This window comes from Pseudomonas sp. MYb118 (genome assembly GCF_040947875.1).
Taxonomy (GTDB): domain Bacteria; phylum Pseudomonadota; class Gammaproteobacteria; order Pseudomonadales; family Pseudomonadaceae; genus Aquipseudomonas.
This window is the reverse complement of sequence record NZ_JBFRXN010000001.1, coordinates 566,996-1,026,244: the sequence shown is the minus strand read 5'-3', so window position 1 is coordinate 1,026,244 and position 459,249 is coordinate 566,996. Positions and strand designations below refer to the sequence as shown.

The 459,249-nt window shown below is 62.7% G+C and carries 418 protein-coding genes, 3 pseudogenes and 1 riboswitch (2 of these 422 only partly in view); of the genes and pseudogenes, 204 read left to right on the top strand and 217 right to left on the bottom strand.

Features of this window, described 5'->3' with window-relative positions:
- Positions 1–3,066: the 5' portion of an efflux RND transporter permease subunit gene (locus ABVN20_RS04815; protein WP_368554349.1), read on the bottom strand. Its footprint begins 135 nt before the window's first position; 3,066 of the gene's 3,201 nt are visible here — the first part of the coding sequence; its start codon is at positions 3,064–3,066; the stop codon falls past the left edge of the window.
- Positions 3,063–4,238, bottom strand: a complete 1,176-nt coding sequence (locus tag ABVN20_RS04810; protein WP_368554348.1) for an efflux RND transporter periplasmic adaptor subunit — start codon at positions 4,236–4,238, stop codon at positions 3,063–3,065. Before ABVN20_RS04810 ends, ABVN20_RS04815 begins: the two co-directional genes overlap by 4 nt.
- 209 nt (positions 4,239–4,447) lie before the next feature.
- On the opposite strand from ABVN20_RS04810, the gene ABVN20_RS04805 reads away from it, so the two are divergent.
- The 4 genes from ABVN20_RS04805 (at position 4,448) to ABVN20_RS04790 (ending at position 7,939) form a co-directional block, all read left to right on the top strand.
- A complete protein-coding gene (locus ABVN20_RS04805; protein WP_368554347.1) occupies positions 4,448–5,380 on the top strand; it encodes a LysR family transcriptional regulator in 933 nt (310 codons plus the stop codon).
- A gap of 126 nt (positions 5,381–5,506) precedes the next feature.
- Positions 5,507–6,130: a DJ-1/PfpI family protein gene (locus ABVN20_RS04800; RefSeq protein ID WP_368554346.1), complete on the top strand. Its 624-nt coding sequence runs from the start codon at positions 5,507–5,509 to the stop codon at positions 6,128–6,130.
- 144 nt (positions 6,131–6,274) lie between these two features.
- Positions 6,275–6,838, top strand: coding sequence for an OsmC family protein (locus ABVN20_RS04795; protein ID WP_368554345.1), 564 nt, complete (start codon positions 6,275–6,277; stop codon positions 6,836–6,838).
- A 21-nt stretch (positions 6,839–6,859) separates the two neighbouring features.
- Positions 6,860–7,939: an alkene reductase gene (locus ABVN20_RS04790; RefSeq protein WP_368554344.1), complete on the top strand. Its 1,080-nt coding sequence runs from the start codon at positions 6,860–6,862 to the stop codon at positions 7,937–7,939.
- A 65-nt stretch (positions 7,940–8,004) separates the two neighbouring features.
- Here the strand turns inward: ABVN20_RS04790 and ABVN20_RS04785 are convergent, their stop codons facing one another.
- From ABVN20_RS04785 to ABVN20_RS04765, 5 genes are read right to left on the bottom strand one after another with little or no spacing between them, the layout of a single operon-like run.
- Positions 8,005–8,928 (bottom strand): amino acid ABC transporter permease, encoded by a 924-nt coding sequence (locus ABVN20_RS04785; protein ID WP_368554343.1) that lies wholly within the window; start codon positions 8,926–8,928, stop codon positions 8,005–8,007.
- Positions 8,925–9,557, bottom strand: a complete 633-nt coding sequence (locus ABVN20_RS04780) for an amino acid ABC transporter permease (protein WP_368554342.1) — start codon at positions 9,555–9,557, stop codon at positions 8,925–8,927. Before ABVN20_RS04780 ends, ABVN20_RS04785 begins: the two co-directional genes overlap by 4 nt.
- Positions 9,558–9,578: 21 nt before the next feature.
- Positions 9,579–10,421, bottom strand: a complete 843-nt coding sequence (locus ABVN20_RS04775) for a glutamate ABC transporter substrate-binding protein (RefSeq protein ID WP_368554341.1) — start codon at positions 10,419–10,421, stop codon at positions 9,579–9,581.
- Positions 10,422–10,460: 39 nt separating this feature from the next.
- Positions 10,461–11,225 (bottom strand): amino acid ABC transporter ATP-binding protein, encoded by a 765-nt coding sequence (locus ABVN20_RS04770; RefSeq protein ID WP_368554340.1) that lies wholly within the window; start codon positions 11,223–11,225, stop codon positions 10,461–10,463.
- 45 nt (positions 11,226–11,270) lie between these two features.
- Positions 11,271–12,290, bottom strand: coding sequence for an asparaginase (locus tag ABVN20_RS04765; protein WP_368554339.1), 1,020 nt, complete (start codon positions 12,288–12,290; stop codon positions 11,271–11,273).
- Between the two features lie 171 nt (positions 12,291–12,461).
- Between ABVN20_RS04765 and ABVN20_RS04760 the strand changes: the two genes are divergently transcribed.
- From ABVN20_RS04760 to ABVN20_RS04745, 4 genes are all read left to right on the top strand, one after another.
- Positions 12,462–13,418 carry a LysR family transcriptional regulator gene (locus ABVN20_RS04760; protein ID WP_368554338.1) on the top strand — a complete coding sequence of 319 codons (957 nt, stop codon included), beginning with the start codon at positions 12,462–12,464 and terminating at the stop codon, positions 13,416–13,418.
- Between the two features lie 137 nt (positions 13,419–13,555).
- Positions 13,556–14,977, top strand: coding sequence for a 3-isopropylmalate dehydratase large subunit (leuC, locus tag ABVN20_RS04755; RefSeq protein WP_368554337.1), 1,422 nt, complete (start codon positions 13,556–13,558; stop codon positions 14,975–14,977).
- Positions 14,974–15,588 carry a 3-isopropylmalate dehydratase small subunit gene (leuD, locus tag ABVN20_RS04750; RefSeq protein WP_368554567.1) on the top strand — a complete coding sequence of 205 codons (615 nt, stop codon included), beginning with the start codon at positions 14,974–14,976 and terminating at the stop codon, positions 15,586–15,588. The genes leuC and leuD overlap by 4 nt, the downstream gene beginning before the upstream one ends.
- A 72-nt stretch (positions 15,589–15,660) precedes the next feature.
- Positions 15,661–17,004, top strand: a complete 1,344-nt coding sequence (locus tag ABVN20_RS04745) for a 2-hydroxycarboxylate transporter family protein (RefSeq protein ID WP_368554336.1) — start codon at positions 15,661–15,663, stop codon at positions 17,002–17,004.
- A gap of 34 nt (positions 17,005–17,038) precedes the next feature.
- Here the strand turns inward: ABVN20_RS04745 and ABVN20_RS04740 are convergent, their stop codons facing one another.
- Positions 17,039–17,953: a LysR substrate-binding domain-containing protein gene (locus tag ABVN20_RS04740; RefSeq protein WP_368554335.1), complete on the bottom strand. Its 915-nt coding sequence runs from the start codon at positions 17,951–17,953 to the stop codon at positions 17,039–17,041.
- A gap of 249 nt (positions 17,954–18,202) precedes the next feature.
- On the opposite strand from ABVN20_RS04740, the gene ABVN20_RS04735 reads away from it, so the two are divergent.
- The 6 genes from ABVN20_RS04735 to ABVN20_RS04710 all read left to right on the top strand — a co-directional run bounded on the left by ABVN20_RS04735 (position 18,203) and on the right by ABVN20_RS04710 (position 24,565).
- Positions 18,203–19,192, top strand: a complete 990-nt coding sequence (locus ABVN20_RS04735; RefSeq protein WP_368554334.1) for an aldo/keto reductase — start codon at positions 18,203–18,205, stop codon at positions 19,190–19,192.
- A gap of 10 nt (positions 19,193–19,202) precedes the next feature.
- Entirely contained in the window at positions 19,203–19,796 is a 594-nt protein-coding gene (locus ABVN20_RS04730) for a flavodoxin (protein ID WP_368554333.1), read from the top strand.
- Positions 19,797–19,912: 116 nt separating this feature from the next.
- The gene (locus tag ABVN20_RS04725) at positions 19,913–20,995 is read left to right on the top strand and encodes an alpha/beta fold hydrolase (RefSeq protein ID WP_368554332.1); all 1,083 of its coding nucleotides are present in this window, start codon (positions 19,913–19,915) and stop codon (positions 20,993–20,995) included.
- A 32-nt stretch (positions 20,996–21,027) separates the two neighbouring features.
- Positions 21,028–22,080 (top strand): alpha/beta hydrolase, encoded by a 1,053-nt coding sequence (locus ABVN20_RS04720; protein WP_368554331.1) that lies wholly within the window; start codon positions 21,028–21,030, stop codon positions 22,078–22,080.
- Positions 22,081–22,180: 100 nt separating this feature from the next.
- Entirely contained in the window at positions 22,181–23,068 is an 888-nt protein-coding gene (locus ABVN20_RS04715) for a LysR family transcriptional regulator (RefSeq protein WP_368554330.1), read from the top strand.
- A 174-nt stretch (positions 23,069–23,242) separates the two neighbouring features.
- Positions 23,243–24,565 (top strand): DUF1329 domain-containing protein, encoded by a 1,323-nt coding sequence (locus ABVN20_RS04710; protein WP_368554329.1) that lies wholly within the window; start codon positions 23,243–23,245, stop codon positions 24,563–24,565.
- Here the strand turns inward: ABVN20_RS04710 and ABVN20_RS04705 are convergent.
- The 3 genes from ABVN20_RS04705 to ABVN20_RS04695 form a co-directional block, all read right to left on the bottom strand.
- Complete coding sequence (locus ABVN20_RS04705) at positions 24,562–24,756, bottom strand: DUF1289 domain-containing protein (protein WP_368554328.1); 195 nt, start codon at positions 24,754–24,756, stop codon at positions 24,562–24,564. The two genes, ABVN20_RS04710 and ABVN20_RS04705, sit on opposite strands and share 4 nt — an antisense overlap.
- On the bottom strand, positions 24,740–25,129 hold the full coding sequence (locus ABVN20_RS04700; protein WP_368554327.1) for a hypothetical protein: 390 nt from the start codon (positions 25,127–25,129) through the stop codon (positions 24,740–24,742). Before ABVN20_RS04700 ends, ABVN20_RS04705 begins: the two co-directional genes overlap by 17 nt.
- Positions 25,130–25,272: 143 nt before the next feature.
- A complete protein-coding gene (locus ABVN20_RS04695) occupies positions 25,273–26,046 on the bottom strand; it encodes a ParA family protein (protein WP_368554326.1) in 774 nt (257 codons plus the stop codon).
- A 508-nt stretch (positions 26,047–26,554) separates the two neighbouring features.
- Here ABVN20_RS04695 and ABVN20_RS04690 point away from each other — a divergent pair.
- Positions 26,555–27,448, top strand: a complete 894-nt coding sequence (locus tag ABVN20_RS04690) for a LysR family transcriptional regulator (protein WP_368554325.1) — start codon at positions 26,555–26,557, stop codon at positions 27,446–27,448.
- Here ABVN20_RS04690 and ABVN20_RS04685 read toward each other — a convergent pair.
- On the bottom strand, positions 27,436–28,605 hold the full coding sequence (locus ABVN20_RS04685; RefSeq protein WP_368554324.1) for a carboxymuconolactone decarboxylase family protein: 1,170 nt from the start codon (positions 28,603–28,605) through the stop codon (positions 27,436–27,438). The two genes, ABVN20_RS04690 and ABVN20_RS04685, sit on opposite strands and share 13 nt — an antisense overlap.
- 606 nt (positions 28,606–29,211) lie before the next feature.
- Here ABVN20_RS04685 and gabP point away from each other — a divergent pair.
- Both gabP and ABVN20_RS04675 read left to right on the top strand, forming a co-directional pair.
- Entirely contained in the window at positions 29,212–30,603 is a 1,392-nt protein-coding gene (gabP, locus tag ABVN20_RS04680; RefSeq protein ID WP_368554323.1) for a GABA permease, read from the top strand.
- Positions 30,600–31,691, top strand: a complete 1,092-nt coding sequence (locus ABVN20_RS04675; RefSeq protein ID WP_368554322.1) for a GlxA family transcriptional regulator — start codon at positions 30,600–30,602, stop codon at positions 31,689–31,691. The genes gabP and ABVN20_RS04675 overlap by 4 nt, the downstream gene beginning before the upstream one ends.
- Before the next feature lie 10 nt (positions 31,692–31,701).
- Here ABVN20_RS04675 and ABVN20_RS04670 read toward each other — a convergent pair whose 3' ends face one another.
- The 6 genes from ABVN20_RS04670 to ABVN20_RS04645 form a co-directional block, all read right to left on the bottom strand.
- Positions 31,702–32,718 (bottom strand): FecCD family ABC transporter permease, encoded by a 1,017-nt coding sequence (locus ABVN20_RS04670; protein WP_368554566.1) that lies wholly within the window; start codon positions 32,716–32,718, stop codon positions 31,702–31,704.
- Positions 32,718–33,701, bottom strand: a complete 984-nt coding sequence (locus ABVN20_RS04665) for an ABC transporter substrate-binding protein (RefSeq protein WP_368554565.1) — start codon at positions 33,699–33,701, stop codon at positions 32,718–32,720. The genes ABVN20_RS04670 and ABVN20_RS04665 overlap by 1 nt, the downstream gene beginning before the upstream one ends.
- On the bottom strand, positions 33,686–34,453 hold the full coding sequence (locus ABVN20_RS04660) for an ABC transporter ATP-binding protein (protein WP_368554321.1): 768 nt from the start codon (positions 34,451–34,453) through the stop codon (positions 33,686–33,688). Before ABVN20_RS04660 ends, ABVN20_RS04665 begins: the two co-directional genes overlap by 16 nt.
- Before the next feature lie 45 nt (positions 34,454–34,498).
- On the bottom strand, positions 34,499–36,637 hold the full coding sequence (locus tag ABVN20_RS04655; RefSeq protein WP_368554320.1) for a TonB-dependent receptor: 2,139 nt from the start codon (positions 36,635–36,637) through the stop codon (positions 34,499–34,501).
- Between the two features lie 106 nt (positions 36,638–36,743).
- Positions 36,744–36,952: riboswitch (cobalamin riboswitch) on the bottom strand.
- Positions 36,953–37,326: 374 nt separating this feature from the next.
- Positions 37,327–47,838, bottom strand: a complete 10,512-nt coding sequence (locus tag ABVN20_RS04650) for an autotransporter-associated beta strand repeat-containing protein (RefSeq protein WP_368554319.1) — start codon at positions 47,836–47,838, stop codon at positions 37,327–37,329.
- A gap of 487 nt (positions 47,839–48,325) precedes the next feature.
- Positions 48,326–48,988 carry a hypothetical protein gene (locus ABVN20_RS04645; RefSeq protein ID WP_368554318.1) on the bottom strand — a complete coding sequence of 221 codons (663 nt, stop codon included), beginning with the start codon at positions 48,986–48,988 and terminating at the stop codon, positions 48,326–48,328.
- Positions 48,989–49,329: 341 nt separating this feature from the next.
- Between ABVN20_RS04645 and ABVN20_RS04640 the strand changes: the two genes are divergently transcribed.
- Together ABVN20_RS04640 and ABVN20_RS04635 are read left to right on the top strand one after the other, a co-directional pair.
- Positions 49,330–49,461 carry a hypothetical protein gene (locus ABVN20_RS04640; RefSeq protein ID WP_368554317.1) on the top strand — a complete coding sequence of 44 codons (132 nt, stop codon included), beginning with the start codon at positions 49,330–49,332 and terminating at the stop codon, positions 49,459–49,461.
- Between the two features lie 167 nt (positions 49,462–49,628).
- The gene (locus ABVN20_RS04635; protein ID WP_368554316.1) at positions 49,629–50,195 is read left to right on the top strand and encodes a hypothetical protein; all 567 of its coding nucleotides are present in this window, start codon (positions 49,629–49,631) and stop codon (positions 50,193–50,195) included.
- A 276-nt stretch (positions 50,196–50,471) separates the two neighbouring features.
- Here ABVN20_RS04635 and ABVN20_RS04630 read toward each other — a convergent pair whose 3' ends face one another.
- Together ABVN20_RS04630 and ABVN20_RS04625 are read right to left on the bottom strand one after the other, a co-directional pair.
- Entirely contained in the window at positions 50,472–50,714 is a 243-nt protein-coding gene (locus tag ABVN20_RS04630; protein ID WP_224533167.1) for a hypothetical protein, read from the bottom strand.
- Positions 50,715–51,310: 596 nt separating this feature from the next.
- On the bottom strand, positions 51,311–51,628 hold the full coding sequence (locus ABVN20_RS04625; protein WP_368554315.1) for a hypothetical protein: 318 nt from the start codon (positions 51,626–51,628) through the stop codon (positions 51,311–51,313).
- Between the two features lie 204 nt (positions 51,629–51,832).
- Here ABVN20_RS04625 and ABVN20_RS04620 point away from each other — a divergent pair, with 204 nt between their 5' ends.
- From ABVN20_RS04620 to ABVN20_RS04605, 4 genes are all read left to right on the top strand, one after another.
- Complete coding sequence (locus ABVN20_RS04620; protein WP_368554564.1) at positions 51,833–52,288, top strand: GNAT family N-acetyltransferase; 456 nt, start codon at positions 51,833–51,835, stop codon at positions 52,286–52,288.
- 292 nt (positions 52,289–52,580) lie between these two features.
- On the top strand, positions 52,581–53,087 hold the full coding sequence (locus ABVN20_RS04615; protein ID WP_368554314.1) for a sigma-70 family RNA polymerase sigma factor: 507 nt from the start codon (positions 52,581–52,583) through the stop codon (positions 53,085–53,087).
- On the top strand, positions 53,084–54,082 hold the full coding sequence (locus ABVN20_RS04610; RefSeq protein ID WP_368554313.1) for a FecR domain-containing protein: 999 nt from the start codon (positions 53,084–53,086) through the stop codon (positions 54,080–54,082). Before ABVN20_RS04615 ends, ABVN20_RS04610 begins: the two co-directional genes overlap by 4 nt.
- 81 nt (positions 54,083–54,163) lie before the next feature.
- Positions 54,164–56,572 (top strand): TonB-dependent siderophore receptor, encoded by a 2,409-nt coding sequence (locus ABVN20_RS04605; protein WP_368554312.1) that lies wholly within the window; start codon positions 54,164–54,166, stop codon positions 56,570–56,572.
- 273 nt (positions 56,573–56,845) lie between these two features.
- On the opposite strand, the gene ABVN20_RS04600 is transcribed toward ABVN20_RS04605, so the two are convergent.
- Both ABVN20_RS04600 and ABVN20_RS04595 read right to left on the bottom strand, forming a co-directional pair.
- Entirely contained in the window at positions 56,846–57,283 is a 438-nt protein-coding gene (locus tag ABVN20_RS04600) for a hypothetical protein (protein ID WP_368554311.1), read from the bottom strand.
- Between the two features lie 94 nt (positions 57,284–57,377).
- A complete protein-coding gene (locus ABVN20_RS04595; RefSeq protein WP_368554310.1) occupies positions 57,378–58,001 on the bottom strand; it encodes a TetR/AcrR family transcriptional regulator in 624 nt (207 codons plus the stop codon).
- Positions 58,002–58,141: 140 nt separating this feature from the next.
- Between ABVN20_RS04595 and ABVN20_RS04590 the strand changes: the two genes are divergently transcribed.
- Both ABVN20_RS04590 and ABVN20_RS04585 read left to right on the top strand, forming a co-directional pair.
- Positions 58,142–58,540, top strand: coding sequence for a DoxX family protein (locus ABVN20_RS04590; protein WP_368554309.1), 399 nt, complete (start codon positions 58,142–58,144; stop codon positions 58,538–58,540).
- Between the two features lie 39 nt (positions 58,541–58,579).
- Positions 58,580–59,119 (top strand): annotated as a pseudogene (locus ABVN20_RS04585) (LysR family transcriptional regulator); the annotation flags it as partial.
- An 81-nt stretch (positions 59,120–59,200) separates the two neighbouring features.
- On the opposite strand, the gene ABVN20_RS04580 reads toward ABVN20_RS04585, so the two are convergent.
- On the bottom strand, positions 59,201–59,989 hold the full coding sequence (locus tag ABVN20_RS04580) for a cysteine hydrolase (protein WP_368554308.1): 789 nt from the start codon (positions 59,987–59,989) through the stop codon (positions 59,201–59,203).
- 72 nt (positions 59,990–60,061) lie between these two features.
- On the opposite strand from ABVN20_RS04580, the gene ABVN20_RS04575 reads away from it, so the two are divergent.
- Positions 60,062–61,150 (top strand): GlxA family transcriptional regulator, encoded by a 1,089-nt coding sequence (locus ABVN20_RS04575; RefSeq protein WP_368554307.1) that lies wholly within the window; start codon positions 60,062–60,064, stop codon positions 61,148–61,150.
- 25 nt (positions 61,151–61,175) lie between these two features.
- On the opposite strand, the gene ABVN20_RS04570 is transcribed toward ABVN20_RS04575, so the two are convergent.
- From ABVN20_RS04570 to ABVN20_RS04550, 5 genes are all read right to left on the bottom strand, one after another.
- Positions 61,176–62,219, bottom strand: a complete 1,044-nt coding sequence (locus ABVN20_RS04570; RefSeq protein WP_368554306.1) for a GlxA family transcriptional regulator — start codon at positions 62,217–62,219, stop codon at positions 61,176–61,178.
- Entirely contained in the window at positions 62,216–62,803 is a 588-nt protein-coding gene (locus ABVN20_RS04565; RefSeq protein ID WP_368554305.1) for an isochorismatase family protein, read from the bottom strand. The genes ABVN20_RS04570 and ABVN20_RS04565 overlap by 4 nt, the downstream gene beginning before the upstream one ends.
- 158 nt (positions 62,804–62,961) lie before the next feature.
- The gene (locus ABVN20_RS04560; protein WP_368554304.1) at positions 62,962–63,312 is read right to left on the bottom strand and encodes a hypothetical protein; all 351 of its coding nucleotides are present in this window, start codon (positions 63,310–63,312) and stop codon (positions 62,962–62,964) included.
- 37 nt (positions 63,313–63,349) lie between these two features.
- On the bottom strand, positions 63,350–63,643 hold the full coding sequence (locus ABVN20_RS04555) for a DUF1330 domain-containing protein (RefSeq protein ID WP_368554303.1): 294 nt from the start codon (positions 63,641–63,643) through the stop codon (positions 63,350–63,352).
- Between the two features lie 298 nt (positions 63,644–63,941).
- Positions 63,942–64,223 (bottom strand): hypothetical protein, encoded by a 282-nt coding sequence (locus tag ABVN20_RS04550; RefSeq protein WP_368554302.1) that lies wholly within the window; start codon positions 64,221–64,223, stop codon positions 63,942–63,944.
- 209 nt (positions 64,224–64,432) lie between these two features.
- Here ABVN20_RS04550 and msrA point away from each other — a divergent pair, with 209 nt between their 5' ends.
- From msrA to ABVN20_RS04520, 6 genes are all read left to right on the top strand, one after another.
- A complete protein-coding gene (gene msrA / locus ABVN20_RS04545) occupies positions 64,433–64,942 on the top strand; it encodes a peptide-methionine (S)-S-oxide reductase MsrA (RefSeq protein ID WP_368554301.1) in 510 nt (169 codons plus the stop codon).
- A 71-nt stretch (positions 64,943–65,013) separates the two neighbouring features.
- On the top strand, positions 65,014–65,529 hold the full coding sequence (locus tag ABVN20_RS04540; protein ID WP_368554300.1) for a sigma-70 family RNA polymerase sigma factor: 516 nt from the start codon (positions 65,014–65,016) through the stop codon (positions 65,527–65,529).
- On the top strand, positions 65,516–66,487 hold the full coding sequence (locus tag ABVN20_RS04535) for a FecR domain-containing protein (protein ID WP_368554299.1): 972 nt from the start codon (positions 65,516–65,518) through the stop codon (positions 66,485–66,487). The genes ABVN20_RS04540 and ABVN20_RS04535 overlap by 14 nt, the downstream gene beginning before the upstream one ends.
- Positions 66,488–66,599: 112 nt before the next feature.
- A complete protein-coding gene (locus ABVN20_RS04530) occupies positions 66,600–68,981 on the top strand; it encodes a TonB-dependent siderophore receptor (protein WP_368554298.1) in 2,382 nt (793 codons plus the stop codon).
- A gap of 253 nt (positions 68,982–69,234) precedes the next feature.
- Complete coding sequence (locus ABVN20_RS04525; RefSeq protein WP_368554297.1) at positions 69,235–69,966, top strand: hypothetical protein; 732 nt, start codon at positions 69,235–69,237, stop codon at positions 69,964–69,966.
- 13 nt (positions 69,967–69,979) lie between these two features.
- Complete coding sequence (locus tag ABVN20_RS04520) at positions 69,980–70,573, top strand: hypothetical protein (protein ID WP_368554296.1); 594 nt, start codon at positions 69,980–69,982, stop codon at positions 70,571–70,573.
- Positions 70,574–70,667: 94 nt separating this feature from the next.
- Here the strand turns inward: ABVN20_RS04520 and ABVN20_RS04515 are convergent, their stop codons facing one another.
- Positions 70,668–71,204: an AAA family ATPase gene (locus ABVN20_RS04515; protein WP_368554563.1), complete on the bottom strand. Its 537-nt coding sequence runs from the start codon at positions 71,202–71,204 to the stop codon at positions 70,668–70,670.
- 144 nt (positions 71,205–71,348) lie between these two features.
- Here ABVN20_RS04515 and ABVN20_RS04510 point away from each other — a divergent pair, with 144 nt between their 5' ends.
- Complete coding sequence (locus ABVN20_RS04510; protein WP_368554295.1) at positions 71,349–71,684, top strand: hypothetical protein; 336 nt, start codon at positions 71,349–71,351, stop codon at positions 71,682–71,684.
- A gap of 50 nt (positions 71,685–71,734) precedes the next feature.
- On the opposite strand, the gene ABVN20_RS04505 is transcribed toward ABVN20_RS04510, so the two are convergent.
- Positions 71,735–72,901 (bottom strand): MFS transporter, encoded by a 1,167-nt coding sequence (locus tag ABVN20_RS04505; RefSeq protein WP_368554294.1) that lies wholly within the window; start codon positions 72,899–72,901, stop codon positions 71,735–71,737.
- A 94-nt stretch (positions 72,902–72,995) separates the two neighbouring features.
- Between ABVN20_RS04505 and ABVN20_RS04500 the strand changes: the two genes are divergently transcribed.
- From ABVN20_RS04500 to ABVN20_RS04485, 4 genes and pseudogenes are all read left to right on the top strand, one after another.
- A complete protein-coding gene (locus tag ABVN20_RS04500; protein WP_368554293.1) occupies positions 72,996–73,904 on the top strand; it encodes a LysR family transcriptional regulator in 909 nt (302 codons plus the stop codon).
- 81 nt (positions 73,905–73,985) lie between these two features.
- The gene (locus ABVN20_RS04495; RefSeq protein ID WP_368554292.1) at positions 73,986–74,483 is read left to right on the top strand and encodes an HIT family protein; all 498 of its coding nucleotides are present in this window, start codon (positions 73,986–73,988) and stop codon (positions 74,481–74,483) included.
- Positions 74,484–74,568: 85 nt separating this feature from the next.
- Positions 74,569–76,425 carry an ABC transporter ATP-binding protein gene (locus ABVN20_RS04490; protein WP_368554291.1) on the top strand — a complete coding sequence of 619 codons (1,857 nt, stop codon included), beginning with the start codon at positions 74,569–74,571 and terminating at the stop codon, positions 76,423–76,425.
- Between the two features lie 191 nt (positions 76,426–76,616).
- Positions 76,617–76,727 (top strand): annotated as a pseudogene (locus ABVN20_RS04485) (outer membrane lipoprotein carrier protein LolA); the annotation flags it as partial.
- Positions 76,728–76,730: 3 nt separating this feature from the next.
- On the opposite strand, the gene ABVN20_RS04480 reads toward ABVN20_RS04485, so the two are convergent.
- On the bottom strand, positions 76,731–77,189 hold the full coding sequence (locus tag ABVN20_RS04480) for a metallophosphoesterase family protein (protein WP_368554290.1): 459 nt from the start codon (positions 77,187–77,189) through the stop codon (positions 76,731–76,733).
- Positions 77,190–77,212: 23 nt separating this feature from the next.
- A complete protein-coding gene (locus tag ABVN20_RS04475; protein WP_368554289.1) occupies positions 77,213–78,451 on the bottom strand; it encodes an MFS transporter in 1,239 nt (412 codons plus the stop codon).
- A gap of 62 nt (positions 78,452–78,513) precedes the next feature.
- Between ABVN20_RS04475 and ABVN20_RS04470 the strand changes: the two genes are divergently transcribed.
- On the top strand, positions 78,514–79,140 hold the full coding sequence (locus ABVN20_RS04470; protein ID WP_368554288.1) for a histidine phosphatase family protein: 627 nt from the start codon (positions 78,514–78,516) through the stop codon (positions 79,138–79,140).
- Between the two features lie 389 nt (positions 79,141–79,529).
- Here the strand turns inward: ABVN20_RS04470 and ABVN20_RS04465 are convergent, their stop codons facing one another.
- Positions 79,530–80,171 (bottom strand): aldolase, encoded by a 642-nt coding sequence (locus ABVN20_RS04465; RefSeq protein ID WP_368554287.1) that lies wholly within the window; start codon positions 80,169–80,171, stop codon positions 79,530–79,532.
- Positions 80,168–81,457, bottom strand: coding sequence for a 3-oxo-tetronate kinase (gene otnK / locus ABVN20_RS04460; protein WP_368554286.1), 1,290 nt, complete (start codon positions 81,455–81,457; stop codon positions 80,168–80,170). Before otnK ends, ABVN20_RS04465 begins: the two co-directional genes overlap by 4 nt.
- A gap of 279 nt (positions 81,458–81,736) precedes the next feature.
- Here otnK and ABVN20_RS04455 point away from each other — a divergent pair, with 279 nt between their 5' ends.
- The 3 genes from ABVN20_RS04455 to ABVN20_RS04445 all read left to right on the top strand — a co-directional run bounded on the left by ABVN20_RS04455 (position 81,737) and on the right by ABVN20_RS04445 (position 85,391).
- Complete coding sequence (locus tag ABVN20_RS04455) at positions 81,737–83,107, top strand: hypothetical protein (RefSeq protein WP_368554285.1); 1,371 nt, start codon at positions 81,737–81,739, stop codon at positions 83,105–83,107.
- Between the two features lie 80 nt (positions 83,108–83,187).
- Positions 83,188–84,537 (top strand): gluconate:H+ symporter, encoded by a 1,350-nt coding sequence (locus ABVN20_RS04450; RefSeq protein ID WP_368554284.1) that lies wholly within the window; start codon positions 83,188–83,190, stop codon positions 84,535–84,537.
- 50 nt (positions 84,538–84,587) lie between these two features.
- A complete protein-coding gene (locus ABVN20_RS04445; RefSeq protein ID WP_368554283.1) occupies positions 84,588–85,391 on the top strand; it encodes a DeoR/GlpR family DNA-binding transcription regulator in 804 nt (267 codons plus the stop codon).
- 315 nt (positions 85,392–85,706) lie between these two features.
- Here ABVN20_RS04445 and ABVN20_RS04440 read toward each other — a convergent pair whose 3' ends face one another.
- From ABVN20_RS04440 to pstS, 6 genes are all read right to left on the bottom strand, one after another.
- On the bottom strand, positions 85,707–86,258 hold the full coding sequence (locus tag ABVN20_RS04440; protein WP_368554562.1) for a hypothetical protein: 552 nt from the start codon (positions 86,256–86,258) through the stop codon (positions 85,707–85,709).
- Positions 86,259–86,335: 77 nt separating this feature from the next.
- On the bottom strand, positions 86,336–87,034 hold the full coding sequence (locus ABVN20_RS04435; protein ID WP_368554282.1) for a hypothetical protein: 699 nt from the start codon (positions 87,032–87,034) through the stop codon (positions 86,336–86,338).
- Positions 87,034–87,795 carry a phosphate ABC transporter ATP-binding protein PstB gene (gene pstB / locus ABVN20_RS04430; protein ID WP_368554561.1) on the bottom strand — a complete coding sequence of 254 codons (762 nt, stop codon included), beginning with the start codon at positions 87,793–87,795 and terminating at the stop codon, positions 87,034–87,036. The genes ABVN20_RS04435 and pstB overlap by 1 nt, the downstream gene beginning before the upstream one ends.
- A gap of 76 nt (positions 87,796–87,871) precedes the next feature.
- Complete coding sequence (pstA, locus tag ABVN20_RS04425; RefSeq protein ID WP_368554281.1) at positions 87,872–88,765, bottom strand: phosphate ABC transporter permease PstA; 894 nt, start codon at positions 88,763–88,765, stop codon at positions 87,872–87,874.
- The gene (gene pstC, locus ABVN20_RS04420) at positions 88,765–89,730 is read right to left on the bottom strand and encodes a phosphate ABC transporter permease subunit PstC (protein WP_368554280.1); all 966 of its coding nucleotides are present in this window, start codon (positions 89,728–89,730) and stop codon (positions 88,765–88,767) included. Before pstC ends, pstA begins: the two co-directional genes overlap by 1 nt.
- Positions 89,731–89,805: 75 nt before the next feature.
- Positions 89,806–90,837, bottom strand: a complete 1,032-nt coding sequence (gene pstS / locus ABVN20_RS04415) for a phosphate ABC transporter substrate-binding protein PstS (RefSeq protein WP_368554279.1) — start codon at positions 90,835–90,837, stop codon at positions 89,806–89,808.
- Positions 90,838–91,077: 240 nt separating this feature from the next.
- On the opposite strand from pstS, the gene ABVN20_RS04410 reads away from it, so the two are divergent.
- Positions 91,078–91,467, top strand: coding sequence for an NUDIX domain-containing protein (locus ABVN20_RS04410; protein WP_368554278.1), 390 nt, complete (start codon positions 91,078–91,080; stop codon positions 91,465–91,467).
- 668 nt (positions 91,468–92,135) lie between these two features.
- Here the strand turns inward: ABVN20_RS04410 and ABVN20_RS04405 are convergent.
- Complete coding sequence (locus ABVN20_RS04405) at positions 92,136–94,331, bottom strand: OsmC domain/YcaO domain-containing protein (RefSeq protein WP_368554277.1); 2,196 nt, start codon at positions 94,329–94,331, stop codon at positions 92,136–92,138.
- A 259-nt stretch (positions 94,332–94,590) separates the two neighbouring features.
- Between ABVN20_RS04405 and ABVN20_RS04400 the strand changes: the two genes are divergently transcribed.
- Positions 94,591–95,649, top strand: coding sequence for an alpha/beta fold hydrolase (locus tag ABVN20_RS04400; RefSeq protein WP_368554276.1), 1,059 nt, complete (start codon positions 94,591–94,593; stop codon positions 95,647–95,649).
- 284 nt (positions 95,650–95,933) lie between these two features.
- On the opposite strand, the gene ABVN20_RS04395 is transcribed toward ABVN20_RS04400, so the two are convergent.
- Genes ABVN20_RS04395 through ABVN20_RS04380 form a run of 4 tightly spaced genes read right to left on the bottom strand, consistent with a single transcriptional unit; the run spans position 95,934 to position 100,149 of the window.
- A complete protein-coding gene (locus ABVN20_RS04395; RefSeq protein ID WP_368554560.1) occupies positions 95,934–97,079 on the bottom strand; it encodes an agmatine/peptidylarginine deiminase in 1,146 nt (381 codons plus the stop codon).
- The gene (locus ABVN20_RS04390) at positions 97,076–98,182 is read right to left on the bottom strand and encodes an extracellular solute-binding protein (protein WP_368554275.1); all 1,107 of its coding nucleotides are present in this window, start codon (positions 98,180–98,182) and stop codon (positions 97,076–97,078) included. Before ABVN20_RS04390 ends, ABVN20_RS04395 begins: the two co-directional genes overlap by 4 nt.
- A 1-nt stretch (position 98,183) precedes the next feature.
- Positions 98,184–99,092 carry an N-carbamoylputrescine amidase gene (gene aguB / locus ABVN20_RS04385; RefSeq protein WP_368554274.1) on the bottom strand — a complete coding sequence of 303 codons (909 nt, stop codon included), beginning with the start codon at positions 99,090–99,092 and terminating at the stop codon, positions 98,184–98,186.
- A gap of 4 nt (positions 99,093–99,096) precedes the next feature.
- Positions 99,097–100,149: an agmatine/peptidylarginine deiminase gene (locus ABVN20_RS04380; protein ID WP_368554273.1), complete on the bottom strand. Its 1,053-nt coding sequence runs from the start codon at positions 100,147–100,149 to the stop codon at positions 99,097–99,099.
- A gap of 135 nt (positions 100,150–100,284) precedes the next feature.
- Here ABVN20_RS04380 and ABVN20_RS04375 point away from each other — a divergent pair, with 135 nt between their 5' ends.
- Entirely contained in the window at positions 100,285–101,145 is an 861-nt protein-coding gene (locus ABVN20_RS04375) for a LysR substrate-binding domain-containing protein (RefSeq protein WP_368554272.1), read from the top strand.
- Between the two features lies 1 nt (position 101,146).
- Here ABVN20_RS04375 and ABVN20_RS04370 read toward each other — a convergent pair whose 3' ends face one another.
- Positions 101,147–101,527 carry a RidA family protein gene (locus ABVN20_RS04370; protein WP_368554271.1) on the bottom strand — a complete coding sequence of 127 codons (381 nt, stop codon included), beginning with the start codon at positions 101,525–101,527 and terminating at the stop codon, positions 101,147–101,149.
- A gap of 38 nt (positions 101,528–101,565) precedes the next feature.
- On the bottom strand, positions 101,566–102,522 hold the full coding sequence (locus ABVN20_RS04365; RefSeq protein WP_368554270.1) for a GNAT family N-acetyltransferase: 957 nt from the start codon (positions 102,520–102,522) through the stop codon (positions 101,566–101,568).
- 163 nt (positions 102,523–102,685) lie between these two features.
- Here ABVN20_RS04365 and ABVN20_RS04360 point away from each other — a divergent pair, with 163 nt between their 5' ends.
- From ABVN20_RS04360 to ABVN20_RS04325, 8 genes are all read left to right on the top strand, one after another.
- Positions 102,686–104,041, top strand: a complete 1,356-nt coding sequence (locus ABVN20_RS04360) for a flavin-containing monooxygenase (RefSeq protein WP_368554269.1) — start codon at positions 102,686–102,688, stop codon at positions 104,039–104,041.
- Positions 104,042–104,058: 17 nt separating this feature from the next.
- Positions 104,059–104,475 (top strand): RidA family protein, encoded by a 417-nt coding sequence (locus ABVN20_RS04355; protein ID WP_368554268.1) that lies wholly within the window; start codon positions 104,059–104,061, stop codon positions 104,473–104,475.
- A gap of 158 nt (positions 104,476–104,633) precedes the next feature.
- A complete protein-coding gene (locus ABVN20_RS04350; protein ID WP_368554267.1) occupies positions 104,634–105,311 on the top strand; it encodes a DUF1028 domain-containing protein in 678 nt (225 codons plus the stop codon).
- The gene (gene argE / locus ABVN20_RS04345; protein WP_368554266.1) at positions 105,308–106,459 is read left to right on the top strand and encodes an acetylornithine deacetylase; all 1,152 of its coding nucleotides are present in this window, start codon (positions 105,308–105,310) and stop codon (positions 106,457–106,459) included. The genes ABVN20_RS04350 and argE overlap by 4 nt, the downstream gene beginning before the upstream one ends.
- Before the next feature lie 298 nt (positions 106,460–106,757).
- Positions 106,758–108,170 carry a cytosine permease gene (locus ABVN20_RS04340; RefSeq protein ID WP_368554265.1) on the top strand — a complete coding sequence of 471 codons (1,413 nt, stop codon included), beginning with the start codon at positions 106,758–106,760 and terminating at the stop codon, positions 108,168–108,170.
- A gap of 210 nt (positions 108,171–108,380) precedes the next feature.
- Positions 108,381–108,599: a PLD nuclease N-terminal domain-containing protein gene (locus ABVN20_RS04335; protein WP_368554264.1), complete on the top strand. Its 219-nt coding sequence runs from the start codon at positions 108,381–108,383 to the stop codon at positions 108,597–108,599.
- Positions 108,600–109,014: 415 nt separating this feature from the next.
- Entirely contained in the window at positions 109,015–109,335 is a 321-nt protein-coding gene (locus ABVN20_RS04330; protein WP_368554263.1) for a type II toxin-antitoxin system RelE/ParE family toxin, read from the top strand.
- Positions 109,332–109,820 carry an addiction module antidote protein gene (locus ABVN20_RS04325; RefSeq protein WP_368554262.1) on the top strand — a complete coding sequence of 163 codons (489 nt, stop codon included), beginning with the start codon at positions 109,332–109,334 and terminating at the stop codon, positions 109,818–109,820. The genes ABVN20_RS04330 and ABVN20_RS04325 overlap by 4 nt, the downstream gene beginning before the upstream one ends.
- 114 nt (positions 109,821–109,934) lie before the next feature.
- On the opposite strand, the gene ABVN20_RS04320 is transcribed toward ABVN20_RS04325, so the two are convergent.
- The 6 genes from ABVN20_RS04320 to ABVN20_RS04295 all read right to left on the bottom strand — a co-directional run bounded on the left by ABVN20_RS04320 (position 109,935) and on the right by ABVN20_RS04295 (position 116,195).
- On the bottom strand, positions 109,935–110,375 hold the full coding sequence (locus ABVN20_RS04320) for an NUDIX hydrolase (protein ID WP_368554261.1): 441 nt from the start codon (positions 110,373–110,375) through the stop codon (positions 109,935–109,937).
- A gap of 100 nt (positions 110,376–110,475) precedes the next feature.
- Positions 110,476–110,907 (bottom strand): hypothetical protein, encoded by a 432-nt coding sequence (locus tag ABVN20_RS04315; protein WP_368554260.1) that lies wholly within the window; start codon positions 110,905–110,907, stop codon positions 110,476–110,478.
- A 33-nt stretch (positions 110,908–110,940) separates the two neighbouring features.
- The gene (locus ABVN20_RS04310; protein WP_368554259.1) at positions 110,941–111,489 is read right to left on the bottom strand and encodes a cupin domain-containing protein; all 549 of its coding nucleotides are present in this window, start codon (positions 111,487–111,489) and stop codon (positions 110,941–110,943) included.
- A gap of 350 nt (positions 111,490–111,839) precedes the next feature.
- Positions 111,840–113,123, bottom strand: a complete 1,284-nt coding sequence (locus ABVN20_RS04305) for an NAD(P)/FAD-dependent oxidoreductase (protein ID WP_368554258.1) — start codon at positions 113,121–113,123, stop codon at positions 111,840–111,842.
- Positions 113,124–113,178: 55 nt separating this feature from the next.
- Complete coding sequence (locus ABVN20_RS04300) at positions 113,179–114,669, bottom strand: aldehyde dehydrogenase (protein ID WP_368554257.1); 1,491 nt, start codon at positions 114,667–114,669, stop codon at positions 113,179–113,181.
- Positions 114,670–114,818: 149 nt separating this feature from the next.
- On the bottom strand, positions 114,819–116,195 hold the full coding sequence (locus ABVN20_RS04295; protein ID WP_368554256.1) for a glutamine synthetase family protein: 1,377 nt from the start codon (positions 116,193–116,195) through the stop codon (positions 114,819–114,821).
- A 280-nt stretch (positions 116,196–116,475) separates the two neighbouring features.
- On the opposite strand from ABVN20_RS04295, the gene ABVN20_RS04290 reads away from it, so the two are divergent.
- The 5 genes from ABVN20_RS04290 to ABVN20_RS04270 all read left to right on the top strand — a co-directional run bounded on the left by ABVN20_RS04290 (position 116,476) and on the right by ABVN20_RS04270 (position 121,647).
- Positions 116,476–117,237, top strand: coding sequence for a gamma-glutamyl-gamma-aminobutyrate hydrolase family protein (locus ABVN20_RS04290; protein ID WP_368554255.1), 762 nt, complete (start codon positions 116,476–116,478; stop codon positions 117,235–117,237).
- Positions 117,238–117,560: 323 nt separating this feature from the next.
- Entirely contained in the window at positions 117,561–118,703 is a 1,143-nt protein-coding gene (gene potA, locus ABVN20_RS04285) for a polyamine ABC transporter ATP-binding protein (RefSeq protein WP_368554254.1), read from the top strand.
- A gap of 29 nt (positions 118,704–118,732) precedes the next feature.
- Positions 118,733–119,614, top strand: coding sequence for an ABC transporter permease subunit (locus ABVN20_RS04280; RefSeq protein WP_368554559.1), 882 nt, complete (start codon positions 118,733–118,735; stop codon positions 119,612–119,614).
- The gene (locus ABVN20_RS04275; RefSeq protein ID WP_368554253.1) at positions 119,611–120,495 is read left to right on the top strand and encodes an ABC transporter permease subunit; all 885 of its coding nucleotides are present in this window, start codon (positions 119,611–119,613) and stop codon (positions 120,493–120,495) included. The genes ABVN20_RS04280 and ABVN20_RS04275 overlap by 4 nt, the downstream gene beginning before the upstream one ends.
- 54 nt (positions 120,496–120,549) lie before the next feature.
- On the top strand, positions 120,550–121,647 hold the full coding sequence (locus tag ABVN20_RS04270; protein ID WP_368554252.1) for a polyamine ABC transporter substrate-binding protein: 1,098 nt from the start codon (positions 120,550–120,552) through the stop codon (positions 121,645–121,647).
- 211 nt (positions 121,648–121,858) lie between these two features.
- Here the strand turns inward: ABVN20_RS04270 and thpR are convergent, their stop codons facing one another.
- Positions 121,859–122,386 (bottom strand): RNA 2',3'-cyclic phosphodiesterase, encoded by a 528-nt coding sequence (gene thpR / locus ABVN20_RS04265; protein ID WP_368554251.1) that lies wholly within the window; start codon positions 122,384–122,386, stop codon positions 121,859–121,861.
- A 60-nt stretch (positions 122,387–122,446) separates the two neighbouring features.
- Here thpR and ABVN20_RS04260 point away from each other — a divergent pair, with 60 nt between their 5' ends.
- Positions 122,447–122,641 carry a hypothetical protein gene (locus ABVN20_RS04260; protein ID WP_368554250.1) on the top strand — a complete coding sequence of 65 codons (195 nt, stop codon included), beginning with the start codon at positions 122,447–122,449 and terminating at the stop codon, positions 122,639–122,641.
- Positions 122,642–122,653: 12 nt separating this feature from the next.
- Here the strand turns inward: ABVN20_RS04260 and ABVN20_RS04255 are convergent, their stop codons facing one another.
- The gene (locus ABVN20_RS04255; protein ID WP_368554249.1) at positions 122,654–123,007 is read right to left on the bottom strand and encodes a DUF1428 domain-containing protein; all 354 of its coding nucleotides are present in this window, start codon (positions 123,005–123,007) and stop codon (positions 122,654–122,656) included.
- Positions 123,008–123,009: 2 nt separating this feature from the next.
- Positions 123,010–124,095 carry a hypothetical protein gene (locus tag ABVN20_RS04250; RefSeq protein WP_368554248.1) on the bottom strand — a complete coding sequence of 362 codons (1,086 nt, stop codon included), beginning with the start codon at positions 124,093–124,095 and terminating at the stop codon, positions 123,010–123,012.
- 375 nt (positions 124,096–124,470) lie between these two features.
- Between ABVN20_RS04250 and ABVN20_RS04245 the strand changes: the two genes are divergently transcribed.
- Positions 124,471–124,731 (top strand): hypothetical protein, encoded by a 261-nt coding sequence (locus ABVN20_RS04245; RefSeq protein ID WP_368554247.1) that lies wholly within the window; start codon positions 124,471–124,473, stop codon positions 124,729–124,731.
- Positions 124,732–124,750: 19 nt separating this feature from the next.
- On the opposite strand, the gene ABVN20_RS04240 is transcribed toward ABVN20_RS04245, so the two are convergent.
- Complete coding sequence (locus ABVN20_RS04240) at positions 124,751–125,641, bottom strand: LysR family transcriptional regulator (RefSeq protein ID WP_368554246.1); 891 nt, start codon at positions 125,639–125,641, stop codon at positions 124,751–124,753.
- Between the two features lie 123 nt (positions 125,642–125,764).
- Here ABVN20_RS04240 and ABVN20_RS04235 point away from each other — a divergent pair, with 123 nt between their 5' ends.
- From ABVN20_RS04235 to ABVN20_RS04225, 3 genes are all read left to right on the top strand, one after another.
- A complete protein-coding gene (locus ABVN20_RS04235; protein ID WP_368554245.1) occupies positions 125,765–127,192 on the top strand; it encodes an MFS transporter in 1,428 nt (475 codons plus the stop codon).
- Positions 127,193–127,456: 264 nt separating this feature from the next.
- Positions 127,457–128,833: a pyridoxal-phosphate dependent enzyme gene (locus ABVN20_RS04230; RefSeq protein WP_368554244.1), complete on the top strand. Its 1,377-nt coding sequence runs from the start codon at positions 127,457–127,459 to the stop codon at positions 128,831–128,833.
- Positions 128,830–130,008 carry a cystathionine gamma-synthase gene (locus ABVN20_RS04225; RefSeq protein WP_368554243.1) on the top strand — a complete coding sequence of 393 codons (1,179 nt, stop codon included), beginning with the start codon at positions 128,830–128,832 and terminating at the stop codon, positions 130,006–130,008. The genes ABVN20_RS04230 and ABVN20_RS04225 overlap by 4 nt, the downstream gene beginning before the upstream one ends.
- 118 nt (positions 130,009–130,126) lie before the next feature.
- Here ABVN20_RS04225 and ABVN20_RS04220 read toward each other — a convergent pair whose 3' ends face one another.
- Positions 130,127–131,227: a polyamine ABC transporter substrate-binding protein gene (locus tag ABVN20_RS04220; protein WP_368554242.1), complete on the bottom strand. Its 1,101-nt coding sequence runs from the start codon at positions 131,225–131,227 to the stop codon at positions 130,127–130,129.
- A 780-nt stretch (positions 131,228–132,007) separates the two neighbouring features.
- Here ABVN20_RS04220 and ABVN20_RS04215 point away from each other — a divergent pair.
- Positions 132,008–132,436: a nuclear transport factor 2 family protein gene (locus ABVN20_RS04215; protein ID WP_368554241.1), complete on the top strand. Its 429-nt coding sequence runs from the start codon at positions 132,008–132,010 to the stop codon at positions 132,434–132,436.
- 118 nt (positions 132,437–132,554) lie between these two features.
- Here ABVN20_RS04215 and ABVN20_RS04210 read toward each other — a convergent pair whose 3' ends face one another.
- The gene (locus ABVN20_RS04210) at positions 132,555–132,791 is read right to left on the bottom strand and encodes a hypothetical protein (protein WP_368554240.1); all 237 of its coding nucleotides are present in this window, start codon (positions 132,789–132,791) and stop codon (positions 132,555–132,557) included.
- 157 nt (positions 132,792–132,948) lie between these two features.
- Between ABVN20_RS04210 and ABVN20_RS04205 the strand changes: the two genes are divergently transcribed.
- The 6 genes from ABVN20_RS04205 (at position 132,949) to yghX (ending at position 139,984) form a co-directional block, all read left to right on the top strand.
- The gene (locus tag ABVN20_RS04205) at positions 132,949–134,712 is read left to right on the top strand and encodes an L-lactate permease (protein ID WP_368554239.1); all 1,764 of its coding nucleotides are present in this window, start codon (positions 132,949–132,951) and stop codon (positions 134,710–134,712) included.
- Between the two features lie 169 nt (positions 134,713–134,881).
- On the top strand, positions 134,882–136,381 hold the full coding sequence (glcD, locus tag ABVN20_RS04200; protein ID WP_368554238.1) for a glycolate oxidase subunit GlcD: 1,500 nt from the start codon (positions 134,882–134,884) through the stop codon (positions 136,379–136,381).
- Entirely contained in the window at positions 136,381–137,445 is a 1,065-nt protein-coding gene (glcE, locus tag ABVN20_RS04195) for a glycolate oxidase subunit GlcE (protein WP_368554237.1), read from the top strand. The genes glcD and glcE overlap by 1 nt, the downstream gene beginning before the upstream one ends.
- A 3-nt stretch (positions 137,446–137,448) precedes the next feature.
- Positions 137,449–138,690, top strand: coding sequence for a glycolate oxidase subunit GlcF (glcF, locus tag ABVN20_RS04190; RefSeq protein ID WP_368554236.1), 1,242 nt, complete (start codon positions 137,449–137,451; stop codon positions 138,688–138,690).
- Positions 138,687–139,100, top strand: a complete 414-nt coding sequence (locus ABVN20_RS04185; protein WP_368554235.1) for a heme-binding protein — start codon at positions 138,687–138,689, stop codon at positions 139,098–139,100. Before glcF ends, ABVN20_RS04185 begins: the two co-directional genes overlap by 4 nt.
- Entirely contained in the window at positions 139,097–139,984 is an 888-nt protein-coding gene (gene yghX / locus ABVN20_RS04180) for a YghX family hydrolase (protein WP_368554234.1), read from the top strand. The genes ABVN20_RS04185 and yghX overlap by 4 nt, the downstream gene beginning before the upstream one ends.
- Before the next feature lie 503 nt (positions 139,985–140,487).
- Here yghX and ABVN20_RS04175 read toward each other — a convergent pair.
- On the bottom strand, positions 140,488–141,432 hold the full coding sequence (locus ABVN20_RS04175) for an aldo/keto reductase (RefSeq protein WP_368554233.1): 945 nt from the start codon (positions 141,430–141,432) through the stop codon (positions 140,488–140,490).
- A 170-nt stretch (positions 141,433–141,602) separates the two neighbouring features.
- Between ABVN20_RS04175 and ABVN20_RS04170 the strand changes: the two genes are divergently transcribed.
- The gene (locus tag ABVN20_RS04170) at positions 141,603–142,385 is read left to right on the top strand and encodes an alpha/beta hydrolase (protein WP_368554232.1); all 783 of its coding nucleotides are present in this window, start codon (positions 141,603–141,605) and stop codon (positions 142,383–142,385) included.
- Position 142,386: 1 nt separating this feature from the next.
- On the opposite strand, the gene ABVN20_RS04165 is transcribed toward ABVN20_RS04170, so the two are convergent.
- The 3 genes from ABVN20_RS04165 to ABVN20_RS04155 all read right to left on the bottom strand — a co-directional run bounded on the left by ABVN20_RS04165 (position 142,387) and on the right by ABVN20_RS04155 (position 143,637).
- Positions 142,387–142,716, bottom strand: a complete 330-nt coding sequence (locus tag ABVN20_RS04165; RefSeq protein ID WP_368554231.1) for a hypothetical protein — start codon at positions 142,714–142,716, stop codon at positions 142,387–142,389.
- Between the two features lie 86 nt (positions 142,717–142,802).
- Positions 142,803–143,123 carry a multidrug efflux SMR transporter gene (locus tag ABVN20_RS04160; RefSeq protein ID WP_368554230.1) on the bottom strand — a complete coding sequence of 107 codons (321 nt, stop codon included), beginning with the start codon at positions 143,121–143,123 and terminating at the stop codon, positions 142,803–142,805.
- 64 nt (positions 143,124–143,187) lie between these two features.
- Positions 143,188–143,637, bottom strand: coding sequence for a carboxymuconolactone decarboxylase family protein (locus ABVN20_RS04155; RefSeq protein WP_368554229.1), 450 nt, complete (start codon positions 143,635–143,637; stop codon positions 143,188–143,190).
- A 199-nt stretch (positions 143,638–143,836) separates the two neighbouring features.
- Between ABVN20_RS04155 and ABVN20_RS04150 the strand changes: the two genes are divergently transcribed.
- From ABVN20_RS04150 to ABVN20_RS04140, 3 genes are all read left to right on the top strand, one after another.
- Positions 143,837–144,487 (top strand): FMN-dependent NADH-azoreductase, encoded by a 651-nt coding sequence (locus ABVN20_RS04150; protein WP_368554228.1) that lies wholly within the window; start codon positions 143,837–143,839, stop codon positions 144,485–144,487.
- Positions 144,456–145,865, top strand: coding sequence for a PLP-dependent aminotransferase family protein (locus ABVN20_RS04145; RefSeq protein ID WP_368554227.1), 1,410 nt, complete (start codon positions 144,456–144,458; stop codon positions 145,863–145,865). Before ABVN20_RS04150 ends, ABVN20_RS04145 begins: the two co-directional genes overlap by 32 nt.
- Positions 145,866–145,962: 97 nt before the next feature.
- Positions 145,963–146,556, top strand: coding sequence for a TIGR00730 family Rossman fold protein (locus ABVN20_RS04140; protein ID WP_368554226.1), 594 nt, complete (start codon positions 145,963–145,965; stop codon positions 146,554–146,556).
- Positions 146,557–146,608: 52 nt separating this feature from the next.
- Here the strand turns inward: ABVN20_RS04140 and metE are convergent, their stop codons facing one another.
- From metE to ABVN20_RS04125, 3 genes are all read right to left on the bottom strand, one after another.
- The gene (metE, locus tag ABVN20_RS04135) at positions 146,609–148,897 is read right to left on the bottom strand and encodes a 5-methyltetrahydropteroyltriglutamate--homocysteine S-methyltransferase (protein ID WP_368554225.1); all 2,289 of its coding nucleotides are present in this window, start codon (positions 148,895–148,897) and stop codon (positions 146,609–146,611) included.
- A 216-nt stretch (positions 148,898–149,113) separates the two neighbouring features.
- Positions 149,114–150,154, bottom strand: a complete 1,041-nt coding sequence (locus ABVN20_RS04130) for a GGDEF domain-containing protein (RefSeq protein ID WP_368554224.1) — start codon at positions 150,152–150,154, stop codon at positions 149,114–149,116.
- Between the two features lie 107 nt (positions 150,155–150,261).
- Complete coding sequence (locus tag ABVN20_RS04125; RefSeq protein ID WP_368554223.1) at positions 150,262–151,281, bottom strand: ABC transporter substrate-binding protein; 1,020 nt, start codon at positions 151,279–151,281, stop codon at positions 150,262–150,264.
- Between the two features lie 258 nt (positions 151,282–151,539).
- Between ABVN20_RS04125 and ABVN20_RS04120 the strand changes: the two genes are divergently transcribed.
- Positions 151,540–151,845, top strand: coding sequence for a hypothetical protein (locus ABVN20_RS04120; RefSeq protein ID WP_368554222.1), 306 nt, complete (start codon positions 151,540–151,542; stop codon positions 151,843–151,845).
- Here the strand turns inward: ABVN20_RS04120 and ABVN20_RS04115 are convergent.
- Both ABVN20_RS04115 and ABVN20_RS04110 read right to left on the bottom strand, forming a co-directional pair.
- Positions 151,829–153,103, bottom strand: coding sequence for a glucarate dehydratase family protein (locus ABVN20_RS04115; protein WP_368554221.1), 1,275 nt, complete (start codon positions 153,101–153,103; stop codon positions 151,829–151,831). The genes ABVN20_RS04120 and ABVN20_RS04115 overlap by 17 nt on opposite strands.
- The gene (locus ABVN20_RS04110) at positions 153,100–154,437 is read right to left on the bottom strand and encodes an MFS transporter (RefSeq protein WP_368554220.1); all 1,338 of its coding nucleotides are present in this window, start codon (positions 154,435–154,437) and stop codon (positions 153,100–153,102) included. Before ABVN20_RS04110 ends, ABVN20_RS04115 begins: the two co-directional genes overlap by 4 nt.
- 106 nt (positions 154,438–154,543) lie before the next feature.
- Here ABVN20_RS04110 and ABVN20_RS04105 point away from each other — a divergent pair, with 106 nt between their 5' ends.
- Positions 154,544–155,446 carry a LysR substrate-binding domain-containing protein gene (locus ABVN20_RS04105; RefSeq protein WP_368554219.1) on the top strand — a complete coding sequence of 301 codons (903 nt, stop codon included), beginning with the start codon at positions 154,544–154,546 and terminating at the stop codon, positions 155,444–155,446.
- A gap of 131 nt (positions 155,447–155,577) precedes the next feature.
- On the opposite strand, the gene ABVN20_RS04100 is transcribed toward ABVN20_RS04105, so the two are convergent.
- Positions 155,578–156,138, bottom strand: a complete 561-nt coding sequence (locus ABVN20_RS04100; RefSeq protein WP_368554218.1) for a MarR family winged helix-turn-helix transcriptional regulator — start codon at positions 156,136–156,138, stop codon at positions 155,578–155,580.
- Between the two features lie 127 nt (positions 156,139–156,265).
- On the opposite strand from ABVN20_RS04100, the gene ABVN20_RS04095 reads away from it, so the two are divergent.
- The 3 genes from ABVN20_RS04095 to ABVN20_RS04085 are packed head-to-tail and all read left to right on the top strand — an operon-like array spanning position 156,266 to position 157,549.
- Positions 156,266–157,006: a hypothetical protein gene (locus tag ABVN20_RS04095; RefSeq protein ID WP_368554217.1), complete on the top strand. Its 741-nt coding sequence runs from the start codon at positions 156,266–156,268 to the stop codon at positions 157,004–157,006.
- A complete protein-coding gene (locus ABVN20_RS04090; protein ID WP_368554216.1) occupies positions 157,006–157,266 on the top strand; it encodes a DUF2024 family protein in 261 nt (86 codons plus the stop codon). The genes ABVN20_RS04095 and ABVN20_RS04090 overlap by 1 nt, the downstream gene beginning before the upstream one ends.
- A 4-nt stretch (positions 157,267–157,270) precedes the next feature.
- Complete coding sequence (locus ABVN20_RS04085) at positions 157,271–157,549, top strand: Rho-binding antiterminator (protein ID WP_368554215.1); 279 nt, start codon at positions 157,271–157,273, stop codon at positions 157,547–157,549.
- Between the two features lie 17 nt (positions 157,550–157,566).
- Here ABVN20_RS04085 and ABVN20_RS04080 read toward each other — a convergent pair whose 3' ends face one another.
- Positions 157,567–158,583 (bottom strand): succinylglutamate desuccinylase/aspartoacylase family protein, encoded by a 1,017-nt coding sequence (locus ABVN20_RS04080; RefSeq protein WP_368554214.1) that lies wholly within the window; start codon positions 158,581–158,583, stop codon positions 157,567–157,569.
- Here ABVN20_RS04080 and ABVN20_RS04075 point away from each other — a divergent pair.
- Positions 158,565–159,227, top strand: a pseudogene (locus tag ABVN20_RS04075) (TetR/AcrR family transcriptional regulator); the annotation flags it as partial. The gene ABVN20_RS04080 and the pseudogene ABVN20_RS04075 overlap by 19 nt on opposite strands.
- Here ABVN20_RS04075 and ABVN20_RS04070 read toward each other — a convergent pair.
- The 13 genes from ABVN20_RS04070 to ABVN20_RS04010 form a co-directional block, all read right to left on the bottom strand.
- Positions 159,183–160,190, bottom strand: coding sequence for a DMT family transporter (locus ABVN20_RS04070; RefSeq protein ID WP_368554213.1), 1,008 nt, complete (start codon positions 160,188–160,190; stop codon positions 159,183–159,185). The pseudogene ABVN20_RS04075 and the gene ABVN20_RS04070 sit on opposite strands and share 45 nt — an antisense overlap.
- Positions 160,190–160,888 carry an ABC transporter permease gene (locus ABVN20_RS04065; protein WP_368554212.1) on the bottom strand — a complete coding sequence of 233 codons (699 nt, stop codon included), beginning with the start codon at positions 160,886–160,888 and terminating at the stop codon, positions 160,190–160,192. The genes ABVN20_RS04070 and ABVN20_RS04065 overlap by 1 nt, the downstream gene beginning before the upstream one ends.
- A gap of 5 nt (positions 160,889–160,893) precedes the next feature.
- Positions 160,894–161,598 carry an ABC transporter permease gene (locus ABVN20_RS04060; RefSeq protein ID WP_368554211.1) on the bottom strand — a complete coding sequence of 235 codons (705 nt, stop codon included), beginning with the start codon at positions 161,596–161,598 and terminating at the stop codon, positions 160,894–160,896.
- A 141-nt stretch (positions 161,599–161,739) separates the two neighbouring features.
- Positions 161,740–162,522 (bottom strand): transporter substrate-binding domain-containing protein, encoded by a 783-nt coding sequence (locus tag ABVN20_RS04055; RefSeq protein WP_368554210.1) that lies wholly within the window; start codon positions 162,520–162,522, stop codon positions 161,740–161,742.
- Between the two features lie 27 nt (positions 162,523–162,549).
- Complete coding sequence (locus tag ABVN20_RS04050; protein ID WP_368554209.1) at positions 162,550–164,556, bottom strand: aminotransferase class I/II-fold pyridoxal phosphate-dependent enzyme; 2,007 nt, start codon at positions 164,554–164,556, stop codon at positions 162,550–162,552.
- Between the two features lie 278 nt (positions 164,557–164,834).
- Positions 164,835–166,469 (bottom strand): 5-guanidino-2-oxopentanoate decarboxylase, encoded by a 1,635-nt coding sequence (locus tag ABVN20_RS04045; protein ID WP_368554208.1) that lies wholly within the window; start codon positions 166,467–166,469, stop codon positions 164,835–164,837.
- Between the two features lie 187 nt (positions 166,470–166,656).
- On the bottom strand, positions 166,657–167,346 hold the full coding sequence (locus tag ABVN20_RS04040; protein ID WP_368554207.1) for a winged helix-turn-helix domain-containing protein: 690 nt from the start codon (positions 167,344–167,346) through the stop codon (positions 166,657–166,659).
- 84 nt (positions 167,347–167,430) lie between these two features.
- Positions 167,431–168,066, bottom strand: coding sequence for a TetR family transcriptional regulator C-terminal domain-containing protein (locus tag ABVN20_RS04035; RefSeq protein WP_368554206.1), 636 nt, complete (start codon positions 168,064–168,066; stop codon positions 167,431–167,433).
- A gap of 48 nt (positions 168,067–168,114) precedes the next feature.
- Positions 168,115–168,816, bottom strand: coding sequence for an NAD(P)H-dependent oxidoreductase (locus ABVN20_RS04030; RefSeq protein ID WP_368554205.1), 702 nt, complete (start codon positions 168,814–168,816; stop codon positions 168,115–168,117).
- A 31-nt stretch (positions 168,817–168,847) separates the two neighbouring features.
- Positions 168,848–170,935: an acetate--CoA ligase family protein gene (locus tag ABVN20_RS04025; RefSeq protein ID WP_368554204.1), complete on the bottom strand. Its 2,088-nt coding sequence runs from the start codon at positions 170,933–170,935 to the stop codon at positions 168,848–168,850.
- 17 nt (positions 170,936–170,952) lie between these two features.
- Positions 170,953–172,113, bottom strand: a complete 1,161-nt coding sequence (locus ABVN20_RS04020) for an acyl-CoA dehydrogenase family protein (protein WP_368554203.1) — start codon at positions 172,111–172,113, stop codon at positions 170,953–170,955.
- 18 nt (positions 172,114–172,131) lie between these two features.
- Entirely contained in the window at positions 172,132–172,923 is a 792-nt protein-coding gene (locus ABVN20_RS04015) for an enoyl-CoA hydratase/isomerase family protein (RefSeq protein WP_368554202.1), read from the bottom strand.
- Between the two features lie 296 nt (positions 172,924–173,219).
- Positions 173,220–173,420 carry a YbdD/YjiX family protein gene (locus ABVN20_RS04010; RefSeq protein ID WP_368554201.1) on the bottom strand — a complete coding sequence of 67 codons (201 nt, stop codon included), beginning with the start codon at positions 173,418–173,420 and terminating at the stop codon, positions 173,220–173,222.
- Positions 173,421–173,624: 204 nt separating this feature from the next.
- On the opposite strand from ABVN20_RS04010, the gene ABVN20_RS04005 reads away from it, so the two are divergent.
- The gene (locus ABVN20_RS04005) at positions 173,625–174,611 is read left to right on the top strand and encodes a DMT family transporter (protein ID WP_368554200.1); all 987 of its coding nucleotides are present in this window, start codon (positions 173,625–173,627) and stop codon (positions 174,609–174,611) included.
- On the opposite strand, the gene ABVN20_RS04000 is transcribed toward ABVN20_RS04005, so the two are convergent.
- The 5 genes from ABVN20_RS04000 to ABVN20_RS03980 form a co-directional block, all read right to left on the bottom strand.
- Positions 174,559–175,812: a dihydrolipoyllysine-residue acetyltransferase gene (locus tag ABVN20_RS04000; protein WP_368554199.1), complete on the bottom strand. Its 1,254-nt coding sequence runs from the start codon at positions 175,810–175,812 to the stop codon at positions 174,559–174,561. The two genes, ABVN20_RS04005 and ABVN20_RS04000, sit on opposite strands and share 53 nt — an antisense overlap.
- 34 nt (positions 175,813–175,846) lie before the next feature.
- Entirely contained in the window at positions 175,847–178,546 is a 2,700-nt protein-coding gene (mdeB, locus tag ABVN20_RS03995; protein ID WP_368554198.1) for an alpha-ketoglutarate dehydrogenase, read from the bottom strand.
- Entirely contained in the window at positions 178,543–178,962 is a 420-nt protein-coding gene (locus tag ABVN20_RS03990; RefSeq protein ID WP_368554197.1) for a hypothetical protein, read from the bottom strand. Before ABVN20_RS03990 ends, mdeB begins: the two co-directional genes overlap by 4 nt.
- 45 nt (positions 178,963–179,007) lie before the next feature.
- Positions 179,008–179,472: a transketolase gene (locus ABVN20_RS03985; RefSeq protein WP_368554196.1), complete on the bottom strand. Its 465-nt coding sequence runs from the start codon at positions 179,470–179,472 to the stop codon at positions 179,008–179,010.
- Positions 179,473–179,660: 188 nt separating this feature from the next.
- Positions 179,661–180,677, bottom strand: coding sequence for a 1-aminocyclopropane-1-carboxylate deaminase (locus ABVN20_RS03980; protein WP_368554195.1), 1,017 nt, complete (start codon positions 180,675–180,677; stop codon positions 179,661–179,663).
- A gap of 197 nt (positions 180,678–180,874) precedes the next feature.
- On the opposite strand from ABVN20_RS03980, the gene ABVN20_RS03975 reads away from it, so the two are divergent.
- A complete protein-coding gene (locus tag ABVN20_RS03975) occupies positions 180,875–181,384 on the top strand; it encodes an Lrp/AsnC family transcriptional regulator (RefSeq protein WP_368554194.1) in 510 nt (169 codons plus the stop codon).
- A gap of 12 nt (positions 181,385–181,396) precedes the next feature.
- Here the strand turns inward: ABVN20_RS03975 and ABVN20_RS03970 are convergent, their stop codons facing one another.
- Positions 181,397–182,740 carry a PQQ-dependent sugar dehydrogenase gene (locus ABVN20_RS03970; RefSeq protein WP_368554193.1) on the bottom strand — a complete coding sequence of 448 codons (1,344 nt, stop codon included), beginning with the start codon at positions 182,738–182,740 and terminating at the stop codon, positions 181,397–181,399.
- Positions 182,741–182,907: 167 nt separating this feature from the next.
- Positions 182,908–183,831, bottom strand: a complete 924-nt coding sequence (locus ABVN20_RS03965) for a LysR family transcriptional regulator (protein ID WP_368554192.1) — start codon at positions 183,829–183,831, stop codon at positions 182,908–182,910.
- A 175-nt stretch (positions 183,832–184,006) separates the two neighbouring features.
- On the opposite strand from ABVN20_RS03965, the gene ABVN20_RS03960 reads away from it, so the two are divergent.
- From ABVN20_RS03960 to ABVN20_RS03910, 11 genes are all read left to right on the top strand, one after another.
- Positions 184,007–185,146 (top strand): iron-containing alcohol dehydrogenase, encoded by a 1,140-nt coding sequence (locus tag ABVN20_RS03960; RefSeq protein ID WP_368554191.1) that lies wholly within the window; start codon positions 184,007–184,009, stop codon positions 185,144–185,146.
- 73 nt (positions 185,147–185,219) lie between these two features.
- Complete coding sequence (locus ABVN20_RS03955; protein ID WP_368554190.1) at positions 185,220–185,999, top strand: enoyl-CoA hydratase-related protein; 780 nt, start codon at positions 185,220–185,222, stop codon at positions 185,997–185,999.
- A 1-nt stretch (position 186,000) separates the two neighbouring features.
- Positions 186,001–187,209: a CaiB/BaiF CoA transferase family protein gene (locus ABVN20_RS03950; RefSeq protein WP_368554189.1), complete on the top strand. Its 1,209-nt coding sequence runs from the start codon at positions 186,001–186,003 to the stop codon at positions 187,207–187,209.
- Between the two features lie 131 nt (positions 187,210–187,340).
- Positions 187,341–188,384, top strand: a complete 1,044-nt coding sequence (locus ABVN20_RS03945; RefSeq protein ID WP_368554188.1) for a TRAP transporter substrate-binding protein — start codon at positions 187,341–187,343, stop codon at positions 188,382–188,384.
- Between the two features lie 33 nt (positions 188,385–188,417).
- Positions 188,418–190,298, top strand: a complete 1,881-nt coding sequence (locus tag ABVN20_RS03940) for a TRAP transporter large permease subunit (RefSeq protein WP_368554187.1) — start codon at positions 188,418–188,420, stop codon at positions 190,296–190,298.
- A 28-nt stretch (positions 190,299–190,326) separates the two neighbouring features.
- Positions 190,327–190,785 carry a thioesterase family protein gene (locus tag ABVN20_RS03935; protein ID WP_368554186.1) on the top strand — a complete coding sequence of 153 codons (459 nt, stop codon included), beginning with the start codon at positions 190,327–190,329 and terminating at the stop codon, positions 190,783–190,785.
- A 14-nt stretch (positions 190,786–190,799) separates the two neighbouring features.
- The gene (locus ABVN20_RS03930; protein WP_368554185.1) at positions 190,800–191,759 is read left to right on the top strand and encodes an amidohydrolase; all 960 of its coding nucleotides are present in this window, start codon (positions 190,800–190,802) and stop codon (positions 191,757–191,759) included.
- The gene (locus ABVN20_RS03925) at positions 191,752–192,711 is read left to right on the top strand and encodes an amidohydrolase (RefSeq protein WP_368554184.1); all 960 of its coding nucleotides are present in this window, start codon (positions 191,752–191,754) and stop codon (positions 192,709–192,711) included. Before ABVN20_RS03930 ends, ABVN20_RS03925 begins: the two co-directional genes overlap by 8 nt.
- Before the next feature lie 31 nt (positions 192,712–192,742).
- The gene (locus tag ABVN20_RS03920) at positions 192,743–194,320 is read left to right on the top strand and encodes an aldehyde dehydrogenase (NADP(+)) (protein ID WP_368554183.1); all 1,578 of its coding nucleotides are present in this window, start codon (positions 192,743–192,745) and stop codon (positions 194,318–194,320) included.
- Between the two features lie 128 nt (positions 194,321–194,448).
- Positions 194,449–195,021, top strand: coding sequence for a PPC domain-containing DNA-binding protein (locus ABVN20_RS03915; protein ID WP_368554182.1), 573 nt, complete (start codon positions 194,449–194,451; stop codon positions 195,019–195,021).
- Positions 195,022–195,107: 86 nt separating this feature from the next.
- Complete coding sequence (locus ABVN20_RS03910; RefSeq protein WP_368554181.1) at positions 195,108–196,415, top strand: OprD family porin; 1,308 nt, start codon at positions 195,108–195,110, stop codon at positions 196,413–196,415.
- Between the two features lie 45 nt (positions 196,416–196,460).
- Here the strand turns inward: ABVN20_RS03910 and ABVN20_RS03905 are convergent, their stop codons facing one another.
- On the bottom strand, positions 196,461–198,443 hold the full coding sequence (locus ABVN20_RS03905) for a methyl-accepting chemotaxis protein (RefSeq protein ID WP_368554180.1): 1,983 nt from the start codon (positions 198,441–198,443) through the stop codon (positions 196,461–196,463).
- Between the two features lie 423 nt (positions 198,444–198,866).
- On the opposite strand from ABVN20_RS03905, the gene katG reads away from it, so the two are divergent.
- Positions 198,867–201,128: a catalase/peroxidase HPI gene (gene katG / locus ABVN20_RS03900; RefSeq protein WP_368554179.1), complete on the top strand. Its 2,262-nt coding sequence runs from the start codon at positions 198,867–198,869 to the stop codon at positions 201,126–201,128.
- A gap of 350 nt (positions 201,129–201,478) precedes the next feature.
- Here the strand turns inward: katG and treS are convergent, their stop codons facing one another.
- Together treS and ABVN20_RS03890 are read right to left on the bottom strand one after the other, a co-directional pair.
- Positions 201,479–203,530 (bottom strand): maltose alpha-D-glucosyltransferase, encoded by a 2,052-nt coding sequence (treS, locus tag ABVN20_RS03895; protein WP_368554178.1) that lies wholly within the window; start codon positions 203,528–203,530, stop codon positions 201,479–201,481.
- A 99-nt stretch (positions 203,531–203,629) separates the two neighbouring features.
- On the bottom strand, positions 203,630–204,379 hold the full coding sequence (locus tag ABVN20_RS03890) for an EAL domain-containing protein (protein ID WP_368554177.1): 750 nt from the start codon (positions 204,377–204,379) through the stop codon (positions 203,630–203,632).
- Positions 204,380–204,602: 223 nt separating this feature from the next.
- On the opposite strand from ABVN20_RS03890, the gene ABVN20_RS03885 reads away from it, so the two are divergent.
- Positions 204,603–205,607 carry an AraC family transcriptional regulator ligand-binding domain-containing protein gene (locus ABVN20_RS03885; protein ID WP_368554176.1) on the top strand — a complete coding sequence of 335 codons (1,005 nt, stop codon included), beginning with the start codon at positions 204,603–204,605 and terminating at the stop codon, positions 205,605–205,607.
- A 6-nt stretch (positions 205,608–205,613) separates the two neighbouring features.
- Here ABVN20_RS03885 and ABVN20_RS03880 read toward each other — a convergent pair whose 3' ends face one another.
- On the bottom strand, positions 205,614–206,741 hold the full coding sequence (locus ABVN20_RS03880) for a GGDEF domain-containing protein (RefSeq protein ID WP_368554175.1): 1,128 nt from the start codon (positions 206,739–206,741) through the stop codon (positions 205,614–205,616).
- 322 nt (positions 206,742–207,063) lie between these two features.
- Here ABVN20_RS03880 and ABVN20_RS03875 point away from each other — a divergent pair, with 322 nt between their 5' ends.
- From ABVN20_RS03875 to ABVN20_RS03840, 8 genes are all read left to right on the top strand, one after another.
- Complete coding sequence (locus ABVN20_RS03875) at positions 207,064–207,654, top strand: amino acid synthesis family protein (protein WP_368554174.1); 591 nt, start codon at positions 207,064–207,066, stop codon at positions 207,652–207,654.
- Positions 207,655–207,696: 42 nt separating this feature from the next.
- A complete protein-coding gene (locus tag ABVN20_RS03870; protein ID WP_368554173.1) occupies positions 207,697–208,530 on the top strand; it encodes an alpha/beta fold hydrolase in 834 nt (277 codons plus the stop codon).
- Positions 208,527–210,008, top strand: a complete 1,482-nt coding sequence (locus ABVN20_RS03865; RefSeq protein ID WP_368554172.1) for an aldehyde dehydrogenase — start codon at positions 208,527–208,529, stop codon at positions 210,006–210,008. Before ABVN20_RS03870 ends, ABVN20_RS03865 begins: the two co-directional genes overlap by 4 nt.
- A 12-nt stretch (positions 210,009–210,020) precedes the next feature.
- Positions 210,021–210,506 (top strand): flavin reductase family protein, encoded by a 486-nt coding sequence (locus ABVN20_RS03860; protein ID WP_368554171.1) that lies wholly within the window; start codon positions 210,021–210,023, stop codon positions 210,504–210,506.
- A gap of 140 nt (positions 210,507–210,646) precedes the next feature.
- Complete coding sequence (locus tag ABVN20_RS03855) at positions 210,647–212,122, top strand: NAD-dependent succinate-semialdehyde dehydrogenase (RefSeq protein WP_368554170.1); 1,476 nt, start codon at positions 210,647–210,649, stop codon at positions 212,120–212,122.
- Positions 212,119–212,508, top strand: a complete 390-nt coding sequence (locus ABVN20_RS03850; RefSeq protein WP_368554169.1) for a carboxymuconolactone decarboxylase family protein — start codon at positions 212,119–212,121, stop codon at positions 212,506–212,508. The genes ABVN20_RS03855 and ABVN20_RS03850 overlap by 4 nt, the downstream gene beginning before the upstream one ends.
- 87 nt (positions 212,509–212,595) lie before the next feature.
- Entirely contained in the window at positions 212,596–213,348 is a 753-nt protein-coding gene (locus tag ABVN20_RS03845) for a GntR family transcriptional regulator (protein WP_368554168.1), read from the top strand.
- A 2-nt stretch (positions 213,349–213,350) separates the two neighbouring features.
- Complete coding sequence (locus tag ABVN20_RS03840; protein ID WP_368554167.1) at positions 213,351–213,914, top strand: NUDIX hydrolase; 564 nt, start codon at positions 213,351–213,353, stop codon at positions 213,912–213,914.
- Positions 213,915–214,114: 200 nt separating this feature from the next.
- Here ABVN20_RS03840 and ABVN20_RS03835 read toward each other — a convergent pair whose 3' ends face one another.
- Positions 214,115–214,411, bottom strand: coding sequence for a DUF1330 domain-containing protein (locus ABVN20_RS03835; protein ID WP_368554166.1), 297 nt, complete (start codon positions 214,409–214,411; stop codon positions 214,115–214,117).
- Positions 214,412–214,481: 70 nt separating this feature from the next.
- On the opposite strand from ABVN20_RS03835, the gene ribBA reads away from it, so the two are divergent.
- The 6 genes from ribBA (at position 214,482) to ABVN20_RS03805 (ending at position 221,129) form a co-directional block, all read left to right on the top strand.
- A complete protein-coding gene (ribBA, locus tag ABVN20_RS03830; RefSeq protein WP_368554165.1) occupies positions 214,482–215,591 on the top strand; it encodes a bifunctional 3,4-dihydroxy-2-butanone-4-phosphate synthase/GTP cyclohydrolase II in 1,110 nt (369 codons plus the stop codon).
- A gap of 315 nt (positions 215,592–215,906) precedes the next feature.
- Positions 215,907–216,932 carry an ABC transporter substrate-binding protein gene (locus tag ABVN20_RS03825; protein ID WP_368554164.1) on the top strand — a complete coding sequence of 342 codons (1,026 nt, stop codon included), beginning with the start codon at positions 215,907–215,909 and terminating at the stop codon, positions 216,930–216,932.
- Positions 216,929–217,858, top strand: a complete 930-nt coding sequence (locus tag ABVN20_RS03820) for an ABC transporter permease (RefSeq protein ID WP_368554163.1) — start codon at positions 216,929–216,931, stop codon at positions 217,856–217,858. The genes ABVN20_RS03825 and ABVN20_RS03820 overlap by 4 nt, the downstream gene beginning before the upstream one ends.
- Positions 217,859–217,864: 6 nt before the next feature.
- A complete protein-coding gene (locus ABVN20_RS03815; RefSeq protein ID WP_368554162.1) occupies positions 217,865–218,674 on the top strand; it encodes an ABC transporter permease in 810 nt (269 codons plus the stop codon).
- 16 nt (positions 218,675–218,690) lie between these two features.
- Positions 218,691–219,845 (top strand): ABC transporter ATP-binding protein, encoded by a 1,155-nt coding sequence (locus ABVN20_RS03810; RefSeq protein ID WP_368554161.1) that lies wholly within the window; start codon positions 218,691–218,693, stop codon positions 219,843–219,845.
- 306 nt (positions 219,846–220,151) lie between these two features.
- On the top strand, positions 220,152–221,129 hold the full coding sequence (locus tag ABVN20_RS03805) for a TerC family protein (RefSeq protein ID WP_368554160.1): 978 nt from the start codon (positions 220,152–220,154) through the stop codon (positions 221,127–221,129).
- A gap of 39 nt (positions 221,130–221,168) precedes the next feature.
- Here the strand turns inward: ABVN20_RS03805 and ABVN20_RS03800 are convergent, their stop codons facing one another.
- Entirely contained in the window at positions 221,169–222,578 is a 1,410-nt protein-coding gene (locus ABVN20_RS03800; protein WP_368554159.1) for a cytosine permease, read from the bottom strand.
- A 323-nt stretch (positions 222,579–222,901) separates the two neighbouring features.
- Between ABVN20_RS03800 and ABVN20_RS03795 the strand changes: the two genes are divergently transcribed.
- Positions 222,902–223,387 (top strand): flavin reductase family protein, encoded by a 486-nt coding sequence (locus ABVN20_RS03795; RefSeq protein WP_368554158.1) that lies wholly within the window; start codon positions 222,902–222,904, stop codon positions 223,385–223,387.
- A gap of 255 nt (positions 223,388–223,642) precedes the next feature.
- The gene (locus tag ABVN20_RS03790; protein WP_368554157.1) at positions 223,643–224,686 is read left to right on the top strand and encodes an LLM class flavin-dependent oxidoreductase; all 1,044 of its coding nucleotides are present in this window, start codon (positions 223,643–223,645) and stop codon (positions 224,684–224,686) included.
- A 53-nt stretch (positions 224,687–224,739) separates the two neighbouring features.
- On the opposite strand, the gene ABVN20_RS03785 is transcribed toward ABVN20_RS03790, so the two are convergent.
- The 3 genes from ABVN20_RS03785 to mqo form a co-directional block, all read right to left on the bottom strand.
- A complete protein-coding gene (locus ABVN20_RS03785) occupies positions 224,740–225,858 on the bottom strand; it encodes a glycosyltransferase 61 family protein (protein WP_368554156.1) in 1,119 nt (372 codons plus the stop codon).
- A gap of 55 nt (positions 225,859–225,913) precedes the next feature.
- The gene (locus ABVN20_RS03780) at positions 225,914–227,068 is read right to left on the bottom strand and encodes a hypothetical protein (RefSeq protein ID WP_368554155.1); all 1,155 of its coding nucleotides are present in this window, start codon (positions 227,066–227,068) and stop codon (positions 225,914–225,916) included.
- A 614-nt stretch (positions 227,069–227,682) separates the two neighbouring features.
- Positions 227,683–229,326, bottom strand: a complete 1,644-nt coding sequence (gene mqo, locus ABVN20_RS03775) for a malate dehydrogenase (quinone) (RefSeq protein WP_368554154.1) — start codon at positions 229,324–229,326, stop codon at positions 227,683–227,685.
- 378 nt (positions 229,327–229,704) lie between these two features.
- Between mqo and ilvD the strand changes: the two genes are divergently transcribed.
- Together ilvD and ABVN20_RS03765 are read left to right on the top strand one after the other, a co-directional pair.
- Positions 229,705–231,387 carry a dihydroxy-acid dehydratase gene (gene ilvD, locus ABVN20_RS03770; RefSeq protein WP_368554153.1) on the top strand — a complete coding sequence of 561 codons (1,683 nt, stop codon included), beginning with the start codon at positions 229,705–229,707 and terminating at the stop codon, positions 231,385–231,387.
- Between the two features lie 254 nt (positions 231,388–231,641).
- A complete protein-coding gene (locus tag ABVN20_RS03765) occupies positions 231,642–232,073 on the top strand; it encodes a nuclear transport factor 2 family protein (protein WP_368554152.1) in 432 nt (143 codons plus the stop codon).
- A gap of 37 nt (positions 232,074–232,110) precedes the next feature.
- On the opposite strand, the gene ABVN20_RS03760 is transcribed toward ABVN20_RS03765, so the two are convergent.
- Both ABVN20_RS03760 and ABVN20_RS03755 read right to left on the bottom strand, forming a co-directional pair.
- On the bottom strand, positions 232,111–232,668 hold the full coding sequence (locus ABVN20_RS03760; protein WP_368554151.1) for a nucleotidyltransferase family protein: 558 nt from the start codon (positions 232,666–232,668) through the stop codon (positions 232,111–232,113).
- Positions 232,669–232,702: 34 nt separating this feature from the next.
- Positions 232,703–233,212 (bottom strand): winged helix-turn-helix transcriptional regulator, encoded by a 510-nt coding sequence (locus ABVN20_RS03755; RefSeq protein ID WP_368554150.1) that lies wholly within the window; start codon positions 233,210–233,212, stop codon positions 232,703–232,705.
- A 99-nt stretch (positions 233,213–233,311) separates the two neighbouring features.
- Between ABVN20_RS03755 and ABVN20_RS03750 the strand changes: the two genes are divergently transcribed.
- Together ABVN20_RS03750 and ABVN20_RS03745 are read left to right on the top strand one after the other, a co-directional pair.
- Complete coding sequence (locus tag ABVN20_RS03750) at positions 233,312–233,941, top strand: isochorismatase family cysteine hydrolase (protein ID WP_368554149.1); 630 nt, start codon at positions 233,312–233,314, stop codon at positions 233,939–233,941.
- A 6-nt stretch (positions 233,942–233,947) separates the two neighbouring features.
- Positions 233,948–235,513 carry an aldehyde dehydrogenase (NADP(+)) gene (locus ABVN20_RS03745; protein WP_368554148.1) on the top strand — a complete coding sequence of 522 codons (1,566 nt, stop codon included), beginning with the start codon at positions 233,948–233,950 and terminating at the stop codon, positions 235,511–235,513.
- Here ABVN20_RS03745 and ABVN20_RS03740 read toward each other — a convergent pair whose 3' ends face one another.
- The gene (locus tag ABVN20_RS03740) at positions 235,514–236,512 is read right to left on the bottom strand and encodes a bile acid:sodium symporter family protein (protein ID WP_368554147.1); all 999 of its coding nucleotides are present in this window, start codon (positions 236,510–236,512) and stop codon (positions 235,514–235,516) included.
- Between the two features lie 422 nt (positions 236,513–236,934).
- Between ABVN20_RS03740 and chrA the strand changes: the two genes are divergently transcribed.
- Positions 236,935–238,128 carry a chromate efflux transporter gene (gene chrA, locus ABVN20_RS03735; RefSeq protein WP_368554146.1) on the top strand — a complete coding sequence of 398 codons (1,194 nt, stop codon included), beginning with the start codon at positions 236,935–236,937 and terminating at the stop codon, positions 238,126–238,128.
- Positions 238,129–238,150: 22 nt separating this feature from the next.
- On the opposite strand, the gene ABVN20_RS03730 is transcribed toward chrA, so the two are convergent.
- Entirely contained in the window at positions 238,151–238,372 is a 222-nt protein-coding gene (locus tag ABVN20_RS03730; protein ID WP_368554145.1) for a hypothetical protein, read from the bottom strand.
- Between the two features lie 197 nt (positions 238,373–238,569).
- Between ABVN20_RS03730 and ABVN20_RS03725 the strand changes: the two genes are divergently transcribed.
- From ABVN20_RS03725 to ABVN20_RS03700, 6 genes are all read left to right on the top strand, one after another.
- Positions 238,570–239,340 (top strand): alpha/beta hydrolase, encoded by a 771-nt coding sequence (locus ABVN20_RS03725; RefSeq protein ID WP_368554144.1) that lies wholly within the window; start codon positions 238,570–238,572, stop codon positions 239,338–239,340.
- Between the two features lie 122 nt (positions 239,341–239,462).
- The gene (locus tag ABVN20_RS03720; RefSeq protein WP_368554143.1) at positions 239,463–239,720 is read left to right on the top strand and encodes a DUF2790 domain-containing protein; all 258 of its coding nucleotides are present in this window, start codon (positions 239,463–239,465) and stop codon (positions 239,718–239,720) included.
- A 39-nt stretch (positions 239,721–239,759) separates the two neighbouring features.
- Positions 239,760–240,431 (top strand): heavy metal response regulator transcription factor, encoded by a 672-nt coding sequence (locus ABVN20_RS03715; RefSeq protein WP_368554142.1) that lies wholly within the window; start codon positions 239,760–239,762, stop codon positions 240,429–240,431.
- Positions 240,428–241,831, top strand: a complete 1,404-nt coding sequence (locus ABVN20_RS03710) for a heavy metal sensor histidine kinase (protein WP_368554141.1) — start codon at positions 240,428–240,430, stop codon at positions 241,829–241,831. The genes ABVN20_RS03715 and ABVN20_RS03710 overlap by 4 nt, the downstream gene beginning before the upstream one ends.
- Positions 241,832–242,210: 379 nt before the next feature.
- Complete coding sequence (locus tag ABVN20_RS03705) at positions 242,211–243,395, top strand: acetyl-CoA C-acyltransferase family protein (RefSeq protein ID WP_368554140.1); 1,185 nt, start codon at positions 242,211–242,213, stop codon at positions 243,393–243,395.
- Positions 243,396–243,506: 111 nt separating this feature from the next.
- Positions 243,507–245,894, top strand: a complete 2,388-nt coding sequence (locus tag ABVN20_RS03700) for a DUF3772 domain-containing protein (RefSeq protein ID WP_368554139.1) — start codon at positions 243,507–243,509, stop codon at positions 245,892–245,894.
- A 1-nt stretch (position 245,895) separates the two neighbouring features.
- Here ABVN20_RS03700 and ABVN20_RS03695 read toward each other — a convergent pair whose 3' ends face one another.
- Both ABVN20_RS03695 and ABVN20_RS03690 read right to left on the bottom strand, forming a co-directional pair.
- Entirely contained in the window at positions 245,896–247,386 is a 1,491-nt protein-coding gene (locus tag ABVN20_RS03695) for an aldehyde dehydrogenase family protein (protein ID WP_368554138.1), read from the bottom strand.
- 40 nt (positions 247,387–247,426) lie between these two features.
- Positions 247,427–247,816: a cytochrome c family protein gene (locus ABVN20_RS03690; RefSeq protein ID WP_368554137.1), complete on the bottom strand. Its 390-nt coding sequence runs from the start codon at positions 247,814–247,816 to the stop codon at positions 247,427–247,429.
- 276 nt (positions 247,817–248,092) lie between these two features.
- On the opposite strand from ABVN20_RS03690, the gene ABVN20_RS03685 reads away from it, so the two are divergent.
- The 5 genes from ABVN20_RS03685 to ABVN20_RS03665 all read left to right on the top strand — a co-directional run bounded on the left by ABVN20_RS03685 (position 248,093) and on the right by ABVN20_RS03665 (position 255,596).
- Positions 248,093–249,415: a hypothetical protein gene (locus tag ABVN20_RS03685; RefSeq protein ID WP_368554136.1), complete on the top strand. Its 1,323-nt coding sequence runs from the start codon at positions 248,093–248,095 to the stop codon at positions 249,413–249,415.
- 173 nt (positions 249,416–249,588) lie between these two features.
- Positions 249,589–251,715 carry a methyl-accepting chemotaxis protein gene (locus ABVN20_RS03680; protein WP_368554135.1) on the top strand — a complete coding sequence of 709 codons (2,127 nt, stop codon included), beginning with the start codon at positions 249,589–249,591 and terminating at the stop codon, positions 251,713–251,715.
- A gap of 253 nt (positions 251,716–251,968) precedes the next feature.
- The gene (locus ABVN20_RS03675) at positions 251,969–253,291 is read left to right on the top strand and encodes an amino acid permease (RefSeq protein ID WP_368554134.1); all 1,323 of its coding nucleotides are present in this window, start codon (positions 251,969–251,971) and stop codon (positions 253,289–253,291) included.
- Positions 253,284–254,564: an aspartate aminotransferase family protein gene (locus ABVN20_RS03670; protein WP_368554133.1), complete on the top strand. Its 1,281-nt coding sequence runs from the start codon at positions 253,284–253,286 to the stop codon at positions 254,562–254,564. The genes ABVN20_RS03675 and ABVN20_RS03670 overlap by 8 nt, the downstream gene beginning before the upstream one ends.
- A 9-nt stretch (positions 254,565–254,573) precedes the next feature.
- Entirely contained in the window at positions 254,574–255,596 is a 1,023-nt protein-coding gene (locus ABVN20_RS03665) for a phosphotransferase enzyme family protein (protein WP_368554132.1), read from the top strand.
- 180 nt (positions 255,597–255,776) lie between these two features.
- On the opposite strand, the gene hpaC is transcribed toward ABVN20_RS03665, so the two are convergent.
- A complete protein-coding gene (hpaC, locus tag ABVN20_RS03660) occupies positions 255,777–256,289 on the bottom strand; it encodes a 4-hydroxyphenylacetate 3-monooxygenase, reductase component (protein WP_368554558.1) in 513 nt (170 codons plus the stop codon).
- 254 nt (positions 256,290–256,543) lie between these two features.
- Between hpaC and ABVN20_RS03655 the strand changes: the two genes are divergently transcribed.
- Positions 256,544–257,173, top strand: a complete 630-nt coding sequence (locus ABVN20_RS03655) for a response regulator transcription factor (RefSeq protein ID WP_368554131.1) — start codon at positions 256,544–256,546, stop codon at positions 257,171–257,173.
- A gap of 170 nt (positions 257,174–257,343) precedes the next feature.
- Here the strand turns inward: ABVN20_RS03655 and feaR are convergent, their stop codons facing one another.
- The 9 genes from feaR to ABVN20_RS03610 form a co-directional block, all read right to left on the bottom strand.
- Entirely contained in the window at positions 257,344–258,264 is a 921-nt protein-coding gene (gene feaR / locus ABVN20_RS03650) for a transcriptional regulator FeaR (protein ID WP_368554130.1), read from the bottom strand.
- 149 nt (positions 258,265–258,413) lie between these two features.
- Positions 258,414–259,361 carry a 2Fe-2S iron-sulfur cluster-binding protein gene (locus ABVN20_RS03645; protein ID WP_368554129.1) on the bottom strand — a complete coding sequence of 316 codons (948 nt, stop codon included), beginning with the start codon at positions 259,359–259,361 and terminating at the stop codon, positions 258,414–258,416.
- A 174-nt stretch (positions 259,362–259,535) separates the two neighbouring features.
- A complete protein-coding gene (locus tag ABVN20_RS03640; RefSeq protein WP_368554128.1) occupies positions 259,536–260,276 on the bottom strand; it encodes an SDR family NAD(P)-dependent oxidoreductase in 741 nt (246 codons plus the stop codon).
- 10 nt (positions 260,277–260,286) lie between these two features.
- Entirely contained in the window at positions 260,287–260,781 is a 495-nt protein-coding gene (locus ABVN20_RS03635) for an aromatic-ring-hydroxylating dioxygenase subunit beta (protein WP_368554127.1), read from the bottom strand.
- Positions 260,778–262,061, bottom strand: a complete 1,284-nt coding sequence (locus ABVN20_RS03630) for a Rieske 2Fe-2S domain-containing protein (RefSeq protein ID WP_368554126.1) — start codon at positions 262,059–262,061, stop codon at positions 260,778–260,780. Before ABVN20_RS03630 ends, ABVN20_RS03635 begins: the two co-directional genes overlap by 4 nt.
- A gap of 44 nt (positions 262,062–262,105) precedes the next feature.
- Complete coding sequence (locus tag ABVN20_RS03625; protein WP_368554125.1) at positions 262,106–263,227, bottom strand: amidase; 1,122 nt, start codon at positions 263,225–263,227, stop codon at positions 262,106–262,108.
- Entirely contained in the window at positions 263,224–263,694 is a 471-nt protein-coding gene (locus ABVN20_RS03620; protein ID WP_368554124.1) for a nuclear transport factor 2 family protein, read from the bottom strand. Before ABVN20_RS03620 ends, ABVN20_RS03625 begins: the two co-directional genes overlap by 4 nt.
- Positions 263,695–263,697: 3 nt before the next feature.
- The gene (locus ABVN20_RS03615; RefSeq protein ID WP_368554123.1) at positions 263,698–264,069 is read right to left on the bottom strand and encodes a hypothetical protein; all 372 of its coding nucleotides are present in this window, start codon (positions 264,067–264,069) and stop codon (positions 263,698–263,700) included.
- Between the two features lie 23 nt (positions 264,070–264,092).
- Positions 264,093–265,244, bottom strand: coding sequence for an acyl-CoA dehydrogenase family protein (locus ABVN20_RS03610; protein WP_368554122.1), 1,152 nt, complete (start codon positions 265,242–265,244; stop codon positions 264,093–264,095).
- A gap of 332 nt (positions 265,245–265,576) precedes the next feature.
- On the opposite strand from ABVN20_RS03610, the gene ABVN20_RS03605 reads away from it, so the two are divergent.
- From ABVN20_RS03605 to ABVN20_RS03580, 6 genes are all read left to right on the top strand, one after another.
- Positions 265,577–267,058: a PAS domain S-box protein gene (locus ABVN20_RS03605; protein WP_368554121.1), complete on the top strand. Its 1,482-nt coding sequence runs from the start codon at positions 265,577–265,579 to the stop codon at positions 267,056–267,058.
- A gap of 1,313 nt (positions 267,059–268,371) precedes the next feature.
- Positions 268,372–269,523 (top strand): amine dehydrogenase large subunit, encoded by a 1,152-nt coding sequence (locus ABVN20_RS03600; protein ID WP_368554120.1) that lies wholly within the window; start codon positions 268,372–268,374, stop codon positions 269,521–269,523.
- Positions 269,524–269,536: 13 nt separating this feature from the next.
- Positions 269,537–270,076, top strand: coding sequence for a MauE/DoxX family redox-associated membrane protein (locus ABVN20_RS03595; protein ID WP_368554119.1), 540 nt, complete (start codon positions 269,537–269,539; stop codon positions 270,074–270,076).
- Between the two features lie 5 nt (positions 270,077–270,081).
- Complete coding sequence (gene mauD, locus ABVN20_RS03590) at positions 270,082–270,708, top strand: methylamine dehydrogenase accessory protein MauD (RefSeq protein ID WP_368554118.1); 627 nt, start codon at positions 270,082–270,084, stop codon at positions 270,706–270,708.
- Between the two features lie 18 nt (positions 270,709–270,726).
- The gene (locus ABVN20_RS03585; protein ID WP_027620621.1) at positions 270,727–271,248 is read left to right on the top strand and encodes a methylamine dehydrogenase light chain; all 522 of its coding nucleotides are present in this window, start codon (positions 270,727–270,729) and stop codon (positions 271,246–271,248) included.
- Between the two features lie 167 nt (positions 271,249–271,415).
- Positions 271,416–271,937: a cytochrome C gene (locus tag ABVN20_RS03580; protein ID WP_368554117.1), complete on the top strand. Its 522-nt coding sequence runs from the start codon at positions 271,416–271,418 to the stop codon at positions 271,935–271,937.
- A gap of 10 nt (positions 271,938–271,947) precedes the next feature.
- Here ABVN20_RS03580 and ABVN20_RS03575 read toward each other — a convergent pair whose 3' ends face one another.
- The gene (locus tag ABVN20_RS03575) at positions 271,948–272,775 is read right to left on the bottom strand and encodes a cupin domain-containing protein (RefSeq protein ID WP_368554116.1); all 828 of its coding nucleotides are present in this window, start codon (positions 272,773–272,775) and stop codon (positions 271,948–271,950) included.
- A 131-nt stretch (positions 272,776–272,906) separates the two neighbouring features.
- Between ABVN20_RS03575 and ABVN20_RS03570 the strand changes: the two genes are divergently transcribed.
- The 3 genes from ABVN20_RS03570 (at position 272,907) to ABVN20_RS03560 (ending at position 275,381) form a co-directional block, all read left to right on the top strand.
- A complete protein-coding gene (locus tag ABVN20_RS03570; RefSeq protein ID WP_368554115.1) occupies positions 272,907–273,425 on the top strand; it encodes a carboxymuconolactone decarboxylase family protein in 519 nt (172 codons plus the stop codon).
- A 28-nt stretch (positions 273,426–273,453) separates the two neighbouring features.
- A complete protein-coding gene (gene grxC / locus ABVN20_RS03565) occupies positions 273,454–273,708 on the top strand; it encodes a glutaredoxin 3 (protein ID WP_368554114.1) in 255 nt (84 codons plus the stop codon).
- A 248-nt stretch (positions 273,709–273,956) separates the two neighbouring features.
- Entirely contained in the window at positions 273,957–275,381 is a 1,425-nt protein-coding gene (locus ABVN20_RS03560; RefSeq protein ID WP_368554113.1) for an undecaprenyl-phosphate glucose phosphotransferase, read from the top strand.
- Between the two features lie 244 nt (positions 275,382–275,625).
- Here the strand turns inward: ABVN20_RS03560 and ABVN20_RS03555 are convergent, their stop codons facing one another.
- The 14 genes from ABVN20_RS03555 to ABVN20_RS03490 all read right to left on the bottom strand — a co-directional run bounded on the left by ABVN20_RS03555 (position 275,626) and on the right by ABVN20_RS03490 (position 291,415).
- Entirely contained in the window at positions 275,626–276,783 is a 1,158-nt protein-coding gene (locus ABVN20_RS03555; RefSeq protein ID WP_368554112.1) for a glycosyltransferase 61 family protein, read from the bottom strand.
- Between the two features lie 12 nt (positions 276,784–276,795).
- The gene (locus tag ABVN20_RS03550) at positions 276,796–277,980 is read right to left on the bottom strand and encodes a hypothetical protein (protein ID WP_368554111.1); all 1,185 of its coding nucleotides are present in this window, start codon (positions 277,978–277,980) and stop codon (positions 276,796–276,798) included.
- A 326-nt stretch (positions 277,981–278,306) separates the two neighbouring features.
- Positions 278,307–279,041, bottom strand: coding sequence for a WecB/TagA/CpsF family glycosyltransferase (locus tag ABVN20_RS03545; protein ID WP_368554110.1), 735 nt, complete (start codon positions 279,039–279,041; stop codon positions 278,307–278,309).
- A complete protein-coding gene (locus ABVN20_RS03540; RefSeq protein ID WP_368554109.1) occupies positions 279,041–280,228 on the bottom strand; it encodes a glycosyltransferase family 2 protein in 1,188 nt (395 codons plus the stop codon). Before ABVN20_RS03540 ends, ABVN20_RS03545 begins: the two co-directional genes overlap by 1 nt.
- A complete protein-coding gene (locus ABVN20_RS03535; RefSeq protein WP_368554108.1) occupies positions 280,225–281,421 on the bottom strand; it encodes a glycosyltransferase in 1,197 nt (398 codons plus the stop codon). The genes ABVN20_RS03540 and ABVN20_RS03535 overlap by 4 nt, the downstream gene beginning before the upstream one ends.
- Before the next feature lie 11 nt (positions 281,422–281,432).
- Positions 281,433–282,428, bottom strand: coding sequence for a VirK/YbjX family protein (locus ABVN20_RS03530; RefSeq protein ID WP_368554107.1), 996 nt, complete (start codon positions 282,426–282,428; stop codon positions 281,433–281,435).
- A 7-nt stretch (positions 282,429–282,435) separates the two neighbouring features.
- On the bottom strand, positions 282,436–283,413 hold the full coding sequence (locus ABVN20_RS03525) for a glycosyltransferase (RefSeq protein WP_368554106.1): 978 nt from the start codon (positions 283,411–283,413) through the stop codon (positions 282,436–282,438).
- A gap of 31 nt (positions 283,414–283,444) precedes the next feature.
- Positions 283,445–283,969 carry a serine O-acetyltransferase gene (locus ABVN20_RS03520; protein WP_368554105.1) on the bottom strand — a complete coding sequence of 175 codons (525 nt, stop codon included), beginning with the start codon at positions 283,967–283,969 and terminating at the stop codon, positions 283,445–283,447.
- Positions 283,970–283,977: 8 nt separating this feature from the next.
- Entirely contained in the window at positions 283,978–284,934 is a 957-nt protein-coding gene (locus tag ABVN20_RS03515) for a glycosyltransferase family 2 protein (RefSeq protein WP_368554104.1), read from the bottom strand.
- Positions 284,927–285,544 carry an acyltransferase gene (locus ABVN20_RS03510; RefSeq protein ID WP_368554103.1) on the bottom strand — a complete coding sequence of 206 codons (618 nt, stop codon included), beginning with the start codon at positions 285,542–285,544 and terminating at the stop codon, positions 284,927–284,929. Before ABVN20_RS03510 ends, ABVN20_RS03515 begins: the two co-directional genes overlap by 8 nt.
- Positions 285,545–285,656: 112 nt before the next feature.
- Complete coding sequence (locus tag ABVN20_RS03505) at positions 285,657–287,042, bottom strand: oligosaccharide flippase family protein (protein ID WP_368554102.1); 1,386 nt, start codon at positions 287,040–287,042, stop codon at positions 285,657–285,659.
- 84 nt (positions 287,043–287,126) lie between these two features.
- A complete protein-coding gene (locus tag ABVN20_RS03500; RefSeq protein ID WP_368554557.1) occupies positions 287,127–288,248 on the bottom strand; it encodes a glycosyltransferase family 4 protein in 1,122 nt (373 codons plus the stop codon).
- Between the two features lie 131 nt (positions 288,249–288,379).
- Entirely contained in the window at positions 288,380–289,822 is a 1,443-nt protein-coding gene (locus tag ABVN20_RS03495) for an FAD-dependent oxidoreductase (protein ID WP_368554101.1), read from the bottom strand.
- A gap of 216 nt (positions 289,823–290,038) precedes the next feature.
- Entirely contained in the window at positions 290,039–291,415 is a 1,377-nt protein-coding gene (locus tag ABVN20_RS03490; RefSeq protein ID WP_368554100.1) for an oligosaccharide flippase family protein, read from the bottom strand.
- A gap of 99 nt (positions 291,416–291,514) precedes the next feature.
- Here ABVN20_RS03490 and ABVN20_RS03485 point away from each other — a divergent pair, with 99 nt between their 5' ends.
- Genes ABVN20_RS03485 through galE form a run of 3 tightly spaced genes read left to right on the top strand, consistent with a single transcriptional unit; the run spans position 291,515 to position 296,682 of the window.
- Positions 291,515–293,041, top strand: a complete 1,527-nt coding sequence (locus tag ABVN20_RS03485; protein WP_368554099.1) for an O-antigen ligase family protein — start codon at positions 291,515–291,517, stop codon at positions 293,039–293,041.
- Between the two features lie 4 nt (positions 293,042–293,045).
- Positions 293,046–295,658 carry a glycosyl hydrolase family 5 gene (locus ABVN20_RS03480; protein WP_368554098.1) on the top strand — a complete coding sequence of 871 codons (2,613 nt, stop codon included), beginning with the start codon at positions 293,046–293,048 and terminating at the stop codon, positions 295,656–295,658.
- 46 nt (positions 295,659–295,704) lie between these two features.
- A complete protein-coding gene (gene galE / locus ABVN20_RS03475; RefSeq protein WP_368554097.1) occupies positions 295,705–296,682 on the top strand; it encodes a UDP-glucose 4-epimerase GalE in 978 nt (325 codons plus the stop codon).
- Positions 296,683–296,728: 46 nt separating this feature from the next.
- On the opposite strand, the gene ABVN20_RS03470 is transcribed toward galE, so the two are convergent.
- The 5 genes from ABVN20_RS03470 to ABVN20_RS03450 all read right to left on the bottom strand — a co-directional run bounded on the left by ABVN20_RS03470 (position 296,729) and on the right by ABVN20_RS03450 (position 301,689).
- On the bottom strand, positions 296,729–297,511 hold the full coding sequence (locus ABVN20_RS03470) for a CpsD/CapB family tyrosine-protein kinase (RefSeq protein WP_368554096.1): 783 nt from the start codon (positions 297,509–297,511) through the stop codon (positions 296,729–296,731).
- Between the two features lie 12 nt (positions 297,512–297,523).
- Positions 297,524–299,083 (bottom strand): GumC family protein, encoded by a 1,560-nt coding sequence (locus tag ABVN20_RS03465; protein WP_368554095.1) that lies wholly within the window; start codon positions 299,081–299,083, stop codon positions 297,524–297,526.
- A gap of 20 nt (positions 299,084–299,103) precedes the next feature.
- Complete coding sequence (locus ABVN20_RS03460; RefSeq protein WP_368554556.1) at positions 299,104–300,222, bottom strand: hypothetical protein; 1,119 nt, start codon at positions 300,220–300,222, stop codon at positions 299,104–299,106.
- Between the two features lie 26 nt (positions 300,223–300,248).
- Positions 300,249–300,803, bottom strand: a complete 555-nt coding sequence (locus ABVN20_RS03455) for a polysaccharide biosynthesis/export family protein (RefSeq protein WP_368554094.1) — start codon at positions 300,801–300,803, stop codon at positions 300,249–300,251.
- Between the two features lie 388 nt (positions 300,804–301,191).
- Positions 301,192–301,689 (bottom strand): hypothetical protein, encoded by a 498-nt coding sequence (locus ABVN20_RS03450; protein WP_368554093.1) that lies wholly within the window; start codon positions 301,687–301,689, stop codon positions 301,192–301,194.
- A gap of 307 nt (positions 301,690–301,996) precedes the next feature.
- Between ABVN20_RS03450 and ABVN20_RS03445 the strand changes: the two genes are divergently transcribed.
- Positions 301,997–302,398 (top strand): hypothetical protein, encoded by a 402-nt coding sequence (locus tag ABVN20_RS03445; protein WP_368554092.1) that lies wholly within the window; start codon positions 301,997–301,999, stop codon positions 302,396–302,398.
- Between the two features lie 156 nt (positions 302,399–302,554).
- On the opposite strand, the gene ligD is transcribed toward ABVN20_RS03445, so the two are convergent.
- The 4 genes from ligD to ABVN20_RS03425 form a co-directional block, all read right to left on the bottom strand.
- The gene (gene ligD / locus ABVN20_RS03440) at positions 302,555–305,155 is read right to left on the bottom strand and encodes a DNA ligase D (protein WP_368554091.1); all 2,601 of its coding nucleotides are present in this window, start codon (positions 305,153–305,155) and stop codon (positions 302,555–302,557) included.
- Positions 305,156–305,158: 3 nt separating this feature from the next.
- Positions 305,159–306,151 carry a methyltransferase gene (locus ABVN20_RS03435; RefSeq protein WP_368554090.1) on the bottom strand — a complete coding sequence of 331 codons (993 nt, stop codon included), beginning with the start codon at positions 306,149–306,151 and terminating at the stop codon, positions 305,159–305,161.
- 10 nt (positions 306,152–306,161) lie between these two features.
- Positions 306,162–307,532, bottom strand: a complete 1,371-nt coding sequence (locus tag ABVN20_RS03430) for an iron-containing redox enzyme family protein (RefSeq protein ID WP_368554089.1) — start codon at positions 307,530–307,532, stop codon at positions 306,162–306,164.
- A 264-nt stretch (positions 307,533–307,796) separates the two neighbouring features.
- Positions 307,797–308,522 carry a tellurite resistance TerB family protein gene (locus ABVN20_RS03425; protein ID WP_368554088.1) on the bottom strand — a complete coding sequence of 242 codons (726 nt, stop codon included), beginning with the start codon at positions 308,520–308,522 and terminating at the stop codon, positions 307,797–307,799.
- Between the two features lie 277 nt (positions 308,523–308,799).
- On the opposite strand from ABVN20_RS03425, the gene pcsA reads away from it, so the two are divergent.
- A complete protein-coding gene (gene pcsA / locus ABVN20_RS03420) occupies positions 308,800–309,522 on the top strand; it encodes a phosphatidylcholine synthase (protein ID WP_368554087.1) in 723 nt (240 codons plus the stop codon).
- A 1-nt stretch (position 309,523) separates the two neighbouring features.
- Complete coding sequence (locus tag ABVN20_RS03415; RefSeq protein WP_368554086.1) at positions 309,524–309,910, top strand: DUF488 domain-containing protein; 387 nt, start codon at positions 309,524–309,526, stop codon at positions 309,908–309,910.
- Positions 309,911–310,048: 138 nt separating this feature from the next.
- Here ABVN20_RS03415 and ABVN20_RS03410 read toward each other — a convergent pair whose 3' ends face one another.
- Positions 310,049–310,864, bottom strand: coding sequence for a class I SAM-dependent methyltransferase (locus ABVN20_RS03410; RefSeq protein ID WP_368554085.1), 816 nt, complete (start codon positions 310,862–310,864; stop codon positions 310,049–310,051).
- A gap of 40 nt (positions 310,865–310,904) precedes the next feature.
- A complete protein-coding gene (locus ABVN20_RS03405; protein ID WP_368554084.1) occupies positions 310,905–311,174 on the bottom strand; it encodes a DUF4242 domain-containing protein in 270 nt (89 codons plus the stop codon).
- A gap of 184 nt (positions 311,175–311,358) precedes the next feature.
- Between ABVN20_RS03405 and ABVN20_RS03400 the strand changes: the two genes are divergently transcribed.
- Both ABVN20_RS03400 and ABVN20_RS03395 read left to right on the top strand, forming a co-directional pair.
- Positions 311,359–312,348, top strand: coding sequence for an AraC family transcriptional regulator (locus ABVN20_RS03400; RefSeq protein WP_368554083.1), 990 nt, complete (start codon positions 311,359–311,361; stop codon positions 312,346–312,348).
- Positions 312,349–312,391: 43 nt separating this feature from the next.
- Positions 312,392–312,853, top strand: a complete 462-nt coding sequence (locus ABVN20_RS03395) for a GNAT family N-acetyltransferase (protein WP_368554082.1) — start codon at positions 312,392–312,394, stop codon at positions 312,851–312,853.
- A gap of 18 nt (positions 312,854–312,871) precedes the next feature.
- Here ABVN20_RS03395 and ABVN20_RS03390 read toward each other — a convergent pair whose 3' ends face one another.
- The 3 genes from ABVN20_RS03390 to ABVN20_RS03380 form a co-directional block, all read right to left on the bottom strand.
- The gene (locus tag ABVN20_RS03390; RefSeq protein ID WP_368554081.1) at positions 312,872–314,101 is read right to left on the bottom strand and encodes a cytochrome c biogenesis protein DipZ; all 1,230 of its coding nucleotides are present in this window, start codon (positions 314,099–314,101) and stop codon (positions 312,872–312,874) included.
- Between the two features lie 155 nt (positions 314,102–314,256).
- The gene (locus tag ABVN20_RS03385; RefSeq protein ID WP_368554080.1) at positions 314,257–314,469 is read right to left on the bottom strand and encodes a hypothetical protein; all 213 of its coding nucleotides are present in this window, start codon (positions 314,467–314,469) and stop codon (positions 314,257–314,259) included.
- A 40-nt stretch (positions 314,470–314,509) separates the two neighbouring features.
- The gene (locus ABVN20_RS03380; protein ID WP_368554079.1) at positions 314,510–314,770 is read right to left on the bottom strand and encodes a DUF2790 domain-containing protein; all 261 of its coding nucleotides are present in this window, start codon (positions 314,768–314,770) and stop codon (positions 314,510–314,512) included.
- Positions 314,771–315,068: 298 nt separating this feature from the next.
- Here ABVN20_RS03380 and ABVN20_RS03375 point away from each other — a divergent pair, with 298 nt between their 5' ends.
- The 5 genes from ABVN20_RS03375 to ABVN20_RS03355 all read left to right on the top strand — a co-directional run bounded on the left by ABVN20_RS03375 (position 315,069) and on the right by ABVN20_RS03355 (position 319,475).
- On the top strand, positions 315,069–315,806 hold the full coding sequence (locus tag ABVN20_RS03375; protein WP_368554078.1) for a response regulator: 738 nt from the start codon (positions 315,069–315,071) through the stop codon (positions 315,804–315,806).
- The gene (locus ABVN20_RS03370) at positions 315,806–317,119 is read left to right on the top strand and encodes an ATP-binding protein (protein WP_368554077.1); all 1,314 of its coding nucleotides are present in this window, start codon (positions 315,806–315,808) and stop codon (positions 317,117–317,119) included. The genes ABVN20_RS03375 and ABVN20_RS03370 overlap by 1 nt, the downstream gene beginning before the upstream one ends.
- A 193-nt stretch (positions 317,120–317,312) precedes the next feature.
- The gene (locus tag ABVN20_RS03365; RefSeq protein WP_368554076.1) at positions 317,313–317,945 is read left to right on the top strand and encodes a CDP-alcohol phosphatidyltransferase family protein; all 633 of its coding nucleotides are present in this window, start codon (positions 317,313–317,315) and stop codon (positions 317,943–317,945) included.
- Complete coding sequence (locus ABVN20_RS03360) at positions 317,932–318,531, top strand: lysophospholipid acyltransferase family protein (protein ID WP_368554075.1); 600 nt, start codon at positions 317,932–317,934, stop codon at positions 318,529–318,531. Before ABVN20_RS03365 ends, ABVN20_RS03360 begins: the two co-directional genes overlap by 14 nt.
- Positions 318,528–319,475, top strand: a complete 948-nt coding sequence (locus ABVN20_RS03355; RefSeq protein WP_368554074.1) for a phosphatidate cytidylyltransferase — start codon at positions 318,528–318,530, stop codon at positions 319,473–319,475. The genes ABVN20_RS03360 and ABVN20_RS03355 overlap by 4 nt, the downstream gene beginning before the upstream one ends.
- A 109-nt stretch (positions 319,476–319,584) precedes the next feature.
- Here the strand turns inward: ABVN20_RS03355 and ABVN20_RS03350 are convergent, their stop codons facing one another.
- The 3 genes from ABVN20_RS03350 to ABVN20_RS03340 form a co-directional block, all read right to left on the bottom strand.
- A complete protein-coding gene (locus ABVN20_RS03350) occupies positions 319,585–320,340 on the bottom strand; it encodes a DUF2063 domain-containing protein (protein ID WP_368554073.1) in 756 nt (251 codons plus the stop codon).
- Positions 320,333–321,172 (bottom strand): DUF692 domain-containing protein, encoded by an 840-nt coding sequence (locus tag ABVN20_RS03345; protein ID WP_368554072.1) that lies wholly within the window; start codon positions 321,170–321,172, stop codon positions 320,333–320,335. The genes ABVN20_RS03350 and ABVN20_RS03345 overlap by 8 nt, the downstream gene beginning before the upstream one ends.
- Before the next feature lie 142 nt (positions 321,173–321,314).
- On the bottom strand, positions 321,315–322,649 hold the full coding sequence (locus ABVN20_RS03340) for an acetamidase/formamidase family protein (protein WP_368554071.1): 1,335 nt from the start codon (positions 322,647–322,649) through the stop codon (positions 321,315–321,317).
- 385 nt (positions 322,650–323,034) lie between these two features.
- Between ABVN20_RS03340 and ABVN20_RS03335 the strand changes: the two genes are divergently transcribed.
- Entirely contained in the window at positions 323,035–324,081 is a 1,047-nt protein-coding gene (locus ABVN20_RS03335) for a class I SAM-dependent methyltransferase (RefSeq protein ID WP_368554070.1), read from the top strand.
- A 166-nt stretch (positions 324,082–324,247) separates the two neighbouring features.
- Complete coding sequence (locus ABVN20_RS03330) at positions 324,248–325,090, top strand: NAD-dependent protein deacetylase (RefSeq protein WP_368554069.1); 843 nt, start codon at positions 324,248–324,250, stop codon at positions 325,088–325,090.
- Positions 325,091–325,205: 115 nt separating this feature from the next.
- Here ABVN20_RS03330 and ABVN20_RS03325 read toward each other — a convergent pair whose 3' ends face one another.
- A complete protein-coding gene (locus ABVN20_RS03325; protein ID WP_368554068.1) occupies positions 325,206–326,090 on the bottom strand; it encodes a LysR substrate-binding domain-containing protein in 885 nt (294 codons plus the stop codon).
- A gap of 150 nt (positions 326,091–326,240) precedes the next feature.
- Between ABVN20_RS03325 and ABVN20_RS03320 the strand changes: the two genes are divergently transcribed.
- The 3 genes from ABVN20_RS03320 to ABVN20_RS03310 are packed head-to-tail and all read left to right on the top strand — an operon-like array spanning position 326,241 to position 328,834.
- Positions 326,241–326,939: a CoA transferase subunit A gene (locus ABVN20_RS03320; protein ID WP_368554067.1), complete on the top strand. Its 699-nt coding sequence runs from the start codon at positions 326,241–326,243 to the stop codon at positions 326,937–326,939.
- A gap of 36 nt (positions 326,940–326,975) precedes the next feature.
- Positions 326,976–327,641, top strand: coding sequence for a CoA transferase subunit B (locus ABVN20_RS03315; protein ID WP_368554066.1), 666 nt, complete (start codon positions 326,976–326,978; stop codon positions 327,639–327,641).
- An 11-nt stretch (positions 327,642–327,652) separates the two neighbouring features.
- On the top strand, positions 327,653–328,834 hold the full coding sequence (locus ABVN20_RS03310) for an acetyl-CoA C-acetyltransferase (protein WP_368554065.1): 1,182 nt from the start codon (positions 327,653–327,655) through the stop codon (positions 328,832–328,834).
- Positions 328,835–329,151: 317 nt separating this feature from the next.
- On the opposite strand, the gene ABVN20_RS03305 is transcribed toward ABVN20_RS03310, so the two are convergent.
- Positions 329,152–330,471: an Nramp family divalent metal transporter gene (locus tag ABVN20_RS03305; protein WP_368554064.1), complete on the bottom strand. Its 1,320-nt coding sequence runs from the start codon at positions 330,469–330,471 to the stop codon at positions 329,152–329,154.
- Positions 330,472–330,970: 499 nt separating this feature from the next.
- On the opposite strand from ABVN20_RS03305, the gene ABVN20_RS03300 reads away from it, so the two are divergent.
- The 4 genes from ABVN20_RS03300 (at position 330,971) to ABVN20_RS03285 (ending at position 333,274) form a co-directional block, all read left to right on the top strand.
- Entirely contained in the window at positions 330,971–331,738 is a 768-nt protein-coding gene (locus ABVN20_RS03300; protein WP_368554555.1) for a hypothetical protein, read from the top strand.
- A gap of 135 nt (positions 331,739–331,873) precedes the next feature.
- Positions 331,874–332,116 carry an antitoxin Xre/MbcA/ParS toxin-binding domain-containing protein gene (locus tag ABVN20_RS03295; RefSeq protein WP_368554063.1) on the top strand — a complete coding sequence of 81 codons (243 nt, stop codon included), beginning with the start codon at positions 331,874–331,876 and terminating at the stop codon, positions 332,114–332,116.
- Positions 332,113–332,607: an RES family NAD+ phosphorylase gene (locus tag ABVN20_RS03290; protein ID WP_368554062.1), complete on the top strand. Its 495-nt coding sequence runs from the start codon at positions 332,113–332,115 to the stop codon at positions 332,605–332,607. Before ABVN20_RS03295 ends, ABVN20_RS03290 begins: the two co-directional genes overlap by 4 nt.
- A 100-nt stretch (positions 332,608–332,707) precedes the next feature.
- Positions 332,708–333,274, top strand: a complete 567-nt coding sequence (locus ABVN20_RS03285; protein ID WP_368554061.1) for a hypothetical protein — start codon at positions 332,708–332,710, stop codon at positions 333,272–333,274.
- A 2-nt stretch (positions 333,275–333,276) separates the two neighbouring features.
- Here ABVN20_RS03285 and ABVN20_RS03280 read toward each other — a convergent pair whose 3' ends face one another.
- The 4 genes from ABVN20_RS03280 to ABVN20_RS03265 all read right to left on the bottom strand — a co-directional run bounded on the left by ABVN20_RS03280 (position 333,277) and on the right by ABVN20_RS03265 (position 336,846).
- Positions 333,277–333,993, bottom strand: a complete 717-nt coding sequence (locus ABVN20_RS03280) for an alpha/beta hydrolase (protein WP_368554060.1) — start codon at positions 333,991–333,993, stop codon at positions 333,277–333,279.
- 106 nt (positions 333,994–334,099) lie between these two features.
- A complete protein-coding gene (locus ABVN20_RS03275) occupies positions 334,100–335,212 on the bottom strand; it encodes a succinylglutamate desuccinylase/aspartoacylase family protein (protein ID WP_368554059.1) in 1,113 nt (370 codons plus the stop codon).
- 214 nt (positions 335,213–335,426) lie between these two features.
- On the bottom strand, positions 335,427–336,206 hold the full coding sequence (locus ABVN20_RS03270) for an ABC transporter substrate-binding protein (RefSeq protein WP_368554058.1): 780 nt from the start codon (positions 336,204–336,206) through the stop codon (positions 335,427–335,429).
- Positions 336,207–336,411: 205 nt separating this feature from the next.
- Positions 336,412–336,846 carry a rhodanese-like domain-containing protein gene (locus ABVN20_RS03265; protein ID WP_368554057.1) on the bottom strand — a complete coding sequence of 145 codons (435 nt, stop codon included), beginning with the start codon at positions 336,844–336,846 and terminating at the stop codon, positions 336,412–336,414.
- Positions 336,847–336,947: 101 nt separating this feature from the next.
- Between ABVN20_RS03265 and ftrA the strand changes: the two genes are divergently transcribed.
- Positions 336,948–337,913: a transcriptional regulator FtrA gene (gene ftrA, locus ABVN20_RS03260; RefSeq protein WP_368554056.1), complete on the top strand. Its 966-nt coding sequence runs from the start codon at positions 336,948–336,950 to the stop codon at positions 337,911–337,913.
- Positions 337,914–338,013: 100 nt separating this feature from the next.
- On the opposite strand, the gene cobF is transcribed toward ftrA, so the two are convergent.
- On the bottom strand, positions 338,014–338,769 hold the full coding sequence (gene cobF / locus ABVN20_RS03255) for a precorrin-6A synthase (deacetylating) (RefSeq protein ID WP_368554055.1): 756 nt from the start codon (positions 338,767–338,769) through the stop codon (positions 338,014–338,016).
- Positions 338,769–339,341 (bottom strand): histidine phosphatase family protein, encoded by a 573-nt coding sequence (locus ABVN20_RS03250; RefSeq protein ID WP_368554054.1) that lies wholly within the window; start codon positions 339,339–339,341, stop codon positions 338,769–338,771. The genes cobF and ABVN20_RS03250 overlap by 1 nt, the downstream gene beginning before the upstream one ends.
- A gap of 538 nt (positions 339,342–339,879) precedes the next feature.
- Here ABVN20_RS03250 and ABVN20_RS03245 point away from each other — a divergent pair.
- From ABVN20_RS03245 to ABVN20_RS03220, 6 genes are all read left to right on the top strand, one after another.
- Positions 339,880–340,896, top strand: a complete 1,017-nt coding sequence (locus ABVN20_RS03245) for an arginine N-succinyltransferase (RefSeq protein WP_368554053.1) — start codon at positions 339,880–339,882, stop codon at positions 340,894–340,896.
- 61 nt (positions 340,897–340,957) lie between these two features.
- Complete coding sequence (gene astA, locus ABVN20_RS03240) at positions 340,958–341,992, top strand: arginine N-succinyltransferase (protein ID WP_368554052.1); 1,035 nt, start codon at positions 340,958–340,960, stop codon at positions 341,990–341,992.
- 151 nt (positions 341,993–342,143) lie between these two features.
- Complete coding sequence (locus tag ABVN20_RS03235; RefSeq protein WP_368554051.1) at positions 342,144–343,013, top strand: oxaloacetate decarboxylase; 870 nt, start codon at positions 342,144–342,146, stop codon at positions 343,011–343,013.
- A gap of 255 nt (positions 343,014–343,268) precedes the next feature.
- Positions 343,269–344,720 (top strand): flavin-containing monooxygenase, encoded by a 1,452-nt coding sequence (locus tag ABVN20_RS03230; RefSeq protein WP_368554050.1) that lies wholly within the window; start codon positions 343,269–343,271, stop codon positions 344,718–344,720.
- A gap of 22 nt (positions 344,721–344,742) precedes the next feature.
- Complete coding sequence (locus ABVN20_RS03225; RefSeq protein WP_368554049.1) at positions 344,743–345,699, top strand: alpha/beta fold hydrolase; 957 nt, start codon at positions 344,743–344,745, stop codon at positions 345,697–345,699.
- A gap of 110 nt (positions 345,700–345,809) precedes the next feature.
- On the top strand, positions 345,810–347,195 hold the full coding sequence (locus ABVN20_RS03220) for a VOC family protein (RefSeq protein ID WP_368554048.1): 1,386 nt from the start codon (positions 345,810–345,812) through the stop codon (positions 347,193–347,195).
- Positions 347,196–347,574: 379 nt separating this feature from the next.
- Here the strand turns inward: ABVN20_RS03220 and ABVN20_RS03215 are convergent, their stop codons facing one another.
- On the bottom strand, positions 347,575–348,252 hold the full coding sequence (locus ABVN20_RS03215) for a type 1 glutamine amidotransferase domain-containing protein (protein WP_368554047.1): 678 nt from the start codon (positions 348,250–348,252) through the stop codon (positions 347,575–347,577).
- 391 nt (positions 348,253–348,643) lie between these two features.
- Here ABVN20_RS03215 and ABVN20_RS03210 point away from each other — a divergent pair, with 391 nt between their 5' ends.
- Positions 348,644–349,159: an Hcp family type VI secretion system effector gene (locus ABVN20_RS03210; protein ID WP_368554046.1), complete on the top strand. Its 516-nt coding sequence runs from the start codon at positions 348,644–348,646 to the stop codon at positions 349,157–349,159.
- A 483-nt stretch (positions 349,160–349,642) separates the two neighbouring features.
- On the opposite strand, the gene ABVN20_RS03205 is transcribed toward ABVN20_RS03210, so the two are convergent.
- The 4 genes from ABVN20_RS03205 to ABVN20_RS03190 form a co-directional block, all read right to left on the bottom strand.
- The gene (locus tag ABVN20_RS03205; RefSeq protein WP_368554045.1) at positions 349,643–349,816 is read right to left on the bottom strand and encodes a hypothetical protein; all 174 of its coding nucleotides are present in this window, start codon (positions 349,814–349,816) and stop codon (positions 349,643–349,645) included.
- Between the two features lie 63 nt (positions 349,817–349,879).
- On the bottom strand, positions 349,880–350,947 hold the full coding sequence (locus tag ABVN20_RS03200) for a lipocalin-like domain-containing protein (RefSeq protein ID WP_368554044.1): 1,068 nt from the start codon (positions 350,945–350,947) through the stop codon (positions 349,880–349,882).
- On the bottom strand, positions 350,937–353,408 hold the full coding sequence (locus ABVN20_RS03195; protein WP_368554554.1) for an FtsX-like permease family protein: 2,472 nt from the start codon (positions 353,406–353,408) through the stop codon (positions 350,937–350,939). Before ABVN20_RS03195 ends, ABVN20_RS03200 begins: the two co-directional genes overlap by 11 nt.
- A 1-nt stretch (position 353,409) precedes the next feature.
- Complete coding sequence (locus tag ABVN20_RS03190) at positions 353,410–354,078, bottom strand: ABC transporter ATP-binding protein (RefSeq protein WP_368554042.1); 669 nt, start codon at positions 354,076–354,078, stop codon at positions 353,410–353,412.
- Positions 354,079–354,118: 40 nt separating this feature from the next.
- Between ABVN20_RS03190 and ABVN20_RS03185 the strand changes: the two genes are divergently transcribed.
- From ABVN20_RS03185 to ABVN20_RS03175, 3 genes are all read left to right on the top strand, one after another.
- Positions 354,119–354,289 (top strand): hypothetical protein, encoded by a 171-nt coding sequence (locus ABVN20_RS03185; protein ID WP_368554040.1) that lies wholly within the window; start codon positions 354,119–354,121, stop codon positions 354,287–354,289.
- A gap of 171 nt (positions 354,290–354,460) precedes the next feature.
- Positions 354,461–354,754 (top strand): type II toxin-antitoxin system RelE/ParE family toxin, encoded by a 294-nt coding sequence (locus ABVN20_RS03180; protein ID WP_368554038.1) that lies wholly within the window; start codon positions 354,461–354,463, stop codon positions 354,752–354,754.
- A gap of 2 nt (positions 354,755–354,756) precedes the next feature.
- Entirely contained in the window at positions 354,757–355,095 is a 339-nt protein-coding gene (locus ABVN20_RS03175) for an addiction module antidote protein (RefSeq protein WP_368554036.1), read from the top strand.
- 137 nt (positions 355,096–355,232) lie between these two features.
- Here the strand turns inward: ABVN20_RS03175 and ABVN20_RS03170 are convergent, their stop codons facing one another.
- A complete protein-coding gene (locus ABVN20_RS03170) occupies positions 355,233–356,042 on the bottom strand; it encodes a class I SAM-dependent methyltransferase (protein ID WP_368554034.1) in 810 nt (269 codons plus the stop codon).
- Positions 356,043–356,211: 169 nt separating this feature from the next.
- Here ABVN20_RS03170 and ABVN20_RS03165 point away from each other — a divergent pair, with 169 nt between their 5' ends.
- Positions 356,212–356,601, top strand: a complete 390-nt coding sequence (locus tag ABVN20_RS03165) for a hypothetical protein (RefSeq protein ID WP_368554032.1) — start codon at positions 356,212–356,214, stop codon at positions 356,599–356,601.
- Here the strand turns inward: ABVN20_RS03165 and ABVN20_RS03160 are convergent.
- The 5 genes from ABVN20_RS03160 to ABVN20_RS03140 all read right to left on the bottom strand — a co-directional run bounded on the left by ABVN20_RS03160 (position 356,592) and on the right by ABVN20_RS03140 (position 365,054).
- Positions 356,592–358,022, bottom strand: a complete 1,431-nt coding sequence (locus ABVN20_RS03160) for a sigma-54-dependent transcriptional regulator (RefSeq protein ID WP_368554030.1) — start codon at positions 358,020–358,022, stop codon at positions 356,592–356,594. The genes ABVN20_RS03165 and ABVN20_RS03160 overlap by 10 nt on opposite strands.
- Positions 357,991–359,487 (bottom strand): sensor histidine kinase, encoded by a 1,497-nt coding sequence (locus ABVN20_RS03155; protein ID WP_368554028.1) that lies wholly within the window; start codon positions 359,485–359,487, stop codon positions 357,991–357,993. The genes ABVN20_RS03160 and ABVN20_RS03155 overlap by 32 nt, the downstream gene beginning before the upstream one ends.
- Positions 359,488–359,589: 102 nt before the next feature.
- On the bottom strand, positions 359,590–360,621 hold the full coding sequence (locus ABVN20_RS03150; protein ID WP_368554026.1) for an SCO family protein: 1,032 nt from the start codon (positions 360,619–360,621) through the stop codon (positions 359,590–359,592).
- Positions 360,618–363,419 carry a multicopper oxidase domain-containing protein gene (locus ABVN20_RS03145; protein ID WP_368554024.1) on the bottom strand — a complete coding sequence of 934 codons (2,802 nt, stop codon included), beginning with the start codon at positions 363,417–363,419 and terminating at the stop codon, positions 360,618–360,620. The genes ABVN20_RS03150 and ABVN20_RS03145 overlap by 4 nt, the downstream gene beginning before the upstream one ends.
- Positions 363,420–363,605: 186 nt before the next feature.
- Positions 363,606–365,054 carry a sensor histidine kinase gene (locus ABVN20_RS03140; protein ID WP_368554022.1) on the bottom strand — a complete coding sequence of 483 codons (1,449 nt, stop codon included), beginning with the start codon at positions 365,052–365,054 and terminating at the stop codon, positions 363,606–363,608.
- A 405-nt stretch (positions 365,055–365,459) separates the two neighbouring features.
- Here ABVN20_RS03140 and ABVN20_RS03135 point away from each other — a divergent pair, with 405 nt between their 5' ends.
- The 6 genes from ABVN20_RS03135 to ABVN20_RS03110 all read left to right on the top strand — a co-directional run bounded on the left by ABVN20_RS03135 (position 365,460) and on the right by ABVN20_RS03110 (position 372,659).
- Positions 365,460–366,806: a hypothetical protein gene (locus ABVN20_RS03135; protein WP_368554020.1), complete on the top strand. Its 1,347-nt coding sequence runs from the start codon at positions 365,460–365,462 to the stop codon at positions 366,804–366,806.
- A 35-nt stretch (positions 366,807–366,841) separates the two neighbouring features.
- Positions 366,842–369,091: an Ig-like domain-containing protein gene (locus ABVN20_RS03130; RefSeq protein ID WP_368554019.1), complete on the top strand. Its 2,250-nt coding sequence runs from the start codon at positions 366,842–366,844 to the stop codon at positions 369,089–369,091.
- Positions 369,092–369,161: 70 nt separating this feature from the next.
- Positions 369,162–369,626: a curlin gene (locus ABVN20_RS03125; RefSeq protein WP_368554017.1), complete on the top strand. Its 465-nt coding sequence runs from the start codon at positions 369,162–369,164 to the stop codon at positions 369,624–369,626.
- A gap of 27 nt (positions 369,627–369,653) precedes the next feature.
- On the top strand, positions 369,654–371,099 hold the full coding sequence (locus tag ABVN20_RS03120) for a curlin (protein ID WP_368554015.1): 1,446 nt from the start codon (positions 369,654–369,656) through the stop codon (positions 371,097–371,099).
- A gap of 341 nt (positions 371,100–371,440) precedes the next feature.
- Positions 371,441–371,920, top strand: a complete 480-nt coding sequence (locus ABVN20_RS03115) for a phage infection protein (protein WP_368554013.1) — start codon at positions 371,441–371,443, stop codon at positions 371,918–371,920.
- 298 nt (positions 371,921–372,218) lie between these two features.
- Entirely contained in the window at positions 372,219–372,659 is a 441-nt protein-coding gene (locus ABVN20_RS03110; protein ID WP_368554011.1) for a phage infection protein, read from the top strand.
- Between the two features lie 185 nt (positions 372,660–372,844).
- On the opposite strand, the gene ABVN20_RS03105 is transcribed toward ABVN20_RS03110, so the two are convergent.
- Complete coding sequence (locus ABVN20_RS03105; RefSeq protein ID WP_368554010.1) at positions 372,845–373,162, bottom strand: DUF6124 family protein; 318 nt, start codon at positions 373,160–373,162, stop codon at positions 372,845–372,847.
- Positions 373,163–373,699: 537 nt separating this feature from the next.
- Between ABVN20_RS03105 and ABVN20_RS03100 the strand changes: the two genes are divergently transcribed.
- Positions 373,700–374,023: a hypothetical protein gene (locus tag ABVN20_RS03100; RefSeq protein WP_368554008.1), complete on the top strand. Its 324-nt coding sequence runs from the start codon at positions 373,700–373,702 to the stop codon at positions 374,021–374,023.
- A gap of 405 nt (positions 374,024–374,428) precedes the next feature.
- Here the strand turns inward: ABVN20_RS03100 and ABVN20_RS03095 are convergent, their stop codons facing one another.
- The 20 genes from ABVN20_RS03095 to ABVN20_RS03000 form a co-directional block, all read right to left on the bottom strand.
- Positions 374,429–375,292: a CsgG/HfaB family protein gene (locus ABVN20_RS03095; RefSeq protein WP_368554006.1), complete on the bottom strand. Its 864-nt coding sequence runs from the start codon at positions 375,290–375,292 to the stop codon at positions 374,429–374,431.
- A 31-nt stretch (positions 375,293–375,323) separates the two neighbouring features.
- Positions 375,324–375,758 (bottom strand): curli assembly protein CsgF, encoded by a 435-nt coding sequence (locus tag ABVN20_RS03090; protein ID WP_368554005.1) that lies wholly within the window; start codon positions 375,756–375,758, stop codon positions 375,324–375,326.
- On the bottom strand, positions 375,755–376,144 hold the full coding sequence (csgE, locus tag ABVN20_RS03085; RefSeq protein WP_368554003.1) for a curli production assembly/transport protein CsgE: 390 nt from the start codon (positions 376,142–376,144) through the stop codon (positions 375,755–375,757). Before csgE ends, ABVN20_RS03090 begins: the two co-directional genes overlap by 4 nt.
- Positions 376,141–376,680: a type II secretion system protein gene (locus ABVN20_RS03080; protein ID WP_368554001.1), complete on the bottom strand. Its 540-nt coding sequence runs from the start codon at positions 376,678–376,680 to the stop codon at positions 376,141–376,143. The genes csgE and ABVN20_RS03080 overlap by 4 nt, the downstream gene beginning before the upstream one ends.
- On the bottom strand, positions 376,655–377,029 hold the full coding sequence (locus ABVN20_RS03075) for a type II secretion system protein (RefSeq protein WP_368553999.1): 375 nt from the start codon (positions 377,027–377,029) through the stop codon (positions 376,655–376,657). The genes ABVN20_RS03080 and ABVN20_RS03075 overlap by 26 nt, the downstream gene beginning before the upstream one ends.
- Before the next feature lie 3 nt (positions 377,030–377,032).
- On the bottom strand, positions 377,033–377,506 hold the full coding sequence (locus tag ABVN20_RS03070; RefSeq protein ID WP_368553997.1) for a type II secretion system protein: 474 nt from the start codon (positions 377,504–377,506) through the stop codon (positions 377,033–377,035).
- Between the two features lie 2 nt (positions 377,507–377,508).
- Positions 377,509–379,353 carry a secretin N-terminal domain-containing protein gene (locus tag ABVN20_RS03065; protein WP_368553995.1) on the bottom strand — a complete coding sequence of 615 codons (1,845 nt, stop codon included), beginning with the start codon at positions 379,351–379,353 and terminating at the stop codon, positions 377,509–377,511.
- Positions 379,350–379,865 (bottom strand): hypothetical protein, encoded by a 516-nt coding sequence (locus ABVN20_RS03060; RefSeq protein ID WP_368553993.1) that lies wholly within the window; start codon positions 379,863–379,865, stop codon positions 379,350–379,352. Before ABVN20_RS03060 ends, ABVN20_RS03065 begins: the two co-directional genes overlap by 4 nt.
- Complete coding sequence (locus tag ABVN20_RS03055; RefSeq protein WP_368553991.1) at positions 379,865–380,413, bottom strand: GspMb/PilO family protein; 549 nt, start codon at positions 380,411–380,413, stop codon at positions 379,865–379,867. Before ABVN20_RS03055 ends, ABVN20_RS03060 begins: the two co-directional genes overlap by 1 nt.
- The gene (locus ABVN20_RS03050; protein WP_368553990.1) at positions 380,400–380,945 is read right to left on the bottom strand and encodes a PilN domain-containing protein; all 546 of its coding nucleotides are present in this window, start codon (positions 380,943–380,945) and stop codon (positions 380,400–380,402) included. Before ABVN20_RS03050 ends, ABVN20_RS03055 begins: the two co-directional genes overlap by 14 nt.
- Before the next feature lies 1 nt (position 380,946).
- Positions 380,947–381,750 (bottom strand): hypothetical protein, encoded by an 804-nt coding sequence (locus ABVN20_RS03045; protein WP_368553988.1) that lies wholly within the window; start codon positions 381,748–381,750, stop codon positions 380,947–380,949.
- A complete protein-coding gene (locus ABVN20_RS03040; RefSeq protein ID WP_368553986.1) occupies positions 381,731–383,437 on the bottom strand; it encodes a GspE/PulE family protein in 1,707 nt (568 codons plus the stop codon). The genes ABVN20_RS03045 and ABVN20_RS03040 overlap by 20 nt, the downstream gene beginning before the upstream one ends.
- An 84-nt stretch (positions 383,438–383,521) precedes the next feature.
- A complete protein-coding gene (locus ABVN20_RS03035; protein ID WP_368553984.1) occupies positions 383,522–384,052 on the bottom strand; it encodes a response regulator in 531 nt (176 codons plus the stop codon).
- Positions 384,053–384,276: 224 nt separating this feature from the next.
- On the bottom strand, positions 384,277–385,230 hold the full coding sequence (locus ABVN20_RS03030; RefSeq protein WP_368553982.1) for a peptidylprolyl isomerase: 954 nt from the start codon (positions 385,228–385,230) through the stop codon (positions 384,277–384,279).
- 15 nt (positions 385,231–385,245) lie between these two features.
- Positions 385,246–386,796, bottom strand: a complete 1,551-nt coding sequence (locus ABVN20_RS03025) for an ABC transporter substrate-binding protein (protein ID WP_368553981.1) — start codon at positions 386,794–386,796, stop codon at positions 385,246–385,248.
- 9 nt (positions 386,797–386,805) lie between these two features.
- Entirely contained in the window at positions 386,806–387,426 is a 621-nt protein-coding gene (locus ABVN20_RS03020; protein WP_368553979.1) for an SCO family protein, read from the bottom strand.
- Complete coding sequence (locus ABVN20_RS03015; RefSeq protein WP_368553978.1) at positions 387,423–388,082, bottom strand: SCO family protein; 660 nt, start codon at positions 388,080–388,082, stop codon at positions 387,423–387,425. Before ABVN20_RS03015 ends, ABVN20_RS03020 begins: the two co-directional genes overlap by 4 nt.
- Positions 388,083–388,095: 13 nt before the next feature.
- The gene (locus ABVN20_RS03010; RefSeq protein ID WP_368553976.1) at positions 388,096–390,039 is read right to left on the bottom strand and encodes a YncE family protein; all 1,944 of its coding nucleotides are present in this window, start codon (positions 390,037–390,039) and stop codon (positions 388,096–388,098) included.
- 237 nt (positions 390,040–390,276) lie between these two features.
- A complete protein-coding gene (mnxG, locus tag ABVN20_RS03005) occupies positions 390,277–396,111 on the bottom strand; it encodes a manganese-oxidizing multicopper oxidase MnxG (RefSeq protein ID WP_368553974.1) in 5,835 nt (1,944 codons plus the stop codon).
- Positions 396,112–396,451: 340 nt separating this feature from the next.
- Complete coding sequence (locus ABVN20_RS03000) at positions 396,452–397,060, bottom strand: lytic transglycosylase domain-containing protein (RefSeq protein WP_368553973.1); 609 nt, start codon at positions 397,058–397,060, stop codon at positions 396,452–396,454.
- A gap of 194 nt (positions 397,061–397,254) precedes the next feature.
- On the opposite strand from ABVN20_RS03000, the gene gspG reads away from it, so the two are divergent.
- The 3 genes from gspG to ABVN20_RS02985 all read left to right on the top strand — a co-directional run bounded on the left by gspG (position 397,255) and on the right by ABVN20_RS02985 (position 399,608).
- Positions 397,255–397,704, top strand: coding sequence for a type II secretion system major pseudopilin GspG (gene gspG / locus ABVN20_RS02995; RefSeq protein ID WP_368553971.1), 450 nt, complete (start codon positions 397,255–397,257; stop codon positions 397,702–397,704).
- Positions 397,705–397,716: 12 nt separating this feature from the next.
- Positions 397,717–398,904, top strand: a complete 1,188-nt coding sequence (locus tag ABVN20_RS02990; protein WP_368553969.1) for a type II secretion system F family protein — start codon at positions 397,717–397,719, stop codon at positions 398,902–398,904.
- 101 nt (positions 398,905–399,005) lie between these two features.
- Positions 399,006–399,608, top strand: a complete 603-nt coding sequence (locus ABVN20_RS02985) for a hypothetical protein (RefSeq protein WP_368553967.1) — start codon at positions 399,006–399,008, stop codon at positions 399,606–399,608.
- Positions 399,609–399,761: 153 nt separating this feature from the next.
- Here the strand turns inward: ABVN20_RS02985 and ABVN20_RS02980 are convergent, their stop codons facing one another.
- The gene (locus ABVN20_RS02980; protein WP_368553965.1) at positions 399,762–400,658 is read right to left on the bottom strand and encodes a LysR family transcriptional regulator; all 897 of its coding nucleotides are present in this window, start codon (positions 400,656–400,658) and stop codon (positions 399,762–399,764) included.
- 160 nt (positions 400,659–400,818) lie between these two features.
- Between ABVN20_RS02980 and ABVN20_RS02975 the strand changes: the two genes are divergently transcribed.
- Positions 400,819–401,838, top strand: coding sequence for an alpha/beta hydrolase (locus ABVN20_RS02975; RefSeq protein WP_368553963.1), 1,020 nt, complete (start codon positions 400,819–400,821; stop codon positions 401,836–401,838).
- 145 nt (positions 401,839–401,983) lie between these two features.
- Positions 401,984–403,411: a mechanosensitive ion channel domain-containing protein gene (locus ABVN20_RS02970; RefSeq protein ID WP_368553961.1), complete on the top strand. Its 1,428-nt coding sequence runs from the start codon at positions 401,984–401,986 to the stop codon at positions 403,409–403,411.
- 136 nt (positions 403,412–403,547) lie between these two features.
- Here the strand turns inward: ABVN20_RS02970 and ycaC are convergent, their stop codons facing one another.
- The 5 genes from ycaC to ABVN20_RS02945 all read right to left on the bottom strand — a co-directional run bounded on the left by ycaC (position 403,548) and on the right by ABVN20_RS02945 (position 408,232).
- Positions 403,548–404,174, bottom strand: coding sequence for an isochorismate family cysteine hydrolase YcaC (gene ycaC / locus ABVN20_RS02965; protein ID WP_368553959.1), 627 nt, complete (start codon positions 404,172–404,174; stop codon positions 403,548–403,550).
- Positions 404,175–404,238: 64 nt separating this feature from the next.
- Positions 404,239–406,077 carry an amidohydrolase gene (locus ABVN20_RS02960; protein ID WP_368553958.1) on the bottom strand — a complete coding sequence of 613 codons (1,839 nt, stop codon included), beginning with the start codon at positions 406,075–406,077 and terminating at the stop codon, positions 404,239–404,241.
- The gene (locus ABVN20_RS02955; RefSeq protein ID WP_368553956.1) at positions 406,074–406,667 is read right to left on the bottom strand and encodes an antibiotic biosynthesis monooxygenase; all 594 of its coding nucleotides are present in this window, start codon (positions 406,665–406,667) and stop codon (positions 406,074–406,076) included. Before ABVN20_RS02955 ends, ABVN20_RS02960 begins: the two co-directional genes overlap by 4 nt.
- Positions 406,660–407,076, bottom strand: coding sequence for a DoxX family protein (locus tag ABVN20_RS02950; protein WP_368553954.1), 417 nt, complete (start codon positions 407,074–407,076; stop codon positions 406,660–406,662). The genes ABVN20_RS02955 and ABVN20_RS02950 overlap by 8 nt, the downstream gene beginning before the upstream one ends.
- Before the next feature lie 238 nt (positions 407,077–407,314).
- A complete protein-coding gene (locus ABVN20_RS02945) occupies positions 407,315–408,232 on the bottom strand; it encodes a LysR substrate-binding domain-containing protein (protein ID WP_368553952.1) in 918 nt (305 codons plus the stop codon).
- Between the two features lie 135 nt (positions 408,233–408,367).
- On the opposite strand from ABVN20_RS02945, the gene ABVN20_RS02940 reads away from it, so the two are divergent.
- The gene (locus tag ABVN20_RS02940; RefSeq protein WP_368553951.1) at positions 408,368–408,799 is read left to right on the top strand and encodes a helix-turn-helix domain-containing protein; all 432 of its coding nucleotides are present in this window, start codon (positions 408,368–408,370) and stop codon (positions 408,797–408,799) included.
- A 50-nt stretch (positions 408,800–408,849) separates the two neighbouring features.
- On the opposite strand, the gene ABVN20_RS02935 is transcribed toward ABVN20_RS02940, so the two are convergent.
- Positions 408,850–409,425, bottom strand: a complete 576-nt coding sequence (locus ABVN20_RS02935; RefSeq protein WP_368553949.1) for a flavodoxin family protein — start codon at positions 409,423–409,425, stop codon at positions 408,850–408,852.
- A gap of 325 nt (positions 409,426–409,750) precedes the next feature.
- On the opposite strand from ABVN20_RS02935, the gene ABVN20_RS02930 reads away from it, so the two are divergent.
- The gene (locus ABVN20_RS02930) at positions 409,751–412,555 is read left to right on the top strand and encodes a winged helix-turn-helix domain-containing protein (RefSeq protein ID WP_368553947.1); all 2,805 of its coding nucleotides are present in this window, start codon (positions 409,751–409,753) and stop codon (positions 412,553–412,555) included.
- Here ABVN20_RS02930 and ABVN20_RS02925 read toward each other — a convergent pair.
- Positions 412,520–414,004 (bottom strand): winged helix-turn-helix domain-containing protein, encoded by a 1,485-nt coding sequence (locus ABVN20_RS02925; protein ID WP_368553945.1) that lies wholly within the window; start codon positions 414,002–414,004, stop codon positions 412,520–412,522. The genes ABVN20_RS02930 and ABVN20_RS02925 overlap by 36 nt on opposite strands.
- 160 nt (positions 414,005–414,164) lie before the next feature.
- Positions 414,165–415,115 (bottom strand): GlxA family transcriptional regulator, encoded by a 951-nt coding sequence (locus ABVN20_RS02920; protein WP_368553943.1) that lies wholly within the window; start codon positions 415,113–415,115, stop codon positions 414,165–414,167.
- Between the two features lie 334 nt (positions 415,116–415,449).
- Here ABVN20_RS02920 and ABVN20_RS02915 point away from each other — a divergent pair, with 334 nt between their 5' ends.
- Positions 415,450–416,172, top strand: a complete 723-nt coding sequence (locus ABVN20_RS02915; protein WP_368553941.1) for a pirin family protein — start codon at positions 415,450–415,452, stop codon at positions 416,170–416,172.
- A gap of 111 nt (positions 416,173–416,283) precedes the next feature.
- On the opposite strand, the gene ABVN20_RS02910 is transcribed toward ABVN20_RS02915, so the two are convergent.
- Positions 416,284–417,147, bottom strand: a complete 864-nt coding sequence (locus ABVN20_RS02910) for a LysR family transcriptional regulator (protein ID WP_368553939.1) — start codon at positions 417,145–417,147, stop codon at positions 416,284–416,286.
- Positions 417,148–417,258: 111 nt separating this feature from the next.
- Between ABVN20_RS02910 and ABVN20_RS02905 the strand changes: the two genes are divergently transcribed.
- From ABVN20_RS02905 to ABVN20_RS02895, 3 genes are all read left to right on the top strand, one after another.
- Positions 417,259–418,464 carry a YbfB/YjiJ family MFS transporter gene (locus ABVN20_RS02905; protein WP_368553938.1) on the top strand — a complete coding sequence of 402 codons (1,206 nt, stop codon included), beginning with the start codon at positions 417,259–417,261 and terminating at the stop codon, positions 418,462–418,464.
- Between the two features lie 58 nt (positions 418,465–418,522).
- Positions 418,523–419,521: an NAD(P)H-quinone oxidoreductase gene (locus ABVN20_RS02900; RefSeq protein WP_368553936.1), complete on the top strand. Its 999-nt coding sequence runs from the start codon at positions 418,523–418,525 to the stop codon at positions 419,519–419,521.
- A 227-nt stretch (positions 419,522–419,748) separates the two neighbouring features.
- Positions 419,749–420,705, top strand: a complete 957-nt coding sequence (locus tag ABVN20_RS02895) for an alpha/beta hydrolase (RefSeq protein ID WP_368553934.1) — start codon at positions 419,749–419,751, stop codon at positions 420,703–420,705.
- 335 nt (positions 420,706–421,040) lie between these two features.
- Here ABVN20_RS02895 and ABVN20_RS02890 read toward each other — a convergent pair whose 3' ends face one another.
- Positions 421,041–422,048, bottom strand: coding sequence for an AraC family transcriptional regulator (locus tag ABVN20_RS02890; RefSeq protein ID WP_368553932.1), 1,008 nt, complete (start codon positions 422,046–422,048; stop codon positions 421,041–421,043).
- A 163-nt stretch (positions 422,049–422,211) separates the two neighbouring features.
- On the opposite strand from ABVN20_RS02890, the gene ABVN20_RS02885 reads away from it, so the two are divergent.
- From ABVN20_RS02885 to ABVN20_RS02870, 4 genes are all read left to right on the top strand, one after another.
- Complete coding sequence (locus ABVN20_RS02885; RefSeq protein ID WP_368553931.1) at positions 422,212–423,063, top strand: 3-hydroxybutyryl-CoA dehydrogenase; 852 nt, start codon at positions 422,212–422,214, stop codon at positions 423,061–423,063.
- Positions 423,050–423,652, top strand: coding sequence for a TetR/AcrR family transcriptional regulator (locus tag ABVN20_RS02880; protein ID WP_368553929.1), 603 nt, complete (start codon positions 423,050–423,052; stop codon positions 423,650–423,652). Before ABVN20_RS02885 ends, ABVN20_RS02880 begins: the two co-directional genes overlap by 14 nt.
- A 111-nt stretch (positions 423,653–423,763) precedes the next feature.
- Positions 423,764–424,177 (top strand): VOC family protein, encoded by a 414-nt coding sequence (locus tag ABVN20_RS02875; protein ID WP_368553927.1) that lies wholly within the window; start codon positions 423,764–423,766, stop codon positions 424,175–424,177.
- A 250-nt stretch (positions 424,178–424,427) separates the two neighbouring features.
- Positions 424,428–424,844, top strand: coding sequence for a hypothetical protein (locus tag ABVN20_RS02870; RefSeq protein WP_368553925.1), 417 nt, complete (start codon positions 424,428–424,430; stop codon positions 424,842–424,844).
- A 132-nt stretch (positions 424,845–424,976) separates the two neighbouring features.
- On the opposite strand, the gene ABVN20_RS02865 is transcribed toward ABVN20_RS02870, so the two are convergent.
- Positions 424,977–425,864, bottom strand: a complete 888-nt coding sequence (locus ABVN20_RS02865; RefSeq protein WP_368553923.1) for a hypothetical protein — start codon at positions 425,862–425,864, stop codon at positions 424,977–424,979.
- 300 nt (positions 425,865–426,164) lie between these two features.
- Here ABVN20_RS02865 and ABVN20_RS02860 point away from each other — a divergent pair, with 300 nt between their 5' ends.
- The 7 genes from ABVN20_RS02860 (at position 426,165) to ABVN20_RS02830 (ending at position 432,981) form a co-directional block, all read left to right on the top strand.
- Entirely contained in the window at positions 426,165–426,371 is a 207-nt protein-coding gene (locus ABVN20_RS02860) for a hypothetical protein (protein ID WP_368553921.1), read from the top strand.
- 178 nt (positions 426,372–426,549) lie between these two features.
- A complete protein-coding gene (locus ABVN20_RS02855) occupies positions 426,550–427,359 on the top strand; it encodes a response regulator transcription factor (protein WP_368553919.1) in 810 nt (269 codons plus the stop codon).
- A gap of 98 nt (positions 427,360–427,457) precedes the next feature.
- Complete coding sequence (locus ABVN20_RS02850) at positions 427,458–428,567, top strand: ABC transporter ATP-binding protein (protein WP_368553917.1); 1,110 nt, start codon at positions 427,458–427,460, stop codon at positions 428,565–428,567.
- 34 nt (positions 428,568–428,601) lie between these two features.
- A complete protein-coding gene (locus ABVN20_RS02845; protein ID WP_368553915.1) occupies positions 428,602–429,744 on the top strand; it encodes a PotD/PotF family extracellular solute-binding protein in 1,143 nt (380 codons plus the stop codon).
- A 31-nt stretch (positions 429,745–429,775) separates the two neighbouring features.
- Positions 429,776–430,687, top strand: a complete 912-nt coding sequence (locus ABVN20_RS02840) for an ABC transporter permease (protein WP_368553914.1) — start codon at positions 429,776–429,778, stop codon at positions 430,685–430,687.
- Position 430,688: 1 nt separating this feature from the next.
- Positions 430,689–431,516 (top strand): ABC transporter permease, encoded by an 828-nt coding sequence (locus ABVN20_RS02835; RefSeq protein WP_368553912.1) that lies wholly within the window; start codon positions 430,689–430,691, stop codon positions 431,514–431,516.
- Positions 431,509–432,981: an aldehyde dehydrogenase family protein gene (locus tag ABVN20_RS02830; protein WP_368553910.1), complete on the top strand. Its 1,473-nt coding sequence runs from the start codon at positions 431,509–431,511 to the stop codon at positions 432,979–432,981. The genes ABVN20_RS02835 and ABVN20_RS02830 overlap by 8 nt, the downstream gene beginning before the upstream one ends.
- Before the next feature lie 236 nt (positions 432,982–433,217).
- Here the strand turns inward: ABVN20_RS02830 and ABVN20_RS02825 are convergent, their stop codons facing one another.
- The 9 genes from ABVN20_RS02825 to ABVN20_RS02785 all read right to left on the bottom strand — a co-directional run bounded on the left by ABVN20_RS02825 (position 433,218) and on the right by ABVN20_RS02785 (position 441,842).
- Positions 433,218–434,732: an aldehyde dehydrogenase gene (locus ABVN20_RS02825; protein ID WP_368553908.1), complete on the bottom strand. Its 1,515-nt coding sequence runs from the start codon at positions 434,730–434,732 to the stop codon at positions 433,218–433,220.
- Positions 434,719–435,786 (bottom strand): aminoglycoside phosphotransferase family protein, encoded by a 1,068-nt coding sequence (locus ABVN20_RS02820; RefSeq protein WP_368553906.1) that lies wholly within the window; start codon positions 435,784–435,786, stop codon positions 434,719–434,721. Before ABVN20_RS02820 ends, ABVN20_RS02825 begins: the two co-directional genes overlap by 14 nt.
- A 5-nt stretch (positions 435,787–435,791) precedes the next feature.
- Complete coding sequence (locus tag ABVN20_RS02815) at positions 435,792–436,136, bottom strand: cupin domain-containing protein (protein ID WP_368553905.1); 345 nt, start codon at positions 436,134–436,136, stop codon at positions 435,792–435,794.
- A gap of 158 nt (positions 436,137–436,294) precedes the next feature.
- On the bottom strand, positions 436,295–436,663 hold the full coding sequence (locus ABVN20_RS02810; protein WP_368553903.1) for a cupin domain-containing protein: 369 nt from the start codon (positions 436,661–436,663) through the stop codon (positions 436,295–436,297).
- Positions 436,656–437,939, bottom strand: a complete 1,284-nt coding sequence (locus ABVN20_RS02805; RefSeq protein WP_368553901.1) for a nucleotide disphospho-sugar-binding domain-containing protein — start codon at positions 437,937–437,939, stop codon at positions 436,656–436,658. Before ABVN20_RS02805 ends, ABVN20_RS02810 begins: the two co-directional genes overlap by 8 nt.
- A gap of 33 nt (positions 437,940–437,972) precedes the next feature.
- Positions 437,973–439,049 (bottom strand): ABC transporter ATP-binding protein, encoded by a 1,077-nt coding sequence (locus tag ABVN20_RS02800; RefSeq protein ID WP_368553900.1) that lies wholly within the window; start codon positions 439,047–439,049, stop codon positions 437,973–437,975.
- Positions 439,042–439,848 carry an ABC transporter permease gene (locus tag ABVN20_RS02795; RefSeq protein WP_368553898.1) on the bottom strand — a complete coding sequence of 269 codons (807 nt, stop codon included), beginning with the start codon at positions 439,846–439,848 and terminating at the stop codon, positions 439,042–439,044. Before ABVN20_RS02795 ends, ABVN20_RS02800 begins: the two co-directional genes overlap by 8 nt.
- Positions 439,845–440,705 (bottom strand): ABC transporter permease, encoded by an 861-nt coding sequence (locus ABVN20_RS02790; protein ID WP_368553896.1) that lies wholly within the window; start codon positions 440,703–440,705, stop codon positions 439,845–439,847. The genes ABVN20_RS02795 and ABVN20_RS02790 overlap by 4 nt, the downstream gene beginning before the upstream one ends.
- A gap of 81 nt (positions 440,706–440,786) precedes the next feature.
- The gene (locus ABVN20_RS02785) at positions 440,787–441,842 is read right to left on the bottom strand and encodes a spermidine/putrescine ABC transporter substrate-binding protein (RefSeq protein WP_368553894.1); all 1,056 of its coding nucleotides are present in this window, start codon (positions 441,840–441,842) and stop codon (positions 440,787–440,789) included.
- A 198-nt stretch (positions 441,843–442,040) separates the two neighbouring features.
- On the opposite strand from ABVN20_RS02785, the gene ABVN20_RS02780 reads away from it, so the two are divergent.
- Together ABVN20_RS02780 and ABVN20_RS02775 are read left to right on the top strand one after the other, a co-directional pair.
- Entirely contained in the window at positions 442,041–442,973 is a 933-nt protein-coding gene (locus tag ABVN20_RS02780) for a GntR family transcriptional regulator (protein ID WP_368553892.1), read from the top strand.
- A gap of 95 nt (positions 442,974–443,068) precedes the next feature.
- Positions 443,069–444,343 carry a nucleotide disphospho-sugar-binding domain-containing protein gene (locus tag ABVN20_RS02775; protein WP_368553890.1) on the top strand — a complete coding sequence of 425 codons (1,275 nt, stop codon included), beginning with the start codon at positions 443,069–443,071 and terminating at the stop codon, positions 444,341–444,343.
- Positions 444,344–444,748: 405 nt separating this feature from the next.
- On the opposite strand, the gene ABVN20_RS02770 is transcribed toward ABVN20_RS02775, so the two are convergent.
- The 6 genes from ABVN20_RS02770 to ABVN20_RS02745 all read right to left on the bottom strand — a co-directional run bounded on the left by ABVN20_RS02770 (position 444,749) and on the right by ABVN20_RS02745 (position 451,073).
- Positions 444,749–445,852 carry a hypothetical protein gene (locus tag ABVN20_RS02770; protein WP_368553889.1) on the bottom strand — a complete coding sequence of 368 codons (1,104 nt, stop codon included), beginning with the start codon at positions 445,850–445,852 and terminating at the stop codon, positions 444,749–444,751.
- A 10-nt stretch (positions 445,853–445,862) separates the two neighbouring features.
- A complete protein-coding gene (locus tag ABVN20_RS02765; protein ID WP_368553887.1) occupies positions 445,863–447,014 on the bottom strand; it encodes a M24 family metallopeptidase in 1,152 nt (383 codons plus the stop codon).
- Positions 447,015–447,080: 66 nt separating this feature from the next.
- On the bottom strand, positions 447,081–447,935 hold the full coding sequence (locus tag ABVN20_RS02760) for an ABC transporter permease (protein WP_368553885.1): 855 nt from the start codon (positions 447,933–447,935) through the stop codon (positions 447,081–447,083).
- A complete protein-coding gene (locus ABVN20_RS02755) occupies positions 447,932–448,780 on the bottom strand; it encodes an ABC transporter permease (RefSeq protein WP_368553883.1) in 849 nt (282 codons plus the stop codon). Before ABVN20_RS02755 ends, ABVN20_RS02760 begins: the two co-directional genes overlap by 4 nt.
- Position 448,781: 1 nt before the next feature.
- Positions 448,782–449,897, bottom strand: coding sequence for an ABC transporter substrate-binding protein (locus ABVN20_RS02750; RefSeq protein ID WP_368553881.1), 1,116 nt, complete (start codon positions 449,895–449,897; stop codon positions 448,782–448,784).
- 75 nt (positions 449,898–449,972) lie between these two features.
- Positions 449,973–451,073: an ABC transporter ATP-binding protein gene (locus ABVN20_RS02745; protein WP_368553879.1), complete on the bottom strand. Its 1,101-nt coding sequence runs from the start codon at positions 451,071–451,073 to the stop codon at positions 449,973–449,975.
- Positions 451,074–451,203: 130 nt separating this feature from the next.
- Here ABVN20_RS02745 and ABVN20_RS02740 point away from each other — a divergent pair, with 130 nt between their 5' ends.
- Positions 451,204–452,097: a LysR family transcriptional regulator gene (locus ABVN20_RS02740; protein ID WP_368553877.1), complete on the top strand. Its 894-nt coding sequence runs from the start codon at positions 451,204–451,206 to the stop codon at positions 452,095–452,097.
- A gap of 573 nt (positions 452,098–452,670) precedes the next feature.
- Here ABVN20_RS02740 and ABVN20_RS02735 read toward each other — a convergent pair.
- Both ABVN20_RS02735 and ABVN20_RS02730 read right to left on the bottom strand, forming a co-directional pair.
- Positions 452,671–453,030 (bottom strand): cupin domain-containing protein, encoded by a 360-nt coding sequence (locus tag ABVN20_RS02735; RefSeq protein WP_368553875.1) that lies wholly within the window; start codon positions 453,028–453,030, stop codon positions 452,671–452,673.
- 17 nt (positions 453,031–453,047) lie between these two features.
- Positions 453,048–454,445: an NAD(P)/FAD-dependent oxidoreductase gene (locus tag ABVN20_RS02730; protein WP_368553873.1), complete on the bottom strand. Its 1,398-nt coding sequence runs from the start codon at positions 454,443–454,445 to the stop codon at positions 453,048–453,050.
- A 192-nt stretch (positions 454,446–454,637) separates the two neighbouring features.
- Here ABVN20_RS02730 and ABVN20_RS02725 point away from each other — a divergent pair, with 192 nt between their 5' ends.
- Entirely contained in the window at positions 454,638–455,417 is a 780-nt protein-coding gene (locus tag ABVN20_RS02725; protein ID WP_368554553.1) for a helix-turn-helix domain-containing protein, read from the top strand.
- 90 nt (positions 455,418–455,507) lie between these two features.
- On the opposite strand, the gene ABVN20_RS02720 is transcribed toward ABVN20_RS02725, so the two are convergent.
- Positions 455,508–456,539 (bottom strand): UV damage endonuclease UvsE, encoded by a 1,032-nt coding sequence (locus tag ABVN20_RS02720; protein ID WP_368553871.1) that lies wholly within the window; start codon positions 456,537–456,539, stop codon positions 455,508–455,510.
- A gap of 143 nt (positions 456,540–456,682) precedes the next feature.
- On the opposite strand from ABVN20_RS02720, the gene ABVN20_RS02715 reads away from it, so the two are divergent.
- Positions 456,683–459,249, top strand: the 5' portion of a protein-coding gene (locus ABVN20_RS02715) for an EAL domain-containing protein (RefSeq protein WP_368553869.1). The gene runs 202 nt beyond the window's last position; only the first 2,567 of its 2,769 coding nucleotides appear in the window; it begins with the start codon at positions 456,683–456,685; its stop codon lies off the right edge, out of view.

The window sequence follows — 459,249 nt, the reverse complement described above, 5'->3', positions numbered from 1 at the left end:
GAACAGCGTCACGCCGATCATGCCGAAGAACACCGAGATGCCCATGGCCTGGCGCATTTCCGCCCCGGCACCGGTGGAGGCCACCAGCGGAATCACGCCCATGATGAAGGCCATCGAAGTCATCAGGATCGGCCGCAGGCGCAGGCGACAGGCCTCGATCACCGCTGCCACCGTGGACTTGCCCGCCATCTCCAGTTCCCGGGCGAACTCGACGATCAGGATGGCGTTTTTCGACGCCAGGCCGACGAGCACGATGAGGCCGATCTGGGTGAAGATGTTGTTGTCGCCCTGGGTCAGCCAGACCCCGAGCAGCGCGGAAAAGATGCTCATCGGAATGATCAGAATGATCGCCAGTGGCAGCGTCAGGCTCTCGTACTGGGCCGCCAGCACGAAGAACACCAGCAGCACGCACAGCGGCAGGATCCACACGGCCGTATTGCCGGCGATGATTTGCTGGTAGGTCAGGTCCGTCCACTCGTAGCTCATGCCGGCAGGCAGGGTTTGTGCGGCGATGCGCTGGATCGTCGCCATCGCCTGGTCCGACGAGTAGCCGGGCGCCGGGCTGCCGCTGACATCCGCTGCGGTGAAACCGTTGTAACGCACCACCTGGTCCGGGCCGTAGGTCTGGCTGATCGTCGCCACAGAGGCGATCGGCACCATCTGCCCCGACTCGCTGCGCACGTGCAGTTGGCCGATGTCGTCCGGCTTGGAGCGGAACTCACTGTCGGCCTGCATGCGCACCTGATACACGCGACCAAGGAAGTTGAAGTCGTTGACGTAGTAAGAGCCCAGGAACGCTTGCAGGGTGTTGAGGACCGCCGGCGTGTCCACGCCCAGTTGCTGCGCCCTGGCCCGGTCGATGTCGACTTTCAGTTGCGGCACGTTGACCGTGTAAGTGGAGAACAGCGGTCCGAGTTCCGGTGCCTCGGACGCCTTCTTGATGAACGCCTGGGTCGCGCGGTACAGCTCTTCGTATCCGGCGTCCGCGCGATCTTCGATCTGCAGCTTGAAGCCGCCCAGGGTGCCCAGGCCATACACCGGTGGCGGCGGGAAAATACCGGTGAAGGCATGACCGATGCTGGCAAACTCACGGGCCAGGTCGGCCGCCACCTGGTTGGCACTGATGCCCTTGCGTTCGTTGAACGGCTTGAGCAGGACAAAACTCAGCGCCGTGCTCGAACTCTTGGTCACGGCGTTGATCGACAGGCCGCTGTAGCTCGAAGTGCCCATCACGGCCGGATGCCTGAGGGCGATCTCGTTCATCCGGTTCATGGTCGCTTCGGTGCGATCCAGGGTCGAACCCTCGGGCAACTGCGCCAGGCTGACCAGGTATTCTTTGTCCTGGGCCGGCACGAAACCGCCCGGCACATGCCCGGTGAGCCACCAGGTCGCCGCCAGCAATCCTGCGTACACCACCAGCATGCCGCCTTTGTGCCTGATGAGTTTGCCGATACCCGAACCGTACCCTTCGGAGGCACGCCCGAACGCGCGATTGAAGCGCTCGAAGAATCCTCCGAACAACTTTTGCGTCACTCGGGTCACCGCGTCGGGTGCATCGCCATGGCCCTTGAGCAGCAAGGCCGAGAGCGCTGGCGAGAGTGTCAGCGAGTTGACTGCCGAGATCAGCGTGGAGATGGCGATCGTCACCGCGAACTGCTTGTAGAACTCCCCGGTCAAGCCGCTGAGAAACGCCAGCGGCAGGAACACGGCGGACAGTGTCAGGGCGATGGCGATGATCGGGCCGCTGACTTCGCGCATGGCCTGGTAGGTCGCCTCACGCGGGTTCAGGCCTCGGGCGATGTTGCGCTCGACGTTCTCGACGACCACGATGGCATCGTCGACCACGATACCGATGGCCACCACCAGGCCGAACAACGACAGGGTGTTGATCGAGTAGCCCGCCAGCAGCAGGAAGGTGAACGTACCGATGATCGAAATCGGCACCGCCAGCAGTGGAATGATCGACGCGCGCCAGGTCTGCAGGAACAGGAACACCACCAGCACCACCAGCGCCACGGACTCCAGCAAGGTTTCGATGACCGCATCAATGCCGTTCTGCACCGCACGGCTGGGCTCGTAGACCACGCGATAAACCAGATCTTCGGGGAAGTCCTGCTCCAGTTCCTGCATGGCGCGATGCACCTCGCGTGAGATCTCCAGCGAGTTGGCGCCCGGCGCCTCCTGCACGGTGACCGCCACGGCGGGTGCGTTATCCAGGGTGGCGCGGATGCCATAGTCTTCGGCGCCCAGCTCCACGCGGGCCACGTCACCCAGGCGCGTGATCGCGCCACGGGCGTCGGACTTGATGACGATGCCCTTGAACTCTTCCGGCGTCTTGAGGCGGCCATCGGCGTTGATGTTGAGCTGGAAGGCGGTATCTGCCGGCGTCGGCGCACTGCCGATGGTCCCCACCGCGGCCTGGATGTTCTGGCGACGGATCGCGCTGGCCACATCACTGGCGCTCAGCCCGCGCTCGGCCAGGGCGGCCGGGTCCAGCCAGACGCGCATGGCGTAACCGCCCGGCCCCCAGATCGACACCTCCCCGACCCCGGAAATCCGCGCGAGGCGATCCTTCACATGCAGGATCGCGTAGTTGCTGACGTAGTTGTTGTCATAGGTGCCCTTGGGCGAAACCATGTGCACGGCGATGGTAATGATCGGCGAGTTCTTGATGGCCGTGACGCCCAGGCGCTGCACGTCTTCCGGCAGGCGCGCCTGGGCCTGCGAGACGCGGGTCTGCACGAATTGCTGCGCGCGGTCCGGGTCGGTGCCGAGCTTGAAGGTCACCGTCAGGTAGAGGTGGCCATCGCCGCTGGCCTTGGAGTCCATGTAGAGCATGTCTTGCACGCCGTTGATCGACTGCTCCAGCGGCGCTGCAACGGTCTCGGCGATGGTCTTGGCGTTGGCGCCGGGGTACTGCGCATGCACCACCACCGACGGTGGAATGACCTGCGGGTATTCCGAAACCGGCATGTTGAACGCCGAGACGATCCCCGCAAGCAGGATCAGCGCGGAAATCACACAGGCGAAGATCGGCCGGTCGATGAAAAACTTCGAGATGTTCACGAGCGACCTCCCGGTACCGCACTGGCCTGGGTCTGGGCAGCATCGACGGCGACCGCCTCGACGGCGGCGCCGGGGGCCGCGCGGAACGCGCCGTCGACGATGACCCTGGCGCCCGGTTCGATACCGCTGCGCACCACCCGCTGCTGACCCTGCAGCGTGCCGAGTTCGACGAAACGTCGCTCGACCTTGTTCTCGGCGTTGACCACCAGCACGTACTTGCGGTCCTGATCGGTGCCGATCACGGTTTCCTCGACCGTCACCGCCTCATAGGGCACGCCGCCTTGCAGACGAATGCGCGCCTGCAGGCCCGGGAGCATTTCCGGGCGAACCTGATCAATCCGGGCGCGCACGCGCACCGTTCCCGAACGGGTGTCCATCTGGTTGTCGAGCGCTTCGAGGGTGGCCTTGTAAGGAAAGGCGTTGTCATTGGCCAGGCCGACATTGATCAGCGGTTGCGCCCCGGCGCGCAGGGCTGGCGCGATGATCCGCAGGTAACTTTGTTCGTCGAGGTTGAAGGAGGCATAGAGCTTGTCGTCGGAAACGATCCGGCTCAAGGCAGCGGCATCCCCACCGGCACCCACGACGTTGCCGGCGGTGATTTCCGCGCGGGAGATGCGCCCGGCAATCGGTGCACGCACCTGGGTATAACCGAGCTGCAATTGCGCGTGCGCCAGCGCGGCCTGCGCGCCCGTCACCGCGGCACCTGCTTCGCGGGCGGCATTGTCCAGCGCATCGAACTCGCGACGTGAAATGGCATTGGCGTCGAGCAAGCGCCGCGCGCGTGCCTGCTCGACGCCGGCCAGGCGCTTCTGCTCTTCGATCACCGTCAGGTTGGCCTGTGCCTGGCGCACCTGGGTCTCGTAGGTCGCCGGGTCGATGGTGAACAGCAACTCGCCCTGGCGCACATGCTGGCCGGCCTTGAAGTGCACCGTCAGCAGCGTTCCCGCAACCCTGGGCCGAACGTCGACAACCTCGACGGCTTCCAGGCGCCCGGTGTAGTCCTGTGTATCGGCGACCGAACGCTTCAATGCCGGTTGGTATTTGACGACAGGTAACGGGGCTGTGGCTTCGGCGTGTACGGACGAGCCACTGCTCAAAAACACGCTGCCTGCGCCGAGCGCCGTGATCGCTGTCGCAAGGATCGCTATGTGTGGTTTCTTCAAGGGTTTCATGGAGGTGTGCTTGGCGAAGTGGATTTGCTTTCAGTCTGAGCACGCCGCACAGGGACATCTAGGTCGAAACCTGGGTAACTTTATTGCCTGATTTGGAATTATCGGTTGATTACATCCAGCGGTTAACTTGGGTGTAGAGTGTCCAACACGTAAGGCAGGCGCAAACTTATTGCTGCCGATGCAATAAATTACTGGCAAGGAGGTAGGCAGTGGATCGTCTTCAGTCGATGCAGATCTTTTCCCGCGTTGTCGAAATGCACAGCTTCAGTCGGGCCGCGGAAAGCCTGTCCCTGCCACCGTCGCGGGTCACCCGCGCGGTCAAGGAGCTGGAAGCGTTCCTCGGGGTGTGTCTGCTGCGGCGCACCACGCGGCACATCAGCCTGACGCCCGACGGCACGCTGTACTACGACCATTGCCGACGGCTGCTGGCGGACATCGAAGCCGTCGAGTCCGGCTTCCCGGGCTCCGCCGGACAACCCCGCGGGCGCCTGCGGGTCGACATGACGCTGTCACTCGCGCGCCTGGTGGTGTTGCCTTCGATCAAGGATTTCCAGGCGCGTTTTCCCGATGTCGAACTGACCTTGACCATGGCCGACCGCACGGTCGAGCTGATCCAGGAAGGCATCGACTGCGTGATCCGCACCGGCATCCCCGAAGATTCGCCGACACTGGTCGCCAAGCGTGTCGGTGCCTTTGACTGGGTCACCTGCGCCTCCCCCGAATACCTGGCCGAGCATGGCACGCCGCAAACCCTGGAAGACCTGGCGGACCATCACGCAGTGGGTTACCTGTCCAGCCGCACCGCCCGCTCGCTGGAGTGGCATTACGTGGTCGACGGCGAAGACCGCTGCGTGCGCATGCGCGAACGCCTGATCGTCAACGACACCGATGCGTACGTCGCCTGTGCCCTCGAAGGCCTGGGCCTGATCCGCGCAGGCAGCTACATGGTGCGCCGTCACCTGCTCAGCGGCCGGCTCAAGCCGGTGCTCACCGACTACTGCTCGCCGGCCGTTCCGCTGTCGGTCCTGTACCCGAAAAACCGCCACCTTTCACCCACCGTGCGGGCGTTCGTCGATTGGGTGGGCGACGTCATACGCACCGCGGAACCGAGCTGGCGCCTGGACGCGCACGCGTTGCCTTGAGCGCTCACACGGCGGTTGTTTCACTCGCTGGAATTGTTAATTGCCGATTCAGCGGATTGTCTCCCACAGCCAAAACATCAACCATCACCCTCATTGCCAGCGATGGACGACAGCGGAGAAATGAAGGTGAAGAAGGTACTGATGCTACTCGCCAATGGCGTTGAACCCATGGAGATGGCGGCGTTTACCGATGTTCTGGGTTGGGCGGACCTGCTGGGCGATGAAAAGGTCGAACTGGTCATGGCCGCACTGCGACCGGAAATCACCTCGACCTTCGGCCTGGTCATTCGCCCCAACCGACTGCTCGCTCACCTGGACCTCGATGAGTTCGATGCACTGGCGTTGCCCGGCGGCTTCGAACCCAGCGGCTTTTACGAAGAAGCCTTGAGCGAGCCCTTCCTGGCCACCATCCGCCATTTCGTCGATGCCGACAAAATCATCGCCAGTGTCTGCGTGTCCTCGTTGTGCCTGGGCCGCGCCGGGGTATTGCTGAACCGCAACGCCACGATCTATCACCAGATTGGCGGGCGCAGGAAGCAACAACTGATCGAGACCGGGGCGCGCTTCATTGATCAGCCACTGGTACTCGATGGAAAAATCATTACCTCCAGCGGCCCGGGCACCGCGTCGGAAGTGGCCTTTTTGCTGGTGGAACTGCTGACCAGCCAAAACAATGCGCAGAACATTCGCACCATCATGCGCTTCCCTACCCCTGATGCGCAGTGGTACGCCACGCCCCAGGTGAGCTAGCCCAACCGGTTTACCCACCTCACGAACGCCCAGCGTCGTGAGGTGCTTCACGCCCGCCTCCAATCCAACACGACTGGCACGCCATCGACTGCGCGGCATTCGGATGCGCGGCTTTTCCGTTCCCCCCACACCAGAGGATTTGCAATGGACACCCTGCTCAACGGTATCGACGTCGCAGCGCTCAAAGGTTTCGCCCAGGACCTGTCGCAGGACAACTCGAAACGGTTCGCCCGCTTCAACGTGAAAACCAGATGGGAACATCAAACCCGCAGTGTCGCCACCGTCAGCCGCTATCACTTGAGCGGCACCGATCACCCTCGTCATTTTGAAATCGCGGCCGACGAACCCTTCGAACTGCTGGGGCAGAACACTGCGCCCAACCCTCAGGAGTTGCTGATGGCCGCACTGAACGCGTGCCTCTCGGTGGGCTATGCGGTGAACGCCGCGGCCATGGGTATCAAGCTGCTCAGCCTCGAGATCGAGACCGATGGCGAGTTGAACCTGCTGGGCTTTCTGGGCCTGGACGACAAGGTCAACCCAGGTTACGACGAGGTCAGCTACGTAGTGCGCATCGACACCGACGCAACGCCTGAGCGCGTGCAGGAATTGCACCGCGTGGTGACCAAAACCTCTGTGAATTACGCCAACTTCTCCAAACCCATTCGCATGTTGCCCACGCTGGAAATCATCAATCGCCCCGGCGTTTGACACGGATCTGAAGGAGGTTTTATGCCCACGTTATTCGACCCCATCACGCTCGGTGCGCTGCACGCCGCCAATCGCACGATCATGGCGCCGCTGACCCGCGCCCGTGCCACCCGCAACCATGTACCCACCGCGATCATGGCCGACTACTACGCGCAACGCGCCTCGGCCGGCCTGATCATCAGCGAGGCTACCGGCATTTCCCGCCAGGGGGTTGGCTGGCCCTATGCGCCGGGGATCTGGTCCGAAGAGCAGGTGCAGGCATGGAAACCGGTCACGCAGGCGGTACACGCTCAGGGCGGTGTGATCGTCGCGCAACTGTGGCACATGGGCCGTATGGCACACTCGGCGGTCACCGGCATTGAGCCGGTGTCGTCCAGCGCCACCACCATGCCGGGTGAAGCGCACACCTACGACGGCAAGCAACCTTTCGAGGTGGCCAGGCCGTTGGCGGCCGATGAGTTTCCCGGCCTGATCGCCGATTATGTGCAGGCCGCCAGAAACGCCATGGCCGCCGGATTCGATGGCGTGCAGATCCATGCCGCCAATGGTCAATTGATCGACCAGTTCCTGCGCGACCAAAGCAACCGGCGCACCGATGACTACGGTGGCAGCATCGACAACCGCCTGCGCCTGTTGCAACAGATCACGCAGGCCGTGGCCGCCGCCATCGGCGCCGACCGAACCGCCGTGCGCCTGTCGCCCAATGGCGAGAGTTATGGCGTGGACGACAGCAACCCGGCCCCGCTGTTCGCCCAGGCGGCGGACATGCTCGACGCCATTGGCATTGCCTTCCTGGAACTGCGCGAGCCCGGCCCGAACGGCACCTTCGGCGCGTCCGACGTACCCCGCCTGTCACCGCTGATCCGCCAGCACTTCAAGGGCCCATTGGTGCTCAACAGCGACTACGACCTGGTCCGCGCCAAAGCCGACCTCGACAGCGGGCTGGCCGACGCGATCAGCTTCGGCCGCCCTTTCCTGGCCAACCCCGACCTGGTCAAACGCTTCAGGACCGGCGCGACGCTGAACCAGGACCAAATGGAGACCTACTACAGCCAGGAAGCCGTGGGTTATACCGATTATCCGGTGTTGACGGAGGGTTGAGACAGCGCGTCGGTGCAGATCAACGCGCTGCACCGACGCGCTCTCAGGGGGGTGGTATTCAGAGCCTACGTCTGATCCCGCCCCCGCTGCGACCCGTTACGCAACACCGACTGCATCCCCGGTGTCACCTCCACCGCACCACCAAAGTTCGCCTCATTCACCTCGGCCTTCTTGCGCGAACGGCGCGAATCATAGGCCTGGCGCCGTTCCACCCAGCGCCGCAGCGCCAGCAGCAAGGCACTGACGAAACCGTACATCACCGTGACGATAAACGCCGATTGCAACAGCGACTGCGGGGCGAAGCTGGAGATCTGCTGGGAGCGACGCAGCAATTCTTCGTAGGGGATGATGTAGCCCAGCGAGGTGTCCTGGACGATCGCCAGCACCGCACTGACCAGTGCCGGCAGCATCAGCTTCAATGCCTGTGGTAACACCACCCACACCATCGCCTGGTGATCGCGCATGCCGATGGACAGCGCCGCCTCTTTCTGGCCGCGGCCCAGCGAGAGAATGCCGGCCCGCACGATTTCTGCCGTCATCGCACTGTGGTGCAGCACCATGCCGAAGATCAGGTAGCCCAGGGCCGACCAGTGCAGGCCAATCGACGGCAACAGGATCACCGTGAACAGGATCAGCAACAGCAGCGGCACCGCGCGGAAACAGCCGATGTAGCTGGCGGCCAACGTGCGTAACCAAACCCGTTCCGACAACCGCGCCAGCGCCAAGGGCACCGCCAGGCTGAAGGCCAACACCGTGCTGATCACCGCCGCCAGCAAGGTCGCCATCAGGCCGTCGAAGAGGAACTTCAAGGTGCCCGGGTGCAGGAAGATTTTCCAGCGATGGGCATCGAACTGCCCGCTGGCGTCCAGGCGGTGCCCTACCGCATAGGCCAGGCACAGCAGCAGGAGCACGCCAATCACCGAAATGATCCGGTTGCGCCGCCGGGCGATCGGGCCCGGTGGTTCGTACAGCAGATTGTCCGGGCTCATCGCAGCACCGCCATTTTTTGCTCGAGAAAGCGGAAGAACAGGCCCGCAGGAAGGGTCAGCAGGAAGTACGCGACCATGGCACCGAGGAACGTCGGCACCGCCAGTGCCGTGTCGAAGTTGATCTTCTGCGCCGTGTAGGTGATGTCCGCCACGCCGATCGCCGCGCCGATGGCCGACGCCTTGATCTGGATGATGAACAAGTTGCCCAGCGGCGCGATCACCGACTGCACCGCCTGCGGCAGCACCACTTCAGCGAGGATCTGGTCGAAGCGCATGCCGATGCTGCGCGCCGCTTCGATCTGCCCGAGGGGCACGGTGTTGATACCGGCCCGCACCACTTCGCAGATCCACGCGGCGCTGTACAAGCCCAGCACCAGCACCGTGGAGGTGAACAGCGAGTACATGAAACCGAGCTTGGGCAGGCCGAAGGTGAACAGCAGCAACAGCGCCAGCAACGGCATCATGCGCATCAGTTCGACGTAGCTGCTGGCAAACCAGCGAAAGGGTGCCCAGGGGCTCACCCGCATGATCGCCAGCAGCAGCCCGAGCACGATCGCAATGGCGAAGGACAGCAGGGTCAGCTGGATGCTGACACCGATGCCCCCCAGGAAGCGTTCGATATAAGACATCAGGTTCGCCTCGGCCGCGCGTTACTGTTCGATCACCGGCACCTGCGGTGCGCCGAGCCCGTCTTGCAGATCCTTGCCGTACATTTCCTTCCACTGGCCATTCTCGATGGACGCGCTCAGCTGGCTGTTGAGCCAGTCACGCCACACCGTGTCTTCCTTGATGACCGCAATGCCGTAGGGCTCTTCGGTGAACGGCGCGCCAACCACGCGCAATTGTCCCGGCTGGCGCATCGACTCGCCGACCAGCGTCGCGCCGTCGTCGACATAGGCGTCGAAGCGCTTGTCGATCAACCCTTCGACACAGGCCGACGCATCGCTGAAGGTGACGATCTTGGCGGTTGGCGCCAGTGGCTTGAGGTTGCGCTCCACGGTGGTACCGCTGAGCACGCACACCGTCTTGCCATCGAGGTCGGCGGTCTTGTTGATCGACTTGTCGTCGGCGCGCACCAGCGAATCCTGGCCGGCGAGGTAATACGGGCCGGCAAAACCGATGACCTTCTTGCGCTCGTCGGTGACGGTCATGGTGGCGATGACCATGTCCACGCGCTTGTTCTCCACCAGCGGAATGCGGTTTTCCGGGGTGGTGCTGACCCACTCGATATTGTCTTCGGAGCCGGTGAGTTTTTTCGCCAGCATGCGCGCCAGGTCGGCCTCGAAGCCTTCGACTTCACCGGTCATGGGGTTGCGCGAAGAAAACATCAGGGTGTTGAGCGAGCTGCCCACCACCAGCTTGCCGCGCTTCTGGATCTTGGCCATGGTCGAGTCGGCCGGAAACTGCTCAGTGGTAGAGGCCGAAGCGAACGAGGCGAAAAGGCAGGAAGCCAGCAGGGAGATACCGAAGGAAGCGATTCGTGGTGAGCGCATGATTGTGATCTCTTGTTATTGTGTTTTCAGTTGAGTGGATCAGTGTGCAAGGACCTTTGACAGAAACTCGCGGGCACGCTCCGAACGCGGCGCGCTGAAGAAGGTTTCCGGCGGCGCACTTTCGACGATCCGCCCGGCATCCATGAAAATGATGCGGTCGGCGGCAGACCGCGCAAACCCCATCTCGTGGGTGACCACGACCATGGTCATGCCGCTGCGGGCCAGGTCGACCATGACCTTGAGCACCTCGTTGACCATTTCCGGGTCCAGCGCCGAGGTCGGCTCGTCGAACAACATCACACTGGGTTTCATCGCCAGGGAGCGGGCCAACGCCACCCGTTGCTGCTGGCCGCCCGACAGCTCGACCGGATAGGACTTGCCCTTGTGCCCCAGGCCCACCTGTTCGAGCAGCTTCTGCGCCCAGGCATCGGCCTCGGCGCCACGCATGCCGAGCACCTTGCGCGGCCCCATCGCGACGTTCTGCAACGCGGTGCGATGGGAGAACAGGTTGAAACTCTGAAACACCATGCCGACTTTCGCGCGCATCTTCGCCAGCGCCCCGCCCTCTTCCGGCAGGCGTTCGCCGTGCAGGAAGATGTCGCCATCGGTGATGGTTTCCAGGCGGTTGATGCAGCGGCACAGGGTCGACTTGCCCGAACCGGACGGGCCGATGATCACCACCACCTCCCCCGGCTGAACCTCCAGATCTACATCGAACAGCACCTGCTGACTGCCGAAGTACTTGTTGACGGCACGCAGTGAAATGGCCGGCGTTTGTGGTTGTTGTGCTTGAGCCGTTTGCATGGTTGTGGTCTGCCTTATGGATCTTGTAGGTGGCGGCGCCCCGGACTAGACGAACTTCAATTGCACCGTGGCCTGCAACTGGCCGGCGCGCGAACCGTTATAACTCTTGATCACCGGATCGGCCCAGGGCGTCAGCAACGCATTGTCGCCGCCTTCCAGCACGCCCAATTGCTTGAGCACGGCGATGGTCACGGCGAACACACTGGGGAAATCACCGTCGCTGACCTTGACTGCCACGCCCAGGCCACGGCTGCGGATGCCGACCGTCTGCACGCCATCGGCGCCGGTCTTCGCCACCCAGTCGCCATTCGACGCCAGGGTGATACCGAGGTCTGCACGGCCAGTGCCCGAGACCATTTCCGGGTGGCTGCGCATGGCCTCGAACAGGCGCGTGAGGATCGGGTCGAGGCTGGCATCGCCACCGCCTTCACCGCTGGCCAGGCGCGCCCACAACAGGGCCAGACGCGACAACGGCATGCCCAGGTTCGGCGCGTTGCAGCCGTCGATGCCGGCCCACATCTGATCCGCCGCCACGCCGGACAGCTTCGCCACCGTGCGCTGGACGTCTTGTTGCAAGGCGTGCTCGGGGGACAGGTAACTTTCGCTGGGCAAGCCGTGCAGGCGGCAGTAGGCGAGAAAGCCGCTGTGCTTGCCGGAACAGTTATGGTGGCGCTGGTCGTAGTGAAAACCCTGGGGTGGCAGGTTGTCGGCGCTGTAGAAATCCGGCAGGTGGCAACCACAGCCGAGGTCGGTGCAGCCCCGCTGGATTTTCGCCAGCATGCCGCTCACGGCTTCCACGTGCCGGGCTTCACCCGAGTGGCTGGCGCACATCACCGCCACCTGTTCGTCAGAGAAGCCGAAGTGCTCGACCCCGCCGTCGCGCACGAACGGGATGGCCTGGAACGGCTTCAAGGTCGAGCGGGAAAACATCATCGAGCCGGGGTCGCCGGCATAGGCCAGCAGGACGCCGTCATTGTCGACGACCGCCACCGAGCCCCAGTGGATACGCTCCACATGATCGTTTCGGGTGGCAATGGCCAAGGGAACGTGTGCGGGAAAATCCATGGTGTTCTCGATGCTCCAAAGATTGCCTCGCAGGTCACGCCGGCGAGGCGAATACGTGTCGGTTGGATGAACGACGTGCGCACTTCGATCGAAAATGAGTCTATATTCTGGCAAATAACGATGGAACATCGCCAAACAGAATTCGGTTTTGCACCCAGCGCAAAGGCACACATGACATCCGAAACCGCACGTATCGACCATCTCGGGGTGATGAGAGCACTGGTCAAAGTGGTCGAACTGGGCACCTTTTCCGCCGCGGCGCGGGAGATGCACGTTTCCCCGTCCACCCTGACCCGCATGATCAGCACCCTGGAAAAGTCCTTGGGCACCACCCTTCTGCACCGCACCACGCACATCGTCGCCCTCACCGAAGCCGGGCAGATCTACCATGCACGGGCGCAGTCGATGATCGCCGACCTGGACGACACCCTGCGCGTGGTGAGCGATCTCAACCAGGCCCCCAGCGGCCCGCTGAAACTGGTGTCGCCGGTGGCCTTCGGCCGGCGCTTCCTGGCTCCGCTGATCGCGCCCTTTTTGCAGATGTACCCGGGCATCCAGATGGATCTGCGCCTGACCGACAACCACAACGACATGATCGTCGGCGGCTTCGACCTCGATATCCATGAAGGCGAGAATCACCTGGAAAACCTGATCGCCTACCCGATCTGCCGCAACGACTCGTTGCTCTGCGCCAGCCCTGCTTATCTGGCCCGCCACGGCCATCCCGCCAGCCCCACGGAACTCAGCGCGCACAACTGCCTGATCTACCTGCACCCCGACGCCGACCCCCATTGGTATTTCACCAAAGACGAGGTCAAGCATTCGATTTTCCCCAAGGGCAACCTGCAATCGGACAACTCCGAGCTGTTGCTGGAGGCTGCTTGTGGCGGCCTGGGCATCGCCGAATTCGAGATCTGGCTGGTGCGCGACCTGCTGCTCAGCGGGCAATTGCAGATCGTGTTGCCGGAGTATCGCTTCGTCAATTCGCTGACCGGCCAGCAGATCTACATGGCCTACCTGCCCAATCGACGGTACTCGACCAAGGTGCGGGTATTGCGCGATTTTCTCGAGGAATGCTTGCAGGGCATCGGCGATTTGCCCGAAGAGTTGTTCAGGCGCCAGCCGTAGATTCGCCCCTACTGTTCACGATTCGTGAACCAACACTGCACAGATGCGCAATTGCTCTACACCACAGCAAGAATAAGCTGGACCTGCACGCCGAACCCGGCGCCACGCTTATAAAAATTGCACGTGAGTGATTGCCCATGAGTCGCCCCCGGACCCTCTACGAAAAACACATCGACTCCCACACCGTCTGCACGCTGGACGATCAGGGTCATGTCCTGTTGTACATCGACCGCCAGGTCGCCAACGAGTACACCAGCCCCCAGGCTTTCAGTGGCCTGCGCGAAGCCAATCGCCAGGTCTGGCGCCCTTCCAGCACCCTGGCCGTGGTCGACCACGTCAACCCCACGGCGCCCGAGCGCATCGCGGCCATGCCGGATGCCGGCGGCACCTTGCAGGTCAATTATTTCCAGGAAAACTGCCGTGACTTCGGCATCGAACTGTTCGATGTGCTCGACAAGCGCCAGGGTATCGAACACGTCGTGGCCCCCGAGCAAGGCTTCATCCTGCCGGGCATGGTGATCGCCGCCGGCGACAGCCACACCACCACCTACGGTGCACTGGGCGCGTTCGGTTTCGGCATCGGCACCTCCGAGATCGAACACCTGCTGGCGACCCAGACGCTGGTGTACAAGCGCCTGAAAAGCATGCGGGTCACCGTGCGCGGCGAGCTCGGGCCCGGGCTGGTGTCCAAGGACATCATCATGGCGCTGATCCGCCGCATTGGTGCTTCCGGCGCCACGGGCTACGCCATCGAATTCGCCGGGCCGACCATCGCGACGCTGAGCGTCGAAGCCCGCATGACCATCTGCAACATGGCCGTCGAGGCCGGCGCCCGGGGTGCGTTCATGGCGCCCGACGACAAGGTCTACGCCTACCTCGCCGACAAGCCGCGTGCCCCGCAGGGCGCGCTGTGGCAGCAGGCCGTGGCGCAGTGGCGCGAACTGTTCAGCGATCCCGGCGCCAGCTTCGACCAGGACATCGAACTGGACATCGGCGACTTGCAACCCATGGTCACCTGGGGCACCAGCCCCGACCAGGCCGTCGCCATCGGCGAGCGAGTGCCAGACCCCATGCAGGAACCCGACCTGATCCGTCGTCACGATCTGCAACGCGCCTTGCGCTACATGGGCCTGGAGGCCGGCCGCCCGGTCGCCGACATCCGCATCAGCCATGCCTTCATCGGTTCGTGCACCAATGCCCGCATCGAAGACCTGCGCGACGCCGCCCGCATCGTGCAGGGCCGCAAGGTCGCCAACGGCGTGCGCGCGATGATCGTGCCGGGCTCCACACAGGTGCGCGAACAAGCGCAGGCCGAGGGCCTGGCCCAGCTGTTCATCGACGCCGGCTTCGAATGGCGCCAGTCCGGCTGTTCGATGTGCCTGGCCATGAACGACGACGTGCTCGCCCCCGGCGACCGCTGTGCGTCGAGCACCAACCGCAACTTCGAAGGCCGCCAGGGCGCCGGTGCGCGCACCCACCTGATGAGCCCCGCCATGGTCGCCGCCGCCGCACTGGCCGGCCATCTGGTGGATGTCCGTACCCTGGGCGAGGAGGCCTGAGCATGCAACCGTTCATTCGCGAAAGCGGCATTGGCGCCCCCCTGCTGGCCGCCAACATCGACACCGATGTGATCATGCCCAAGCAGTTCCTCAAGGGCATCGACCGCAGCGGCCTGGACCGCGGGGCGTTTTTCGACCTGCGCTTCCTGGCCGATGGCAGCCCCAACCCGGACTTCGTGCTTAACCAAACGCCCTGGAACCAGACCCGCTTCCTGGTCACCGGGCCGAACTTCGGTTGCGGTTCCAGTCGCGAGCACGCGGTCTGGGGCCTGAAGCAACTGGGCATCCGCGCCCTGATCGGCACCAGCTTCGCCGGCATCTTCTTCGACAACTGCCAGCGCAACGGCGTGCTGCTGATCCAGCTGGACGAGGCCGACCATCAGGAAATCGCCACCCTGGTCACCCAGGCTGAACGGGCCCACCTGACCATCGACCTGCAGCAGCGCCAGATCCAGCTGGACGACCAGCGCAGCATCGCCTTCAGCATCGACGACTTGCGCCGCCAGGCCCTGCTGCAAGGCCTCGACGCCATCGGCAGCACCTTGCTGCGCACCGAACAGATCCGCGCCTTCGAACAACGTCACCTGCAAGCGAACCCCTGGCTGGCCTGAGCCGGGCTGAACGACCGGGCCACGAGCAGGCCCGGTGCATCCTCCTACAACAATAATTCCAGGAGTCACACCATGAACAACTCCATTGAGCAAACGGCCGCTTGCGACGCGGCCCCGACGTCTGGCGCAAGGCGCCTGCTGCGGTCGTTCGCGACCTACGAAATCGGCGTCATCCCCCTGCCCTATTTCATCGCCATCGCCGTCATCGTGTTCTGTTCGGCGCATTTCGGTTACCTGCCCAAGACCATGATCGGCGGCCTGGCCGTGATCATGACCATGGGCGTGTTCTTCGGCCAACTGGGGCAGCGCCTGCCGCTGTTCCGCGACATCGGCGGCGGTGCCATCCTGTGCCTCCTGCTGCCTTCGGTACTGGTGTTCCACGGTTTCTTCGGCAGCACCACGCTCGATGCCACGCGCATGCTGATGAAGGACGCGAACTTTTTGTACTTCGTCATCGCCAGCCTGGTGGTGGGCAGCATCCTGGGCATGAACCGCTTCATCCTGGTCCAGGGCATGATCCGCATGTTCGTGCCGCTGGTGCTCGGCACCCTGGCCGCCGTGGTCGCCGGGTTGCTGGTGGGCCTGCTGTTCGGCTACTCGGTGTACCACACGTTCTTCTTCATCATCGTGCCGATCATTGGCGGCGGCATCGGCGAAGGCATCCTGCCGTTGTCGCTGGCCTACGCGCACATCCTCGGCGGCAGCCCCGAGCAGTACGTCGCGCAACTGGTGCCGGCGGCCGTGGTGGGCAACATCGTCGCGATCATCTGCGCCGGCGCCCTGGCGCGCCTGGCCGTGAAGAAGCCTAAGCTTAACGGCGACGGCATGCTGATCCGCGCCCGTGAGGAGAACGACAAGTTCAAGGAGAGCGAGGACCACGGCGCCATCGACTTCCGCTACATGGGCGCCGGCGTCCTGCTGATCTGCAGCTTCTTCATCCTCGGCGGACTGCTGGAAAAGCTGGTGCACATTCCGGGGCCGGTGATGATGATCGTGGTGGCCGTGCTGTTCAAATACCTGCGCGTGCTGCCGGACCGCCTGGAAAAGGGCAGCAAGCAGTTCTACAAGTTGATTTCCACCGCCTTCATCTGGCCGGTGATGATCGGCCTGGGCATGCTCTATGTGCCGCTGGACAGCGTGATGAGCGTGTTCTCGCTCGGCTACGTTCTGGTGTGCACCACGGTGGTGGTCGCCATGACCCTGGCGGGCTTCCTGATTGGCAATCTGCTGAAGATGTACCCCATCGAATCGGCCATCGTCACCTGCTGCCACAGCGGCCTGGGCGGCACCGGTGACGTGGCGATCCTCTCCGCCGCCAATCGCATGGGGCTGATGCCATTCGCGCAGATCTCCACGCGCCTGGGCGGCGCCGCTACGGTGATCGCAGCCAGCGTGCTGCTTGGCATTTTCGCCTGAGCCATTGCAACCGTTCAGGGCCCTGGACGGTTGCTCACTCGGCCAATGCCTGGAAGTGATCCTGCAAAAATTCGACGCACACCCGCAGCTTGGCCGAATCGGCCAGGCGTGTCGGGTACACGGCCCAGATGTTGGCGCTCTGGGTGTAGTCGTGCAGCACCCGCACCAGCTTGCCGGCATTGAGCAACGGCTTCACGTCCCAGTACGAACGCAGCAGGATGCCGCGACCGCTCAATGCCCACTGCAACACAATCTCGCCATTGTTCGACGACAACGGGCCGTTGACCCGCACGCTTTCATCACGCCCATCGCGCTGCAAATGCCAGACGCCGAACGGGTTATTGCGCTCCTTGATCACCAGGCAGTCGTGCGTGCTCAGGTCCTTGAGGCTCTGCGGCGTGCCACGGCTGGCCAGGTACTCGGGCGTCGCACACAACACTCGGTGGTTGTCGGTCAGCTTGCGGGCCCGGTGCTGCGCCGGCAGGTCATCGCCGATGCGAATCTCCAGGTCGAAACCCTCGGCCACGATGTCTACCACGCGATCAAACACATCCAGGCGCACCTCGAGCCCGGAAAACCGCGACGACAGCAACGCCACGGCGGGTGCCACATGGTTGCGGCCAAAACCGAAGCTGCTGCAAATGTGCAGCAGGCCGCTGGGCTCCTGGCGCACGTCGGTCAGTTCACCGACAAAGTTGTCCAGGTCATCGAGAATGCGCACGGCCCAGCGATGCGCGCGCTCGCCGGCATCGGTCAGCGCGATGTTGCGCGTGGTGCGGTGCATCAGCCGTGCGCCCAGCACCTCCTCCAGCACACGAATGCGCTTGCTGACATAGGCCGGCGACAGGCCAAGCTCCTCGGAAGCCGCGACGAAGCTGCTTTTGCGGATGACGGTGAGAAACACCCGCAGGTCTTCGGGCAACGGTGATTCTTTACGAGGCGTGTTCATAGTCAAGGCTCAGCGCTTGGATGTTTCACAATTTGAAGATGATCCCGGCCCGAATGCAACCCGGCACCGGCCATTTTCGCAACGCGTAGCGGGCGAATTGATGAGTGGTTTTCATAAGCCCTTGCCGATTACCCCTCTGTTTCGAACCGCCGCATTGGCTTAATTTTTCCTCACCTGTTTTGCAGCGGCCACACAGGCCCCGGCTGCAACCACCCTGGCGACTGGTTCGCTCTCCCGAAGGAACATGCCATGCAAAAGCGCACACTTGGAAACAGTTCACTTGAAGTCTCCGCCCTGGGCCTTGGCTGCATGGGACTCAGCCACGGTTATGGCCCGGCCACCGACACCCAACAGTCGGTGTCACTGATTCGCCATGCCTTCGACCTGGGTGTCACCTTCTTCGACACCGCCGAGGTCTACGGCCCCTACCTCAACGAAGAGGTGGTCGGCCAGGCGCTGGCGCCGGTGCGCGATCAGGTGGTGATCGCCACCAAGTTCGGTTTTACCTTCGGTGCCGACAACAAGCAGCAGATTCTCAACAGCCGTCCCGAGCACATTCGTGTTGCCGTCGAAGGCTCACTGCGCCGATTGAAAACCGACTACATCGACCTGCTCTATCAACACCGCGTCGATCCCAACGTCCCGATTGAAGACGTGGCGGGCGCGGTCAAGGCGCTCATCGACGAGGGCAAGGTCAAGCACTTCGGTCTCTCCGAGGCCGGCGCGCAGACCATCCGCCGCGCGCACGCGGTTCAACCGGTCACCGCGCTGCAAAGCGAATACTCGTTGTGGTGGCGAGAGCCCGAGCTGGAGATTTTCCCGACGCTCCGGGAGCTGGGCATCGGCTTCGTGCCGTTCAGCCCGCTGGGCAAAGGTTTTCTCACGGGCGCCATCGCCGCCGACGCCGCGTTTGGCAGCGATGACTTTCGCAGCATCGTCCCGCGCTTCAGCCCCGAGGCGCTGCAAGCCAACCAGGACCTGATCAGCCGGCTGCGCGAAATCGCCGCGCAAAAGGCCGTCACCCCCGCGCAGATCGCCCTGGCCTGGCTGCTCGCGCAAGCGCCCTGCATCGTGCCTATTCCGGGCACGACCAAGCTCGATCGCCTCAAGGAAAACATCGGCAGCACCGAGGTGACCCTGAGCAGCGCCGACTTGCAGTCCATCGCCACCGCCCTGGCGCAGATCACGGTGCACGGCGACCGCTACCCCGAGTCCCTCAAGGCCCGTGTCGGGCGCTAGGAGATCGGTGATGAGCCAGGATCACGATCCGTTGCGACGCACCGTCGTTGCCGCTCTGGCAAGCGCCCCGCTGCTGGCCCTCGCCGGCACGGACAGCCGCGACGTCGAAGCGCCTCGCAGCGGTTCGCGCACGCTGGTGGCGTACTTCTCTCGCTCGGGTAATACCCGAGTGATCGCCGGCCTGATCCAGCGTGGCCTGGGGGCAGACCTGTTCGAAATACGTCCGGCTACGCCTTATCCCGAGGACTACCTGCAAACCGTCGAACAAGCCCGCAACGAGCGCGACAGCGGTTTCGAGCCGGCGCTGGAAAGCGACGTACGCGATCTGTCCGACTACGACACCGTGTTTCTCGGCTTCCCCATCTGGGGCGAAACCATGCCCCCGGTCGTGCGCACGTTTCTTTCAACACACGACCTGAGCGGCAAGACCATCATCCCGTTCAACACCCATGGGGGTTACGGCCTGGGAAACAGCCGCGCGGTGCTCAACCGTCATGCACCCGCAGCGAAAGTGCAAGAAGGCCTGGTCATGCAAGGCGAGCAGGAGCGCAAAACCATGGAGTACGTGAATGAATGGCTGAGCGAGGGTCACTTCGCAAGCTGACCGCGTGACGCCTCGCTGTTCATCGGGAAGTACCGGATACCCACGACACAAGCTCGTCAGGCGAAGTACCCGCCCATCGACAAAACCAGGAATCAAATCGCAGGGAGACCCCAGGCATGACGATCACCCAACCCTTACTGATCCTCGCCACGATCAGCACGCTGGCCGCCTGCGCTGCTCACTCCACAGACGCGGGTGATACAGTCGCGCCCTTGCAGATCCAGGCGCAAGGCAGCTTCGCCGCCGGCGGGACAATGACCACTGCGCCGGGCCAATTCGACCCGCGTCAACCCATGGTCCCGGCCGGTCAGACCTACCATGGCGATCACGCCTACGCGTTCTACCAGGTGCCTGTCGGTGCGCGCAGATTGCCCATTGTCATGTGGCACGGCGCGGGCCAGTTTTCCAAGACCTGGGAGACCACCGCCGATGGCCGCGAAGGCTTCCAGAACATCTTCCTGCGACGCCACTACGGCGTTTACCTGATCGACCAGCCACGACGGGGCGACGCGGGTCGCAGCATGGTCGAGGCCACCGTCAAACCCACACCGGACGAACAACTGTGGTTCAACCAGTTCCGGATCGGCTTGTGGCCCCACTACTTCGACAACGCGCAAGTGGCTCGGGATGCGCAAACCCGCGAGCAGTTCTTTCGCGCCATGACGCCCAACACCGGCCCGTTCGACATGGGTGTGGTGTCCGATGGCGTATCCGCGGTGTTCAACCGAATCGGCCCCGGCATCCTGTTCACCCACTCACAAGGCGGCGGGCCCGGTTGGCTCACCGCCATCAAGAACGACAAGGTCAAGGCGATCGTCGCGTTCGAGCCCGGCAGCAGCTTCGTGTTTCCGGCAGGGGAAGTGCCCGCGCCCATTCCCAGCGCATTCGACACGGTGCAGGGAACATCGGTGCCGATGGAGCAGTTCAAGGCACTGACCCGCATCCCCATCCTGGTGCTCTATGGCGACAACATTCCCGAGCAGGCCACCGACCTCCCCGCCCAGGACAGCTGGCGCGCCCGCCTGGCGATGGCGAGGTTGTGGCGCGACACCGTGAACAGACATGGCGGTGACGTGCGGCTCATTCATTTGCCGGAAATAGGCATCAAGGGCAATACGCACTTCCCCATGTCTGATCTGAACAACGTCCAGATCGCCGATCTGGTGTCCGGATTTCTCACCGAGAAACATCTGGACTGACGCAATCACACCTGAACCCAGTGGAAATTCCCATGAGAAAGACAGTACTCAAAGCCACCTTGATGGCGGCCATGGTGGGCGGCTCGGCAGAGAGCGGCGCCGCGGACTACAAAAAGAATCCGTTCACGCTGGTGTACGACGGGGCCATCACCCGCAACGACGCCGGCAAGGTGAACATTCATCCGGTCAGCTATCAATTGAACGGCCTGAAAATCGCCGCCAACGTGTACACCCCGGCAGGCTACGACGGGACAAAGGTCTACCCGACCATCGTCGTCGCCCACCCGAACGGCGGCGTCAAAGAACAGGTTGCCGGCCTCTACGCACAACGCCTGGCCGAAGAAGGCTACATCACCATCACCGCCGACGCGGCCTACCAGGGCGCGAGCGAAGGACAACCGCGCAGCGTCGACAAACCGGCCAACCGCATCGAGGATATCCACGGCATGGCGGATTTCATCACGCAATACAGCGGGGTGGATAGGTCACGCCTGGGCTTGCTCGGTATCTGTGGCGGCGGTGGTTACTCGCTGGCCGCCGCTGAAACCGACAAGCGCTTCAAGACCGTGGCAACCATCAGTATGTTCAACTCCGGGCGGGTTCGCCGCAATGGCTACGCCGACTCGCAACTGGACACCGTCCAGGACCGGCTCAAGCAAGCCGCCGAGGCGCGTGCCGAGGAAGCCGCCGGTGGTGAAGTTCGCTACTCCGGGGACGCCAACCTGAGCGATGAGCAGATCGCCAAGCTGCCGTTCGCCCTCTATCGCCAGGGCTACGAGTACTACTGGAAAACCCACGCACACCCCAACTCGACCTTCAAGTACACCACCAGCAGCCTGCTCGACCTGATGCGGTTCGACGCCACGAACCAGATCGAACTGATCCAGCAGCCCCTGCTGATGATCGCCGGCACCCAGGCCGACAGCCTGTACATGACCGAGGACGCCTTCGCCAAGGCCACCGGCACCCAGGACAAGGAGCTGTTCCGGATCGAAGGCGCCACCCATATCGAAACCTACTGGGTGCCCAAGTACGTCGACGCCGCGATGGGCAAGCTCAAGACGTTCTACCAAAGAACGCTGTGAGGCCCGCGGATACGCCAGCAGCGGCATTCAACCACCCCAATCGCTACGGGACATGATTAGATGGGCCAATAGCTCAAGCCTTCATGAGAGGATCTCATCAATGTCCCGTGCCAATCTCAACGACCTGCAAGCCTTCGTGGTCATCGCCCGCGAAGGCAGCTTCACCCGCGCGGCGGCTCAGCTTGGCGTTTCGCAATCGGCCCTGAGCCACACCATGCGCAGCCTGGAAACGCGCCTGGGTGTGCGCTTGCTCACGCGCACCACGCGCAGCGTGTCCCCCACCGAGGCCGGCCAACGCCTGTATCAATCCATGGCGCCACGCTTCGACGAGATCGACCAGGAACTGGCCGCGGTCACCGAGTTTCGCGACACACCCGCCGGCAACATCAGGATTTCCGCGTCGGAGCATGCGGCCAACAACATCCTCTGGCCCAAGCTGCTGAAAGTGCTGCCCGACTACCCGGACATCAAGGTTGAGATCACCGTCGACTACGCCCTCTCGGACATCGTCGCGCAACGTTATGACGCCGGGGTGCGCCTGGGCGACCAGGTGGCCAAGGACATGATCGCGGTGCCTATCGGGCCACGCTTGCAGATGGCCGTCGTGGCATCGCCCGAGTACTTTCGCAAAAAACCTCACCCGATGACGCCAAGCGACCTGTCGGCGCATAACTGCATCAACCTGCGCTTGCCGACCCACGGTAGCCTGCTGCAATGGGATTTCGAAAAGGGCGGCCACGAACTCAAGGCCCGCGTCGAGGGCCAATGGACCTTCAACAGCAGCGTGCCGATCCTGCGTGCCGCCGTGGCCGGTTGCGGCCTGGCGTTCCTGCCGGAAGACATGGTGGCTGGCGATCTGGCTGCGGGCCGCCTTATTCGTGTGCTGGAAGACTGGTGCCAACCCTTTGCTGGCTACCACCTGTACTACCCCAATCGGCGTGAGCAGTCGTCGGCGCTGGGCGTGGTCATTGATGCGTTGCGCTATTGAAGCTTGCCTCTATGCAGCAACAGGCATTCGGACACCCGGCCCCCGGCGTGTCATGAATAGCCAAACGCCTGTCGTCAAATGAAAAGCCCCCGCAGTCCGGGGGCTTTTTAATGTCACGACTGAAAAACCTCCGGCGCCCACTCTTGCGTGGAAGCCGGACAGGAGAATAACAATATGAAACCCGTGAACAGCCTGCTCGCCGCCCTGCCGTTGCTGGCATTGGGCTTCAATGCCCATACCGCCGTCTCCAGCCAGGAAGCGGCCCGACTGGGCACCAGCCTGACCTGGGTCGGCGCGGAAAAGGCCGGCAATGCCGACGGCTCCATCCCGCCCTACAACGGTGGGCTGACCACGGCCCCGGCCGGTTTCAAGGCGGACGACGGCATGCGCCCCGACCCCTTTGCCCATGAACTACCGGTGCTGGTGATCAACGGCAGGAACGTCGACGCCTACAAGGACCTGCTGACCGCCACCACCGTGGAGTTGGCCCGACGCTATCCGGGGTTTCGCCTGGATGTCTACCCGACGCACCGCACGGCGTCGCTGCCCCAGGCGATCCTCGACAACAGTCGCCGCAACGCCACCGCCGCCCGCTCCCTGGACAACGGCACCGCCATCGACAACGTGCTGCCCGGCGTGCCCTTCCCCATCCCACAATCCGGCGCCGAGGCGATGTGGAATTTCCTGTTGCGCTACCAGGGCGTCAACATTCATTCGCGCTACGACTCCTGGAACGTCGACGCCGCGGGTGTGGCGAGCCTGGCGGTCAGCGGCGAGGCGTTCGTGTCGTTTCCGATCTACGAGAACCTGTCCAAGCCGTTCAACAACTCGGACATCTACCACCAGTTGAAGCTGTCCTACACTGGCCCCGCACGCCGGGCCGGCGAGTCGATCATGCTCAAGAACGCCAGCAACCCGGTGCAATACCCCGGCCGCGCCTGGCAGTACCTGCCTGGCCAGCGGCGGGTCAAGCAGATCTCGATCCTCGCCTACGACACGCCGAACCCCGGCACCGCCCGGGCGCTGGAACTGTACGACTGGACCCTGGTGGGCAAGCAGGAAATGATCGTGCCCTACAACACCTACAAGCTGACCTACGCGCGCAACGCCAAGTCGCTGACGACGCCGAACTTCATTTCGCCGGACTTCGTACGCTGGGAAAAACACCGGGTGTACGTGGTCGAAGGCAAGCTCAAGGCCGGTGCCCGGCACATCTACCAGAAACGCCGCTTCTACCTGGACGAGGACACCTGGGCCGCCCTCGCCTCCGACCAGTACGACGCCGACGGCCAGCTCTATCGCGGCTCCTTCGCATTCTTCAGCCAGAGCTACGACCGCCAGGTGCCGGACGCCACACCGTTCATGACCTATGACCTGACGCGCCGCACCTACAACATCAACGGCGTGGTAGGTCCCCATGGCGGCATCCGCTACATCGAACCGCTGTCGACGGCGCAATGGGTGCCGGAAGCCATGGCCGGCACGGGCATTCGCTAGGCCTGGGCCTTGCTCTTCTTTTTGTTGATGGCCTTCAGGCGCGCCGTGGCCTTCTGCACGGCCGCCATTTTTTCCGGGCGCTTCATGCCGCGCCATTTGCGGATCTCTTCGCGGGTGCGCCCGCAGCTCACGCACAGTTCGCTGTTCAACTGGCACAGCGAGACGCAGGGGTTTTCAATGTCCTTGGCCACGGCGCCCCTCCTTGCGCAGGCGTGAGTCGATGCGCGCCGCCCAGTCGCCACCGTGCTGGGTATCGCAACGCTGCTGCGAGTCGACTTCGACATGGCGGGCGATGTCTTTCACGCTGATGCCGATCTCATCGAAGGCTGCCAGGGTGAGTGCGTGCATGTGCGCCTTGGCCTGCCCGGCGACGGCCTGGTCCAGGTGGCTGTCGCGGTCGAACACCCAGGTGACAATCAGGCTTTCCGGGAAGCGCGCGTAATCGACCCGGTGGGTCAGCCACTCGAACCCGACCATCTCGCTTTTTGCCGCCTCGCAGGCAGTGGTCAGCGCACGCGCCAGTTCGCGCTCGATGGTGGAGTGTTTTCGCTTTGGTGTAGCCATGACAGAGGTGTTCGCCAAGTAAAAGACATGAGCCACAGCATACCTCGAGCAGACACGCTCAGGCAGGTTCGCCCCCGGGTCTGCATTTGGGGTGGTGATTGATGCGTTTGCAACATTGATCCATCGCCGTTGGATGGACGACCTTAGCTCGCCCGTTCCAGCGCCGAAAACAGGCTGACGAATTCCCGCGACAGCTTGTGCCGTGGCGCCAGGTGGATCATTGGCACCGAGGCTTCATGGGACTCGCGCATCTTCACCGTGCTGCTCAGGTAATCCGGCAACACCGGCAAGCCTTCGGCCACCAGCTCGTTGATCAGCGTGCGGTGCAGGCTGGCGCGCGGCTCGAACTGGTTGACCACCACCCCTTCCACGATCAGCTCTTCATTGTGATCGGCGCGCAGCTCGGCCACCTGGGCGATGACGCTGTACAGCGCCTGGCGGGAAAACTTGTCGCAATCGAACGGGATCAGCACGCGGTTGGCGGCGATCAAGGCGCTGTAGGTGTAGAAGTTCAGCGACGGCGGCGTGTCGATGTAGATGCGCTCGTAATCCTCGGACAACGCCACCAGCAAGCGGCGCAGTTTGTTGATCTTGAACTTGGACTCGAGCTTGGATTGCAGGTCGGCCAGTTCGCGGCTGGCGGTGACCAGGTGCAGGTTGTCGTAGCGGGTGTCGGTGATCGCCACGTGATTTTTCTTGCTCGCGGGGCCGCTGGACAGGGTCTGCTTGAAGAAGTCGGCAATGCCCATCGGGATGTCGTCGCCGGTCAAGCCGGTGAGGTAATGGGTGGAATTGGCCTGCGGATCGAGGTCCACCAGCAGCGTCCTGTAACCCTCGGCCGCACTGACTGCCGCCAGATTGCAGGCAATACTCGACTTGCCCACCCCACCCTTTTGATTGAACACCACACGACGCATGAGATTACTTCCCTGAAAGAAAACTCCTACGATCATAGGAATGAAACATTTCAGTAATATTTCTACGCGACATTTTTATTGCATTTTTAAGACAGATATTCATTCCCCCCCTGTAGGAGCGAGCTTGCTCGCGATGGTCGTCAACGATGACGCGGGATGCCTGAATGCCCGCGGTGCCTGCGCCTATCGCGAGCAAGCTCGCTCCTACAAGGGATCGCGTATCGCCTTTGATCTCGACCTTCTGTGGGAGCGAGCCTGCTCGCGATGGTCGTTAACGATGACGCAGACTGCCTGACACACAGCGGTGCCTGGGCCACCATCGCGAGCAGGCTCGCTCCCACAAGGACACCACTAAACCTGTAGGAGCGAGCATGCTCGCGATGGTCGTTAACGATGACGTGGGATGCCTGATACACAGCGGTGCCTGAGCCACCATCGCGAGCAAGCTCGCTCCTACAGGGATCGGTAGCTGGCATAATCACGCTTGGTTCATAACGGGTGCGCATGAATGACCAGCGAAAGCTACGACCAACTGGCGATCTTCTCGGCCGTGGCCCAGGAGCGCAGCTTCACTCGCGCCGCTGCCCGGCTGGGCATGTCGCAACCGGCGTTGAGCCGGGCCATGCGCCAACTGGAAGATCGGCTGGGCGTGCGCCTGCTCGCGCGCACCACCCGCAGCGTGTCGCCCACCGAAGCCGGCGAGCATCTGCTCAAAGTGATCGCCCCGCGCTTTGAAGAGATCGACACCGAACTGGCCCTGCTCAGCGAGTTCCGCGACAGACCGGCCGGCAAGTTGCGCATCACCGCAGGCGAGCATTCGGCAATCAAAGTGTTGCACCCCGTGCTCGCGAAACTGCTGCCCGAGCATCCCGACCTGAACATCGAAATCATCGTCGACTACGGCTTCACCGATATCGTCGCCCAGGGCTTCGACGCCGGCGTACGCCTGGGTCCGCAGGTGGCCAAGGACATGATTGCCATGCGCATCGGCCCCGACATGCGCATGGCGGTGGTCGGTTCACCCGACTATTTCTCCCGCTATCCGCAGCCCGTCATCCCCAACGACCTGACGGCCCACAACTGCATCACCCTGCGCATGCCGACCCACGGCGGGCTCTACGTCTGGGAGTTCGAGAAAAACGGGCAAGAGTTGAATGTGCGGGTCGAAGGCCAACTGGTGTTCAACAACATCGCCATGCGCCTGGAAGCAGCGCTGCAGGGCCTGGGCCTGGCCTACATGCCCGAGGACCTGGTGCAGGAACACGTGGCACAGGGCCGGTTGATCCGCGTGCTCGAGGACTGGTGCGAACCGTTCTCTGGCTACCACCTCTATTATCCGAGCCGGCGCCAGAGTTCTCCGGCCTTCAACCTGTTGCGCGAAACCCTGCGTTATGACGGTTGATTGGCCTGCACCGTGTCCAGCGCCTCACCCGCGCGTTTGGCAGCAGCCTCATCGCCCTGCCCGGCCAGCAACTGGATCAACTGGCGCAACTGCGCAGGGGTCAAGCCGACCCGCAGGCTGGCGGCCATGTGCGAACGCAGTTGTGATTCCACGCCAGGGGTGACCGCGAGTGCGGCGACGGTCGCCAGCTCGCGGCTCTGCCAGTCCAGGTTGTCGCGCTCGAAAATGTCGCCGAACAGGTGCGTCTGCAGGTACTGGTTGATCACCGGGACGAAATCGAACAGCGGCCCCTGCACCGGTGCGCCAGCGATACGCGTCTGATTGGCCTTGCCCGCCGCCAGCAGTTCGTTGCCGGTGGGAATGACACGACTCGGCTCACGGCCCGGCTCGTCCTGGACACCGTTCTGCTTGCGGGCCTCGACCACTTTCATCAATTCGCCAAGGGCATTGAGGCTGCGCGGGAAACCGCTGTAGGCGTAGAGCTGCACCAGGATTTCCTTGGCTTCGCTGACGCTCAGGCCGGCATCCAGGCCTTTGTTCAACGCCGTGTTCAAGGCCGGCATGTTGCTGGTGGCCATCGCGGCGGCGATCAGCGGGATGCTTTGCTGTTTGGCCGACAGGGTTTGCGAAACCGCTGGTGGTGCGGCAACAGGCGCTTGCGTACCGCGCGCGTTGTATTGCTCATCACTGACTTTCTCCAGCCACTCGGCGTTCTTGCCGTCCACCGTGCCGGTGATTGCCAGATGGGTCATGCCGCTTGACGGTGCTGCACCGTGCCAGTGTTTGACGCCGGGTGGGCAGACGATCACGTCACCGGGGTGGATTTCCTGCACCGGTTTGCCCCATTCCTGGATCAACCCTACGCCGGATGTCACCACCAGGCGTTGCCCCGCTGGGTGGGTATGCCAGGCCGAACGCGCACCCGGTTCGAAATTGACGTAGGCACCGGAGGCATTGATTGCATCACTGGTGGGGAACAATGGCTCGACCCGGACCCGCCCGGTGAACCATTGCTCAGGCCCGGCTACCGATGCCTGGGAGCCCGCGCGGGAGATCTGCTGTTCGGGGCGGCGTGGGTCGTTGGCGTTGTCTGAGCCGGCAGCGTCGGCAAAAGGGGCTGCGGCGCACACCGCGAGACCGATCAGGGTGTTTTTCATGAAGGGTGTCCTTTCGATTCGGATGATCTGAGGGAAAACTACCCTTCGCGGATTGATAGATAAACAGTGCCAATCGTATAGCACTGATACCACCGACGCATAAATACCCCATCTGCCTGACACAAAGCGATGCCCTCCAACAGGGGGAATGCGGGCATCTGTGGGAGCGAGCCTGCTCGCGATGGTCGTCAACGATGACGCCGGTTGCCTGACACCCCGCGGTGCTTGGGCCTCCATCGCGAGCAGGCTCGCTCCCACAAGGACACCACCAAACCTGTAGGAGCGAGCTTGCTCGCGATGGGTCGTTAACGATGACGTGGGAAGCCTGACACACCGCGGTGCCTGGGCCTTCATCGCGAGCAAGCTCGCTCCTACAGGGGACGGTGGGGCCGGTGCCGGTGTCGATATCAGGCACCGGGGTGCCGCGCTCAGGCCACTGGATTGTCGGACAATCCGCGTAAGGTGGCGCTGTTTTGCACCGAACACCACACCGCGATGATGGGTTTGTCAGTAACCACCGCGTCTGGAGAGCGCCGTTTCGCCCAGGGCAGCCGCCTGCCCCCCGTCAGCCCGCTTAAACGTCGTTCACCAGAGAAGAAAAATAAAATGATTAGCCCGAACTCGAGTGGCCAATTGGCGCAGGGCTTCAAGCCTCGTCACGTCACCATGTTGTCTATCGCCGGGATCATCGGCGCCGGTTTATTCGTAGGCTCGGGACATGCCATTGCGGCAGCGGGCCCGGCGGTGTTGCTGGCCTATCTGTTCTCGGGCCTGTTGGTCGTGCTGGTGATGCGCATGCTCGGCGAGATGGCCGTGGCCAACCCCGACACCGGTTCGTTCTCCACCTACGCCGACCAGGCCATCGGCCGCTGGGCCGGCTTCACCATCGGCTGGCTCTACTGGTGGTTCTGGGTGCTGGTCATCCCCATCGAAGCCCTCGCCGCCGGGCATGTGTTGAACCAGTGGTTTCCCCAGGTCGACGCCTGGTTGTTCGCCCTGGGCTCGATCATTGCGCTGGTGATCACCAACCTCTTCAGCGTCTCCAAATACGGTGAATTCGAATTCTGGTTCGCCATGGCCAAGGTCGTGGCGATCATCGGTTTCATCGGTGTCGGTTTTGCCGTGTTGATGGGCTGGGTGCCCGATCGCGAAGTCAGTGGCCTGAGCGGCCTGATGGCGGCACACGGCGGTTTTGCTCCCAACGGCTTGTCAGCAGTGGTGGGCGCCTTCATCACCATCATGTTCAGTTTCATCGGCACGGAAGCGGTGACCATCGCCGCCGCCGAATCCAGTGATCCGGCACGCAACATCGCCAAGGCCACCCGTTCGGTGATGTGGCGCATCGGCGTGTTCTACCTGCTGTCGATCTTCGTGGTCATCTCCGTGGTACCGTGGAACGACCCGCTGCTGGCCTCCGTGGGTTCCTACCAGCGCGCCCTGGAAATCATGAACATCCCCCACGCCAAGTTCATGGTTGACGTGGTGGTGCTGATCGCCGTAGCCAGTTGCATGAACTCCTCGATCTACATCGCCTCGCGCATGCTTTATTCGCTGGGTCGGCGCGGCGATGCGCCGGCGGTGCTGAAGGCCACTTCCAGCGAAGGCGTACCGCGCGCCGCCGTCATCGCCAGCACCGTGCTAGGTGCGGCGATCACCGTGTGGAGTTACTTCATGCCCGCCGGCCTGTTCGAATTCCTGCTGGCCAGTTCCGGCGCGATTGCCTTGCTGGTGTACCTGGCCATCGCCGTTTCGCAGTTGCGCATGCGACGGATGCTGCGCCGGCAGAACGTCGAGCTGACCTTTCGCATGTGGCTGTTCCCCTGGCTGACCTGGCTGGTGATCCTGTTCATCTGCACGGCGCTGGCGGTGATGATGGTTTCCCCGCAACACCGCACCGAAGTAACCACCACCATTGGCCTGGCGCTGGCGATCTCGTTCATCGGCCTGATCACCTCGCGGCAATCGGCGCAGCCTGCCCGGGCGACGTCTGCAGGATGACGCCCATGTCCTCACTCGACGGCAAACCGACCCAGTCGGTCGGTTTCCTGCTGCTGGATCGGTTCACCCTGATTTCCCTGTCCTGCGCCATCGAACCCCTGCGCATGGCCAATCAGCTGACTGGAAAACAACTCTACCGCTGGCACACCTTCAGCCCCGGCGGCAAACAGGTGTGGGCCAGCGACGGCGTGCCGATCACCCCCGATGCCTCGTGGGACGAAGCGTGCCGCAGCGATTCAGGGCTGGCCGACACCCTCATCGTCTGCGGCGGTGTGGGTATCCAGGGCGCGATCACCCGCGAGCACACCACCTGGCTCAAGACCCTGGCCCGTCAGTCGCGCAGGCTGGGGGGCATTTGCACCGGCAGTTGGGCGCTGGCCCAGGCCGGCCTGCTCGATGGCTACGAATGCAGCGTGCACTGGGAATGCCTGGCGGCCATGCAGGAAGCCTTCCCCCGCGTCGGCGTGAGCGCCAGGCTGTTCACCCTCGACCGCAACCGCTTCACCAGCTCCGGCGGCACCGCGCCCATGGACATGATGCTGCACCTGATCGGTCGCGATCATGGCCGTGAGTTGTCGGCGGCCATCTCGGAGATGTTCGTCTACGAGCGCATCCGCAACGAACAGGACCACCAGCGCGTACCGCTCAAGCACGTACTGGGCACCCATCAGCCCAAGTTGCAGGAAATCGTCGCGCTGATGGAGGCCAACCTCGAAGAACCCATCGACCTCGACCACCTCGCCGAATACGTCGACCTGTCACGCCGGCAACTGGAGCGTCTGTTCCAGAAATACCTGCAATGCACACCGTCTCGTTACTACCTGCGCTTGCGCCTGATTCGGGCACGGCAACTGCTCAAGCAGACGTCGATGCCGATGATCGAACTGGCGACGGTCTGCGGTTTTGTCTCCACGCCGCACTTTTCCAAATGCTACCGCGAGCACTTCGGCGTGCCGCCCAGCGACGAGCGTGCGGGCTCACCGATGGGGCGCAAACGGGTGACCACCCTGCCGGCGCCCACCCCGGTGACCGCGCTCGACCATGCGCGCAATGAGTCGACGTTTGCCAGTGTGCGGATGGGCCGCTGATCGCGCGCCCTCACCGCCTCAACAACAGGATGAAGAACACCCCGCCAAGCGCCGCCGTGGCAATGCCAATGGGCAAATCCTCGGGGGCGATCAGCGTGCGCGCCGCGACGTCAACCCACACCAGGAATATCGCGCCGAGCAACGCGCTCACCGGGATCAACCGACCGTTCTCTGCACCGACCAACGCCCGTGCCATGTGCGGCACCATCAGGCCGACAAAGCCGATGGCACCCGACAGCGACACCAGCACGCCGGTCAGCAATGACGTGCAGATGAACACCTGCACCCTCAGGCGCCGTCCACTGAAGCCGAGGCTGACAGCGGTCTGTTCGCCACTCATCAGCGCATTCAGCCCGCGCGCCATCACGCGCAAGGCGACCAGCCCCAGCAGCACACAGATCGCTGGCACCCAGATGACGTTCCAACGCGCAGAGCCCAGGCCGCCGAGCATCCAGAACACCACCGAAGCTGCCGCGTGCTGATCGCCGGTGTACAGCAGCAGGTTGACCATCGCCATCAGCACGAATGACACCGCCACCCCGGCCAGCAGCAACCGGTCGCTGTCCAGGCGTCCACCGCGGCGAGCCACGGTGATCACCAGCAGCATGCTGCCCGCCGCACCGAGAAACGCCGCCAGCGGCAGACTGAACACGCCAAGAAACTCGCCCAGATAAAGGATCACCAGCACGGCCCCGAGCGCCGCACCGGAGCTGATGCCCAGCAGATGCGGATCGGCCAGGGGATTTCGGGTGACCGCTTGCAACGCCGTGCCCACCAGCGCCAGGCCGGCGCCGACCAAGGCGCCCAACAGCACCCGTGGCGCGCGAATCAGCCAGACGATGTGCGCCTGGTTCTGCGTCCATGACACCGGCACCTCCAGGCCCAGACGCTCAGCGACGATACCCGCCACCTTGCCCAACGGCACCCCTGCCGGCCCGAACGCCAGGGCCATGACGCACGACAACAGCAGAGCTGCGCTCAAGCCCACGATCAGCCAGCGGTAGCCGCCTGGGCCACGCACCCTGATCACGGCGCACGCCGCTCGAACAATTCGGGGTACAGGCCCGCCGCGATCTTCTCGATGGCCAGGGCGTTTTCAACCGCGGGCGTGACTTCCAGATAAGTCAGCACGATGAAGCGCTGCTCGCGAATGGCGCGCACATCCTTCAGCGCCGGCTGGTTGAGCAGGAAATCACGTTTCTGCTGCCAGCTACGCGGACCGTAATCGACAATGACGATGACCTCGGGGTCACGCTCGACCACACTTTCCCAGTTCACTTGCGTCCAGCTGGCGGACACATCGTCCATCACGTTGCGGCCACCGGCGCTTTCGATCAGCGCCTGGGGCATGCCCAGGCGTCCGGAAGTGGTCGGGCGATCTTCGCCGCTGTCGTACAAAAACACTGTTGGCGTGTGCTGCGCTTGCGCCACGGTCTGGCGTACCGAGTCGATGCGGCTGCGCATCTGTTCGACCTGCTTTTGCGCGGAGGCTTCGACCGAGAAAATCCGCCCCAGATTGCTCAGGTCGCGAAACAGGTCGTCGAGGCTGGCGCGCTTCTGCTGCATGATCCAGGAACAGGATTCGCTCAGCTCGTACACCGCAATGCCGAACGGCGCGAGGGTACTCGGCGTCACCGGGCCGCCCACGTGCATGCCGTAATTCCAGCCGGCGAAGAATAGTTCGGTGTCGGCGCTCAGCAGGGTTTCGATGGACGGGTAACGATTGGCCAGTTGCGGCACACCTTGCAGCGCCGTATCGACCCACGGATCGCGGTGTTTGCTTTTAGTGAAACCTGTGTAGCCGACAATCCGCTCACGCAGGCCAAGGTGCAGGAGCATCGCACTCATGTTGACGTCGTGCACCACCACCCGCTGCGGCGCCTTGGCGAAGGTGACGTCGCGATCACAACTGCGGATCGTCAAAGGGTATTCACTGGCCAGGCCAGGCAGCGCGAACGCCACCAGCAGCAGGCCGATCAGGTAACGGACATTCATCATCGGGTGATCCAGGTAATACGTGGATAAGGGTGCAACGGATGCCGGTCGACCAGCGCCTGGACGCCAAACACCTGCTCCAGGACAGCGCTCGTCAGCACTTGATCCGGCGTGCCGCTGGCAACGATCCGGCCGCCATCGACGACATACAGCCGGTCGCAGAAGGCGGCGGCCAGGTTGAGGTCATGGAAGCTGGCGAGAATGCTCAGGCCCAGGCCGCGCAAGTGCTGCAACAACTCCAGTTGATAACGTGGGTCGAGGTGGTTGGTTGGCTCGTCGAGGATCAGCAGTTGCGGCTCTTGAACCAGGGCACGGGCCAGCAGCACACGCTGCTTCTCGCCGCCGGACAGTGTCGCGAAGGCATGCTCGGCGCAGCTTGCCAGGCCGACTTGATCCAGCGCCCGGGCGATCAGTCGGGCATCGTGCGGCGTGTCGCCGTCGAACAGGCCCTTGTGTGGCGTGCGTCCCATGCTCACCACATCGCGTACGCTCAAGCCGAACTCCTGGGGAAACTCCTGCAACACCACGGCGATGCGTTGCGCGCACCAGCGTGCCGGGCGTTGCCAGACATCGTCGCCGTCCAGGCGCACCTGCCCTTCATCCGGCTCGGTCGAGCGATAGGCGCAGCGCAGCAGGCTGGTCTTGCCGCTACCATTGGGCCCGATCAGGCCGACGAACTCACCCTGCCCCACGTGCAGGCCCACCTCGCGCAGCAACCAGCGCGAGTCGATACGCCAGGCCAGGCCTTCGATGTCGAGCTTCGTCATGGGCGTGCCTCCAGAGTGCACCGGCCCAGGGCCGGTGCAATCGCATCAGAAGTTGTAGTCAGCCGTGACGAAGAACGAGCGCGGCTCGCCCAGGTACCACTGCCGTCCGTTGTTGCCGCTGGTGGTGGCGTACTGGCGATCGAACAGGTTGTTCAGTTGCACGCCCAGGGTCAGGTCCTTCTGCACATGCCAGTCGAAGTTGGCATCGACCACCGTGTAGCTCGGCACCTCGATCGTGTTGGCGTTGTCGCCATAACGGCTGTCGACATAACGCGCCCCGGCGCCGGCACTGAACAGATCACCGAAGTCCTTGCTCAGCCACAGGTTGGCGGAACGGCGCGGCACGTTGACCGGCTGGTTGCCCTTGAAATCGCTGCTGCCACTGACAAAGTCGTCGTACTCGGCGCGCACCCAGGCGGCGTTGGCGGACAGTTGCACGTCGTAGGGCAGGCGCAGTTCGAGCGTCGCCTCGATGCCGTCCGACGACTGCTGGCCCACCTGTTGTTGCACGGTCGGGTTGAGAGGATCGGTGCTCAGCAGCTTCTTCTTGACGATGTGATAGGCGGCCAACGTCCATTCGCCACGGCCTTCCGGCAGCAATTGCTTGATGCCGACTTCGGTCTGCTTGGCCGTGCTCAGGTCCCACTGTTGCTGCGCCGCGCTGAGAGTCAGCAGGTTGCTCACGCCTTCGGTACTGGTGGCGTACTGGCCGTACACCGACAGGTCTTCGGTCAGGGCGAACACCAGGCCCGCACGCCAGTTGTCGCCGGACAGGCTGCGATCACTGCGGGTACCGGCCAGCAGGTCGTCGCGGTCGAGGTGCACCTGATCGCGGCGCGCACCGGTAATCAACGACAGTTGCTCGGTCAACTGCGTGCGGTTCTCGGCGAACAGCGAGAACTGCTTGGCCTGGTTGGCTTCGCGGGAGCGGTAAGGATCGGTGCTGACGTACTCGCCACCGCCCGAGCCGGACAGCGGCACGGTATCGGTGTAGACGTTGCCGAAATCGTGTTTGCGCACGAAGCGGATCGAATTGTAATCGGCGCCGACCACGGTCTGGCTGTCCAGGCCGAACAGCGAATGCTTGAGGGTGAACGACTGACGATCGCCGATCTGTTCCTGGGTCTGCTTGATGCTGATGAAGCTGCTGCGCCGCACCTGATCACCTGGCAGCCAGGTGTAGGTTTCGGCATTGCGCCAGCGCCTTTGCGTCTTGAGGAAATACAGCTGGTTGCTGGCGCTCAGGTTGTCGCTGATCACCCAGTCGGTCACCAGGCGCGTGGACTGGTCGTTGTAATGCACCGTGGCGTTATCGACGTTGTAGTTGTGATCGCGCAGGTGCTCGCTGAAGTGGCCATTGACCAGTGGCGTACCGAAATACTGCTGCGGGTCCTGGTCGCCGTAGTCGTGGCTGAAGGTGAAGCTCAGGTCATCGCTGGCCTGCCAGCGCAGCGAACCACTGATGGCGATGCTTTCGGAGTCGCCGCGATCGACCCAGCCATTGCTGGCCAGTTGATTGAGGTTCAGGCGATAACTCAGGGTGTCGGTCAGCGAGCCGCCGCTGTCCAGCGCGGCTTGACGGCGGTCATCGGAACCGTAGCCCAGGCGCACATGATTACGCACTTCGCCCTCGAACGGTTTCTTCGGCACCACGTTCACCACGGCGCCGGTCGCGCCCTCGCCGTACAGCACCGAAGCCGGGCCGCGCAGGATGTCGATGCGCTCGACCGACCAGGTGTCCACCGGGAACGTCACGGTGCCGGCACCGACGTACAGGCGTGTGCCGTCATAGAGTTGCATGGTCGAACTGTGCCCGGTGAAACCCCGCGCCGACAACGCCGTGCCGCCGTTGCCAGGGGTGCCGATGTTGGTGATGCCCGGGGAGCGGGTGACCGCATCCTGCACGGTCGCGTTGTTGCGCTTGAGGATCTGCTCGGAGCTGATGCTGGTCACGCTGGCCGGGGTTTCCAGCGGCGTCAGGTTGAGGCGCGAGCCACTGGTACTCGGCGTCAACAGGTCCGGTGGGGGTGTTTGCTCGGCGGTACCGGTAATCGCGGTAGCGGGCAGCGCCAGGGATTTGTCTTCGTCCGCCGCCAGGGTTGGAGCAGAGAGAAACACGCACGGGACAAGGCTTGCACGCAGCCAGGTGCCTTGCAGGGAATGGATCAGGGAATTACGGGACATGTCGTTCCACTTGAAGCAGGAATGAATGAATCCCGGAGGGAATAACGCATAGGGAATCGCAGGCGAGCGCGCCCACGGAACCGGCCTGCGCCCGCCCACCGCGGGTTTGCCAAACGATGCTTCAGGCCGGTCTCCGGGCTCGCGAGGGTCATGAACCATTCACCTTCCCATGCCGAGGCACAGTGGTCTGTCGAATGCTTCGCTCGCATACCGTTGCGGGGGCAGCGCCGGACTGATCATCGAAAAAATGACGAACCGGCTTCCCGTTTCACCCCATGCACGGCGGCATGGGACACCTGAAACAGGCGCGCAGGGGACCATTAAAATGACATCAGGTCAAGGAATCGACCGGGATTTTCTGGCGGTTCTTGATTTCAGACATGGCGCATGAGCACGCGGCCTGTATTGCCAGTTACCTGGTGTGGCGGCATACCGGGATTTATCACGCTCAACGGGTGAGCGTTTTCCGAGGATGTTCGGCTTTCGGAGGTGAAGAAACTTCGGGGGCGGGAGTGATCGTTGAGCTCTGCCGGTGGAGCGCTTTTTTGTGCTGTGCTTCAGGGCCTCATCGCGAGCAGGCTCGCTCCCACAATGGTTTGTGTTGATTCAAAGATATCAATCACACAACAAATCCACTGTGGGAGCGAGCCTGCTCGCGATGGGGCCCGCAAGAACAACTCACCCCTCAATCAGAACCCCATACTGAAACTCACCGTCATCGCATGGTCCTTGCTCTCGCTCGACAACTGCCCCGAATAACCAATCCCCAACTTCCCGCTTTCGCTGATCCGGAAATCCACCCCCGCTTCAACCACCGCGGCATCCTTGGCAATCGGTACCCCCTGGGTGCTGAACGAGGCGCCGCCGTCAATGAAGGTCAGGTCGGCATCAGGTTTGGTGTCGCCGAAGGCATGGCGCCAGCCTATCGAAGCACGCGGCGTGAACTCGCCGCCGCTGTCGAGCTTGATCACCTTGCCCGCACGCAGGCCCACGGTGGAGAACGTGATGTCCTGGTCGGCATCGGCCTTCAGTCGCCCTACCCCGCCTTTTTCCTTGGCGGTGTCGCTGTCGTAGTTGACATAGGAGAGACCGGCGAACGGTTCCAGGGCGATACCACCGGCTTCGATGGCATAACCGACTTCACCGAAGACCTGAGCGCTGCGGGCATCGTAGTGGGCTTTCAGGCGGTCGTTATAGGCGCCGACGCTGACGTCGCGCTTGCTCTCGATGTCATGCCAGCTATAGGCCGCACCGAGGCGCACGGCCAGGGCGTCGAACTGTGAGCTGAGATACGCGGCCAGGTGGTAGCTCTCCACCGTGGCATCGGAGCGGCGGTCGCTGGCGTCGATGTCGCTACGGGTGTAACCGGCGGCCATGCCGACGCGCCATTGATCATCGAGCTGCTTGTCGGTGCCGAGCATGAAACCGCTGAGGTTGCGGTCCAGGCTGGCGCTGTTGCTGTCGCCGTCGGACTCGCCCCAGGCTCCAAGTGCACGGGCCCAGCCGACCATCTCGCCGTGACAACCGCTGCTGCTCAGCTGGTTGTCACTGGGTGCCAGCGCGCGGCGCGGGTCGTCTGCGCGAGAGCACGACGGCTGGCGCATACGGTCGTTGACCGCGTCGCGAATGTAGCGCGAGTCCTCGAGGATCGTGCTCGCGGTACTGGCGTGGATTTCCCCGGACAGACTGTCGTAGGCCGCGCGGGCACTGGCGGTGTCGAGGTTGAGGATTTCATTGCGCAGGGTGTCCCCGGCGGGACCATTGCGCAACAGGGCCGAGGCCACGCGGCGCTGGTTGCCGGTGACGGCGACATCCTCGAAGGTGTTGTCGTTACGGCTGACGGCCAGGGTCACCTGATTGGCGTCGTACAGCAAGGACGCGTCGTAGAACGCGTAATCCGGCAGATCGGTGGTGGCAAAGGTGCCGTTGATACCGCCGCCCGCCGTGATCAGCGAGTACACGGCATTGTCGGTGAACGGCGCCAGGCTGTTGACTTGCAGGCCGCCGCCGAGCGTGGCACTGCCGCCAATCACCAACGGCGTGGCGCCGGGCGAGCTGACCGTCAGTGCCAGCACACCATCGCTGGCGTTGGTCAGATTGCCGGTTACGCCAAGGTTTCCGGCCTGGGCGCCGGACGCGACCACACCGTGGTTGACCACCGAGCCGACACTGCCGTTACCGCTGAGACCCGCGCCATTGGCCACGGTCACAGGCGCCGCCAGCGTCGCCGAAGCGTCAGGACTGCCGACCTGCAACACGCCCTGCTCCACCGCCACCGTGCCGCCGAACGGCTGGTTACCGGTCAACAACAGGGTGCCGTTGCCGCGCTTGGCCAGGGTGCCGGCGCCGCTGAGCAGGCCATTGAACTGACCGTCGATATTCTGCTGGAACACCAGCAGCGCATTGTCGAGGATGTTGCCTTGCAGGCTGCTGCTGTTACCGATCAGCGTACCGCCACTGACCGTGGTACCACCGCTGTAGGTGTTAGCGCCGCTCAAGACCAGCGTACCGCTGTCGAGTTTTTCGATACCGCCGCTGCCCACCAGCGGGGCGGCGATTTCCGTACTCACATCGGCGTTGACCCGCACCGCCGCCAGGCTGCCATCCGCAGCGTTGACCGGGGTCAGGCTACCGCCAGCACCTGGCACCAGGCTGTAGCCACTGTCGAGAAATTGCAGGCCGGTGAAGTTCTGGTTGCCCACCACCGTGACCGTGCCGCCGCCCAATCCGCCAAAGATCGCGAACCGGCCGCTGGAGCCCTGGGCCACGGTACCGGTTGGGTCGGTCCAGTTGGTGTCGGGTCCCCATTCGCCGCTGCCGCCCTCGATGGTGCCGTCCGGATTGGTCTTGCCGCCGTTCCAGAACTGCACCTCGCCCGGTGCGCTTTGCACCAACAGGTTGACCTGATTGGCCAGCGCCGTTTGCAGGGTCAGGTTACCGATGGGCACGGGCAGGCTGCCGTAGGCCAGGCCATTGTCGGTGAGCGTGCCGCCGTAGCGGAACAGTTGATAGACCCCGGTGCCGAAACCACCGGCATCGCTGACGTTCAGCGTACCGTCCAGGGTCAGGTCACCCGCGACATCGACCACAGTGGTGGAACTGGCCGCCGAGCCGAGGCTGAAGTCCAGGTCGGTGCCCGCGGCCAACGCCAGCGAACCGACCGACAACGGCGTCGCGCCACCGCCGCCGAGCAGCGTCGAGCCATTGGCCATTTGCACCGCCCCACCCACCTGGCCGCTGCCACCCAGGCTCGCGCCACTGGCCACCGTTACGTTGGCACTGTTCAGGCTGCCATCGACCCGCAGCACGCCAGCCTGCACATCGGTGTTGCCGGTCAGGCCGTTGGCCCCGGTCAGCAGCAGTTCGCCCGTACCGGTCTTGCTCAAGCTGCCGGCACCAGTCAGGTTGCCGCTGTAGGTGCCGTCGCTGTTCTGCTCGAAGACCAGCGCCGCGTTGTTGACGATGGCCCCTTGCAGGCTGCTGGTATCGCCACGGGTGACACCACCGTTGAGTGTGGTGCCGCCGCTGTAGGTGTTGGCACCGCTGAGCAGCAGCTCACCGTTGCCGTCTTTCACCAGGCTGCCGCTGCCGGTGATTGCGCCGAGCAGCGTGGTGTCCTGAGTGCCGGCCAGGGTCAGTTGCGCATCCAGGCCGATGGCATTGGCCAGTTGCAGGGTGGTGCTGCTGTCGAGGGTCGCATCGCCCAGCACACTCAGGGCGCTGCTATTGAGCGCGCTGTTGTTGCCCAGGATCAGCGTGCCGTCGTAGAGCTGGGTACCGCCGCTGTACGTATTGTTGCCATTCAGGGTCAGGCTGGAAGCGCCGCTCTTGATCAGGCTACCCGCTCCGCTGACCACGCCGTTCAGGGTCATGTCGCTGGAGCCGGCGACGGTGAGCCCGCCGTTGAGGACCACGTCATTGGCCAGGCTGACACTGGTGTTGCTGTCCAGCGCGGTGCCGTCGGCGGCAGTCAGCACGCCGGTGCCCAGCGCGGCATTGTTGCCCACCACCAGGGTGCCACCGTTGAGCGCCGTGCCGCCGGTGTAGCCATTGGCGGCGTTGAGCACCAGGGTGCCGGTGTCGTATTTGCCCAGGGTGCCAACGCCGTTGAGCGCCACATCAATGGTCGCGGTGACGTTCGGATCGACCCGCACGGAGGCGTTGCCCAAGGCACCATCGACCAGGTTGAGAGAACCGGCGTTGCCGTTCTGCAGGCTGTAGCCATCGGTGACGAATTGCAGGCCGGTGATGTTTTGCGCGCCATCGACCGTCACGGTTCCCGCCGTGCCCTGGAACACCGCGAAGTTGTTGACCCACCCCTGATTGAGCGTGCCATCGACGTTGGTCCAGTTGCTGTTGCCAGCGCCCCAGGTGCCGCTGCCGCCCGCGATCGAGCCATCGCCGATCTGTTGCGCACCGTCCCAGAACTGCACGGTGACCCCCGGTGCGGTGACCAGCAGGTTGATCTGGTTGCCGATGTTGGTTTGCAGTTGCAGGTCGCCCGGGGTCACGCTGCCCGGCACAGCGCCGATCAGCAGGCCGTTGTCGGTCAGGCCACCGCTGTAGTCGATGATCCGGTAGACGCCGGTGCCAAAGCCGCCGAGGTCGCTGACGTTGAGGGTGCCGTCAAGGGTCAGGTTGCCGTCGACGTTCACCAGCGCAGCGCCACCGCCCAGCACCGGTGCACCGAGGCCGACGTCCAGGTTCGAGCCACTGTCGAGCACCAGCGAACCGACTGACAACGCATTGCCGGTGGCCAGCGCCAGATGCCCGCCATCGGCCACGGTGACCGCGCCGCCCAGCGTGCCATTGCCGCCCAGGGTGCCGCCGTTGTTGACCGAGACATTGGCGCTGTCCAGCGAACCGTTGACCAGCAGCGAACCGGCGTTGACGTTGGTGTCGCCGTTCAAGGTATTGAGACCGGTCAGGGTCAGCGTCCCGCTACCGAGTTTGGTCAGGCCGCCGCTGCCACTGAGGCTGCCGTCGAACGTGCTGCTCAGGTTGGTGCCCCCCAGGCTCAACGTGCTGCCAGCACCGACATTGGCGTTGCCGCTGCCGGTCAGGCTGGCGAGGCTGCCCGAGGCGCCGAGATTGAGCGCCGTGCCACTGCCCAGATTGACGCTGGCGCCGTTGCCCAGTGCCGCGTTGCTGGTGGTGGTCAGGCTGCCGCCCTGCACATCGAAGGTGCCGCTGAAGCTGTTGTTGCCGGCCAGCGTCAGGTCGGCCAGGCCATTCTTGGTCAGCGTACCCGCCCCGTCGATCACGCCGTCCAGGGTCAGGTTGCTGTTACCGGCCACGTTCAGGTTGGCGTTGACGTTGACGTCGTTGGCCAGCACCAGCGGTGCGTTGTTATCGAGGGTCGCGGCACCGGCCACGGTCAATGCGCCGGTGCCCAGCGCGGCGGCCGAACCGAGGGTCAGGGTGCCGGCATTCAGGGTCGTTCCGCCCTGATAGCTGTTGGCGCCGTTGAGGGTCAGGTTGGATGCGCCGTTTTTCACCAGCGCTCCGCTGCCGCTGACCACACCGCCGAGGGTCAGGTCGCTGCTGCCGACCTGGGTCAGGTTGGCATTGAGCAACACGTTGTTGGCCAGGGTTTGCCCGCCCGTGCTGTCCAGGGCCGAGGCGCCGGCGACAGTGAGGTCGCCCAGACCCAGGGCGGTATTGCTGGCAACGGTCAGGGTGCCGGCGTTCAAGGTGGTACCGCCCAGGTAATTGTTATTGCCGCCCAGGGTCAGGTTGGCCGCGCCGTTCTTGCTCAGGCTGCCGACGCCGCTGAGGGTACCGGCGAGCGCCAGGTCGTTGCTGCCGAGGATGCCGAGGTTGCCCGCCAGGTTGATGCCGTTGGCGACTGTCAGCGCCGTGCTGGCATCCAGCGTGGTGCCATTGGCCGCATTCAACGTGGCCGAGCCCAATGCTGCATTCGAGGCCAGGATCAACCCGCCGGCATTGAGTGCCACCGGACCGAGGAAGGTATTGTTGCCGCCCAGAGTCAGGTTGGCCGTGCCGTTCTTGATCAGCCCGCCGGTGCCGCCGATCACGCCACCCAGGGTCAGCGCGTTGCTGCCGACCACGGTCAGATTGCCGTTAAGGGTCACGTCATTGGCCAGGGTCACCGCCGTGTTGCTGTCCAGTTGCGTGCCGACGCTGGTGGTCAGCCGGCCCGAGCCCAGCGCGCTGTCGTTGCCCACCACCAGCTTGCCGCCTTCGAGTTGCGTGCCACCGGTGTAGGTATTGGCACCATTGAGCACCAGGGTGCCGCTGTCGAGTTTGTTCAGGGTGCCCGCGCCATCAATGTTGACACCGATCGTCGCGGTCACGCCGGGATCGACCCGCACGGCGGTGGTGCCGCCGCTGCCGTTGACCGCCGTCAATTGTCCCGCCGTGCCGCCTGCCAGGTTGTAGCCGTCGGTCATGAACTGCAGGCCGGTGAACAGTTGCGTACCGTCCACCGTCACCGTGCCCGCCGTGCCCTGGAACACCGCGAAGTCGCCGGCCCAGGCGCGGTTGATCGCGCCGTTGGCATCGGTCCAGTTACTGCTCGCCGAGGTCCAGGTGCCGCTGCCGCCATCCACCGAGCCATTCGGGATGGTCTGGCTGCCATCCCAGTAGCGGATGTTGGAGTCGGCCCCCGAGACTTCGAGGTTGATCTGATTGGCGATGCCGGTCTGTACCACCAGATCGCCGAGGGCAAAGCCGGCCGGCGCGCTAGCGACATCCAGCCCCAGATTGGTCAGGGTGCCGGTGTAGTTGAACAGGCGATAAACCCCGACGCCAAAACCGCCGGCATCGGTGACGTTGAGATTGCCGTCGAGGGTCAGGTTGCCGCCGACGTTCATCAGCGACGTGGCCGACGGCGTACCGAGACGCACATCGACATTGCTGCCCGCTCCCAGCACCAGCGACCCGGCGGACAAGGTATTGCCGGACGCCAGCGCCAGATGCCCGCCGTTGTTGACGTTCAACGCCCCTGCCAGCGCACCGGCCCCGGTGAGGGTCCCGCCGCTGTTGACGTTGACCTGGTTGCTGCCCAGGGAACCGGCGAGATTGAGAGTGCCGCCGTTGACCGTGGTGTTGCCGGTGATGCTGTTGGTTTCGGTAAGGTACAGGGTGCCGGTGCCGACCTTGACCAGGTTGCCGTCACCACTGACATTGCCGTCGAAGGTGCTGTCGCTGTCGACCCCGCCGATGGTCAACGTGGTACCGAGGCCTGTCTGCACGCTACCGCCGCCGCGCAGGGCGTCGAGGCTGGCATCGCTGCCGAGATTGAGCCCGGCACCGGCGGCGATGTTGACCCCGGAGGTGTTGCCCAATGCATTGCTGTTGCCAGTGGTGACGGTGCCGCCGACGATGTTCAGCGCGCCGGTGAAGGTGTTGCTGCCGGCCAGGGTCAGGTCCGCAAGGCCGCTTTTGGTCAGGCCGCCAGCGCCGCCGATCACCCCGCCGAGGGTCAGGTCGTTGCTACCGGCCACGGTCAGCCCGCTGTTGAGGGTGATGTCGTTGCCGACCGTCAGCGCTGCATTGTTGTCCAGGGTCGCCGCGCCCTCGACGGCCAGCGCACCGCTGCCCAACGCACCGCCGTTGCCGAGGGTCAGGGTGCCGGCGTTGAGCGTGGTGCCGCCCTGATAGGTGTTGGCGCCATTGAGGGTCAGGTTGGCCGCGCCATTCTTGATCAACGAACCGCTGCCGCTGACCACGCCGCCCAGGCCCAGGTCTTGGGTGCCGCCAACGGTCAGCACGGCGTTGAGGCCGACGTTGTTGTTCAGGTTGACCAGCGGCGAGTTGCTGTCCAGCGTCGCTGCGCCCGCCACGGCCAGGGCGCCCGACCCCAGTGCCTGGCTGCTGCCGACGGTCAACGTACCGGCGTTCAACGTGGTGCCACCCAGGTAGCCGTTGGTGCCATTGAGGATCAGGTTGGCCGCGCCGTTCTTCACCAGGCTGCCGGCGCCGTTGACCGGCCCGGTCAGGGTCAGGTCATTGCTGCCACCGACGTTCAGTGCCCCGGCCAGGTTCAGTGCGTTACCCAGGCTGATCGCCGAACTGGTATCCAGCGAAGTATTGGCGGCGGCGTTGAGCGCACCACTGCCCAGCGCCGAATTGCTGCCGACGATCAGCTTGCCGGCGTTCAAGGCGGTATTGCCCGTGTAGGTATTCAAGCCATTGAGGATCAGGTCGGCCGCGCCGTTTTTGCTCAGGCCGCCACTGCCGGCCACTACGCCGTCGAGGGTCAGCGCGTTGCTGCCGCCCAGCGTGAGGTTACCGGCCAAATTGAGATTATTGGCCAGGGCCACGGCGGCACTGGCGTCGAGGGTGGTGCCGGCGGCCGCATTCAAGGCGCCAGTCCCCAGAGCGGTGTTGGAGCCGACGATCAGCGACCCCGCGTTGAGCGCGGTGTTGCCGCTGTAGCTGTTGTTGCCGGTGAGGGTCAGGCTCGACGCGCCGGTCTTGATCAGTCCGCCGCTGCCGGCGATCACGCCATTGAGGGCCAGTGGGTTGGCACCGCCGACGGTGAGCAGCGCGTTGAGGTTGATCGCATTGCCCAGCGCCAGGTTGGCGCTGTTGGCCAGGGTACCCGCCCCCGCCACGGTCAAGGCACCGGTGCCCAGCGCTGCGTTGTTGCCCAGGGTCAGGGTGCCGGCATTCAGGGTGGTCCCGCCCTGATAGCTGTTGGCGCCGTTGAGGGTCAGGTTGCTGGCGCCGTTCTTGATCAACTGGCCGATGCCGCTGACCACGCCGCCCAGGGTCAGGTCATTGCTGGCACCGACGCTCAGGGCGTTGTTGAGGATCACGTTGTTGGTCAACGCCAGGGCGCTGCTGGTGTCGAGGGTCGCGGCGCCACCGACGGTCAGGTTGCCCGTGCCCAAAGCGGCGGCGTTGCCCAAGGTCAGGGTGCCGGCGTTGAGGGTGGTGCCGGCCAGGTAAGTATTGGCGCCATTGAGGACCAGGTTGGCAGCGCCGTTCTTGGTCAAGCCGCCCGCACCGCTGACCACATTGCCCAGGGTAAGGTTGGCCGAGCCGCCGATGTTCAGGTTGCCGCCCAGGGTCACGGCGTTGCCCAGGGTCACCGCCGTGCTGGCGTCCAGCGTGGTCCCGGCGGCGGCATTCAAGGTGCCCGTGCTCAAGGCGTTGTTGGCTGCGACGATCAGTGTGCCGGCATTGAGCGCGGTGTTGCCGCTGTAGCTGTTGTTGCCGCCCAGGGTCAGGGCCGCAGTGCCGTTCTTGATCAGGTCGCCGGTGCCACTGATCAGGCCATTGAGCGCCAGGGCCTGGGTGCCACCGAGGGTCAGGTTGCCGGCAATATTAATGGCGTTGGCCAGCGACACCCCGGCAATGGAATCCAGCGTGGTGCCGGCGGCGGTGTTCAAGGCACCGCTGCCCAGCGCCGTGTTGCTGCCGACGAACAGCGTGCCGGCGTTGAGCGCGGTGGCGCCGCTGTGGCTGTTGTTGCCGCTGAGGGTCAGGCTGGCATTGCCGGTCTTGGTGATGCCGCCCGCACCGGACAACGCGCCACCCAGGGTCAGGGCGTTGCTGCCGAGCACGTTGAGGTTACCGGTCAGCGCAATGTTGTTGGCCAGACTGACGTTGGCCGTGCTGTCCAGGCTGGTGCCACTGGCGGTGTTCAGCACCCCGCTGCCCAGTGCCGTGTTGCTGCCGACGCGCAAGGTGCCGGCGCTCAAGGTGGTGGGGCCGCTGTAGCCGCTGTTGGCACCGCTGAGCGTCAGGCTGCCGCTGCCGGTCTTGGTCAGGCCGCCGGCACCGCTGATTGCCCCGGCCAGGGTCAACGCACCTGCGCTATTGGTGATCAGGGTGTTGTTGAGGGTCAGGGCGTTATTCAGTGCGAGGGTGCCGGGCGCGAGCAAGGTGGTCGCACCGCCCACCGTGATGCCTCCCGTGCCGAAGGCCTGATTGTTGCCCGCCTGCACATTGCCGCCGTTGAGGATAGTCCCGCCGCTGTAGGTGTTGGCGCCTGTGAGGTTCAACTGGCCGCTATTGGATTTGATCAACCCGCCACTGCCCGAAATCACGCCGGTCAGGCTCAGATCATTGGACCCCGTCAGCGTCAGGCCACCGCTGCCCAGGCTGATCAGATTGGCCAGACTCAACCCTGGGAGGGTCGGCTGAATCGTCCCGCCGTTCGCGGTCAGCACGCCGCTGCCGAACGTGGCATTGCTGCCGAACTGCGCCAGCCCGCCGTTGAGCGTGGTGCTGCCACTGACCAGAGGCCCCTGCAAGGTCCAGGTGCCGCTGTTGAGAATCAGGTTATTGAAATTGATATAGCTGGCGCTCGAAGCGATGCCGGTCCCGGATGTACCGCCGCCGACGCCCAGGCTGTTTTGCAATACCAGCGAGTTATTGCCGCCCGCGCCACCGTCGATCTTCCCGGTCGGCGCGAAGGTCAGGTTGACGTTGAGCAGCCCGCCCAGCCCCACGTCGACCTGCAGGCCATCACCCACGCCGACGCTGGAGCCGGTGACGGCGGTGAAGGTGTTCGTGCTGTTGACCCCCATCGACACGCCACCGAGGATCGTCCCGCTGTTGAAGAACGTATTACCGGCATTGGAACGCTCGAACGCCACCCGGCCCTGGATGGTGCCGGTGTTGACCATGTTCACCTGCGAGCCGCCCCACACCGCCACCACTGGCGTATCCGACAGCGGCACCAGCGCAAGCGACAAGCCGCTGGAACTGATGACACCGTTGTTGGTGATGTTGGTGACCCCGGTCGCGCCATTGTTGATCCCCAGCGCCGCGCCACCGACGCTGGTCAGGTTCAGCCCCAACAGCGCACCGGTGCCGCGCATGATGCCACTGGCGTTATTGACCACATTCACCACACTCGGCGCACCAGTACCGATGAACGCGCCGCCACTGAGCACCGACAGCAGGCCGAGAATCGCCGGGTCGAGGGTCCCCGAGTTGTTCAGCGTGATATTCACCCCGGACAGCGCCAGCACCTTGCCGCCGAGGGAAGCATTCATCTGCGTGCCAGGCTCGACGTTGACCGTGAGATTGTTGGCCGGACTGGCAAATTCATTGGTGAACAACCCGGGGTTGCCGGTGCAGGTGACCGTCGAACCCACCGTGGCGCACGCGGCCATCACCTCAGGGCTTGCAGCCCCCAACCAGAGCCCGACGCTCAGGCACATCGAAAGGGAAAGTGGGGACAGACGCGAGACGAATGCACTACCGAACGTTGCCTCCACGAGACACTCCTTGTGTGGCAGAACCACTGCAAAGGGCGCGCAGCAATATCGGTGATGTTGAAGCTGGATAAGAAACTGCTACGACCCGAAAACCGTTTCTTGTGGACCCACCGTAAAGGAGGGTGGCTGATGGGGCACGCGTTAAATAGCGCTAATACTTTCGTGAGAAAGTGCTCTAGGCTGAGCATTTTCGGGGGGCAGACGGGGGAAAGTGCGTTTAAAAAAGAGGTTTGATCACCGGTTGCTTTTGGGTGAAAACCGCTATTTGTGGAAGGCAGCGTTTGGACCATTCTGGCGGCGAACACCTGCTTGAATGCTTCGGGCTACCCTACCCTTCGTTTGCCGGGCGCCATCCAGATTCCGGGATATTGCATGAAAACTGTCGACGCAAACCGCTTGAAGATCTGGCAGGCATTTTCAGAGTTTTTTCTCGCCTGATACCAAAAGCCCCGCTGTCGCGGGGCTCAACACAAATGAAAGCACGAGGTCAGAACAACTCGACTGGCTTCTTGGCTTGCTGAACAAGCTTGTTTTCGTCCAGTTTCGGGAAAGAAAACTTGATGATGATGCTGGACTCGTCACCCTCACCAGAGACGATCAAATCGGCACCCCTGGTGTTGGCAGGCGCTGAACTCATCAGACTATGGACGTTGGTGGCCCCCTTGGCCGGGGTGAGCCCTTCAACGAAGGAATAGGTCAAATCGTTGGAGGCCAACGCAACATTCTCATAGTTCGTGAGTTTGGCTGTGTATTCATCCTTGTTTTTTACTTTACCCGCCAACTCAATGAGATCCAGCATGGATTTCCCGTCAGCGAGCGACACCAGAGTAAATGTCTTTGCAAGAGCGCCAACAGCGCGACCGAACAGGTCACGGTCATAGGGTGCAAACAGCGAAACCAACATCAGTTTTTCACCACTGAACACCAGGGCTGCTGTGAACTTCTGATCCAGAAAATCCACATCGTCCAGGCAGCGTGCAGTAGCCCCTATGTCAGCTGAACAGTCGTAGTAGCCTGCTGCCTCGGTGTACTTGGCAATCGGCGTGTCGTACGCATATTTTTTGAACAGATTGTCTTCAGCCACCGCATTCTGCATACCGGTCAACATCCCCATGGCGGCCAGCGCTACAGCAAGAACTTTCTTTGACATGGATTCCCTTCCTGAAATGAGCATTGAGATTGATAGCTAGATGCTATCAGTCAAGATATGCACCGCTCAATCCCGGCATGTCATTTGCTATTGGACGGAGGGAGGCAGAGCCGGCAATACATTCGGAAACGTCGCAGGCAATCGCTCATGCTCGCGAGGGGCGAATCGCGCAATCTCAAGGCTTGCGCATTCAAGATCGAGAGCCGGCGTTCGCGACTTGTGGCTCTCGGCCAGAAGCGGACATCGTCTAATGGAAGCCTTCGGACTAAAAGAAAGGACTTTGTCTTAAAAAGTCGATAGGCTCATGTACTTGTTATCAGTAAAAATCCAGGCGAAGGGACATGGCACTGTCTAAAGGCGATCTCATAAAACTAATCAGCGCTGACCAAGCAAAAATAGTTTTAACTGATTGGATTAACTCTCGAGAGGCAGCGCCAGGAGATATCGCTTTGGTGGAAGAAATCTATATCTGAGAGGATGGGCAGATCGTTCGTCTTCGGTGCGAATACCGTCCGGGTTTTCTAGAGTGGGGAACGGTGTTTTATGAGGCAGGGTTGACTTATGAGTTTCTTCCTCCCCCGTTGACGTCACCACTTAAATTTTTGCCTCCGACAATTACTGCTTCCCCCAAGAGCTGCTTATGGAACCTAGTTCACCCGAAAGCAAATCAAAACGAATAGTTCTAACAGTGGTAGTATTTTTGCTTTTTGGCGCATGGCTTTATTATGTAGGCTGGGCTTCTAAAATTTCAGCAAGAACAATTTTGATGCCTGAGATCCCCGAATGGAGTACATACCTGTTGATCAGCTCCATTACTGGGCTTACCGCTGCAATTCGAACACTCTACAAGCGGCCTGGGCGCAAGACAGCAATACAGGCTCTAAACTCTTTTGCTGGATGGTTCTGCTTAGGGTTTATTCTATCTCTAAATGGTTATGCCACCGCGGCCTATCTTTTACCTGGCGAGATTGTTAGTTATAAATCTTCATATGAGCTGAGATACCCCGGACCTTCCAGGGGGAAATTTGGTCGTTGCGAGGCAGGTCTATGGATCGAAGATAAAAGTACAAACCGCTGGATTGAGCTTTGCACGAACAAAATGGATTTGGAAAAAAATATGCAACAGGGAATGCAGCTCGTATGGGTGAGTGCCCGCACGAATAAAATAGGTAGCTACATTATGAACTATACTTTTATCTATAATTAAACCCACCAGAACAAAATCTTACTTTCGTGAGCAATAAATTTAGCGGAAGTTATTATTTGACACCAAGAACAGCAAGAGCTTGATACTCGATGGCGTACTCTGGGCACTCTGCTCGGGTGCTGCGCGGCGAGATATGCCGGAACGTTTCGGCCGACTCGTGGCCGATTGCTGCCCGTCACGAAGGGCAGGAACCGGCCAGAAGCTGCCTCTCATTTCGCTAGAAATGAGCAGGAGAAGATCGCATTTATGACTGAGGAATAGTGCAGGTCAGGAGGATCATTTCTTCATTGTGAGCCGTAGTCGCTGCCATTCATTCCAGCAATCCTCAGCAACCAAGTCCCGGAAACCACGATCCTTCTCCATACCTAGGGCGACGTCGAATGGAACTGCAACGCATGTCGCTTGATCACGGATTTTGAGCGCCTCAGACTCTGTAAGTGGAGAGCCTTTGTTCGTTTCGGCGTTTTGCAACGCTACCGAAAGAGCCGGAATGAACACCACGCAAAGCTGTTCCGTCATCTGTTGCTAGCCTCAATTGTGCGGGAAGGCCGAAAGATTACTCCGGTTGCTTAATTATAGCTATTGGCCACGAGCATCCATTGCCTGACGTCAGCTATGGGTCGAAAACGGACCGGACGCGATGTCCGCTCATGGCCAGAAGCGGCCGTTCAAAAGAGGCAGCAATCAACCTTTTCAGTCATTCCCCAACACCGAGGTACATTTTCAGCCAACTGAGCGAATGATTGGAATCGCCGGTCAGGCTTGGATCTGGTGGAACAATTTTTCCAGAAAAACATCGCCTGCCGCTGTGTCTGAGAGCAAGTAATACCCGCCCCAAATGTCCCAGCCAGCTGCGAGGTTGAACTCAGCACAGTGGTAACTTTGATGTATTTGTTCACTCAGGCCTATTACTGGTGATCCCACCCGCTGGAACCCGTGGAGCGTGGTCAAGTCGTCAGATAGTGAAAGCCAACTAGAGTCTGACGACTCGCTGAAGTTGATTGTCAGATGCCCATTAGCTGCTGTATTGAGAGTGGGGTTCATCTACTGCCATCTAAGGTTTGGAGTGAAGGGGCGCATAAACGGGGCTGCGGGTGCGTTGTTTAGGTGCCTCATCATGCTTGAGAGCGTTTTATTTCATACGCTAGCTGCCAGGCTTTGCTGCTCAATTCCATGAATTTTTCGTTCAGTTCAACATGACCCGGCTTCCAAGTAAAAACGCCATTATTATGGCTTTGACCAAGAACTAGATCATTTAGTGAGCCCATTCCGCCATAAGCTGACAATAGGTATTCAATCCCTGAAAAATCACTGCCTACCAATCGTGCTCTCGCTCGTCGCATCCAATTGCTCCAGTGAGTATTTCCATCGCTTTCAAGCATAGCTGCTAGCTGATCGAGGATGAAAATCAGCTCTTCAGTTTTTGGTCCCATTAATCAAAATTACCCAAAATGAAGCGTGGCATAAAAAGGATGTTCAGTTGGGACGTATCTGTTGCCCACGGCCACATAAGCTACTGCTTCCCCGCTCGGGTTTCCACCGGCTGCTTCTGGCCGATAGCCGCCCTGGCGAGCCAACAGCCCGCGCATCAAGATGTCCTGGCAGCTCAGAACCGTGCCGACTTCAATCAGGGAAAATTGCCCCCAATGGACATTCAACAAGTCACGCACCTCCCGCCACAAATTTCTACCCTTGAGAAAGAGGCTGTCGCAGAAGGTTTCAAGTTTCTCACCCGACTGACTTCGGAATGGCATTCAGGCAGCAATCGCTTCGATGCACCAGGCGAATGTCTGATATCTGCGTACCAGGACCAGCACCTAGTGGGTATCGGAGGTCTGTCTGTCGATCCCTTCACGCATGTTCGTACGGGAAGGCTGAGACGGGTTTATGTCTCACCTGCTTCGCGGGGACAACAGGTTGGCAGGAGACTCGTTAGCGCCTTGCTTGCCCACGCCGCCTTGCACTTTGAAAGTGTGCGTCTTTACACCGACACCGCTGAAGGGAGCACTTTTTACCTGCGCTGCGGCTTCACCTTGACTGAAGACGCTCATGCGACGCACATCGCGCAGCTCAAAAACCTCCAGCTCTGTTAACTATCGGCCTATTCATGGCGTTCGCGAATGACAGCTATTGGCCTGCAGCAGGTTTGCCTTTGCCTCAATTTGAGAGGACAGCGCCCGCATCTCGAACAAGCTGACGCCATTCCGGCCCGCTAATCAGTCCCTCTCTTTGTATCACCGCAGCCCTCCTCAGCAATTCGTGATATTGATCCTCCAACCATCATCCATCAGGCCAGCCATGCAGTGCGCCCTTCTGCGTTCTTGTCGGTACTCGGCCAATCACATATGATATTAAGTCTCATTTGCGAAATCTTTGTGGCAGCTCATGGCATCCGTCGATACCGCTCAGCTCACTGCTCTTTATGAACAGCAACACCGCTGGTTACGTAGCTGGCTGTATCGGCAATTGAGCTGCTCACACCGCGCTGCTGATTTGATGCAGGACACCTTCATGCGCTTGCTGGTCAGTAACGAGGCGATTGAAGTCCGCCAGCCTCGGCCTTTTCTGGCCAAGGTGGCGCGCAGCGTCCTGTCCAACCACTATCGCCGCGCACGCCTGGAAAAAGCCTATCTGGATGCACTCCAGACGGAAGACCAAAGCGTGCTGCCGGATCTGGCCACTCAGCTGATTATTTTCGAGACGCTGGTTCGGCTCGACGAAGCGCTATGCGAGCTGGATGTCGCCGTCAAAAAGGCATTCCTGTGGTCGCAACTGGATGGGCTCAGCCATGGCGACATTGCCGAGCGGCTGGGTATTTCAATCGCTACCGTCAAACGCCATATCATCAAGGCGGGTGCGCGATGCATGTTGGTGACGGAATCGCTGCAATGACGATCAGCGCAAGCGCCTTTCCCCGCGAATCATCGCTGTCGCCGAAAATGTGCGAGGAGGCGATGGAGTGGTGGCTCGAGATGCAGGAGGCCAATTTCGATTCGCCGGCGCAGGCCGCCTTTATGGCATGGCGCAGTGAACACCCTCTGCATGAGCTGGCCTGGGAAAAAGCCTTGGCCCTGGGCGAGCAGCTCGATTCATTGCGCACCCGAGGTGATCCGAACCTCGCCCGCCGGGCCCTGTTGCTCCCTTCCGATGAAGGGCTGAGCAGGCGTCGAGCAATCAAGGGCCTGGCCTTGCTGCTGGTGGCAGGCACCGGCGCCTGGGTGGGGCGAGACAGCGAAATGGTGTCGCGGATCACGGCCGACTACACCACGGGTGTGGGCGAGCAGAAACGCGTTGCGCTGGCCTCGGGCCTGTCGCTCGAACTCAATACCCGCAGTGCGATAAAGGCTCGTATGGCGGACCAGCGCTGGCACCTGCGATTACTCAGCGGCGAGGTCTTGATCGACACGGCCTTGAACCCGGCTCCATTGATCAATACCGCGCAGGTTCGGGTGCAGGCGTCTTCGGCGCGTTTCACGATGCGGCAGTTTGACAATGGCTCAACCCAGTTGGCGGTCTATCGTGGCTCGCTTGAAGTCATCCCGACTCAAGCCAGTAACCGGACCGCCCTGCAAGCCGGACAACTGGCTCGTTTCGGACCGCTGGGGATGCTCGATCAGCGTGCGGTGCAAGCCTCCGCGCCGGCCTGGACCGAAGGCATGATCGTCGCCAACGGCCAACCGCTGCAGGCTTTCCTCGATGAACTTGGCCGCTATCGTCACGGACATCTTGGCTGCGATGCGGCATTGGCCAACCTGCAAGTGTGGGGCACTTACCCGCTGGCAGACAGTGATCGAATCATCAATGCCGTCGCCCAGACACTGAACCTGGATGTCCAGCGTTTCACTCGCCTGTGGGTCAACTTGCGCCCCGCGTCAGCCAACGTTTGAAGTTTTTTCGTTCTCGATGAGCCGTTTTGGTTTTTGGCGAGACTCATAGGCCATACATCAAAAATCATCGGGAAACTTCACATGCATCACCGCAGTGTTTCGTCGTACTCCGCCACCTCGCTCGTCACCACCCTGGGGTGCGCCGCAGCGGTTGTGATCGCCACTTCATCGCCCGTGTGGGCCGCCGCCGACAGCCGCGTGCAACACTTTGAAATTGCCCCGGCGCCACTGGGCACTGCGCTCAATCAACTGGGCCAGCAGGCCCATTTGCTGTTGTCGTTTCCCAATGACTTGATTGCCGGCCAGAACAGCCCCGGCTTGAGTGGCGACTACACGGTCGACGCTGCTTTACAGGCGCTGCTTGAGGGCAGCCAGCTCATCGCGGTTCGCCAGCCGGATGGGCGTTACACCCTGCAGCCAGCGCCGGCCTCCACGGATCTGGAGCTTCAGGCCATTTCCATTTCCGGCAAAGCGCCCGGGTCGACGACAGAGGGCACCGGGCTCTACACCACCTATTCATCCAGCAGCTCGACCCGCCTGAACCTGACACCCCAGCAAACCCCGCAATCGCTGACGGTCATGACCCGCCAGCGCCTGGATGACCAGCGCCTGACCAACCTCAGCGACACCCTCGATGCGACACCGGGCATCATCGTATTGCGCGACGGGCTGGGTGCCGAATCCGACGGTTACTTCTCGCGCGGCTTCGAGATTCAGAACTTTGAAATCAATGGTGTGCCCACCGTCAAGCGCATGGACAATTACACCCAGAGCATGGCCATGTATGACCGTGTGGAGGTGGTGCGCGGTGCGACCGGCCTGATCAGCGGCCTGGGCAGTCCTTCAGCGACGATCAACCTGATCCGCAAGCGTCCGACCGCCGAAGCTCAGGCCAGCGTCTGGGCCGAAGCCGGTAATTGGGACCGCTACGGGACCGGCTTTGATGTCTCCGGCCCGCTGACCGAAACCGGCAACGTACGCGGTCGCCTGGTCGCCGACTTCAAGACCGAGCAGTCCTGGGTCGACCGTTACAAGCAGGACTCGCAACTGATCTACGGCATTACCGAGTTTGACCTGACTGAAGACACCCTGCTGACCATGGGCTTCAGTTATCAACGTACGGACGTTGATTCGCCCATGCGCTCCGGCCTGCCGACCCGCTTCACCGACGGCTCTCGCACCAACCTCAAACGCTCGCTCAATTCGGCTCAGACCTGGTCATACAACGACCATGAACAAACCAGCTTTTTCACCTCGATCGAACAGCAGTTCGCCAATGGCTGGAGCGGGAAGATCGAACTGAGCCACTCCGAAAACAAGTTCGACGAGGTCTTCAACTACGTCAACGGCAGCCTCAACCCTGATGGTAGCGGCACCACTCAGTTGCCTGTGCGCTTCTCCGGTATCCCGCGCCAGAACAACATCGACGCCTACCTGACCGGCCCGTTCGGCCTGTTGGGGCGTGAGCACGAGCTGATCGCCGGTGTGACCCTGTCCAACTACTACGAGAACGTTCCAGCCTACGGCGGCTGGAAATATGACTATTCCGGCTCTCCGGCCGGCGCGATCGACAACCTGTTGAACTGGAACGGCGACTCCGCGAAACCGGAATTCAACGTCACAGGCAAATCCACCACCGACGAAACCCAATATTCCGCCTATCTTGCTACGCGCCTGCATGCCACGGACAATCTGAGTATCTTGTTGGGTAGCCGCCTGGTTGACTGGCATCGCGACATCGAAGATAAGCCGTATGGCGCAGCGCAAACCAAGACCAAGGAATCGGAAACCGGCGTCTACATTCCTTATGCCGGCGTGGTCTACGACGTCAACGACACCTGGTCGCTGTATGCCAGCTATACGAAAATCTTCAACCCGCAGTCGTCCTGGGTTCGCGACATCAACAACAAACCCCTGGACCCCATGGAAGGCACCGGCTACGAAGTCGGCATCAAGGGGAGCCACTTCGACGGCAAGCTGAACTCCAGCGTTGCACTGTTCAAGATCGAGCAAGACAACCTGGCGATCTGGATCGATACCCCAGGTGGCAACACCTATAAGTCCGAACAAGGCACCACCACCAAAGGTGCTGAGTTCACGCTGGATGGCGAACTGGCCGAAGGCTGGCAGGCCTCCGCCGGCTATGCCTACGCGGTCAGCACCGACGCTGACGACCAACGTATCGTTACTACCCTGCCCCGCCACAGTCTCAAGACCTTCACCAGTTATCGCCTGCCGGGGGTCCTGGATAAGGTCACCATTGGCGGCGGTGTGAACTGGCAGAGTAAAACCGGTGCCGACCTGCACACCTTCACTCAGGGCAGCTACGCCGTCACAAACCTCTTGGCTCGCTACGACTTCAACCAACATCTGAGTGCGTCGGTCAATTTGAACAACGTGTTTGACCGCGATTACCTCAGCTATGCGGGCGACCACGGAATGTACGGTGCTCCAAGAAACATTATGACGGGTATCAAGTACAACTTCTGACGTTCGCACGCTCCGTGGTGAACCAGGGCCATCGGTTTCAATCCAGTATTTACGACCGCAAAAGCAAGGGTAATTTACACTGCGAGAGATCGATGGCCAGGGAGAATGCGCCTCCAGGAGCGACGCTTGGTTTCGCTTTTTTTTGAGGCAGACAAGGATCGAAATCTGCCGCTACTGAGCGGCAGCTTTGGGTCGAAAGCTGCCTTCTGTGAGCGACTGCTCATGGCCGATTTCTGCCTTTCCCTACCGCCTGAAATCAACCCAGAGAACACGTCAGTCGTTGGGAAAGCCGTTTGTAACTCGTGAGCGTTGAAATGTGAGCAAGGCCTCAAGTGGCGATGCGAAAGCTAATCCCGAAGCCATGACCTCACCAGTTCGCGCAATCACATCAAGAGTCTCGTCTTTAAACGTAATGACCCAATGTCTAGCATTTGAATAGGGGCGGCTGACGGTTTCTTCTGAGCCAATAAGTTCGTTGAACGAGTAAGGCTGAAGGCCGGCAAGCACATAGGGGTGGCGTCCTAACCCCTCGTCCCCTATAGGCATGAGACGATGATCAATGAGCCCGGAAAATCGCACAATCGCAAGGCTTTCGTTTAAAGCCTGGAAGTAAGCGAGCCAAAGGTTGCCCGACTCAACCAGAAGAGCGGGTGATTCAGGGATGCCTAACTCGGGAGCAACGGCCCAGATTGAGGACTTGGCTCTATTCATGACTTCTCAAAAGCCTTGGAAAAGAAGTGGACGATACCATTGCGGCGCAATGACCGCTTCTGACTGTTAGCTACCGATCGACACGATCCAACGTCTACTCTCGCGACATTCCTTCAATGCTGCGCGACGCGCTGCGCCGCTGACGATGGAGATAACCGAGAACGCTGTCCACGGCCTCCTCCTCCGCGATATCCAGGTAATGCGAAGGCTCGCGTATCCAGCTCTCCATGATCCCGCGCACCATGGCCGGGATCGTTTTTGCAGCTCTCTGCACGTCGATCCCTTTTACCGCATGCCCCCAATGATCAAGGCCACGGCTGAACAACTGGATGCCCTCCTCCAGGTATTCAGCCTTGACCTCTGGTATAGGCAAAAGCAGTTCCTGTTGACCGAGTATCCAGGCGACGTGCTGGTTGTCGCGCAAGTGCTTGAGCCTGCCGCGAATCAAAAGGCGCACGGCCCCCTCGAGTGAACATCCGGACGCATCGCGCATCGCGTTGCCAATGTTGGTAAACATTTCAGCCTTCTGTTCACGTATGAGCGTGAGTAACACGGCCTCCTTGTTCGGGAAGTACTGATAAAACGTGCCGATACTCGTACCGGCGCGTTCTGCGATCGCATTGGTGTTGAAATCGTCCAGTTCAGATGCCGAGAGAAGCTGAGTAGCGCTCTGCAAAATCGCGACATGGGTTGCCCGCGCTCGGGCTTGCTGCGGCATTTTGCGGGGCTCGAGAGAGGTCGTGGGCATCGAAGGGACGGCTCCTTGGAATGCGAGTAAACAGGGGGTATTCGATAAAATAAGCTTATCAGGTCGCGGCCCAACCCGTGCGCCGCCCATGCTGATGGACCTGATCTGCCATGCCGACACTTATTCACGAACTGCTACTGAGCCCCGCATTCGAGCTGATGGCTCGCATCATCCTGACGTCGTTCTTTTGGGTGGCGGGAGTGTTCGGCATCGTCAAGTTCAACCTGATGGTGCAGACCATCAAAGGCTATGGGCTTCCAGCACCAAAGTTGATCGTGATGCTGATGGTGACGACAGAGCTGGCAGGCTCAGCCCTCCTGATCACCAATGCTGCCGATCTGGGATGGTTAGGCGCCGGCGCCCTGGGTGTTTTCACGCTGTTATCCATTCCGCTCGGGCATGCGTTCTGGAAGCTTGAGCCGCCGAAGAAAATGGAGGAGTTTCAGATTGCCCTCGAACACGTAGGCATCATTGGCGGGCTGATGTGCGCTGCCGCGCTAACCGTTTGACTGAGTGTGTATTCCCAGGAGTTGCGGGAGACCACATAAATGACAACCTTGGACGTCGAGGTGTTCGCGACGATTGCTGAAAGCGGCAGCCTCTCGGGGGCTGCTCGACGACCAGGGCTGTCCCCCATGACCGTTTCACGGCGGCTGGCCTCCCTTGAGAATGAGCTGCAAGTTCGATTGGTGCACCGCACCACGCGCTCGATTTCGCTCACGCCTGAAGGGGACGTTTTCCTACCAGTTGCCAAGACGCTGATTGGCGCGAGCGAGGCGGCGAAAGTCACTTTGAAGGCGAACACAGGAACGGCCAGCGGTGTACTGAAAGTGACGGCTCTGACGGTGTTCGGCCAGGCCGTCATCATGCCGCTCATCCCACAAATACTGGCCGAACATCCTGCTCTGCAAGTAGATCTTCACCTCTCCGACAGCATCGTAGACATCGTCAGCCTGGGCATCGACGTAGCAATCCGCATCGCGAGCCTGCGCGATTCCGCTTTAGTGGCTCGTTCGCTGACGCCCAATCCCCGCGTTCTGTGCGCAAGCCCCGCTTACCTGGTGCGGCATGGCGTGCCGACCTTCATTCTCTGTTAGCCAACCAACACGGGAGCTGCTAGAGCTCCCGTATATGGATGTGAACGTGGGTGTGAACATTCTTTATCAGGATTACCGCCCTTCGAGTTTTTTCACCACTTCGTCGGTAGTCATCACACCGTTGGCGATATAGCGAAAGTTGACCAACGCGCTACCGTATCCGTCGCCGTCAGGCAGCTTCGGTCCGGCCACCGCGTCACGCACGACGATGACTTCAAAGCCCCGTTCGAGGAACTCGCGAAGGTGCGACTCAACACACAGGTTGGAGGCCATGCCGGCCAGGACGATTTTGTCGATGCGCTGTTTGCGCAATTGCAGCATCAGGTCGTTGCTTTGCGGTCCGTACAACTTGTGTGGTGAGGCGATGATGGTCTTGCCGTCTTCGATGAAGGGCTTGAACTCCTGCATGAAATCGGCCCCCGAGTTACGGAACCCATCGAGCGTCAAGGCACCTTTGCGATCGAACAGCCCGAGCTTGTGCTGGACGGACTCTGCTGGCGCCTCAAACTCCCATTTGTGATCGTGGGGATAGTAGTAGTGGGGTGAGATGGCTACGGTTGCTCCGGCCTGCTTGAACGCTTTGAACAGTTGGCTCAGGTGCGGCACCAGTTTTTGCTCGGTGACACTCTGACCGAAGACCGCCCAGCCGGCACCGTCTTTACTCATGAAGTCGATCTGCGGGTCGATCACCACCAAAGCGGTGCGACTGGAATCCCACTCGAAAGTGGAGGCCGGGAGCGCCGGCTTGACCGGGTCAGCGTACGGGTCTTCGACGGCGTGGCCCATGCCGGGGGCCATCAGTAATGCGGCCAGCAACGGGGCGCAGGCGAAAAATTTACCGGGACGAATGTTGAAGGTCATTTGCAAGTCCTCATGCATGTTTGGGTGCATTCAAGGTACGTCGCGAGGTCCCGGCGCAATGGACATTTTTCCTTGGCTTTCGGACAAGAAGCGCGGCACCTGGCGTGTGCCAGCGGCATGACAACTGTGATGACCTTAGAGGTGGCAACCGCGTACCATGACGCCATCACTCGGACTTCGGGCGTTTCGTTCATGCAGCGTCATATCTGTTTTCTGGTTTACTCAGGCTTTGTCCTGCTTGATCTGAGCGGCCCGCTCGAAGCCTTCAGTAACGCCAATCTTGGACGCCCCTCCAGCTATCGATTCACCATTGCCTCACTGGAGGGAGGATTGATCGATGCGTCGAGTGGGCTGCAAATTGCAACTGAAGCGATACAGGCTGTCGAGCGCTTCGATACGCTCATCATCGTCGGCGCGCCAACCGCGCCGATCGATGACAGGATGCCCTCATTGGCCGCGATCATACGGCAGATATCCGCGAACTCACGTCGCACGGCGAGTGTGTGTACGGGCGCCTTTTTGCTTGCCGAGAGCGGTCTGCTCGATGGCCGCGTGGCCACCACCCACTGGAACTATGCGCCGCAGTTGCAAGCGCGATACCCGTTGCTGCAGGTCAATGGCGACAGAATCTGGACCGAAGACGGCAATGTCTGGACGTCCGCGGGCATGTCGGCGGGTATCGATATGACCCTGGCCATGATTGAGCAAGACCTGGGCAAGGAAGTGTCGCGGTCCGTCGCGCGCATGCTGGTGGTTTATTATCAGCGGCCAGGGGGGCAGTACCAGTTTTCTTCGTTGCTGGACTTTGACCCGGGCTCGGACCGAATCCGTGCGGTGCTCACGTATGCGCGCGATCACCTGCATGAAGATTTGCCCGTTGAACGTCTGGCCGACGTTGCCAATATGAGCGTGCGCCAGTTTAGCCGCGTATTTGCTGCGGCTATTGGAGTGACGCCCTCCAAAGCGGTCGAACGTCTACGTATTGAATCGGCACGGCCGTTGGTTGAGGACAGCAACCAGCCGTTCGAGGGGATAGCCAGGCGCTGCGGATTCGGCGATGCCGATCACATGCTTCGCAGTTTCATGCGTGTGGTCGGACGCACGCCACAAGAGCTGCGGCGCAGTAGCCGGCAGGCAAAACTCGATGGTTCCAGGGTATGAGTCAGGCGCAATGCCCGGGCACCGATTAATGCGTGAAAGCTCCAACATCGCGCATCTGACTAGGCGGCACCTTATAAAAACGCGCCCATACCCGACGCAATTGACGCGCCGAACCAAAACCGGCGCGCTCGGCCACAGTCTCAATATCAAGCTGCGAGCCGCTTATCAACTCTCGGGCCAATGCCACGCGCATGCGATTGATGTATTCCGAGACGCTCATACCGGTATGAGCGTTGAACAGCCTGGAAAGATTGCGTGAACTCGCTCCTATGACATGCGCCAGTATCTCGACCGACCATTCTCGCGTTGGCTCAGCAACAATGGCATCTTGTGCGCGATGTACAGTGGGATGGATATGACTACGGCCTTCGAGCCAAGGTGAAAGCTGCGGATCGGCACCGGCACGGCGCAGATAGACAACGAGGTATCGAGCAACCGCAAGCGCAACGCAATGGCCGGTATGCTGAGTCACGATATGCAGCATCAAATCAATGCCTGCCGTGATACCAGCGCTGGTGAGCCGCTCGCCATCCTCCACGTAGAGCCGATTTTCCTTCACCTGAGCCAAGGGAGCAGCGCTGGAGAGTTCGGCGACGCACAAATGATGCGTCGTGCAGTCGTGCCCGTCCAGGAGGCCGGCCCGTGCGGCTACAAGAGCCCCAGAACAAATTGATACCAAGCGAATGCCCGGTTTGATGATCCTTCTGAGCCAATCGGTAATTGCGGCTTCGTGGGTGGCGGAATCTGCCTCTTCCCCAGGCCCATCGCATGTGTTGTCAAGAAGATAGGAGGTGCTGTCCAGTATTTGCTCAGATGTCCCGGGCAGTACCACCAGGGCGCCGCTGGGCAAGTGATCGGGCAGCGGTTCGATGCCATCTATACCCAACCCGATCGAACTCTTGACCGAAGGTCGCGCCCCAACGTAGCGCACCCGGTAGTGCACGGCATCCTGCTCGAGATTAGCCTTTCGAAGCACCTCGATAGGCCCTGCTATATCAAGCAGCAGGACACTCGGTGGTACAACGACGATGACCTCGATCAAAACCGGATGCCGCGCACCGTTACTCATGCGACTGCTGTGCCTCCTGGGCTCGGCAATGCCTCTGCCGCCCCCGCCAGTGCCTCCTTGACGGTGGCAACTCTTACGAAGCGACCACTCAGCACCAGTTTGGTACGGGCATGCAGTTCGTCAGCGCTCCATTCACGACCGGCCTCGTCGGTCATTGGGAAAGTCAATGTCGCCTCGCTGACGAAATCGACGTTGTAGCCCAAGTCGTAAGCGTGTCGCGCGGTGGTTTCACAGCACTGTTCTGTGCGGATACCCGAGATGATGACCCGGCGAATGCCGTGAGTATTCAGCCACACGTCGAGTCCCGAACCCACCAGTGCACTGTGACGGGGCTTCTTGAAGATTGCGTCGGGCGCAATGTTGAGCGGCTCCATGGTTTTGACGAGGCCGGATGCCTCGGAGAACGGTCCTGTGCCCTCCGCATGGAAGACCTGAAGTACAGGAATGCCTGCGGCTTTCGCGCCGTCTATCAACGGTTGCAGGTGAGAGAGGAAGGTCGGCAAGCTATCTTCGTTCCAGTATGGAGCAGCGCGAAACGACTCTTGTACGTCGATGACAATGAGTGCAGTTTTCTGGGCGGACATTATGGCATTCCTCAGCGGTTTAGGAGGTTACGAGGTTAGCCATGCTGCACAGTGCCAGAAATGCCTGAGGCAGACGAAATCAGGACATTTCACGCCAATCAATAGTAGGCGAAATCAACGATACGGTCAGGCCAGCCGATGGGTACCTTCCGCAAAAGTCAGCAATCTTCAGCCCGAAGAGGATGTTGAAGCTCGTCATCGTGAATCGGTTTAACGGGCAACAGTTCATAGGTCAAATCTGCCTCATGAAATATGGCGCCCCATACGTGAAAGCCTGGGCGAGACTCGCATTCCAAACGGACGATGAGCCCGGACTCGCTACTGAAGGTTTCCTTGACGACTGCGATATCCCCTGGCGCCGCATCACGAGAGTTTATCCAGTCAACATACGATGCCTTCGCAATATCGACGTGGATCAGTTTTATGAAGTCGCCTATGGAGAGCGTCATAGCTGTTTTTAATACCTCATACCGGTCAGGTAAAAACCTCGTTCGCGTGACGGTTTCCATTCGATAACCGCCAACTAACACCCACCATTAACACACCTCAATCCCCCAAGTCCCCCTCGATCACGATCATTTCCCGCCGCGCGGCCCTTAACGCAAAAGCCTTCGCCTCCACGTAAGCCGGGTCGTCATAACAGGCTTTCGCCAAGGCATAGCTGGGAAACTCAACAGCAACCACACGACTGCTGGTATGCGACTCCAGCAACGCCGCCGGGTCCAGGGCTTTCAGTTTCGCGCCGTATTGCTCGGCGATCGGCCCCCACAAGCGCCCATATTCCTGCTGGGCGGCCGCGTCGGTGACGGTCGATCCGAAAATGATCCAGTAACCTTTCATGGTGGTTTCCTTTTTTGTTATTCGAGAAGGTGCGCGCCAGGATCGGTCGCCAGGCGTGGCAACACTGTATACCCGGTGTTTTCAAGGATTCCATCAAGGATCGGCCAAAGAATGTGATTCCTGGCGAGGTACGGCGCACGTGGTGTCGATTCGAATTGCCAGGCGCCAGTGCTCGAAGCCCACCAAACCCAGTGGTTGGGTGCCATGCCGGGTGATCATCACCACAGCATCGGCCGTTCATGGCGGCGGGCTTCGTGCGTTTCAAAGCGGTGATCCCTCTAATGCAAGGCGCAGGGGATCATTCTTCTGCCGTTTGCCGTAACACCCCTCCTTCATCGTCAGCCAGTTGCTCGGCAGGCACTGGCGCGTTGGGATGCATCGAATGTGAAGCACTTCTTCCCACTGCCTGGATGTATCCGGAATCGCCTTCCTCGACATCGGCTACTGGAGCCGAGACGGTCAGGGCCTGGGCGGCAGAAGGTTCGCTCACGTTGGGCTGTTTTGCTGCGTCAGCGAGCGCCGTCATGCAGGCTACAGCCAGTAGCGCTGCGGTCATGGCGCTTATCAGGTTGGTGCTCATTGTCGTACGCCTCCGTGCAGAGTCGCACGTGACAGTTTGAACCTCGAAGCGCAAACGGGAGGTTCAGGCGACCGGCGGAGCGATTCCACCGATCAGCGGGCGCTGAAGGCCGTTCTGGCTATCCGGTTCTGTCATCCGCCCCTTGGAATCGGCCAGGCCGCCCTCATAACAAGGGCCATACCCACCGCTCCCGAGAGGAACGACAGATCATGACCAGCCAAACACAAACCGCCATCCTTGCCGGCGGCTGCTTCTGGGGCATGCAGGACCTGCTGCGCCGCTACCCTGGCGTGCTGAACACACGCGTCGGCTACAGCGGCGGCGATGTGCCCAACGCCACTTACCGCAACCACGGCACCCACGCCGAAGCCATCGAGATCGTCTTCGACCCGGCGGTGATCAGCTATCGGCAGATTCTCGAGTTCTTCTTCCAGATCCACGACCCGAGCACCCCCAACCGTCAGGGCAACGACCTGGGCCCCAGCTATCGCTCGGCGATCTACTACTTGAATGAGGAGCAGCGCGACATCGCCGAAGACACCGCCGCCGACGTCGATGCCTCGAAGTTGTGGCCAGGTCGGGTGGTGACTGAAATCGAACCGGCGGGGCCATTCTGGGAAGCGGAGCCTGAACATCAGGATTATCTGGAGCGCATTCCCAATGGCTACACCTGCCATTTCATCCGGCCGAACTGGAAGTTGCCCAAGCGCGACCGATAGTCCCATTTACCTGACCCCCATCCCGTGAGTAGAATGAGAGTAATTATCAATCATGTACTTTCGGGATGGCGATGCGCAGCGACGATTCACTGGCTACTGCCGATCTGGGGCTGCTCTATCGCACCCACCACTCGTGGTTACACGGTTGGCTCAGCCGCCGCATTGGCTGTCGCGAAAACGCCGCCGACCTGGCGCAAGACACCTTCGTGCGCGTGCTCAAATCCCGTCAATCAAGCCCCCTGCGTGAACCCCGCGCTTATCTGAGCAGCATCGCCCGCGGGCTGATGATCGACCAGTATCGTCGCCGCGAACTCGAACGCGCCTATCTGGAGAGCATCGCGCTGCTGCCGGAGCAGGAGGTGCCCTCGGCAGAAAGCCGGCTGATGATTCTTGATGCGCTCGAGCGCATCGACCGCATGCTCGACCAGCTCAAACCGAGGGTTCGCCAGGCATTTCTGTTTGCCCAGCTCGACGGTTTGACCTGCGCCAAAATCGCCGAGAACCTCGGTGTTTCCCGCGCCACCGTGGAGCGCGACCTGGCCCAGGCCCTGCAACACTGCTATCGCTTGCGTTATGTCGAGGCCTGAGTCGCAAGCGCTGGACCCGGCCGTGGTCGACCAGGCGATCCAGTGGCTGGTGCGTCTGCGCTTCAATCAGGCCGATGAGCAGGCCCGGCGCGCATTCGAGCACTGGCTGCAACAACGCCCGGAACATGGCTTGGCGTGGCAACGGGTGGCCACGCTGGGGGATGATTTCGCCGGTATTCCCGCGCAATTGGCCAGGCAAACCCTCAACGGTACCCAGCGCGGCCTGCGTCGCCGCGAAAGCCTCAAACTGTTGGGCGTGCTGGCCACGGTGGGCGCTGCAGCCTGGCTCGGTCGGGATTACACACCGCTGCCGGCCCTGATGGCACAGCAGCACAGTGACACCGGCGAACGACGCCGCTTCGAGCTCGACGACGGCAGCCTGGTCCAGCTCAACAGCGACAGTGCCGTCGACAGCGATTTCGACGCCCGGCGGCGCCTGATCATTCTGCGCCGCGGGGAAATCATCGTGAATGTCGGCGCCGATCAGCGCCCCTTCTGGGTGCAGACACGCAACGGCATGATCCGCGCCCAGAGCACCCGTCTGCTGGCGCACGAGCGTGACGACGGCACCCTGCTGGCGGTTCAGGGTGGCGCGGCCACGGTCTTCCCCGGAGACAGGCAACCCCCTGACAGCGCCAGCCTCGGTGTCCAGGCCACGAAGCCGCTGCTGTTCACCTCAAGCGGCCCCCGTAAGTTAACGGATAACGGCCTGGACGTCTGGAGCTGGGGTGACGGGGTGATCAGCGCGCGCAACATGCGCCTCGGTGATTTTATCGCCGAGTTGTCACGCTATCGCCCCGGCGTATTGCGCTGCGCCGACGAGGTGGCAGACCTTCGGGTTTCCGGTACCTATCAGCTCGCCGACAACGATCAGGTGCTGGCCCTGGTCGCGCAATCCCTGCGCCTGCGCATTGATTACCGGACCCGTTACTGGGTGACGTTGAGCGCCCACGGCTGAGTTCGTTCGCTTGTCTGCAAAAAATAATGAGGTGATTTCTCATTCTCGTTCGACCTGTAAGGAAGGCCGCAAAACAGGCCAGTCAGCCAATAACCTTCCACGGAGCGAGAAAATGAGTTTGTCCCCGGTTTCACAGCGCCATCCATTAAATCGTGCCTTACAGGTCGCGATGCTGGGCCTGATCGTCAGCAGCTATACACTGCCCTCGCAGGCCGCTTCTTCGAGCGCTGCTCCGAGCAATCAGCTCCAGCAATGGAACATCGCGGCCGGTCCGCTGGCACCGGCGCTCGACCGCTTTGCGCGTGAGGCCGGCATCAGCCTTTCCTTCGATGCGGCAAGCGTGGCGAACCGCACCACTCAAGGGGTGAACGGCGCGCTCGACACCCAGACTGCGCTGTCGTCTTTGTTGCAGGGCAGCGAATTGCAGGCCGAGCAACAAGGCCCGAATGCCTACCTGCTGGTGCCAGCCCCTGCCCCGCTCGACCTCGGCGCAGGTGACAGCGAGAACTACCGCCTCGCGCCGCTGATCATCAACGCCAAGGTCAAGGTCAGTGCCGACGACGACGTCAACTCGGTGGTCGCCAAGGAACTCTGGGTCGGCGGCAAGGTGGCAACCAGCATTCTCAACACCCCCGCCTCCGTGTCGGTGGTGACCCGCAAGGAAATGGAACAACGCAGCGTCAGCACCACCGAAGAGGCGTTGCAATACACGCCGGGCGTGATCAGCGATTTTTATGGCACGGACGACCGCAACGACTACTTCCAGATCCGCGGCTTCCAGGCCACCACCTACCGTGACGGCCTGACCCTGAGTTCGATGCGCGGCGTGCGTGAAGATCCGTTCACCTATGAGCGCATCGAAATTCTGCGTGGCGCCAACTCCACCCTATTTGGCCCGGCCGACCCAGGTGGCTCGGTGAACTTCGTGACCAAACAGCCGCGTTTCGAGAAATTCGGTCAGGGCTATGTGACCTACGGTTCCTTCAACCATGTCGAGACGGGCATCGACGTGGGCGACGCGCTCAACGACGAAAAAACCCTGGCCGGCCGCTTTACCGCCAAAGGGCAGAACAGCGATCGCGAGTACGATCACTCCCAGGACGATAACCAGTTGTTCATGGGTGGCCTGACCTGGGCGCCCACGGACTTCACCTCGGCCACCGTGGTGCTGGATTACCTGAAAACCGAAAGTTCGCCCAACAGCGGTGGTTATCCGCTGGACAAGGAATACGACCGCAGCAAGTTTTATGGCGAGCCCAGCTATAACTTCCACGATGTCGAACGCACCAGCCTCAGCGGCAACGTCACCCATGACTTCGACAACGGTTTCGTGCTGCGCAGCAACATGCGTTACAGCACGCTGACCGATGACTTTGGCTACGTGTACCTCAGCGACAGTGCATCGCGTGTCGGCACCACGCTTGACCGCTATCAGTTCGGCACGGACACCGAAGCCGACCAGTTCAACGGCAACCTGATGCTGCAATACGATGCCCGCTTCGAGAACATCGACAGCAGCAGCCTGGTGGGCGTGGAGTATCTCGATTCGACGACCAAGCAAAGCTCGATCTACAGCCCAACGACCTCGATTGACCTCGCCAACCCGGTATTCACTGGCGTTTCACGCTCCATCGCACCGTATGCTGTCGACAAGCGAGACGCGAAAACCAAGGCGGTATTCCTTCAGCAGAACCTGTCGTTCTACGAGCGCTTCATCCTCACCGGCGGCGTGCGCAACGACTCCATGGACCTGACCAGCAAAGGCTTGCAAACCAACGAAAAGGACAACTTCTCGGAAACCTCTTACCGCGGCGCGCTGACCTACATCGTCAACGATGAGGTGTCCACCTACGTGAGCATGGTGGAATCGGTGTCGCCGCCCCAGGTTGGCGTAACACCGCAGACCGGCAAGCAATACGAAATCGGCGTGAAGTACTCGCCCATGAGCATGGACGCGCTGTTCTCGGCAGCCGTGTATGACCTGACCCAGGAAAACGTCACCATCGCCGTGGTACTGCCGAGCGGCATCATCGAGCAGCAGACCGTGGGCGAGTCGCGGGTGCGCGGCCTGGACCTCGAGGCCAAGGCGCAGGTCACGCAGAACCTCAGCCTGATTGGCGGCTACTCCTACATGGAGTCCGACGTTTTACGCGGTTCATTGCGCAACGGCAGCTCCCTCAAGGGCAACGAGTTCGCCACGGCACCCAAGCACTCCGCCTCGCTGTGGAGCTACTACGATGTGCCTGGCACCGACGTGAGCGTCGGCCTGGGCGCGCGTTACGTCGGCGCTTACTACTTCGATGCTGCCAACACCGACAAGAGCGATGGCACCACGCTGTTCGACGCCGCCTTCAACTACAAGATCGCCAAGGGCACCGACCTGGCTGTGAACGTCAGCAACCTGCTCGACGAGCAACACGTGGTCGGCTCCGGTACGGCGAACTTCTACAACCCGGGTCGCGAGATTACTGCCAAGTTGAGTTACAACTGGTAAGCCGACGTGTAAGCCTTTCCCCTGTGAGTAGTGCCCATACGACGGGCACTACTACCCTTTCGCCTCCTCCAGCGGCCTTTTCAAGCTCCCACCTCGCACGATGACTTAATACTGGCAACGTGCCACAATTACCCTCTGCCTGGCATCCCAGGGATATTTTTTGCAACGGCCTGCCACTTTTCAGGACCGCTGATCTGGCTTAAAAAACAGGGAGTTGGCAACGTTGATGCCTCAGCAGGATGTACTCGCACCCATGACTCGGACCCACAAAATCACATCGCTGATCACCCGCGGCATGGCCGGACTCGGCGTTGTACTCAGTGGGTTATGGGCATTGATCACCTACGCCGTACCCGACCCAAGCGCATTCGGTTTCACCTTCATCAGCTGGAAAAGTGTGGTGTTGGTAGTCGGTACCTTTTTATTTTTGAGCTCCGTTTCCATCGGCTGGCAAATCCGTAACCTCACGCCAATCCTCAGAGGAACGCTTCAGTTCTTCATGCTGATCATTCTTTCACTCGGCTTCTTTATCCTGGGCACCGAATACGCCAAGCCTTCTTTCGAATTCGCCAAGCTGCAATCAAAAGTCGTCGAAAACGAAGGCACCAACCTGCTCGGCAAACGGTTAGAAGTATTGGATAACGTGCGCATCGAATTGCTCGATTGCGAAAACATAGGTCGCTTGCCGACCTGCACTTTCGAGTTGACCAACCTGAATATTGATCGAGGTTTTCGGTTTAACGATGGCACCTTCCTGTTCGACGAGACGGGCGGCCCACTCAAACTCGAGTCGGTACGCGTCGGTCAGGTGGATGACGCTTATTACAGGGCGTTCCAATTGGTCAGGAACGTGCCGACACGGGTGACACTGAAATTTCAACAAAGCAGCAGCAAGCTGAACAAGGCCCCAGCTATCAAGCTCAGTTTCCGGGATAACAACGATGAGTCACTGATGCTGAAATTCAGCGATGTGACGTTGAATTAAACAAGGAACAACGATGCTTCGTCACATCTTCATCGCAGCTGTCGCCGTGTTCATCACCGCCTGCGCCAGCATTGAGCATAAGACGCCAGAGGCGAGGCAAAAGATCAAACACGATCTGAAATTGGAAGAGGTCGTCGATACATCGACTATGAGTTTCAGTTGGCACAGGATCCCTGGGCGTTCTGCTGCGCTGAAGTACACCCCTGGCATAGGCATCCTCACTCAAAAGAGCTTGTTGCTGGTGGATTATGAAAATGGCAAATATGTGCAAAAAGGCATGCTTACCACTCAAGATGTGAGCTGCATCAGCGATGGTAATGGGCAAACCTTCACGGTATTTACAAAGCAACTTGCCATATCGCTGATCCCTTACCTGGAAGGCCCCGCGAACAACCCGTCGTTCCGAACCAAAGTGATCAAGCTGCTGACGGACAACGGTCAACCCTTCCTGCAGGGCGAATCAGCGGCATTCATTCGTAAAACCGGAGGTCAGGAGTACACGGTCAGTAGTCTCCAAGTAGGCGCAAACACATTGCCAATCGCAGTGGGAAGTGACGCATACGAGACCTACATTCCTTGTCCGAGTTCTGAACACGCGGCTCAGTGACGGCTATTCCATTCCCCTCATCGTAGCACCCGCTCTATAGCGGGCACCGCCAACCTCGACATCAATACTCAAGCTGCTCGGTACCGTCGAAAATCTACTCAAGGCAAGTTTCCGGTGTCGCGGGCAAACTGCCTAAAAATGCGTCGATCTGTCGACGTCCTCGCAAGTGCATCGTCGGCACCTGTGGGCCAATGGCTTGCCGCACCCTGTCAATACCGGGGCGGTAGTCACGGTCAAAATTCCAGACGAATTTCAGGAAGGTCAGGAACGCTCGATCGAGCTTTTCCGTGCAACCTGCTGCAAGATCGGAACGCGGACGGTTCATGACACTGCGGATGATCACTCGGGTGAAACAGGTCAGCCGCGGCGTATCGAGCCAAATGATCAGGTCGGCCCGTGGCAGGCGCAGATCGAAAGTGCGCCTTGCATAGTTGCCTTCGCAAACCCAGGTATTCGCCGCAACCGCTTCGCTGACGCGCGCGCGAAACTGCTCGGCGTCCGGCTCGACCCAGCCTGGCTCCCAAAAAAGCCTGTCCAGATGCACCACGGGTAGCCCGAGGCGTTTGCCCAGGGCGCGGGCGAGCGTGGATTTTCCACTACCGGCATTGCCCAAAATTACAATCCGTTGCATGACCGTCCAGTCCCGAGAAAAGCCGGCCATTGTGCGGTTTTTTGATCGCCAGTCAAAGACTGATGGGAGCAGCCCCAGGCAAATGAATGTATTGTGCCGTGGCGTGATCAGCACAATTGACCTCTATCAACCTTCCGGCCTGACATGAAACTCACTGTCGCATCCAGCCTGATAACCCACTCCCAAGGAAGCATCGCCGCGGCTTATCCGGTTCTTGAGGCTCACGAAATCTCGGGCATCGTCGTGGTGATCTACGACTACATGGTGTTCCCAAAGGATGCTCCGGCGAGAAACCTGTTTGGTTACTCGGTCACCACAGGGGAGCAGCTCTGGCGTGTCGCAGATGTTGCCCTTGGCGGCACTGGCGCCTATACGCAGCTCATCAGCGAGGAGCCGCTGGTGGTGGGCAATTTTTCGGGGTTTGATTGTCGAGTGGATGTCCGCACCGGCAGTGTCATCAGCAAAATCTTTCGCAAGTGACGCAATTCCAGCCAGCGACCTGTGGTCGTTGGCTGGAACGATTGGCGTTCTTACGCCGTCGCCACCTTGACCGCTCTGGACCGGCTGGCAAACACCAGCACCATCAGCAGCCCCAGCGCCGCCATCGCGGCGCCCGCCAGGGAGATCGCCGGGTAACCCAGGCCTGCGTTGATCACTGCACCGCCCAGCGCCGCACCAATCGCATTGCCGAAGTTGAACGCGCCGATGTTCACCGCCGAGGCCAGGTTAGGCGCGTCCTTGGCGGCTTCCATCACGCGCATTTGCAGCGGCGGCACCAAGGCGAAGCTGGCGATGCCCCAGACCAGGATGCTCACGGCGGCAGCCAGTGGCCAACGCATCAGGACGGTGAAGGCCAGCAGCACTGCGATCAGCACGCTCAGCGAGACGATCAGGGTGCGGTCGATCGAGCGGTCTGCCGCCTTGCCACCCCACATGTTGCCCAAGGTCAGCCCCACGCCGAACAGCACCAGCATGGCAGTGATGAAGGTCGTGGACGCGTGGGTTTCACTGCTGAGAATCGGCGCAATGTAGGTGAAGACGGTGAACATCGCACCCGAACCGACGACGGTCAACGCCAGCGCCGCCAGTACCGGGCCGCGGCCCAACACACGAATCTCGGCGAGCACCCCGCCGCTTTTCGGCAGAGGCAGGTTGGGCAAGGCGAACCACAACGCGACCATGGTGATCACGCCCAATCCGGCGATGCCCCAGAACGCGGTGCGCCAGCCGAGCATTTCCCCCATCCAGGCGGCCAGCGGCACACCGCCAATGGTTGCCAGGGTCAGGCCCATGAACATCGCGGCCACCGCTCCGGCGCGTTTGTCCGGCGCGACCACGCTGGCGGCGACGATGGAGCCGACGCCAAAGAACGCGCCGTGGTTGAGCGAGGTGACGACGCGGGCGATCAGCAGGCTGTAGTAATCGGTGGCCATGGCGGACATCAGGTTACCCAGGGTGAAGATCGCCATCAGCCCGATCAGCAGCTGGCGCCGGGGAATCTTGCCGGTGGTCAGGGTCATCAGGGGCGCGCCGAGCAGCACCCCCAGGGCATAGGCGCTGACCAGAAGGCCGGCGGCAGGAATGGAAACGCCCAGATCGGCAGCGATGCCGGGCAACATGCCCATCGGGGCGAATTCAGTGACACCGATGCCGAAGGCGCCGGTGGCGAGTGCTACAAGGGGTGGATTTATACGCATGGCAAGGTCCTCATTTATGCGGCAAAGGTTACAATGTGTTTCCCAAGGCCAGAAGACGGCCTTTTCGGCAAACACCTTTGCGCAAGAGGCACAAATGGACTTCAACGGCAGATCCGGTGAAATGACCGTGTACGTCACAGTGGCCGAGCAAGGCAGCCTGTCAGCGGCAGCCCGTGTGCTGGGGCTGACCCCCTCGGCCGTCAGCCGGGTCATCACGCGCACCGAACAGCGCCTCGGCACCCGCCTGCTGCTGCGCACGACCCGGGCGCTGACCTTCACCGCCGAGGGCGAGGCGTACTTGCGCGGCGCCCGGCGCATCCTCGCAGACATGGCGGAAGTCGAGGAAGCCATCGCCGACCAGGGCGTGCCCCAGGGCCGCTTGCGCGTGAGCGCCGCCCTCGGCCACGGGCGCATGGCCGTCGTGCCGCTGGTGACGGCGTTCACTGCCCGCTACCCGAACATCGTGGTCGACCTCACCCTCGGCGACGAAGTGGTCGACATCCTCGCCGGCCAGGCCGACGTGGCGGTGCGCTTCGGTCACCTGCCCGACAGCCCGCTGACGGCGCGGCGGATCGGCGAAACCGGCCAGGTGGTGGTGGCCTCCCCGGCCTATCTGCAACGTCACGGCACCCCGCAGGAACCGCAAGACCTGCTGCACCACAACTGCCTGCGCTTCAACTTCCGCCGCGCCCAGCCCGACTGGCCCTTCGCTCGCAACGGCGAGGCGTTGTCCCTGAAGATCAACGGCAGCATCGCCTGCAGCAGCGGCGAAGCGCTGGCGCAGATGGCCTGCCTGGGCGCCGGCATTGCGCGCATCGGCCGGTTCACGGTGGAGGAAGAACTGCAACGCGGCGAGCTGGTGGCCTTGCTCGAAGACTGGAACCCCGGCGACCGCGAACCGATTCACGTGGTGTTCGTCGGCGGCGCCGCCATACCGGCGCGGGTGCGGGTGTTCGTCGATTTCCTGGTGGAGCACCACCGGATGCACACGACTCAGGCTTGATCTTTGCCGCAGGGGTGGCCAGGTGCGGACATTACCCCGTCAACTTGCTACCCTGCGCCGAGGTTCTTTCAAGGCAGATATATGGACATCCCGCCTCGCTTCATCATTCATCAGACGCGTCACTGGATCATCAACCACCGCATGGACAGCGCCCTGCCCGGCTACCTGATGCTCAGTGCCCGGCAGATGACCAACAACCTGGCGCAACTGCCGCCGGAGGCACTCGCCGAACTGGGTGTACTGCAGGCACAGATCCAGGCGGTCCTCGAAGATCATTTGCAGCCCAAACGACTGTACATCGGCCGTTTCGGGCATGACGCCGGTCACTCCACCCACTTTCATTTCGTCCCCATCCATCAATGGGTGGAAACGCTGTTCTGGAGTGACGAGCGGTACAGGCTGCTGCAAACCTTCGGCTCGACCCACAGTCCACAGCCCGCGACCGATGGTGCCGAACTGCTGCTGTATGTGTGGCGAGAGTTCTGTGAGCGACCTGACCCGCCGCAGGTGACGGGCGTATCGGTGGACGAGGTGATCCCTGCGCTGCGCGAACGATGGGACGCTCGTGTTTGCCGGTGAACGACGCCACCCATTCACGTTTCAAAACCGCAAAGCCTTCGATAAATGGCAGAATTCCCTCACTTGACCCTTCAGGAGGCCCCTAATGCTTCGTGTGTTTGAACGAAGACTCGACCCTTTTCCACCCGATGAACTGCCACCGCCCCCGGTCGGGCTGGCGCGGTTTCTGTGGGCCTGCACCCGCGGCGCTCGCGGTTATATCCTGGCGTTCGCCCTGCTCAGTGCCAGTGTGTCGATCTATGAGGCCTGGTTGTTTGCCTTCCTCGGGCAAGTCGTCGACCTGCTGGCCACCTGGAAAACCGGCGGCGAAGTGAGCGGCGAGGAAACCCGCGTGCTGTGGGGTATCGGCATCGTCCTGATCACCAGCATCGGGCTGGTGGCACTGCGCACCATGGTTCAGCACCAGATCCTGGCGATCAACCTGCCACTGCGGCTGCGCTGGGATTTCCACCGGTTGATGCTGCGCCAGAGCCTGTCGTTCTTCTCCGATGAGTTCTCCGGCCGGGTCACCACCAAGGTGATGCAGACGGCGCTGGCGGTCCGCGAGGTGCTGTTCACCCTTATCGAAATCCTACCCGGCATTGGCGTTTACTTCATCGCGATCATCGCCCTGGCCGGCGGCTTCGCTCTGAAGCTGATGCTGCCGTTCGTGATCTGGGTCGCGATGTTCGGGCTGGCGATGCTGTATTTCGTGCCGCGCCTGGGCAAGGTCGGCCAGGAACAGGCCCATGCGCGGTCGTCCATGACCGGGCGCGTTTCGGACGCCTACACCAACATCACCACGGTGAAACTGTTCTCGCACTCCAAGCGTGAGGCGCATTTCGCCCGCGCGGCCATGGAAGATTTCAAGCAGACCGGTTTTCGCCAGATGCGCCTGGTCAGCCAGTTCGAGATCGTCAACCAGGCGCTGGTGGTCGGGTTGATCATGGGCGCCGGCGGTTATGCCTTGTGGCTCTGGCACCTGGGCGAAGTCGGCGCCGGTGCCGTGGCGGCGATTACCGCCATGGCCTTGCGCATCAACGGCATGTCGCACTGGATCATGTGGCAGATGACCTCGCTGTTCGAAAGCATCGGCACCGTGCAGGATGGCATGGCCACCCTGACCCAGGGCCCCAAGGTGCAGGATGCGCCGGACGCCGGAGTGCTGGTGCCGTCAGGCGGCGCCGTGAGCTTCGACAACGTGCGTTTCAACTACAACGGCGAACGCCAGGTGCTCGATGGCCTGAGCCTGCACATCCGCCCGGGCGAGAAAATCGGCCTGGTGGGCCGTTCCGGTGCCGGCAAATCCACGCTGATCAACCTGCTGCTGCGCTTCTACGATGTGGACAGCGGCGAGATTCGCATCGACGGGCAGAACATTGCCAAGGTCACCCAGGACAGCCTGCGCAGCACCATCGGCATGGTCACCCAGGACACGTCGCTGCTGCACCGCTCCATTCGCGACAACATCGCCTACGGTCGCCCGGACGCCACCGACGAACAGATCCGCCGGGCTGCCTTCAACGCCCAGGCCGACGGTTTCATCAACCAACTGACCGACCCGCAAGGCCACAGCGGTTACGACACCCTGGTGGGTGAACGCGGAATCAAGCTGTCCGGCGGCCAGCGCCAACGGATCGCCATCGCCCGGGTGATGCTCAAGAATGCGCCGATCCTGCTGCTGGACGAAGCCACCAGCGCCCTCGACTCGGAAGTCGAAGTGGCCATCCAGGAAAGCCTCGACGAAATGATGCAAGGCAAGACCGTGATCGCCATCGCCCACCGCCTGTCGACCATCGCGGCGATGGATCGCCTGATCGTCATGGACGAAGGCCGCATCATCGAACAAGGCACCCACGCCGAACTGCTGGCGAAAAACGGCGGCACCTATGCACGGTTGTGGCAACACCAGAGTGGCGGGTTCCTGGGTGAGGATCAGGGGGTGGTTGAGGCGGTGGAGTGAGGCACTAACGCGGCCCCCTGATGTCCTGCGGTGTTTTCGAACCCATCGCGAGCAGGCTCGCTCCCACAGGTAAACACCAATCCCCTGTAGGAGCGAGCTTGCTCGCGATGGTCGTTAACGATGACGCGGGAAGCCTGATACATCGCGGGGTACTTGAATGCATCGCGAGCAAGCTCGCTCCTACAGGGGGAATGCGATCTTCTGTGGGAGCGAGCCTGCTCGCGATGGTCGCCAACGATGACGCGGGAGGCCTGACACCCCGCGGTGTTCTCGGGCCCATCGCGAGCAAGCTCGCTCCTACAGGTTCAGGTGAGTAGATGGATCAACCGAGGTTCGATCTCCGTCGCATCGACTTCCAGCAGCGCCAACGTCACCGGCAACTTGAACCGCCGCCGCCCTGCACTGCCGGGGTTGATAAACAACCGCTCGCCTCGCCATTCAATCAGCGGCTTGTGGGAATGCCCGGTGATCACCAGCCTCACCTCCTCCTCAAGCGCCACCGGCACATCGGCAATGTCGTGCACCAGCAGCGCCTGCCAGCCATCCAGCTCGAAACGCAAAAGATCCGGCAGCCCCACCGCCCAGGCCGCCTCCAGGTCATTGTTCCCGCGCACGACGGTCAACGGCGCAATGGCCTGCAGTTGATCGAGAATCTCCCGGCTCCCGATATCCCCCGCATGGACGATCCGCTCACACCCCTGCAAAGCCGCAGCGGCTTCGGGCCGCAACAATCCATGGGTATCGGAAATCACACCAACCTTCATCTTCCCCTCCTGTAGGAGCGAATTCATTCGCGATGGTCGTCAACGATAACACTGGAAACCAGACCCTGCGCCGTATCCCGCTCACCGCCAGCCCTCGTCGCCCAAACCAGCACGAGTATCCCCAACACCACCGCCAGCAGCGCCAGAAACAACACCACCCCCTGCACCCCCAACTTTGTCGCCAACAGTGCCACCGACAACCCGGCCAACGGCTGCGACAGGTTGTTGAGCAAGGTCATCACCCCGACTGTCTTGCCGAAATCCTGCTTGGGAATCACCTGCTGGCGAATCGTGCGCATGTACACGTTGAACATCTTGTCGAAGCCAACGATCAGCAGAAACCCCAGCACATACACCCCCAGGTTCGGGCTCAGCGCACATATCAGGCCACCCGCGGCGATCATCGAATACCCGACGCCACCCATCACCCGCAGGGGCAGCACCACCCGCGCGAGGAAGAACAGGATCACGATGGTCACTCCTGCCCCGGCCGCCTGCAACACCGCGTAATCGTCCTTGCCGGCACTGAATTGGCCGATCACCATGGCCGCCGAGGTGGCCAGGGCTCCCCCGACGATCAGGTTGACGCCAACAGCCAGAGTGATGATCCTTTGCAACGCCCGATGCTGGCGGATATGTCCGAAGGCGATCCGCAGCGGCTGCAGCCAGATGTCCTGATGCTGATCGAACACCTCCAGGGTGATGCCGCTGTAACGTTGCCACACCCGCATGCCCAGATCGGCCAGCAGGAACAACCCGGCGACCCACGCCACCACCCAGTGCCAGGCCCACAGCTCCAGCAACAGCGCCGCCAGCAGCGGCCCGAGCACCAGCCCGGTCTGGTCGGCGATCTGTGAGTAGGACAAGGTTCGGGTGTAGCTGTACTGCTGGAAGATATGCGGCATCAACACTTCACGGGCCATGATGCCCTGGGTGGTCAACACCCCGCACAGCGCCGACAGCACCACCAGCCAGGCGATACCGCCGAATATCAGGTACAAAACCACCGCCACGCCACACAGCAGGGCCCGATAGACCTGGCTGATGTGTAGAATCCGCGTGGGCGAAAACTTGTCACACAACGCCCCGCAGAGCGGAAACGCAAGAAAGCGCGGCAGCGATTCGACGAAAAACGCCAGCCCTGCCCAGGACGCGCTTTCCGTGGTCTGGAACACCACCAATGGCACGATGAACAGCAGGATCTGGTCCGCCAGCCTCGACAGGAACAGCGAAGCGAAAAATGCCAGGTAATCCTTGCGCATGGTGACGTCCTGTCGGCGGTGATTCAGTGGGGTATCAATCAAAGGATGAAAACGAGCGACCGATGAAGCGATTTTATGTTGTTACACATGGACAGGCACAACATCACCTGGATCACGTCGTGGGTGGCTGGTTCGATTCCAGGCTGACCGCCAAGGGCATTGAACAGGCCCGTCATCTGGCGAGGTTTTTTCCCACCCTGCAGTTGCCCGAACGCACTGCAATCTACTCCTCTGATCTGCTGCGGTGTAGAGAGACGGCAGAAATAGTGGCTGATGCCCTGGGAATCGAGACGGTCTTCGACGAACAACTGCGCGAGATGTCGTTCGGCAGCCATGAGGGGATGGACCAGGCGCGGCACAACGGGATCATGACCCCAGCCGCCGAAAGCCCTGACGGTCGAATGGATCATGCCATCTGCGAAGGCGCTGAAACCCGCCGGCAGTTCGCCACTCGCCTGGCCGACTTCGTCCAGGGCCTGGATTCCGAGCTTGAATGCGCCGTGATCGTTACCCACGGGTTTGCCGCGAGCTTCCTGATCAGTGCGCTACAGCGAGTGCCGGTCGAGAGCATGGGGTTTGTCTCGTTCAAGATGTCGCCGGGCGGCGTGTCCGAACTGGTCGAGGATGACCTGTTCAAGAATGTCACCCTGACCAGGTTGAATATCGCTGTGCCTGTAATGGGTGCCTAAGATGATGCGGGAAGCCATCGCGAGCAGGCTCGCTCCCACACGGACAACACTGTACCTGTAGGAGCGAGCTTGCTCGCGATGGACGTCAACGATAACGCGGGAAGCCTGATGCCCCGCGGTGGCCGAGAGACCATCGCGAGCATGCTCGCTCCTACAGGTACGGCGCCGTACCTGTAGGAGCGAATTCATTCGCGATGGACGTCAACGATGACGCGGAAAGCCTGATGCCCCGCGGCGGCCGAGAGACCATCGCGAGCAAGCTCGCTCCTACAGGGGAATTCGGGCATCTGTGGGAGCGAGCCTGCTCGCGATGGAGGTCAACGATGACGTGGGAGGTCTGGTGCCCCGCGGTGGCCGGGAGACCATCGCGGGCAAGCCCGCTCCTACAGTCAGTAGGTCACGCCAAACACGGCCTTCAATTCCTCGACGGCCGCGTCGCTCAGCGGTGCCGGGCGGGGTTGGGTCATGAGCCACAGGCGTGCGGTTTCTTCCAGCTCTTCCAGGACATGGCTGGCTTTGGAAATCGAACTTTCCCATACCACCGGGCCCAGGCGTTCGAGCATCACCGCCCGCACCTGATCGGCCAGCAGCGCGACTTGATCGGCGACGCCCTGCGCCCCCGGTCGATCGTAGCCGATGAGGGGCACGCGCCCCACCTTCATGACCTGATAGGGCGTGATCGGCGGCAGAATGTTATCCGCACTCCAGACACCCGCCAGGGTCAGTGCCACCAGATGCGTCGAATGCGTGTGCACGACGCCTTTGGCGCTGGGGTTGCGGTCGTAGATCTTGCGATGCAAGGCCAGGGTTTTCGACGGTTTATCCCCGCTGCTCCACGATCCGTCCGCCAGGACCTTGGCGATGCGTGCCGGATCCAGATGCCCCAACGAAGCATCGGTCGGCGTGATCAACCAACCGTCCTCCAGCCTGGCGCTGATGTTCCCCGCAGTGCCCACCGTGTAACCACGCTCATACAGGCTGCGCCCCACCGTGCAGATTTCTTCACGCAGTGCGTTCTCAATGCTGCTCATGCGGTTGCCCCTTGCATGAAGCGCAGGGCTTTGCTGAAAAAGTCCTGGGCGCCGAAGTTTCCTGATTTCAATGTCAACAATAACGGCGCTTCACCGCCCAACGACAACGTCAGCGGCACGCCGGGATCGATCATTCGTCCGATACGCAACGCCTTGACATCGAGCGCCTTGACCACCGCCCCCGAGGTCTCGCCACCGGCAATGACGAAATGCCGAAAGCCCTTGTCGAACAGGCGGCGAGCGATGTTGCCAAGCGCCTCCTCGACCAGCGCACCGGCACGCTCCACGCCCAGTTCGGCCTGGGCTTGGCGTACGGCATCCGGGTTGCCAGTGGAGTAGATCAGCGCCGGCTCATGTTGCTCGGCAAAGGCGACGGCGTCACCGACCACATCACGGCCTTCGGCAATGGCCAGCGGATCGATGTGAAAGGCGGCGTTCCCGGCGTGCATCCACTCGGCAACCTGGGCGTTGGTGGCCCTGGAGGCACTGCCCGCGAGCACCACAGCCCGGCCCTCGACGCTGTCCATGTGCGCGGCATCGACTTGCCGCAAGGTGCCCAGGCGCTTGAAGTTGGCCGGCAACCCTTGTGCGACACCGGAACCGCCGGTCACCAATGTCAGGGAGGCGCAAGCCTCACCCAAGGTCAGCAGGTCGGCATCAGACAGTGCATCGGCAATCGCGATGCGCACACCCTCGCCGCGCAATTCATCAAAGCGCGAGCCTACCGCCGCAGCCCCCTGGGCGACAGCGTCGTAGCGCACCAGCCCCACCGGCGACGGCGTCTGCTGGCTCAGTACACGAACGAGGTTGGCATCTTTCATTGGGGTCAGTGGGTGATGCTCCATGCCCGATTCGCTGAGCAACCCGTCCTGCACGAACAAATGGCCGCGGTACAAGGTACGCCCGTTCTCGGGAAACGCCGGGCAGGCGATGGTGAAATCACTGCCCAGGGCCTGCAGCAACGCATCGGTCACCGGGCCGATGTTGCCGGCGGGCGTGGAGTCGAAGGTCGAGCAATATTTGAAGAAAAACTGGCTGCAGCCCCGTTGGCGCAGCCACTCCAATGCTTCAAGCGACTCACGCACCGCTTCAGCCGCCGGGCTGGTGCGGGACTTCAACGCGATGACCACCGCGTCGGCGTCCAGCGTGTCGGCCAGCGCGGCGTCAGGAATGCCAATGGTCTGCACGGTGCGCATGCCGCCCCGCACGAGAATGCTGGCGAGGTCAGTTGCACCGGTGAAATCGTCGGCGATGCAGCCGAGCAAAGGTGGTTTTACAGCACTCATACAGTTATCTCCGTCGGCGTCAGCCCGGCTGACCGCCCGCCTGTTGCCCTGCCGGCCGTTAACACCCGCAGTGTTAGAAAATGATAAAACCACACGCAAGCATGGTCGAACTGTCGCTGATATTAGGGCAAAAAGTCGATCTAGTGTTAATCCACGTTAAATAAATTGACCTGAATGTTAATTTGCAACTATTGTCGGCTCATTCGGTAGCTGCGTATCCATAACAATATTGTTCATCCGGTGGTCGCTGCCGACTCTACCTTTCACCGAGGACGAACCATGAATTTCGAATTACTGTTCGCAGACCAAGCACAACCCGTTCGCTACGCGTTGACCGGCGCCAAGGGCGGATTTTCCCGTACGTTGCTCGCCCAGACGCTGAAAATGCCGCGACTGCAAGCCGCCGCCCTGTGCGACCTGGACATTGCCGGCCTGCGCGCGCTGTGCCTGGAACTGGGCTTCGCCGCCGAGCGCCTGGTCGAATGCGCCGATGCACAAGCCGTTGCCGCGGCCCCGGCTGACGCCATTGTGCTGGTCGCGGACGTTGAACTGCTGGCCGCGGCGACCTACGACATTCTCGTCGAAGCCACCGGCAACCCGGCCATCGGCTATCGCACCGCCCGTCGCGACATCGAGGCCGGCCGCCATGTGGCCATGGTCAGTAAGGAAGTCGACGCAGTGTCCGGCATCACCCTGTCTCGCCTGGCCGCCAAGCACGGTGTGGTCTACACCACGGCGGACGGTGACCAGCCGGCCAACCTGATCGGCTGGGTCAGTTGGGCCCGTGTCCTGGGCCTGGAAATCGTTGCCGCCGGTAAATCCAGCGAATACGACCTGGTGTTCGACCCGCAGGCAGGCACCATCCAGCAGCTTGACCAGGTCATCGCCGCTCCGGACATGGCCGACCTGCTGACACTGGGCAACGACATTCCCGCTACCCTCGCCGCCCGCCGCGCCGCACTTAATGGCTTGAAAACCTCCGCCACCGCTGACTACTGCGAAATGTCCGTGGTCGCCACCAACATCGGTTTCGTTCCCGACGTCGAGTTGCTGCACTACCCCATCGCCCGCACCAGTGAGCTGGCCGACATCTACGCCCTGCGCGAAGACGGCGGCATCCTGGGGCGCGAGGGCGTGATCGAGGTGTTCAACGTCCTGCGCCTGCCGGACGAAGCCAGTTTTGCCGGCGGCGTCTTTGTCATCGTCCGCACCCACGACCAGCCGACGTGGGCATTGCTGGCCCAGAAAGGTCATATCGTCAGTCGTAACGCTCGCTACGCCTGCCTGTACCTGCCTTATCACTTCATGGGTGTCGAAACGCCGATCACCCTGCTCAATGCGGTGTTGCACAAGCGCGCTTCGGGTACCGACAAGCCAAGCCAGTGCACCGTCCTGGGCGGTCGCGCGACCGTCGATATCGCGGCCGGCACCGTGCTGAAAATGGGGGGTCACCATCACGACGTGACCGGCGTGCAAGCCGTTCTCCTGGCCGCATCCGAGGCCGACGACGATGTTGCGCCGTTGTACCAGGCCGCGCACGCCACCGCCAAGCGGGACATCAAGGCCGGGGCGCTGCTGCGCATCAGCGATCTTGAGGGGTACGACGAGGACCTGCATCGCGCCTGGTGCGACGGCCGCCGGCCCGCCTGAAGCCGGGCGCCCACGCGGTGGGCGCCCCTTGCCTGGGCAGCACATCACTCTTTTCGCACGCAAACAGGTTCAACAAAAACATGAATAGCGAACTGTTTATTTTTTCGATGGCCGCAGGTGCCATCGTCGTCCTGATCGTCTTGATCACCCGCCTCAAGCTCAATCCGTTCCTGGCGCTGACACTGACTGCCATTGGCCTGGGCCTGCTCAGCGGTGTCAGCTCCGCAGAAACCATCGACAGTTTTGCCAAAGGCTTCGGTTCGGCGCTGGCCAAAACCGGCCCGGTGATCGGACTGGGCACCCTGCTCGGCGGCATCTTACTGGGTTCGGGGGGTGCCGACCGGATCGCCAATGCGTTCATTGGCAAACGTCCGGTGCAATACGCGCCCTGGGCGATCTGCGCCGCCGCGTTGCTGATCGGCATGCCCCACCTGTTCGATGTCAGTTTCATCATGCTCGCGCCGCTGGTCTACACCGTGGCAAAACGCACCAACAGCCATCTGCTGTATATCGGCTTGCCCTTGGCGGCCGGACTGTACGTGTCACACGGTTTGCTGCCACCGCATCCGGCCCCCACGCTTGCGGTCGCGGCGTTCCATGCCAACACCGGCCTGACGATTTTCTACGGGCTGCTGATTGCCATTCCGGTGGCGGTGATTTGCGGCCCGGTGTTCACCAAATTGATCAGCCCGTGGTTCGGCCCGGCCCCGGACTTGAGCGCAGGCCCCGTGGGCGCCCGTGAAGTGGTACAGGGGCAACCACAGGCCTCGTTGGTCGCCTCGATCATCAGCGTTCTCCTGCCTCCCGGCCTGATGCTCATCGGTACGCTGGGTCTGGCTTTCAGTGACAAGGGCAGCGCGCTGCACGGTTTCTTCAACGCGCTGAACAACCCGATCCTGTCGTTGCTGGCAGCGGTCATCTTTGCCTTTTTCGCCCTGGGCCTGCGTTCCGGCTTCAACCTTGGCCAGGTGCAGAAAATGGCGGGCCAGGGCCTCGCACCGCTGGGCGCCATCGTGATGATCCTGGGGGCCGGCGGCGGTTTCAAGGAAATGCTCACCACCATTCACCTGGACGTGCTGATTACCCATCATGCCTCCGGTTGGGAGATCAACCCGCTGATTCTCAGCTGGGGCATCGCCGCCCTGCTGCGCATTTGCCTGGGTTCGGCCACGGTCGCCACGGTGGCGGCCACCGGTATCGTCGCGCCGTTGGCACTGGCCCACCCCGGACTCTCGCCAGAGTTGCTGGTGCTGGCCACGGCATCGGGGGCGGTCATGCTCTCGCACGTCAACGATTCCGGCTTCTGGCTGTTCAAGGAATACTTCCAGCTGACCGTGGCCCAGACCTTCCGCACCTGGACGCTGATGCTCTGCCTGCAATCGCTGCTCGGCCTGATCGGGGTTCTATTGATCGAAGCGGTAATACGCTAAATTACCTGGCCAATCCGTGACGGATTGGCCTTGCCCCTCCAGGAGTTCAGATGCAGGACGAAGAAAACGGCACCGTGGGTGGTGGCGCCCCGATCATCCCCGAACAGCGTCGGGACCTGATCCTGCGCCAGTTGCGCAAGCATCAGGTGCTGAGCGTTCATCAGTTGATGGAGATGTTCGACTGCTCGCACATGACCGTGCGCCGAGACATCGCCGTGCTGGAGCAGGAAGGCAAGGCCTATTCGGTGACCGGTGGCGTGCGGATCGCAAGCCAGGTGCATCATGAGCTGAGCCATCAGCTCAAGGCCGTGAAGGAACTGCCCGAGAAGGAAAACATGGCGCGGCATGCCGCCGGATTGTTGCGCGACAACATGACCGTGTACCTCGACGCCGGCACCACGCTGCTGTCACTCATCCCCTACATCATCGAGCTGTCGGGCATGAGCGTGGTCACCAATGACTTCGGCATCGTCCAGGCCCTGGCCGACGCCCAGCACGTGGACGTCATCCATACCGGCGGCCTGCTCGACCATCCTAACCGTTCCAGCGTGGGCGGCCTGGCGGCAGCAACTCTGCGTCAGATCGTCACCGATATCGCCTTCATTTCCACCAGTTCATGGGACCTGCAACGCGGCGTGACCACCCCTTCGGCCTTGAAAGTCGAGGTCAAGCAGGCCGCCATGCAGTCAGCCACCCAGACCGTATTGATCGCCACCAGCTCGAAGTACGCCACCTTCGGCATGTACAAGATTGCGGGGCTACATCAGTTCGATACGATCATCAGTGACATCAACCTGACAGAAGCGGCGGCCGATGGCATTCGCAAGTTAGGGGTGGAATTGATCCTGGCGTAGGGAACAACATCTCCGACGACGCGGGAAGCCTGATGTCCCGCGGTGGCCGGGAGATCATCGCGAGCAGGCTCGCTCCCACAGGGGGAATGCGGACATCTGTAGGAGCGAGCTTGCTCGCGATGGAGGTCAACGATGACGCGGGAGGCCTGATGCCCCGCGGCGCCTGGGAGACCATCGCGGGCAAGTCCGCTCCTACAGGGGAATGCGGGCATCTGTGGGAGCGAGCCTGCTCGCGATGGGGGTCAACGATGACGCGGGAGGCCTGACATCCCGCGGTGGCCGGGAGAACATCGCGAGCAAGCTCGCTCCTACAGGTCAGGAGGAGTAGACGCCAGCGCCCGTCGATATTGGCGCCTTGAAGCGGTGCGGTTGCTGCCAGGCCAGTTGCGCCTGGACGTCCGCCACGGCGTCCAGCACGCGTTGTGCCCAGCGCTGGTCATCGGGTTGCACGACGACTACGCGAAAGCCATGCGCCTGGCCTTCGTCCTTCACGCCTTCGGAGTCATCGACGTGCAGGTCGATGTCGAACAAACGCGGCAACTTGGACGGGGTGATCGACAGCCCGTGTTCCTTCAGCGCTTCTTCGTGACGCACGCTGTTGACCACGCCATCGACATGAATGCCGTAGAGCATCAGCCAGCGGCGGATGTAGCTCGGCGTGCGCCCGGACGAGGTGTAGACCCAGACGCTGCAATCCTGGCGGCGCAGTTCGCGGATCAGTTCGCGGGTGCCCTGGCGCAGCGGTTCGCCCAGCCAGCGGTGAATGGATTCGGGCAGCAGGTTCGGCTCGGCTTCGCTGTGGTGCGGCAGGCAGGCCAGGGTGTCGTCGATATCGAAGGAAATGCGCACACGACGGCACTCGACCATCGGCACGTAACTGCGGGTGATCTGCCACGCCTGGTTCACGGCGAACCGGCATTTGTCGAGCGTCGAAACGTTATTCATCACGCGCCCCCCTGGTAGGCAGGCAGTTTTCGTTCGTAGACGAAGAACTTCTGTGGATCCGGTGAGTGATCTTCCAGGAAAGCGGCATATTTTTTCTTGATCTTGGGCAATTCATACAAAGACTTCACGCCATGTTTGGCTGAATTGCGGATGACGGATGACGGGTTGAAGTAACCCTTGGCATTGTCCAGCGTCAGCACGAACGGCGGCTGGCCCGCACGCATCAACAGATAGCTGACCAGCAACGAACCACTGCGGTGGTTGCCTTCGATGAACAGTTGCGGCTTGCTCAGGACCCGTACGTAGACACCGGCCGCCCTCTTCCACACCGATTCGCTGCGGTAGGCGCAGTACCAGTTGAACAGGTCCTTGATGCCACCTTCGACGTTGTTGAAGAAGTGCGCCTCGGTGGCCTCAAGGTGCTGGGCGAACTCGACCCGGCGTGCCGGGTCATTGCCACACAGTACGGTGGCATTGATTTCCAGCATCAGGTTGAGGTTCTGCAGGTGAAACAAGTCGACATCATTGGCAACGAAGTCGTCGATCAGCGCATAGCCGTCCAGCACGTTTTGCAGCACTTCGTCGGTGAACGGGTCACGCGGCTCGGTGAACTGCATGCTGAGTTCGGCAAAACGGCCCTGCACTTCGCGCAGGGCCGCCTCGATGGCGGGCAGATCAAGACGACGTTTGGCAAACATCAGCTGAACTTACCGCTGATGTAGTCGCTGGTCATTTGTTCGCGCGGGTTGTCGAAGATCTGGGTCGTCGGGCCCATCTCTACCAGGTAACCGGTGCGCGTACCCTGGGAAATGTCCACCGAGAAGAAGGCCGTGGTGTCGGCGACACGGATGGCCTGCTGCATGTTGTGGGTCACCAGGGCGATGGTGTAGTCCTTCTTCAGTTCGACCATCAGCTCCTCGACGCGGCGAGTGGCGATCGGGTCGAGTGCCGAGCAAGGCTCGTCGAGCAGCAGCACTTCCGGCTCGGTGGCGATGGCGCGGGCGATGCACAGGCGTTGCTGTTGACCGCCGGACAGCGACAGGCCGCTGACCTTGAGCTTGTCCTTGACCTCATCCCACAGCGCGGCGCCTTGCAGGGCGTGCTTGACGCGGTCGCCGATGTCGCCCTTGTAACGGTTCAGGCGCAGGCCGAAAGCGACGTTGTCGAAGATGCTCATCGAGAACGGGTTCGGCTGCTGGAACACCATGCCGATGTAGCGACGCACGACCACCGGGTCAACGCCCTTGCCGTAGACGTCCTGGCCGAGGAAGTGCACGTGGCCTTCGAAGCGGAAGCCGCGCACCAGGTCGTTCATGCGGTTGAGGCTGCGCAGTACGGTACTTTTGCCGCAGCCCGACGGGCCGATGAAGCCAGTGATCTTGTTCTTCTCGATCGGCACATGGCTGTCACGCACGGCCATGAAGTTGCCGTAGAAAATCTTGTCGAGCTTGCAGTCCATGACCACAGGGGCCTGGGTCTCGAATGGGGCAGCTTTAGGTACGGATAGTACGGTCATTATTCAGGTGCTCCGATTCTCAATACTTTGGCTTGCCGAAAATTCGGCTCACGACATTCACGACCAGCACGATCATGACCAACACCAGCGAGGCCGCCCAGGCGAGCTCGAGCTGGTTGTCAAACGGCATGCCGGAGAAGTTGTAGATCAGTACCGCCAGCGAGGCCGTCGGGTTCATCACCGCCAGGCTGCCTTCGTGATAGATCCAGTAGTTGCTGAACAGCGCGGTGAACAGCAGCGGCGCGGTTTCACCCGCGGCACGTGCCACGGCCAGCATGACGCCGGTGAGGATGGCCGGCATGCCGGTTGGCAGAATGATTTTCCAGATCACTTGCGAGCGGGTGCAGCCCATGCCGTAGGCGGCGTCCTTCATGATCTTGGGCACCATCTTCATCGACTCTTCAGCGGTCAGCACGACGATGGGCAGCATCAGTACCGCCAGCGCCACACCACCGGCAGGTGCCGAGTAGGTGCCAGTGGTCATCACCACGATGGCGTAGGCGAACACACCGGCCAGGATCGAAGGCAGGCCGGTGAGCATCTTCGCGGCGAAGCGCGCGGCGTTGGCCAGCTTGCTTTCCGGGCCCAGCTCTGCGAGAAACACGGCGGCCATGATGCCGACCGGCACCGCGATGGCGGCAGCAATGCCGACCATGACGAAGGTACCGGCCATGGCGTTACCGAAACCGCCGCCGGTCTCGAAACCGGTCGGTGGCAATTCGGTGAAGACTTCCAGGCTCAGGCGAGCGCCGCCCTTGGTGATCAGCATGTAGAGCACCGACAGCAGCGGCACGCTGGCCAGCAGTGCGCCCAGCCAGACCAGCGTGGTCAGGACCAGGCTGCGCAGTGCGCGGCCTTCGAACTTGCGCTGCAGGCTCGGCAAGGCGTCGATAGGGGTCGTCAGGCTAGTCATCATTTATTACCCCGCTGGGCGTACATCATGATCATGGAGCCGAGGATGTTGACCACCAGGGTGATGAACATCAGCACCAGAGCGGCGTACATCAGCACTTCGATCTCGTTCGGTCCCGCTTCCGGGAAGTTCAGCGCCAGCAAGGCCGCCAGGGTGTTGGCCGGGGCGAACAGCGAAAGGGAGATGTTGTTGGCGTTACCCACCAGCATCGCCAGGGCCATGGTTTCACCCAGCGCACGGCCAAGGCCCAGCACCAGGGAACCGAAGATGCCGGTGGCAGCCGATGGCACCATCACCTTGAGAATCGCTTCCCAGTGGGTGGTGCCCATGCCGTAGGCGGCCTGTTTGGTTTTCATCGGGACGGCGGTCAGCGCGTCCTGGGATACCGCCGCAATGGTCGGCAGAATCATGATGGCCAGCACCAGCGCGGCGGGCAGCAGGCCCGGGCCGCTCAGGGACGTGCCGAAAAAGGGAATCCAGCCGAGCTCGGCATTCAACCAGGTCGTCAGCGGCCGGATAGCCGGGATGACCACGTAAATGCCCCACAGGCCGTAAACGACGCTGGGGATGGCGGCGAGCAATTCAACGATGGTGCGAAAAACAGCGGCGAGTTGGGCGGGCAGGAAATCCTGGGTCAGGAAAATCGCCATGCTGACGCCGAACATGCCAGCAATGATCAGTGCAATCAGGGCGCTGTACAGCGTGCCCCAGATCGCCGGCAGAATGCCGTACTTGCCTTGGTTAACGTCCCAGACGCTACCGAAAAGAACATCCAGACCATGTTTCTCCATGCCTGGAAGCGCCTTTACTCCAACTTCGTATATCAGGGCAAACACCACAGCCAGAATCAGCACCACACCGATGCGCGAAAGCGCACGGAAGGTCCGATCGACCAGAAAGTCCTTCGGCGAAGGCGGTTTGCAGGCTGAGTCCGGATTGACCGGTACGACAAAAGGCTTGTTCATGGACTGATTCCGGAACAGTGGGGGAAATCCCCCCGGCGTGGCGGGCAGCACACACCGGGAGAAGCCACGCATGTGTTACTGGATGTTGGCGGAAGCCTTGCGAACCTGATCTACAACCGATTTCGGCAGCGGGATGTAACCCATCGAGTCGGCGATTTTCTGACCTTCGGTCAGGCCGTACTCGACCATGTCACGCATGGCCTTGGCTTTTTCCGGAGTCTGGTTCTTCTTGTGGAAGATCATCCAGGTGTAGGAAGTGATCGGGTACGACTTGGCGCCGTCCGGATCAGGCAGCCAGGCCACCAGGTTTTCCGGCATCTTCACGGCGTCCAGCGCTTCTGCACCGCTTTCGGCGTTCGGTACGACGTATTTGCCAGCCTTGTTCTGCAGCTCGGCGAAGTCGACCTTGGCCAGTTTGGCGAAGCCGTACTCGATGTAGCCGATGGCGCCAGGGGTCTGACGTACGGTGGCGGTCACGCCATCGTTCTTCGGCGACTTGATGAACTTGTCGCTGGCTGGCCAGTTGACGGTGTTGCCTTCACCCAGGTCCTTGTTGAACGCGGTGTTGATGGCCGACAGGTGTTTGGTGAACACAGCGGTGGTACCGCTGGAGTCTGCACGTACGACCACGGTGATCGGCATGTCAGGCAGTTTCAGATCCGGGTTGGCGGCGGCGATCTCTTTATCGTTCCAGTTGGTGATCTTGCCCAGGAAGATGTTGGAGTAAACGTCGCGTGGCAGCTTCAGGCCCTTAGGGTTGCCTGGCAGGTTGTAGGCCAGCACGATTTCGCCAGCGGTCATTGGCAGCAGTTGCACGCCGCCTGGCACCTTGGCCATGTCTTCTTCTTTCATTGCCGAGTCACTGGCAGCGAAGTCGACGGTGTTGTTCAGGAAGTCCTGTACGCCCGCACCGCTACCCTTGGATTGGTAGTCGACGGTCACGCCTTCGGATTTTTTGCTGAAGTCCTTGAACCAGGTGAGATAAATCGGAGCCGGGAAGCTGGCGCCGGAACCGGTCAGGCGTACGCTTTCCGCAGCGAAAGACACCGAGGTGGCGCACAGGGAAACTGTTACGGCCAACGCGGCGGACTTAAACAAACTCTTCATCAAAGGAACTCCATGTGTTTAACGGGGCTTCTGTTTTACGGGGCTACGGCACTTTGCTCCACAATTGTTAAAGGTTTATGACAGAGGCATGGCAAACGGTCGGATGTACGATTTTTCTGACAAACAATGGGGCGATAAACGGCGTTGCGCAGTCATCCAATCGACACATTAAAACCCTAGCCTTGAGTCAGGAGCCGTCCTTTATAGAGCTCCGTCCAGCCAACTGATCCGGGAATGCGCATGAAGGCCATGGACACCGCTACGGCAAGAAGAAAGGGAATCAAACTGCGCGCCACGGTGATCTACCGTAAGGACGGCGAGGTGCTGTTCGTGCGTAAGCGCAATGCCAAATGGAACCTGCCGGGTGGCACGGTCGAGCACAACGAGACGCCCTTGCAGGCCGCGCGCCGGGAGATGGCTGAGGAAACCGGCCTGTCCTGTGATGAACTGCGTTACATCGCTGAATTCCGCGAGGACAAGGTGATTCATTACCTGTTCGAAGCGACCAAGACCTCTTCCAAGCCCCGCCCCTGCAATGAAATCGACGCGTGCCGCTGGATCAAACCCAAGGAAGTGTCGAAGCGCCGGGTGCGGCGGCCGATCAAGGTGATTCTCAAGCGTTGTGCTTGAGGCCTTTGGGCGCAGCTGAAACCTGTGGGAGCGGGCTTGCCCGCGATGGCGGTGTGTCAGGCGCTAATGATGCTGGATGTGATGGCCCCATCGCGGGCAAGCCCGCTCCCACAGGGGGGATCTCTGTCGTTCACAAATCCCATGAACAACACAAATCCACTGTAGGAGCGAGCTTGCTCGCGATGGCGGTGTGTCAGGCAACATCTTTGTTGATTGGGCCGGCCCTTCGCGAGCAAGCTCGCTCCTACAGGGGTTGATCTGTGTCGGTCACAAATCCCATGAACAACACAAATCCACTGTAGGAGCGAGCTTGCTCGCGATGGCGGTGTGTCAGGCAACATCTTTGTTGATTGGGCTGGCCCCTCGCGAGCAAGCTCGCTCCTACAGGGGGTGATCTGTGTCGGTCACAAATTCCATGAACAACACAAATCCACTGTAGGAGCGAGCTTGCTCGCGATGGCGGTGTGTCAGGCAACACCTTTATTGATTGGGCCGGCCCTTCGCGAGCATGCTCGCTCCTACAGGGGTTGATCTGTGTCGGTCACAAATCCCATGAACAACACAAATCCACTGTAGGAGCGAGCTTGCTCGCGATGGCGGTGTGTCAGGCAACATCTTTGTTGATTGGGCCGGCGCCATCGCGAGCAAGCTCGCTCCTACAGGGCGGGTCACCGAGCCTGGTTGGCCCGGGCGCTGTGGAGTTTTTTGTAGCTGTCGATCAGGCGCAGGTGGCGGTCGAGGCCTTCGAGTTTCATACTGGTGGGCGTCAGGCCGTAGAAGCGGACGCTGCCGTTGACCGAACCAATCGCGGCGTCGGTGCGTTCGGCGCCGAACATGCGGCGGAAGTTGGCTTCGTAGTCGGCCAGTTCCAGGTCTTCGTCCAGTTCCATCTCCAGCACCACGTTCACCGCCTGGTAGAACAAGCCACGCTCGACGGTGTTGTCGTTGTATTGCAGGAAGGTTTCCACCGCCTCCTTGGCTTCCTCGTATTGCTGCAGGGCCAGGTAGATCAGTGCCTTGAGTTCGAGGATGGTCAACTGGCCCCACGGGGTGTTGTCGTCGAACTCGATGCCGATCAGGGTGGTGATGTCGGTGTAGTCGTCCAGCTCGCTCTCAACCAGGCGCTCGACCAGGTCCTGCAACTGCGCTTCATCGAGGCGATGCAGGTTGAGGATGTCTTCGCGGAAGAACAGCGCCTTGTTGGTGTTGTCCCAGATCAGGTCGTCGACCGGGTAGATCTCCGAGTAGTCCGGCACCAGGATGCGGCAGGCGGTGGCGCCCAGGTGTTCGTACACCGCCATGTACGATTCCTTGCCCATGTTTTGCAGGATGCCGAACAGGGTCGCGGCCTCCTGGGCATTGGAATCTTCGCCGTGGCCGGAGAAATCCCACTCGACGAATTCGTATTCCGGCTTGGCACTGAAGAAGCGCCACGACACCACGCCGCTGGAGTCGATGAAGTGCTCGACGAAGTTGTTCGGCTCGGTCACCGCGTGGCCTTCGAAGGTCGGCTGCGGCAGGTCATTGAGGCCTTCGAAGCTGCGGCCCTGCAGCAGTTCGGTGAGGCTACGCTCGAGCGCCACTTCCATGGTCGGGTGAGCGCCGAACGAGGCGAACACGCCACCGGTGCGCGGGTTCATCAGGGTCACGCACATCACCGGGAATTCACCACCCAGCGACGCATCCTTGACCAGCACCGGGAAACCCTGGGCTTCCAGGCCCTCGATACCGGCAACAATGCTCGGGTATTTCGCCAGCACCTCAGCGGGCACGTCCGGCAGGGCAAATTCGCCTTCGATGATTTCGCGCTTGACCGCACGCTCGAAGATTTCCGACAGGCACTGCACCTGGGCTTCGGCCAGGGTGTTGCCGGCGCTCATGCCGTTGCTCAGGTACAGGTTTTCGATCAGGTTGGACGGGAAGTACACCACTTCGCCATCGGACTGGCGCACGAACGGCAGGGACACGATGCCGCGCGCTTCATTGCCCGAGTTGGTGTCGTACAGGTGCGAGCCACGCAGTTCGCCGTCGCGGTTGTAGATCTTCAGGCAGTAGGCGTCGAGGATTTCCGCTGGCAGTTCATCCTTGCGCCCCGGCTTGAACCAGCGCTCGTCGGGGTAATGCACGAACGGCGCGTTGGCGATCTCTTCGCCCCAGAACTGGTCGTTGTAGAAGAAGTTGCAGTTCAGGCGTTCGATGAACTCACCCAGCGCCGAGGCCAGCGCACTTTCCTTGGTCGAGCCCTTGCCGTTGGTGAAGCACATCGGCGACTGCGCATCGCGGATGTGCAGCGACCAGACGTTGGGCACGATGTTGCGCCACGAAGCGATTTCGATCTTCATGCCCAGGCCCGCGAGGATCCCGGACATGTTGGCGATGGTCTGTTCCAGCGGCAGGTCCTTGCCGACGATGTAGGTGCCCTCGCCCGCCGTCGAGGTTGGCATCAGCAACGCCTGGGCGTCGGCGTCGAGGTTTTCCACCTCTTCGATGACGAACTCAGGTCCCGCCTGCACCACTTTCTTCACGGTGCAGCGGTCGATGGAACGCAGGATGCCCTGGCGGTCCTTGTCGGAAATGTCGGCAGGCAGCTCGACCTGGATCTTGAAGATCTGGTTGTAGCGGTTTTCCGGATCGACAATGTTGTTCTGCGACAGGCGAATGTTGTCGGTCGGGATATTGCGGGTCTCGCAATACAGCTTGACGAAGTAGGCCGCGCACAACGCCGACGATGCCAGGAAGTAGTCGAACGGACCCGGCGCCGAACCATCGCCCTTGTAGCGAATCGGTTGGTCGGCGATCACGGTGAAGTCGTCGAACTTGGCCTCGAGCCGAAGGTTGTCGAGAAAATTGACCTTAATTTCCATAGGGGATTACCAGAATAGCGTGCCAAAACGAATTGGCCGCCATTATCCGGCTTTTCCGGCAGAAGTCCTGCGCTTTCATCAGCGACTGCCGACCGGTGTCTTTGTATCCCAATGTATCTGGCGCCTTCCCGGATACATCTGTTTGCACCCGCCCCACGATTGGACATAGCCCGGATACGTCATCGCGTTCAAATGCACTCAAGGTTTCAAGGGGCTCATCCAGACCTCCTGGCCAACAGTTCGCAATGGAGAGATCGACATGAAGATGGCACTGCACAACAACAATCACGGTAAAACCCGCCGCCGTCTGTTCGGCTCGTCGATCCTCGCGGTCGCCCTGCTCGGTGCGATGGGCGCGGTCCAGGCGCAAGCAGCAGCCCAACCGGCCGCCACCACAGCGGTGAGCTATTCGGCGCCCTCGCCGTTCGGCCCGCTCAAACACATCAAGGCCGGCCTGCTGGACGTGGCCTACGCCGAAACCGGCCCGGCCAATGGTCCGGTGGTGATCCTGCTGCACGGCTGGCCCTACGACATTCACAGCTATGACGAGGTTGCGCCGATCCTTGCCGCCAAGGGGTATCGCGTGCTGATGCCGTATGCCCGGGGTTATGGCGATACGCAGTTCCTGTCCAAGGACACCCTGCGCAACGGCCAACCGGCGGCGCTGGCCAGCGACGTGATCGACTTCATGGACGCGCTGAAGATCAAGCAGGCGGTGCTCGGCGGCTACGACTGGGGCGCACGCACCGCCGACATCGTCTCGGCCCTGTGGCCAGAGCGGGTCAAGGCGCTGGTGTCGGTCAGCGGTTACCTGATCGGCAACCAGGCCGCCGGCAAGAACCCGCTGCCGCCCCAGGCGGAATTGCAGTGGTGGTACCAGTTCTACTTCGCCACCGAGCGTGGCCGTGATGGCTACCAGAAAAACACCCATGATTTTGCCAAGCTGATCTGGCAACTGGCTTCGCCGAAATGGGCGTTCGATGACGCGACGTTTGATCGCAGTGCCAAGGCTCTGGAGAACCCTGATCACGTCGACATCACTGTGTTCAACTACCGCTGGCGTCTGGGTTTGGTCCAGGGTGAGAGCCAATACGAAGCCCTCGAGCAGAAACTGGCCACGGCGCCGTCCATCGGTGTGCCGACCATCACCCTGGAAGGCGACGCCAACGGCGCCCCGCACCCCAAGCCTGAGGACTATGCCAAGCGGTTTACCGGCAAGTACGAGTTCCGCCTGATCAGCGGCGGGATTGGTCACAACCTGCCGCAGGAAGATCCGCAGGCGTTTGCCAAGGCGGTGATTGATGCGGATCACCTGTAAACCTGGCAACAAACAACCCCTGTAGGAGCGAGCTTGCTCGCGATGAGTTGGGTACCACGGCGGAACACCAGACACTCCGCAGTGTGGCCGAAACCATCGCGAGCAGGCTCGCTCCCACATTAGGTTTACGGGGCCTCTGTAGGAGCGAGCATGCTCGCGATGGGCGCAAGGGCACCGCGGGGCATCAGGCACCCAGCGTTATCGTTGACGACCATCGCGAGCAAGCTCGCTCCTACAGGGGACGTGGATGCCGCCGCCATTCCAATGTGGGGGCGTGTTGCGGGTCAGATCATCGGCTGATGGCTGGTCACGCAGTGGATGCCGCCGCCACCGGCGGCGATTGCGTCGATGTTGAGTTGCAGCACTTCGCGGTCTGGGTAGAGTTCGGACAGCAGGTCGTAGGCCTTCGTGTCCGCCGCTTCATCGCCAAACTCCGGGGCGATCACTGCGCCGTTGATTACGAAGTAGTTGATGTACCCGGCAGCGAAATCCTGGTTGTCGCGGTTGAACTTGCTCTGGCGTGGTTTCAGTGGTGGCGACATCGTGTGGATCTTCAGCTTGCGGCCATCGGCGTCGGTGGCGTTTTGCAGAATATCCAGGTGTTTGCGGGTGACCTTGTAATCGTAGGACTCGGGGTCGTTGTCGAGGTTGGCGATGACCACGCCAGGCTTGGCGAAGCGTGCATAGAAATCCACGTGGGCGTCGGTGATGTCCTTGCCCTTGATGCCTGGCAGCCAGATGATCTTGCGCAGGCCCAGACGCGCCTTCAGTTCTTCCTCGACCTCGGCCTTGCTCCAGTCGGGGTTGCGGTTGCGGTTGATCCAGCAGCTCTCGGTCAGGATTGCCGTGCCCAGGCCGTCCACTTCGATGCCACCGCCCTCGCCCACCAGTTCACTGCGCAGGTACTCGGCGCCCGTCTTGTCGGCCACCAGCGCCGCCAGTTGCGCATCTTCCTCGTGTTGCTGCTTGCCGCCCCAGCCACTGAAATTGAAATCCACCGCGCCCAGTTCACCCTGGCTGTCGATGACAAAATTGGCGCTGGTGTCGCGCATCCACACGTCGTCCAGCTCGGTGATGACGTAGCTGACATTGCCCGACCCGCAATGCTGCTGCGCCAGGCTGCGCTCATGCTGGCGGCAGAACACCGTGACCGGCTCAAACCGGGCGATGGTGCGCGCGATCAAGCCGATGGCCGCCTGCACATCCGGGGTGAAGTCTTCCCAGATGGCGTCCTGGGCGCCAAACGCGATGAAGGCGCGGGCATGGCGGTCGCCTTCATCGGGCATGCGCCAATCCTTCCCGCCAGCGGCCCGCACCGGCCATGGCGTCAGACCCAGGGACGCCACCGCCCCCAACCCCGCCACCACCGACAGCTGTTTGATGAACTGGCGACGCGTCGCCCTGTAGTGATTGATAAAAGCTGATTTCATTGTGCCGTGGCCGTCTTGAACTTGGTCCATACGCGCATCCGCGCACGCATGTCCGATTGTGGGATGTCCCGGCCAGGAATCAGGCGTGCGTAGGTCGCTTCATCGAGGTAGATGTCCGGGTTGTTGCGCATGCTCGCATCGACAGCCGCCCGCGCCTTGGCGTTGGAAGTCGGGTAGCCGGTGAAGTTACTGATGGCCGCCATGTTCTGCGGGCGCATCACGAAGTTGATGAAGGCGTAGGCGTATTCCGGGTGTTTGGCGTCCACCGGGATGGCCATGGTGTCCATCCACACCGTGGTGCCTTCACGCGGAATGCGGTACTCGAAGCGTGTGTGCTTGCCGGCGCTGTCCGAGGTGCGCTGGGCCTGGGTCATGTCGCCGCTGTAGCCCAGCGACACGCACAGGTTGCCGTTGACCAGGTCGGTCACCGGTTGCGACTGGAACTTGCGAATGTACGGTCGCAGTTTCATCAGCAACTCACTCGCCGCCGCCAGGTCCTCGCGCTTGGCGCTGCGCGGTTCGCGGCCCAGGTAATGGAGCACGACGGCCAGCACTTCGTCCGGCGAGTCGATCATCGAGATGCCACAGTCGGCGAACTTCGCCGCCAGTTCCGGCTTGAACAGCAGGTCGAGGCTGTTGACCGGCGCGTCGGCCATGCGCTGTTTGACCATCTCATCATTGTAGGTCAGGCCGATGGTGCCCCAGGTGTAGGGCACGGTCGCCTGGCTGGAATGCTCATACTGGTTGTGCAGTTTCAGCAAACCGGGCTCGATGTCGTTCAACTCGGTGAGTTTCGAGCGGTCCAGCGATTGCAGGCTGCCGGCGCGCACCAGGCGCTCGGCCACGGTGTCGCCGGGGAAGATCAGGTCGTAGCCACTGCCGCCGGCCAGCATCTTGGCCTCCAGCGTTTCGCTGCCATCCATGACGTCGTAGATCACCTTGATCCCGGTTTCGGCGGTGAACTGGCTCAGGGTGTCCTCGGCAAAGTAGTCGGCCCAGTTGTACAGCCGCAGGGTTTTCTCTTCGGCGTGCAGCGAAGGCACCGCCAGTGCCAGGGCACCGAGCAACAGCGTTTGCGGCAGGCGCGTATAAGAAAGGCGCATATCAGACTCCCACAGGGTTCCAGCGTGCATGAAGGTGACGACCGTCCTGACTCAACAGCGCGCCGTACATGTCCGGGCGCCGGTCGCGGTAGATGCCCCAGCTCAGGCGCTCTTCGCGCATGGCCGCCAGGTCCAGGGCCTGCACCAGCACGCCGGTGCTGTCACGGTCGGCCTCGGCGAGCAGCTTGCCCTTGTGGTTGCTGATGAACGACGAACCGTAGAAGCTCATTTGCAGTTGCGCATCGGTGGTCGCCACTTCACGTCCGACCCGATTGGCCGCCACCACCGGCAGGATGTTCGCCGCGGCATGCCCGCGCATGGTCATCTGCCAGTGATCGCGCGAGTCCAGCGACGCGCAACCTGGCTCGGAGCCGATAGCCGTAGGGAACAGCAGCACTTCAGCACCCATCAAGGCCAGGCAACGCGCGGTTTCCGGGAACCACTGATCCCAGCAGATGCCCACGCCGAGGCGCCCGAACGCGGTGTCCCAGACCCGGAAACCGGTGTCGCCGGGGCTGAAGTACTCCTTCTCCTGATAACCGATGGCGTTGGGAATGTGGGTCTTGCGGTACACACCCAACAAGCGGCCATCGGCATCGGCGACGCTCAGCGAGTTGAAGTAGGCGTTGCCGGCCTTCTCGAACCAGCTCAGGGGCAGCACCACCCCCAACTCCCTGGCCAGCGCGGCAAAACGCTTGAGCACGCGGCTCTGTCCATATTCTTCGGCGAGCGCCAGATGGCCGTGGCTCTGCTCGATGCAGAAGTACGGCGTGGCGAACAGCTCCTGCAACAGGATCACTTGCGCGCCCTGCGCCGCCGCCTCGCGGACCAGTTGTTCGGCCAGGTCGAGGTTGCGCGCCAGGTCCCAGGTGCACGGCATTTGGGTGGTAGCAATGCTCAGCTGTGTCATGGCTTCACCCCTGCACCGGCCAGGCCGGCTGTTGCTGGGTGATGCAATGCACCCCGCCGCCGCCATGGGCCAGGTGGTTGATGCGCACCGGCACCACCTGGCGCTCGGGGAAAGCCTTGCCCAGTACTTCGGCCGCCACATGGTCGGCCTCGATACCGTAGGCCGGCATGATGATCGCGTTGTTGGCGATATAGAAATTGGTGTACGAAGCGCAGAACACCTCGGCCTCGGTGTCCACCGCCTCACTGGCCTCGAACAGCTCGATCAGCTCGAACTTGCGGCCCTGGGCGTCGGTGGCCAGCTCCAGGGCGCGGCGGTTCTCGCGGGCCACTTCGGCGTACACCGACTGCTGGTCGTGGGTGGCATCCACCAGCAATACGCCGGGACGAGCAAAGGCGCAGACGCCATCGACATGGCCGTCGGTCATGTCGCCGGTCACGTAGTCCGGATCGCCCGGCAGCCAGATGGTTTTCTTCACACCGAGCAGGCGGGTGAAGATCTCTTCCATCTCGGCCTTGGTCATCCCCGGATTGCGATTGGGGTTGAGCAGCACCGATTCGGTGGTGATCAGCGTGCCTTCGCCGTCGACATGGATCGCCCCGCCTTCGTTGCTCAGCGGCGTGCCAAAACACGGCAGCCCCAGTTGATTGAGCACACGCCGCGCCAGGCCCTCGTCCAGATCGAACGCCGACTTGCCGCCCCAGGCATTGAAGCGCCAGCTGACACCCGCCAGCCCCTGTTGCGGGTGGCAGATGAAGCTTGGGCCGGAGTCGCGGCACCAACTGTCGTTGACCGCCAGTTCGATCAGCTCTATGCCGGGCCCGCACAACGCCTTGGCGCTGGCCACCGCCGAAGGATCGACCAGCATTTTCACCGGTTCGAAACGAGCGATGGCGTTGGCCACCCCGGCAAAATCGGCCTGCACCTGCGCCAGCGTCACGCGCCAACCCGACTCCCACAGCGCCTGATTGTGCGGCCAGACCATCCAGGTCGCGGCGTGCCTGACCCACTCGGCCGGCATCCACCAGCCACTGTTTTGCGCTACGTTGTGCTGCATGATAAAAAACCCTTCAGTTAAGCCATTGTGTTCAACAGAATTTGCTCTGCTGTGGATGACTCGCATGCTACGGCGCTGAAAATGGGCAAACAAACGATGGATTTTGCAGAAAAGTGATTAGAGGAACTTATCAGCATGCTCAAGCACTGGCCGCCGCTCAGCACCCTTCGCGGCTTTGAAGCCGCCGCACGCCTGGGCAGTTTCCACAAGGCTGCCGAAGAGCTGCACCTGACCCAATCGGCGATCAGCCAGCAGATCCGCACGCTGGAAGCCTACCTGGAGCAGCCGCTGTTCTACCGCAGCGGGCGCAGCGTCAGCCTGACCGATGCCGGTCACGACTTCCTGAGCACCACCCAGGCGCTGTTGCAGCAACTGTCGGTGGGCATTCGGCGCCTGGGGCAGTACCAGAAACCCAACCAACTGGTGCTCAACACCACACCGGCCTTCGCCCGCCACTGGCTGTTGCCGCGCCTGGGGGACTTTCGCCAGCAGCACCCGGAAGTGGATCTGTGGATTTTCAGCACCGACGAAGTGCCGGACATGGCCACCCAGACCATCGACCTGGCCGTGCGCGACGACATCAGCTCCCAGGCCGAATGCAGTTTCAAGGTGCTGCACGCCGACCGCCTCTACCCGGCCTGTCATCCAAACGTGCTGGCGCAGCCGGCGGCGCAACGCACCACCTTGCACGGCGAGCGGGAAATGGATTGGAGCCACTGGGCGGTAGAGGCAGGGATCGACGTTGGGCAGAAAGATCAGGGGCTGAATTTTTCCGACCCGGGTTTGCTGATGGATGCGGCGTGTGCGGGGCTGGGGATTGCCCTGGTCAGCCAGTTGCTCAGCCAGCAGGCGCGGGCCAACGGGTCATTGCAACCCTTGGTCGAGGCCACCATCCGCGGGCCGAACTGGGCGTTGCTGACTCACCGCGACAGTGAGAGCGACCCGTTGGCCCGCAGCTTTACCGCCTGGCTGCTGAGTAACCTGAAAGCGGACTGACTCAGGCCTTGGCGGCCATTGCCGTCACTTCCACGCGCATGCCGTCCACCGCCAGGGCGGCGACACCGACCGCGGCACGCACCGGCCACGGCTTGGCGAAGAAGCGCTTGTACACCTCGTTGAACGCGGCACGGTCGGCCATGTCGGTGAGGTAGATGGTCAGGTGCAGCACGCGGTCCATGGAACTGCCGGCGCGCTCCAGCGCCACTTTCAGCGCCTGCAAGGTGCATTCGCTTTGCGCGGTGATGTCGCCCAGTTCCAGGCTGCCATCCGCGCGAGTCGGGATCTGGGTCGACACCAGGATGCCGGCGAAACCGGCCACGTCGCTGGAGATGGAATCCGCGTCGGGATCGGGGGTGAAGGCGATGTCTTGGTTGGCCATGGGGTGCTCTTGTTCGAGGATGAAAAGGTGCGGGCAGTTTACCGAAGGTTGGCCCGGCGCCGGGTAAATTGTTGTTCGGTGACAACGCTGCCCCACTGGCTGCCCTGCTCTTCCAGCGACAATACAAACCCTGCCGACTCATAAAGCTGGCGAGCCGCGTCCAGACCCTTGAAGGTCGACAGTTCAATGATGTCGAAACCCTGGCGGTCGGAGAATGCAACGGCTTCAGCCAGCAGCCGGCGTCCGACGCCGCTGCCACGGCAGCCATCGTCGAGGATGAACCAGCGCAGGTGTGCCTGGTTGTCGCCCATGTCCTGCCCGTCGATGGCGATCGAGCCGACGATGCGATCGTTCATGATCGCCAGCCAGATCTGGTTGCAAGGCTGGTCCAGCCGCCCGACGAATTCCGCCAGGCCACTGGCGACCCGGCTTTCGAAGAACTGCCCGAACCCTGAGTACCTGGAATAGAACGCGGCATGCATCTCCGTGATTCGCCCCACGACGCCGGGGCGATATCCGGTACAGATTTCAATCGTTGCGCTGCCGGTCGGGTCCGCGGCCGTGCGATGGGCATGCAACGACTGGGCATAAACCGTAAGCCCTTGGGCGACAGCCTGTTGCTGCGACGGATTGAGGTACTTGAGCGCCAATTGCACTTGCTGCTGGCTATGAACATGAATCGCCGCCACCGTGCGCTTGCCCTGTTTCGTCAACTGCAAGCGCTTCACACGACCATCGACGCCAGCGCTTTCCTCCAGCTCGCCAGCCTTGATCAACTTCGCCACCATGCGACTGACACTGGATTTTTCCAGGTCCAGCAATTGCACCAGTCGAGCCGCCGCCAAGGCCCCGTGCGCCTCGATTTCCAGCAGTGTGTGCACCGCCGATGGGGAGTATTGCGTGCCCGCCAGCGTCGCACGCATGAAGCCCAACTCACGGACCATGGTGCGCGACGCGCCACGAATCTGGTCAATCAATTCGGGAGGTGTGGTCACCGTAGGGTTCCTTTTGAAATTTAGTTGCACTATACAACCATATTTCAATCAGATACCGCAACCACGGGCTGCTCAACGCTCTGCATCAGTTATTTATACTCAAATGCCAGCTTAATAATATTTTACCGATACAGGGGGTCATCCCTAGTCTTGAACCCAAGAAATGGCAGGCCGTTCGCGACCTCAATCCAACTCGAAGGGTACAGAGATGACCACCGAAAAAATAACAACAGACACGTTGATCGTCGGCGCAGGTCAAGCTGGCGTGGCCATGAGCGAACACCTGAGCAAACTCGGCGTGCCGCACCTGGTGCTGGAGCGTAATCGCATTGCCGAACGCTGGCGCACCGGGCGCTGGGATTCGCTGGTGGCCAACGGCCCGGCGTGGCACGACCGCTTTCCCGGCCTGGAATTCGCCAGCCACAGCCCCGATGCCTTCGTCCCCAAAGAGCAGGTCGCCGATTACTTCGAGGCCTATGCGAAAAAATTCAACGCACCGATCCGCACCGGCGTCGACGTGCTGAAAGTCGAGCGCAATGTCGGGCGTCCGGGCTTCACCGTCGAAACCTCGCAAGGCGTGATCGAAGCGATGCGCGTGGTGGCCGCCACCGGCCCGTTCCAGCGTCCGGTCATTCCGCCGATTGCGCCGAAGGAGCAGCCCTTCCTACAAATCCACTCCGCCGATTACCGCAACCCCGGGCAACTGCCTGAAGGCGCAGTGCTGGTGGTCGGTGCCGGTTCGTCGGGCGTGCAGATCGCCGACGAATTGCAGCGCTCGGGCAAGCAGGTCTACCTCTCGGTGGGCGCCCACGACCGCCCGCCCCGCGCCTACCGCAACCGCGATTTCTGCTGGTGGCTGGGGGTGCTCGGCGAGTGGGACCAGGCGGCGATGAAACCCGGTCGCGAGCACGTCACCATCGCCGTGAGCGGTGCCCATGGCGGGCGCACCGTGGACTTCCGTGAACTGGCCCATCGCGGCATGACCCTGGTTGGCCTGACCCAGTCCTTCGACGGTGGCGTGGCCACGTTCCAGGCCAACCTGGTCGAGAACCTGGCGCGGGGCGACGAGAACTACCTGGCCCTGCTCAACGCCGCCGATGCCTACATCGAACGCAACGGCCTGGACCTGCCGCTGGAGCCGGAGGCGCGTATCACCTTCCCCGACCCTGCGTGCGTCACCGAGCCGATCCTGCAACTGGACCTGGCCAAGGCCGGCGTCACCTCGATCATCTGGGCCACCGGTTTTGCCACCGACTACAGCTGGCTGAACGTCAACGCCTTCGACGACAAGGGCAAGCCTGCGCATCAGCGCGGTGTGTCGAGCGAACCGGGCGTGTATTTCCTCGGCCTGCCCTGGCAGTCGCGGCGCGGTTCGTCGTTCATCTGGGGCGTGTGGCACGACGCCAAGTACGTGGCCGATCACATCGCCATCCAGCGTTCGTACCTCGACTACCACGAGTCGGCGCAACGCAGCGCAACGGTCGCCCCACTTGCCGCTAAAAAAACAGTCAGCGCTTAATCGTCCAGGAGCTTGAAATGGCCACCCCAACCCATACCCGCATTCGCATGTTCAACACCAAGGAAACCTACCCCAACCAGAGCCTGGACAACGACCTGTGCCAGGCGGTGCGCGCCGGCAACACCGTGTACGTACGCGGCCAGGTCGGCACCGACTTCGAAGGTCGGCTGGTGGGCCTGGGCGACCCCCGCGCCCAGGCCGAACAGGCGATGCGCAACGTCAAGCAACTGCTCGAAGAAGCCGGCAGCGACCTGAGCCACATCGTCAAGACCACCACCTACCTGATCGACCCACGCTATCGCGAGCCGGTGTACCAGGAAGTCGGCAAGTGGCTCAAAGGCGTATTCCCGATCTCCACCGGGCTGGTGGTATCGGCACTGGGACAGCCGCAGTGGCTAATGGAGATCGACGTAATTGCGGTGATCCCCGAGTAGGACCGAGTCGCGCCCTATCGCGAGCAGGCTCGCTCCCACAGAGGATCGAAGGTGTTCAAAAATATTGTGTACACCCACAAACCCTGTGGGAGCGAGCCTGCTCGCGATGGGGCCAGCCCAGCCACCCCATTTGCCAAGGCAGACCAAGGAGCAAAACCATGACCTTCTCCATCACCGCCCGCTGCCCCGAAACCGGCCAGTTCGGCATCGCCATCAGCTCCTCCAGCATCGCCGTCGGCGCCCGCTGCCCGTGGCTGCTGCCGGGTGTCGGCGCCGTGTCCACGCAGAACATCACCCTGCCCTCCTTAGGTCCCGACGTGCTCACCCTGCTGGAGCAAGGCCTGGCCCCCGGCGAGGCGCTGGACAAGGTGCTCACACGCAACGGCTACAGCCAGTACCGGCAGATCACCGCCATCGACCACCTCGGCCAGACCGCGCATTTCAGCGGCGCGCAAACCCTGGGTAACCACAACGCCGTGGCGGGCGAGCAATGCATCGCCGCCGGCAACATGCTCTCAGACCCCGCCGTCATCGACGCCATGGTCAGCGCCTTCGAACACGGCGAGGGCCAGCTCGCCGACCGATTGCTCACCGCCATGCAAGCCGCCATCGCCGCCGGTGGCGAAGCCGGCCCGGTGCATTCGGCCGCGATGATCGTGGTCGGCGACCTGACCTGGCCGATCATCAACTTGCGCGTGGACTGGGCCGATGCAGACCCCATCGGCGCCCTGGAAAAACTCTGGGACGCCTACCGCCCGCAGGTGCAGGACTACATCGACCGCGCCCTCGCCCCGGATCGCTCCCCTGGCTACGGCGTCGCCGGAGACGACCGATGAGCGCCAGCCGTGACCTGCTGCACACCCTGGTGGCCTTCGACACCACCAGCCGCGAATCGAACCTGCAACTGATCGAGTTCGTGCGCGACTACCTGCAGGGTTTCGACGTGCCGTGCCAGTTGATCTACAACGAGTCGCGCAGCAAGGCCAACCTGTTCGCCAGCATTGGCCCGGTCGACGTACCGGGCATCGTGCTGTCCGGGCATACCGACGTGGTGCCGGTGGACGGCCAGCCCTGGACGCTGCCGCCGTTCGCGCTGAGCGAACGCGACGGCAAGCTGTACGGCCGCGGCACCGCGGACATGAAGGGCTACATCGCCTGCGTGCTGGCGCTGGTGCCCACCCTGGTGAACGCCACGCTCCGTCTGCCGGTGCACATCGCGCTGTCCTACGATGAAGAGGTCGGCTGCCTCGGCGTGCGTTCGTTGCTGGCCGAACTGCAACAGCGGCCGGTCAAGCCGTTGCTGTGCATCATCGGCGAACCCACCGAGCTGAAACCGGTGCTGGGGCACAAGGGCAAACTGGCGATGCGTTGCGACATCCACGGGCACGCCTGCCATTCGGCCTATGCGCCGCAGGGGGTCAACGCCATCGAGTACGCCGCCGAACTGATCGGCGAACTGGGCCGGATCGGCCAGCGCCTCAAGGCACCGCAACTGCACGACACGCGCTTCGACCCACCCTTCTCCACGGTGCAGACCGGGGTGATCGCCGGCGGCAAGGCGCTGAACATCGTCCCCGCCGACTGCCGCTTCGACTTCGAGGTGCGTGCCTTGCCGGCACAAGACCCGAACGAGGTGGCGCAGGCGCTCAAGAGCTACGCCGAACAACAGCTGCTGCCGCGCATGCGGGCGGTGAGCGAGCAGAGTGAAATCTGCTTCAGCGAGCTCTCAGCCTACCCCGGCCTGGCCACCGACGCACACAGCCAAGCGGCCGAGCTGATCGCGGCATTCTGCGGCTCACGAGACTTCGGCACCGTGGCCTTCGGCACCGAAGGCGGCCTGTTCGACGCCGCCGGCATTCCCACCGTCGTCTGCGGCCCCGGCAGCATGGACCAGGGCCACAAACCGGACGAATTCGTCAGCGTCGAGCAACTGGATCGCTGTGATGAAATGTTGTCGAGGATGGTGCAATGGGTTAGCGAATAAGCCGATCCCAGAACAGCAGATTCCCCCTGTAGGAGCGAGCTTGCTCGCGATGACGGCAGGTCAGTCAAATCAATATCGACTGATGTACCGCTATCGCGAGCAAGCTCGCTCCTACAGGGGTTTTCGGCGTTCTTGCGAGCGAAAACCGACCCACATTTTTTAACGTCTATACCCACAAACTTACTAATTTATCTCTACCCCACCACCCCACATCATCGACTCCAACAAGAAATGCACCGCCCCCGCGCGGCGCACACCGAAGTACGTCCACGTACTCAAAATTGCCTTGGAGTCCGTCATGGTTACCACAGCAACAACCTCAACCCCGCTCATCGAAAAACACACCATCGGCTACGTGCCGCCCGAAGATCGTCACGGCAAGACCCGCGACCTGTTCACCCTCTGGTTCGGCGGCAACATCGCGCCGCTGCCCATCGTCACCGGCGCCCTCGGCGTGCAGATGTTCCACCTGAATCTGGTGTGGGGCATCGTCGCCATCCTCGTGGGTCACCTGGTGGGCGGCGTGCTGATGGCGCTGCACTCGGCCCAGGGACCGCAGATGGGCATTCCGCAGATGATCCAGAGCCGCGCCCAGTTCGGCTCGCTCGGCGCGCTGCTGGTGGTGTTGATCGCCGGCATCATGTACATCGGCTTCTTCGCCTCCAACATCGTGCTCGCCGGCAAGTCCCTGCACGGCGTGGTCGACAGCGTGCCCGTGCCGGTCGGCATCGTCATCGGCGCCCTGGGTTCGGGGATCATCGGCATCATCGGCTACCGCTTCATCCACGTGCTCAACCGCATCGGCACCTGGGTGCTCGGCGCCGGCATCGTGCTCGGCTTCGGCTACATCTTCACCCACGTGCAGACGGCGGACTTCCTCACCCGCGGCAGCTTCAACATCTCCGGCTGGCTCGCCACCGTCTCGCTGGCGGCACTGTGGCAGATCGCCTTTGCGCCGTACGTGTCCGACTACTCGCGCTACCTGCCGGCCAACGTGCCCGTCGCAGCGACGTTCTGGACGACTTACTTGGGCACCGTGCTCGGTTCCAGCCTGTCGTTCATCTTCGGCGCCGTCGCCGTGCTCGCCACGCCCGAAGGCATGGACACCATGGACGCGGTCAAGCTCGCCACCGGCTCCATCGGCCCGCTGATGCTGGTGCTGTTTCTGCTCAGCGTCATCAGCCACAACGCCCTCAACCTCTACGGCGCCGTGCTGTCGCTGATCACCCTGGTGCAGACCTTCGCGTATCGCTGGATCCCCACCGCCAAAAGCCGCGCGGTGCTGTCGATCATCATCCTCGCCGCCTGCTGCTTCGCCGCGGTCGGCGCCTCGGCCAACTTCATCGGCCACTTCGTCGACATGGTCCTGGTGCTGCTCGTGGTGCTGGTGCCGTGGACCGCGATCAACCTGATCGACTTCTACGCCATCCACAAAGGCAACTACGACATCCACTCGATCTTCAAGGTCGACGGCGGCATCTACGGGCGCTACAACCCACAGGCCTTGCTGGCCTACGCCATCGGCATCGTGGTGCAGATCCCGTTCATGAACACCCCGCTGTACGTCGGCCCGATCAGCGCCCACATCGACGGCGCCGACCTGTCCTGGCTGGTCGGCCTGCTCATCACCTCGCCGCTCTACTACTGGCTCGCCAACCGCGACAGCGCCTACAAACGCCGCCTCACCACCGGCAAGCTCGCCACGCTCTAAACAACACCGCAAAACCCTGTGCTGATCATTCCCACGCTCCTGCGTGGGAATGCAGCCCGGGACGCTCTGCGTCCCACTCAAGAGCCAAACGCGGAGCGTCCGTGGAGGCATTCCTTTGCGGCGCATGGGAACGATCAGTCATCCCCCAAAATTTAATGAACCCCACCCCTCCCAGCCCACCTAACGCTAAGACCATCAGGAGGGCAACCCATGCAAACAGAAACCATCTGGATCCTACTCGCCGCCATTTTGGTGCTCATCGAAATCTGGGCCATCAACCGCGTCCGCAAAGCCGAAGGCAAATCCAGCAACAAGCTGTTGTGGATCGTCTTCATCGTCTTCGTCCCCCTCTTCGGCCTGCTCGCCTGGCTGCTGGCGGGCCCGAAACACACACAGCACAACCCCAATTCCCCACAAACGAGACAGTGATCCTGGCTTCCGAAAAACGCGTAGGAATTTACCCATTGTCACGGGGGTTTTAACCCCCGCTCGACAGCGAACTCGCTCCCTTCCCTGCCTCCGATTTCTTACGCCCCCCTGTAACCCGCGAAATAGACTCAAAGCTACGTAAACAGTGGCATTCAGCCTTGTGTTGAGCTCTGGTTTTGCGTCCTACAGGGCGGTTGTGAGGGTGAAAATCGGGGCCTACATTCATGCTGTCGCTGACACTTTCAGTGGCAGGGATCCGCATCCCTAAAGTAGAGACACACCATCTGACGCCAAAATAAAACCCTGCATGGAGGCGGGGTTTTGTTGGCCGATACCGACATGCGTTGTAGAGCAGCAAAAGACCTGCACTCAACGAGATCAAACAGGGAGTAGCCAGTAGGCTACAAATAGGTCTATGCTCGAAGAGAATAAAAATAGGATTCACACAACAACTGAATTCGATCAATGGCTGCATAAACTGGTAGATGCGAAAGGAAAAACGCTGATTATTCACCGCCTGGACTGCGCAGAAATTGGCTATTTCGGAGACTGTAAAGGCGTGGGTGGCGGCATGAGTGAAATGCGTGTTTTCGTAGGCCCAGGCTACAGAATCTATTTTGTCCGTACCGGCAGAACCGACTATTTGATGCTAACGGGAAGCGATAAAACCGATCAAGCACGCGCCATCAAACGAGCGAAACGAATCCTCGATGCTCTTAGGAGGAAAATGACATGACTGACACTATATTCAATCCCGAGGACATGCCAATCCTCAATCTCGACACTTCTGGCACAAGTCATTATGAAGCGTCGAGCTATCTCGCTAACCCCGAAGTCATGGCTAAGTACATTGCAGAAAGTATGAAGGCTGGTGACTCCATGTTCATTCATGCGATTGGCCAGGTTGCCAAGGCCAAAGGTGTGAACAACGTCGCATTAGAAGCCGGGCTTAACCGCGAAAGCCTTTACAAACTACTGAAAGGCGGAGCGAAAACGCGTTTTGAGACAATCAGGAAACTGATGACCGCATTAGGCTTAGAGCTCACAGTGCGCCCACTATCCACGTCTGCGTTGCCGTCTGAGAAGAGTTATGGGGATTCAGAAAAGCCATCTGGCAAGCCGGTTGCCAGCAAACCTTCCACCACAAAATCTGATCTTCGCTCAGCCGCCAACAAGACAAAAAAAGTTCGCACTTCGAGTAAGGAAACGACCACAGCCTAATGTGGAAAAAGTTGTGGCTGTTCCTTAGCGAAGGACAAACGTATCCGGTGGATCTATGCAAATCATCAGGTTTATGAAAATTCAATAAACCACCTACATTCCGCTAGATCCATCTCACCTTAGGCAGTTTTTCAGCAACGCGAGAAGCCCATCTGGAACCAACGGCGCCACATCCGTAAACCCTTCCAACGCCACCCACCTGGCGACAAAAGGTGCGCCATTGCTCTCCTGGCCATCCAGGTGCGGCCGTTCATAAACGCTGCCATCCACAAACCTCGCATCATAAACCTGCACGATTTCATGCCCCGGCTTCCCCGCGTAGGTGAACAGGCTTTCCAGCGTACCGAGCAGGCGAGCACCGGTGATGGCCAAGCCGAGCTCTTCCTGCACCTCACGCTCGATGGCCTGGGCGCTGGTTTCGCCGAACTCGATGCCGCCGCCGATGGGTCGGAAGAATGGGTGTTGCGTGACGGGATCGACGGCCTCGTTAACCAGTATCTTGCCGTCGTGATGAAAAATGCAGAGTGCCAGAGCGCGGATGCGTGGTGCGGTCATGTGTTGAATTCCATTTGCCTTGAAAAACCGGGCGCGGATTTTGGCTTTCCTGGAGCATCAGCGCAAATGGAATCAGCGTTTGAGGTTTTACACGGGATGGTCAGCGCCGTTGGCCAGGCTTCCACTTGCAGTGGCTGAAAATCGCAACAGCGATGGCAAACACGGCGAACAACGTACTCAACGCCAACCACCGCGGCATCGCACTCAAAAAGCCGACATGATCGATGGCCGGAGCACTCAAGAACGTCCCGATCCAGGCTCCCGTGAAAATGGCGACCCTGGACGCTGCGACGCTGGTGTACTGCCCGTACGCGCTCTCACCGAACTCATCCTTTTTCATTCTTGGCACGAAGTAAAACAAGCCCAGCAGACAGAAGACCGCGTAGGAGCCAAACCCTGCGACGTTCAGGACCACGCCCTCCACGCCAAAGAACAGCTTCAGCCCTCCGGCCAGCATCACGCTGTAAAAAGCTGATGTGACAAACACCACTGGCCATGCCCAGAGGTAGTAACGAAACGTTCGGGCATCCATAAGCGCACCCTTCCTTGGGTCGAAGTCGTCAGTTCAGAAGTTCGCCGGCGTGTTGGCGCTGATGATTTCCGCCTCGTCCTGGCCGATGTTGCGGAATTTGTGCGGCAAGGTGGTCGGGAAGTAGTAGCCGTCGCCGGCACTGAGCACGCTGACCTGGCCGTCCACGGTCAGTTCGACGGTGCCGCGCGTGACCAGGCCGCACTCCTCGCCTTCGGCGTGGACGATGGGCTCTTCGCCGGAGCTGGCGCCGGGGGCGTACTGTTCGCGCAGCAGGCGCATCTGGCGGCTGGGCACCGAGGCGCCGATCAGCAGCAGGCGCAGGCCGTGGCGACCCAGGTCTGGCTGTTCGTTGGCGCGGAACACGTATTGGTGCTCGCGTGGCGGCTGGTCGAAGGTGAAGAAGTCCGCCAGGGACATGGGGATGCCTTCGAGCAGTTTTTTCAGGGAACTGACCGAGGGGCTGACGCGATTCTGTTCGATCAGGGAAATGGTGGCGTTGGTCACGCCGCTGCGGCGAGCGAGTTCGCGTTGGGAGAGTTTGTAGCTTTCGCGTACCAGTTTGAGTCGTGAGCCCGTATCCATGACAGCCTTATGCGAGTAGAACTTAAGGGTTATGGGGGTGGATGGCGGGCGACGCTTGGTCGCGAGAGTGCCGCTTTCCCTGTCCCGGTAATGTGAAAGGCGGGTATTAAATCACGTTTGTGGGTGTTGGCCAGCAGGTTCGATGAGTGGTGGGATTTTCCGGGTGTTTGGCGACCCCTATCGCGAGCAGGCTCGCTCCCACAGTGTTTTGAGTGCCCTACAAGATTTGCATGTACCTCATGACCTGTGGGAGCGAGCCTGCTCGCGATGGCGGTGGATCAGTTACATAAATGGTGACTGACAGGGCCTCATCGCGAGCAAGCTCGCTCCTACAGGATCGCCGTGGAGTTTTAGATACCGAAACGATCACGCAACGCATAGTACGCCGCGCCCATCGCCGTCAGCGGGGCCTGGAAGGTGCGGCCGCCAAGCATCGGCATGTGCGGCAGCGAAGCGAAGGCGTTGAAGCGTTCGGCGTCGCCGCGGATCATTTCCGAGATCAGTTTGCCGGCCAGGTGCGAGCAGGTGACACCGTGGCCGCTATAACCCTGCATGTAGTAGGCGTTCTTCTCGATACGGCCGAATTGCGGCATGCGCGACATGGTCAGCAGGAAGTTGCCGGTCCAGCGGTAGTCGATCTTCACGTCCTTGAGTTGCGGGAAGGTCTTGAGGATCTTCGGACGAATCAGTTGCTCGATATCGTCCGGCTCGCGGGCACCGTAGACCACGCCGCCGCCGTACAGCAGGCGGTTGTCGGCGGTCAGGCGGTAGTAGTCGAGCAGGTAGTTGCAGTCTTCGACGCAGTAGTTGTTGGTGATCAGGCTGCGCGCCTGCTGCTCGGTCAACGGCTCGGTGACGACGATCTGCGAGCCGCACGGCATGCTCTTGGCGGTGACGCGGTTGTCCAGGCCCTGCGGCAGGTAGGCGTTGCCGGCGATCAGCAGGTACTTGGCCTTGACCACGCCCTTGGCGGTGCGCACGGTGTTCGGTTCGCCGTAGGTGATTTCCACCGCCGCCGATTGCTCATAGATCTTGCCGCCCAGGCCGATGATCGCCGAGGCTTCGCCCAGGGCCAGGTTCAGCGGGTGAATGTGGCCGCCCTGCATGTCGAGCAGGCCGCCGACGTAGTTGTCGCTGCCCACTTCGCGCTTGATGTCGGCGGCGCTGAGCATCGTCAGGTTCTTGTTGCCGTAGCGCTCCCAGCTGCTTTTCTGCTCGGCCAGGCCCTTGAGCTGCTTGTTGTTCAGTGCCGCGAAGATGCCACCCGGACGGTAGTCGCACTGGATATCGTAGTGCTGTATGCGCTGGCGAATGATGTCGGCGCCTTCGAAAATCATGCTGCCGAGCACTTCGGCGGTCTTGTCGCCATAGCGCTCTTCGATGACATCGACGTCACGGCTATAGGAGTTGACCAGTTGGCCGCCGTTGCGACCGCTGGCGCCGAAGCCGACCTTGGCCGCTTCGAGCACGGTCACGCTGTAGCCGGCCTCGGCCAGGAACAACGCCGAGGACAGGCCGGTGTAGCCGGCGCCGATGATGCAGACGTCGCAGTCCACCGCTTCCTCGAGCACCGGGAAATCGCCGGTGAAGTTGCGGGTGGCGGCGTAGTAGCTGTTTACGTGGGCTTGTTTCATGGTTTTCTCCGAGGGCCGCCGGCGGGTGTCGGCGACCTCGCTTTTCTTATAGGTGTCAGAGCTTGATCCAGGTCGCCTTGAGCTCGGTGTACTTGTCGAACGCATGCAGCGATTTGTCGCGACCGTTGCCCGACTGCTTGAACCCGCCGAACGGCGCGGTCATATCGCCGCCGTCGTACTGGTTGACCCAGACGCTGCCGGCGCGCAGGCCACGGGCGAAGGTGTGGGCCTTGCTCAGGTTGCTGGTCCACACACCGGCGGCCAGGCCGAAGATGCTGTCGTTGGCGATGGCCAGCGCTTCATCGACGCTGTCGAAGGTGATCAGCGACAGCACCGGGCCGAAGATTTCCTCCTGGGCGATGGTCATGGCATTGGTCACGCCGTCGAAAATCGCCGGCTCCACGTACAGGCCGCCAGTGCTCTCCAGCGTGCGCTGGCCGCCGGCGATCAGCTCGGCACCCTGCTGCTTGCCGATGTCGATGTAGCGCAGCACGTTGTCCAGTTGACGCTGGTCGACCACGGCGCCGACGGTGGTTGCCGGGTCCAGCGCATGCCCCGGTTTCCAGGCCTTGAGTGCCTCCACCAGCAGCGGGATGAACTGGTCGCGGATCGAGCGTTCCACCAGCAGGCGCGAGCCGGCGGTGCAGACTTCACCCTGGTTGAAGGCGATGCCGCTGGCCGCCGCCTGGGCGGCCACTTTCAGGTCCGGAGCGTCGGCGAACACCACGTGCGGGCTCTTGCCACCGGCCTCCAGCCAGACGCGCTTCATGTTGCTTTGCCCGGCGTAGATCATCAGTTGCTTGGCGATGGCGGTGGAGCCGGTGAACGCCAGCACGTCGACGTCCATGTGTAACGCCAGCGCCTTGCCGACGGTGTGGCCGTAGCCCGGCAGGACGTTGAACACGCCTTTGGGAATGCCGGCTTCCAACGCCAGTTGGGCGATGCGGATGGCGGTCAGCGGCGACTTTTCCGAAGGCTTGAGGATGAACGAGTTACCGGCGGCCAGCGCCGGCGCGAACTTCCAGCTGGCCATGATCAACGGGAAGTTCCACGGCACGATGGCGGCGACCACGCCAGCCGGCTCGCGGGTGACCAGGCCGAGTTGATCGTGGGGCGTGGCGGCGACTTCGTCGTAGATTTTGTCGATGGCTTCGGCGGTCCAGCGGATCGCGTTGGCGGTCGCCGGGATGTCGACGTTCAGCGAGTCGTTGATCGGCTTGCCCATGTCGAGGGTTTCGAGCAGGGCCAGCTCTTCGCGGTGGGCCAGGATCAGGTCGGCGAAACGGATCAGCGTGCGCTTGCGCTCGGCCGGGGCCAGGTTGGCCCAGACGCCGGAGGCGAACGTGCGCCGGGCGACGGCCACGGCGGCGTTGGCGTCGGCTTCGTCAGTGCTGGCGACGTTGGCCAGGAAGCGGCCATCCACCGGGCTGATGCATTCGAAGGTGGCGCCACTGATGGCCGGGCGGTATTCACCGTCGATGAAGGCACGGCTTTCGACGGTCAGGGACTGGAAGCGTTGCTCCCAGTCGTTGCGGGTCATGGTCATGGGGGGTGACTCACACAGAAAATGGATGGGTCGAACGATCCCCCTGTAGGAGCGAGCTTGCTCGCGATGGCGGAGTGTCAGCCACATGGATATTGGCTGACCGGGCCTCATCGCGAGCAAGCTCGCTCCTACAGGGGGCCGGGGTGGGTTTAGACCGTATGCAAGTACCAGTTGTACTCAAGGTCGGAGATCGAGTTTTCGAACTCGGCCAGCTCGCTTTCCTTGCATGCCACGAACACGTCGATGTACAGCGGGTCGATGTACTTGGCCATCACTTCGCTGTCATCGAGCACACGCAGGGCGTCGCGCAGGTTGTTCGGCAGGCTTTGTTCGTTCTGCTCGTAGCTGTTGCCTTCCACCGGGGCGCCCGGTTCGATCTGGTTGGTCAGGCCGTGGTGGATACCGGCCAGCACCGAGGCCATCAGCAGGTACGGGTTGGCGTCGGCACCGGCCACGCGGTGTTCGATGCGCACGGCGTCCGGCGAACCGGTCGGTACGCGGACCGCCACGGTACGGTTGTCGATGCCCCAGCTCGGCGAGTTCGGCACGTAGAACTGCGCACCGAAACGGCGGTACGAGTTGACGTTCGGGCAGAGGAACGCCATCTGCTCCGGCAGGGTGTCGAGTACGCCGCCGATGGCGTGGCGCAGCGCGGTGTTCTGCTCCGGGTCTTCGCTGGCGAAGATGTTGTTGCCGGCCTTGTCGAGGATCGAGATGTGCACGTGCAGGCCGTTGCCCGCCTGGCCCGGATACGGCTTGGCCATGAAAGTGGTGTCCATCTCGTGGTCGTAGGCGATGTTCTTCACCAGACGCTTGAGCAGCACCGCGTAGTCGCAGGCCTTGATCGGGTCGTTGACGTGATGCAGGTTCACTTCGAACTGCGCCGGGGCGCTTTCCTTGACGATGGCGTCAGCCGGGATGCCCTGCTCTTTCGCGCCTTCGAGGATGTCTTGCAGGCAATCGACGTATTCGTCGAGGTCGTCGATCAGGTACACCTGGGTCGACATCGGACGCTTGCCCGAGACCGGCGAGCGCGGCGATTGCGGACGGCCGTTCACGTTGTCCTGGTCGATCAGGTAGAACTCCAGCTCGAACGCAGCGCAGATGGTCAGGCCCATGTCGTCGAACTTGCTGACGATCTGGCGCAGCACTTCGCGCGGGTCGGCGAAGAAGGGCTCGCCTTCCAGTTCATGCATGGTCATCAGCAGTTGCGCAGTCGGGCGCTTCTGCCAGGGCTCGATGCTGAGGGTGCCGGGGATGGGGAAACAGATCCGGTCGGAGTCGCCGATGTCCAGGCCCAGGCCGGTGCTTTCCACCGTGGAGCCGTTGATGTCCAAGGCAAACAGCGACGCCGGCAGGTTGATGCCTTTTTCGTACACCTTATGAAGACTGGTGCGCTCGATGCGCTTGCCGCGCACCACACCGTTCATATCCGCAATCAGAAGGTCGACGTACAAAACCTCAGGATATTTCTTAAGGAATGCGTTTGCTTCGTTGAGTTGAACGGCACGCAGAGGGACCGACATGATGCACCTATTAGCTGTTAATTATTATGTTCACTGCACTTCCACGGAGCCAGTCAACCCGAACGGCAAAGTGAAGTCAATAGCGAACACCCAGCCTTTCATCCTTTATTTTCGGGGGTTTACGGCGGACAAAAATCGCAGATCAGTCCGCCGCACCGCGTAAATCCTGAGGATCGGACGCGCGGCGTTTAGAATTTTTTACATGACAGTTGTCAATTAAAATCAACAAGGCTAAGCTCCGGAAAAGCTCGTTCAAGTGTCAAACTTCGAGGTGATAAAAATGGCATTCAAGCCATTGATCGGCGTTACTGCGTGCGTCAAACAGATTGGCCTGCACCCCTACCACATCAGCGGCGACAAGTACCTGCGTGCTGTCAGCGTGGCGGCCTTGGGGATGCCAGTGGTCATACCTTCCCTGGGCGAACTGACGGAAATCACCGAAGTGCTGACCCATCTCGACGGTTTGCTGCTCACCGGCTCGCCGTCGAACGTGGAGCCCTTCCACTATCAGGGCCCGGCCAGTGCCCCCGGCACGGATCACGATCCGGCGCGGGACGCCACCACTCTTCCCCTGTTACGTGCCGCGATTGCCGCTGGCGTTCCGGTGCTGGGCATTTGCCGCGGCTTCCAGGAAATGAACGTGGCCTTCGGCGGCAGCCTGCACCAGAAGGTGCACGAACTGCCGGGCATGCTCGATCACCGCGAAGCCGACAGCCCTGAACTGGCGGTGCAATACGCCCCGGCGCACGCGGTCACGGTGCAACCGGGCGGCGTGTTCGAAGCGCTGCAGTTGCCGGCCGAGTTCATGGTCAATTCGATTCACAGCCAGGGCATCGACCGTCTCGCGCCGGGCCTGCGGGTGGAAGCGATTGCGCCGGACGGCTTGATCGAGGCGATCTCCGTGGGCCACAGCCCGAGTTTTGCCGTCGGCGTGCAATGGCATCCGGAATGGCAGGTGCTGTCGAATCCGCCGTACCTGAGCATTTTCCAGGCGTTCGGCGATGCCTGCCGGCGACGGGCCGCGCTGCGTAAAACCCGCTAAGCACCCAAAACCTTTTACTGCTCCCGTGAGGAATGGGCGTGCCTGCGCGCGCCTGCTTTTCGCGATAACAAACCGCATCAACAACAAAAAGCACCACCCAGGCAGCCAGGATGGCGGCGCCGAATAAACCCGGGGGCAACACAGCCCCCTGTAGGAGCGAGCTTGCTCGCGATGCGTAGTGTCAGGCGATTCAAATGGTGACTGGCGCACCGCATCGCGAGCAAGCTCGCTCCTACAGGGGTTGGTGTCAGCCATGAAACCCGGGTTTGCAATCAACTATTAAGTCAGGCCGCGTTGGCCCGACGACCTGTTGGGAGTTTCACATGGCAAACGCCTCCAGCACTTACAGGAAGGCCCTCGAAGGTCATCAATCACCGAAAAAGGTGTTGGTGAAAGTCGACCGCGTCACCAAGAAATTCGACGAAACCACCGCAGTGGACGATGTCTCCCTGGAGATTCATCAAGGCGAGATCTTCGCCCTGCTCGGCGGTTCCGGTTCCGGCAAATCGACCCTGCTGCGCATGCTCGCCGGCTTCGAGCGCCCGACCGAAGGGCGGATCCTGCTCGATGGCGTGGACATCACCGACATGCCGCCGTACGAACGGCCGATCAACATGATGTTCCAGTCTTACGCCCTGTTCCCACACATGACCGTGGCGCAGAACATCGCCTTCGGCCTCAAGCAGGACAAGTTGCCGGCCGCCGAGATCGACGCCCGTGTGGAAGAGATGCTGCGCCTGGTGCACATGACCCAATACGCCAAGCGCAAGCCTCATCAACTGTCCGGCGGCCAGCGCCAGCGCGTGGCCCTCGCCCGCTCCCTGGCCAAGCGGCCGAAGCTGTTGCTGCTCGACGAGCCGATGGGCGCTCTGGACAAAAAGCTGCGCTCGCAGATGCAACTGGAACTGGTGGAGATCATCGAACGCGTCGGCGTGACCTGCGTGATGGTGACCCACGACCAGGAAGAGGCCATGACCATGGCCCAGCGCATCGCCATCATGCACCTGGGCTGGATCGCCCAGATCGGCAGCCCCGTCGACATCTATGAAGCGCCGGTCAGCCGCATGGTCTGCGAATTCATCGGCAACGTGAATGCCTTCGACGGCACCGTGGTCGAAGACCTCGAAGGCCACGCGATCATCCACAGCCCGGACCTGGAGCAGAAGATCTACGTCGGCCACGGCGTCAGCACCTCGGTGGAAGACAAGTCGATCACCTACGCCATCCGCCCGGAAAAACTGCTGGTCAGCACCAGCCAACCGGAGTTCCGCTACAACTGGTCGGCGGGCAAAGTGCACGACATCGCCTACCTGGGCGGCCACTCGGTGTTCTACGTCGAGCTGCCCGGCGGCAAGATCGTCCAGTCGTTCATGGCCAACGCCGAACGCCGTGGCGCACGCCCGACCTGGGACGACAAGGTCTACGTGTGGTGGGAAGACGACAGCGGCGTGGTACTGCGCTCATGAGTACTCTCAACCAGCAATTCATGCGCTTCGTGCCCAGCGGCCGCAAGATCGTCATCGGCATTCCGTTTTTGTGGCTGTGCCTGTTTTTCCTGTTGCCGTTCTTCCTGGTGATGAAGATCAGCTTCTCGGAAGCGGCGCTGGCCATCCCGCCCTACTCCGAGATCTACACCTACGCCGAACAGAAGCTGCAACTGTTCATGAACGTCGGCAACTACCTGATGCTGACCGAGGACGAGCTGTACATCTCGGCGTACTTCGGTTCGTTGAAGGTGGCGTTCCTCAGCACGTTGATGTGCCTGCTGATCGGTTTCCCGATGGCCTACGCGATCACCACAACCCGCAAGGAAACGCAGAACGTCCTGCTGCTGTTGATCATGATGCCGACCTGGACCGCCATCCTGATCCGCGTGTATGCGTGGATGGGCATCCTCAGCAACAACGGCCTGCTCAACGCGTTCCTGATGTGGACCGGGCTGACCAACCACCCTATCGAGATCCTCAACACCAACACGGCGGTGTACATCGGCGTCGTCTACGCCTACCTGCCGTTCATGGTGCTGCCGCTGTACGCCAACCTGGTCAAGCACGATCATAGCCTGCTGGAAGCCGCGTCGGACCTGGGTTCGAGCAACTTCAACAACTTCTGGAAAATCACCGTGCCGCTGGCCAAGAACGGCATCATCGCCGGTTGCATGCTGGTGTTCATTCCCGTGGTGGGCGAGTTCGTGATTCCGGAACTGCTGGGCGGCCCGGAAACCCTGATGATCGGCCGTGTGCTGTGGCAGGAGTTCTTCAACAACCGCGACTGGCCGGTGGCGTCCGCCCTGGCGGTGGTGATGCTGTTGATCCTGATCGTACCGATTCTGCTGTTCAACCGTAGCCAGGCCAAAGAGATGGAGGGTCGGGGATGAAACGCGCAAGTTTTTCAACGTTCATGCTGGTGTTCGGCCTGGCCTTCATTTACTTGCCGATGCTGATCCTGGTGATCTACTCGTTCAACGCCTCGAAACTGGTGACGGTGTGGGGCGGCTGGTCGGTGAAGTGGTACGCAGGCTTGCTCGACAACACGCAACTGATGGGCTCGGTGGTGCGCTCGCTGGAGATCGCCTGCTACACGGCGGTGGCCGCCGTGGCGCTGGGTACGCTGGCAGCGTTCGTGCTGACCCGCGTCACCCGCTTCAAGGGCCGCACGCTGTTCGGTGGCCTGGTCACCGCGCCACTGGTGATGCCCGAGGTGATCACCGGCCTGTCGCTGTTGCTGCTGTTCGTGGCCATGGCGCAGTTGATCGGTTGGCCGATGGAGCGTGGCATCGTCACCATCTGGATCGCCCACACCACGTTCTGCGCCGCCTATGTGGCGGTGGTGGTGTCCTCGCGTTTGCGTGAGCTGGATTTGTCCATCGAGGAAGCGGCCATGGACCTGGGGGCAAAACCCTTCAAGGTGTTTTTCCTGATCACCATTCCGATGATCGCGCCGTCCCTGGCCGCCGGCGGCATGATGTCGTTCGCCCTGTCGCTGGACGACCTGGTACTGGCCAGCTTCGTTTCGGGCCCGGGCTCCACCACCCTGCCGATGGAAGTGTTCTCGGCGGTGCGCCTGGGCGTGAAGCCGGAGATCAACGCCGTGGCCAGCCTGATCCTGCTCGCCGTGTCCCTGGTGACCTTCCTGGTCTGGTACTTCGGTCGCCGCGCCGAAGCGACCCGCAAGCGGGCGATCCAGGAAGCCATGGACCAGACCGCCAGCGAAGCCTGGCAACCCGCACCAAAGCCCATGACTCAAGCGACGGCCTGACGCCGTCGCGTTTTACTGCGTTGCGTAATGCATAACAAGAAGGAAGCTGTACCGATGAAAATGCTTGGCAGGACTCTGCTGACCCTGTCCCTGATGGGCGCGATCACCTCGCTCGCACAGGCCGATGACAAGGTGCTGCGCGTCTACAACTGGTCGGACTACATCGCCCCGGACACCGTCAAGAAGTTCGAAGACGAGACCGGCATCCACGTGACCTATGACGTGTTCGACAGCAACGAGACCCTCGAGGCGCGTTTGCTCGCGGGGAAATCGGGCTACGACATCGTCGTGCCGTCCAACAGTTTCCTGGCCAAGCAGATCAAGGCCGGGGTTTATCAGGAACTGGATAAATCCAGGCTGCCGAACTGGAAGAACCTCAACCCGGTGCTGCTGAAAAACGCCTCGGCGAGCGATCCGGACAACGCCCATGCGTTCCCGTACATGTGGGGTTCGATCGGTATCGGCTTCAACCCGGCCAAGGTCAGGGAAGCGCTGGGCGCCGATGCGCCGACCAATTCCTGGGACCTGCTGTTCAAGCCGGAGAACGCCGAGAAGCTCAAGGCCTGTGGCATCAGCTTCCTCGACTCACCCACCGAGATGCTGCCCGCCGCCCTGCACTACCTGGGCTACCCGGTGAACTCCAAGGACAAGGCGCAGATTGCCCAGGCGCAGGAACTGTTCATGAAGATCCGTCCGTCGGTGGCGTACTTCCATTCCTCCAAGTACATCTCGGACCTGGCCAACGGCAACATCTGCGTGGCGGTCGGTTACTCCGGTGACGTGCTGCAAGCCAAGGCTCGCGCCCAGGAAGCCGGCAACCAGGTGCAGATCGACTACAGCATTCCCAGGGAAGGCGCCGGCAGTTTCTACGACATGGTCGCCATCCCCCGGGATGCGGCCAACGTTGCAAACGCCCACCTGTTCATGAACTTCCTGATGCGCCCGGACATCATTGCCGAGGTCACCAACAACATCGGCTACAGCAATGCCAACGCGGCGGCGACGCCATTGGTCGATGAAGCCATTCGCGACGACCCGGGCTCCTACCCGCCGCAGGATGTGCTGGCGACGCTGTATGCGATTCCGGACATGCCCATCGGCATCCAGCGGGTGATGACCCGGGGGTGGACGCGGGTGAAGCTTGGGAAGTAGTTGTCCCCATTGAAATCGCATCGCGAGCAGGCTCGCTCCCACAGGGGTCCGTGTTCACACATCCAAATTGTGGGAGCGAGCCTGCTCGCGATGAGGCCATCAAGTTTCCGTTCAAGCAGCGCCTTACCACCGCTGCACTCTCTCTGCCGAACGGCCTCACCTGGCTTCCTCGGTTAAGGTGAGCTTGGGCGCCCTCCTCGGGCGCCTTTTTTTATAGGGGCCATTCGGCCAAAGCGCGATACCGGCCCTTGTGCGATTCGAACAGGGCAAACCGATCGGCGCGCAGGTAAAATTCCGGCGGCGTCGCCGACTCAGGCACCGGCTCGCGAAAATCGCGCATCAAGGTCAGGTGCGGCCGAAATTCCTTCGGCGTCTCTTCCAGCCCAAACGGCAACATCGCCTGCTCCAGCGCATACGCCAGGCGCAACAACGCCGGTGGCGGCTGTTCGCACGCCAGCACCAGCGCCCCGGCACGCCGCCAGGCATCGACCCGGTCCAGCGCCACCCGCAACGCACCCGGCGTCTGCACCTGGCTCACGGCGTTGCAGATCTCGCCAATCTTCGCCACCTCCACCGCCCCGAGGAACAACAGAGTCAGGTGAAAATTCTCCGAGGGCACCGGTTTGCCGTGGCGCAGCCGCAGTTCGCTGCGCCAGCGGGCGATGGCCTTGCGCTGCTCGGGCGCACAGCCCAACGCAAAGAACAGCCGCTTGACCGGCTCACGGGTTTCGTCGCTCACGCCTGGCACCTCCTGACATGCACGTTATAGTTCAAGCATCCGAATGAACGGGACAGGGCCATGCGAGAAATCATCAGCAAAGAGCCATGGTGGGCCAGGCCACCGCAACCGGGACAGAAGGAGTCAGAGCTGGAATGGGGCTGGCTGGTTCACTATAGCGAAGGTGAGCCGCGTTTCGAATTCGTCAGGCAGCGGCCCACGGACGACGAGATCCACAACCGCAAGAGTTGCAGGATCACCCCGTCGCCGGAGTGACCCTGCACCGGTTCAGGCCTGCAGGAAGATGTCGAAGCCGCCGAAGATCATGCGCTGGCCATCGAACGGCATCGGATTGGCGTCGGACTGCATGCGTGGGTCGGCCATCATTTTCTGCATGCCGGCCTCGCGGGTGGCCTTGTCCGGCCAGACGATCCAGGCGAACACCACGGTTTCGTCGGGTTTGAGCTTCACCGCCTGGGGAAACGAGGTCACTTTGCCATCGGGCACGTCCTCGCCCCAGCATTCGACGATGCTCAGGGCGCCGTTCTCCTTGAAGATCGCGGCGGTGGTCTTGGCGTGTTGCTCGAATTTGCTGCGGTTGGCGGTGGGCACCGCGATCACGCAGCCATCAACGTAGGACATGGTCATTCTCCAGCGTGGGGTTGGGGGACGAACTGCTGGTTAGTCGCTTGCGGCGGCTCCCAATCGACACCCGCCCCACCTGAACTGACCGACGGCACTTCGGCGCTGCCGGCCAGGTTGCCCTCGATCTGCCCGGCCATGTACAGCGTGCCGGCCATGACCCCGCTGGTCGGGTTCTGCACCAGTTTTATCCAGGCCTTGTCGAAGGTGTTGCCCAGGCTGCTGCGGATCAGCGCTTCGCTGTCCGGGCGGTCGCTGGCCTGGATCAGCGCACGAATCCCGGCCACGCCCACGGTGATCAGGCCGCCGGCGAGCTTGCCGGCAGCGGCCGCCACCGCACTGGCGGCGCCACGTGGGGCCATTTCCGCTTCCATGCGCTGGCTGGCGCGCTTGGCCACCGGCGCCATGGCGGTGTCGGTGGAATCCACACCCTTGTCGCCCCCGGCCTTGTGGATCTTGTCGATCAGCGCCGCATAGGCCGGCAAGGTGTTCAGCGGCTGGGTGTGCACCACCTGGTACAACGAAGCGTCCCGCGCGGGCGGCGGGCCGAGGGCGATGGCCGGGACTTTCTGCAGGCGACCATTGAGCTGGGCCATGGGCACGCCGTAGCGCTGGGAGATCTTCTGTAGCTCTTCCTGGAGGATGTCGACGTAAAAGGCGGTGGACAGCGCGAGGATCTGGTCGGGGTCGATTTCCACGGCCACCGGGTTGAGCACCCGTTCCTGGTACTCCTCCAGCAGATAGGCGGCCAGGCGCTTGGCCGAGGCGTCCTGCTCGCCCTGGGCGCTGATGGTGTACCAGCTTACCTTCATCGACAGCCATTCCTGGGTCCAGTAGCTGCTGAACCAGGGGATGAAGTTTTCCTCGGTCAACTGGTAGACCCGGGTGCGCCAGTATTCCATGGCGCCGCGGCTGTAAATCTTGGTCTGCTCGGTGGCCGAGCGCGAGGCCTCGACTATGTCCCGGTCGACCTGCTGCCAGGTGGCCGGGGCGATGATCACCGGTGGCGCTGGCGGCGGCGCGCGCGAAGTCGTGGCGCATCCGGCCAGGATGATCAGCACGGCGACGATCAGCGAACGGGAGTTCAAGGTCGCGGTGTCCAGGGTGGGTTGGGGGTGAGTTGAAGTATAGCTCTGGGGTTTTGTGGTGGTCTTGAGGGCCGATCGCGAGCAGGCTCGCTCCCACAATGGTCCGGTGTTCACAAATCCAAACTGTGGGAGCGAGCCTGCTCGCGATCGGCCCTCACAGACACCCCAAATCCCAACCATCACCATCGTCGATATTCACAATCGCCACGAATGCCTTCCGCCCCAGCACCGTCAGCGTAGGATCGACTTCAACCCGACACACAACCCCGAACTGGAGGGGCCCATCATGCTGATTCATCTTCTGACTTGCCTGGCCCTGACAGCCTTCACGCTGAGCGTTTTTGCGTGGTACGTCCTGACCGAGGAGTGCTCTTAATGATCCATATCGTCAACCTCGCCGTGAGCTTTCCGGTGTTTGGCAAGAACTACTACTCGCAGCAGGTCGTCTCGCGCAAAACCCGTGCGCTGGTGTTCAACAAGCGCTTCGAAGACTTGCTGATGCCTGCCGCCACTCACCATTTCAGTAACGAAGTGGTCGGCCTCAACGATCAGTTCCGCTTCCTCAACGACGTGCTGGCCGAACACCTGCTGGACGTCGAGCTGGCCCACCAAGGTTCGCGTTCGTTCACCTTCTGAACCGGCGGGCAAGCGCTGTCTATTGCCCGCACACCTCCCGCACACACCCACGCAACCAGCGATGCACCGGGTCCGCGTCCATGCGCGGATGCCAGAGCATCGACACCGTAAAAGGCGGCAACGCAATCGGCAGCTCGAAGCTGTGCATGCCCGTGCGCAGGCTTTCGGTGTAGTGCGCCGGGATGGTCGCGATCAGGTCGGTGGCGCGGGCCAGTGCCAGTGCGGTGGAGAAGCCGGCGACCGAGGTGACGATGTGCCGTTGCAGGCTCAACTGCGCCAGCGCCTCGTCTATGGGTCCCTTGTCCAGACCGCGCCGGGACACGGCCACATGGCCGCACGCGGCAAACCGTTCGGCGCTGATCTCACCCTCGCCCAGCGGATGACCGGCACGCACCACGCCGATGAAGCGATCACGGAACAAACCCTGGGTGCGTAGCTCGGGGCTGGCGCCATCCCCCACCACTCCGGTTTCCAGATCGACACTGCCCTCGCGCAGGGCCGTGCTGTCCTTGTCCGGCTTGCCGACAAAACGCAGGCGCACGCCGGGCGCCTGGGCGGCCACCCGGGCGATCAGTGCCGGGCCGAAGCTGTCGACGAAACCCTCGCGGGTGCGCAAGGTGAACGTGCGGGACACCTGACTCAGGTCCGGCTGCTCTGCCGGGCGCAGCATCGCTTCGGCTTCCTGCACCAGTTGACCGACCCGCTCGCGCAACTCCTGCGCCCGGGGCGTGGCCACCAGCCCGCGGCCGGCGCGCACCAGCAGCGGGTCACCGGTGGTTTCGCGCAGCCGCGCCAGGGCCCGGCTCATCGCCGACGGGCTCAGGCGCAGGCGCTTGGCCGCACGCGCCACGCTGCCTTCGGCCAGCAGCACATCCAGGGTGATCAGCAGGTTGAAATCGGGTGTGGACATGGCTCGCCTCGTACGGGTGATAGGGCGTCGTGTGCATGAATAAAGTGCAAACCGTGCGTCTTCCGCCATGTTAGGCGCGGGCGTAGATTTCCGATAGCGCCATTTGCCTATCAGGAGAGCCCGATGAAACCGACGATTGCCAGCGTGGACAGCACGCCACATACACCCACCGTGCGTTGGGCGCTGGTCAGCCTGTCGCTGTCGATGTTGCTGTCGTCGTTGGGTACCAGCATTGCCAACGTCGGCTTGCCGACCCTGGCGCAGGTGTTCGACGCCAGCTTCCAGCAAGTGCAATGGGTGGTGCTCGCCTACCTGCTGGCCATCACCACGTTGATCGTCAGCGCCGGCCGCCTCGGTGACCTTATGGGTCGGCGCCGCTTGCTGCTGGCGGGCATTGCCGTGTTCACCCTCGCCTCGCTGCTGTGCAGCCTGGCGCCGTCGCTGGCCTGGTTGATCGGCGCCCGCGCGGTGCAAGGCCTTGGCGCGGCGCTGATGATGGCCCTGACCATGGCGTTCGTGGGCGCGACGGTGAGCCGGGACAGGACCGGCAGCGCCATGGGCCTGCTGGGCACGATGTCGGCGATTGGCACGGCGATGGGGCCTTCGCTGGGTGGTTTGCTGATCTCGGGGTTTGGCTGGCAGGCGATCTTCCTGGTCAGCGTGCCGCTGGGCCTAATGACGCTGTATCTGGCGTCGCGCTACCTGCCGGCGGATCGCCCGCAGACCTCCGGCGCACGGGGCGGTTTCGACGTGATCGGGACCGTGCTGCTGGCGCTGACGTTGGCGGCGTATGCCCTGGCGATGACCCTCGGGCGCGGGCATTTTGCTGTGCTCAACCTGGTGTTGTTGCTGGCGGCAGCGGTGGGCCTGGGCTTGTTCGTGCTGGCCCAGGCACGCGTCGCTTCGCCATTGATCCGCCTGGCGCAATTGCGTAACCGGGTGCTGAGCGCCAGCCTGGCCATGAGCACACTGGTGGCAACGGTGATCATGACCACGCTGGTGGTCGGGCCGTTCTACCTCGCCCATGGGTTGGGCCTGAACCCGACGGTCACCGGGCTGGTGCTGGCCATCGGCCCCTGCGTGGCGGCGCTCACGGGGATGCCCGCCGGGCGCGTCGCCGACCGTTTCGGCGCACGGCGGATGACGGTTATCGGGTTGCTCGCCATGGCCGTCGGCTGCCTGGTCCTGGCACTGTTGCCGCAGGCGTTGGGGGCGGCGGGTTATGTCGTGCCAATCGTGGTGCTCACCCTCGGTTATGCCGTGTTCCAGACCGCCAACAACACCACGGTCATGGGCGACGTGGCGGCCGAGCAACGCGGCGTCATCGCCGGCCTGCTCAACCTGTCGCGCAACCTCGGCCTGATCACCGGCGCCTCGGTGATGGGCGCAGTCTTCGCCTTCGCCACACAAGCTGCCGATGTGGCCAGCGCCTCGCCACAGGCCATCGGACATGGGATGCGGGTGACGTTTGCGGTGGCGTTTGGGTTGATCCTGTTGGCGTTGGCACTCTCCTGTGGGAGCGGGCTCGCCCGCGATGGTCGTCAACGATAACGCTGGGCATCTGGCCCCCCGAGGTGTTCTTGCGCACATCGCGGGCAAGCCCGCTCCCACAAGGGTTCTGCGGCCCTCTGTAGGAGCGAGCTTGCTCGCGATTCGTAGTGTCAGGCGACTCAAAGGGTGACTGGCACACCGCATCGCGAGCAAGCTCGCTCCTACAGGGGGGATCGGTGCAGATCGGGCGACCGTTGGCCATGCCAGGTTGCGAGGGGCGTCATCGCGGCCTATGGTCCAAGCAATGCACAGAGAGGTAGACCCATGCCGAATGACTCCCGTCCTGCCGTCCTCGAACTGATCGGCAACACGCCGCTGGTGCGTGTCAGCCGCTTCGATACCGGCCCCTGTACGCTGTTTCTCAAACTCGAATCACAGAACCCCGGCGGTTCGATCAAGGACCGCATCGGCCTGGCCATGATCGACGCCGCCGAACGCGATGGCCGCTTGAAACCCGGTGGCACCATCGTCGAGGCGACCGCCGGTAATACCGGCCTGGGCCTGGCCCTGGTCGGTCGCGCCAAGGGCTACCGGGTGGTGCTGGTGGTCCCGGACAAGATGTCCACCGAGAAAGTCCTGCACCTCAAGGCCATGGGCGCCGAGGTGCACATCACCCGCTCCGATGTCGGCAAGGGGCACCCGGATTACTACCAGGACGTCGCCGCCCGGCTGGCACGGGACATTCCCGATGCGTTCTTCGCCGACCAGTTCAACAACCCGGCCAACCCGCTGGCCCATGAATGCAGCACCGCGCCGGAGATCTGGGCGCAAACCCAGCATGACGTCGACGCGATCGTCATCGGGGTCGGCTCCGGCGGCACGCTGACCGGTATCACCCGGTTCTTCAAGCGGGTGCAGCCCGATCTGGAAATGGTCCTGGCCGACCCGATCGGCTCGGTGATGGCCGAATACAGCCGCAGCGGCACCATGCCCACCCCCGGTTCGTGGGCGGTGGAAGGCATCGGCGAAGATTTCATTCCCGCCATCACCGACCTCTCCAGCGTGCGCAGCGCCTACTCGATCAGCGACGAGGACAGCTTCGACCACGCCCGCCAGTTGCTGCGCGCCGAAGGCATTCTCGGCGGTTCTTCCACCGGCACCCTGCTGGCCGCCGCGCTGCGCTACTGCCGCGAACAGACCGAGCCCAAGCGTGTGGTCAGTTTCGTCTGCGACACCGGCACGCGTTATCTGTCCAAGGTCTACAACGACCAGTGGATGAACGATCAGGGCCTGCTCAAGCGCAAGCCGTACGGTGATCTGCGTGATGTGATCGCCCGGCGTTTCGAGGACGGTCGGGTGGTCAGCGTCAGCCCCGACGACACCCTGCTCACCGCGTTTCAGCGCATGCGCCTGGCGGATGTGTCGCAGTTGCCCGTGCTGGAAGATGGGCAGAAGCTGGTGGGCGTGATCGATGAGTCCGACATTCTCCTGGGCACGCACAAGGATCCATCACACTTTCGCTTGACCGTGGCCAGCGCAATGACCGACAAAGTGGAAACCCTGCCCGCCAGCGCCAGCCTGGCCGAGTTGCAGGTGGAACTCGATCGCGGCCTGGTGGCGATCATCGCCGATTCCGCGGGCTTTCATGGCCTGATTACCCGCTTCGACCTGCTCAATCATTTGCGGAGATCCCTTGCATGAGTCAACACGATGAAAACGCCACACCTCGCGCCTTCGCCACGCGGGTGATCCACGCGGGGCAAACGCCGGACCCGACCACCGGGGCGTTGATGCCGCCGATCTATGCCAACTCCACCTACCTGCAAGACAGCCCCGGCGTGCACAAGGGTTTCGACTATGGGCGCTCGCACAACCCGACGCGCTTCGCCCTGGAGCGCTGCGTCGCCGACCTCGAAGGCGGCACCCAGGCCTTTGCCTTCGCCTCGGGGCTGGCGTCGATTTCCACGGTGCTCGAACTGCTCGACGCCGGCTCGCACATCGTTTCCGGCAATGACTTGTACGGCGGCACCTTCCGCCTGTTCGACAAGGTGCGCAAGCGCAGCGCCGGGCACCGCTTCAGTTTCGTCGACCTGACCGACCTGTCGAACTTCGAGGCGGCGTTGCAGGACGACACGCGCATGGTCTGGGTCGAGACGCCGAGCAACCCGCTGCTGAGCCTGACCGACCTCGCCGCCGTCGCCCGCATCTGTCGCGCCCGCGGGATCATCTGCGTGGCCGACAACACCTTCGCCAGCCCGTGGATCCAGCGCCCGCTGGAGCTGGGTTTCGACATCGTGCTGCACTCGACCACCAAGTACCTCAACGGCCACTCCGACGTGATCGGCGGCATTGCGGTGGTGGGCAACAACCCGGAACTGGCCGAACGCCTGGGCTTCCTGCAAAACTCGATTGGCGCGATTGCCGGGCCGTTCGACGCCTTCCTCACCCTGCGCGGGGTCAAGACCCTGGCGCTGCGCATGGAGCGCCATTGCAGCAACGCCCTGGAGCTGGCGCAGTGGCTGGAGCTCCAGCCGCAGGTGGCCCGGGTCTACTACCCCGGCCTGCCCTCACACCCGCAACATGAACTGGCGAAACGGCAGATGCGCGGTTTTGGCGGGATGATTTCCATCGACTTGAACACCGACCTGGCGGGTGCCCGACGCTTCCTCGAAAACGTGCAGATCTTCGCCCTGGCCGAAAGCCTGGGCGGCGTGGAGAGCCTGATCGAGCACCCGGCGATCATGACCCACGCTACCATCCCCGCCGAGACCCGCGCACAGTTGGGCATTGGTGATGGGCTGGTGCGTTTGTCGGTGGGGGTTGAGGATGTGGAGGATCTGCGCGGCGACCTGGCGCAGGCGTTGGCGCATATCTGACGGCAGGTTTCCCCAAACCAATGTGGGAGCGAGCCTGCTCGCGATGGTGTGTCAGTCGACATCAATGTCTCTGATACACCGCCATCGCGAGCAGGCTCGCTCCCACAGTCAGGCCAGGTTACTTATCCGACTTGATACTGGTCCAAACCCGCGTCCGTACCCGCTCCATTTTCTGCGGCAGCGGCTGCACCACGTACAGGGTCTTCAGCGCTTCCGGGGTCGGGGTCAGGTTCGGGTTGCCGGTGATTTCCTTGTTGATCAGCGGGATCGAATCCTTGTTGGCGTTCGGGTAGCCGAGGAAGTCGCTGATCGGCGCGATGACTTTCGGGTCCAGCAGGTTGTTGAGGAACGCGTGGGCTTCTTCGACGTTCTTCGCGCTTTTCGGGATGGCGAAGGTGTCGAACCAGATCGGCGCCCCGCTCTTCGGCAGGCGCCAATCAACTACCACGCCGTTGCCGGCTTCCTTGGCCCGGTTGCCGAACTGATAGAAGCTGCCCGAGTAGCCGATGGCCACGCAGATGTCACCGTTGGCGATGTCGGTCATGTATTTGGCGGAGTTGAAGTAGGTCACGTACGGACGCACCTTCATCAACAGTTCCTTGGCTTTTTCGTAGTCTTCCGGTTTTTGGCTGTTGGGGTCCAGACCGAGGTAGTGCAAGGCGATCGGCAGGATTTCCGAGGGCGAATCGAGCATGGCCACGCCGCACGATTTCAGCTTTTCCATGTTTTCGGGCTTGAACACCAGGTCCCAGCTGTCCACCGGCGCGTTGTCACCCAGCGCCGCCTTGACCTTGGCCGGGTTGAAGCCGATCAGCACGGTGCCATACATGTAGGGCACGCCGTACTGGTTGCCCGGGTCATTCTTGTCCAGCAGCGCCAGCAGCGCCGGGTCCTGGTGCGACCAGTTCGGCAGCTTGGACTTGTCCAGTTTCTGGAACACGCCGGCCTTGATCTGGGTCTCGATGAACTGGTTGGACGGCACGACCAGGTCGTAGCCGGAGTTGCCGGTCAGCAGCTTGGCTTCCAGCGCCTCGTTGGTGTCGAAGGTGTCCCAGGTCACTTTGATCCCGGTCTTCTGGGCGAAATCCTTGGGTACCGAAGGCAGGATGTAGTCGGCCCAGTTGTAGACCCGCAGCTCCTGCTCCTTGGCGTGCGCGGCGCTGCCCAGCAGCGTCAGCCCACAGACGGTGGCGCCCAGTATGCGTTTGATCGTGACCATGAAGAATTCCCCAAGTGTTTGCGTTGTTTTTTATGTTCTGAACACGGCAGGCCTGGAAATTGCCCGAGGCAAGGAAAACAGGATTCTAGTTGTGGTTTGGCGAACGTGCTGCGACAGCGGTGTGGCTTCGATTCTTGCTGACGGGATGAGTGGTTCATAGTGCGAGGTCGGCCAAAAGGGGATCGAAATGGCCAATTTCGGTGTCACCCAGGCGTAGATCCGACCCCTGTGGGAGCGAGCCTGCTCGCGATGGCGGTGGGTCAGCCAGTAAGGATTTGGCTGATGTACCGCCATCGCGAGCAGGCTCGCTCCCACAGGGGGGGATTGAGTACACCAGGGGGGAAAAGTGCAAAAACGTCAAAGCCCGCACTGGGCGGGCTTTGGTTTAAGTAGGTGGCCGGTGCTGGTCTCCGGCTTACAAGGTTTATCAGGCCTCTCACACAAGAGCGATAGTTGCTCTGGTGCCTCACACGGCATAAGGGCTGGATCTCAGCGCGGAGATCTTTCTAACCGTGTACCCTTCGGGACGCGCCCCACGTGTCCTTGCCATCCGCTTGCGCATCAGTCTGCGTCTTCACCTACATGTTCAATCCTAGTCCTTTGGCAGCGGCGTGGGTGGGTGTTTTTAGACCGATTTGCCTCGCAACGACCCGTCTTGAAAAGCAAAGAAAATAACCGACATTGCTCCGCCATCGACCGCTTGAATACACCCCCATAAGCAGACCGACACAACCCTTGCGCTACAGTCTCCGACCAGAAAAACAAAAACAGGAGTTGACGATGTCCGAGCTGAAACTGCACCCCAATGCCGCGCAGTCGCTGAGCCAGTGGCACGAGATGATCCGCCAGGGCGACTTGCAGGCCCTGCCGGCCTTGCTGGCGCCGCAGGTGGTGTTCCGCTCACCGATGGCACACACGCCCTACCCCGGCGCGCCGGTGGTTTCGATGATTTTGAACACGGTGTGCAAGGTGTTCGAGGATTTCGCCTATCACCGTGAACTGGTGACGGCCGATGGTCTGAACGTGGTGCTGGAGTTCAGCGCCAAGGTCGGCGGCAAGGAGCTCAAGGGCATCGACATGATCCGCTTCGACGAACAGGGCAAGATCGTCGAGTTCGAGGTGATGGTGCGGCCGATGAGCGGCTTGCAGGCGCTCGGCGAAGAGATGGGCCGGCGGCTTGGGGCGTATCTGGCGGCGAGCAAGGCCTGAGCCCACCGGACCTGTAGGAGCGAGCTTGCTCGCGATGGCGGTGGGTCAGTCAGCACATTGGTATCTGATATACCGCCATCGCGAGCAAGCTCGCTCCTACAGGGGGGGGTGCAATGTTTTACAACGTTCTTTGGCCATTCCCGATGCCCTTGGCCTGCTCGATCCCCCACGCCATCGCCGCTTCCATATCGAGGAAGTGCACCGCGGGATGGTGGTTTTCCTCGATGGCCGAGCCGTCGGGGCGGTAGACGCCGATGAACATGCCCAGTGATCCATCGCGCAGGATCTCGGCCTTGACCTTGATACTGCAACCGTTCGACAGCGTTTCGGTGTGAAGCAAATGGCGTTCGGTCATCACCGCTTTCCTCCGCGAGAACTGTACTGCTGATCTGGAAAAACCCGCTGTAACCCGCGATTTACCGCGTACAGGACAGCGGCGCAATGCCACCTATACTACAAGCCACCGCCCCCTCAGGGGTCTGCAATCCCAACAATAAGAAGCAGAGGTGAACATGGTCTGGCAGCAAATTTACGATCCGTTCGGTAACCCGGTCATTTCAACGCTCATGGCAGCCGTCCCCGTCGTGGTGATGCTGGCGGCCCTGGCCTTCTTTCACATCAAAGCACATATGGCGGCATTGCTCGCCCTCGCCTCAGCCCTGATCATCGCGATTTTCGCCTTCGGCATGCCGGCCAACATGGCAGGTTCCGCGGCGCTGTATGGCGCGGCCAACGGCTTGCTGCCGATCGGCTGGATCGTGCTCAACATCATTTTCCTGCACCGGCTGACCACCGAGAACGGCTCGTTCAAAGTGCTGCAGGATTCGCTCGCGCGGATCACCGACGACCGGCGCCTGCAATTGCTGCTGATCGCCTTCTGCTTCGGTGCGTTCTTCGAGGGCGCGGCGGGTTTCGGCACGCCGGTGGCGGTGACCGGGGCGATCCTGATTGGCCTGGGCTTCTCGCCCCTGGCCGCCTCGGGTCTGGCGCTGATCGCCAACACTGCGCCCGTGGCCTTCGGCGCCCTCGGCACGCCGATCATCACCCTGGCCAAGGTGACCGGGCTGGATGAGATGGAGTTGTCGATGATGGTCGGTCGTCAGCTGCCGTTCTTTTCGGTGCTGGTGCCGTTCTGGCTGATCTGGGCCTTTGCCGGCTGGCGCAAGATGATCGAAGTCTGGCCGGCCATCGTGGTCACCGGGATCAGTTTCGCCGTGCCGCAATTCATCGTGTCCAACTACCACGGGCCGATGCTGGTGGACGTGATCGCCGCGCTGATTTCCATGGCCTGCCTGACCGGCTTCCTCAAGGTGTGGAAGCCGGCCACCGTGCACACCTCGGCAGCGTTGACCGGGCGCGTGGACAATTCGAAGATCGACGAAGAGCATGCGGCCAAGCCCGAACCCACCGCAACCTTCGCCAGTGACGCCAAGCCCGCGGTGATGCGCGCCTGGATGCCGTGGATCATCCTCACGGTGTTCGTGTTCGCCTGGGGCACCCAGGGCTTCAAGAACCTGTTCGACACACGCCCGGCGATTGACCCGGTGACCCAGTCGGCCAAGCTCGACCCGCAGGGCAAACCCGTGCGCGAAGCCAACCCGATCTTCGCCCCGGTCCTGACCTTCACCACCCTGCACCAGCAGGTCGAGAAGGTGCCGCCGGTAGTGCCAACGCCGAAAACCGAAGAAGCGATCTACAAGTTCACCTGGTTCACCAGCACCGGCAGCGGCATTCTCCTGGCCGCCATCGTCGGCGGGCTGCTGATGGGCTACTCGATCCCGCAACTGATCCGCCAGTACCTGCGCACGATCTGGGTGGTGCGCTATTCGCTGATCACCATTGCGGCGATGCTTGCCCTGGGCTTCCTCACGCGCTATTCCGGGCTGGATGCGACGATGGGCCTGGCCTTTGCCGCGACCGGGATCTTCTACCCCATGTTCGGCACATTACTCGGTTGGCTCGGGGTGGCGTTGACCGGTTCGGACACTGCGTCCAACGTGCTGTTCGGCGGTTTGCAACGGGTGACGGCTGAACAGCTCAACCTCAGCCCGGTGCTGATGGCCGCTGCAAACAGTTCCGGCGGGGTCATGGGCAAGATGGTCGATGCCCAGTCGATCGTGGTGGCGTCCACCGCCACGCGCTGGTATGGGCATGAGGGGGAAATCCTGCGTTATGTGTTCTTCCATTCCATTGTGCTGGCAATTCTGGTGGGTGGGCTGGTGACGTTGCAGGCGTATGTGGCGCCGTTTACGCAGATGGTGGTCGGGGGGCATTGAGTCCTCCCCCTCCCTGTAGGAGCTAGCTTGCTAGCGATGGTCGTCAACGATGACGCTGGCTGTCTGGATACCCGCGTTGTCTGGGCGACCATCGCGAGCAAGCTCGCTCCTACAGGGACATTGCAGGGAGGTGGGCCTGGCAATATGAATGGAGTAAGGTAAAACGGCCATGAACATTATCTACGATGAAGACGTCGATGGCGTGCTGCCCGACGTCGACAGGGCCGCGTTGTTGCAGGCCCTGCGCACCCGCCTGCCGAAGCTGGAAGTGTTGCATCAGCAGGAAGAACTCATGCCGTACGAGTGCGACGGCCTGTCGGCCTATCGCACCACGCCGCTGCTGGTGGTGCTGCCGCGCCACATCGAGGAAGTGCAAGGCGTGTTGCGCCTGTGCCATGAAATGCGTGTGCCGGTGGTCGCCCGTGGCGCCGGTACGGGCTTGTCCGGTGGCGCCCTGCCCCTGGAAAAAGGCGTGCTGTTGGTGATGGCGCGCTTCAACCACATCCTGCACATCGACCCCGCCGCGCGTACCGCACGGGTGCAACCGGGGGTGCGCAACCTGGCGATTTCCCAGGCGGCGGCGCCCTATGGCCTGTACTACGCGCCGGACCCGTCCTCGCAAATCGCCTGTTCGATCGGCGGCAACGTCGCGGAAAACGCCGGCGGCGTGCACTGCCTGAAATACGGGCTGACCGTGCACAACCTGCTCAAGGTGGACATCCTCACCGTCGAGGGCGAACACCTGACCCTAGGTTCCGACGCCCTCGACTCGCCGGGCTTCGACCTGCTGGCGCTGTTCACCGGCTCTGAAGGCATGCTTGGTGTGATCACCGAAGTCACGGTCAAGCTGCTGCCCAAACCGCAGACCGCCAAGGTGCTGCTGGCGGCGTTCGACTCCGTGGAAAAGGCCGGCCGCGCCGTGGCCGACATCATCGCCGCCGGGATCATTCCCGGCGGGCTGGAGATGATGGACAACCTGGCGATTCGCGCCGCCGAGGACTTCATCCACGCGGGGTACCCGGTGGACGCGCAAGCCATCCTGCTGTGCGAACTCGATGGCGTCGAAGCCGACGTCCACGACGATTGCGACCGCGTGCGCCAGGTGCTGGAACAGGCCGGGGCCACCGAGCTGCGCCAGGCCAGGGATGAAGCCGAACGCGTGCGCTTCTGGGCCGGACGCAAGAACGCTTTCCCCGCGGTCGGGCGCCTCTCGCCGGATTACTACTGCATGGACGGCACCATCCCGCGCCGGGAACTGCCGGGGGTGCTGCAAGCGATTGCGGCGTTGTCCGCCGAGTACGACCTGCGCGTGGCCAACGTATTCCATGCCGGTGACGGCAACATGCACCCGCTGATCCTGTTCGATGCCAACCAACCCGGGGAACTGGCACGTGCGGAAACCCTGGGCGGCAAGATCCTCGAACTGTGCGTGAGCGTCGGTGGCAGCATCACCGGCGAACACGGCGTCGGCCGGGAGAAAATCAATCAGATGTGCGCGCAGTTCAACAGCGACGAACTGACTCTGTTCCACGCGGTCAAGGCGGCTTTCGACCCCAGCGGCCTGCTCAACCCCGGCAAGAACATCCCGACCCTGCACCGCTGCGCCGAGTTCGGCGCCATGCATGTGCACGCCGGGCAATTGCCCTTCCCTGAGCTGGAGCGCTTCTGATGTACCGTGAACAGGCTTTCGATGACAGCGCCGCGCTGCTGGAACAGGTCAACCAGGCCCTGGAAAACGCCACACCGCTGCGCATCCAGGGCTCCAACAGCAAGGCTTTTCTGGGACGCATCGTCGCCGGCGAAGTGCTCGACACCCGCACCCACCGTGGCGTGGTGGCCTACGACCCGACCGAGCTGGTGATCACCGCCCGTTGCGGCACCCCGCTCTCGGAGCTGACCTACATCCTCGACGGCTCGCAGCAGATGCTCGCGTGCGAACCGCCGGCCTTCGGCGAAGACGCCACCGTCGGCGGGATAATCGCCAGCGGGCTGTCCGGGCCACGGCGGCCCTGGGCCGGTTCGGTGCGCGATTTCGTGCTGGGCACGCGGGTCATCACCGGGCATGGCAAGCACCTGCGCTTTGGTGGCGAGGTGATGAAAAACGTCGCCGGTTATGACCTGTCGCGCCTGATGGCCGGCAGTTTCGGCAGCCTTGGGGTGATCACCGAAGTGTCGCTCAAGGTCCTGCCCAAGCCCCGGCAAACCCTGAGCATCAGCCTGGACATGGACAGCGACCGCGCCTTGCTGCGCCTGGCCGAATGGGGCCAGCAACCGCTGCCGATCAGCGCCGCCTGTCACGACGGGCAGCGCCTGCACCTGCGCCTGGAAGGCGGCGAAGGTTCGGTGACGGCAGCCCATGAGCGCCTGGGTGGCGAGCGCCTCGACTCGACGTTCTGGGCCGACCTCAACGAGCATCGGCTGCGCTTCTTCGATGAGGATCAACCGCTGTGGCGCTTGTCAGTGCCGCACAACACGCCACGCCTGTCACTGCCCGGCCGGCAATTGATCGACTGGGGCGGCGCCCAGCGCTGGCTGAAGTCGGACGCCGAAGCGGGGTTCATTCGCAAAGTCGTCGAGGAAGTCGGCGGCCACGTCACCTGCTACAGCCACGGCCTGATCGACAGCCCGTTCCAGCCGTTGTCGCCGGCACTTTTGCGTTATCACCGCAGTCTCAAGCAGCAACTGGACCCACGGGGCATCTTCAACCCTGCACGCCTGTACGCGGAGCTCTGATCCATGCAGACCACCCTGAGCGACACTGCCCGCCGCCTGCCCCGCGCGGAAGAGGCCGAGAGCATCCTGCGCACCTGCGTGCACTGCGGGTTCTGCAACGCCACCTGCCCGACCTATCAACTGCTCGGCGATGAACTCGACGGGCCACGGGGCCGTATCTACCTGATCAAGCAGGTACTGGAGGGCCGCGAGGTCACGGAAAAAACCCAGCAGCACCTGGACCGCTGCCTGTCGTGCCGTAACTGCGAAACCACCTGCCCGTCCGGGGTCGATTATCACAATCTGCTGGACATCGGTCGCGCGGTGGTCGATGCCGCCGTGCCGCGCCCGCTCGGCCAGCGTTTGCTGCGCGAAGGCCTGCGCAGCGTGGTGCCCAACCCGGTGCTGTTCAAAGGGCTGGTCAACAGCGGCCAGGTGTTCCGAGCCTGGCTGCCCGACATGCTGCAAGCGAAATTGCCGCGCAGTGCGGCGCCGGTCAAGGCCGCTCCGCTCAGCCGTCACGCGCGCCAGGTGCTGATGCTCGAAGGCTGCGTGCAACCGGGGCTGTCGCCCAACACCAATGCCGCTGCCGCGCGGGTGCTGGATCGGCTGGGGATCAGCGTCATCGCCAGCAGCGAAGCCGGCTGCTGCGGCGCCGTGGATTATCACCTCAACGCCCAGGAAGCCGGCCTCGACCGCGCCCGGCGCAACATCGACGCCTGGTGGCCGCGCATCGAGAGCGGCGCCGAAGCGATCGTGCAAACCGCCAGTGGCTGTGGCGCGTTCATCAAGGACTATGGGCATTTGCTCGAACGCGATCCGGCCTACGCGGCCAAGGCGAAGAAGGTCAGCGCCCTGGCCCGCGACCTGGTGGAAGTGCTGCGCGACGAACCGCTGGAAACCCTCGGCGTGCACGGTGACCAGCGCCTGGCCTTCCACTGCCCCTGCACCTTGCAGCATGCGCAGAAGCTCGGCGGCGCGGTGGAAGCGACGCTGGTGCGCCTGGGGTTCAACCTCACCGCCGTGCCCGACGGGCATTTGTGCTGCGGCTCGGCGGGCACCTATTCGATCACCCAGCCGGTGTTGTCCCGGCAATTGCGCGACAACCGGCTCAACGCGCTGGAAAGCGGCCAGCCAGATGTTATCGTCACAGCCAACATTGGCTGCCAGTCGCATCTGGACGGCGCCAACCGCACCCCGGTGCGGCACTGGATCGAACTGGTCGACGCCGCCCTGCCCCCAGCGTTCAAAGGAGACTCACGATGAAAAGCAAAGCCATCCTCGGCCAGGCCGAAGTCAGCCAGATCCTTGCAGCCGCCCGCAGCGAAGCGCAGGGCAACCAATGGGCGGTGAGTATCGTGATCGTCGATGATGGCGGCCATCCGCTGGCCCTCGAACGCCTCGACGGGGCGACGCCGAGCAGCGCCTACATCGCCACCGAAAAAGCCCGCACTTCGGCATTGGGCCGGCGGGAATCCAAGGGTTTCGAGGACATGGTCAATGGCGGACGCTTTGCGTTTCTGTCGGCACCCTTGTTGACCTCGCTGGAGGGCGGCGTGCCGATTGTGGTCGATGGCCAGGTGATCGGCGCAGTCGGCGTCTCCGGGGTCAAGGCCGAACAGGATGCGCAGGTGGCCAGGGCCGGGGCGCAGTGCCTCAAGGACGTGCAAGCATGACTCGTCTCACCGCGAAAGACTTTGCCCCCGAACTGCTCGAACTCTACGACTACTACGCCCACGGCAGGATCAACCGCCGCGAATTTCTCGACCGCGCGGCGCTGTTCACCTTTGGTGGATTGACCGCCAGCGCCCTGCTCGCCTCCCTGAGCCCGAACTATGCGCTGGCCGAGCAGGTCGAGTTCACCGACCCGGACATCATCGCCGAGTACATCACCTACCCTTCGCCCACGGGTAACGGCACGGTGCGCGGTTATCTGGTGCGCCCGGCCAAGGCGGCGGGCAAGGTCGCGGCGGTGGTGGTCGTACACGAAAACCGTGGGCTCAACCCCTACATCGAGGACGTGGCCCGGCGCGTGGCCAAGGCCGGCTTCATCGCCCTCGCCCCCGACGGGCTGACGTCGCTCGGCGGTTATCCGGGCAACGACGACAAGGGCCGCGAGTTGCAGGCCAAGGTCGATCCGGAAAAACTCATGAACGATTTTTTCGCCGCCATCGAATGGTTGATGAAACACGACGCCAGCAACGGCAAGGTCGGCATCACCGGTTTCTGCTACGGCGGTGGCGTGGCCAATGCCGCCGCCGTGGCCTACCCGGAACTCGGTGCTGCCGTGTCGTTCTATGGCCGCCAGCCCGAGGCCAAGGATGTGCCACGGATCAAGGCGCCGGTGATGCTGCACTATGGCGAACTGGACACGCGCATCAACGAAGGCTGGCCGGCGTATGAACAGGCGCTGAAAGCAGCGGACAAGACCTACGAAGCGCACATCTACGCCGGCGCCAACCACGGCTTCCACAACGACTCCACCCCGCGCTACGACGAAGCAGCGGCAAAACTGGCCTGGGACCGGACGTTGGCGTGGTTTCGGCGATACCTCGTTTAACCGGGAATCATCGCGAGCAGGCTCGCTCCCACAATTTGACCGCGTCCCCCCTGTAGGAGCGGGCTTGCTCGCGATGGACTCACGGCCGCCGCGGGGCATCAGGTATCCCGCGTCATCGTTGACCACCATCGCGGGCAAGCCCGCTCCCACATTTTGACCGCGTAAGCCGCAACACCCCCGCCCCCCTGTAGGAGCGAGCTTGCTCGCGATGGACCCAAGGCCGCCGCGGAGCATCAGGTTTATCGCGTTATCGTTGACCACCATCGCGAGCAGGCTCGCTCCCACAGTTTGACCGCGTCCGCCGCAACAACGTCTATCCCCTGTGGGAGCGGGCTTGCTCGCGATGGACTCAGGGCCGCCGCGGGGCATCAGGTATCCCGCGTTATCGTTGACGACCATCGCGAGCAGGCTCGCTCCCACAATTTGACCGCGTCCGCCGCAACAACGTCTATCCCCTGTGGGAGCGAGCCTGCTCGCGATAGGACCCGAGAACGCCGCAGGGCTCAACTCACCACGTCAATCAACTGCTCCCGCTGCGCGCCGGTCAGCATCGGGCCGAAGCCGGCGCCGGCGTTGTCGGCCATGTAGCGTGGGTTGCCGGTGCCGGGGATGACGCAGGTCACCGCCGAATGCGCCAGCAGGTATTTCAGCGCGAGTTGCGCCCAACTGGTCACACCTACTTGCGCGGCCCAGCCCGGCAGCGGTTTGCCCTTGAGGCGTGCGAGCAGGTCGCCGCCGCCAAAGGGCCGGTTGCAGATCACCGCCACGCCCCGCTCCCGGCACAGCGGCAGGATGCGTTTTTCCACGCCGCGGTCGTCCAGCGCATAGTTGATCTGCAAGAAGTCCAATGCCTCGGCCTTGAGCACCGCCTCCACCTCGTCATAGGCCGAGGCGGTGTAATGGGTGATGCCGATGTAACGAATGCGCCCCTCTTCCTTCCACTGGCGCAGGGTCGGCAAGTGGGTTTTCCAGTCCAGCAGGTTGTGGATCTGCATCAGGTCGATGCGATCGGTTTGCAGCAACCTGAAGGATTGCTCCATCTGCGCGATACCTTCTTCACGCCCGCGAGTCCACACCTTGGTGGCCAGGAACGCCGGCGAGCGCGGCTGGTGGATCGACAGCAGCTCGCCGGTGGTCTGCTCGGCGCGGCCGTACATGGGTGAGCTGTCGATCACCGTCCCGCCCTTCTCGAACAACGCACTGAGCACTCCCGGCAATTGTCTGTAGGCGGGATCGGCCGGCGCCACATCAAAACCGCGATAGGTGCCCACGCCGACCATCGGCAAGGGTTCGTTGCTGGAAGGAATGGCGCGGGTCAGCATGTTCTTGCCTCCTGTTTCCTCGGGCGACGCGGTGGTCGCCAAGGCCGGATCGAAAGTAAGCACCGCCGTCGCTCCGGCAGTCAGCGTGAGCAGTCGTCTGCGCGTGAGTCCCTTCGTGTGGTTCATGGTTTGCCCTTGCGTTCAACTACACTCGGTTTCTGTAGGAGCGAGCTTGCTCGCGATGGTGGCTCAGGCACCGCGTATATTCAGACAGCCAGCGTCATCGTTGACGACCATCGCGAGCAAGCTCGCTCCTACAGGTATAGGTACGTACGCCCAGAACCCCCGAGCAATCAATGCCACGCACTAACGTTAGCCGAATGTCACGCACCCTGATGGTTCTCGTCGTCATCCTCGCCGGTTTGTACCTGGCACTGTGTGTCGCGCTGCTGGTGTTCCAGCGTGCGCTGATCTACTTCCCGCAGCCCGCCACGCTCGACGCGCCGAGGCTTACGCTGGAGGTGGAGGACGCGCAGGTGCAGGTCACCGTCAGACCGCACGAGGGGCCAAAAGCGCTGATTTATTTTGGCGGCAATGCCGAAGACGTCTCGCGTAACCTGCCCGAGTTTTCCCAGGCGTTCCCTGACCATGCCCTGTATCTGCTGCACTACCGGGGGTTCGGCGGCAGCAGTGGCTCGCCTTCGGAAGAAGCGATTGCCCGCGATGCGCTGACCCTGTTCGACAAGGTCTACAGCAACCATACGCAAGTCGCGGTGGTCGGCCGCAGCCTCGGTTCGGGGGTGGCAGTGCGCCTGGCCAGCCAGCGCCCGGCGGCGCGGCTGATTCTGATCACGCCCTACAACAGCCTGGAAGAACTCGCCGTGCGCCAGTACCCGATTTTTCCGGTGAAGTGGTTGCTCAAGGACCGCTTCGATTCATGGAAGTACGCCGCGCATATCTCGATCCCGACCCTGCTGCTGGCCGCCGAGCAGGACGACATCATCCCCCTCTCCAGCACCGAAGCGCTCTATCGGCATTTCGCCAAGGGGGTGGCGCAGCTGAAGGTGATTCCGGACGTGGGGCACAACTCGATCTCCGCCAGCCCCGCTTACCTGAAGCTGATCGGCCAGGCGCTGTAGATCACTTGCGCGCCACCTTGTAGCGCAGGCAGTCCTCGTTGAAGCTGCGGCGCAAGGCTTCGGGTTTCATGCGGGTCGGGCTGTCGTAGGTCTGTTCGGTAATGCCCATGGCCATCATGCGCATCCACGGTTTGCTGAACTTGTAGGTCTGCAATTTCTTGCGTGCGGCATACAACGAGACCCCTGCCAGCTTCAGCTCCTGGGCCTTGGCTGCGGTGCCCGCGCCCCAACTGCACATATAGCGGTCACTGGCTTGAAGCTCCCTGGCCTGGGCCTGCACGGCAAAACCCGCGAGGCCCAGGGAAATCAGTGGAATCCATAGATTGCGCATTTAAAGTTGGCCCTAACCACCTGAAAGTAAAGTGATTCTGACTGTTACTTGCAACCCTGGGGGCCAGCAAATTGCCTCTAACTGGCTCAGTTTCCCGAAACCAGCTTGAGGCCGATCACGCCGAGCAAAATCACGCCAATGCAGGCGATACGCAGCGCGGAGGTGGAGTCTTCAAGCACCGCCATGCCCAGGATGGCGGTACCGGCCGCGCCTATTCCGGTCCATACCGCATAGGCAGTGCCGACCGGCAGCGTCCGCAGCGACAGTGACAACAAAAAGACGCTCGACAAGCCCGTGGCAACCGCCAACAGCCCCGGCGTCAGGCGGGTAAATCCATCCGAACCTTTCATGAAAAAAGCGAAGGCAATTTCCAGCAGGCCGGCGAAACCGAGCAGTGACCATGCCATGCAAGTGATCCTCTGGTTGACCCGCCGGGCTGCAACGTCCGGCGGGTGCGGTTGATGGACAGTGTCAGGCGCTGGCAGCCGGTTTGACGCGGAACGCCACGCCGAACCGGTTGAAGGCATTCATCAGGCCAATGGCATAGGTCAGGTCCGCCAACTCCTTGTCGCCGAATTCGGCTGCCGCGGCGATGTAGTCGGCGTCGGGGATCCCGCTCAGGGCCACGTTGGTGACGGATTCGGCCCAGCCCAGGGCGATGCGTTCGCGGGCAGTGAAGACGTTCCCGGCATCACGCCAGACCGGCACCAGCACCAGTTTTTCAACGTTGATGCCAAGCTTCACCAGGTCCCGCGAATGCATGTCGATGCAAAAGGCACAGCCGTTGATCTGCGACACACGCAGATAGACCAGGTCGATCAGTTCGTGGGACAGCCCACTGTTCTGCAGGTACACGTAGACCCCGCCGAAAGCCTTGTAACCTTCGGGAGAAGCCTTGGCGTAGTCGAGACGATTGCTCATGGTGAATCCTTGTGATTGCTGATGGAGAGACGCCATGGTGGGCGTTCTTGGCCCTGTGGTTAAGGGCCATGATCGGTCTTGAGTCATAGGCCAAGACTGAACAATCATGGCCCTGTCGAAAACGCGATTCATGGACCTTCGGCCTGGGTCACAGGCTTCTTAAAATCGGTGACCTCTCACAGCGTCTACAGGGTCGACCATGAACATCCTTCACATCATTTGCAGCCCGCGCGGCCAGGCCTCCGAAAGCTATCGACTGGCGCAAGGCATCCTGCGCTTTCTGCTCAATGCCCACCCGACGGCCACCGTGACCAACCGGCTGCTGAGCGCAGGCGGATTGCTGCCGATCGACGGGCCGTACGCAATGTCCCAGCAAGCCTCTGCAGACGTCACCGAGGCGGGTTCGATTGCCCGTTCCAACGAGCTGATCGACGAACTGCAAGCGGCGGACATTCTGCTGATCGCGACACCGATGCATAACTTCACCGTGCCTTCCACGCTCAAGCTGTGGATTGATCATGTGGCCAGGGTCCGGCGTACGTTCAATGTCGGCGCGCAGGGCAAGACCAGCCTGCTGCACGACCGCCCGGTGTATGTGGCGGTCGCCTCGGGCGGCCGGATTTCCGGGGTGACCCCACGTCAACCGGACTTTCTGTCGCCCTACCTGAAGGCCGTTCTGGGTATGATCGGGCTCCATGACGTGAAGTTTTTCTCCGTCGAAGGAACAGCCATGGGCCCGAACGCCCTCAGCGCCGCACGACACACGGCGCAACAGGCACTCGAGGAGCATTTCCGCGCTTACCCAACGGTCGAGGCCAATGACCCTTCACAGCCAAAACTTTTCGCTTGATCCTGGCTCCACGGAGCCGATCTACCGGCAAATCTACTGGCGCTTTCGCAGCGCGATCAGCGATGGCCTGCTGGCGCCCGGTGACCGGGTGCCGGCGGCCCGGGCCCTGGCGAAAGAACTGGGCCTGGCGCGGGGCACCATCGACACCGCCTACTCATTACTGACGGCAGAAGGTTACCTGCTGGCCCGCGGCCAGGCAGGCACAGTGGTCGCGGCGGGAATCAGCGTCAGCCAGCCTGCCGCTTCGGCGCAGCCCGCCGTTCACCCAGGGCCATCAATCAGGCACAAGGCCGCGGTCCTGCCCTTTCAAATGGCGTTGCCGGCGCTGGATGCGTTTCCGCGCAAGATCTGGTCGCAGATCGGCGCTCGCTGCGTGCGCGCCACGCAAATCGCCGACATGGCCAACCCCTCGGCGCTGGGCCTGGAATCCCTGCGCAGTGCGATTGCCACTTACCTGCAAGTGGCCCGGGGTATCAGCTGTTCGCCGGCCCAAGTGTTCATCACCTCGGGTTATCGCAACAGCCTGGCGCTGATCGCCCATGCGCTGCTCAAGCCCGATGATTGCGTGCTGGTCGAAGACCCCGGCTACCCGCCTACCCGACAATTGCTGGAGTACCTGCGGATCAAGGTGGCAGCCGTGCCCGTCGATCAGGATGGCATGCGCGTCGCGCAGGGGATCAGTCGCACGCCGCAGGCACGGGCAGCCGTCGTCACCCCGGCGCATCAGAGTCCGTTATGCGTGTCGCTGTCGTTGCCGCGCAGGCTGCAACTGCTGGAATGGGCGGCCCGCAAACAGGCGTGGATCGTCGAGGACGACTACGACGGCGAGTACCGCTATGTCAGCCGCCCACTGCCAGCCCTGAAAAGCCTCGATCGCGAGGGCCGGGTGCTTTACGCCGGCACCTTCAGCAAAGTGCTGTTCCCGGGAATCCGCCTGTCCTATCTGGTGGTGCCGCCCGCCCAGGTAGAACGCTTCGAACTCGTCAGCCAGACCTTCCTCGGCGGTTGCCCGGAGTTGACCCAGGCGATCGTCGCCACGTTCCTTACCGAAGGCCATTTCGCCCGACACATCCAGCGCATGCGCAAGCTCTATGGCGAACGCCGCGAAGCCACCGCGCGGGGTTTGAAGAAAGCATTGGGCGAGCGCATCCGCATTGATCCGCTACCCGGCGGCATGCACCTGATCCTGCGCCTGACACCGCCTCAGTCTGATCGGGCGCTGGTCGAGCGGCTACTGACGGCAGGCATTTACGCCGAGGCGCTGAGTGACTGGGGCGTGCACGATCCGACCGATTCTGCGCTGTTGCTGGGGTTTGCCAATATCGCGTCCCAGGACGCCGCCGAACAACTGGGCAGGCGCATTCTTGCGCTGATGTAGTGCGGGCATGGCCCAGGCATGCAGGCATTTCTTGGACCTGTCGAGGCCAGCCGGTGCATCGCATCATGGGTGTTTACTTCACCCGGAATGAGATTCGATGACCAGCCCTTCCCCTATCCGCAGCATTGCCGTGTTCTCAGGCTCCAACTTCGGCTTCAACGCCGACTACGTCGCAGGTGCCCAGGCATTGGCTCGAGAGATCGCCCGGCGCGGTATCCGCCTGATTTACGGTGGCACCGACAAGGGTTTGATGGGCGTCATGGCCGACACGGTACTGGCCGAGGGCGGCGAAGTGGTGGGCATCATCACGCGGCTGCTGTTCGACCTCGGACACCTGCACCAGGGTCTGACCGCACACGAAGTGACCGCGGACATGCGCAGCCGCAAGACCCGCATGAGTGAGTCCGCCGACGCGTTCATCGCGTTGCCCGGCGGGCTGGGCACCTTTGAGGAGCTGTTCGAAGCGGCCACCCTGACGCAGCTGGGCGAACACCACAAGGGCGTCGCCTGCCTGGACATCAGTGACTTTTTCAAACCGGTGCGCAGCCTGCTGGACCACGCGGTACAGGAAGGTTTCATGAAGGCCGAACATAGCCGGATGCTGCTGATCGACAAAGACCCGGCGGCATTGATTGACGCGCTGGAACAATGGCAACCGCCGTCGACGACGAAATGGATTGAACGGCCCTAAGCACCCGGCGCAAACACACAGACGTGTTCCCGCCGGGCTTTGCGTTGGTGTATCAGGCCAGCTCTTTACGCAGTTGGCGCGCCGCCGCGACCATGTGCACCAGCGCCGCTTCGGTTTCCGCCCAGCCGCGGGTTTTCAGACCGCAGTCAGGGTTGACCCACAGGCGCTCGGCGGGAATGCGCCGGGCGGCCTTGCGCAGCAGGTTGGCCATTTCCGTGGCATCCGGCACCCGTGGCGAATGGATGTCGTAGACGCCCGGGCCGATGTCGTTCGGGTAGTCGAAGGCTTCGAAGGCGTCAAGCAGCTCCATGTCCGAGCGCGAGGTTTCGATGGTGATCACATCGGCGTCCATGGCCGCAATGGACTGGATCACGTCGTTGAACTCGCTGTAGCACATGTGGGTGTGGATCTGCGTTTCGTCGCGCACACCGCTGGCGGTCAGGCGGAAGGCCTCCACGGCCCAGTCCAGGTAGTCCTGCCATTGCGCACGGCGCAGCGGCAAGCCTTCGCGGAAAGCGGCCTCGTCGATCTGCACGACCTTGATGCCCGCCGCTTCCAGGTCCACCACTTCGTCACGCAGGGCCAGGGCCAGTTGCTGCGCCTGGACCTTGCGCGACACGTCTTCACGCGGGAACGACCACATCAGCATGGTCACAGGGCCGGTCAGCATGCCTTTCATGACCTTGCCGGTCAGGCCCTGGGCGTAGCGGATCCACTCCACGGTCATGGCCTGCGGACGGCTCAGGTCACCGAAAATAACCGCCGGCTTGACGCAGCGCGAGCCGTAGCTCTGCACCCAGCCGAAGCGGGTGAACACGTAGCCGTCGAGCTGCTCGGCGAAGTATTCGACCATGTCGTTGCGCTCGGCCTCACCGTGCACCAACACGTCCAGCCCCAGGCGTTCCTGCACCTGCACCGCATGGCGGATTTCGCTGTGCATGGCTTCGGTGTATTCGGCGGCGCTCAGCTTGCCCTGCTTGAACGATTGACGCGCCAGACGGATCGCCGAGGTTTGCGGGAACGAACCGATGGTGGTGGTCGGAAACAGCGGCAGGTTCAGGCGCACGCGTTGCTTGCCGATACGGCCATTGAAGGACGAGTGCCGCTGGCTGTCACTGGCGGTGATGGCCGCCACCCGAGCCTGCACGGCGGGCTTGTGGATACGCGGCGAAGCGGCGCGGCTGGCCTGGACCGAGCGGCTGTTGGTCAGCGCGCGCAGCACCTGCGGAGCCTCTGGCTCGTTGACCGCCTGGGCCAGCACCGCCACTTCTTCACACTTCTGTACGGCGAATGCCAGCCAGCTTTTCAGTTCGGCATCGAGCTGGTCTTCACGGGACAGGTCCACCGGGCTGTGCAGCAGCGAGCAGGACGGCGCGACCCACAGGCGGTCACCGAGGCGCTCGTTGGCGTGTTGCAAAGTGGCCAGGGCCTGTTCCAGGTCGCAGCGCCAGACGTTGCGGCCGTTGACCACGCCCAGCGACAGCACTTTGTAGGCCGGCAGGCGGTCGAGGATGGTCGGGTATTGCTCCGGCGCACGAACCAGGTCGATGTGCAGGCCATCGACCGGCAGGTTGGCCGCCAGGCCGAGGTTCTCTTCCAGGCCGCCAAAGTAGGTGGCCAGCAGTTTTTTCAGCGGGTCACGCTGGATCAGGTTGTAAGCGCGTTCGAAAGCGTTTTTCCATTCCTGTGGCAGGTCGAGCACCAGGATCGGCTCGTCGATCTGCACCCACTCCACGCCTTGCGCCGCCAGGCGCTGGAAGATCTGCCCGTACAACGGCAGCAGACGATCGAGCAGGTCGAGCTTGTCGAAATCGCCACCCTTGGTCTTGCCCAGCCACAGGTACGTCAGCGGGCCGATCACCACCGGCTTGACGGCGTGACCGAGGGCGCGGGCCTCTTCGACTTCTTCGAACAGCTGTTCCCAGCCGAGCTGGAATTGTTGATCGGCAGTGAATTCCGGGACCAGATAGTGGTAGTTAGTGTCGAACCACTTGGTCATTTCCTGGGCATGCGCCCCGCCACAGCAACTGTCGCTGACGCCACGCGCCATGGCGAACAGGGTTTGCAGGGACGCCTGGCCATTGGCTGGACGGAAACGCTCGGGGATCACACCGAACATCAGCGAATGGGTGAGGACCTGGTCGTACCAGGCAAAATCGCCCACCGGCAGCAGCTCGATGCCAGCGTTTTTCTGCAACGCCCAATGGCTCTTGCGCAGCTCACGGCCGACGGCGCGCAGGCCTTCTTCGCTCAGCTCTCCCTTCCAGAAGGCTTCCTGTGCTTTCTTCAATTCGCGATCGCGGCCAATGCGCGGAAATCCAAGGGAATGGGCCAAAGCCATGACAACTAACTCCAATGTGGTTGATGGGCACATTGTCGGTAGTTGGCAGGTGGTGAGACAAACTCATTTTAATCTTGATGATCACGAGATTTTCTCATGATCATTGCTACTGTAGGAGCGAGCTTGCTCGCGATTGCGGTGTGTCAGCGGGAATTTATTTGTCTGACACACCGCCATCGCGAGCAAGCTCGCTCCTACAGAGGGGCGGCGCGATCTTCAGCAATGCACCCGATTACGCCCCGTGCGCTTGGCCTGGTACAGGGCATCGTCGGCGCGGGTCAGCAGGTTGTCCGGTTGTTCGCCGGGATGCGCGAAAGCCACACCGAAGGATGCGGTGATGGTGTCGAGCACCTTGCCGTCGCCACGGGCCTTGATCCGCAGCGACTGCACTTTCATGCGCAGTTGCTCGGCGAACACCACGGCGCTTTCCAGATCCGCGCAGTGTTCCAGGATCACGCAGAATTCTTCGCCACCGTAACGCGCCGCCGTAGCGTGGGCCGGCAGCGCGCCGCGCAGCACCTGGGCGACGTGCTTGAGCACGCGGTCACCCAACGGGTGGCCGTACTGGTCGTTGAATTGCTTGAAGTGGTCGATATCGAGCATGACCAGCGCCACGCCCTGGGCGCGGTTGCCCAGCGCCTGTTCCAGCAGGCGTGTGAACGCGCTGCGGTTGAGCAGTTCGGTCAGGCCATCGAGGGTGGCGGCCAGTTGCGCGCGTTCGAGCTTGCTGCGCAGGCTCTTGATTTCGTTCTGCGCCGAACTCAGTTGCGACAGGAAGCGCTCCTGCTGAGTCTGCATGAGCTGGGTGCTGTGTTGCAGTTCGCTGAGGATGTCGGGCAGGCGCTCGTTGGCCGGCGCCTCGAGCATTTCGATACAACGCCCCAGGCTGCTCTGAAAATCCAGGCTGCCCTCGACGCTGCGGGACACGTCGCGGTGCATGTCGTCCACCAGGTTGATCGCCTGCTGCTGACCGGCGCGCGCTTCTTCCAGCTCGTCGCGAATGATGTAGTCGCGAAAAAGGCGCGTGGCGGACTCCGGCGGGAAGCCGTCGAAGTCCCTGACCACGCGATCCAGGTGACGATTGAGTTCGCTGTCCTCGCCCTTGCTGTAGGTGTACCACAGCGCGTAATGCACCGGGTTGGGCGCGATGTTGTGCTTGACCATCAGGGGGACAGCTTGTTTGAGCAGAGCCGCGGCCTCGCGGGAGTCTTCCGGGTACAGCGCAAGCGCAGTCGCACGCGTCTCTATCTGGCTCATGTCGTCACTTTGTTGTTAATGATTGGCAAATGCAAAACCTGCCGAGCATAAACGCACGCGTGGCAAACAGCCATCCCTCTTCGGTGGTAGTGATCAAATCTGGCGTATCAGCTGCCTGCACCGCTGTGGGCTTCTTCGAAGAAGTAGTCCTTCCAGCTGTCCGCCTTGTTTTTCAGCACGCCCAGTTCCTGCAATTTATCGGCGTAGATCGCCGTGCGTTGCGGCACCACGGTGAAGTCGATTTCCGGGTCGTTGACGATCTTCTCCACCAGCTCCAGCGGCAGCTTGGACTGCTCGACGCGGATGTAGGTCTTGGCAGCGGCGGCCTTGTCGGCCTTGATAATTTTCTCCGCTTCAGCCAGGGCGTCGTAGAACGCCTTGTAGGTCTTGGGGTTTTCGTCGTGGAATTTCTCGGTGGTGTACAGCACGTTGAACGTCGCCTGACCGCCCAACACGTCGTAGGAACTCAGCACCTTGTGCACATTGGGGTTCTGCAACTCCTGGTACTGGAACGGCGGGCTGGAAAAGTGCGCGTTGATTTCTGAGCCACCGGCAATCAGCGCGGACGTCGCATCGGGGTGCGCCAGGCTGATGGAGATGTCGTCAAATTTCTTGTAGTGCTCGCTGCCGAATTGCTTGGCGGTTTCGATCTGCAGGGTGCGCGACTGGAACCCTACCCCGGCGGCCGGCACGGCAATGCGGTCCTTGTCGGAGAAGTCCTTGAGGGTCTTGACGTTGGGGTTGTTGGTCAGCAGGTAGTTGGGCATCGAGCCCAGCGAAGCGATCGCCTTGACGTTCTGCTTGCCCTTGGTGCGGTCCCAGATGGTCAGCATCGGCGGCACGCCCGCCGAGACCACGTCCAGGGCGCCGGCGAGCAGCGCTTCGTTCATGGCCGTGGCCCCGGAGATGCTGTTCCAGTCGACCTTGATGTCCAGGCCCTGCTCCTTGCCGTGCTTCTCGATCAGTTGCTGGTCGCGCACCACGTCGAGGATCAGGTAGCCGATACCGAATTGCTGGGCGATGCTGATCTTGCCTTCGGCCTGGGCACCGGGGCTGAGCAGCGCGCTGGCTGCGGCCAGGGAGGCTGCCAACAGGGTCAATGCGGAACGCTTGTAGGGAGTTGCCATGAGATACTCGCTGTGAACGGGGGATGATGGCCGGATGACTGCAAAGGCCTGTTCACAGGGATAGTGCACGAAATGCGTTATACAAAATAATTCTTAATTATTATTTGGTTATTATTAATTGGAATATAATTCCCCTGTAGGAGCCAGCTTGCTCGCGATGGCGGAGTGTCATTCGACATTGATGTGGTCTGACACGACGCCATCGCGAGCAAGCTCGCTCCTACAGGGGAACGGGGGAACGGGGGAACGGGGAAATTTATGTCACTTGGCACCCGCGAGATTTACCAGCTTCTGCGCGATGCGGCGCTTGAGGTTCGTCCGATGCGACCGGTGGGCGAACCCGGCGAAGCCGCGCTGGTGTCCGTCGACATCGAGGGCTGGCACTTGACCCTCGAAGTCGACGGCACACACCTGCGCCACTGCCAGCACTGCCGCAGCCCGGACGGTCGCCAAGCCAGCCACGACCACTGGCAGCGCTACGGCACCGACCCAGTGAGCCTGCTCAGCACCTGGGAACTGGCGCAGATCGAGCGTTTGCTGGCCGGGTTCAGAAGCGTGGCTTGACCGCCTTCCATTCCGGTTTGTAGCGCTGCATCTGTTTCACGTCGTCGCGCTGGCGGATGCCGCAGGTCAGGTACTGGTCGTGCAGCTTGCCCAGTTGATCGTGGTCCAGTTCCAGGCCCAGGCCCGGCGCGCGAGTGATTTTCACGCAGCCATCGACGATCGGCAGTTTGCCGCCCTTGATCACTTCCTCATCCGGTTCCTGCCACGGGTAGTGGGTGTCGCAGGCGTAATCCAGGTTCGGCACCGACGCGGCCACGTGGGCCATCGCCATCAGGCTGATGCCGAGGTGCGAGTTGGAATGCATCGACACGCCAAGTCCGAAGGTCTCGCACATTTTCGCCAGCACCTGGGTGTCGCGCAGGCCGCCCCAGTAGTGGTGGTCGGCGAGGACGATCTGCACGCTGTTCAAGGCAACGCTGCGGCGAAACTCGTCGAAATCGGTGACTACCATGTTGGTCGCCAGCGGCAGGCCGGTGCGTTTGTGCAGCTCGGCCATGCCATCGAGGCCGGGGGTCGGGTCTTCGTAATATTGCAGGTCGTCGCCGAGCAGTTCGGCCATGCGGATCGAGGTTTCCAGTGACCAGTTGCCATTCGGGTCGATGCGCAGCGGGTAGCCGGGGAAGGCTTTTTTCAGCGCCTTGATGCACGACACTTCATGCTCGGGCGGCAGCGTACCGGCCTTGAGCTTGATGCTCTTGAAGCCATAGGCCTCGATCATCCGCCGGGCCTGGGCGACGATCTGCTCTTCGCTCAGCGCCTCGCCCCAGTTGTCCGGTTTGTACGGCGAATTCACGTGCTCGGCGTATTTGAAGAACAGGTAGGCGCTGAACGGAATCTCATCACGAACCGCCCCACCGAGCATGTCCACCAGGGGCACGTTCAACGAACGCGCCTGCAAGTCGAGGAACGCCACCTCGAACGCCGAGTAGGCGTTGCTCACCGCCTTGCTGGCGTGGGAACCCGGTGCCAGCTCGGCGCCGGCCAGGCTCGCCGGTTTGTTCGCCGCCACGGTGGCCTGGACGATGCGCCGCAGCGCATTGAGGTTGAACGGGTCGAGGCCGATCAGCTGCGTCTGCAATTGTTGCTGGATCGCCAGCGCCGGGGCGTCGCCGTAACTCTCCCCCAGGCCGATGTAGCCATTGTCGCTCTCGATCTCGATGATCGAACGCAGGGCGAAGGGTTCGTGAATCCCGCTGGCATTGAGCAGTGGCGGATCACGGAAGGCAATCGGCGTGACGGTTACGCGGGTGATTTTCAAGAGGCTGCTCCCTTTGGTTCGGGTTTCAAGGCGGAGTGACGAAAAGCGGTTTGCGGCGAGGTGCGGGCAAAGAAGATCACCACGGCGGCCAGCAGCGACGTGGCAGCCAGGCCGTAGAGGCCACCTTCGATGGAGCCGGTTTTCTGTTCGAGGAAACCAAACGTTGCCGGGGCGACGAAGCCGCCGAGGTTGCCGATGGAATTGATCAGGGCGATCACCGCGGCAGCGATGCGCGCATCCAGGTAACCCTGGGGAATCGGCCAGAACAGCGCCGAGGCCGCCTTGAAGCCGATCGCGGCAAAACAGATGGCGACGAAGGCGAACACCGGCCCGCCGGTGGTGGACACGAACATGCCGGTGGCGGCGATCACCAGGGTCAGTGCGACCCAGGCCTGCTGGTGTTTCCACTTGGCCGCCATGGCTGCGAAGCCATACATCGCGACGATGGAGATGATCCACGGAATGGAGTTGAACAGGCCGACCTGGAAGTCACCGAGGTTGCCCATTTTCTTGATCATGCTCGGCAGCCAGAAGGTGGCGCCGTAGATGGTCAGGGCAATGGAGAAGTAGATGAAGCAGAACAGCGCGATCTGCCGGTCCGCCAGCAGCTTGAACATCGACGGCTTGACCGTCTGGGTCGCTTCGCGGGCCTTCTGTTCCAGGGCGATGGCGTCGATCAGCGCGTCCTTTTCTTCAGCGCTCAGCCAGTTGGCCTGACGCGGATGGGACTGCAACCAGAACCAGACGAACCCGCAGAGCACGATCGAGGCAAAGCCTTCGATCAGGAACATCCACTGCCAGCCGTGCAGGCTCAGCCCGCTGACGTGCAGCAAGGCGCCGGAGACCGGCCCGGAAATCACCGAGGCAATGGCCGAACCGCTGAGGAAGATCGCCATGGCCTTGCCGCGTTCGGTGGCCGGCAGCCATTGGGTGAAGTAGTAAATGATGCCGGGGAAGAACCCCGCCTCGGCCGCGCCGAGAATGAAGCGCAGCACGTAGAAGCTGGTTTCGCCCCTGACGAACGCCATGGCCATGGCCGCTGCGCCCCAGGTGAACATGATGCGGGTCAGCCAGGCGCGGGCGCCGTAACGCTGCAGCAGCATGTTGGAAGGCACTTCGAAAATGGCGTAGCCGATGAAGAACAGGCCGGCACCCAGGCCGTAGGCCGCAGCGCCTATACCGAGGTCGGTTTCCAGGTGACTGCGCACGAAACCGATGTTGACCCGGTCGATGTAGTTGACGATGAACATGATCACGAACAGCGGCAGCACGTGACGTTTCACCTTGGCCGCCGCGCTGGCGAGCGCGTCCTGGCCTGGCTTGAGGGTATTCAAGGGGCGACTCCCGTTCATTGTTTTTTTAGGGACGGTTCGATCATGGACGCCGACATTGATCCCGTCTAATCTAACTTGGCACTTGATTGATACCTGGATTAGATCAATGTTCGAACTGACCCAACTGCGCTGCTTCACCACAGTGGCCACCGAACTCAACTTCCGCCGCGCCGCCGAACGGTTGAACATGACCCAGCCGCCGCTGAGCCGGCAGATCCAGTTGCTGGAGCATCACCTGGGCGTCGAGCTGTTCACCCGCAGCACCCGCAGCGTGGCGCTGACCGCCGCCGGCCGGGCGTTTTTCATCGAAGCGCAGAACCTTCTGGAGCGCGCGCAACAGGCCGCCATCACCGCCCGCCGCTTCGCCGAGGGTGACATCGGTTCGGTGAACATCAGTTTCGTCGGCAGTGCCGTCTACGAGTTCTTGCCCAAGGTGATCGCCGAGGCCCGGCTCAAGCAGCCCCAGGTGAAAATCGACCTGACGGAAATGAACACTTACCAGCAGCACGAGGCCCTGCGCGCCTGGCGCATTGATCTGGGCATCGTCCGCGCGCCGTTGCTGGAACCCGGTTACGCCACCGAGTGCCTGGTGCGCGAGCCGTTCGTGCTGGCGGTGCCCAGCGAGCATCCCCTGGCCCACGCCGACACGGTGTCGGTCAGCGACCTGGATGGACAGCCGTTTCTCATGTACTCCCACGCCGCCTACCCGCCGTTCAACGAACTGCTGACCGGCATGCTGCGCTCGGCGCGGGTGGCACCGGAATACGTGCAATGGCTGGGGTCGTCGCTGACCATCCTGGCCCTGGTCAACGCCGGCATGGGCCTGGCCCTGGTGCCGCGCTGTGCCAGCAGCGTGGTGTTCAGGAACGTAGTATTTCGCGACATCGACCTGGGCGAAGGGGTGCAGAGCGAGCTGCACCTGATCTGGCGGGAGAACAACGACAACCCGGCGTTTGCCATGTTGCTGGAGGCGATTCGCACGGCGGTGCGGGAGGGTTGGGGGAGTTGATGTACCCCCCCCCTCTTCTTCAACTGTGGGAGCGAGCCTGCTCGCGATGGCGGTTTATCAGACAAACAAATGTTGCCTGACACACCCTCATCGCGAGCAGGCTCGCTCCCACATTTTGATCATTTCACAGGTCAGTTTTCTGTGACTTCGGGCAACGCATGCTCCCGACAAATCAGCTCAGCCTCCAGCGGCTCCAACGGTTCCTGGGTCAGCCCGCAGAACGCCCCCGCTTCGAGCTTCTGGTGAAAACGGCAGGTTCGGCACAAACCGAAGCTCGGTACGTTTTCCCCTTGCTGGATGTTTCTCAGCAACTCCAGCAGCAAGCCCTCCAGATCCTCCGCCCGCGCGCCCATGCGTTGGGCGGCATTCACCAGGAAGTCCGGTGGCATCACCGCGTCCAGCAGCGCCTGGGCCGGCTCGGTCAGCCGCAGGTGCACGCTGCGTTTGTCGCGGGTGTCCTGGGTCTTGACCAGCAGGCCTTTGGTTTCCAGGGCCTTGAGTGATTGCGAGACCGTGCCTTTGGTCAGCCCCAGGTATTCGGTGACCGCCAATGGCGTGTTGGAGTAACGATTGCAGCGCTCCAGGTACATCAGGGCGCTGAGCTGAATCGGCTGCAAGTCCGTCAGTTTCGGGTGTTCGCGGAACCAGACGCGGGTCAGGCTGGAAAGCCTTTCCAACAGATCGAAGAGCACGGGCAGTTCCTGATCAAGGGTGTCGATAAATAGTATCGGATAAAAACCATATTGACAAAGCCAGACTTTGCCGTAGGATTTTATGTGTCGATTCGAAACTACTTAACTCATTGAACTGGAGGCAATCATGAAAACCGCACTGGCACTGACCCTCGGTACCCTGCTCGCTTCACAAGCCTGGGCCCATGGCCCGGAAGGCATCCACAGCGACAAGAGCAAAACCGACGCCGCGTTCGATCTGGTCCATACCCGCGTCTTCAAGCAAGGCAACGACCTGGTGTTCGAGCAACTGGTCGACGGCAAGGCCGGCAGCCGGGTGCCATCGGCCAAGGGGTCGTTCGCCGGTGCCGAGGTCTACAGCTATGTCTGGCCGACCAGCCTGGACAGTTCGGCGGTGGGCTTCGAAGCCAAATCGGGCATCCTCGCCCTGGCCCTGACCTCGCACCCGGACTTCGATGACACCCCGCAACTGGACGAAAACAACGACGGCAAGAAGGACAACGACGGCGGCCTCTGGCATTCCCACTGGGTGGTCCTGACCAAGGACGAAAGCTGCGGGCCTGGCGGCCTGAAAGTGCGCGACATCCCCAAGGACGCCAAGCCGAAGCTGCCAGCGACCTGGCCCGGCGCGCCGATCTACATCGACTCCCCCGGCTATCAGCTGAGCGTGGCGGGCAACGCCGCACAGATTCGCGTACCGCTGGCCGCCGTGGGCTTCCCGCAAAGCTTCAACTATGACGGCGTCACCGCTGCACTGAAGGTCAACGCCGACCTGCACAACCCGCTGTTGTGCGTCAGCAGCGTCTACGACATCGCCTCGGGTGACTTGTCCCTGCCCGGCACCTGGAAATTGAAGGAGAGCAAATGATGAGCATCAAAGTATTCGACACCCACGTGCGCACCAAAGACGGCCGTTATCTACACTTCGATGTCTTGATCGAGAGTAACGACAGCGAACTGGCGAAAACCTACGCCCGTCAGTTTCTGGACGAGCAAGGGGTTCAGGACGAAGACATTTCCCTGAACGAATGCCGGTTCTGCCACGTAGAACCGTCCAACCCCGTCGTCGCTGAATCCATCAGCAAGCGCGGGCACCACATCATCAAACTGCAAGGTTGCCGGGAGTAACGCCATGAACGTGTATCAGCCCCTGGATTGTGATCTGCACGACTACCTGGAAATCGCCTGCCTGCGCGGCTACCAGTTGCACATCGAGTTGATCGACGGCGCCAGCCTCACCGCCAAGGGGCTGACCACGCGTACGTCCAGCGACAAGGAAGAGTTTTTCTGCGTGGAAAACGCCGATGGCCCGCAAGAGATCCGCCTCGACCAATTGCTGGCCATCACCCCGCTGGACGACAACGCGCAATTCGGCCGCGTGGTCCTCCAGGGCGCGGTCTGCTCGTTCTGACCCGAGGGCTCGGCCCCTCAGTTGGGGTCGAGCAATCCTCCGTTCCAGTTACGCGAAACACGGCTGCCGGTGAACTTGGCCACCACCATGCCCTTGGCCACCAGCCGATCGCGATAGCGCGTGACCATCCGTCCGGCCTGCTCGGCGTACAGCACCACTTCGGAAGACGGGTCGCCCGGCCGGCCGAGAATGCGCGCAAAGCGCTGGCCTTCCTCGACGAAATCCCCCAGTGCCTTTTCAAAGATCAGCACGCCCGGTTGCGGCGCCAGCAGCGTCTCCATCTGCCCCATGTCCCTGACCTCGACCGGCCAGTCGGCGAGCGTCGACGGTTCGTCGATGACTCCGCAATAACACAGCCAGGTGTACAGCCCCTGGGCATCCTGCTCGGCAAACACGTCGGCGACATCGCCCTGCCCGCGCAGCTCCAGGGTCGCCGCCATGTGCCGGTCGCTGACGCCGTCGCGCAGCCAGGGGGCGATGACGGTTTCCTCGAAGGAGCCGTCGCCCCCTTCATCCCAGATGATCGCCACGTCCATCTTCATCGCCGCCGCCAGTTCCCGGCCCTGGGTCGCGAAACGGCGGTGCACGTACAGGTAAGGCAAGGCTTCGTCGTCGGTGTGCAGGTCCAGCACCACTTCGGCGCCAGCGGCCAGTTGCACCAGGCTCTTCTGCCAGTGCTGCACGTTGGTCGAAGGCTGGGGCATGGCGGCGGACTGGTCGAACCCACGGTTGAAATTGTGCCCGGTGGCATCGTGAAAACGACCGAGGATGCGCCCCTGGCGGAACTGGCCGATCCCCAGCGGATTGGCCTGCGGCACCACCGTCACCTGGCCAATCAGACGGCCCTGGTCCTGGGCGCTTTGCAGGCGTTGCATCAGCAGGTGCAGCACCAGCATTCCGGCGATTTCATCGGCGTGCACTCCCGCCTGTAGATGCACGACGGGCCCGCGGCCCTGGCCGCTGAAGCGCCAGGCACCGACCCGCACCGGATCGCCGTTATTGTTGTGAACGTCGAATGAAACATCCTGCGCCATTGCACTGCCCTCCCCTGAATATCTGTGAAAACCGTTGCGGCCAACGCTGGCTATTGAACGAACGCTCAACTAAGCTCGGCAACATCGTAACCAAGGATTTCGATGTGACTACCGACTCCCCCAAATACCGTCGCGTTGAACCCGACGAGCGCCGTGAACTACTGGTCGCCGCCACCCTGCGTTGCCTGGCCCGCGATGGCCACGCCGGGATTTCCGTGCGGCGCATCGCCAGCGAGGCCGGGGTGTCCGTCGGCCTGCTCAATCATCATTTCGGCAGCATCGACGCCTTGATCGCCGACACCTACCACAAGCTCGCCAGCGAGCTGACCACGGCCCTGCAGCAGGAAATCCAGCAGGCCGGCACGCCAGCGCAGAAGATGGACACCTTCCTCGTCGGCTCGTTTTCCCCCCGGGTCATGGACCCCAAATTGCTCGGTGTGTGGGTGGTGTTCTGGAGCCTGATCCGCCACTCGGACGACGTCAGCCAGTCCCACGAAAAAAGTTACCGCGCCTACCTCGACCTGCTGCGCACCCTGCTCGATGACCTGGCTGCCGCCGAGGGCTTCGTGATCCACGACACGCGCCTGGCCGCCATCGGCCTATCGGCGATGCTCGACGGACTCTGGCTCGAGTGGTGCCTGAACCCCGACACCTTCAGCCCCGCCAACGGCCTGCACATCAGTCGCTGCTGGGTAAAGGGGCTGCGTCACGGAGCATTCGGCGCCGACGACGTCCTGTGACGGATGCCGGCCGAAGATCATCGCCAGGGTGCCGCTGACCGCAATCAGCCCGGCACCGATAATCAGCGACACATCCATCAGCGTGCCCCACACCAGGCTCGACAGCAGGAACGCCCAGATCAGCCCGGTGTACTCGAACGGCGCCAGCACTGTGGCGGTGGCGCGCTGGAAACTGGCGAACACCAGAAACTGGCCGATGCCGCCCACCAGTCCAGCGCCGATCATCTGCACCCATCCCAGGGTCGGTGTCGGGGTGTGGGCCCAGGGCAAAGCCAGGGTCATGCATACCACGAACACCATGTTGGTGATCAACAGCTGTTCCAGCACCGAGGTCTGCTCATCGACCTGGCGCAACTGGATGTAGGTGAACGCCCAGCACAGCGCCGCCAGCAGGGTCAGCGCGATGGGCAGCGGATCGGCCATCTGGCTCGGGCGGCAGGCGATGATCACGCCGATAAAACCGATCACCAGGCTCAGCCACTGCCAGCCACTGGCCCGTTCCTTGAGGATCAGGGTCGCCAGCACAGTGACGATGATCGGCGCGGAAAAATACAGCGTGGTCATCTCCGCCAGCGTCAGGTCGCGGGCCGCCGTGTAATACAGCACCCACGCCACCAGCGAGAGCAAGCCGCGCACCACCAGCAGGCGCCGGCTTGGCGAGTGCCAGGCGCGCCGCACCATGCGCAGCCGGCCGATCGTCAGGCAGGCGAGCACCACCACCAGGCTGCGCCAGAACAGGATGGTGACCACCGAATAATCGGCCACCAGCCACTTGATGCCGGCGTCCTGCAACGCCAGGAACGCGTACCCCAGCGTGCACAGGCCGATGCCTTGCAACGAGCGGTCGACACGTGCTGGCGTTTGCATCAGGCGGACCTGCGCACGGGTGTGCCGCTGCGCTCGATGAAGCCGAACAGCGCTTCGATCAGGAAGGTCAGGCACACGTACACCCCCGCCACCAGCAACAGCGGTTCGTACACTTGCAGGATTTGCGCGCGCACCACGTTGGCGGCGCCGAGCAGGTCGATCACGGCGATGGTCGAGGCCAGCGCCGTGGACTTGAGCAGCATCACCGTTTCACCGGCGAGCGTTGGCAACAGCAGGCGCATGGCCCGAGGCAGGCGCACGCGCAGCAACGACTGGCGCGCGGTCATGCCGAAGGCCGAGGCCGCTTCCATCTCGCCTTTGGGCACCGCCAGCAGGCCGCCGCGAATCACCTCGCCGACGTAGGCGCCCATCGACAGCACCAGGGCGAAGACGATGTACCAGTAGCCGTCACGCAGGTAGGGCCAGACAAAGCTGCCGCGAATCAGCGGGAACTGCGCGAACAGGCTGCCCAGTCCGTAGTAGAAGATGTAGATCTGGATCAGCAGCGGCGTGCCCCGGAACACGCTGGTGTAGAACAGGCTGGCCCTGGCGATCACCTTGTATCGGGAGATACGCGCCAGTGCCACGAGGATCGCCAGCAGAAAACCGCAGACACTGGACAGCAGCAACAGGCTGACGGTGGTTTGCAGGCCGCGACCCAACAGCTCGGCGTATTCGACTATCCACGCTGGAATCATTTCAATCACTCGACCAAGGGCATCCAGCGACGAATGCGTCGCTCCAGCCGTCCCGACAGGTAGTTGGACACCAGCGTCACCGCGTAATACATAGCGGCGGCCGTGAGGTAGAACAACAGGTAATGGCGTGTCGAACCCGCGCCTTGCTTGGCGGTGTACAACAGCTCGTTGGTGCCGACCACGCTGATCAATGCGCTGTCCTTGATCAGGTTGATCCACAGGTTGGCCATCCCCGCCATGGCATAGGGCGCCATGATCGGCAGCGTGACCCGGCGAAACAGCGCCAGGCCGTGCAGGCCGAAGGCCTTGGCCGCTTCGATCTGGCCGTAGGGAATCGCCTGGATCGCCGCGCGGAAAATCTCCGAGGCGTAGGCGCCCTGCACCAGCCCGAGCACGACGATGGCCGCCAGCGGACCGCTGACATTGACCACGCCATAACCCAGTTCGGCCATCAACGCGTTGATCAGCATGGAGCCGACGTAATACAGCAACAGGATCAACAGCAACTCGGGCACGGCGCGAAACAGGGTGGTGTAGCCGCGCATCAGCGTGGCGATCGGCCGTGGGCCGTTGAGCTTGAGACAGGCCACCACCAGCCCGATCAACAGGCCAAGGACAAAGGCCCCGGCGGAGATCTGCAGGGTCATCCACAACCCCCGCAACAACGCCCCGCCCCAGCCGGTTTCACTGAAACTGATCAACTCGAACATTTCGGTCTCCGCGTCCCCTGATTTGCTCTTTGTGGGAGCGAGCCTGCTCGCGATTGCGGTCCGTCATTCACATCAATGTCGTCTGACACGCCCTATCGCGAGCAGGCTCGCTCCCACATTCGTACGGTCACAGGGACTCGATCAGAACGCCGGTTTCACGCTGGTCCCGAAGTAATGCTCGGACAGGTCGTCATAGTCCTTGCTGGCCAGCAGCGAGGTGATTGCCTTGTCGAGCTTGGCCTTGAGCTCGGCGTCGTCCTTGCGCAGCCCGGCGCCCACGCCCTTGCCGAAGATCGGGTCGTACGGGACGGCGCCGAGGTAGGCCAGGTCCTTGGCGTCCGGCGTCTTGACGAAGGCGGCCATGGCGGTGCCGTCGGCCATCATCAGGTCGAGGCGCCCGGCGATGAGGTCGGCGTTGACCGAATCCTGGGTGTCGTAATACTTAACGTCGGCGATTTTTTCGTAGTAGGTCTTCAGGTAGCTGGCGCTGACCGTCGAGTTCTGCACGCCGATGGTCTTGCCCTTGAGGTCATCGGGGTACTTCTTCACCGAGACGTTTTTCGGCCCGACCACGGCGACCACCGAGTCGTAGTAGGCCTTGCTGAAGGCGATCTGTTTTTCCCGTTCTTCGGTCACCGACATGGAGGAGAAAATCACGTCGATCTTCTTCGCCAGCAACGAAGGAATGATGCCGTCCCACGCCACTTCCTTGATCTCGCACTCGGCTTTCATCTCGCTGCACAGCTTGTGGATCAGGTCCACTTCGAAGCCCTTCCACTCACCATTGGCCTGCTTTTCGGTGTACGGCGGATAGGGTTCGGCGGCCACCGCGAACCTGATCGGCTGGGCCTGCGCCGCACTCATCCCGGCCAGCATTACGCAGGCCACGCCGGTCAACCAGTTTGCCAAACGTCGATTTCCCATGATGTTTTCCCGTCTTTTTATGATGCGTTAGCGAGTCTGGTGAGCGTTGACGAACTGCCGGCAACGTTCACTGCGTGGGTGTACGAACACTTCATCCGGCGAACCGGTTTCCTCGATCAGCCCCTGGTGCAGGTAGGCGATCTTGGTCGACACATCGCGGGCGAAGGCCATTTCATGGGTCACCAGGATCATGGTCCGGCCTTCCTCCGCGAGGGAGCGGATCACCCGCAGCACTTCGCCGACCAGTTCCGGGTCGAGTGCCGAGGTGGGTTCATCGAACAGCATGACCTTGGGCCGCATGGCCAGGGCCCGGGCGATGGCCACCCGTTGCTGCTGCCCCCCGGACAGGAACGCCGGGTACTCGTTGCGCTTGGCCGCCAGCCCTACGCGTTCGAGCAAGGCTTCGGCCCGTTCGGTGGCCTCGGCGCGGCTTTCGCGCAGGACCTGGGTCGGCGCCTCGATGAGGTTCTCCAGCACCGTGCGATGGGGCCAGAGGTTGAAGTTCTGGAACACCATGCCCAGGCTGGAACGGATGCGCACCAATTGCTTGGTGTCGGACACCAGCGGCGCGCCAGGACGGGTGTGGTTGAGCTGGATGCTTTCGCCGTCCACCAGGATGCGCCCCTGGTCCGGCACTTCGAGCATGTTGATGCAGCGCAGCAAGGTACTCTTGCCCGAGCCGCTGGCGCCGATCAGCGAGATCACATCGCCCTCGCGCGCGGTCAGCGAAACGCCCTTGAGCACCTCGATGTTGCCAAAGCGTTTGTGCAGTTGATCGACCTCGATCATGGTCCTGGCCACCACCGGCTCGACGGCCGCAGCAGTTGCGCTGACAGCGCCAAGTGCAGGTCGCGGCGCTTCGCCGTGCAGGACCCGGACGAAATCGCGAATGCGCCGGCACGCCTCGCTCAGGCGTTCTTCACCGAGGGTGAACGACAGCCGCACGAAACCTTGCGCCGGCTCGCCGAACGCCGCCGCGTCCAGCACCGAGACGCCGGCCTCGCGCAGCAGGCGCCAGGCGAATTCCAGCGAGGTCAGGCCGGTGGCGCGCACGTCGATCAGCACGAACATCCCGGCATCGGGGGTGAGCACCGAAATGCCCGGACAGTCGGCCAGCCCCGCCACCACCAGGTCACGGCGATGACGGTAGATGTCCCGCATGCCGTGGGTCACTTCGTCATGGGCCTGCACCGCCGTCAGCGCCGCTTCCATGACGAACCCCGGCAAGCCGTAGAGCATGCTCAGCACCAGGGTTTCGGCATGGGCGACCAGCGCCGGGTCGGCGACGATCCAACCGGTGCGCCAACCAGTCATGGCGTGGGATTTCGACAGGCTGCCGATCACCACGCAGCGCTCGGCCATGCCCGGCAACGCCGCCAGGCTCACGTGCTCGCGCTCGAACGCCAGGCTTTCGTAGACCTCGTCCACCACCACCCACAGGTCATGGGCGATGGCGAGGTCGGCGATGCCCTGCAGTTCTTCGCGGCTGAGCACTACACCGGTGGGGTTGTTCGGGTTGGAAAAGAAAATCGCCCGGGTGCGCGGAGTGATGGCCTTGGCCAGCACGGCGGCATCCAGGCGAAAACCGGCATCGGCCGCACACGGCACCCGCACCAGGGTGGCGCCGGAGGCCTTGAGGGTCGCTTCGTAGGTCACGTACATCGGGTCGAGGGCAATCACCTCGTCGCCGGCGTTGAGCAGGCACATCGAGGTGGCGAACAAGGCGTTCTGCGCACCGGCGACGATGATCACGTTGGAGGCTTGCAGCTCGCGATCGAACAGTTTGCCGTAGCGCGTGGCGATGGCTTCGCGCAGGGCCTGGCGGCCAGCGATTTCGGTGTAGTGGGTATCGCCTTCGCGCAGGGCGTGGATGGCGGCGTCGGTGATGAAGTCGGGCGTGGGGAAATCCGGATCGCCCACGCTGAGGATGATCACATCCTCACCCCGGCGCCTGGCTTCGAACGCCGCGTTGTGAATGTCCCAGGCGGCTACGCCGTCGCCTGCTATCCGTTCAACAAAGGGTGAAAACCGCATGCCAGTGCCTCGTTCGAAGTGAAGAAACGCAAGCCCGCAACCAACCGGGGGATGGTGGAGCCAACATAGTCGAGGTTGAACAGTCGTTCAACAGAAAAGACAAAACTGTTCGTGTTCAGGGTAAACAGGTCGTTTTCACGACAGTGGCACATCCCCCACCAGACTGTGGGAGCGAGCCTGCTCGCGATGGCTGCGTGTCATTCAACATTTGCATCGACTGTCACACCGCTATCGCGAGCAGGCTCGCTCCCACAGGAGGTGGGCCATGGCACAGGTCGTCAGCCCATCGCGCAAGCGTGCTTGAGTTCGATCAGCGTCACCCCGGCGTGCTCAAAGCCCTGGCGCAAATCGCGCTCCAGTTCCGCCAGGTTCTGCGGCTGGCGTACCGTGCAGCCGAAGGCCGTGGCCAGCAGCGCGAAGTCCGGGTTGCGCGGCAGCACGCCCACCGGTTCGATGTCCAGGTTTTGCATGTCGTCGCGGATCTGCCCCAGCGCGTCGTTGTTCCACAGCAGCACCACCAACGGGCTGTCGAGTTCTTCGACGGCTGTGGCCAGTTCCTGCACGGTGTAGAGAAACCCGCCGTCCCCCACCAGCACCAGGCCGGGGCGTTGCGGGGCGCCGAACTTGGCGCCGATGCCCGCCGGCAAGCCATAACCCAAAGTGCCGTAGCCGGTGGGATGCAGCCAGCTGCGGATGCCCTGGCTGTCGAACGCGTAGTTGCCGGTGTAGGCCAGTTGGGTCATGTCGCTGCTGATGAAACCATCGGCGGGCAGCGCGGCGGCGATGCGGTCGAGGATGCGCTGATGCAGGGCCTGCAACTCACCGTGGCCGGCTCGCACCGCTGCTTTCAACTGGGCCACGGCACGTGCGGCGTCCACCGCTTCGCGCGCGGCGTCGGGCAGCCGCTCGAGCAACGCGCCCAGGGTTTGCCGAGCATCGCCGTGCAGGGCCACGGCGCAGGGGTAGAGGTCGTTGAACTTGCGCGAGTCGATATCGACGCGAATGACCTCGCCTTCCAGCGGCAGGCGCTCGCGCCAGTAATCGGTGTCGGCCATTTCCGTGCCGACCGCCAGCACCACATCCGCCTGGGCGATCAATTCCCAACCCGCTTGCACGCACAGGCTGGCGCCGGCATTCAACGGCGCATCCGGCGCGAGCAGGCCTTTGCCGGCAACGCTGGTGAACAGCGGCGCGGCAAGGCGTTCGCTCAGGGCCTGCAACTCAGCGCCCGCCGCCAAGGCGCCACCGCCGGCGATGATCATCGGCCGCCGGGCGTCTTGCAGGCGTCGGGCGGCTTCGTTCAATGCCTGGGCATCCGGCAGACCACGTCCGGGACGGCGCACCACCTCGCCACTCCAGTCGCGGCTGATCGTCCCGGACAACACGTCCAGCGGCACGGAAATATGCACCGGCCGTGGCCGTTCGCTGTCGAACACGGCAAAGGCGCGGGCGATCAATTGCGGCAGGTCGTCAGTGCTCAGGGCCACGGCGGAAAACGCGGTGATGGGCGCGGTGATTGCGCGCTGGTCCTGGGTTTCGTGCAGGCAACCCCAGCCTTTGCCGAGGCTGGCGGTGTGGTTGACGCTGGAAATCACCAGCATCGGGATCGAGTCGGCGTAGGCCTGGCCAATGGCGGTCGCGGCGTTGGTGACACCGGGGCCGGTGATGACGAAGCACACCCCCGGCTTGCCACTGACCCGGGCATAACCGTCGGCCATGAAGCCGGCGCCCTGCTCGTGGCGGGTCAGCACATGGCGGATGCCGCTGCCGGGCAGGCCGCGATACAGCTCCAGGGTGTGCACGCCGGGAATGCCGAACACGGTATCGACCCCATAATTGGCCAGCAGACGCACCAGCGCCTGGCCACCCGTGAGGGTCGTGGAGGTGGGTTGCCGGGTCGATTGTGCGTTCATGCCAGCCCTCGTCTTGTTGTTGTTTGAGCCATCGGACGCTGTCGATATTAAACACTCGTTCAACAGCGAGGCAATACCTTCGCGAAACGCCAAAACACGCTGGAAAAGCTGGCTAATTATTTGTTTCTGAAGGGATTACTCGGCTTTACAAAAAAAGCCGAGCGGGAGTTGTTACATCTTCGAACATTCAGGCCGCCAACGAAGCGGCCGCGGTGAACAGGTAGCCTGCCCCATGGATGGTGATGATCAACTCGGGGTCGGCGGGGTTGTCCTGCAACTTGCGCCGCAGGCGCCCCACCAGCACGTCGATGGAGCGGTCATTGGGCAGCCATTCACGGTTGCGCAACTGATCCATCAACTGGTCGCGACTCAAGGTCAGCCCGACGTTGCGCATGAACACGTTGAGCAACTGGAACTCGCCATGGCTGAGCGGGGTTTCCCGACCGTCGCCAGCCTTGAGGCGCCGGCGACCGGTGTCGAGAGTCCAGCCGGCGAAGCGTTTGAGATGGGTATCCATTGGCACGGGCGGGTTGACCCGACGCAACAGGTTGCGCGCACGGGCGAGCAGTTCCCGGGGCTGCACGGGTTGCACCAGGTATTCGTCGGCGCCGCACTCCAGCGCCGCCAGCCGGTCGGTGTCGTCGCCAATCAGCATGATCCCGACCGACGAACCCTCGCGCCATTGCCGGGTCACGGCCAGGGCATCCGGCCAGCGGGCATCGAGCAGCACCAGGGCGACGGGCAAGCCGGCGAGGCAGGCGTCGGCCTGGGCGAGCGAGCCGGCGCCGTGGATCTCGAACCCGTGCGGCTCGAGAATGCTGCGCAGCGGTTGGTGGACCTGCGCATCGTCGCTCACAATCAGCACACACCCCGTCATGGCCTGGCTCCTGTTCGTCTTGTCATTATTCGAAGCGATGGCTGCACTCTAGCGCTTGCTGAACAGGTGATCAACAAGCCGCTTTCACCCCACGACGAAGCGTCGATACCCGCCCATTTGCAGGCCATCGACCCAGGCTTCGCAGATCTGCACGCCCTGGGCCGGCGTGAAGGTTTCGGGGTTGAGCCCGGCCTCCAGCCACAGGCCATCGAGCAAGGCGCTCAGACCAATCGAGGCCAAGCCACTGTCGAAGGCTTCCCAGCCCTCCTCCTGCGCCAGCAGGCGCAAGGCTTCGCCCATGATCGTGCGGTACTCGCCATAGGAGTGATCGTGGGCGCGGTTGATCGCATCGGCGGTTTTCACCGCGCCCCAGAACGCCAGCCACGCTTCGAGCAACTGCGGGTCGAGCATGCGCGGGGAAAACGACGCTTCGAAGAACGCCGAAAACTGTTGCCGCGCGCCCTCGCCCGCATTCGCCACCGCCTCGCGCAGCAGGCTCATCACCTGCCCGGTGATGTGCAGATAGGCGTCCGCCACCAGCTCGTCCTTGCCGGCATAGTGATGACTGATCAGCCCCACCGACACCCCGGCCTCGGCGCAGATCTTGCGGATCGAGGTGCCGACGAACCCGTACTTTTTCAGGCAGGTCAACGTCGCCGCCACCAGGTTGGCCTTGCGCGATTCCGGGTCCATGCGCAGAAAGTGCGCTTGCTCCGCCATAGTGTTCCAGCCCTTCAGACAATCGAAGGCTGACGGTACAGCATTGCGTCAGCGGATGGGATACAGCGCCTCGTCGAACTGCGCAAGACGTGGGAAAACCAGCGACGAATCCTGTTCCAGATGTGTCAGGCGCTGGCGATAGTCCGCCAGGAACTGCTCGCGCGCCTCGTGGCTGATGTACGGCACGTGCCAGGCCACGAACGGCGGCAGCACGTCCAGGCCGACATACGCCAGCGTGCCGCGCAGCAACGGGCGCAGCATGTCTTCCAGCGGGCCGTGGATCGCGCCTTCACCGAACATGTGCTCGCGCCCGCCGAGGGTGACGGTGACCAGCGCTTTCTTGCCGGTCAGGCCGCCCTGATCGTAGAAACGCTTGCCGCCGTAACAGACGCCGGACACCAGCACCCGGTCGACCCAGCCCTTGAGAATCGCCGGCATGGAGAACCAGTAGATCGGGAAGTTGAGGATCAGCAGGTCAGCCCACAGCAGCTTGTCCAGCTCCTGCTGGATGTCCGGCGCGATACTTTTGCCCTTGACCCCCAGGCGTTGTTCGAGGGCGTACACCAGGTAGTCGGGGTTATCGCGCTGGGAAAAATCCTTGGCGCTGGCCACCGGGTTCCAGTTCATCGCGTACAGATCGGAAACCTGCACCTCGTGCCCCTGGGCCTGCAAGGTCTGCACCGCCTCATCGCGCAAAGCGCTGGTGAAGGATTGCGGTTCGGGATGGGCGTGGAGTATCAGTACATTCATGGGCTCAACCTTGAAATTTCATCGTGAGTGCTCAGGCCAGGCGGATCAGCGCGTCCACCGCCAACGCGCCGTCGGCATTGACCAGCAAAGGGTTCACATCCAGCTCCAGCAGGCGCTCGGCGTTCTCGCAGGCGTAGTCCGCCACTGCACGAATCGCCTGCACCAGCGCCGGCATGTCCACCGCCGGGCCGCCGCGAAAGCCGGTGAGCAACGGCGCACAGCGCAGCCCCAACAGCGCATCGTGGATGGCCTGGTCGGTGGTCGGCAGCAACAGGCTGCGGCTGTCCTTGAGCAGCTCGACCAGGATCCCGCCGGCGCCGATCACCAGCGCCAGGCCGAAGCCGGTTTCGCGCTTGATGCCGACGATCAACTCGGCCAGCGGCGGTGCGGCCATGCGTTCGAGCAAGACCTGATCGAAGGCCACCGTCGGCGCATGCTGGGCAAGCTGGTTGCGCATGCGTTCGAGCGCGGCGCTCAGGGCCTGCTCGTCCTTGAGATTGAGGGCAACGCCGCCGGCCTCGGTTTTGTGCGGCAGCTCGGCGCTGACCACCTTGAGCACCAGCGGGTAACCGAGGCTGCCCGCCTGCTCCAGGGCCTGGTCCGGATGGCACAGGCGCGCGTCTGGCAACGGCAGGCCGAACGGGCGCAAGGCCTGTTTCGATTGCCACTCATCCAGCAGTTGCCCCTGCCCCGCCACCGCTTGCGGGCAGAGCAACGCCAGTGCCGATTGCCCGCCACCGAGCAAGGCTTCTCGACGCGCGCGGTAATGGGCGATGCACGCCCAGGCCGCCAGGCCATCCTCGACACCTTGCAGCGCCGCCACGCCCCTGGCGTGCAGACGCTCACGGGCGCTGGCCGGCAGCAGCTCGGGGAAAGCCGAGGTGACAAAGCCAACCTTGCCGTGGCGTTCCAGCCCCTGGCAAAACAGCTCCAGCAGCAAATCACATTCCTTACGCTCGCCAGTGAATTCAGCGGGATAGTCGAGCACCAGCAGCGCCGCGTCAGCCGGGGTTTGCAGGGCCGTATCGAGCATCTGTTGCAGGGCGTCGCGCTCGCCCCAGATCGCCGTGGTGAAGTCCAGCGGATTGACCAGGTTGGCGTAGCTGGGCAGCACCTGCGCCAGCGCGAGCCGTTGCTCGGCGGCGAGCTTGGGCAAGCCCAGGTGATTGCGTTCGGCGTAGTCGGCGATCAGCCCGGCATCGCCACCGGAACACGCCAACGCGATAAGGCTCGGCCCCGCCGGCAGGTTGCCGCAGGCAGCGGCCTTGAGGGTCTCGACAAAACTCACCGGGCCACTGACACGAATCACCCCCAGGCGCTCGAACAGGCTGTCGTACAGCGCATCGGAACCGGCCAGCGAACTGGTGTGGCTGAGCGCCAACTCGGCGCCGATCTGCGACACCCCGGTTTTCAGCGCGATCACCGGGATGCCTTGCTCCAGGGCCTTGTGCGCCACGCGGGCAAAGCCCGGCACGTTCTTCAGCCCTTCCAAGTGCAGACCGATGGCGGTGACCCGAGGCTCGTCGAGCAAGGCGTCCATCAGCTCGGCCACGCCCAGTTGTGCCTGGTTGCCCACCGACGCCATGTAGGCCAGCGGCAGCGAGCGGTCGCTCATCGACAGGTTGTAGGCGAAGTTGCCGCTCTGGGTCAGGATCGCCACGCCCTTCTCTACCGTCTTGCCGCCATGGGCCACCGGCCACAACGCCACGTTGTGCAGGTAGTCGAGCAGGCCGTAGCAGTTGGGGCCGAGCAGCGCCATGTCGCCGGCCGCCTGTAGCAGCTCTTGTTGCAGCGCCGCCCCTTGCTCGCCGATTTCGGCAAAACCGGAGGCGTAGCAGATCGCGCCGCCAGCGCCTTTGGCGGCCAGCTCGCCGATGCAGGCCAGCGTCAGTTCACGGTTGGTGGCGATGAACACGCCGTCCGGCGCGCAAGGCAGGTCGGCGATGGACGCCACGCACGGCACGCCTTCGAGGGTCGTGTGTTGCGGGTTGACCAGCCACATCGGGCCGGTGAAACCGCCGTCGGCGCAGCGCTTCAGCGCCCGCGCCATGCTGCGCCCGCCGACGAAGGCCAGGTGCCGGGGGTTGAGCAGACGCTTGAGGTTGTCTCTGATCGACATGGGCTTCTCCTTGGCAATCAGCGCAGCAGTGGCCGCAGCAGCTCGCGGGAAATGATGTGCCGCTGGATCTCCGAGGTGCCCTCCCAGATCCGCTCGATCCGTGCGTTGCGCCAGATGCGCTCCACCGGGCCCTCATCCATCAGGCCCATGCCGCCGAAAATCTGCACCGCCTCATCCGCCACCCGGCCCAGCACTTCGCTGGCGAACAGCTTGGCCATGCCGGCGTCGCCGTCGGTCATGCTGCCCTGGTCCATTTTCCAGGCTGCGTTCAGCGCCAGCAGTTCGGCGGCGCGAATTTCCGTGGCCATGTCCGCCAGCTTGAAAGAGATGCCCTGGTAGGTGCCGATGGCGTGGCCGAACTGCTTGCGGTCGGCGGCCCATTGCAGCGACACGTCCAGCGCCCGCTGCGCCTGGCCGACGCAGTTGGCCGCGACCATCACCCGCCCGGCCGTCAGCCAGGCGTTGGCCACGTCCCAGCCCTTGCCGACTTCGCCCAGTACCTTGGACGCGGGCACGCGGCAGTCGTCGAAGAAGATTTCGCTGGTGTGGTAACCACGGTTGCTCACGCATTTGGGGCCACGGCGAATGGTCATGCCGGGGCTGTCGCAATCGACCAGGAACGAGGTCACGGCGTTGCGCTGTCGGCCGTTGTGTTCATAGGTGTCGGTGACCGCGAACACGATGGCGAAATCGGCATGCCCGGCATGGCTGATGAAATGCTTGCTGCCGTTGATCACGAAGTCATCGCCGTCGCGTACGGCACGGGTCTTGATCGCGTTGGCGTCGGAACCGGCGCCCGGTTCGGTCAGCGCAAAGCAGTCGATCTTCTCCCCGCGCACGCAGGGCAGCAGGTAATCCTCGATCTGCGCGCCCTTGCAGGCCATGAGGATCTTCGACGGACGCGCGACGAACACATGCAGCGCCCACGACACCTTGGACAGTTCCCGTTCGATCAGCGCCTGGGACAGGTAATCCAGGCCACCGCCGCCCACTTCCTCGGGCATGTTGAACGCATAGAAACCGGCGGCCAGGGCCTTGGCGCGGATTTGCGCGGCCAACTCCGGCGGCACGGCGTCGGCGCGATCGACCGCCTCTTCATGGGGCAGCAGTTCCTTTTCGACGAAGCTGCGCACGGACTCGACCAGCATGTCCTGCTCTTGGGTCAGTTGAAAATTCATGGGGCACCTGCGGTTCGATTACTGGCCGATGAAATGAGGCGTACGTTTTTCCACGGCAGCCTTGAGGGCTTCGGCGCCGTCCTGGCTGCGCCCGCAAAGCAGGCCAGCGGCCTGTTCGGCGTGCAGTTGTTCGGCAAGGCTGCGCTGGGCGCCGCCCTCGATCAGCACCTTGGTCTGGGCGAAGGCGAAGGTCGGGCCGCTGGCCAGGCGCGTGGCCAAAGTTGTGGTGTGGGCGAGCAGTTCTTCGTCGGCACACACCTCGCCCACCAGGCCGGTGGCCAGCGCACGGTCGGCGCTCCACAGTTCATCGAGAAACAGCAGGCGCTTGCTTTGCTCCACGCCGATCAAGCGCGGCAGGTGCCAACTGGCGCCTGCGTCCGGCGAGTAGGCCATGCCGGTGTAACCGGCCTTGAAACGTGCCGACCGGGCAGCGACGCGCAGGTCGCAGCACAGGCTCAAATCCATCCCGGCACCCACGGCGATGCCGTTGATCGCAGCAATCGTCGGTTTGCTGAAACCGTGCAGGCGGTTCATCAACTGGTGTGCGGTTTCGGTCCAGCCGTAGGTTTCGAGGATGCCGCGACGCTCGGCATCGGCCCACTCGGCCACATCGGCACCGGCGCAAAAACCCTTGCCGTTGCCGGTCAATACCAGCACCCGCACGGCGGGGTCGGCGTCATGGGCATCGAGCGCCGCGATCAGGGCCTTGAGGGTGGGAATGTCCAGCGCATTGCGTTGCTCGGTGCGGTTGAGGGTGATCCAGGCAATGCCGTTTTCAACGCGGTTGAGCAGTGATGGTTGCGAAGTCATGAAAGGCCCTCGTCGTTGTTGTATTTGGACTTGAGGTACAAACTGAGGCTGATACTAAACAAGTGTTCAGTTTCTCGGCAAGAGGGGTTCGTTAGCCTGTTACATCTTCGAACAAACACCCTTTTCCCTGTGGGAGCGAGCCTGCTCGCGATAGCGGTGTGTCAGTTAACAGAGATGGGGTCGGCACACCGCCATCGCGAGCAGGCTCGCTCCCACAAGGGAGGGGTGAACTTCCCAAATCCGCCAGACACAAAAAAGCCCCGGCTCTCACAAGCCAGGGCTTTTCGCCTGAAGCTTCAGCAGCAGCGCGTCGTGCAACTGCGCTTGCCGTAACGCGCCTCCTGGCGCTCTCGGAAGAACGCCGACTGGCTCATCACCGGTTCCCCCGGATGATTACGCGCCATCAGGGCGACGTAGTTGTCGTAGTCCGGAACGCCCACCATCAGGCGCGCGCCCTGACTGAAGAAACGGGCGACATGCTGCAGTTTGCGGAACATGGCAGAACTCTCTTGTGGGAAGGTGACGCCGCCATGAAAGCGCATTCATGTATCTGCAATGTGTCCGCCCGAAAAAAACATCGGCGCGCAAAGTCGTACGATCTCTATCGCACTTGAAGCCTTGTCCCGTCGCAGCATATGCGGTAAAAACCCGTAAGTCGTACGACAACATAATAATAATCTGCCGTCGCCAGAGACCCTGCCATGACCCTCCAGAGCACTCCGTCCCCCTTCCCCCGCCACCTCGCCGTGTTGATCCTTTTGTGCATGGGCTGTGCGTTTGCCGGCAACCATGTCGCCGCCCGCGTCGCCTTCGATGACGGCGCCGGGGTGTTGCTGGCGATCCTGATGCGCTCGGGCGGGACGTTGCTGGTGCTGGCGACGCTGGTGCTGTGGCAACGCCAGAGCCTGCGTCTGCCGGCGGGTGCCTGGCGCTGGCAAGTGCTGCTGGGCCTGCTGATCGCCACCCAGAGCCTGTGCCTGTACTCCGCCGTCGCCCGGGTGCCGGTGGCCCTGGCGTTGCTGGTGGGCAACGTGTTCCCGATCCTGCTGGCCCTGCTCACCTGGGCCCTGGGTGGCCCGCGCCCGACCGCACGCACCGCCATGCTGATGGGCCTGATCCTGCTTGGCCTGGTGTTCGTGCTGGACGTGCCCGGGCGCCTGGCCGCCAACAGCGAGGTCGGCCCCGAATGGTTGCTCGGCATCGCCCTGGCCTTCTGTGCCGCCAGCGTGTTCGCCTGTGCGTTGTGGATCACCGACCACAAGCTGTCGTCGGTGCGCGGTTCGGTGCGCAGCCTGCTGACCATTTTCATCGTGTTCAGCAGCGTTAACCTCGCCGGCGTCACCGGCGCCCTCCCCGGCGGCCTGAACCTGCCGGCCAGCGCCACGGGCTGGTGGGCGCTGGCCACGCTGGTGGTGCTTTACGGCACCGGCTTCATCGGCCTGTTCATGTGCGTGCCGCGCCTGGACATGCCGCGCAACGCCCCGGTGATGAACATCGAACCGCTGGCCACCCTGCTGATGGGCTGGGTGGTGCTGGATCAGATGCTCAGCGCCGGCCAGGTGATCGGCGGCGCCATCGTCGTCACCGGCATCGTCCTGCTGACCTGGCGCAAGGCCAATCCCGCGTCCGCCGCCGTCACAGCAGCAGGCGCCGGTAATCAGCCAGCGCACTGCCCAGAAAGGCGTTGAAGCGCCCGGCTGCGGCACCGTCGATGACCCGATGGTCCCAGCTCAGGCTCAGCGGCAGCAGGTGGCGCGTGACCACCTGCCCGTCCTCCAGCGCCAGCCGTTCGCGGCTCTTGCCGACGCCGAGGATGGCCACTTCGGGGGCGTTGATGATCGGCGTGAAATACGTCCCGCCGATGCCGCCCAGGGACGAAATGGAAAAGCAGCCGCCGCTCATATCGGCGGCACTCAACTTGCCCGCACGGGCCTTTTGCGCCAGCACCGCCATCTCCCCGGCAATCGCCAGCACGCCCTTGCGGTCGACATCGCGGATCACCGGCACCACCAGCCCCTGGGGCGTATCGGCGGCAAAACCGATGTGGCAGTAGCCCTTCAACACCAGTTCTTCGCCCACCAGGCTGGCATTGAACTCCGGGAATGCCTTCAAGGCCGCCGCGCAGGCCTTCATCAACAGCGCCAGCAGGGTCAGCTTGACCCCTTGGCCGGCCTGTTCCTGGTTGACCTGCTGGCGAAACTGCTCCAGTAGGGTGATATCGGCATCGTCATGATTGGTCACGTGGGGAATCATCACCCAGTTGCGATGCAGGTTGGCGCCGCTGAGTTTCCTGATTCGCGACAGCGGCTGGGTCTGCACCGGGCCGTACTGGGCGAAGTCCACCAGCGGCCAGGGCAGCAGGCCGCCCAGCGGCTGGGCGCGGGTTTCAGACACCTGGGTGTTCAGGCTGCCTTTGACATGTGCCAGCACATCCTGGCGGGTGATGCGCCGGCGCAACCCGGAGCCCTCGATGCCCTTGAGCGACACCCCCAGCTCGCGGGCGAACTTGCGCACCGAAGGCGAGGCCAGCGGCAAGTCCGTGGGCGCTGCCTTCACCTCGATGAGCGGCGCTGACGGCTCAGCGGGTGCCGGTTGCACCACCGGCGCCACGGCGGCCGAAGGCTCCGGCGCCGCAACCTGCGACGCCGCGCTGCATTCGATCAGGGCAATGGGCGAACCCTGGCTGACCTTGTCATCCAGACTGACCGTCAGCGAATGCAGCACCCCGCCCTGCGGCGAGGGAATCTCCATGGACGCCTTGTCCGTCTCGACAATGATCAGCGCCTGGCCTTCGAGCACCGCATCGCCGGCCTTGACCAGGATTTCAATGACCCCGACATCCCTGGCATCGCCAATGTCGGGCACTCGTACTTCATGCACGTTGTTCATGACTGCTTCCTGAAAATTCGATTCAAGCCCGGGCTCAAGCGTCCCAGGGCGCCAGCGCATCGACATCAATGGCGTAGCGCGCAATCGCCTCGCTACACACGGCGGCGTCGAGCTTGCCGTCCTGCACCAGCGAGGTCAGCGCGCTGAGCACGATCTGGTGGCGATCCACCTCGAAGAAACGGCGCAATTGACTGCGGGTATCGCTGCGGCCAAAACCATCGGTGCCCAGCACGCTGTAAGGCGCATTGACGTAGCTGGCGATCAGTTGCGGCAAGGCACGCACGTAGTCGGTGCAGGCGATGATCGGCGCCGTGACCGTCAGCGAGTCCTCGACATGGCTGCGCCGTGACGGTTCAGTGGGATGCAGGCGGTTCCAGCGTTCGACTTCGCGAGCCTCGCGGGCCAGCTCGGTGAAGCTGGTGACGCTCCACACTTCGCTGTCGATGTTCCAGTCGCTCGCCAGCAATTCGGAGGCGGCGATCACCTCCAGCAGGATTGCCCCGGAGCCGAGCAATTGCACGGTGCCGCGGGCATCCTCGACTTCCTGCCTCGCGTACAGGTACATGCCCTTGATGATCGCCGCCTCGGCCCCTTCCGGCAGGCTCGCCTGCGGGTAGTTTTCGTTCATCAGCGTGACGTAATAGAACTCGTCGACCTGGCGTTCGAGCATCTGGCGCATGCCGTGATCGAGGATCACCGCGAACTCCCCGGCGAACGCCGGATCGTACGCCCGGCAATTGGGCACCATCGACGCCATCAGGTGACTGTTGCCGTCCTGATGCTGCAAGCCTTCGCCCCCCAGGGTGGTGCGCCCCGCCGTGGCGCCGAGCAGGAAACCGCGGGCACGCTGGTCGGCCGCCGCCCAGATCAGGTCGCCGATGCGCTGGAAGCCGAACATCGAGTAGTAGATGTAGAACGGCAGCATCGGCAGGCCGTGCACCGAGTAGCTGGTCGCGGCGGCCACCCAGGAGCTGATCGCCCCGGCCTCGCTGATGCCCTCCTCGAGAATCTGCCCGTCCAGCGCTTCGCGGTAGCTCAGGATCGAGCCGATGTCTTCCGGCTCATAACGCTGGCCGACGCTGGAGTAGATGCCGATCTGCTTGAACAGACTGGCCATGCCGAAGGTGCGCGCCTCGTCGGCGACGATCGGCACGATGCGCGGCCCCAGTTGCTTGTCGCGCAGCAGCCCGCTGAGCAGGCGCACGAAGGCCATGGTGGTGGACATTTCCTTGCCATCGGCGGCGATGGCAAACCCGGCATAGCTGTCGAGCTCCGGCACCGTCAGGGACGGCGCGGTGGTGGGCCGCGACGGCAGGAAGCCGCCCAGGGCCTGGCGACGTTCGTGCAGGTACCGCATCTCGGCGCTGTCGGCCGCCGGCTTGAAGAAGCTCAGCGAGGTGGCCTGTTCGTCGCTCAATGGCAGGTTGAAGCGGTTGCGAAAGGCGATCAGCGCGTCCTTGTCGAGTTTCTTCTGCTGGTGCACGGTCATCTTGCCCTGCCCGGCATCGCCCATGCCGAAGCCCTTCTTGGTCTGCGCCAGGATCACCGTGGGCTTGCTGCCTTCGCGCACGGCGCTGTGATAGGCGCTGAAGATCTTCACCATGTCATGGCCGCCGCGCTTGAGGCGGTCGATCTGCTCGTCGGTCAGGCCCTGGGCCAGGTGCGCCAGGGCTTCGTTCTGGCCAAAAAAGTGATCGCGGTTGAAGCGCCCGTCCTTGGCGGCGAAGGTCTGGAACTGGCCGTCGACCGTATCGGACAGCGCCTTGACCAGCGCACCGTCGTGATCGCGGGCGAACAGACCGTCCCAGTCGGAACCCCACACCAGCTTGATCACGTTCCAGCCCGCACCGCCGAACAGCGCTTCCAGCTCGTCGATGATCCGGCCGTTGCCGCGCACCGGGCCGTCCAGGCGTTGCAGGTTGCAGTTGACCACCCACACCAGGTTGTCCAGGCCTTCACGCGCCGCCAGGGTCAGCGCCGACATGCTTTCCGGTTCATCCATCTCGCCATCGCCGAACACGCCCCAGACGGTGCGCCCGGCAGTGTCCTGCAAGCCACGATGGTCCAGGTAACGCATGAAGCGCGCCTGGTAGATCGAACTGATCGGGCCGATGCCCATGGAACCGGTTGGGAACTGCCAGAAGTCTGGCATCAACCACGGGTGCGGATAGCTCGACAGGCCCCGGGCGCCCTGGGCACGCGCGCCGATTTCCTGCCGGTAGTGTTGCAGGTCCTGCTCTTCGAGGCGCCCTTCCAGGAACGCCCGCGCATAGACGCCGGGCGCCGAATGCGGCTGGTAGAACACCAGGTCGCCACCACTGTCGGGGGTGCGCGCCTTGAAGAAATGGTTGAAGCCCACCTCGAACAGATCGGCGGCGCTGGCGTAGCTGGCGATATGGCCACCCAGTTCGCCGTACGCCTGATTGGCCCGGGCAACCATGACCAGCGCGTTCCAGCGCATGATCGAGGCCAGGCGTTCTTCCATCGCCAGGTCACCGGGAAACACCGGCTGCTGCTCGACGCTGATGGTGTTGATGTAGGGCGTGCCATGGCGCGGCCGCCAGCCGATTTCGGCAGTGCTGGCCAGCGTCACCAGCATGTCCATGATCTGTTTGGCCTGCCCGGCGCCGCCATGGGCGATCACCGACTGCAAGGCCTCGCGCCACTCCATGAGTTCCTCGGCGTCTTGCGGGGTTTGCCCTGGGAACAGGGCTTGCAGATCGGACGGGTTCATGGGCATCTCCTGCACAGGTCTGTGTCGGTTTCCAGGCGTGGCGCCGGCGTGGCCCGGGCCAGGCTCTTGACGTGTTCCACCGCTTCAATCACCGAGCGCTCGCGCGGGGCTTGTTCGGCGATCGGGTAAATGCTGATCTTGCGCTTGGGCAAATCGCGCAGGAAGCGCTTGTCCAACTCGCCGGCCACCACCACGCAGTAATCGCAGGTGGGCAGGCGTGCATCGAACAGCGCGGCGTCCGGCGGCGCCGCCTCGACCTGCATCAGCGCAACGTTTTCAAAGCAACTGAAACTGTGGTGCAGCAAATCCAGGTGTTCGATATCCAGTCCCGCCGCGAACACCACCAGACGCGTGCCGTTGGACGGCTCGCGCATCCATTTGCTGCCTTGTTGACGATAGTCGGCCGTTCGGCTCATAGGCTGTGCCTTTCTTATTAGTCGAATTGGATGACGCAGGGTTGGCTACAGGGTGCAGCGTTCCTGCAACAGGCTTTTCGCCAGGTGCCGGGTTGCCGCCAGCACGTCTTCGATCTGTCGATCCATTCCTTCACCGGACAGCGCAACAGTGCCCAGGTCGACCACGCGCAACGGATGGCCGCACACCGACCCCAGCCAGGTCAGGCCCGGTTCGGCGCCGGTCTCGACGTCCAGCAAAAAACTGCCCCTGGCGACGTGGCGCAGCAGCTGAAAGGCATCACTGTCCGGCGTCAGCGCCGAGCGCTCGGGACTGGAGCCCACCCGCAGCCAGTCGAGCATCAATTGCCGTGAGTGCGTGACGACCAGGTAAGCCACCTGGTCCCAGTCATCAATGGCCATGTGCAACTGGTCGATCATGGCCTTGGGCAACGCGGCGCTGGTGACGATGACCACCCCGGCGTCCGCCGAAGGCTCCTTGATCCAGATTGCGGATTGCGATCTCGCCTGCATGACAGTGCTCCTGCGGTTCGAAGGTTCTGCTGGCGCCTTAACCCGCCTTTTGTGGGAGCGAGCCTGCTCGCGATAAATGTCTGGATAACGCAGGTCCTCAGACGATGCGCGTTTTCGTTAACGATTTATCGCGAGCAGGCTCGCTCCCACAGAGATCCCCACAGGGTTCCCGGCAGGTTTGTCGTCGGTCAGCCGTTACGGAACAGGAAGCTGTAGGCATTCAGCGCCGGCACCCCGCCCAGATGTGCGTACAGCACTTTCGAGCCTTCGGGGAATTCGCCACGGCGGACCATCTCGATCATCCCGTGCATGGATTTGCCTTCGTACACCGGGTCGGTCAGCACCCCTTCCAGTCGGCCGCACAGGCGGATCGCTTCCAGGGTACCTTCGTTGGGCAGGCCGTATTCGGGGTGGGCGAAACGGGTGTCGAGGACCACGTCTTCCTCGGTGATTTCCCGGCCCAGGTCCACCAGCTCGGCGGTGTGCCGGGCGATGCGCAGGATCTGCGCCTTGGTCTGCGCCGGCTTGGCCGAAGCGTCGATGCCGATGACGTTCTTCGAGCGACCGTCAGCGGCGAACCCCACCACCATGCCCGCCTGGGTACTGCCGGTCACCGAGCACACCACGATGTAGTCGAACTTGAAGCCCAGCTCCTGCTCCTGCTGGCGCACTTCCTCGGCGAAACCGACGAAGCCGAGGCCGCCGTAAGGGTGTTCGGAACAACCGGCGGGAATCGGGAACGGCTTGCCACCGCGCTCCTTGACGTCGCTCATGGCCTTCTCCCAGCTGGGGCGAATGCCGATGTCGAAACCGGCCGCGTCCAGGCGCACATCGGCGCCCATGATCCGCGACATTTCGATATTGCCGACGCGGTCGTACACGGCGTCGGAGTAGTTCACCCAGTTCTCCTGGACCAGCACGCATTTCATGCCCAGGTGCGCGGCAACGGCTGCCACCTGACGGGTCTGGTTCGACTGGATGCCGCCGATCGACACCAGGGTGTCGCAGCCCTGCTCGATGGCCTCCGGGATCAGGTATTCAAGCTTGCGGGTCTTGTTGCCGCCGAAGGCCAGGCCGCTGTTGCAGTCCTCGCGCTTGGCATACAACTCGACCTTGCCACCCAGGTGTTCGCTGAGACGTTTCAAGGGGGTGATGGGCGAAGGACCGAAGGTCAACGGGTAGCGCTTGAATTGATTCAGGTTCATGGGTGTGCTCCTTTGTTATGGAATATCCAAGCGCCAGGCCGAAGACAGGGCTGCATGTGCAGGCCGTTTCAGGGCGGCTTCGATGAATTCCATGGTAAGAACAAACCGAAAATTATGTGTTGCAAGTTTCAGGCGATTGAAGAAACATAAATCGCCAATATAAAAAACCACCTTCTTTTTATTGTGTAGAAATCACCATGAGCGCAATAAATCATCGCAACAAAGCCGCCACGCCAACGCCGGAGCCGCTCGCGCTGGATCGCATCGACCGCGCCATTCTCAAGACGCTGCAACGCGACGCTTCGATCTCCAATGTGGCCCTGGCGGACAAGGTCAAACTCAGCGCGCCGGCCTGCCTGCGGCGAGTCGAACGCCTCAAGCAGGCGGGGCTGATCAAGGGCATCGTCGCCTTGCTCGACAGCGAAGCGCTGGATGCGGGGATGGTGGTGCTGATCGGCGTGGTGCTGGACCGCTCGACCCCGGAATCCTTCGCCGCCTTCGAAGAAGCGGCGCAAAAGGTCTCCGGTTGCATGGAGTGCCATGTGGTGACGGGGGAGTTCGACTACTTCATGTTGCTGCGCACCAAGGACAGCAACAGCTTCAACCGGCTGCACGCCGAGCAGTTGCTGTACTTGCCCGGCGTGCGGCAGATTCGTTCGTTCATGGGCCTGCGTAACGTGCTGTCGACGACCCAGATCCCGCTCTGAGCCGCCACGCCATCAGTGAGCCGAGGTCGCCGCCACGCGCCAGATCGTGTTGCCGACGTCATCGGCCACCAGCAATGCTCCGCTGCGATCGAGCATCACCCCCACCGGCCGGCCCTGGGCCTCGCCGTCGGCATTGAGGAAACCGGTCAGGAAGTCCACCGGCAGCGCCGCAGGCTGGCCGTCGCTGAACGGCACGAACACCACCTTGTAGCCGGCCTGCGGGTTGCGGTTCCAGGAGCCGTGTTCGCCGATGAACGCGCCATTGGCAAACGCCGTCGGCATGCCGCGCGCATCGGAAAACGCCAGGCCCAGCGGAGCCACGTGGGTGCCCAGTGCGTAATCCGGGGCGAGGGCCTGGGCCACCTTGTCCGGCCGCGGCGGTTGCACGCGCACGTCGACATGATTGCCGTAATAGCTCCACGGCCAGCCGTAGAACGCACCATCCTGCACCGACGTCAGGTAGTCCGGCACCAGGTCGCTGCCGATTTCGTCGCGCTCGTTGACCACCGTCCACAACTGTTTGGAACCGGGCTTCCAGGCCATGCCGTTGGGGTTGCGCAGGCCACTGGCGAACAGGCGCTTGTCGGCGCTCCTGACGTCAACTTCCCAGATCGCCGCCCGCCCCTCTTCGGCCTCCAGGCCGTTTTCACCAACATTGCTGTTGGAGCCGACCGTGACGTAGAGCTTGGTGCCCTCGGGGTTGGCCAGCACGTTCTTGGTCCAGTGGTGGTTGATGCCTGCCGGCAGGTCGGTGACCTTGACCGGGGTCGCGCTGATTTCGGTTTGCCCTTCATGGTAGGGCACCTTGACCAGCGCATCGGCGTTGGCGATGAACAGTTCGTCCCCCACCAGCGCCATGCCGAACGGCGACGTCAGCCCGCTCATGAATACCGTACGCAGTTCCGCGCGACCATCACCGTCGGCGTCGCGCAGCAGGGTAATGCGGTTGGCGCTGGGCGCATCGGCACCGACCCGTCCCATCACGATCCCCATCGCCGTGCGGCGCGCCCAGGCCAGCGGGCCGCTGCCGCCATCGGTGGCGCCTTCAGGCATCGGCGGGTGATTGCTTTCGGCAACCAGCACGTCGCCATTGGGCAGCAGGTACACCCAGCGCGGGTGATCCAGGTGCTCGGCCAGCGCCGTCACCTTGAACCCGGCCGGGGCCTTGGGCATCTCGCCGTCCGACCAGCCGACCGCCTTGGACACCTTCAGCGTGGGGATCAGCGAGGTGGTCGGTTCGGGCAGTTGCGGGCTCGGGCCGACACTGGCCTGGGGCGGCAGTTTGGACGATTCGCCACAGGCGGCGAGCAGCGCAGCCGTGGTCATCAGGAGCGCCAGTCGGCGGGAGACAGTCATGGTTCAAACCTCGCGATGGCCATCCGGGGCCAGTGAGTGGGCAGGCAAAATCCCGTCGAGTATCGCGAGCTTGAAGCGGCGCAAACACCGCCGCCGTCACAAATCAATTTTGCCTGAATCGCACGAATGCTCGCCCTCGATGGCGGGCACTATCACCGACAGGGATGTCACGCGGGATTGAGCAGCGCCTCGCGCAGCAGCCGCGCCGCCGGTGAGTCCGGCACGCCTTTGCGCGACACCAGTTCATAGGGTTCGCTGCGCGAGGTGATGGGCAGCGGCAGCGTGGTGGTGAAGCCGTAGCCGGAGCAGAACTTCGCCACGTCGGTCGAGACCAGCGCGACCAGAGTCGGGTTTTCCTGCAACAGCGACAGGGTGGCGAAGGCCGAGGTGGTTTCCAGCAGGTGCACCGGAAAACGCAGGTCCGCCTCATGGAACTCGCGCTCCAGCAGCAGGCGCATCGGCATGTTGGCGCGGTAGACGACCCAACGGTAATCCACCAGGTCCTTGAGCGATAACTGTCGGGCATAGGCGAACGGGTGCTGGGTACTGGCGATCACCGCCAGGGTTTCTTCGACGAACGTGGCGCTTTCGTACAGGTAGGGGGTGTTGCTGATGGTGGTGCGGCAGATCGCCAGGTCCAGGCGCCCGGCATCGAGCTGGCTGAGCAGCGCGGCGCTGGTGTCCTCGACGATCTCGATGGACAGCTTGGGGTGGTCGGCGATCACCCGGCTGATGGCCGTGGTCAGCAACGGCACGGCGCCCATGATGGTGCCGACCGACACGCGCCCGCCCTCGCCGCTCATGATGCCGATGATCTCTTCGCGCAGGTGCGCCAGGTCGGTCTGGATCAGGCGCGCGTAGCGGATGACCGAGCGCCCGGCATCGTTGGGTTCAAGCCCGCGGTTAGTGCGGGTGAACAACGAGGTACCGAAGGTGGTTTCAATTTCCTGCAGCGCCTTGCTGGCGCCAGGTTGGGTCAGCGCGACCTGTTTGGCCGCGCCGAGCAAGGAGCCGTGTTCATCAAGGGCAATCAGCAAACGCAGTTGCTTGATGTGCAGGCGGGACATGATCGAGTTCAGTGAGGGCGTCATCAGGGTTAACTAAAAGTTATAGAGGTATCGAAAGTTGTCAGTATCGAGGCTGGCCAGGACGGCCCTATAGTCCACCCCACAACCAGGCAATGCAACGGGTTTGACCAGAGAGCGTAAGCCCTCCCGCCCATGACCGGTTGCAACAATAACAATCCTGTATAACTTGTGGTGAATCATGTCACTCATCAATTACATCACCAAAATCCAGTTCGGCTATGACAGCCTGCAACACCTGGCGGCAGAAGCCGAACGTGCCGGCATCACCCGCCCCCTGATCGTCACCGACGTCGGCGTGCGCAACGCCGGGATCGTCGACAAAGTCATCGCCGCCCTGGGCGCCGACCGTGCCCCGACGATTTTCGACGCCACCCCGCCCAACCCGAACGAACACGCCGTGCGTGAAGCCGTGGCGCACTACCACCAGGGCGAGTGCAACGGCATCATCGCCGTCGGCGGTGGTTCCTCCATCGACCTGGCCAAGGGCGTGGCCGTCTGCGCCACCCACGACGGCCCGCTGCAAAGCTTTGCCGTCATCGAAGGCGGCCTGGATCGCATCACCGCCGCCACCGCCCCGTTGATTGCAATCCCGACCACCGCGGGCACCGGCAGCGAAGTCGGGCGCGGCGCCATCCTGATTCTCGACGACGGGCGCAAGGTCGGTGTGATCTCCCCCTATGTCGTGCCCCGGGTGGCCATCTGCGATCCAGAACTGACCCTGGGCCTGCCGGCCATGCTGACCGCCGCCACCGGCATGGACGCGATTGCCCACTGCATCGAGACCTTCATGGCCCCGGCCTTCAACCCCGCCGCCGACGGCATCGCCCTCGACGGCTTGCGCCGGGCCTGGGAACACATCGAGCGCGCCACCGCCGAACCCGGCGACCGCGAAGCGCGGATGAACATGATGAGCGCGTCGATGCAGGGCGCACTGGCGTTCCAGAAAGGCCTGGGGTGCGTGCACAGCCTGTCCCACGCCCTGGGCGGGATCAATCCGAAGCTGCACCACGGCACCTTGAACGCGATTTTCCTGCCGGCGGTGGTCGACTTCAACGCCGACGCCCCGACCGTGCGTGACGAACGCAAGCTCGAACGCCTGCGCCACGCCATGGGCCTCGCGGCCGACGCCGACATCGGCCTGGCCATCGAGGACCTGACCCGACGCCTGGGCCTGCCGACCCGCCTGAGCCAGATCGGGGTGGACCCGAGCCTGTTCGCCGGCATCGTCGAAGGCGCCCTGCACGATCACAGCCACAAGACCAACCCACGCGAAGCGTCCGGCGCGGACTACCTGTCGATGCTTGAACAATCGCTGTAAGCCGCTGCTGCCCAACAACAATAAAACAGGAGGCATCCGCGTCGCCGGCCACGCCGGCGTCAGCGGAACCATCATGAAGCCCACCGTCCTTATCGAACGGCAAGAAGCCATTGCCATCGTCACCCTAAGCCATCCGGGCAAGATGAACGCCCTCACCCTGTCCATGTGGCAGGACCTGGGTGATGTCATGACCGAACTGTCCGCCGACCTCAGCGTGCGCTGCGTCGTGTTGCGCGGCGCCGGCGAACAGGCCTTCGCCGCCGGCGCCGACGTCGGTGAATTCCCCGCGGTACGCGCCAACCCGGCCCAGGCCCGCCACTACGCCGAAGTGACGTCGGCCGCCATGCGTGCGGTCGCCGACTGCCCGCACCCGGTGATCGCGATGATCCACGGCGTGTGTGTCGGTGGCGGCCTGGAAATCGCCGCCCTGTGCGACCTGCGCATCTGTGGCACGTCCAGCCGCTTCGGCGCGCCGGTCGGCAAGCTCGGGCTGGTCATGTCCTACGACGAAATGGCCGGGCTGGTGGCGCTCGCCGGACGCTCGACGACCCTGGAGATCCTGCTCGAAGGGCGGATCCTCGATGCCCAGGACGCCTACGTGAAAAACCTCGTGACCCGCGTCGTCGCCGATGCCGAGGTGCAGGCCGAAACGCTCGCCACCGCCCGGCGCATCAGCCAGGGCGCGCCACTGGTTGCCCGCTGGCATCGCCAGGCAGCGCGACAACTGGAGGCCGGCGTGCCCCCCACCGTCGAGCAGATCGACGACAGCTACGCCTGCTATGACAGCAACGATTTCCAGACTGGCCTGAACGCGTTCATCGCCAAGACCAAACCACAATTCGAGGGCAAATGACATGGGACCGCTGACAGGAATGCGCGTGGTAGAACTGGCTCACATCATGTCCGGGCCGGTGTGCGGCATGATGCTCGCCGACATGGGCGCGGACGTGGTGAAGGTCGAGAAAGTCCCGGACGGCGACGACTCGCGGCGCTTCTCGCCGATCATGGCCAGCGGTGAGTCGGCGTCGTTCATGGTGGTCAACCGCAACAAGCGCGGGATCGGCCTGAACCTCAAGACCGACGGCGGGCGTGACGTGCTGCGTCGCCTGCTGATGGAGGCTGACGTGGTCACGGAGAACTACCGCGCCGGCACCATGGAAAAATTCGGCCTGGGTTACGACACCCTCAAGACCCTCAACCCCGGCCTGATTTACTGCGCGATTTCCGGTTACGGACGCAGCGGTCCGTTCGGCGACAAAGGCGGCTTCGACCTGATCGCCCAGGGCATGAGCGGCATGATGAGCATGACCGGTGAAGCCGGGCGCGAGCCGGTCAAGGCCGGTTCGCCCGTGGCCGACATCAACTCCGGAATCCTCGCCGCCCTCGGCATCTGCGCCGCCTACGCCGCCAAACAACGCACCGGGCTGGGGCAGATGGTCGATACCTCGCTGTTCGAGGCCGGCCTGCAACAGATGTACTGGCCGGCAGCGGCGTATTTCGCCGACGGCACCATCCTGCCGAAGATGGGCTCGGCCAACTCCACCAGTGCGCCGTATCAAGTGTTCCGCACCGCGGACGGCTGGATCAACATCGGTGCCGCCAACCAGGCCAACTACGAACGACTGGTCGAGGCGCTGGCCGTGCCGCAACTCAAGGCCGATCCGCGCTTCGCCAGCAACGCCTTGCGCATGGAGCACCGCCTGGCCCTGGTGGAAATCCTCAATGAAGTGCTGGTCGCGCGCACCACCGATCAATGGATGGTGTTGTTCGACAGCCTCGGCCTGCCGGCCGGACCGGTCCTGGACATCGCGGCGGCACTGGCGCATCCGCAGACCCAGGCGCGCGGCATGGTGGTGGAAACCGACCACCCCACCGAGGGCAAGGTCCGCGGCATGGGGCTGCCGATCCACTTCTCCGACATGGACAACACCGCACCAGCGACCAGCCGCCCGGCGCCGCTGCTCGGCGAACACACCCGCGAGGTGCTCAAGGAAAGTGGCTATGCGCAGGACGAAATCGACGAACTGATTCGCACCCAGGCCGTCGTGGCACTCGCTTCGTAACCCCCCTGTAGGAGCGAGCTTGCTCGCGATCAGGTGTGTCAGGCGACCCGATGCTGATTGACACACCGCATCGCGAGCAAGCTCGCTCCTACAGGCATCAGAACAACAACAAAAACAAGAAGGTGAACATCATGAGCCGTATCTTGACCGAGTCCGTCAGCCGCCGATCCTTCCTGGTTTCTGCCGGCGCCACCGTGGGCGGCGCGTTCGCCGCCAGCCTGCTGCCCTCCGGCGTCTTCGCCGCGACCAAACCCATCGTGCTGCGCTACACCAGCAGCCTGCCCGACACCCACCCGCTGAACCAGCAGATGAAAGCCGCCTCGCAAGCCATCAAGGCGGAAACCAACGGCGCGGTCGACCTGCAGGTATACGCCAACGGCGCCATGGGTGGCGACACCGACATGCTGTCCCAGGTCCGGGCCGGCGCCATCGACTTCATTCCATTGCCCGGCGCGATTCTGTCGACCCTGGTGCCGGTGATGTCGATCGAAAGCATGCCGTTCGCCTTCAAGGACTACGACAGCGTCTGGTCGGCCCTGGACGGCAAGCTCGGCGAGCACCTGCGGGCGAAGACCGCCAAGGTCGGGCTGATCCCGATGGAGAAAGTCTGGAACAACGGCTTCCGCCAGATCACCAGTTCGACCCGACCGATCAACACGCCGCAGGACCTCGCCGGCTTCAAGCTGCGCGTCCTGGTGAGCCCGTTGTGGACGTCGATGTTCAGTGCCCTGGGCGCCTCGCCGACCGGTATCAGCATCAACGAAACCTACTCGGCGTTGCAGACCAAAGTGGTCGACGGCCAGGAAAACCCGCTGGTGGTGGTCGAGTCGGCACGCTTCTACGAAGTGCAGAAATTCTGCTCCATGACCGACCACATCTGGGGCGGGTTCTGGATCGTCGCATCCGGCAAGACCTTCCCCAAGTTGCCCGCCGACGTGCAGGAAATCGTCTCGCGGCAGATCAACGCCGCCGCCCTGGTCCAGCGCCAGCAGGTGATCGACCTCAACGCCAGCCTGGAGCCGTCCCTTACCGCCCACGGCATCACCTTCAACAAGGTCGACCGCTCATTGTTCCGCGCCGACCTGCAAGCCAAGGGCTTCTACACCCAGTGGAAGGAAAAGTACGGCGCGGAAGCCTGGGGCCTGCTCGAGCAGTACGCGGGTCAACTGTCCTAAGCCGGAGACACAGTCATGAAAAACGAGATACCTATGACGGACGTTCCCCCTGCTGAAGGACTCAGCCCCCGCCAGGCCACCTTTCGCCTGGGCCGCGCACTCGACACCGGCCTGCGCTGGCTGACCGAGGGCAGCGCGGCGTTGCTGGTGGTGGTCGAAGTCGCCCTGCTGTTCTGCAACGTGTTTTCGCGCTACGTGCTCAACCAGCCGATCGTCTGGGGTGACGAACTGGCATCGCTGCTGTTCCTGTGGCTGGCGATGCTCGGCTCGGTGGTGGCGATGCGGCGCGGCGAGCACATGCGCCTGACCTCGTTCATCGCGCGGCTCTCGGTGGAAAAGCGTGAATTCGTCGACACCCTCGGCGCGGTAATCGTCATCACGTTCATCGGGCTGTTGTTCACCCCGGCGTGGGAGTACGTCAGCGACGAATGGATCATCACCACCGCCGCCCTGGAAATCCCCAACGCCTTTCGCGTATCAGCCATTGCCGTCGGCCTGAGCCTGATGCTGATGACCTGCGTCGCCCGCCTGCTGACCCGGGCGCGGTTGATCGACTTCTCGGTGTCGGTGGCGATGCTCGCGTCCCTCGGCGCGCTGTTGTGGGTAGGCGAAAGCACGATGCTGTTGATGGGCAACTGGAACCTGGTGATCTTTTTCATGATTGGGGTGATGGCGATGATCGTCATCGGCGTGCCGATCATGGTCGCGTTCGGCCTGGCGACGGTGGCGTACCTGTCGAGCATGACCAGCACGCCGCTGAGCCTGGTGGTCGGGCGGATGGACGAAGGCATGGCCAGCCTGATTCTGCTGGCGATCCCGCTGTTCGTGTTCCTCGGCGCGCTGATCGAGGCCATGGGCATGGCGCGGGCGATGATCCGCTTCCTGTGCTCGTTGATCGGTCACGTGCGTGGCGGCCTGTCCTATGTGCTGATTGGCGCGATCTACCTGATCTCGGGTATTTCCGGCTCGAAAGCGGCGGACATGGCGGCCATCGCCCCGGCGTTGTTCCCGGAAATGAAGAAGCGCGGCGAAGATGAAAACGAACTGGTGGCGATGCTCAATGCCTCCGGCGCCATGTCGGAAACCATCCCGCCGAGCCTGGTGCTGATCACCATCGGTTCGGTCACCGGCGTGTCGATTTCCGCGCTGTTCACCGGTGGCTTCATGCCGGCGGTGGTCGGCGCAATCGCCATGGCGGCGGTGATCTGGTGGAAGAACCGCAAGGGCCAGGCGTCCACGGGCAAACGCGCCTCGGGCAAGGAAATCGGCCACTCGCTGCTGCTGGCCCTGCCCGCACTGGCCCTGCCCTTCGTGATCCGCACGGCGGTGGTCGAAGGCGTGGCCACCGCCACCGAAGTCGCCGCCATCGGCGTCGCCTACACCTTCATCGTCGGCCTGCTGTGCTATCGCTGCTTCGACTGGCGCCGGCTGTACCCGATCCTGGTCAGCACCGCATCGCTGTCCGGGGCAATCCTGATCATCATCGGCAGCGCCACGGCCATGGCCTGGGCACTGACCCAATCGGGCTTCTCGCATCAACTGGCGCAAGTCATGGCCACGGTGCCCGGTGGCGCCATGGGCTTCCTGATCATTTCGGCGGTGGCGTTCATCCTGCTCGGCAGTTTCCTGGAAGGCATCCCGGCCATCGTGCTGTTCGGCCCGCTGCTGTTTCCGATTGCCAAGGCCCTGGGCATCAACGACGTGCACTACGCGATGGTGGCGATCTTCGCCATGGGCCTGGGCCTGTTCGCACCGCCGTTCGGCGTGGGCTTCTATGCCGCGTGTGCCATCGCCAAGGTCGACCCCAGCGGCGCCATGCGCCGGGTCTGGCCTTATCTCGGTGCGCTGGTGGTGGCCCTCGGGGTGCTGATCGCCGTGCCGTGGGTGTCCATCGGCTTCCTGCCCAACAAGTGATTTCGACCCTTCAACCACGAGGTTTGCCATGAATTTCTCCACACTCCAAACCGGTACCGCCACCGAACGCCGACTGACCGTCGACACACCGCGCACCATCTCGTTTCTCGGCGAGGACCTGCGCATCTACGCCACGCCCCGGCTGGTGGACGACATCGAACAGACCTGCCTCGACTACCTGCTGACCTTCCTCGACGAAGGCGAGAACACCGTCGGCGCAGCGGTCGATATCCGCCACGTCGGCGCGACGCTGCTGGGCATGTCGGTGAGCATTACCGCCACCGTCACGCGCATCGAAGGTCGCAGCGTCACCTTCAACGTCGAAGTGCGCGATGACGTCGAACTGGTCGCCACCGCCGCACACACCCGGGTCGTGGTGAACGTCGCCAAGCTGCGCAGTCGCGTCCAGGCCAAGGCCGACGCTGCGGCGGCGGGCGAAGTCGAGGACGGTGTGCTCAGCCCGTCCCAATTCGCCGCGTCGCGCTGAGTCGGGCCGCCGCCATGCTCACGCTCCAAGAACGCAACGGCTTGCCCAGCCTGGCCGCCGCGGATGCGCTACCGCTGATCGACGCCCATCACCACCTCTGGGACCTGGGCAACGGCCGCTATCCCTGGTTGCAGGACGAGTACCACGAGGACTTTTTCCTCGGTGACTATCGCCACCTGTGCCGGGATTTCCTGCCGGAACAGTTTCTTGCCCTCAGCCAGCGCCAGCGCCTGGTCGGCACGGTGCATGTCGAAGCCGAGCGTGCCCGTGACGAACAGGTCGCCGAGACCCGATGGCTGGAGCAGGTGCACGCCCGCTTCGGCTTCCCGAACGCGATCGTCGCCCATGCCTGGTTCGACCGCGAGGACAGCGCCGACATCCTCGCCGCCCAGGCCGCCCGCCCGCTGGTCAAGGGCATCCGTTCGAAACCAGTGACCTCGGCGTCACCCCACGTTTCTGTCACCGGAGCCCCGGGCACCATGCAGGACCCGCGCTGGCTCGAAGGGTTTTCGCGGCTGGCCGATCATGACCTGTCGTGGGACCTGCGGGTGCCGCCCTGGCATCTGGTCGAGGCCGCCGAGGTGGCGGCGATGTTTCCGCGCATCCGCATCGCCCTCAATCACACCGGGTTCGCCTGGGACCGCAGCCCCGAGGGCATGGCCCGCTGGCGCAAAGGCCTGGAAGCCCTGGCCTTGCAGCCCAACGTGCACATCAAGTTGTCGGAGTTCGGGCTCAAGGATTCGCCCTGGCGCTATGAGGACAACCGGGTGGTGGTGCTGACCGCACTGGAGATTTTCGGGGCCGGGCGCTGCATGTTCGCCAGCAATTTTCCGGTGGCCGGGTTGCGCGCTTCCTACGACACGATTGCCGACGGCGTGGCCAGCATGCTCGCACCCATGGGGCGCGCCGTGCAGGAAGCCGTGTTCGCCGACAACGCCCGTCGCTTCTATCGGCTGGAGCCAGACCATGAATGATCTTGCCGCCATCGACTGGCGCGCGCGTTTTCTCGCCAGTGGCGACGACGCGGACCTGCCCATCGTCGATGCGCACCAACACTACTTCGACGTCGAAAACCATTATTACCCCTGGTTGAACGACCGTCCGTTGCGGCCCTTCCGCTATGGCGATTACTCGTCGATCTGCCGCAATTTCCTGCCCGCGGACTACCAGCGCCTGGCCGGCCATCATCGCGTGGTGCAAACGGTGGTCATCGAAGGCGAATGGGACCCGGCGACACCCGCCGCTGAACTGACCTTCGTCGAGGCACTGGCGCGAGAGGAAGCCAGCATCGGCGCCATGGTCGCACAGGCCTGGCTCGATCGCGCGGACATCGGCGAACTGCTGCGCCTGTACGGCGCTCACCCGCTGGTGCGGGGCATTCGCCACAAGCCGACGGTGACCACCTATGAACACTGGCGGGCGGACTTCGTCGCCGCCGGTTCGATGCGTGATCCGCGCTGGCGCGAGGGTTACGCGCAACTGGCGCAGCACGGCCTGCACTTCGAGTTGCAAGCACCGTGGTGGCACCTGCCGGAAGCCGCCGAACTGGCGCGGGACTTTCCCGACGTGCCCATCGTGGTCAATCACACCGCCTTGCCGGCCGACCGCAGCGAAGCTGGCCTGGCCGGCTGGCGCGACAACCTGGCGCTGCTGGCGCGGGAGGCGAATGTCGTACTGAAGATTTCCGGCATCTGCATCCCTGGCCAGGCCTGGCCCGTCGAGGCCAACCGCAGGGTGGTCGACGACGCGATCTCGATCTTCGACGTCAGCCGCTGCGCCTTCGCCAGCAATTACCCGGTCGATGGCGTGGTGAACAGCCTCAGCGAGGTGTTCGACGGTTTCAAGCACCTCGTCAGGTCCCGTCCCCGCAGCGAGCGGCTGGCCCTGTTCCATGACAACGCCCGGCGTATCTACCGGCTCGCTTGAGCCGACCTGCAGTCTTTATCAGGAGTCCAACATGTTTGAAGTTTCAGGCCACAACTACATCGCCGGCGCCCGTTCGGCCAAGGGCACCCATACCCTGCAAAGCCACGATGCCAGCACTGGCGAAGCCCTGCCCTATCGCTTCCATCAGGCCACGAACGAGGAAGTGAATGCCGCGGCCGAAGCTGCCGCGGTGGCTTACCCGGTTTACCGGAATTTTTCCGCCGAGCGCCGTGCCGGCTTCCTCGACGCCATCGCTGCCGAACTGGACGCCCTCGACGAATCGTTCATTCAGCTGGTATGCCAGGAAACCGCCCTGCCCGCCGGGCGTATCCAGGGTGAGCGGGCCCGCACCAGCGGCCAGATGCGCCTGTTCGCAACCATGCTGCGTCGGGGTGATTTCTACGGTGCACGCATCGACCGCGCGCTGCCGCAGCGGCAACCCTTGCCTCGCCCGGACCTACGCCAGTACCGCACGGGGCTCGGTCCGGTCGCGGTGTTCGGCGCCAGCAACTTCCCGCTGGCCTTCTCCACCGCCGGCGGTGACACCGCCTCGGCCCTCGCCGCCGGCTGCCCGGTGGTATTCAAGGCCCACAGCGGGCACATGGCGACCGCCGATTACGTGGCCGATGCGATTACCCGCGCGGCGCAGAAAACCGCAATGCCCGACGGCGTGTTCAGCCTGCTCTACGGCAGCGTCGGCGAGGCGCTGGTCAAGCATCCGGCGATTCAGGCGGTCGGCTTCACCGGTTCGCTGCGCGGCGGTCGGGCCCTGTGCGACATGGCCGCAGCCCGTGCGCAACCGATCCCGGTGTTCGCCGAGATGAGCAGCATCAACCCGGTGCTGCTGATGCCCGCCGCGTTGAACGCTCGCGCCGAGCAGATCGCCGCCGAACTGAGCACATCGGTGGTGTTGGGCGCGGGCCAGTTCTGCACCAACCCCGGTCTGGTGCTGGGCATCCGTTCACCGCAATTCAGTGACTTTGTGCAGCGTTTGAGCATGCTGATCGAGCAACAACCGGCGCAAACCATGCTCAACGTCGGCGCCCTGAACAGTTATTGCCAGGGCCTGGAACACCTGCACGCACATCCCGGTATCACGCACCTGGCCGGCAGCGCGCAGCAGGGCAATCAGGCCCGGGCGCAGTTGTTCAAGGCCGATGTCAGCCTGTTGATCAACGGCGATGAGCAGCTTCAGGAAGAGGTGTTCGGCCCGACCACCCTGATCGTCGAAGTCGCCGACCACGCCGAACTGCTGCAGGCCTTGCACGGCTTGCGCGGCCAGTTGACCGCCACGCTGATCGCCGAAGACGCGGACCTGGCTAGCCTGGACCCGATCCTGTCGCTGCTGGAACAGAAGGTCGGGCGCGTGCTGTTCAACGGTTACCCCACCGGCGTGGAAGTCTGCGATGCCATGGTGCACGGTGGGCCTTACCCGGCCACCTCGGATGCCCGCGGCACCTCGGTCGGCACCCTGGCGATCGACCGCTTCCTGCGCCCGGTGTGTTTCCAGAACTGCCCCGACAGCCTGTTGCCGGACGCCCTGAAGAACGCCAATCCGCTGGGCATCGCCCGGCTGGTTGATGGCGTCAGTCACCGCCAGGCGCTGTAACACACCAGCCGTTTCCACCCACATCCGCGCGCCTGTCGAGTGACAGGCGCCGGGTTTGCTCGCCCTGAAAACAGGGTCTGCACCGCTCCACCGCTGTCACCCACAACAACAAAAACCGAGGAAGTCCCATGCACGTTCAACGTCACCCGCAACACCGCTTGTGCAAACTGCTGCTCGCCATGACCGCCGCCTTGCTGGTCGGCACGACCGGCACCCCGCAGGCCCTGGCCGAAACCACATCCGCCGCGACGACAACGCCCATGCAATGTGCCACCCCGACCACACCGCGCTACACCAAGACCCCCACCGGCTACCTGATGGTGCTGCGCATGGGCGACAACGCCTTCCAGGAACTGACCAAACTGGCCATCGCCGAAAAGATCCCCAGCGCCTCGCTCAGCGGGATCGGCTTCGGCAACGTCAAGTTCGGGTTCTGGAACAAGGACAAGAAAGACTTCGACGCCAAGCTCCTGAACAACGTCGAGATGGCCAGCATCACCGGCTCGCTCGCCTGGAAAAACGATCAGCCGTCGATCCACATGCACGGTGTCGCCGGCGACGCCACGTTTCAAGCCTACGGTGGCCACATCCTCGATTTCGAGGTGACCACCGGTTCGATGGAGATCACCGTGATCGTCCACCCGCGTCGCCTGGAACGCGGCATTGACCCGTGCATCGGCGCCAACGTGCTGGGGATCTGAGCCGAATACCTCGCTCCCGCCGCCCGCGCATCGGCCGGCGGGAGTCACCCTCCCGAATCCAACTACAAGAAAATGGGGCGTTTTACATGAGCAGCAAGTACACCGTTATCACCCTGGCCCTGGGCGCCATGACCCTCGGCGGCCAGGCGCACGCGGACTTTTTGCGCGACAGCAAGGCGACACTGGGGCTGAAGAATTTCTACTTCAACAACGACAACCGCGACGGCCCGGCGGCCCCGTCGAAAACCGAAGAATGGGCCCAGGGCTTCCTGCTCGATTTCAAGTCGGGCTACACCGACGGCACCATCGGTGTGGGTGTCGATGCGCTGGGGCTGATGGGCGTGACCCTGGACAGCCGCAAGGGGCGCCATGTCGGCAGCAGCATGATCCCGTCGGACAGCGACGACAGCGCCGTGGATGAGTGGAGCCGCCTGGGCCTGACCGGCAAGGTCAGGGTGTCGAAAACCGAGCTGCGCCTGGGTACGCTGATGCTGAAACTGCCGATCCTGGTGTCCAACGACGGCCGCCTGCTGCCCCAGACCTTCGAGGGCGGGCAGATCACCTCCAGCGAGTTCAAGGACCTGACCCTCACCGGCGGGCGCATCGAACACGCCACCGGCCGCGGTTCCAGCGATCAGACCGGGCTGGCGGCGACCGGCGGCACCCGGGAAAGCAACGCGTTCGACTTTGCCGGTGGCGACTGGAAAATCACCCGCGACCTGACCGCCCAGTACTACTACGCCCACCTGGACGACTACTACACCCAACAGTTTTTCGGCCTGCTGCACACGTTGACGATTGCGGACAATCAATCGCTGAAAACCGACCTGCGCTACTTCCGCACCGATTCGTCCGGCAAGAACGGCTCGGGCACTGCGGGCTACCGGATCAGCGGCTATACCGACGGCAATGATGGCGAAATCGACAACCGCACCTGGAGCGCCGCGCTGATTTACAGCCTCGGTGCCCATGCGTTCACCGCCGGTTACCAGAGCGTGTCCAGCGGCAGCGGTTTCACTCAACTCAACCAGGGTGGCCTGGCGGACAAGGGTGCCGGAGGTGTCAGTCTTTACCTGTACACCGACCGCCTGATCCAGACCTTCACCCGCGCCGGTGAACGCACCGCGTTCGGCCAGTATGCGTATGACTTTGCCGCGGTTGGCCTGCCGGGTTTGAAAGCGTCGGTGATCTACCTCAGTGGCGACAACATCAAGACCACCACGGGCAACACCCAGAAGGAATGGGAGCGCGACTTCAGCCTGGATTACACGATCCAGTCCGGTGCACTCAAGGGGGTGGGGTTTGGCTGGCGCAACGGCAAGTCCAACAGCGAGGCGAGCCGCAATCAGGATCAGAACCGCCTGATCGTCAGCTACAGCATCCCGCTGTTGTAACAGGAGAGAACGGAGGCTGCGGCCGGCGCAGCCTCCGCCATCGACTCAATCCCTGAACTGAGTCAGTTGCTGGTTCAGGGAACCGGCCTGATCACGCAATCGCACCGACTGATCGAGCAGGCTGCGGATCGCCTGGTCGTTCTGTTCGGAAATGCGGCTGACACCCTGGATCGCCACCGACAACTGCTCGCCGGTCGCCGCCTGGCTCTGGGTCTGGCGCGCCACTTCGCTGATACGCGTGAGAATATCCTGGGCATGCTGGCGAATCTGCTCGACGCCTTCGGCCGAGGTGGTCAGTTGCACCACGCCTTCGCGCACCGCTTCGCCGACCTGCTGGACATTGGCCACGGTGTTGCGCACGTCCGAGCCGATGGCGCCGATCATCTCGCCGATTTCACCGGTGGAGCGGCTGGTGCGTTCGGCCAGTTGCCGCACTTCATCGGCCACCACGGCGAAACCACGACCCTGCTCCCCTGCCCGCGCCGCCTCGATCGCCGCGTTCAGCGCCAGCAGGTTGGTCTGGTCGGCGATGCTGCGGATCACCGCGATGATTCCGGCGATCTGCTGCGAGCGTTTTTCCAGGTCGCCCACGGCGCCGGCGACGACGTCCATGGTCTGGTCGATGTGGTTGATACCGGCCAGGGTCTGGCTCATGTCGCCAGCGATGTGCTTGGTCAGCTCTTCGGTGTTGCGCGCCAGTTGCTCGACGTCTTCGGCCTGTTGCGACATCTCGGTCACCGAGTGCGCCAGGGCGGTGACGCCGCTGGCCATTTCCTCGGTGGCGGTGTGTTGCGACGTGGCCCGCTCGGCCACCGCCTGGGTGGTATCGCCCAGGTGATCGGAGATTTGCATCAGCGCGCCGCTGCTGTGGCGGATCGAACCGACCAGATCGCCCAGGCGCTGGATGAACTGGTTGAATGCACCGGCGAGCTTGCCGGTTTCATCGCCGCTGCGTTGCTCGAAGCGCAAGCCCAGCTCGCCTCCCCAGGCCTGGATGCCGGTGGTCAAGCCCGACAACGGACGGATCTGCCAGGCCAGCAAATGCCACAGCACAACGGCCAGCACCAGCAGCGCCACCAGGCCGATGATCACCGCCGTCCAGAGAAAGTGGTTGATCCCGGCCATGGCCTCGGCCAGCGGATAGGCCACCATCAGGGCCCAGTTATTGGGGGCCTTGCCGATGTGCACCGGTCGCAGCACGTAGCCCCAGCCATCGTGCTGGAAGCTGTAGGGCTGCCCGGCCTTGATCGCCTCTTTCGCAGCGCTCGGCAGGTCGTCGGCCGGCTCGCCCAGGCGCTTGTCGTCCGGATGGCTGGCGTACAGGCCGTCGGTGGAGATCAACGCACCGTAACCTTTGTAAGCGTCGATCCTGGCCAGTTGCTTCTTGATGCTTTCCAGGGGAATGTCGACGCCCGCGACCCCCACCGCCTTGCCGTCCTGCAACAGCGGCGCGACGATCGACACCAGCAGGGTTTTCTGGCCATTGCCGGTGCTGTAGACATAGGGTTCGGACGCCCAGGGCTGGCGGCTTTTCAACGGTCGGTAGTAATACTGGTTGTCGGCGTTCTCCGGCACATAACCGACCAGCACTTCAGACTTCACCGAACCACTGCCACGGTTCCAGTAGGTGAGGAAACGGCCGGTAGCATCGTGGTTGGGCTGGTTGACGAACTCACTGTCCTTGCCGTCGAACGCGTTGGGCTCCCAGTACTGGCCCAGGCCCAGCAATTGCGGGTTGGCCTCCAGCATCTGGCGGGTTACGGCGTCGGCCGACTTGCGCTCGACCCGCTGTTGCTGCATCGCGGTCGCAGCGCTGGCCAGCGATTCGGCCACGGTGAAACCGACGCCCAGTTCGACCTCGACTTCCTTGGCATTGGCCTTGACGATGGTGTCGACCAGCGCGGTGGAATCCTTTACCGAGTTGCCATAAGCGATGTAAGCGATAGAGCCCAGCAACAGGGCCATGACGACGACGGTTCCGATCAGAGCCGTCCAGAATAACTTGAAGTGCAAGGAGCGATTAGGCATAGACATTCTCAAGTGGGCAGAGCGTTCACCAACACGGATCCTTAACGGTTTGTGCACCGATCCGGCTGACACTTTTTATGATTGATATTATTGAGCCACTATATAGAAGGGCGTGGCCAAAAGCGCTTTATCTCAAGGTATTAGTCCAGAGATTCTCTCTATGGGCGTGCAACACTGCGGCTATTAGCTGACTCCCCCACTCGGGTCTACCCTTAGTCTGCGCTGGCACCATAAGCCGGCCGGATTAGCGCTGAAAAGGAGACCGGAACGAGCCCCACGCCCGACCAGATCCCTGACCGCGTCGGCATGCCGATACGGCCCGCCTGCTGGTCTTGAAGCCTGCGGTATTCGATCCGCTCGTCGCTGTTTAACGCCCATTTCGGGCCCGATAGCCGGACGAACACGACCAAAGGTATCTCGCACATGGCAAATGAATCGAAATGCCCCTTCAACCACGCTGCAGGCGGTGGCACGACCAACCGTGACTGGTGGCCGAACCAGTTGAATCTGAGGATCCTGCATCAGCACTCGTCCCTCTCCGACCCCATGGACGAGGGCTTCGACTACGCCAAAGCTTTCAAAGAACTCGACTTCGCCGCGGTCAAGCGCGACCTGACGGCACTGATGACCCAATCGCAGGACTGGTGGCCGGCCGACTTCGGTCACTATGGGCCGCTGTTCGTGCGCATGGCCTGGCACGCCGCCGGCACCTATCGCACCGGTGACGGGCGCGGCGGTGCCGGTTCCGGCCAGCAACGCTACGCCCCGCTCAACAGCTGGCCGGACAACGTCAGCCTGGACAAGGCGCGCCGCCTGCTGTGGCCGATCAAGCAAAAGTACGGGCGCAACCTGTCCTGGGCCGACCTGATCGTCCTGACCGGCAACGTCGCCCTGGAATCCATGGGCTTCAAGACCTTCGGTTTTTCCGGCGGACGACCTGACGTCTGGGAACCGGACGAAGACGTCTACTGGGGTTCGGAGACCACCTGGCTGGGCGGCGACACCCGCTACGGCAAAGGCAAGGAAGCGGTGCAGCCGCCGGGCGACGTGCCGCTGGTGGCCGAGCCTGGGCGCAACGAGGACAGCCGCACCGACCATGGCCGCAACCTGGAAAACCCGCTGGCCGCGGTGCAGATGGGCCTGATTTACGTTAACCCCGAAGGCCCCGAAGGCAATCCCGACCCGGTGGCGTCCGGCAAGGACATTCGCGAAACCTTCGGCCGCATGGCCATGAACGACGAGGAAACCGTGGCGCTGATCGCCGGCGGTCATGCGTTCGGAAAAACCCACGGCGCAGGTCCTGCTGATAACGTCGGCCCCGAGCCGGAAGCCGCCGGCCTGGAACTGCAGGGCCTGGGCTGGAAAAACAGTTTTGGCACCGGCAAGGGTCCGGACACCATCACCAGTGGCCTGGAAGTGACCTGGACCACTACCCCGACCAAGTGGAGCAACAACTTTTTCGAGAACCTGTTCGGCTTCGAGTGGGAACTGACCAAGAGCCCGGCGGGCGCTAACCAGTGGATCCCGAAAAACGGTGCCGGCGCCGGGATGATTCCCGATGCCCACGACCCGAACAAACGCCAGACGCCACGGATGCTCACCTCCGACCTGGCGCTGCGCTTCGACCCGATCTACGAGCCGATCTCGCGGCGCTTCCTGGCCAACCCCGACCAGCTCGCCGACGCCTTCGCCCGCGCCTGGTACAAGCTGATCCACCGTGACATGGGCCCGCTGTCGCGCTACCTCGGCCCGGAAATGCCCAATGAAGTGCTGCTGTGGCAGGACCCGATTCCCGAAGTCGATCATGAACTGGTCAACGATGCCGACGTCGCGGCGCTCAAGAGCAAAGTGCTTGCCTCGGGCCTGAGCATTGCACAACTGGTGTCCACCGCCTGGGCGGCCGCCTCGACCTTCCGTGGCTCGGACAAACGCGGCGGCGCTAATGGCGGGCGCCTGCGTCTGGCGCCACAGAAATTCTGGGAAGCCAACCAGCCCGAGCAGTTGGGCGAAGTGCTGGCGAAACTGGAAAGCATCCAGGGCGAGTTCAATGGCGCGGCCGGCGGCAAGAAAATTTCCCTGGCCGACCTGATCGTGCTGGCTGGCAGTGCCGCGGTTGAACAGGCGGCGAAAAATGCCGGGCACAACGTGACGGTGGCGTTCACGCCGGGGCGGATGGACGCGACCCAGGAACAGACCGATGTCGAGTCGTTCGGCTTCCTCGAACCGATTGCCGATGGCTTCCGCAACTACACCAAGGGCCGCTTTACGGTATCGGATGAACATTTGCTGGTCGACAAGGCGCAATTGCTGACCCTCACGGCTCCGGAGATGACGGCTCTGGTCGGTGGCCTGCGGGTGCTGGACACCAACGTCGGGCAGACCCGACATGGCGTGTTCACTACCGAGAAGGACAAACTGACCAACGACTTCTTCGCAAACCTGCTCGACATGGGCGTGGAATGGAAACCCACCTCAAGCAGCAATGAAACGTTTGAAGCACGCGACCGCAAAACCGGCCAGGTGAAATGGACCGGCACGCGGGTTGACCTGGTCTTCGGCTCCCACGCGCAATTGCGCGCGTTGGCCGAGGTCTATGCCAGCCGCGATTCCAAGGACAAATTCGTCAAGGACTTCGTCGCCGCCTGGACCAAGGTGATGAACCTGGATCGGTTTGATCTGAAGTGATGACTTGAAACAACGCCTCCTCGCTGGAGGCGTTGTATCTGCTTTATCTGTGGGAGCGAGCCTGCTCGCGATGGACTCACTAACAACGCGAGCTGTCTGACTCTGCGCGTTATCGTTCACCCTCATCGCGAGCAGGCTCGCTCCCACAGTTTGAGTGCAGTCAAGGCGTCAGCAAATCAAACCGGAGAGATCGTCGCCAGCGCGCCAATTAACAGGGTCAGTACGAGAAACCCGCCGAGGAACAGAGACATCTTGGCCATGACGGCCTCCTGGTTAGCTGTGATTCGTGGCCCCATTGTGAGCCGCAGCGCCCGTACATAACAGGCGCAGATCACACAGGAAAATACGGATCAGATGACCACCCGCAGCGCCAGCCCCTCGTAAGCCTCCAGGCAGATGGTGAACTCACCCTCCGCCGTCAGATCCCCTTCCACCCGCTCATTGATGATGTCGACCACCGGCCCCGGTGCAATGCTGGGCAGTTGCAGGGTTTCAGTGATCGCCGTGGCGCCGAAGTTCAGCGCGGTGATCTGCGTGCCCTTGCCCGCCGGCAATTCATGCACCATGACCAGCAGCGCCGGATGCTCGACGTCCGGTACCAGGATCTGCCGGCTCGCGGCAATGTCGTAGGCGCGCCGTGCGGCGAGGATGCGCTGCAACTGCGAGGCGAAAGAGTCCGGGTCCTGCAACTGCTCGGTCAGGCTGCCGTACAGGGTTTGCGCCCGCGGCATCTGCCCCTCCGACACCTGCGCCTGCGGGTTGAGGTCAACCAGGTCGTAGGCGCCGCGGTGAATCCAGCGGGTATCGCCATCGAGCATCAGGTCGGCGACCTGCTCCGCCGGCAGCGGCAACGCCCCCACCAGGTCCCAGCCGGACAAGGCGAACACCCCCGGCTGCATGGCGTTGTACATCACCAGCAGCAGGTGAATCTGGCGGATCTGCTGGATGTCCGCCTCGGTGATTGCATCGAGGTCGCGAATGCCCAGCGCGGCGGTGATGATGCTGGCGGTGGTGCAGGACACGCCGTTGGTGACGAACTTCAGGTTGTAGGGCGCATGCTCGCCGGCCAGGCGTTCGTACATCTGCTCGCGAATGTGCTCGCGCAGGATGTTGCCGGGGAACGTCTGCCCTTGATAAAGAAAGGTGTCGTGGGCGTGCAGGGTCCAGAAATGCACCAGCTCCAGGGTCAGTTCGTCGTGGTTCTGCAAGGCATGGATCAGCGAGCCCGGATCAATGCCCAGGTTGTGCATCTGGCGCAGCATCAGGCGCAGGAACTCGGCGTCGCCCATCAGCAGCGCGTGCTGGTAGGCCGGGCGGGTGATGAAGTCGTAGGACAGGTCGGCGCCGCCGTGGGACATGGCGGCGATGTCGTCGACGGTCAGGTTCAGCTCCTGGAAGCTGAAACCGCCAGCCTTGCGAATCGCCCCGGCGAGCAGCTGGTTGCCGGTGATCGACAGCGGATGGCTTTCCGACCAGGCCGTGCCATCGAGCTTGCGCTCCACGCCGAGGAAGCCGTTGGCGTCCAGGCGCAGGATCTTCGCGCCCATCACGTCAACGGCGTGCAGCGCATCGCCGATGATCATCTGCTGCGCGGCAAAGCTGGGGTCCAGCCAGTTCAGCGACGGCTGCCCTTCCTTGAAGTAATGCAGGTAAACCCAGCGCCGCGGTTTGCCATCGACGCCGATGACAATGGGGGTCGCGCTCCAGTCGGTTTCCTTGACCCCGGGCTCGAAGAAGATCACCCGTTGCAACTGGCCGACGATGTAATGCTTGTCGCGCAGCACATCGACCTGCTGCGGGCTGAGGTTCTGCGCATCGCGGCCTTCGGCGACTTCAGGCAGCAACGGCCAGTCTTCCTCGCGGATTTCCACCATGTGGTAGAGCCCCGGATAGTCCTCGTAGGCCATCTCGGCCAGACGAAAATCGGCGCCCTTGCCGGTGTGCGACGGGATCACGTCGTCGACGATCACCGCGTTGTGCGCGGCGGCCATGCGGGTCAAGGCGTGGAGCTGCGCTTCGGTGCCCAGTTGCGGGTCGATGTCGAAACTGATGCGGTCGAAATTGCCGTCGATGGTCGGCGTGTGCTCGGTGCCACGCAGGCCGCCGGACTTTTTCAACGGGCCATTGTGGATGCCCTGGATGCCGATCTTCGACAGCGCATGCCACAGCGCTTCGTCGCCCAGGGCTTGGAGCACCGTGGCGTTTTCGCGGGTGATGATCGAAGCCGGGTACGCGGTGAACCACACCGATGCCAGGGCCGAGGCATCACGCGGGCGGGTCTGCGCATAGGGCTGCTGCCACAACCGGCCCTGCCCCGAATAGAGTTTGGCCCGCTGCCGGGCGGCATGCAGCATTGATTGTTCGACCAGCCAGTCCACGTGGTTTTTCTGCGCTGCCGTCATGCCCACCTCTCCTTTGAAAATGCCCGGCGCCCTGTCTGGCAAAGACGCCGCTGGTTTTCATATGAGGCCCTGATGGGGCATTCGTTGCATCGTGCTGCATCAGGCCAGGCCCGGCTGCAATTGGCAGCGCTCGCCCAGGGCGTCGATGCGCGGCCGGCCGAACAGGTAACCCTGGCCCCACTCGCTGCCGCAGGCCGTGGCGAGGGCCCGGTCGGCCTCGGTCTCGATGCCTTCGATGATCACGCACGGGGCCAGGGTCTTGCACAGTTGCACCAGGTGGCCGAGGGTCTGCGCGTTGTTGGTTTCCAGACGGGCGCGTTGCAGGTAGCCCTGGTCGATCTTGACCATGTCCGGGCGGGTCTTGCGAATGAACTCCAGCGTTCCCAGGCCCGCGCCAAAATCGTCGATGGCCACCCGGCAACCCAGCTCACGCAGGCACAACACGAATTCGATGGCCGCCGAAGTGCTGGGCGGCGTGGCGCTTTCGGTGATTTCGATCACCAGTCGCGCAGCCACCGACGGCGCATCGCGCAACTGCCGCAGAATCGGCTGCCAGTAGTGGTCGATGATCGCGCTTTGCGCGGAGATGTTGCAGCCCAGCCGCAGGTGTTCGTTGTGCAGCAATCGCTCGATCACGCATTGAACAACACTGAGGTCGAGCTCGCGCATCAACTGCAGCTGTTCCAGCATGGCAAACGGATAGACCCCCTCGCCCTGCGCGTCGATATGGCGCAACAGCCCTTCCTGATACGACACCCGGTCGCTGTCGGGCAACCAGACCACCGGTTGGAACGCCAGCACCAATTTGCCCTGGGCCAGCTCATTGTAGAAATTCTTGACTCTGTGCATGTCACATACCTGGACAGGATTGAGCCGGGCGACAACTGGCTTTATGCCACCACCCAGGCTGGCGGCCATGATCGACGCTCGCCCACCGCTCAGGAAGTGTTCCTGGAGTCCTTTCGCTTGTCCTCGGGAACGTGTCAGTTGTGTTAATCGACTGTGACCATTTGTTTATTGCGATCATGCGCCGGCTTCGCGACATCACTTAGCCATTACGCCGGGAACACGCATGCACAGAATGACCAGCACCGGTTTTCGGGTGCTCGCCGACGTCCTGACCGACGCGGGCGCCAACGTAGAAACCTTGCTCAAGGAGTTCGACAGCAGTCACGAGGAGGTCTGGGCAAACCCCAACGGCGTTCGGCTGGAGCTGGTCTATAAAATCATGGCGGCGGCCGCCGCGCGCACCGGCAACCCGGACATCGGCCTGCTGGCCTATGCCCGCGCCCATCCGGCGAACCTGGAAGTGCTGGGTTACGCGGTGATGTCCTGCCCGACCCTGGGCACCGCCCTGCAACGGCTGGTGGATTACCAATCGCTGATCTGCAACGGCTTTTACATGTGCCTGGACCAGGAGCCCGGTGCAGTCAAGCTGATCGGCCTCGATGTCAGCACCCAGCCGTCGCTGACACCCCGTGCGTTCATCGACGCCGGGGTCGCGCAAACCCTGGGGCTGGTCCACTGGCTGTTGCCCAATCGCAAACCGGACCCGGTGGCCGCGACGTTCACCTACCCAACGCCTGCGGACACCCGGCCACTGGAACGCCTGGTCGGCAGCAACCTGATGTTCGGTGCGGCGTACAACAGCCTGAGTTTCAGCACCGCCGATTGCGCCATGGCACTGCCCACCGCCGACCCGGCCCTGGATGTCCTGCACGTCGAATACGCCCGCACACGCCTGAATCTGGTGCTCAATGGCTCGATGACCGAGCGGGTGCGCCGGGTGCTCTCCGAGCGGCTGGCCCAGGGCGCGCCCAGCGACCTGAACCGGATTGCCCAGGCGCTGGGCGTCAGTGCGCGCAGCCTGCAACGGCGCCTGAGCAATGAAGGCATTCATTTTTCAGCATTGCAGGATGAAGCGCGACTGATGCTCGCGCACAACTTCCTGCGCAATTCGGCGCGCAGCGTGAAGTACATCGGCGCACTGCTGGGGTTTCGCGATCAGAGCAGCTTTCACAAAGCCTGCATCCGCTGGTTCGGCATGACACCGGGGTGCTACCGGGAAGAGTCCTGAGGACGCTTACTCAGCCACCGCCACCTGATTACGCCCACGCGCCTTGGCGCGGTACAGCGCCTTGTCGGCGTTGTTCATCAGGCTGTGCAGGTCGTGGTCCTCGGCGTTCATGCCGGCGACACCGACGCTGGCAGAGATGCGGTGGACCGGGCCGCTCATCATGCCGGCGAGCGATTGCAGCAGCTCTTCGGCAATGCGCCGGGCGACCTCGATGGAAGTGTCCGGCAGCAGAACGGCGAACTCTTCACCGCCCAGGCGACCGTACACGTCGGTTTCGCGGAACGAACAGCTGATGACCTGGCCCATTTGCCGCAACACCTGATCGCCGACCTGATGCCCGTAGGTGTCATTGATGTGCTTGAAGTGATCCATGTCCAGCATCACCGCGCACAGCGGCAGGTGATTCTTCCGGCAGTAGCCGAACATCTGCTGGGCATCCTCGAAAAATGCCCGGCGGTTCTTCAGGCCGGTGAGTTCGTCGGTCTGTGCGGCTCGGGTGGATACGCTGTGGGCGTGTTCCATTTCCCGGGTCAGGCGAAAGGCGGTTTCCAGGGCATCGGACAGGCTGCGCGTGGCGCTGAACACAAAAGAGGCGAACACCAGCACGGCGACGCCCATGCCCACTTGCAGGGAAGAAGGCTGGAACAACAGCCAGAGCGTGCACGGCAGCAATACCAGGATGATCGACACCACGGTCATGTAGCGGTAGGCCGAGTAGCAGGACACGGCGCTGACCGACATGCCCACGCAAAACAGCAGGACCAGGGTCTGCGCCAGCAGATCGCCGGGCGGAATCACCGCCAGCGCCCCGCCACCCCAGATGCCGGCGGACAACACCAGCGTCACCCAATAAATGCGCTCCCAGCGCTGCGGCGTGCGCTCGCGGTCGGGGCTGCGGAAATAGACGGCGAACATGATGATGCGCACCAGCGACGAGGCGGTGAGCAGCGCGATCCACGTGCCGACGACCTGGTGGTCGAACCGGTCCCAGCACAGCCAGCACAGCATCAGCACCGCCAGAAGACTGCCGAACACCGCTAAAACCGACTGGCGAAACAGTTGGTGCAATCGGTCCGATTGCACCAGTTTTACGATGAAGTCTTCCTGTGTGTACCGCAATCCAGGGCCATCCATTAAAGCCGCCTGATAGAGATGCTGCGCAAGGGCTCTATTCTGGCACTTTGCTAGCAACCGTCACAACCGTGACTCTAATTCTCAACCCCACCACCTGCCTCTGTAGGAGCGAGCTTGCTCGCGATGGCGTTGCGTCATTCAGCATTTTCATCGGCTGGTACACCGCCATCGCGAGCAAGCTCGCTCCTACAGGGGCGGGGGCGTCACGGCCATAGGCATTCTGTCGCCTTCCCAACATAAACCCGTATCGGGCTCTTGCGTTGCCGGTATTATGGTATACCATCATACGCACAGACATCCTTCACCCCGTACGGAGCAGCTCATGAGTTTCGAAATTCGCAAGATCGTCAGCTATGTCGAAGAAACCTTCATCGAAGGCGGCAAAGCCACCGACAAGCCAGTCACCATGATCGGCCTGGCCGTTGTCATGAAGAACCCATGGGTAGGCAACGGTTTCGTCGAAGACCTCAAGCCGCAGATCCGCGCCAACTGCTCCGACCTCGGTGCACTGATGGTCGAGCGCCTGGTCGGCCTGATCGGCGGTGCCGAGAAGATCGAAGCCTATGGCAAGGCGGCCGTGGTCGGCGCCGATGGCGAGATCGAGCACGCCTCGGCGGTCATCCACACCCTGCGTTTCGGTAACCACTACCGCGAAGCGGTCAAGGCCAAGAGCTACCTGAGCTTCACCAACAAGCGCGGCGGCCCGGGCACTTCGATCCAGATCCCGATGATGCACAAGGACGACGAAGGCCAGCGCTCGCACTACATCACCCTGGAAATGCAGATCGAAGACGCCCCGCGCGCCGACGAAATCGTCGTGGTCCTGGGTTGCGCCGACGGCGGCCGCCTGCACCCACGCATCGGCAACCGCTACATCGACCTGGAAGAACTGGCGGCCGAAAAAGCCCAGTAAGACGGTCGGTCACTACAACAAAAAGGTATGCAGGAGCGCTCCATGATTCGGCTCACCGCTGAACGCACCCCGGCTGGCACCAGTTATCTGGCGACCGGCCAAGGCCAGCCCGTGGTATTGATCCACGGCGTGGGCCTGAACAAAGAAATGTGGGGCGGCCAGGTCGTCGGCCTGGCCACGAAGTACCGCGTCATCGCCTACGACATGCTCGGCCATGGCGCCAGCCCGCGCCCGGAAAGCGGCACGCCGCTGCTCGGCTACGCCGACCAGTTGCTGGAGCTGCTCGATCACTTGCAGTTGCCCCAGGCGACCGTGATCGGCTTTTCCATGGGCGGTCTGGTGGCGCGGGCCTTCGCCCTGCATTACCCGCAACGCCTGCAAGGCCTGGTGGTGCTCAACAGTGTGTTCAATCGCACCGCCGAACAGCGTGCCGGCGTCATCGCCCGCACCGCCCAGGCGGCCGAGCACGGCCCGGATGCCAACGCTGAAGCGGCGCTGTCGCGCTGGTTCAGCCGCGAATACCAGGCGGCCAACCCGGCGCAGATCGCCGCGTTGCGCCAGACCCTGGCCGAGAATGACCCGCAGGGTTACCTCACCACTTACGAACTGTTCGCCACCCAGGACATGTACCGCGCCGACGACCTGGCTTCCATCCAGGCCCCGACGCTGGTCGCCACCGGCGAACTGGACCCCGGCTCCACCCCGGAAATGGCCCGGCAGCTGGCCGAGCGCATTCCCGGCGCAACGGTTGCCGTACTCGCCGAACAGCGGCATATGATGCCCGTAGAATCGCCGCGTCTGGTCAACCAGCTGTTGCTGGAGTTTCTCGATACTGCGCACGCCCGACAAAACCATATAAAGGGGATCGTTGCATGACACTCGCACGTTTTCAGATGTGCATCGGCGGTGAATGGGTCGATGCCCTCTCGGGCAAGACCTTCGAAAGCCTCAACCCGGCCCTGGCCGAGCCCTGGGCCGAACTGCCCGATGCCGACGAAGCCGATGTCGAGCGCGCCGTACAGGCTGCGCAGACCGCCTTCGACAGCCCGGCCTGGCGCGACCTGACCGCCACCGCCCGCGGCAAACTGCTGCGGCGCCTGGGCGACCTGATCGCCGAGAACAAGGAAAAACTCGCCCAGCTGGAAAGCCGTGACAACGGCAAGCTGATCCGCGAGACCCGTGGCCAGGTCGGTTACCTGCCGGAGTTTTTCCATTACACCGCAGGCCTGGCCGACAAGCTCGAAGGCGGCACCCTGCCGCTGGACAAGCCGGACCTGTTCGCCTACACCGTGCACGAAGCCATGGGCGTGGTCGCCGCGATCATTCCCTGGAACAGCCCGCTGTACCTGACCGCGATCAAGCTCGCGCCAGCCCTGGCCGCCGGCAACACCATCGTCATCAAGCCGTCCGAGCACGCCTCGGCGACCATCCTCGAACTGGCGCGCCTGGCCCTGGAAGCCGGCATCCCGGCGGGCGTGGTCAACGTCGTCACCGGCTACGGCCCGAGCACCGGCGCGGCCCTCACCCGCCATCCGCTGGTACGCAAGATTGCCTTCACCGGCGGCGCGGCCACCGCGCGCCACGTGGTGCGCAGCAGCGCCGAGAACTTCGCCAAGTTGTCGCTGGAGCTGGGCGGCAAATCGCCGAACATCATCTTTGCCGACGCCGACCTCGACAGCGCAATCAACGGCGCCATCGCCGGGATCTACGCCGCCTCCGGGCAAAGCTGCGTGTCCGGTTCGCGCCTGCTGGTGCAGGACGAGATCTACGACGAATTCGTCGGCCGCCTGGTGGAACGCGCCCAGCGCATCCGCATCGGCAACCCGGCGGACGACAGCAGCGAGATGGGCCCGATGGCCACCGCGCAGCAACTGGCCGTGGTCGAAGGCCTGGTGGCCGATGCCATCGCCGAAGGTGCGCGCCTGCGCATTGGCGGCAAGCGCCCCGCTGGCGTGGGCGACGGCTGGTTCTACGAGCCGACGCTGTTCGAGTGCGACCGCAACTCGATGAAGATCATGCAGGAAGAAGTCTTTGGCCCGGTGGCGTCGGTCATCCGTTTCAAGGACGAAGCCGAAGCCCTGGCGATCGCCAACGACTCGCAGTTCGGCCTCGCCGCCGGCATCTGGACCCGCGACCTGGGCCGTGCCCATCGCCTGGCCCGTGACGTGCGTTCGGGGATCATCTGGGTCAACACCTACCGCGCAGTCTCGGCCATGGCGCCGATCGGCGGTTTCAAGAACAGCGGCTATGGACGCGAAAGCGGCATCGACTCGGTGCTGGCCTACACCGAACTGAAAACGGTGTGGATCAACCTCTCCCAGGCCCCCATGCCTGACCCGTTCGTGATGCGCTAGGAGACCACCGACATGATCGAACCCGGCATTTACAAAGACGTCATGAGTTCCTTCCCTTCCGGGGTCACGGTGGTCACCACCCTGGACCCGGAGGGCGGCATCGTCGGCATCACCGCCAGCGCGTTCAGCGCGCTGTCGATCGACCCGGCCCTGGTGCTGTTCTGCCCCAACTACGCCTCGGACACCTACCCGGTGCTGCGCGACAGCAAGCAGTTCGCGATTCACCTGCTGTCCGCCGACCAGACCGCCGAAGCCTACGCCTTTGCCAGCAAGGGCAAGGACAAGGCCAAGGACATCGAGTGGCACCTGAGCGCCCTGGGCAACCCGTTGCTGGGCAAGGCCACGGCGATCATCGAGTGTGAATTGTGGCGCGAATACGACGGCGGCGATCACGCCATCATCGTCGGCGCCGTGAAGAACCTGATCCTGCCCGAGCAGCCGGTGACGCCGATGATCTACCACAAAGGCAAGCTGGGGCCGCTGCCGGCGCTGGCTTGATCAATCCCTCCCCTGTAGGAGCGAGCTTGCTCGCGATGGCGGTGTGCCAGTCAACGAATATGTGTCTGACACACCGAATCGCGAGCAAGCTCGCTCCTACAGGGGGGCGGTGATATTCCTCACTATTTTCAGGAGCCGGCATGAGTCCAGCAGCTTTGCAACTGTTCCGCCAGCAGGCCTACCTCAATGGCCAGTGGCTGGATGCGCCCGATGGCGCCACCCAGGACATCTTCAACCCGGCCACCGGCGAGCTGATCGGCCAGGTGCCGAACCTGGGCGCTACCCACGCGCAGCAGGTCATCAACGCCGCCAACGACGCGTGGCCGGCCTGGCGTGCGCTGACCGCCAAGGAACGCAGCAACATTCTCAAGCGCTGGCACGCGCTGATGGTCGAGAACGCCGACGCCCTGGCCGAGATCCTCACCCTCGAACAAGGCAAACCCCTGGCCGAAGCCAAGGGCGAAATCCTCTACGCCGCCAGTTTCATCGAGTGGTTCGCCGAGGAAGCCAAGCGCATCTACGGCGACACCATCCCCAGCCACAAAGGCGATGCGCGCATCGTCGTGAGCAAGGAGCCGATTGGCGTCGTCGCGGCCATCACGCCATGGAACTTCCCCGCCGCGATGATCACCCGCAAGGCCGGCCCGGCGCTGGCCGCCGGCTGCCCGTGCATCGTCAAGCCGGCGCCGGAAACGCCGTTCTCGGCGCTGGCCATGGCCGCGCTGGCCGAACAGGCTGGCATCCCGCCGGGAATCTTCAACGTGATCACCGGCGACGCCATCGCCATTGGCGGCGAACTGACGGCCAGCCCCCTGGTGCGTAAGCTGTCGTTCACCGGCTCCACCGGCATCGGCAAGTTGCTGATGGCGCAATGCGCGCCGACCCTGAAAAAGGTCTCCCTGGAACTGGGCGGCAACGCACCGTTCATCGTGTTCGACGACGCCAACCTCGAACGTGCCGTGGAAGGCGCGCTGATCGCCAAGTTCCGCAACGCCGGGCAGACCTGCGTGTGCGTCAACCGCTTCCTGGTGCAGTCGGGCATCCACGATGCCTTCGTCGCCCGGCTGGCCGAACGCGTGGCGCAGTTGAAGGTCGGCAGTGGCTTCGAACAAGGCGTGACCCAGGGCCCGTTGATCAACGAACGTGCCGTGGCCAAGGTCGAGGACCATGTGCAGGACGCCCTCGCCCACGGCGCGCAACTGCTCTGCGGCGGTGAACGCCACGCCCTCGGCCACGGCTTCTTCCAGCCGACCGTGCTGGCCGGCCTGGACGCCTCGATGAAAGTCGCCCGCGAAGAAACTTTCGGCCCGCTGGCCGCGGTGTTCCGTTTCGACAGCGAAACCGAGGCCGTGCACCTGGCCAACGACACCGAGTTCGGCCTGGCAGCCTACTGCTACACCCGCGACCTGGGCCGCGCCTGGCGCATGAGCGAAGCACTGGAGTACGGCATGGTCGGGATCAACGAAGGGTTGATCTCCACCGAAGTCGCGCCGTTCGGCGGCATCAAGTCTTCGGGCCTGGGCCGTGAAGGCTCCAAGTACGGCATCGAGGATTACCTGGAAATCAAATACACCCTGATGGGTGGGCTCGACGATTTTGGGAGCACTGGCCAATGAGTAACGAAAAGTACGAACAAGGCCTGAAGATCCGCACGCAAGTGCTCGGTGAAGCCTACGTCAACCGCTCTATCCAGAACGCCGACGACTTCACCCGGCCCTTGCAGGAGATGGTCACCGAGTACTGCTGGGGCCACGTCTGGGGTCGCGAGGGTTTGTCGCTTAAAGAGCGCAGCATGATAAACTTGGCCATGATTTCGGCCCTCAACCGGCCACACGAACTCAAGCTGCATGTACGCGGTGCCTTGCGTAACGGGCTGAGTCGTGAACAAATACGCGAAATTCTGCTTCAGGTCGGTATTTATTGCGGTGTTCCCGCTGCCGTGGACAGTTTCCGGCTCGCCCGTGAAGCGTTCGCCGAAGCCGACGCCGAGGCCTCCAGTTAACCTTTGGCTGTTTTGATTGACTGAGCACGATGACCAAGGGGTCGGAGTGCTCTTTTTGCATGGACAGCCACACTCAGAGCGGACCCCATGAAACGCCTGCCACTCGACGACAGCTTCAAGGTCAATCGCAACCCCGTTACCCTGCGCGAAATCGTGCTGGATAAACTGCGAAGCGCCATCATGAACTTCCAGCTCATGCCGGGAGACCGTCTGGTCGAGCGTGACCTGTGCGACCGCCTGGGGGTCAGCCGCACCTCCGTTCGCGAAGCCCTGCGCCACCTCGAATCCGAAGGCCTGGTGGAATTCGCCGACGCCAAGGGCCCGCGTGTGGCGATCATCACCCTGGACGATGCCGTCGATATCTACGAACTGCGTTGCGTGCTCGAAGGCCTGATCGTCCAGCTGTTCACCCTGCGCGCCAAGGCCAAGGACATCAAGGCCCTGGAAAAAGCCCTGGAGGAAAACCGCAAGGCCCTCAAGGAAGGCGAACTGCAACAGGTGATCGACTCGGTGCAGGGCTTCTACGACGTGCTGCTCGAAGGTTCGGGCAACCACGTGGCGGCCACCCAGCTGCGTCAGTTGCAGGCGCGCATCAGCTACCTGCGGGCGACCTCGGTGTCCCAGGAAAACCGTCGCGGCGCCAGCAACCAGGAAATGGAACGCATGGTCGAGGCGATCAAGGCCGGCGACCCGCTGGTGGCCCACCAGGCCTGCGTCGATCACGTGCGTGCCGCGGCCGCCGTGGCGATGGAATACCTCAAGCGCAAGCAGGAAGAGACCGGGCCGACGCCTGAAATCACCCTGCCCATCGCGCTGAAAGAACCGCGCATAGGTCGCTGATCATGTTCAGCCCGAGCTTTTGCCCAAAATGCGGTGGCAACGACCTCAAGTCGCAGCTGCCGCCGGGTGATACGCACGAGCGCCTGATGTGCCGCGGCTGCGGCTACATCCATTACGTCAATCCGAAGATCATTGCCGGCTGCATCATCGAGCAGGATGGCAAATACCTGTTGTGCCAGCGCGCGATCCCCCCGCGCCCTGGCACCTGGACGCTGCCGGCCGGTTTCATGGAAGGCGGTGAAACCACCGAACAGGCGGCACTGCGCGAAGTCTGGGAAGAAAGCGGCGTGCGCGCGGAGATCCACTCGCCCTACTCGATCTTCAGCGTGCCGAAGATCAGCGAGGTGTACATCATCTACCGCGCCGTCGCGCTGGAGATCACGGGCCAGTTCGGCCCGGAAACCCTCGACTACAAATTCTTCGCGCCCGAGGACATCCCCTGGGACAGCATCTACTACCCCGCCATCCGGCAAATCCTCGAACGCTACATCGAAGAACGCCAGGCCGGCGTGTATGGCATCTACATCGGCAATGACGATAGCGGGAAGATTCACTTCATTCGCTGACGCCCTGCGCGCCCTTCTTTGACCTGTGGGAAAACACCCTGTGACCCTGTGGGAAAAACCCACTGTGGGAGCGAGCCTGCTCGCGATAGCGGTGTATCAGGCGACACATTCGTTACTGACACTAAGCTATCGCGAGCAGGCTCGCTCCCACAGGGGTGTTTTTCAACAGCAGATCCTTCCACAGGATTCCCCGCCATCCGTTAAACCGGCGCAACCCCCTCGACAATAATCACCTCAGCCCGCGCCACGCCTTCGCGGTGCCCTTTGGCTTCCTGGTATTCACTGGAGTGGTAGCAGGCCAGCGCCTGCTCGTAGGTGTCGAACTCGATCACCACGCTGCGCTGCGGCGTCTTGCGACCTTCCATCGCCTGGCTGCGCCCGCCCCGGGCCAGCAGCCGACCGCCGTAAAGCGCGAAGGCCGCGGGCGCGCGCTGGGTGTATTGGCTGTATTGATCGGGATCGGTGACATCCACGTGAGCTATCCAGTACGCCTTCATAGTGACCTCTGCGTTGATTTGGTATTATGGTATACCACAAATATCTCCACCCCACATCGAGAGTTACATCATGGCGTTCAACAGCATCGAAGAAATCATCGAAGACTACCGCCAGGGCAAGATGGTGCTCCTGGTGGACGACGAGGATCGCGAAAACGAAGGCGACCTGCTGCTCGCCGCCGACCGCTGCACACCCGAGGCCATCAGCTTCATGGCCCGTGAAGCGCGCGGCCTGATCTGCCTGACCCTGACCGACGAGCACTGCCAGCGCCTGGGCCTTGAGCAGATGGTGCCGAGCAACGGCAGCGTGTTCAGCACCGCCTTCACCGTGTCCATCGAAGCCGCCGTCGGTGTCACCACCGGCATCTCCGCCGCAGACCGCGCCCGCACCGTGGCCGCCGCCGTCACCGCCGGCGCCACCGCCGCCGATATCGTCCAGCCCGGGCACATCTTCCCGCTGCGCGCCCGAGAAGGCGGCGTGCTGACCCGTGCCGGCCACACCGAAGCCGGCTGCGACCTGGCGCGCCTGGCCGGGTTCACCCCCGCCTCGGTGATCGTCGAAGTGATGAACGACGACGGCACCATGGCCCGCCGCCCCGACCTCGAGGTGTTCGCGCGCAAGCACGGAATCAAGATCGGCACCATCGCCGACCTGATCCACTACCGCCTGAGCAACGAGCACACGGTGGTGCGCATCGGTGAACGCGAGTTGCCGACAGTGCACGGCACCTTTCGTCTGATTACTTTCGAGGATCGCATCGAAGGCGGTGTCCACATGGCCATGGTCATGGGCGAATTGCGCCGCGAAGAGCCGACCCTGGTGCGCGTGCACGTCATCGACCCGCTGCGCGACCTGGTCGGCGCCGAATACAGCGGCCCGAGCAACTGGACCCTGTGGGCCGCCCTGCAACGCGTGGCCGAGGAAGGTCGTGGCGTGGTGGTGGTGCTGGCCAACCACGAATCCTCCCAGGCGCTGCTCGAACGCGTGCCGCAACTGACCCAGCCGCCCCGCCAGTTCAGCCGTTCGCAGTCGCGGATCTATTCTGAAGTGGGCACGGGCGCGCAGATTTTGCAGAACCTCGGCGTCGGCAAACTGCGGCACCTGGGCCCGCCGCTCAAGTATGCGGGTTTGACCGGGTATGACCTGGAGGTGGTGGAGAGTATTGCGTTTACCGGATGACTCGACGCTATCCCCTGTAGGAGCGGGCTTGCCCGCGATAGCGGTGTGTCAGGCCAAGCTGTCCGACTGACACTCCCTCATCGCGAGCAAGCTCGCTCCTACAGGGGGCAATGGTGTGTCTGGAAGGCAATACAGATCAAAGAAAAAAATCAGGCTCAGCGGATAGCCGGTAAGGCAAAATGCTTGCACAAAGTTTGGAATACCATAATATGATATTCCATAGACCGGACGACCATCACTGGCCGCACGGACCTACTGCTCCCGATAGGCGGGCATGAAAGCCCCGCTCATAAACACAACAATGAGGGCGTAAAAATGGTGTTGAACAAACGTGCAACCGCGGTATTTCTTGCGGGACTGCTGAGCGTGACCAGCCAGGCGTCGATGGCTGCCGAAAGCGTCAACTTCGTCAGCTGGGGCGGTAGCACCCAGGATGCGCAGAAGCAGGCCTGGGCCGACCCGTTCAGCAAGGCCACCGGCATCACCGTGGTCCAGGATGGCCCGACCGACTACGGCAAACTCAAGGCCATGGTCGAGAGCGGCAACGTGCAGTGGGACGTGGTCGACGTCGAAGCCGACTTTGCCCTGCGCGCCGCCTCCGAAGGCCTGCTCGAACCCCTCGATTTCTCGGTCATCCAGCGCGACAAGATCGACCCGCGTTTCGTCTCCGATCACGGCGTCGGCTCGTTCTTCTTCTCCTTCGTGCTCGGCTACAACGAAGGCAAGCTCGGCGCGAGCAAGCCTCAGGACTGGTCCGCCCTCTTCGACACCAAGACCTACCCTGGCAAACGCGCCCTCTACAAATGGCCAAGCCCTGGCGTGCTGGAACTGGCCTTGCTGGCTGACGGCGTCGCGGCTGACAAGCTCTACCCGCTGGACCTGGACCGCGCCTTCAAGAAACTCGACACCATCAAGAAAGACATCGTCTGGTGGGGCGGCGGCGCGCAGTCGCAGCAACTGCTGGCCTCCGGTGAAGCGAGCATGGGCCAGTTCTGGAACGGCCGTATCCATGCCCTGCAGGAAGACGGTGCTCCGGTGGGCGTGAGCTGGAAACAGAACCTGGTCATGGCCGACATCCTGGTCGTACCGAAGGGCTCGAAAAACAAGGAAGCGGCCATGAAATTCCTGGCCAATGCGAGCAGCGCCAAGGGACAGGCAGACTTCTCCAACCTGACCGCCTATGCCCCGGTCAACGTCGACAGCGTGGCGCGCCTGGATTCGGTGCTGGCACCTAACCTGCCGACCGCTTATGCCAAGGATCAAATCACTCTTGATTTCGCGTACTGGGCCAAGAACGGTCAAGCCATCGCGACACGGTGGAACGAATGGCTGGTCAAATGAAAATGACGGCATCCTCGCCAACCGGGAGCGCCTCCGGCGCCCTCGGTGCGGCATCCGGCAAAGCGGCGCTGGCCAACCAGGCGCCAAGCCTGGCCCAGCGCTGGCGCGGTTCGAGCAACCTGATCCCGGCCCTGCTGTTCCTCGGCCTGTTCTTCCTCGCGCCGCTGATCGGCCTGCTGCTGCGCGGCGTGCTCGAACCGGTACCGGGGCTGGGCAACTACGAACAGCTGTTCGCCAACTCCGCCTACGCCCGGGTGTTGATCAACACCTTTTCGGTGGCGGGCCTGGTGACCCTGTTCAGCTTGCTGCTGGGCTTCCCGCTGGCCTGGGCGATCACCCTGGTGCCGCGTGGCTGGGGCCGCTGGATCCTGAACATCGTGCTGCTGTCGATGTGGACCAGCCTGCTGGCCCGCACCTACTCCTGGCTGGTGTTGCTGCAAGCTTCGGGCGTGATCAACAAGGCGCTGATGGCCATGGGCATCATCGACCAGCCGCTGGAGATGGTGCATAACCTGACCGGCGTGGTGATCGGCATGAGCTACATCATGATCCCGTTCATCGTGCTGCCCTTGCAGGCGACCATGCAGGCCATCGACCCGATGATCCTGCAGGCCGGCTCCATCTGTGGCGCCAGCCCCTGGACCAACTTCTTCCGGGTGTTCCTGCCGCTGTGCCGGCCGGGGCTGTTCTCCGGTGGCCTGATGGTGTTCGTGATGTCGCTCGGTTACTACGTCACCCCCGCTTTGCTGGGCGGTGCGCAGAACATGATGCTGCCCGAGTTCATCATCCAGCAGGTGCAATCGTTCCTCAACTGGGGCCTGGCCAGCGCCGGCGCCGCGTTGCTGATCGTGATCACGCTGGTGCTGTTCTACTTCTACCTGAAGCTTCAGCCGGAATCCCCGGTTGGCGCCAGCAACGCGAGGTAAGCCGTCATGCTCCTGACCCCCAATGCGATGAGCCGGCGCATGCGCTACGGCCTGTATTTCACCACGGGCCTGATCGCGCTGTTCCTGCTGTTGCCAATCGTGTTCATCGTGCTGCTGTCGTTCGGTTCTTCCCAGTGGCTGGTGTTCCCGCCACCGGGCTGGACGCTGAAATGGTACGGCCAGTTCTTCTCCAACGCCGACTGGATGAACGCGGCCATGGCCAGCCTCAAGGTCGCGGTGCTGACCACGTTCTTCGCCGTGGCCCTGGGCCTGCCGACCGCATTCGCCCTGGTGCGCGGGCGTTTTCCCGGCCGGGAAATGCTCTACGGCTTGTTCACCCTGCCGATGATCGTGCCGCTGGTGATCATTGCCGTGGCCGTCTACGCGCTGTTCCTCAAGCTCGGCTACACCGGGACGATGTTCGCCTTCGTGGTCAGCCATGTGATCGTCGCGCTGCCGTTCACCATCATCTCGATCATCAACTCGCTGAAGCTGTTCGACCAGTCGATCGAAGACGCGGCGGTGATCTGCGGGGCCTCGCGCCTGCAAGCGGTGTTCAAGGTGACGTTCCCGGCGATCCGCCCCGGCATGGTCGCCGGCGCCCTCTTCGCCTTCCTCGTCTCGTGGGACGAAGTGGTGCTGAGCGTGATGATGGCCAGCCCGACGTTGCAGACCCTTCCCGTGAAAATGTGGACCACCCTGCGCCAGGACCTGACGCCTGTGATCGCCGTCGCCTCGACGCTGCTGATCGGCCTCTCGGTATTGGTCATGGTGATCGCCGCCGCCCTTCGCCGGCGCAATGAAATCAGCGCTTGAGCGCCAGGAGAACGACATGAGTGCAGTGATCAAAGAGACCGCGCAGCAAAATGAGCAACCCCTGGTAAGCCTGCGCAACCTGAACAAGTACTACGGCGAATTCGCCGCCGTGGACAACATCGCCCTGGACATCAAGGACGGTGAATTCCTCACCTTCCTCGGCTCCAGCGGCTCGGGCAAAAGTACCACCCTGTCGATGCTCGCAGGCTTCGAGACGCCCACCAGCGGCGAGATCCTGGTGCAGGGTAAATCCCTGGTCAACGTGCCTCCGCACAAGCGCGACATCGGCATGGTGTTCCAGCGTTACTCGCTGTTCCCGCACCTGTCGGTGCGCGACAACATCGCCTTCCCGCTGGCGATCCGCAAGCTCGACAGCGCCGAGCGCGAGCGCCGGGTCGATGCCATGCTCAAGCTGGTGCAACTGGAACAGTTCGCCCACCGCCGCCCTTCGCAACTGTCCGGCGGCCAGCAGCAACGGGTCGCCATCGCCCGGGCGCTGGTGTACGAACCTCGCATCCTGCTGATGGACGAACCCCTCGGCGCGCTGGACAAAAAACTGCGTGAAGACCTGCAGGACGAACTGCGCCAACTGCACCGGCGCCTGGGCATCACCATCGTCTACGTGACCCACGACCAGGAAGAAGCCATGCGCCTGTCCCAGCGCATCGCCATCTTCAGCCACGGCAAGATCGTTGGCCTGGGCACCGGTTTTGACCTGTACCAGAACCCGCCGAACGCGTTCGTCGCGTCGTTCCTCGGCAACTCGAACTTCCTCAAGCTCAAGGCCCAGGGCAACGCGGCCGCTTCGTTCGAAGGCCAGGCGCTGTCGATCCGCCTGACCTCAGGGTTGCAGAACGAGCAGGATGTGCTGCTGATGGTGCGTCCGGAAAAAGCCCTGGCGTTGAGTGTTGAACAGGCCGCGCAGGAACCCCTGGCGGCGGGCTGGAACGAAGTCTCGGCGATTGTCGGTGAAGTGCTGTTCCTCGGCGAAAGCCAGACCTGCACGGTGAAAACCCTGGGCGGCACCTCGATGACGGTCAAGGCGCTCTCGGCCGCCGGCATGCCGCTCAAGGCCGGTGATCCGGTGCGCGTGCGCTGGGCCACCGCCGATGCCTGCGTGTACACCGAGTGGGCGGAAAGCGACCTGAACAAGGCCGCTGGCGCACACTGATCCACAGAGTCACCTTCGGGCCGCCACAACGTCGGGTTGTGGCGGTCTTTTTTTGCCCCCGATATTTCCCCCCCATCTCCCCCCCTGTAGGAGCGAGCTTGCTCGCGATAGCGGCGGGTCAGGCAGCATCGATGCTGGCTGAAAGGGCCTCATCGCGAGCAAGCTCGCTCCTACAGGGGCCGGGTGGAAATCTGATACTTCGGAAAAACCGAAACATCCCGACGAAATAAACGATTTTTCGCAAGCTCTATCCCTTCGCTAGCATGACCCCGTCGACCCACACACTGTCCAGATCGGGAGAACGCCATGCCAGCCACGCACATCAACATCGGCGAACCCTGGATGTGGGGCGCCTTCGTCGTCTTCGTGCTGGCGATGCTGGCCCTGGACCTGTTCGTCTTCGGCGGGCGCAAGGCGCATCGGGTGTCGGTTCGCGAAGCCGCGTCCTGGGTGGTTGCCTGGTGCCTGCTGGCGCTGGCTTTTGCGGGGCTGCTCTGGTGGTATCTGCACGGTGAGTTCGGTGCCGATGTGGCCCGCGACAAGACCCTCGAATTCCTCACCGGTTACCTGATCGAGCAATCGCTGTCGATCGACAACATGTTCGTGTTCGTGATGATCTTCAGCTACTTCGCGGTGCCGCCGGAGTTGCAGCGCCGGGTGCTGCTGTACGGCGTGCTCGGGGCGATCGTGATGCGCGCGGCGATGATCTTCGCCGGCGTGTGGCTGGTCTCGCAGTTCACCTGGATCCTGTATGTGTTCGGCGTGTTCCTGATCATCACCGGGGTCAAGATGCTGGTGTTCGCGGACAAGCAACCGGACCTGGACAACAACCCCTTGCTACGCTGGATACGCGGCCACATGCGCATCACCCAGGGCTTTCACGGCGAGCGCTTTTTCGTGGTGCAGAACGGTGTGCGCTGGGCGACGCCGATGTTCCTGGTGCTGGTGCTGATCGAGGCCAGCGACCTGATGTTCGCGGTCGACAGCATCCCGGCGATCTTCGCCGTCACCACCGATCCGTTCATCATTTTCACCTCGAACATCTTCGCGATCATGGGGCTGCGCGCGCTGTACTTTCTGCTCGCCGACATGGCCGACCGCTTTCATCTGCTCAAGTATGGGCTGGCGCTGGTGCTGGTGTTCATTGGCGGCAAGATGACGATCATGCCGTGGTTCCACATGCCCGTGGAATGGTCACTGGCGGTGGTAGGCGTGGTGATTCTGGGCTCGGTGGTGTTGAGCCTGATCCTTACCCGCAAGGACAGCCAGACCCAAAGCTTGTAGGTGCTGGCTGTGCCCCGCGGGCGGGCTGGATGACAGCGGTCAGTCGGTGTAGCCCAGACGCGCCGCAGTGCTGCGCTGCTGTGCCTTGCCGCGTGTCGCCAGGCAGTAATACAGCGGGCAGGTCACGATCAGGCCGACCAGCCAGGACAGATCCGCGCCCTCCACCAGGTTGGCGTAGGGGCCGACGTACAACGAGGTGTTGGCGAACGGCAGCTGCACGATGATGCCGATGAAATAGGCGATGATCGCGTGCAGGTTGAAACGGCCGTAGATGCCGCCGTCGGCACTGAAGATCGAGGCGATGTCGTAGCTGCCGCGCTTGATCAGGTAGAAGTCGATCAGGTTGATCGAAGCCCACGGCACCAGCACCAGCAACAGCGCGAGAATCAGGCCGATGAACTCGGAGATGAAGTCTGCCGAGGCCCCCAGCGCCACCAGGCAGCAACCCGCCAGGATCACGCTCGACAGCACCACGCGCACCTTGATGCTCGGGGTCCATTGGCTGGCGAAGGTCTGGATCGAGGTGATGATCGACAGCACCGCACCGTACAGGTTGAGCGCGTTGTGGCTGATGATGTTGAGCAGGAACAACACCATCAGGATCGGCCCCAGCCAGCCGGTGGACTGCTTGACCGCCGCCATCGCCTCGGTGCCTTCGGGTGTTGCCAGCACGGCCACGGCGCCGAAGGTGAACGACAGGATGGTGCCCAGCGTCGCGCCCAGGTAGGTAGCGAAAAACGGCTTGCTGATGCCGATGTCCGCCGGCAGGTAACGCGAATAGTCGGACACGTACGGCGAGAAGCTGATCTGCCAGATGATCCCAAGCGACACCGTCGCCAACCATCCGGACAGGTTGAAATCACCACGGGTGAAGAAGTCCGCCGGCAGGTCATGGGCAAAAATGTAGATAAAGCCCGCGAGCAGCGCACTGCCCATCACCCAGGTGCCGATGCGGTTCAGCGTATGGATGAAGTTGTAGCCGATGACGCCGATGGCCGTGGCACTCAAGGCACCGATCAGGATGCTCAGCGGCACCGGCACCGACGGCGCAATGCCGACGATCGACTTGCCGGCCAGCACGATGTTGGAAATGAAGAAACCGATGTAGATGATCGCCGCGAAGAACACGATCAGCAGCGCGCCGTAACGGCCGAATTGGCCACGGCTCTGCACCATCTGCGGAATGCCCATGCGCGGGCCCTGCGCCGAGGCGAGCGCGATCACCAGACCGCCCACCATATGCCCCAGGGCAATCGCCAGCAGGCCCCAGAACAGGTTGAGATGGAACACTTGTACAACCATGGCACCGGTGACGATGGGCAGTGGCGCAATGTTGGTACTGAACCATAAGGTGAACAGGTCGCGGGCCTTCCCGTGGCGTTCCGCGAGTGGGACGTAATCGACCGTGTGATTCTCGATCAGGGGGTCTTGCCGGGACATCTGGGACATGTGCATGAACTCGAGTTTGTCTGATCTTATAGTTGTACGAAGCCAAACCGGGGGTGCTCTGCGGCCCCCCTCAGATGCGAGTCATATTATGGTATTCCAAACTTTTGACAAGACTGATCCGGTCTTTAAAAAGACTTCTGATCCGCTTTCCTGACGAATGACCTGCGCGTCAAATCTGGCAAAAATCCCGTAATCATTGGGCGAAACCGGCAAAATATACGTTTATCGGCACGACTGAAAAAGCGCTTGCAAACGATGTATTACGGTATACCATCATACCTACAAATTCATAAAAACCCGTTTCACCGCCAGAGGACCGTCCCATGATTGATGCCGCCATCTACAAACAAGTGATGGGTTCGTTTCCGTCCGGGGTCACCGTGATCACCACCCTCGATGACGACGGCCAGATCGTCGGCCTGACCGCCAGCGCCTTCAGCTCGCTGTCCATGGACCCGGCCCTGGTGTTGTTCTGCCCCAACTACAGTTCCGACTCCTACCCTGTCCTGATCAAGAACAAGCGTTTTGCCATCCACGTCCTCTCCGGCGGCCAGCAGAGCGAAGCCTATGCTTTCGCACGCAAGGGCAAGGACAAGGCGCAGGGCATCGAATGGACGTTGAGCGAACTGGGCAACCCGATCCTGGCCAATGCCACGGCGGTGATCGAATGCGAGTTGTGGCGCGAATACGAAGGTGGCGACCACGCGATCATGGTCGGTGCGGTGAAAAACCTGATCGTGCCGCAGCACAGCAACAGCCCGCTGGTGTATTGCCACGGCAAGATGGGTGCGTTGCCTGTTCTCGCCTGATTCCCCGATACCCCTGTATTCGCTATTCCTGTGGGAGCGAGCCTGCTCGCGAGATGTTCAACGCTAACGCGGTGCGCCTGATGGCCTGGGTTGCCTGGTCACCCCAATCGCGAGCAGGCTCGCTCCCACACAGAAGATGCAAGCCAGGGGTATGCAGCGCATCTAAACAATTTGCAGTCACTTGGTATTATGGTATACCAATAACCAACAGCCCCGCAGTCGACGGGTCGACCACAAGAGATTCGAGGTAGCGTCATGAAATTTTCCCTGTTCGTACACATGGAACGTTGGGACGAAAGCGTCAGCCACCGCCAGCTGTTCGAGGACCTGACCGAACTGACCCTGATGGCCGAAGCCGGTGGTTTCAGCACCGTGTGGATTGGCGAACACCACGCCATGGAATACACCATCTCGCCAAGCCCGATGCCATTGCTGGCTTACCTCGCGGCGAAGACCACCACCATTCATCTGGGCGCCGGCACCATCATCGCGCCGTTCTGGCACCCGCTGCGGGTGGCCGGTGAGTGCGCCCTGCTCGACGTGATCAGCAATGGCCGCATGGAAGTCGGCCTGGCCCGTGGCGCCTACCAGGTCGAATTCGACCGCATGGCCGGCGGCATGCCAGCCTCGAGCGGTGGCCAGGCCCTGCGCGAAATGGTCCCGGTGGTGCGTGCCCTGTGGAAAGGCGACTACGCCCACGACGGCGACATCTGGAAATTCCCCACCTCCACCAGCGTGCCCAAGCCGATCCAGCAGCCTAACCCGCCGATGTGGATCGCCGCCCGTGACCCGGACTCGCACAACTTCGCCGTGGCCAACGGCTGCAACGTCATGGTCACGCCGCTGATGAAAGGCGACGAAGAAGTCCTCGACCTGAAAAACAAGTTCCAGACCGCCCTGGACAACAACCCGGGCGTGCCGCGTCCACAATTGATGGTGTTGCGTCACACCCACGTGCACAGCGCCGACAACCCGGAAGGCTGGAAAGTCGGGGCCAAGGCCATCTCCAGGTTCTACCGCACGTTCGATGCCTGGTTCGGCAACAAGGAAACCCCGGTCAACGGCTTCCTCGCCCCGAGCCCGGAAGAAAAGTTCGCCGGGCGTCCGGAGTTCGAACTCGAAAGCCTGCACAAGACCGCCATGATCGGCACCCCGGAAGAGATCATTCCGCGCATCAAGTACTACCAGGAACTGGGCGTCGACGAGTTCAGCTTCTGGTGCGACAACAGCCTGCCTCACGCCGAGAAGAAAAAATCCCTGGAACTGTTCATCAAGCACGTGGTTCCCGCGTTCCGCTGAGTCGACCAGCCAACCCCGAGCGCAACGCTCGGGGTTGAACGACCCATCACGCGCTACGCCGGAAACAGATCCAGCGTGCGCTCCACCTCGTCAATGTCGATGGTGAACCCATCCCCTTCCGGGCGCCCCACCACAAAGCCGAAGTTCTGCCGGTCGCGATCCGTCAGGTACTTGTAGTAACTGACGAAGCGATTCGGTGGTTGCAAGGTCAGCACCGACCCGCCGGACTTCAGTACATTGACGCCATGCACCAATTGACTGCCTTCGACACCGATCACGGTTTGCGCACCCGCGCAGGTGGCAACGATGGTCGGCACATCGTTTTTCAGTGGATCGAGAATGCGAAAGCCGCGGGTCTTGTGCAGGTGGTCCGCCAGTTCCAGTTCGTTACGCAACAGGCGCAGATCGCCGGCGCCACCGCGCAGGATGAACACGCCGGGGTGCGCTGCCGAATTGACGTGCGACAGCAGTTTTTCCCCCATGGCCCGATAGCGCAGGCTCCGGCTGCTGTTCTGGCTTTGATCATCGAACAGCACCAGTTCGCGGAAAAACGCCGTGTGCAGCCGCGTCGGCCGCATGTCCAACCAGTCCTCGTACGCGGGTGCCTGGGTGAACAGCGGAAACCGCGCAGACGGTGCGGTGGTCACCGGCATGCCCTCTTCCTCGGCCAACGCGTAGGTCGGGCAGTCTTCCATCAGCCAGGTGCCGAACCAGCTGTTGCCGTTTTGCGTGCAATAGACGGCGGCACGCTGGATTTCGCGCTCGACCACGATGTGCGGAAACCGCGCCGGCTTGTTCGACAGCCACAGACTGGCCTTGCCCTTGTAAAGCACGCCGTCAATCAGCCAGACATCCTTGAGCAGGTAACCACGGGTCGGCCCCTGCACCACATCACCCAGCCCTTCCATGGTGCGCGACGGATGCTCGTAGGGATAAAAGCGCTTGGCCTCCCAACCCGTCACGCGCTCCATCTGGCCGGGCAGGAAGAACGCCGGCGGCGAATGGGTGACCTCGCTTGGGGCGATGTCCCAGCTTTTCACCGCCAGGTTCTTCAGGTTGATTTCGACCTTGTGCGCCAGGCGTTTTCTCGCCATGTACCGGTAAGCGGCCAGGGTCCATTTTTTTCGGCGACCGGCGCTCACGGTACTCAATTGCGAAACATCGCGTTCCATGAAAGTCCTCCCTGCAGGACATCGAAGCGCTGTACGGATTTGACCGGGACTTGGCTCAACTGGAGGCGACCTTCTGCAAAACCGGGGTGACTTGCGCATTGGCATAGCGGTTGCGCAAGGTTTCCAGGAACTGCTCGCCCTTGTTCTTCTCGCAGTGCAGGTAGATCTTGTCGAGCCCGCCGAAGACCATCTCGTGATAACGCCGCGCCGCCTCCTCATCGCTCGGGCCATCCGGCAAGCCGAGATGCAGGGTCAGTTCCTTGCCTTCGAACGCGAACAACGGGGTATCCCAGAGGAAACGGGCCGTGCCGGTCTTGGGCAGACGGACAAACAGATAGGCGTCATTGCCCAGGGAATCGACATCGCCGCCCCGGCGTCTTTTCCACTTCAGCAGGCCGTCGTCCGGACGCGCCACGCACAGCCCGATGTCGTAGTAGTCGAAGCCATTTTCGATAGCCCATTCGAGCGCCATGTACGTGGTCATCGAATTGACCTCACGCAGCTTTTTCGCATCCGAGAACACCGCCTCGGTATAACCGAAACGCAGCGTGCTCCAGTAGCGCTTGCCGCCGCGCGTCACGACACACCCCAGGTGACAGGCCACTACTTCGTCATTGAGGGTGATCAGGTCGAGGCGACCGACCGTCCTGGCGATCCTGAACACTTCCTGGGTGGCGAATTGCGCGGCGTGGGTGCCCTGGCGCGCCACCGCATAAGGGCGAAGCATGTCACGGTCCGCCATCTCGATCTCTTCGTCGAGCCGTGCCTGGCGCATGCTGTAGAGCGGCCGATTCTTGCGAATGCTGCGGCGCAACTCGCTGTCGTATCGTGCGGTGATGTCTTCCAGCGATCGCCCCAGCGGCACCACGGCGCTCAGGTACACCGGCACGTTGAGAGCGCCCGTGGTCGGCACTTCACTGATGACCACCACGTGATTGGATGAGGCCGGCTGCGCTTGATCCTGCGGCGCACCGTTGTCGATCAGGGACTTGCCGCCGATCAGCAGCTTGGCCATGTCCCGGCGGTTTTTGCGGCCGACGTAGAGAACCTCGTAAGGGCTTTCATGCTGCAAGCGGAACCGGGCGATTTCCCAACGCCACAGGCACGCCTGCTGCAAAAGGCCGTTCAGCCGGTTGGCCGCGCTGCGCAATTCATAGCGCATGGAAGGTGAAACGAATTTTCGGACCAGTGCCGCCAGCTTCTCTTTCATTTCTTGGTCATCCCTTGAGCGTCGATCTGGAGAGGTCAAAGAAACATCCGGCAGCACTTGAACAGCCGTACTAAAACCTTGATTTAAAAGACATCGTTGGTGAATCCACTTTTTTACATTAGGTAACAGTTAAGGAAGAAAGGCTTTCGTTTGCAAGAGTGGGCTGGGGGGCTGTGCGGGTGTGATCGTGGGGGGAGAACAGCGGCTGAATCTTCAGAAATGCGCTGAAGTTACGCTGCAACTGAATGATTCAAAAAGAATTAATTGGGAAATGCCAAAGCAATGGCACGAGGGAAGACAACGTGAACCGTTGCCGGGGCATGCGCTTAAACGTTGATATGGAAGGCATTTTGATCTGTTTCGAATTTTACATTTTGCAACACATTAGCCATGAATAAAAACAGGAACGCTTGACTGCCGAGTTTTTGACACCAAAAACCCGAGCCCTCCCCCACCCCTCTGTAGGAGCGAGCTTGCTCGCGATTGCGGTGTATCAGACAAGTCGGAGTTGCCGGAGCTGCCGCCATCGCGAGCAAGCTCGCTCCTACAGGGGGCTCAAAAAAAAGCCCACTGACCGTCGCCGGTGCAGTGGGCTTTTTCCAACAGGTCTGTGCTTACAGAGCCATGTCGCGTGCGGCTTCAGGCTTTGGCACTTCTGCCGGGGCAGCGGCCGGGGCCGGTGCGGCAGCCTGACCGATGACCGGAGGCGTCGGCAGTTCCAGCACCTTGGCGGTGTAGGCCCACTCCTCGGCCACTTTGGCCGGGTCGTTGTTCAGCTGGGTGCCGTAGCTAGGTACGATCTTGTGCAGCTTTTCCTGCCACTCAGGGGTCGCGACCTTGTCCTTGAACACCTTCTGGATCACTTGCAGCATGATCGGTGCAGCAGTCGAAGCACCTGGCGAGGCGCCCAGCAGGCCGGCGATCGAGCCGTCAGCGGAAGCGACGATCTCGGTACCCAGTTTCAGCACGCCACCGGCGGCTTCATCACGCTTGATGATCTGCACGCGCTGGCCGGCTTGCCACAGGCGCCAGTCTTCAGCCTTGGCGTTCGGGAAGTACTCTTTCAGCGCATTGAGGCGGTCTTCATCCGACAGCATCAGCTGGCCGGCGAGGTATTCCACCAGCGGGTACTCCTTGATGCCGACCTTGGTCATTGGCCACACGTTGTGGGTGGTAGTGGTGGTCAGCAGGTCCAGGTACGAACCTTCCTTGAGGAACTTGGTGCTGAAGGTCGCGAATGGGCCAAACAGGATGACGCGCTTGCCGTCCAGGACACGGGTGTCCAGGTGCGGAACCGACATCGGTGGTGCACCCACCGAAGCCTTGCCGTAGGCCTTGGCCAGGTGCTGCTCGGCGATAGCCGGGTTATCGGTCACCAGGAACGAGCCGCCGACCGGGAAGCCAGCGTATTCCTTGGCTTCGTCGATGCCGGACTTCTGCAGCAGGTGCAGGGCACCGCCACCTGCGCCGATGAACACGAACTTGGCGTCGGTGGTGAACTTGCTGCCGTCTTTCAGGTTCTTGGAGCTGACGCGCCAGGTGCCGTCTTCGTTACGAGTGATGTCCTGCACTTCGCTGGACAGCTTCAGGTCGAATTTCGGCAGGGTTTGCAGGTGAGCGACGAACTGGCGCGTGATCTCGCCGAAGTTCATGTCGGTACCCAGCGGGCTCCAGGTGGCCGCGATTTTCTGGTTCGGGTCACGCCCTTCCATCATCAGCGGGACCCACTTCTTGATCACAGCCGGATCTTCGGAGTACTGCATGCCGGCGAACAGCGGGCTCGCCTGCAGGGCTTCGTAGCGCTTTTTCAGGAACTTGATGTTGTCGTCACCCCACACAAAGCTCATGTGCGGCGTGGTGTTGATGAACGAACGCGGGTTTTTCAGCACGCCCTGCTGAACCTGCCAGGCCCAGAACTGACGGGAGACCTGAAACGCTTCGTTGATTTCAACAGCCTTGGGAATCGACACGTTGCCTTTGTCGTCTTCCGGGGTGTAGTTCAGTTCGGCCAGGGCAGAGTGACCGGTACCGGCGTTGTTCCAGCCGTTGGAGCTTTCCAGGGCGACACCGTCCAGGCGCTCGATCATTTCCATCGAGGTGCCGGGTTCCAGTTCGTTGAGCCAGACGCCGAGGGTTGCGCTCATGATGCCGCCGCCAATCAGCAGCACATCGACTTTCTTGGCTTCTTCGGCCTGGGCAGTCGTCATCCCCAACGACAGAGCCAGACCCAACAGGGCCGTGTTCACTTTCTTAAACATCTGTAGCACCTATGATAAAACGTCCGCCCTTCTTCCCTACCCGCGAGCCCCTGATCACGACAGACAGGCTGACTGTCCCCGGTACTCGCACGTAAGAACTGCAGGGTGGGCACACAAGGCCGATTGCATGCACCGGCCTCAGTTATATGTCCCTACTGAACTGACTTTTTATCTTTTTTGGCTTCAGCTACTTGAGCGACAGTGATTCTGTTCGCCTGTCGCCAGGGACAGGAAAACGGAATTGACTTAATCAAGTGGCGCGCAGGATATCACGACACGGTGAACCCGCGCGTCTGTTCCTGACCTGATAGTCCGGGCCCGCGCCTGCCGGCCACTATACTCATGCTGATTTTCCAGGCGTCTGCATGAGGAAGGGTCATGAGAAGTAAAGACGATTTGCGCAAGTATTCCTCTCAAGTGGTCGATGGCGTGGAGCGTGCGCCCGGCCGTTCGATGCTTCGGGCCGTGGGTTTCACCGACGAAGACTTCAAGAAGCCGCAGATCGGCATCGCCTCCACCTGGGCGATGGTCACGCCATGCAACATGCACATCGACAAGCTGGCGGCCGAGGCGGAAAAAGGCGCGAATGCCGCCGGGGCCAAGGGCGTCATTTTCAACACCATCACCATTTCCGACGGCATCGCCAACGGCACCGAAGGCATGAAGTACTCGCTGGTGTCCCGTGAGGTGATCGCCGACTCCATCGAGACGGTGGCCGGCTGCGAAGGTTTCGACGGCCTGGTGACCGTCGGCGGCTGCGACAAGAACATGCCGGGCTGCCTGATCGGCATGGCGCGGCTCAACCGCCCGTCCATCTTCGTCTACGGCGGCACCATCCGCCCTGGCGCCGGGCACACCGACATCATTTCCGTGTTCGAAGCCGTGGGCCAGAACGCCCGCGGCGACATCAACGAAATCCAGGTCAAGCAGATCGAGGAAGTGGCGATCCCCGGGCCGGGCTCCTGCGGCGGCATGTACACCGCCAACACCATGGCCTCGGCCATCGAAGCGCTGGGCATGAGCCTGCCGGGCTCCAGTTCCCAGGACGCGGTCGGCGGCGACAAGGCTTCGGACAGTTTCCGCGCCGGGCAACAGGTCATGGAACTGCTCAAGCTCGACCTCAAGCCACGGGACATCATGACCCGCAAGGCCTTCGAGAATGCCATTCGCGTGGTGATCGCCCTCGCCGGCTCGACCAATGCCGTGCTGCATCTGTTGGCCATGGCCCACGCAGTGGACGTCGAATTGAGCCTGGATGACTTCGTCGAACTGGGCAAAGTCTCGCCGGTGGTGGCCGACCTGCGCCCCAGCGGCCAATACATGATGAGCGAGCTGGTGGCCATCGGCGGCATCCAGCCGCTGATGAAACGCATGCTCGCCGCCGGCATGCTGCACGGCGATGCCATGACCGTCACCGGCAAGACCCTGGCGCAAAACCTGGCGAACGTGCCGGACTACCCCGCCGGCCAGGACGTGATCCTGCCGTTCGACCAGCCGGTGAAAAAGGATTCGCACCTGGTGGTGCTGCACGGCAATCTCTCACCCACCGGCGCAGTGGCCAAGATCACCGGCAAGGAAGGCCTGCGCTTTGAGGGCACGGCGCGGGTCTATCACGGCGAAGAAGGCGCGCTGGCCGGTATTCTCAACGGTGAAGTGCAGGCCGGCGATGTCATCGTGATTCGTTACGAGGGCCCCAAGGGCGGCCCGGGCATGCGCGAAATGCTCTCGCCGACCTCGGCGGTGATGGGCAAGGGCCTCGGCAAGGAGGTGGCGCTGATCACCGACGGCCGGTTTTCCGGCGGATCCCACGGCTTCGTGGTCGGCCACATCACCCCGGAAGCCTTCGAGGGCGGGCCGATTGCGCTGGTCGAGGATGGCGATCGCATCACCATCGACGCAGAGACCCGGCAGATCAGCCTGGCGGTGACCGACGCGGTGCTGGCCGAGCGCAAGGCCCGCTGGGTTCGGCCTGCGCCCAAGTACACGCGCGGGGTGCTGGCCAAGTATGCGAAGACGGTGTCGAGTGCTTCGGAGGGGGCGGTGACGGATAAGTATCTTTGATCCGTTTTTCTTGGGTGTCTGATCTGGCCCCATCGCGAGCAGGCTCGCTCCCACATTGGATCTCCAGTGTTCACAGAAACTGTGTTCACCAAAAAACCATTGTGGGAGCGAGCCTGCTCGCGATGGGGACCGAACAGGCAAACCGATATCCCAGACAGTTCGCTTTTCTCATGCCGCATGCTAGGTTGTACGACGACTGATGAATGCCACCCCAGGCCCATCACTCGTTCACCTACAACAACAAGGAATCACCCATGAAAAAAGTGAAAGTGCTGGTCGGTTTTCTCTGCCTGTTCAGCGGCTATGTCGCCGCCGCCCCGTCCAGCGGTGAAGCCGACGTGGCCAAGGCCGTCGACAAGCTGACCCAGGCCATGCTGAAAAAGAACATCCCCGAGCTCAACGCCCTGACCGCCGAGAACCTGACCTACGGCCACTCCAGCGGGAAAATCCAGAACAAGCAGGAATACATCGCCGACATCGAAACCGGCCGCAGTGCGTTCAAGACCCTGGAGATGCAGAACCAGACCATCAACCTGTCGGGCGACGTCGCGCTGGTGCGCAACCACTTCTCGGCGCAGGCGCTGAAGGGCGAGGAAGTGATCCCGACCGAGATCGAGAACTTCCAGATCTGGCAGAAGCAGAAAGGCCAGTGGCTGCTGGTTGGGCGTCAGGCGTTCAAGTTCTGATCAAAGGGGACGGGGCGCATCGGCACCCCGTCCCTTTTCATTCGATCATCTGCAGCCACGGCCAACGCGCCTGATAACTCTGCGCCTTTTGCGCAAACAGCGCCGGACGGGAATTGAGTGGATTGATCCGCAACAGCCCCTGCTCGATGTCGTCCAGGCCGTAGGTGGCGTACAGCTCTCCGCTGTTCACATCCAGGCCGATGCAGGTGCCCGCCACCAGATAACGGTCGATGCCGTCTTTGGCCGACAGCAGTTGCGGGTAACCGACACCGAAGCGTTGTGCGTACCACAGATGCACCCGCGCCTGGTTCTTCAGTTCGACGTTCACGCCCAGGTCCTGGAACAGCACCTGGGCGGCCTGGATCACACGGTTTTCCGTGTCCCAGGACAGGTCTTCGTCGAAGTAGAAAACATCGTAATCCTTGATGCCCCACCCCGCTGGCTGGCCAGACTGGTGATTCCACACCGCCTGGAACAGGCAGCCCGCCGTCAGCAGGCATTGGTCGAGCCCCAGCTCGGGCAGGCGTCGGAGCATTTCGGCATTGACCGGGTTGCTCATGGCGATGTCGATCAGGGTGGTGGCGGTCAGTGGCATGTGGGCTCCTTGCGCGATGTCATCCATGTTCCGCTCACTGCGGGCTGCGTGCACTCTTGAACGCTTCGCGCCGCTCTTGGCGTTCGGCCTGGTAGGCCGGGCTCTGTTCGCTGACCAGTTCGTCACGGCGCAGCAGTTCACCGCAGTGAGCGCACGCCAGGCCAAGGCCAGCCGGTTCGCCGCAGGTGGTGTGGGTGTAGACCACCGCCAGGCCCTCCTGCGGTGATTTGCACCAGGTTTCCCCCCAGGCTCGCAGCGCCAGCACCACCGGGTAGAAAGCCCGGCCTTTTTCGCTAAGGTGATATTCGTAGCGTGGTGGTCGTTCGTTGTACAGGCGACGTTCGACCATGCCTTCGGCTTCCAGGTTTTTCAGGCGCGAGGCGACCATTTGCGGCGTACCGCCGGTCTGCGCCTGGATCTCGTCGTAGCGATGGCTGCCCATGAACAACTCCCGCAATACCAGCACGGTCCAGCGGTCACCCACGACGGTTTCGGCCCGTGCAATCGGGCACAGCGTGTCGGGAGCACTGGTGTTTATCGACATAGGAGCTTGCCTCATACCTAGTTACTATGATTATCATATCAACAAGATGACCGGGCAACCCCGGCACCTGTCATTCATCTTCTTGTGGAGAACATTGTCATGTCGAAGCCCTTTTATCCCCTGGATCGCACCGCTTATCTGCTGGTCGATCCCTATAACGATTTCCTGTCCGAAGGCGGCAAGGTTTTCCCCCTGCTCAAGCCGATCGCCGAACAGGTCGGCCTGCTCGACAACCTGCGCACCCTCGACATCGCCGTACGCGGCCAGGGCATTCAGGTGGTCATCGTACCGCACCGTCGCTGGGAACATGGCGACTACGAATGCTGGGACCACCCGACCCCCACCCAGAGCAAGATCATGCACATGCACCACTTCGCCCGTGGCGAATGGGGCGGCGAATGGCACCCTGATTTCGCCCCGCAGGACGGTGACATCGTCGTCCAGGAGCACTGGGGCTCCAGCGGTTTCGCCAACACCGACCTGGATTTTCGCCTCAAGCAGCAAGGCATCACCCACGTGATCATCGTCGGCCTGCTGGCCAATACCTGCATCGAGGCGACCGCCCGCTATGCCGCGGAAATGGGTTACCACGTTACCCTGGTCCGCGATGCAACCGCCGCATTGCGTCCGGAAATGATGCACGCCGCCCACGAACTCAACGGCCCGACCTTCGCCCATTCGATCGTCACGACCCATGAGCTCGTCACCCTCCTCGCCGGGCAGGAGTGATCACTCATGAAACTCACAGGTAACCTGATCATCGGCGCCCACGATGTCCCGGCCAGCGAAGGCACGATGAAGGCGCTCAACCCCGCCACGCAGCAATGGCTCGACACCGATTTCGCCCTCGGTGGCGCGTTGCAGGTGCACCGCGCCGCCACCCTCGCCGATGAAGCGTTCGACAGTTACAGCCATACCTCGCTGAGCCAGCGCGCAGCGTTCCTGGACAGCATCGCCGACAACCTCGAAGCCGTTCGCCCGGCGCTGGCGCAGCGGGCCGCACTGGAAACCGGCCTGCCGCAAGCGCAGCTCGAAGGTGAAGTCGGCCGGGCGGCCACGCAATTTCGCCAGTTCGCCGAGGTGGTGCGCAAAGGCCGCTTCCTGCAACTGGCCATTGACCCGGCACAGCCCGAGCGGCAGCCGCGTCCGCGCATGGACCATCGCTTGCAGAAAATCGCCATCGGCCCGGTGGCGATTTTCGGCGCGAGCAACTTCCCGATCTCCTACTCGGTGGCCGGGGGTGATACGGCTTCGGCGATGGCCGCCGGGGCGACGGTGATCCTCAAGGCTCACAACGCCCACCCCGGCGCTTCGGAAATCCAGGCGCGGGCGATCCAGCAGGCGGTGCATGACCATGGCCTGCACGAAGGCGTGTTTTCGATGGTGCGCGGCAGCGGCAATGCCATCGGCGAAGCGCTGGTCGACCATCCGTTGATCAAGGCGGTGACGTTCACCGGTTCAGAGCACGGCGGCATGGCCCTGTATCGCCGGGCGCAACAGCGGCCCGAGCCAATTCCGGTGTTCACTGAAATGACCAGTATCAACCCGACGTTCATCCTGCCCGCCGCACTGGCCGCACGGGGTGCGCAGATCGGCGACGGGTTCATCGAGCGCATGCTGGTCAACGTCGGCCAGGCCTGCCTGCGCCCGGCGCTGCTGATCGCGATAGAAGGCGCAGGCTTGCAGGCACTGCGTGAGGCGATGGTCAAACGGGTGAACGAGGCGGCAGCGCGCACGATGCTGACACCGGGCATTCATGCGTCCTACCTCAAGGGGCTCACGGCGCTGGAGAACGCCGGCGCACGGCGGATCGCCGAAGGTTTCGCGGGCAATGCGGACTTTGACGGCCAGTCGGCATTGTTGGAGGTCAGCGGCCAGCGTTTCCTCAGCGAACCGCTGCTGTCGCAGGAGGTGTTCGGCCCGTCAGCGCTGTTGGTGACGGTACAGGATGAAGCGCAGTGGCTGGCGGTGGCGCGCTCGCTCAACGGCCAGCTCAGTGCCACCCTGCACCTTGAAGAAGACGACCTGCCACTGGCCCGGCGCGTATTGCCGGTGCTGGAGCGCCGCACCGGGCGGATCGTGGTCAACGCCTTCGCCCACCCGCAGGAAGTGACCCACGCCACCGTGCACGGCGGCCCCTTCCCGGCCACCTCCGACAGCCGCTTCACCTCGGTGGGCATGACGTCCATCGAGCGCTTCCTGCGGCCGGTGGCCTACCAGGGCTTTCCGCAGGCGCTGTTGCCCGAGGCGCTGCGCGACTTCAACCCGCTGCAATTGCCGCGGGTGGTCGACGGCCAGTGATCAAGGATCGACGTGCGCCATCAGCTCCGGAATGCTTTCCGGACGCTTGGCGTAACGCTGCGCAAGGACCGCGCAGACCATCAACTGGATCTGGTGGAACAGCATCAACGGCAAAATCAGCACGCCGATGGTGCTGCCGGCGAACAGCACCTGGGCCATGGGTACGCCGGTCGCCAGGCTTTTCTTCGAACCGCAGAACAGGATGGTGATGCGGTCTTCCTGATTGAACCCGAACGCCTTGCCGAGCACGGTGGATGCCAGCAGGACCAGGCCCAGCACGATGCAGCAGGCGACCACCAGGCCGGCCAGCTCCCACAGTGGAATCTGGTGCCAGATACCCTCGTTCACCGCTTCGCTGAAGGCGCCGTACACCACCAGCAGGATCGACCCCTGATCGACGAATTTCAGCCAGTTCTTGTTGCGCCCCACCCAGGCGCCGATCCAGCGCCGGGCGATCTGGCCGGCAATGAACGGCAGCAGCAGTTGCACGCTGATTTTCACGATCGCATCCAGCGTCGAGCCGCCATCGCCGTGCACGTTGAGCAGCAGTGTCACCAGCAGCGGCGTGAGGAAAATCCCGAACAGGCTGGAGGCCGCCGCACTGCAAATCGCCGCCGGGATGTTGCCGCGCGCCAGCGAAGTGAAGGCAATCGCCGACTGCACCGTGGCCGGCAATGCGCACAGGTAGAGCATGCCCATGTACAGGTCGGCGCCGATCAGCGGCGACAACAGCGGCTTGAGCGCCAGGCCGATCAGCGGGAAGAGGATGAACGTCAGGCTGAACACCAGCAAATGCAGGCGCCAGTGGCCCGCACCGGCGATAATCGACTCACGGGACAGCTTGGCGCCGTGCAGGAAAAACAGCAGGGCAATGGCAATGTTGGTCAACCAGCCAAACCCGACCGCCACCTGACCGCTGGCGGGCAGCAGACTGGCAAGAATGACCACGGCGATCAGGGTCAGGGTGAAGTTGTCGGGGAGAAAACGGGGGCGGGTCATGGGCAGCGTCCGTCAGGGTACGAAAAACATGGCGTCCACTGTAACGCGCCGACGGATTGCCGGCTAACGCTAATAAGCCAGCAGATAGCGCCAAAAGGACACCCCACTCCCACACTATTGGATTTGTGAACACCGCCCCCTGTAGGAGCGAGCTTGCTCGCGAAGCGGAGTGTCAGGCCCCATGGATGTTGAATGTGCCGACCTCATCGCGAGCAGGCTCGCTCCCACACTATTGGATTTGTGAACACCGCCCCTGTAGGAGCGAGCATGCTCGCGATGCGGTGTGTCAGGCGCCATGGATGGTGAATGTGCTGGCCTCATCGCGAGCAAGCTCGCTCCTACAGGGATGGCGGAGCAACACCCGGTACACAGTCCATGGTTAGAATGGATTCCTACCCCCAACACTCCAGGCAGGCCCCCGCATGACCGATTCCCGCAGCGCCTGGTCGGTGTTCGTCATCTTCCTGCGCCTGGGCTTGACTTCATTCGGCGGTCCCGTCGCGCATCTGGGGTATTTCCGGGCGGAGTTTGTCAGTCGGCGACACTGGCTCAGCGAGCGCAGCTATGCCGACCTGGTGGCGCTGTGTCAGTTTCTGCCGGGCCCGGCCAGCAGCCAGGTCGGCATCGCCCTGGGTCTGTCGCGCGCCGGGTACCTGGGTGCGATGGCGGCGTGGGCCGGGTTTACCCTGCCCTCGGCCCTAGTGCTGATGCTGTTCGCCCTGGGCCTGACCCATTACGGCTCCCTCCTCGCCCCCGGCGCATTGCACGGTCTCAAGGTGGTGGCCGTGGCGGTGGTCGCGCAAGCGGTGTGGGGCATGGCGCGCACGCTGTGCACGGACGGCCTGCGCATCACGATGATGATGGTTGGCGCCGGCATCGTCCTGCTGCACCCCTCCATCGGTACGCAAATCGGTGTCATGGCGGCAGCCGGCATAACCGGCTTGTGGCTGATCAAACCTGCCGAAAGCAACGGCCACGAACCCCTGCCGATCACCGTCCGCCGGCGCGCAGGCGTGTTGTGGCTGAGTTTGTTCGTGCTGTTGCTGGGCGGTCTGCCGCTGGCCAACCAACTGCTGTCCAACCAGACGCTGGCCATGGTCGATGCCTTCTACCGCAGCGGTTCGCTGGTGTTCGGCGGCGGCCACGTCGTGCTGCCGCTGCTGCAAAGCGAAGTGGTGACCAGCGGTTGGGTCGACAAGCAAACCTTTCTCGCCGGCTACGGCGCGGCGCAGGCCATTCCAGGCCCGCTGTTCACCTTCGCCGCGTTCCTCGGCGCCGCCATGAACCAGACACCCACGGGCCTCGGTGGCGGCGTGATCGCCCTGCTGGCGATCTTCGCCCCATCCTTCTTGCTGATCCTTGGCGCCCTGCCATTCTGGGAGGCCTTGCGCCGCAGCCAGCGCACCCAGGCCGCACTGAGCGGCATCAACGCCGCCGTGGTCGGGCTGCTGCTGGCCGCGCTGTATCAGCCGGTGTGGACCGGCGCCATCGGCAAACCCGCGGATTTCGCCCTGGCCCTGCTTGCACTGGTGGCCTTGATGTTCTGGAAGCTGCCGCCGTGGCTGGTGGTGATCGCAGGTGGGCTGTCGGGGTGGTTGCTGAGCGTTGCAGCCTGAGCGTAAGCCCTGGACGTAAAACCTAGGTTCCGCCGCGCATCCCTTCGGTCGAATGGGAAAACGCCACGCCCGCCTTGCGCACCAGGCTGCGCCATTCCGAACTGCTGATCAGTTCGGCGTGTTCCATCTCATCCGCCGCCTTGAGCAGCTCGTCATATTGCTCCTCGACATCCATGCGAATGGCCGGATGGTCGAGCATTTCATACCAGGCCGCGAGGGCCTCACGTCGTCGGTCGTAAGTCATGATTGATCTCCCGTCGTTGTCCTGGATTGGAAGACCAGCGTCCATCACCGTTCCGGGCGCCCGACATACGGCAGGCCCTGCATTACAAACTTGTCATCGACTTGTCAGCGTTGCCAACACCCTCGGTTTCTAAAGTGGCGGCGTCGCTCACCCACATCGGGTGACACCTTCCACTGATGATGACAAGGGTCCACACCATGAAACCATTGAGCAAACTCTGCCTGATCGCCGCCAGCCTGATGATGCTGGGCACCGGTTCCGCCATGGCCGCCGACATCGCGCCGGTCAAGGCCAATAATGTCGTGCTGGTGCACGGTTCCTGGGCCGATGGCTCGAGCTGGTCCGAGGTTATCTCGCGGTTGCAGGCCGCCGGTCTGCACGTCACCGCCGTGCAAAACCCGTTGACCTCGGTCGCTGACGATGTCGCAGCCACCCAGCGTGTTCTGGCGCAACAGGATGGCCCGACGGTGCTGGTCGGCCACTCCTACGCCGGCACCGTCGTCAGCGAGGCCGGGGTCGATCCGAAAGTCAGCTCGCTGGTCTATGTCGCGGCTCGCGCACCGGACGCCGGCGAAGACTTCGTCGCGCTGTCGGCGAAATACCCGACCATGCCGGTGCGCGCCGGCACCGAGGAGCACGACGGCTTCGTCAGCCTCAAGCAGGACGCCTTCCTCAAGTACTTCGCCAGCGACGTGCCCCACGCCAAGGCCATGCAGTTGTTCGCCGTGCAGCAACCGATCGCCAAGACCCTGTTCAGCGACCGCACCACCGCCGCTGCGTGGCACAGCAAACCGTCGTGGTACGCGGTGTCCAGCCTCGACCAGACCATCAACCCGGACCTTGAGCGCTTCCTCGCCAAACGCATGAACGCCAGCACCATCGAGTTGCCGTCGAGCCACCTGTCGCTGGTGTCCCACGCCAAGGAAATCACCGACCTGATCCTTGAAGCCTCCGGCCGCCAGCCCTGAGCCCGCTGCATTACAGGATTGTCATTGTTCTGTTGGTCGGCTGTCCGGATCGCCTCGTTAACCTGAACTCACTGTCCGGCCACACCCGGCAGCCACCGCCCATCTGAATAGAGAGACTCGCCATGAAAACATTTATCTTCGCTATCGCCGCCTTCCTCGCCGCTGGCTCGGCCTTCGCAGACACCGCGAGCACCCAGCCGGTGATCCACGACAAGACCGGTTTCTTCGTCCATCTGGATGTGGCCAAGGTGCTGTCCAGCACTGACATTTCCCAGCAATGCGGGATCGTCCCCGCCCAACTCAACTACCTGGACTCCCAGGGTCGCGAGCACGTGCTCGATTACCAGGTCAGCGGTGCCGGTTGCACCAATGCCAATTGATCCGGCTACACTGGCGCGATTGGTCCGAGGCGTATCTGCATGAACATCCTGGTAGTTGAAGACGAACCCAAGGCCGGCAACTATTTGCTCAATGGCCTGCAGGAACTGGGTTACTGCGTCACCCTGGCGCGGGACGGTGTCGATGGGCTGCATCAGGCGCTGGAGCACGACTTCGATGTCATCGTGCTCGACGTGATGATGCCGAAAATGGATGGCTGGGAAGTCCTGCGCCGCCTGCGCAAGGAAGCCGATACGCCGGTGTTGTTCCTGACCGCTCGCGATGACATCGCCGACCGCGTCAAGGGCCTGGAACTGGGCGCCGACGATTACCTGATCAAGCCGTTTTCCTTCGCCGAACTGGTGGCGCGCCTGCGCACCCTGACCCGCCGGGGGCCGACCCGCGAGGAAGAACAGCTGCACGTCGAAGACCTGCAGATCGACGTGCTCAAGCGCCGCATCACCCGTGCCGGGGTGCGGATCACCCTGACCAACAAGGAGTTCGCCCTGTTGCACCTGTTCGCCACGCATCAGGGCGAAGTCCTGTCGCGCTCGATGATCGCCTCGCGGGTCTGGGACATGAATTTCGACAGCGACACCAACGTGGTCGATGTGGCCGTGCGTCGCTTGCGCATGAAGATCGACGACCCCTTCCAGCTCAAGCTGATCCATAGCGTGCGCGGGATCGGCTACCGTTTCGATACGCAACCATGAGCGGCCTGCGCCATTCCCTGACCCTGCGCCTGGCGCTGGTGTTCGCCCTGCTCGCGTTCATTTCCCTGACCCTGTTGGGCGTGGCGCTGTACCGCGACCTGGAGCGCGAGCTGATCCGGCGCGACGATGCGGCCCTGATCACACGCATCAATCAACTGCGCACGTTCCTCAACGACAGCAACACCCTGGAGCTGATCAAGACCAAACCGGCGCTGTTCCAGAACATGATGGGCAACCGCGAAGCGCTGCTGACCATCACCCCGCCGGGACAGAAACCGCTGCTGGTGGTCAACCCCGGCAACCTGCCGCTGCCCTCCTTGGCGCCGGTGACCATGGACCACCAGCTGGGTCTGGCCGACGTGCAGCATTATCCGGGCGTGAACGGCGTGCCCTTCTCGGCCGTGGCGGCGACCATCGACTCCGGCGACATGGGCAGCCTGCAGGTCGTCACCGGCCGCCTGATGACCGAACGCACCGCCCTGCTCGCCAGTTATCGCCTCAACGTCTACCTGTTCGCCAGCGTCGCGGCGGTGCTGCTGGCGCTGTCTGGTTACCTGCTGGTGCATCGCGGCCTGCTGCCGTTGCGACGGCTGGCGCGGCACGCCCACGGGATTGATGTGGGCAATCTCGGCGAACGCCTGGACAGCCAAGGCGCGCCGCAGGAGCTGCTGCCGATGATCGACGCGTTCAATGCCATGCTTGACCGCCTGGGCAAGGGCTTTGCGCAACTGAGCCAGGTCTCAACCGACATGGCCCACGAACTGCGCACGCCGATCAACAACCTGATGGGCGAAACCCAGGTGGCCCTCCAGCAGAACCGCAGCATCGAGGCCTACCAGCAACTGCTGGCGTCCAACGTCGAGGAACTCGAGCGCCTGGCGCGCATGCTCGACAGCATGCTGTTCCTGGCCCGCACCGACCCGTCCAGCGCGCTCAAACAGCGCCAGGAACTGGACGCCGCCGATGAAATGCAGCGCATGGCCGAGTACTTCGAAGGGCCGGCGGCGGATGTCGGCATCCACATCGAAGCCCGCGGCAGCGGCGTGATCTGGGCCGAACCGATGCTGCTGCGCCGGGCTTTGGCCAACCTGTGTGCCAACGCCATCAAATACGGCGCGCCGCATTCCGAACTGTTCATCGGCGCCACGCCGTCCGCCGACGGCATCCGCCTGAGCGTGCGCAACCACGGCCCGACCATCCCCGCCGAACACCTGCCCCGCCTGTTCGAACGCTTCTACCGGGTCGACCAGTCCCGCGAACGCTCGGCCAACTCCAACGGCCTGGGACTGTCGATCGTGGCGACCATCATGCAGCTGCACAACGGCACCTGCAGCGCCAGCAGCCGGGATGGCCTGACAAGCTTCGAACTGGTGTTCCCGGCACGACGGCAGGGCGAGTGATCGACCGTGAACCTGACACCCCCCCTGTGGGAGCGAGCCTGCTCGCGATGGCGGTGGGTCAGTCGCCGCTAAATGTGCATGTGCCGGCCTCATCGCGAGCAGGCTCGCTCCCACAAGGACACCACCAGACCTGTAGGAGCGAGCTTGCTCGCGATGGTGTATCAGGCGCCGAGGGGTATCAGGCAGCCGGCGTTATCGTTAACGACCATCGCGACGGTTCGACGCCTCGACATGCCCGCTCCCACAAGAGCACAGTACAACTGGCAAAAAACACCACAGCCCTTGAGCACTTGCGACATAGGCCAAAACCCGCCCCGCGCCTAGACTCTTGCCCCATCCACAGTGCCAGACGCGCACCCGACTCCAGCAGGGAATCCTCATGAACCCATCCGACATTTATGTGATCAGCGCCGTGCGTTCCGCCATCGGCAGCTTTGGCGGCTCGCTCAAGGATGTACCGCCGACCCAACTGGCCACCGACATCTGCCGCGCCGCCATCGAGCGCTCGGGCCTGGCGCCTGAGCTGATCGGCCATGCGGTGCTGGGCCATGTGATCCCCACCGAAGCCCGTGACGCCTACATTTCCCGCACGGCGGCGATGAATGCCGGCCTGCCCAAGGAAACCCCGGCCTTCAACGTCAACCGCCTGTGCGGCTCCGGCTTGCAGGCGATCGTCAGTGCCGCACAGAGCCTGATGCTCGGCGATGCCGGCGCGGCGCTGGCCGGTGGTGTCGAGTCCATGAGCCGTGGCGCCTATCTGCTGCCGCAGGCGCGCTGGGGTGGGCGCATGGGGGACATGCAGGCCATCGACTACATGCTCGGCGTGTTGCAGGACCCGTTTGCCGGTTTCCACATGGGCATCACCGCGGAAAACGTCGCCGAACGCTTTGGCATCAGCCGTGAAGCCCAGGACGAACTGGCCCTGGTCAGCCAGCAGCGCGCCGCCCGGGCCATTGCCGAAGGCCGCTTCGCCAGCCAGATCGTGCCCATCGAAATCGCCTCGCGCAAAGGCACCGTGACCTTCGACACCGACGAACACGTGCGTGGCGACGTCAACGCCGAGCAACTGGCCAAGATGAAACCGGCGTTCAAGAAAGACGGCAGCGTCACCGCCGGCAACGCCTCGGGCCTCAACGACGGCGCCGCGGCACTGATCCTCGCCACCGGCGAAACGGTGCGCGCCCAGGGCCTCAAGCCGATGGTGCGCCTGGTCGGCTACGCCCACGCCGGTGTCGAGCCGGAACTGATGGGCCTGGGCCCGATCCCCGCCACCCGACTGGTGCTGCAACGTGCCGGCCTGACCGTGGCCGACCTGGACGTCATCGAGTCCAACGAAGCCTTCGCCGCGCAGGCCTGCGCCGTGGCCCAGGAACTGGGCTTCGACCCGGAAAAGGTCAACCCCAACGGTTCCGGCATCTCCCTCGGTCACCCGGTGGGCGCCACCGGCGCGATCATCGCCACCAAGGCCATCCACGAACTGCTGCGCGTGCAGGGCCGCTATGCGCTGGCGACCATGTGCATCGGCGGCGGCCAGGGCATCGCGGTGTTGTTCGAACGCGTCTGAACCGCACCCCGGCGGGGCTCGATCGGGCCCCGCCGGGCAAACTATACCTCGCAGTTTGAGCGGATGACCTAACCTCATAGGCTGAATGACTAACATCGAGTCGGCCAGCCTATGTGCCCTGCATTGCGGTCAATGCTCTTCCTGCTGTTCACCCTGCTCGTACCGAGCGGCCCGACGCTGCTGGCCGCCGACCTGACGGGCAACGCCCCTTCCCTGTCCGGCCTCACCACCGTGACCGTCTCGCAGAGCGACCTGCAAGGCCTGCAACTGCGTCTGGACCGCATCAAGCAACAGGTTTCCCAGGCCAACAACGTCACCCAGATGGTCACCCTCCAGGACCTGATCCAGTCATTCATCACCGATGTGTCGGCGATGCAGTCGGCACTGCTGCCCGAACAGAAACAATTGCAGGCCCAGCTCGATGTGCTCACGCCGGTCACCGAAAGTGGCGTGGCCCTGGAAAAATCGGAAATCGCCGAGCAGCGCGACAGCGTTTCCCAGCAGAAAAGCAAACTCGACGCCAACCTCAAGACCCTCGCCAGCCTCAAGGACAGCGCCGCCGGCCTGCTGATCCAGATCGCCGCGATTCGCCGCAGCCTGCTGGAATCTGAGGTGTCGTTGCGCGCCGGCAGCATCTTGAGCGCCGGTTTCTGGTCACCGTTGTTCAGCCCGCAGCAGGGGGATATCGAGCACCTGAGCACGTTCTTCCAGCACGTCGCGGCGGCGCTCGCGGTGGCCTGGCTGCCCGGCGAGCGGCTGTTCACGGTGGTTCTGGTGGCCCTGGCATTCGTGCTGTGGACATGGGGACGCCAGGTGGCAGACCGCGGTTTTACCTGGATCTGCATCCACCGCATGCCCGAAGGTCGCCTGCGTCGAAGCACCCTGGCATTTGCCTCGGTCGCCGCCACACTGCTGACCACCGCCATCGCCATGTCTCTGCTGTTCTACGCGCTGACCCGGCACATCCCGCTGTCGCCGCTGATGCAGAGCTACTCCGACGAGTTCGAAAAAGTGGTGTACGTGTGCGTGCTGATCACCGGCCTGAGCCGTGCCCTGCTGTCGACGCAGCACCCTTCCTGGCGCTTGCCGGCGATTTCCGACCCGGTCGCCCAGGCCATCAAGCCCTTCCCGAAACTGGTCGCCGGCACCCTGCTGGTGCTGATGACCCTGGCCCAGGTGGTCAATGTCACGGACATGAGCAGCCAGGCCGTGCTGTTTGGCCGCGGCTTCGTTTCATTGGTGATCACCCTGCTGATCGGCGCGCTGTTCCTGCGCATCAACAAGGCACGCAAGGCGGTGGCGGCCACGGGTGATCATCCACCGGCCAACTCCGCCGTCGCCAGCCTGCTTTATGCGTTCGCCTGCCTGTGCGTACTGGCTTCGCTGGCGGCGCTGTTGATCGGCTACATCTCCGCCGCGCGGTTCATCACCTATCAACTGGTGTGGATGTTCATCATCCTCACCGGTTTCTACCTGCTGGTGCAGTTGTTCAACGACACATGCGAACACCTGTTCTCGCCGAAAAGCGCCAGCGGCAAGGCCCTCAAACAAGTGCTGGGCATCGGTGACACGCGCCTGGAACAGGCATCCGTGGTGCTCTCGGGGCTAGGTCGCGCCGGGCTGATCCTGCTGGCGATCATCACCCTGTTCGTCGGCGGCGTCGGCACCACCCTCGGCCAACTGGTCGACCAGACCATGGCCGTGCTTGGCGGTGCCGGGCTGCGCAAGCTCAACATCATCCCAGGTCATCTGCTCAACGCCGTGCTGGCGCTGATGATCGGCATCTACCTGGTGCGCACGCTGCGCCGCTGGCTGGACAACGAGTTCCTGCCCAAGACCCGCATGGACCCGGGCATGTGCGCCTCGCTCAGCACGCTGTTCGCCAACATCGCCTATGCGCTGGTGATCCTGCTGACCCTGTCGTCGCTGGGCGTGCAGTGGACCAACCTGGCGTGGATCGTCAGTGCGCTGTCGGTGGGTATCGGTTTTGGTTTGCAGGAGATTGTGAAGAACTTCGTCTCCGGGCTGATCCTGCTCACCGAACGCCCGGTGAAGGTCGGCGACCTGATCAGCATCAGCGGCGTCGAGGGCGACATCCGCCGGATCAACGTGCGGGCCACGGAAATCCAGCTCAGTGACCGCTCGATCGTCATCGTGCCCAACTCACAATTGATCTCGCAGAACCTGCGCAACGTGACCCTGGGCGGCAGTGCCCAGGGGGTGGCGTCGCTGGAACTGACGTTTCCCCTGGACATTGACCCGGAACAGGTCAAGGACCTGCTCTACAACGCCTATCATGAGAACGAGACCATCCTCGATAAACCGGCGCCGGTGGTGCGCTTCAGCAAGCTCACGCCCGAGGGCATCACCCTGACCGTGACCGGCTACGTGGCCAGCCCCCGGATCGTCGGGGTGACCAAGAGCGACCTGCTGTTCGAAATCCTCAAGCGCCTGGGCGCTGCGGGCATCGAACTGGCGAAGCCCGCGCCGCGCGAGTGAATCAGTGGGCGATGCACACCGATTTCAGCTCGGTGTAAGCCTCGATCACCGCACGGCCGAACTCGCGCCCCATGCCTGACTGCTTGACCCCGCCAAACGGCATCGCCGGGTCGAGCAACACGTGGGCGTTGACCCACACGGTGCCGGCCTCGATGCGCGGCACCAGGTTCATCGCCTTGCCCAGGTCGTTGGTCCACAGGCTGGCCGCCAGGCCGTAGCGGTTGTCGTTGGCCAGGGCGATCACCGCGTCTTCGTCATCGAACGGCATCACGCCCAGCACCGGACCGAACACCTCTTCGCGGGCCACGGTCATGCCGTGGTCGATGTCGGCCAGGATGGTCGGCTGGACGAAGAAACCGTCGCCGTCCAGCAGCTCGCCACCGGCCACCACGCGCGCACCTTCCTGGCGAGCCAGTTCGATGTGCTTGAGCACGGCCTGCTGCTGCTTGCGCGAGACCAGCGGGTTGATCGCCGCCTCGCAGTTCATGCCGGCGCCGATCGGCATGGCCGAGACCGCGGCCGCCAGGGCTTCGACGAACTGGTCGTGGATCGAACGGTGCACGTAGAAGCGCGAGGCGGCGGCGCACACCTGGCCGTTGTTCAACAGTCCGCCGAGAATCGCGCCCTGCACCGCTTTCTCGATGTCGGCATCGGCCAGCACGATCATCGGGTTCTTGCCGCCCAGTTCCAGGGAGAACCGGGTCATGTTGGCCATGCACGCCACACCGACGCTCTTGCCCACGGCGGTGGAGCCGGTGAACGACACCTTGCTTACCAGCGGGTGCGCGGTCAGCACGCCACCTACCGAGGCGCCGCCACCGGTGACCACGTTGAACACACCGGCCGGAATACCCGCTTCCAGGGCCAGTTCGGCCAGGCGCATGGCGGTCAGCGGGGTTTCCATGGCCGGCTTGATGATCACCGTGCAACCGGTGGCCAGTGCGGGCATCAACTTCCACGCGGCGATCAGCAGCGGGAAGTTCCACGGCACGATCCCGACGACCACACCGACCGGTTCACGCTTGGTGAACGCGGTGAACTTGGCGCCGGGTGGCAGCGGGATCGACACGTCGAAGGTCTGCCCTTCGATCTTGGTCGCCCAGCCGGACATGTAGCGCATGAACTCGACCGTGGCGTTGACATCCAGGGCGCGGGCCATGTTGATCGACTTGCCCTGGCTCAGGGTTTCCAGTTGCGCCAGTTCCTCGGCGTGCTCTTCCACCAGGCGGGTGAAGTTGAGCAGGATGCGCTCGCGATCCGCCGGGCGCAGGCCCGACCAGACGCCCGTCTTGAACGCCTGGTGCGACGACTGCACGGCCTGCTCAACCACTTCCAGCGGTGCATCCATGGTCTCGCACAGGGTTTGCCCGGTGGCCGGGTTGACCACGGCAATGCTCTGCCCTTCGGCGAACACCCACTGGCCATCGATGAAGCAGCCGTGGCGACGGGCCAGGAATGCAGCAACCTGCGGCAGGATTTCAACGTTGCTCATAAATCACCTTTCATTCAAATGTCAGCCTGGAACCGGCTGATCAGTGTTGTTCTTTGAGGAAACACGTGACCGCCTGGCGATCGTCCGCCGAGGCCAGGCCCATGTAAGGCATGTAGGTTCCCGGCACATAGGCCTGGGGCTGGGTGATCAGTTGCGCGATGTTCTCGGCCTGCCAGGTCACGTCCTTGGTGCGCATGGCCTGGGAATAGTTGAAGCCTGCCAGCGACCCCGACTTGCGCCCCACCACCCCGGCCAGGTTCGGCCCCATCATCCCGGTCGCGCCCTGGGTGACCGAGTGGCACACCCCGCACTCATTGGCGAAGACCTGGGCGCCACGGCCCTGGTCGGGGCTGCACTCGGCGGCCAGCGCGGTGTGCGCCACGGTGAACGAGAGCAGACCGATAAAAGACAGACGCAGCGAGGTGAACATAGGAAAGCGACCTTGAAAAACCGCGCTCGTCAGGCGAGCGCCAACACGGAAGCGCCGACGCAATGGGCATCGGCAGGGTTGACAGCGATTGTCGGTGGTCAGCGCGGTGCGGGATTTGTGCTGCGTGCCAGTTGCTTTGCCGGGGCTGCCAAAACGGCAAGTTTGGCAAGCACAGCCAACTCTTTGGCAACCACACAAAAGGCTGGAAAAGTTCCGCGACTTAGTATCGAAAAAGACCGCAAACCTGCGCTCAAGAACAAGAACGGATGCCACACCATGCTCAAGTCGCCCTTGCTTCGTCTCTCCACCCTTGCGCTGATGATCAGTGCTGGCCATGCCGGCGCCTACGAACTCTACGCCGATGATGACAGCCACCTGAACGCCACGCTGGAAGCCGTGTTCGGCGTGTTCCACAGCCAGGAAAACTACGCGCTGTCCGGCCGCCTCAATGAAGGTTCTTCGTCGTGGCGCGAGGGCTACATCAAGTACGGCCTGAGCTTCGACAAGGGCCTGGCTGGCGCGGGCACTGCCTATGGCGCGGCGAACCTGCTCAGCTCCGGCACCTGGGGTGACGGCGATGCCGCAGGCTTCAGCGACGGTTCCGAGCGCACCACCAAGTTCGAAGACGCCTACCTCGGCTGGCGTTCGGGCAAACTGTTCGACGTGCTCGGCGAAGACGGCATCGACCTGTCCTTCGGTCGCCAGAACATCGTGGTCGGCGATGGCTTCCTGATCGACGGCGACGCCCTGAACATGGGCAAGGGCCTGGCCGACGGCGAGTTCAACCGTGGCGGCGCCTACTGGCTGGCCGCGCGCAAGGCGTTCGATGAAACCGCCGTGCTGCGCATCGGCGGCAAGGAAGGCTGGCGCGGCGACGTGATGTACCTCAAGTCCAACAACCACGCCCAGGCCATGACCGAAATGTACGTCGGCACCCTGGAGCACGTGTCCGAAGCCGCCACCGTCGGCCTGACGTACATCGACACCACCGACATCGACGAGCAATACGCCTCGCCGATCCAGCTCGAACGCGACGGCATGAAGACCTACAGCCTGCGCGCCACCGGTAACGCCGGGGTCAAGGACCTGTTCCTCTCCGGTGAATACGCCAAGCAGGACAAACCGCACACCGGCACTGAAGACGCCTGGTACCTGGAAGCCGGCTGGACCTTCTCCGACGTGGCCTGGTCGCCGTATGTCGGCTACCGCTACAGCCGCTTCTCGGAAAACTACGACACGCTGTTCTACGGTTTCAGCCGTGGTTTCGGCACCTGGTTCCAGGGTGAAGTGGCGGGCAACTACGCCGGCCCGTTCAACAGCAACTCGCGCATCCAGCAGGTCAAGTTCACCGTCTCGCCCCTGGAAAACCTCAATGTCGGCGCGATGTACTTCAACTTCGACACCATCGACCGCAACCTCGGCAATACCGATGGCCACGAAGTGGACCTGTACGCCGAATGGCACGTCAACGACCACCTGAGCATCATGCCGCTGGTGGGCCTGTTCCAGCCGGACAAGAGCGCCGACCAGGGTGGCACCCAGTTGGGCAACAACGACAAGAACCTGTATAGCCAGCTGATTTTTGCCACCACCTTCTGATCTTCCCTGCTTTCTGCTCTCTGCTTTCTGTAGGAGCGAGCTTGCTCGCGATGGTCGTCAACGATGACGCTGGCTGTCTGAAGCCCAGCGGTGTCTGACATTCCATCGCGAGCAAGCTCGCTCCTACAGGGGGATAGGGGACAGGGTTCGTTTCCAGGAAAAAGGCTTTTCCAATGCACAACAAATTCCTCACGATCCAGAGCAAGATCGCCCTGCTCGCCGGCCTTTGCCTGCTGCTGGTGGTGGGTTTGCTGATGGGCCTGTCGCTGTACCAGAGCCACCAGAGCAGCCAGCAAGTGGCCCAGGCCAGCAGTGACATGCTCGCCGACGCCGCCCGCGAACACATGCAGGCACTGGGCAAGGTGCAGGCGATGCATGTGCAGCGCACCTTCATCCAGACCCACGAATTCGGCCAGGGCCTGTCACGTTATCTGTTGTACCTGCGGCAACTGCAGCACCAGGGCACCTTGACCCGCCAGCAACTGCGCCAGGAGCTCAACACCCAGCTCAACCAGGCCCTGAAAGACAAGCCCGACCTGCTCGGGCTTTATGTCATTTTCGAGCCTGACGCCCTGGACGGTGCCGACGCCGGTTTCGCCGACCAGGCGGAACTGGGCAGCAACGAAAAAGGCCGTTTCTCGTTGTACTGGGTGCAAAGCAAACCGGGTGAATTGCAGGCGGTGATCGGCGACGAAGGCCTGCTGGCCAACACCGAACCCGGCCCCAGCGGCGCGCCCTACAACGCCTTCTACACCTGTGCCCGGGACAGCCGCCAGGCCTGCGTGCTGGAGCCCTACTTCGACGAGGCGTCCGGCAGCCGCAAACTGGTGACCAGCATCGCCTTTCCGCTGCTGGACAACGGCCGCGTCATCGCCGTGGTCGGCCTGGACATCAACCTCGCCGCCCTGCAACAAAACAGCGAAGCCAGCGCCGGCAAGTTGTTCGACGGCCGCGGCCGGATCAGCATCGTCAGCCCACGCGGGGTGATTTCCGCCAACAGCCAGGATGTCAGCCAGCTCGGCCAGCCGCTCGACAACGCGCCCGTCCTGGCCGCCTTGCACCAGGGCCAGCCGCAGGTGTTCGCCGACCGGCAACAGATCGAAGTGCTCGAACCGCTGACCCCGATTGCCGGTTCGGCCCCATGGGGCGTGCTGGTCGGCGTGCCGCAGGACGTGCTGCTGGCGCCGGTCACCCGTCTGCAACAGGACCTGGATGCACGGGGCGTGCAGAGCACCGCGCTGTCGCTGCTGCTCGGCGGCGGCGCGGCCCTGCTCGGGCTGGTGCTGATCTGGTACGCGGCCTATCGCATCACCCGGCCGCTGCAAGTGCTGACGCGGGTCATGGAAGACATTTCCCTGGGCGAAGGCGACCTGACCCGGCGCCTGTCGGTGCAGTCACGCGACGAAATCGGTCAACTGGCCACCGCGTTCAACCGCTTCGTCGAGCGCATTCATCACTCCATCCGCGAGGTGTCTTCGGCGGCGCTGGGGGTCAATGAAGGGGCCAAGCGCGTGCTGCTGGCGTCCAACTCGTCGCTCAGCGATGTCGATGAACAATCGACCCGCACCAACAGCGTCGCCGCCGCCATCAACCAACTGGGCGCCGCTGCCCAGGAAATCGCCCATAACGCCAGCGACGCTTCGCAGCAAGCCTCCGCCGCCCGGCAGCAGGCCGAGGACGGGCGCCAGGTGGTGGAACGCACCATCGAGGTAATGAATGCACTGTCGGCGAAAATCAGCACCTCCTGCGCCAACATCGAAGTGCTGAACACCAAGACCGTGGACATCGGCCAGATCCTCGAAGTGATCAAGGGCATCTCCCAGCAGACCAACCTGCTGGCGCTCAACGCCGCGATCGAAGCGGCGCGTGCCGGGGAAGCCGGCCGCGGCTTTGCCGTGGTCGCCGATGAGGTGCGCAGCCTGGCCGGCCGCACGCAGACGTCGGCGGCGCAGATCCAGCAGATGATCGAGGCCTTGCAGGTGGGCGCGCGCGAGTCGGTCAGCACCATGACCGAGAGCCAGCAGCACAGCGAGGAAAGCGTCACCATCGCCAACCTCGCCGGCACCCGCCTGGGCAGCGTGACCCAACGCATCGGCGAGATCGACAACGTCAACCAGTCGGTTGCCGCCGCCACCGAAGAGCAGACTTCGGTGGTGGAGGCGTTGAATGTCGACATCACCGAGATCAACAGCCTCAACCAGCGTGGGCTGGAAAACCTGCAATCGACCTTGCGCGCGTGCACCGAGCTTGAGCGTGAGGCGGGGCGGTTGCGTGAGTTGGTGGGGAGTTTTCGGATCTGACATTTGCGGTGCCTGATGTATCGCTATCGCGAGCAGGCTCGCTCCCACATGAGGATTTGTGAATGGCACAGATCCCTGTGGGAGCGAGCCTGCTCGCGATGAACGATAACGCGGTCCCCAATCTGGCACCCACAACCAACCACCTGGCACACCCACAAACAAGCCCTTCCCCCCGCCCCGCGTAGTATCAAGGCCAATCCCTTCCAAAAACCCCAAAAACAATAAAACGGCCTTCGGGTCGCGGGAGACTGCTGTGCTTAAGAAAAGTGCGTTGGGCTGGCCAAAGATCGCTGGCCTGGGTATTGCGTTGGTGGTGGCCGGGCAGTTTTCCGGCTGGAATTTCGGACTGATGGCCGGCGGCTGGCTGAACATGCTGGTCGCCACCTTGTTGATGGCCCTGTTGTGCGGTGGCCTGGCGTTGTGCGTGGCCGAGCTGTCGACGGCGCTGCCCAGTGCCGGCGGCGTGTTCGTCTATGCGCAGAGCGCGTTCGGGCCGTTCGTGGGTTACCTGGTCGGCGTCGCCTGTGCCCTGGCACTGACCATCGGCACTGGCGCGGCGGCGACCTTCATCTGCGCCTACACCGAGTCGATGTTCGGCCTCGGCGGCTGGGCGGTCAAAGGCGCGCTGTTCGCGGTGATCATCGGCATCCACATCCGTGGCGTCGGTGAAGCCATGGGCCTGACCATGATCGCCGGAGTCATCGCCGTCGCGGCCCTGCTGACCTTCGGCGTGGCCATGGCGCCGCATGTCGAGCTGGCCAGCCTGCTGGCGATGCCGGCGGCGACCAGCACCCCGGCCCTGAGCCTGGGCGGGATCTTCGCCTGCGTACCCTTCGCCATCTGGCTGTTCATCACCGTCGAGCAAACCGGCTCGGCTGCCGAGGAGGCCAGCAACCCGGGGCGCAACATGCCACGGGGGATTCTCGCGGCGGTCGCTACCCTGCTGGTGACGGCGCTGGTGGTGCTGGTCTGCGCACCGGGCGCCGGTGGCGTCGAAGCGGTGGGCTCGGCGGGTGATCCGCTGTACGCCGCCATGACCCGCACCAATGCCTACGGCGACGGCTCGTGGCTGGCCAAGGTAATCGGCTGCGGCGCGGTGTTCGGCTTGATCGCCACGTTCTTCTCGCTGGTCTACGCCGCCTCCCGGCAGTTGTTCGCCATGGCCCGCGATGGCCTGTTCCCGCAGTGGCTGGGCAAGACCGGCAAGCGCGGTACGCCCTACCCGGCCCTGCTGCTGATCGGCGCCATCGGCCTGCCGCTGTCCACCGTCGACCCGGCCACGGTGATGCTCGCCGTGGTGCTGCTGCTCAACGTCTGCTACCTGCTGATTTTCGCCGCCTACCTGCGGATCAAGCGCAGCCAGCCGCATCTGGCGCGCCCGTTCCGTCTGGTCGGCGGCACCTTGATTGCCTGGCTGGGCCTGGCCCTGACGCTGGTGGTGATCGCCGCCTGCTTCCAGCTCGACCTGATGATGCTGATCGCCCTGGGCGTGACCTTCGTCCTGTGCATTTTCAACTACCTGCTGCGCGCTCGTGCGCACAGCGCCACCGACATCGAGGTACCCGACCATGCCTGAAGACACCCTGCTGCAACGCCGCCACCGCGTGCTCGGCAGCGCCTCGCCGCTGTTCTACGACAAGCCCCTGCACCTGGTGCGCGGCGAAGGCGTCTGGCTGTACGACGTCGATGGCCGGCGCTACCTGGACGTGTACAACAACGTGCCCTGCGTCGGCCACTGCAACCCGCACGTGGTCGAGGCCATGCACCGCCAGGCCAGCACCCTGAACATCCACACCCGCTACCTCGACGAGCAGGTGGTGCGCTACGCCGAGCGCCTGACCGCGACCTTCGCCGCAGCGCTGGACACGGTGATGTTCACCTGCACCGGCAGCGAGGCCAACGAACTGGCGCTGCGCCTGGCGCGGTTCGCCAGCGGTGGCACCGGGATCATCGTCAGTGACTACAACTACCACGGCAACTCGGCGTCGCTGGCCGAAGTCACCACCGCGCTGCCGTCGCCCGAGCCATTCGCCACCCACGCCCGGGCGGTGCCGATCCCCTGCCGCTATCGAGCGCCGGCGGGGGTCAGCGAAGCGCAGCAACTGGAGGAATACGCCGCCAACATCAAGGCCGCAATCGCCTCTATGCAGGCCCAGGGCATCCGCCCGGCGGCGCTGCTGATCGACACGCTGTTCGCCAACGAAGGCCTGCCACGGGTGCCGGCCGGGTTCGTCAACAAGGCCGCCGAGCTGATTCGCGCGGCCGGTGGCCTGTTCATCGCCGACGAGGTGCAGTCGGGCTTCGGCCGCACCGGCGAGCACCTGTGGGGGCATCAGGCCCACGGCGTGGTGCCGGACATCGTCACCCTCGGCAAACCGATGGGCAACGGCTACCCCCTCGCCGGGCTGGTCACCAGTAAGGCACTGGTCGAGTCGTTCGGGCGCAGCGCGATGTACTTCAACACCTTCGGCGGCTCGCCGGTGGCAGCAGCGGTCGGCATGGCGGTGCTGGATGTGATCGAGCAACAGCAGTTGCTGGACAACGCTATGACCGTCGGCGCCTACGTGCAACAGCGCCTGCAAACCCTGGCTGGAAAGCATTCGATCATCGGCGACGTGCGCGGCAAGGGCCTGTTCTTCGCCATGGAACTGGTGCGCGACCACGCCAGCAAGGAACCCGCCGGGCCGGAGGCGCGCCGGGTGGTCAACCACATGCGCGAGCACGGCGTACTGATCAGCAAGATCGGCGCCGGCGACAACATTCTCAAGTTGCGTCCGCCGCTGGTGTTCAGCCGCGAGCACGCCGACCTGTTCGTCGACACCCTGGACAGCGCCCTGAGCGCGCTTTGAGGCCCTGCCATGAGTGAATTCCATAGCTTGAACCACGACCAACAGGTCGCCCGCCTGCACGACTTCGCCCGCCATGCCCTGGAGCAATGGGACGGCACCTTTGGCGATGTGCAACTGGTGAAGTTTCGCGAGAACGCGGTGTTCTCTGCCCACCGCGAGGACGGCCAGCGCGTCGCCCTGCGCATCCATCGCCACGGCTATCACTGCGAGGCGGCGCTGCGCTCCGAACTGCAATGGATGGAGGCGCTGGCGCAGGCTGGCATCACCGTGCCGCAGATCATCCGTGCACGCGGCGAGCGGCATCTGGTGGAAGTCGCCCATGCCGACATTGGCGAACCGCGCCAGGTCGACATGCTCGCCTGGCTGCCCGGTGCGACGGCAGGCACCTCGGAAAACGGCGTACAGGCCGGTACCGAGATCGACTTTCTCTACGCCGAAGCCGGCGCCATTGCCGCGCGCATTCACCTGCACGCGGCGCAGTGGCAGCAACCGGACGAGTTCGTCCGGCATGCCTGGGACGAAGAAGGCCTGATCGGCAACCAGCCGTTCTGGGGGCGTTTCTGGGAGCTGGAACAGCTCAGCGACGAACAGCGCCAGCTGCTGCAGGACGCCCGCCGTGCGGCGCGCCATGACCTGCGCCGCTATGGCCGGCATCTGGACAACTTCGGCATGATCCACGCCGACCTGGTGCCGGAGAACCTGCTGATCGAGGGTCCGCAGTTGCGCTTGATCGACTTCGACGATGCCGGTTTCGGCTGGCACATGTTCGAACTGGCCACGGCCCTGTACTTCTGCCTGGATGATCCGCGCTTCGAGCAGATCCAGGCGGCGCTGCTGGCCGGGTATCATGCGGTCAAGCCGCTGACCGACACGGACCGCCAGACCCTGGCGCTGTTTCTGATGCTGCGTGGCACCACCTACCTGGGCTGGATTCACACCCGCCAGGGCACGCCCACCGCAATCGAAATGGCGCCGATGCTGATCGAACGCGCCTGCCGGTTGGCGCGGGAGTACCTGCAACAGACTCGGTGACCGAGCGACCGCCCCCTGTTGATCGTTCCCACGCTCTGCGTGGGAACGATCAATCCACCACATTACCCTGTAGGAGCGAGCTTGCTCGCGATGGAAGCCCAGGCACCGCGGGCATCCAGACAGCCCGCGTTATCGTTGACCACCATCGCGAGCAAGCTCGCTCCTACAGGTTAATTACGTTCAGCAAGCTACCCCTGCATGCTCCAACCGGTGAAACAGGCGGTTGAAATACACCAGGCTGTCACCCGCCCCGCGCACGCCGATGTTGGACAACTCGACGAACATCACCGAATGCGACCCAACCTCCTTGCACTCGCTGATCCGCCCTTCCAGCTGCACCAGCGCGTCGCGCAGCACCGGCACGCCGGTGTCGCCGTCGTCCCACAGGTCCCAGGCGAAGCGTTCGGCCATGGTCGCCTGGGTCATGCCGGCGAAGTGGCGGGCCAGTCCTTCCTGTTCGCCGCACAGCACGTTGACGCACAGCTGGCCGTTGGTGCGGAACACATCGTGGGTGGCGCTGTTGCGGTTGACGCACACCAGCACGGTGGGCGGCGAATCGGTCACCGAGCACACCGCGCTGGCAGTGATCCCGCAGCGGCCGCCAGGGCCGTTGGTGGTGATGATGTTCACCGCCGCCGGCAACTGCGCCATGGCATTGCGAAAGTCGATTTGCTGCTGGCTCAGGTTGGCCATGTCGGTGCCCCTTTTCTTGTGCGGGGCCGTCATTGCGCGGCCCGTTGGATTAGCTACAAGACTAAGGCCCGGCGCGGCGTGCAACCATTCTCGCGATCCCCATGCCGAGGTGGGCTTTCCGCTAGTCGCCTAGGTGGTTTCTTTATCGTCAGGGCCCGCGGCAGTGGTTATGCTGCGTGCAGGCGTCAATGAACGCCAACCGCCGCTGCGTGCACGCGTGCGAAAACAATAATTAGAAATTCGTGGCAACCCTGATGGAAACACGCAAACCGATTGTTTATATCGTCGACGACGACAAGGATTTGCGCACTTCACTGGCCTGGCTCCTGGAGTCGGTCAGCGTGCAGGCGCAATGTTTTGCCGGTGCCGAAGAGTTCCTCAACCAGTACGACCCACGGCAGCCGGCGTGCCTGGTGCTGGACGTGCGCATGCCGGAAACCAGTGGCTTCCAGCTCCAGGAAATCCTCAACCAGCGCGGCAGCAGCCTGCCGACGATCTTCGTCTCGGCCCATGGCGACATCCCGATGTCGGTGACAGCGATGAAGAACGGCGCCCTGGACTTCGTCGAGAAGCCCTACAACCCGCAACAGATGATCGACCGCATCCAGGCCGCGCTGAAGACCGCCGTGCACGCCCAGGCCGACCAGGAGCAGCGCCAGCACCTGCAAAGCAAACTGGCCCTGCTGACCGGGCGCGAACGCGAGGTGCTGATGCTGGTGATCGACGGCAAGGCGAGCAAGGTCATCGCCCGCGAGCTGAACATCAGCGTGAAGACCGTTGATGTGCACCGGACCAAGATCAAGGAAAAGATGGGTGTCACCAGCATCGCCATGCTGGTGCGCGAGGTGTTGCATTTACCGGCGGAGGAGCCGGTGCGGCATTGAGGTCGGCCGTTCGGCCTATCGCGAGCAGGCTCGCTCCCACACCGGATTTGTGCACGACACACCTCCTGTAGGAGCGAGCTTGCTCGCGATGCGGTGTGTCAGGCGCCATTGATATCGACTGACACGCCGCCATCGCGAGCAAGCTCGCTCCTACAGGAATGGTGACAGTATCAAACCTGGCTATACCGCTTGCGATAAGCCCCCGGTGATACGCCAAAGCGTGACTTGAACGCCGACGAGAAGTAACTCGAATCCGAGAACCCCCAGGCATAACACAGCGCCGACAGCTTCTGCTCGACGTCCGCGCGGCGCAGGTTTTCGGCGCAGAAGTCCAGGCGCCGGTGCTTGATGTATTGCGCCACCACCAGGCCGCGCTTGGAGAACATCCGGTACAGCCCGCGCACGGAGATGCCGACTTCCCGGGCGATCATCTCCGGGCACAGCTCTTCGGTACCCAGGTGGTCGTCGATGTAGGCGATGATCTTGCGGAACTGTCGCTCATGGGCGTCGCCACTGTTGTCGCGGGCGCTGATGCCCGGCAGCAGCAGGCTGACCAGCGCATCGAGCACCGCCTCGCTTTCCTGCATGTCCAGGCCTTCCTGCTGGCGGGTGTCGAGCACCAGCTTGTTGGCCATGGTCGCCAGGGGCGAACTGGCACCGATGCGCGTGGCGCAGTTGACCGCGTTGAAGTGCGAACCGCGCTCGACCACCTGGCGCGGCAGGATCAGCGACAACTGCCGGGAATCCTCGTGATAGGTCATGTCGCTGGGACGACTGGCATCAATCAGGGCGATGTCGCCGGTGCCCAGCCGGGCGCGATTGCCGCCCTGCTCCAGCTGCGAACTGCCGCGCATCTGGAACACCGCGTAGTAATGCCCGTCACTGCTGACGCTGACGTCCCTGCTGGTGCGATACAGGTGCACGTGCGCCATGTCGACGACACTCAGATTGATCGCGCCGCTGCGATACTCCGCCAGCTCGCCATAGAAATCCGTGTCCAGGGCCCGGGCATCGAAACGCCCGCACGCCTGGTTGACCTGGTTCAACCAGCTTTCGAACGCCTCGTTGCGAACCGCCGAAGAAGTCATCATCACTGCAAAGCCTCACGTCTTTTATTGTTATTTTTCGACCGCTTCGTCGAGCGGTTCGTAAATGTCACAACCCTGGCCGTCGCCTCCTTCGACAGTCCAGGGGCGTTATTCAACAGGCTCCTGCGCTGCCTTTCCAGTCCTGCCGTGAATCAGATGTCCAATACCAGACGAGCGGAAAGCGCACGGGACACGCAGGCGCAGATCTGCTTGTTGGAAGCCTTTTCCTTGTTCGACAGGCAGTTGTCGCGGTGCTCCGGCACGCCGTCGAGCACCTCGACGACGCAGGTGCCGCAGATGCCTTCACGGCATTCGGTGTCGATGTCGCAGCCATGGGCCTGCAACACGTCCACCAGCGAGGTATTGGCCGGCACCTGCAGGACCACGCCGGAACTGGCCAGCTCGACTTCGAAACCGCCGCTGGGGCCGGCGTTCGCGGCCGGGTCGGCCTGGAAGTGCTCCAGGTGGATGGCCTCATCACCACGGCTGCGCGAGGCCACTTCCACCACCTTGTTCATGAACGGCGCCGGGCCGCAGGTATACACATGGGCAGCGCTGCCGGCCTGCTCAAGGCATTGCGTCAGCACGGCGTCCATGTCCGCCGGTTCGACGCCGTAGTGAAACTGCACATGCCCGGCGAACGTCTCGGCCAGCAGCGCGGAAAACGCGGCGTACTGCGGCGAACGGGCGAAATAGTGCAGACGCCACGGCTGGCCGGTCTCTGCCAGCCGATAGGCCATGCTCAGCAGCGGCGTGACGCCGATGCCGGCGGCGCACAGCACATGCTCGCTCGCCTCGGCGTCGAGGCGGAACAGGTTGCGCGGCGCGCCCATTTCCAGCTCGGTGCCCTCCTGCACTTCGTGCAACGCCGCCGAACCGCCACGGGACTGCGCCTCTTTCTTTACCGCCACCAGGTACGCACGGCGGTCCTGGGGCGGGCTGCACAGCGAATACTGACGGGTCACCCCGGTCGGCCCGGTCAGGTCGACGTGGGCACCCGGCTCATAGGTGTCGAGCGGCTGGCCGTCACTGCGCACGAGGCGAAAGGAACGGATATCCAGCGCTTCGTCGACGATCCTTTCGATCTTCACCTTCATCATTGCATCACCTGAATCATGTTGTTTTTGTTGGAATGCCCGCCCCCGGGTGGAATGCCTGATTCCTGTGGGAGCGAGCCTGCTCGCGATGCGGTATGCCAGTCGACATCAACGGTGATTGATACACCGCATCGCGAGCAGGCTCGCTCCCACACAAAGGGGATGGGGGTGTTTCGATCAACGCATGAACAAACCACCATTGATGTCCAGACACGCGCCCGTCACCGAGGTGGCGTGATCGGCAATCAGCAGCAGCACGCTGTCGGCGACATACATCGGGTCGCCCAGGGTGCCCGCCGGGATCATCTTGAGGATCTGCTCCAGACGCTCCGGCGCCACGGTTTCGCGCACCACCGGCAAGTCCAGCGGGCCCGGCGAGATGCTGTTGACCGTGACCCCGCGTGGCGCCAGTTCGCGGGCGAACACCTTGGTCAGCGTGGCCACACCGCCCTTGGCCGCCGCGTAGTGCGCGCCGGTGGCGGTGCCGCCGTTCTGCCCGGCGAGCGAGGCGATGTTGACGATGCGGCCAAAGCCGCGCTCGGCAAAATGCGCGCCGAACACCTGGCAGGCGACGAAGGTGCCGCGCAGGTTGATCGCCATCGACTCGTCGAATTCTTCCGGCGTGATGTCCATCAGCGCCGCGACTTTCGACACCCCGGCGTTGTTCACCAGGATGTCGGTGCCGCCCCAGCGCTCAGTCAGCAGGTCCCGCGCGCGGATGAAATCGTCTTTGCTGCGCACGTCCAATTCGATGGCCACGGCGCTGGTGCCGCTGCTGTCCAGCTCCAGGGCCAGGCGCTGCACGCCGTTGATCTGCACGTCGGCCAGGGCGACGCGATAACCCGCCGCATGCAGGCGCCGGGCGATGCATTCGCCCAGGCCCCGCGAGGCACCTGTGACAAGGGCTACTCGATACATGTCCCTGCCCTCACAAAAGGAAGCCGAGCGCGCTCAGGCTGTCGGTGGAGTTGATCAGGCGCACCACTTTGCGCTCCAGGCTTGGCACGCCGTCGGTGAAGCGAATGCGGTGGTTGAGGTCGGCCACGAACGGCGTGTGCACGCCGCGCTTGTAGGCGTAGAGCAACTGCGCCGAGTTGACTTCGACGATGTCGCCCGCCGCTTCCACCAGGCGAAAACGCGAGACGGTGCGGATGGTTTTCGCCGCGTCCACCGCCGACGGCGAGTAGCCGGCGGTCAGGCGTTCGATGCGCAGGTCACGCATGCGCGCGTCGTCGTAGGCGTAGTTGAGCGTGGCCTCGAAGTCTTCGGTGTCCGGGTCGATCGGCACGATGTACTTGCCGCTCTCGCTCCACAGGGTCGCCCATTCGGCGTAGTTCTTGTGGTCCAGCAGTTCGGCTTCGCGCCAGATGAATTCGATGGCCTGGGCCAGTGGGCCGCCATTGAAAATGTCGTGCTTGCTCATTGGCTCATCATCCTTTTCCACATGTCGTAGGCACCGCGCATGCCGCCTTCGTCGGTGGCGTGGCTGACTTTGTCGCCATTTTCAGCGGTGATTTCGCGGTTCAGGCCACGGTTGACCAGGATCGGCGCATCGACGCCGGCGTAGGAGCCACGCTGCACGCGGTCCCAGGCCTCGGCGTCATCGGGGCTGCCGAAGCCGAACGGGCCCTGGAAGTGCTCGTGAATGCGCATGCGCTCGCGGTTGGCGATTTCCGGGCCGCCGTCCATGCCCAGGGCCACGTGGCGGATTTCGGTTTCGGTGACCGACACCGGGCGCAGCACCCGGAAGAACGACATCGACATGGCCACGTTGGGGAACAGGTTGAGGTTGAACCCGGCGCCGTGCAGCGAGCGCACGATGCGGCGCACCTGCTCCGCCGGCATGCTTTTCGACAGTTCCTCGGTGACGTGGGCGAAGCGTTCCTGCAATTGCTCGGTGCCGTCGTCGTGATCCAGGTCGACGTGTTCCGGCACCATGACCATGACGCTGTGGCCGTTACCCAGGGCGTGGGTCACCGCCTGTTCGTCGGTCATGAACGAGAGCATTTCCGAGGTTTCTTCATCCACCGACGACATGAACGACTTGTGCACGATCGGGAAGTGGTAACCGTCAGTGGTGTTTTCCAGCTGGATTTTCCAGTTGCCCTTGAAGCTGAACTTGTGTTCGCCCTGGGTCTTGATCGGGTAACCGGCGCCCTGCTTCATGAACAGGTCCATCCAGTGCTTGGCGCCGCCGAGGAAGTCTTCCAGCGGTTCGATCTCATCGTTGTAGCTGGCGAAGATCATGCCGGCGTAGCTTTCCACGCGCAGGCTGGTCAGCGGCAGCTCGGACTTTTCCAGGATGCCTTCATAGCCGTCCGGGTAAGGCAGCGCGCGCAGCTTGCCATCCAGGCCGTACGACCAGCTGTGGTAGGGGCAGGTGAAACCGGTGGCGTTGCCCTTGTGCTTTTCGCACACGGTGGCGCCACGGTGGCGGCAACGGTTTTCCAGCACGTTGATGGTGTTCTTCTTGTCGCGCACCACGATCACCGGCCGGCGGCCGATGGTGGCGGTCTTGAAGTCGCCGCTGTTGCGCACTTCGCTTTCGTGCGCCACCCACACCCAGGTGCGGTAGAAAATTTTTTCCAGTTCGGCTTCGAACAGCGCCGGATCGTTGTACAGCGAGACGTCGACGCGGTCAGGCTGGACCAGGTCTTCGGGGCTTTTCGTCGATGCGATCAGCCGGTAGTCATGCGTGCTCATGCGGTTCTCCTCATGGCGTTCTTATGATTGTTTTCAGGCGCGAGCTAACCCGCCAGGCGTTGTTGCAACTGCGCACCGAAGGCGCAGACCTGTTCGTCCGCACCCTTGCGGCCGACGATCTGCAGGCCGACCTTCAGCCCGCCACAATCGAGTTCCACCGGCACCGACAGCGCCGGGTGACCGCTCAGGTTGAAAGGCCGTACCAGCGGCGTCATCTCGGCCACCGCCTTGCTCGCGCTGCGCGCCTCGACCAGCGTCGGCGGCAGGCTTGGCAGCGTGGGCAACAGCAGCACGTCGAAGTTTTCCAGCGCGGCGTCCACCTGCTGGGTGAAGCGCGCACGGACTTTTTCCGCTTGCGCCAGGTCTGCCGCCGTGGTGCGACTGGCGGCCAGCAGGCGCTGCTCGACATCCGCGCCGATCAGGCCCTGGCCGGTCAGGTGGCCCAACGCGGCCCAGTTTTCGAAGTTGATCACCGTGAGGCCGGCGGCGAAGGCCGCTTCGAATTCACTGAGGAACAGCGAGCTGCGGTGCCAACCTGCGCGATCAGCGGCAGCGCCGAGGCTGGCTTGCAGGTGGGCGTCGCAGTCGACTTCGATGAAGCCGACCCGGGCCCCCTCAGCAGGCACGCCCTGGGTTTCGAAACCGGGACAGATCACCTGCATGGCGGCGATCAGGTCGTCCATGGTGCGGGCGAACGGGCCGACGCAATCGAGGCTCGATTGCAGCGGATGCGCGCCCACACGGCTGACGCGGCCGTAGGTCGGCTTGAGCCCGGCGATGCCGCAGCAGGCCGCCGGTACGCGCACCGAGCCACCGGTGTCGGTGCCGATGGCGATGTCTGCCAGGCCCGCCGCTACGGCCGCCGCCGAACCGCTGGAAGAACCGCCTGGTACCCGGTCCGGCGCCTGCGGGTTGATCGGCGTGCCGGTCCAGTCGTTGATGCCGGTGACACCAAAGGCCAGTTCGTGCAGGTTGGTCTTGCCGACGATCTGCCAGCCTGCCGCAAGGATCGCCTCGACTACTTCGGCGTGCTGCGCCGCCGGTGCAACCTCGGCAAAGGCGCGGCTGCCGGAACGGGTCGGGTGACCGGCGATGTCGATGGAGTCCTTGATGGCCACGCGCTTGCCGTTGCCGCCGAGAAGGAATTGGCTGATGAAGGTGCTCATGTATTGAGTTCCTGATTGAACAGGCGCTGGGTGCGAAAATGCGCGATCAGCCAGGTGCCCTCGACGCAGCGAAAGTCGATGTTCAGCCGCGTGCCGAACAACTCGCTGCGCCCGTCGGCGTAGGTGGAAATCTGCTGCATGATCCAGTGCCCCTGCGCCGCCTGGCCGTCGACCTGGATCGACTCACTGGTGAGGTAATGCAGGTTCAGCTGGAAATGATCCGAGGGCGGCAGGTAACCGCCAACGAACGCCGCCACCGCGTCCCGGCCGTGATGCTGGCCGAAGGTCTGCGCGGTCTGGCTGCCGACGCCTTCCCAGATCGCATCGAGGCAGAACAGCGCCGCCAGATCGCTCACGCGGGTGGGCGCCCTGGGCACATCGCACAGGTCCATGTAGCGCGCCATCAGACGGCGCACCGCACTTTCCCCTTCGAGCGTCGCCAGACGCTGGAGCAAGACCTGGTCCATGACTTACACCTTGGCCGCGTCGGGAATGGTCAGCGGGCGACCGATGCGCGCTTCGACCTTGGCGTAGCGCCACAGGCTGTATTCGTTCACCGGGGTGGTACGGAACAGGTTGCAGGCGTCGATCACCGACTGGTGGCAGTCGACGTCGGCCATGATGTACACGGTCCAGGGCGAGGTGGTGGACGGGCCGACCATCAGCCGGTCATCGTCCATCGCGCCGAGTACATTGATGCCGGGCATGGCGCCGAGCGAGGCCATCATCTGGCTGAAGCCTTTCCACACGCTCAGGCCTTCGCCGGTGGGCAGGTCGAAGAAGTTCTGGGTGATGCCGATGCAAAAAACGACGCGCAACGGTTCCTGGGTAGTCTGGGACATGGTTCGATCCTTTAAGAGAGGGTTCAGATGTAGCCAGGGAATGGCGATACGCCGAGCAGCACGGAACCGGCGCCGTCGTACAGGCCTTCACTGAGAAAGGCGTGCTGGGTGACCACCATCGAATCGCGCAGGTAACGCTGCAGCGGATGGTGCAGGTAAATGGCGGTGGTCCCGGCCAGGCTGTAGGCGCTCTGCACCACGGCCGCACCGGCCTGGGACACGTGAATGGCGGACAGGCGCAGCAGGCTGGTCTGTTCGGCGGTGACCGGTAAGCCTGCCAGGATCGAATTCCACACCTGCTCGGTGGCGTTGTAGAAGAAGCCGCGGGCGGCGGCGAGGCTGGCTTCGGCCTTGGCGATCTCGATGCGTACGTAGGCGCGGTCGGCCATTTTTGGCGCACCGGTGATGCCGCTGCCGGCGGCCATGCGGCTGACTTCGTCGAGGGCGGCGCGGGCCAGGCCGAGGTTGACCACCGCCAGCACCTGGGCGGCGTAGGCAATCGACGGGTAGCGGAACAGCGGTTCGTCGATGGTGGCAGCGCCGCCGCGGATGAACGTCCAGCGCTCGTCGACGCGCTTGTCTGTGACGCGCAGGTCATGGCTGCCGGTGCCCTTGAGGCCGACCACGTCCCAGTTCTCGATGATGTCCACCTGATCCGGGCGCAGCACCGCGGTGCGCGGCTTGCCACCGGCGGCGCCGATGCCGACGCCGAGCAGGTCGGCGCCCTTGCAGCCACTGGCGAATTTCCAGGTGCCGTTGACCTGGTAACCACCCTCGACCGCTTCGGCCGGTTGCAGCGGGAACAGGCCGCCGGCGAACACCAGGTCCGGGCCGTCGGCATACAGTTCAGCCAGGGTTTCCGGCGGCAATGCCGCGAGGTAGACCCCGGCGCTGCCGAAACTGGCGACCCAGCCCGCAGAACCGTCGGCCTCGGCGATGCGCTCGATCATGCGCAGGAACAGCGCCGGCGCCAGGGCGTCGCCACCGAAGCGTTTCGGCGTGGCGGCGCGGTAGATGCCCACCTGCTTGAAGCGTTCGATCATGTCCCGTGGCACATGGGACAGCGCATCGAACTCATCGCGCCGCTGGCGTACTTCTTCCAGCACTTGCGCAAAGACGGTGTTCTCATCAACGCCTGGCAGAGGGTCTTTCTCCGCGACAGCTGAACGCAGCATGGCTTGTCTCCGTTGTATTTATTATTGGGTGCCCCGTGCCCCCTGTAGGAGCGAGCTTGCTCGCGATGGCGGTATGCCTGTCGACATCACTGGTGACTGACACACCCTCATCGCGAGCAAGCTCGCTCCTACAGAGGGCGCGGCAGGCCGTTACCCTTGTGGCCCCCAGTGTAAAAACCGCCTCAAGCCGCAACCATTGGTGCGTGTAGCCACTTGCCTAAAGAAATCCCCTAGCCCGCCCCCGGTTACTTCTGAGCGCATCCCCACGCGCGAGCGGGTATAAAGCGCCATACTCTCCACTCCCAGGTTCCACTGGCTGCAAGGGCTGCGCGATGTACCTGCCAACACCCAACGACTTCTTCACCCTCATCGAAGCCATGCCGCTGTGCATCATTCTTCACGACGCACACAGCAAAGAGATTCTCTGGGCCAACACCGCCGCCCTCGACGCGCTGGGCTTCACCCTGGAAGAACTGACGCCGCTCAAGGCCCCGGACATGACCCGCGATGCGCCCAAGTACCGGCGCTCGGTCGGCCTGCGCTGGCTCGAAGGCGCCGCACGCACCGGCCAGCGCGCCATCGAGTGGTGTTATCGCTCCAAGCAGGGGGTGGAAATTCTCTCCGAGGCGGTCGCGACCCTGGTGCACCTGGAAGGCCGCGATGTACTGATGGTGCAGTTCCGCGACATCTCCAGGGAGGACAAGGTCAAGCGTGACCTCAAGCGCTTCGAAAGCCGGCTCAAGGCCTTCATGCAGGACCTGGCCGAAGGCGTGGCGGTGCTCAGCCCCGAGGGCGACATCCGCTTCATCAGCGACTCCGGCGCGCAGTTGCTGCAGGGCGAAGGGCCTGCGCTGACCGGGCAGAACTTCCTGTCCTGGTGCGACGAAGACTCCCGCCAACGCCTGCTGCAACAACTGGCCAATGAGACCCCGGAGCATGCGCCGTTCAGCGTGCAGTACCACGTGCAGCGCCGCGATGGAGAATGGCGCTGGCACCAGGCGACCTGCCGTTTCATCGAGATCGAAGACGACCTGGTCGGCCACCTGCTGCTGTTTCGCGACGTCACCGAACACGTGCGCGCCGAGGAAGCACGGCGCCTGAGCGAGCAGAAACTCGAATACCTGGCGCGCTACAACGCCATGGGCGAGATGGCCGTGGCGATTGCCCACGAACTGAGCCAACCGCTGGCCGCCACCCGCAACTTCATCGAGGGCGCAATGATTCGCCTGGGCAAGGAGCTCACCGTAGAACAGGGCGTGAGCTGGGGACTGCAAAACGCCGTACGGCAGATCGAGCACGCCTCGGTGATCATCAAGAGCGTGCGCGACTACGTGGTGAAACTGGAGCAGAGCGAAGAGCGGATCGACCTCAACGAACTGCTGCGCGAGACCCGCTACTTCATCAGCCTGCGCGCCGAACCGAGCCAGGTGCAGGTCGAAATCATCCCCAGCGCGACGCCGCTGCTGGTCAGTTGCGAGAAGGTGCTGATCGGCCAGGTCATCCTCAACCTGGCCTTCAACGCCATCGAAGAAATGAGCGACCTGCCCATCGAGCGCCGAGTCCTGCGCATCCAGGCCAGCCGCGAACAGGAGGTGGCACTACTGCGCATCGAGGACCGTGGGCGCGGCATCCAGGCCGAGGCGCAGGAGAAACTGTTCGACGGCTTCTTCTCGTCCAAGGTCAGCGGCAACGGGATTGGCCTGGCCCTGTGCAAAAACATCATCGGCCGCCACCGGGGGGACATCTGGGCGCAGAACCTCGAGCCTTGCGGCGCAGTGTTCAGCGTCGCCCTCCCCATCGCCCCCAATCTGTAGGAGCGAGCTTGCTCGCGATGGCGGCCTTCCGGTGTACATACCCATTTTTGCGGTAACGGCCGCTTTTGGTTCCGCCCTTACGGCGGGTGACTTTGGGGCGCCAAAGTCACCAAAACGCTTGGCCCCTGACGTACGGCCCTTCGCTAACGCTCCGGGTTCCCTCGCTCCGGCCCTGCTCCGTGGGCCCGCCGCCATCGGCCATCCTTGGCCGAGGGCGGCTAACCCGGCATCCATGCCGGGTTGCCCACTGCGCAGAACCTCCACTCGGCCTTCCGACGGGGCAATCTATGGCGCCTGGTCATTCTCGGCCAGAAGCTAAAGATCAAAAGCACAAAACCCTTCCCCTGTGGGAGCGAGCCTGCTCGCGATGGTAGCCCAGACTCCGCAGGTACCCAGGCAACCCGCGTCATCGTTCACGACCATCGCGAGCAGGCTCGCTCCCACAAAGGATCAAGATCACAAGCGGAACACGGCCCCCTGTAGGAGCGAGTTTACTCGCGATGGTGATTCAGGCACCGCTGGGTGTCAGACAGTCAACGTCATCGTTGACGACCATCGCGAGCAAGCCCGCTCCCACAGAAGATCAAGATCAAAAGCCGAGCACGCCCCCCTGTAGGAGCGAGCTTGCTCGCGATGGTAGCCCAGGCACCGCGGGCATCCAGACGGCCCGCGTCATCGTTAACGACCTTCGCGAGCAGGCTCGCTCCCACAGAAACAGCAACAGAGCCACGATCCCACAGGCGCCGCAGATTGCCCCGTCGGAAGGCCGAGTGGAGGTTCTGCGTAGTGGGCTACCGCGGCATGGATGCCGCGGTAGCCGCCCTCGGCCAAGGATGGCCGATGGCGGCGGGCCCACGGAGCAGGACCGGAGCGAGGGAACCCGGAGCGTAGCGAAGGGCCGTACGTCAGGGGCCGGGCGTTTTGGTGACTTTGCGCCGGGCCGCGTAGGCCCCAAAGTCACCCGCTGTAAGAGCGGAACCATAAGCGGCCGTTGCCGCAACAACGGATATGTACACCCGACAGGCCGCCATCGCGAGCAAGCTCGCTCCTACAGGTAAACGTCGCCGTAAGGGCGGAACCCTAAGCGGCCGCACCCGCAAAAATGGATATGTACACCCAGAAAGACGCCATCGCGAGCAGGCTCGCCCCCAAAACTCCAGGCCAATCCCCCCGCTCATCAAGACTGGCACAGACAAACAACCTCTTGGCAGCCACAGCAATTCCCCCTCTCCCCGGCCAAGGCAGAATCGAACTGCAAAAATCTGCCATGCACCCGCGATTTGCGAGAACAATAATTCAGGGAGTTCCCCCTAATGCGAGCCACCAGGATCACCGTACAGTCAGCGCTGAGTCTCAGCCTGCTGGTACTGGGTTTGAACAATGCCAGCGCGGAGTTGCCCGCTGACACCGGCATCGGCCAGACCGTTTTGGCCTTCCCGCCGGAAGCCCACCGGGCCTTTGTTGTCGACGTCGAATTCGAAAGTTTCGTGGCCGGTCGTGTGACCGTGGTCGATCCCGACAAGAAACGCGTGCTCGGCATGGTGCCGACCGGTTTCGCCGCACCTTCGACCTTGAGCCACGACCAGAAAACCCTCTACAGCGCCGACATCTGGTACTCGCGGGGTACCCGCGGTACCCGTACCGACGTGCTGACCGCCTGGGACAGCTCGACCCTGTCGCCGGCCTGGGAAGTGCTGATTCCGAACAAGCGCGCCGAGTCGCTGACCCAGCGCTATGGCCTCAAGACCAGCGGCGATGACCGCTTCGTCTACGTCTACAACTTCACCCCGTCGACCTCGGTCACCGTGGTCGATACCCAGGCCAAGGCCGTGGCCAGCGAAATCTCGATCCCCGGTTGCGTGCTCAACTATCCGATCGGCAAACGCCGCTTCGCCTCGCTGTGCGGCGACGGCAGCCTGCAGGTGGTGACGCTCAACGACCAGGGCCAGGAAACCGCGCGCAGCCGCACGCCGTTCTTTGACCCGAATGCGGAAAAACTGGTGGAGCGCGCGGTCAACGTCGGCGACACCTACTACTTCACCACGACCACCGGCACCGTGCGCGCCGTGGACTTCAGCGGTGAAGCACCGAAGATCCTGCCGAGCTGGTCGCTGACCAACGACGAGGAAAAGAAGGCCGGTTGGGCCCCGGGTGGCTGGCAGCTGATGGCCGTGGCGCCGAAGCTCAATCGCCTGTACGTGCTGATGCACGACGCTCACGAACCGATGAAGTGGGAAGACCCGAGCCCGCTGATCTGGGCGTTCGATCTCAAGACCGGGAAGAAAGTCGCCACCCTGGAAGCGCCTGTTCCGGTGTGGAGCATGCAAGCCACCGGCGACGACAAACCGTTGCTGCTGGGCGCCGACGTCGAGGGCGGCTTGCAGATTTTCGATCTCAAGACCAACACGCTCACCGGCAGCATGGCCAAGGTCGCCAAAACCGCGACCCAGGTCATGAGCTACTAAACGAGGTGCGACCATGCACTTGGACCCGATTCTGATCATCGCCAGCGCCATCGCCATTGCGGTGTTGCTGGCCAGCGCCGCGACCCACAAGTTGCGCGCGCCGGCACGCTTTCGCAAACAACTGGCGGACTATCAACTGCTGCCCGACGCCCTGGTTCGCCCGGTCGCGCGCACGATTCCGTTGATCGAACTGGCGATTGCCTTCGCGCTGCTGGTGCCGGTGTGCCGCGCCTATGCCGCGTTGACGGCCGGCGCGCTGATCGCGCTGTACGCCGCCGCCATCGGCATCAACCTTTGGCGCGGTCGTCGCGACATCGACTGCGGCTGTGCCGGCCCGGGCCAGGCGCAACCGCTGCGGCCGGTCCTGCTGCTGCGCAACAGCGCACTGGTGGGCCTGGCGTTGCTGGCCAGCGTTACGCCGACGGCACGCGAGCTGGGCTTTTTCGACGGTTTCGTCACCCTCGCTGCCAGCGCCGTGGCGCTGCTGATCTACGCCGCCGCCGATGGCTTGCTGGCGAACTCCCCTCTTCTGCTCAAATTGATTGGTAGGTAATCAAAATGGAAGGCTTGATCGTTTCCAACGTTTTGCTCTGGGTGCTGCTGGTGGCCCTGGCGTTCGTCGTCATGGGCCTGGTGCGTCAGATTGGTGTACTGCACGGTCGCCTGGCGCCAGCCGGCGCGCTGATGGTCGACAAAGGCGTGGCCGTCAACGAAGCCGCACCGCAAATCACCGCCGCCGACCGTCACGGTCGCCCGGTGAACTTCGGTTATGCCGGGGAAAAATCGCAACTGCTGTTCTTCCTTTCGCCGACCTGCCCGATCTGCAAGTCGCTGCTGCCGGCGATCAAATCCATCGCCAAGGAACAGGCCGGCAGCCTGGACGTGGTGTTCGTCAGCGATGGCGACATGGACGCCCAGCAAGCGCTGATCCGCGAACACAAGCTGGAAGACGCCACCTACGTGGTCGGCCCGGAAGTGGGCATGACCTACCAGATCGGCAAGCTGCCTTACGCGGCGCTGATCGACAAGGCCGGCACCCTGCGCGCCAAGGGCCTGGTCAATTCCCGCGAGCACCTGGACAGCCTGTTCGAAGTGGAACACCTGAAGCACGCGACCTTGCAGCAATACCTCAACGCTCAGCCACACGAGCACAACCACGACCACAGCCACGGCCATAGCCACTGATAAGGCAGGGAGACTTTCATGAAACTGCTGGATCTGTTGTTCGAGCGCTCGACGCGCCGTGTTGCCGACACCACTTCGCGCCGCAAACTGCTGTCGCGCATGGGCTCGCTGATGGTGGCTGGTGCCGCCCTGCCCCTGCTGCTGCCGCTGGATCGCACCAGCAAGGCGCTGGCCGCCACCGACCCGAAAGCCGGCGACCCCGGTGATCCGAACAGTTGCGACTACTGGCGCTACTGCTCCATCGACGGCTTTCTGTGCAGCTGCTGCGGCGGGTCGGTGACCTCCTGCCCACCGGGCACCGAGGCCTCGCAAGTGACCTGGATCGGCACCTGTCGCAACCCGGCGGACGGCAAGGACTACATCATTTCCTACAACGACTGCTGCGGTAAGCAAAGCTGCGCCCAGTGCGCCTGCACCCGTAACGACAGTGAAGAACCGGCCTACCGCCCGTTCAACAACAACGATGTGAACTGGTGCCTGGCCGCCAAATCGCACATCTATCACTGCACCGTTTCGATCATCCGCGGCGTGGCTGTTTGAGTTGATGTAACACCTCACCCCCCGCCCCCTGTAGGAGCGAGCTTGCTCGCGATGGACGTTAACGATGACGCTGGATACCTGACACTCAGCGGCGTCCTGACGACCATCGCGAGCAAGCTCGCTCCTACAGGGACAGGGATCGGTCATAACAACAAGAAGGGTCTGTCATGCGTCACATGTTAATCCTCGGCCTGGCCTGCCTTTTCCTCACCCCACTTGCCCACGCACGCGCCATTCCCAATCCGAACCAGCGCCATGCACCGGGCAACGAAGAACTGCAAACACCGATTGCCGAGGCAGGCTATAGCGTTGGCGTGAACTACCAGTTGCAATGCGCCGGCTGCCACCTGGGCAACGGCATGGGCTCACCCGCCAATGACACGCCACGCATGGCCGGGTTTGTCGGCAACTTTCTGAAAGTCCCCGGTGGGCGCGAGTTCCTCGTACGTGTTCCCGGCATGTCGCAATCGGCGTTGAACAACGCGCAACTGGCCGACCTGCTCAACTGGCTGATGCGTCCAGGCGGCATGGCCGGCAAAAGCGTGCCAGAGCATTACCAGCCCTACACCGCCGAAGAAGTCACCGCCCTGCGCGCCGAAACCATGCTCAACCTGCCCGGCACTCGCGCCGAGCTGATCAAGGCCATGCAAGCGCAAGGCATCGAAATCGAAGACGGCATGAATAAATGAGTGCGAGCGTCTAGCGACGCTTGCCAGCCTGCCCCCACTCGCGCGGGCTGACCCCGGTCTTGCGGCGGAACGCCCGGGCCAGGGCCGACGGGCTCTCGTAGCCGACTTCATCGGCAATCAAGGCAATCAACTTGCCCTCCCGCAGGCGCTTCTGCGCCAGGCTGACACGCCAGCTCACCAGGTAGTCCACCGGCGTCTGCCCCACCACCTGACGAAAATGTTCGGCAAAACTGGCCCTGGACATGTTGGCGGCGGCCGACAGCTCGGCCACGGTCCAGGCCTTGGCGGGCGTGTCGTGCATCAGGCTCAGGGCCCGCGACAGCCGTGCATCGGCCAGGCCCGCCATCAGGCCGGGGCTTTGTTCGCGACTGCTGAGCAGGTGGCGCAACAACTGGATGACCAGCACTTCGAACAGGCGATCCATCATCGCTTCGCGCCCGCACAGACCGTCGAAGGCCTCCTTGAACAACCAGTCGAGGGTGCCGGCCAGGGTCGGCAGGTCCTTGAGGTCCAGCACCAGATAATCCGGCAACGCCGCCGCCAGGGCATTGCCGGCGCCACCGTCGAAATCCAGTGAGGCGCACACCAGTTGCGTATCCGAGTCGTCGGCGGCAAACAGCCGATGGCGGTAGGGCCTGGGGAAAAAGATCAAGGTCGGGGTGTCGAGTTGCTGTTCCCGCTCATCGGCCAGCTTCAGGGTCAGCTCGCCAGCGCGCAACAGATGCAGGTGGCCGCAGGCCTGCTCGCCGTCAAACGCGGTAATGCCGCAGAACGTACCGCTGTGGAAGGTGCCGGCACTGACGCCGAAATGACTGAGCAAGGTCGATAAACGATCCATGAACGAACTCCCGAGAGAAGATCTGGACGATCTGTCGCATATCCTCGACGATTTGCACCCAATACACCAGCACTGATCATTAGCATGAACTCCGTACCCAGCGCATACCGCGCCCTTATCGGAGAATCACCATGAGCCGCATCAACACCCTGAGCCTCGACCAAGCCAATGACGCCACCCGCCCGCTGCTGGAAGGCGTGCAGAAAAAAATCGGCTTCCTGCCGAACATGTTCAAAACCCTGATCCACGCCCCTGCCGTGCTGACGTCCTACATGCAGCAGTCGGCCACCCTGGGCAAGACTTCGCTCAGCGCGGTCGAGAAGGAAGTGATCGCCCTGGCCACGTCCCAGGTCAACGGCTGCGACTACTGCCTGAGCGCCCACACCTTCTTTGCCGGTAAAGCCGGGATGTCGGCCCAGGAAATCCTCGACGCCCGCCATGGCCAGCTCAACGCCGTCGCCACCCTCGCCCGGCAGATCACCGAACGCCGTGGCCAGTTGAGCGACGATCATCTGGCAGCCGCGCGGGACGCCGGTATCGACGACGCCAAGATCATCGAAGTGATCGCCCAGGTCGCCCTGATGACGTTGACCAACTACCTCAACAACGCCGCGCTGACCGATATCGACTTCCCGACCATCGAGGCTTGAACCACTGTTTAACCGAGGAGTACCGCTGATGAACACTGTGACGCTCTACACCACCGATACCTGCCCGTACTGCCGCAACGCCAAGGCGCTGCTGGCCAGCCGAGGCATCGTTGCCCAGGAAATCAACGTCCAGGCCGAACCGGGGAAATTCCAGGAGATGCTCAGCCGCAGCGGTGGCCGTCGCAGCGTGCCGCAGATTTTCATCGGCCAGACCCATGTCGGCGGGTTCGACGACCTGGCAAAGCTGGATCGCCAGGGTGGTTTGCTGTCGATGCTGGCTTGAGGGGCACGTGACACGCTTCATTTTTTGACAAGGATGTTGTATCAAACCTGAGCAATGTCGTGACTGATTGCCCAGTACTGCTAAAGTGACAGCACCCGTCTTCATCTACCTGAACAGCAATATTCCGGCGATGAGACGGGTGATGCGTTTGAAGTGGCTTGCCGGTGACGCCAGGGCTCTCGTGGGGGAGCTGATAGACCTGAATCTCGTCATTAACGAGCGCGAAGGAAAGCAAATGAGGTCCAAGCATGATTTTTGAGCCTAACAATACCCGCTCCGTGCTCCAGCGTAGAAGCAGTACCAGTACCGTTATCCAGGCAGGTCTCGATTGTGTTGCGGTCACCGGCGTTGCCTGGTTCCTGATCAACTATCACATCGGCTACATCACGCAAGACTACGTCATCATGCTGCTATTGCTGCTTGGCGCATTAGCCGTGGTGTATGACCACTACGCCATTTACCGCAGCAACGTGGTGTTTACCATCAAGGCCTTCAAGCTCCTCAAGGCCTGGACCGCGACCTTCGGCTTCCTGGTGGCCATGGCGTTCCTGACCAAACAGAGTGAGGTCTATTCACGTCTGTTGATGGGTGAATTGTTCGTGCTGGGTTACGTGGCCCAGCTGTTGCTGCATCTGGCCACCCGGGAAATGCAGAAGAAATTCCTGGCCCATCCGACGCAACTGGAAAATGCCCTGATCATCGGCTCGGGCGAACTGGCGAACTACCTGCACAAGAAAATCAGCACCAACCCGTGGCTGGGCGAACGCATTGTCGGCTGCGTGCTGATTGGCGCGGACGATGATCGCGGCAAGGAACCGGCGAACGGCAAGCATCGCCTGTCGATCCTTGGCGACATTTCCCACCTGGATGATCTGGTGGTCAAGCATTCCATCCGCACCGTGTATTTCGTCACGCCGCTGGGCGGCTCCGAAGTCATTCAGGACGTTTACCTGAGATTGTTCGATAAACACATTTCGGTTAACTGGGTGCCGGACATCTTTTCCCTGCGCCTGATCAACCACAGTGTCCGCGAAATCGCCGGGATTCCCGTGCTGACCCTGTCGGAAACCCCGCTGATTGGCATGCGCCTGTTCCTCAAGAACCTCGAAGACAAGGTCCTGACCGTTCTCATCCTGCTCCTGGCCGCCCCGGTACTGGCGCTGGTTGCCCTGGCGATCAAGCTCGACAGCCCGGGGCCGGTGTTCTTCCGGCAGGAGCGCATGGGCTGGAGCGGCGAGTCCTTCCGCATCTGGAAATTCCGCAGCATGGTGGTCCATCAACCGGCCGAGGGGACCATCAAGCAGGCACAGAAGAACGATCCACGAGTCACCCGGGTGGGCGCGTTCATCCGCCGCACCAGCCTCGACGAGCTGCCGCAGCTGTTCAACGTATTGATGGGGGAAATGTCACTGGTGGGCCCTCGCCCGCACGCCATCGCCCATGACGTGCAGTATTCGCCGGATGTCTCGGGCTACTTTGCCCGCCACAACATCAAACCCGGCATCACCGGCCTGGCCCAGGTGCGCGGCCTGCGGGGCGAAACCCGGGAAATCGACCAGATGATCCGCCGGGTCGATTCGGACATCGAGTACATCAACAACTGGTCGCTGTGGCTGGACTTCACCATCCTCGTGCGCACGGTATTCGCGTTCACCGGCAAGCACGCCTATTGACCCCAACCCCAACCTGTAGGAGCGGGCTTGCCCGCGATGGAGTTCAACGATAACGCTGGCTGCCTGGCACTCCGCGGTGCCTGGGTATTCATCGCGAGCAGGCTCGCTCCCACAGAGGATCACACCGTACCTGTAGGAGCGAGCTTGCTCGCGATGGTGGATCAGACACCGCGGAGTGTCAGGCGGCCAGCGTTATCGTTGACCACCATCGCGAGCAAGCTCGCTCCTACAGGTATAACAAGGTTCAGAGAGCGGCGTAGCGGCTCTGCGTATCCTGCGACACCGGCAGCAGATCCAGGGTGCGTTCCACTTCATCCGAGTCGATCCGGAACCCGTCCCCCTCCGGCATACCCACGACAAAACCGAAGTTCTGCTGATCGCGGTCCGTCAGGTATTTGAAGAAGCACAGGAAGCGGTTCGGCGGTTGCAGCACCAGCAGCGACCCACCGGGCGGCAGGACGTTGACGCCGTGGATCAGGTGACTGCCCTCGATACCCACCACTGTCCTGGCCCCGGCACAGGCGGCCACGATGGTCGGCACATCGCAGACGGCCGGGTCGAGAATGCGAAAACCCCGGCGGTCGCGCAGCCGCTCGGCGACTTCCATTTCGTTGCGCAACCGTCGCGAAGCACCGTGGCCGCCTCGCACGATGAACACGCCGGGATGGCTGCTGACATTGACGTGGGAGAGCAACTTTTCGCCCATGGCCCGAAACCGCAGGTGTTTATCCAGGTTCTGACTGAGGTCGTTGAAGATCACCAGTTCGCGAAAGAATGCATTGCGCACGCGCAGCGGGTTCATGCCCAGCCAACGCTCGTAACCGGGAGCGTGCAGGATGCCGTTGCGCGCCACCGAAACGTTGTCGGCAAACGGTGCGGAGGTGACCGGCACGCCCTCTTCGCAAGCCAGGCGATAGGTCAGGCAGTCGTCCATCAACCAGCTGCCGAACCATTTATTGCCGCCCATGGTGCAGTACAACGCGCCGCGATCAATTTCCTGTTCGACGCGAATGCCCGGCAACCGACCCGCACCCGGGGTCAGCCAGGACTTGGCGTTGCCCTTGTACAGCGCGCCGTCGATCATCCACACGTCCTTGAGCAGGAAGCCCCGGGTCGCCCCGTGCTCGACCGGCCCGGTGCCTTCCATGGTGCGGCGGGGATGTTCGTTGGGATAGAAAAGCGCTTCCTCCCACCCCGTCACGCGTTCGAGCTGGTTGGGCAGGTAAAACGCCGGCGGCGCAATCGTCTGCGAAGCGGGGGCGATTTCCCAGGATTTGACCGCCAGGCTTTCAAGGGTGGCCGCTGGCTTGCGGGTCACCCGGGTGTCAAACATGTATTTATACGCAGCGAGGCTCCACCTGGACTTCGACGGGCTGCTGGTCAACGCATTGAAGTGCAACATGTGCTCACCCTTTTAACCGCGGCTATACCCAATGAACTTTGCAATCGGCAACTTTTCAGGTGACAACACGTATTCCAGCACGGGCGGTGAGTTCAAGTGACTGTATCGACTGCGCAATATATCGAGCAGTTGTTCTCGCGGCGGAGCTGCACAATGGAGATAAACTTTCGATAGCCCACCGAAACCCATTTCGCGATAACGAACAGCTACTTCCTCATCACTCCTGGCACTCGGCACGCCCAGATGCAGCGTCAACTTTCCATTTTCAACAGCAAATAAAGGCGTCTCCCAAAGAAACTGCTCGGCCCCCACTTTCGGCAACTTCACAAACAAGTAACCATGATTACCCAGCGTGTCGACATCCCCCCCACGCCGTCTCTTCCACTCAAGCAATCCATCGTCCGGGCGAGCCAGGCAGGTGCCGATATCGTAATAATCGAAGTTATTCTCGATCGCCCACTCCAGCGCCATGAAAGTGGTGATCGAATTCACCTCGCGCAATTTCTTGTGATCGGAGAACACCGTATCCGGGTAGCCAAAACGGACGGTGCTCCAGTAGCGCTTGCCGGAACGGGTGACGGTGCAACCCAGGTGACAGGCAACCACGTCATCTTCCAGCAGCACCAGGTCCAGTCGCCCGGCGCTCTTGGCCACCCGATGCACTTCCTGCGTCTGAATTTGCGACGCCGCACTGCCGTGTCTGGCACGGGCATAAGGCTGGAGCATGTCGCGGTCCGCGCTGGCGATATCGTCATCGTTCAACGCTTGTTGCATCCGATAACGCGCGCGGTGTTTGCGCAGGTTTCGCCGCAATTCGCTGTTGTATTGCCCGGTGATCTCGTCAAGCGAACGGCGCAGCGGTACGACGGCGCTCAACTGTTGCGGCACGAACAGGGCGCCGGGGGTCGGCACCTCGGTGACCAATAACGTGTGTTCGGATTTTTGCAGTCTCAGGCGGGTGTCTGCGCCTGGTGCCTGAGCCCCCAGCAATACCTGGACGAACTCCCGGCGGTCTTTCGTACCCACATACAAAATGTCGTGGGCACTGTCTTCGCGCAGTTTGAAACGGGCCATCTCCCAGCGCCAGAAACAGGCCCTTGCGAGGCTGTCCTGCAGCCACGCGAATGCTTTGCGCAGTTCGAATCGCAGCGAGGGGGATAACAACTTGCGCAAACTTTCCGTCACGATCGTTTTCATCTTTATCAACGCACGTCAAATGAAGTTTATTTAATCTGCAAACCAATAAACCCACTATTCGACACAGGCACACTACGACGCGACAGCGAGTCAGACCATGGCGTTTTGCGCGCCATTTCCAAATGCGTGTCACACTTTCCTTCTTGCGAAAAACTCGCAACTCCCTCCGTGGAATCCAGATTTTTTGACGCCATTTCGCCGTCGAAAATCTTTGTGAAGAAAACAGTCTCTAGTACAGCTGCCAAGCCAGAATACTAAGCAGAGTAAAGATGCAAGCCGAGAGTTTTGCAAGATATTTCAGAAGTGATACGAAGTCCCCTCAACGCTCAAGAGGGCCTGCTGAGAAAAGTGCGTAACAGAAACATCGGGTTACCCACGACGTAGCGCGTAAACAGACGCCGCGGCTCGCTGAGCAGCCGAAATACCCATTCACAACCGAGGCGACGCATCCATTGCGGAGCGCGTGAAACCTTGCCGCCGAGGAAGTCGAGGATGGCCCCGCCACACACCACGAGGCAGGGCTCGCCGCCGGCCGCCAGCAAGGCGGCAACGGCTTCCTGCTTGGGCATGCCCATGCCCAGCACCACCAGTTCCGGCTGATACTGCCGGGCCAGATCGACATAGGTCTGGGCCGGTGAAAAACCATGATGCACCGACACCACGTCAACCGAAAACCTGGCTTGGCTGTGTCGCACCGCTTCGGCCAGCCAGGGCTCCTGCGTGCCCCAGAAGGCCACTCGCCGCCCCTTGTAGGCGGCCAGCAGCTTGGGAATCAAATCGGTGCCATTCATGTTCAGCCCCGGTTCGACACCCAGCCGGCGAAAGAGAATGGCCATGCCTGAACCATCGCGCAGCAAAACATCAGCGGCGGACAGCGCCTGACAATAGTCGCGGTTGCCGGTCACCAGGTTCATGGCGTGGGCGTTGACGAAACCGACAACGGTGGTCGCCTGCGGCCTGGTGAGCGTTTCGATCAGGGCTTTCTCGTCGCCCGCATCGTTGACCACCCTGATGTTAGCCACGATCGTTTGCCAGTGATGCCGCCAGCCTGAAGCACTCATCAATGATCATCCCGTTTCGAACGCACCCATTCGACCTGGCGCTTGAGCAAGAAGCCGATGTACAAGGGAATTTTCTTCAACGCGTAGAGCGGCGCATACATCAGGGCGGTGAACGAGATGATCGCGCGGCCGAATTGACTCCATGCCAGCAGGATCGCCGTGCCCAGGATGGCCATCCCCACGGTGGCGATCAGCGCCGGTGCCGAGGGCCCGCCAAACAGGAACAGCAGCCACGACAACACAAAGCCAGCCCCCAGCACCAGGGTCAGCAAGGCCAATGGCGGGACCCACATGTCCAGGGTCATCGCCAGCAGGTTCCAGTTGCGCTGGCGCAAGGATTCCACGAACAACTTCGGCGCATCGCCGAGAATCACGCCCAGGTGGCCATGCTCCCAGCGGGTTCGCTGACTGACCAGGCCTTCCTCGGTGCGGGGGAAGTAGCTGGTGACCAGCGCATCCGGGCAAAACAGCGGCGGCTTGCCGTTGCGGCATAAGTCCAGGCCCATCTTCAAGTCTTCGACGATATGGTCGCTGCCCAGTTCGATCAACGCCAGGTCCTTCCAGACAAACGCCATGCCCGTGCCCATCAACGGGCACGGCAGGCCCAGCCATGCCCAGCCACGCGGCCGCACCCGGTTCTTCACACACCAGGCGAACTCGGCCAACTGCACTTTCAGCCCGGCACCGGCAGGCGCATGCATCAGGTCCAATGCCTGGGTCGGTCGCCCCGATTCGATGCAGCGCAGCGCCAACTGCTCGATGGTGCCCTGCCCCAACTGGCAATCGGCGTCGATGACGATCATCACCTCAGGCGCGTCGCCGGCCAGGTGACGGGTACCGAATTCCAGCGCAAAACCCTTGCCGCGCTGCTGGTCATTGCTGCGTTCCACCACCTCGGCACCGGCCGCGCGAGCCACGGCGGCGGTGTCGTCGGAACAGTTGTCCGCCACCACCAACAGGCGGTCGCCCGCGACCAACTGCGCCTTGATGCTGTTGATCGTCGCGACGATCACCGGGGCCTCGTTGTGAGCCGGCACCAGCACCGCCACCCGTGGGCGTGTCGCCCGCGCAGGTGCCCGCGAGCGCACGGGCAGGCAGGCCAGCAGCACCTGCACGAACAACACCAGCACCGGCAGCACGATGAGGAGCAGCACAACGCTGAACAGCCAACCGAGTAATGTGATCATGCCTGCGCCTTGAAGAGCGCGGCCAGCTTGGCCGCTTCGGTGTCGATGTCGTGTCGCTCCAGCACCCGTTGATACGCGGCCTCGCCCATGCGCTGCAAGACGTCGTCCGGTTGCGCCAGGCAGTCTTCCAGCACGTCCGCCAATTCTGCCACGGCGCCGGCGGGAAACAGCCAGCCGTTTTCGCCGTGGCGCACCAGTTCGGGAATACCGGCGACGTAGGTGGTCAGCACGGGCCGGCGCAACGCCATGGCTTCCATGATGACCACCGGCAAGCCTTCGGCGAAGCTGGGCAGGACCATGGCCCGCGCCCCGAGAATATGCGCGCGCACCTGCTCGCTGCTGATCCAGCCGGTGATCTGCACGTGCGCCTGCAGGCCGTGCCGGGCAATCAGCGCCTCGATCTGCCCACGCATTTCACCATCACCCGCCAGGACGATTTCGAACGCCACGCCTTTGGCCGCGAGGATGCGCGCAGCCTCCATCAGCAACAACTGGCCTTTCTGCTCACACAGGCGCCCCACGCAAACCAGGCGCGGCAGGAACGGCATCGGCACCGCCGGCACGTCATGGAACGCCTGCTCCAGCCCACAGTGCACGACCTTGACCTTGCTCCAGTGCCCGTGATCGACCCAGCGATACAACTGGCTGCGCCCGTAGGAACTGATGGCGACGACGAACGCCGAGCGCCGGACCTTTTCGCCCAGATGAATGAACTGCGGTTTGTCGAACTCTTCCGGCCCGTGCACGGTGAAGCTGTAGGCCGGCCCGCCGAGGGCATTGGCAAGCATCACCACTTCAGTGGAGTTGGTGCCGAAATGCGCATGCACATGTCCGCAGGCTTGCAGCCAGGGCAGCATACGGCAGGCTTCCGCCAGGTAGATCAAGTGGTAAGGCCAGCTGCGATCGGCACGCCGCCCCATGCGCAGCGCCAGCCACAAGGCGGAAAAAAACGCCCGTGGCCGCTCGCGCAACACCTGCAGCACAGGCTTGAGCAGCGCCTTGACGCCGCCTTGCAGCACGTACTGGGTCTTGTCACGCTCGGACACGTCCTCGGCGTCCACCAGCTCGGCATCCCAGCCGCGCAAGGCAATGCGCTGGACCTCGAACCCCTGACGCTCCAGCGCCAGGATCTCGCGACGAATGAAGCTGTGGCTGACCTTGGGGTATTGATTGATGAAATAAGCGATGCGCATAGGGACCGGGCTTAAAGATCGTTGGAGGTAGTGGCGGCGGCAGGCAATGCCACGCCGGCCTGCGGATCAGTGCCCGCCACCGGCGTGGCGGCCGTGCCGCTGCCGAGCAACAGGCTGTCGACTTTGCCGAACGTGCTTTGCAGCAACTCATAACGACGGCGGTACATGGCGCGCTTTTTCGCGGCGATGGTGTCCAGCGGCTTGATCGACGGCGCCATGGGCAGCTCGAAGAAGTCTTCACGGTCGGACGGTGTCGCCCCGTGCTCCAGCCAGATCACGTCATAGTTGGCCGCCAGTTCCTGGGCCTTGTTCGCGCCGAAGTACGGGTGGCGGTGATGACGATGTTCATCGGTCACGGCGTACAGCCTGTCGACACCCAGTCGGACCGCCATGTGCTTGAGCACTTCGATCAGCAGACTGCGCGGGCGCAACCCTTCGAACGCCTTGGTCAGGTCACGGTAAATGGTCAGGGAAGTGTCGCTGTCCACGCCTTTGTGAATGCCCTGGACGGCGCCGATGAACAGACACATCCCGGCCTCGGTGCGGCCCAGGGTGAAGGCCAGCGAGGCGATGCGCAGATCGTCCTGGAACAGGTTCAGCACCAACTCCCCTTCACGCATGAACCATTTCGGCCGATCCAGCACCAGTGAGCAACGCTCGGCCCACTCGGACAGGTCGGCCAACGTCAGGCTTTCATTGCGCCCCGACAACAACAATTGCGGACAGCCCTGGCTGACCACTTCGTAATGCGCCGCGATGGCTGCCAGCCGCTCTTCGGCCTCCCAGCGCTTGCTGAGATAGGGCCATTGCACCACCCCCAGGCAATCGGTCCCCAGTTTTTGCAGGCCGTTGGCGCCCAGCGCCGTGGTCATGCGCGAGGAGAACCGCTCGAGCGCCGGCCGGTTGTTCGCCACCAGCAGCGGCACCTTGAGCTGATTCTTGAAAGCCCTGGGCGTGACGCCGGCATTGAGCTTCAGCAGGCTTGCGAGGGTGAGCCAATAATCCATGTGCGCCTCACTTGTATTCGATCAAGGCCGACTTGCCGGCGCCGAATCTGCTCAATAGAAATTTGACCTGCCCGAGCATCTCGGGAAACTTGCCCAGCACCAGGAAGAACGCCAATTGCCAGTTCTGCCGCGCCGATCTGCCGCCCCGGCGAGCCAGGCGCGCAACCTGCAAGGGATAGATCAGCAGGATCAACAGCCCCGCCGCCCCCAGTATCGCGCAGGCGAACAGCGTGGCCAGCGGCACGCCCAGGCCCCAGAACCAGGCCCGGCGCGATTCACGGCGCCAATGTTGCTCGGCCGTACCACCGTGCAACGAAGCCCCTTCGGCGAAGGCGTGACCACCGCGCAAGGTGCGTTTCCACCACTGGCCGAAACGGGTCATGGCCGCATCATGCAAGGTCATTTCCTCGTCCAGGCGCCAGACCTTCCAGCCTTTGGCCCGCAGGCGCACGCACAACTCCGGCTCTTCGCCCGCGATCAGGTCGGCACGAAAGCCCGACACGGCGGCAAACGCATCCGCACGCATCAGCGCATCGCCGCCACAGGCCCGGGTCTCGCCAACCGGCGTATCCCATTCGATGTCACACATCAGGTTGTACACCGAGCGCTCTGGAAAACGCTCACGGCGCCGTCCACACACCACCGCCACGTCGGGCCGTGCATCGAGAAACGCCCGGGCCTGGGGCAGCCAGCTGGCAACCACTTCACAGTCACCGTCGACGAACTGCACATGCCGCAACGTCGGCAACAGCCGTTGCACACAGGCGAACCCTTCGTTGCGTGCGCGCGCGGCGGTAAACGGGATGCTCATGTCCAGCTCCACCACCGCCACCCCGCGGGCACGGGCCAGCTGCACCGAACCATCGGTGGACCCGGAATCGACGTAGACGATCTGCTGCGCCGTTGCGGCCAGCGACGCCAGGCAACGCTCCAGGCGCTGGCCTTCATTGCGGCCGATGACCACGACGCCCATGTCATTGATCAAGGCATTCACCCGAGCCGGATAGCGAAAACGTTCATGAGCATTCCTTTGCCTGTGCAGGCTTGCGTTGCTTGATGACCGCAGGCACACCCACGGCCACGCAGTCGTCCGGTACGTCGGTCAGGACCACGGCATTGGCACCGATCACCACATTGTTGCCGATGCGGATATTGCCCAGCACCTTGGCGCCGGAGCCAATGTCGACGTTGTTGCCGATCACCGGGGCAATGGGTTCGCTGACATTCTTCAGGCCGACGACCACGCCATTGCGGATCCGGCAATCATCGCCAAACTGCGCGTATCCACTGACGACGATGCCGCCGAAGTGGTCGATGACAAAATTGCGCCCGACCGCCACCTCGCACGGCAGCTCGATGCCCGTCAGGATCTGCACCAGTTTGAACAGCACTTTATAGATGAACGAAAACACTTTGCGTAACAGCGCCGGACGTACGCCATAACGCCAGCGCCCGAAGCGGTAAACCAGCATCACCCAGAAACCCTGGGCGCCCCAGTCACCGTTGTAAGCCCGCAGATCCGCGCGAATGTTGTCGAACATGAATGGCTCTACCGTGTGGGTTGGGTGGCGAATTTGGTGTCACGCAACAGCGCCCAGGTAACCCGGGCATGCTCCCAGCATGCACCGATGGCGGCCCTGCCACGGCGCTTGAGCAAGGCCTTGAGCGCCAGGATCAGGTCGCCGACGCAAACCAGCGCCATGTGCCAGGCCAGGCCCGCCACGCCGTGGTGCTTGCGGAAATACAACAGCTCACTCTCGATTTGCAGGCGGGGTATCTGCCGGCTGGCGGCATTGAGTTCATCCACGGACTTGGCGCTTTCCCCGCCGATATGCACCACGGTGGTGTGCGGGTAGAAGATCACTTTCCAGCCGGCCTGCTTCACCCGCTTGCAGTGATCGACTTCCTCGTAATAAAGGAAGTAGCGCGGATCGAACAGCCCCACCGTGTCGATCACTTCGCGACGGATCAGGTAATAGCAGCCCGGCACCCAGTCGCACTCACGGACCGAGGCGTGATCCCACTGCATGTCGTCGACGCGCTTGACCATCGGGAAGAAACGCTCGAGCCCGGTGCGCGACAGAAACACGTTCAATGGCGTCGGGAAATAACGGCACGATGGCTGTAAGTCCCCTTCCCGGCCCTCCAGCCGCACGCCCAGGATGCCGCAATCGGGATGCGCTTCCATATAGTCGAGGGTCTTGCTCAGGGTGTCCGCCGCGACGAAGGCATCGGTATTGAGCAGCAGCGCGTACTTGCCCTGCAGGTGTTCGACCAGTTGGTTGTTGGCCCGGCCAAAACCGACGTTGTCCTTGTTGCTCAGCAGCACGGCCTGCGGGCAGACCGTCGCCAGGCACTCCAGCGAATTGTCGACCGAGGCGTTATCCACCACCAGGTAGCGCGCACGGTCCACGCTGTCGGGCTGGCGCAGCGCATTGAACATCGGCTGCAACAGGCCCGCCGTGTTGTAGTTGACCACCAGCACATCGAGAGACGCGTTAACCATTGGATTTTTCACCAAAGAAATATTCGACGCGCATGGCTCGCAGCTTCACTTCCAGTTCGGGGTCGAACTCGCCGTCGCGCTCACGGATGAGGTCCATCCACGGGTAGGCGGCGCAGCGCTCCTGGGAGTTCTTCAACAGCGTTTCCATCGTGCAGATGACCCTGGCCGGATTGCCTCCGACCACCACGCCGGGCGGCACATCGCGGAGCACCACGGCGCCGGCCGCCACCACCGAGTCCGGGCCAATCGTCACGCGCGGCAGGATGATCGCGCCATGCCCGATGAAACAGTTGTCGAGGATGTCGATGGGGCCGACCGAATCGAGCTTCGTCCCGTAGCGCACATTGAGCAGGGCGACGGTGGCGTCGTGACCGAACAGCGTGCAGTCGGACAGGCCGACGTTGTTGCCCAGGCGCACCAGCGTCGGGTCAGCGATGTTGCAGCCCAGATTGATCCACACGTTCTTGCCGATGGAGTGCAGCCCGCCCCAGCGAGCCATGTGGATCGCCCATTGCAGGCCGTCCGGTTGACAGAATCGCTTGTAGAGCCAGGTTAAACGTCCCGTTTTCATGGCGAAACAAGCAATCGCGCGTTTCAGTAGACCAATCATCCTGTCAGCCCCAAAAAAATCCAGTAAACATCTGTGCCAGGGTTCGATTCACCCTGATTCTCGATTCGTGTCACTAAGCGTAGCCCCCGCGCCGAGATTCGACACGTGGTTGTCACACCCAGTCAAACCAGTGAAACAGCGCCAACACCAACTCCCCGCATAACCACCCGACCAGCATCATTGGCAAGACCATCAGCTCGCGGCGGATATCGAACAAGCCCACCTTGCGATTGACGTAGGCCACCAGGATCAGCGTCGGCAACGCATGCAGGGCAACGCCCCAGATCGCGTACTCGACGCCGCCAACCGCCAGCAGCAGCGGCAACAGCACCCACAGCGAGATGGCGCGGATGATGTTGTCCATCGCCTGGTACTTGGTCAGCCCCAGCGCCAGCCAGAGTTGATGCGCCACGGCGAAACGCCAGGTGAAAAAAGACAGTGAAAGAATCGCCAGCATGTGGCCAGCACCGGCATAACGCTCATCGTACAGAATGTGGATCAGTAATGGGCTGAGAACCCAGGCCAATCCGCAGAGAAACAGCGAGATCAGGTCGAACAGCAATTTGAAGCGGTCGTACAGCGCGTGCAGTCGCGCCGTGTCATTGACCCGCGCCGCTTCGCTGAAGGCCGGCAACGCCACGGCGCCGAGCAAGCGTTGCATGCCCATTTGCAGCGCCCCGAGAAACAGGACAGCGATGGAATAGACGCCCAGCTCGGCCGCCGACATGCTGCCGCCGAACCAGATGCGGTCGCCATTCATCGCCAGTACGCCCACCGCCGACGACAGCAGCATCCAGCGACCGAAGCCCACCACTTCCTGCAGCGCGCGGCGCTCCCAGTGCAGATGGTTCGCAGGCCCGGAAAACCACACATGGCCCAGCAGCGTCATGACCAGGGCAGACACCAGGCCGGCCCCCACCAGCGACCAGATCGAACGGGTGAAGTAACCGATCACCAGCATCGTCAGCAGGCCGGCGATCTGCGAGGCGAACTCGGCGAGCACGACTTTTTTCTGCTGGAAGTCGCGCACCGCCACATCGACCTTGGTCGACTGGAAGCCATAGATGATCGCGGACAGGCCGGTCAGGGCCAGCACCAGTGGCAATTCGGGCGCGGCATAGGTGGAATGCTCCGACCACATATGGATGTACTGGGCGAACCAGGCGAAGCCGGCGATCAGCAGGGTAAAGGCGAAAAGGATGAAGCCGCGGATGATCTGCGCGGTCCACACGGTATTGAGGAAGGCCGGATCGTTGCCACGCGGGCTCTGGATGATGTTCTGGCGAAAGCCGACATCGGACAGCAGGTGCAGCACCACCGACACGGTGGTGGCGATGACCATGATGCCGAACATTTCCGGCATCAGCAGGCGCGCCATGATCAGGTTGCCACCCAGGCGAATGCCCTGGGATGCCACCAGCGCCCCCAGATTCCATGCCCCGGCGAATATCGCTCGCCTGCGCAGGCTCAACGGTGGCGATACATCAGCTGGTGGCATCACTACAACCCCAAAATCAATGGCACGAAAAGGTACTATAGTCGCCGTTTGCCCTACCACTGGAATCTGGCAGGCACACCGCTGTTACACCACGGAAGAGGCGGTCTTGGCCGAACGTTGCCCGGACGGGCGCTTGCCGACCGCCTTGACCAATGCCGCTTCGAACAGCTTCGCCGAGTGTTCCCAGGAGCTGGCCGCCACGGTCTGGTGGGCCGCTTCGGAAACCTCACGCCATTGCGCGTCATCCAGGGTCAGAAGGTGTTCGGCGCCCGCCGTCAGCGCCTCGGTGTCATCAATGTCTGCCAGCACGCCGTTCTTGAACGGGGTGATGGCTTCCAGCGGCCAACCCGTGCGGGTCGAGACCACGGGCGTCCGACAGGCCATGGCTTCCATGGCCGTCAGGTTGAAGCCTTCGCTGCGACTGGAGGCGAGCCACACATCGCATTGGGTGTACAGGTCGCGGATGTGCTCCTGATCGGGCGCCAGGTGGAATTCGACACTCGCCGGCACCTCGAACGCCCCCGTGGGTGCGAAGCTGCCAAAGGAAATGACGCGCAGGTCCGGGATCTTTTTCTCCAGGGCGCGGATTACATCGAGCGTCACGTCGAGGCCCTTCAACGGGGTTTCGTGGTACAGAAAGCCCAGGGTCGGGCGCTGCTGCCGGCCCCGGGGCGCGGCGAAGAACTGCTGATGATCGACACTGTTGGGCACCAGGTCGACATCGGCGTCGCCGTACTCCACGCGCATCAGATCCGCCAGCCAGCGGGAAATGGTGATCTTGTGCAACGGCAGCTTGTTATAGGTGGCGATGACCCGGTCTGTCGGGCAGAACGGGAAAATCTCGTGCCCCTGCACGAAATACACTTTCTCGCCCTTGGCCGGACTCAGGTCGTTGACCCACTCGGCGGTTTCCCACCAGGTGGCGATGACCACATCGGCATCCGGCACGTCGGATTCCACGATCGGCCGGTATTTTTCGATCACCCGATGGTCGAGGTCCATGTCGTCCAGGTAGGAAGGAATGACCGGTGTTTCCAGCCAGCCCTTGCCGGTGACAAAGCTCTTGATCTTTCTGCGCAGCGGAATTGCGGGATAAGGCAGCGAAACGAGTGTTACATCATGGCCGGCGTCAGCCAGTGCCTGGGCATAGATGGTCACCACGCGGATGCCGCCCGACATGCTCGCCACACTCAGAACAAAAGTCACTTTCAACAGACTATCTCCATTCCCCCTCCGCAGATCCGGAGGCTGGCTACCAAATTCCGATGCACATCCAGCCAGGTGAGCCGTGATCAAGCCACCCTGACGAGCACCAGCCAGAAAATCCAATTTGAGCGCTAACTTATACTATTAATGTGCTCCGCCAGTCTTAGTGTCAGTTGTAACAGCGGCATGGTCGGATTGCTCGCACCGCCGGTCGCAAAAACGCTGCTGCCGGCGATATGCAGGTTCTCGACGCCGAAGACCTTGCAGTTCTCGTCGACCACGCCGAACTCCGGCGCCGAGGCCATGCGCGTAGTCCCCATGTGATGGGCATGGGGGTTGAGCTTCAGTGGCACGGTCTCGTCATAGACGCACTGCTCCAGCTTGACCAGGCCCAGGCCGGTGTCGGCAAAGCATTTGGCCATTTCCAGGCCGATGGACTTGACGGTGTCACGGTCCGCCGGGCTCAGCTCCCAATGCACCGTGGCCTTGCGCATGCCCAGGGCATCCCGTTCGGGTCCCAGCGAGACGCGGCTGTTGAGGTTGGGAAACTGCTCGATCAGCGTGCCGATCACCCCATCGCCCGGGCAATCGAACTTGGTGATGAACTCGATCTTCTGCTCCACGCCGATATCGCAGATCAGGTTTTCGAAGAAACTCTTGATCGCCGCCGTACGGCCATAGGTCTTGACTTCCGAGACCAGCGAAATGGCGACGTTGCCCTTGCCTGCCCGATGCTGGGCGACGAAGGCATCGGTGGTGAAATACTCCCGGGAGTTCTTTTCCTGCCCGTCCTTGAGGATAAAGGTGCCCAGTTCGACGTTCAGGTGTTCCATGAAACATTTGCCGACCAGCCCGCCCTCGGTGACGATGCCGCCCGCCGCCAGCGACTCGCTGTTGAGCAGTTGCCGGGCATTCTCGATCGCACCGGTGGCCAGGATGAACTGCCGCGCCTTGACCCGCTCGCGCCGCTGTTGGTAGTCCGAAACGACGATGGCCGCAATGCGCCCGGTCCCGCTGTCGAACTCGAGGTCGACGCAGTTGCAATGAATGAAGACTTCCAGGCCCTCGGTTTCATTGAGTTCCCTGGCGTACTTCGTCGCAAAACGGGTCGGCGGGCTGAGCAGAAAGCGATCCGCTTCAAAGTCGGCACCGTCCAGGGAAGCGTTGATCGCCTTGAAACTGGCATTCGGCGCCAGATCGACAATGGCCATCGCTTCGGCCAGATGCCGCTGCATTTCGGCAAACGCGATGGGCCAGCCGGGCAGGCGCACGGGCGGGCCGGTGTTGAAGTCGGAGGCTTCGAAGGGGCGGCAGCGCCCGGACCAATGGTTGGACGTCCCGCCCAGATAACGCAGGCGGGTTTCTTCGGCATAGACCTCAAGGCCCGTGGAGGGGCATTGGTAGAGATCTTGCGAGTCTTGCGAGTACTCGCGCCCACCGCCCTCGAGCAACAACACCTGCCTGCCCTGCCCGGCCAGGCGCAACGCCAGGGTGATACCGGCCGGGCCCGCGCCGATGATGCAGATGTCATAGGCCTCGCGCAGTTCTTTCTGCGATTGGTAGTCTTTGATCATGTTTGCGCTGGCTGAAAGTGTTGGGCCGGCAAGACCCATCCGTTGACGACGAAGTACCCGGACTTGGCCGCGACGGGCCGGGCAAGCGCAGTGGAACAGCCAAAGACGAGCCCCCCGAGGCTCAACAGCGCAAATGCCTGGAGGAAATCCCTGCGATCCATTGCAGACGTATTCAAATCAGGTTCGTGCATGATTCAAGGCTCCCCGACGACCCAGTCAAAACCAGCCGGCAATCTCCAGCACCACTTCCCCGCAGACGACGCCTACCAACGCCAGGGGCAGCACCACCAGTTCACGCTTGAGATCGAACAACCCCACCTTGCGATTGACGTACACCACCAGGAACACCGTCGGCAACGCATGCAGGGCAACCCCCCAGATCGCATAATGCACGCCGCCGATGGCCAGCAACAGTGGCAGCAGCACCCACAACGAAACGGCACGGATGATGTTGTCCATGGCCTGGTATTTGGTCAGCCCCAACGCCAGCCAGACCTGATGCGCCACGGCAAAGCGCCAGGTGAAAAACGACAATGAAAGAATCGCCAGCATGTGGCCGGCTTCGGCGTAGCGTTCATCGTACAAAATGCTGATGAGCAGCGGGCTGATGACCCAGAACAGCCCGCAGATGAATAGCGAGACCCCATCGAAGAGCAATTTGAAGCGGTCATACAAAAGGTGCAAGCGCTCCTTGTCGTTGACTCGCGCCGCCTCACTGAACGCCGGCAGCGCCACGGCCCCGAGCAAGCGCGCCATGCCCAGTTGCAAGGCACCGAGAATCAGCACGGCAATGGAAAACACCCCCAGTTCATTGGCCGACATGCTGCCGCCGAACCAGATGCGGTCGCCGTTCATGGCCAGCACGCCCACCGCCGATGACAACAGCATCCAGCGACCGAAGACCACCACTTCCTGGAGCGCGGCACGGTCCCAGTGCAGGCGGTTGCGCACCCCGGGAAACCAGAAGTGCCCGAGCAAGGTCATCGCCAGCGCGGCAACCAGCCCGGAGCCGACCAGCGCCCAGATCGACCGGGTGAAATAGCCGATCACCAACATGGTCAGCAGGCCGGCCAGTTGCGAGATGAATTCGGCGAGCACGACCTTCTTCTGCTGGAAGTCGCGCACGGCCACATCGACCTTGGTCGACTGGAAGCCGTAGATGATCGCGGAAAAACCGGTGACGGCCAGCACCAGGGGCAATTGCGGCGCGGCGTAGGTGGACTGATCCGGCCACAGGTGCAGAAGCTGGGTGAACCACGAACAGCCGGCGATCAGCAGGGTGAAGGCGAACAGAATGAAGCCGCGGATGATCTGCACCGTCCACACGGTATTGAGGAAGGCCGGATCGTCGCCTCGCGGGCTCTGGATGATGTTCTGGCGAAAGCCGACATCGGACAGCAGGTGCAGCACCACCGACACGGTGGTGGCGATGACCATGATGCCAAACATTTCCGGCATCAACAGGCGGGCCATAATGAGATTGCCGCCCAGCCGGATGGCCTGGGAGGTGATCAGCGCACCAAGATTCCATGCCCCGGCAAATATGGCTCGCCTGCGAAGGCTCAACGATGGCGAGATATCAGCTGGTGGCATCAGAACAACCCCGGACTCAACTACTCAAAAACGTACTATAGTCGCACTTTGCCATTCTACTAGTATCTGTCATTCACCCATTGGTAAGCCTGACTCTCCATGCCTGAGCACTTTCGCGCGTTAGTCGTCATTCTCGTTCTTGCCGGCGTGGTTTTTTTCATGGCACGCCGGCCCGCCAGCGACCTGATCCCTGCCCACGACTTCAGCCGTCGGCGCAACCTGTGGTTCGTGCTGACCATCCTGGCCTTCGTCTCGCACAGTTTCTGGATCTATGTGGCCGTGACCACGATCCTCCTGACCATCGCCCGAAAACGCGAACACAACCCCGTCGCGCTGTTCTTCATCCTGGCGTTCCTGGTGCCGCCGGCGCAGGCGCGCATTCCAGGCTTCGGCCTGATGAACTACTTTTTCGACCTCAACTATGTCCGGCTGCTGTCGCTGTGCGTGCTGCTGCCGGCGTTTTTCTCGCTGCGCCGGCAAGCCGACACCCAGGGATTCGGGCGTACCTGGCCGGATAAATTCCTCGCCGCCTACCTGGTGCTGACCAGCCTGCTCCTGCTGCGCGAAACCACGGTCACCGATACCCTGCGCCAGACGCTCTACCAGTTCACCGATGTGTTCCTGCCGTACTACGTCGCCAGCCGGGCGCTGAAGAACCTCAGCGACTTCAAGGACGCCCTGCTGGGCTTCGTCCTCGCGGCGATGGTGATGGCGCTGATCGGCTTCTTCGAGTTCGCCCGCGGCTGGCTGCTGTACAGCGCACTGATCGGCGCCATGGGCATGCAGTGGGAAATGTCCAGTTACCTGAGCCGCGGCGGCTTGCTGCGTGCCAGCGTGACCACCGGCCAGGCCATCGCGTTGGGGCTGGTGATCAGCACGGCCATCGGCTTTTACCTGTATCTGCAGGAAGGCGTGCGCAGCAAGATGCAACGCCGGCTTGGCGCCCTGCTGCTGGCCGGCGGGCTGTTCGCGCCGCTGTCGCGGGGCCCGTGGATCGGCGCCGCCGCCATGTTGCTGGTGTACATCGCCACCGGCCAGAAGGTGGTCAAGCGCATCATGCTGCTGGCGTTCGCCGGCATACTCGCCCTCCCCGTGCTGACCGTCGTGCCGGGCGGGCAGAAGGTGCTCGACCTGCTGCCGTTCGTCGGCAACGTCGAGGTGGAAAACATCACCTACCGCCAGCGCCTGATCGACAACTCGATCCTGGTGATCCAGCGCAACCCGCTGCTGGGCACCTTCGATTATCGCAAGGCGCCGGAAATGCAGGCGATGATCCAGGGCGAAGGCATCATTGATATCGTCAACACCTACATCGGTGTGGCCCTGTCCTATGGCTTGATCGGCCTGGCGGTGTTCGTGGCCTTTTTCGCCGCCGTACTGCTGGGCATCCGCAAGACCATGCGCTCGTTCCCCGACAAGGACGATGAGGCCCGAAGGCTCGGGCGGGCATTGTTCGCGACACTGGTCGGCATCCTCGTGACCATCTTCACCGTCAGCAGCATCACGATCATCCCGGTGGTGTACTGGTCGGTCGCCGGGCTGGGCGTTGCCTATGTGCGCATGGCGCGCAATCTCAAACACACCTCGCCAGCCGTGGCGGCCAGTGCCCACCTCCAACTCCGGTAACCCCATGCTCAACATTGTCCGCCGCACACGTCTGCTGCTCCCGGTTGTCTTGTCTGTCGTGATCCTGCCGCTGCACGCCTGGGCGTCCGACTGGGTGGCCAATGTCGATGAAAAAAGCGGCCTGCCCGCCCTGACGCAGGGCGGCAGCCCGGCCCTGGCGTCTTCGTTCGTGTTTTTCGAGGCCGACTATGGCTGGACCGCCTTTCCCACCAAATTCACGACCAAGGGCCCGTACAGCTACACCCTGGTCGGGCAGAACCAGACGCTGGACTTCGACCTGACGGCCAACATCCAGAAACCCGGCGAGCAGCAACTGACCTGGGACGTCTCGGTAGAAGCGCGCAGCGCCAAGCCGAACGTCATCGGTGGCGGCTTCGTGTTCAATTTCGACCCGGCCCTGTTCCAGGGCGCCATGGGCCAGCCGCAATTGCTGCCCGGCAACAAGGGCTGGGCGTGGGGCGATGCCCAGGGCCGACGCATCGAGATGCGCTTCGAACCGGCCCTGGCCAGGGTGTTCATCGAACCGGGCGACGGCTCGGAGATCCGTGCATTTTTCTACAAGGACGCGATCAAGCCCGGCCGGCAGAACTTCAAGGCGACCCTGAGCGTGTCCGGTGATGTGAACCTCGGCCCCACCACCGGCGAGCGCTTCGGCCTGGTGGACCCGAAAACCTGGCCGACGGACAAACTCGACTGGCGAACCTCGCCGGTCGATCTGTCGTTCCTCAATGCCAACGAAAAACCCGCCGGCAAGCGCGGCTTCGTCAAGGCCGCCGGCGAGCGACTGGTGTTCGCCGACAACACCCCGGCGCGCTTCTGGGGCACCAACGTATCGGCCTACGCGCTGTTCAGTACCCCGGACGAAGACATCAAAAAGCAGGCCAAACGCCTGTCCGGCCTGGGCGTCAACCTGGTACGCCTGCACCACCACGACTCGCCCTGGGTCAGCCCGAACATCTTTGGCCCGGCGCCCAATGCCAATACCCTGCAACCGAGCCCGGATTCGCTGAAAAAAATCGACCTGTGGATCAAGAGCCTCAAGGACGAAGGCATTTATGTCTGGCTCGACCTGCACGTCGAACGGGCCTTCACCGCCAAGGACAACATCTACGGCTTCGATGAGCTGCCCAAGGATGAGCATGGCAACGCCGGGCTCAAAGGCTACAACTACGTCAACATCACCATCCAGCAAGCGATGAAGCGTTTTGCCGCGGCCTACCTGAACCACGTCAACAGCTACACCGGCCTGGCGTACAAGGATGAACCGGCGATTGCCGCCGTGTTGATCACCAACGAAAACGACATCACCAACCACTTTGGCAATGCCCTGCTGGGCGACAAAGACGTGCCCAAGCACAGCAAGGTCTACATGGCCGAGGCCGAAGCGTTCGCCCGGCAGCACAACCTGTCGGCGAACCAGACCTGGCGCGCCTGGGAATTCGGCGCCTCGAAAATGTTTCTCAATGATCTGGAGCGCAGCTTCAACGTCGACATGATCAAGCACCTGCGCGATCTGGGTGTGAAGGTGCCCATCGCCACGACCAACAGTTGGGGCGGCGACGGCCTGCTGTCGTTGCCCGCATTGACGTCCGGCGACATCATCGACGTACACAGCTATGGCGGCCTCGGCCAACTGGAGAAAAACCCGCTGTCCAGCGCCGGCATCACCAACTGGATCGGCGCAGGCCAGGTCACAGGCAAACCGGTGACCGTCACCGAGTGGAACAGCGAGCCCTTCCCTACCCCCGATCGTCACGGGGTACCGCTGTTCATCGCCGGCACGGCCAGCTATCAGGGCTGGGACGCGCTGATGCAATACGCCTACAGCCAGGAAGGGCTCTCCGACGGCTGGCGAACCACCGGCAACTGGAACCTCTATAACGACCCTGCGCCGCTGTCCACCTTCCCTGCAGCCGCGCTGCTGTTCCGACGTGGCGACGTCAGCGAGGCGAAGACCACTTATGTGTTCGCGCCTACCCCGGACACCCTGTTCGGCCAGGCCATTACCCCGAGCACATCGGCCCTGCTGCGCACCGCCATGGAAAAGGGCAAGTTACAGATCGCCATGCCGCAGACGCCCGCATTGCCCTGGTTGCAAACCGGCGCGACGACGGGCAAGACCCAGGTGTTCCACGATCCCGACCAGTCGCTGCTGGAGGCCAATGCCAGCGAATCCACGTCCGACTCCGGTGAGCTCAAGCGCAACTGGAAACGCGGCGTCTACACCATCGACACACCGCGCACCCAGGCGGCAACCGGCTGGATCGGCGGCGAGTCGATCAGTCTCGGCAACATTCAGGTCAATGCGAAGACCGCCAACGCCAGCGTGGTGGTGCAAAGCCTGAATGACACGCCGCTGGGTCAGTCCGAAGACCTGATGATCTCCCTCGGCGCACGCGCCCTGCCCAATGACGAGGAAAGACCGCCCTACTTCGTCGAGCCCCTGGCCGGCACGCTGACGATTCAGGCGCCGCCGGGCCTGACCCTGTTCACGCAGGGCATCCTGGCACAGCAGAAAAAGCTGCCCGCCACCTATGCGGATGGCCGCTACACCATCAAGCTCGATGGGTTGCAGACCGCCAACTGGCTGTTTTTAAGGAAAAATACCGCGCGTTGATGGCACAATCCGCGTTTACACAGCAACACTCGCCCAGGAGGGCAGGATGAATTTTCTGGTGGTTGGCGGCGCAGGCTACATCGGCTCGCACATGGTCAAACAGTTGCGACGCGCCGGCCACGAGCTGGTGGTGGCCGATAACTTTTCCACGGGCTACCGCAGCGCCCTGATGGGCGCGACGCTGGTGGAGCTGGACATCGCCGACGCACAGGCCCTCGACCGGCTGTTCGCCGCGCATGCGTTTGACGCAGTATTCCATTTCGCCTCGTTCATACAGGTGGGCGAATCCGTCAGCGAGCCGGCCAAGTACTACCAGAACAACCTGGCCGCCACCCTGACCCTGCTGCAAGCCATGATCCGGGCCGACGTCAAACGCTTCATCTTTTCTTCGACCGCCGCCGTCTACGGTGACCCGGTGTACGTGCCTATCGACGAAGATCATCCGAAAGCCGCGATCAACCCGTACGGGCGCAGCAAATGGATGGTCGAGCAGATGCTGGAAGATTTCGATCGTGCCTACGGGCTCAAATCGGTCTGCCTGCGCTACTTCAACGCCGCCGGTGCGGACCCGGACGGCGAGTTGGGCGAGCGCCACGAACCGGAAACCCACCTGCTGCCCCTGATCCTGCAGGCGGCCTCGGGGCGGCGCGAATCCATCACCATCTATGGCCGCGACTACGACACCCCTGATGGCACCTGCATCCGCGACTACGTGCACGTCAGCGACCTGGTGGCTGCCCACGCCCTGGCCGTGGATTACCTGCTGGACGACGGCGAGAGCACGGCGTTCAACCTCGGCAACGGTCAGGGTTTCTCGGTGCAGCAAGTGATCGACACGGCGCGTCGGGTGACAGGCAAGGAGATCCGCGTCAGTGAGGCGCCGCGCCGCGCCGGTGACCCACCGCGCCTGGTCGCTGACCCGACAAGGGCCCAGGCGATTCTGGGCTGGCGAGCGCAGTTCGCTTCACTTGAGCAGATCGTGAGGCACGCCTGGGCGTGGGAACAGAAACACCCCTGGCAGTAGGTGTCTCGGCGCTGCGCCGTCACGCCCAGCGCCGAGAAGCAGCACGTCAGTAGTAGGTGCGGTTTTGCGGTTCGGCCTTGTTCAACACCGTACCGACGATATTGGCACCGTCCAGGTGGTGCAGGCTTTCCTCGATTTCCTTGTTGCTGTTCATGCCGTTGGCCACGACCAGCAGCACGCAGTCGAATTTCGGCAGGACGGTGATCACATCGTCCGAACTGAGGATCGGCGGCAAGTCGAAAATCACGATGCGCGAGTCATAGCGTTCGCGCAGGTCGACGATCAGGTTGCTGACTTGCGGCGAAGACAGCACCTCGGTGGACAGCGGAATCGGCTCACGTGTCGGCAATACCACGAAACGCGGCAATGTCGGGTTGACCAGCACGTCCTGCAACTCAGCCTCATCACTGAGCAGCTCATTGAGCGATTTTTCCATCGACAGGCCCAGGCAACTGCCCACCTTCGGCCGACGCAGGTCGAAGTCCACCAGCAAGGCGGTCTTGGTGGTGTGGTGGGCGATACTCATGGCCAGGTTGATCGCCAGCACCGTCTTGCCCGCTTCCGGGGTCGGCGAGGTAATGGCCAGCGTGCGCCAGCCATTTTCGTCCATGGTCTTCAGGACCTGAGTACGCAGCAGGTCAAAGGCCCCGCCCATGCTGGAGTTCTTGTTGTAAGCGACAATACGGTTGCGCTCCAGGTGGTCATACCGCAGCGGCACCACCCGTGTCTGTACATAACTGAGTGCATTGAGCCCCGAACCGGTCGGTGTCATGGCCTTCGAGGAGGCCGGTTGCTCGGCCTTGTCGGCATCGGGTTTGAGAATGTCCATCGCTGTCTTTCCTTATGCAAACCGGCCCAGAGCTTTGATCATCAAAAGATCCAGGGGCATGTAGAGGAAGTGCACGAGCACCAGGAAGATCGTGAAGATCACGAGCCCTATGATGACCAGGCGCACTCGCCATTGCTTGCGGCGTGCCAGTTCCGCTCGGGTGTGAATATAGGGAATCGAGACCAGTACCCGTTTGCCCAGCACGCTGGCCAGTGCTTCGGCACCACGCACACGCGGGTTGATCAGTTCCAGCAGCATGACCAGGGCGCCCGCGCCCACCGGAGCCAGGACCAGGCCCATGGCGACCACTTTCTTGCGGTTGGGCTTGATCGGTTTTTCCGGCATCAGCGGCGATTCCAGGAGCACGAAGCGCTCGGCCTTGTTTTCCTGCTCAAGGCTTTCGGAGATCTTCGCACTCATTTCCTTGGTGCGGATTTCCTCGTATTTCTTGCGCGCGTTTTCGTGGTCGCGCATCAGCGTGACCAGGCCACGCTCGACTTGCGGCGTCTCGAGAATCTGCGCTTCGTAGGTGGAGATCTTTTTGAGGATCTGCTGCTTTTGATCCGCAAGCGACTGCATCCGTGCCTCAGAAGCGGCGATCCGGGCCTGGGCCTTGGCGACATCCAGGTTGGCCGGCAGCGTTGAACCGGAGGAACCCTGGGCCTCAAGGGCGGCAATCTTGCGCTTGACCGCACGGACGTCGGGGTGGGCTTCGGTGTACAGCGACATCAGACGGGCGTATTCGGCTTTGAGGCTGCCCAGGTCCTGCGGCTTGTCGGCAGCGGCGCCGGCCAGGCCTGGCTTGGTCGACTGGCCAGAGTTGGCGGCGGAGAGCTCCAGATCGTTGAAACGCATTTCTTCCCGAACGGACTTGTAGTCGCGGTCGACTTCCTTGAGCTCGGTTTCGGCGCGCGTCAGCATATTCATGCGCAGTTCCTGGTGCTCGGGCAGCGCATTGCTGTGCGCTTGCTTGAAGTCCGCCAGGCGGTTTTCCAGGGTTTCGAGCTCGACGCGCAGCTTGTCCGCTTCCTGGGTCAGGAATTCCGTCGTTTCACTGGCGCGTTCGGTGCGTTGCTTGATGTTTTCGTCAAGAAACAGCGTGACCAGTTCGTTGGCCACCTTGTTGGCGATTTCCGGTTGGCGGTGCTCAAAGCCCAGCCGGAACGCAATCGTCACCTCGCCCCGCCCTTTCACGTCGGCGCTGACCAGGGAGATGGTGATGGCGTTGCGCATTTCCTCGATCTTTTCGCTGAGGCTCAGTTGCCGGCTCTGCGACGAGAAAAGATTGTATTTGTCGATGATCCCTTCCAGGTGCTCACGGGTCATCACGCGCTGGCGAATGACCTCGATGCGCTCATCGGCGAAGGAGTTGTTGTTGGGCCCCACCAGGTCCGTCGCAATCTGCTGCGACTCGACCAGGATCGTGCCGGACGACTCATAGGTCGGCGGCAGAGAAAGCGCGACCGCCAGGCACACGCCAAGGATGGCCGCGCCACTGAGGATGATCAGCAAGGCATGGTGCTTGGCGATAGCCAGGTAGTCGTTGACCGACATTTCGTATTCAGAGGCCATATTTCTCACACTACGGAATTTCAGAAACCGGGGTAGCTATAAGTCAGCGTCAACCCGACGACATTTGCGGTAGCATCCGGCAAGCCATCTTGCTGGCGTTCTTTGTATGTGTAGGATAGGCGCGCCATCCAAAAAGGCGAGAGTTCCTGACTGAACCAGGCGCTGTAGTTGTACAGGGTGTTAGGCGTCTGCCCCTTGGAATCCTGCCAGGATGCCGCCACACCTGCGCGCCGGGTCTCGTCTATCGCGTAGCTCCAGATACCGCTCACGCTGTCCACTTCGACGAAACCGCCATCGCCGCTGGCGATGGTGTTGCGACTGGCGTCGATGCCCGCATCCACCCGCTCGCCGCTGAAGTTCAGCGACATGCCGCCCTGGGCACTCGGCCCGCTGTCGGCATTGGACTCTTCGTTGACCCCGACATACACCGTACCGCGCAACTCTTCGGAGAACTGGTAGTTCACGCCGACGTCCGGGGTGTAGCTGTTCGAGGACTCCGCCAGGGTCGAGCCGGAATCAGGCTTGTAGCGTTTCACGCCCAGACGGGTGAACAGCTCCATGCGTTCGCTCCAGGCATAGGTATAGCCCAGGCGGTTCGACAGCTCGTCGTAGTTGGTCAGCGAGTCGATGTCGTAGGTGACATGGCGGTACTCGATGTCGTTGGTCAGGGTGCCGCGTTCGCTCAGGGCCGAGCGCCAGTTGCCTTCCAGCGAGGTCATTTTCTGTGTGCCATCGGGCACCACCACGCCGGTTTCCTGGACGGTCGAGGACAACGTGGAGCTTTCCTCATACCGGGCCGTGAGGCCGAAAGCGCCGGTTTCGGTCTCGCGCTGCCAACCCAGCTTGAGTCGCGGGTCCTCGCGGTCGGTCACGATGTCCGTGTCCGAGGAACGCACGGCATACACGCCAAGACCGAACTGGAATTCATCCTGATCGGCTGTCCCGATGAGGATGGCGTCCGGCGCAAGGATGTAGCGCGTCACCCCCTTTTCGTTGCTGGTAGCCAACGTCGGGTTGCTGTCGTATTCGACCATCGTGGGCACGGTGATCGCCGACTGCCAGGTCGCAGCGTAGGCCACACCGGAGCACGGCAGGACAAAGATTGCCGTGGCTACTCCGGTTGTTCTCAGCGCCATCAAGGTCACACCCAATACTTGGCGCAAGGCTATGGCACGACCAGCGTATCGCCGGCCTGCAATTGGATGTTGGTAGACATGTCACGTCCGGACATCAGGTCGCTGTAGTTCACCGGAAGGATCTGCTGCGCGCCCCCCTTGTTCCGGACCACCTTGATTTCACCCTTGTCGGCGAATTTGTCCAAGCCACCGGTGAGGCTCAACGCTTGCAGCACGGTGGTCGGGCCCACCATCGGCACGGTGCCAGGCTTGAGCACCTTGCCTTGCACGTAGACGATGTTGCCCGCAGTGCCGGTGACGACCACGCTGACCTGCGGATCGGGTATGAACTTCTCGAGCTTGGCGGCCAGCCGCTCTTCGACGGCGGTGGAGTCCAGCCCCAGGACATCGACCTTGCCTGTCAGCGGGAAAGTGATGCTGCCATCGGGAAGCACGGTGACTTCTTCCTTGAGCTTGTCTTCGCCCCAGACGGAAATCGCGATTCGATCGCCCTGGTTCAAATGGTAGGCGTTATTTTCAGCGGCACTGGAAACGCTGGGCAGAACAGCCAGCGCACAAAATACGGGTAGCAAGAAACGTGACATCGGGGTCCCTCCGCCTAGATAGCCATGTAAGAAGCTTTGCATAAAACGGGGAGCAAATCACGCTCACCCCTGCGCACATCGAGAAATTGCTCACCACGGGATTGCTTGCGCCTGGCGGCGACCGGTGTCTGGCGCGCCGGCGTAAAAATCCCCTGACGGGCAGGCTTTTGCGAAGGAAGTTTCTTATTTAACAACAACGTGCAGTCAAACATATTACCCCCGATGCATACCCGCCAAATTAGTAGCACTTTAATAATAAGTACCCGTCATTCAGCAACTACATCGCCAAACACCCACTATATAACCCGTCAACTTGAGTGCCATCATCAGCACATCAAATTGATATCAACTAATTATTGTTCTACCAGCGCATGCGCACCCATTACCGCTAAACCTTGCGGCGATTGGCGACCATTACGAAACCAAACAATGCAGACGAAAACAACCACGCCGCGGCCGGCAAGGAGACTGCAATCGGTTGATTGGTAAAGACTTCGGTGCCAGCACTCAACACCTTAGTCGGAGTATCGGAATTTGCCAGAAATTTACCCTGGGCAAGTTGCGCCATTAATCCGTCGCAGGAGGAAGTATTGACGGAAGCGCTCACTTTGGCTGCAGATTCAACAAGAATATTGAACTGCTGTTTAGTGTTAGCGGCCAAGTTGGTTTCGTTGGCGCCCGCCGGGATTGCCGAGCTGACACCCAGGGTGAAAGGTGCGCCACTCTGTTCCTCGACCGCCGTGCCCCGTTGCGGCGCGGCTTCTTCACAGGAGCCGCCTATGCGACTAATTTCATAGGCCAAATTGCTCGCCTGCGCGCTCACCACTGCTGCACCATTAGAGAGCACCGACAACAAAACGCATTTAAAGACGAGTGATTTGCGCATGAACCGCCTCCCTGCTGAGCGGATATTTCTGTTGTCGGGTGAAGGAAATCTTGACCGGTTTTTCAGCAGACTATAAGCACATCGCCATTACGTCAATGGCCCGTCACCTCAACGGTGAAAAATAAAAATCCAGCGCGAATGACGTCAAAATCTCGACTTTAAAGGACATTTGCCGATACCTGCGCTATGCCTATGAATTGATTCGAAAGTGCTGTTTTGCGCCCCGACCCGAAGGCGTCCAGACGGGTAAAACCGTGGCCTGCGCCACTATGGGCAAACTGTCGCAGGGCGCTCTATGATGGAGCCCATGACGAACTCTCTGCCGATACGCCAACCTTGTCCGCCCGGTGCCTGCATCTGCGAGCGTGAACCCCTGCTGGAGACGCCAGGCGCCGACCTGCGCATCCTGTTTTTGACGCGCAGCGAGGAAAAGCGCCTGATCGAGCGCCTGGAAAACCTCAAGAGCCTGAGCGACCTGGAGGGCATGCAGCAAAAGATGTACCAGCAGCTGGGTATTCGAGTGGAGGTCGCTCCCGGTTTCAACGAGGTGCGCACCATGCGCGGCATCGCCATCACCATCGACGAACTGCCGGGCCTGTGTCGCAAGACCCGCCAGGCGATCCCCACCGCCATCCGTCGCGGCCTGGAGAAGCGGCCGGAAATCGCCTACGCGTTGCTGAACGCCAATGACCTGTTGCGCGATGCCTGAAACCATCTTGTGAGAACACAAGGAACAACTGTGGGAGCGACGGTGCGACGATTCGACCTGCTCGCGATGCGGCGTGCCAGGCGGTGCAGCTTCGTCTGACACTACGCATCGCGAGCAGGCTCGCTCCCACAGTTGTTTTGGTTGAGACTTGAGCCGCTACTTCTTCATCCCGACCCGCCGGCGCATGTCGGCGGTGATGGCCTGACGGGTTTTCTTCATGTCAGCCCAAGGCTCGTTGCCCACTTCGGCCAGGCGCTCCTGTACGGTATGAATGGTCCACTGATTGCCCCCCTTGAGCTCGGCCACTTCTTCGCGAAAGATCGGCACCGACACCGGCATGCCTTCGCGGGTCCGGGCGGCGTAGGCACAGATGGTGGTGGCGCCAAGACCGTTGCGCAGGTAGTCGATGAAGATTCGCCCGACCCGGTTCTTCGGCCCCGACACGGCGGAAAAGCGCTCCGGCAGTAATTTGGCGATGTGGCTGACAATGGCGTGGCTGAAATCCTTCACCTCATCCCAGCCCAGTTTGCGGGTCAGTGGCACGACCAGGTGGATGCCCTTGCCGCCGCTGGTTTTCAGGAACGCCTTGAGCCCCAGTTCGTCGAGCACCGACAGGGTCAGCTGAGTCGCCTCGACCATGCTTTTCCACGGCAGCGCCGGATCGGGGTCGAGGTCGAGGACAAAGCGGTCGGGTTTTTCGAGGCTGGCCGAGGTGGCGTTCCAGGTGTGCAGCTCCACCGTGCTCATCTGCACGGCGCCGATCAGCGCTTCCGCGTTGTTGATGATCATCATCGGCTGCCCGGTCAGTGCCTTGTCCAGCACCTTGATGTCGGGAATGGCCAGATGCTCAGCGTTTTTCTGGAAAAACAGTTCGCCGGCAATTCCGTCCGGCGCGCGCACCAATGCCACCGGACGGTCTTTCAATTCCGGCAGGATCCATTCAGCGACGCTGGCGTAATACTCCGCCAGTTGCACCTTGGTGGTGCCGCTGCTGGCATCAATCACCCGTTCGGGGTGGGTAATGCGCACCTTGCCCTGCTCCAGACCCAGTTGGGACGGCGCCGGGGTGGCTTTTTCCGCCACCTTTTTCGCGGCGGTCGCCTTCTTGCCGGCGACCGGCTTGGGTTTGGCAGTCTTGGTCACCACGGCAGCGCGCTCCTCGGTAATCGCCTTGGCCGGCTTGTCGTTGCGCAGGCCATGGAAGACGGCGTGGCGCACCGAGCCCTCCTTGGTCATTTCCGCAAAGGCGACTTCGGCCAGCAAGGTGGGTTTGAGCCAGTGCACGCCCTTGGCATCGAAACCGCTCGGCGGATTGACCACCGAGGCCTTTTTGGCCTGCAACGGCTTGAGCTGCCCATAAATACGCATCAACGTGGCTTCATTAAACCCGGTGCCCACCTTGCCCGCATACCGCAGTTGCCCACTGTCCTTGTCATGCAACCCCAGCAACAGCGCGCCGAAACCGCTACGCGCGCCTTTGGGATCGGTATAACCGACCACCACGAACTCCTGCCGATGCTTGCACTTGAGCTTTATCCAGTCGCTGCTGCGGCGGGACACGTAGGGCGAACCCAGCCGTTTGCCGATCAGCCCTTCCATCTGCATTTGGCAGGCACTGTTGAGCAAGGCGTCGGGCGCTTCGGAAAACGCGTCGGAAAAACGCAGTATCGGGTCGTCGCTCGGTTTAAGCACCGTCGCCAACGCCATGCGACGCTCTTCGACCGGCACCTCGCGAAGATCCACACCATTGAGGTACGGCATGTCGAACAGGTAATAAAGGATGACTTCGCTACGGGCGCTGTCGAAAGCGTTCTGCAACGCCTGAAAATCCGGCACACCTTGCTCGTTGGTGACCACCATCTCACCGTCAAGCCACGCTGACTCCAGCTGCAACGCAGCCAGCGCCCGTGCTTGCGCGGGCAGTTTGTGCGTCCAGTCGTGGCCGTTACGGGTAAACAGCTTGACCTCGCCATGGTCAAGGCGCGCCATGATTCGGTAGCCGTCGAACTTGATTTCGTAACTCCACTCGCCGTCTGGTGCCTTTTCGACCAGTGTCGCTAGCTCCGGCTTGAGGGTGTCCGGCAGTTTCGCCTTGTGCGCGCCGGTCAGCTGCGCCGACGGTTTTTTTGCGGGGGCGGCGCGCGCCGGCTTTTTGACCGGCTTGGATTGGGTCGCCGTCCTGGCCTTCTTCGGCACAATCGTACGGTCGCTGAGGACGCTGTCCGGCTCGGCGGCGACCACGTCGTAGTCGCTTTCAGGCTTGGCCGCGCTGTCCTGGTGCTTGATCAGAAACCATTGCTCCTGCTTGCCCGGCATGTGCGTGCGCACCAGGTTCCACAATCCGGCGAGCTTCTCGCCCTGCAATTCGAACTTGAGCTTGCCCTTGGCGTAGGCCTGGGCCGGGTCTTCCTGGGGAATCCACACACCACGGTCCCAGACGATCACGTCACCGGCGCCATAATGGCCTTCGGGAATACTGCCCTCGAACGTGGCGTAGTCGATGGGATGATCCTCGACATGCACCGCCAGGCGCTTGACCGTGGGGTCCAGCGACGGCCCCTTGGGCACCGCCCAGCTTTTCAGCGCACCATCGAGCTCCAGGCGAAAGTCATAGTGCAGGCGTGAGGCGTCGTGTTTCTGGATGCAGAACTGCAAGGCATGCGCGGGCGCAGCTTTTTTGCCCGAACGCCTGGCGGCAGGTTCCGAAGTCGCCGAGAAGTCGCGCATGCGGTTGTAGTCATCCAGGTTCTTGTTCATGGCTCACTCACCTGCGACGGATTGATGAATCCCGCCCGTGTCGGCGCCCATGCGCGTGACAATCAGCGCCACCACGGCGATGCGCTCGACCCGTTGGTAACCGGGGGTCAGCAGTTCTTCGCCGAACACATCGGGGTCGATTTCCCGATAGGTCCAGCCAAAGCGCAGGGAATCCAGATAAGGCGCCAGGGCATCGAGAAACGGATCGCAGCCATCGACCATGGCCACGCCCGTGTACAACACCAAGGAACCGCCAGGGGTAAGGCGCTTCAGCGCCTGTTCGACGATGCGCACCGACAATTGCGCGCCCAGCGCCCCGCCGCCATGGCGATAGGCGCGCCCGGCCGGGTCGGCCATGTACGGCGGGTTGGCGACGATCAGGTCGAAACTGCCATCGACATCCCGCAACACATCACTGGCCTCGACCCTCACGTTATTCACTTCGGCCAGCGCCGCGTTGACCGCGGTCATGCGCAACGCCGCCGGGTTGATGTCGACCGCCAGCACCTGCGCTTCATGCCGTGCCCGGGCAATCACGATGGCCCCGACCCCGGCGCCACAGCCAATGTCCACGGCGCGCCTGACCTGGGTAAACGACTGTTGCAGATGGTTGTGAATCAATTGGGCGAAACGATAGGTATCGGGCCCGAAGAACACCGAATCGGCTGCCTCGGTGGGAAACCCCGAATGCACGAACAGCAGATCGTCCAGGCTCGACCAGCGCACCAGGCTTTTCAGGTGGCCATTGCTCTCTTCAAGCACGCCGGCCTGCTGCAACTGCCGCTCTTCGTCCGGTGACAGCAGGCCTGGCTGGAATGCCCGTGACCAGCCAAACACCTCACGCAGGTTGCGCGCGCTCTGGCCGAAGGTTCGATCATTGACCCGCTGATGCGTCAACGGCGTGGGGGTGATGAAGCGATAACCGTCAGCCTGCAAGCGGCGCCCCAGTTGCACCAGGGCGAGGTCGGCAGGGCTCAGAGTCGATTCATGATTCATGCGCCGTTCCTTATCGCAGGCTGGTTTTGAGTTCGATGAAACGTCGGGTGGCCATCAGCCCGGCGGGGTGAGCGTGACGATGGGCCGACAGCCACGGCATCAACACCGGCATTTGCTCGCCGGCGGGTAACCCCTCCAGTGCCGCTTGCAAGCGGTTCAGATCCGGATCATCGACGTGCGCCACAGGCTCGCCGCTGGTGTGGCTTCCCCACCGAACCGCTGGCGACCGGCATGCAGGTGTCCAGTCGCCAGCGATCCAGTCGTGCAGCAGTTGTTTCTCATAGGGGCTGAATACCCCGAACATAGCCGCGCCATCGCCGTCGATCAATTGCCAGAAGCGGCTTTGCCGGGGGTCCTGGTGACGCTTGATCCAGCCCTTGTTTTCCAGCGCCGCGAGAAAGCCCGGCAACTGTTCAGGCCTGGCCAGCCATTGGTTGACCGTCTGCCCTTCGAAACGGCAGTAATCGGAATGCATGTGCTGGCCGAAGGGGCGCTTGCGTTCGAGCATGTTCATCACTTCGGCATTCAGGTCGAATGATTCGATAATCGCGCGACTGCCCTGCCCCAGGTCATTGAGCCGATAACCCAGCGACACCCGACGCAGGAAGTCCTGGCGATCACCCTCGATCGGCAGCAGCTGCAACATCGACTGCACGGCTTTATGCGCATGCCCGGTGCTGGCGTTGTCGATGGTGACGTGCAGGGTGAAGTAGTACGGGTCGATGCCCAGTTCGGCCAGTTCGTAGGCACTGATCAGCAAGTGCAGCGGTAGTTGCTCGTAGCCAAGGTTGTAGCCGATCACTTCGGGCAGGAACTGCTCGGCACACTCACCCAACGCCAGTTGGAGGGTGCCTTGCAGGTAGTACTCATCCGGGATGGCCGCACTGTCCAGGCCGTGCGCCGCCAGCAGCTTGCGATAGATCAGCACGTGGTTCTGCGCCGGATTGCCATCGCCCAGTTCTTCCAGATAAGTGCAGATCAGCCCGTCGAAACGCGGGTCGCGCCAGTGCCGCAACAAGCCGTACAACCAGGCGCCGTCCACCAGTTTGGTCGGGCTGACCGCTTGCAGGAAAAACAGCGCATGCGCCTTATTGCAGAAAAACTGGCGCGGCCCGCCTTGCTTGCGGGCTTCGAGGTACTCGGCGTATTGGCTCGCCACGTCGGTACAATGCTGTTCGACGAAGCTCTGCAGGGTGGAGAGGTCCTGCGGCAATTCGTCGGGCAGGTCAGCAGCCTGCTGCAATTGGCCTTCGAGGAACGTCTGGCCGAGTGCGCGACGCTGCTCGGGGTCGTCACCCAGCAGCAGTTGTTCGTAGGTCTGTTTGAGGCCGCCGGTGCGGGGGATGGCTTGCTCGGATTGGATACGGGTCAGGGCAGTCATGGGCGCGTCTCTCGGTCTGTGGCCGGTGGCAGGACGCTGGAACAACGTCTCTACCTCAGCAGAGCGATGCGCCGGGGCAAAAATTCAATCGGGTTTGCGGATGTGGGGATGGACGGGTGTGTTGAAACACTCGGATCAGCGGAGACCTTTGTGGGAGCGAGCCTGCTCGCGATGGTTTATCAGTGGCATGTGTGTTGGCTGACACACCATCGCGAGCAGGCTCGCTCCCACAAAAGCAGCAGGGCCAACCTTCTATATGGAGGCTTAGCCTGCCCCTCTCGCCTGCTGCTCCAGATGCACCTGCAAATCCGGGTCGATCTGCAATGCCGCCGCCAGTTCATCCAGGTAGTCGCGCTCGGCGCCTTGCTGGTCACCGGCCACCATGACGCTGGCCAGGTACATTTCCGCAGCCATGGCCGGGTCGGTCGCCGATTGCGCCACCTCCTGGGCATCCAGCGGTTTGGCCACTTCGTCGTCCAGCCACTGCTGCAGCTCGGGGTCATCGGTGTGACGACCGATTTCCGTGCTGATCATGCGCTTTTCGGCCTCGTCGATCCGCCCGTCGGCCTTGGCGGCGGCAATCAATGCCCGCAGCACCGCATGGCTGTGGCTCTCGACCTCCGGGCCGGCCAGCAGATCGGCGGTGCGCAGTGCCTGTTGTGGTGCAGCGGCGGCCTGGCTGCGCTGCCAGGCCTGGTAGGCCTGGAAAGCCATCATGCCCAGCGAGGCCAGGGCGGCGTAATTGGTGCCACCGCCCGAACGTCCCTGGGGCGAACCACCCAGCCCGGACCCGCCACCGAGCAGCCCACCGAGCAAGCCACCCAGGCCACCGCCAGCAGCACTGCCAGCCCCACCGCCACCGCCCAACAGGCCGCCGAGCAAACCACCCAGATCGCCGCCCATGCCACCCTGGGTTGCGCCGCCGCTGGGGCGGTTCATCGAGCCCTGGCCGGCTCGCAGCAGTTGTTCGAGCAAATCGCTGGTGTTCATGACGACGTCCTCATCGAACGGAGCATTCCGTCTGGCAACGATAGACCCCGTGCGCCAATGCGCCAGCACCGTTTGGCCGGTGAAAAAGCGCCTTATATCCCGTGCAGGACCCGCCCGGATTAATCCGCAGTGTTTTTTCGCGGTCCAGCTAAGATTTACTGAGGGTGAACCTTATTCACGGATTTTCGGTCGATACCTGCAACCCGACCCGGTTTGCCGCCGCCCTCGAACGCCGAGGGTGATGATTGGCTTGTTTCATTTTCTGGAGAACGCGCCCGTGATTTCGACCCTACACATCGCCAGGCTCAAAGCATGGGGCGCCCATGGTTTCACGGCCACCGGCGTGGTCACCGCCTTCCTCGCCACCCTGGCCCTGCTGGAAAACCAGCCGACCAACTGCCTGCTGTGGCTGGGCGTCGCCCTGATCGTCGACGGGCTGGACGGCGCGCTGGCGCGCAAGGTCAATGTGCAGTCGGTGCTGCCCAGCTTCGACGGGTCGATCCTCGACCTGGTGATCGACTACCTGACGTACGTGTTCATCCCCGCCCTGTTCATCTATCGCTATATTCCGTTGCCGGACTACACGCTGCTGCTTACCGTGTCGCTGATCCTGGTGTCGTCGCTGTTCTGCTTCTGCAACGTCAACATGAAAAGCAAGGACAACTACTTCCAGGGCTTCCCCGCCGCCTGGAACGTGGTCGCGCTGTGTCTGTACATCATCGCGCCATCCCCCTGGATCACCCTGCTCACGGTGATTGGCCTGGCCCTGCTGACCGTGACCCGGATGAAGTTCCTGCACCCGTTTCGCGTGCGCCGGTTCATGCCGATCAACATCGCCGTGACCGCCATCTGGTTGCTGTGCAGCCTGTCGCTGGTGATCAACCATCCGGTGATCAACCCACTGGTCATGGGCCTGTGGCTGCTGATGTCGGCCTACTTCCTGGGCATCTGCATCTGGCGCACGGCGCTGGAATGGTTCGACGAAGCGCGGCACCGCTGAGATGCCGATCCATATCGTGCGCCTGGGCTCGCCGCGCTCGCCCGACGAAGGCCTGCGCATCGGCACCGTGCGCCGCCCGCCACGGGGCGTGCCGAAGACCGAATTCGCCCGACGGAATTTCTATGACGTGTGGCAACCGCTGTTGTCACCCAGCCCGGAACTGGTGGCCGAGGCCCAGGCCGCCGAGGATTACAAGGCGTGGGATCATTTCCGGCGCAAGTTCAAGGCCGAGATGAAACAGCCTGCGGCCAGCCACTTGCTCGATTTGTTGGCCGCCCTGTCCCACCAGACGTCCATGGCGGTGGGCTGTTATTGCGAGGATGAGGCGCATTGTCACCGGTCGGTGTTGCGGGAGTTGCTCCAGGAGCGTGGGGCGAAATTGCAGTAAAACCTGTCACCACCTACCCTGCCCCCTGTGGGAGCGAGCCTGCTCGCGATAGCGATGAATCAGTCGACATTGTCTTTGACTGACACACCGCTATCGCGAGCAGGCTCGCTCCCACAGTGGATCTCTACATAAATCCCATCAACGCCGCGTAATCACCACCTCAAGATACTCACTCGGCACCACCAGCGAGGCATCACCGGCACGGTTCGAGCGGTTGATCAGTTCGGTCAGGTCGGCTTCCAGGGCCTGGGCGGCCTCGGGTGGCAGCGCGGCGAAGGCCTTGTGTACCGGGCCATACCAGGTGCGGAAGGTGTCGATGAAATGCGCCGCCGAACGATAGCGGAAGTTGAAGAACCGCCGGGTCACCTGGGTCAGGAAATTGCGCTCATCGAAGTGCGTGTGCAACCACGCCTCGCTGCCCCAGTTCGACGGTGGCTGCGCCCCCGGCGGTGGTGGCGGCAGGTGACGGCCAAGGGTCTTGAACATCTGCCCGACAAAACCTTCCGGTGTCCAGTTGGCCAGGCCGATGCGTCCACCGGGCCGGCACACCCGCGCCAGTTCGGCAGCCGCCTTGGGCTGGTCCGGGGCGAACATCACGCCGAAAGTCGACAACACCAGGTCATAACTGCCGTCGGCAAAGGGCAGTGCCTCGGCATCGGCCACCTGGAAATCCACCTCCAGGCGTTCTGCCCGGGCGCGGTCCTGGCCGCGCTCCAGCAATGCTGCCACGTAGTCCGTGGACGTCACGCGACCGCCACGCCGCGCGGCCGCCAGCGTGGCGTTGCCGTTACCGGCGGCGACATCCAGCACGCGTTCATCGCACAACAGGTCGCAGGCTTCGGCCAGTTGCTCGCCGACCAGTTGCAAGGTGGTGCCGATCACGGCGTAGTCGCCGCTGGCCCAGGAGGCCATCTGACGGTTTTTCAAGGCAGTAAGATCAATAGGGGTACTCATTGAAACGCTCCGTTTTCGTTATGGGTGGCGAGTCGAGGGCTCAATCGGCCGTGGTGGGATCGATGATGGTGGTGACGCGGGCAATGCTGTTGGCGGGGAAACCGCTTTGCCTTGCGTGTTCGCGGATCGCCTCTTCGTCAGGGGCGATGTACACGCAGTAGAGCTTGTCGCCGGTGACATAGCTCTGCTGCCATTGCACCTGAGGCAAATCGCGCAACGCCCGGCAGGACTTTTGCGAAGCCGCTTTCAGATCCCGTTCCGACAGCGATCCAGCACCTGGAATCTCGCGTTCAATGACGAACTTGGGCATGACAACCTCTCATTCTTGTTTTAGTTGGACAGGGCCGGCAGACCCTGTGCGTCCACTATCGCGCCGCGGGCCGGGAGCGTCCTGCCCGATCGTCGCTCAAGACTGACCGATCGTCCGCCGGTTTCCGCAGGAGGCGTAACAGGCTCACAATCAAGGGCATTTCGCCAAATCGGGGAAAACCGTCATGGACGCCCTGTCCCAGACCCTGCGCGTCGTCCGCCTGGTCGGTGCGATCTTTATCAATGCGCGGTTCAGCGCGCCCTGGTGCTATCAATCGCCCCGCGCCGACACCGCCGCGCCGTTCCTGGAGCCTGACGCCGAGCGGGTGGTGATCTTTCACCTGATTACCGAAGGCGAGTGCTACGTCGAACTCGGGGATGAACCGCCCCTGCTGCTGAAGGCCGGCGACGTGGTGCTGTTTCCCCAGGGCGATGCCCACCGCATGAGTTCCGGGCCCGGCTTGAAACCGGCCACCAGCGCGCGCCTGGACGAAATCCTCGCGCGCCGGCCGCGCCAGCTCAATTACGGCGGTGGCGGCACGGTCTGCCGCCTGGTGTGCGGCTATCTGGCGTGCGACACACGGCTGGCGGGCATGTTGCTGACCGGGCTGCCGACCATCGTGCGGGTCAATGTGCGCGGCTCCAATGCCGGCAAGTGGCTGGAATCCTCGGTGCGCTATGCGCTGGCCGAGGCCCGCTCGCCCCGCCCCGGCGGCGAAGGCGTGCTGGCCAAGCTGGCCGAGGTGCTGTTCATCGAGGTGCTGCGCCTGTACATGCACCAGCAAGGCGAAGGCCGTACCGGCTGGCTGGCGGGCGTGGGCGACCGGATCGTCGGCGCCGCGCTCAACGCCCTGCACAAAAAGCCCTGTCACACCTGGACCCTGGAAGAACTGGCGCGCACCGCCGGCACCTCGAGGTCGGTGCTGGCCGAGCGCTTCCAGCAACTGGTGGGGATTTCGCCGATGCAATACCTGACGCAATGGCGAATGCTGCTGGCGGCCAACCTGTTACGCAGCAGCAACAGTTCGCTGCTGCGTATTGCCGAAGAGGTGGGTTACCAGACCGACACGGCCTTCAGCCGGGCTTTTCGTCGTGAGTTCGGCGCGCCACCGGCGGCGTGGCGACGGGGCCAGGCAGGGTCACGCAACGAGGTCGGGATTGCCGGCGCGACGTGAATCGGCTCTTATGTGCCACCCCTCCCATTGAAAGGATTCAAGTATGGCAACGCGCCTGGAATGGCTGGCCGATCACCCGCAGCACAGCGACACCTTCGCGGCGTGGATTCATCGGCAGTTTCACTACGAGTACGCCGAACAGCCGCTGGTTGACTGGCAACGCGAATTTGCGGAAGGCCAACACAATGGCGACTGGAAATGCCTGATTGCCCTGGACGGCGAGCAACTGCTGGGCGGTGCGGCATTGGCCCGGGCCGACCTGGCCAGCCGCCCGGACCTGGGGCCATGGCTGGCCTGCGTGTTCGTCAGCCCAGAGGCGCGCGGCCAGGGCCTGGCCGAACGGTTGATCGAGGGCATCTGCGCCCAGGCCAAGGCGGCCGGAGCCGGGAAAATCTACCTGCACACCCAGGACAAGCACGCCTACTACGCCAAGCGTGGCTGGACGCTGCTGGAAGGTTTTACCGCCTGGGAAAAACAACAATGGCTCATGGTGCGAAACCTCTGAGCCATTGATGTTTGCGTTTTACGCGGCAGGTGTGGCGGCCTTGGCGTCGGCCTTGGCCTCTTGCAGCAGTTGCTGGATCATTTTTTCCTGGGCGTCGTAGCGACCTTCACCGAAGTGGGTGTAGCGCACCTGGCCCTTGGCGTCGATCAGGTAATGCGCCGGCCAGTACTGGTTGTCGAAGTTGCGCCAGATCGCATAGTTGTTGTCGATGGCCACCGGGTAGGTGATCCCGAGCTTCTTCACCTGAGCCTTGACGTTGTCGATGATGCGCTCGAAGCCGTATTCCGGGGTGTGCACCCCGATCACCACCAGGCCATCCTTCTCGTACTTCTGCGCCCAGTCCTTCACGTACGGCAGGGTGTGCTGGCAGTTGATGCAGTCGAAGGTCCAGAAGTCCACCAGCACGACCTTGCCCTTGAGCGATTCGTTGCTCAGCGCCGGCGAGTTGATCCATTCCACGGCACCGTTCAGCGATGGCATCGCGCCCTTGGCGTTGTCCTGGGTGGTGTCGGCCTGGACCTTGCTCACCAGGTAATCGACCACTTTCGGCACGCCTTCGAGCACGCCCTTCTCCAGGGTGCTGACGCCTTCGGACGACGTACCGGCCAGCAGGGTCTTGTCGGCACCGGTGGAAATCACCAGCGCAGCGCCGAGTACGGCAAAGCCCGCACCGCGACGCAGCCAGCCGGTGACCGGAATCGACGCTTTCAGGCGATTGACCAGGCCACGCCCGGCGAAAATCAGGGTGCCCAGCGACAGCGCGCTGCCCGCTCCATACGCCACCAGCAACAGGCTGGTTTGTGCGTTGGCGCCTTGCAGCATGGCCCCGGTGAGGATCACCCCGAGGATCGGCCCGGCACACGGCGCCCACAGCAGGCCGGTGGCGACGCCGATCATCAGCGAGCCCAGCGGGCCGGACATCTTGCGGGTGCTCGGGTCCAGGCGGTTGCCCAGCAGCACGAACGGACGTGCCAGCCAGCCACCGACCCGCGCGGAAATCAGCGACAGGGCGAACAGCGCCATGACGATCAGGGCGATATGGCGACCGGTGTTATTGGCCTGGATCACCCACTCACTGCTGACCACGGCCAGGCTGGAAACCAGGGCGAAGGTCAGGACCATGCCGCCCAGGGTGAGCAGGATCGAGGAACGGCTGCGGTCAACACCGGCGAACAGGAACGGCACGACCGGCAGGATGCACGGGCTGAGGACGGTGAGGATGCCGCCCAGGAAAGCGATGAGGAACATGGTGATCACCTTGGTGAATTAGACATCACATCTTTCCCCCTGTGGGAGCGAGCCTGCTCGCGATGAGGCCAGTACATTCAACAGCGAGGTTGGCTGACACTCCCTCATCGCGAGCAGGCTCGCTCCCACAGGGGATTTGTGGCGTACATCCAACATCACGCCATCTGGTTATCGAGCAACTGCCCCTGCGGCGTACGGCTGGTGCCGTCCTGTGCCAGGAAGTCATGGGCGCCCTGGTTTTTCACCGGGGTCAGCTGGAAGCAGGTGCTGCTGCCGCAACTGCTTTGCTCAACGGCGGCGTTGGCGTGGGCGGCGGCGCCGGCGAAAGCGAAGGCAGCGGCGGTAAGGAAACGGGTGATGTTGGTCATGATCGTGCTCCTGTCTCGAAAGTGATGGGGTCAGCCGGTCTTAGTTGTCCGAGGCGCATTCGCCGAATTTGCGGTAGTCCAGGACCTGGGTCTTGTTCTGCGAGTCCAGGTAGGTCAGCTTGGCATCGACGATCCCGCAGGAATCACCGCTGGCCTGGGACAGCGAGACGACTTTCTTGATGTCCAGGTGGGTGCCGTAGGAGTAGGTTTTCTCGCTGACATCGGCTTCGGCACGGGCCGACAGGGTGCAGATGTTCAGGGCGGCAAACAGGCAGGCGGCGTAGATGGCTTTAGTGTTCATGGTGCTTATCTCCAGGTTTCAATGATGGTTTCTTCGAGTGAGGCGGTTTGCGTTGCCTCGATGGAAGCCATTTAAAACCTGCGAGGTATCTCGTCTGTGTCGAGAATCAGCGCGTGTAAATCGGTACGTATCCAGAACGCCTGTAGATACACAGCGATACAAAACCCCTGGATTTCGTGGTTTTTTTGTCCGCGTGTATCCCTCGATACGCCAGATACACTGCAATACAAATCGTTGCGGGAGAGCCGCAAAAGCCTCTATAGACTGCGTGTCATCCCCCTTTGCAGAGACATGCCCCATGGAACACGTCGATCACATTCTCATCGTGGACGATGACCGCGAGATTCGAGAACTGGTAGGCAACTACCTGAAGAAGAACGGCTTGCGCACCACGGTGGTCGCGGACGGCCGCCAGATGCGCACGTTCCTGGAATCGACACCGGTGGACCTGATCGTGCTCGACATCATGATGCCGGGTGATGATGGCCTGATGCTGTGCCGCGAGATCCGCGCCGGCAAACACAAGGCCACGCCGGTGCTGATGCTCACCGCGCGCAATGACGAAACCGACCGCATCATCGGCCTGGAAATGGGTGCCGACGATTACCTGGTCAAGCCGTTCGCCGCCCGCGAACTGCTGGCGCGGATCAACGCCGTGCTGCGCCGCACGCGCATGCTGCCACCCAACCTGGTCGTCACCGAAAGCGGACGCATGCTGGGCTTCGGCCGCTGGCGCCTGGACACCTCGGCCCGCCATCTGCTGGACAAGGACGACACCATGGTCGCCTTGAGTGGCGCGGAATATCGCCTGCTGCGGGTGTTCCTCGACCACCCACAACGGGTACTCTCGCGCGATCAGTTACTGAACCTGACCCAGGGTCGCGACGCCGACCTGTTCGACCGCTCCATCGACCTGCTGGTCAGCCGCTTGCGTCAGCGTTTGCTCGACGACGCGCGGGAACCGGCCTACATCAAGACCGTGCGCAGTGAGGGCTATGTGTTCTCCCTGCCGGTCGAAGTTTTGGATGAACTCTGATGAACACAACCCTGCGCTGGCCCCGTACCCTCGCCTCGCGCCTGTCGCTGATCTTCCTGATCGGCCTGATCCTGGCCCAGGCCCTGTCCTTCGGCGCGCAGTACTACGAGCGCTACGAAAGCGCGAAGAACACCATGCTCGGCAACCTGGAAACCGACGTTTCGACGTCAATCGCCATCCTCGACCGCCTGCCGGCAGACGAGCGTGCCAGCTGGCTGCCGCAACTGGACCGACGCAACTACCGCTACCTGCTCGACAAAGGCTCGCCGGGTACTGCCTTGAGCGATACGCCGATTGCAGTGACCTCGATCAAGGACGCCATCGGCATGGATTACCCGATGACCGTCACCGACATTCCCGGACCGATCAAGCGCTTTCAGGTGCACCTGAACCTGGCCGATGGCAGCCCGGTGACCATCGACGTGCGCCCGAGCATGGTGCCGCTGTCGCCATGGCTGCCGTTCGTGTTGCTGGGGCAATTGACGCTGTTGATCATCTGCACCTGGCTGGCCGTGCGCATCGCCATCGGCCCCCTCACCCGCCTGTCCCAGGCGGTGGAGACCCTGGACCCCAACACCCATCCGATCCACCTGGATGAAACCGGCCCGACCGAAGTGGCCCATGCCGCCCGCGCCTTCAACGCCATGCAGGCGCGCATCGCCGCGTACCTCAAGGAGCGCATGCAGTTGCTGGCGGCGATTTCCCACGACCTGCAAACGCCGATCACCCGCATGAAACTGCGCGCCGAGTTCATGGACGACTGCGTCGAAAAAGACAAACTGTGGAACGACCTCAGCGAAATGGAACACCTGGTGCGCGAAGGCGTGGCCTATGCCCGCAGCGTGCACGGCGCCACCGAGGAAACCCGTCGCACCAACCTGGACTCGTTCCTCGACAGCCTGGTGTTCGACTACCAGGACATGAACAAGCACGTGCAGCTCACCGGCAAGAGTGAGGCGGTGATCGACACCCGCCCCCACGCCCTGCGCCGGGTGCTGGTGAACCTCACCGATAACGCGCTGAAGTTCGCCGGTGCTGCCGAGTTGCAGGTGCAGGCCAAGCCTGATGGCAAGCTGTCGGTGAAAGTCATGGACCGCGGCCCGGGCATTTCCGAAGAAGACCTGGCCCACGTGATGGAACCGTTCTACCGCGTGGAAAACTCGCGCAACCGCAGCACCGGCGGCACCGGCCTGGGCCTGGCGATCGCCCAGCAACTGGCCCTGGCACTCGGCGGTGCGCTGACCCTGAGCAATCGTGAAGGAGGTGGGTTGTGTGCGGAGTTGGTGTTGCCCGCAAAATTGCAGAACCACTGAAACCTTTGCACACCTGTGGGAGCGAGCCTGCTCGCGATGGTGGTTCAGACACCACGGGCATTCAGACAGACATCATGAACATTGATGTCCATCGCGAGCAGGCTCGCTCCCACAGTGGGCAAAAAGCAGAGGCCACGGAAAGCCTCTATATTGAAACACCAGCCCCCCATTCATCATTGCCAAGGACATGCCAATGGATGAAAACCGCAGGCCCATCAAGACGCGTTCTGCGCGATGGGCCAGATACATCACCGACCTTCTGGTCAAACGCGACCTCTCCCCCAATCAGATCTCCGTGGCGAGCATCGTTTTCGCCCTGATCGGCATCATCGCGCTGAACATCGACAACGGCGTGATCGGTTCGATCCTCTGTGCCATCGGCATTCAACTGCGTCTGTTGTGCAACCTGTTCGACGGCATGGTGGCGATCGAGGGCGGCAGGAAATCGGACATCGGCAGCCTGTACAACGAGTTTCCCGACCGCATCGCCGACAGCCTGCTACTGGTCGGGCTCGGTTATGCCATCGGCTACCCGGATCTTGGCTGGTTCGCTGCGCTGGCGGCGGCGCTGACCGCCTATGTACGGGTGTTCGGTGGCTCCATCGGCTTGGCGCAGAGTTTCATCGGCCCGATGGCCAAGCAGCACCGCATGGCGGTGATGACCGTGGCGCTGCTGCTCAATGCCGTCGAAGCCACGCTTTACGCCAGTCACTACCTGCTGTTGATCGCGCTGATCATCATCGCCGCAGGCTCGGTCGCCACCTGCGTCACGCGCACGCTGGCCATCGCCCGGCAACTCAAGGGGGCTGCCCATGTTGATCAGTAACGCATTGATTTCCGTCCTGCGCTTTCTCATCGGCGTCACGGCACGCTGGGAAAGCCCGCCGGACCTGTCGCGCCAGCGCATCTACTTCGCCAATCACACCAGCCACATGGACACCCTGGCGATCATCGCCGCCCTGCCCCCGGAGGCACGCCGGAATGTGAAACCGGTGGCCGCTGCCGACTACTGGGGCAAGAACCGCTTCCTGTCGTACATCTCGCAGCAGGGCCTGAACGCCGTGCTGATCGAGCGCAACCCGGCGCCGGGGGTCAATGTGCTGGAGCCGATTTTCGAGGTGGTGCGCGCCGGCCATTCGATCATCATTTTCCCCGAAGGCACGCGCTCCAGCCAGGCCCTGCCCGGCCCGTTCAAATCGGGGCTGTACCGATTGGCGCAGACGTTCCCCGACGTCGACCTGGTGCCGATCTACCTGGAAAACCTGCACCGCTCGATGCCCAAGGGCAAACACGTGCCGTTGCCGATCATCTGCACCATCCGCATCGGCAACCCGCTGGAACGTATCGCCGCTGAGGACAAGGAAATGTTCCTGGAGCGTGCCCGTGACGCCATCGTGAGGCTGTCGAAATGAGTCTTGAAGCCAAGTTCCTGTGGTTCTTTTTCGCCATTGCCTGCCTGCTGGCAGTGGCCTCGATCATCGGCCATGTGCTGGCAAAGCGTGCGACGTCGGAAAGCGCGGTGTCGACCGTGGAAAACCTCAACCAGCGGGTAAACGCCTGGTGGGGGATGGTGATTATCTTCTTCGTGTCCTACCAGTTGGGCGGGAATGCCACGGTGGTGTTGTTCGCTTTCATTTCGCTGTTCGCGCTCAGGGAATTCATCACCCTGACGCCCACCCGGCCGGGCGACCACAACGCGCTGTTTTCCGCGTTTTTCATCCTGATCCCGCTGCAATACCTGCTGATCGGCACGCACTGGTACTCGATGTTCACCCTGCTGATTCCGGTGTATGCCTTCCTGTTGCTGCCGGCGATTGCGGTGCTGAGCCAGGACACCGAGGCATTCCTGGAACGCAGCGCGAAGATCCAGTGGGGGGTGATGATCTGCATCTACTGCATCAGTCATGCGCCAGCGCTGTTGCTGCTCGACCTCGAAGGCTTCCGGGGCCAGAACGCCTTGCTGCTGTTCTACCTGGTGTTCGTCGTGCAACTGAGCGATGTGCTGCAATACGTGTTCGGCAAACTGTTTGGCAAGCACAAGGTCGCGCCCCTGGTGAGCCCGTCAAAAACCGTGGAAGGCCTGGTCGGCGGTGGGCTGTCGGCGACCTTGATCGGCGGCTGCATGTTCTGGATGACCCCATTCAATTTCTGGCAGTCGCTGCTGATGTCGTTTGTCATCGTCGTCATGGGTTTTCTTGGCGGGCTGGTGATGTCGGCGATCAAGCGCAGCCTCAGCGCCAAGGACTGGGGCACCATGATCAAGGGCCACGGCGGCATGCTCGACCGCATGGACTCGATCTGCTTTGCGGCGCCGATTTTCTTTCACCTGACGCGGTATTTCTTTTCGGTGACGTGACCACGCTGTCACCTGTAGGAGCGAGCTTGCTCGCGATGGCGGTGTGTCAGCCAATACAGTTTTAGATGACACACCGCATCGCGAGCAATCGAGCGTCGACCGGCTGCTCCTACAGGGGGCTTACTACACCTTCGGCCTGCATCTGCCCCAACAAGGCCGCGCCGTTGTCGATGAACTCATCCGACCCCACCGCGCCCGCCTCCACCGCCAAGCCCTGCAACTGCTCTGCCCCCGTCAATGCCGGAAACTCGCCGATGCGCTGCAACAACCGCCACGCCAACGGGCTCAGCTCGGAAAACTTCACTCGCCAGTCTTCTGCGCGCTGCACCAGCAACAAAGTCGGCTGGGCCGGCGGGGTTTCAGGTTGATAGTCAGGCCCCACCAAATGCACCGGCCACGCATAGGCCAGAGGCCACGCCAGTGCCGACACCTGCAAGGTGCAGCCCAGCAACGGTGCAGCATCTCCGCCGGGCAACGGCTCGGCGTCGGACTGCTGCAATACCATCTCGACCCATTCGTAATGCGCCAGCTCCACCATGAACGGCGGCCATGGGCCCTCGTTCAAGGCCGCAGGCTGCGAGGCGAGGAACTCGACGAACTCCTGGGCGATCTCGCCGAACTTCGGTGTGCGCGCACGGTAGTCGCGCAGGAACATGCGCATCAGCGAACGCCAGCGCTCATCGCCGAGGATCCTGATCAGCACCGGGAACGTGCCACTGAGCAACAGCGACAGGTTGTTGAAAATCAGGTCGCGATAGACCTGCACCCGCGCCACGTCCATCCCGGCGGGCGGCGCACAGTGCTCGGGGTCGCGCAGGTACCGACCGAGGGTGTTCTGCTCGTCGAACAGCGCTGGTTTAGCCACGATTCGAGCCCTCGTTCTGCAAACGGCGGATGGTCTGCAACTCGGCGACCAGATCGGTGAAGGCCGGGAAGTTGAAATCCCGCTCCAGCAAGGTCGGCTGCGCACCAAAGCGCGCATAAGCCTCGGCCAGCAACGACCAGACCACCGGTTTCACCGAGGCGCCGTGTGTGTCGATCTTCAGCGTGTCCGATTCATCGAAATGCCCGGCCACGTGCATCGCCACCACCCGGCTACCGTCGATACCGGCCAGGAACACCTGCGGGTCGAAGCCATGGTTGATCGAGTTGACGTACACGTTGTTGACGTCCAGCAGCAGGTCGCAATCGGCTTCGCGCAGCACCGCGTTGGTGAAGGTCACTTCGTCCATGTCCTGCCGGGGTGCGGCGTAGTAGGAGACGTTCTCCACCGCCAGGCGCCGGCCGAGGATGTCCTGGGCCTGGCGGATGCGGGCGGCGACGTGCTGCACCGCCTCTTCGGTAAAGGGCATCGGCAACAGGTCGTAGAGGTGACCGTCATCGCTGCAATAACTCAGGTGCTCGCTGTACAGCGGCACGTCGTGGTGATCGAGGAACACCCGCACTTCTTTCAGGAACTGGACGTCCAGAGGGGCCGGCCCGCCCAGCGACAACGACAAACCGTGGCAGGACAACGGATAACGCTCGGCCAGGGTCCGCAGCGCCGCGCCATGGGCGCCGCCGATGCCGATCCAGTTTTCCGGGGCAACTTCCAGGAAGTCGAAAGCGCCGGTGGGTGCCGCCAGCAGGTCTTGCATCAAGCCACGCCGCAGGCCCAGGCCGACACTGGCCTTGGAAGTGGTGAAAGAGGTTTGCATGATGTCGATCTCAAGTCGTCAGGAGGTGATCGCAGTTAATCGAACCGGTGTATCGGGGATGTGTGGCGAGCCGCGGCAAAATCACCGCCTGTGTATCGTCGGCCGGCCTGTACACACTGCGATACAGACCGGCCGGCGTGGCTTACGCCAGGTCGTATTGCTCACGCACCAATTGGCCGATGCAGAGGCGATCGAGTACGGCCATCGGGCACAGGAACGTCACGCGTACGGTGCCTGGCAAGCGGCTGATGTCGATCGAACCGGTGATGGTTGCGCGGTTGAGCACCTCGTCATACGGCAGGCCGGTGACGCTGGCGGCGCGTTGCAAGCCGTTTTCCACCGCCACGTTGAGGTTTTCGCCGCTGCCGATGAAGGTGATCGGGCCGCTTTGCTCGATCTCGGTCTGGCCCCAGCGCTGGCCCAGCTCGCGGACTTTCTGCCGTTGCTCGGCGGTCATCGGCCGCGCCATGGGCGGCAGGTCATCGAGGTTCTGTAGCAGGATCGGGCCTTCCAGGGTCAGGTCCTTGATCACCTGCACCTGCACTTCGGTTTCCCCGGAGCAGTCGGTGGCGTGCCCGGCGATTTCACCGTTGCCCTGCTGGGCATGCATGTCGCCCATGTAGACCCCGGCACCCGGTACTTTCACCGGGCAAATCAGCACGCAGCCTTCCCGGATCGAGTTGGTGTCCATGTGGCCATCGGTCTTGGCTGCGTGCAGTTCTTCGCGGGTCATGCCGAAGCGGTGTGGCGCGCCGATCAGGTACTGGCCGAAGTCGGCGCAGTTGTGCGAATCCGGCAAGTCACGGGACGGCGTGGTGCCGATGTTGCCGAGGAACGGCCGCATATGGGCGGCGACGCCGGGCATGTCGGCGCGGGCCAGCGACAGGATCGAGTGCTGGGCGGCCAGTTCCGGCAATGCCGACATTTGCGGCGCATGGCCGGCCAGGCGGTTGGCGATGTCCTGGTTAACGGTGAGGCTGACCTGGTTCTGCGCATCGAACACGATCACGTAGCCGTGGCTGAAACGAAAGGCGCTGACCTCGGCGCCGCAGGTGTTGCAGCGGATCGAGTCCTCGCCGATGCCTTCGACGTGGCTGGCCGGGTGCTCGGTGCCGCACTGGGAGCAGAATTTGGAAACGAACGGGTCACCGTGATAACGGCCTTCGACGAAGCTCATCACGCCCGAAGACGTGGCCTGGGAGGTCACGCGCATGCGCTTGATCCGGATCGCCACCGCATCGCCCACCTCGGCGCCGGCGATGGCCACCGGTTGCGTCACCTCATGACCGCCCTCGAAGGCCGGCGTGATCATCGGCCCCCAACAGCCCGGCGGCGTGCCGGTGATCAGGGTGCCACCGTCGGCCAACGGGCCGAGCATCGGCTGGCTGGGGCCGATGATGCCGGATGTGTATTGCTCGACGCGCAGGTACTCGACGGGCGTGGATTTGCGGTCTGTTTCAGGCTGGAGCGTGCTCATTGTTATCCCCTGGACGGTTATAGGGCGCCAAACGGCCCGGCCAGTTGATCGCAGGTTTGTATCTGGGCTGTGTTCGGGGGCGAGCGGGAAATGGTGCGGAGTGTATCGAGAGGGTGTCTGGATACACTGCGATACATGAGCGACCGGTTCCCCTGTAGGAGCGAGCTTGCTCGCGATGGCGGTGGGTCAGGCGATACAGTTTTGAATGACACACCGCATCGCGAGCAAGCTCGCTCCTACAGGGGGCCAGTGTCAGCTTGGCACTTTCGTCGCCTCGCCCATCTGCACCCCCCCTGCGAACTAAACTTAGTGAACCCCCAACCACCGCCCAGAGCCGGCTGCCTGTATCACCTTGACCCTGGACACTGCCACAGGAGCGCACGTGATGGACGAGGCCAGACTCAACGATTTCATGGGCAAACTGGTGAACGACATGGGCGGCGCGGCCATGCTCGCCAACGTCATTCTCGGCGAGGAACTCGGGCTGTACCGGGCCATGGCCGACAGCCAGCCGATCACTCCCGAAGCCCTGGCCGACAAGACCGGCTGCAACGCCCGCCTGCTGCGTGAATGGCTCAGTGCCCACGCCGCATCCGGCTATATGGAACATCAGGACGGCCAGTTCCGCCTGCCGGAAGAACAGGCGCTGGCATTGGCTGTCGAGGACTCGCCCGTTTATGTGGCCGGCGGTGCCTCGGTGGTCGCCTCGTTTTTCCATGACAAGGACAAACTGATCAAGGCCATGCGCGGCGATGGCGCGCTGGCCTGGGGCGACCATCACCCGTGCATGTTCAGCGGCACCGAACGCTTCTTCCGCCCCGGCTACCGCGCACACCTGATCGCCGAGTGGCTGCCGGCGCTGGACGGTGTGGTTGCCAAGCTGCAGGCCGGCGCCAAGGTCGCCGACATCGGCTGCGGCCATGGCGCTTCGACGGTGATCATGGCCCAGGCATTCCCCGATTCGCACTTCGTCGGCTTCGACTACCATGCCCCTTCCATCACCGTCGCCACCCAGCGCGCCGAAGAAGGTGGCGTGTCCGGGCGGGCGCGATTCTTTCAGGGCACGGCGAAGAGTTACCCCGGCGACGACTATGACCTGGTCTGCTACTTCGACTGCCTGCACGACATGGGCGACCCGGTGGGCGCGGCACGCCACGCCTATCAGTCGCTGAAGCCGGACGGCACAGTGCTACTGGTGGAACCCTTCGCCAACGACCGGCTCGATGACAACGTCACCCCGGTCGGCCGCCTGTTCTACGCCGCCTCGACCTTCATCTGCACACCCAACTCGCTGTCCCAGGAAGTCAGCCTGGGGCTCGGCGCCCAGGCCGGCGAGGCGCGGCTGCGCAAAGTGTTCACCGAAGCCGGGTTTTCCCGCTTCCGCCGGGCGACGCAGACGCCGTTCAACCTGATTCTTGAGGCGAGAAAATAACCCATACCCTCCCCGCCCCTGTAGGAGCGAGCTTGCTCGCGATGCGGTGTGTCATTCAAAACTGTATTGGCTGATACACCGCCATCGCGAGCAAGCTCGCTCCTACAGGAATGGAGGGTTGAGGTGTTAATGTGCATGGATTCAAGGTGCCCCCGGAGTGTTGAACATGCTCGACCGTCCGATCCATGACCAGCTCGATCGCCTCCAGCAGTTCATGGCCGAACAGCCATTCGCCGTCCTCACCGGCGCGGGCATCAGCACCCCGTCGGGGATTCCGGACTACCGCGACAACCAGGGCGTGCGCCGGGGGCGGCAACCGATGATGTACCAGGAGTTTCTCGGCGCCCCGGAATCCCGGCGCCGCTACTGGGCGCGGGCGATGCTCGGCTGGCCGCGGGTGCGCCTGGCCCAGCCGAATGCGGCGCACGAAGCCCTGGCCATGCTGCAGGGCACCCGCCAGATCGAAGGCCTGATCACCCAGAACGTCGACACCCTGCACGACCAGGCCGGCAGCCGCGACGTGATCGAACTGCACGGCAGCCTGCATCGGGTGCTGTGCCTGGATTGCGGCCAGCGCAGCGAGCGCGACTCGATCCAGCAGTTGATGGAGGCACAAAACCCTTACCTGGCCGGGGTCGACGCCGTGCAGGCACCGGATGGCGACACCCTGCTCGATACGGCGTTCGAGGCGCGCTTCCAGGTGCCGCATTGCCCGCACTGCGCGGGGGAACGGATGAAACCGGATGTGGTGTTTTTCGGCGAGAACGTCGCGCAACAGACGGCGGCCAGGGCCATGGCCACCGTGGAGAAAGCCGCCGGGCTGCTGGTGGTCGGCTCATCGCTGATGGCCTATTCGGCCTTTCGCCTGTGCCGGGCGGTGGCCGACCAGGGCAAGCCGCTGATCGCAATCAACCTGGGCAAGACTCGGGCGGATGACTTGCTGGACCTGAAAATCGAAGGGTCGTGCGAGCAGCTGTTGCCGTTGTTGGCGCAGCGACTCAATACCTGAATTCACCATTCCCCTGTAGGAGCGAGCTTGCTCGCGATGCGGTGTGTCATACAACACTGTATTGGCTGACACTCCGCCATCGCGAGCAAGCTCGCTCCTACAGGGGGAACGGTGATTACTGGTTCCACGACTCCCTAAGCACATCAAACAACGCCTGCGCCGCCGCCGACAACTCCACCCCCGGTTTGGTCAACACGCCAATCGCCCGCTCCACCACCGGCTCCTGCAAAGTGATACAGCGCGCGCCCAGCTCACGCATCTGCCCGGCACACAAGGCCGGCACCGCGCTCACCCCCAGGCCGCTGGCGACCATGCGCCCCACTGTCGCCAGTTGATGGCTCTCGAACTCCACCGGCAGTTTCATGCCCCGCGCCTGCAAATGTTCTTCGAGCATCACCCGCACCGTCGAGGGTCGCTGCAGGGTGATGAACGGTTGTTCCAGCAGTGTCTGGAAGTCGATGTCCTGGCGGCTGGCAAACGGCGAATCCAGTGGCACCACGGCGACGAAGCGGTCGCGATACAACGGCGTGAACGCAAGCGAAGTGGTTATGCTCGGTTCGAACGCCACCCCCAGCTCCACCTGACGGTCGCGCACCAGCTCCAGCACCTGCTCGTTGATCACGTCATTGACCGTGACGTTGACGTTCGGGTAGCGGGCGCGGAAGGTCTTGAGGATCGGCGGCAGCAGGTTGCCGGCAAAGGACGGCATCGCCGCCAGGGTCACGCGCCCGCGTTGCAGGGTGAAGCGCTGGCGCAGTTCATCCTCGGCGTTGTCCCAGTCGGCGATCAGGCGCCGGGCCAGCGGCACCAGCGCTTCACCCTCGGCGGTGAGCGCCACGTTGCGCGTGTTGCGGGTGAACAGCCGCCCGCCCAGGCCCTCCTCCAGCGCCTTGATGGTCAGGCTCAGCGCCGATTGCGAGAGGTGCAGGCGCTCGCAGGCCACGGCAAAGCTCAGGCTCTGCGCCACGGCCAGGAAGGCGCGGATCTGCTTGACTGTCATGGCCGGTGCCTCCAACGTAATAACAATGACTGATTGGTGAGTTTTATCTATCAATCAACCTTAAAAATCAACTTAACAAATGAATATCCCGGCGAGACACTTCATCCCATACGGCTAGCCAGCCGCCCACAAAGAATAAAAGAGGTGCATATGGCAGGTTTCGACAAGCGCGTGAGTTCCTACGAGGAAGCCCTGGCAGGTCTTGAAGACGGCATGACCGTGATCGCTGGCGGCTTCGGCCTGTGCGGCATTCCGGAAAACCTCATCGCCGAGATCAAGCGCAAGGGTACACGCGACCTCACCGTGGTCTCCAACAACTGCGGCGTCGACGGTTTCGGCCTCGGCGTGCTGCTGACCGATCGGCAGATCAGCAAGGTGGTGGCCTCCTACGTCGGCGAGAACAAGCTGTTCGAAGAGCAACTGCTCAAGGGCGAAATCGAAGTCATCCTGACCCCGCAAGGCACCCTCGCTGAAAAAATGCGCGCTGGTGGTGCCGGCATCCCGGCCTTCTTCACCGCCACCGGCGTCGGCACCCCGGTCGCAGAAGGCAAGGAAACCCGTGAATTCCACGGCCGCAAATACCTGATGGAAGAGTCCATCACCGGCGACTTCGCCATCGTCAAAGGCTGGAAAGCCGACCACTTCGGCAACGTGATCTATCGCCACACCGCCCAGAACTTCAACCCGCTCGCCGCCACCGCCGGCAAGATCACCGTGGTCGAAGTCGAAGAAATCGTCGAACCCGGCGAGCTGGACCCGACGCAGATCCACACCCCTGGCATCTACGTCGACCGGATCATCTGCGGCACGTTCGAAAAACGCATCGAACAACGCACCGTACGCAAGTGATCCCCTGCCCCCGGACCGAATGAAGGAATAACAACAATGGCACTTTCCCGCGAACAAATGGCTCAACGCGTCGCCCGTGAAATGCAGGACGGCTTCTACGTGAACCTGGGCATCGGCATTCCGACCCTGGTCGCCAACTACATTCCCGAAGGCATGGAAGTCATGCTGCAATCGGAAAACGGCCTGCTGGGCATGGGTCCGTTTCCTACCGAAGAAACCATTGATGCCGACATGATCAACGCCGGCAAGCAAACCGTGACCGCGCGCACCGGCGCGTCGATCTTCTCCTCGGCCGAATCCTTCGCGATGATCCGCGGCGGGCATGTCGACCTGACCGTGCTGGGCGCCTTCGAAGTGGATGTGCAAGGTAACATCGCTTCGTGGATGATCCCCGGCAAACTGGTCAAGGGCATGGGCGGCGCCATGGACCTGGTGGCCGGTGCCGAGAACATCATCGTCATCATGACCCACGCGTCCAAGGACGGTGAGTCCAAACTGCTGTCCCAGTGCAGCCTGCCGTTGACCGGCGCCGGCTGCATCAAGCGCGTGCTGACCGACCTCGCCTACCTGGAAATCGAAAACGGTGCGTTCATTCTCAAGGAACGTGCGCCAGGTGTCAGCGTTGAAGAGATCATCGCCAAAACCGCCGGTAAACTGATCGTCCCGGACCACGTTCCAGAGATGCAGTTCGCTGACCAGTGAGGAATCATTCCATGCAAGAAGTCGTCATTGTTGCCGCCACGCGCACCGCCATCGGCAGTTTCCAGGGTTCGCTGGCCAATGTGTCCGCCGTGGACCTGGGCGCCGCGGTGATCCGTCAGTTGCTGGCGCAAACCGGCCTGGACCCGGCCGAAGTCGATGAAGTGATCATGGGCCAGGTGTTGACCGCCGGTGCCGGGCAGAACCCCGCGCGCCAGGCCTCGGTCAAGGCCGGCCTGCCCTTCGCCGTGCCGGCCATGACCCTGAACAAGGTCTGCGGCTCGGGCCTCAAGGCCCTGCACCTGGCCACCCAGGCGATCCGCTGCGGCGACGCCGAGGTGATCATTGCCGGTGGCCAGGAAAACATGAGCCTGGCCAACTACGTGATGCCCGGCGCACGCACCGGCCTGCGCATGGGCCATGCGCAGATCGTCGACACCATGATCAGCGATGGCCTGTGGGATGCGTTCAACGACTACCACATGGGCATCACCGCCGAGAACCTGGTGGAGAAATACGACATCAGCCGCGAGCAGCAGGATGCCTTCGCGGCCGCCTCGCAGCAGAAAGCCACGGCCGCTATCGAAGCCGGGCGTTTCGTCGATGAAATCACGCCGATCCTGATCCCCCAGCGCAAGGGCGACCCACTGTCCTTCGCCACCGACGAGCAGCCACGGGCCGGCACCACCGCCGAATCCCTTGGCAAGCTCAAGCCGGCCTTCAAGAAGGACGGTTCGGTGACCGCCGGCAACGCCTCGTCGCTCAACGACGGCGCCGCCGCCGTGATCCTGATGAGTGCGGAAAAAGCCAAGGCCCTGGGCCTGCCGGTGCTGGCGAAGATCGCCGCCTATGCCAACGCGGGCGTCGATCCGGCGATCATGGGCATCGGCCCGGTGTCGGCCACCCGCCGCTGCCTGGACAAGGCCGGCTGGTCCATCGACCAGTTGGACCTGATCGAAGCCAACGAAGCCTTCGCCGCCCAATCGCTGGCGGTGGCCAAGGACCTGGAATGGGACCTGGACAAGGTCAACGTCAACGGCGGCGCCATCGCCCTCGGCCACCCCATCGGTGCCTCGGGCTGCCGCGTGCTGGTGACCCTGCTGCACGAAATGCTCAAGCGCGACGCCAAAAAAGGCCTCGCCACCCTGTGCATCGGCGGTGGCCAGGGCGTGGCGTTGGCTCTGGAACGGGCGTAAGCCCACCGCGTTCGACAGGCTGCACGGGGATCCACGAAGAACCGCCGCAGCCTGGCAAAACACCCGGTGCACCGTTTGGTGTCACCGGGTTCTTTTTTTCTGACGCTGGATCCTCACCTGCCCCCCGGTGGGAGCGGGCTTGCTCGCGATGGTGGTCAACGATAACGCTGGCTACCTGGCACCCCGCGGTGCCTGGTCTCCCATTCTGTAGGAGCGAGCTTGCTCGCGATGGTCGTCAACGATGACGTAGGCAAACTGACACCCCGCGGTGCCTGGTCCTCCATCGCGAGCAAGCTCGCTCCTACAGGGACAGGGGATTACCCCAGAAACTGCAGGATCAACCAGCTGTTGGCCGCGCTGATCACCACGAACAACCCCCAGGCCAACACCCGCGTCGGCAGGCGATTCACAAAGGGCCCCATCAACTGGCGATCGTTGGTCATGCGAATCAGCGGGTACAGGGCAAACGGCAATTGCAGGCTCAGCACCACCTGGCTCAGTACCAGCAACTTGCCAATCGCGTTGTCGCCCATCAACCACACGCCGATGAACGCCGGGATCAGCGCCAGCCCACGGGTGATCAAGCGGCGCTGCCAGCAAGGGATCCGCAGGTTCAGGTAACCCTCCATGATCACCTGCCCGGCGATGGTGCCGGTGAAGGTCGAACTCTGGCCGGACGCCAGCAAGGCGACGCCGAACAACACGCTGGCCAGCGCCCCGCCCACCAGCGGGTCGAGCAGATGGTAGGCGTCCTGGATATCCACCACGTCAGTGTGTCCGGTCTTGTGGAAGGCTGCGGCAGCGAGAATCAGGATCGCCGCGTTGACCAGCAGCGCCAGTGCGAGGGAGCCGATGGTGTCGATACGCGCCAGCTTCACCGCGTCCTGTTTGCTGGCCAGATCCTTGCCGATCATCCGCGTCTGAACGATCGAGGTGTGCAGGTACAGGTTATGCGGCATCACCGTGGCGCCGAGGATGCCGATGGCCAGGTACAGCGGCGCGGCCTCGCCAATCGCCGACAGCGACGGCGTGAAGCCGCTGGCGACGTCCGGCCAGTACGGCTTGATCAACAGCAGCTCGACGAAGAAACACGCGCCGATGGTGGCCACCAGCACCAGCATGATCGCCTCCAATCGGCGAAAACCACGGTTCTGCAAGGCCAGCACCAGCAAGGTGTCGAACGCCGTGAGGGCAATGCCGACGCTCAGCGAACAACCCAGCAGCAGGTGGAACGCCAGCGCGCAGCCGAGCACTTCGGCAAGGTCGGTGGCGATGATCGAGATTTCCGCCAGCGCCCACTGGGTACGCGCGGTGCGGGTGCTGTAGCGCTCGCGCGACAACTGCGCCAGGTCGCGCCCGGTGGCGATGCCCAGGCGCGAACACAGGCATTGCACCACCATCCCCGCCAGGCTCGCCAGCAGCACCACGAACAACAGACTGTAGCCAAACCGCGACCCGGCCTCGATGGCGGTCGCCCAGTTGCCCGGGTCCATGTAGCCGATCGACACCAGCAGACCGGGGCCGGCAAAACGCAGGACACGCTTGAAGAACGAGGCACGGGGATCGACGGCCACACTGCCCGCCACTTCCGGCGGACAAAACGGCGCAGTGGCGATTTTGGGCAAACTGAATTTCACGCAGGCATTCCAGAAACGGGCGGGAGGGGGCAGCTTAGACGTTTCGCGCCTCTCGGACAAAGGTACAACGCCCTGTAGGAGCGAGCATGCTCGCGATGGGCGTCAAAGATAACGCTGAACACCTGATACCCCGCGGTGTTTGGTCTTCCATCGCGAGCAAGCTCGCTCCTACAGGATGATCGCCGACCTCTGTGGGAGCGGGCTTGCCCGCGATGGTCGTCAACGATAACGCTGAAAACCTGACACCCTGCGGTGTTTGATCCTCCATCGCGAGCAAGCTCGCTCCTACAGGATGATCGCCTACCTCTGTGGGAGCGAGCCTGCTCGCGATGGGCGTCAACGATAACGCTGAACACCTGACACCCTGCGGTGTTTGGTCTTGCATCGCGAGCAAGCTCGCTCCTACAGGGGGTATGTTGTATACAAAATTAATGTGGATATAGAGCAATCCATTCGTCACGGTGCTAACGTTGCCGACTCACAGGTCGGAGGTATGCGCGTGCTGTTGCTCAAACTGTTGGTCATTCCCGGTTTTCTGCTGCTGATTTCACTCGCCGGTAAACGCTGGGGTCCGAGTGTTGCGGGTTGGTTGTCGGGTTTGCCGGTGGTCGTCGGGCCGATTCTGTTTTTCCTCGCCGTCGAACAGGGCGATGCGTTCGCCGCGCAGTCGGCGACGGCCGCCTTGTCGGCGATGTTTGCGATGATCGCCTTCTGCATCTGCTACGCCCAGGTCGCCCAACGTGCCGGATGGCCGCGGGCGCTGACGGTTTCGTTGCTGGTCTGGGCGACGGCAGCCTGGGTGCTGTCACTGATACCGGCGTCCCTGGTGATCTCGGTGATTGCGGCGGCAACCGCCCTGCTGGCGGCACCGTACCTGTTCCCCGCCGTGCAACCGGTGGTGTCGGGCCCTGCGCCGAAATCCGACAAACTGCTGCTGCGCATGATCGCAGGCGCCCTGCTGACCCTTGCCGTCACCTGGCTGGCGAGCACCGTCGGTGAACGCTGGAGCGGTCTGCTCGCGGTGTTTCCGGTGTTGGGCAGCGTGATGGCGGTGTTCTCCCAGCAAAGTCGCGGGCCAGCCTTCACGGCCGCCCTGCTGCGGGCGACGGCGACCGGCATGTACTCGTTTGCCGCGTTCTGCCTGGTGGTGGCACTGGCCTTGCCGAGACTGGGCTTGGGCGGTGGCTTCGCGCTCGGTATTGCGGTATCGGTGGCGATGCTGGGTGTAACTAAACGCCTGTTAACCCGGCCAGCCCGGACGGAATAAGGGTTGCTCATCCTGAGGCCTTTTACCCTTCCCACAAGTGACGACAGAAACCCCTGATTCGTGAATTTCTCCCACATGTTTTTCCGGTTGGCCGTCAGATCTCCAAAGCGTAGCGTTGTCACCACAGAAGAAGGTATGGCCAAGGAGAACGCCACCATGCAGTTGAATCAGCAGCAAAACCCCGTAGCCTTTCAGTATGCTCAGGTCCTCGATCACGCCTGTAGCGTGTTTGGCGGCAAACCATTTGCCGAGCAATGGCTGAAGAGTCCTTGCAAGCAGCTGGAAGGCCAGATCCCTTTGGAACTCCTCGACAACGCGCTCGGTTTAGAGCAAGTCGAAGGTTTTTTGACCCGTATCGAATACGGGGTCTATCAATGAACCCTCTGCCCTGGGATGGTAAATGGCATGCCTGGCGCCTGGATCGCGAGGCCTTTAAAAACACCTGGGCCACCGGGGTCGGTGCGCAAAGGGCCGGTGGCCGCTGGAATCCGCCAGGGCGCCGGATCATCTATGCGTCGGCGGACCCTTCCACAGCCATTCTGGAGGTGGCAGCCCACGCCGGGTTTGACCTGATCGACCGGGTGCCCCATGTCATGACGCGTTTCGAAGTGCTGGATTCAGCACTGATCAAGATCGTCCAACCCGAAGAACTGCCCAACCCCAATTGGCTGACGCCATCCCGTCCTTCTCCCAATCAACAGCAGTTCGCCGACAGGCTGTTGGCCGAGCATCCCTTTGTGCTCATCCCTTCGGCAGTGAACGGCTGTTCCTGGAACCTTCTGGTCAGTTGCGATCTGGCGGCAGATCACTATCAACTGGTGTCTCAGCAACGTTTTGGGCTGGATACCCGATTGGTGAGGTGCGCGTGAACCCCACAAGCACCTGACCGTCCGTTAGCCCGTGCTGGAACATGTCACAACCTCCATGGGATGATCGCCCCCCACCGCGAGCCCACCCTGGAGATGCCGAATGTCACTGTTGAGTAAAAAAGCCGTTGTACTGCTACTGGCGGCGGTGGCCAGCCTGGGGTCTTTGAATGCTTACGCCGCCAAGGCAGCCGATACGGGACCGGCGCCGAAGGTTTCGTTGCTGGGCAACAAATTCAAGTTCACCCTGCCCAAGGGCTTCGTTGCCAACCCCCTGCCAGCGAGCCCGACCGGCGCGAGCGGCACCATGTACACCAACGAAACCAGCAAGACCGTGGTCATCGTCGCCGAAAACACCATTCCGGGCGGCGTCAACGCCAAGGACAACGACGGCCCGTTCCTCGACGCCACGGCCGCTGACTTTGCCACCGAGCAGGCCAAGGCGCTGCCGGACTTCACCAAGCTCAGTGAGAAAAGCTTCACGCAAAAAGACACCGGCCTGGGTGTGCGGCAGATCGACAGCACCGCCACCCAGGGTGGCGGCAAGACCCTCGACACCACGCTGATGGCTGCCTCGGGTACGCGCATGGCGCTGGTTCAGGTGATTTCCCGTCTCAGCGACAATGCCGGCCATGAGGCGCTGATCAAGCAGATTGTCTCGGGCAAATAGGTTCAGGGGTTGAGGCGACGCAACCAGGCGCTCAGGTCCTGCATTTCAGCGGCACTGATGGTGTGCCCGACACCTGGGTAGGCATGAAACTCAGGCTTGAGTGACAGGCTCTTCAACAGGCTGTCCGCCTCGGTGCCATCGTTGAAGGGCAAGCGTTTATCCGCCGTGCCATGCCCGATGAAGATCGCCAGGGACTGGCGTCTGGTATCGGGCTTGAGTTCGGATTTCAGCACCGGCAGGATCCTGCCGCTCAACGCGGCAATCCCGCCCACGGCCTCGGGGTGACGCAAGGCCACTTCATAGGACATGATCGCGCCCTGGCTGAAACCCACCAGATAAACCTTGTCCGGCTGGGTGTGATATTTCTTTGCAGCCTGTGCGATGAAATCCAGCAGCATCTGGCCGCTGGTTTTCAGGTCATCCGTCTCGCCGTTGTAGGCACCCTCGCCCTTCTTGCGGAACCATTGATAACTGCCCTCCTGCAACACCATCGGTGCACGCACCGACAGATAGGTGTAGCGCTCTGGCAACTCGTCCTTGATGCCAAACAGATCCTCCTCGTTACTGCCATAGCCGTGGAGGAAGATGACCAGGGGTTGATCGACGGAATCAGCATTGACCTGCTCCAGGTACCGGAGCGGCAGGTCGGTTTGCAGTGGGGTTTGGGCGTGGACGGCGGCAGACACCAGGAGTGTGAGCAGTGCAAGAACCTTCAACATGAGCCTTCCTTCACAGAGCGCAGGATTCGGCCCAGAGCCTAACACTGTGAAGCGGACCGGCAAATGACCGCCCCCACACAACCTGCAGGAGCGATCACCGTCAGCCTCAATCGTTGATCAACTTCCCGACGCGGATCGGCTCACGCCCCGCGACTTTCGCCTGCCAGGTGCCCGGCTGGGTGTAGCGCCCGCGATCAATGGCGAACAACACGCCACTGGTCCCGGCGCACACGGTGGTGACTTTGTCGCTCAGCGGATCGACCACTTCAAACAGCGCATCGCCCTGCTCTACCCACTCACCCGCCTCGCGCAGGAAACTGACCACGCCATGGTGTGGGGCAAACAGATACTGCGTGCCTTCGAACGGCATACCCTCGCAGCACTCCTCCGGTGCCGCTGGCCAGGTGCCCTGGATGAAACCGTGCTCGGCCAGGAACCCGAGGATCGCCTCGCAGTTGGCCTGGGCCTGATCGACCCGGGTATCGCCCATGCTGCCCAACTCCAGGGTCGTCGCCAGGTTGGCCGGTGGAATCGCCGCTTGCGGGAAAGCCCTGGCCAGACGCAGCCATGGCGAAGAGCAGGACTCATCGAACGAGCTGCCACCCGAGTCTTCGCACAGCAAGGCAACGCCCGCCTTCAACCGCGCCGCCAGCGACTGCCACTGCGGCCAATGCTGCGGCAAGGCATAGATATGAATGGCCGCATCAAAATCACAATGCAGATCAAGGGTGATGTCGGCGTCACAGGCGTGACGCAACAACAGGCGATGCATGGCTTCCAGTTGCGACGCCGGCGCTGGCAGAGAGTCGAGCACCTGGCCCATGGTCTGGCGGATCAGCGCGATGTTGGCCTGGGCATCGGCGCCCAGGCGATCACCGATCAATTCAGCGACCGGCGCGCTCAGTTCCACGAACGAGCGATTGAAGTTCTTGCCACTCCCCAACTCGAAACGGCCCATGTGGCTGCCTTGCAGGTGTTGGTCGAGCCCGATGGGGTTGGCCACCGGCACCAGCTCGATCACGCCTTGCAGCTGCCCCTGGGCTTCGAGTTCGGCCAGGCGTTTTTTCAGCTCCCAGGCCGTGCGCATCCCCGGCAGTTCGTCCGCATGCAGACTGGCCTGGATGTAGACCTTGCGCTCGCCGGCACCATAGCGAAACACGCTGAGGGTGCGCTCGGTGCCGAGGTGGCTCCAGGGGAGTGGGTGGTCGATGCGTTGCATGGGAAACTCCTGAAAACTGGAAAAACACAAGATCATCTGTAAGAGATCACCTGTGGGAGCGAGCCTGCTCGCGATAGCGGTGAGTCAGTCAAACCGCTATCGCGAGCAGGCTCGCTCCCACAAGGGACTTTCAACAGGGTTCTCATTTTGATAGAGAACAAACAATAAAAAAGTGGCCACCGCGTCAACGGTGGCCACTTTTTTCTACAGCGTATTAATGGCCGTAAACGTCAAAGTCGAAGTACTTGTCCTGCACTTCCTTGTACTTGCCGTTGGCGCGGATTTCGGTGATGGCGGCATTAAACTTGTCTGCCAGGGCTGTATCACCCTTGCGTACCGCGATCCCGGCGCCGCCGCCGAAGTACTTGGCGTCTTCGTAGGTCGGGCCGACGAATTCGAAGCCCTTGCCGGCGTCGGTTTTCAGGAAGCCGTCGCTCAGGTTGACCGAGTCAGCCAGCATCGCGTCGATGCGACCGGACACCATGTCCAGGTTGGCTTCCTGCTGCGAGCCGTAACGTACCAGGGTAATACCGGCCGGTTGCAGCACTTCGGTGGCGTAGCGGTCGTGGGTACTGGCGCGCAGTACACCGACTTTCTTGCCCTTGAGCTCGGTCAACGGGTCTTTCACGCCGCTGCCTTCCTTCATCACGAAGCGCGCCGGGGTGTGGTAGTACTTGATGGTGAAGTCGACGTTCTTCTTGCGATCGTCAGTGATGGTCATGGACGACAGGATCGCGTCGATTTTCTTGACCTTCAGCGCCGGGATCAGGCCATCGAACTCTTGCTCGACCCAGGTACATTTGACTTTCATCTGCTCGCACAGTGCGTCACCGATGTCGACGTCGAAACCAGTGAGTTTGCCGTCAGGGGTTTTCATCGAGAATGGCGGGTAACCGGCTTCGATACCGATGCGGATCGGCTTGGCGTCGTCGGCCACGGCGGTCAGGGACAACATCGACAGTGCCAGGGCACCGAACATCACTAGCTTCTTCATTTATAACTCCCGTGTGCGGAGGCTTTTATTGGCAGCATTCGATTGTCAGCTTTCGGTCAGAGCCTTGTTATTCGAGAAGACCGAAGTGGCCGGCAGTCTAGAGCGGCTGCGGACGGGCAAATTGCGCACAGGCGACAAATAGTTATAAAAAATGCGAGTAGTGTAATGATGCAATTCGTCGTTGAACCTGACTCAACCCCGACGATCAGCAGTCACAGCTGACGGTACGGACCACTGGCTCCTGCGCTGGCGTGTCGAGCTCGAACCCCTCGTCCAGCCAGCCGGTTACCCCGCCGATCATTTCCTTGACCGGGTAGCCCAATGCCGCGAGTTTCACCGCCGCCTTGTTCGCTCCGTTGCAGTGCGGCCCCGCGCAATAGACCACGAACAACGTGGACGGCGCGTAACCGGCCAGTTGCTCGGCGCAGAGCAGCCGCCCCGGCAGGTTGATCGCCCCCGGCACATGGCCGCGCTCGAACGCCAACGGGCCGCGGGTGTCCACGAGGACAAAATCCACCTCGCCCGCCTGCTGACTGGCGTGGACGTCGGAACAATCGGTTTCAAAGGTCAGACGGTTGCTGAAATGCATCAGGGCAATGGCTGACGGGGCGGCGGGAATCATGCGAACCAGGCTGGTCATGGGCGGTGCTCCAGAGTCTCGTTGGGGATGAGAGGACTTTATCCGCGCATGACTTATGGCTACAGTGGCGCACAAGACACTCACCGGGAACTTTCCGCCAAATGCAGCCAACCCCTGGAGCGGTCGCCATCCTGGCCTACGATGGCCTGTGTACCTTCGAGTTCGGCATTGCCGTGGAGATCTTCGGCCTGGCGCGGCCGGAATTCGACTTTCCCTGGTATGAACACCGCATTGCCGCCGTCGATCAGGGCCCGATGCGTGCCATGGGCGGCATCCAGGTGCTGGCCGATGGCGGCCTGGAACTGCTCGCCGACGCCCGCACCATCATCATTCCCGGTTGGCGTGATCGCAGCGCCCCGGTGCCTGAGGCGTTGATCTGCGCCCTGCGCCAGGCCCATGCCCGCGGGGCACGGTTGCTGTCGATCTGCTCCGGGGTGTTCGTGCTGGCGGCCACCGGTTTGCTCGACGGCCACGGCGCGACCACCCATTGGCGCTACACCGCGGAACTGGCCGAACGGTTCCCGAACATTCTGGTCGACCCGGACGTGCTGTATGTCGATTCGGGCCAGTTGATCACCTCTGCCGGCAGCGCCGCCGGCATCGACGCCTGCCTGCACCTGGTGGCGCGAGACTTCGGCACGCAAGTGGCCAACACCGTGGCGCGACGACTGGTGATGTCGCCGCAACGCACCGGCGGCCAGGCACAGTTCATTCCGACACCGGTCAGCCCTACGCCGCGCAGCGATCTCTCACGGGTCATGCAATGGGCACGACAACGCCTGCACGCACCGCTGGAAGTGCGTGAGCTGGCGAGCGAGGCGGCCATGAGCGAAAGAACCTTCCTGCGAAGGTTTACCGAAGCGACCGGCCTGCCGCCCAAGGCCTGGTTGCAGCATGAGCGCCTGGCGCGGGCTCGTGAATTGCTGGAAAGCACCGGACATAACACCGAGCAGATTGCCCAGCAGTGCGGGTATCGTTCGGCGGAGAGTTTCCGGGTGGCGTTTCGTACGGTGGTGGGGGTGCCGCCTTCGGTGTATCGGGAGCGGTTTGGGCGAGGGGCATCATGAGCTCATCGCGAGCAGGCTCGCTCCCACACTGACCTGCGGACGACACAAATCCTCTGTGGGAGCGAGCCTGCTCGCGATGGCTTCAACCCGATCCTCCCATTCAAGGCTTGCGCAACAAATAGGTATCCATGATCCACCCATTGGCCAACCTCGCCGCCTTGCGCACCCGTTCGATATCATCCGCCACCTCCTCCAGCCGACCGCTGATGAGGATCTCGTCCGGCGTCCCCAGGTAAGCGCCCCAGTAAATCTCTGTCTGCCGATCGGCCACCTGCTGGTAGGAATCTTCTGCGTCGAGCATCACTACCAGACTGTCAGCATCACTCACCTGCCCCGCTGCCAGGCGTCGTCCGGTGGTGATCTCGATCGAGCGACCAATGCTGTTCAGCGGCACCTTATGCTGCGCCGCCAGCGCCTGCACGCTGGTGATGCCGGGAATCACTTCAAACTCGAACTCGCAGTGGCCCGAGGCGAGAATGGCCCGCAGAATCCGGATCGTGCTGTCGTACAACGCCGGGTCGCCCCACACCAGGAAGCCGCCGCACTGGTCGTCGGCCAGCTCCTCGTTGATCAGCCGTTCGAAGGTCGCCTGCTTGGCGAGGTTCAGATCCCCCACGCTGGACGTGTAGTCCACATCACCACGCTCGCGCTCGGGGCTGTGCGCTTCAACGAAGCGGTAGGCATGATCGCTGATGTAGCGCTCGCAGATTTCGCGCCGCAGGTCGATCAGCTTGTCCTTGCTCTGGCCCTTGTCCATGAGAAAAAACACATCCACGCGGTTCAGCGCCTTCACGGCCTGCATCGTGACGTAGTCGGGGTTGCCGGCGCCGATACCGATGACCATCAATTTTTTCATCAACTGCGACCCTCCAGGTCAGATTCCGCCAACCGCAGGCGCCAGCGGCCGCTGAACCGCAGCTCGATGGACGACAGCGGCTCGACGTCGATCAGATTGAATGCCGGACTGCACAACACCTGGGTCAAGGCCGCACGGATGACAAAGGGATGGGTGACGGCCACGATATGCCCCGGTGTGGCTTCCAGCGTGGTCAGCCATGCCGCGACCCGCTGACCAAGTTGTGCCACCGATTCACCACCATGAGGCGCCGCCTGCGGATCATCGAACCAGGCCTGCAGCGCTTGCTGCTCGGTCGCCTGCAAATCGCCGATCCGCTCGCCGCACCATCGCCCGAAGTCGCAGTCCCTCAGCGCCTCGACGATCACCGCATCGCTGCCGAACAAACGCGCCGTTTGCCGGGTCCGCAGTTCCGGTGCGCAGAAAAGCAGTGGCGGTTTGCGGAACCGGCGACCCAGGCTGCCGCTCGCCGCTTGCCAATCCATTTCCAGTGGCTCATCCGTAGGAAAGCGTGCCACTTTTTGTGCGACGGTTCTGGCATGACATAACAAAGTCAAACGGGTCGACTGCACGAAAGATCACTCTGTTAAAAAAACACAAACAGCGGGTAGCGCCATGATTGTGCCGTAAGAAAAGTGTTCACAAGCGCCTCATTCCATAAGGAAATCAGGTTTACCTGCGACGAATACGGCAACGTCCGACACCCTCGTCAGCGTCAGCCTACAAGACCCGCCGACAAGCAGGTAGCCCCCGACTGACGGGCATTTCGCCTGCCATTAATGCTGTAAACAACCTCGCAAAAATTCACTGGACAGGCGGCGCGGGATAAATAAATACTGCTGTAACGGATTATGAAATATAAACAATACCTTCATCCAGCAGGAGCCCGGATGCCCTCTCCCAGTCACCTGAATCATCGACTGCGTCGCCAACTGACCGACCGGCCACACTACAACCGGTGGTCGACGCAGTGCCTTCCCGATCAACAATAAAATAAAACAAGAGCGGCGCTGTCCAGATATCAAGCGATCGCCGATTCAACGCGTGGAAACCGACAGTGATAGTCAGGTTCGTGCCCAATGCCGAACCCTTTGATACAGGAGTGCATCCATGCTGGTCATACGCCCAGTGGAGTTAACCGACCTGCCGCAATTGCAGCGACTGGCTCGCGAGAGTCTGGTCGGTGTCACATCGCTGCCGGACGACACCGAACGCCTGCGCGAGCGAATTCTCGATTCCTGCACCTCATTTGATCGAGCCGTCGAGGCGCACGGACCGGAGAACTACTTTTTCGTGCTGGAAGACTCGAGCGACCAGCGTCTGGTCGGCTGTTCGGAAATCCTTGCCACAGCCGGTTTCGAAGAACCGTTCTACAGCCTGCGCAACCGCCACTTCACCAGTGCTTCGCGGGAACTGAACATCGAACATGGTGTGCCGGCCCTGTCCCTGTGCCATGACCTCAATGGCCACACCCTGCTGCGCGGGTTTCACATTGATGCGGCGCTGGCGCGTTCGCCGGCTTCGGAACTGCTGTCGCGGGCGCGACTGATGTTCATCGCCGCCCACAGGCAGCGTTTTGCCGACGCGGTGATAACCGAAATCGTCGGCTACAGCGATGATCAAGGCCACTCACCCTTCTGGGACGCGGTGGGCAAACACTTCTTCGACCTGCCCTACGCCGAGGCCGAACGCCTTTGCGGGCTGGAAAGCCGCACGTTCCTCGCCGAACTGATGCCGCAATACCCGATCTACGTACCGATGCTGCCCCAGCCGGCCCAGGATTGCATCGGCCGCATCCACCCGGATGGCCAGGACGCTTTCGATATCCTTGAACGCGAAGGCTTTGAAACCAATAGCTACATTGACCTGTTCGACGGCGGCCCGACGTTGTACGCCCGTCTGGCCGACATCCGTTCCATCGCGCAAAGCCAGACCGGCACCGCCCTACCGAGCGACACCTGCGATGCACGCGGTCGCTACCTGATCAGTAACGAGTCGTTGAACGGTTACCGCGCCATCGTCGCCGACCTGGACTATCGACAAGGAGCCCCGGTGGCATTGAGCCCCGAAATGTGCGTCGCCCTCAACGTGACAGATGGCAGCCCGGTGCGGTTGGTCGCCCTGTGAGTGCCCAAGCCGCGGCGGCGCAACGGTTCGACAGGCGCTCAACCGCAGAGGCGGGTGTTTCATGATCGTGCGTGCGGCTCAAACCACCGATCTCCCTGCGCTGCTGGCGTTGGCGCGGCAGGCGGGTCCGGGATCGACCACCCTGCCCGACAATGAGGAACGCCTGGCCCATCGTCTGCGCTGGACACAGAGGACCTTCGCCGGGCAGATCGAGCGCGCGGACGCCGATTACCTGTTCGTGCTCGAAGACGACGATCAGCAGGTCGTGGGCATCAGTGCCCTGACCGGGGCCATCGGGTTGCGCGAGCCCTGGTACAACTATCGACTCGGGCTGACCGTCAGCTCTTCACCCGACCTGGGCATTCAGCGGCAGATCCCGACACTGTTCCTCAACAACGAAATGACCGGTCAATCGGAAATGGGCTCGCTGTTCCTGCAACCCGACCAGCGCCAGGGCAGCAACGGCCGGTTACTGTCGCTGGGACGCCTGCTGTTCGTGGCGGAGTTCGCCGAACTGTTCGGCGAGAAAATCATCGCGGAACTGCGCGGCAGCGCCGATGAACAAGGCTGCTCGCCATTCTGGGACAGCCTGGGCCGGCACTTCTTCAAGATGGACTTCAGCCACGCCCATCACCTGTCGGGCCTGGGCAGCAAAGCGCTGATCGCCGAGCTGATGCCCCGCCAACCGCTTTACACCTGCCTGCTCACCGAACAGGCCCAGGCGGTGATCGGCAAGGCACACCCCAACACCGAACCGGCGATGAAGATCCTCACGGCCGAAGGGTTTACCCACCAAGGCTACATCGACATCTTCGACGCCGGCCCGGTCATCGAGGCGCCGCTGTCGAAAATCCGCAGCGTACGGGATAGCCAGGCGCTGCTGCTGGCCATCGGCGTGCCGGACGACCAGGCGCCAACCTGGTTGATCCACAATCGCCGCCTGGAAAACTGCCGTATCACCGCCGCTCCCGCCAGGCGAGTGGGTAGCAGCCTGATGGTCGATCGACTCACCGCCAAACGCCTGCAATTGCAGCCGGGGGACTCGGTTCGCGCGGTGCCGTTGCTGTGTCAGCAACAGCAGGCCGTGGCCGCCTGAAGCCGTGCCCCGTTGCCACGGGGAGGAGTGAAAATGAAAAGTCCGACAAATTCGTCATCATAATTGCCCCCGCGGCGTGATAGCCTTTTGCGTCTTCGGCGTTGACACTCTTGCTCAAGCCTTTCCATTCCTTTGTATTGGTGGAACTTATATGTCCAGGCTTTCCCATCAAGATTTGCGCCGCAACTTCCGTGAACTGTTCGCTTCCAACAAGTGCTATCACACCGCATCGGTGTTCGACCCGATGTCCGCGCGCATCGCTGCCGACCTGGGTTTCGAGGTCGGGATTCTCGGGGGGTCGGTGGCCTCGTTGCAGGTACTGGGCGCCCCCGACTTCGCCCTGATCACCCTCACTGAATTCGCCGAGCAGGCCACCCGCATCGGCCGCGTCGCCCAATTGCCGTTCATCGCCGACGCTGACCACGGCTATGGCAACGCGCTCAACGTGATGCGCACCATCGTCGAGCTGGAGCGCGCCGGCGTGGCCGCCCTGACCATCGAGGACACCCTGCTGCCGGCGCAATTCGGCCGCAAATCCACCGACCTGATCGGCGTCGCCGAAGGCGTCGGCAAGATCCGCGCCGCGCTGGAAGCCCGGGTCGATACCGAGATGGCCATCGTCGCCCGCACCAACGCCGGCATCCTGCCGGTGCAGGAAGTCATCAGCCGTACCCGGCAGTACCAGAACGCCGGTGCGGACGGCATTTGCATGGTCGGCGTGCGTGACTTCGATCATCTGGAACAGATTGCCGAGCACCTGAGCGTGCCGCTGATGCTGGTCACCTATGGCAACCCGCTGCTGCGCGACGACAATCGCCTGGCGGAACTGGGCGTGCGCGTGGTCATCGACGGGCACGGTGCGTACTTCGCGGCCATCAAGGCGACTTACGACAGCCTGCGCGAACAACGGCAGATCTTCACCCAGGCCTCGGACCTGAGCGCAACGGAACTGACCCACACCTACACGCAGCCCGAGGAATACATCCGCTTCGCGGAAGAATTCATGAGCGTGAAGGAATAAAACTCAGCACCCCTTCCCCTGTAGGAGCGAGCTTGCTCGCGATGATCGTCAACGATGACGCGGGAGTACCTGACACCCTGCGGCGCCCTTAAGACCATCGCGAGCAAGCTCGCTCCTACAGATAAAAGGGAATTCAAGCCCGCGTGGCGAGCTATGCGGCATGCTGAATATCACGCTATTGCCGCGCCACACCTGCAAAATGTTTGGCTATACATGAAGGGGGAAAATCAAAACCAAACCCCCTAAAGGACGCCCATGCAGACTTTCCAGGTGTTGATCATCGGCAGCGGTTTCGGCGGGCAGTGCGCGGCGATCAATTTGCTCAAGGCCGGCATTGATGATTTTTGCCTGCTGGAGCGGCGCGATTTTTTCGGCGGGACCTGGTGCCAGAACACCTACCCCGGCGCAGCGGTCGATGTCCCTTCGCCGCTGTATTCGCTGTCCTTCGCCCCCTATCGCTGGACGCAGATGTTCGCCGGGCAGGCGGAATTGCATCGCTACACCCAACATGTGGTGGAACGCTTCGGGCTGCGGGACAAGGTCGAGCTCAATGCAAATGTCGAACGCGTCGAATGGGACGCGGATGCCAGGCAATGGGCGGTGTACACGGCAAGGGGCATCTTCCGCGCCCAGTTCCTGATCAATGCCACAGGACCGTTGAGCCAGCCCGTCATCCCACACTTCGAAGGCGTCGAGCGCTTCAAGGGCAAGACCTTTCATACGAATAGCTGGGATCACACCTACGACTACCGACACAAGCGCGTCGCCATCGTTGGCAGCGGCGCCAGCGCCGCCCAGGTGATCCCGACCATTGCCCCGGACGTCGAGCACTTGCATGTGTTCCAGCGCTCGGCCCATTGGGTGCTGCCCCGGGCCGACCGCACCTTCGGCCCCATACAGCGCTGGCTGCTCGGCCTGAAACCGGCGTACAAGCTGCTGCGGTGGAAGATCTACTGGCAGTTCGAAACCCGGGTGATTGCCTTCAAGTACTCGAAACCGGCGATTCGCATGGTCCAGCAGCACGCGCTGCGCTTTCTCAAGCGGCAAGTGCCGGACCCGGAGCTGCGGCGCAAACTGACCCCGGACTACGCCATCGGCTGCAAGCGGGTCATCGTCTCCAGCACCCTCTACCCGGCCCTCGCCCGCCCCAACGTCACGCTGCACAGCCGTGAACAAGGCATCGCGTCCATCGACGAAACCGGCATCAACACCACCGATGGCCAGCACCTCGACGTCGACCTGATCGTCTGGTCCACCGGGTACGACGCCACTGACGGGGTGATTTCCTACCCGGTCAGCGGAAAGAACGGCAAGCAACTGCGCGACTTCTGGGCAACCTACCCCCGCGCCTACCTTGGCACCAGCCTGCCGGACTTCCCCAACCTGTTTATCGTCACCGGGCCCAACACCGGTATTGGCCACACATCGGCGTTGTTCATCATCGAATCACAGATGAACTACATCATCGACTGCATCCGCACCTTGAAAAAACAGGGTTTGCGCAGCATCGAAGTTCGCCCTGAGGCAGAACGTACCTACACTGAAATGATCCACCGGGAAATGCAGCGCACGGTATGGAAGTCCGGAGGCTGCCACAGCTGGTATCAAAGCAAGAGCGGGCATGTGATCGCCATGTTTCCAGGGTTCAGTTTCAGCTACTACCAGCTGACCCGGGCACTGAAACCGGCCGACCACATCCTGTCTTGACCAGAAAGAAGGGAGACGCCTGATGCTTTTGTTGGTTGTCGTCATCGCGGTTTTCATCGCCTGGAGCTGGTTGAGCTACCCGGCCATCGGTTACTGGCTCTATGACCTGAACATGGCGGCCGAAGCCAAGTTGTACCGGCTGCACAAAATTGTCGTGCCCATCGCCGAAATGACCGTCTCTACCTGGCAAGGCGGGCCCTACGAAGCGTCGAGCAGCGTGCTGATGCTGCATGGCTACAGCGCCGACAAGAACATCTGGCTGCGCTTTGCCCGGCACTTTGTCGGTACTTACCGGGTGATCATTCCCGACATCGCCGGCCATGGCGAAACCGGGTTCAAGGAGGGCGGCGGTTACGACATTCCCTTGCAGTGCAAGCGGATGATCCAGTTGCTTGATGTCTGCGGCGTTGAGAAGGTGCATGTGATCGGCAACTCGATGGGCGGCTTCATGGCCGCGTGGCTGGCGGCGACTTACCCGGACCGCATCGCCTCGGTCGCGCTGATCGACCCGGCGGGGGTCACCGCCCCCGAGGCCAGTGACCTGGAACGCCATCTGGCCAATGGGCACAACCCGTTTCTGATCAACTCCCGTGAAGAATTCCGCCAGTTTTACGCCATGACCATGGCTGAGCCGCCATGGGTGCCCGGGGTGGTGCTGGACGCCATCGCCCAGCGTTATGAACAATCGCGCGATGAGCTGGAGGAAATCTTCCGGGATTTTCGTGCCAGCCCGCCCATGGAACCGAAACTGGCCGACATCAAATGCCCGGCGCTGTTGCTCTGGGGGCGCAAGGACCGTTTGATCGACGTCAGCAGCGTGGCGATCTGGAGCAAGGGCATCGAAGACCTGCGGGTGGAGATCTGGGAGGGTGTCGGGCATATGCCGATGGTCGAGGCGCCGTCAGGTTCGGCCCGCCTGTATCGGGAGTTTTTGGCATCCCAGCGCCTGGAGAGCCCGCAGGATCAGCGCATGCATTAGGCGATCAGTCCTTTGCAGAATGAAGTCCATAAGATTCTTCGTTTGCCGGTGTCGCGCAAGGCTGCGATCTTTTCATCCAACCTTCCCGTCACCGTGCCTGGAACTCCTGCATGAGCCACCCTAACTTTGTCAGCCCTGACCTGATCCGCCAACGCTTCTCCAAAGCGATGTCCGACATGTACCGCAAAGAAGTGCCGCTGTATGGCGCGCTGATGGAGCTGGTGGAGCAGACCAACCGCCACGTGCTGGACAACCAACCGCAGATCGCCCGGCAGTTGGCCAACACCGGTGAAATCCAGCGCCTGGACATGGAGCGCCACGGCGCCATCCGCGTGGGTACCGCAACAGAACTGGCGACCCTCGCCCGCCTCTTCGCCGTCATGGGCATGCAGCCAGTCGGTTATTACGACCTCACGCCAGCCGGTGTGCCGGTGCACTCCACGGCGTTCCGCGCGGTACATGAAGATGCGCTGCAAGTCAGCCCGTTCCGGGTGTTCACCTCGTTGCTTCGCCTGGAACTGATCGAAGATGCGCAACTGCGCGCCTTCGCCCAATCGGTGCTGGATGAACGCTCGATCTTCACGCCGATGGCGCTGAGCCTGATCGAGCACGCCGAGTCGCAGGGGGGCTTGACGGAAGAGCAGGCCGAGACGTTCGTGCAGCAGGCCCTGGAAACCTTCCGCTGGCATGAAAGTGCCACGGTGACCGCCGAGCAGTACCGCCAACTCAGCGCCCAGCATCGGTTGATCGCCGACGTGGTGGCGTTCAAGGGGCCGCACATCAACCACCTGACACCGCGCACGCTGGACATCGACATCGTTCAGGCGCAGATGCCGGCGCACGGCATCACCCCCAAGGCGGTGATCGAGGGCCCGCCTCGCCGCCAATGCCCGATCCTGCTGCGCCAGACCAGTTTCAAGGCGCTGGACGAGCCTGTCGCGTTCACCGACCACCCTGACAGCCAGGGCAGCCACAGCGCCCGCTTCGGCGAAATCGAACAACGTGGCGCCGCCCTCACGCCCAAGGGGCGAGCGCTGTACGACCGTTTGCTCAACGCCGCCCGCGACGAACTCAAGGAGTTCCCCAACGAAGGCAATGCCGCCCGCTACAACGCGCTGATGACGCAACACTTTGGCGAATTCCCTGACACCTTCGAGGGCATGCGCCAACAGGAGCTGGCGTATTTTCGCTATGTGGTCACGGAAAAAGGCCTGGCCTCAGGCGAACGTCGGCAAGTGTCCCTGAATGAGCTGCTGAACAGTGGCTATGTCAGGGCGGAACCGCTGGTGTACGAGGACTTCCTGCCTGTCAGTGCGGCGGGCATTTTTCAATCGAACCTGGGGGATGCGGCGCAGGCCCATTATGGCCAGCACTCCAACCAACAGGCGTTCGAAAAAGCCCTCGGCCGAGCGACGCTCGATGAGTTGGGCTTGTACGCCGAAACCCAGCAGCGCTCGATCGAGGAGTGCTTTGCCGTATTGGGTCTGAAGCCCTGACACCCTCGCCACCCAGGATGATCACCGGCCCCTTTGTGGGAGCGAGCCCGTCGAGGCGTCGAACCGTCGCGATGGGCGTCAAGATGACGCGGAACATCTGACACAGCGCTATCGCGGGCAAGCCCGCTCCCACACAGATCACCGCAAATCCTGTAGGAGCGAGCTTGCTCGCGATGGTCGTCAACGATAACGCAGGGCGACCTGGATGCCCGCGGTGCCTGGGCTACCATCGCGAGCAAGCTCGCTCCTACAGGATGATCACCGGCCCTTTGTAGGAGCGAGCTTGCTCGCGATGGTCATGAACGATAATGCGGGCTGCCTGGATAGCTGCGGTGCCTGGGCTACCATCGCGAGCAAGCTCGCTCCTACAGGGGCAGGGTTATTTGAGTTTTGCCAGCAGGGCCTCGGCCGTTGCTTCGGACGAGGCCGGGTTCTGGCCGGTGAGCAGTAATCCGTCCTCGACCACGTAACTTGCCCAGTCAGCGGCCTTGGAGTAGATCCCGCCTTTGTCCTTGAGCATGTCCTCCACCAGAAATGGCACCACATGGGTCAATTGCACCGCGTCCTCCTCGGAGTTGGTGAAGCCCGTCACCCGCTTGCCCTTGACCAGCGGCTGGCCGTCCGTCCCCTTCACATGCCGCAACACACCCGGCGCATGACAAACCATCGCCACTGGCTTGCCCGCCTTGTACAACGCTTCAATCAATGCGATCGAAGCCTTGTCTTCAGCCAGATCCCACAGCGGGCCATGGCCGCCCGGATAGAAGACCGCATCGTAATCGTCGGCCCGCACACTGCTCAATAACGCGGTGGACGCCAGCGCGGACTGGGCCGCCGAGTCCTTGCGGAAGCGGTCCGTGGCCGCAGTCTGGGCATCCGGTTCATCGCTTTTGGGGTCCAGCGGCGGCTGGCCGCCCTTGGGCGAAACCAGCGTCAGTTGCGCGCCGGCGTCCTTGAACGCGAAGTACGGTGCGGCAAATTCCTCCAGCCAGAAGCCGGTTTTCTTACCCGTGTCACCCAATTGATCGTGGGACGTCAAAACCATCAGGATTTTCATGTCGCGCTCCTTGAATTCGGGGAATGTGTTCGGCGCTGAATTCGACCACCCGGCAGCGCAGTTCGTTGCAGCGGATCAGCGCACTGATGGCCTGCCGTCTCGGTGCGCAACAAACTGCACGCGCAATCCCGCGAGAGGCTCGGTTTCGCCACAGATGTCCGGGCTGGACTGACCCGCCAAGCAGTGTGCAAGAAGTTGTTAAAGGCTGCGCAGGTTATTGCACGTATTTCGCGACTGATCGTCGCCTGGAATGCCCGCTACGCGGGAGCAATCAGCTCAACGTCTTGATTCAAGGGGATTTCGGTCGGCCTGGCATGGACCTTGATAACCGTGATGCTCCCCGACGGGCGATATCGTCCGGGGAGTCCTCACTTATTCAGGGAGAGAATCCATGGCAATACCTGCGTACATGTCCATTGTTGGCAAGAAACAATTACTGATCACCGAGAATGCCTCGACCTTCGAATCGGTTGGCCAGAACTATCAAAGGGGTCATGAGGACGAGGTCATGATTCAATCTGTCCGCCATAACATCATCATCCCGTATGACCCACAATCCGGCCAACCAACAGGTCAACGGGTGCACAATCCGTTCGTGGTCACCAAGACTTTCGACAGGTCCTCGCCGCTTCTGCAAGTCGCCCTGGCCGAAGGCGAACTGCTCACCGAAGTGGTGATCAATTGGTATCGTCCCACAGCAGAAGGTGGTCGTCTCAAGTACTACACCACGACATTGGAGGACGCGATCCTCGTGTCCATGACCAACATCATGTACGACTGCCAGGACGCGACCAAGTCGCAATACTCCCATGTGGAAGAATTGCAATTCAGCTATCGCAAAATTTATTGGGACCACTTGATTAGTGGAACCACCGGCGAAGATGATTGGCGCGTACCGAAAAACTAACTCCCGCTATCCATTCGCTATCATCGGCCAGTCATACTGGCCGATATCATATATATATCCCTCTGCGCACGCCCACTTCCCTTAAATCAAGCACACAACCATTTTGCGCAAAATAGTGCGCATTTTTTTTGGTCACTGTGAACATAAGGGATAAACGCTTCGCGAGAATCATTCTCGGAAAATACCGGCGGGAAAGGTGTTCGCCCAGTGTAATAGCCTTGGCAATCCATGCACCGGTAAAGAGCCCTCCACTGGGCGAACGGCGGGTATTTTAATGGAACACTGGTGCTATGTCCGCGCCATTAACATCAAATTTATCGAGCATTAATTAATTGTCATCAAAAAATTGATTTACATACACGTGCTAAACCCACCAGTTCGGTCATAACGTTCAAATATCCTGTACAAAAGATGTACAAGAACTATCGAAAGTTATAGAGCTACTGCTCCAGCACTTATTTCAACATTCACGCAAGGCAATATTCAGCGATTACCCGCAGTTTCCTGTGCGGTAGATTCGCCACTGGCAGTGCCTTTTGCATTTTCCTTGCGCCGGTTCGGATCGGTCGGACGCAGCGCATCATTATCACGCTCGACTTCTCCAGGTGGACGCGGCTCGTCAGGATGCTTCGCGGTATCGGGGGATCGAGTGTTCACGGCTGTTCTCCAAGTGCTGGCACTGTTGAATTAGGAGGTCGTCGCGCAGCCGAGAGTTCCACCTCAATAACCGGTCATTTCCAGATACCCCTGCCCCGCATGGCTGCCATTCAAGCGCACGGGCCCTTCCCAATAGGGAATCCGCAGGTCCATCCAGGCCTTGGGGTTCAGCGCCGTGGTGGTCAGGTCGAGTTGTTTGGCGGGAATCCTGATGGACCAACGCACCGGCATCGAGCGCCCGGCGACGGTCTCGTAACCTTGCGGTGTGAGGCTGATTTCAGCGCCGTGCAACAGCTCGGTGTGCCCCTGCGCATCGATCCAGGTGCCGGTGAGGTAAGGTTCGCCCTCGTGCTGGCGCATACGGTACAACATGACCTGTTCACCGCTGTCCAGGTGCAGGGAAAACCAGTCCCAACCGCTCTGATTGGCGGTCAGGGGCTGGCTGCTCCATTCACGGTCGAGCCATGCCGGGCCACTGACCTGATAGGCCTTGCCGTCGATTTCCAGGGTGCCGCTGGCCTGGAAGAACGGTTGGCTGTAGTAGTACGACGCCTGGCCCTGTTCGGATTTCTGGCTGAAGCCCTGGTCGCCCTGCAAGACCGGTGCATGGCTGGTCGCCAGTGTCAGCGCATAGCTGAATCCCTTGCCCCGAGCTCTGAGTTGCAGATCGTCCAGCCCTTCTGCCTGGCTACTGAACTGCCAGTCGTCGATCCAGGCATTGAAGGGCTGCACGGTCACCCCGGCCTGGCCGACGCCACCGCGGGCATAACGTTCGGCAGCGTGGTGCGCGGTCGCCGAGGTCACTGCGGCGTGGCCGAGCCAGATGGTCTGGGCGCCCCACCCGGCCACTTCCGGCGTGGCTTTCAACGCACTGCGAAACAGCGTCCATTGCACACCGAACTCCTGCCCCTGATCGTCCTTGAGGTTGGCGGTGACATACCACCACTCGATGCGAAAGCCCTCATGGACGCCGTGATCGGCAGGAAAACTGAACGTGCGCCCCGGCACCACCTGGGTGAAGGCGGCGGCTTCACCCCCCAGGCCCGCAAAGCCTTTTTCCTCAGGTTTAGAATCATCGCAGCCGCTCACCAGCAGCATCAGCAACCCCACCACCGCGAGCTTAATCCTCATGGGCAAAGGTCCTCAGCAGGTCCGCCGGTTGCGTGCGATACAGGGAATACAGCGGCCACGCCGACGCCAGCAGGGTCGCCAACAGGGCCAGCCCCATCAACTGCATCAGTTGCAATGGAAACACGCGCAATGGCAGGCGCCAGCCGAAGGCCTGCACGTTGATCACGGCGTCCAGGCACCATGCCAGCGCGATGCCCAGCGGTAACGCCAGCACCAGCGTCAATACCGCCAGCAGCCAGGTTTGCCCGAGGTTGAGCAACATCAACTGGCGGCGCGTCACGCCCAGCGCCCACAGGGGTGCGAGTTGGCCAAGACGGCTCTGGCTCTGGGTCAGCAGACTGATGAACAGCGCCACGCCAGCAACACCGAGGGTCAGGCTGTTCAACGCGGCCGTGGCCGCGAACGTGCGTTCGAACACCTGGGTGGACCAGCCCTTGAGTCGCGCCTGGTCAACGATGCGGCTGTCGTCGAGGCTGAAACGGGCCTGTAAGGTGTTGAGGAACGCAGGTATCAAAGCCGGCTCGATACGCAGGTTGAAGCGATTGGGCGTCAGTTGCGGCCAGCCGCGCAGCAGGTGATCGGCGTTGACCAGGATGTGCCCCTTGGGATTGCCATAATCGGCATAGATACCGACGATGCGCGGCGACCACGGACCGGTCGGCGTGGGCAGCGTCAGGTGTTCACCCAGACGGACGTCGAGGCGCCGGGCCAGTTGCTCGCTGAGCATCAGGGTGTCGTCCTCGGCCAGCCGCTTCCAGGGATTATCACCGAGGGCTTCGAGCAACGGCCAATGCTGGCGATAGCTCGGGTGGTCGATCACGCCGAACACATCCGCCGGCCAGCCCTGCAACTGGATCGTCACCTGCCAGTTGGGCAGCACCGCCGAGACCGATGGCTGTTGTTTGAGCCAGGTGAACAACTCCCGGGACTGCGCCGGGTTTTGCGGGTTGACGTACAGTTCGGCGGTCAGCCGCTGCTCGAGCCAGTCGTTGAAGGTCTGGCGAAAACCCGCGGTCATGCTACCCGCGCCGATGTTCGCGGCCAGTGCCAGCAGCAGCGCCATCAACGCCAGGCTCAGCGCCGGCAATTGCTGGCGGCAATCGGCGAGAAACCATTGGCCGAGCACTGAGCGACGGCGCTGCAACAGCATGTTGAGCAACCCATTGAGCACCACCGGCAATGCCAGCGCGGCACCGATCAGCAACGACGCCATCAGCACGAAACCACTGGCCAGACTGTTGCCGAAAGCCAACGCCAGAAGTGCGATCACGCCGGCCAGCGTTGCAACCCAACCCTGACGCCGCAACCAGCGCGCATGCGCCTGATGCCAGGCTTGCGGATCGGCCAGCGCCAGCAACGACAAGCGTGCCGCACGCAACAGGCTGTTCGCTCCGGCCAGCAATGCGCCGAACAGCCCCAGGCCGACTCCGCTGAGCCACCACCACGGGCTCAGGCTCAGCTGCCCCGGCACTTCGGCGCCATACAACCCGCGCAGGCTGGCGGCGACATCCGGCAACAGCACGCTGGCCAACAGGTAGCCGCTGACCACACCGGCGATACCGCCGATCAGCGCCAGAATACCCAGTTCGACAGCCAGGCAAATGATCAAGCGGCGCGCGCTGACGCCGCAGGCACGCAGGGTCCGGAGCAAGCCGCGGCGTTGTTCGAGGGCCAGCCCGATCGCCGCATGGACGATGAACAAACCCACGACAAAAGAAAGAAACCCCAGGGCATCGAGGTTCAGGTGAAAGCTCTCGGTGAGCCGCGACAGGTTGTTCTCCTCGCCGCTGCTTTTGAGTTGCAGTTGGCCCTTGAACTGATCCGGCAAGGCTGAGGTGAAGTCCTTGGGCAACAGCAGTCGCGACAACTGCTCCGGCAGTTGGAGAATCTGCTGGGCAAAGCCGATGTCCACCAGCAATACGCCGGGGGCCATGTCGGCTTGCACCTGAAGGGGTGGCAGCGACACACCGTTCACGCTGGCAGGTCGTTCCCCTTCCCTGAGCCCCAGGGCCTGCAGGGTTTGCGGCGAAATCCAGGTCGCGCCCGGCGGGCTGAAAAATTCGACAATCCGCTCGATCGCCATGGTTTGCCCCGCTACCGCAGAGCCGGCCGGCAACGACACCGGCTCGATCCCCATCAGTTGCAGACGCTGATCCTCATGGCCCTTGAGCGTCACCCGCCCCTGCAAGACCGGCGACACCGGCCAGCCCATCCGTCGCAGCTCGATGAACACATTCTGGGAAAACGTCCCGCCGCCGGGCGCACTGAGACTGGCCTGGGGTTCGCCGCCGATCATCTGGCTGGCCCGGGCATAACTGTCCCGCGCCTGACTGTTCAGCGCCTGCACACCGGTCAGCAGCCCCGTGGCGAGCCACAGCCCGGTCAGCACGCTGAACAGTTGCACCGGATGCCGCCGCCAATGGCTGAGCAGTGCCCGTAGCGTCTGGTAAAAAATCCGCACCTCAGCGATCGTCCGCGCCAACCAGACGACCACGGTGCAGCACCACTTTTTCCCCCAGTCGCGCAGCGACGCTCGGGCTGTGGGTGACCATCAACAAGGTGGTCGGGCTGTCTTCAAGCAGTTCCAGCAACAACTTCAAGACTTCATCGCTGGTGGCTTCATCGAGGCTGCCCGTGGGCTCATCGGCCAGCAGCAACTTGGGTTGTGCTGCCAATGCGCGTCCCAGGGCGACCCGCTGTTGCTGGCCACCGGACAATTGCTCCGGGTAGCGGCGCAGCACATCCCCCAGGCCCAATCGCCTGACCAGATGCGCCTGCCAGCGCTCATCGAAGCGCCCCGCCAATCGCGCCTGGAAGGCCAGGTTATCCTCCACGCGCAAACTGCCGATGAGGTTGAACTGCTGGAACACCAGGCCGATTTCCGTGCGCCGCCAATCGGCGAGCTGCCCTTCGCTCATCTGCTCGAGCCGATGCTCGCCACTGCGAATGCTGCCGCGGTCGACCTTGTCCAGCCCGGCGATCAGGTGCAGCAAGGTGCTCTTGCCACTGCCCGATTCCCCCATCAGCGCCAAACTGCTGCCGGGTTTTAGCCTCAGGTCGATCCCCTGCAACACCGGCAATGGACCTTGCGCTGTGGCATAGCTTTTGAAGACACCCTGGACCTCAAGCATGGGGATGACCTTTGGAAAGTGTGGGCACAGGATAACGGGGATGGGCGGTGACTGGCAGTTTTCTGATATTGCCTCCAGTGACGTGATGGTGACCGAGACGCCGCAGGCAGCCAAACAGCCCTCGTCATCGTTTACCTCCATCGCGAGCAAGCTCGCTCCTACAGGTACCGTGGTGTTCATGAGATCGGCGGATGGCGCAGATCCCCTGTAGGAGCGAGCATGCTCGCTCCTACAGGTGTCAGAGGGTTAACCAGATCACGTAATCCATTGCAGCATTTGTGCGGCGGGCAACGGATAGCCCTACGAAAATAAAAAGAAAAACACCGCCCGACCACAGAACCGACTGACTGTGTGCAAATGCCCAAATGGATACAGTCGTTTGATGAATTATCTCATTCAACAAACCACCCATTTCGCGACATGGCATTCCTCTGTCCGTGATTTACGGGCAAAGATGGCAATCGCTCGACGCATAGACCGAGCAACAACAGGAAACCTTGGCGATGTGAAATCGGTAGGTGAAGGCGTTTCCGAAATGCGCGTGGACATCGGTGCCGGCTATCGGGTCTACTTCACGCTGCGCAATAACATTGTCATTGTACTGCTTGCCGGTGGCGACAAATCCTCGCAAGCCGCTGACATTAGGCGTGCAAAAAAATTGGCCAAGGAGGTTTAGCCATGAGCCAGACTTTGACTGCATTTGATATGGCAGCGCTGCTGGACAGCGATGAAGCCATCAGCGAATACCTGTCCCAGGTACTGGCAGACGGCGATAACGAGGAGTTTCTCCGGGCTATCGGCTACGTGGTGAAGGCTCGCGGCATGACACAGATTGCCAAGGAATCAGGCATGGGGCGCGAGAGCCTGTGCAAAGCGTTCGCGCCCGGTGCCAAGCCCCGTTTCGAGACCGTGTTGAAAGTCGTCCATGCACTTGGAATCGACTTGCGCGCACAACCAGGCCATTCGGAAATCATTCAGCAATCTGAATACACCGTCTCGCCTTCCTCTCCCCAGTAAACACAAGGGCTTTCCTAAAGCAGATCCCCTGTAGGAGCAGCCGGTCGACGCTCGATTGCTCGCGATGGCGGATCAGGCACCGCGGCCCTCCAGACAGTCAGCGTTATCGTTCACGCCCATCGCGAGCAAGCTCGCTCCTACAGGTGTTTCACCGCCACCCAGGTAAAACACATCGGCAATTGCGCGGTCTGTTGCTGATATCGGTCATACAGCTCTTCACGGTTGGAATGCGGATATTCCTGGAAATGGCTGATCTGCAGGCCCGCCGCGATGGCGGCGGTGAAGAGGTCGCCCAGGGTGTGGACGAACCAGTAGGACGTCGCCGCCGGTTGATCGACCTTGCCTTCGTAGACGATCGGCTGGTTTTGCACGAACGGCTCGCGGCGAAAGTAGGAGCTGTCCAGGCGATAAGGGTCGGCGGCCTCGGGGTCGAACATTTCCAGGAACGGATGGGTTTCGTACACCACCAGCACGCCACCGGGCTTGAGGACGCTTGCAACGTGACGGAAGAACTCGCCAACATCCGGCATCCAGCCCAATACGCCGATGGTGATCAGGGCCACATCGAAGCGCTCGCGCAGTTCATCCGGCAGGTGATGGATGTCGGCCTCGATGAACCGGGCCGGGTGCGGCGAGCGGGCCGCAAGCTCCCGAGCCTGTTCGAGAAACGCCGCCGACTGGTCCACCCCCACCACGCTATCCGCGCCCAGCGCAAACAGCGACAGGCTCTCGCGGCCGTTGTTGCAGCCCAGTTGCACCACGGCCTTGCCCTCGACACCCACCTGTTGCAGCACCGTGCACAGGGTGTCGTCGAGGCAGGAAAAATCGGCCTGGGTCACCTGTTCCAGCAGGGACAGCCATTCGGGGTTTTCCTTGTGATGTCGGGCAGAGTCGTTCCAGGCATCGCGGTTGCTGGCGATGGCTGATTGGTTTGACGGCATTTCCATTGCACGCTCCAGAATGGGCAGTTGTTGAACCGGACCGAGTCTAGATCAGCGCTGACGACAACCCCATGTGGCGTTTGTAGCAATGTTGTAAACCGGCAGCCGCCACGCCCGGCAGCTATAGTTAATGGCCTTGGGGACATGCGGGAAAACCGATTTCGCAGGTGCAGCCATGAAACACACCGATCTGATGCTGTTGTTCGCCCTCGGCCTGACCACCACCCTCGCCGCCCACGCGGACGACAGCCTGCCACCGACGTCCGAGTACAGCAGCGAGTTCAACTACTACGGCGCCGATCAGCCGTTCGCTCACCCGGTGCCACCGAGCCTGAGCACGGTGCCGCCGGGCTCGTACATTCCCACGGCGCCGCAGGATTTCATCCCGATTTCCAGCCAGCATGAATTTTCCGATTCACGCCTGCCGACAGTCGCCGACGCCACCGTGCGGGTGTTCATCCGCACCTACGACGCCGAGCGCGGGGTCTACGTCAACCAGGAAGTCGTCGACCCCGGTTGCCTGCTGACCTGTATCAGCCAGAAGGCGATGACGGTTTACCACTGACGTTTGTCCGGACGTGCCAGGCCGAGCTTTTCGATCCGGTAACGCAGCATGTCCCGGCTCAAGCCCAGCAGGCGCGCGGACTTGGTGACGTTCCAGTCGGTCTTGTCGAGCATCTTGCGCACCATGTCGCGCTCCACTTCCGGCAGGTTCATCGACTCGCTGCTGGCGCTGTACACCGGGCGAGGTTCGCTGTGGGGCATCTCCGGCATCACCAGCGGTTCATCCACCAGGCTCATGCACACGTTCAACTGGTGCGCGGCGATGGTGTCGCTCTGGGCGAGCAAGACGGTCTGTTCCAGCATGTTGCGCAACTCGCGCACGTTGCCCGGCCAGCTGTAGCTGAGCATCAGCTCTTCGGCCTGGTCGCTGAAATGCAGGTGCGGCTTGCCATAACGTTTGCCGTGCAGGGCCAGGAAATGCCGGGCCAGCAACAGGATGTCTTCGCCTCGGGCATACAGGCGTGGCACCTTGATCGAGATGATGCGCAGACGGAAGAACAGGTCGCGGCGGAACTTGCCCTGCTGGACCATCTGTTCGAGGTTGCAGTTGGTGGCGCTGATCACCCGCAGGTCGACCTTGCGCTCCTTGACCGACCCCACCCGGCGAATGGTGCGGTCTTCCAGCAGTTTCAGCAGCTTGGCCTGCAGCAGCAGGTCCATCTCCCCCACTTCATCGAGAAACAGGGTGCCGCCATCCGCCGCTTCGACCAGCCCGACCCGGCGGTCCTTGGCGTCGGTGAACGCGCCCTTCTCATGGCCGAACAGTTCCGACTCCAGCAGGTTGGAGGGGATCGAGGCACAGTTGAATTCAATGAACGGGCCCTTGCTGCGTGGCCCGTCGAAATGCAGGGCGCGGGCCACCAGTTCCTTGCCGGTGCCGGTTTCGCCTTCGACCAGCACCGGGGGCAGATCACCATTGGTCATGCGCCGTTCGGCGTCGAGCAACTGGCCAATGGTGTTTTTCAGGTGCTGCATGGGCGCTGATTCACCGATCAAGGCTTGCACTCCCGACTTCTGCGCTTCGCGCTCCTGGTAGAACGACAGGGTACGTTCCATCCGGTCAGTGGCCAGGGCCTTGTCGAGCATCAGCTTGAGTTCGGGCAGCGCCACCGGTTTGGTCACGTAGTGAAAAGCACCTTCCTTCATTGCCACCACGGCGTCTTCGACATTGCCGTAGCCGGTCATCATGATCACTTTCAGATCCGGCGCGCTGATGCGCAGCTTCTGGATCAGGTCGTGACCGCTCATGCCCGGCAGCGAGTTGTCGGTGAGCACCACGTCGGGGGCAAACGTGCGCATCTGGTCCAGCGCCTCTTCAGCCGAATGGCAGACCGTCACCTCGAAGTCCCTGCGCTCCAGGTACGTCTGGATATTCTCGGCGAGGAGTTCGTCATCCTCGACCAGTAGAATGCTGTGCTCCATGATCCTCTCCCGTTGCCACTTTAAAATTGAGACTGACGCGGGTTCCTTCCTGCTCCTGGCTGGTCAGTTCGACCGAGCCTTCAAAGCGCTCCATTATTCTTTTGACCAGGGCCAGGCCGACGCCCAGGCCACCTTGTTTGGTGGTGAAAAACGGTTTGAAAACCATTTGCTGTTGTTGCCGGCTCATGCCCTTGCCGGTGTCGCTCAGGGTCATGCGCAAATGGCCGGGATGTTGCGATTCGATGTCGATGCTCAGCACGCCGCCCTTGGGCATCGCCTCCAGGGCGTTAGCGAACAGGCTATTGAGAATTTGCGTCAGCAGCACCTGTTGGCTGACGACCGGTGTGCAGGCCATCGACGTAAAGCGCACTTCGACGCCACAGCGCTTGATCAGCGCTTCGAAGGCGCTCAGGGTGTCGTCGATGGCGGCCACCAGATCCACCGTTTCGTCATCGTCATTGACGGGGCGCAACGACACCAGCAACTCGCGCACCCAACGCGACATGCGATCGACCTGGCTGATGATGTCGCCAATGTTCTTCTGCGCACCGTGGCTGGCGATTTCCTGGGCCAGCTCGGCGCTGGAACGGATGTTCGCCAGTGGGTTGCGCAGGCTGTGGGCCACCGCCGAGGACATTTCCCCCAGGGCGACGAAGGTTTCGTTGCTGATCAGTTGCTTCTGCTGGCTCTCCAGCAGCTTGGCCGCGCGCCAGACGATCCAGAACAGCCCCAGATAAATCGCGGCGCCGCCCAGCAGCGTGGCAAACCAGATGGTCTTGAAGCCGCGCTGGATGCTCGCCACCAGGTCCGCCGGCTCCTTGTAGATCTCCACCATCGCAATCACTTTGCTTTTATCGGCGTTGAACATCGGGATGTAGTTCTCGATGAACAGGTATTCGGGCTCACGCAGCAGGCGCTGCTCGGGGCGTTCCTCATCAATTTCGTGGTAACTGGTGGACACCGGTTCCTTCATTTCGAAGGACTCGTCCAGCTCATCGTCATCAGCAATGCGCACCCCGATCAGCTCCGGGTTGGTCGACCAGACCACGGTACGGTCCAGGGCGTACACGGTGGCCAGCAGCAGGTCGGGCAGATGCTCGACATGATCGAGAAATTCGCCACGGGAAGAGGCCCGGGCCTGCGCCGTCAGGTCAGGATCATCGTCATCCTGGCGCGGGTCGAGCATTTCGCCGATGGTCCGGGTCGGCGAGATCGAGGCATGGCGGATTTCGGCGGCGCCGATGGCTTGGACGAACTGCGCGGTGAGCATGGAATCACGCTCGATGCTCTCCTCCACCACGAAACGCGTGGAAATGTAGCCCAGCGCCAGCGCCACCCCGGCGATGATCAGGAAGCTGCCCAGGGAAAACCAGCGCAGCAGATTGAATTGTCCCCGCAAGCCCAAGCCTTCTTCGGCTGGCGTGGTCGGCAACGCAGGTACTGGTGGTGGGTCGAGTATCTGCATGGGTGGAGTCCTGGTCGCGACGTAAGGCATTTCCCGTGGTGTTTCGAATCAGTGTAGGTGGCATTGATCGAAACCGACGGCCTCAATGATTGTATTTAGCCGCTATTGCACCTGGGCGGCCTGCAACGGTTGCTGTCGTTCGGTTTCCTCCTGCAAAAAGTCGATGATCGACTGCGCCGACTGCTCATCCAGGCGCAAGTTGGGCATCGGAATTCGCTCATAACGCTCGAACAACTGCGTGGCGATCGGGTCCTTCTCGGCCAGCAGGCGATCCGGCTCGCGAATCCAGCGATTGAGCCAGGCCGGCTCGCGCTGGCGAGTCACGCCGATCAGGTCCGGGCCGATGCTGCGCATGCCGATACCCTGCCCGTCCTGGGGCCCGAGGCTGTGGCACGACGCGCATCGGGTACGGAACAATTCTTCGCCATTGCTCGGCGGGCGGATTTCGGGAGCATTGGCGTAGCTTTCTTCGGCACTGGCCTGCTTCCAGTTCTGCAGGGTGTTGGCCAGTTGGTCGGCGAGGATCCACGGGTTCTCGAACGGTGAGGCTTTCATCCAGCGCCCGGTTTCCTGGTTGCCGACGATCAGGCTCAGGTTGTGGTCCTTGCTGCGGCCGTTGTCGACGCCTTCGATGAACAGCCCGAGCTTCTTGCGCAGATCGGTGACGGCCTCGAACTCGCCGGTCAGGAACTGCCAGCCCGGCCCAACCTTGAAACGTTGTGAATAGGCCTTGAGCACTTCGGGGGTATCGCTCAAGGGGTCGATGCTGATCGAGTAGAAAAAAATGTCCTTGCCCACCCGGTCCCCCAGCAGCTTTTGCACCTGGCGCAGGCGCGCCGTTTCCAGCGGACATGAATCGCTGCAAGAGGTGAAGATGAAATTGATCACCACCACCTTGCCTTTGATCAGGTCGTCGAAGAACCGCACCTGCCGACCGTCCTGGTCGGTCAGCAGGGTGTTGGGGAAGTAATCACCGCCCCAGGGCGTGGCCGATTGCGTCGGCGCCAGCACGCCGTCGTGGGCCACCAGAACGCGGGTGGCCAGCAGACAGGTCACCAGCATCAGGATCAGGTGCATGCCCAGGGCCCGGGAGCGTGGCGTCGGCTGCGTCCTGTCGACGCCCGCCCGGTTCATTTTTTCACCTGCACTTGCGGGCCGAAGCCATCGCCATTACGGAAGGTTGGCAGCGCGGCGGAGTTGACGTAGCGCACGCCATCCCAGCTTGGCAGCGGTGTCGGCATCAACTGCAGTTGGCCGGGTTTTTCCAGGTCCCAGCGCAGCAGCATGGAGTTGTCCTCATGCTGGGTGTTGTGACAGTGCTCCATGTAGGTCCCGGCGAATTCGCGGAAGTTGATCGCCATTTCGACGCTGTCCAGGCCATCGTTTTCCGAACCGATGCGGTACACGTCCTTGCGTGCCCATTTTTCCCATTCCGGTGGTGCCTTGCCGCCACGACTGAGGATGATGCCTTCCTCGAAGTGCACATGCACCGGGTGGCTCCAGCCCTTGCCGCCAGCCTTGATGTTCCACACTTCCAGGGTGCCGAAGCCTGCGGCGCCAGCATCGGTCGGGCCGGAATTCAACTGGGTCGAGGCATTCAAGCGCCGAGGGTCCATGTGGAAGCCGAACCCGCCGTCGGTCTTGACCGTCCACGGAGCCTCATCGGTGCCGTCGGAACGACCGAAGGTGAAGGTGCGATGGCGAGCGGCAGCCAGGCGTTGCTTGTCAGCCGCGTTGTCGCGGTGGATCTTCAGCGGGATCATCACCAGGCCTTCGGCCTTGCCGGGTTTGGCGGGTTCATACGCGGCCGGGTCCATCGCCAGGTCCTGGCCGGTGTAGGCCTTGACGTTGAGTTGCAGGACCTTGCCGATGGCCGGGTCGCCCTTGTCCCACTGCGGCCCCTTGCTGGTCTGCTTGATCACCGCCAGGTATTTCTCCGACAGCACGTCCGCCAGGGAAATCGGCTCTTTCGGGCCTTTACCGTCGTCATGGGCCAGCAGGTTGACGAAGAAGATCTTGTCCCCCGGCTTGATGCCGTTTTTCGCGAAGTTGACGATGATGTCGAAGCGCTCGGCAATGCCCTGGGTTGGCAGGATGGCGTTGTGGTTCTGTTTGTCGCCGTCGGCATCCAGGTCCATGGTGCCGTCGAACGGCACGGCGTGTTCCATGATGTTGCCGTCGTTGGCGATCATGTGGAACGGCACCCGTGCATAGGACACGCCCGAGCCTTTGGGGCCCTGGAATTCGCCACTGGTGCCCTTGATTTCCCGCACCAGCGCCAGTTTGAAATAGCGCGATACCGAGCCGTTGAGCATGCGGAAGCGGTAGCTGCGGGCGCGCACGTCCAGGGTCGGTTTCCACTGCCAGTTGACCAGTACCTGGTCACCGAGGAAGCCGTCGGTGTTGAACGGGTTGAACCACAGTTGGCCGCTCTGATCCCAGGCCTTGTCGGCGAACAGCAGGTTGACGTCATAGTCGCGGTTACCCCACGGCAAGGCGCTGCCACTGGGCAAGCGCAGGTTGACACCGTCGTTCACCGATTCATTGCCGCGGTCCAGGGCGCTGTAGTAGTTCATCATCGCCGCGTTGCCCTTGTAGACGTTCTGCGCGGTGAAATCGAGCATGTGGTCGTGGAACCAGTGGGTGCTCATGGTCTCGCGCCAGTCGCCACGAATCTTGATGGTGCCGTGGTCGCAGGTCTTGAGACTGGGAGTCAGGTCGTTGGTCCACAGGGTTTCGCCCGGTGCGCAGGGGAACGCCGCGCGCGGGTCTTCGGCCTTGGTGTTGATGCTGTCGTAACCGGCCAGCTGGATCGGCCAGCGATAGTCGTAGTACTGGCCGGGGAAGAAGAACGCGTTGGCATAGCCGTCGCTTTCCGCCGGGGCGTGACCGTTGTGCTCGTGGGTGCTGATGGTGTGCAGGCCGAAGCCCATGTTGGCCGCCGGATCAATCGGCAGGCCGTTGTAGTGGCGCATCAGCACCGGCTGGCCGTAACGCACCATCAACAGCTTGGGCGGCAGGGTGCCGTCGAAGGTCCACACCGAGTTGTGGTTCTGCACCGGCATGTTCGGGTGGATCCGCGCATCGACGCCCTTGGCCGTGCCGTCGGTGGCCGGTATACCCGCCACGTTGTGATAGAGACCACCGGGGCCGAACTCGCCCACGGCATAGCCGTGCATCTGATGGCTGTCACGCCAGCCGGTGTTGAGCCGCGCGCCGGTCTGCACGGTCTTGTAGGCCATCTGCGGGTAGAACTCGTTCCAGCGCTGGTGCGACCAGCCTTTTCCCGGTGGACGCCCTTCGGCCGACGAGCCGATGCGGCGGTTGAGGAAGTACTCGATCTGTGCCTGCCACGGGTTGCGGTCCACCACGTTGGAGAACTGGCTGGGGAACGGCGTCAGCCCCGGCTGGCGCATGAAGGCGTCGAGGGCCGCACTGGGCGGGGCACTGCGCGCCACGCTGGTGGGGTCCTGTTGTGGCAACGGGCCAACGGTGGCCGCCGGGAACGGCAACGGAGCCGCCGGTGTGGTGGGGTCGAGTTTTTCCGGGCCGAACTCTTCGAACAGCACCAGTTGCTGGGTAAACGGCAGCGCGCCGAACAACGGGCTGGGTTTGCCGTTGGTGGGATAGTTGAAACTGGTCTGCACCCGCGGTGGCAGGATGTTTTCCTGGCGGGTGGTATCGCGGGTGCCTTTGACGCCGTCGGGCAGATCGAAGGAGTCTTCGTTGGCCTCAGGCATGGTCAGGATGGCGTTGAGCGCCGCAGGCTCGTCGGCCGGCTCGTCGTAGTAGGCCGAAGGGTCCGAGGTTTCTGGCTGTCGCTCGTCATCGATCGGGCTGGCACGCAGCGTTGCCGTGCCCAGTGCCATTGTGAGGGCGACGCCCAAGGGCTTCAGGAGCCATTTGAAGGGATAACGCGCTTTCGTTTTCATCACCAGCCGCCTCGTAGTCATGAAGGGGGTGCTGGTGGTGGTGCAAGGAGCCGGCCAAATTTGTAACAACTTAATACGAAAGTGTTAATACCTCGTAAAACAATGGCTTATCAACATCAATGTGCCATGCCCCCTGATTGGGGCTGGGGAATGACACCCGCTAACGGGGAAAGTTCATCCCCATTTTCAGGGGAATCGTTTGAACGACAGACGGACACAAGTGCCCTCACCCTCGCGACTGTCCAGGCGTACCGCGCCGCCACAACGCTCCATGATCCGCTTGACCAGCACCAGCCCGACGCCAAGCCCGCCCTGCTTGGTGGTGAAAAACGGCCGGAACGCCATGCTGCGCTGTTCTTCGTTCATGCCTTTGCCGGTGTCACACAACGAGACTTCCACGGTTTGCGAGTCGCTGGCTTGCAGGGTGATGGTCAACGTGCCGTCCTTGTCCATGGCTTCCAGCGCATTGGCGATCAGGCTGTTGAGAATCTGCGCCAGCTGCATCGGCTGGCTGAGCACCATGGGCGTTTCCTGCGGCTCGAATACCACGTTGACGCCGGCTTTGGCGATCTGCTGTTCGAAGGCCGACAGGCTGTCGTGCAAGGTCGCCACCAGGTTCACCGATTCCGGCTCGTCCTGCAGCGGCCGCAGCGATTGCAGCAATTCGCGCACCCACTTCGACATGCGATCGACCTGGCCGATGATGTCCTTGATGTTCTTGTGCGCCGGGCCGCTGTCGAACTCCAGGGCCAGCTCGGCGCTGGAGCGGATGGTGGCCAGCGGGTTACGCAAACTGTGGGCCACCGCCGATGACATCTCGCCCAAGGCGACAAAGGTTTCGTTGGTGATCAGTTGCTTTTGTTGCGCCGCCAGCAAAATCGCCGCGCGCCGTACGATCCAGTACAGGCCCAGGTAAATCAGCCCGCCGCCCAGGGCCGTGGCGAGCCAGATCAGCACCAGGCCGCGCTCCATGCGCTCGATGAGGTCCTTGGGTTCCTTGTAGATCTCGACCATGGCCGTGACGTTCTTGCCCTCGGCGTCGAACAGCGGAATGTAGTTCTCGATAAAGATGTATTCCGGCGGCGTGATGAACTTCTGCTCCATGCGCGCCTCGTCGACGTCGTGGTAACTGGCCGACACCGGGGTCTTGAATTCGAACGCATGATCCAGGTCTTCATCCGCCTCGATGGTGGTGCCCATCAGCGCCGGGTTGGTCGACCAGATCACCATGCGGTCGGGGGCGTAGATGTTGGCCAGAATCACGTCGGGCAAGTGCGCGATGTGGTCGAGGAATTCGCCCCGGGCATCGGCACGGGCGAGCGGGTCGATTTCCGGGAAGTTGCGATCCTGGCGCGGGTCGAGCAAGTCCCCCATGGTGCGCACGTGGGGAATCGAGACGTGGCGCACTTCGGCCGAGGCAATCGCCTGAATGAACTGCGAGGTCAGCAGCGCATCGCGCTGGATGCTCTCGGTAATCACGAACTTGGTGGACACCGCGCCCAACGCAATCGCCACGGTGCCGATCACCGCCATGCTGATCAGCGAAAACCAGCGCAGCAGATTGAACGGCTGCTTGCGCGAGCGCAGAAGGACATCACCCTCCTCGTTGCGGAGGGTATGTGTTGGCATATTCATGGGTGAACTTCCCGACGACTCCCCCTTTTGGTTATAGCCCATGGCCACGTTTTTGCCCGGTGTTGGGTCAAGTGCCGGGAATGGGGAATGTGTTTTCAGTTCCTCTGTGGGAGCGAGCCTGCTCGCGATGGTGGTCTGTCTGTCACCACTGATGTCGACTGATAGACCGCCATCGCGAGCAGGCTCGCTCCCACAGGAAAAAGATCAAGGTTCCCCATCCCCAGCCTTCCCCCAATCCTGGGGAAACTCGCCCGCTCTCCCCTGCGCCGCATCAGTCCCTCTCCCTGCCGACAGCCAGCAACCACGGGCCTCTGCTGGCAATTTTGCGTTCTTGGTATGGAAGTTGCCGAAGCCCCCTCAACTGACCCAACCCCAGGGGGCAGGTCTTTGATAGAGGGAAAACTCATGCACCCTTTACTGTCCAAAACCGCGATCGCCTTGATCGTGAGTGCACTGGCCCAAGGCTCTGCCCAGGCCGCCCTGTTTGCTGTCGACACCGGCCCCTATGTGCCAGCCAACGGCAATTTCGCCGCCTGGTATCAGGATTCCCACGGTCGAACCCTCGACCTGTGCCTGACCAAGGCTGTCAGTTCCAGGGCTCCGGTGGTGCCCGGCGCGCCGGCCTACATGTGCCTGTTGAATCCCAACCCCGGGATTTTCGACGACACGCAGCCCATCGTTTTCCCGACCAATTTTCCCGATGAAGCCTTCTGGTTCACCGGCGACGGCTCCATCGTCGATGCCGCTCGCGGGATCGACCTGACCTACGTCAGCGCCCTGGAAGCCGCCTTCGCGGCAGAAGATCCGGTAGAAGGCGACCAGGTCAGTTTCGGCCGTATCCGCATTCGGGTCGATGTACCCACCGCCGGCATCTACACCATCACCCACCCCTACGGCGTCGATATCTTCGACGTGCCCGCCGGTGGCCGCCGTGCGATCAACATGACCCGGGACATCGGCATCGGCTCGCCAAAAACCTACGACGGCGCGCTCAAGAGTGACCTCGGTCCGTTCCTGCGCAGCCTCAACGGCCCCTACACCGAAACCAACCCGGCCACCGGTGCCGCCGAGCAATTTGTCGGCGATCCGAACCTGGAAGAGGCCTTCACCGGCAGCCCCTTCAACACCAACTACATCCGCATCGAAGGGCCCAACGGCCTGGACCTGCGCACCACGGTGATGGCCATCTCCGGCAAATTGTCGACCGTGGCCCGCCCCACCCCGCTGATTGCCGAGCGCAGCACTTACTCACGCAAAGCCGGCGCCAGTGCTCCGGTGGCGCAACAGGACGTCTTCGTGCTGGCGCCGCCACCACCAGCCGTCGTCAAGCTGGACAGCAACACCCCGGTACTGAACCTGACCGAGGCCGACACCACCGGCCACTGGTACGCGCAGTCGTCCACCAACCCGACCTTGCCCGCCAACCTGGTGGTGACCGCCGATAACCAGATCGCCATCCCCACCAGCACGCCGACCACGCGGTCCATGCCGCTGACCGATCTGGTGGTGATCACGCAGGCCCAATACAACCTGAGCAACAGCACGCTCACCGTCGTCGCCTCCAGCAGCGATGAAACCTCGCCACCGGTGCTGACCGCCACCTCCGGTACCGGTGTCGCCATCGGCACCCTGAGTGGCAACGGCGCAGAGAAAACCCTGTCGACCGGCATCACGCCGATTCCACCGGCCAAGGTTCGGGTGACGTCCGCCAATGGCGGCACCGATATCGAAGACGTGGTCATCGTGCAATGAACGCACTCATGCCCAGATCCGCATCAGGAGGCATCATGAACAAGTGGCCACGCTTCGCACTCAACGCGCTGGGGCTGACTCTTTCGTTGTCCGGCAGTGCATTCGCGCAACTCGCCGCCGTCGACCCCGGCCCCTACACCTTCGCCACGGGGAAATTCCCCATGTGGTACCAGGACAACAATCTGCTGTCGATGGAACTGTGCCAGTCACGGGCAACCAGCACCCGGGCACCCGGTGCGCCTGGCGCGCCTGCCTACATGTGTATCCTGAACCCGGAGCCCGGGGTGTTTGACGACACCCTGCCGATGGTGTTTCCGGATAACTGGCCGCCGGAAGCGTTCTGGTTCCTGGCCGAGACCAGCATCAACGATGTCGGCGGCTATGGTGTGGATGCCTACGTGGCGGGGATCGAAGCGGCGTTCGCCTCGGAAAACCCGATTGATGGCGACCAGGCCAGCTTCGCGCGGATTCGCATCCGGGTGAACATCCCCATTGCCGGGACTTACGTCATTACCCACCCTTACGGCCAGGAAACCATTAACGTTGCAACGCCAGGCCGGCGGGCGATCAACATCACCCGCGACATCGGGATTGGCGCACCGGGCAACTTCTCCGGCGCGCTCAACGGTGAAGTCGGGCCTTTCCTGCGCGGTGTCGGCGGCCCTTACACCGAGGTGAACCCCGACAACGGCGCAGTCGAGACCTTCATCGGCGACCCGAACATCTCCGAAGCAGTCACCGGCAGCCCCAACAACACCAACTTCCTGCGCGTCCAGGGCCCGGCTGGCACGATCCAGACCAACCTGTTCACGGTGTCTGGCAAAGTCCTCGACAACCGCGAACAAACGCCTGTGGAAGTCGGACGCGCCACTTACCGGCGGACCTCCACCGGTCCAGGTACCAGCAGCACCCGGGTCGAAGTGTTCAGCAAGTCGGGCAACAGTTCGAACCTGTGCTTCCGTGAAACGGTGGCACTGGTGGCCGGACCGCCGCCATCCCCCTGCCTGACCAGCATGCTCGGTGATGGTCGCGGCGAATACTTTGGTCATCGCCTGACCGGCAGCACCGTGCCGCCGGTGGTGGTGATTACCGCCACCGATCCGAGCGGGGTCAAACGGCCGACTGCGGTGTCGAGCAAAGTCACCGACGTGGTGAAAGTGCAGACCGCCCGCTACAACTGGAGCAATCACAGCCTGCTGATCGAGGCCACGTCCACCGATGAAGTGAACGTGCCGGACATGGTCGCCCAGGGTTATGGAAGGCTATCGAAGAACGGCACCCTGCAGCGCATCACCATCGCAGACCTGACTCAACCACCGGCCAGCGTAACGATCAAATCGTCTGCGGGGGGCAGCGATACCGAACCTGTGGTGGTGGTCGGTACTGCGCCGGATTCCGGCGAGAACCAGGCACCGATCTCCAACGCCGACAGCGCGAGCACCAGCTTCGGCGTGCCGATCACGCTCAACCTGTTGACCAACGACAGCGATCCGGACAACAACGTGCCGCTGGCCATCACCGCGCTGACCCAACCACCGAGCGGACAAGGCACCGTACAGCTGAGTGGCACCACCGCCGTGGTCTACACCCCGCCTGCGGTCGTCAACACCACACTGACCACGACCTTCACCTACAAGGCTCAAGACGTCAAAGGCCTGGCCTCGACTACGCCAGCCACCGTCACCATTACCGTAGCGCCCAACCAGGCGCCAACGGCAGTGGCTGACAGCGTCGCGACGCTGGGTGTGGCGGTCCCGATCAGCGTGCTGGCCAACGATACCGACCCTGAAGGCAATCTGCCGCTCGCTGTGGCCAGCTTCGGCCAGCCACCTGCTGGACGTGGCACGGTCACCAGCAACGGTACGGTGCTGACCTACACCCCACCGGCCAGCGTGACAACGGCCTTCACCACGACCTTCACCTACTTCGTGCGGGACAGCTTCGGCGCCGTATCGACAGCTCCGGCGACGGTCACGGTGCAGGTCTCGCCTCGGCCTGCGGCGGAAACCTTCGCCGTAACGGCGGCCACCGTGACCGCACGTTCCAACAACCGCTTCACCTGGGACCTCAGCGGGACCTCATCGGTGACCACTGGCAACACCATCACCGTGCAGGTCAGCACCCCGACCGGCGTGCAGACACTGGGCACTACCACGGTGCCGGTGACCGGACGCTGGCGGCTGACGGTAAACAACACGACAACGGTGATCCCGTCGGCCAACCCGACCGCCACCATCACCTCGTCGCAAGGCACCGTGCGCACCGTGCAAGTGATCTCCAACTGAGCCCGCGCCCCATCGGCCACCCGGCTGATGGGGCGCACTCAACCCAAAGGCTGAAACGAAGGACAAAGCCATGAAAACGTCGACCGCCGCCCTGCTCTGCCTGCTCCTGCTTTGCGGCAGTGCAGGTGCGCGCGCGGCCGACGACCTGATGGAAAACGACGACCTGGGCCCTGGCGCCGATCTCGGCGAGATGCCCGCACCGGTTGGCCAGCAGGCGCTGATCAACCAGAACGGCCAGGCCAACCAGGCGGTGCTGCAACAGAACGGTCAGTCGTTGCTCGGCACCATCGTCCAGTCGGGCAGCAATCAGGAAGCCTACATCCTGCAACAAGGCAGCGACCTGATGGCGATGATCACCCAGCAAGGTTATGGCAACTCGGCTTCGATCACCCAGAGCGGTAGCCAGAACCGTGCGCAGATTTCCCAGAACGGCAACAACAACGACGCCAGCATCGACCAGGCCGGCACGGGGCTTTCCAGCGCCGTGAACCAGTCCGGAAACGGCATGAGCGTATCGGTCAAACAATACCGCTAGAGCACTGCACCCCTTGGAGGTTTCATCATGTTCAAACTGACGCCCCTTACCGCCGCCATCCTGGTCATGGTCAGTGCCCAGGCAATGGCCAATGACAGCGTGTCCAACCAGAACCAGACTGGTACTGCCAACGTCGCCGACGTCAAGCAGAGCCAGGCCTCGTTCAGCACCGCCACCCAGCAGCAACTCGGTCAGGGTAACGATGCGGCTGCCGTTCAGGATACGGCCAGTGGCACCATCGACCAGAACCAGGTCGGCGACTACAACGCCGGTTACGCCGAGCAGTTGTTCGAAGACAACAGCAAGATCACTCAGCAGCAGAACGGCGCCTTCAACACCGCCCACGCCAGTCAGTCCATCGGGGTTGGCGGCGGCGAAGTGCTGCAACAGCAGGAAGGCACCGGCAACTTCTCGTTCGTCTACCAGGACAGCCAGGAAGGCAGCACAGGCCAGACCTTCCAGTTCGGTGACAGTAACGAAGCCAACATCGAGCAGATCCAGCTGGGTGCCGCCAACAACTCGGTGATCATCCAGTACGGCACCGGCAACTACGGCACCGCCGAACAGGTGTTCCACACCGGTGGCCAGATCAACATCAACCAGGCCGGCAGTACCAACTACGCCTATGGCGACCAGCGCAATGGCGAAGGCGGCACCCTGACCATCAACCAGTTCGGCGACGGCAACGGCACCGAGGTGTGGCAGGACACCCAACTCGCCAGCCAGGCCACCGTCAACCAATCCGGTGTGAGCAACGAAACCGTGGTCGACCAGAGCTTCGGCGAAAACAACGTCGCCCAGGTGTTCCAGGTCGGCGATCTCAATGCCATCTACGCGGACCAGTTCGAATCCATCGGCTCGAGCCTGGCGCTGTACCAGACGGGCGTGGGTAACGTGCACTTCACCTACCAGACCGGCGACAGCCATTCGCTCTCCGCCACTTCGGTGGGTAACGACAACAAAGTCTACGCCAGCAACTGGAAAGGCCCACAAAAAGGCGGCCAATTCGGCAGCAACCAGCGCGCCACGGTCAATCAGAACGGCAATGGCAACACCGCCAACTTCACCCAGGACGGCGTCAGCAATATCATGACCACCTTCCAGGCGGGGTCGGGCAACAAGACCACAGTCGTCCAGGCTGACAGCTTTAACGAGCTGTACTTCGAGCAGAACGGCAGCGACAACATCCTCATCTCCGACCAGCGCGGCACCGCCAACCTGGCCATGGGCAGCAGCACCGGGATGAGCAACACCACCGACTTCACCCAGTCCGGCACCGGCAACGAGGCCTACACCTCGCAGAACGGCGACGACAACATGATCACGGTGAAACAGGCTGACACCATGAACGTCGCGTACGTGACCCAGGACGGCACCGGCAACACCGCCAACGTCGACCAGAGCGGTGTGACGCAGATGGCAACGATTCAACAGATGGGTATGGATAACCGGGCGACAGTGTTGCAGCAGTAAGCGCGGCGTAAGGAAAACCGCGACCCTGGTGAGGGTCGCGGTTTTTTTTGTGCTTGGGGGTGATGACGCGGGGCAGCCCTGATGTTCCGCGGTAGGAGGTTCATCACTGTCCACTGTGGGTGCGGGCCTGCCCGCGATGGTCGTTAACGATGACGCGGGGCAGTCTGACGCCCCGCGGTGCCTGGGCTACCATCGCGAGCATGCTCGCTCCTACAGGGGGGTGGTTGGTGCGGGCATTATCGGCGTCGATAGTTACCATCAGTTCAATGAAGTTCTCATAAAAAATCTGCGGCGTAACATCAGCTCCATACCAACCAATAACACCCCCGGAGCACTCGATCATGAAACGCCAAACTCTTCTCAGCATCGCTTTCTCGGTTTTCGCAGTTAACGCTTTTGCCGCTACCTCTGCTCAGCCAGTTGTTGCTGAAGGCGGGTCGGATCGTTTGATTGAACGTCGTGTGGCTGAAGGTGGTTCGGATCGTCTGATCGAACGCCGCGTTGCTGAAGGTGGTTCGGATCGTCTGATCGAGCGCCGTGTAGCCGAGGGTGGCTCCGACCGTCTGATCGAACGCCGTGTAGCTGAAGGTGGTTCGGATCGTCTGATCGAACGCCGTGTAGCTGAAGGTGGCTCCGACCGTCTGATCGAACGCCGTGTAGCTGAAGGTGGTTCTGATCGTCTGATCGAACGCCGTGTTGCCGAAGGTGGTTCCGACCGTCTGATCGAACGCCGTGTTGCCGAAGGTGGTTCCGACCGTCTGATCGAACGTCGTGTAGCCGAAGGTGGCTCTGACCGTCTGATCGAACGCCGTGCCGTATGAAGCATGGCTCCAGCGCAACACCTGACAAAAAGCCCGGTCTGAACAGCCGGGCTTTTTTGTGCCTGTCGGGGGACCTGTAGGAGCGAGCTTGCTCGCGATGGTCGTTAACGATGACGCGGGGCAGTCTGACGCCCCGCGGTGCCTGGGCTACCATCGCGAGCAAGCTCGCTCCTACAGGGGGGTGGCGCGGGCATTATCGGCGTCGATAGTTACCATCAGTTCAATGAAGTTCTCATAAAAATTCTGCGGCGTAACATCAGCTCCATACCAACCAATAACACCCCCGGAGCACACGATCATGAAACGCCAAACTCTTCTCAGCATCGCTTTCTCGGTTTTCGCAGTTAACGCTTTTGCCGCTACCTCTGCTCAGCCAGTTGTTGCTGAAGGCGGGTCGGATCGTTTGATTGAACGTCGTGTGGCTGAAGGTGGTTCGGATCGTCTGATCGAACGCCGTGTAGCCGAAGGTGGTTCCGACCGTCTGATCGAACGCCGCGTAGCTGAAGGTGGTTCGGATCGTCTGATCGAGCGTCGTGTAGGTGAAGGTGGCTCCGACCGTCTGATCGAACGCCGCGTAGCCGAGGGTGGTTCTGATCGTCTGATCGAGCGCCGCGTAGCCGAAGGTGGCTCCGACCGTCTGATCGAGCGCCGTGTAGCCGAAGGTGGCTCTGATCGTCTGATCGAACGCCGCGTAGCCGAAGGTGGTTCCGACCGTCTGATCGAGCGCCGTGCTGTATGAAGCATGGCTCAAACGCAACACCTGACAAAAAGCCCGGCCTGAACAGCCGGGCTTTTTTTGTGCCTGTCGGGGACCCTGTAGGAGCGAGCTTGCTCGCGATGGTCGTTAACGATGACGCGGGCAGCCTGGCACTCCACGGTGTCTGGGCCTCCATCGTCGGAACGCCGCCCGGAGCATGCTCGCTCCTACAGGGGATCCAGGTTATCCAGCGCGCGATTCACTGCCAGGTCAGCCAGCATGATGATTTGCTGGATGCCCAACAACATGCTGCGCTGCGGCCCGTCCACGAACACCGACAGATCTCCGGCCATGATGCTCGCCGAGGCCAGGGATTCGCAGGCGCTGGCCAACAGGGTTTCGGTGTCGATGTCAGGGGCGATGAGGAACAGGGTACTGGGGGTGTGGGGGGATGCGCACTTCAGCAGCGCAGGATCGAAACCCAGCTCGTCCACTGGCTCGTTTGGTGAGGATGATTCGGGGGGATTTGGCGTTACCTTGGGCATGGTGAAGCTCCTTGATCAATGGAGTCGCCACGGGTTGCTGCTAAACAAGTTGGTGGCAACTGTACGCGGGTTAGCAGACCAGGGATCAAGGAACCCGGCGCACCGAAGTGCCCCACGCACAGTCACCGTAACGAGGTGTGCTGGCGTGCCTTGAAATTGTCCAGGCTGCTAAACCCGTTCGCTGAATGGGCAGCGACAGGGGAACGGTAAGGCCAGGAGACAAGGCACACAAGCCAGCGGATTCTGGCGTAGTTGTAGGCAAAGGAGCAAGGTGAGGCCGTCGCGGAAGTATCCTACAGAAACAGTTTCTGAAGGATCGGGCTCGGCCGCGATGGTCGTTAACGATGACGCGGGGCAGTCTGACGCCCCGCGGTGCCTGGGCTACCATCGCGAGCAAGCTCGCTCCTACAGGGGGTGTGGTTGGTGCGGGCATTATCGGCGTCGATAGTTACCATCAGTTCAATGAAGTTCTCATAAAAATTCTGCGGCGTAACATCTGCTCCATACCAACCAATAACACCCCCGGAGCACACGATCATGAAACGCCAAACTCTTCTCAGCATCGCTTTCTCGGTTTTCGCAGTTAACGCTTTTGCCGCTACCTCTGCCCAGCCAGTTGTTGCTGAAGGTGGTTCGGATCGTTTGATCGAACGTCGTGTGGCTGAAGGCGGTTCGGATCGTCTGATCGAACGTCGTGTGGCTGAAGGCGGTTCGGATCGTCTGATCGAACGCCGCGTTGCTGAAGGTGGTTCTGATCGTCTGATCGAACGCCGGGTTGCTGAAGGTGGTTCTGATCGTCTGATCGAACGCCGGGTTGCTGAAGGTGGCTCTGACCGTCTGATCGAGCGTCGTGCCGTATGAAGCATGGCTCCAGCGCAACACTCAACAAAAAGCCCGGCCAGAACAGCCGGGCTTTTTTGTGCCTGTCGGGTGACCTGTAGGAGCGAGCTTGCTCGCGATGTCGTTAACGATGACGCGGGGCAGTCTGACGCCCTGCGGTGCCTGGGCCACCATCGCGAGCAGGCTCGCTCCCACAGTGCTTTGTGGATATCAGGAGAGGTCGGTACGACGGCAAGATCGCTATCGCGGGCAAGCCCGCTCCCACAGGGTTTTGTGAATATCAGGAGAGGTCGGTACGACGGCGAGATCGCTATCGCGAGCAAGCCCGCTCCCACAGTGTTTTGTGGATATCAGGAGAGGTCGGTACGACGGCAAGATCGCTATCGCGGGCAAGCCCGCTCCTACAGGGGGAGCAGGCCGTCTCGGTCATTCCTCTTCTTCGGGAACGACTTTGTTCTGTGTCAGGTACCGATCCAGCGTTTCATTCTGGACGGGCACGGAGTTGTCCCCCGCCACTTGCCACAGGTGCCGCTCGATCCCCTGGGCCAGCAAATGCCCCACCGCTGCTTCGATCGCCGACAGTACACACAGTTGCGCCGGTTCGTTGGTGGTGTAGCCGACCTCGGCTTCGAGCAGTTTCTTGAACTCGATGAACTTGAATACCCCGGCGCTGCGGCCGACCGAGTAGATGGTTTTGCTGGTCATGACGTTGGCCAGCACCTGGCCGCTGCGTACGTCGACGGCGCGCAGGTTGACGGTGACCTGGTCCACGCGGTACTCGCGGGAGATGTCGATGCCCAGGTAGCGCGCCCCCTCCCCGCCGCTCTTGACGTTGGTGTCGTAGGCGATGATGCCGCCTTCGAGCATCATGTTCGCCGCTTGCAGCGGTGGCAGTTCGGCCTGGATGTTCACCGGGGTGTTGGGCTTTTTCTGCGAGGCGCGGATGATCTTGCGTTCGGTCAGCAGGTTTTGCAGACCTTCACGCTCCAGCACCACGAACCAGCCGCTGGCTTGCAAGGCGTCCATCAGCATGCTGGCCGCGCCCTGGGTCACGCTGGTGGAAAACGAACTGGCCGGGGTCGGTTTGTATTGCCCGGTCTGGTCACGGAAGCCATACACCACCGCCATCAACCGGCCCTTGGGACGCGGCATGTTGATCAGGTCGTAGTAAGTCGAAGCCCTCGGGGTCAGGGTCGGGGTCTCGGTGTCCTGTTCGGCACCCACCGGTTCGCGCAGACTGCACCCTTGAAGCGCTGCCAACATCAGCCCTAGCATTATTATTTTTTTCATCTCGATCACTCCCCTTCAAACCACATCCCCATCACGGGGCCAGGCCACTCACCCTGATTTCCGAAACTTCTCCGGTCGCGCGATCTGTCACTTCGATGGTCAACTGCCCGGAATCGTCGACGACGTTGACGATGAACGCATCGGTGGACAGGCTGCCGGTGTTGCCGGTGGAGATGTTGTCCAGCAGTTGCCCGAGCAGGCGCGATTGCAATTGGCTGGAGAAACGCTCCAGGGCCGAAGTCCCGGTCGCTGCGGTGCGTTTTTTCAGGTCGGGATCGTCATAGTCGTTCTGCGCCTGGGCGTTGTTGAGCAACCAGGTGCCGTTCAACGGGTTGCCGCCGAACGACGGGTTGATCGGCGTGTAGACCAGCTCCGTGGCGTGCACCAGGGCGCAACTGCCCAGCCCGAGCAGGCACAGGCCGGCCCGGCAAAGCCCTGAACGTGGCGAGAAGTGTGTTGTTTTCATAATTCGTCCCTCTCAAGGTCCGTTGTGTCCTGCAACATGGCTTCCAGCTTGCGCTGGACGATCTGCCCGCGTACCCAGTCGGCGGCGTCGTACGCCTCGTCCTTGAGCTCCACGGTGTTGGGCGGCAGGAACCGCCGGTAAACCAGACGCTGCTGATACTCCACGGTGACCAGGGCGCCCCAGCGCGCCGAAGGTCGTTCACGCACCACCAGGTTGAAGTCCATTGGGCTTGTGGCGCGCAGGCGTTCACTGAACGAGTAGTAAAAGTCGTGGCCGATGTGCGAGATCGTGTCATCGACGATGAAGCCGAGCATTTCGTCTTCCTCCCCTGCCTGGGCGCTGGCGCAGGCCAGCACCAGGATCAGGGCCATGGCGCAGCGGTTCATGGCTGCAGCCCCTGGGGCGCTTTCGACGGGCCCTTGGCGGTACCCGGTGCGCCGTCGAGGAAGGCTTTCTCGGCCACGAACTGCCAGTCCTTGTAGCTGGCCATGCCGGCGAAATCCGACCACTGGCTGGGAAAATCCGCCTGTTTCATTGGCTTGTCCGTCGAGGCGCTGGACAGACCGGTGATGCGCCCATCGAAACCCCGTACCAGGAACCATTCGCCACCGGTGATCGGGTCCGGATACAACTGGCGCAAATGATGTTTGGGGCTGGGAAAACGTTCGTCCTGCAACAGGTCTTCCAGGGCTTTGGGGTACTGCGCCACGCCCGGCGAACTGCGGTAGTAGCTGCGCAAGGCCTGGGCATACTGGGTACCGACCCAGATCAACTGGCGCTCGCGGTCACGGCGCGAGGCGGTGGACCACAACTCGGCGGCACTGGCCAGCCCCATGCCCATCACCATGATCAGAAACAGCACGCCCAGGTATGTGAAACCGTCTTCACCGGCAGGGCTACCATTCGGAATAAAGGCTGCCATCACGCGCCCTCCCTGTAGCTCCGCTCTTGATGTCGGCGACTGCGCCCTGCACGCCATCCGGTGGTGCGACCATCACCCACATATCCTTGCGCTCGGTGATCGGGTCCATGGGCGGGTTGCGCAGGTAACGCTGCTCCACCAGTTGATCGAGCGAATCGGGGTAGCGCCCGGTGTCGCCGTAGTAGTGGTCCAGCGCTTCGCGCATCGCCGCCAGGCTCTGGCGCAGGGTGGTTTCCTTGGAGGTCTCCAGGCTGTTGAAGTACCGGGGCATGGCGATGGTCATCAGGGTTGCGATGATTGCCATGACCACCATGAGTTCCAGCAGGGTAAAGCCCTTTTGCCGACGCATGATTCACCACTCCCGATACGCAATGCCGTTGAGTCCCTTGCCCCGCGCCCTGGAATACACATCGAAGACGTCTTCGCCTTCGCGCGGGTTCTGCGCCGAGCTGTCATAGGCGCGCAAGCCCCAGCCACCTTCATCGTCGCGCTTGACCGGCACCAGCGGGTCGCGGGGCACGCGGCGCAGGAAGTAGAACTTGGCACCCTTGGCGCTGCGCACATCGCGCACGCCGTCCACCAGCACCTTGAGGTTGGGTGGGTAGCCGCTGTTGTTGAGCGACTTTTCGATATAACCGGCATCGAACGCGCGCTTGTACGCGTCGATGGCATCACGGATCTGATACAGCGCCGTGCGCAGCTCCTGCTCCTTGCCCCGGCGCACCACGGTCTCGGTCAGCGGTGCGGCCATGCTGGCCAGCAGGCCGATCAGCGCCAGCGTCACCACCACTTCGATCAGGGTAAAACCGCGTTGCGAGGCGTTCATGATCAAGGCTTCTCGATGTAGACCTGGGTCGTGGTCGCTGCCACGGGCCGGTCGAGTTGATCAACGGGACCTTTGTTCACGGTGGTCTGCATGCCGCGATCCGGCGCCTGGATGTGCATGCTGGTTTCAGTGCCGGTGGTGAACTCCATGTCCGACGGGCTCTGATACGGCAGGTTGCGCACCACACGCGGGGTGATCGACAGCACCAGCTCGGATTTGCTGACGTTGTCCTTGTTGCTGCCGAACAGCCGGCCCAGCCCCGGAATGTCGCCAAGGCCGGGGATCTTGTTGCCGGTGGCGCCGTGGTCATTGCGCATCAGACCAGCAAGGATTTGCGTTTCGCCGTCGTGCAGGCGCAGCGTGGTCTGGGCGTTGCGGGTGTCGACCTGGACCGGAATCGTGCCTTGGCGGGTCGGTTCCAGCGGTGTGGCGTTACTGACTTCGAGGGCGATCTTGATCGCCACTTCGTTGTTCAGGTGCACGGTGGGCTGCACTTCCAGTTTCAGGCCGACGTCCAGGTAAGTCACGCTTTCGGTGATCACCGGGCCCTGGGTCGAAGGCACCGAAGTGGCGCTGATGATCGGCACGCGCTGGCCGATGTGGATGCGCGCCTGCTCGCGGTTGCTCACGCGAATGGTCGGGCTGGCCAGGGTGTTGATGTCGTTGTCCTGGGCGTTGATCTTGGCCTGTGGCGAGGGGTTGATGGTGATCCGGCTGGAGTCGATGCCCTTGAGCTGGTCGAGCAGGGTCACCGGCGAGCCATCGCTGTTGATCACGCCGAAGGTGTTGGGCCATTGCAGGCCGAGGTCGAGGATGCGTTGGGTGGCGACTTCCATCACCTCCACTTCCAGTACCACCTCAGGGTTGGATTGGTCCTGCGACTGCAGGAGTTTTTCCGCCATGCGGATCGCGTCTTCGGTGTCGCGCATAGTCAGGGTGTTGAGGCGTTCGTCGACGAACACGTCGCGGGTCTTGAGCATGGTCTTGACCATGTTCAGCGCGGTGTTGGCGTCGATGCTGGTCAGGTAGAAGGTGCGCATCACCAGCTCCTGGTAATCCTTGAGCTTCTGCGGCGAGTCCGGGTAGATCAGCAGGGTGTTTTCGTTCACCACTTTCTGGTGCAGCTGGTTCTGTTGCAGCAGCAGTTCCACGGCGTCCTCGATGCGCACGTCACGCACGAAGATGGTGGCTTTCATGTCCGGGCGCAGGTCCTTGTCAAAGATGAAGTTCAGGCCGGCGACCTGGGACAGCACTTCGAAAATGGTCTTGAGGTTGGCGTCGCGAAACTCCAGGGTCACCGGCCGGTCCAGGCGCGTGCGCAGCTGTGGGTACTGGATGACGTTGCGGCTCTGCACCAGGCGGATGTTGCCTTGCAGTTCCAGGGCGCCGGCGTTTTGCGGGTCCAGTTCGAGGATCTGTTTGACCTGGCGGTCGGCGCCGTAGATGTCGCCCCGGCGCAGGTCGCCACGGGCCAGTTCGAGTTTTTCGTCCATGCTGCGCAGGTATTCGAGCTGGCGCAGGGAGTCCTGGGCGCGGCGGTTGTTCGGTTCGATGGTCAACACCCGGCTGTAGCTGGTGCGGGCCGAGGCGAAGTCACGGCGGGCGCGATCGGTGTCAGCGTCGGTGAGCAAGGCGTTGATGGCCTTGACCCGCTGGGTGTTGAGCGCCATGTGCAGTTCGGTGTCGCGAGGGTTTTCCCGCAGCCCTTCCTGGATCCGCGCCAATCCGGCTTCGTATTGCCCCTGGTCGATCAGGTCGGAGGCTTCCTTGTTGGCCACTTGCGCGGAACTGCACGCAGCCAGCGCCGCGCAAAGACCAAGGCTCATCAGCGAACGGATTGTGTTCATGGCGCGCTCCCCACAGACAACGTCTGGGACAAATGCATGGGCAGGTAGACCAGGCTCAACTCGAGGTCGGTAATGCCCTCCAGCCGCCAGGTGTCGTCGATCACATCCCCTTTGCGTACGACGTATATTTTTTCGCCGCTCTGCAAAAACACCTGCAGGTCGGAACGGTCATCCAGCCGGCCGACGAACTGGAACGGCATGGGCGGTACAGTGGGGGCCTGCACCACGGGGGCTACATTGACCGGTTGCTCGGTAACGCTGGCCAGGGTCGGCGCGGCTTTCCAGCTGCGGGCGCCGAACAGGTCACCCGCCGGGCTCAGGTCCTTGACCACTGCCGCTTTGCTTGCCTTCGCCGGCAGCGCGCTTTGGGCCTTGCTGCTGGCTTTCGGGGTAGCGGCCACCGCGACCTCGACCTCACCCTCTTCGGCCGGCATCCAGTACTCGGGCAACCAGGCCAACGCCGCGGCCACACCGAAGAAACCCAGCCATCCTGCTACGCGCTTGGTATTCATCATGACCTCGACAGGTAAAGGGTCAGGCGGATCCGTCCGGTGAGGTCGGTGTCAGCGATTTTCTTGCGCTGGAACTCCACGTCCTCCACCACCACGGCGGGCAACTGGCCGAGCAAGGCGTGCAGGAAGCGCCGCAGTTGCGGGTAGCTGCCGCGTACCGGCAGCAGGATCTGATAGCGCGCCAGATGGGTCTTGGGATCAATGCCCAGGGCGTATTCACCGCGCGACAGCGTGATGTGTTCCTGGGCGGCCAGCGCGTAGATTTTGTCGATGGCGACGGTGGCCTGGGGTTGCGCCGGCAGCTTGCTGCGAAAGTCATCGAGTTGCCGTTGCGGCACCATCGGCGCGGCCACGCTGCCCTCTTCGACCTTGGCCAGGTATTCGCGGGCCTCCTGGGTCTGCACGCTGAGCTGTTGCAGCGATTGCCAGTGCGGCATCAGCCCGGCCAGGCCATACACCAGCGCCAACAGCAGCATCGCCATCCCCGCCAGCCCCGGAACGCCGAGGCCCTGCAGGTATTCGTGGACGATCAGTCTAGGGATTCGCATCGCCAATCTCCCAGGTAGCCGACAGGTTGAATTGCACCGGATGCTCCGGCACCTTGGCCACGATTTCATGGCTGAGCAGCGACACATCGGACAGCTCGTCACTGGCTTCGAGGTTGCGGTGGAAATCGAGCATCGCCTCCAGGTCTTTCGCTTCGGCGCTGATGCGCACCTGCCCCTTGCGTGCATCCGGGGTCAGGGTCAGCAAGGCGATGTTGTCCCGGGGCATGGCTTCGAGCATGGCGAACAGGCTTTCCCAGGGCCGGCGCAGTTGCTGCGAGACCTTGCGCATCTCGGCGAGGTTCTGCGCCTGTTCGCGGATCTGTGCCGGGGTCAGGCTGACCTTGTCGACGCTGTCGCCGGTCAGTACACGCTGGGTGGTTTGCAGATGGCCCTGCTGTTGCTCGACCTGTTCGCCCAGGTGCTGCGACAGTATCAGGCAGCCCAGGGTCAGCACTGCGCCGACGGCCAGCAGGCTCCAGCCCAGAGGGCCGGAACGACGACGGGGTTGGAAATCCAGGTTGAGGGCGCGCATCTCAGGCCACCGCCCGGGACATCACGTACAGGCAATCGCGTACGGGCGTCCGGCCTTCTTCGAGGGTGCGCAACTGCACATCGGGCAACTCCGGTTGCACGTCGATGCGCGCCGGGGCATGCAGGTAGACGTTCAACGGACGCTCGCTGGTGGACGCCTGCAACTGGCATTCACGGGCAATCAGCGCGGTCAGTGCAGCATCGCTGTCGCTGCTGCCCACCGAGCGCACCGAGGCCCAGCGCTGCTCGCGGGCCAGCAGCAACACGCTGCGCACCGGCTCGGCCACCACGAACAGAAAGTCGCCGCCGTCCAGGCTGCGGTCGAAATGATTGAACGCCGCCATCAGGTACGGTTGCACCGAGCGCAGCTTCAGGCCACGGGCACGGACCAGCGTACGCAGGCGGCCCAGCAGGTCCTCGGGCAAGGCACTGGCGATGCGGTCATGGCCGGCCGGTTCTGCCGAGAGCACCAGGCTCCAAGGTTGGCTCGGCACGCCGTAGAGGTCTTCGAAGCACAGTTTGGCAAAGCCCTGCAATTCGCCGGGGCTGCTGATCTGCTCGCTCCAGGGCACCAGGCAGAAGCGGCTGAAGTGCCCGGACACCACCACGCTCAAGTCGGCACCGGCGCGGGTGTGGTCGGCCAGCAGGTGGTCGAGGGTGTCCAGTGCCACGGCCCAGGCCTGGAAACCTTCGTCGATGAAGCCGACGCTGCCCAGCCACAAGGTTTCGCTGCCACGGCGCTGGCCAAGGCCGACACCACTGGCGCCGATGACGGCGACATAACGCTCACGAGATAAAAGTGACACGATTGATCTCCTCGAGAGTGGTCCGGCCTTGTTGCACCAGTTCCAGGGCTGACTCGCGCAGCAGGCGCAAGCCACGTTTGCAGGCGTGGGCCTTGATTTTCGCAATCGGCTGGCGCTCGACGATCATCTGCCGCAGTTCGTCGTCCAGGTGCAGCAGCTCGGCGATCGCACTGCGCCCGCGGTAACCGGTGCCACGGCAATGCCCGCAGCCCTTGCCCTGGACGAAGTGATAATGGGCGGCCTGGCGGGCATCGAGGCCCGACGCTTCCAGCTCTTCGTCGCTGGGCAGGTAAGGAGCGCTGCAACTGCTGCACACCAGGCGAATCAGGCGCTGGGCCAACACGGCGTTGAGCGCCGACACCAGGCTGTAGGGGTCGATTTCCATCTGGGTGAACCGGCCGATCACGTCGAACACGTTGTTGGCGTGGATGGTGGTGAACACCAGGTGCCCGGTGAGCGCCGACTGCACGGCGATCTGTGCGGTGTCCGGGTCGCGGATTTCACCGACCATGATCTTGTCCGGGTCATGGCGCAGGATCGAGCGCAGGCCACGGGCGAAGGTCAGGCCCTTTTTCTCGTTGACCGGGATTTGCAACACGCCCGGCAACTGGTACTCCACCGGGTCTTCGATGGTGATGATCTTGTCCACGCCGTGGTTGATCTCGGTGATCATCGCGTACAGCGTGGTGGTCTTGCCGCTGCCGGTCGGGCCGGTCACCAGCACCATGCCGTAGGGTTCGGCGGCCAGGCGGCGCAGTTGGCGCAGGGTCTCCTCTTCAAAGCCCAGGGCCTGCAACTGCACGCCGCAGACCTTGTCGGCCAGGTCCTGTTTGTCCAGCACCCGCAGCACCGCGTCTTCGCCGAAGATGCTGGGCATGATCGACACCCGGAAGTCGATCTGCCGGCCATTGATGCCGATCTTGAAGCGACCGTCCTGGGGTACGCGCTTTTCGCCGATGTCCAGTTCGGCCATGACCTTGACCCGCGAGATCACCTGCTCGGCGAACTCGCTGCCCTGGATCTTGCTGATGTTGTTGAGCACGCCGTCGATGCGGTACTTGATCACCAGGCCGCTGCCGGTGGTGCCCAGGTGAATGTCGCTGGCATGCATTTTCAGGGCGTCGTACAGGGTCGAGTTGACCAGCTTGACCACGACGCTGGCGTCCTCGCTGATGCTGGTCAGCGACAGGCTTTGCAGGGTATCGGTTTGCGTGCCGGCGTCGGCCTGGGCGTTGAGCGATTCGACGGCGTGGAAGCTTTCTTCATGGCGCGCCAGATACGCTTTCAGATCGTCGGCATGCACCAGGTACAGCGGCGCGCCGTGCAGGCAGTCGTCGATCCAGGCCAGGCGCGCGCTGTCGAAGGGGTCGGCGAACACGCCAATGACCGCATCGTCGTGACGCAACAGGATGAATTCGCGCTTGAGGCATTGGGCCAGGGTGACCCGGTCGAACACCGGCGTGGCCTTGAACAGTGTGTCGGTGTCGAGCACCGGATAATGCAGGGTAGTGCCCAGGCACTGGATGAAAGGCATGGGTGCCAGTTCGCACAGCACCCCGAGGGCTTCGAGCATCCGTTCGCCGGAACTGGCGGCCAGGGCCCGTGCCTGGGCCAGTTGCTCACTGGAAAAACGCGATGGCGGGCATTCCAACTGCGCCGGTTCTACGGCAAGGGATAGACGGTCCATGGCTTGCTCTCCAACGCCGGGGCCCTTGAGCCCTGTCGACGCGGCGAGCAATTTCGGTGGTAACCGGAAGGGCTTGTCGCGCCACTACTCCCCGGTGAGCAATTGTTCGTCGTCTGGTGCCTTGGAGGTCGAACTTCGTCGGCGATCCGCCAGCACCCAACTGCCGTCGTACAACTGCAGCGGGAAACTCTCTTTCCTGCTCTGGCGTCGTTCGACAAAACCTTCGGCGTTGCCCGTGGCGGTATTCGTTTCGCGCTTCATCCCCAGAAGGTCACACACGGCTCGGGCCAGTTCCGCCATCGGAAACGGTTTGAACAGGACGTGGCTGACTCCCAGTTGATGGGCCCGTTCGCAGACTTCAGCGGTCGGATGCCCAGTAATCAGCACAAAGTGGCAAGTCCTGTTCTGGCGGACGGCTTCGAGCACCTCAAACCCTTCCATATCAGGCAAGCGGTAATCGAACACCATCACATCGGGTGCAAACTGTTCGGCTTCGCCGATACCTGTCGCACCGTCATGTGCAATCCGAACGTCCAGTTCCTGCGCCTGAAGGTAATCCTTGAGGTTTTCTGCAAGAAGCTGTTCGTCTTCAACAACCAGTACTTTGTTTAACAAGGTGGACTCCTTGAAACCGCAGGTCCGATTTCCGAGCCTGCTGGAGTGCGCGCCTTGATAGGTCTAACGCACACTTCATGCCAGGCCGAGCGCCGGTGAATTCACCGCTGCATCCCGTTGAATTTCTTCGAATAATATTTTCGTCCAGACACCCTTTCCCCCAAAGCCGGGGAAGCGCACGAAGGGTCGCTGAAGCTTTTTCCCCACTATTGGGGGGCCAATCTTCAGTCGCCGTCAATCCTTTGAATTCGATTGTCTGCGCGCAGCTGCGCGAGCACTTGCTGACGTACCTGAACTTGTCGCTGTCGGGCGAGGTATGCCCTGACCATTTCAAGCCCCTGTGCTTCTGAGACATCGACCGCCTCCAAGTGGTTCTGTAAATAAATCAAATGCCAGCCCAGCGGGGTGCGCACCGGCTCGCTGAGTTCACCGGACTTGAGGGCAAAGGCTGCCGCTTCGAACGCCGGGTACATGCGCCCACGGGAAAAATAGCCCAACTCGCCGCCTTCGCTGGCCGAAGCATCTTCGGAGCCGGTGCGGGCCACGCTGGCGAAGTCTGCGCCCTGGGCGATTTTGCCCTGCATCTCTACCAAGCGTAGACGTGCCGCCTCCTCCGTGGCGGCGTCGGCGCCTTGCGCCACTTTGACAAGGATGTGCCGCGCCTGCACGGTCTCCGGCTGGCTCATTTCGCTGCGGTGTTCGTCGAAGAACGCGCGCACGGCTTGCTCGTCCGGCTCGGCGACCTTGGTCAGCTCAGCGAACATCTGTTGGGCGGCGAGCTCGCGGCGGGTGTACTCGGCAAACCCGGCTTCATCGAAACCGGCATCTTCCAGGCGCCGGGCGAATTTCTCGGCCCCCCCCATGGCCGTGCGCATCTGTTCGACCTGGTTGCTGACGTCGGCATCGCTGATCACCACGCCGCGTTTTTGCGACTCCTGCCACAGCAGCTCGCGGTCGATCAACGCGTCCAGCGCTTTCTGCCGCAGTTGTTTGTAGGCCTTGGGATTACGGATGCTGCCCAGCGCCCGCCCCTGGTCTTCCAGGTACTCGGCGAAATAACGCTCGAAGCGCAACGCCGAAATCTCCTCGTCGTTGACCCGCGCCACCGCCGGGCCATTGCTGGCGAATGCCCCCGGCAGCCACAGTGTCAGCACCATCAACAGCGTGGTGATTTTCATGATCAAGGCCTCCGTTCAGGGTGTCGCCGTCACAGACTTGTACGGGGCGACCAGGTAGAAACGCTGGTCGGGCAGGTCCACGGTGACGATATGGGCGCCGTTCAGGCCCAGGCGCCGACCGGGCCCGAAGCTGATCAGCGGGGTCAATCCGGTCGCGAAGTCGTGCAGGCCTTCGAGGGCATTGATCAGTTTCTCGCGGCTGGCGTCGCGTCCGGCCTGTTTCATGCCTTCGCTGAACACCAGCATCGAACTGAACGCGCCGACCTGCAGCACCGAGTGCTGACCACCGAGCCCCTGCTGCTCGCGCACCTGGGTCAGGGCCAGGCGCCCGGCCTGGGTCCAATCGCTGGGCACGAACGGATAGGACAGAAACACGCGCCGGGAAAAACCGCTGGGCACCTGCATCAGGTCACCGGCCACCTGATTGGACGTGGCAAACAGGTACGGCACCTGCCCGGCCATTTCCAGGCGCTCGGCAAAACGCGTGAAATCCTCGCCGCAGCCCAGGTAAAACACCGAGCGCGAACCCAGCGGCAATTGCTCCTGGGTCGGGCCGTAGGCGTTGACGCTGACGTTCTGCCAGCCGCGCTGATGCAGGTACTGCCCGAGGTTTTGCGCCGCCAGTTGCTGGCCAGGTTCGTCCGGGTAGGTGATCAGCGTCGGCCCCTGGAGCACGCGCAGGCTGTCGGTGGCGTAATCGGCAAGGGCGAACAGTTGCTCGCGCAGGCCGGGCATCGGTTCAAAGATCTGCCGACTGGTCTGCGCCGTGCCCTGCAACGACACCGGACCAATCAGCGGCACACCGGCCTGTTCCAGGCGCGCCACCAGTTGCGAGTCGAGTGCCGGTGCCAGCGGCGCGATCAGGGCGAACACCTGCTCCTGCACGATCAATTGGTCCAGCGCGCGCTCGGCACTGGCCAGGTCCGGCCCCGGATCGACGATCGTCAGGCGCAATTGTCGGCCATGAATACCGCCCGCCTTGTTGATGCGCGCGATGCTGCCGTTGAGCACGGCGGCCACCGTCGCGCCCTCTTCGGCCAACAGGCCTTCACGGGGCAGCAAGGTGCCCAGGTGCAGGCTGTCGGGGGTCATGCCGGGGTCGCGTTCATCGGCCAGGCGCTTGAGATAGGCCGTGAGGTTGCGCTGATCGTTCATCGACAATACGAAGCGCGGCATCGCCGGGTCGAGGCGATTGTCGCCGGGGTCGCGCCCTTCCTGTACGGCCCGCGCCAACGTACGGTCGGTATAGGCCGGATAGTCGCGGCCATTGATTTGTTGCTGGCCGTAAGTGCTGGTCAGGCGCGACCAGCTCAGGTCCGGCGGGCGTACCCCACCCTCGGGCCGGCCCAGGCCATCGGCGCCATGGCAGTTGGCGCACGGCAGGCTGGTGGCCGGCAGTACCATGTTCGCCGCCCCGACCCGCGCCATGATCGCTTCGCCGCTGCCCGACACGCCTTCGCGGTACAGGCGTTTGCCGGCACTTTCTTCAGGCGTCAGGGACGCCGCCTCGGCGTGGAGGTAACCCGCACCGAGCAACAACAGGCCGAGGACCAGGGCGAATTTCATGGCGCACCCTCAGCGACCGGCCACGGGCATTGTCAGCAACTGCAAGCGCTGAGCAATGGCGGCGGGTGGCGCATCAGGGCGGATCTTGCTCCAGCGTTTGTTGGCCACATCCCCCACGATCAACTGGGTGGAATGCTGCTCGGGGGTCGGCACGATCTGGCCGATTCGGCTCAGTACAAGGTCCATTTGCGCCTTGTCGCCGGTCAGAAAAAACCAGTGGGGCCCATCGACGCCCTGTTTCAAGGTGTAAGCCTTGAGCACCGCTGGCGTGTCCCGCAGCGGATCACTGGTAAGGGAAATGAAGGTGATGTCGTCCGCCTTGTCGCCCAGTACTTCACGCACTTCCTTGAGTTTCTGGGTGATCAGCGGGCAGGCATCGTTGCAACTGGTGAAAATCACATTGAGCAGCACCACGCGATTTTGCAGCGCGTCGCTGTAGAAACGCAGGGTGTTGCCGTTCTGGTCCTGCAACGGCGTGTCGGTGAACCAGGTTTTCGCATCGCGGGTGCCGGTCGCGGGTTGCGCCGCCGCGACCTCAGGCGTGGCAGCCTGATGCCCTTCATGGGCGAACGCCATGGCGCTGAAGATCCAGAAACACAGGGTCAGGGAGATCCAGTCGATGACTCTCATGGTTGTTGCTCCGTGCTGGCGATGGCGGTGTGCTTGGCGTGGGTGTTGCGCTGGCCACTGATTTTTTCCACTTCGCGGGTCAGCACGGCCGGGTCGGTGAAACCGTAGTAACGGGTCCAGTGGCGGCTGTTGCCGTCACCCACTAGGATCAGCGGTTGGTGGCTCTTGAAGTCGCCACTGAAACTGCCCAGGCCCTTGAGGGTTTCGTTGACCGACTGCGGCGTACCGGTGAGCCAGCTCCAGCCCGGCCCCTTCTGGAAGGCGCGGGCGTAGTCGTTGAGGCGTTTGGCGTCGTCGCGTTGCGGGTCGATGCTGATCGACACCAGTTGCACTTCCTTGCCGACCCTGGCGCCGAGCTGTTGCTGGACCTTGCCCATGATCGAGGAGACCACCGGGCAGACCGTTGAACAACTGGTGTAGATGAAGCTCATGACCACGATCTTGTTGCTGACCAGGTCTTTCTCCAGGCGCACGCTCTTGCCGTTCTGGTCCACCAGTGCCACGTCGGCGAAGCGGACCTGGGCGCTTTCGGAACTGGCGCTTTTGGCTTGCGCGGTGTGCCCGGCGTGTTCATCCGTCGAATGCGCCAGGGCCTGGCCGATGCCGCTGGCCAGCAGGCAGAGAGTCAACAGTCCGGATTGTGTGAATCGAATCATGTCGATGTCCTCTTCAATGAGCGGCGTCGGGCAATACCCGAACACTGGCAAACGTTTGATCGCCGAAGGTTGCGCCAAGGGATGGCGCGCGTACGTGCAGGTACCATGCACCCTTCTGGTCGAGCGTGACCGGAGCTTCGTAGATGCCGTTGCCGACGTCCCGAGTGGCAACCTGCTGCGGCCGTGAACTGGGCGCCAGGAAGTAGCGCAGTTGCACATCCTGAACGCCGCTGCGCACGACATTCTGTTTGCCCTGGACGATGCGCAACCGCACCGTGTAGGGCTTGCCCAGGGGCGCAGTGGACTTGTCGAGCAGGAACTCGACTTTCGCCACGCCGGTCGGCTGTGCAGTGCGGGTGTCCGGCTCGACCACGGCGCTGAAGCAATGGATGATGTTCGGCTGGTTGAGCAGGAACGCCACGTCGAAACGCCCGGCCGCCGGCAACTTGATCCGCGAGCTGTACAGACCCGGCTCGACTTCGCGCAGGCTGCGATCAATCACCAGCGCCGCCCGCGCCAGTTGCCCACGGTTGGGGTAACCGGACATCGGCGCGTTCATGCCTTCGGCGTAGAAGTAGGTGGTGTTGTCCACCGGGTTGACCACGAACACCGCATTGTCGTCGCGCGACACCGCCAGGCTCGACGCCAGCGGCAGGTCGCCGGCCATGCGTGGCGGTTTGGTCCCGGCCTCGAACCCTTGGGTGATCGGCTTGCGCCCTTCCCCCAGCGACGCCAGGTTGATCATCGTCACCTTCGACGAGGCCAGGCCACGCACGTAGGCATAGGCCTTGGTGAACACCACTTGATAGGGCTCGGCGGACACGTCCAGGTCATGGATCAGCGCGTCGGTGGCAGCGTCGATCACCGAGGCCCGGTTTTCCAGGGTGTTGAGCACGATGCCGAAACGGCCGTCGGCGCTGAAGCCCATCGGACCCAGGCCCTGCTTGAGCTGGATCACCCGACGCACCGACTGGCTCGTGGCATCGACCACGGTGATGGTGCCGTCCTGACCGTCGGCCACGTACGCAGCGCCGGACAGCGGCGAGTACACCACCGACAGCGGGTGCGAGCCGGTCTTGAGTTGCTTGAGCAGGGTCAGGCTGGCGATGTCGATGATGCTCAGGGTGCCGTCGTCGCGATTGGTGACGAAGGCGAAGCGGCTGTCCTTGCTGAAGGTGATCTCGTGATGACCGGCGCCCGTGGCCAGGTGCTTGAGGGTTTTCAGGCTGCGGCTGTCGATCACCGTGACCCCCGATTGCTCGGCGGCCTTGGCGTTGTTACCGACCCACAGCAGGCGCTCGTCCGGTTGCAGGGCCACGCGCATCGGGTTGCTGCCGGCAGCGATCGAGTCGAGGACCTTGAAGCGTTCGCTGTCGATCACCGCCACTTCGTTGGCCAGTGGCATCGACACGAACACCCGTTTGTTGTCACGGGGGGTGACCCAGTCCATCGGCGGTTGCTTGATGTCGATGCGGGCCATGGTGCTGGTGATGCCGCCCACCGAGACCGTCGGATCGACCACCATGACGCTGGCGTCGCGGTTCATCACCAGCAGGAAGTAGCTGTTGAGGTCGAGCAATGGCCGTGCGCCGATGTTGGACTTGAGGAACACGCCGACTCGCGACTTGCAACTCTTGTCGCGGCCCTGGGCCTGCTCGGCGGCCATCGCCTCCGGGTCCAGCCAGGCACCGGGCGCCGCGCCTGCCAGCGGCTGGCCGGAGGCCTTGTCGGTGATGCGAAACAGCACGTCGGCGAACTCCCCTTCGCGCAGCACGCCGTCATCGGCCAGTGGCCGCACCTGCAGCGCCACCGACACGCCATCGCGCTCCAGCGTCTGGCCGGCGGGTAGCGCAACGTTGCTGAGCTGAGTCGGCGGCGTGGTGCGCCAGACACTCAGCCAGATCACCGCCAACCCGATGACCAGCGTGCCTGCGGCGATTGAGATGGTCTTGTTCATTGTTGTTCTCCCCTGGTAAACCTGCCAACCCGATCCCCTGTAGGAGCGAGCTTGCTCGCGACGAGGCCAGCACCTTCAACATCTCAGCGCCTAACACTCCGCTATCGCGAGCAAGCTCGCTCCTACAGGTACTGCGTCGTCCTTTGTGGGAGCGGGCTTGCTCGCGATGGCGACATCAGCCTCACCACAAAATGGTGGTGAATGCATCGCGAGCAGGCTCGCTCCCACAGGTTCCTGCTACGGCGCGGGCGCCGGTTCCGGCTCATTGGTCACCCGCAGCAATCCCCACAACCCGGAGATGTTTCCGTAGGCGCCGTAGTCGCGGAACAGGTAGTCCCCCGGTATCGCATTGACACCCCCGGCGCTGGGCAACATGAAGCTGAAGTGCGCTGCCGGCAGGATGCTTTCGTGGGCGCCGATGTACATCGACATCGGGTTGTAGCCGAACTTCACCGAGCCCACGCCCGGGGCGCCCATGGGGTAGCCGCCGGTATCGCTCTTCTCCGACAGGAACGGGTTGGCCGACCAGACATGCCCGTCGAGCTGGAAGGTGGTGCCGCGACTGCCGCCGGTCGGCATCAGGATGTGAGTCCTGAACGGTTGCCCCGGTTTGGCGTACAGCACCGGCGTTTGCGGATCGCCACCCACCAGCGCGTTGCTGTAGGCCATGTGCGCGTTGGTCATGTCACCGTAACCGGCGCCATCGGCATGCCCGAACGGTGCGTCCGGCGCCAGGCCGAAGCGGTACCACAACGGCTCGCTCCGGTAGTTGATGGCCATGCTGGAGTTGTCCTGCGGATCGGTCGGCACGCCGAACCCTTCCGCCGCAATCCCTTCCACCGGCCGCCCGTTGGCCCAGCGCATGTTCAACGCCTTCTGCCAGACCATCGCAAAGTCGCGGTAGCTGGTTTGCCCCGGTGCGGTGACCGTCGCGTTGACCTTGCGGGTGTCCTCGACCCAGGTCGCGCCCATCGGTACCACACTCATCGCCGCAGCCAGGCCTTTCTGGCCCTGCTTGATCACGTCCGCCGGGGTGAAGTTCAAGCCGCCGAACTCGATCGCCGTGGCATTGATGTTGTCGACGTTGCGACCCAGTTGGGTGATCGGTTTGCCTTCACGCTCCAGGTGCCCGGCGTAGTACTGGTAGGTACGGTTCGGGTAGGCGCCGCTGTTGCCGACCCGCGGTGGCACGGTCTGGGTCGGGTTGGCACCGACGTTGGCGCCATCGGACTTGGTGATGTCGTAGGCCAGCAATTGCGCGTGCAGCCCCACATGGCTCGACGGCCGCATCAGGTTGTTGCTGAAGGTGGTCGAGCCGGTGCCGCTGTTGCGGTCGCGCTTGACCATGCCTTGCATCACCGCGGTCTGGGTCAGGTCCGGCATGACGCTGGGCAGACGGTTTTCCAGGGTGATGTTGATGCAGTCACCGGCTGCTGCACGCAGCACCAGCGGTTCGACGGGCACACCGGCCTTGAGCTTGCCTGTGGTCGGGTCGAGATCGGCCTTGCGTACATACAGGATCGCGGTCGGGTCATGCAGCGGCCCGCTCTGCCCGCCGATGGTGATGGTTTCACCGTCTTCGGGGTCGGTCACGGTGACCTGTGGAATGCTCACCGTGCGCGAGTTGAACACCAGGGTGCCGCCCGCCGGGTTCAACGGCCCACCCACGTGCATGCCCAGGCCAGCCGGGTCGCCGATGGTCAGGCCCAGCGGGTTGGTGAGGATGTCGTTGGCCAGCGCCGCGACCACTTCATAGTTGCGTTGCGGCGTTGGCCGAGTGCCGATGCCGTTGGGGTTGGCGCCAATCCGTGGGCAGACGCCGTCGAACGCCACGGTGTTGCGCATGCCGGTCGGCTTGGCGTTGTTGGGGATGGCGAACAGGTCGTTGCGCTGCGCGGTGTAGTTGCGCATCACGCCCCAGATGCCACTCCAGTAGCCCTCGATCGAGGCGTCCATCGAGTACAGGTAGTCACCCGTGGTCGCCGCCGAGCTGGAGAGCATCGACACCGGCGCAATGAAGCCCATCTGCTCGGAGATGCCGATCATCTGCGACGCGCGCCAGCCGGAGTTGGAGCTGTTGCCGAAACCGGAACCGCTCTGCAGCCATTTCACCCCGTGCAGCGTGACGTTGTGCTCCTCTTCATGGCCACCGGCGTGCACCCGCAGCCGCACGTTGTCACCGGTGTAGGTGCGCAGCATCGGGGTGAACGGATCCCCTGCTTCCGCGCCGCCCTTGTTGATGTGTGGCGGGAACAGCGTGGTGCCGCCGGTTGGGCCGGTGGCCGCGGTGATCAGGTTCGGCGCCAGGTTCATCGCCGGGATCGCACGGTCGGTACGGCTTTGCATGGCATACGCCAGGTCGCCGCCGAGGCCGTCGGCCTGCATGCCGCGCTTGCCGTCCGGGCCGACCTTGTTCGGGTCGTACACGCGCAGGGCCAGCGGCTCGTTGCGGTAGTTGACGACGAACATGCCAGGGTCATCCACCGAGATCGCCTGCGGACATGGCCGGGTCGGGCAGCCCGGCACGATGCCGCCCTGCACTTCCAGGATGCCATCGAGCAAGGTGCTGGCGTTGTTGCGCACCGGCGGGTTGATGGCGTAGCGGAAGCTGTCGGCGGTCGCCGGGAACGCTTGCGGGTTCGGCACGCCGTTGGGTCCTGCGCCTACATACACACCCGCTTCATAGGCGTGCTGGAAGTCGCTGTACTCGAGGAAGAACTCACGGAAGCTGTCGTTCTTGCCGTCGCCGTCCAGGTCGCCCGTGTTGATCACCGCTTGCCAGGAAGTCGGCCCGCCGTCCTGGCGCGCGCCGCTGTACAACGGCTCGCCGGTCTCGGCATGGAACCAGGTGGAACCGGCCGGTTCAGCCAGCACGGTGGCGTACAGGCCAATCTGTTGGTGAGTCGATGGGCCGAGGTGGTCGTGGGTGAATATGGTGCCCAGGCCACGGTCCACACCCTTGGTGTTGATCACCGGATCGACGAACCAGCGCTGCATGGCCGTGCGTGCGCCCACCCAGTCTGCCCGGCCGTATTGGCCGAAGAACGGATGGTTTTTCGCCTTCGGACAGGCCGGAGTGCCATCGCGCGGGTCGGTGTCTTCGCACTGGTTGTATTGGCGAATCGCGTGGATGCGCTCCTGCACGGCGCCAGGGGAAAGCACGCCATCCTCGTAGTTCCAGCCGTTGGCCGAACCATCGGCGGCGGTCAGGTCCCACTTCGGCAGGTGGATGTGCTGGCCGATCACGTCGGTCGGTGTACGCACCTGGTAGTCGTCCATTTCATAGACGGCGGGCACCAGGTTGGTTTGCTGGTACTGCACGCAGTCGAAGGTGTTCATGCGCATCACCAGAGGCTCTGGCGGACGCTGCTTGGTGATCACCGGCCAGGCGTCTTCCCACAGCGCCAGGATGCGCGCTTGCGGGAAGTGATAGCCGACCTTGTTGTACACCGCGTCGAACTGGATGTTGGCCGCCTTGTAGATCCGTGGGCGGTCGGCGGTGAAGGTCGAGGCGCCGGTGAAGGTCATGCCGTCGATGCGCTCGCCGCTGGCGAACTCGCCGGTGCCGGCGCTGCTGGTCAGGCGTTTTTGCCGGTCATCCATGCAGGGTTCGTAGTACGGCGCGCCGGCCACCGGCAAGGCACCGTTGGTGCGGAAGTTGCGCGGTACGATCTGGTTGCCCGGCAGCAGGGCGAAACTTGGGTGATCCTTTTTCGCATGGAAGGCCATAGCCGCCTGTTCGACTTCGGTGCCCTCTTCCGGCAGGTACAACGGCTTGGCACGTGTCACTTCCTTGGAGAAATCCAGCGAAGTGGTCACGGTCAGGGCTTCGCCACCGGCGGAGAAGCCGTCGAGGGAATGCCGGCCCAGGCCGCCGTCCCAGCCACCGGACTGGTTCGGGTCGAGGTTGGCCCACAGGGCCTTGCCGGTGGCCTTCAGGCTCTGGGCGGTGGCCGCGTCGAGCATGTCCAGCGGTGGGGTCGGTGGGCGTTGGCCGACCGAGCTTTCCATGCCGCCGATCCAGAACGGATAACCAGGGTTTTTCAGGGTGCCGTCGGCGTTGCGGTTGGCTTCGCTGCGATCGACCAGAGCCAGCGAACCGATGGCTTGGGCGCCACCGCCATGGTGCTGGCCGCCGTCATCGTCGTCCTCATGTTCTTCGTCATCGTCGTCATGGCCAGCCACCAGGGCTTCGCCGATTTTCGGCACGACGGCGACTTTGCCAGGCATCGGCGGCATGGCTTTGCCCGGCAGCGGCACCACGGCCGGGATCGGCGTACCGGCGATGATTTCACCGTCAGGCAAGGCCCGCGCACCCGCAGCCGGTTTACCTTGGCGCAGGGCGTAAGGTTCGCTGTGATAGCCGTCGTTGCCCTGCTGCGAGACTTCCAGTCTGGTGCCTTCTTCGAACACATCGTGCACCCGCCACATGGCCCACATGCCCTGGGCGAAGTGCGGGTAGAAGTGGCAGTGGTAGATCGCATCGCCCGCGACCCGGTTGCGGTTGCCCGAGCCACCGTTGGCGATTTCATAGGTGTAGCCGGCGCCTGGGCCGATGCCCTGGGCGTCGACGTAGTCGGAGTTGTCGTCATTGGGGTTGAACAGCCACTGGTGCCCGTGCAGGTGGAAGATGTGCTGCTCGTGGCCGTTGTGGGTGTTGCGGAATTTGACGAAGTCACCGATGTAGCTGTGGTTGACGTTGGAAGGCTCCGACGGATACAGCGCCATGCTCGCCTTGACCCCGATCTGGTCGGCGCGCGGCGTCTGGCCGGGAGTGATGCCTTCCAGACCGGCGTTGGCCGGCACGTCCACCAGCATCGCCACGTCGCCGACGGTGTGGGAACTGAGGAAGAACTCCTCATAGGCGCAGGACAGGCAGTCGTGCATCGGCCCCACGCCCAGGCGGTTGGCGACCACTTCGGCGCCCATGCCACCGGAGCCATAGTTGATCATGAACGAATCGCGGGTCGGCTCCAGCACGTGGGCCATCACCGGGTCGGCCCAGTACGCGGGGAACGCCTGGGTCGCCGCGGTTTCATCCTGGAACTGCGAGGCGAAATCGCGGAACGGTTCCAGGCGATTGGGCAGCGCCGGGTTGCGTTTGCCCACCGCTTCCAGCGCGTAGGTGGCGGCCGGGAAACTGCCGTCGGCGTTGCTGCCCATGACGATGGCGTCGCTTTCGCTGGAGATGATTTCGTTGCCGTCGACCATGTTGATGATCGGTGAACCGGCCTTGCCCTCGCGGATCCACGGCTCGCGTTGCGGGTAGCGTGCCTGGTAGTCGACGATCGGTTGACCGGCCGGGGTACGCCCGGTGCTGGCCAGGCGCATTTCTTCTTCGGTAAGGGTGTTGCGGTAAGTGCGACCGCCCTTGGGCACCACGGCCACCTGGCCGAACAGCCCGTTGGCCACGTTGCCGGCCGCGCCTTCGCCACCGAAGGTCGCGCCACGGCTGCTGACGGCGAACACCCCTTCACGCTCGGCGTACAGGGTGTAGGACCGGGTGGCACCCGGCGGGATCAGGGTGTTGGCGTTACGCCCGGTGAACGACGAGATGTCATCAATGCTATTAACGGCCTGCAGACCGTTGACCTGGAAACCGACATGACGGTCGGCGACCTGCTCGTCGACCTTGAACTGGTCGAGGTTGCCGACTTCGATGCCTTCTTCTTCCTCACCCTCCTCCTCACCCTCTTCATGGGAGCCGGGGTTGGCCTGGTAGGCCAGGAGGTTTTGCAGGTTGACGGTCAGGCAGTCACCGGCGGCGACGCGCAGCACCAGAGGGCGCGGGCGCTTGTCCGGCCGCAGCGACACTTTGCCCGGCACCGCCGCGCCGCCCTGGGCCAGCGACACTTCGTTATCGTCGACCACATCACGCCGCAGGGCGTAGATCATGCCGTTGACGTTCTGCGCGCCAAGGCGGTTGAACATCAGCGGCTGATCCAGTGCCACGACGTTGGCCACCAGATTGCGTTCGCAGCGCGCAGCCGCCTCGGCGAGTTCGACGCCGAGCAGCGGCGCAAGAAACAGCAGGAGGTTAACCAGGTGATGAGCGTGGTGTATGCCGGTCATGATCAGGGGCCTCGCTGTGGGTGTTCACAGGGAATGGTTCTCGACAAAAGCCCTTCAGCAATCTGCATGCCATAAATATTTTTGTTGTTTTTCAGATGGTTGCGTAAACGATTTGATAAGTGGGGGGAAATTCCCCACCCATTTCCCCCACATTTCGGGTTGATGGCAGATTGCCCAATGTCAGCGTTTCCACTGTGGGAGCGAGCCTGCTCGCGATGAGGGATCGGCCAACGTCCATTTCGACTGACACACCGCCATCGCGAGCAGGCTCGCTCCCACAGGGGCTATCAACAGTCAGGGAGATCAGGGGCAATTGCCCCACATCTGGGGCAACCGCGAATTACAACGGCGCGTCCGCTGCCAGGCCCTGCAAACGGCGGTACTGGCGCAGCACGCTGGGGACATAACGCTGGGTTTCGGCAAAGGGCGGGATCACCCCGCCGCGGCTGAGCACCGCTTGCGGCCCGGCGTTGTAGGCGGCCACGGCGAGGGCGATGTCGTTGTCGAACAGGGTCAGCAGGCGCTTGAGGTATTTGGTACCGCCCTGGATGTTGGCCTTGGGATCGTAGGCATCGGTCACCCCCATTTCCCGGGCGGTGTCGGGCATGAGCTGCATCAAGCCCACCGCCCCTTTGGCCGACCGCGCGCTGGGGTCGTAGGCGGACTCGGCCTGGATCACCGCATGCACCAGCGCCGCCGGCAATTGATTGGCCGTGGCGGCCGCCGACACCAGCTCGGCAAAGGGCTGCCGGGCGATCATCTGCGGCTGTTGATCGAGGCTGACCAGCGACGATTGCGGCTCACGGATCACCCGTTCATAGGTGCGCCCGGGGCGGTGGACGTTGGACAGCACGTAGCCGCCATTGGCGTCCACGGAAACGAAGACATCGGCCTGGGCAGCGCCCGCCAGCAGCACACAACCGAGCAATCCCGCGGTGAGTGTTTTCATTATTGTTCTCCCCTGGCCGGCCCCGAAAAATGGGGGTAATGCCCCAATGGCCGGTGGTAAATCAGCCATACGCAAGCACTGTGCCGACTGCGGGGAGGCCCATGATTCAAGGGTTGCGCGAGGTTGCCTGGGGGTGAGCATGGCAATTGCATGAGCGGCTTTGGCGACCCTTCTGCCGACTCTGTGAGGTCATCATGAAACAGCAACTGTCTTGCGCCCTTCGCGGGCGTCCAGTGCGAACCCAGCGTGGGTTCACCCTGCTCGAATTGTTGGTGGTGCTGGTGGTACTCGGGCTGTTGGCCGGGATCGTCGCACCGAAATATTTTGCCCAGCTCGGCCGTTCCGAAGTGAAAGTGGCCAAGGCGCAAATCGAAGGCCTGGGCAAGGCCCTGGACTTGTACCGCCTGGAGGTCGGCCACTATCCGTCGACCGAACAGGGCTTGCAGGCACTGGTCACCGCGCCCAGTGACGAAACGCGCTGGACCGGCCCGTACCTGCAGAAAAAACTGCCGCTGGACCCCTGGGGTCGCAGCTACACCTACCGCTACCCCGGCGAAAATGCCGAATACGACCTGCTGTCCATGGGCAAGGACGGCCAACCCGGCGGCGACGGCGAAAACGCCGAAATCACCAGTTGGCAATGACCGGAGGTGCGCATGCGTTTTCATCTGAAGGCGGTGGGCAAGGCCGGCGTGGTGTCGATGAGCATCGAGGCCCAGGGTGACAGCGAAGCGCGGCGCATGGTCGAAGACCAGGGCCTGCGCGTGGTCAGCCTGCACGCCGAGCGGCACTGGCGCGCGCTGCGCCTGCAAAAGCGCGAGACCTTCAACCTGGTGCTGTTCAGCCAGGAACTGACCACCCTGCTCAATGCCGGCCTGCCGTTGATCGACGCGCTGGAAAGCCTCGCGGAAAAGGAAACCGCGCCCCAGGCGCGCAAGACCCTGAGTGAACTGGTGCGCCTGCTCTACGAGGGCAAGTCGTTCTCCCAGGCCCTGGGCCAGTTGTCGGCGGTGTTTCCGCCGCTGTACGTGGCGCTGGTGCAGTCCAGCGAAAAGACCGGCGCCGTGGGCGATGCCCTGGGACGTTATGTCAGCTATCGCCAGCGCATGGACGAGGTCCGGCAGAAGATCGTCAGTGCGTCGATCTATCCGCTGCTGTTGCTGGTGGTCGGCGGTGGCGTGGTGCTGTTCCTGATGGGCTACGTGGTGCCACGGTTCAGCCTGGTGTTCGAAGGGCTGGGCTCGGACCTGCCGTGGCTGTCGCAGATCCTGATGAGCAGCGGCATGTTCCTCCATGCCCATCAGGCGGAGTTCTTCGGTGGCCTGGCGGCGATCGTCGTCGCCCTCGCGTTCCTGCAACGACAACCAACCTTTCGTCGGGGCGTGGACCGTCTGGTCGAAAAACTTCCGGCGGTGCACCAGCGCATCGTCATGTACGAACTGGCGCGTTTTTATCGCTCGCTGGGCATTCTGTTGCAGGGCGGTATTCCCCTGGTCACCGCCATGGGCATGGTCCGCAACCTGCTCACTGTCGCCTCGCGCACACGCCTGGACGAAGCCTGCGAACGGGTGCGTGAAGGCCAGTCGCTGTCGGCCGCGCTGGAGCTCAACCAGCTGGTGACGCCGGTGTCCCTGCGCCTGCTGCGGGCCGGCGAACAGTCCGGCAACCTCGGGCAGATGATGGAGCGCAGCGCCGATTTCTACGACGAGGAAATCAGCCGCTGGATCGAATGGTTCGTGCGTTTGTTCGAGCCGTTGCTGATGACCTTCATCGGCCTGTTGATCGGCGTGATCGTGATCCTGATGTACATGCCGATCTTCGAACTGGCCTCAAGCATTCACTGACCCCGCGAATAAATTCCCGCAGTGAGGTGTTCATCGACTGACAAGCAGCGCATTGCAGCGTTTATCAACGTTCCAACCCGAAAAAGAAGACGGAGAACGACATGCACATCAACAGACTTTTACTGGCGGTCGCCATTGGCGCAGTCCTGTCGGCGTCTACCGTACTGATTCCGGACAGCCTGTCCGGCGTATCCAGCGCAATGGCCAAGGATGGGGGAAGTGGTGGCGGTGGTGGTGGGGGTCATGGAGGAGGCGGTGGTTCTGGTGGTGGCGGCGGTGGAAACGGCGGTGGCGGTGGTGGCGGTGGAAACGGCGGCGGTGGCGGAAACGGCGGTGGCGGCGGCAATGGCGGCGGCCACGGCGGTGATCACGGCGGCAGTGGTCACGGCGGCAGCGGCAGTAGCCACGGCGGCGACCATAGCGGCAACAGCGGCAGCGGCCATGACTCGGGACGCTCCGGCAACACGGCCTCTTCGGGTCGCAGCGGCACCCACAGCGAACCAGGCGATGACCATGGCGTGCATCGTTCCGGCGAAATCGGCGATGACCACGGTGTGCATCGTTCCGGTGAAATCGGCGATGACCACGGCGTACACCGCTCTGGCGAACTGGGCGACAACCATGGCGTGCACCGTGCCGGTGAAATCGGCGACGACCACGGCGTGCATGTCGGCGGCGAACCGGGTGATGACAAACGGTCCTGACCGAAGCTGATCCTTCAGTGGAAACACAACCTGTGGGAGCGAGCCTGCTCGCGATGGGGCCCTGTCAGCTAACAGAAATACTGACTGACAGACCGCCATCGCGAGCAGGCTCGCTCCCACAATGTTAGAGACACAAGTTGTACAGGTGGAGGCCTATAGACCGCCTTCCACCCCATCCAGCCGCTCGCGCAAAAACTCGATCAGCGCCTGCACCGGTCGCGAACTCTGGCGATGCTGCGGGTACACCGCCGACAGCACCAACGGCTCGGGCTGGTAATCCTCCAGCACCGGCACCAGCCGCTCTTCCTTCAGCGCCCCACCGACAATGAACGTCGGCAGGTAGGTAATGCCCATCCCGGCCACCGCCGCATCCCTGAGCACTTCACCGTTGTTGACGCGCATGCGCCCGGCGACGTTGACCGTCAACGGCTTGCCCGGCCCGGCAAAGCGCCATTGCACCTGGCGCCCATGGCCATAGGGCAGGCAGTCATGGTTGTGCAGGTCTTCAGGCTTGAGCGGCGTCCCCCGCTCGGCCAGGTACGCAGGGCTGGCGCAGTACACCCGCTGGATCACGGCAATGCGCCGGGCGATCAGCGTCGAATCCTCAAGCACGCCAATGCGCAGCGCCAGGTCATAGCCCTCGCCCAGCAGGTCCACGGGCCGGTCGCTCAAATCCACTTCCACGGTGACGTCGCGATAGCGCTGCAAAAACAACGGCAGCAGGCAGCCCAGATGCGCCAGGGCAAACGACAGCGGCGCACTCAGGCGAATGCTGCCGCGTGGCTCGGTGGTCTGCCCGGCAATGCCCTGCTCCACCTGCTCCACTTCGCCCAGCAGGCGCATGGCCGATTCGTAATAGCTCTGGCCCAGGGGCGTCACGTCCAGGCGCCGTGTCGAGCGGTTGAGCAGGCGCACGCCCAGGCGCTCTTCGAGCTGCATCAGGCGTCGGCTGACGAACTGCTTGGACAGGCCCAACTGATCGGCCGCGGCGGTAAAGCTGCCGGAGTCCATGACCTGGCAAAAAATACGCATGTCTTCGAACGGGTTCATTGTCACTCTCTGGTTGACAGTTAAACGCTTTATAGCCGCTTTTTCCTTTTCCGGCACCTTATTAATCTGTGTCCACGGTGTTGCTGAGGCCTGAACCGCAGAGCCAGCAGCCCTGACCCTTAGGTAACGAACTTCTAATTAATCAAAAAGGAATTGCACCATGAACATCGTCAAGAAAACCCTGACCGCTTCCCTCCTCGCCCTCGCTGTCGGCAACGCTTTCGCCGCGGGCAGCCCAGGTGTCGAACACAACACCCAGGCCTTCCTCGAAGCCCTCGCCGCCGGGGGTGGCAAGCCGCTCGAACAACTGAGCCCGAAAGACGCCCGTGCGGTGCTGACCGGTGCACAGAACTCGGTGAAAGTGGACCTGTCGGGTGTTGAAGTCAGCGACCGTGCGATCAAGGTCGACGGCCAGGTCATCGACCTGAAAATCGTCCGGCCGGCCAACGTCAAGGGTGACCTGCCCGTGTTCATGTTCTTCCACGGCGGCGGCTGGGTGCTGGGTGACTACCCGACTCACCAACGCCTGATCCACGACCTGGTGGTGGGCTCCGGAGCCGTCGCGGTGTACGTCAACTACACGCCTTCGCCGGAAGCGCAGTACCCGACCGCGATCAACCAGGCCTACGCCGCGACCCGTTGGGTGGCCGAGCATGGCAAGGAAATCGGCGTCGACGGCAAGCGCCTCGCGGTGGCCGGCAACAGCGTCGGTGGCAACATGGCAGCGGTGGTCGCGTTGATGGCCAAGGAACAGAAAGCCCCGGCGCTGCGCTTCCAGCTGCTGATGTGGCCGGTGACCGACGCACAGTTCGAAACCGGTTCCTACCAGCAATTTGCCGAAGGCCACTTCCTGACCAAGGGCATGATGAAATGGTTCTGGGACAACTACACCACCGACAAGGCCGAACGTGCGCAGATCCACGCCTCGCCGTTGCAGGCCAGCGCCGAACAGCTCAAGGGCCTGCCCGCCGCCCTGGTGCAGACCGCCGAGTTCGACGTGTTGCGTGACGAAGGTGAAGCCTATGCCCGTCACCTGGACGCGGCCGGTGTACCGGTTACCGCCGTGCGCTACAACGGCATGATCCACGACTTCGGCCTGCTCAATCCGCTGAGCCAGATTCCGGAAGTGAAAGCGGCGGTGCGCCAGGCGGCGTTGGAGCTCAAGACTCATCTGAACTGAGTCACGCTGTAAAAACCTGTAGGAGCGAGCTTGCTCGCGATGGCGACATGTCAGATATGCAAATGCAGCCTGACACACCGCGATCGCGAGCAAGCTCGCTCCTACAGGGGCTGTGTTCCTACCCTTGCCTTGCGGAGTCGTCCCCATGTCCTTCCTCTCCAATCACCTGCTGACTCTCAGCGCCCTGCTCCTGCTCATCGACACCGTGCTCTGGCACCTCGCGCCGTTCAAGCATCGCGTCACAAAGGTGGGTGTGCGCCTGGTGATGTTCGTGTTGTTCAACGCCATCGGCATCAACGCCGGGGTCAGTCCGTTGCAGGCGCCGTCGTTCGTCGATGATCGCGTGGCGCAACTGGGGGCCACGGCCCTGGGGATTCTCTGGTGGCTGTACGCTGCGCGGGCACTGACCGAGGTGATCGGCCTGGTGCTGATGCGGCGCATCGGCCATAGCGGCCGCCTGCTGCAGGACGTGATCGGCGCGCTGGTGTTTCTCGCCGCCAGCGTTGCCGCTGCCGGTTACGTGCTGGAGTTGCCGGTCAAGGGGTTGCTGGCGACCTCCGGGGTGGTGGCGATCGTGGTCGGTCTGGCGTTGCAGAGCACCTTGAGCGACGTGTTTTCCGGCATCGTGCTCAACACCACCAAGCCGTATCAGGTGGATGACTGGATTGTGATCGACGGCGTGGAAGGCAAGGTGGTCGATATCGACTGGCGCGCCACGCACCTGCTGACCGGCGCCGGCACCACCGCCGTGGTGCCCAACTCGGTGGCGGCCAAGGCGAAGATCGTCAACCTGAGCCGGCCGAACAACATGTTCGGGGTGTCGATCAGCATCCACATTCCCAACAACATTCGTCCGCGCCGGGTGCTGGACGCCCTGGAGCGCACATTGCGCGGCAGCAGCCGTCTGCTGGCCAGCCCGGCGCCCAAGGCGGTGCTCAAGGAAGCGGGCGAAACCATGTCCGAGTACGTGGTCAGCGGCTTCATCGCCGAACTGGGCAAGAAAAGCGAAGTGCGCAATCAACTGTTCGACCTGGCGCATCGGCACCTCGAAGCAGCAGGCATTTCGCGTCGGCTCGACGGCGTGATCGAACCGGCCACCCGCGCCCGCTCGCTGCTCGACGAGGTGAAGATTTTCCGTTCCCTGAGCGAGGACGAACGCGACCAGATGGCCCAGTCCATGGTGGCCCAGCAATACGCGGCCGGCCAGGTCGTGCTGGAGCTGGACGAAGTACCGGACAGCCTGATGGTCATCGCCACCGGCGTGGTCAGCGCCACCGTACCGGACGGCAACGGGCACACCGAAGCCGGGCGCATGGGCCCCAGTGAAGTGATGGGCGAACAGAGCATCCTCGGCGACACCCCTTCCCAGGCGACATTCACCACGCTGACCTCGTGCATCATCTACCGCATCGACAAGGCGCTGGTGCGCGGCTGCATGGAGCAGCGCGTGGAAGTGGGCCGGGCATTGAACAAGTTGCAGGCGGTGCGCACGCAGAACAGCCGATTGGCGTTGATGGCCAAGCCTGCGCCGATCAAGAAGGGCGGGTTTCTGAGCTGGATGCAGAAGAAATGAGTGTGTGATCCGCAAGATGGAGACAAACAACTGTAGGAGCGGGCTCGCCCGCGATGGCGGTGGGTCAGACAAGTAAATGTTGACTGACACATCGCCATCGCGGGCAAGCCCGCTCCCACAGGGGGAGGCGGCGTGGTTATTTCGCAGTGAAGGCCGAGTAGCTGTTCATCAGGTTGCGGTAGTTCGGGATGCGCTGGGACAACAGGTTGGCCAGGCCTTCCATGTCGTTGCGCCAGTCGCGCTGCAGTTCGCAGGCTACGGCGAACCAGTTCACCAGTTGTGCACCGGCGGCGGTCATACGGGCCCATGCAGCTTGCTGGACGACGTCGTTGAAAGTACCGGAAGCGTCGGTCACGACGAAAACGTCGAAGCCTTCTTCCAGGGCGCAAAGGGTCGGGAACGCCACGCAGACGTCAGTCACAACGCCAGCGATGATCAGTTGCTTGCGACCGGTCGCCTTGATCGCCTTGACGAAGTCTTCGTTGTCCCAGGCATTGATCTGGCCTGGACGAGCGATGTACGGCGCATCCGGGAACATTTCTTTCAGCTCTGGCACCAGCGGGCCGTTCGGGCCGGATTCGAAGCTGGTGGTCAGGATGGTTGGCAGGTTGAAGAACTTGGCGCAGTCGGCCAGGGCCAGGACGTTGTTCTTGAACTCGTTCGGCGAGAAATCCTGCACCAGCGAGATCAGGCCGGTCTGGTGGTCGACCAGCAGGACAACCGCATCGTCTTTGTTCAGGCGTTTGTACGGAACGTTGCTCATGTGAAGCTCCTCGATGGATGGGTGTTACAGGAGCGCCGGCACGCAAGGCCAGCGCCATTTTTAATCAGAACGCGAAGCACGAGCAGCCGAAGGCGCCCCAGAAGCCGGCGAAATCGCTGACCGGCACGTTCGACATCCGCGCGCGATCATGGCTGTGCGCATGCACGCCGCACGGCCCGCTGCAATGGTGAACCTGGGCCTGCATCGGCGAAGTCGGACGCCAGTGGCCCGGGACTTTCGCCACCGGCGACCAGTCCGGCAGCACCGGCACACTGGCCGGCCCGAGTTTTTCGAAGTCGCCAGCGGCGTACACCACCTTGCCGCCGACCACGGTCAGCACCGACTCGATCCACTTGATCGCTTCTTCCTCGACGCTGAAGAAGTCCGCGCTCAGGGCGGCGACGTCAGCCAGTTGGCCGACCTTGATCATGCCTTTCTTGCCCTGCTCGGAAGAGAACCAGGCGCTGCCGTGGGTGAACAGTTCCAGCGCAGTGCTGCGTGGCAGCCCTTCGGCGTGCAGTTCCAGGCCGCCGACGGTGCGGCCGCTGACCATCCAGTACAGCGAAGTCCACGGGTTGTAGCTGGACACGCGAGTGGCATCGGTGCCGGCACCCACCGGCACGCCTTCGGCCAGCATGCGCTTGATCGGCGGGGTGGCTTCGGCCGCCTTGGCGCCGTAGCGCTCGACGAAGTATTCGCCCTGGAACGCCATGCGGTCCTGGATCGCGATGCCACCGCCCAGCGCCCTCACCCGCTCGATGTTCTGCGGGGTGATGGTTTCGGCGTGGTCGAAGAACCACGGCAGGCCATTGAACGGGATGTCACGGTTGACCTTCTCGAACACATCGAGCATGCGGCTGATGGATTCGTTGTAGGTGGCGTGCAGGCGGAACGGCCAGCGCTGCTCGACCAGGTGGCGCACCACCGGCTCCAGCTCGTCTTCCATGGTTTGTGGCAGGTCCGGACGTGGCTCGAGGAAGTCCTCGAAATCCGCCGCCGAGAACACCAGCATTTCGCCGGCGCCGTTGTGGCGCAGGAAGTCGTCGCCCTGGTGCAGGGTCACGCTGCTGGTCCAGTTCTTGAAGTCGGTCAGCTCTTCCTTGGGCTTCTGGGTGAACAGGTTGTAGGCGATGCGCACGGTCAGCTGCTGGTCCTTGGCCAACTGCTCGATCACCTGATAATCGTCCGGGTAGTTCTGGAAACCACCGCCGGCATCAATGGCGCTGGTCAGGCCCAGACGGTTGAGTTCACGCATGAACTGACGCGTCGAGTTGACCTGATATTCCAGCGGCAGCTTCGGCCCCTTGGCCAGGGTCGAGTACAGAATCATGGCGTTGGGACGCGCCACCAGCATGCCGGTCGGCTCGCCGTTGGAGTCACGCACGATCTCGCCACCCGGCGGGTTCGGCGTGTCCTTGGTGTAGCCGGCCACGCGCAGCGCGGCGCGGTTGAGCAAGGCGCGGTCGTACAGGTGCAGGACGAACACTGGGGTGTCCGGCGCCGCCTGGTTGAGTTCGGCCAGGGTCGGCATGCGCTTTTCGGCGAACTGGAATTCGTTCCAGCCACCGACCACCCGCACCCATTGTGGCGTCGGCGTGCGGTCGGCCTGCTCCTTGAGCATGCGCAGCGCATCGGCCAGCGACGGCACGCCTTCCCAGCGCAGTTCGAGGTTGTAGTTCAGGCCGCCACGGATCAGGTGCAGGTGCGAGTCGTTGAGGCCCGGGATCACGCAGCGACCCTTGAGGTCGATGACCTGGGTGGCTGAACCGCGCAGGGCCATGGCCTCGGCGTCGGTGCCCACCGCGACGAAGCGACCATCGCTGATGGCGACGGCGCTGGCGCGTGGGTTTTCCCGGTCAACCGTATGAAATTGACCATTGAACAGAATCAGATCGGCGTTCATCGCGTTTCCTTGGAGGGAGTGGAAGAGGACAACCAGGGGGCGAACAGGCGTGTCGCCAGGGGCATGAACAGGTAGCACACCGACAACACGATGGTCAGCGTGATCAGGAACGTGGCGACCACGTAGTTGGACAGCCAGGCATTGAGCTTGAGGAGCGGGCCCCACAGCATCGGCACCAGCAGGGTGTGCGGCAGGATCACCACCAGCGTGACGAACGCCTGCTTCCAGCGTGGTGGCGGTGGCGGCGCGTTGTCGGCGGTCGGTGCGAACCAGAACTCATTGACCGGGTTGACCTCGGTCTGGTCGCCATCGGCGAGCATCGGCGCGGCTTCGTTGACCAACTGCATGCGTTGCGGTGAGTCGAGCCAGCGCTGCATCGCTTCGGTGCTGCTGAAACGCAGTACGCAGGTAAACAGGTCGAGGCCGGCGTTCTTGCCGCGAATCACGTCCACGCCCAGGTGGCCTTCCTGCTGCCCGGCGATGCTGACGATGTTGCGTAACCAGGCTTCGTAGGGCACCTCGAACCCGGGTTTGATCCGGTGTTTGATGACCAGGGTCACGACTTCGTCGAAACGGTTGGATTCAGGCATAACGTAAAGCTCCGGTGAAACGGACATTGAGCGCGAGCCGTCCAGGCCCGGCGATAAGAACGCTGCCAAACAGCAGCAGCAACAGCCAGCCGAACTGCCCTTCTTCGATGCTCCACTGCGGGTGCACCACCAGCAGCGCAATCAAGAGGACACACAGGATCGGCAGGCACGCCAGGCGCACCAGTACTCCGGCGATGATCAACAGCGGGCACAGCACCTCGGCAAAGATCGCCAGCATCAGGGTGATGTGGGCGCCCAGGTGGAACGGGTCTTCGATCATCTGCAACTGCGCGGTGTAGTTAAGCAGCTTGGGCAGACCGTGCACCCACAGCAGGAACAGGCTGGCGCTGACACGCAAAAAAAACAGCCCGAAAGCCTGGGCCTGTTCATCCGCTCGCGAAACGTTCATGGGCTACCTGCACGACTGAAAACCACGGGCGCCGATGCGCCACAACGTGAAGGAATAATGCGGGGATGGGGGGAGGGAAAATTGGATGTACGTGCTTAGTTTTGCGGAGGGTGCCCGCGCGCGCCCCCCCCTGTAGGAGCGAGCTTGCTCGCGATTGCGCAATGTCAGTCAACGTATCCGCGTCTGACCCACCGCTATCGCGAGCAAGCTCGCTCCTACAGGGAAGATGTTGAAGACATCAATCGATCGGCAACGGCCGCGACATGAATTCGCTGATGCGCGAGCGCAGCCAGCGTTCGGCCGGGTCGTTGTCGTGTACGCCGCTCCAGGCCATCGACAGTTGCGCGGCGGCAATCGGGAACGGTGGGTCTTCGGCGCGCAGTGCACAGCCTTCGACCAGGGCACAGGCGGCGTAGTCCGGCACGGTGGCGATCATTTCGGTGCCGGCCAGCAACGCGCGCAAGCCGCTGAACTGCGGCACACCGAGCACCACCCGGCGGGTGCGGCCGATCTTCGCCAAGTCCAGGTCGATGTTGCCGGAGAGGTCGCCGGAAAACGACACCATCGCATGCGGTCGCTCGCAGTACTCGTCCAGGGTCAACGGCCCCGGCCGCTTGTCGCCACGCAGCACCTTGCAGGGAATGTCACGCAGCTTCTTGCACTTGGCATTGGCCGGCAGGTCGGTGGTGTAGCTCACCCCCACGGAGATTTCGCCCGAGGCCAGCAAGGTCGGCATCAACAGGTAGTTGGCACGCCGCACGACGACGATGATCCCCGGCGCCTCCTCCTGCAACTGGCGCAGCAACGGTGGAAACAGACCGAACTCGGCGTCGTCCGACAGGCCGATGCGAAACACATCGTTGCTGGTCGCCGGGTCGAATTCCTTGGCCCGGCTGACCGCGCCGGAGATCACGTCCATCGCCGGCTGCAACTCCTTGAGAATCGCCAGCGCCCGCGCCGTCGGCTCCATACCGCGACCGTTGCGCAACAGCAGCGGATCGTCGAACAGGTCGCGCAAACGACCGAGGGCCGCACTCACCGCCGGCTGCCCCATGAACAGTTTTTCGGCGACCCGGGTCAGGTTCTTCTCGAACATCAGGGCCTCGAAAATCACCAGCAGGTTCATGTCGACGCGGCGCAGATCGTTACGGTTCATGGGCAAGGCTTTCCTTTTTTTTAATGCGTCGGACTTTACGCGATCTCGTATGCACATCGACACAATTAACAACGTTTAACTCGCCTGGCAGAGGCCCCCGACCAAGAATGAAGTTCACCGACACGGACATTTGTTATGGCCCATTCTCAGCAGAACACCGCCTGTTTGGCCGTTACGCAAGCGCCGAAAAAAACCACGGGTGGCCTGACGCCCTGGCGTGAAGCCCTGGCCAAGCAGTTGATCCTGGAACGCCTGGGCGAGGCCATCGAGGTCAGTGACCTGGCCCGCGCCTGCGCCCTCTCGCGCAGTCATTTCTCCCGCGCGTTCAAGTGCAGCACCGGCCTTTCGCCGCAGGACTGGATCCGTCAGCAGCGCATCGCAAGGGCCAAGCAATTGATCCAGGACACCGACCGCAGCCTGACGCAAATCAGCCTTGAATGCGGCTTCTGCGACCAGGCCCATTTCTGCCACATCTTCACCCGCAGCGAAGGCATCAACCCGTTCGCCTGGCGCTGCCGCACCGTGCGCGCCCTGCCCCACCACGCCCCCCAGTTTCACGCACGCTGACCCTGCGCCACCGGCGCAGGGTCAGCCGTAAAGCACCCGGAAAAACCTGATCAGACGGGCGGATGCCCCATGCGCTCGGCCAGCCGCGCCACTCGCTCACCCAGGTGTGCGGCGGTGCAGCGGTCTTCGGCAGGCGGGGCCAATTCTGGCGGTTGTTCGACGTTCGATTGCGCCATGGCACCCAGCGAGCTGCCCAGGCGATTCATCTGCCCGTCGAACGCCCCGCCGCCGGAGCGGGCCGGCAATACGTCGAGCCCGACCCAGATCATCGAATGCTGAGCGGCGAACACCGCCATCTGCAACAAGGTGTTGAGCTTGTCGCCGCACAGGCTGCCGGAATTGGTGAAGCCCGCCGCGAGCTTGTCGCGCCACGGCTGGGTCAGGTAGAACGCCGAGGTGGCTTCCATGAAGGCCTTGAAGCGCGCCGAGGCGCTGCCCATGTAGGTCGGCGCACCAAAAATGATCGCGTCGGCGTTGTGCAAACGCTCCCACTGCTGGTCGACGTCTTCCACCGAAATCAACAGGCAGGTGCTGCCCGGGTGGCGTTCAACCCCCTGGGCCACGGCCTCGGCAATGACGCGGGTGTGCCCGTAGCCACTGTGATAGACCACTACCACGCTGCTCATTGCGGCGTCCTCATGACGAACCATTCCTTTTGCAACCAGGTCACGCCGTCAGTCGGGTTGCGCCCGACCGATGGGCGTTGAAGATGCAGAGTTTTGGGCGTAGACCGGACCCAGCACGAGTTAAATGTTGTTAATTTTTCCTGGCGCCCCAAATGCCTTGGCATCACCCATGCACGCGGCGCAGCCGGTCTATTCGCGCGGTCGGAAAAGCCCGGCGGCGCATCGGCACCGCACGGGCATTGGCCCGCACATTGCTTTGCAACAAAAACCTGATAAAAATGCTCGGGTTATACGTACCAGACGGCTGCAAGCAGGAGCACCTCCATTGACCCCACCCCACGCCCAGGCGATCCATTTCGGTCCCTACCGGATCTATCCCGGACAACGTCTGGTCATGGAAGCCGATCAACCGGTGCGCCTGGGCCGACGCGCCATGGACATCCTGCTGATCCTGCTGGAACACGCCGGCAACGTGGTGAGCAAACAGACGCTGATCGCTGGCGTCTGGCCCAACAGTGTCGTCGAAGACATCAACCTGCGAGTGCACATGGCCGCCTTGCGCAAGGCGCTGGGCGATGGTCAGGCCGGGCAACGCTACATCGTCACCGTGGCGCAGCGTGGTTACAGCTTCGTGGCGCCGTATTCGCTGGAGCATGGCGAACAACCGGCCACCCCGCCCGCACCAACACCTGGCGGTCATAACCTGCCGTTGCGGCGCACCCGCATGATCGGCCGGCAGACCCTGGTCGACAACCTGGTGACCCAGTTGCCGCGCCAGCGCTTCATCACCCTGGTGGGGCCCGGCGGAATCGGCAAGACCACCGTGGCCCTGCGGGTCGCCGAGCAACTGATCGGGCGCTACAGCGACGGCATCCTGCTGCTGGACCTGGCGCCGATCAACAAACCGGCGATGATTACCACACACCTGGCCAACCTGCTCGAACTGTCGTTGCACGAGGGTGAAACGTTCAGCGAACTCGGCGCCTTCCTGCGTGAGCGGCAAATGCTGCTGGTGATCGACAATTGCGAACACCTGATCGACACCGTGGCCCTGCTGTGTGAAAACCTGCTGCGCGCCGCACCGCAGATCCACATCCTGGCCACCAGCCGTGAAGGCCTGCGCGCTGAAGGCGAATTCGTGCAACGCCTGGAATCGCTGGACTGCCCGCCCCCCATCGCGGTGCTCGATCGCGCCCAGGCCATGACGTTTTCGGCGCTGCAACTGTTTGCCGAACGGGCGATGACCAGTCACGACAGTTTTGAACTGAGCGACGCTGAATTGCCGCTGGCGATCGAGATCTGCCAGCGCCTGGACGGCATCCCGCTGGCGATCGAACTGGCGGCGGCGCAGGTCGGTCCCCTGGGTTTGAGCGGTTTGCTCAAGCAACTGCAAGGCAGCTTCCGCCTGCTGACCCAGGGTTGCCCGGCGGTGCTGGGCCGGCACCAGACCCTGCGGGCCACGCTGGACTGGAGCTTCGAACTGCTCAGCGCCTGCGAGCAGACCTGCCTGCGTCGCCTGGGCATGTTCCGCGGCAGTTTCACCCTGGAATCGGCCGCCGCCGTGATCGGCGGCGAACACATTGAACCGCGCGAGGTGTTCGGTTCGATCACGCAACTGGTGGCCAAGTCCTTGCTGAACGTCGAGGTCGGCGACGAGGACGTGTTCTACCGTTTACTCGACACCACCCGCAGTTATGCCCTGGAAAAACTCGGCCTGGCTTCCGATCTGCCGGGTACCCGCGAACGCCACGCCGAACGCTGCCTGGCCTTGATGGAACAGGCCCGCGACGACTGGGAGCGGATACCGACGGCGATGTGGATCGAGCGTTATGCCCGCAGCCTGGAAGACATCCGCTCGGCGCTCGACTGGGGCTTGACCACCCAGGGCCCTCAAGGCCTGGCGATCCGCCTGACCGCCACGTCTACGCCGCTGTGGCAGGAACTGTCACTGCTCAAGGAACACGGCCAGTACGTGCGCAAGGCGCTGGCCCTGTTGCAGGCGGCCGCCGAGCCCAGCCCCAAGGTGGAAATCGCCCTGCAACTGGCGCTCGGCAGCTCCTGCTACCACACCCAGGGCCCCACGCCGGAAACCATCGAAGCGTTCGTCAACGCGCGGGTCCTGGCGCGGCAATGCAACGACATCGCCGGCCAACTGCGGGCGGTGTCCGGGCACATGGCGGTCAATCTGTGTTGCGCCCATTATCAATTGGCCCTGGAGCAGAGCCAGCAATTCGACCGCCTGGGCCTGCATGGCGACGCCGTGCTGTCGCTCAGCACCCAGCGCCTGCGGGTGCTGGCGCTGCACTTTGCCGGGGATCAGGCACAAGCGCGGGTGGATGCCGAGCAGGTACTGCAACGCATGGCCCAGAGCGGCCACCTCAATCGTTTCACCCACGGTTTTGGCGTGCAGTACGACCAGAGCGTCGCGTCGCTGACCATCCTGGCGCGTATTCTCTGGCTGCAAGGTCAACCCGAGCAGGCCTGGCGCACCGCCCGGCAGGCGCTGGACATCGCGCTACAGATCAATCACGGCACGTCGATCTGCTACACCCTGGCCCTGGCCGGTTGCCTGATCGCCCACTACAACGGCGACACTCGCAGCGCGCGCGAACTGCTGCGGCTGTTGCTGGAGCAGGCGCAGAAACACTCGGTGCCGCTGTTCTACACCTGGGCCAGGCATTACGCCCAAGTGATCGACCGCGACGAAGCGCGCCTGCCATTCAAACCCAGCGTGGGCTTGATCAAGGACCTGCTGATCACTCTGGACAGCACGTTCATCGACGATGATCTGATACAACGCGCCGACACCGGCATCGCCGGCTGGAACACGGCGGAAATTCTCCGGGCCAGGGCCGAAGCCCTGCTGGCCGAAGATTACCTGTTGAATAACCAGGCCGCCGAGGACCTGTTGATCCGGGCGCTGAACGTGGCGAAACAACAGGGTGCGCTGGCCTGGGAGCTGCGCAGCGCCACCTCGCTGGCGCAACTGTGGCAGCGCCAGGGTCGTCAGCAGCAGGCCCACACGCTGTTGGCGCCGATCTTCTACCGTTTCACCGAGGGTCATGCCACGCCGGACCTGGTGAAAGTGCGGCGACTACTCGACCAGTTGCAGCCCCACCGGCCCCTTTGAATCCAGGGAAGTCTGGCTGATGTAGCGCGCATAGCGCATCTCGACAGCGCGCAGTTCGCCGCTGCTTTCGAGCTTTTCCAGGGCATAGCTGCGAGTGGTGTTGAGGAAACGGTAGCGGGCCGGGCCGCCGCCCTGCTCCACCGAGAGCAGCGACTTGCGCACCAGGCTTTGCAAGCTTTCCATCAGCCGTGCCGGCACCAGCGCCGGGCAACCGAGCACGCCAATCGCCGCGTCCAGAGTAAAGGCTTTCTTGAACACCGCCAGACGCTGCAACACCACTTGCTCCTGCGGGCTGAGCTGGTCGTAGCTCCAGTCCAGCGCGGCTTCGAGGGTCTGATGGCGCGGTACGGCGGTACGGCGCCCCTGGGACAGCAGCTGCAAACAGTTATCGAGCTGGGCCTGCACCCCGACCAGCGCCAGCGCATCGACTTGCCCCGCCGCCAGCTCGATGGCCAGCGGCAGGCCGTCGAGGCGGCGGCAGATTTCGCCCACGGTCGCCAGGTCCTGCTCGCGCAGAGCGAACCCTTGTTGACGGGCGCGGGCACGACTGACGAACAGTTGCACCGCCGAATAACCCATGGCCTCGTTCACGCTGTGCAGCGCCGACCTCGGCGGGACCGTCAGTGGCGGCAAGGCCTGGACGTTTTCACCCTGCACCTGCAACGGCTCGCGACTGGTGACCAGCACCGACAGGCGCGGCGACGATTGCAGCAGGGTTTCCACCAGCGTTCGGCAACGCTCGTGCAGGTGTTCGCAATTGTCCAGCACCAGCAGTGCATGCCAGTCGGCCAGGGATGCCAGCGTGGTGCCGACTTCCAGTTCGAGGACACGGCTCAGGTGATCTTCCACTTGCGCCGGGTCATCGACTGCCGTCAGATCGACCAGCCAGACGCCGTCGCGATAATGCTGCAACAGCAGTTCGGCCACGCGCAGCGCCACGGTGGTCTTGCCCATGCCGCCGGGGCCGACCAGGCTCATGAGTCGAGAAACCGGCAATTGGCGCACCAGGCTGGCCACCAGCGAGTCGCGCCCGGTGACCGGTGTCAGCCGTGCCGGCAGGTTGTGCTGAATCCTCAGCGCGCAGTCGAGCGGGACCTCGGTGCCGACGGGTGCATATCGCACCGGGGCAATGAAGCGATAACCGCGTTGCGGCACATTGTCGATGTAGCGTTGCCCGTTCTGCCCATCCCCCAGGGCACGACGCAAAGCGGCAATGTGCACGCGCAGGTTGATGTCCTCGACCACCGACGTCGGCCACACCCGGGCAATCAATTCGTCCTTGCTGACGATATCGCCTGCGTGCTCGACCAACACCTGGAGAATGTCCAGGGCGCGGCCGCCCATGCGCAGCGGTCGGTCATCCTCGAGGATCAACCGTTGCCGCAGATGAAAGGCGTAGGGACCGAAATGCAGCACGGTCTCGGTGTTCAACTGTCTGAGACTGTTCATGCGCGTTCATCGGGCAAACCCGTGATAGCTCAATGACATACGGGCGCCCTGCACCTCCTTGCAAAACGTTCACCGGTATATTGGCAGCCATCGGTGACGGAAAAACGGCCAAAGGGGGAGCGTCACGGCCATCACGGTGCGCACAACGGACATATCAGCGTCAACTGAACTGCTCGCGGTACTGCGCCGGGGTCAGGCCGAGTTTTTCGCCGAACAGAAAGCGCATGTGCCGGACACTGCCGAAGCCGCTCTTGAACGCCACAGTCTTGAGCGGCAGCTCGGTGGTTTCCAGCAGGTTCCTCGCGCAGTCGATGCGCGCGCTTTGCAAAAACTCCATCGGTGTCATGTTCACCTCCCGGGCGAACACCCTGGCGAAATGCCGCGGGCTCATGGTGGCCAGGCCCGCCAGACGCTCGATGCTGAACGCTTCGTCGAGGTGTTCGAGCATGTAATTCTGCACCCGGGTCACCGCGGTTTCCTGGGGCGCGACCGCGGCCATCAACGGGCTGAACTGCGCCTGCCCGCCCTGGCGCTTCATCACCACCAGCAACACCTTGGCCACGTCCTGGGCAACCTTCTTGCCATGGTCTTCGGCAACCACGGCGAGCGCCAGGTCGATGCCGGCCGTGACGCCACCGGAGGTCATCAGGTTGCGGTCCTGCACGAAAATCTGGTCGGTTTCCACCGTGGCCTTGGGGAAGCCCTTGATCAGCCGTTCGGTGTAATGCCAGTGGGTGGTGACCCGATAACCGTCGATCAACCCGGCATGCCCGAGCACAAAGGCACCGGTGCAGATCGACCCATAGGCCCTGGACCGTCCGACGTTGTGCCTGAGCCATTCGAGCAGCGGCGGATGCTTTTCGTTGTAGGCACCGGGGCCGCCGGGTATGAGCAGCAGGTCATAACCATCGCAGGCCTGGTCGATGTGCAGGTCGGCCTGCACGTTCACTCCGTTGGAGGCACGCAACGCACCGGGCACGGTGCCGATGGTCGACAGCACGTAATGGTCATCCGGCTTGAGGTAACGATTGGCGATGGAGAACACCTCCATGGGCCCGGCCATGTCGAGCAGGAGAAAGTCGGGGAACAGCACCATTGCCACGGTTTTCATGGGTTGCACATCACTGAAAATTCAAAAAAGTCTTCGGGCCCAGGTGCGCAGATGCACTGTGGGAGCGAGCCTGCTCGCCATGACGGTGTCAACTGCAACCTGTTGTGACTGACACGCCGCCATCGCGAGCAGGCTCGCTCCCACAGGGATTACACATTCAGGCACCGATCATGGCGAGCATTATGGCCCAGCTCTACAGCCCAGCGCTGCCCGCACATCACTGTCAACTCAAAGGAGACAGTATTTCAATTTTCATCTACTTATTGCACCACAGGATAACCATTAACCTTCTCCTCACTCGGACGAATCAACGTCCAACACAGGAGATTCCATCATGCTGACCCTTCGTAAAGCTTCTGATCGCGGCATGGCCAATCATGGCTGGTTGAAGTCGTTCCACACCTTCTCCTTCGCCAATTACCGCAACCCACGGGAGCAGGGTTTTTCCGACCTGCTGGTGATCAACGATGACCGCGTCGCTGCCGGCAAGGGCTTTGGCCAACACCCGCACCGCGACATGGAGATCTTCTCCTACGTGCTCGAAGGCGCCCTGGAACACAAGGACACCCTGGGCACCGGTTCGGTGATCCGTCCGGGCGACGTACAACTGATGAGTGCCGGCAGCGGCGTGGCCCACAGCGAGTTCAACCACTCGGCGACCCAGGGCGTGCACTTCCTGCAAATCTGGATCGTACCGGACGTCAGTGGCGCCAAGCCGCGCTACCAGCAGGAGCATTTCAGCGCCGAGAAAAAACGCGGACGCCTGCAACTGATCATTTCCCCGGAAGGGAAACACGGCTCGCTGAAAGTGCGCCAGGATGCGCGGGTCTACGCCGGACTGTTCGACGGCAAGGAAAGCGCCACCCTGGAACTGGCCGCCGACCGTTATGCCTACGTGCACGTGGCCCGTGGCAGCGTCGAACTCAACGGCGTGCAATTGCAGGAAGGCGATGGCGTGCGGGTGCGCAATGAACAGCTGTTGAACCTGAGCAACGGCGTGGATGCCGAAGTGCTGGTGTTCGATTTGCGTGCGCAGGAGTTGCCGGAAATGCCATGAGGCATTTCTCCCCCCTGTAGGAGCGAGCTTGCTCGCGATGGCGATACATCAGTCACATAGAGGTTGGCTGACACACCGCCATCGCGAGCAAGCTCGCTCCTACAGGAGAATCTAGGCAAACACCTCGACAATCTCATCAATCACTGCGCGCACCCTCGCGGTGTGCCGCAGGTCGGCGTGGGTGACCAGCCACACGTCGTAGGGCAAGGGTCGCGTGCGCTCCGGCCACAACCTGACCAGCCCGTCCCTCTCGCCCATGTACACCGGAATCTCCCCCAAGCCGATCCCCGCGGCAATTGAGCGCCGCACCAGCAGGCTCGAACTCAGGCTCGCGACAATGCGCCCTCGCCCCGGCGGTTCCGCCACCAGGGTCAGTTCCCGGTTGCCCTGCATGTATGGCTGATACACCACCAGGTCATGCCCCTCGAACGCCGAGCCCGGCGCGGGTACGCCGTGGGCGTCGATGTAGGCTTGCGAGGCGAACAGCCCCACCGGCCAACGGGCGATGCGCCGGGCGATCAGGTCCGGGTTGTCCGGCCGGGTGTTGCGCACGGCAATGTCCGCCTCGCGCTTGGACAGGCTCAGGATATTGGTCGAGGCATCCAGTTGCACCCGCACCTCGGGGTGGCGCTGGTGCAGCCGGGCAATCGCCGGGATCAGGAAGTCGATGGCCATCGAATCGGTGGTGCTGACCCGCACGGTCCCGGTCAGGCGATCGTCGAGGCCTTGAATGCGCCGTTGCAGCTCCAGCGCCGAATGCTCCATTTTCTCCACGGCCTGCAACGCCGCTTCACCGACGGCGGTCAGCGCGTACCCTTCGGAAGTGCGCAGAAACAGCGTGGCATTCAGGGTCTTTTCCAGCGCCGACACCCGACGCCCCACCGTCGCCTGATCCACCCCCAGCACCCGCGCGGCACCGCGCAAGGTCGACTCCCGGCACACCGCGAGAAAAACCCGCGCGTCATCCCAATTCATGCTGTTCCCCTGTGATGCATTTACGCATCACTCTAGCGCAAAATCGCTGCGTAATTGCACCAATGAAACTGGATAAGCTGAGCGCAAGAGAAATTCCACAGGACGGTTCCCATGCTCACTCCCTCCGCCCCACCCCGCAGCGCGGTCTGGCTGCCGATCTTCGCCGGCCTGTGCGCCAGCCTGGTCAGCATCGGCCTGGCACGGTTTGCCTACACGCCCTTGATTCCCTCGTTGATCCAGGCGCAATGGTTCTCTGCCAATGATGTGGTCTACCTTGGCGCGGCCAACCTGGTCGGTTACCTGATCGGCGCCCTGATCGGTCATCCCCTGGCTCGCCGCACCTCCAACACGACGGCATTGCGCCTGATGATGCTGGCGGTGACGGCGGCGTTTTTTGCCTGTGGCTTCCCATTGTCGGTGGGCTGGTTCTTCGGCTGGCGCCTGCTGTCGGGCATCGCCGGTGGCGCGATCATGGTGCTCGTGGCCGCAACGGTGCTGCCGCATGTGCCGGCCTCGCGCCGGGGCCTGGCCAGTGGCGCGATCTTTCTGGGCATCGGCCTGGGCATTGCCGGGTCCGGGACCATCGTCCCGCCGCTGCTGAGCCTTGGCTTGCAGGACACCTGGTTTGGCCTGGGCCTGTTGTCCCTGGTGCTGACCGCCGCGAGCTGGTTCGGTTGGCCTGCGACTTCGCACACGGCGACGCCCACCACTTCGGCTGATAAAACCCCGGTCGATCCGCAAGTGTATCTGCTGTTCGCCCAGTACGCGTTCATGGCGGCCGGGCTGGTGCCCGCCATGGTGTTCCTCGTCGATTACGTCGCTCGTGGCCTCGGTGCCGGGCCGCACGTGGGGGCGCTGATCTGGGTGATGTATGGCCTGGGTGCGATCATCGGCCCGGTCAGCTACGGCTTTCTCGCCGACAAACTGGGGGCGCGGTGGAGCATCCGCCTGGTACTGGTGGTGCAGGCCATCGCCGTTGGCCTGCTGGCGATCTCCAGTTCCTTTACTGCGTTGGCGGTGCTCGCGGTGATCATCGGTGCCTTCCCGCCCGGCATCGTGCCGTTGGCGCTGGCCCGGGTGCATGAGCTGATCCCACAGCACCACCAGCAACAGATTGCCTGGAGCCGTGCCACCGTATCGTTCGCCACCTTCCAGGCGCTGGCCGGCTTCGCCTATTCGGCAATGTTCAATGCCAGCGGCGGACACCACCAACTGTTGTTCATCATTGCCGCCGGTGCGATCGTGATAGCGCTGCTGCTGGAACAGGGCATGCGCCTGGTCAAGCGGGGTGATCGGTTACACCCGGCACTGAACTGAGTCACTGATGCCTTCATGCGGTCCCACTTGAAAGAAACCTTGCAGACAGGATGCTTCGATGAATTTGCCCAACAGCATGACCCTGATTGAAATCACCCAACCCGGCGGCCCCGAAGTGTTGCAGCCACGCCAGGTACCGGTGCCCCGCCCCGCGGACGGCGAGGTGCTGATCCGCGTGTACGCCGCCGGGGTCAACCGTCCCGACGCCTTGCAACGGGCCGGCAAGTACCCGCTCAAACCCGGCATGAACCCCAACCCCGGCCTGGAAGTGGCCGGTGAGGTGGTGGCGATTGGCAAGGGCGTAAACGAATTCATCGTCGGCGACAAGGTCTGTTCCCTGACCAACGGCGGTGGCTACGCGCAGTACTGCCTCGCCCCGGCGGGCCAGACGTTGCCGATTCCCGAGGGCATGGACTGGTTACAGGCGGCCGCCGTCCCGGAAACCTTTTTCACCGTGTGGGCCAACCTGTTCGACATGGGCGGCGCCAGCAAGGGCCAGCGCGCGCTGATCCACGGCGGCACCAGCGGCATCGGCACCACCGCCCTGATGCTGTGCCGCGAGTTCGGCATCAAGGCGTTCGCCACCGCCGGCAGCGCGGACAAATGTGCGGCCGTGCGCCAGCTCGGCGCCGAGGCGATCAACTACCGTGAACAGGATTTTGTCCAGGTGATCCAGGACAACACTGGTGGCAAGGGCGTGAACGTGATCCTCGACATCATGGGCGCTTCGTACCTGAACCAGAACATCGCGGCACTGGCCATAGAAGGTCGCCTGGTGATGCTCGGCTTCCTCGGCGGCGCCCGTGGTAATGACGTCGACTTGCTCGGCATCATGAGCAAACGCGCCACCCTCACCGGCTCACTGATGCGCCCGCGTACCGGCGCGGAGAAAGCCTCGATTGCCGAGCAACTGCGCGAATACGTCTGGCCAGTGCTGGCGGCCGGGCGCTGCCTGCCGATCATCGACCAGGTCTACCCGCTGACCGAAGCGGCGCAGGCCCATGCGCGGATGGAGGCCGGGGATCACATCGGCAAGATTGTGTTGCGGGTGGATTGAGTTCAGGCCCTCTTTGATCGTTCCCACGCTCCGCGTGGGAACGCATCCGGTGACGCTCCGCGTCACATCTTCCTATGTCGGCGGCAATGGAACGCGGAGCGTCCCTGGCGGCATTCCCACGCAGAGCGTGGGAACGAGCAAGTCACACAAAACCACACAAAAACCACACAACACCCGCCACGCATCTGTTAAAAATCGACTTTCCATGTTCAACCGGTAACCCAGCCATGTCCTCACCCCTGCTGACCACCCTGCGCCGACGCTGGCTGGCGCTGCTGTGCATGACCGTGCTGGTGGTCGGCCTGCCGGTAAGTTGCGGGGTGCTGCAACATACCGAGCGTGAGTTGCTGTTTCGCATCGAGCCGGGTACGGCCGGCTGGTATCGCGGTTTGCCCCAGGACGTTCAGGAGTTCGACATCCAGTCGCCGGCCTTCAAGGGCGGGCAGAACCTGCATGCCTGGTGGTGGCCCGCCGCGCGTCGCGATGCGCCTTCGATCCTTTATCTGCACGGCGTGCGTTGGAACCTCACCGGCCAGGCGTTTCGCATCGAGCAATTGCGGGCCATGGGCTATTCGGTGCTGGCCATCGACTACCGTGGCTTTGGCCAGAGCAAGGGCGACCTGCCGTCCGAAGCCAGCGTGTATGAGGATGCCCGGGCCGCCTGGGAACGCTTCAAGGCGCTGCAACCGGATGCCAGCAAACGCCTGATCTATGGGCATTCCCTGGGTGGCGCCGTGGCCATCGACCTGGCGGCAGACCTCGCCGCCCAGGCAAAAAAAGACCATGTCACCGTACCGGCGCGCGGCCTGGTCATCGAATCGACCTTCACCTCACTGGGCGATGCCGTGGCACAGGTGGCCGAAAGCAACCTGCCGGTGAAATGGCTGCCGGTGCGCTGGCTGCTATCGCAGAAATTCGATTCCATCGACAAGATCGTCGACATCGACATGCCGCTGCTGGTGGTCCATGGCCTGGCCGACGCCTTCATGCCATCGCGCTTCAGCGAGCAATTGTTCAACGCCGCCAACGAACCGAAAAAGCTGCTGCTCATTCCCGGCGGCACCCACAACAACAGCATGAGCCTGGGCGGTAACCAGTATCGGCAGGCCATTGAAAACCTGTTCAAGAGCAAACCGGCGCAGATGGCCGGCCCCACGTTGACCCGCGCCGCCCAGGACTCGTGACCTTCAGCGGTGACGATTGCGTTTGCGCGGTCTCCTTGAGTCTGCTCCAGGTGGTAAAGGGCCGAGTGGAAAGCCCAGTTCCTTGGGCGGTATACCCGTCCTGTCCCATTCTTCCATCATTCGCCGCAACTCAGGCGGCATTTCTTGCGGTGCTCTTATTGACATGTCTTCACCTTGGAAACTAGACCGAGAGTCAATAAATACAGCACCTCAGAGGCCCGTGTCATCCACGGATCCAGCGAGGTCGTGACAAGAAATTTCGGGACTACAAGCCGAGGTTTTTTCGTACAAAAGGCAAAGAACAACCGTACAAAAACTCGATCCAAGCCTTACGTTTAAGGCTGAAACTTCGCCCGATATTTCCCCGGACTTTCCCCCGTCCACTTCTTGAACGCCCGGTGAAACGCGCTGGGTTCCTGGAAGCCCAGTTGCTCGGCAATGTCGCCGATGCTCGCCCGGCTTTCGCGCAGTTGCTCGAAGGCCACGGCGCGGCGTACTTCGTCCTTGATTTCCTGGTAGGAACAGCCTTCGCGTTCGAGCTTGCGGCGGAAGGTGCTGGGGCTCAGGTGTTGTTCCTGGGCGAAGGCCTGCAAGGTCGGCCATTGGCTGTAGTGGCTGTTGCGCAGGCGCTGGTGCACTTGCGAGGCCAGGCCGTGCTGGTTGCGGAAGCGAATGACCAGCCACTGCGGGGCGGTGCGCAGGAAGACTTTCAGCGAGGCCAGGTCCTGCGCCACCGGCAGGCGCAGGTAATGGCTGGCGAATTCGATTTCGGTGCGTTCGGCGCCGAACGTCAGGTTGGGCCCCCAGAGCAGACGGTCGTCGCTCAGGGACAGGCGCTGATGGCGGAAGTCCGCGCGGTCGATGGGAATGCGCCGCCCGCCCAGCCAGCACATCAGGCTGATCATCAGCACCAGGAATGTCTCTTCGCCAAACCGCGCGACATCGGCGTTCGGCGCGCGGGTCTCCAGGCTGATGAACGCACGCTTGCCCCGCACCGTCAGGGTGCCGCGATAGTCGCTCAGGAACAGCGAAAAATTGCTCAGACACTGGCGCATCGCCTTGTGCAGATCAGGTTCCTGGATCAACGCGCGGCAGATCAGGGCGAAGCTGCCCGGCGGCATGCCGTGGGAATCGAGACGGAAGAACTCGTCGTGCATGTCGCGGATCTGGATCAGCCACAACGCCGCAAACGCGCTGGCCGGCACCCGTGCCGAAGGTTGTTCGAGCAGCGCCGGGTCGATGCCGGCCTGCGCCAGCGCCCGCTCCAGACGCTGCGGATCGTCGCCCAGCCCATGGATCATCGCCTGCACAAAGTAGGCGGCCACCGAGTCCTTTTCCCGCATCTGAACGCTTCGCTCCCCATCAGCCGAATGGCAAAAAACACCAGCACCGTTGAACAGTTTCGGCATAGGCCAACCGTCAAGCCGGTTCTAGACTCGCGGCAATAGTACGCCTTCGGCCGTTGCGGCGGCGAAGGTATCGCAGGGTTGATCGAAAGGACGGCACATGAATCTGCAAAACATTGGCGTGATCGGCGCCGGCACCATGGGCAACGGCATCGCGCAGGTCTGCGCCCAGGCCGGTTTCAAGGTGACCCTGATCGACATCGCCGACAGCGCCCTGCAAAAGGCCCTGGCGACCATCGACAAGAACCTCGAGCGCCAGGTGACCAAGGACACCCTGACACCCGCGCAGAAACTCGCCACCCTCGACAACATCCGCACCAGCACTGATTACAGCAGCCTGCAACAGGTGCAACTGGTGATCGAAGCCGCCACGGAAAACCTCGAGCTGAAGCTGCGCGTGCTGCAACAGATCGCCGCGCAGGTCAGCGCCGACTGCGTGATCGCCTCCAACACCTCGTCGCTGTCCATTACCCAACTGGCGGCCAGCGTCAGCGAACCCGCGCGGTTCATCGGCCTGCACTTCTTCAACCCGGTGCCGGTGATGGGCCTGATCGAAGTGATCCGTGGCCTGCAAACCAGCGACGCCACCCACGCCCTGGCGCTGGAGATGGCCACCACCCTGGGCAAGACCGCGATCACCGCCGGCAACCGTCCGGGGTTCGTGGTCAACCGGATCCTGGTGCCGATGATCAACGAAGCGATCCTGGTGTTCCAGGAAGGCCTGGCCAGCGCCGAGGACATCGACGCCGGCATGCGCCTGGGCTGCAACCAGCCGATCGGCCCGCTGGCGCTGGCGGACCTGATCGGCCTGGACACCGTGCTGGCGATCCTCGAAGCCTTCTACGAAGGGTTCAACGACAGCAAGTACCGCCCCGCGCCACTGCTCAAGGAAATGGTGGCTGCCGGGTATCTGGGGCGCAAGTCGGGGCGTGGCTTCCATGCCTATGCCTGAGCGCTGCTCGCGGTTCGCCGAGTACCGGGACAAGGTGCTGGAGTTGTTCGCCAGCAAGGGTTTCGGTCAGGTCGGCATGCGCGAGCTGGCGACGTGCCTGGGGCTGTCCCCGGGCTCGTTGTATCACCATTACCCGAGCAAACAGCATTTGCTGCTCGACCTGATCGAAGAGTTCTACGAAGAGCTGCTGGCGGCGCTGGCACGCATCGACCACAAGGCCGGGGTCAAGCGCGACAAACTGCATAACCTGATCCGCGCGCACTTGAACCTGCACCAGGAAATGCCCTGGCATTTTCGCCTGGTGGAGCGCGACAGCGGCTGCCTCAACGATGAGCAGCAGGCGCGGGTCCGGCAGTTGCGCGAACAGTACGAAGGCACCCTGTTGCGGATGCTCGGCAGTCGCCTGCGCCTGAGCGAACCGGCGCGCCTGGCCACCGGGCACGCCATCGCCAACCTGCTCAACAGCGCGCCGTGCTGGCTGGCGCAGCATGCACTGGATGAGCCGGCGCGCGATGAGCTGCTGGAAAGTCTCATCGGTGGCGCCATCGAGCGGCTGCTGCGGCCTTCGCTGCCCAGGGCCGTTGCCTGAAGCGATAAGCCGCTTCGCGGCAATAGACAAAACATCTAAAAGATTTTTGCGTGTGCTGCGCTCTAACGCTTTGCTATCGGAACTTCATCCATCGCAAAGCCGGAGCCTGCCATGAAAATCAATCCCTACCTCATCTTCAACGGCGACTGCAAAGCCGCGTTCACCTTCTATGCCCAGGCCCTGGGTGGCCAGATCGAAGCAATGATGGACTTCGCTTCAAGCCCGATGCGCGACGAGGTCCCGGCCGACCTGCACAACCTGATCCTGCACACCTGCCTGGCGGTGGGCGACCAGAAGATCATGGGCTCGGACACCACCCCCGACCGCCCCACCGATGACATGGCCGGGTGTTCGATCTCGCTGAATGTCGACAGCATCAAGGAGGCAGAGCGGGTGTTCAATGCGCTGGCCGAAGACGGCAAAATCGAGATGCCGCTGCAAGCGACCTTCTGGGCGGCGCGCTTCGGCATGCTGAGGGACCGGTTCGGCGTGGCTTGGATGGTTAATTGTGAGAAGGATCAGTAGTGGGTCTTGAAGGCCTGATCACCACCCTTCCCCTGACCTCATACCCATCCACTGTGGGAGCGAGCCTGCTCGCGATAGCGGTGTGTCAGTTAAAACTGATGTCGACTGACACTCCGCTATCGCGAGCAGGCTCGCTCCCACAATGATCGCTGACACACCGCTTTCGCGAGCAAGCCCGCTCCCACAGAAGCAGTGTCTGCTATCGTCAAACGGGCTACCCGACTCACGCTTCATTATCGGAGTACCCCCCATGCCGCTCCTGTCCCCCCGGTTAAAACTGTCCCTGCTGGCGGGAGGGCTGGCTGCCGCCTTCCTCGTCCTCCAGGGCTGCGCCACCGTCGACGCGCACACCACCGCCTACGTCGGCGTCGAACACCCAGCGCCGACCCTGCCCAGCGAAGTGCAGGTACTGCGCACCGAACCCCTGCGCCCGCACATTCGTCTGGGTGAAGTACTGATCGACGCCAGCACCGAACCGGCGCCGCCGATCACCGAAGTCGAACAGAAACTGCGCGAGGAATCGGCCAAGCTCGGCGGCGATGCCGTGGTGGTGGTCTACGACCACATCCAGACCACCGGGGCATTCGTTCGCGGCGGGCTGTGGAGCCGCGACGTCGAAACCGTCCAGGGCCGCAAGCTCAAGGGGATTGTGATCAAGTATCGGTGAGACATCACCTGTACCTGTACCTGATACCTGTAGGAGCGAGCTTGCTCGCGATGGTCGTCAACGATAACGCTGGCTGCCTGACACCCTGCGGTGCCCGAACCACCATCGCGAGCAAGCTCGCTCCTACAGGTTTCAGGGTGTTGGTGTCAGTTCCAGCACCCGGTTCCGGCCACCTTCGGCCACCAGGTAGCTGCCGGTGCCCGTGGCAATGATTGATTGCGGTGCCTTGAGGAACGACAAGATGGTCTGCCGTTGCCCCTGCGGGGAAATCAGCAACAGGCGCGCCCGGTGGGTCGAGTCTTCGCTGATCCACAGGCCACGTTCGTCGCAGCGCAGGAACGTCGGCTGATTGAGGTCGGCGATGACCACCGGGTCACTGCGGTCATCGGCGAGCAAACGAACCACGCCCTGGCCCTTTTGGGTGTAGAGCATGCGCCCGTCTGTACAGCGCGTGATGGACTCCGCTTCATCCAGGTTGTCGCGCACCACCGTGACGGTCTTGTCTTGCCAGTTGTAGCGCAGCAATCGCCCGATGGCCTTTCTGTCTTCGATGGCGTAGATGTCATCGCCGTCATCCCACAGGCCCTGCACGCTGGAACCCTCGAACAATGGCGTGGTTTGCCCATCCTTGAGGAACATGACCGGTTTGTCAGCTACCTCCTGACTGAACACCCAACCGCCTCGTGCCGGAATCAGGCCATCGGGTTTGGACAGTTGACCGACCACCACATGATGATCACCCGGCCCTTCGATGCGCACGATGCTGCCGCGCCCCTCGCGCAATTCCTGGCTGACCAGAATGGCGCCACCGGGCAACAGCGCCAGGGAAGCGGCCTTCGGCACCTTCGGATAGGCAACCCGGTAGCTCCAGCCACTGGCAGCCTGTACCGGAAAGAATGATTGCCAGGCGAAGAACCCGGCAGCGACGGCAACGGTAGCGCCGGCCAACGCCAGGCTGCATTTGAGCGTACGACGGGCCCGTTTTTTGGCCTGATTGATATTGTTCAAGGACTTGCCCATGGTTTCGACCGTGCCCACTTGTAGGAGCGAGCCTTGCTCGCGATGGACGTCAACGATAACACCGGGCAGCTGAAACCCCGCGGCGTTCTTGCGTCCATCGCGAGCAAGGCTCGCTCCTGCAGGGGTCGAGTTCACCACTCGTCGCCTGGCGTCTAGCGCCCTGAAAACCCCACAGCCTCTGGCTCACGGTTTGCACACGCAGGCGTGATCGTCAGGGAGCGTCGAAATCCTGGCGTAACAACCATCATCTATACTCACCTACGCCAGCAACGAGCTGGGTCAGCTTTTCGGAGATACAACGTGTCAACTCTCAGTGAAATCGCAGCGAATCACGCGAAAATGGCGAAAAAGATGGCCGGAGAGTCGACTGAAATGTGTGAGCGCCAACCCGTGGTGGTTGGTGGCTTCGAGGTCAGTTCCGTCGATGAGCCCGTGCAAGTGCCTTTCCATCTGATCGTGGGTGCGCAGGACGCCCCGATTGCCTTGACGGCAGGCTACGCGCTCTGACGGTCCGCCCCATAAATGCCTCGAGGATGATACTGACCCTGTAGCTCTCGGTAACAACCAGCCCCGTAAAGGTGCGTGTTTTTCCGCACGCCCCCTCGCCCGCCCCGCTATCCATGGCGCAAACCGCCATGGCGTAATTTGTGCATCGCTTGAAGCTTCCCTGTTACCCGAAGCTGCCATGCGCCCCAAGGAACTCAAACTCTGGACCACCGGTGTCGCCCACTTGCTCGACCTGCAAGCGGGGCATGCGCGACTGGCCGGGTTGAGCCACTGGTTGCGCCAGGTATGCCCGGTCGATCATTTCGTCCTGTTCGTCTACGAAGGCAACCACCGGCCACTGGCGCTGTTCGATACCTTCGCCGCCGACAAGCGTGCGGTGTATGTCGATGACTATCAGTGCGGGCCCTACCTGCTCGATCCGTTCTACCTGGCCTGCACCCGCGGGCAGGCGCCGGGGCTGTGGCGCCTGCGCCAGTTCGCACCCGACCACTTCTACCTCGGCGAGTATTACCTGACCTATTACCAGCAAACGGGCCTGGCCGAGGAAGTGGCGTTTTTCGTCGAACTGGGCGGCGGCGCCATGGCGGTGTTGTCGCTGATGCGCTCTTCGGCCAGTTGTGCGTTCAGTCGTGACGAGATGCAGTTGATCGAGTGCGCGCAAGGCGTGGTCGAGCAGGTCATCAATGAAGCCTGGCGCCTGCATCGGGTCCAGCAACCACGGCCCGCGCAGGATCTGGACTTCAAGATCCGCGAAGCCTTCGATCAGTTCGGCGCGCACATCCTCACCGGCCGCGAACAGGAAATCGTCCAGCTGCTGTTGCGCGGTCACTCCAGCGCCTCGGTGGCCGAGCAACTGAACATCAGTCCCGGCACGGTGAAGATCCATCGCAAGAACATCTACGCCAAGCTCGGCATCGGCAGCCAGTCCGAACTGCTCGGGCTGTTCATTCGCGATCTCACCGGCCAGGAACTGGTCGTCGACGCCTGAAAACGACTCTATCCCCCAAGGGATATATACAGCGCAAAACCGCCATTGCTAGTTTGGCTCCCGTCGCACTGATTCATCACTGCAAGGGAGCCGGCCTCGTGAACGACAATTCGCCAAGTGATATCGAATTCTGCAATGTGGTCAAACGCTATGGCGACGTGACCGCCGTCAGTGGCCTGAACTTCGCCGTGCGCCGTGGCGCCTTCCACTCCTTCCTCGGCGGTTCGGGCTGCGGCAAGACCACCACCCTGCGCATGATCGCCGGCTTCGAACAACCCTCCAGCGGCGAAGTGCGCCTGGCCGGCCAGTGCGTCGCCGGTGTGCCGGCCTACGAGCGGCCGGTGAACATGGTGTTTCAGCATTACGCGCTGTTCCCGCACCTGACGGTGGCACAAAACATCGCCTACGGCCTGCGCTATCGCACCCCGCGCCCGGACCGCAAAACCCAGCTGCGCATGGCCGATGAAGCGCTGGAAATGGTGCGCCTGAGTGGCTTCGGCCAGCGCAAGCCGAGCGAACTGTCGGGTGGTCAGCAACAACGTGTCGCCCTGGCCCGAGCCCTGGTGAACAAACCCACCGTGCTGTTGCTCGATGAACCGCTGGCGGCGCTCGACCGCAAGCTGCGCAAGGAGATGCAGTCGGAACTGCTGCGCCTGCAACGGGAAGTCGGCATCACCTTCGTGCTGGTCACCCATGATCAGGAAGAAGCCTTGTCGATGAGCGACAGCATCAGCGTCATGCACGCAGGCTCGATCATCCAGACCGCCACCCCGGAACAACTCTACGAAGCGCCGGCCAGTCGCTACGTGGCCGACTTCATCGGCGAATCCAATCTGTTCAACGGCACCGTGCGCCACCTGCACGGCAACTCGGTGGTCCTGCGCACCGAGCAGGGCCTGGAATTGACCAGCCCGCTGACGCCCACCGGCAAGCCCCTGAGTGCCGACACCGCCGGGTGCATCGCGGTGCGCCCGGAGCTGATCAGCATCGCCGGCAACCCTGGCGACCTGGCTCGCGAAGTGAAGCTGCAAGGCTGCGTGGAAGACCGCATCTACCTGGGCAACTCCACCGAATACCGCGTGCGCACCCAGGCCTTCGGCGTGGTCTGCGTGCGGGTTCCGCGCCATCAGGACGCCCATGCATTCGAACACGGCGCGGCAGTGAGCGTCGGCTGGGATAACGCCAACGGCCTGGCCATGGCGATGTAATTCAACGATTCATCAACCGGATGTGGAGCGTGCTATGGACCAGAAGACGTTTATCAAAACCCTGCGCAGCTGGCAGAACGGCTCGATCAGCCGCCGCGAATTCCTCGGGCGCACGGGCCTGGGGATTGCCGCCGCAGTCGTCGCCACCAACATGCCCGGCCTGCTGACATCCACCGCGCACGCGGCCGAGCAGGCCAAGCTGGGTGATCGCCTGTCGCTGGCGACCTGGCCGAATTACCACAGCCAGGACAACCTCGATACGTTCGGCAAGACCACCGGCGCGCGGGTGTCGATGAGCGTGTTCGGCTCCAACGAAGAAATGCTCGCCAAGTTGCAGGCCGGCGGCAGTGGCTGGGACGTGCTGGTGCCGACCAACTACACCATCAGCACCTACGTCGGCCTGGGCCTGATCGAACCGCTGGACCTGTCGCGTATTCCCAATTTCGACGCTTCGGCGTTCCAGCAGAAGTTCATGGCCCAGGGCACAGTGGACGGCAAGGTCTACGCGGTACCGAAAAACTGGGGCACCACCGGCATGCTCTACGACACCGGCAAACTGAAGAACGGCCCCACCAGCTGGAAAGAATTCTGGGCCGCCGCGCAAGGTCCAGCCAGTGGTCGCACGATGGTCCACGACTACCAGTTGACCGCCATCGGCAACGCCCTGAAAAGCTTCGGCTACAGCTTCAACTCCCTGGACCCGAAAGAACTGGCCGACGCGGAAAAACTGCTGATCGAGGTCAAGCCGCACCTGTTCGCGATCAACTCCGACATCCAGCCGTCGATGCGCAGCGGCGATGCCTGGCTGGCGATGTCCTGGACCGGCGACGCCTCGCAACTGCACCGCGACAACGAGCAGATGCACTTCACCCTGGGCAAGGAAGGTGGCGAGCTGTGGAGCGATTTCTTCGCCATCCCCAAGAGCTCGGAGCACAAGGACGCTGCCTATGCGTTCATCAACTACCTGCTCGATCCGCAGCACAACAAGCTGGAAGTGCTGAGCCACGGCTACCCGAGCGGCGACAAGCGCGTCGATGCGCTGCTGCCCACCGCCATGCTCGACGACCCGATCATGTACCCGGCCGCAGAAGCCTTGAGCCCGCTGGAGTTCGGTGCAGCGGCCACGCTCACCAGTCCCGCGCGCGCTGAACTGATGGCGCGCTTCAAGTCCGCCTGAGCCCCTGACCATGGCCAATGAGGAGTCCCCCATGAACGCTGCCGCCCACCCGCAAACGGTGCAGCCGGCCCTGTCAGCCCCGGTGCGCCAGCGGCGCAGCCTGGGCCGACGGATCACCATGCTGATGCTGTTGCCCTCGACCCTGTGGTTCCTGCTGCTGTTGCTGATGCCGCTGGTGATCATCCTGGTCTTCAGTTTCGGCGAGCGCAGTGCTGTGGGCGGTTATGCCGGTGGCTTCACCCTGGCCAACTACCTCAACCTCGGTTCCCGTGGCGCCGCCTTCAGCAACACGCTGATGCTGGCGCCACTGGGCACCCTGGTGTGCCTACTGGCGGCCTACCCGCTGGCGTACTTCCTGGCGGTCAAGGTCACCCGCAACCGTTCGCTGTTGCTGACGCTGGTAATCGTGCCGTTCTGGACCAGTTTCCTGATCCGCACCTACGCGTGGATCTTCATCCTCAGTGGCAAGGGCATCCCGGCGCTGCTGGCAAGCCTTGGCCTTGAAGACGTGCGCTTGATCAACACGCCCTGGGCGGTGCTGATCGGCATCGTCTACGGCTACCTGCCGCTGATGGTCTTCCCGATCTACGTCAGCCTGGAAAAACTCGACAAGCGCCTGCTGGAAGCGTCCGCCGACCTGGGCGCCAGCGCCTTCGAAAGCTTCCGGCGCATCACCTTGCCGCTTTCCGCGCCGGGGATCATCACCGGGGTGATGCTGGTGTTCATCCTGTTGATGGGCGAGTTTTTGATCCCGGCGATTCTCGGCGGCGGCAAGGTGTTCTTCGTCGGCAACGCGCTGGTCGATCTGTTCCTGCAATCGCGCAACTGGCCATTCGGTAGCGCGCTGGCGATGACGCTGGTGGCGATGATGCTGCTGATCATCGGTGTCTACCTGAAACTGGTGGCGCGCTACGGCGGCCGCCCTGCCGATGGAGGCATGTGACATGTGGCTGCGCAGCTATTCGACCTCGCTGTACCTGTTCCTCTACGCACCCATTGCGCTGATCGTGCTGTTCAGCTTCAACGCCGGGCGCAGCGGCCTGGCGTTCGAATGCTGCTCGACGCAGTGGTTCGGCCGCGCCTTCGGCAACCCGTTCATCATGGAAGCGCTGGGCAACAGTGCGTTGATCGCCTTCACCTCGGCGCTGATCGCCACCCTGTTCGGCACCCTGGCGGTGTTCGGCTTGCAGCGTGCACACCCCAAGGTGCGCCTGCTGTTCGACGCCCTGACCTACTGCGCGATCATCGTCCCGGGCATCGTCATCGGCATCTCGACGCTGATTGCCTTCATCAGCCTGTTCGACCTGATCAACCCGTTGCTGGCCAGCTGGATCCCGGCTATGCCACGCCTGAACATGGGCTTCTTCACGGTAATCGCCGCGCACTCGCTGTTCACCATGGCGCTGGTGATGGTGATCGTGCGCAGCCGCGTCGATTCGCTGGACAAGGCCCTGCTCGAAGCCTCGGCCGACCTCTATGCGCCGCCGATGCACACGTTCTGGCGGGTGACGCTGCCGCAGATCAGCCCGGCGATCATGGCCGGGTTCCTGCTGGCGTTCACCTTCAGCTTCGACGATTTCATCATCGCCTTCTTCGTCGCCGGCTCGGAGACGACGTTGCCGATCTACATCTTTTCTTCGATCCGGCGCGGCGTGACGCCGGAAATCAATGCGGTTTCCACGGTCATCATCTGCGCGTCGCTGGCGCTGTTGTTCACTTCCCGTCACCTGCAAAACCGCCGTTCCGGCGTCCAGGAGTCTCACCATGCATGATCAGCTTTACATCAACGGCGAGTGGGTCAGCCCGGACCTGGGCGGTTACCTGGACGTCATCGACCCGGCCACCGGCCAGGCGTTTCATCGCGTAGCGGCGGGCACCGAAGAAGACGTCGATCACGCCGTGCGCGCCGCCCGGCGCGCCTTCGACAATGGCTGGAGCCAGACCACCGGCGCCGAACGCGCACAGTGGCTGGAAGCGCTGGCCGACGAACTGGAGAGCGGCCAGCAAGCCCTGGCCGAACTGGAAGTGCGCGACAACGGCAAACCCTTGCCCGAAGCGCAGTGGGATATCGGCGATGCCATCGGCTGCTTTCGTTACTACGCCGGGCTGGCCCGTGAACTGGACCAGCAGCAGGACCAACCCCTGGCGCTGCCCGATGCGCGTTTTCGCTGCCGTATCCGCCACGAGCCGATTGGCGTGGCCGGGCAGATCATTCCGTGGAACTACCCGCTGCTGATGGCGGCCTGGAAAGTCGCGCCGGCCCTGGCCGCCGGGGCGACGCTGGTACTGAAACCGTCGGAACTGACCCCGCTGACCGCCCTGGAACTGGCCGCAGCGGCGGACCGCATCGGCCTGCCGGCCGGGGTGCTGAACGTGGTCAGCGGCCTGGGCGCCGATGCCGGTGGCCCGCTGACCGAGCATCCGGGCGTGGACAAACTGGCGTTTACCGGCAGCGTGCCGACCGGGGCGAAAATCATGTCGGCGGCAGCGCGTGACATCAAGAACATCAGCCTGGAGCTGGGCGGCAAATCGGCGTTCATCGTGTTCGACGACGCCGATGTCGAGGCGGCGGTGGAGTGGATTCTGTTCGGGATTTTCTGGAACCAGGGCCAGGTGTGCAGCGCCACCTCGCGCCTGCTGGTGCAGGAAGGCATCGCCCCGCGGCTGATCGAACGGCTGGTGGCCGAAACCCGCAAGATCAGCATCGGCCAGGGCATGCAGCCCGGCGTGTTGCTGGGGCCGCTGGTCAGCCAGGGGCAGTACGACAAGGTGCTCGGTTACGTCGACCAGGGCCTGGCCAGCGGTGCCCGCCTGCTCACCGGCGGCCAGCGCCCGGCGCACCTGCCCGAGGGCTATTTCATTGAACCGGCGATCTTCGATGAGCCGGGGCACAACAGCATCCTGTGGCGCGAAGAAGTGTTCGGCCCGGTGTTGTGCGTCAAGCGATTCAAGACCGAAGAGCAGGCCCTGCAAATGGCCAACGCCAGCCGCTTCGGCCTGGCCGCCGCCGTCATGAGCGCCGACCTCGAACGCAGCGCCCGGGTCGCCAACCAGCTGCGTGCGGGAATCGTCTGGGTCAACTGCTCGCAACCGACCTTCGTCGAAGCACCGTGGGGCGGCATGAAACACAGCGGCATCGGCCGGGAGCTCGGTGAGTGGGGGCTGCACAATTACCTGGAAGTCAAACAGGTGACCGAGTACATCAGCGACCAGCCTTGGGGGTGGTACCTGAAATAGCTGCTCCCACAGGTTTTGCGGTGTACCCCGGCTTTATGGGCAACCAATACCCCTGTAGGAGCGAGCATGCTCGCGATGGTCGTCAACGATGACGCGGGTTGTCTGGATGCCCGCGGTGCTCGGACCTCCATCGCGAGCATGCTCGCTCCTACAGGGGTGGAGGTGTGCCCAGAGCCTGTGGGAGCGAGCCTGCTCGCGATGGTTTTGACATCATTGCGGGTGTCAGAAACCCCGCGTCATTGTTGTTCAACATCGCGATAGAAGACATCATCACCATACGGATACCACCAGTCATGAATCTTCGGCTGGTGATCGATGATGACCATTTTCGAGCGGCGGAACGCCTCCAGGCCCTGCCGCCCCAGTTCGCGCCCGAGCCCCGACATCTTCCAGCCGCCGAAGGGCAGCGCGTCGCTGTCGATCAGCGGGTTGTTGACCCAGACCATGCCCGCTTCAAGACGCTCGGCGGCCTCCATCGCTTCGGCCAGGTCGGTGGAAAACAGCGACGCCCCGAGGCCAAACGGTGAGTCATTGGCCAGGCGCACCGCCTCGTCGAAATCACTGACCCGGCAGATCGCCGCGACCGGACCGAAGCACTCTTCCTGCAGGATCGCCATGTCGGCCGTCACGCCGGTAAGGATGGTCGGCTCATAGAACCAGCCAACACTGTGCTGCGGCGGCACCCGTCCGCCACACACCACCGTCGCGCCCTTGGCCACGGCGTCGTCGACCAGACGCATAACCTTGTTGCGTGCCGCCTCGCTGACCATCGGGCCGATTTCCGTGTGTTCAAGGCCATGGCCGATGCGCAGGGCCCGGGTACGTTTGGCGAAGCGCGCGACGAACTCATCGTGGATCTCGTCGACCACATAGAAACGTTCCGCCGAAGTGCAGATCTGCCCGCTCAGGTGGAACGCCGCAGTCACCGCCCCAGCCGCCGCGACTTCCAGCGGTGCATGCCTGGAAATGATCATCGGATCGCTGCCCCCGGCCTCGATCACGCAGGGTTTCATCCGCTCGGCGCAGGCCACCGCCACCGCCTTGCCCGCCGCCACGCTGCCGGTGAAGGCCACGGCGTGGGTGCCGCTGGACTGCACCAGCGCCTGGGCGGTCGCGGCATCGCCCGGCACGCAGGCCACCAGCCCCGGCGCCAGCGTGGTGAAGTGCTCCATGAACTTGAGCGTGCATAGGGTGGTGGCTTCCGCCGGCTTGATGATGCAGGCGTTGCCCGCCGCCAGCGACGCCGCCACCGTCCAGCACATCAGCAGGATCGGAAAGTTGAACGGCATGATGTGTACGCTGACGCCGCAGGGCTCATAACGCACATGCTGGAACGAACCAATTTGCGTGGTGCCGGCGACCTTGCCCGCCTCGTCCCGGGCCATTTCCGCGTAGTAGCGAAAGATCGGCGCGCAGTTGGCCAGCTCGCCCATGGCCTCGGCGAACGGCTTGCCCATTTCCAGGGTCATCAGCCGCGCCACTTCGCGGTTGCCGGCGCTGTTCTGTTCCAGGGCGTTAGCCAGTTTATGCAGGAGCGCGGCGCGGCTTTTCGCATCGACCTGCCGCCATTGCCGTTGCGCGGCGGTGGCCGCCTCGACAGCAGCCTGCACATCGGTGTCGCCGCACAGGCCGACCTGCCCGACCGCTTGCAGGTTGGCGGGGTCGAGCACTGTGCGCACACGCCCCTGGGTCAGCGGCAGGTATTGGCCATTGATGAAACGCAGTGCGGTGTCAGGACTAAAGAGGGTCATGGGCAGATCCTTGAACCATTCGATAAGGGGTTTGGCGCAATGCAGCGAGGGTGGCCGGCGGCAGTTCGTCGCGCCAGCCCGGCACATGGCCGTTGAGCCACGCGCGCAGCGGCCCGAAGGCCTCGGCGTCGAGGGCACGCACGAACAGCCCCAGGGTGCGCGGCAGGTGCGCCAGGTAACCGTGCTTGCCATCGCGGCCGGCCAGGCGCACGAAAATCCCCAGCACCTTGGCGTGACGCTGGGCGGCGAGCCGGCGGTAGTCTTCGAGAAAACGCAGCGAGTCGAGCTCCGGGCGCTGCATCAGGTAATGGGTCAGCAAGGCCACCCGCAATCCTTCGGGCACATCGCGGCGGGCGTCTTCGAGCAAGGACATCAGGTCGTAGGCCGCCGCGCCATTCAAGGCATCCTGAAAGTCCAGCAAGCCACAGGCCGCCACGCCCTGGCGGCCTTCGAGCAGCATCAGGTTGTCCACGTGGTAGTCGCGCAGCACCAGCGCTTCGCGGCGTTGCGCAACCTCGCGGCAGGCCTCGGCGAACAGCGCCAGGTACGCCCCACGAAGCTCGCGCGCAGCCTCCTGGCCGATCAGCAGCGGCGCGTACCAGTCGATGAACAGTGCGCATTCGTCACTCAACTGCCCGGCATCGTACGGCGCCAGTGCCGCAGCGGGCGGCGCGCGATGCAACGCCACCAGCGCATCCACCGCCAAGCGGTAGAGCGCCCCTTCCGGGTGCCCGGCCGCCAGCAGGCGGGTGTAGGTGTCGTGACCGAAATCCTCGATCAACGCCAACCCCGCCTCCTCGTCCACCAGGATCAGGCCCGGCGCCGACAGCCCCAGGCCGTGAAGATGCCGGGCAACCTGGACGAACGGGCCGATCGGCTCGCTGTGCGGTGGCGAGTCCATCAGCAACAGACCCTCGCCGCCCAGGCGGAAATAGCGTCGGGTCGAGGCATCCGCCGGCAACGCCTCCAAGGGCGCCGCGGCCAACCCGGCACGCGCCAGGAAGGCGGCGCGCTGGCGTTCGCGCTCGGCTGCGGTCACAGATGTCTGGGTCATGGCGGTCACCGGATCATGTAGACCTTTTTCACCGTCTCATGGACGGTGCACACGCCCTTCCAGTCCTTGCGGAAAAACGCCGCGGTGTCGGGCTTGATCTCGATCACTTCACCGGACTCGTGCACGTAGGTGCAGCGGCCTTCGAGGAAGTGGCAGAACTCGTCGCTGGTGACGTGGCAGAACCACTTGCCCGGGGTGCAGATCCACACGCCGCACTCGGACTGCCCTTCCGGGCCCTTGTGCAGGACGACGCCGCTGACCCGGGACTCGCCTTCGAGCATGGTGGGGATCACGCCCCAGTCCTTGACGTCGGTGATGTTCAGGGGGTTGTACAGAAATGGGGTGGTCATAAACATTCTCCAAATGAGTGATATCCCCTGTAGGAGCGAGCTTGTCGAGACGTCGAACCGTCGCGATGGATTCCGAAACACCGAGGGGTGTCAGGTTTCCCACGTCATCGTTGACGACCATCGCGGGCAAGCCCGCTCCTACAGGTTCGGGTTGGGTTTCAAGCCAGCATGTAAACGTTACGCAGGGTCGCCCGCACATGGCATTCGCCAGTCCAGCCGGCCGGGAACAGCACCAGCGTGTTGGCGCGGATTTCGATCACCTCACCGTTGTCGTGACGGTACGTGGCATCGCCTTCGAGGAAATGGCACAGCTCGTCACGGGGAATCGACAGGCGCCAGCGCCCTGGGGTGCACACCCACAGGCCGGTTTCGGGGCTGTTGTTGGGACCCTTGAACAGCAGGCGCCCGCTGGAATGCGAGACGCCTTCGACGGCGTCACTCTGCACGCCCCAATCCACCAGGTCGGTGCGGGTGCTGACGGCTTCGAGGTACGGGGTGAACCCCGCCGTGGTGTTGGTATCAAGCATCGTTCAGGACCTTGTCGAGAATGGCCGCTGCATCGGCAGGGCCCTTGCGGGATTGCATCTGCGCGCTGGTGCGCTGCAAGCGTTGGCGCATGCTCTGGTCGTTCAGGCAGGCGGCGAGTTTTTCCGCCAGTTGCGCCTCGGTCCACTCGTAGCGATCGAGCCTGAAGCCGTGGCCGCTTTCCTCGGCGCGCATGGCGTTGTCGTGACCGTCCCAGACGTAGGACATGACGATCGCCGGCTTACCGAAGAACAGGCATTCGGTGAAGCTGTTGTTGCCGCCGTGGTGGATCACCGCGTCGACCTGGGCGATCACCGACGGCTGCGGGAACCAGTTGGAAATCTGCACATTGCCCGGCAGGTCCGGGTATTCGTCCAGGTGCTCGCCGACGTTGAACAGCGCCCGGTATGGCAACTGCCCCACGGCGCGGATGAGCCGTTGCAGCAGCTCGACGTCACCTGAGCCGAGGCTACCGAAACTGACATAGAGCAGCGGCTTGTCGTTGTGGACGGCAAACGTTGGAATCTCATAGCTCGTATCGTTGCGCACGCACCCTTGCAGGTAGTGGAAGCGCTCGGCCGGCAACGGGTGACGACGCTCGAACTTGACCGCGTCCGGGTACAGCAACAGGTTCATGTAGGGCGACGCTTCGAAGAAGGTGCCCAGCGGGTACGGCGCCTCGCCATGGGCTTGCAGGAACTGGTTGAAATCGTCGTGGATCGGCCCGACCACCTCTTCGAAGCGCTGGCGAAATTGCGCATGGCCGGCCTTGTCGTCGACACTCATGCCCGACAGGTGCGGCGGGATGTCCGGGTCCTCGATCTCGTTTTCCGAGCAGGAAATGATCCGCACCCACGGCTTGCCGTATTGTTTGATCGCCGGGAACAGGATCACGTTGTCGACACAGATCAGGTCCGGCTTGACCTTGTCCAGCACCGCCGGCAATTCCTTCTGTGCCCACTTGGCGGTGTCGACGATGGCGGCCCAGCACTCCTTCACATAGTTGTCGATCTGATCCAGCGGCGTCTTGCGAAAGTTGGGAATGTGGCCGTTGATGAAGTCGACCCAGTAGCGGGCCATTTCTTCCGGCGGCATCGGCGCGGACATGTTGACCATGTGTTCTTCAAAACCATAACCGGCATACACGCCGCTCATACCCGGGTCGGTGAGGAACACCGCCTTGTGGCCGAGGGCTTCGCACGCCTGGGCGATGCCGACGGAATTGAGGGCCGGGCCATAGGCGGCTTCGGGAAAGAACGCGATCACTTTCTGTTTCATCGAACACTTCTCCTGCCTGGTCTTTTTAATTGTTCAGCGCGTCAATACGCGGGCATGGCGAGCCTGCCAGCCGAGCCGGACCTGCATGCCCAGCGCAAAGTGGGCGCCTTCGCATTGCGAGGACGGCACCCGCACGATCAGCGGCTTGTCGCTGAACGCGGTCTGCACATGCAGGTTGGTGTCGAGGCCGTGATAGGCGATCTCGACGACCTGGCCGCCGACCTGGTTGGTGCAGGTCTCGCCCTCCCCCAGCACCTGCAGGCGCTCGGGACGCACCACCAGCGCCACCGGTTGCCCCGGCACCAGCGGCACCTCGGTTTCGACGTTGAATTCCTGGCCGTTGACCCGCACGCTGTGCTGCCCGGAACGCACGCCCTCGAGCAGGTTGCTGACCCCGATGAAGTTGGCGACGAAGCGGCTGTTGGGGTTCTCGTAGAGTTCGCTGGGGCTGCCGCACTGGCAGACCTTGCCGCCATCGAGCACCGCCATGCGGTCGGACATGACCAGGGCTTCTTCCTGGTCGTGGGTGACGATGATGAAGGTGATGCCGCTTTCCAGTTGCAGGCGCTTGAGTTCCAGCTGCATCTTTTCCCGCAGCTTCTTGTCCAGCGCGCCCAGGGGTTCGTCCAGCAGCAACACCCGTGGCCGCTTGACCAGCGCCCGCGCCAGGGCGACGCGCTGGCGCTGCCCGCCGGAGAGCTGGTCGGGCTTGCGCTCGGCCAGTTCGGCGAGCTGCGCGGTGCCCAGCACTTCATCGACCCGGCGGCGGATCTCCGCTTCCGGCAGGCGCTCCATCTCCAGGCCGTAGGCGATGTTCTTGCGCACGGTCATGTTGGGAAACAGCGCGTAGGACTGGAACATCAGGTTCAGCGGGCGCTTGTTGGCCGGCAGTGGCGAGATGTCCTTGCCATCCAGGTAGATGCAGCCGCCGCTGGGCGTCTCGAAACCGGCGAGCATGCGCAGCAAAGTGGTCTTGCCGCAGCCCGAGGGGCCCAGCAGCGCGAAGAACTCGTTCTCGCGGATGTTCAGCGACACCTCGTCGACCGCCAGGCCGTTGCCATAAGACTTGCTGACCTTGTCCAGGATCAGTACCGCAGATGAATTATTCATGGGTGCGAGGAGCCTTGTTCAGACGCTGCGAAGCCAGCAGCGCGGTGATGCTGACCAGCATCACCAGCGTCGCCAGGGCATTGATTTCCGGGGTGACGCCAAAGCGGATCATGGCGTAGATCTGCATGGGCAAGGTGGTCGACGCCTGGCCGGAACCGGAGTTGAAAAACGCGATGATGAATTCGTCCACCGACAGCGTGAACGACAGCAAGCCGCCAGCCAGCACCCCTGGGAAAATCGCCGGCAGCAGCACCCGGCGAAAGGTGGTGAAGGCGCTCGCGCCGAGGTCGATCGAGGCTTCGAGGATCGAGTAGTCAAAATGCTTGAGGCGCGTGCGCACCACCGCGCAGACGAAGGCGATGTTGAACACCGCGTGACTGATGATGATCGAGTGCAGGCCCAGGCCGACCTTGAGAAAATTGAAGAAGCTCAGCAGCGCGATGGCCAGGACGATGTCGGGGATGATCATCGGCGCCATCAGCAAGGTGTCCACCACCTGGCCCTTGTCGCTGCCCTTGCGGCGCAACTCGATGCCCAGGGCCAGGAAGGTACCGAGCACGCAGGCGATGAAGGTCGCCGCCAGCGCCACGATCAGGGTGTTGAGCGCCGCCGACAGGATCGCCGAGTTGTGGGCCAGCGACACGTACCACTTCAACGAGACGCCGCCCCATGCGGTCGGCAGGCCGGACTTGTTGAACGACAGCAGGATCAGCACCAGGATCGGCACATACAGGAAGGCATACACCAGCCACAGGTGCGTGTTCAGTGCGGTGCCGCCCACGGAACGCGACTGGCTCATGCGCGGCCCCCTTCTGCACGGCGGGCCACCAGGGCCTGGACGAACAGCAGGATCAGCATGATCGCGATCAGGAAGAAACTCAGCGCGGCACCGAACGGCCAGTCCCGCGCGGTGAGGAACTGCGCGTAGATCAGGTTGCCAACCATCTGCACCTGTTTGCCGCCCAGCAGGTCGGCGGTGATGAAGTTGCCGATGCTGAGCACGAACACGAACACCGCCCCGGCCGCGACACCGGGTACGCTGAGCGGCAAGATGATCCGGCGGAAGGTCATCCAGCCCGAGGCGCCGAGGTCCCGGGAGGCGTCCCACAGTTCGTTGTTGATGCGCGACAGCGACGAGAAGATCGCCAGGATCACGAACGGGATGTAGTTGTAGACCAGGCCCAGCACCACCGACGCTTCGGTGTACAACAGGTTGATCGGGTCACCGCTGTAGCCGAACAGTTGCAGCACGCGGTTGATCAGGCCTTCACGGTTGAGCAGGACGATCCAGGCGTAGGTGCGGATCAGGTAGTTGCTCCAGAACGGCAGCATCACCAGGAACAGGAACACCGCCTGGTGACGCCGTGGCGCACGGGCAATCGCGTAGGCTGCGGGGTAGCCGATCAGCACGGCGAACAGCGTCGCCAGCCCGGCGATTTTCGCCGACTTGAGCAGGATGCCCAGGTACAGCGGATCGAACGCGCGCTGGTAGTTTTCCCAGGTGAACAGCCAGTCGATGCCGCCGTAGGCGCCGCGCTCGACGAAGCTGTAGACCAGCACCAGCACGCACGGCACCACCAGGAAGATCAGCAGCCAGCCGAAGCCGGGCGCAAGAAGCCAGGCCGACAGGCGCCTGTCAGCATGCGAAGCACTCATTACCCAATCCTTTCGCCCGGGAGCCCGGGCGGCTTGCGAACGTGGCGAGGCATGCCCGGCATGCCTCGGGAGCGAGGTGGCCTAGTTCTGCGCCGCCATGATTTCGGTGACAGCCCGGGTGTAGGCTTTTTGCGTGGTGCCGCCCAGGTCGCGCAACTGCTCCATCTTCAGCAAGTCGTCGGGGGCGATGGTGAGGTTGGGGTATTGCTTGAGCAGGTCAGCCGACAAACCGGCCATGGCCGCCTGGTTGGGGACCTTGTAGAGGATGTTTTCCGCGACCCAGGCGTGGTTTTCCTTGGCCAGCATGAAGTTGATGAACTGCAGCGCCTGGTCCTGGTGCTTGGAGCTTTTCAGCACGACCATGGTGTCGACCCACAGGTCGGAGCCTTCCTTGGGCACCACGAACTTGATCGCGGCATTGGCCTGGGTGCCGTAGTTGCACCAGCCGTCCCAGGCGTGCGCCATAAGCGATTCGCCGGAGGCGAGCTTGGAGTAGAAGGTGGTGTCGTCGAAGGCGAGGATGCGTTTCTTGGTGGCGATCAACTGGTCGCGCACGGCGGCGATCTGTTTCGGGTCGTTGTCGTTGACCGACCAGCCCTTGGCCAGGAACCCGGCGCCGAGCATCCAGCGGTCGGTGGCGAGCATGGTCACCTTGCCCTTGAGCGCATCGCTGGGGTTGAGCAGTTCATTCCAGCTCACCGGGGCCGGGGTGACCTTGTCCGAGCGGTAGCAGATGCCGGTGGTGCCCCAGGTGTACGGCACCGAGAAATGGTTGCCCGGGTCGTATTCCAGTTTCGAGGCTTGAGGGTAGAGGTTCCTGAGGTTGGGGACCTTGACCGGATCGATGTCGGCAAGCAGCCCCTGTTTGTGCAGGACTTCGGCGAATGGCGAGGAGACGAACACCACGTCATACCCTTCACCGCCCGAGGCCATGAGCTTGCCCATGATCTCTTCGTTGGTCGCGTGCAAGGCCTTGTCGACCTCGACGCCGCTGGCGGCCTTGAACTTGTCCAGCGCATCCGGAGCCATGTAGCCGTCCCAGATGGAAATCACCATGTCTTTCGCAGTGGCCGCCTGTGCAGCGATCGCCAGGGAAACGCTCAATCCCAGACACATAAGGCCTTTCAGCTTTCTCATAATACTCACCCGACGATTGTTTATTTTTCGAATTCGAAGGCAGTACGGCAAAACCAGAGAAACGATTGCATGTGTTTTTTTTTAGAAATTAGGACCAGTATAAAAAGATGTCAACGGTTTTTTCTGGCCTGACGGGTAAGCGGCGCATGACATAAGATGGGCTGCCCGAGTCTGTGGCGAACAACAGAGATAAGACGCTTGAGCACAACAGCTGAAAAGAAACCGCGCACCAACCACCTGGAACTGGCCCGACGCATCCTCGAGCACACCCAGGAAAGCGGACTGGTGGCCGGCGACCCGGTGGCCGAGCAAGCCCTGGCGCGCACGTTCCAAGTGTCGCGCACGCTGATCCGTGGCGCGCTCAACGTGCTGCTCGAGGAAAACCTGCTCAGCCATGAAGCCGGCAAGGGTTATCGCCTGCTCGCCACCCCCGCCGGCCAGGCGTTCAACGCCGTGCTGCCGCAGGCCGAGGAGGAAGAGCTGGCCACGTCGGTACTGCGCGATCGCATGGCCGGGCGCCTGGGCGACAGCATCAGCATCAGCGAGCTGATGCGCCGCTACGGCATCGGCCGCCCCGCCGCGCAGAAAGCCTTGCAGCAACTGAGTGAAAACCAGGCCATCGAGCGCGGGCCGGGGCAGTCGTGGCTGTTCCGGCCGTCGCTGAACAGCCTTGCCGCCCTTGAAGAAAGCCTCAAGTTCCGGCTGATTCTCGAACCCGAAGCGCTGCTCAGCGCCCACTTCAACGCCGACCCGCAACGCCTGGCCTTGCTGCGCAGCGCCATGCAGAGCCTGCTGGCCAGCCCGGTCGAGCATTTCGACATCCAGCAGTTTCGCGAGCTGGACATCAGCTTCCACGAGCTGATCGGCCAGAGCTGCGGCAACCGCTTCATCGCCGACGCCCTGCTCCAGCATCAAAGCCTGCGGCGCCTGCCGAACCTGCTGCCGAGCGTCAGCGTGCATCGCTTGCAGGAGGCCCTGCGCGAGCACCTGCAGATCATTGCCCACATCGAACGCGGCCAGCTGGAAATCGCCGCCGACCTGCTGCGCCTGCACCTGCGCCTGAGCACCGCCCAGCGCCCGCAAACCGCCAACCGCGGGATCCCCCAGGGCCAATTGTTCGGTCGTCGCTGAGGCGCTCAAAATACAGGATGATTTTTTTTAAAAAATAAGACAGCATCCAGTCATCTCAGGCACGGCGGGCTTTACCCGCCACGGATTTTATTGCCATGCACCCACAAAAACTGATCGCCCTGTTTCCGGAAGCCAGTTTCGGCGCGGCCCTGAACTGCATCGGTATCGCCCAGTCCTTGCGTGAGCTGGGGGCCAAACCGGTGTTCATCTGCTACGAACACTTTCAAGGGCTGTTCGCCGAGTACGGGTTCGACGAGTACCCGATTGCGCCGGTCAATCCGCTGTCGGCGGCCGAACACCAGCATTACTGGGAGCGCTTCATCGAGCGCAACATCCCCTACTTCGACCAGACCCCGCAGGCGCAGATCGACAGCTACGTGGCCCCGGCCTGGGAAGCGATCATCGACACCGCCATCGAGGTCGAGAAGCCGTTGCAGCAACTGCTCGGTCGCCTGAAGCCGGATGTGATCGTGCTCGACAACGTGGTCATGTTTCCGGCCATCGCCAACGCGGGCTGCCCGTGGGTGCGCATGGTCTCCTGCGCCGAAACCGAATTGCCGGATGCCGCGGTGCCGCCGTATCTGTCAGGTTGCCTGGCGGACGACCGCGAGGGGCGCGAGCGGTTTGCCGAGCATTACCGCCGCGCCGTCGCACCGGCCCATGAGCGCTTTGCCGCGTTCCTGGCGAGCAACGGCACGCCGCCCTGCCCGCCGGGCCAGTTTCTCGATGACTCGCCGTGGCTCAACCTGCTGCTGTCGCCGACGCCGGTGCGCTATGCGCGGCACAAGGCCCTGGACCCGCAGCGTTATGTCTACCTCGACGGCTGCGTGCGGCGCGAGGCGCCCTACATCGTGCCGGACTTTCCACGGTACAACGACGCGCCGCTGATCTACGTGAGCTTCGGCAGCCTGGGGGCGGCCGACACCTCGATGATCAAGCACCTGATCGGCACCATCGAACACCTGCCCTATCGTTTTCTGATCAACGTCGGCGCCTATCGCGACGAGTACGCCACAGTGCCGGACAACGTCTACCTGGACAGCTGGTTTGCACAACCGGCGGTGCTCAGGGAGTGCCAGTTGTTCATCCACCACGGCGGCAACAACAGCTTCTGCGAAGCGCTGTATTTCGGCTTGCCGTCGGTGATCATCCCCTACTGCTGGGACGGCCACGACAACGCCGCCCGCGCCGAGGAAGTGGGCGTGGGACGCTACCTGCCACGCTTCGCCGATCCCCTGGCGGCGCTGCCTGGGGCCCTCGAACAACTGTTGGCCGATGCCTCAATGAAACAACGCCTGGCCACGATCAGCCAGACCATGCAAGCCACCCGCGGCACCGACATCGCGGCGCGGGCGATCATGGCGCTGTAACCCCGATTCTCCTGAACCTGATCCCCTGTAGGAGCGAGCTTGCTCGCGATGGCGGTATGTCAGGCACCATTGATGTTGAATGTGCCGGCCTCATCGCGAGCAAGCTCGCTCCTACAGGGATTGTGCACCGCCAGTCCAAATCACCAGAGAACCCACTGTGGGAGCGAGCCTGCTCGCGATGGCGGAGCGTCAGGCACCATTGATGTTGAATGTGCCGGCCTCATCGCGAGCAGGCTCGCTCCCACAGGGGGGGATGTATTGCCAAGCACGGATCATCCGAATCGCACAGATCCACTGTAGGAGCGAGCTTGCTCGCGATGGCGGTATGTCAGGCGCCATCGATGTTGAATGTGCCGGCCTCATCGCGAGCAAGCTCGCTCCTACAGGGGTGGGTATTGCCGGGGGTTAGAACCGCCAGCCTACCTCCTCTAAGGCCTTGCCCAACGCTTCGACATCGGCATGGCTGCGTTCTTCGAACGCGGGCATGTAGGCCAGCGGGTCGCTCAGGGTCGAGTTTTCACCCAGGAAACCCTGGGCGGCGGCGTGCAGGCAGTAGGCGCTGTAGGCCGGGTTGTAGCCGCCTTCCTGGACGATCAGCAGGCGTCCTTCGCAGTGCGCGTCGGCGAACTGGCGGGCGCGTTGGGCCAGGCGGTTGAACCCCTTCATGGTCAGCAACTGGCGGCCGTTCGGGTCGAACTGCGAGGCGTCCAGGCCGTTGGCGATGATCAGCAATTGCGGGGCGAACGCCGCCAGCGCCGGCTCGACGAACCGCTCGAACGCCAGCGCGTAGGTCAGGTCCCCGGAGCCCATCGGCAACGGGATGTTCAGATTGCTGCCCAGCCCATCACCACTGCCGCGCTCCTCCACCCCGCCGGTCTGCGGATGGCTCGGCCCCCAGGCGCCGTGGTCCATGTGCAGCGACACGGTCAGCACCGTCGGGTCGTGGTAGAACCCTTCCTGGGTGCCATTGCCGTGGTGCACATCCCAATCGACAATGGCTACGCGCTCGATGCCCGCCGCCTGAGCCGCTCTTGCGGCCACCGCGACGTTGTTGAAAAAGCAGTAGCCGTCGGCCATGGCCGGCGCCGCATGGTGCCCCGGCGGGCGCACCAGGGCCATCGCCGGGCGTCGCTCGCGCAGGGTCTGCTGCAGCGCCGCAACGCTGGTGCCCGCCGCCGCCAGCAACCCGGCCAGGCCGCCGGCATTGATCAGCGTGGTGCTGCTGAAGCGCCGCCCCTGCTGATCGGCCTGCTGGATGCTCTCGCCATAGGCCTGGGTGTGAAACCGCAGGATCTCCTGCCAGGTGGCGTGGCGCCCCTCGTGCCACACCAGGTTCCCGGCCACCGGCCCACTGCGCAGGATCGCGCGCATGTTGACCAGCCGCGGGCTGCTTTCCGGGTGCTGGCTCTGGGTATCCAAAAGCTCGCTGGGCGGCGCCTCGAACACCCCATAACCGGTGTCGTGGCGCAGCACATCGTCGTGCCAGAAAACGTCCATCAATGCAGGCATGAAGGCATCCTCAGTCGATGATCACAAGCTCTGGGGCAATCTCGGACATACTGCGCGAACCATCCTTTTCACACAGTACGGTGTCACCGAGCTTGAGGCCAAAACCCTCGGAGTATAGAGACAGATTCGGCTCGATCGAGAACGACATGTTCGGCTGGAACACATGGTCGTCGGCCTCATCGACCATCATCGCTTCCAGCCAGGTCGGCGGATAGGCCAGGCCCAGGCTGTAGCCGATGCGGTGCACGCGGGTGCGCGACAGGTCGATGCGGTCGAGGATCTTGTTGCACACCCGGTTGGCCTCACCCACCGGCGTGCCCGGCTTGGCCACGTCGATGGCAGCGTTGAACGCTTCGGTCAGCAGAGTCGAAACTTCCCGCACCCGCGCCGTCGGCTTGCCGATCACCGCGGTACGCATCAGGATCGCGTGGTAGCGGTTGCACACCCCGGCATGTTCGAGAATCACCACATCACCAGGGCTGATGGTGATGCGGTGCGGCATGGCGTGGGTCATGGTGCTGCGCCGCCCGGTGGCACACATCGGGCTGATCGCCGAATATTCGCTGCCGGCCTCGCCGAGTGCCTGGGAGACGATCCCGGAAATTTCCACCTCGGACATGCCCGGACGCAACGCCTCGAACGCGGCGCGCATGCCGTAGTCGGCCATGCGTGCGGCGCTGCGCTGGTATTCGATTTCTTCGGCGGTCTTGATCAGGCGCTCTTCGGCCACCACCACCGAGGCATCCTCGAAATGCGCGTTGGGCATGTGCCGCAGCAGCGTGGTGTATTGCAGGGCGCTGAAGGTCGAGGCCTGCATTTCCAGGCCGATGCGACCCTGGCTCAGGCCCAGCCCTTCGAGCGAATCGGCGACGATGCGCAGCGGGTCCTGCTTGGCGATGTCGTAGAAAATCCCCTCTTCCAGGCTCGACAACTCATAGGTGCACGGCTCTTCGCTGGTGCGGGTGAGGAAGATCGGGTTGGCCAGTTTCGGCGAGATGATCAGCGCCTGGTACCAGAGAAAACCCAGGCTGTCGAAGCCCGTCAGGTAGTTGATGTTGTCCGGGTAGTTGATCACCATCGCGTCGAGGCCACGCTCGCTCATTCGACGTTTGACCGCGTCGATACGTTGACGATAAGTGCGCAGCGGAAATGCAGTCATCATGAGGTATCCCTCCTTAGGGAAAAGGTGCACGGGTGACGAGTGAGGTATTGCGTTGAGACGGGCCGGCTAGCGACCCGGTGTGTCAGCGTTCTTGTCGTGCCGGTACAGGCGCACCAGCAGCACGACCAGGGTGATGAAAATCATCAGGGTGGAAACGGCGGCGACGGCCGGGTCGAGGTTGTAGCGCAGGCCATCCCAGATGCGCTTGGGCACGGTGATGACGTTGAGGCCGCTGGTGAACAGCGTGACCACCACCTCTTCCCAGGACATGATGAAGGCCATGAAGAAACTCCCGGCCATGCCCACCCGCACGTTGGGCATCAGCACCTGGCGAATGGTCATCCACAGGCCCGCGCCCATCGAACGCGAGGCCTTGTACAGGCTGGTGTCGAGCCGGCTGTAGGCCACCAGCATGGCGATCAGCGAGTATGGCAGCGCCATCATCAGGTGGCCGAAACCCACGCTGAGCAAGGTGTCGAGTTGCTGCACCTTGGCGCCCAGGTAGTAGATGGACATGGCGGACACCACCTGCGGCACGATCATCGGCAGCAGCACCACGGTGGTCAGCGCGATGCGGTGGCGCGGTTCCAGCCAGATGCCGGTGGCGAACAGCAAGGCCAGGGCGGTGCTGATCACCCCCACGACAATCGCCAGCCCGAGGCTTTGCAGGATCGAGCTGAGCCAGCCGCCGCTGAGCAGCTCCGCGTAATGACGCAGCGACCAGGCACCGTCCGGAAAGGCCAGGTAGCGTTGATCACCGAACGACAGCGGCACGATGACCAGCACCGGCAGCAGCAGGAACGCCGCCGCCAGCAACAGACCGGCGAACGACAGCAGCCGGGCGACATCGAAACGCGGCTTCAATCGTGCAGCGGCCGGCGCCTGCGCCGCCAGGCGATTCACCGTAGGCAAGGTACTCATGCGGTTCTCCCGGTCAAACGCCCAAAGCCCACCAGCTTGCCGAACACCAGCGCACACACGGCAACCATCAGCATCAGGACAATGCTCAGCGCGGCGCCCAGGCCCCAGTTGGACAACTGGAACATCTGGATGTAGATGCTCTCGGCCAGCATCGCCGCCTTGCCACCGCCCAACAGGGCCGGGGTGACGAAGCAACCGAGGCTGAACACGAACACCGTCGCCGAGGCCGCCGCCACACCGGGCACGGTAAGCGGGAAGAACACGTCCTTGAGCATGGCCCAGCGTCGGGCGCCGAGGCTGCTTGCCGCCCGCAGCAACCCGTCGTCGATCTGGCGCATCGAGGACAGCAACGGCAGCACCGCGTACGGCACCATGAAATGCACCATGCCGATCAGTGCCCCGAGTTCATTGCGCACCAGCGCCAAGGGCTCATCGACGATGCCCAGGGTCAGCAGGCTCTGGTTGACCAGGCCGTCATTGCGCAACAGCACCAGCCAGGCGAACGCGCGGATCAGCATCGACAGCCAGAACGGCAGCAGCACGAACAGCTCGATGAACTGCCGCCCGCGCCCGGATGCGAACCGCCAGCGATAGGCGATCAGGTAGGCGATGGCGACGCTGATCAGCGTGGTCAGCAGGCAGATGCGCAGCGTGCGCCAGATGACCGTGTGGATCGTCGCGTTGTCGATGATCGTCGCGTAATGCTGCACGCCCGGCTGCGGCAGGCTGAGACTCCAGCCCAGCACACCCACCGTCGGCAACAGGTAGCCGACGAGGATGATCACCGGCAACGGCAGGATCAGCAGCGCGTAGATGCGCAACGTGCCTTGGGAACCGAGTCGCATGTCAGCCACCAATCAGGGCCAGGTAACGTTCGAGCGTTTCACCGTAGTGATCGGCGTACCACAGGTTGTTCATCGACACCTGCTTGGCCAGGTTGTCCGGCGCCGTCGGGTTGATGCGCTGCAACTCGGGCGAGAGCAAGGCGTTCACCTTGGCGTCCACCGGGCCCATGTTGTAGATCTCCATCAGCTTGGCCTGGACCTCCGGGCGCAAGGCGTAGGCGATGAATTTCATGGCGTTGGCGGCACCGGCCGGGTTGTTCTTCGGCACGAACCACACCGACGGCGCGACGATGGCGTTATCGAAAGTCCAGTCCACCGCACCACCGGTGTCGTGTTTGACCAGTTCGGCGCGGGTGTGCCACATCTGGCCCATGCTCGCCTCGCCGTCGCGCAGCAGTTGCTGCGACTCGGCACCGGTGGACCAATGCGTGACCACGTGGGGCATCAGTTCCTCGATCTTGCGCAGGGCGCGATCGACGTCCAGCGGGTAGAGCTTGTCCGGGGCGACACCATCGGCCAGCAGCGCGCACTCGAGGTTGGCGCTCATCCATTTGTACAGCGTGCGTTTGCCGGGGTATTTCTTCACGTCCCAGAAGTCCGCCCAGCTTTTCGGCGGGTTCTTGCCGAAGCGTTTGGCGTCGTAGCCGATCACGTAGCTGTAGGTGTAGTTGGCCAGGCCGAATTCGTGGATGTCGCCGTAGCCAATCAAGGACTTGTCGACGACTGAATAGTCGATGGGCGCCAGCACGCCCTCCTTGCCCAGGCGGTACGAGGAATACATTTCACCGTCGCACACGTCCCAGCGCACCGCGCCACTGTTGACCTGGGTCTTCACCGCGCCTTCGGTGGGGCCGCTGCCATCGACCTTGAGCACCAGGCCACTGGCGCCGGCGAAATCCAGATAGCTTTTCTCGAAGGCCGGGACCGCGTCACCGCCCCAGTTGGACACCACCAGCGAGCCGCCGGCGGCGAAGGCCCCTCGCATCGGACCGAGCCCGGCCATGGCGGCCGCGACCATCAGGGCCTGGTTGAAACTGCGACGGCTGAGCGTGCCGGCTTCGAGTTTCTCGCGGGCGATGTCCATTGTGTCGTCGATAAAGCGCTGTTTGTCTTTCATCCTCGGAACCCCATGCAATAGGTTGTGGGCAGGTGATCGAACCAGTTTTTATTAGGTGTGTTGCTTGCTGTTGTTTTAAGCCGAAATCAGGTGGCCATGCTGTTGCGACCAGGAGCACCAGTACGGCTGGCCCTGCTCCAGGTTGTTCAACATCGGGTGACCGACCGGGATGCGCAGCGCCATCGGCTGCGCATCGTCCAGGCGCATGTCGAGGCTGACGTGGGTGCCCAGGTAGGTCAGTTTTTCCATGCGCGCGATCACGCCGTTACCACCACCGGCCAGGGCGACCGGTTGCAGGTCGACGTGTTCCGGGCGAATCGCCAGCCAGTGCTCACCGGTGTTGCTCACCGCCACCGGGTCGGCGCCGCGGGTGACCACCAGCGAGCGGCCCTGGTAATTGCAGATCAGCGCATCGTCCTGGCGGCGAATGCCCTGCACGCCGAGCAGGTTGGTGTCCCCGAGGAAATTGGCGACGAAGCGACTGGCGGGACGCTCGTAGACTTCCTGCGGCGTGCCCAGTTGTTCCAGGCGACCGTGATTGAACACCGCGACCCGGTCGGACAGCGCCAGCGCTTCTTCCTGGTCGTGGGTGACGAAAACGAAGGTAGTGCCGAACTCCTTGTGCATGCGCGCCAGCTCCATCTGCATTTCCTGGCGCAGGCGGCGGTCGAGGGCCGACAGGGGTTCATCGAGCAGCAACAACGAGGGTTCAAACACCAGCGCCCGGGCCAGGGCCACACGCTGTTGCTGGCCGCCGGAGAGCTGCTTGATGCCGCGATCGCCCTTGCCTTCCAGGCCGACCCTTTCGAGCATCTGCCCGACTTTCTCGGTGATCTGCGCGGTGGGTATTTTGCGCACCTTGAGCGGGTAGGCGATGTTCTGAGCCACGGTCATGTGCGGGAACAGCGCATAGCCCTGGAACACCACGCCGAAATCGCGCTGGTCGGCGGGCAGGTGGGTGATGTCCTCGCCGTTGCGTTCGATGCGCCCTTCGCTGGGTGTTTCGAAGCCGGCGAGCATCATCAGGGTGGTGCTTTTACCAGAGCCGGACGGCCCGAGCAGGGTGAGGAATTCACCGCGCTTGATGTGCAGGGTCAGGTCGCTCAACGCGCGGGTTTCACCGTAGGACTTGCCGAGGCGTAACAGGTCGACAAAATGCTCATGCTGAACCGACATCGAAAATCCCTCTCGTGTAACCGTTTGAGTGACTGACTCGTGCAGCCATCTTCACGACAAACCAGATTGACATCAAATGATTTGTTTTCTAGGTTTCATGTGAATTCAACTAACCGTAAATCGGGCAAACATGGCTCTGAAAGCGACACGCCGCCTCCCCTCCCTGATCGCCCTGCGCGCCTTCGATGCCCTGGTCCGGCAAGGCAGCACGGGCGGCGCGGCGCTGGAACTGCACGTCACCCACAGCGCCATCAGCCACCAGATCAAAAAGCTCGAGGAAGAGCTTGAAGTAGCGCTGGTGGAGCGCCAGGGCAAGGGCGTGCACCTGACCTCGGCAGGGCGCAAATTGAGCCAGTTGGTCAACGGCGCGTTCGAGCAACTGCGCGACATCCAGACCGCCCTGCCCGCCTCGACGCCCTCGGGCAGCCTGCGCATCGCCTGCGCCCCGGCGCTGCTGGCGCGTATCTCGAAAATCCTCGACCGTTTTTTGCGCGACTACCCGGACGTGTCGCTGTACATGCTGCCGATCGAACAGGCGACGCCGAACGTCGACATGGTGATTTCGTTTGGTGACAGCCAGGTCGAAGGCCAGCGCATCGCGGCGCTGGGCGACATCATGTATTTCCCGGTGGGCAGCCCGCGCCTGCTCAACGGCAGCGAACCGTTGCGCAAGCCACGCGACCTGGAGCGCCAGGTGTTGTTGCATGAGGACGAGGGGTATGACTGGAGCCGCTATTTCCTGGCGGCGGGCATTCCCAGCCTGCAGGGTCGGCAGAACATCTACCTGCCAAACGCCTCCCTGACCATCGACGCGGCGATTGCCGGCACCGGCGTGACCATCAGCGACCACATCCTGGCGGGCGAGCACCTGGCCCAGGGTACGTTGATCCGCCTGTTCGACATCGAATTCCCGGCCCCGCACCCCTACTTCATCATCCTGCCGCCACGGGGCGCCAATGACCTGGCCAAGGCATTCTCGGACTGGCTGATGCGCGAGCTGGAGATGATTGCGCGGGTGGATTGATTGCAAGCAGCGGCACACCAGATAGCCCCTGTGGGAGCGAGCCTGCTCGCGATGGATTTGAAGCCACCGCAGTGTGTCAGGTGCCCAGCGTCATCGTTGGCGACCATCGCGAGCAGGCTCGCTCCCACAGTGGGCGGCGGTGTGGCACCAATCGTGTGAACACCCACCCTCCCCTGTAGGAGCGAGCTTGCTCGCGATGGATTCAAAGCCGCCGCGGGGTGTCAGGTGCCCAGCGTCATCGTTGGCGACCATCGCGAGCAAGCTCGCTCCTACAGGGTGCGGCGGTGTTGCACCGATCGTGTGAGCACCAGATATCCCCTGTGGGAGCGAGCCTGCTCGCGATGGATTCAAGGCCGCCGCGGGGTATCAGGTACCCAGCATCATCGTTGACGACCATCGCGAGCAGGCTCGCTCCCACAGTGGGGCGGTGGTGTTGCCTAAATCGCGTGAACACCACCCTCCCCTGTAGGAGCGAGCTTGCTCGCGATGGATTCGAAGCTGCCGCGGGGTGTCAGGTGCCCAGCGTTATCGTTGGCGACCATCGCGAGCAAGCCCGGTCAGGTGACAAAAATCTCAGCCCCGGAGAATCATGAACACCTTGCGCACGTGCGTGAGGTTTTCCCAGGTGCCCTTGAACCCGGCGGCCACCACGAAGGTGTCGCCGGCCTGGAACGACTGGCTGATGCCATCGCTGTCGGTCAGGCGCACTTGCCCTTCGAGCAGGTGGCAGAGCTCATCGTAGTCGCACTCGCAACGCTCCAGGTGCGGCGGGGCTTCCCAGATGCCGGCGGTGGCTTTTTTCTGCGGGTCGACGAAGTGCCGCCAGCTGCGGCTACGGTACGGCGTGTCGACCAGCGCCGGATCGTTGGTGTCCAGTTCGACCACAGGCAACTCAGGGTTGGCGAAGTCGATGATGTGCGAAGGCGTGCTCATGCGTGTACTCACTCCAGTCAAGAATCAAAACCGATGCCCAGTGCATCGAACCCCTTGAGCAGCCAGTCGCGGTGCCCGGTGCGGTCTTCGCGGGCCAGCGAGCGCTGGGCCAGCGACACGCCCAGGTACCGCAAGGGCTCGGGGGGAAACGGAAACGGTGCGGTCGAGGTCATTGCCAGCTTCGTGCGTTCGGTGGCCTTGCCCTCCAGCAGGTCGAGCAGGGTCAACGCCGCGAAACGGCTGGCGGACACGCCCTGCCCGGTGAAGCCCTGGGCATAGGCCACACGGCCATTGGCGGCGGTGCCGCAGAACATCGTGGTGCGCGCCGAGGTGTCGATGATGCCGCCCCAGGCGTGGCTGAAACGCACATCGGCCAACGCCGGGAAGGCCGATTGAAATTGCCGGGCCAAGGTGGCGAAGCTGTCGGGACGCTGGGTCAGCGCCTCGTCGCGGCGACTGCCGAAGTGATAGATCGCGTCATAGCCGCCCCACAGGATGCGGTTGTCCTCGGTCTTGCGCAGGTAATGAAACTGATTGCCACTGTCGGCGATGCCGTAGCGCCCGACCCAACCAATGGCGCGCAATTGCTCGTCGTCCAACGGCTGGGTGGCCAGGGCATAGTCGTAGATCGGAATGACCTTGGATTTCAACGCCCCCAGCAGGGGCGGCGCAATGTTGGTGGCGAGCGCGACCTTGGCCGCCCTGACCGTACCCAGACCGGCTTCCAGCATCTGATGGCTGCCGTCTTCACGCAAACGACTGACCGGCGAATGCTCGAACAACTGCACCCCTTGCGCCAGGCAAACCCGGCGCAACTCGCTGACCATTTTCACCGGGTTGAGCAACGCATAATTGGGCTCGAAGACACCGGCGACATAGTCGGGCGAGTCCAGATAGGCCTTGAGCGCTTCGCCTTCCACGTACTGGCAATCAATGCCAAAGCGCGCATAGTTGCGCTGCATCGAGCGCAAGCCATCGACCTGCCACGGCTGGCTGGCGACGTTGAGTTTGCCCTGGCGCTCGAACGCCACGTCCATGGCGTACGCCTGAAGGTCCTGCTGGAAAGCATCGAGATTTTCCCGGCCCAGGCGCACCAGTTGCTCGGCCTCCCCCGGCCAGCGTTTCAATGCGTTGGCCACACCATGGGAAATGCTCGGCGCGCAGAACCCGCCGTTGCGTCCGCTCGCTTCACCGCCACACTGACCGGCTTCCAGCACCACAATCGTCGCATCGGGCCGGCGCTGGCGCGCCTTCAGCGCCGTCCACAGGCCGACAAAACCACCGCCGACGATGGCGAGGTCGCAGCGGAGGTCGCCAGTCAGCCGGGGAGCGGCTGGCGGGCTGACTCGCGCCTCCAGCCAGACGGGGTAGGGCCGGGCATCGGCCAGGGATGGGGTCGCGGTGTGCTGGGTCATGCGCTCGGCTCCAAAAAATCATGGGCTGACGCTAATGCAAACGCCTGCGCTTTCACAGGCACCATGGCGCGACAAACCTCGCAGCGGACACGGGCGGAAAATCAGCGCTTCTGGAATACTGAGGGCCTGCCCCCGAGGCGCGCCCTGGAGTTCGTCGTGCAAGCACTGGATTTACCCACCACTGAAACCTTCGTGACGGACCCGGCGAGTGCGCAGACCCACGACGTCGCGGTGCGTTACCACCAGGCCTGGAAACGCCGCGACCTCGACGCGGTAATGGCGCTGTATCACCCGGCGGTCGAGTACAACGATTTCCTGCAGAACCGCACCCTCGACTACGCACAACTACGCGCGTATCTCGGCGCCAGCATGCCGCGCGGGTCGCAGGAATTGCAGACCTACACCGACCGCCTGCGAGTCGATGGCGACACCGCGTTCCTGCAATACCAGGTGACGCTCAACGGCAGTGACGGGTTGGTGTCATTGCGAACAATGGAAGCGCTGTCGATCCGCGATGGCTTGATTGTCCGGGTCAACGAGCATGCCGCCCTGGTCAGCCAGGCACCGCCCGTCACCCGGCCGACCTACAGCGCGGGTGCCGTGAGCCGCCTGGGCCTGTCGGCCCGGCAGATCGGTGCGCTGGCCAATGATTTGCAGCAGTACTTCGAACAGTCCAAGCCGTACCTCGACCCACGCCTGGACCTGTCCCACGTGGCGGCGTCGACCGGGTACACGCGTAACCAGATTTCGTTTTTCCTCAACCAGGTGCGCGGGCAGACGTTCTATGCGCTGCTCAATCAGCTGCGACTGGATGAAGCGCTGGAACAGTTGAACAGCCAGGGCACGACGGCACGGATCGAGGAGATCGCCAGTGCGGCGGGGTTCAATTCGTTGTCGACGTTTTATCGGTGTTTCAAGGAGCGGACGGGGTGTTCGCCGAAGAGTTATGCGCAGCGACTGCATAACCTGTAGGAGCGAGCATGCTCGCGATGGTAGCCCAGACACCGCGGGCATCCAGGCAGCCAGCGTTATCGTTGACGACCATCGCGAGCATGCTCGCTCCTACAGGTTTTTGAGGCAGTTCGAGTACTCGTAAAACGCCAACGCCGCCAGGTTCTTGTCCTTGGCTTCGAGCATGATGTCGAAGCGGTCGAGAAACTGCACGGCGTAGTCGTTGGTCCAGCGGTTCCACATCCGGTCGCTGTGGGCGTAAAGGTCGCGCTTGGAGACCACCTGCAACAACGCGTCCATTTCCAGCTTGTGCTCGGCATCAAAACCCAGTTCCTGCAGGTGCTCCGGCGGCTGCGAGTAATGCATGGTCGGGCGCACCCCGCGCCAACTGTCGATGACCCGCTGGACCCGCGGGGAGTCGGGGGCGATGTAGTCGTTCTCGTTGATCCAGCAGTGGTGAATGTCCAGCACCACCGGCGCGAGGTCGGCCATTTGCAGGCAGTGGTCCAGGCCATAGGTCTTTTCGTCGTTCTCGAAGGTGATGCAGTTACGCGCCACCTCGGACAACCGCGCCCACACCGCCCGCGTCCCTTCGACGCCCAGGCGCCCGGCGATGTGCACGTTGCACTTGAGGTCCTGGAAGCGCCGGCCGTAACCCATCATGCGGATCATGTCGGCGTGGTATTCGAACTCGGCCAGGCTGTTCTCTACCACGCCAGGATTGTCCGACCCCAGCACACAATACTGGCCGGGATGAAACGACAGGCGGATGTCCAGCGAACGCGCCAGCTCGCCGATGGCGGCGAACCCCGGGACAAGTTGCTGCTGAATGGCAGGGTCACGGTAAAAATCCCGCACCTTGGCATGGCTGTAGAACGGCAGCAGATCGCTGCTCAAGCGCACCATGCGCAGGCCCGGCGGCAACTGACCGACGTAGGCCAGCAATTTCAGCTGCGCCGCCAGGTTGTGCAGCACCACTTCCAGCAGTTTTTCCCGTGCGAGCTGCGGCGCCACGCCGTCCATCCAGCGCAGGGTGGTGGTGCGTGGGTTGAACGGGCCTTCAATCAACTTCAGTTCGGACACCGACAGGCTGCGCTGCGGATGCTTGTACTGACAGGCGAAGCCGATTCGGGGTGAGTTCATGGGGAAAACCTGTCGGTGGGTGCTCATACGATCTTAGGTGCGCATTCTCCCGGGCGTTCAGTAAATATCCAGCGAAACTTTCAGCGCCCGCGCCCGGTCAAGTGCTAAGCAGGTGCCACGCATGGATTCAAAGGAATGACACGTTGGAAAAAGACCGAGCCGCTGTGGCCAGAAGCGCTGGAAATGGCCAGGCTGAAGTGCAGAAAAACCGCTGGCGGGCGTTCGCGTTGCCAACGGGTATTTTCCTGTGCGGGTTACTGATCTCCATCATCGTCGGCACCCTGGATGCCCAGCAGCAGGCGCTGGGGTGGCCCTCCAGCGTGCTATTGCTATCACCGCTGTTCGTGGTGGCCCTGACCGGCACGATCCTGTTGACCTGGTTCGCGGCACAAATCGGCAAGCGCAACCGGCTGATCCACCAGCGCCACGCCGAACTGGCGCAGGAAGTCGAAGAACGCCGGATCGTCGAGCAGTCGCTGGTGCAGAGCGAAGCCAGGTTCCGTGCCCTGTTCGAGCGCTCCCCCGACCCGATCTGGATCCTGCGCCGCAACGGCATCTGCATCGAGGCCAACGCCGCGGCAATGCGCGTCTTCGGTTTTCACGACCCCTCGATGTTTCACGCCATCAGGACCCGCGATATTTCGCCGCCCCTGCAAAGCGATGGGCAAGCCTCGCCGGACAAGGCGCAGGACATGCTGAAAACCGCACTGGCCAATGGCGTGCACCGCTTCGAATGGCTGCACAAGCGCGCCGACGGCACGGTCTTCCCGGCCGAGGTCACGCTGTGCACCGTCAACCTCTCCAATGAACCGATGCTCTATGCGGTGGTGCGCGACATCTCCGACCGCAAGCAGGCCGAGGAAGCGTTGCAGACCCAGAAGGCCCTGCTGCTGGAGATCGTCGAGAACGCTCCGTCACTGATCTACGTGTACGACACCGAAGGCCGGTTGCGCCTGTGCAACCGCATGTTCGAACAGGCCGCCAACATTTCCTTCGAACAGATGGAAGGCAAGACCCGCGAGAGTTACCTGCCGGCCGCCGAGGCCCGAACCCTGCGTGACAACGACCGGCAGGTGCTGGCAACCGGCAAGATCCTGCGCTTCGAAGACCATCTGGTACAACGAGGGACGCCGCGCACCTACGTGACCACCAAGTGCGTGCTGCGCGGGGCCACCGGCCAGGTGTCCGGGGTGCTGGGTATTTCCACCGACATCACTGCCACCCGGCAGAACACCGAACAGCTGCGCCTGGCCGGCATCGTGCTGGACAACACCGCTGACGGCGTGATCATCACCAATGCCCGTGGCCATATCCTTTCGGTGAATGCCGCTTTCAGCAAGATCACCGGCTACAGCGCCGAAGAGTCCATTGGCCTCAAGCCCAACATCCTGATTTCCGAGCAGCAGGACAACGCCTTCTATCGCGACATCATCCACTGCCTGAAACAGACCGGCCTGTGGCGCGGGGAGCTGTGGAACCGGCGCAAGGACGGCGAACTGTACCCGCAGTGGCTGACCATCAACACCGTCCATAGCGACACGGGCAATGTCATCAACTACGTGGCGGTGTTTTCCGACATGTCCGCCATCAATCAGTCGAAGTCGGAGCTTGAACGGGTGTCGCACTACGACCCGGTGACCGCCCTGCCCAACCGTTCGCTGTTCCACGAGCGCTTGCAGCATTGCCTCGACCTGTCGCTGAGCTACAACCAGACCCTGGCAGTGGTGGTCATCGACCTGGACGGTTTCAAGACCGTCAACGACAGCCTCGGCCACTCACTGGGCGACCTGCTGCTGCAACAGGCGGCGGCGCGCTTCCTCACGTGCGTGCGCGCCGAAGACACGGTGTCGCGCCTGGGTGGCGATGAGTTCGCGCTGATCCTCAACAACCTGACGCACCCGGTGGACGCGATCCTGATTGCCAAGAAACTGCTCGCCTCGCTGCAGGAGCCCTTCGACCTCAAAGGCACGTCGACGCTGCTGACCGCCAGCATCGGTATCTCGATGGCGCCCCAGGACGCCCAGACCCCCGAACTGCTGCTGCGCCAGGCCGACACGGCGATGTACGGCGCCAAGGAAGGCGGCCGCAACGACTACCGTTTTTACCAGCCGGAGATGACCCTGCGCGCCCAGGAACGCATGAACAGCGAGCGTTTCCTGCGCCGGGCGGTGCTCAATCACGAGTTCGAAGTCTGGTATCAGCCCAAGATCAACCTGGCCGACAATGGCGTCGAAGGCGCCGAGGCGCTGATCCGCTGGCGCGACCCGGTGCAGGGCCTGATCTCCCCCGCTGACTTCATCCCGCTGGCGGAAAGCACCGGCCTGATCATCCAGATCGGCGAACAAGTGATCGACCGGGTGTGCCGGGATATCCGCCGCTGGGCCGACCGCCAGATCACCCCTGGCGTGATCGCAGTGAATGTCGCCGCCCTGCAGATTGATCGCAGCGACTACGTCGAAACCCTGAAATGTGCGCTGGGCGTGTTTGGCCTGCCGGCCAGCGTGCTCGAAGTGGAAGTGACCGAAAGCCTGATGATGGCCAGCCCGGAGCACTCCCGGGCGATTCTCAGCACCCTGCAGGAGATGGGCGTCACCACCGCCATCGACGACTTCGGCACCGGCTATTCGTCCCTGGCCTACCTGAAGATCCTGCCGATCAACCATATCAAGATCGACCGTACCTTCATTGCCGACCTGCCCCAAGACCCGAG

Coding starts and splice junctions, on each gene's coding strand:
- ABVN20_RS04810 (WP_368554348.1), bottom strand. CDS start 4,238: ATGAAACCCTTGAAGAAACCACACATAGCGATCCTTGCGACAGCGATC.
- ABVN20_RS04795 (WP_368554345.1), top strand. CDS start 6,275: ATGGACACCCTGCTCAACGGTATCGACGTCGCAGCGCTCAAAGGTTTC.
- ABVN20_RS04790 (WP_368554344.1), top strand. CDS start 6,860: ATGCCCACGTTATTCGACCCCATCACGCTCGGTGCGCTGCACGCCGCC.
- ABVN20_RS04785 (WP_368554343.1), bottom strand. CDS start 8,928: ATGAGCCCGGACAATCTGCTGTACGAACCACCGGGCCCGATCGCCCGG.
- ABVN20_RS04780 (WP_368554342.1), bottom strand. CDS start 9,557: ATGTCTTATATCGAACGCTTCCTGGGGGGCATCGGTGTCAGCATCCAG.
- ABVN20_RS04775 (WP_368554341.1), bottom strand. CDS start 10,421: ATGCGCTCACCACGAATCGCTTCCTTCGGTATCTCCCTGCTGGCTTCC.
- ABVN20_RS04770 (WP_368554340.1), bottom strand. CDS start 11,225: ATGCAAACGGCTCAAGCACAACAACCACAAACGCCGGCCATTTCACTG.
- ABVN20_RS04765 (WP_368554339.1), bottom strand. CDS start 12,290: ATGGATTTTCCCGCACACGTTCCCTTGGCCATTGCCACCCGAAACGAT.
- ABVN20_RS04760 (WP_368554338.1), top strand. CDS start 12,462: ATGACATCCGAAACCGCACGTATCGACCATCTCGGGGTGATGAGAGCA.
- leuC (WP_368554337.1), top strand. CDS start 13,556: ATGAGTCGCCCCCGGACCCTCTACGAAAAACACATCGACTCCCACACC.
- ABVN20_RS04745 (WP_368554336.1), top strand. CDS start 15,661: ATGAACAACTCCATTGAGCAAACGGCCGCTTGCGACGCGGCCCCGACG.
- ABVN20_RS04740 (WP_368554335.1), bottom strand. CDS start 17,953: ATGAACACGCCTCGTAAAGAATCACCGTTGCCCGAAGACCTGCGGGTG.
- ABVN20_RS04735 (WP_368554334.1), top strand. CDS start 18,203: ATGCAAAAGCGCACACTTGGAAACAGTTCACTTGAAGTCTCCGCCCTG.
- ABVN20_RS04730 (WP_368554333.1), top strand. CDS start 19,203: ATGAGCCAGGATCACGATCCGTTGCGACGCACCGTCGTTGCCGCTCTG.
- ABVN20_RS04725 (WP_368554332.1), top strand. CDS start 19,913: ATGACGATCACCCAACCCTTACTGATCCTCGCCACGATCAGCACGCTG.
- ABVN20_RS04720 (WP_368554331.1), top strand. CDS start 21,028: ATGAGAAAGACAGTACTCAAAGCCACCTTGATGGCGGCCATGGTGGGC.
- ABVN20_RS04715 (WP_368554330.1), top strand. CDS start 22,181: ATGTCCCGTGCCAATCTCAACGACCTGCAAGCCTTCGTGGTCATCGCC.
- ABVN20_RS04710 (WP_368554329.1), top strand. CDS start 23,243: ATGAAACCCGTGAACAGCCTGCTCGCCGCCCTGCCGTTGCTGGCATTG.
- ABVN20_RS04700 (WP_368554327.1), bottom strand. CDS start 25,129: ATGGCTACACCAAAGCGAAAACACTCCACCATCGAGCGCGAACTGGCG.
- ABVN20_RS04695 (WP_368554326.1), bottom strand. CDS start 26,046: ATGCGTCGTGTGGTGTTCAATCAAAAGGGTGGGGTGGGCAAGTCGAGT.
- ABVN20_RS04690 (WP_368554325.1), top strand. CDS start 26,555: ATGACCAGCGAAAGCTACGACCAACTGGCGATCTTCTCGGCCGTGGCC.
- ABVN20_RS04685 (WP_368554324.1), bottom strand. CDS start 28,605: ATGAAAAACACCCTGATCGGTCTCGCGGTGTGCGCCGCAGCCCCTTTT.
- gabP (WP_368554323.1), top strand. CDS start 29,212: ATGATTAGCCCGAACTCGAGTGGCCAATTGGCGCAGGGCTTCAAGCCT.
- ABVN20_RS04675 (WP_368554322.1), top strand. CDS start 30,600: ATGACGCCCATGTCCTCACTCGACGGCAAACCGACCCAGTCGGTCGGT.
- ABVN20_RS04660 (WP_368554321.1), bottom strand. CDS start 34,453: ATGACGAAGCTCGACATCGAAGGCCTGGCCTGGCGTATCGACTCGCGC.
- ABVN20_RS04655 (WP_368554320.1), bottom strand. CDS start 36,637: ATGTCCCGTAATTCCCTGATCCATTCCCTGCAAGGCACCTGGCTGCGT.
- ABVN20_RS04645 (WP_368554318.1), bottom strand. CDS start 48,988: ATGTCAAAGAAAGTTCTTGCTGTAGCGCTGGCCGCCATGGGGATGTTG.
- ABVN20_RS04640 (WP_368554317.1), top strand. CDS start 49,330: ATGGCACTGTCTAAAGGCGATCTCATAAAACTAATCAGCGCTGACCAA.
- ABVN20_RS04635 (WP_368554316.1), top strand. CDS start 49,629: ATGGAACCTAGTTCACCCGAAAGCAAATCAAAACGAATAGTTCTAACA.
- ABVN20_RS04630 (WP_224533167.1), bottom strand. CDS start 50,714: ATGACGGAACAGCTTTGCGTGGTGTTCATTCCGGCTCTTTCGGTAGCG.
- ABVN20_RS04625 (WP_368554315.1), bottom strand. CDS start 51,628: ATGGGACCAAAAACTGAAGAGCTGATTTTCATCCTCGATCAGCTAGCA.
- ABVN20_RS04615 (WP_368554314.1), top strand. CDS start 52,581: ATGGCATCCGTCGATACCGCTCAGCTCACTGCTCTTTATGAACAGCAA.
- ABVN20_RS04610 (WP_368554313.1), top strand. CDS start 53,084: ATGACGATCAGCGCAAGCGCCTTTCCCCGCGAATCATCGCTGTCGCCG.
- ABVN20_RS04605 (WP_368554312.1), top strand. CDS start 54,164: ATGCATCACCGCAGTGTTTCGTCGTACTCCGCCACCTCGCTCGTCACC.
- ABVN20_RS04600 (WP_368554311.1), bottom strand. CDS start 57,283: ATGAATAGAGCCAAGTCCTCAATCTGGGCCGTTGCTCCCGAGTTAGGC.
- ABVN20_RS04595 (WP_368554310.1), bottom strand. CDS start 58,001: ATGCCGCAGCAAGCCCGAGCGCGGGCAACCCATGTCGCGATTTTGCAG.
- ABVN20_RS04590 (WP_368554309.1), top strand. CDS start 58,142: ATGCCGACACTTATTCACGAACTGCTACTGAGCCCCGCATTCGAGCTG.
- ABVN20_RS04580 (WP_368554308.1), bottom strand. CDS start 59,989: ATGACCTTCAACATTCGTCCCGGTAAATTTTTCGCCTGCGCCCCGTTG.
- ABVN20_RS04570 (WP_368554306.1), bottom strand. CDS start 62,219: ATGAGTAACGGTGCGCGGCATCCGGTTTTGATCGAGGTCATCGTCGTT.
- ABVN20_RS04565 (WP_368554305.1), bottom strand. CDS start 62,803: ATGTCCGCCCAGAAAACTGCACTCATTGTCATCGACGTACAAGAGTCG.
- ABVN20_RS04560 (WP_368554304.1), bottom strand. CDS start 63,312: ATGGAAACCGTCACGCGAACGAGGTTTTTACCTGACCGGTATGAGGTA.
- ABVN20_RS04555 (WP_368554303.1), bottom strand. CDS start 63,643: ATGAAAGGTTACTGGATCATTTTCGGATCGACCGTCACCGACGCGGCC.
- ABVN20_RS04550 (WP_368554302.1), bottom strand. CDS start 64,223: ATGAGCACCAACCTGATAAGCGCCATGACCGCAGCGCTACTGGCTGTA.
- msrA (WP_368554301.1), top strand. CDS start 64,433: ATGACCAGCCAAACACAAACCGCCATCCTTGCCGGCGGCTGCTTCTGG.
- ABVN20_RS04540 (WP_368554300.1), top strand. CDS start 65,014: ATGCGCAGCGACGATTCACTGGCTACTGCCGATCTGGGGCTGCTCTAT.
- ABVN20_RS04535 (WP_368554299.1), top strand. CDS start 65,516: ATGTCGAGGCCTGAGTCGCAAGCGCTGGACCCGGCCGTGGTCGACCAG.
- ABVN20_RS04530 (WP_368554298.1), top strand. CDS start 66,600: ATGAGTTTGTCCCCGGTTTCACAGCGCCATCCATTAAATCGTGCCTTA.
- ABVN20_RS04525 (WP_368554297.1), top strand. CDS start 69,235: ATGACTCGGACCCACAAAATCACATCGCTGATCACCCGCGGCATGGCC.
- ABVN20_RS04520 (WP_368554296.1), top strand. CDS start 69,980: ATGCTTCGTCACATCTTCATCGCAGCTGTCGCCGTGTTCATCACCGCC.
- ABVN20_RS04515 (WP_368554563.1), bottom strand. CDS start 71,204: ATGCAACGGATTGTAATTTTGGGCAATGCCGGTAGTGGAAAATCCACG.
- ABVN20_RS04510 (WP_368554295.1), top strand. CDS start 71,349: ATGAAACTCACTGTCGCATCCAGCCTGATAACCCACTCCCAAGGAAGC.
- ABVN20_RS04505 (WP_368554294.1), bottom strand. CDS start 72,901: ATGCGTATAAATCCACCCCTTGTAGCACTCGCCACCGGCGCCTTCGGC.
- ABVN20_RS04500 (WP_368554293.1), top strand. CDS start 72,996: ATGGACTTCAACGGCAGATCCGGTGAAATGACCGTGTACGTCACAGTG.
- ABVN20_RS04495 (WP_368554292.1), top strand. CDS start 73,986: ATGGACATCCCGCCTCGCTTCATCATTCATCAGACGCGTCACTGGATC.
- ABVN20_RS04490 (WP_368554291.1), top strand. CDS start 74,569: ATGCTTCGTGTGTTTGAACGAAGACTCGACCCTTTTCCACCCGATGAA.
- ABVN20_RS04480 (WP_368554290.1), bottom strand. CDS start 77,189: ATGAAGGTTGGTGTGATTTCCGATACCCATGGATTGTTGCGGCCCGAA.
- ABVN20_RS04475 (WP_368554289.1), bottom strand. CDS start 78,451: ATGCGCAAGGATTACCTGGCATTTTTCGCTTCGCTGTTCCTGTCGAGG.
- ABVN20_RS04470 (WP_368554288.1), top strand. CDS start 78,514: ATGAAGCGATTTTATGTTGTTACACATGGACAGGCACAACATCACCTG.
- ABVN20_RS04465 (WP_368554287.1), bottom strand. CDS start 80,171: ATGAGCAGCATTGAGAACGCACTGCGTGAAGAAATCTGCACGGTGGGG.
- otnK (WP_368554286.1), bottom strand. CDS start 81,457: ATGAGTGCTGTAAAACCACCTTTGCTCGGCTGCATCGCCGACGATTTC.
- ABVN20_RS04455 (WP_368554285.1), top strand. CDS start 81,737: ATGAATTTCGAATTACTGTTCGCAGACCAAGCACAACCCGTTCGCTAC.
- ABVN20_RS04450 (WP_368554284.1), top strand. CDS start 83,188: ATGAATAGCGAACTGTTTATTTTTTCGATGGCCGCAGGTGCCATCGTC.
- ABVN20_RS04445 (WP_368554283.1), top strand. CDS start 84,588: ATGCAGGACGAAGAAAACGGCACCGTGGGTGGTGGCGCCCCGATCATC.
- ABVN20_RS04440 (WP_368554562.1), bottom strand. CDS start 86,258: ATGGTCGAGTGCCGTCGTGTGCGCATTTCCTTCGATATCGACGACACC.
- ABVN20_RS04435 (WP_368554282.1), bottom strand. CDS start 87,034: ATGTTTGCCAAACGTCGTCTTGATCTGCCCGCCATCGAGGCGGCCCTG.
- pstB (WP_368554561.1), bottom strand. CDS start 87,795: ATGGACTGCAAGCTCGACAAGATTTTCTACGGCAACTTCATGGCCGTG.
- pstA (WP_368554281.1), bottom strand. CDS start 88,765: ATGACTAGCCTGACGACCCCTATCGACGCCTTGCCGAGCCTGCAGCGC.
- pstC (WP_368554280.1), bottom strand. CDS start 89,730: ATGAACAAGCCTTTTGTCGTACCGGTCAATCCGGACTCAGCCTGCAAA.
- pstS (WP_368554279.1), bottom strand. CDS start 90,837: ATGAAGAGTTTGTTTAAGTCCGCCGCGTTGGCCGTAACAGTTTCCCTG.
- ABVN20_RS04410 (WP_368554278.1), top strand. CDS start 91,078: ATGAAGGCCATGGACACCGCTACGGCAAGAAGAAAGGGAATCAAACTG.
- ABVN20_RS04405 (WP_368554277.1), bottom strand. CDS start 94,331: ATGGAAATTAAGGTCAATTTTCTCGACAACCTTCGGCTCGAGGCCAAG.
- ABVN20_RS04400 (WP_368554276.1), top strand. CDS start 94,591: ATGAAGATGGCACTGCACAACAACAATCACGGTAAAACCCGCCGCCGT.
- ABVN20_RS04395 (WP_368554560.1), bottom strand. CDS start 97,079: ATGAAATCAGCTTTTATCAATCACTACAGGGCGACGCGTCGCCAGTTC.
- ABVN20_RS04390 (WP_368554275.1), bottom strand. CDS start 98,182: ATGCGCCTTTCTTATACGCGCCTGCCGCAAACGCTGTTGCTCGGTGCC.
- aguB (WP_368554274.1), bottom strand. CDS start 99,092: ATGACACAGCTGAGCATTGCTACCACCCAAATGCCGTGCACCTGGGAC.
- ABVN20_RS04380 (WP_368554273.1), bottom strand. CDS start 100,149: ATGCAGCACAACGTAGCGCAAAACAGTGGCTGGTGGATGCCGGCCGAG.
- ABVN20_RS04375 (WP_368554272.1), top strand. CDS start 100,285: ATGCTCAAGCACTGGCCGCCGCTCAGCACCCTTCGCGGCTTTGAAGCC.
- ABVN20_RS04370 (WP_368554271.1), bottom strand. CDS start 101,527: ATGGCCAACCAAGACATCGCCTTCACCCCCGATCCCGACGCGGATTCC.
- ABVN20_RS04360 (WP_368554269.1), top strand. CDS start 102,686: ATGGCAGGCCGTTCGCGACCTCAATCCAACTCGAAGGGTACAGAGATG.
- ABVN20_RS04355 (WP_368554268.1), top strand. CDS start 104,059: ATGGCCACCCCAACCCATACCCGCATTCGCATGTTCAACACCAAGGAA.
- ABVN20_RS04350 (WP_368554267.1), top strand. CDS start 104,634: ATGACCTTCTCCATCACCGCCCGCTGCCCCGAAACCGGCCAGTTCGGC.
- argE (WP_368554266.1), top strand. CDS start 105,308: ATGAGCGCCAGCCGTGACCTGCTGCACACCCTGGTGGCCTTCGACACC.
- ABVN20_RS04340 (WP_368554265.1), top strand. CDS start 106,758: ATGGTTACCACAGCAACAACCTCAACCCCGCTCATCGAAAAACACACC.
- ABVN20_RS04335 (WP_368554264.1), top strand. CDS start 108,381: ATGCAAACAGAAACCATCTGGATCCTACTCGCCGCCATTTTGGTGCTC.
- ABVN20_RS04330 (WP_368554263.1), top strand. CDS start 109,015: ATGCTCGAAGAGAATAAAAATAGGATTCACACAACAACTGAATTCGAT.
- ABVN20_RS04325 (WP_368554262.1), top strand. CDS start 109,332: ATGACTGACACTATATTCAATCCCGAGGACATGCCAATCCTCAATCTC.
- ABVN20_RS04320 (WP_368554261.1), bottom strand. CDS start 110,375: ATGACCGCACCACGCATCCGCGCTCTGGCACTCTGCATTTTTCATCAC.
- ABVN20_RS04315 (WP_368554260.1), bottom strand. CDS start 110,907: ATGGATGCCCGAACGTTTCGTTACTACCTCTGGGCATGGCCAGTGGTG.
- ABVN20_RS04310 (WP_368554259.1), bottom strand. CDS start 111,489: ATGGATACGGGCTCACGACTCAAACTGGTACGCGAAAGCTACAAACTC.
- ABVN20_RS04305 (WP_368554258.1), bottom strand. CDS start 113,123: ATGAAACAAGCCCACGTAAACAGCTACTACGCCGCCACCCGCAACTTC.
- ABVN20_RS04300 (WP_368554257.1), bottom strand. CDS start 114,669: ATGACCATGACCCGCAACGACTGGGAGCAACGCTTCCAGTCCCTGACC.
- ABVN20_RS04295 (WP_368554256.1), bottom strand. CDS start 116,195: ATGTCGGTCCCTCTGCGTGCCGTTCAACTCAACGAAGCAAACGCATTC.
- ABVN20_RS04290 (WP_368554255.1), top strand. CDS start 116,476: ATGGCATTCAAGCCATTGATCGGCGTTACTGCGTGCGTCAAACAGATT.
- potA (WP_368554254.1), top strand. CDS start 117,561: ATGGCAAACGCCTCCAGCACTTACAGGAAGGCCCTCGAAGGTCATCAA.
- ABVN20_RS04275 (WP_368554253.1), top strand. CDS start 119,611: ATGAAACGCGCAAGTTTTTCAACGTTCATGCTGGTGTTCGGCCTGGCC.
- ABVN20_RS04270 (WP_368554252.1), top strand. CDS start 120,550: ATGAAAATGCTTGGCAGGACTCTGCTGACCCTGTCCCTGATGGGCGCG.
- ABVN20_RS04260 (WP_368554250.1), top strand. CDS start 122,447: ATGCGAGAAATCATCAGCAAAGAGCCATGGTGGGCCAGGCCACCGCAA.
- ABVN20_RS04255 (WP_368554249.1), bottom strand. CDS start 123,007: ATGTCCTACGTTGATGGCTGCGTGATCGCGGTGCCCACCGCCAACCGC.
- ABVN20_RS04245 (WP_368554247.1), top strand. CDS start 124,471: ATGATCCATATCGTCAACCTCGCCGTGAGCTTTCCGGTGTTTGGCAAG.
- ABVN20_RS04240 (WP_368554246.1), bottom strand. CDS start 125,641: ATGTCCACACCCGATTTCAACCTGCTGATCACCCTGGATGTGCTGCTG.
- ABVN20_RS04235 (WP_368554245.1), top strand. CDS start 125,765: ATGAAACCGACGATTGCCAGCGTGGACAGCACGCCACATACACCCACC.
- ABVN20_RS04230 (WP_368554244.1), top strand. CDS start 127,457: ATGCCGAATGACTCCCGTCCTGCCGTCCTCGAACTGATCGGCAACACG.
- ABVN20_RS04225 (WP_368554243.1), top strand. CDS start 128,830: ATGAGTCAACACGATGAAAACGCCACACCTCGCGCCTTCGCCACGCGG.
- ABVN20_RS04220 (WP_368554242.1), bottom strand. CDS start 131,227: ATGGTCACGATCAAACGCATACTGGGCGCCACCGTCTGTGGGCTGACG.
- ABVN20_RS04215 (WP_368554241.1), top strand. CDS start 132,008: ATGTCCGAGCTGAAACTGCACCCCAATGCCGCGCAGTCGCTGAGCCAG.
- ABVN20_RS04210 (WP_368554240.1), bottom strand. CDS start 132,791: ATGACCGAACGCCATTTGCTTCACACCGAAACGCTGTCGAACGGTTGC.
- ABVN20_RS04205 (WP_368554239.1), top strand. CDS start 132,949: ATGGTCTGGCAGCAAATTTACGATCCGTTCGGTAACCCGGTCATTTCA.
- glcD (WP_368554238.1), top strand. CDS start 134,882: ATGAACATTATCTACGATGAAGACGTCGATGGCGTGCTGCCCGACGTC.
- glcE (WP_368554237.1), top strand. CDS start 136,381: ATGTACCGTGAACAGGCTTTCGATGACAGCGCCGCGCTGCTGGAACAG.
- glcF (WP_368554236.1), top strand. CDS start 137,449: ATGCAGACCACCCTGAGCGACACTGCCCGCCGCCTGCCCCGCGCGGAA.
- ABVN20_RS04185 (WP_368554235.1), top strand. CDS start 138,687: ATGAAAAGCAAAGCCATCCTCGGCCAGGCCGAAGTCAGCCAGATCCTT.
- yghX (WP_368554234.1), top strand. CDS start 139,097: ATGACTCGTCTCACCGCGAAAGACTTTGCCCCCGAACTGCTCGAACTC.
- ABVN20_RS04175 (WP_368554233.1), bottom strand. CDS start 141,432: ATGAACCACACGAAGGGACTCACGCGCAGACGACTGCTCACGCTGACT.
- ABVN20_RS04170 (WP_368554232.1), top strand. CDS start 141,603: ATGCCACGCACTAACGTTAGCCGAATGTCACGCACCCTGATGGTTCTC.
- ABVN20_RS04165 (WP_368554231.1), bottom strand. CDS start 142,716: ATGCGCAATCTATGGATTCCACTGATTTCCCTGGGCCTCGCGGGTTTT.
- ABVN20_RS04160 (WP_368554230.1), bottom strand. CDS start 143,123: ATGGCATGGTCACTGCTCGGTTTCGCCGGCCTGCTGGAAATTGCCTTC.
- ABVN20_RS04155 (WP_368554229.1), bottom strand. CDS start 143,637: ATGAGCAATCGTCTCGACTACGCCAAGGCTTCTCCCGAAGGTTACAAG.
- ABVN20_RS04150 (WP_368554228.1), top strand. CDS start 143,837: ATGAACATCCTTCACATCATTTGCAGCCCGCGCGGCCAGGCCTCCGAA.
- ABVN20_RS04145 (WP_368554227.1), top strand. CDS start 144,456: ATGACCCTTCACAGCCAAAACTTTTCGCTTGATCCTGGCTCCACGGAG.
- ABVN20_RS04140 (WP_368554226.1), top strand. CDS start 145,963: ATGACCAGCCCTTCCCCTATCCGCAGCATTGCCGTGTTCTCAGGCTCC.
- metE (WP_368554225.1), bottom strand. CDS start 148,897: ATGGCTTTGGCCCATTCCCTTGGATTTCCGCGCATTGGCCGCGATCGC.
- ABVN20_RS04130 (WP_368554224.1), bottom strand. CDS start 150,154: ATGAGCCAGATAGAGACGCGTGCGACTGCGCTTGCGCTGTACCCGGAA.
- ABVN20_RS04125 (WP_368554223.1), bottom strand. CDS start 151,281: ATGGCAACTCCCTACAAGCGTTCCGCATTGACCCTGTTGGCAGCCTCC.
- ABVN20_RS04120 (WP_368554222.1), top strand. CDS start 151,540: ATGTCACTTGGCACCCGCGAGATTTACCAGCTTCTGCGCGATGCGGCG.
- ABVN20_RS04105 (WP_368554219.1), top strand. CDS start 154,544: ATGTTCGAACTGACCCAACTGCGCTGCTTCACCACAGTGGCCACCGAA.
- ABVN20_RS04095 (WP_368554217.1), top strand. CDS start 156,266: ATGAAAACCGCACTGGCACTGACCCTCGGTACCCTGCTCGCTTCACAA.
- ABVN20_RS04090 (WP_368554216.1), top strand. CDS start 157,006: ATGAGCATCAAAGTATTCGACACCCACGTGCGCACCAAAGACGGCCGT.
- ABVN20_RS04085 (WP_368554215.1), top strand. CDS start 157,271: ATGAACGTGTATCAGCCCCTGGATTGTGATCTGCACGACTACCTGGAA.
- ABVN20_RS04080 (WP_368554214.1), bottom strand. CDS start 158,583: ATGGCGCAGGATGTTTCATTCGACGTTCACAACAATAACGGCGATCCG.
- ABVN20_RS04070 (WP_368554213.1), bottom strand. CDS start 160,190: ATGCAAACGCCAGCACGTGTCGACCGCTCGTTGCAAGGCATCGGCCTG.
- ABVN20_RS04065 (WP_368554212.1), bottom strand. CDS start 160,888: ATGATTCCAGCGTGGATAGTCGAATACGCCGAGCTGTTGGGTCGCGGC.
- ABVN20_RS04060 (WP_368554211.1), bottom strand. CDS start 161,598: ATGTTCGAGTTGATCAGTTTCAGTGAAACCGGCTGGGGCGGGGCGTTG.
- ABVN20_RS04055 (WP_368554210.1), bottom strand. CDS start 162,522: ATGGGAAATCGACGTTTGGCAAACTGGTTGACCGGCGTGGCCTGCGTA.
- ABVN20_RS04050 (WP_368554209.1), bottom strand. CDS start 164,556: ATGCGGTTTTCACCCTTTGTTGAACGGATAGCAGGCGACGGCGTAGCC.
- ABVN20_RS04045 (WP_368554208.1), bottom strand. CDS start 166,469: ATGAACGCACAATCGACCCGGCAACCCACCTCCACGACCCTCACGGGT.
- ABVN20_RS04040 (WP_368554207.1), bottom strand. CDS start 167,346: ATGACGGGGTGTGTGCTGATTGTGAGCGACGATGCGCAGGTCCACCAA.
- ABVN20_RS04035 (WP_368554206.1), bottom strand. CDS start 168,066: ATGGCGGAGCAAGCGCACTTTCTGCGCATGGACCCGGAATCGCGCAAG.
- ABVN20_RS04030 (WP_368554205.1), bottom strand. CDS start 168,816: ATGAATGTACTGATACTCCACGCCCATCCCGAACCGCAATCCTTCACC.
- ABVN20_RS04025 (WP_368554204.1), bottom strand. CDS start 170,935: ATGTCGATCAGAGACAACCTCAAGCGTCTGCTCAACCCCCGGCACCTG.
- ABVN20_RS04020 (WP_368554203.1), bottom strand. CDS start 172,113: ATGAATTTTCAACTGACCCAAGAGCAGGACATGCTGGTCGAGTCCGTG.
- ABVN20_RS04015 (WP_368554202.1), bottom strand. CDS start 172,923: ATGACTTCGCAACCATCACTGCTCAACCGCGTTGAAAACGGCATTGCC.
- ABVN20_RS04010 (WP_368554201.1), bottom strand. CDS start 173,420: ATGTTCCGCAAACTGCAGCATGTCGCCCGTTTCTTCAGTCAGGGCGCG.
- ABVN20_RS04005 (WP_368554200.1), top strand. CDS start 173,625: ATGACCCTCCAGAGCACTCCGTCCCCCTTCCCCCGCCACCTCGCCGTG.
- ABVN20_RS04000 (WP_368554199.1), bottom strand. CDS start 175,812: ATGAACAACGTGCATGAAGTACGAGTGCCCGACATTGGCGATGCCAGG.
- mdeB (WP_368554198.1), bottom strand. CDS start 178,546: ATGAACCCGTCCGATCTGCAAGCCCTGTTCCCAGGGCAAACCCCGCAA.
- ABVN20_RS03990 (WP_368554197.1), bottom strand. CDS start 178,962: ATGAGCCGAACGGCCGACTATCGTCAACAAGGCAGCAAATGGATGCGC.
- ABVN20_RS03985 (WP_368554196.1), bottom strand. CDS start 179,472: ATGCAGGCGAGATCGCAATCCGCAATCTGGATCAAGGAGCCTTCGGCG.
- ABVN20_RS03980 (WP_368554195.1), bottom strand. CDS start 180,677: ATGAACCTGAATCAATTCAAGCGCTACCCGTTGACCTTCGGTCCTTCG.
- ABVN20_RS03975 (WP_368554194.1), top strand. CDS start 180,875: ATGAGCGCAATAAATCATCGCAACAAAGCCGCCACGCCAACGCCGGAG.
- ABVN20_RS03970 (WP_368554193.1), bottom strand. CDS start 182,740: ATGACTGTCTCCCGCCGACTGGCGCTCCTGATGACCACGGCTGCGCTG.
- ABVN20_RS03965 (WP_368554192.1), bottom strand. CDS start 183,831: ATGACGCCCTCACTGAACTCGATCATGTCCCGCCTGCACATCAAGCAA.
- ABVN20_RS03960 (WP_368554191.1), top strand. CDS start 184,007: ATGTCACTCATCAATTACATCACCAAAATCCAGTTCGGCTATGACAGC.
- ABVN20_RS03955 (WP_368554190.1), top strand. CDS start 185,220: ATGAAGCCCACCGTCCTTATCGAACGGCAAGAAGCCATTGCCATCGTC.
- ABVN20_RS03950 (WP_368554189.1), top strand. CDS start 186,001: ATGGGACCGCTGACAGGAATGCGCGTGGTAGAACTGGCTCACATCATG.
- ABVN20_RS03945 (WP_368554188.1), top strand. CDS start 187,341: ATGAGCCGTATCTTGACCGAGTCCGTCAGCCGCCGATCCTTCCTGGTT.
- ABVN20_RS03940 (WP_368554187.1), top strand. CDS start 188,418: ATGACGGACGTTCCCCCTGCTGAAGGACTCAGCCCCCGCCAGGCCACC.
- ABVN20_RS03935 (WP_368554186.1), top strand. CDS start 190,327: ATGAATTTCTCCACACTCCAAACCGGTACCGCCACCGAACGCCGACTG.
- ABVN20_RS03930 (WP_368554185.1), top strand. CDS start 190,800: ATGCTCACGCTCCAAGAACGCAACGGCTTGCCCAGCCTGGCCGCCGCG.
- ABVN20_RS03925 (WP_368554184.1), top strand. CDS start 191,752: ATGAATGATCTTGCCGCCATCGACTGGCGCGCGCGTTTTCTCGCCAGT.
- ABVN20_RS03920 (WP_368554183.1), top strand. CDS start 192,743: ATGTTTGAAGTTTCAGGCCACAACTACATCGCCGGCGCCCGTTCGGCC.
- ABVN20_RS03915 (WP_368554182.1), top strand. CDS start 194,449: ATGCACGTTCAACGTCACCCGCAACACCGCTTGTGCAAACTGCTGCTC.
- ABVN20_RS03910 (WP_368554181.1), top strand. CDS start 195,108: ATGAGCAGCAAGTACACCGTTATCACCCTGGCCCTGGGCGCCATGACC.
- ABVN20_RS03905 (WP_368554180.1), bottom strand. CDS start 198,443: ATGCCTAATCGCTCCTTGCACTTCAAGTTATTCTGGACGGCTCTGATC.
- katG (WP_368554179.1), top strand. CDS start 198,867: ATGGCAAATGAATCGAAATGCCCCTTCAACCACGCTGCAGGCGGTGGC.
- treS (WP_368554178.1), bottom strand. CDS start 203,530: ATGACGGCAGCGCAGAAAAACCACGTGGACTGGCTGGTCGAACAATCA.
- ABVN20_RS03890 (WP_368554177.1), bottom strand. CDS start 204,379: ATGCACAGAGTCAAGAATTTCTACAATGAGCTGGCCCAGGGCAAATTG.
- ABVN20_RS03885 (WP_368554176.1), top strand. CDS start 204,603: ATGCACAGAATGACCAGCACCGGTTTTCGGGTGCTCGCCGACGTCCTG.
- ABVN20_RS03880 (WP_368554175.1), bottom strand. CDS start 206,741: ATGGATGGCCCTGGATTGCGGTACACACAGGAAGACTTCATCGTAAAA.
- ABVN20_RS03875 (WP_368554174.1), top strand. CDS start 207,064: ATGAGTTTCGAAATTCGCAAGATCGTCAGCTATGTCGAAGAAACCTTC.
- ABVN20_RS03870 (WP_368554173.1), top strand. CDS start 207,697: ATGATTCGGCTCACCGCTGAACGCACCCCGGCTGGCACCAGTTATCTG.
- ABVN20_RS03865 (WP_368554172.1), top strand. CDS start 208,527: ATGACACTCGCACGTTTTCAGATGTGCATCGGCGGTGAATGGGTCGAT.
- ABVN20_RS03860 (WP_368554171.1), top strand. CDS start 210,021: ATGATCGAACCCGGCATTTACAAAGACGTCATGAGTTCCTTCCCTTCC.
- ABVN20_RS03855 (WP_368554170.1), top strand. CDS start 210,647: ATGAGTCCAGCAGCTTTGCAACTGTTCCGCCAGCAGGCCTACCTCAAT.
- ABVN20_RS03850 (WP_368554169.1), top strand. CDS start 212,119: ATGAGTAACGAAAAGTACGAACAAGGCCTGAAGATCCGCACGCAAGTG.
- ABVN20_RS03845 (WP_368554168.1), top strand. CDS start 212,596: ATGAAACGCCTGCCACTCGACGACAGCTTCAAGGTCAATCGCAACCCC.
- ABVN20_RS03840 (WP_368554167.1), top strand. CDS start 213,351: ATGTTCAGCCCGAGCTTTTGCCCAAAATGCGGTGGCAACGACCTCAAG.
- ABVN20_RS03835 (WP_368554166.1), bottom strand. CDS start 214,411: ATGAAGGCGTACTGGATAGCTCACGTGGATGTCACCGATCCCGATCAA.
- ribBA (WP_368554165.1), top strand. CDS start 214,482: ATGGCGTTCAACAGCATCGAAGAAATCATCGAAGACTACCGCCAGGGC.
- ABVN20_RS03825 (WP_368554164.1), top strand. CDS start 215,907: ATGGTGTTGAACAAACGTGCAACCGCGGTATTTCTTGCGGGACTGCTG.
- ABVN20_RS03820 (WP_368554163.1), top strand. CDS start 216,929: ATGAAAATGACGGCATCCTCGCCAACCGGGAGCGCCTCCGGCGCCCTC.
- ABVN20_RS03815 (WP_368554162.1), top strand. CDS start 217,865: ATGCTCCTGACCCCCAATGCGATGAGCCGGCGCATGCGCTACGGCCTG.
- ABVN20_RS03810 (WP_368554161.1), top strand. CDS start 218,691: ATGAGTGCAGTGATCAAAGAGACCGCGCAGCAAAATGAGCAACCCCTG.
- ABVN20_RS03805 (WP_368554160.1), top strand. CDS start 220,152: ATGCCAGCCACGCACATCAACATCGGCGAACCCTGGATGTGGGGCGCC.
- ABVN20_RS03800 (WP_368554159.1), bottom strand. CDS start 222,578: ATGTCCCAGATGTCCCGGCAAGACCCCCTGATCGAGAATCACACGGTC.
- ABVN20_RS03795 (WP_368554158.1), top strand. CDS start 222,902: ATGATTGATGCCGCCATCTACAAACAAGTGATGGGTTCGTTTCCGTCC.
- ABVN20_RS03790 (WP_368554157.1), top strand. CDS start 223,643: ATGAAATTTTCCCTGTTCGTACACATGGAACGTTGGGACGAAAGCGTC.
- ABVN20_RS03785 (WP_368554156.1), bottom strand. CDS start 225,858: ATGGAACGCGATGTTTCGCAATTGAGTACCGTGAGCGCCGGTCGCCGA.
- ABVN20_RS03780 (WP_368554155.1), bottom strand. CDS start 227,068: ATGAAAGAGAAGCTGGCGGCACTGGTCCGAAAATTCGTTTCACCTTCC.
- mqo (WP_368554154.1), bottom strand. CDS start 229,326: ATGTTTAAGAAAGTGAACACGGCCCTGTTGGGTCTGGCTCTGTCGTTG.
- ilvD (WP_368554153.1), top strand. CDS start 229,705: ATGAGAAGTAAAGACGATTTGCGCAAGTATTCCTCTCAAGTGGTCGAT.
- ABVN20_RS03765 (WP_368554152.1), top strand. CDS start 231,642: ATGAAAAAAGTGAAAGTGCTGGTCGGTTTTCTCTGCCTGTTCAGCGGC.
- ABVN20_RS03760 (WP_368554151.1), bottom strand. CDS start 232,668: ATGCCACTGACCGCCACCACCCTGATCGACATCGCCATGAGCAACCCG.
- ABVN20_RS03755 (WP_368554150.1), bottom strand. CDS start 233,212: ATGTCGATAAACACCAGTGCTCCCGACACGCTGTGCCCGATTGCACGG.
- ABVN20_RS03750 (WP_368554149.1), top strand. CDS start 233,312: ATGTCGAAGCCCTTTTATCCCCTGGATCGCACCGCTTATCTGCTGGTC.
- ABVN20_RS03745 (WP_368554148.1), top strand. CDS start 233,948: ATGAAACTCACAGGTAACCTGATCATCGGCGCCCACGATGTCCCGGCC.
- ABVN20_RS03740 (WP_368554147.1), bottom strand. CDS start 236,512: ATGACCCGCCCCCGTTTTCTCCCCGACAACTTCACCCTGACCCTGATC.
- chrA (WP_368554146.1), top strand. CDS start 236,935: ATGACCGATTCCCGCAGCGCCTGGTCGGTGTTCGTCATCTTCCTGCGC.
- ABVN20_RS03730 (WP_368554145.1), bottom strand. CDS start 238,372: ATGACTTACGACCGACGACGTGAGGCCCTCGCGGCCTGGTATGAAATG.
- ABVN20_RS03725 (WP_368554144.1), top strand. CDS start 238,570: ATGAAACCATTGAGCAAACTCTGCCTGATCGCCGCCAGCCTGATGATG.
- ABVN20_RS03720 (WP_368554143.1), top strand. CDS start 239,463: ATGAAAACATTTATCTTCGCTATCGCCGCCTTCCTCGCCGCTGGCTCG.
- ABVN20_RS03715 (WP_368554142.1), top strand. CDS start 239,760: ATGAACATCCTGGTAGTTGAAGACGAACCCAAGGCCGGCAACTATTTG.
- ABVN20_RS03710 (WP_368554141.1), top strand. CDS start 240,428: ATGAGCGGCCTGCGCCATTCCCTGACCCTGCGCCTGGCGCTGGTGTTC.
- ABVN20_RS03705 (WP_368554140.1), top strand. CDS start 242,211: ATGAACCCATCCGACATTTATGTGATCAGCGCCGTGCGTTCCGCCATC.
- ABVN20_RS03700 (WP_368554139.1), top strand. CDS start 243,507: ATGTGCCCTGCATTGCGGTCAATGCTCTTCCTGCTGTTCACCCTGCTC.
- ABVN20_RS03695 (WP_368554138.1), bottom strand. CDS start 247,386: ATGAGCAACGTTGAAATCCTGCCGCAGGTTGCTGCATTCCTGGCCCGT.
- ABVN20_RS03690 (WP_368554137.1), bottom strand. CDS start 247,816: ATGTTCACCTCGCTGCGTCTGTCTTTTATCGGTCTGCTCTCGTTCACC.
- ABVN20_RS03685 (WP_368554136.1), top strand. CDS start 248,093: ATGCTCAAGTCGCCCTTGCTTCGTCTCTCCACCCTTGCGCTGATGATC.
- ABVN20_RS03680 (WP_368554135.1), top strand. CDS start 249,589: ATGCACAACAAATTCCTCACGATCCAGAGCAAGATCGCCCTGCTCGCC.
- ABVN20_RS03670 (WP_368554133.1), top strand. CDS start 253,284: ATGCCTGAAGACACCCTGCTGCAACGCCGCCACCGCGTGCTCGGCAGC.
- ABVN20_RS03665 (WP_368554132.1), top strand. CDS start 254,574: ATGAGTGAATTCCATAGCTTGAACCACGACCAACAGGTCGCCCGCCTG.
- hpaC (WP_368554558.1), bottom strand. CDS start 256,289: ATGGCCAACCTGAGCCAGCAGCAAATCGACTTTCGCAATGCCATGGCG.
- ABVN20_RS03655 (WP_368554131.1), top strand. CDS start 256,544: ATGGAAACACGCAAACCGATTGTTTATATCGTCGACGACGACAAGGAT.
- feaR (WP_368554130.1), bottom strand. CDS start 258,264: ATGATGACTTCTTCGGCGGTTCGCAACGAGGCGTTCGAAAGCTGGTTG.
- ABVN20_RS03645 (WP_368554129.1), bottom strand. CDS start 259,361: ATGATGAAGGTGAAGATCGAAAGGATCGTCGACGAAGCGCTGGATATC.
- ABVN20_RS03640 (WP_368554128.1), bottom strand. CDS start 260,276: ATGTATCGAGTAGCCCTTGTCACAGGTGCCTCGCGGGGCCTGGGCGAA.
- ABVN20_RS03635 (WP_368554127.1), bottom strand. CDS start 260,781: ATGAGCAAGCACGACATTTTCAATGGCGGCCCACTGGCCCAGGCCATC.
- ABVN20_RS03630 (WP_368554126.1), bottom strand. CDS start 262,061: ATGAGCACGCATGACTACCGGCTGATCGCATCGACGAAAAGCCCCGAA.
- ABVN20_RS03625 (WP_368554125.1), bottom strand. CDS start 263,227: ATGAGCACCTTCATCAGCCAATTCCTTCTCGGCGGCAACGGCAAGCGC.
- ABVN20_RS03620 (WP_368554124.1), bottom strand. CDS start 263,694: ATGGACCAGGTCTTGCTCCAGCGTCTGGCGACGCTCGAAGGGGAAAGT.
- ABVN20_RS03615 (WP_368554123.1), bottom strand. CDS start 264,069: ATGTCCCAGACTACCCAGGAACCGTTGCGCGTCGTTTTTTGCATCGGC.
- ABVN20_RS03610 (WP_368554122.1), bottom strand. CDS start 265,244: ATGCTGCGTTCAGCTGTCGCGGAGAAAGACCCTCTGCCAGGCGTTGAT.
- ABVN20_RS03605 (WP_368554121.1), top strand. CDS start 265,577: ATGTACCTGCCAACACCCAACGACTTCTTCACCCTCATCGAAGCCATG.
- ABVN20_RS03600 (WP_368554120.1), top strand. CDS start 268,372: ATGCGAGCCACCAGGATCACCGTACAGTCAGCGCTGAGTCTCAGCCTG.
- ABVN20_RS03595 (WP_368554119.1), top strand. CDS start 269,537: ATGCACTTGGACCCGATTCTGATCATCGCCAGCGCCATCGCCATTGCG.
- mauD (WP_368554118.1), top strand. CDS start 270,082: ATGGAAGGCTTGATCGTTTCCAACGTTTTGCTCTGGGTGCTGCTGGTG.
- ABVN20_RS03585 (WP_027620621.1), top strand. CDS start 270,727: ATGAAACTGCTGGATCTGTTGTTCGAGCGCTCGACGCGCCGTGTTGCC.
- ABVN20_RS03580 (WP_368554117.1), top strand. CDS start 271,416: ATGCGTCACATGTTAATCCTCGGCCTGGCCTGCCTTTTCCTCACCCCA.
- ABVN20_RS03575 (WP_368554116.1), bottom strand. CDS start 272,775: ATGGATCGTTTATCGACCTTGCTCAGTCATTTCGGCGTCAGTGCCGGC.
- ABVN20_RS03570 (WP_368554115.1), top strand. CDS start 272,907: ATGAGCCGCATCAACACCCTGAGCCTCGACCAAGCCAATGACGCCACC.
- grxC (WP_368554114.1), top strand. CDS start 273,454: ATGAACACTGTGACGCTCTACACCACCGATACCTGCCCGTACTGCCGC.
- ABVN20_RS03560 (WP_368554113.1), top strand. CDS start 273,957: ATGATTTTTGAGCCTAACAATACCCGCTCCGTGCTCCAGCGTAGAAGC.
- ABVN20_RS03555 (WP_368554112.1), bottom strand. CDS start 276,783: ATGTTGCACTTCAATGCGTTGACCAGCAGCCCGTCGAAGTCCAGGTGG.
- ABVN20_RS03550 (WP_368554111.1), bottom strand. CDS start 277,980: ATGAAAACGATCGTGACGGAAAGTTTGCGCAAGTTGTTATCCCCCTCG.
- ABVN20_RS03545 (WP_368554110.1), bottom strand. CDS start 279,041: ATGAGTGCTTCAGGCTGGCGGCATCACTGGCAAACGATCGTGGCTAAC.
- ABVN20_RS03540 (WP_368554109.1), bottom strand. CDS start 280,228: ATGATCACATTACTCGGTTGGCTGTTCAGCGTTGTGCTGCTCCTCATC.
- ABVN20_RS03535 (WP_368554108.1), bottom strand. CDS start 281,421: ATGCGCATCGCTTATTTCATCAATCAATACCCCAAGGTCAGCCACAGC.
- ABVN20_RS03530 (WP_368554107.1), bottom strand. CDS start 282,428: ATGGATTATTGGCTCACCCTCGCAAGCCTGCTGAAGCTCAATGCCGGC.
- ABVN20_RS03520 (WP_368554105.1), bottom strand. CDS start 283,969: ATGTTCGACAACATTCGCGCGGATCTGCGGGCTTACAACGGTGACTGG.
- ABVN20_RS03515 (WP_368554104.1), bottom strand. CDS start 284,934: ATGGTTAACGCGTCTCTCGATGTGCTGGTGGTCAACTACAACACGGCG.
- ABVN20_RS03510 (WP_368554103.1), bottom strand. CDS start 285,544: ATGATTGGTCTACTGAAACGCGCGATTGCTTGTTTCGCCATGAAAACG.
- ABVN20_RS03505 (WP_368554102.1), bottom strand. CDS start 287,042: ATGCCACCAGCTGATGTATCGCCACCGTTGAGCCTGCGCAGGCGAGCG.
- ABVN20_RS03495 (WP_368554101.1), bottom strand. CDS start 289,822: ATGATCAAAGACTACCAATCGCAGAAAGAACTGCGCGAGGCCTATGAC.
- ABVN20_RS03490 (WP_368554100.1), bottom strand. CDS start 291,415: ATGCCACCAGCTGATATCTCGCCATCGTTGAGCCTTCGCAGGCGAGCC.
- ABVN20_RS03485 (WP_368554099.1), top strand. CDS start 291,515: ATGCCTGAGCACTTTCGCGCGTTAGTCGTCATTCTCGTTCTTGCCGGC.
- ABVN20_RS03480 (WP_368554098.1), top strand. CDS start 293,046: ATGCTCAACATTGTCCGCCGCACACGTCTGCTGCTCCCGGTTGTCTTG.
- galE (WP_368554097.1), top strand. CDS start 295,705: ATGAATTTTCTGGTGGTTGGCGGCGCAGGCTACATCGGCTCGCACATG.
- ABVN20_RS03470 (WP_368554096.1), bottom strand. CDS start 297,511: ATGGACATTCTCAAACCCGATGCCGACAAGGCCGAGCAACCGGCCTCC.
- ABVN20_RS03465 (WP_368554095.1), bottom strand. CDS start 299,083: ATGGCCTCTGAATACGAAATGTCGGTCAACGACTACCTGGCTATCGCC.
- ABVN20_RS03455 (WP_368554094.1), bottom strand. CDS start 300,803: ATGTCACGTTTCTTGCTACCCGTATTTTGTGCGCTGGCTGTTCTGCCC.
- ABVN20_RS03450 (WP_368554093.1), bottom strand. CDS start 301,689: ATGCGCAAATCACTCGTCTTTAAATGCGTTTTGTTGTCGGTGCTCTCT.
- ABVN20_RS03445 (WP_368554092.1), top strand. CDS start 301,997: ATGACGAACTCTCTGCCGATACGCCAACCTTGTCCGCCCGGTGCCTGC.
- ligD (WP_368554091.1), bottom strand. CDS start 305,155: ATGAACAAGAACCTGGATGACTACAACCGCATGCGCGACTTCTCGGCG.
- ABVN20_RS03435 (WP_368554090.1), bottom strand. CDS start 306,151: ATGAATCATGAATCGACTCTGAGCCCTGCCGACCTCGCCCTGGTGCAA.
- ABVN20_RS03430 (WP_368554089.1), bottom strand. CDS start 307,532: ATGACTGCCCTGACCCGTATCCAATCCGAGCAAGCCATCCCCCGCACC.
- ABVN20_RS03425 (WP_368554088.1), bottom strand. CDS start 308,522: ATGAACACCAGCGATTTGCTCGAACAACTGCTGCGAGCCGGCCAGGGC.
- ABVN20_RS03415 (WP_368554086.1), top strand. CDS start 309,524: ATGCCGATCCATATCGTGCGCCTGGGCTCGCCGCGCTCGCCCGACGAA.
- ABVN20_RS03410 (WP_368554085.1), bottom strand. CDS start 310,864: ATGAGTACCCCTATTGATCTTACTGCCTTGAAAAACCGTCAGATGGCC.
- ABVN20_RS03405 (WP_368554084.1), bottom strand. CDS start 311,174: ATGCCCAAGTTCGTCATTGAACGCGAGATTCCAGGTGCTGGATCGCTG.
- ABVN20_RS03400 (WP_368554083.1), top strand. CDS start 311,359: ATGGACGCCCTGTCCCAGACCCTGCGCGTCGTCCGCCTGGTCGGTGCG.
- ABVN20_RS03395 (WP_368554082.1), top strand. CDS start 312,392: ATGGCAACGCGCCTGGAATGGCTGGCCGATCACCCGCAGCACAGCGAC.
- ABVN20_RS03390 (WP_368554081.1), bottom strand. CDS start 314,101: ATGTTCCTCATCGCTTTCCTGGGCGGCATCCTCACCGTCCTCAGCCCG.
- ABVN20_RS03385 (WP_368554080.1), bottom strand. CDS start 314,469: ATGACCAACATCACCCGTTTCCTTACCGCCGCTGCCTTCGCTTTCGCC.
- ABVN20_RS03380 (WP_368554079.1), bottom strand. CDS start 314,770: ATGAACACTAAAGCCATCTACGCCGCCTGCCTGTTTGCCGCCCTGAAC.
- ABVN20_RS03375 (WP_368554078.1), top strand. CDS start 315,069: ATGGAACACGTCGATCACATTCTCATCGTGGACGATGACCGCGAGATT.
- ABVN20_RS03370 (WP_368554077.1), top strand. CDS start 315,806: ATGAACACAACCCTGCGCTGGCCCCGTACCCTCGCCTCGCGCCTGTCG.
- ABVN20_RS03365 (WP_368554076.1), top strand. CDS start 317,313: ATGGATGAAAACCGCAGGCCCATCAAGACGCGTTCTGCGCGATGGGCC.
- ABVN20_RS03360 (WP_368554075.1), top strand. CDS start 317,932: ATGTTGATCAGTAACGCATTGATTTCCGTCCTGCGCTTTCTCATCGGC.
- ABVN20_RS03355 (WP_368554074.1), top strand. CDS start 318,528: ATGAGTCTTGAAGCCAAGTTCCTGTGGTTCTTTTTCGCCATTGCCTGC.
- ABVN20_RS03345 (WP_368554072.1), bottom strand. CDS start 321,172: ATGCAAACCTCTTTCACCACTTCCAAGGCCAGTGTCGGCCTGGGCCTG.
- ABVN20_RS03340 (WP_368554071.1), bottom strand. CDS start 322,649: ATGAGCACGCTCCAGCCTGAAACAGACCGCAAATCCACGCCCGTCGAG.
- ABVN20_RS03335 (WP_368554070.1), top strand. CDS start 323,035: ATGGACGAGGCCAGACTCAACGATTTCATGGGCAAACTGGTGAACGAC.
- ABVN20_RS03330 (WP_368554069.1), top strand. CDS start 324,248: ATGCTCGACCGTCCGATCCATGACCAGCTCGATCGCCTCCAGCAGTTC.
- ABVN20_RS03325 (WP_368554068.1), bottom strand. CDS start 326,090: ATGACAGTCAAGCAGATCCGCGCCTTCCTGGCCGTGGCGCAGAGCCTG.
- ABVN20_RS03320 (WP_368554067.1), top strand. CDS start 326,241: ATGGCAGGTTTCGACAAGCGCGTGAGTTCCTACGAGGAAGCCCTGGCA.
- ABVN20_RS03315 (WP_368554066.1), top strand. CDS start 326,976: ATGGCACTTTCCCGCGAACAAATGGCTCAACGCGTCGCCCGTGAAATG.
- ABVN20_RS03310 (WP_368554065.1), top strand. CDS start 327,653: ATGCAAGAAGTCGTCATTGTTGCCGCCACGCGCACCGCCATCGGCAGT.
- ABVN20_RS03295 (WP_368554063.1), top strand. CDS start 331,874: ATGGCCAAGGAGAACGCCACCATGCAGTTGAATCAGCAGCAAAACCCC.
- ABVN20_RS03290 (WP_368554062.1), top strand. CDS start 332,113: ATGAACCCTCTGCCCTGGGATGGTAAATGGCATGCCTGGCGCCTGGAT.
- ABVN20_RS03285 (WP_368554061.1), top strand. CDS start 332,708: ATGTCACTGTTGAGTAAAAAAGCCGTTGTACTGCTACTGGCGGCGGTG.
- ABVN20_RS03280 (WP_368554060.1), bottom strand. CDS start 333,993: ATGTTGAAGGTTCTTGCACTGCTCACACTCCTGGTGTCTGCCGCCGTC.
- ABVN20_RS03275 (WP_368554059.1), bottom strand. CDS start 335,212: ATGCAACGCATCGACCACCCACTCCCCTGGAGCCACCTCGGCACCGAG.
- ABVN20_RS03270 (WP_368554058.1), bottom strand. CDS start 336,206: ATGAAGAAGCTAGTGATGTTCGGTGCCCTGGCACTGTCGATGTTGTCC.
- ABVN20_RS03265 (WP_368554057.1), bottom strand. CDS start 336,846: ATGACCAGCCTGGTTCGCATGATTCCCGCCGCCCCGTCAGCCATTGCC.
- ftrA (WP_368554056.1), top strand. CDS start 336,948: ATGCAGCCAACCCCTGGAGCGGTCGCCATCCTGGCCTACGATGGCCTG.
- cobF (WP_368554055.1), bottom strand. CDS start 338,769: ATGAAAAAATTGATGGTCATCGGTATCGGCGCCGGCAACCCCGACTAC.
- ABVN20_RS03245 (WP_368554053.1), top strand. CDS start 339,880: ATGCTGGTCATACGCCCAGTGGAGTTAACCGACCTGCCGCAATTGCAG.
- astA (WP_368554052.1), top strand. CDS start 340,958: ATGATCGTGCGTGCGGCTCAAACCACCGATCTCCCTGCGCTGCTGGCG.
- ABVN20_RS03235 (WP_368554051.1), top strand. CDS start 342,144: ATGTCCAGGCTTTCCCATCAAGATTTGCGCCGCAACTTCCGTGAACTG.
- ABVN20_RS03230 (WP_368554050.1), top strand. CDS start 343,269: ATGCAGACTTTCCAGGTGTTGATCATCGGCAGCGGTTTCGGCGGGCAG.
- ABVN20_RS03225 (WP_368554049.1), top strand. CDS start 344,743: ATGCTTTTGTTGGTTGTCGTCATCGCGGTTTTCATCGCCTGGAGCTGG.
- ABVN20_RS03220 (WP_368554048.1), top strand. CDS start 345,810: ATGAGCCACCCTAACTTTGTCAGCCCTGACCTGATCCGCCAACGCTTC.
- ABVN20_RS03215 (WP_368554047.1), bottom strand. CDS start 348,252: ATGAAAATCCTGATGGTTTTGACGTCCCACGATCAATTGGGTGACACG.
- ABVN20_RS03210 (WP_368554046.1), top strand. CDS start 348,644: ATGGCAATACCTGCGTACATGTCCATTGTTGGCAAGAAACAATTACTG.
- ABVN20_RS03200 (WP_368554044.1), bottom strand. CDS start 350,947: ATGAGGATTAAGCTCGCGGTGGTGGGGTTGCTGATGCTGCTGGTGAGC.
- ABVN20_RS03190 (WP_368554042.1), bottom strand. CDS start 354,078: ATGCTTGAGGTCCAGGGTGTCTTCAAAAGCTATGCCACAGCGCAAGGT.
- ABVN20_RS03185 (WP_368554040.1), top strand. CDS start 354,119: ATGGGCGGTGACTGGCAGTTTTCTGATATTGCCTCCAGTGACGTGATG.
- ABVN20_RS03180 (WP_368554038.1), top strand. CDS start 354,461: ATGAATTATCTCATTCAACAAACCACCCATTTCGCGACATGGCATTCC.
- ABVN20_RS03175 (WP_368554036.1), top strand. CDS start 354,757: ATGAGCCAGACTTTGACTGCATTTGATATGGCAGCGCTGCTGGACAGC.
- ABVN20_RS03170 (WP_368554034.1), bottom strand. CDS start 356,042: ATGGAAATGCCGTCAAACCAATCAGCCATCGCCAGCAACCGCGATGCC.
- ABVN20_RS03165 (WP_368554032.1), top strand. CDS start 356,212: ATGAAACACACCGATCTGATGCTGTTGTTCGCCCTCGGCCTGACCACC.
- ABVN20_RS03160 (WP_368554030.1), bottom strand. CDS start 358,022: ATGGAGCACAGCATTCTACTGGTCGAGGATGACGAACTCCTCGCCGAG.
- ABVN20_RS03155 (WP_368554028.1), bottom strand. CDS start 359,487: ATGCAGATACTCGACCCACCACCAGTACCTGCGTTGCCGACCACGCCA.
- ABVN20_RS03150 (WP_368554026.1), bottom strand. CDS start 360,621: ATGAACCGGGCGGGCGTCGACAGGACGCAGCCGACGCCACGCTCCCGG.
- ABVN20_RS03145 (WP_368554024.1), bottom strand. CDS start 363,419: ATGAAAACGAAAGCGCGTTATCCCTTCAAATGGCTCCTGAAGCCCTTG.
- ABVN20_RS03140 (WP_368554022.1), bottom strand. CDS start 365,054: ATGAATATGCCAACACATACCCTCCGCAACGAGGAGGGTGATGTCCTT.
- ABVN20_RS03135 (WP_368554020.1), top strand. CDS start 365,460: ATGCACCCTTTACTGTCCAAAACCGCGATCGCCTTGATCGTGAGTGCA.
- ABVN20_RS03130 (WP_368554019.1), top strand. CDS start 366,842: ATGAACAAGTGGCCACGCTTCGCACTCAACGCGCTGGGGCTGACTCTT.
- ABVN20_RS03125 (WP_368554017.1), top strand. CDS start 369,162: ATGAAAACGTCGACCGCCGCCCTGCTCTGCCTGCTCCTGCTTTGCGGC.
- ABVN20_RS03120 (WP_368554015.1), top strand. CDS start 369,654: ATGTTCAAACTGACGCCCCTTACCGCCGCCATCCTGGTCATGGTCAGT.
- ABVN20_RS03115 (WP_368554013.1), top strand. CDS start 371,441: ATGAAACGCCAAACTCTTCTCAGCATCGCTTTCTCGGTTTTCGCAGTT.
- ABVN20_RS03110 (WP_368554011.1), top strand. CDS start 372,219: ATGAAACGCCAAACTCTTCTCAGCATCGCTTTCTCGGTTTTCGCAGTT.
- ABVN20_RS03105 (WP_368554010.1), bottom strand. CDS start 373,162: ATGCCCAAGGTAACGCCAAATCCCCCCGAATCATCCTCACCAAACGAG.
- ABVN20_RS03100 (WP_368554008.1), top strand. CDS start 373,700: ATGAAACGCCAAACTCTTCTCAGCATCGCTTTCTCGGTTTTCGCAGTT.
- ABVN20_RS03095 (WP_368554006.1), bottom strand. CDS start 375,292: ATGAAAAAAATAATAATGCTAGGGCTGATGTTGGCAGCGCTTCAAGGG.
- ABVN20_RS03090 (WP_368554005.1), bottom strand. CDS start 375,758: ATGAAAACAACACACTTCTCGCCACGTTCAGGGCTTTGCCGGGCCGGC.
- csgE (WP_368554003.1), bottom strand. CDS start 376,144: ATGAACCGCTGCGCCATGGCCCTGATCCTGGTGCTGGCCTGCGCCAGC.
- ABVN20_RS03080 (WP_368554001.1), bottom strand. CDS start 376,680: ATGGCAGCCTTTATTCCGAATGGTAGCCCTGCCGGTGAAGACGGTTTC.
- ABVN20_RS03075 (WP_368553999.1), bottom strand. CDS start 377,029: ATGCGTCGGCAAAAGGGCTTTACCCTGCTGGAACTCATGGTGGTCATG.
- ABVN20_RS03070 (WP_368553997.1), bottom strand. CDS start 377,506: ATGAACGCCTCGCAACGCGGTTTTACCCTGATCGAAGTGGTGGTGACG.
- ABVN20_RS03065 (WP_368553995.1), bottom strand. CDS start 379,353: ATGAACACAATCCGTTCGCTGATGAGCCTTGGTCTTTGCGCGGCGCTG.
- ABVN20_RS03060 (WP_368553993.1), bottom strand. CDS start 379,865: ATGAATACCAAGCGCGTAGCAGGATGGCTGGGTTTCTTCGGTGTGGCC.
- ABVN20_RS03055 (WP_368553991.1), bottom strand. CDS start 380,413: ATGCGAATCCCTAGACTGATCGTCCACGAATACCTGCAGGGCCTCGGC.
- ABVN20_RS03050 (WP_368553990.1), bottom strand. CDS start 380,945: ATGCGCGCCCTCAACCTGGATTTCCAACCCCGTCGTCGTTCCGGCCCT.
- ABVN20_RS03040 (WP_368553986.1), bottom strand. CDS start 383,437: ATGGACCGTCTATCCCTTGCCGTAGAACCGGCGCAGTTGGAATGCCCG.
- ABVN20_RS03030 (WP_368553982.1), bottom strand. CDS start 385,230: ATGAAAATCACCACGCTGTTGATGGTGCTGACACTGTGGCTGCCGGGG.
- ABVN20_RS03025 (WP_368553981.1), bottom strand. CDS start 386,796: ATGAAATTCGCCCTGGTCCTCGGCCTGTTGTTGCTCGGTGCGGGTTAC.
- ABVN20_RS03020 (WP_368553979.1), bottom strand. CDS start 387,426: ATGAGAGTCATCGACTGGATCTCCCTGACCCTGTGTTTCTGGATCTTC.
- ABVN20_RS03015 (WP_368553978.1), bottom strand. CDS start 388,082: ATGATTCGATTCACACAATCCGGACTGTTGACTCTCTGCCTGCTGGCC.
- ABVN20_RS03010 (WP_368553976.1), bottom strand. CDS start 390,039: ATGAACAAGACCATCTCAATCGCCGCAGGCACGCTGGTCATCGGGTTG.
- mnxG (WP_368553974.1), bottom strand. CDS start 396,111: ATGACCGGCATACACCACGCTCATCACCTGGTTAACCTCCTGCTGTTT.
- ABVN20_RS03000 (WP_368553973.1), bottom strand. CDS start 397,060: ATGAAAACACTCACCGCGGGATTGCTCGGTTGTGTGCTGCTGGCGGGC.
- gspG (WP_368553971.1), top strand. CDS start 397,255: ATGAAACAGCAACTGTCTTGCGCCCTTCGCGGGCGTCCAGTGCGAACC.
- ABVN20_RS02990 (WP_368553969.1), top strand. CDS start 397,717: ATGCGTTTTCATCTGAAGGCGGTGGGCAAGGCCGGCGTGGTGTCGATG.
- ABVN20_RS02985 (WP_368553967.1), top strand. CDS start 399,006: ATGCACATCAACAGACTTTTACTGGCGGTCGCCATTGGCGCAGTCCTG.
- ABVN20_RS02980 (WP_368553965.1), bottom strand. CDS start 400,658: ATGAACCCGTTCGAAGACATGCGTATTTTTTGCCAGGTCATGGACTCC.
- ABVN20_RS02975 (WP_368553963.1), top strand. CDS start 400,819: ATGAACATCGTCAAGAAAACCCTGACCGCTTCCCTCCTCGCCCTCGCT.
- ABVN20_RS02970 (WP_368553961.1), top strand. CDS start 401,984: ATGTCCTTCCTCTCCAATCACCTGCTGACTCTCAGCGCCCTGCTCCTG.
- ycaC (WP_368553959.1), bottom strand. CDS start 404,174: ATGAGCAACGTTCCGTACAAACGCCTGAACAAAGACGATGCGGTTGTC.
- ABVN20_RS02960 (WP_368553958.1), bottom strand. CDS start 406,077: ATGAACGCCGATCTGATTCTGTTCAATGGTCAATTTCATACGGTTGAC.
- ABVN20_RS02955 (WP_368553956.1), bottom strand. CDS start 406,667: ATGCCTGAATCCAACCGTTTCGACGAAGTCGTGACCCTGGTCATCAAA.
- ABVN20_RS02950 (WP_368553954.1), bottom strand. CDS start 407,076: ATGAACGTTTCGCGAGCGGATGAACAGGCCCAGGCTTTCGGGCTGTTT.
- ABVN20_RS02945 (WP_368553952.1), bottom strand. CDS start 408,232: ATGAACCGTAACGATCTGCGCCGCGTCGACATGAACCTGCTGGTGATT.
- ABVN20_RS02940 (WP_368553951.1), top strand. CDS start 408,368: ATGGCCCATTCTCAGCAGAACACCGCCTGTTTGGCCGTTACGCAAGCG.
- ABVN20_RS02935 (WP_368553949.1), bottom strand. CDS start 409,425: ATGAGCAGCGTGGTAGTGGTCTATCACAGTGGCTACGGGCACACCCGC.
- ABVN20_RS02925 (WP_368553945.1), bottom strand. CDS start 414,004: ATGAACAGTCTCAGACAGTTGAACACCGAGACCGTGCTGCATTTCGGT.
- ABVN20_RS02920 (WP_368553943.1), bottom strand. CDS start 415,115: ATGAAAACCGTGGCAATGGTGCTGTTCCCCGACTTTCTCCTGCTCGAC.
- ABVN20_RS02915 (WP_368553941.1), top strand. CDS start 415,450: ATGCTGACCCTTCGTAAAGCTTCTGATCGCGGCATGGCCAATCATGGC.
- ABVN20_RS02910 (WP_368553939.1), bottom strand. CDS start 417,147: ATGAATTGGGATGACGCGCGGGTTTTTCTCGCGGTGTGCCGGGAGTCG.
- ABVN20_RS02905 (WP_368553938.1), top strand. CDS start 417,259: ATGCTCACTCCCTCCGCCCCACCCCGCAGCGCGGTCTGGCTGCCGATC.
- ABVN20_RS02900 (WP_368553936.1), top strand. CDS start 418,523: ATGAATTTGCCCAACAGCATGACCCTGATTGAAATCACCCAACCCGGC.
- ABVN20_RS02895 (WP_368553934.1), top strand. CDS start 419,749: ATGTCCTCACCCCTGCTGACCACCCTGCGCCGACGCTGGCTGGCGCTG.
- ABVN20_RS02890 (WP_368553932.1), bottom strand. CDS start 422,048: ATGCGGGAAAAGGACTCGGTGGCCGCCTACTTTGTGCAGGCGATGATC.
- ABVN20_RS02885 (WP_368553931.1), top strand. CDS start 422,212: ATGAATCTGCAAAACATTGGCGTGATCGGCGCCGGCACCATGGGCAAC.
- ABVN20_RS02880 (WP_368553929.1), top strand. CDS start 423,050: ATGCCTATGCCTGAGCGCTGCTCGCGGTTCGCCGAGTACCGGGACAAG.
- ABVN20_RS02875 (WP_368553927.1), top strand. CDS start 423,764: ATGAAAATCAATCCCTACCTCATCTTCAACGGCGACTGCAAAGCCGCG.
- ABVN20_RS02870 (WP_368553925.1), top strand. CDS start 424,428: ATGCCGCTCCTGTCCCCCCGGTTAAAACTGTCCCTGCTGGCGGGAGGG.
- ABVN20_RS02865 (WP_368553923.1), bottom strand. CDS start 425,864: ATGGGCAAGTCCTTGAACAATATCAATCAGGCCAAAAAACGGGCCCGT.
- ABVN20_RS02855 (WP_368553919.1), top strand. CDS start 426,550: ATGCGCCCCAAGGAACTCAAACTCTGGACCACCGGTGTCGCCCACTTG.
- ABVN20_RS02845 (WP_368553915.1), top strand. CDS start 428,602: ATGGACCAGAAGACGTTTATCAAAACCCTGCGCAGCTGGCAGAACGGC.
- ABVN20_RS02840 (WP_368553914.1), top strand. CDS start 429,776: ATGAACGCTGCCGCCCACCCGCAAACGGTGCAGCCGGCCCTGTCAGCC.
- ABVN20_RS02835 (WP_368553912.1), top strand. CDS start 430,689: ATGTGGCTGCGCAGCTATTCGACCTCGCTGTACCTGTTCCTCTACGCA.
- ABVN20_RS02830 (WP_368553910.1), top strand. CDS start 431,509: ATGCATGATCAGCTTTACATCAACGGCGAGTGGGTCAGCCCGGACCTG.
- ABVN20_RS02825 (WP_368553908.1), bottom strand. CDS start 434,732: ATGACCCTCTTTAGTCCTGACACCGCACTGCGTTTCATCAATGGCCAA.
- ABVN20_RS02820 (WP_368553906.1), bottom strand. CDS start 435,786: ATGACCCAGACATCTGTGACCGCAGCCGAGCGCGAACGCCAGCGCGCC.
- ABVN20_RS02815 (WP_368553905.1), bottom strand. CDS start 436,136: ATGACCACCCCATTTCTGTACAACCCCCTGAACATCACCGACGTCAAG.
- ABVN20_RS02810 (WP_368553903.1), bottom strand. CDS start 436,663: ATGCTTGATACCAACACCACGGCGGGGTTCACCCCGTACCTCGAAGCC.
- ABVN20_RS02805 (WP_368553901.1), bottom strand. CDS start 437,939: ATGAAACAGAAAGTGATCGCGTTCTTTCCCGAAGCCGCCTATGGCCCG.
- ABVN20_RS02800 (WP_368553900.1), bottom strand. CDS start 439,049: ATGAATAATTCATCTGCGGTACTGATCCTGGACAAGGTCAGCAAGTCT.
- ABVN20_RS02795 (WP_368553898.1), bottom strand. CDS start 439,848: ATGAGCCAGTCGCGTTCCGTGGGCGGCACCGCACTGAACACGCACCTG.
- ABVN20_RS02790 (WP_368553896.1), bottom strand. CDS start 440,705: ATGAGTGCTTCGCATGCTGACAGGCGCCTGTCGGCCTGGCTTCTTGCG.
- ABVN20_RS02785 (WP_368553894.1), bottom strand. CDS start 441,842: ATGAGAAAGCTGAAAGGCCTTATGTGTCTGGGATTGAGCGTTTCCCTG.
- ABVN20_RS02775 (WP_368553890.1), top strand. CDS start 443,069: ATGCACCCACAAAAACTGATCGCCCTGTTTCCGGAAGCCAGTTTCGGC.
- ABVN20_RS02770 (WP_368553889.1), bottom strand. CDS start 445,852: ATGCCTGCATTGATGGACGTTTTCTGGCACGACGATGTGCTGCGCCAC.
- ABVN20_RS02765 (WP_368553887.1), bottom strand. CDS start 447,014: ATGATGACTGCATTTCCGCTGCGCACTTATCGTCAACGTATCGACGCG.
- ABVN20_RS02760 (WP_368553885.1), bottom strand. CDS start 447,935: ATGAGTACCTTGCCTACGGTGAATCGCCTGGCGGCGCAGGCGCCGGCC.
- ABVN20_RS02755 (WP_368553883.1), bottom strand. CDS start 448,780: ATGCGACTCGGTTCCCAAGGCACGTTGCGCATCTACGCGCTGCTGATC.
- ABVN20_RS02750 (WP_368553881.1), bottom strand. CDS start 449,897: ATGAAAGACAAACAGCGCTTTATCGACGACACAATGGACATCGCCCGC.
- ABVN20_RS02745 (WP_368553879.1), bottom strand. CDS start 451,073: ATGTCGGTTCAGCATGAGCATTTTGTCGACCTGTTACGCCTCGGCAAG.
- ABVN20_RS02740 (WP_368553877.1), top strand. CDS start 451,204: ATGGCTCTGAAAGCGACACGCCGCCTCCCCTCCCTGATCGCCCTGCGC.
- ABVN20_RS02735 (WP_368553875.1), bottom strand. CDS start 453,030: ATGAGCACGCCTTCGCACATCATCGACTTCGCCAACCCTGAGTTGCCT.
- ABVN20_RS02730 (WP_368553873.1), bottom strand. CDS start 454,445: ATGACCCAGCACACCGCGACCCCATCCCTGGCCGATGCCCGGCCCTAC.
- ABVN20_RS02720 (WP_368553871.1), bottom strand. CDS start 456,539: ATGAACTCACCCCGAATCGGCTTCGCCTGTCAGTACAAGCATCCGCAG.